At 65.5% G+C, this 456,970-nt stretch carries 405 protein-coding genes, 5 tRNA genes and 1 pseudogene (2 of these 411 running past the window's edge); 200 read left to right on the forward strand and 211 right to left on the reverse strand.

Annotation, left to right across the window (positions count from 1 at the left end; all coding sequences use genetic code 11):
• The 3 genes from NX778_RS04415 to NX778_RS04425 form a co-directional block, all read left to right on the forward strand.
• On the forward strand, window positions 1-82 hold the 3' end of the coding sequence (locus NX778_RS04415; RefSeq protein ID WP_258810456.1) for a branched-chain amino acid ABC transporter substrate-binding protein. 1,070 nt of this gene lie to the left of the window's left edge; the window shows 82 of its 1,152 coding nt (coding positions 1,071-1,152); its start codon lies off the left edge, out of view; it ends in the stop codon at window positions 80-82.
• Between the two features lie 108 nt (window positions 83-190).
• Window positions 191-1,336 carry a branched-chain amino acid ABC transporter substrate-binding protein gene (locus tag NX778_RS04420; protein WP_370661307.1) on the forward strand — a complete coding sequence of 382 codons (1,146 nt, stop codon included), beginning with the start codon at window positions 191-193 and terminating at the stop codon, window positions 1,334-1,336.
• An 88-nt stretch (window positions 1,337-1,424) separates the two neighbouring features.
• Entirely contained in the window at window positions 1,425-2,621 is a 1,197-nt protein-coding gene (locus tag NX778_RS04425; protein WP_370661308.1) for an MFS transporter, read from the forward strand.
• 60 nt (window positions 2,622-2,681) lie between these two features.
• Here the strand turns inward: NX778_RS04425 and merP are convergent, their stop codons facing one another.
• The 7 genes from merP to NX778_RS04460 form a co-directional block, all read right to left on the reverse strand.
• Entirely contained in the window at window positions 2,682-2,966 is a 285-nt protein-coding gene (gene merP / locus NX778_RS04430) for a mercury resistance system periplasmic binding protein MerP (RefSeq protein ID WP_258810457.1), read from the reverse strand.
• Between the two features lie 7 nt (window positions 2,967-2,973).
• On the reverse strand, window positions 2,974-3,342 hold the full coding sequence (locus NX778_RS04435; RefSeq protein ID WP_258810458.1) for a mercuric transporter MerT family protein: 369 nt from the start codon (window positions 3,340-3,342) through the stop codon (window positions 2,974-2,976).
• The gene (locus NX778_RS04440; protein WP_258810459.1) at window positions 3,339-4,466 is read right to left on the reverse strand and encodes a transglutaminase-like domain-containing protein; all 1,128 of its coding nucleotides are present in this window, start codon (window positions 4,464-4,466) and stop codon (window positions 3,339-3,341) included. Before NX778_RS04440 ends, NX778_RS04435 begins: the two co-directional genes overlap by 4 nt.
• Window positions 4,463-5,029 carry a peroxiredoxin family protein gene (locus NX778_RS04445; protein WP_258810460.1) on the reverse strand — a complete coding sequence of 189 codons (567 nt, stop codon included), beginning with the start codon at window positions 5,027-5,029 and terminating at the stop codon, window positions 4,463-4,465. The genes NX778_RS04440 and NX778_RS04445 overlap by 4 nt, the downstream gene beginning before the upstream one ends.
• A gap of 80 nt (window positions 5,030-5,109) precedes the next feature.
• Complete coding sequence (locus NX778_RS04450; protein ID WP_258810461.1) at window positions 5,110-6,084, reverse strand: alpha/beta fold hydrolase; 975 nt, start codon at window positions 6,082-6,084, stop codon at window positions 5,110-5,112.
• Complete coding sequence (locus NX778_RS04455) at window positions 6,081-6,890, reverse strand: SDR family NAD(P)-dependent oxidoreductase (RefSeq protein WP_258810462.1); 810 nt, start codon at window positions 6,888-6,890, stop codon at window positions 6,081-6,083. Before NX778_RS04455 ends, NX778_RS04450 begins: the two co-directional genes overlap by 4 nt.
• Window positions 6,887-8,374, reverse strand: coding sequence for a flavin-containing monooxygenase (locus NX778_RS04460; RefSeq protein WP_258810463.1), 1,488 nt, complete (start codon window positions 8,372-8,374; stop codon window positions 6,887-6,889). Before NX778_RS04460 ends, NX778_RS04455 begins: the two co-directional genes overlap by 4 nt.
• A gap of 149 nt (window positions 8,375-8,523) precedes the next feature.
• Between NX778_RS04460 and NX778_RS04465 the strand changes: the two genes are divergently transcribed.
• Both NX778_RS04465 and NX778_RS04470 read left to right on the forward strand, forming a co-directional pair.
• Entirely contained in the window at window positions 8,524-9,867 is a 1,344-nt protein-coding gene (locus NX778_RS04465; protein WP_258810464.1) for a sensor domain-containing protein, read from the forward strand.
• Between the two features lie 12 nt (window positions 9,868-9,879).
• A complete protein-coding gene (locus tag NX778_RS04470) occupies window positions 9,880-10,509 on the forward strand; it encodes a TetR/AcrR family transcriptional regulator (protein WP_258810465.1) in 630 nt (209 codons plus the stop codon).
• Between the two features lie 168 nt (window positions 10,510-10,677).
• Here the strand turns inward: NX778_RS04470 and lpdA are convergent, their stop codons facing one another.
• From lpdA to NX778_RS04495, 5 genes are all read right to left on the reverse strand, one after another.
• Window positions 10,678-12,081 (reverse strand): dihydrolipoyl dehydrogenase, encoded by a 1,404-nt coding sequence (gene lpdA / locus NX778_RS04475; protein WP_258810466.1) that lies wholly within the window; start codon window positions 12,079-12,081, stop codon window positions 10,678-10,680.
• A 4-nt stretch (window positions 12,082-12,085) separates the two neighbouring features.
• Window positions 12,086-13,444, reverse strand: a complete 1,359-nt coding sequence (locus NX778_RS04480; RefSeq protein ID WP_258810467.1) for a dihydrolipoamide acetyltransferase family protein — start codon at window positions 13,442-13,444, stop codon at window positions 12,086-12,088.
• 1 nt (window position 13,445) lies between these two features.
• On the reverse strand, window positions 13,446-14,450 hold the full coding sequence (locus tag NX778_RS04485; protein ID WP_258811045.1) for an alpha-ketoacid dehydrogenase subunit beta: 1,005 nt from the start codon (window positions 14,448-14,450) through the stop codon (window positions 13,446-13,448).
• 43 nt (window positions 14,451-14,493) lie between these two features.
• A complete protein-coding gene (locus tag NX778_RS04490) occupies window positions 14,494-15,726 on the reverse strand; it encodes a 3-methyl-2-oxobutanoate dehydrogenase (2-methylpropanoyl-transferring) subunit alpha (protein WP_258810468.1) in 1,233 nt (410 codons plus the stop codon).
• Window positions 15,727-16,053: 327 nt separating this feature from the next.
• Window positions 16,054-18,288, reverse strand: coding sequence for an EAL domain-containing response regulator (locus NX778_RS04495; RefSeq protein WP_258810469.1), 2,235 nt, complete (start codon window positions 18,286-18,288; stop codon window positions 16,054-16,056).
• 202 nt (window positions 18,289-18,490) lie between these two features.
• Here NX778_RS04495 and aroC point away from each other — a divergent pair, with 202 nt between their 5' ends.
• Window positions 18,491-19,582 carry a chorismate synthase gene (gene aroC / locus NX778_RS04500; protein WP_258810470.1) on the forward strand — a complete coding sequence of 364 codons (1,092 nt, stop codon included), beginning with the start codon at window positions 18,491-18,493 and terminating at the stop codon, window positions 19,580-19,582.
• A gap of 1 nt (window position 19,583) precedes the next feature.
• Here the strand turns inward: aroC and NX778_RS04505 are convergent, their stop codons facing one another.
• Both NX778_RS04505 and NX778_RS04510 read right to left on the reverse strand, forming a co-directional pair.
• Window positions 19,584-21,053, reverse strand: coding sequence for an HDOD domain-containing protein (locus tag NX778_RS04505; protein WP_258810471.1), 1,470 nt, complete (start codon window positions 21,051-21,053; stop codon window positions 19,584-19,586).
• A complete protein-coding gene (locus NX778_RS04510) occupies window positions 21,050-22,774 on the reverse strand; it encodes a putative bifunctional diguanylate cyclase/phosphodiesterase (RefSeq protein ID WP_258810472.1) in 1,725 nt (574 codons plus the stop codon). Before NX778_RS04510 ends, NX778_RS04505 begins: the two co-directional genes overlap by 4 nt.
• A gap of 177 nt (window positions 22,775-22,951) precedes the next feature.
• Here NX778_RS04510 and NX778_RS04515 point away from each other — a divergent pair, with 177 nt between their 5' ends.
• The 3 genes from NX778_RS04515 to NX778_RS04525 all read left to right on the forward strand — a co-directional run bounded on the left by NX778_RS04515 (window position 22,952) and on the right by NX778_RS04525 (window position 26,034).
• Complete coding sequence (locus tag NX778_RS04515) at window positions 22,952-24,634, forward strand: isovaleryl-CoA dehydrogenase (RefSeq protein ID WP_258810473.1); 1,683 nt, start codon at window positions 22,952-22,954, stop codon at window positions 24,632-24,634.
• 101 nt (window positions 24,635-24,735) lie between these two features.
• Window positions 24,736-25,386, forward strand: coding sequence for a uracil phosphoribosyltransferase (upp, locus tag NX778_RS04520; RefSeq protein WP_258810474.1), 651 nt, complete (start codon window positions 24,736-24,738; stop codon window positions 25,384-25,386).
• Window positions 25,387-25,830: 444 nt separating this feature from the next.
• Window positions 25,831-26,034 carry a cold-shock protein gene (locus NX778_RS04525; protein WP_036166698.1) on the forward strand — a complete coding sequence of 68 codons (204 nt, stop codon included), beginning with the start codon at window positions 25,831-25,833 and terminating at the stop codon, window positions 26,032-26,034.
• A 69-nt stretch (window positions 26,035-26,103) separates the two neighbouring features.
• Here NX778_RS04525 and NX778_RS04530 read toward each other — a convergent pair whose 3' ends face one another.
• Window positions 26,104-27,012, reverse strand: coding sequence for a LysR family transcriptional regulator (locus NX778_RS04530; RefSeq protein ID WP_258810475.1), 909 nt, complete (start codon window positions 27,010-27,012; stop codon window positions 26,104-26,106).
• Between the two features lie 156 nt (window positions 27,013-27,168).
• Here NX778_RS04530 and aceB point away from each other — a divergent pair, with 156 nt between their 5' ends.
• On the forward strand, window positions 27,169-28,758 hold the full coding sequence (gene aceB / locus NX778_RS04535) for a malate synthase A (protein ID WP_258810476.1): 1,590 nt from the start codon (window positions 27,169-27,171) through the stop codon (window positions 28,756-28,758).
• 124 nt (window positions 28,759-28,882) lie between these two features.
• Here aceB and NX778_RS04540 read toward each other — a convergent pair whose 3' ends face one another.
• Both NX778_RS04540 and gloB read right to left on the reverse strand, forming a co-directional pair.
• Window positions 28,883-29,545 carry a 2-hydroxychromene-2-carboxylate isomerase gene (locus NX778_RS04540; protein WP_258810477.1) on the reverse strand — a complete coding sequence of 221 codons (663 nt, stop codon included), beginning with the start codon at window positions 29,543-29,545 and terminating at the stop codon, window positions 28,883-28,885.
• 14 nt (window positions 29,546-29,559) lie between these two features.
• A complete protein-coding gene (gene gloB, locus NX778_RS04545; RefSeq protein WP_258810478.1) occupies window positions 29,560-30,357 on the reverse strand; it encodes a hydroxyacylglutathione hydrolase in 798 nt (265 codons plus the stop codon).
• Window positions 30,358-30,381: 24 nt separating this feature from the next.
• Between gloB and NX778_RS04550 the strand changes: the two genes are divergently transcribed.
• From NX778_RS04550 to NX778_RS04565, 4 genes are all read left to right on the forward strand, one after another.
• Window positions 30,382-31,152: a class I SAM-dependent methyltransferase gene (locus NX778_RS04550; protein ID WP_258810479.1), complete on the forward strand. Its 771-nt coding sequence runs from the start codon at window positions 30,382-30,384 to the stop codon at window positions 31,150-31,152.
• A gap of 7 nt (window positions 31,153-31,159) precedes the next feature.
• A complete protein-coding gene (gene rnhA, locus NX778_RS04555) occupies window positions 31,160-31,600 on the forward strand; it encodes a ribonuclease HI (protein WP_258810480.1) in 441 nt (146 codons plus the stop codon).
• 86 nt (window positions 31,601-31,686) lie between these two features.
• Window positions 31,687-32,406: a DNA polymerase III subunit epsilon gene (dnaQ, locus tag NX778_RS04560; RefSeq protein WP_258810481.1), complete on the forward strand. Its 720-nt coding sequence runs from the start codon at window positions 31,687-31,689 to the stop codon at window positions 32,404-32,406.
• Window positions 32,407-32,494: 88 nt separating this feature from the next.
• Window positions 32,495-32,569: transfer RNA gene (locus tag NX778_RS04565), tRNA-Val, on the forward strand.
• A 92-nt stretch (window positions 32,570-32,661) separates the two neighbouring features.
• Here NX778_RS04565 and NX778_RS04570 read toward each other — a convergent pair.
• A complete protein-coding gene (locus NX778_RS04570) occupies window positions 32,662-32,868 on the reverse strand; it encodes a DUF6494 family protein (RefSeq protein WP_258810482.1) in 207 nt (68 codons plus the stop codon).
• 91 nt (window positions 32,869-32,959) lie between these two features.
• On the opposite strand from NX778_RS04570, the gene NX778_RS04575 reads away from it, so the two are divergent.
• A complete protein-coding gene (locus tag NX778_RS04575; RefSeq protein WP_258810483.1) occupies window positions 32,960-34,645 on the forward strand; it encodes a PQQ-dependent sugar dehydrogenase in 1,686 nt (561 codons plus the stop codon).
• 188 nt (window positions 34,646-34,833) lie between these two features.
• Here NX778_RS04575 and NX778_RS04580 read toward each other — a convergent pair whose 3' ends face one another.
• The gene (locus tag NX778_RS04580; protein WP_258810484.1) at window positions 34,834-37,110 is read right to left on the reverse strand and encodes a DUF6600 domain-containing protein; all 2,277 of its coding nucleotides are present in this window, start codon (window positions 37,108-37,110) and stop codon (window positions 34,834-34,836) included.
• 477 nt (window positions 37,111-37,587) lie between these two features.
• Here NX778_RS04580 and NX778_RS04585 point away from each other — a divergent pair, with 477 nt between their 5' ends.
• The 5 genes from NX778_RS04585 to bcaP all read left to right on the forward strand — a co-directional run bounded on the left by NX778_RS04585 (window position 37,588) and on the right by bcaP (window position 44,175).
• The gene (locus NX778_RS04585; RefSeq protein ID WP_258810485.1) at window positions 37,588-39,321 is read left to right on the forward strand and encodes an ABC transporter permease; all 1,734 of its coding nucleotides are present in this window, start codon (window positions 37,588-37,590) and stop codon (window positions 39,319-39,321) included.
• Window positions 39,322-39,331: 10 nt separating this feature from the next.
• Window positions 39,332-40,636 carry an ABC transporter ATP-binding protein gene (locus NX778_RS04590; RefSeq protein ID WP_258810486.1) on the forward strand — a complete coding sequence of 435 codons (1,305 nt, stop codon included), beginning with the start codon at window positions 39,332-39,334 and terminating at the stop codon, window positions 40,634-40,636.
• A gap of 71 nt (window positions 40,637-40,707) precedes the next feature.
• On the forward strand, window positions 40,708-41,205 hold the full coding sequence (locus NX778_RS04595; protein WP_258810487.1) for a hypothetical protein: 498 nt from the start codon (window positions 40,708-40,710) through the stop codon (window positions 41,203-41,205).
• A gap of 169 nt (window positions 41,206-41,374) precedes the next feature.
• Window positions 41,375-42,457: an AI-2E family transporter gene (locus NX778_RS04600; RefSeq protein ID WP_258810488.1), complete on the forward strand. Its 1,083-nt coding sequence runs from the start codon at window positions 41,375-41,377 to the stop codon at window positions 42,455-42,457.
• A gap of 278 nt (window positions 42,458-42,735) precedes the next feature.
• Window positions 42,736-44,175, forward strand: a complete 1,440-nt coding sequence (gene bcaP / locus NX778_RS04605) for a branched-chain amino acid transporter BcaP (RefSeq protein WP_370661309.1) — start codon at window positions 42,736-42,738, stop codon at window positions 44,173-44,175.
• Window positions 44,176-44,319: 144 nt separating this feature from the next.
• Here the strand turns inward: bcaP and NX778_RS04610 are convergent, their stop codons facing one another.
• Window positions 44,320-45,417: a tartrate dehydrogenase gene (locus NX778_RS04610; RefSeq protein WP_258810489.1), complete on the reverse strand. Its 1,098-nt coding sequence runs from the start codon at window positions 45,415-45,417 to the stop codon at window positions 44,320-44,322.
• 164 nt (window positions 45,418-45,581) lie between these two features.
• On the opposite strand from NX778_RS04610, the gene NX778_RS04615 reads away from it, so the two are divergent.
• From NX778_RS04615 to NX778_RS04630, 4 genes are all read left to right on the forward strand, one after another.
• Window positions 45,582-46,772, forward strand: a complete 1,191-nt coding sequence (locus NX778_RS04615) for a glycoside hydrolase family protein (RefSeq protein WP_258810490.1) — start codon at window positions 45,582-45,584, stop codon at window positions 46,770-46,772.
• Window positions 46,773-46,834: 62 nt separating this feature from the next.
• The gene (locus NX778_RS04620; protein WP_258810491.1) at window positions 46,835-47,437 is read left to right on the forward strand and encodes an HdeD family acid-resistance protein; all 603 of its coding nucleotides are present in this window, start codon (window positions 46,835-46,837) and stop codon (window positions 47,435-47,437) included.
• A gap of 74 nt (window positions 47,438-47,511) precedes the next feature.
• A complete protein-coding gene (locus NX778_RS04625; protein ID WP_258810492.1) occupies window positions 47,512-48,612 on the forward strand; it encodes a 6-phosphofructokinase in 1,101 nt (366 codons plus the stop codon).
• A 68-nt stretch (window positions 48,613-48,680) separates the two neighbouring features.
• The gene (locus NX778_RS04630; RefSeq protein WP_258810493.1) at window positions 48,681-50,603 is read left to right on the forward strand and encodes a cyanophycin synthetase family protein; all 1,923 of its coding nucleotides are present in this window, start codon (window positions 48,681-48,683) and stop codon (window positions 50,601-50,603) included.
• An 85-nt stretch (window positions 50,604-50,688) separates the two neighbouring features.
• On the opposite strand, the gene NX778_RS04635 is transcribed toward NX778_RS04630, so the two are convergent.
• From NX778_RS04635 to ctaD, 4 genes are all read right to left on the reverse strand, one after another.
• Window positions 50,689-51,564 carry a cyanophycinase gene (locus tag NX778_RS04635; protein WP_258810494.1) on the reverse strand — a complete coding sequence of 292 codons (876 nt, stop codon included), beginning with the start codon at window positions 51,562-51,564 and terminating at the stop codon, window positions 50,689-50,691.
• Window positions 51,561-52,382, reverse strand: a complete 822-nt coding sequence (locus NX778_RS04640; RefSeq protein WP_258810495.1) for an isoaspartyl peptidase/L-asparaginase — start codon at window positions 52,380-52,382, stop codon at window positions 51,561-51,563. The genes NX778_RS04635 and NX778_RS04640 overlap by 4 nt, the downstream gene beginning before the upstream one ends.
• Window positions 52,383-52,525: 143 nt before the next feature.
• Window positions 52,526-52,975, reverse strand: coding sequence for a DUF2244 domain-containing protein (locus NX778_RS04645; protein WP_258810496.1), 450 nt, complete (start codon window positions 52,973-52,975; stop codon window positions 52,526-52,528).
• Window positions 52,976-52,985: 10 nt separating this feature from the next.
• Complete coding sequence (ctaD, locus tag NX778_RS04650; RefSeq protein ID WP_258810497.1) at window positions 52,986-54,581, reverse strand: cytochrome c oxidase subunit I; 1,596 nt, start codon at window positions 54,579-54,581, stop codon at window positions 52,986-52,988.
• A gap of 204 nt (window positions 54,582-54,785) precedes the next feature.
• On the opposite strand from ctaD, the gene NX778_RS04655 reads away from it, so the two are divergent.
• The 4 genes from NX778_RS04655 to NX778_RS04670 all read left to right on the forward strand — a co-directional run bounded on the left by NX778_RS04655 (window position 54,786) and on the right by NX778_RS04670 (window position 60,605).
• The gene (locus tag NX778_RS04655; protein ID WP_258810498.1) at window positions 54,786-56,036 is read left to right on the forward strand and encodes an Hsp70 family protein; all 1,251 of its coding nucleotides are present in this window, start codon (window positions 54,786-54,788) and stop codon (window positions 56,034-56,036) included.
• A gap of 5 nt (window positions 56,037-56,041) precedes the next feature.
• Entirely contained in the window at window positions 56,042-56,689 is a 648-nt protein-coding gene (locus NX778_RS04660; protein ID WP_258810499.1) for a 3'-5' exonuclease, read from the forward strand.
• Between the two features lie 190 nt (window positions 56,690-56,879).
• The gene (locus tag NX778_RS04665; RefSeq protein ID WP_258810500.1) at window positions 56,880-58,271 is read left to right on the forward strand and encodes an SEL1-like repeat protein; all 1,392 of its coding nucleotides are present in this window, start codon (window positions 56,880-56,882) and stop codon (window positions 58,269-58,271) included.
• A 189-nt stretch (window positions 58,272-58,460) separates the two neighbouring features.
• Window positions 58,461-60,605: a prolyl oligopeptidase family serine peptidase gene (locus NX778_RS04670; RefSeq protein ID WP_258810501.1), complete on the forward strand. Its 2,145-nt coding sequence runs from the start codon at window positions 58,461-58,463 to the stop codon at window positions 60,603-60,605.
• 137 nt (window positions 60,606-60,742) lie between these two features.
• Here the strand turns inward: NX778_RS04670 and NX778_RS04675 are convergent, their stop codons facing one another.
• Window positions 60,743-61,318, reverse strand: a complete 576-nt coding sequence (locus NX778_RS04675) for a helix-turn-helix domain-containing protein (RefSeq protein WP_258810502.1) — start codon at window positions 61,316-61,318, stop codon at window positions 60,743-60,745.
• Between the two features lie 194 nt (window positions 61,319-61,512).
• Between NX778_RS04675 and NX778_RS04680 the strand changes: the two genes are divergently transcribed.
• The 6 genes from NX778_RS04680 (at window position 61,513) to moaD (ending at window position 68,324) form a co-directional block, all read left to right on the forward strand.
• On the forward strand, window positions 61,513-62,718 hold the full coding sequence (locus tag NX778_RS04680) for a glycine C-acetyltransferase (protein WP_258810503.1): 1,206 nt from the start codon (window positions 61,513-61,515) through the stop codon (window positions 62,716-62,718).
• A gap of 22 nt (window positions 62,719-62,740) precedes the next feature.
• The gene (locus NX778_RS04685) at window positions 62,741-63,706 is read left to right on the forward strand and encodes an NAD-dependent epimerase/dehydratase family protein (RefSeq protein ID WP_258810504.1); all 966 of its coding nucleotides are present in this window, start codon (window positions 62,741-62,743) and stop codon (window positions 63,704-63,706) included.
• A 43-nt stretch (window positions 63,707-63,749) separates the two neighbouring features.
• Window positions 63,750-65,135, forward strand: coding sequence for an L-serine ammonia-lyase (locus NX778_RS04690; protein WP_258810505.1), 1,386 nt, complete (start codon window positions 63,750-63,752; stop codon window positions 65,133-65,135).
• 214 nt (window positions 65,136-65,349) lie between these two features.
• A complete protein-coding gene (gene thrC / locus NX778_RS04695) occupies window positions 65,350-66,825 on the forward strand; it encodes a threonine synthase (RefSeq protein ID WP_258810506.1) in 1,476 nt (491 codons plus the stop codon).
• 29 nt (window positions 66,826-66,854) lie between these two features.
• Window positions 66,855-68,063: a molybdopterin molybdotransferase MoeA gene (locus tag NX778_RS04700; protein ID WP_370661315.1), complete on the forward strand. Its 1,209-nt coding sequence runs from the start codon at window positions 66,855-66,857 to the stop codon at window positions 68,061-68,063.
• A 3-nt stretch (window positions 68,064-68,066) separates the two neighbouring features.
• Complete coding sequence (gene moaD, locus NX778_RS04705) at window positions 68,067-68,324, forward strand: molybdopterin converting factor subunit 1 (RefSeq protein WP_258810508.1); 258 nt, start codon at window positions 68,067-68,069, stop codon at window positions 68,322-68,324.
• Window positions 68,325-68,380: 56 nt separating this feature from the next.
• Here the strand turns inward: moaD and dctP are convergent, their stop codons facing one another.
• The 5 genes from dctP to NX778_RS04730 form a co-directional block, all read right to left on the reverse strand.
• Window positions 68,381-69,397, reverse strand: a complete 1,017-nt coding sequence (gene dctP / locus NX778_RS04710; protein WP_258810509.1) for a TRAP transporter substrate-binding protein DctP — start codon at window positions 69,395-69,397, stop codon at window positions 68,381-68,383.
• A gap of 218 nt (window positions 69,398-69,615) precedes the next feature.
• Entirely contained in the window at window positions 69,616-69,840 is a 225-nt protein-coding gene (locus NX778_RS04715; protein WP_258810510.1) for a hypothetical protein, read from the reverse strand.
• A 7-nt stretch (window positions 69,841-69,847) separates the two neighbouring features.
• Window positions 69,848-70,777 carry an alpha/beta fold hydrolase gene (locus NX778_RS04720; protein ID WP_258810511.1) on the reverse strand — a complete coding sequence of 310 codons (930 nt, stop codon included), beginning with the start codon at window positions 70,775-70,777 and terminating at the stop codon, window positions 69,848-69,850.
• Window positions 70,774-70,974: a helix-turn-helix transcriptional regulator gene (locus tag NX778_RS04725; RefSeq protein ID WP_258810512.1), complete on the reverse strand. Its 201-nt coding sequence runs from the start codon at window positions 70,972-70,974 to the stop codon at window positions 70,774-70,776. Before NX778_RS04725 ends, NX778_RS04720 begins: the two co-directional genes overlap by 4 nt.
• On the reverse strand, window positions 70,971-71,360 hold the full coding sequence (locus NX778_RS04730) for a hypothetical protein (RefSeq protein WP_258810513.1): 390 nt from the start codon (window positions 71,358-71,360) through the stop codon (window positions 70,971-70,973). Before NX778_RS04730 ends, NX778_RS04725 begins: the two co-directional genes overlap by 4 nt.
• A 133-nt stretch (window positions 71,361-71,493) precedes the next feature.
• Between NX778_RS04730 and NX778_RS04735 the strand changes: the two genes are divergently transcribed.
• Window positions 71,494-72,735: a TIGR03862 family flavoprotein gene (locus NX778_RS04735; RefSeq protein WP_258810514.1), complete on the forward strand. Its 1,242-nt coding sequence runs from the start codon at window positions 71,494-71,496 to the stop codon at window positions 72,733-72,735.
• On the opposite strand, the gene NX778_RS04740 is transcribed toward NX778_RS04735, so the two are convergent.
• The 6 genes from NX778_RS04740 to hpnC all read right to left on the reverse strand — a co-directional run bounded on the left by NX778_RS04740 (window position 72,725) and on the right by hpnC (window position 77,608).
• On the reverse strand, window positions 72,725-73,534 hold the full coding sequence (locus NX778_RS04740; RefSeq protein ID WP_258810515.1) for a head GIN domain-containing protein: 810 nt from the start codon (window positions 73,532-73,534) through the stop codon (window positions 72,725-72,727). The two genes, NX778_RS04735 and NX778_RS04740, sit on opposite strands and share 11 nt — an antisense overlap.
• Window positions 73,535-73,538: 4 nt before the next feature.
• Window positions 73,539-74,318: a DUF1700 domain-containing protein gene (locus NX778_RS04745; RefSeq protein WP_258810516.1), complete on the reverse strand. Its 780-nt coding sequence runs from the start codon at window positions 74,316-74,318 to the stop codon at window positions 73,539-73,541.
• An 18-nt stretch (window positions 74,319-74,336) separates the two neighbouring features.
• The gene (locus tag NX778_RS04750) at window positions 74,337-74,486 is read right to left on the reverse strand and encodes a hypothetical protein (protein ID WP_258810517.1); all 150 of its coding nucleotides are present in this window, start codon (window positions 74,484-74,486) and stop codon (window positions 74,337-74,339) included.
• A 31-nt stretch (window positions 74,487-74,517) separates the two neighbouring features.
• Window positions 74,518-75,906, reverse strand: a complete 1,389-nt coding sequence (gene hpnE / locus NX778_RS04755; RefSeq protein ID WP_258810518.1) for a hydroxysqualene dehydroxylase HpnE — start codon at window positions 75,904-75,906, stop codon at window positions 74,518-74,520.
• Complete coding sequence (hpnD, locus tag NX778_RS04760) at window positions 75,893-76,726, reverse strand: presqualene diphosphate synthase HpnD (RefSeq protein WP_258810519.1); 834 nt, start codon at window positions 76,724-76,726, stop codon at window positions 75,893-75,895. The genes hpnE and hpnD overlap by 14 nt, the downstream gene beginning before the upstream one ends.
• A 72-nt stretch (window positions 76,727-76,798) precedes the next feature.
• Complete coding sequence (gene hpnC / locus NX778_RS04765) at window positions 76,799-77,608, reverse strand: squalene synthase HpnC (RefSeq protein WP_258810520.1); 810 nt, start codon at window positions 77,606-77,608, stop codon at window positions 76,799-76,801.
• 240 nt (window positions 77,609-77,848) lie between these two features.
• Between hpnC and NX778_RS04770 the strand changes: the two genes are divergently transcribed.
• The 9 genes from NX778_RS04770 to NX778_RS04810 all read left to right on the forward strand — a co-directional run bounded on the left by NX778_RS04770 (window position 77,849) and on the right by NX778_RS04810 (window position 86,967).
• Window positions 77,849-77,935 (forward strand) — tRNA-Leu (locus NX778_RS04770).
• A 31-nt stretch (window positions 77,936-77,966) separates the two neighbouring features.
• Complete coding sequence (gene tig / locus NX778_RS04775; protein WP_258810521.1) at window positions 77,967-79,307, forward strand: trigger factor; 1,341 nt, start codon at window positions 77,967-77,969, stop codon at window positions 79,305-79,307.
• Window positions 79,308-79,415: 108 nt separating this feature from the next.
• On the forward strand, window positions 79,416-80,033 hold the full coding sequence (gene clpP / locus NX778_RS04780) for an ATP-dependent Clp endopeptidase proteolytic subunit ClpP (protein ID WP_258810522.1): 618 nt from the start codon (window positions 79,416-79,418) through the stop codon (window positions 80,031-80,033).
• Window positions 80,034-80,183: 150 nt separating this feature from the next.
• On the forward strand, window positions 80,184-81,452 hold the full coding sequence (clpX, locus tag NX778_RS04785; RefSeq protein WP_258810523.1) for an ATP-dependent Clp protease ATP-binding subunit ClpX: 1,269 nt from the start codon (window positions 80,184-80,186) through the stop codon (window positions 81,450-81,452).
• Between the two features lie 275 nt (window positions 81,453-81,727).
• The gene (lon, locus tag NX778_RS04790; protein ID WP_258810524.1) at window positions 81,728-84,130 is read left to right on the forward strand and encodes an endopeptidase La; all 2,403 of its coding nucleotides are present in this window, start codon (window positions 81,728-81,730) and stop codon (window positions 84,128-84,130) included.
• 302 nt (window positions 84,131-84,432) lie between these two features.
• Window positions 84,433-84,705 carry an HU family DNA-binding protein gene (locus tag NX778_RS04795; RefSeq protein ID WP_258810525.1) on the forward strand — a complete coding sequence of 91 codons (273 nt, stop codon included), beginning with the start codon at window positions 84,433-84,435 and terminating at the stop codon, window positions 84,703-84,705.
• A gap of 84 nt (window positions 84,706-84,789) precedes the next feature.
• Window positions 84,790-84,866, forward strand: a tRNA-Asp gene (locus NX778_RS04800).
• A gap of 19 nt (window positions 84,867-84,885) precedes the next feature.
• Window positions 84,886-84,962 (forward strand) — tRNA-Asp (locus NX778_RS04805).
• Window positions 84,963-85,044: 82 nt separating this feature from the next.
• A complete protein-coding gene (locus tag NX778_RS04810; protein WP_258810526.1) occupies window positions 85,045-86,967 on the forward strand; it encodes a SurA N-terminal domain-containing protein in 1,923 nt (640 codons plus the stop codon).
• 235 nt (window positions 86,968-87,202) lie between these two features.
• Here NX778_RS04810 and mnmH read toward each other — a convergent pair whose 3' ends face one another.
• Both mnmH and NX778_RS04820 read right to left on the reverse strand, forming a co-directional pair.
• Window positions 87,203-88,258 carry a tRNA 2-selenouridine(34) synthase MnmH gene (mnmH, locus tag NX778_RS04815; RefSeq protein WP_258810527.1) on the reverse strand — a complete coding sequence of 352 codons (1,056 nt, stop codon included), beginning with the start codon at window positions 88,256-88,258 and terminating at the stop codon, window positions 87,203-87,205.
• Window positions 88,255-88,881 carry an arylesterase gene (locus NX778_RS04820; protein WP_258810528.1) on the reverse strand — a complete coding sequence of 209 codons (627 nt, stop codon included), beginning with the start codon at window positions 88,879-88,881 and terminating at the stop codon, window positions 88,255-88,257. Before NX778_RS04820 ends, mnmH begins: the two co-directional genes overlap by 4 nt.
• On the opposite strand from NX778_RS04820, the gene NX778_RS04825 reads away from it, so the two are divergent.
• Complete coding sequence (locus NX778_RS04825; protein ID WP_258810529.1) at window positions 88,880-89,605, forward strand: ABC transporter ATP-binding protein; 726 nt, start codon at window positions 88,880-88,882, stop codon at window positions 89,603-89,605. The two genes, NX778_RS04820 and NX778_RS04825, sit on opposite strands and share 2 nt — an antisense overlap.
• Window positions 89,606-89,608: 3 nt before the next feature.
• Here the strand turns inward: NX778_RS04825 and NX778_RS04830 are convergent, their stop codons facing one another.
• A complete protein-coding gene (locus NX778_RS04830; protein ID WP_258810530.1) occupies window positions 89,609-91,153 on the reverse strand; it encodes an NAD(P)H-hydrate dehydratase in 1,545 nt (514 codons plus the stop codon).
• A 66-nt stretch (window positions 91,154-91,219) separates the two neighbouring features.
• On the opposite strand from NX778_RS04830, the gene NX778_RS04835 reads away from it, so the two are divergent.
• Window positions 91,220-94,828, forward strand: a complete 3,609-nt coding sequence (locus tag NX778_RS04835; protein WP_258810531.1) for a hydantoinase B/oxoprolinase family protein — start codon at window positions 91,220-91,222, stop codon at window positions 94,826-94,828.
• Here the strand turns inward: NX778_RS04835 and NX778_RS04840 are convergent.
• Complete coding sequence (locus tag NX778_RS04840) at window positions 94,825-96,450, reverse strand: tetratricopeptide repeat-containing response regulator (RefSeq protein WP_258810532.1); 1,626 nt, start codon at window positions 96,448-96,450, stop codon at window positions 94,825-94,827. The two genes, NX778_RS04835 and NX778_RS04840, sit on opposite strands and share 4 nt — an antisense overlap.
• Before the next feature lie 190 nt (window positions 96,451-96,640).
• On the opposite strand from NX778_RS04840, the gene purL reads away from it, so the two are divergent.
• The gene (gene purL, locus NX778_RS04845; RefSeq protein ID WP_258810533.1) at window positions 96,641-100,660 is read left to right on the forward strand and encodes a phosphoribosylformylglycinamidine synthase; all 4,020 of its coding nucleotides are present in this window, start codon (window positions 96,641-96,643) and stop codon (window positions 100,658-100,660) included.
• A gap of 162 nt (window positions 100,661-100,822) precedes the next feature.
• Window positions 100,823-101,653, forward strand: coding sequence for a hypothetical protein (locus NX778_RS04850; RefSeq protein ID WP_258810534.1), 831 nt, complete (start codon window positions 100,823-100,825; stop codon window positions 101,651-101,653).
• A 138-nt stretch (window positions 101,654-101,791) separates the two neighbouring features.
• Here NX778_RS04850 and NX778_RS04855 read toward each other — a convergent pair whose 3' ends face one another.
• A complete protein-coding gene (locus NX778_RS04855) occupies window positions 101,792-103,645 on the reverse strand; it encodes a glycosyl hydrolase family 18 protein (protein WP_258810535.1) in 1,854 nt (617 codons plus the stop codon).
• Window positions 103,646-103,965: 320 nt separating this feature from the next.
• On the opposite strand from NX778_RS04855, the gene NX778_RS04860 reads away from it, so the two are divergent.
• Together NX778_RS04860 and NX778_RS04865 are read left to right on the forward strand one after the other, a co-directional pair.
• Window positions 103,966-106,200 carry a TonB-dependent receptor gene (locus tag NX778_RS04860; RefSeq protein ID WP_258810536.1) on the forward strand — a complete coding sequence of 745 codons (2,235 nt, stop codon included), beginning with the start codon at window positions 103,966-103,968 and terminating at the stop codon, window positions 106,198-106,200.
• Between the two features lie 3 nt (window positions 106,201-106,203).
• Entirely contained in the window at window positions 106,204-107,538 is a 1,335-nt protein-coding gene (locus NX778_RS04865) for a metallophosphoesterase family protein (RefSeq protein ID WP_258810537.1), read from the forward strand.
• Between the two features lie 120 nt (window positions 107,539-107,658).
• Here the strand turns inward: NX778_RS04865 and NX778_RS04870 are convergent, their stop codons facing one another.
• The 6 genes from NX778_RS04870 to NX778_RS04895 all read right to left on the reverse strand — a co-directional run bounded on the left by NX778_RS04870 (window position 107,659) and on the right by NX778_RS04895 (window position 112,218).
• The gene (locus tag NX778_RS04870) at window positions 107,659-108,435 is read right to left on the reverse strand and encodes a peptidylprolyl isomerase (protein ID WP_258810538.1); all 777 of its coding nucleotides are present in this window, start codon (window positions 108,433-108,435) and stop codon (window positions 107,659-107,661) included.
• Window positions 108,436-108,515: 80 nt separating this feature from the next.
• Window positions 108,516-109,295, reverse strand: coding sequence for a peptidylprolyl isomerase (locus tag NX778_RS04875; RefSeq protein ID WP_258810539.1), 780 nt, complete (start codon window positions 109,293-109,295; stop codon window positions 108,516-108,518).
• Window positions 109,296-109,398: 103 nt separating this feature from the next.
• On the reverse strand, window positions 109,399-109,674 hold the full coding sequence (locus NX778_RS04880; RefSeq protein ID WP_258810540.1) for a BolA family protein: 276 nt from the start codon (window positions 109,672-109,674) through the stop codon (window positions 109,399-109,401).
• Window positions 109,671-110,300 carry a septation protein A gene (locus NX778_RS04885; RefSeq protein ID WP_258810541.1) on the reverse strand — a complete coding sequence of 210 codons (630 nt, stop codon included), beginning with the start codon at window positions 110,298-110,300 and terminating at the stop codon, window positions 109,671-109,673. Before NX778_RS04885 ends, NX778_RS04880 begins: the two co-directional genes overlap by 4 nt.
• A gap of 14 nt (window positions 110,301-110,314) precedes the next feature.
• The gene (gene msrB / locus NX778_RS04890) at window positions 110,315-110,710 is read right to left on the reverse strand and encodes a peptide-methionine (R)-S-oxide reductase MsrB (RefSeq protein WP_258810542.1); all 396 of its coding nucleotides are present in this window, start codon (window positions 110,708-110,710) and stop codon (window positions 110,315-110,317) included.
• Window positions 110,711-110,724: 14 nt separating this feature from the next.
• Window positions 110,725-112,218 carry a protein adenylyltransferase SelO gene (locus NX778_RS04895; protein WP_441295318.1) on the reverse strand — a complete coding sequence of 498 codons (1,494 nt, stop codon included), beginning with the start codon at window positions 112,216-112,218 and terminating at the stop codon, window positions 110,725-110,727.
• Window positions 112,219-112,395: 177 nt separating this feature from the next.
• On the opposite strand from NX778_RS04895, the gene NX778_RS04900 reads away from it, so the two are divergent.
• Together NX778_RS04900 and NX778_RS04905 are read left to right on the forward strand one after the other, a co-directional pair.
• Window positions 112,396-114,483 carry a 3-hydroxyacyl-CoA dehydrogenase NAD-binding domain-containing protein gene (locus tag NX778_RS04900; RefSeq protein ID WP_258810543.1) on the forward strand — a complete coding sequence of 696 codons (2,088 nt, stop codon included), beginning with the start codon at window positions 112,396-112,398 and terminating at the stop codon, window positions 114,481-114,483.
• Window positions 114,484-114,672: 189 nt separating this feature from the next.
• Window positions 114,673-115,890: an MFS transporter gene (locus NX778_RS04905; RefSeq protein ID WP_258810544.1), complete on the forward strand. Its 1,218-nt coding sequence runs from the start codon at window positions 114,673-114,675 to the stop codon at window positions 115,888-115,890.
• Window positions 115,891-115,934: 44 nt separating this feature from the next.
• Here the strand turns inward: NX778_RS04905 and NX778_RS04910 are convergent, their stop codons facing one another.
• Both NX778_RS04910 and NX778_RS04915 read right to left on the reverse strand, forming a co-directional pair.
• Window positions 115,935-116,126: a hypothetical protein gene (locus NX778_RS04910; RefSeq protein WP_258810545.1), complete on the reverse strand. Its 192-nt coding sequence runs from the start codon at window positions 116,124-116,126 to the stop codon at window positions 115,935-115,937.
• Between the two features lie 114 nt (window positions 116,127-116,240).
• Complete coding sequence (locus NX778_RS04915; RefSeq protein ID WP_258810546.1) at window positions 116,241-117,941, reverse strand: MFS transporter; 1,701 nt, start codon at window positions 117,939-117,941, stop codon at window positions 116,241-116,243.
• A 262-nt stretch (window positions 117,942-118,203) separates the two neighbouring features.
• On the opposite strand from NX778_RS04915, the gene NX778_RS04920 reads away from it, so the two are divergent.
• Both NX778_RS04920 and NX778_RS04925 read left to right on the forward strand, forming a co-directional pair.
• Entirely contained in the window at window positions 118,204-118,506 is a 303-nt protein-coding gene (locus tag NX778_RS04920) for a Dabb family protein (RefSeq protein ID WP_258810547.1), read from the forward strand.
• Window positions 118,507-118,525: 19 nt separating this feature from the next.
• Window positions 118,526-119,305, forward strand: coding sequence for an SDR family oxidoreductase (locus tag NX778_RS04925; RefSeq protein ID WP_258810548.1), 780 nt, complete (start codon window positions 118,526-118,528; stop codon window positions 119,303-119,305).
• A gap of 182 nt (window positions 119,306-119,487) precedes the next feature.
• Here the strand turns inward: NX778_RS04925 and NX778_RS04930 are convergent, their stop codons facing one another.
• Genes NX778_RS04930 through ygfZ form a run of 3 tightly spaced genes read right to left on the reverse strand, consistent with a single transcriptional unit; the run spans window position 119,488 to window position 121,595 of the window.
• Window positions 119,488-120,252, reverse strand: coding sequence for an NRDE family protein (locus NX778_RS04930; protein WP_258810549.1), 765 nt, complete (start codon window positions 120,250-120,252; stop codon window positions 119,488-119,490).
• A complete protein-coding gene (locus NX778_RS04935; RefSeq protein WP_258810550.1) occupies window positions 120,243-120,533 on the reverse strand; it encodes a DUF4936 family protein in 291 nt (96 codons plus the stop codon). Before NX778_RS04935 ends, NX778_RS04930 begins: the two co-directional genes overlap by 10 nt.
• 3 nt (window positions 120,534-120,536) lie before the next feature.
• The gene (gene ygfZ, locus NX778_RS04940; protein WP_258810551.1) at window positions 120,537-121,595 is read right to left on the reverse strand and encodes a CAF17-like 4Fe-4S cluster assembly/insertion protein YgfZ; all 1,059 of its coding nucleotides are present in this window, start codon (window positions 121,593-121,595) and stop codon (window positions 120,537-120,539) included.
• A gap of 100 nt (window positions 121,596-121,695) precedes the next feature.
• On the opposite strand from ygfZ, the gene mltG reads away from it, so the two are divergent.
• The 11 genes from mltG (at window position 121,696) to lpxO (ending at window position 129,690) form a co-directional block, all read left to right on the forward strand.
• Complete coding sequence (gene mltG, locus NX778_RS04945) at window positions 121,696-122,694, forward strand: endolytic transglycosylase MltG (protein ID WP_258810552.1); 999 nt, start codon at window positions 121,696-121,698, stop codon at window positions 122,692-122,694.
• Complete coding sequence (tmk, locus tag NX778_RS04950; RefSeq protein ID WP_258810553.1) at window positions 122,691-123,320, forward strand: dTMP kinase; 630 nt, start codon at window positions 122,691-122,693, stop codon at window positions 123,318-123,320. Before mltG ends, tmk begins: the two co-directional genes overlap by 4 nt.
• Window positions 123,317-124,339 (forward strand): DNA polymerase III subunit delta', encoded by a 1,023-nt coding sequence (locus tag NX778_RS04955; RefSeq protein ID WP_258810554.1) that lies wholly within the window; start codon window positions 123,317-123,319, stop codon window positions 124,337-124,339. Before tmk ends, NX778_RS04955 begins: the two co-directional genes overlap by 4 nt.
• 10 nt (window positions 124,340-124,349) lie before the next feature.
• Window positions 124,350-124,727, forward strand: coding sequence for a PilZ domain-containing protein (locus NX778_RS04960; RefSeq protein WP_258810555.1), 378 nt, complete (start codon window positions 124,350-124,352; stop codon window positions 124,725-124,727).
• 10 nt (window positions 124,728-124,737) lie between these two features.
• Complete coding sequence (locus NX778_RS04965) at window positions 124,738-125,256, forward strand: GNAT family N-acetyltransferase (protein ID WP_258810556.1); 519 nt, start codon at window positions 124,738-124,740, stop codon at window positions 125,254-125,256.
• 116 nt (window positions 125,257-125,372) lie between these two features.
• Window positions 125,373-126,155 (forward strand): TatD family hydrolase, encoded by a 783-nt coding sequence (locus tag NX778_RS04970; protein ID WP_258810557.1) that lies wholly within the window; start codon window positions 125,373-125,375, stop codon window positions 126,153-126,155.
• Between the two features lie 3 nt (window positions 126,156-126,158).
• Window positions 126,159-126,830, forward strand: coding sequence for an ankyrin repeat domain-containing protein (locus tag NX778_RS04975; RefSeq protein WP_258810558.1), 672 nt, complete (start codon window positions 126,159-126,161; stop codon window positions 126,828-126,830).
• Between the two features lie 108 nt (window positions 126,831-126,938).
• Window positions 126,939-127,865 (forward strand): class I SAM-dependent methyltransferase, encoded by a 927-nt coding sequence (locus NX778_RS04980; protein ID WP_258810559.1) that lies wholly within the window; start codon window positions 126,939-126,941, stop codon window positions 127,863-127,865.
• Between the two features lie 239 nt (window positions 127,866-128,104).
• Window positions 128,105-128,305, forward strand: coding sequence for a hypothetical protein (locus tag NX778_RS04985; RefSeq protein WP_258810560.1), 201 nt, complete (start codon window positions 128,105-128,107; stop codon window positions 128,303-128,305).
• Window positions 128,306-128,393: 88 nt separating this feature from the next.
• Window positions 128,394-128,621, forward strand: a complete 228-nt coding sequence (locus NX778_RS04990) for a DUF6139 family protein (RefSeq protein WP_258810561.1) — start codon at window positions 128,394-128,396, stop codon at window positions 128,619-128,621.
• A 169-nt stretch (window positions 128,622-128,790) separates the two neighbouring features.
• Window positions 128,791-129,690 carry a lipid A hydroxylase LpxO gene (gene lpxO, locus NX778_RS04995; protein WP_258810562.1) on the forward strand — a complete coding sequence of 300 codons (900 nt, stop codon included), beginning with the start codon at window positions 128,791-128,793 and terminating at the stop codon, window positions 129,688-129,690.
• 59 nt (window positions 129,691-129,749) lie between these two features.
• On the opposite strand, the gene NX778_RS05000 is transcribed toward lpxO, so the two are convergent.
• Window positions 129,750-130,187 (reverse strand): universal stress protein, encoded by a 438-nt coding sequence (locus NX778_RS05000; RefSeq protein ID WP_258810563.1) that lies wholly within the window; start codon window positions 130,185-130,187, stop codon window positions 129,750-129,752.
• Between the two features lie 128 nt (window positions 130,188-130,315).
• A complete protein-coding gene (locus tag NX778_RS05005; protein ID WP_258810564.1) occupies window positions 130,316-132,286 on the reverse strand; it encodes a peptidase U32 family protein in 1,971 nt (656 codons plus the stop codon).
• A gap of 180 nt (window positions 132,287-132,466) precedes the next feature.
• Between NX778_RS05005 and NX778_RS05010 the strand changes: the two genes are divergently transcribed.
• The 8 genes from NX778_RS05010 (at window position 132,467) to kdpE (ending at window position 142,153) form a co-directional block, all read left to right on the forward strand.
• Window positions 132,467-133,159 carry a hypothetical protein gene (locus tag NX778_RS05010; RefSeq protein WP_258810565.1) on the forward strand — a complete coding sequence of 231 codons (693 nt, stop codon included), beginning with the start codon at window positions 132,467-132,469 and terminating at the stop codon, window positions 133,157-133,159.
• The gene (locus NX778_RS05015) at window positions 133,156-133,890 is read left to right on the forward strand and encodes a TorF family putative porin (RefSeq protein WP_258810566.1); all 735 of its coding nucleotides are present in this window, start codon (window positions 133,156-133,158) and stop codon (window positions 133,888-133,890) included. The genes NX778_RS05010 and NX778_RS05015 overlap by 4 nt, the downstream gene beginning before the upstream one ends.
• Before the next feature lie 208 nt (window positions 133,891-134,098).
• Window positions 134,099-134,188 carry a potassium-transporting ATPase subunit F gene (locus NX778_RS05020; protein ID WP_258810567.1) on the forward strand — a complete coding sequence of 30 codons (90 nt, stop codon included), beginning with the start codon at window positions 134,099-134,101 and terminating at the stop codon, window positions 134,186-134,188.
• 1 nt (window position 134,189) lies between these two features.
• Window positions 134,190-135,995: a potassium-transporting ATPase subunit KdpA gene (gene kdpA / locus NX778_RS05025; RefSeq protein ID WP_258810568.1), complete on the forward strand. Its 1,806-nt coding sequence runs from the start codon at window positions 134,190-134,192 to the stop codon at window positions 135,993-135,995.
• A gap of 52 nt (window positions 135,996-136,047) precedes the next feature.
• On the forward strand, window positions 136,048-138,132 hold the full coding sequence (gene kdpB / locus NX778_RS05030; RefSeq protein WP_307727906.1) for a potassium-transporting ATPase subunit KdpB: 2,085 nt from the start codon (window positions 136,048-136,050) through the stop codon (window positions 138,130-138,132).
• Window positions 138,133-138,147: 15 nt separating this feature from the next.
• The gene (gene kdpC, locus NX778_RS05035; protein ID WP_258810569.1) at window positions 138,148-138,726 is read left to right on the forward strand and encodes a potassium-transporting ATPase subunit KdpC; all 579 of its coding nucleotides are present in this window, start codon (window positions 138,148-138,150) and stop codon (window positions 138,724-138,726) included.
• Window positions 138,727-138,735: 9 nt separating this feature from the next.
• Entirely contained in the window at window positions 138,736-141,465 is a 2,730-nt protein-coding gene (locus tag NX778_RS05040) for a DUF4118 domain-containing protein (RefSeq protein WP_258810570.1), read from the forward strand.
• Complete coding sequence (kdpE, locus tag NX778_RS05045; protein ID WP_258810571.1) at window positions 141,458-142,153, forward strand: two-component system response regulator KdpE; 696 nt, start codon at window positions 141,458-141,460, stop codon at window positions 142,151-142,153. Before NX778_RS05040 ends, kdpE begins: the two co-directional genes overlap by 8 nt.
• 4 nt (window positions 142,154-142,157) lie before the next feature.
• On the opposite strand, the gene NX778_RS05050 is transcribed toward kdpE, so the two are convergent.
• From NX778_RS05050 to NX778_RS05060, 3 genes are all read right to left on the reverse strand, one after another.
• Entirely contained in the window at window positions 142,158-144,485 is a 2,328-nt protein-coding gene (locus NX778_RS05050; RefSeq protein ID WP_258810572.1) for a GH92 family glycosyl hydrolase, read from the reverse strand.
• A gap of 76 nt (window positions 144,486-144,561) precedes the next feature.
• On the reverse strand, window positions 144,562-148,953 hold the full coding sequence (locus tag NX778_RS05055; protein ID WP_258810573.1) for a DEAD/DEAH box helicase: 4,392 nt from the start codon (window positions 148,951-148,953) through the stop codon (window positions 144,562-144,564).
• Between the two features lie 113 nt (window positions 148,954-149,066).
• Window positions 149,067-151,097 (reverse strand): alpha-L-arabinofuranosidase family protein, encoded by a 2,031-nt coding sequence (locus NX778_RS05060; RefSeq protein ID WP_258810574.1) that lies wholly within the window; start codon window positions 151,095-151,097, stop codon window positions 149,067-149,069.
• A 377-nt stretch (window positions 151,098-151,474) separates the two neighbouring features.
• Here NX778_RS05060 and NX778_RS05065 point away from each other — a divergent pair, with 377 nt between their 5' ends.
• From NX778_RS05065 to NX778_RS05075, 3 genes are read left to right on the forward strand one after another with little or no spacing between them, the layout of a single operon-like run.
• Window positions 151,475-154,816 carry a DUF4450 domain-containing protein gene (locus NX778_RS05065; protein ID WP_258810575.1) on the forward strand — a complete coding sequence of 1,114 codons (3,342 nt, stop codon included), beginning with the start codon at window positions 151,475-151,477 and terminating at the stop codon, window positions 154,814-154,816.
• Between the two features lie 27 nt (window positions 154,817-154,843).
• The gene (locus NX778_RS05070; protein ID WP_258810576.1) at window positions 154,844-155,491 is read left to right on the forward strand and encodes a dihydrofolate reductase family protein; all 648 of its coding nucleotides are present in this window, start codon (window positions 154,844-154,846) and stop codon (window positions 155,489-155,491) included.
• Window positions 155,492-155,516: 25 nt separating this feature from the next.
• Window positions 155,517-156,515, forward strand: coding sequence for a LacI family DNA-binding transcriptional regulator (locus NX778_RS05075; RefSeq protein WP_258810577.1), 999 nt, complete (start codon window positions 155,517-155,519; stop codon window positions 156,513-156,515).
• 2 nt (window positions 156,516-156,517) lie between these two features.
• On the opposite strand, the gene NX778_RS05080 is transcribed toward NX778_RS05075, so the two are convergent.
• The 7 genes from NX778_RS05080 to NX778_RS05110 all read right to left on the reverse strand — a co-directional run bounded on the left by NX778_RS05080 (window position 156,518) and on the right by NX778_RS05110 (window position 162,041).
• Window positions 156,518-157,306 carry a transporter substrate-binding domain-containing protein gene (locus NX778_RS05080; protein WP_258810578.1) on the reverse strand — a complete coding sequence of 263 codons (789 nt, stop codon included), beginning with the start codon at window positions 157,304-157,306 and terminating at the stop codon, window positions 156,518-156,520.
• Window positions 157,307-157,317: 11 nt separating this feature from the next.
• Window positions 157,318-158,244, reverse strand: coding sequence for a glycosylasparaginase (locus tag NX778_RS05085; RefSeq protein ID WP_258810579.1), 927 nt, complete (start codon window positions 158,242-158,244; stop codon window positions 157,318-157,320).
• Entirely contained in the window at window positions 158,241-158,975 is a 735-nt protein-coding gene (locus tag NX778_RS05090) for an amino acid ABC transporter ATP-binding protein (RefSeq protein WP_258810580.1), read from the reverse strand. Before NX778_RS05090 ends, NX778_RS05085 begins: the two co-directional genes overlap by 4 nt.
• A gap of 1 nt (window position 158,976) precedes the next feature.
• Complete coding sequence (locus tag NX778_RS05095) at window positions 158,977-159,648, reverse strand: amino acid ABC transporter permease (RefSeq protein ID WP_258810581.1); 672 nt, start codon at window positions 159,646-159,648, stop codon at window positions 158,977-158,979.
• The gene (locus NX778_RS05100; protein WP_258810582.1) at window positions 159,648-160,307 is read right to left on the reverse strand and encodes an amino acid ABC transporter permease; all 660 of its coding nucleotides are present in this window, start codon (window positions 160,305-160,307) and stop codon (window positions 159,648-159,650) included. The genes NX778_RS05095 and NX778_RS05100 overlap by 1 nt, the downstream gene beginning before the upstream one ends.
• Before the next feature lie 92 nt (window positions 160,308-160,399).
• A complete protein-coding gene (locus NX778_RS05105) occupies window positions 160,400-161,131 on the reverse strand; it encodes a copper homeostasis protein CutC (protein ID WP_258810583.1) in 732 nt (243 codons plus the stop codon).
• Window positions 161,124-162,041, reverse strand: coding sequence for an ROK family protein (locus NX778_RS05110; protein WP_258810584.1), 918 nt, complete (start codon window positions 162,039-162,041; stop codon window positions 161,124-161,126). The genes NX778_RS05105 and NX778_RS05110 overlap by 8 nt, the downstream gene beginning before the upstream one ends.
• A 225-nt stretch (window positions 162,042-162,266) precedes the next feature.
• Between NX778_RS05110 and NX778_RS05115 the strand changes: the two genes are divergently transcribed.
• Window positions 162,267-162,833: a Dps family protein gene (locus NX778_RS05115; RefSeq protein ID WP_258810585.1), complete on the forward strand. Its 567-nt coding sequence runs from the start codon at window positions 162,267-162,269 to the stop codon at window positions 162,831-162,833.
• A 57-nt stretch (window positions 162,834-162,890) separates the two neighbouring features.
• On the opposite strand, the gene NX778_RS05120 is transcribed toward NX778_RS05115, so the two are convergent.
• From NX778_RS05120 to NX778_RS05130, 3 genes are all read right to left on the reverse strand, one after another.
• Window positions 162,891-163,157: a ubiquitin carboxyl-terminal hydrolase 14 gene (locus tag NX778_RS05120; protein ID WP_258810586.1), complete on the reverse strand. Its 267-nt coding sequence runs from the start codon at window positions 163,155-163,157 to the stop codon at window positions 162,891-162,893.
• Between the two features lie 61 nt (window positions 163,158-163,218).
• Window positions 163,219-164,514, reverse strand: coding sequence for a hypothetical protein (locus tag NX778_RS05125; protein ID WP_258810587.1), 1,296 nt, complete (start codon window positions 164,512-164,514; stop codon window positions 163,219-163,221).
• A gap of 118 nt (window positions 164,515-164,632) precedes the next feature.
• Entirely contained in the window at window positions 164,633-165,274 is a 642-nt protein-coding gene (locus tag NX778_RS05130; RefSeq protein ID WP_258810588.1) for an NAD(P)-dependent oxidoreductase, read from the reverse strand.
• Between the two features lie 101 nt (window positions 165,275-165,375).
• Here NX778_RS05130 and NX778_RS05135 point away from each other — a divergent pair, with 101 nt between their 5' ends.
• From NX778_RS05135 to NX778_RS05150, 4 genes are all read left to right on the forward strand, one after another.
• Complete coding sequence (locus NX778_RS05135; RefSeq protein ID WP_258810589.1) at window positions 165,376-166,290, forward strand: LysR family transcriptional regulator; 915 nt, start codon at window positions 165,376-165,378, stop codon at window positions 166,288-166,290.
• 172 nt (window positions 166,291-166,462) lie between these two features.
• Complete coding sequence (locus NX778_RS05140) at window positions 166,463-168,070, forward strand: hypothetical protein (RefSeq protein WP_258810590.1); 1,608 nt, start codon at window positions 166,463-166,465, stop codon at window positions 168,068-168,070.
• A gap of 191 nt (window positions 168,071-168,261) precedes the next feature.
• Entirely contained in the window at window positions 168,262-170,451 is a 2,190-nt protein-coding gene (locus tag NX778_RS05145; protein WP_258810591.1) for a hybrid sensor histidine kinase/response regulator, read from the forward strand.
• A gap of 136 nt (window positions 170,452-170,587) precedes the next feature.
• The gene (locus NX778_RS05150) at window positions 170,588-170,866 is read left to right on the forward strand and encodes a hypothetical protein (protein WP_258810592.1); all 279 of its coding nucleotides are present in this window, start codon (window positions 170,588-170,590) and stop codon (window positions 170,864-170,866) included.
• On the opposite strand, the gene NX778_RS05155 is transcribed toward NX778_RS05150, so the two are convergent.
• Window positions 170,824-171,330 carry a DUF2784 domain-containing protein gene (locus tag NX778_RS05155; RefSeq protein ID WP_307727907.1) on the reverse strand — a complete coding sequence of 169 codons (507 nt, stop codon included), beginning with the start codon at window positions 171,328-171,330 and terminating at the stop codon, window positions 170,824-170,826. The two genes, NX778_RS05150 and NX778_RS05155, sit on opposite strands and share 43 nt — an antisense overlap.
• A gap of 80 nt (window positions 171,331-171,410) precedes the next feature.
• Here NX778_RS05155 and NX778_RS05160 point away from each other — a divergent pair, with 80 nt between their 5' ends.
• Window positions 171,411-172,142: a lipid-binding SYLF domain-containing protein gene (locus NX778_RS05160; RefSeq protein WP_258810593.1), complete on the forward strand. Its 732-nt coding sequence runs from the start codon at window positions 171,411-171,413 to the stop codon at window positions 172,140-172,142.
• Window positions 172,143-172,183: 41 nt separating this feature from the next.
• On the opposite strand, the gene NX778_RS05165 is transcribed toward NX778_RS05160, so the two are convergent.
• Window positions 172,184-172,555, reverse strand: coding sequence for a four-helix bundle copper-binding protein (locus NX778_RS05165; protein WP_258810594.1), 372 nt, complete (start codon window positions 172,553-172,555; stop codon window positions 172,184-172,186).
• 647 nt (window positions 172,556-173,202) lie between these two features.
• Here NX778_RS05165 and NX778_RS05170 point away from each other — a divergent pair.
• The gene (locus NX778_RS05170; protein ID WP_258810595.1) at window positions 173,203-173,577 is read left to right on the forward strand and encodes a hypothetical protein; all 375 of its coding nucleotides are present in this window, start codon (window positions 173,203-173,205) and stop codon (window positions 173,575-173,577) included.
• Between the two features lie 161 nt (window positions 173,578-173,738).
• Here NX778_RS05170 and pnuC read toward each other — a convergent pair whose 3' ends face one another.
• The 4 genes from pnuC to NX778_RS05190 form a co-directional block, all read right to left on the reverse strand.
• Window positions 173,739-174,329: a nicotinamide riboside transporter PnuC gene (gene pnuC, locus NX778_RS05175; RefSeq protein WP_258810596.1), complete on the reverse strand. Its 591-nt coding sequence runs from the start codon at window positions 174,327-174,329 to the stop codon at window positions 173,739-173,741.
• A gap of 109 nt (window positions 174,330-174,438) precedes the next feature.
• Window positions 174,439-174,930 carry a pyridoxamine 5'-phosphate oxidase family protein gene (locus tag NX778_RS05180; RefSeq protein WP_258810597.1) on the reverse strand — a complete coding sequence of 164 codons (492 nt, stop codon included), beginning with the start codon at window positions 174,928-174,930 and terminating at the stop codon, window positions 174,439-174,441.
• Window positions 174,931-175,038: 108 nt separating this feature from the next.
• Window positions 175,039-176,688, reverse strand: coding sequence for an FAD-binding oxidoreductase (locus tag NX778_RS05185; protein ID WP_258810598.1), 1,650 nt, complete (start codon window positions 176,686-176,688; stop codon window positions 175,039-175,041).
• Entirely contained in the window at window positions 176,685-177,407 is a 723-nt protein-coding gene (locus NX778_RS05190) for an N-acyl amino acid synthase FeeM domain-containing protein (RefSeq protein ID WP_258810599.1), read from the reverse strand. The genes NX778_RS05185 and NX778_RS05190 overlap by 4 nt, the downstream gene beginning before the upstream one ends.
• A 255-nt stretch (window positions 177,408-177,662) precedes the next feature.
• Here NX778_RS05190 and NX778_RS05195 point away from each other — a divergent pair, with 255 nt between their 5' ends.
• The gene (locus NX778_RS05195; RefSeq protein WP_258810600.1) at window positions 177,663-178,832 is read left to right on the forward strand and encodes a glycosyltransferase; all 1,170 of its coding nucleotides are present in this window, start codon (window positions 177,663-177,665) and stop codon (window positions 178,830-178,832) included.
• 6 nt (window positions 178,833-178,838) lie between these two features.
• Here NX778_RS05195 and NX778_RS05200 read toward each other — a convergent pair whose 3' ends face one another.
• The gene (locus NX778_RS05200) at window positions 178,839-180,377 is read right to left on the reverse strand and encodes an asparagine synthase-related protein (protein ID WP_258810601.1); all 1,539 of its coding nucleotides are present in this window, start codon (window positions 180,375-180,377) and stop codon (window positions 178,839-178,841) included.
• 500 nt (window positions 180,378-180,877) lie between these two features.
• On the opposite strand from NX778_RS05200, the gene NX778_RS05205 reads away from it, so the two are divergent.
• The 6 genes from NX778_RS05205 (at window position 180,878) to NX778_RS05230 (ending at window position 187,291) form a co-directional block, all read left to right on the forward strand.
• Complete coding sequence (locus NX778_RS05205) at window positions 180,878-181,714, forward strand: hydrolase 2, exosortase A system-associated (protein ID WP_258810602.1); 837 nt, start codon at window positions 180,878-180,880, stop codon at window positions 181,712-181,714.
• Window positions 181,711-182,493: a hydrolase 1, exosortase A system-associated gene (locus NX778_RS05210; protein ID WP_258810603.1), complete on the forward strand. Its 783-nt coding sequence runs from the start codon at window positions 181,711-181,713 to the stop codon at window positions 182,491-182,493. Before NX778_RS05205 ends, NX778_RS05210 begins: the two co-directional genes overlap by 4 nt.
• Window positions 182,494-182,598: 105 nt before the next feature.
• Window positions 182,599-184,227 (forward strand): L-aspartate oxidase, encoded by a 1,629-nt coding sequence (gene nadB, locus NX778_RS05215; protein ID WP_258810604.1) that lies wholly within the window; start codon window positions 182,599-182,601, stop codon window positions 184,225-184,227.
• A gap of 137 nt (window positions 184,228-184,364) precedes the next feature.
• Window positions 184,365-185,267, forward strand: a complete 903-nt coding sequence (locus NX778_RS05220) for a DMT family transporter (RefSeq protein WP_258810605.1) — start codon at window positions 184,365-184,367, stop codon at window positions 185,265-185,267.
• An 81-nt stretch (window positions 185,268-185,348) separates the two neighbouring features.
• Window positions 185,349-186,203, forward strand: coding sequence for an NAD-dependent protein deacetylase (locus NX778_RS05225; protein ID WP_258810606.1), 855 nt, complete (start codon window positions 185,349-185,351; stop codon window positions 186,201-186,203).
• 38 nt (window positions 186,204-186,241) lie between these two features.
• Complete coding sequence (locus NX778_RS05230) at window positions 186,242-187,291, forward strand: alpha/beta fold hydrolase (RefSeq protein ID WP_258810607.1); 1,050 nt, start codon at window positions 186,242-186,244, stop codon at window positions 187,289-187,291.
• Between the two features lie 84 nt (window positions 187,292-187,375).
• Here NX778_RS05230 and nadC read toward each other — a convergent pair whose 3' ends face one another.
• From nadC to NX778_RS05245, 3 genes are all read right to left on the reverse strand, one after another.
• Window positions 187,376-188,242, reverse strand: coding sequence for a carboxylating nicotinate-nucleotide diphosphorylase (nadC, locus tag NX778_RS05235; protein ID WP_258810608.1), 867 nt, complete (start codon window positions 188,240-188,242; stop codon window positions 187,376-187,378).
• Window positions 188,239-189,372, reverse strand: a complete 1,134-nt coding sequence (gene nadA, locus NX778_RS05240) for a quinolinate synthase NadA (protein ID WP_258810609.1) — start codon at window positions 189,370-189,372, stop codon at window positions 188,239-188,241. The genes nadC and nadA overlap by 4 nt, the downstream gene beginning before the upstream one ends.
• 153 nt (window positions 189,373-189,525) lie before the next feature.
• Window positions 189,526-191,127: an ABC-F family ATPase gene (locus tag NX778_RS05245; protein WP_258810610.1), complete on the reverse strand. Its 1,602-nt coding sequence runs from the start codon at window positions 191,125-191,127 to the stop codon at window positions 189,526-189,528.
• Window positions 191,128-191,296: 169 nt separating this feature from the next.
• Here NX778_RS05245 and NX778_RS05250 point away from each other — a divergent pair, with 169 nt between their 5' ends.
• Window positions 191,297-191,560 carry a hypothetical protein gene (locus tag NX778_RS05250; RefSeq protein WP_258810611.1) on the forward strand — a complete coding sequence of 88 codons (264 nt, stop codon included), beginning with the start codon at window positions 191,297-191,299 and terminating at the stop codon, window positions 191,558-191,560.
• Here NX778_RS05250 and ldcA read toward each other — a convergent pair.
• From ldcA to queE, 5 genes are all read right to left on the reverse strand, one after another.
• Window positions 191,528-192,469 (reverse strand): muramoyltetrapeptide carboxypeptidase, encoded by a 942-nt coding sequence (gene ldcA, locus NX778_RS05255; protein WP_258810612.1) that lies wholly within the window; start codon window positions 192,467-192,469, stop codon window positions 191,528-191,530. The two genes, NX778_RS05250 and ldcA, sit on opposite strands and share 33 nt — an antisense overlap.
• On the reverse strand, window positions 192,466-193,392 hold the full coding sequence (locus tag NX778_RS05260) for an alpha/beta fold hydrolase (protein WP_258810613.1): 927 nt from the start codon (window positions 193,390-193,392) through the stop codon (window positions 192,466-192,468). Before NX778_RS05260 ends, ldcA begins: the two co-directional genes overlap by 4 nt.
• 155 nt (window positions 193,393-193,547) lie before the next feature.
• The gene (tadA, locus tag NX778_RS05265) at window positions 193,548-194,021 is read right to left on the reverse strand and encodes a tRNA adenosine(34) deaminase TadA (protein WP_258810614.1); all 474 of its coding nucleotides are present in this window, start codon (window positions 194,019-194,021) and stop codon (window positions 193,548-193,550) included.
• Window positions 194,014-194,460: a 6-carboxytetrahydropterin synthase QueD gene (gene queD, locus NX778_RS05270; RefSeq protein ID WP_258810615.1), complete on the reverse strand. Its 447-nt coding sequence runs from the start codon at window positions 194,458-194,460 to the stop codon at window positions 194,014-194,016. Before queD ends, tadA begins: the two co-directional genes overlap by 8 nt.
• A gap of 6 nt (window positions 194,461-194,466) precedes the next feature.
• The gene (gene queE / locus NX778_RS05275; RefSeq protein WP_258810616.1) at window positions 194,467-195,102 is read right to left on the reverse strand and encodes a 7-carboxy-7-deazaguanine synthase; all 636 of its coding nucleotides are present in this window, start codon (window positions 195,100-195,102) and stop codon (window positions 194,467-194,469) included.
• A gap of 187 nt (window positions 195,103-195,289) precedes the next feature.
• Here queE and NX778_RS05280 point away from each other — a divergent pair, with 187 nt between their 5' ends.
• The gene (locus NX778_RS05280) at window positions 195,290-196,213 is read left to right on the forward strand and encodes a sensor histidine kinase (protein WP_258810617.1); all 924 of its coding nucleotides are present in this window, start codon (window positions 195,290-195,292) and stop codon (window positions 196,211-196,213) included.
• Window positions 196,214-196,314: 101 nt separating this feature from the next.
• Window positions 196,315-197,313 (forward strand): sensor domain-containing diguanylate cyclase, encoded by a 999-nt coding sequence (locus tag NX778_RS05285; protein WP_258810618.1) that lies wholly within the window; start codon window positions 196,315-196,317, stop codon window positions 197,311-197,313.
• 70 nt (window positions 197,314-197,383) lie between these two features.
• Here NX778_RS05285 and NX778_RS05290 read toward each other — a convergent pair whose 3' ends face one another.
• Window positions 197,384-198,703: a hypothetical protein gene (locus NX778_RS05290; RefSeq protein ID WP_258810619.1), complete on the reverse strand. Its 1,320-nt coding sequence runs from the start codon at window positions 198,701-198,703 to the stop codon at window positions 197,384-197,386.
• A 156-nt stretch (window positions 198,704-198,859) separates the two neighbouring features.
• Here NX778_RS05290 and NX778_RS05295 point away from each other — a divergent pair, with 156 nt between their 5' ends.
• On the forward strand, window positions 198,860-200,662 hold the full coding sequence (locus NX778_RS05295; protein WP_258810620.1) for a PHA/PHB synthase family protein: 1,803 nt from the start codon (window positions 198,860-198,862) through the stop codon (window positions 200,660-200,662).
• 8 nt (window positions 200,663-200,670) lie between these two features.
• Here NX778_RS05295 and NX778_RS05300 read toward each other — a convergent pair whose 3' ends face one another.
• Window positions 200,671-200,928, reverse strand: coding sequence for a hypothetical protein (locus NX778_RS05300; protein WP_258810621.1), 258 nt, complete (start codon window positions 200,926-200,928; stop codon window positions 200,671-200,673).
• Between the two features lie 11 nt (window positions 200,929-200,939).
• The gene (locus NX778_RS05305; protein WP_258810622.1) at window positions 200,940-201,716 is read right to left on the reverse strand and encodes a DNA/RNA non-specific endonuclease; all 777 of its coding nucleotides are present in this window, start codon (window positions 201,714-201,716) and stop codon (window positions 200,940-200,942) included.
• A gap of 163 nt (window positions 201,717-201,879) precedes the next feature.
• On the opposite strand from NX778_RS05305, the gene NX778_RS05310 reads away from it, so the two are divergent.
• The 5 genes from NX778_RS05310 to NX778_RS05330 all read left to right on the forward strand — a co-directional run bounded on the left by NX778_RS05310 (window position 201,880) and on the right by NX778_RS05330 (window position 205,239).
• Window positions 201,880-202,269: a hypothetical protein gene (locus NX778_RS05310; RefSeq protein WP_258810623.1), complete on the forward strand. Its 390-nt coding sequence runs from the start codon at window positions 201,880-201,882 to the stop codon at window positions 202,267-202,269.
• Between the two features lies 1 nt (window position 202,270).
• Entirely contained in the window at window positions 202,271-202,531 is a 261-nt protein-coding gene (locus NX778_RS05315) for a DUF5985 family protein (RefSeq protein ID WP_258810624.1), read from the forward strand.
• A 2-nt stretch (window positions 202,532-202,533) separates the two neighbouring features.
• A complete protein-coding gene (locus NX778_RS05320) occupies window positions 202,534-202,803 on the forward strand; it encodes a DUF5985 family protein (protein WP_258810625.1) in 270 nt (89 codons plus the stop codon).
• A gap of 63 nt (window positions 202,804-202,866) precedes the next feature.
• Complete coding sequence (locus NX778_RS05325) at window positions 202,867-203,085, forward strand: hypothetical protein (protein ID WP_258810626.1); 219 nt, start codon at window positions 202,867-202,869, stop codon at window positions 203,083-203,085.
• Window positions 203,086-203,274: 189 nt separating this feature from the next.
• The gene (locus tag NX778_RS05330; protein WP_258810627.1) at window positions 203,275-205,239 is read left to right on the forward strand and encodes a hybrid sensor histidine kinase/response regulator; all 1,965 of its coding nucleotides are present in this window, start codon (window positions 203,275-203,277) and stop codon (window positions 205,237-205,239) included.
• 4 nt (window positions 205,240-205,243) lie between these two features.
• Here NX778_RS05330 and NX778_RS05335 read toward each other — a convergent pair whose 3' ends face one another.
• Together NX778_RS05335 and NX778_RS05340 are read right to left on the reverse strand one after the other, a co-directional pair.
• Entirely contained in the window at window positions 205,244-205,669 is a 426-nt protein-coding gene (locus NX778_RS05335) for an NUDIX hydrolase (RefSeq protein WP_258810628.1), read from the reverse strand.
• Complete coding sequence (locus NX778_RS05340) at window positions 205,666-209,304, reverse strand: response regulator (RefSeq protein WP_258810629.1); 3,639 nt, start codon at window positions 209,302-209,304, stop codon at window positions 205,666-205,668. The genes NX778_RS05335 and NX778_RS05340 overlap by 4 nt, the downstream gene beginning before the upstream one ends.
• A gap of 136 nt (window positions 209,305-209,440) precedes the next feature.
• On the opposite strand from NX778_RS05340, the gene NX778_RS05345 reads away from it, so the two are divergent.
• Both NX778_RS05345 and NX778_RS05350 read left to right on the forward strand, forming a co-directional pair.
• Window positions 209,441-209,812: a hypothetical protein gene (locus NX778_RS05345; RefSeq protein WP_258810630.1), complete on the forward strand. Its 372-nt coding sequence runs from the start codon at window positions 209,441-209,443 to the stop codon at window positions 209,810-209,812.
• A gap of 89 nt (window positions 209,813-209,901) precedes the next feature.
• Window positions 209,902-210,204: a KGG domain-containing protein gene (locus NX778_RS05350; RefSeq protein WP_258810631.1), complete on the forward strand. Its 303-nt coding sequence runs from the start codon at window positions 209,902-209,904 to the stop codon at window positions 210,202-210,204.
• A 154-nt stretch (window positions 210,205-210,358) separates the two neighbouring features.
• Here the strand turns inward: NX778_RS05350 and NX778_RS05355 are convergent, their stop codons facing one another.
• The 10 genes from NX778_RS05355 to uxaC form a co-directional block, all read right to left on the reverse strand.
• Window positions 210,359-212,980, reverse strand: coding sequence for an NAD(P)-binding protein (locus NX778_RS05355; RefSeq protein ID WP_258810632.1), 2,622 nt, complete (start codon window positions 212,978-212,980; stop codon window positions 210,359-210,361).
• Between the two features lie 446 nt (window positions 212,981-213,426).
• Entirely contained in the window at window positions 213,427-214,623 is a 1,197-nt protein-coding gene (locus tag NX778_RS05360) for a DUF2863 family protein (protein ID WP_258810633.1), read from the reverse strand.
• A gap of 70 nt (window positions 214,624-214,693) precedes the next feature.
• On the reverse strand, window positions 214,694-216,379 hold the full coding sequence (locus NX778_RS05365) for a polysaccharide deacetylase family protein (protein WP_258810634.1): 1,686 nt from the start codon (window positions 216,377-216,379) through the stop codon (window positions 214,694-214,696).
• Window positions 216,380-216,629: 250 nt separating this feature from the next.
• Window positions 216,630-218,222, reverse strand: coding sequence for a methyl-accepting chemotaxis protein (locus NX778_RS05370; RefSeq protein WP_258810635.1), 1,593 nt, complete (start codon window positions 218,220-218,222; stop codon window positions 216,630-216,632).
• Window positions 218,223-218,259: 37 nt separating this feature from the next.
• A complete protein-coding gene (locus tag NX778_RS24565) occupies window positions 218,260-218,985 on the reverse strand; it encodes a GntR family transcriptional regulator (RefSeq protein WP_307727910.1) in 726 nt (241 codons plus the stop codon).
• Between the two features lie 39 nt (window positions 218,986-219,024).
• Window positions 219,025-219,948, reverse strand: a complete 924-nt coding sequence (kdgK, locus tag NX778_RS05390) for a 2-dehydro-3-deoxygluconokinase (RefSeq protein WP_258810636.1) — start codon at window positions 219,946-219,948, stop codon at window positions 219,025-219,027.
• Window positions 219,949-219,962: 14 nt separating this feature from the next.
• Complete coding sequence (locus NX778_RS05395) at window positions 219,963-221,261, reverse strand: MFS transporter (RefSeq protein WP_258810637.1); 1,299 nt, start codon at window positions 221,259-221,261, stop codon at window positions 219,963-219,965.
• A 99-nt stretch (window positions 221,262-221,360) separates the two neighbouring features.
• Window positions 221,361-222,788: a tagaturonate reductase gene (locus NX778_RS05400; protein ID WP_258810638.1), complete on the reverse strand. Its 1,428-nt coding sequence runs from the start codon at window positions 222,786-222,788 to the stop codon at window positions 221,361-221,363.
• An 18-nt stretch (window positions 222,789-222,806) separates the two neighbouring features.
• Window positions 222,807-224,405: a UxaA family hydrolase gene (locus NX778_RS05405; RefSeq protein WP_258810639.1), complete on the reverse strand. Its 1,599-nt coding sequence runs from the start codon at window positions 224,403-224,405 to the stop codon at window positions 222,807-222,809.
• Between the two features lie 15 nt (window positions 224,406-224,420).
• Entirely contained in the window at window positions 224,421-225,815 is a 1,395-nt protein-coding gene (uxaC, locus tag NX778_RS05410) for a glucuronate isomerase (RefSeq protein ID WP_258810640.1), read from the reverse strand.
• 337 nt (window positions 225,816-226,152) lie between these two features.
• Here uxaC and NX778_RS05415 point away from each other — a divergent pair, with 337 nt between their 5' ends.
• On the forward strand, window positions 226,153-227,445 hold the full coding sequence (locus NX778_RS05415) for an NCS2 family permease (protein WP_258810641.1): 1,293 nt from the start codon (window positions 226,153-226,155) through the stop codon (window positions 227,443-227,445).
• Between the two features lie 150 nt (window positions 227,446-227,595).
• On the forward strand, window positions 227,596-228,438 hold the full coding sequence (locus NX778_RS05420; RefSeq protein WP_307727911.1) for a DUF481 domain-containing protein: 843 nt from the start codon (window positions 227,596-227,598) through the stop codon (window positions 228,436-228,438).
• A gap of 1 nt (window position 228,439) precedes the next feature.
• Here NX778_RS05420 and NX778_RS05425 read toward each other — a convergent pair whose 3' ends face one another.
• The 5 genes from NX778_RS05425 to NX778_RS05445 form a co-directional block, all read right to left on the reverse strand.
• A complete protein-coding gene (locus tag NX778_RS05425) occupies window positions 228,440-228,814 on the reverse strand; it encodes a DoxX family protein (protein ID WP_258810643.1) in 375 nt (124 codons plus the stop codon).
• A 22-nt stretch (window positions 228,815-228,836) separates the two neighbouring features.
• Window positions 228,837-230,144 carry an MFS transporter gene (locus NX778_RS05430; RefSeq protein ID WP_258810644.1) on the reverse strand — a complete coding sequence of 436 codons (1,308 nt, stop codon included), beginning with the start codon at window positions 230,142-230,144 and terminating at the stop codon, window positions 228,837-228,839.
• Window positions 230,141-230,464, reverse strand: a complete 324-nt coding sequence (locus NX778_RS05435) for a thioredoxin family protein (protein ID WP_258810645.1) — start codon at window positions 230,462-230,464, stop codon at window positions 230,141-230,143. The genes NX778_RS05430 and NX778_RS05435 overlap by 4 nt, the downstream gene beginning before the upstream one ends.
• A 264-nt stretch (window positions 230,465-230,728) precedes the next feature.
• Complete coding sequence (locus tag NX778_RS05440; protein WP_307727912.1) at window positions 230,729-233,161, reverse strand: penicillin-binding protein 1A; 2,433 nt, start codon at window positions 233,159-233,161, stop codon at window positions 230,729-230,731.
• A gap of 101 nt (window positions 233,162-233,262) precedes the next feature.
• Complete coding sequence (locus tag NX778_RS05445; protein ID WP_258810646.1) at window positions 233,263-234,600, reverse strand: chloride channel protein; 1,338 nt, start codon at window positions 234,598-234,600, stop codon at window positions 233,263-233,265.
• A gap of 62 nt (window positions 234,601-234,662) precedes the next feature.
• Between NX778_RS05445 and NX778_RS05450 the strand changes: the two genes are divergently transcribed.
• Window positions 234,663-235,160 (forward strand): MarR family winged helix-turn-helix transcriptional regulator, encoded by a 498-nt coding sequence (locus tag NX778_RS05450; protein WP_258810647.1) that lies wholly within the window; start codon window positions 234,663-234,665, stop codon window positions 235,158-235,160.
• Here the strand turns inward: NX778_RS05450 and NX778_RS05455 are convergent.
• From NX778_RS05455 to NX778_RS05465, 3 genes are all read right to left on the reverse strand, one after another.
• Complete coding sequence (locus NX778_RS05455) at window positions 235,102-236,292, reverse strand: YbdK family carboxylate-amine ligase (RefSeq protein ID WP_258810648.1); 1,191 nt, start codon at window positions 236,290-236,292, stop codon at window positions 235,102-235,104. The genes NX778_RS05450 and NX778_RS05455 overlap by 59 nt on opposite strands.
• 1 nt (window position 236,293) lies before the next feature.
• The gene (locus NX778_RS05460; RefSeq protein WP_258810649.1) at window positions 236,294-237,481 is read right to left on the reverse strand and encodes a cation:proton antiporter; all 1,188 of its coding nucleotides are present in this window, start codon (window positions 237,479-237,481) and stop codon (window positions 236,294-236,296) included.
• A 201-nt stretch (window positions 237,482-237,682) separates the two neighbouring features.
• Window positions 237,683-239,080 (reverse strand): metallophosphoesterase, encoded by a 1,398-nt coding sequence (locus tag NX778_RS05465; protein ID WP_258810650.1) that lies wholly within the window; start codon window positions 239,078-239,080, stop codon window positions 237,683-237,685.
• 163 nt (window positions 239,081-239,243) lie between these two features.
• On the opposite strand from NX778_RS05465, the gene NX778_RS05470 reads away from it, so the two are divergent.
• On the forward strand, window positions 239,244-241,628 hold the full coding sequence (locus NX778_RS05470; protein WP_258810651.1) for a TonB-dependent receptor plug domain-containing protein: 2,385 nt from the start codon (window positions 239,244-239,246) through the stop codon (window positions 241,626-241,628).
• 66 nt (window positions 241,629-241,694) lie between these two features.
• Here NX778_RS05470 and sorB read toward each other — a convergent pair whose 3' ends face one another.
• Window positions 241,695-242,051, reverse strand: a complete 357-nt coding sequence (gene sorB, locus NX778_RS05475; protein ID WP_258810652.1) for a SorB family sulfite dehydrogenase c-type cytochrome subunit — start codon at window positions 242,049-242,051, stop codon at window positions 241,695-241,697.
• Between the two features lie 10 nt (window positions 242,052-242,061).
• Entirely contained in the window at window positions 242,062-243,285 is a 1,224-nt protein-coding gene (gene sorA / locus NX778_RS05480; RefSeq protein WP_370661316.1) for a SorA family sulfite dehydrogenase catalytic subunit, read from the reverse strand.
• Window positions 243,286-243,669: 384 nt separating this feature from the next.
• Here sorA and NX778_RS05485 point away from each other — a divergent pair, with 384 nt between their 5' ends.
• Window positions 243,670-244,149 (forward strand): hypothetical protein, encoded by a 480-nt coding sequence (locus tag NX778_RS05485; RefSeq protein WP_258810654.1) that lies wholly within the window; start codon window positions 243,670-243,672, stop codon window positions 244,147-244,149.
• Between the two features lie 22 nt (window positions 244,150-244,171).
• Here the strand turns inward: NX778_RS05485 and NX778_RS05490 are convergent, their stop codons facing one another.
• The 7 genes from NX778_RS05490 to cyoA are packed head-to-tail and all read right to left on the reverse strand — an operon-like array spanning window position 244,172 to window position 250,834.
• Window positions 244,172-244,708, reverse strand: coding sequence for a response regulator transcription factor (locus NX778_RS05490; RefSeq protein WP_258810655.1), 537 nt, complete (start codon window positions 244,706-244,708; stop codon window positions 244,172-244,174).
• Window positions 244,698-246,047, reverse strand: coding sequence for an ATP-binding protein (locus NX778_RS05495; protein WP_258810656.1), 1,350 nt, complete (start codon window positions 246,045-246,047; stop codon window positions 244,698-244,700). Before NX778_RS05495 ends, NX778_RS05490 begins: the two co-directional genes overlap by 11 nt.
• Window positions 246,037-246,822 (reverse strand): SURF1 family protein, encoded by a 786-nt coding sequence (locus NX778_RS05500; protein WP_258810657.1) that lies wholly within the window; start codon window positions 246,820-246,822, stop codon window positions 246,037-246,039. Before NX778_RS05500 ends, NX778_RS05495 begins: the two co-directional genes overlap by 11 nt.
• Window positions 246,819-247,202, reverse strand: coding sequence for a cytochrome o ubiquinol oxidase subunit IV (cyoD, locus tag NX778_RS05505; protein ID WP_258810658.1), 384 nt, complete (start codon window positions 247,200-247,202; stop codon window positions 246,819-246,821). Before cyoD ends, NX778_RS05500 begins: the two co-directional genes overlap by 4 nt.
• Window positions 247,199-247,834 (reverse strand): cytochrome o ubiquinol oxidase subunit III, encoded by a 636-nt coding sequence (gene cyoC / locus NX778_RS05510; protein ID WP_258810659.1) that lies wholly within the window; start codon window positions 247,832-247,834, stop codon window positions 247,199-247,201. The genes cyoD and cyoC overlap by 4 nt, the downstream gene beginning before the upstream one ends.
• Window positions 247,827-249,827 (reverse strand): cytochrome o ubiquinol oxidase subunit I, encoded by a 2,001-nt coding sequence (cyoB, locus tag NX778_RS05515; protein ID WP_258810660.1) that lies wholly within the window; start codon window positions 249,825-249,827, stop codon window positions 247,827-247,829. Before cyoB ends, cyoC begins: the two co-directional genes overlap by 8 nt.
• Before the next feature lie 2 nt (window positions 249,828-249,829).
• Window positions 249,830-250,834, reverse strand: a complete 1,005-nt coding sequence (gene cyoA, locus NX778_RS05520; protein ID WP_258810661.1) for a ubiquinol oxidase subunit II — start codon at window positions 250,832-250,834, stop codon at window positions 249,830-249,832.
• Between the two features lie 155 nt (window positions 250,835-250,989).
• Here cyoA and NX778_RS05525 point away from each other — a divergent pair, with 155 nt between their 5' ends.
• The 3 genes from NX778_RS05525 (at window position 250,990) to NX778_RS05535 (ending at window position 253,806) form a co-directional block, all read left to right on the forward strand.
• Entirely contained in the window at window positions 250,990-252,336 is a 1,347-nt protein-coding gene (locus tag NX778_RS05525) for an MFS transporter (RefSeq protein ID WP_258810662.1), read from the forward strand.
• A gap of 154 nt (window positions 252,337-252,490) precedes the next feature.
• Entirely contained in the window at window positions 252,491-253,150 is a 660-nt protein-coding gene (locus NX778_RS05530; protein ID WP_258810663.1) for a dienelactone hydrolase family protein, read from the forward strand.
• A gap of 71 nt (window positions 253,151-253,221) precedes the next feature.
• Window positions 253,222-253,806: a hemerythrin domain-containing protein gene (locus NX778_RS05535; RefSeq protein WP_258810664.1), complete on the forward strand. Its 585-nt coding sequence runs from the start codon at window positions 253,222-253,224 to the stop codon at window positions 253,804-253,806.
• On the opposite strand, the gene NX778_RS05540 is transcribed toward NX778_RS05535, so the two are convergent.
• From NX778_RS05540 to NX778_RS05560, 5 genes are all read right to left on the reverse strand, one after another.
• Entirely contained in the window at window positions 253,803-254,822 is a 1,020-nt protein-coding gene (locus tag NX778_RS05540) for an alpha/beta hydrolase (RefSeq protein WP_258810665.1), read from the reverse strand. The two genes, NX778_RS05535 and NX778_RS05540, sit on opposite strands and share 4 nt — an antisense overlap.
• A gap of 45 nt (window positions 254,823-254,867) precedes the next feature.
• Complete coding sequence (locus tag NX778_RS05545; protein ID WP_258810666.1) at window positions 254,868-255,596, reverse strand: LrgB family protein; 729 nt, start codon at window positions 255,594-255,596, stop codon at window positions 254,868-254,870.
• A 137-nt stretch (window positions 255,597-255,733) separates the two neighbouring features.
• Window positions 255,734-256,090: a CidA/LrgA family protein gene (locus NX778_RS05550; RefSeq protein WP_258810667.1), complete on the reverse strand. Its 357-nt coding sequence runs from the start codon at window positions 256,088-256,090 to the stop codon at window positions 255,734-255,736.
• A gap of 11 nt (window positions 256,091-256,101) precedes the next feature.
• Window positions 256,102-256,641: a hypothetical protein gene (locus NX778_RS05555; RefSeq protein ID WP_258810668.1), complete on the reverse strand. Its 540-nt coding sequence runs from the start codon at window positions 256,639-256,641 to the stop codon at window positions 256,102-256,104.
• Between the two features lie 10 nt (window positions 256,642-256,651).
• Window positions 256,652-257,557 carry a LysR family transcriptional regulator gene (locus NX778_RS05560; RefSeq protein ID WP_258810669.1) on the reverse strand — a complete coding sequence of 302 codons (906 nt, stop codon included), beginning with the start codon at window positions 257,555-257,557 and terminating at the stop codon, window positions 256,652-256,654.
• Between the two features lie 105 nt (window positions 257,558-257,662).
• Between NX778_RS05560 and hmgA the strand changes: the two genes are divergently transcribed.
• The 4 genes from hmgA (at window position 257,663) to NX778_RS05580 (ending at window position 261,817) form a co-directional block, all read left to right on the forward strand.
• The gene (gene hmgA, locus NX778_RS05565; RefSeq protein ID WP_258810670.1) at window positions 257,663-258,961 is read left to right on the forward strand and encodes a homogentisate 1,2-dioxygenase; all 1,299 of its coding nucleotides are present in this window, start codon (window positions 257,663-257,665) and stop codon (window positions 258,959-258,961) included.
• Window positions 258,962-259,051: 90 nt separating this feature from the next.
• Window positions 259,052-259,750, forward strand: coding sequence for an MBL fold metallo-hydrolase (locus tag NX778_RS05570; RefSeq protein WP_258810671.1), 699 nt, complete (start codon window positions 259,052-259,054; stop codon window positions 259,748-259,750).
• A complete protein-coding gene (locus tag NX778_RS05575) occupies window positions 259,743-260,369 on the forward strand; it encodes a class I SAM-dependent methyltransferase (RefSeq protein ID WP_258810672.1) in 627 nt (208 codons plus the stop codon). The genes NX778_RS05570 and NX778_RS05575 overlap by 8 nt, the downstream gene beginning before the upstream one ends.
• A gap of 77 nt (window positions 260,370-260,446) precedes the next feature.
• A complete protein-coding gene (locus tag NX778_RS05580) occupies window positions 260,447-261,817 on the forward strand; it encodes an amino acid permease (protein WP_258810673.1) in 1,371 nt (456 codons plus the stop codon).
• A gap of 104 nt (window positions 261,818-261,921) precedes the next feature.
• On the opposite strand, the gene NX778_RS05585 is transcribed toward NX778_RS05580, so the two are convergent.
• A complete protein-coding gene (locus NX778_RS05585) occupies window positions 261,922-262,374 on the reverse strand; it encodes a CBS domain-containing protein (protein ID WP_258810674.1) in 453 nt (150 codons plus the stop codon).
• 179 nt (window positions 262,375-262,553) lie between these two features.
• On the opposite strand from NX778_RS05585, the gene NX778_RS05590 reads away from it, so the two are divergent.
• The 3 genes from NX778_RS05590 to NX778_RS05600 are packed head-to-tail and all read left to right on the forward strand — an operon-like array spanning window position 262,554 to window position 264,994.
• Window positions 262,554-263,864, forward strand: a complete 1,311-nt coding sequence (locus NX778_RS05590; protein ID WP_258810675.1) for an O-acetylhomoserine aminocarboxypropyltransferase — start codon at window positions 262,554-262,556, stop codon at window positions 263,862-263,864.
• Between the two features lies 1 nt (window position 263,865).
• The gene (locus NX778_RS05595) at window positions 263,866-264,675 is read left to right on the forward strand and encodes an alpha/beta fold hydrolase (protein ID WP_258810676.1); all 810 of its coding nucleotides are present in this window, start codon (window positions 263,866-263,868) and stop codon (window positions 264,673-264,675) included.
• 13 nt (window positions 264,676-264,688) lie between these two features.
• Complete coding sequence (locus NX778_RS05600; RefSeq protein WP_258810677.1) at window positions 264,689-264,994, forward strand: Mpo1-like protein; 306 nt, start codon at window positions 264,689-264,691, stop codon at window positions 264,992-264,994.
• A 93-nt stretch (window positions 264,995-265,087) separates the two neighbouring features.
• On the opposite strand, the gene NX778_RS05605 is transcribed toward NX778_RS05600, so the two are convergent.
• The gene (locus NX778_RS05605; RefSeq protein ID WP_258810678.1) at window positions 265,088-266,470 is read right to left on the reverse strand and encodes a YihY family inner membrane protein; all 1,383 of its coding nucleotides are present in this window, start codon (window positions 266,468-266,470) and stop codon (window positions 265,088-265,090) included.
• A gap of 63 nt (window positions 266,471-266,533) precedes the next feature.
• Here NX778_RS05605 and wrbA point away from each other — a divergent pair, with 63 nt between their 5' ends.
• The 12 genes from wrbA (at window position 266,534) to NX778_RS05665 (ending at window position 280,437) form a co-directional block, all read left to right on the forward strand.
• Entirely contained in the window at window positions 266,534-267,145 is a 612-nt protein-coding gene (wrbA, locus tag NX778_RS05610; protein WP_258810679.1) for an NAD(P)H:quinone oxidoreductase, read from the forward strand.
• On the forward strand, window positions 267,145-267,543 hold the full coding sequence (locus tag NX778_RS05615) for a DUF2069 domain-containing protein (protein ID WP_258810680.1): 399 nt from the start codon (window positions 267,145-267,147) through the stop codon (window positions 267,541-267,543). Before wrbA ends, NX778_RS05615 begins: the two co-directional genes overlap by 1 nt.
• Entirely contained in the window at window positions 267,536-268,945 is a 1,410-nt protein-coding gene (locus NX778_RS05620) for an FAD-binding oxidoreductase (RefSeq protein ID WP_258810681.1), read from the forward strand. The genes NX778_RS05615 and NX778_RS05620 overlap by 8 nt, the downstream gene beginning before the upstream one ends.
• Before the next feature lie 14 nt (window positions 268,946-268,959).
• Window positions 268,960-269,406: a DUF4124 domain-containing protein gene (locus tag NX778_RS05625; protein ID WP_258810682.1), complete on the forward strand. Its 447-nt coding sequence runs from the start codon at window positions 268,960-268,962 to the stop codon at window positions 269,404-269,406.
• On the forward strand, window positions 269,394-271,940 hold the full coding sequence (locus tag NX778_RS05630; RefSeq protein WP_258810683.1) for an FtsX-like permease family protein: 2,547 nt from the start codon (window positions 269,394-269,396) through the stop codon (window positions 271,938-271,940). The genes NX778_RS05625 and NX778_RS05630 overlap by 13 nt, the downstream gene beginning before the upstream one ends.
• Window positions 271,937-273,007: a lipocalin-like domain-containing protein gene (locus NX778_RS05635; RefSeq protein WP_258810684.1), complete on the forward strand. Its 1,071-nt coding sequence runs from the start codon at window positions 271,937-271,939 to the stop codon at window positions 273,005-273,007. The genes NX778_RS05630 and NX778_RS05635 overlap by 4 nt, the downstream gene beginning before the upstream one ends.
• Window positions 273,008-273,015: 8 nt before the next feature.
• Window positions 273,016-274,848, forward strand: a complete 1,833-nt coding sequence (locus NX778_RS05640; RefSeq protein WP_258810685.1) for an ABC transporter transmembrane domain-containing protein — start codon at window positions 273,016-273,018, stop codon at window positions 274,846-274,848.
• On the forward strand, window positions 274,838-275,923 hold the full coding sequence (locus NX778_RS05645; RefSeq protein WP_258810686.1) for a threonine aldolase family protein: 1,086 nt from the start codon (window positions 274,838-274,840) through the stop codon (window positions 275,921-275,923). The genes NX778_RS05640 and NX778_RS05645 overlap by 11 nt, the downstream gene beginning before the upstream one ends.
• Before the next feature lie 35 nt (window positions 275,924-275,958).
• Complete coding sequence (thyA, locus tag NX778_RS05650; protein ID WP_258810687.1) at window positions 275,959-276,753, forward strand: thymidylate synthase; 795 nt, start codon at window positions 275,959-275,961, stop codon at window positions 276,751-276,753.
• Entirely contained in the window at window positions 276,750-277,238 is a 489-nt protein-coding gene (locus NX778_RS05655; RefSeq protein ID WP_258810688.1) for a dihydrofolate reductase, read from the forward strand. The genes thyA and NX778_RS05655 overlap by 4 nt, the downstream gene beginning before the upstream one ends.
• 5 nt (window positions 277,239-277,243) lie before the next feature.
• On the forward strand, window positions 277,244-277,858 hold the full coding sequence (locus tag NX778_RS05660) for a DUF4337 domain-containing protein (protein WP_258810689.1): 615 nt from the start codon (window positions 277,244-277,246) through the stop codon (window positions 277,856-277,858).
• A 326-nt stretch (window positions 277,859-278,184) separates the two neighbouring features.
• Complete coding sequence (locus tag NX778_RS05665; protein WP_258810690.1) at window positions 278,185-280,437, forward strand: arginine/lysine/ornithine decarboxylase; 2,253 nt, start codon at window positions 278,185-278,187, stop codon at window positions 280,435-280,437.
• Window positions 280,438-280,579: 142 nt separating this feature from the next.
• Here NX778_RS05665 and NX778_RS05670 read toward each other — a convergent pair whose 3' ends face one another.
• The 10 genes from NX778_RS05670 to NX778_RS05715 form a co-directional block, all read right to left on the reverse strand.
• Window positions 280,580-283,513: a hybrid sensor histidine kinase/response regulator gene (locus tag NX778_RS05670; RefSeq protein ID WP_258810691.1), complete on the reverse strand. Its 2,934-nt coding sequence runs from the start codon at window positions 283,511-283,513 to the stop codon at window positions 280,580-280,582.
• 186 nt (window positions 283,514-283,699) lie between these two features.
• Window positions 283,700-284,266, reverse strand: a complete 567-nt coding sequence (gene dcd / locus NX778_RS05675; RefSeq protein WP_258810692.1) for a dCTP deaminase — start codon at window positions 284,264-284,266, stop codon at window positions 283,700-283,702.
• A 33-nt stretch (window positions 284,267-284,299) separates the two neighbouring features.
• A complete protein-coding gene (locus NX778_RS05680) occupies window positions 284,300-285,130 on the reverse strand; it encodes an alpha/beta hydrolase (protein ID WP_258810693.1) in 831 nt (276 codons plus the stop codon).
• Window positions 285,131-285,200: 70 nt separating this feature from the next.
• Window positions 285,201-287,561: a DNA internalization-related competence protein ComEC/Rec2 gene (locus NX778_RS05685; protein ID WP_258810694.1), complete on the reverse strand. Its 2,361-nt coding sequence runs from the start codon at window positions 287,559-287,561 to the stop codon at window positions 285,201-285,203.
• Window positions 287,562-287,564: 3 nt separating this feature from the next.
• On the reverse strand, window positions 287,565-289,223 hold the full coding sequence (locus tag NX778_RS05690) for a T6SS immunity protein Tli4 family protein (protein WP_258810695.1): 1,659 nt from the start codon (window positions 289,221-289,223) through the stop codon (window positions 287,565-287,567).
• Window positions 289,220-290,914: a PGAP1-like alpha/beta domain-containing protein gene (locus NX778_RS05695; RefSeq protein WP_258810696.1), complete on the reverse strand. Its 1,695-nt coding sequence runs from the start codon at window positions 290,912-290,914 to the stop codon at window positions 289,220-289,222. Before NX778_RS05695 ends, NX778_RS05690 begins: the two co-directional genes overlap by 4 nt.
• A complete protein-coding gene (locus NX778_RS05700) occupies window positions 290,911-293,703 on the reverse strand; it encodes a type VI secretion system Vgr family protein (protein WP_258810697.1) in 2,793 nt (930 codons plus the stop codon). The genes NX778_RS05695 and NX778_RS05700 overlap by 4 nt, the downstream gene beginning before the upstream one ends.
• Before the next feature lie 238 nt (window positions 293,704-293,941).
• On the reverse strand, window positions 293,942-294,745 hold the full coding sequence (locus tag NX778_RS05705) for a TatD family hydrolase (RefSeq protein WP_258810698.1): 804 nt from the start codon (window positions 294,743-294,745) through the stop codon (window positions 293,942-293,944).
• 4 nt (window positions 294,746-294,749) lie between these two features.
• The gene (lolD, locus tag NX778_RS05710; protein ID WP_258810699.1) at window positions 294,750-295,451 is read right to left on the reverse strand and encodes a lipoprotein-releasing ABC transporter ATP-binding protein LolD; all 702 of its coding nucleotides are present in this window, start codon (window positions 295,449-295,451) and stop codon (window positions 294,750-294,752) included.
• On the reverse strand, window positions 295,444-296,709 hold the full coding sequence (locus tag NX778_RS05715) for a lipoprotein-releasing ABC transporter permease subunit (protein WP_258810700.1): 1,266 nt from the start codon (window positions 296,707-296,709) through the stop codon (window positions 295,444-295,446). The genes lolD and NX778_RS05715 overlap by 8 nt, the downstream gene beginning before the upstream one ends.
• A 240-nt stretch (window positions 296,710-296,949) precedes the next feature.
• Here NX778_RS05715 and NX778_RS05720 point away from each other — a divergent pair, with 240 nt between their 5' ends.
• The 6 genes from NX778_RS05720 (at window position 296,950) to NX778_RS05745 (ending at window position 304,727) form a co-directional block, all read left to right on the forward strand.
• Window positions 296,950-298,014, forward strand: coding sequence for a hypothetical protein (locus tag NX778_RS05720; RefSeq protein WP_258810701.1), 1,065 nt, complete (start codon window positions 296,950-296,952; stop codon window positions 298,012-298,014).
• A 44-nt stretch (window positions 298,015-298,058) separates the two neighbouring features.
• Complete coding sequence (recJ, locus tag NX778_RS05725) at window positions 298,059-299,708, forward strand: single-stranded-DNA-specific exonuclease RecJ (RefSeq protein WP_258811052.1); 1,650 nt, start codon at window positions 298,059-298,061, stop codon at window positions 299,706-299,708.
• 353 nt (window positions 299,709-300,061) lie between these two features.
• Window positions 300,062-301,336, forward strand: coding sequence for an alpha-xenorhabdolysin family binary toxin subunit A (locus NX778_RS05730; RefSeq protein WP_258810702.1), 1,275 nt, complete (start codon window positions 300,062-300,064; stop codon window positions 301,334-301,336).
• A 44-nt stretch (window positions 301,337-301,380) separates the two neighbouring features.
• Entirely contained in the window at window positions 301,381-302,640 is a 1,260-nt protein-coding gene (locus NX778_RS05735; protein ID WP_258810703.1) for an alpha-xenorhabdolysin family binary toxin subunit A, read from the forward strand.
• Window positions 302,641-302,700: 60 nt separating this feature from the next.
• Window positions 302,701-303,699 carry a hypothetical protein gene (locus tag NX778_RS05740; RefSeq protein ID WP_258810704.1) on the forward strand — a complete coding sequence of 333 codons (999 nt, stop codon included), beginning with the start codon at window positions 302,701-302,703 and terminating at the stop codon, window positions 303,697-303,699.
• Window positions 303,696-304,727 (forward strand): hypothetical protein, encoded by a 1,032-nt coding sequence (locus NX778_RS05745; RefSeq protein ID WP_258810705.1) that lies wholly within the window; start codon window positions 303,696-303,698, stop codon window positions 304,725-304,727. Before NX778_RS05740 ends, NX778_RS05745 begins: the two co-directional genes overlap by 4 nt.
• A gap of 44 nt (window positions 304,728-304,771) precedes the next feature.
• On the opposite strand, the gene NX778_RS05750 is transcribed toward NX778_RS05745, so the two are convergent.
• Window positions 304,772-305,230: a YybH family protein gene (locus NX778_RS05750; protein WP_258810706.1), complete on the reverse strand. Its 459-nt coding sequence runs from the start codon at window positions 305,228-305,230 to the stop codon at window positions 304,772-304,774.
• 120 nt (window positions 305,231-305,350) lie between these two features.
• Between NX778_RS05750 and NX778_RS05755 the strand changes: the two genes are divergently transcribed.
• From NX778_RS05755 to NX778_RS05765, 3 genes are read left to right on the forward strand one after another with little or no spacing between them, the layout of a single operon-like run.
• Window positions 305,351-305,788, forward strand: a complete 438-nt coding sequence (locus NX778_RS05755) for an antitoxin Xre/MbcA/ParS toxin-binding domain-containing protein (protein WP_258810707.1) — start codon at window positions 305,351-305,353, stop codon at window positions 305,786-305,788.
• Window positions 305,788-306,471 (forward strand): RES family NAD+ phosphorylase, encoded by a 684-nt coding sequence (locus NX778_RS05760; protein ID WP_258810708.1) that lies wholly within the window; start codon window positions 305,788-305,790, stop codon window positions 306,469-306,471. The genes NX778_RS05755 and NX778_RS05760 overlap by 1 nt, the downstream gene beginning before the upstream one ends.
• A gap of 12 nt (window positions 306,472-306,483) precedes the next feature.
• Window positions 306,484-306,804 (forward strand): DUF2288 domain-containing protein, encoded by a 321-nt coding sequence (locus NX778_RS05765; RefSeq protein ID WP_258810709.1) that lies wholly within the window; start codon window positions 306,484-306,486, stop codon window positions 306,802-306,804.
• 3 nt (window positions 306,805-306,807) lie between these two features.
• Here the strand turns inward: NX778_RS05765 and NX778_RS05770 are convergent, their stop codons facing one another.
• The 5 genes from NX778_RS05770 to NX778_RS05790 form a co-directional block, all read right to left on the reverse strand.
• Window positions 306,808-307,299 (reverse strand): SgcJ/EcaC family oxidoreductase, encoded by a 492-nt coding sequence (locus NX778_RS05770; protein ID WP_258810710.1) that lies wholly within the window; start codon window positions 307,297-307,299, stop codon window positions 306,808-306,810.
• A 133-nt stretch (window positions 307,300-307,432) separates the two neighbouring features.
• The gene (locus tag NX778_RS05775) at window positions 307,433-307,828 is read right to left on the reverse strand and encodes a hypothetical protein (protein WP_258810711.1); all 396 of its coding nucleotides are present in this window, start codon (window positions 307,826-307,828) and stop codon (window positions 307,433-307,435) included.
• A gap of 82 nt (window positions 307,829-307,910) precedes the next feature.
• On the reverse strand, window positions 307,911-308,630 hold the full coding sequence (locus tag NX778_RS05780; protein ID WP_258810712.1) for a site-2 protease family protein: 720 nt from the start codon (window positions 308,628-308,630) through the stop codon (window positions 307,911-307,913).
• 7 nt (window positions 308,631-308,637) lie between these two features.
• A complete protein-coding gene (locus NX778_RS05785) occupies window positions 308,638-309,531 on the reverse strand; it encodes a DUF2167 domain-containing protein (protein WP_258810713.1) in 894 nt (297 codons plus the stop codon).
• A 176-nt stretch (window positions 309,532-309,707) separates the two neighbouring features.
• Window positions 309,708-311,684 carry a bifunctional 2',3'-cyclic-nucleotide 2'-phosphodiesterase/3'-nucleotidase gene (locus tag NX778_RS05790; protein ID WP_258810715.1) on the reverse strand — a complete coding sequence of 659 codons (1,977 nt, stop codon included), beginning with the start codon at window positions 311,682-311,684 and terminating at the stop codon, window positions 309,708-309,710.
• A gap of 131 nt (window positions 311,685-311,815) precedes the next feature.
• Between NX778_RS05790 and prfB the strand changes: the two genes are divergently transcribed.
• The 3 genes from prfB to lysS all read left to right on the forward strand — a co-directional run bounded on the left by prfB (window position 311,816) and on the right by lysS (window position 315,150).
• Window positions 311,816-312,920, forward strand: a protein-coding gene (gene prfB, locus NX778_RS05795; RefSeq protein ID WP_258810716.1) for a peptide chain release factor 2 whose coding sequence is annotated in 2 segments (ribosomal slippage) — window positions 311,816-311,896 and window positions 311,898-312,920 — 1,104 coding nt in all. Because the reading frame shifts where the segments join, the coding sequence is not laid out codon by codon here.
• 3 nt (window positions 312,921-312,923) lie between these two features.
• Window positions 312,924-313,601: an HAD family hydrolase gene (locus NX778_RS05800; protein WP_258810717.1), complete on the forward strand. Its 678-nt coding sequence runs from the start codon at window positions 312,924-312,926 to the stop codon at window positions 313,599-313,601.
• Between the two features lie 13 nt (window positions 313,602-313,614).
• Window positions 313,615-315,150, forward strand: coding sequence for a lysine--tRNA ligase (gene lysS / locus NX778_RS05805; RefSeq protein WP_258810718.1), 1,536 nt, complete (start codon window positions 313,615-313,617; stop codon window positions 315,148-315,150).
• 63 nt (window positions 315,151-315,213) lie between these two features.
• Here the strand turns inward: lysS and ppnN are convergent, their stop codons facing one another.
• Complete coding sequence (ppnN, locus tag NX778_RS05810; protein ID WP_258810719.1) at window positions 315,214-316,596, reverse strand: nucleotide 5'-monophosphate nucleosidase PpnN; 1,383 nt, start codon at window positions 316,594-316,596, stop codon at window positions 315,214-315,216.
• 304 nt (window positions 316,597-316,900) lie between these two features.
• Between ppnN and NX778_RS05815 the strand changes: the two genes are divergently transcribed.
• A complete protein-coding gene (locus NX778_RS05815) occupies window positions 316,901-318,349 on the forward strand; it encodes a peptide MFS transporter (RefSeq protein WP_441295317.1) in 1,449 nt (482 codons plus the stop codon).
• A gap of 45 nt (window positions 318,350-318,394) precedes the next feature.
• Here the strand turns inward: NX778_RS05815 and NX778_RS05820 are convergent, their stop codons facing one another.
• Window positions 318,395-319,291: a LysR substrate-binding domain-containing protein gene (locus tag NX778_RS05820; protein ID WP_258810721.1), complete on the reverse strand. Its 897-nt coding sequence runs from the start codon at window positions 319,289-319,291 to the stop codon at window positions 318,395-318,397.
• A gap of 105 nt (window positions 319,292-319,396) precedes the next feature.
• Between NX778_RS05820 and NX778_RS05825 the strand changes: the two genes are divergently transcribed.
• Both NX778_RS05825 and NX778_RS05830 read left to right on the forward strand, forming a co-directional pair.
• Complete coding sequence (locus tag NX778_RS05825; protein WP_258810722.1) at window positions 319,397-320,320, forward strand: NAD-dependent epimerase/dehydratase family protein; 924 nt, start codon at window positions 319,397-319,399, stop codon at window positions 320,318-320,320.
• A gap of 63 nt (window positions 320,321-320,383) precedes the next feature.
• The gene (locus tag NX778_RS05830) at window positions 320,384-320,830 is read left to right on the forward strand and encodes an SRPBCC family protein (RefSeq protein WP_258811053.1); all 447 of its coding nucleotides are present in this window, start codon (window positions 320,384-320,386) and stop codon (window positions 320,828-320,830) included.
• Here the strand turns inward: NX778_RS05830 and NX778_RS05835 are convergent.
• Together NX778_RS05835 and NX778_RS05840 are read right to left on the reverse strand one after the other, a co-directional pair.
• Window positions 320,827-321,483 (reverse strand): glutathione S-transferase family protein, encoded by a 657-nt coding sequence (locus NX778_RS05835; protein WP_258810723.1) that lies wholly within the window; start codon window positions 321,481-321,483, stop codon window positions 320,827-320,829. The genes NX778_RS05830 and NX778_RS05835 overlap by 4 nt on opposite strands.
• Window positions 321,484-321,642: 159 nt before the next feature.
• Window positions 321,643-323,898, reverse strand: coding sequence for an OPT family oligopeptide transporter (locus NX778_RS05840; protein ID WP_258810724.1), 2,256 nt, complete (start codon window positions 323,896-323,898; stop codon window positions 321,643-321,645).
• Window positions 323,899-324,057: 159 nt separating this feature from the next.
• Between NX778_RS05840 and NX778_RS05845 the strand changes: the two genes are divergently transcribed.
• From NX778_RS05845 to NX778_RS05905, 13 genes are all read left to right on the forward strand, one after another.
• Complete coding sequence (locus tag NX778_RS05845) at window positions 324,058-326,544, forward strand: penicillin-binding protein 1A (RefSeq protein WP_258810725.1); 2,487 nt, start codon at window positions 324,058-324,060, stop codon at window positions 326,542-326,544.
• Window positions 326,545-326,559: 15 nt separating this feature from the next.
• A complete protein-coding gene (locus NX778_RS05850; protein WP_258810726.1) occupies window positions 326,560-327,498 on the forward strand; it encodes a 5'-nucleotidase in 939 nt (312 codons plus the stop codon).
• Between the two features lie 3 nt (window positions 327,499-327,501).
• A complete protein-coding gene (locus NX778_RS05855) occupies window positions 327,502-328,197 on the forward strand; it encodes a helix-turn-helix transcriptional regulator (protein WP_258810727.1) in 696 nt (231 codons plus the stop codon).
• Window positions 328,198-328,257: 60 nt separating this feature from the next.
• Window positions 328,258-328,875, forward strand: a complete 618-nt coding sequence (locus NX778_RS05860; RefSeq protein WP_258810728.1) for a glutathione S-transferase family protein — start codon at window positions 328,258-328,260, stop codon at window positions 328,873-328,875.
• Window positions 328,876-328,977: 102 nt separating this feature from the next.
• Window positions 328,978-332,424, forward strand: a complete 3,447-nt coding sequence (gene mfd, locus NX778_RS05865; protein ID WP_258810729.1) for a transcription-repair coupling factor — start codon at window positions 328,978-328,980, stop codon at window positions 332,422-332,424.
• Between the two features lie 10 nt (window positions 332,425-332,434).
• Entirely contained in the window at window positions 332,435-333,280 is an 846-nt protein-coding gene (gene serB, locus NX778_RS05870) for a phosphoserine phosphatase SerB (RefSeq protein ID WP_258811054.1), read from the forward strand.
• 58 nt (window positions 333,281-333,338) lie between these two features.
• Complete coding sequence (locus NX778_RS05875; protein ID WP_258810730.1) at window positions 333,339-334,757, forward strand: nucleobase:cation symporter-2 family protein; 1,419 nt, start codon at window positions 333,339-333,341, stop codon at window positions 334,755-334,757.
• Between the two features lie 125 nt (window positions 334,758-334,882).
• Window positions 334,883-335,266 (forward strand): hypothetical protein, encoded by a 384-nt coding sequence (locus NX778_RS05880; RefSeq protein ID WP_258810731.1) that lies wholly within the window; start codon window positions 334,883-334,885, stop codon window positions 335,264-335,266.
• A 274-nt stretch (window positions 335,267-335,540) separates the two neighbouring features.
• Complete coding sequence (locus NX778_RS05885; RefSeq protein ID WP_258810732.1) at window positions 335,541-336,698, forward strand: ABC transporter substrate-binding protein; 1,158 nt, start codon at window positions 335,541-335,543, stop codon at window positions 336,696-336,698.
• A 100-nt stretch (window positions 336,699-336,798) separates the two neighbouring features.
• Window positions 336,799-337,689, forward strand: a complete 891-nt coding sequence (locus NX778_RS05890; RefSeq protein ID WP_258810733.1) for a branched-chain amino acid ABC transporter permease — start codon at window positions 336,799-336,801, stop codon at window positions 337,687-337,689.
• Window positions 337,686-339,632 carry a branched-chain amino acid ABC transporter ATP-binding protein/permease gene (locus tag NX778_RS05895; RefSeq protein WP_258810734.1) on the forward strand — a complete coding sequence of 649 codons (1,947 nt, stop codon included), beginning with the start codon at window positions 337,686-337,688 and terminating at the stop codon, window positions 339,630-339,632. Before NX778_RS05890 ends, NX778_RS05895 begins: the two co-directional genes overlap by 4 nt.
• A gap of 12 nt (window positions 339,633-339,644) precedes the next feature.
• A complete protein-coding gene (locus NX778_RS05900; protein ID WP_258810735.1) occupies window positions 339,645-340,373 on the forward strand; it encodes an ABC transporter ATP-binding protein in 729 nt (242 codons plus the stop codon).
• A 1-nt stretch (window position 340,374) separates the two neighbouring features.
• Window positions 340,375-341,295 carry an EamA family transporter gene (locus NX778_RS05905; protein WP_258810736.1) on the forward strand — a complete coding sequence of 307 codons (921 nt, stop codon included), beginning with the start codon at window positions 340,375-340,377 and terminating at the stop codon, window positions 341,293-341,295.
• On the opposite strand, the gene NX778_RS05910 is transcribed toward NX778_RS05905, so the two are convergent.
• The 3 genes from NX778_RS05910 to NX778_RS05920 all read right to left on the reverse strand — a co-directional run bounded on the left by NX778_RS05910 (window position 341,271) and on the right by NX778_RS05920 (window position 343,261).
• Entirely contained in the window at window positions 341,271-341,624 is a 354-nt protein-coding gene (locus NX778_RS05910) for a hypothetical protein (protein ID WP_258810737.1), read from the reverse strand. The two genes, NX778_RS05905 and NX778_RS05910, sit on opposite strands and share 25 nt — an antisense overlap.
• Before the next feature lie 99 nt (window positions 341,625-341,723).
• Window positions 341,724-342,482, reverse strand: a complete 759-nt coding sequence (locus NX778_RS05915) for a Mut7-C RNAse domain-containing protein (protein ID WP_258810738.1) — start codon at window positions 342,480-342,482, stop codon at window positions 341,724-341,726.
• A complete protein-coding gene (locus tag NX778_RS05920) occupies window positions 342,476-343,261 on the reverse strand; it encodes a DUF72 domain-containing protein (RefSeq protein WP_258810739.1) in 786 nt (261 codons plus the stop codon). Before NX778_RS05920 ends, NX778_RS05915 begins: the two co-directional genes overlap by 7 nt.
• A 135-nt stretch (window positions 343,262-343,396) precedes the next feature.
• Between NX778_RS05920 and trxC the strand changes: the two genes are divergently transcribed.
• Both trxC and NX778_RS05930 read left to right on the forward strand, forming a co-directional pair.
• Window positions 343,397-343,840, forward strand: coding sequence for a thioredoxin TrxC (trxC, locus tag NX778_RS05925; protein WP_258810740.1), 444 nt, complete (start codon window positions 343,397-343,399; stop codon window positions 343,838-343,840).
• A 70-nt stretch (window positions 343,841-343,910) separates the two neighbouring features.
• A complete protein-coding gene (locus NX778_RS05930) occupies window positions 343,911-344,279 on the forward strand; it encodes a DUF4870 family protein (protein WP_258810741.1) in 369 nt (122 codons plus the stop codon).
• A 58-nt stretch (window positions 344,280-344,337) separates the two neighbouring features.
• Here NX778_RS05930 and NX778_RS05935 read toward each other — a convergent pair whose 3' ends face one another.
• The 4 genes from NX778_RS05935 to phaC all read right to left on the reverse strand — a co-directional run bounded on the left by NX778_RS05935 (window position 344,338) and on the right by phaC (window position 349,677).
• A complete protein-coding gene (locus NX778_RS05935; RefSeq protein WP_258810742.1) occupies window positions 344,338-345,501 on the reverse strand; it encodes a cystathionine beta-lyase in 1,164 nt (387 codons plus the stop codon).
• Between the two features lie 18 nt (window positions 345,502-345,519).
• Entirely contained in the window at window positions 345,520-346,974 is a 1,455-nt protein-coding gene (rimO, locus tag NX778_RS05940) for a 30S ribosomal protein S12 methylthiotransferase RimO (protein WP_258810743.1), read from the reverse strand.
• 208 nt (window positions 346,975-347,182) lie between these two features.
• Window positions 347,183-347,743 carry a polyhydroxyalkanoate synthesis repressor PhaR gene (phaR, locus tag NX778_RS05945; RefSeq protein ID WP_258810744.1) on the reverse strand — a complete coding sequence of 187 codons (561 nt, stop codon included), beginning with the start codon at window positions 347,741-347,743 and terminating at the stop codon, window positions 347,183-347,185.
• A 197-nt stretch (window positions 347,744-347,940) separates the two neighbouring features.
• Window positions 347,941-349,677, reverse strand: coding sequence for a class I poly(R)-hydroxyalkanoic acid synthase (phaC, locus tag NX778_RS05950; RefSeq protein ID WP_258810745.1), 1,737 nt, complete (start codon window positions 349,675-349,677; stop codon window positions 347,941-347,943).
• 45 nt (window positions 349,678-349,722) lie between these two features.
• Here phaC and NX778_RS05955 point away from each other — a divergent pair, with 45 nt between their 5' ends.
• A complete protein-coding gene (locus NX778_RS05955; protein ID WP_258810746.1) occupies window positions 349,723-349,935 on the forward strand; it encodes a hypothetical protein in 213 nt (70 codons plus the stop codon).
• Between the two features lie 25 nt (window positions 349,936-349,960).
• Here NX778_RS05955 and pgeF read toward each other — a convergent pair whose 3' ends face one another.
• Together pgeF and NX778_RS05965 are read right to left on the reverse strand one after the other, a co-directional pair.
• Window positions 349,961-350,737 carry a peptidoglycan editing factor PgeF gene (pgeF, locus tag NX778_RS05960; protein ID WP_258810747.1) on the reverse strand — a complete coding sequence of 259 codons (777 nt, stop codon included), beginning with the start codon at window positions 350,735-350,737 and terminating at the stop codon, window positions 349,961-349,963.
• Window positions 350,737-351,768 (reverse strand): RluA family pseudouridine synthase, encoded by a 1,032-nt coding sequence (locus NX778_RS05965; RefSeq protein WP_258810748.1) that lies wholly within the window; start codon window positions 351,766-351,768, stop codon window positions 350,737-350,739. The genes pgeF and NX778_RS05965 overlap by 1 nt, the downstream gene beginning before the upstream one ends.
• A gap of 61 nt (window positions 351,769-351,829) precedes the next feature.
• Between NX778_RS05965 and NX778_RS05970 the strand changes: the two genes are divergently transcribed.
• Window positions 351,830-352,672 (forward strand): outer membrane protein assembly factor BamD, encoded by an 843-nt coding sequence (locus NX778_RS05970; RefSeq protein WP_258810749.1) that lies wholly within the window; start codon window positions 351,830-351,832, stop codon window positions 352,670-352,672.
• A gap of 73 nt (window positions 352,673-352,745) precedes the next feature.
• On the opposite strand, the gene yaaA is transcribed toward NX778_RS05970, so the two are convergent.
• A complete protein-coding gene (gene yaaA, locus NX778_RS05975) occupies window positions 352,746-353,516 on the reverse strand; it encodes a peroxide stress protein YaaA (RefSeq protein ID WP_258810750.1) in 771 nt (256 codons plus the stop codon).
• A gap of 36 nt (window positions 353,517-353,552) precedes the next feature.
• On the opposite strand from yaaA, the gene NX778_RS05980 reads away from it, so the two are divergent.
• Together NX778_RS05980 and NX778_RS05985 are read left to right on the forward strand one after the other, a co-directional pair.
• Window positions 353,553-354,026, forward strand: coding sequence for a putative toxin-antitoxin system toxin component, PIN family (locus tag NX778_RS05980; RefSeq protein ID WP_258810751.1), 474 nt, complete (start codon window positions 353,553-353,555; stop codon window positions 354,024-354,026).
• Between the two features lie 30 nt (window positions 354,027-354,056).
• A complete protein-coding gene (locus tag NX778_RS05985) occupies window positions 354,057-355,214 on the forward strand; it encodes a pyridoxal phosphate-dependent aminotransferase (protein ID WP_258810752.1) in 1,158 nt (385 codons plus the stop codon).
• A 96-nt stretch (window positions 355,215-355,310) separates the two neighbouring features.
• Here NX778_RS05985 and NX778_RS05990 read toward each other — a convergent pair whose 3' ends face one another.
• From NX778_RS05990 to NX778_RS06090, 21 genes are all read right to left on the reverse strand, one after another.
• Window positions 355,311-356,339 carry a tetratricopeptide repeat protein gene (locus tag NX778_RS05990; RefSeq protein WP_258810753.1) on the reverse strand — a complete coding sequence of 343 codons (1,029 nt, stop codon included), beginning with the start codon at window positions 356,337-356,339 and terminating at the stop codon, window positions 355,311-355,313.
• On the reverse strand, window positions 356,336-357,229 hold the full coding sequence (locus NX778_RS05995) for an ExeA family protein (RefSeq protein WP_258810754.1): 894 nt from the start codon (window positions 357,227-357,229) through the stop codon (window positions 356,336-356,338). Before NX778_RS05995 ends, NX778_RS05990 begins: the two co-directional genes overlap by 4 nt.
• Entirely contained in the window at window positions 357,229-359,022 is a 1,794-nt protein-coding gene (gene mshL, locus NX778_RS06000; protein WP_258810755.1) for a pilus (MSHA type) biogenesis protein MshL, read from the reverse strand. The genes NX778_RS05995 and mshL overlap by 1 nt, the downstream gene beginning before the upstream one ends.
• 32 nt (window positions 359,023-359,054) lie before the next feature.
• A complete protein-coding gene (locus NX778_RS06005) occupies window positions 359,055-359,429 on the reverse strand; it encodes a hypothetical protein (RefSeq protein WP_258810756.1) in 375 nt (124 codons plus the stop codon).
• Window positions 359,414-360,292 (reverse strand): type II secretion system protein M, encoded by an 879-nt coding sequence (locus tag NX778_RS06010; protein WP_258810757.1) that lies wholly within the window; start codon window positions 360,290-360,292, stop codon window positions 359,414-359,416. Before NX778_RS06010 ends, NX778_RS06005 begins: the two co-directional genes overlap by 16 nt.
• Entirely contained in the window at window positions 360,292-360,963 is a 672-nt protein-coding gene (locus NX778_RS06015) for a hypothetical protein (protein ID WP_258810758.1), read from the reverse strand. The genes NX778_RS06010 and NX778_RS06015 overlap by 1 nt, the downstream gene beginning before the upstream one ends.
• Window positions 360,960-361,898 (reverse strand): type IV pilus biogenesis protein PilM, encoded by a 939-nt coding sequence (locus NX778_RS06020; RefSeq protein ID WP_258810759.1) that lies wholly within the window; start codon window positions 361,896-361,898, stop codon window positions 360,960-360,962. Before NX778_RS06020 ends, NX778_RS06015 begins: the two co-directional genes overlap by 4 nt.
• A gap of 137 nt (window positions 361,899-362,035) precedes the next feature.
• Window positions 362,036-365,074 carry a DUF6701 domain-containing protein gene (locus NX778_RS06025; RefSeq protein WP_258810760.1) on the reverse strand — a complete coding sequence of 1,013 codons (3,039 nt, stop codon included), beginning with the start codon at window positions 365,072-365,074 and terminating at the stop codon, window positions 362,036-362,038.
• Window positions 365,071-365,526: a pilus assembly PilX N-terminal domain-containing protein gene (locus NX778_RS06030; protein WP_258810761.1), complete on the reverse strand. Its 456-nt coding sequence runs from the start codon at window positions 365,524-365,526 to the stop codon at window positions 365,071-365,073. The genes NX778_RS06025 and NX778_RS06030 overlap by 4 nt, the downstream gene beginning before the upstream one ends.
• Window positions 365,523-366,413, reverse strand: coding sequence for a PulJ/GspJ family protein (locus NX778_RS06035; protein ID WP_258810762.1), 891 nt, complete (start codon window positions 366,411-366,413; stop codon window positions 365,523-365,525). Before NX778_RS06035 ends, NX778_RS06030 begins: the two co-directional genes overlap by 4 nt.
• Window positions 366,414-366,421: 8 nt before the next feature.
• Window positions 366,422-366,985 carry a prepilin-type N-terminal cleavage/methylation domain-containing protein gene (locus NX778_RS06040; protein ID WP_258810763.1) on the reverse strand — a complete coding sequence of 188 codons (564 nt, stop codon included), beginning with the start codon at window positions 366,983-366,985 and terminating at the stop codon, window positions 366,422-366,424.
• Window positions 366,975-367,502 carry a pilus assembly FimT family protein gene (locus tag NX778_RS06045; RefSeq protein WP_370661310.1) on the reverse strand — a complete coding sequence of 176 codons (528 nt, stop codon included), beginning with the start codon at window positions 367,500-367,502 and terminating at the stop codon, window positions 366,975-366,977. The genes NX778_RS06040 and NX778_RS06045 overlap by 11 nt, the downstream gene beginning before the upstream one ends.
• Before the next feature lie 42 nt (window positions 367,503-367,544).
• On the reverse strand, window positions 367,545-367,988 hold the full coding sequence (locus NX778_RS24570) for a prepilin-type N-terminal cleavage/methylation domain-containing protein (RefSeq protein ID WP_307727918.1): 444 nt from the start codon (window positions 367,986-367,988) through the stop codon (window positions 367,545-367,547).
• Window positions 367,989-368,042: 54 nt separating this feature from the next.
• Window positions 368,043-368,567 carry a hypothetical protein gene (locus NX778_RS06055; RefSeq protein WP_258810765.1) on the reverse strand — a complete coding sequence of 175 codons (525 nt, stop codon included), beginning with the start codon at window positions 368,565-368,567 and terminating at the stop codon, window positions 368,043-368,045.
• Window positions 368,564-369,802 (reverse strand): type II secretion system F family protein, encoded by a 1,239-nt coding sequence (locus NX778_RS06060; protein ID WP_258810766.1) that lies wholly within the window; start codon window positions 369,800-369,802, stop codon window positions 368,564-368,566. The genes NX778_RS06055 and NX778_RS06060 overlap by 4 nt, the downstream gene beginning before the upstream one ends.
• Window position 369,803: 1 nt before the next feature.
• The gene (locus tag NX778_RS06065; RefSeq protein WP_258810767.1) at window positions 369,804-371,507 is read right to left on the reverse strand and encodes a GspE/PulE family protein; all 1,704 of its coding nucleotides are present in this window, start codon (window positions 371,505-371,507) and stop codon (window positions 369,804-369,806) included.
• A gap of 185 nt (window positions 371,508-371,692) precedes the next feature.
• Window positions 371,693-372,148 carry a MaoC family dehydratase gene (locus NX778_RS06070; RefSeq protein ID WP_258810768.1) on the reverse strand — a complete coding sequence of 152 codons (456 nt, stop codon included), beginning with the start codon at window positions 372,146-372,148 and terminating at the stop codon, window positions 371,693-371,695.
• The gene (locus NX778_RS06075) at window positions 372,141-372,605 is read right to left on the reverse strand and encodes a MaoC family dehydratase (protein ID WP_258810769.1); all 465 of its coding nucleotides are present in this window, start codon (window positions 372,603-372,605) and stop codon (window positions 372,141-372,143) included. The genes NX778_RS06070 and NX778_RS06075 overlap by 8 nt, the downstream gene beginning before the upstream one ends.
• Window positions 372,602-373,741: an acyl-CoA dehydrogenase family protein gene (locus tag NX778_RS06080; RefSeq protein WP_258810770.1), complete on the reverse strand. Its 1,140-nt coding sequence runs from the start codon at window positions 373,739-373,741 to the stop codon at window positions 372,602-372,604. Before NX778_RS06080 ends, NX778_RS06075 begins: the two co-directional genes overlap by 4 nt.
• An 8-nt stretch (window positions 373,742-373,749) precedes the next feature.
• Complete coding sequence (locus NX778_RS06085; RefSeq protein ID WP_258810771.1) at window positions 373,750-374,940, reverse strand: acyl-CoA dehydrogenase family protein; 1,191 nt, start codon at window positions 374,938-374,940, stop codon at window positions 373,750-373,752.
• 120 nt (window positions 374,941-375,060) lie between these two features.
• Window positions 375,061-375,885 (reverse strand): PEP-CTERM sorting domain-containing protein, encoded by an 825-nt coding sequence (locus NX778_RS06090; RefSeq protein ID WP_258810772.1) that lies wholly within the window; start codon window positions 375,883-375,885, stop codon window positions 375,061-375,063.
• A 316-nt stretch (window positions 375,886-376,201) separates the two neighbouring features.
• Here NX778_RS06090 and NX778_RS06095 point away from each other — a divergent pair, with 316 nt between their 5' ends.
• A complete protein-coding gene (locus NX778_RS06095) occupies window positions 376,202-378,262 on the forward strand; it encodes a M13 family metallopeptidase (protein WP_258810773.1) in 2,061 nt (686 codons plus the stop codon).
• A gap of 96 nt (window positions 378,263-378,358) precedes the next feature.
• Here NX778_RS06095 and NX778_RS06100 read toward each other — a convergent pair whose 3' ends face one another.
• From NX778_RS06100 to NX778_RS06120, 5 genes are all read right to left on the reverse strand, one after another.
• Complete coding sequence (locus NX778_RS06100) at window positions 378,359-380,605, reverse strand: carboxy terminal-processing peptidase (RefSeq protein ID WP_258810774.1); 2,247 nt, start codon at window positions 380,603-380,605, stop codon at window positions 378,359-378,361.
• Between the two features lie 141 nt (window positions 380,606-380,746).
• Window positions 380,747-381,310 (reverse strand): hypothetical protein, encoded by a 564-nt coding sequence (locus NX778_RS06105; protein WP_258810775.1) that lies wholly within the window; start codon window positions 381,308-381,310, stop codon window positions 380,747-380,749.
• A complete protein-coding gene (locus tag NX778_RS06110; RefSeq protein WP_258810776.1) occupies window positions 381,307-381,867 on the reverse strand; it encodes a thymidine kinase in 561 nt (186 codons plus the stop codon). Before NX778_RS06110 ends, NX778_RS06105 begins: the two co-directional genes overlap by 4 nt.
• Window positions 381,868-381,996: 129 nt before the next feature.
• A complete protein-coding gene (locus NX778_RS06115; RefSeq protein WP_258810777.1) occupies window positions 381,997-384,225 on the reverse strand; it encodes a penicillin acylase family protein in 2,229 nt (742 codons plus the stop codon).
• 20 nt (window positions 384,226-384,245) lie between these two features.
• Window positions 384,246-385,022: a hypothetical protein gene (locus NX778_RS06120; protein ID WP_258810778.1), complete on the reverse strand. Its 777-nt coding sequence runs from the start codon at window positions 385,020-385,022 to the stop codon at window positions 384,246-384,248.
• Between the two features lie 145 nt (window positions 385,023-385,167).
• On the opposite strand from NX778_RS06120, the gene NX778_RS06125 reads away from it, so the two are divergent.
• Window positions 385,168-385,959, forward strand: coding sequence for a CPBP family intramembrane glutamic endopeptidase (locus tag NX778_RS06125; protein ID WP_258810779.1), 792 nt, complete (start codon window positions 385,168-385,170; stop codon window positions 385,957-385,959).
• Here NX778_RS06125 and NX778_RS06130 read toward each other — a convergent pair.
• Both NX778_RS06130 and NX778_RS06135 read right to left on the reverse strand, forming a co-directional pair.
• Window positions 385,946-387,193 carry a cytochrome-c peroxidase gene (locus NX778_RS06130; protein ID WP_258810780.1) on the reverse strand — a complete coding sequence of 416 codons (1,248 nt, stop codon included), beginning with the start codon at window positions 387,191-387,193 and terminating at the stop codon, window positions 385,946-385,948. The genes NX778_RS06125 and NX778_RS06130 overlap by 14 nt on opposite strands.
• Window positions 387,190-387,534, reverse strand: coding sequence for a FixH family protein (locus NX778_RS06135; protein ID WP_258810781.1), 345 nt, complete (start codon window positions 387,532-387,534; stop codon window positions 387,190-387,192). Before NX778_RS06135 ends, NX778_RS06130 begins: the two co-directional genes overlap by 4 nt.
• Window positions 387,535-387,705: 171 nt before the next feature.
• On the opposite strand from NX778_RS06135, the gene NX778_RS06140 reads away from it, so the two are divergent.
• Window positions 387,706-387,870 (forward strand): hypothetical protein, encoded by a 165-nt coding sequence (locus NX778_RS06140; RefSeq protein WP_258810783.1) that lies wholly within the window; start codon window positions 387,706-387,708, stop codon window positions 387,868-387,870.
• A gap of 66 nt (window positions 387,871-387,936) precedes the next feature.
• Here the strand turns inward: NX778_RS06140 and NX778_RS06145 are convergent, their stop codons facing one another.
• Complete coding sequence (locus tag NX778_RS06145; RefSeq protein WP_258810784.1) at window positions 387,937-388,698, reverse strand: helix-turn-helix transcriptional regulator; 762 nt, start codon at window positions 388,696-388,698, stop codon at window positions 387,937-387,939.
• Window positions 388,699-388,794: 96 nt separating this feature from the next.
• On the opposite strand from NX778_RS06145, the gene NX778_RS06150 reads away from it, so the two are divergent.
• Window positions 388,795-389,181, forward strand: coding sequence for a VOC family protein (locus NX778_RS06150; RefSeq protein ID WP_258810786.1), 387 nt, complete (start codon window positions 388,795-388,797; stop codon window positions 389,179-389,181).
• Between the two features lie 23 nt (window positions 389,182-389,204).
• Here the strand turns inward: NX778_RS06150 and NX778_RS06155 are convergent.
• Window positions 389,205-389,291 (reverse strand) — tRNA-Leu (locus NX778_RS06155).
• A gap of 143 nt (window positions 389,292-389,434) precedes the next feature.
• Here NX778_RS06155 and NX778_RS06160 point away from each other — a divergent pair.
• From NX778_RS06160 to NX778_RS06175, 4 genes are read left to right on the forward strand one after another with little or no spacing between them, the layout of a single operon-like run.
• Window positions 389,435-390,733 carry a cytochrome c gene (locus tag NX778_RS06160; protein WP_258810787.1) on the forward strand — a complete coding sequence of 433 codons (1,299 nt, stop codon included), beginning with the start codon at window positions 389,435-389,437 and terminating at the stop codon, window positions 390,731-390,733.
• Window positions 390,730-391,218, forward strand: coding sequence for a (2Fe-2S)-binding protein (locus NX778_RS06165; protein WP_258810789.1), 489 nt, complete (start codon window positions 390,730-390,732; stop codon window positions 391,216-391,218). The genes NX778_RS06160 and NX778_RS06165 overlap by 4 nt, the downstream gene beginning before the upstream one ends.
• Window positions 391,215-393,437, forward strand: coding sequence for a xanthine dehydrogenase family protein molybdopterin-binding subunit (locus NX778_RS06170; RefSeq protein ID WP_258810791.1), 2,223 nt, complete (start codon window positions 391,215-391,217; stop codon window positions 393,435-393,437). Before NX778_RS06165 ends, NX778_RS06170 begins: the two co-directional genes overlap by 4 nt.
• Before the next feature lie 41 nt (window positions 393,438-393,478).
• A complete protein-coding gene (locus NX778_RS06175; RefSeq protein ID WP_258810793.1) occupies window positions 393,479-394,150 on the forward strand; it encodes an SOS response-associated peptidase family protein in 672 nt (223 codons plus the stop codon).
• Window positions 394,151-394,224: 74 nt separating this feature from the next.
• Here NX778_RS06175 and NX778_RS06180 read toward each other — a convergent pair whose 3' ends face one another.
• From NX778_RS06180 to NX778_RS06190, 3 genes are all read right to left on the reverse strand, one after another.
• Window positions 394,225-395,562 (reverse strand): choice-of-anchor Q domain-containing protein, encoded by a 1,338-nt coding sequence (locus tag NX778_RS06180; protein WP_258810795.1) that lies wholly within the window; start codon window positions 395,560-395,562, stop codon window positions 394,225-394,227.
• 220 nt (window positions 395,563-395,782) lie between these two features.
• The gene (locus NX778_RS06185) at window positions 395,783-396,346 is read right to left on the reverse strand and encodes a hypothetical protein (protein ID WP_258810796.1); all 564 of its coding nucleotides are present in this window, start codon (window positions 396,344-396,346) and stop codon (window positions 395,783-395,785) included.
• A 76-nt stretch (window positions 396,347-396,422) separates the two neighbouring features.
• The gene (locus tag NX778_RS06190; RefSeq protein WP_258810798.1) at window positions 396,423-397,568 is read right to left on the reverse strand and encodes a right-handed parallel beta-helix repeat-containing protein; all 1,146 of its coding nucleotides are present in this window, start codon (window positions 397,566-397,568) and stop codon (window positions 396,423-396,425) included.
• A gap of 227 nt (window positions 397,569-397,795) precedes the next feature.
• Between NX778_RS06190 and NX778_RS06195 the strand changes: the two genes are divergently transcribed.
• Window positions 397,796-398,167: an Lcl C-terminal domain-containing protein gene (locus tag NX778_RS06195; RefSeq protein ID WP_258810799.1), complete on the forward strand. Its 372-nt coding sequence runs from the start codon at window positions 397,796-397,798 to the stop codon at window positions 398,165-398,167.
• Window positions 398,168-398,271: 104 nt separating this feature from the next.
• Here NX778_RS06195 and NX778_RS06200 read toward each other — a convergent pair whose 3' ends face one another.
• The 3 genes from NX778_RS06200 to NX778_RS06210 all read right to left on the reverse strand — a co-directional run bounded on the left by NX778_RS06200 (window position 398,272) and on the right by NX778_RS06210 (window position 401,727).
• Entirely contained in the window at window positions 398,272-399,018 is a 747-nt protein-coding gene (locus NX778_RS06200; RefSeq protein WP_258810800.1) for a type 1 glutamine amidotransferase domain-containing protein, read from the reverse strand.
• A gap of 90 nt (window positions 399,019-399,108) precedes the next feature.
• Window positions 399,109-400,536 carry a M20/M25/M40 family metallo-hydrolase gene (locus NX778_RS06205; protein WP_258810801.1) on the reverse strand — a complete coding sequence of 476 codons (1,428 nt, stop codon included), beginning with the start codon at window positions 400,534-400,536 and terminating at the stop codon, window positions 399,109-399,111.
• A gap of 72 nt (window positions 400,537-400,608) precedes the next feature.
• Entirely contained in the window at window positions 400,609-401,727 is a 1,119-nt protein-coding gene (locus tag NX778_RS06210) for a metallophosphoesterase (protein ID WP_370661311.1), read from the reverse strand.
• Between the two features lie 219 nt (window positions 401,728-401,946).
• Between NX778_RS06210 and NX778_RS06215 the strand changes: the two genes are divergently transcribed.
• The 4 genes from NX778_RS06215 to NX778_RS06230 all read left to right on the forward strand — a co-directional run bounded on the left by NX778_RS06215 (window position 401,947) and on the right by NX778_RS06230 (window position 405,470).
• Window positions 401,947-402,423, forward strand: coding sequence for a glycine zipper 2TM domain-containing protein (locus NX778_RS06215; protein WP_258810803.1), 477 nt, complete (start codon window positions 401,947-401,949; stop codon window positions 402,421-402,423).
• A 70-nt stretch (window positions 402,424-402,493) separates the two neighbouring features.
• Window positions 402,494-403,384, forward strand: a complete 891-nt coding sequence (locus NX778_RS06220) for a protein kinase domain-containing protein (RefSeq protein ID WP_258810804.1) — start codon at window positions 402,494-402,496, stop codon at window positions 403,382-403,384.
• An 80-nt stretch (window positions 403,385-403,464) separates the two neighbouring features.
• Window positions 403,465-405,006 (forward strand): hypothetical protein, encoded by a 1,542-nt coding sequence (locus NX778_RS06225; protein WP_258810805.1) that lies wholly within the window; start codon window positions 403,465-403,467, stop codon window positions 405,004-405,006.
• Window positions 405,007-405,008: 2 nt separating this feature from the next.
• Entirely contained in the window at window positions 405,009-405,470 is a 462-nt protein-coding gene (locus NX778_RS06230) for an SH3 domain-containing protein (protein ID WP_258810806.1), read from the forward strand.
• A gap of 5 nt (window positions 405,471-405,475) precedes the next feature.
• On the opposite strand, the gene NX778_RS06235 is transcribed toward NX778_RS06230, so the two are convergent.
• A complete protein-coding gene (locus NX778_RS06235; RefSeq protein WP_258810807.1) occupies window positions 405,476-405,937 on the reverse strand; it encodes a GNAT family N-acetyltransferase in 462 nt (153 codons plus the stop codon).
• Between the two features lie 85 nt (window positions 405,938-406,022).
• On the opposite strand from NX778_RS06235, the gene NX778_RS06240 reads away from it, so the two are divergent.
• Window positions 406,023-406,970, forward strand: coding sequence for a PP2C family protein-serine/threonine phosphatase (locus NX778_RS06240; RefSeq protein ID WP_258810808.1), 948 nt, complete (start codon window positions 406,023-406,025; stop codon window positions 406,968-406,970).
• Between the two features lie 24 nt (window positions 406,971-406,994).
• Here the strand turns inward: NX778_RS06240 and NX778_RS06245 are convergent, their stop codons facing one another.
• The gene (locus tag NX778_RS06245) at window positions 406,995-408,062 is read right to left on the reverse strand and encodes an acyltransferase family protein (protein WP_258810809.1); all 1,068 of its coding nucleotides are present in this window, start codon (window positions 408,060-408,062) and stop codon (window positions 406,995-406,997) included.
• Window positions 408,063-408,229: 167 nt separating this feature from the next.
• Between NX778_RS06245 and NX778_RS06250 the strand changes: the two genes are divergently transcribed.
• The gene (locus tag NX778_RS06250; protein ID WP_258810810.1) at window positions 408,230-409,540 is read left to right on the forward strand and encodes an FHA domain-containing protein; all 1,311 of its coding nucleotides are present in this window, start codon (window positions 408,230-408,232) and stop codon (window positions 409,538-409,540) included.
• Window positions 409,541-409,744: 204 nt separating this feature from the next.
• Here NX778_RS06250 and NX778_RS06255 read toward each other — a convergent pair whose 3' ends face one another.
• The 8 genes from NX778_RS06255 to NX778_RS06290 form a co-directional block, all read right to left on the reverse strand.
• On the reverse strand, window positions 409,745-410,143 hold the full coding sequence (locus NX778_RS06255) for an OsmC family protein (RefSeq protein ID WP_258810811.1): 399 nt from the start codon (window positions 410,141-410,143) through the stop codon (window positions 409,745-409,747).
• A 38-nt stretch (window positions 410,144-410,181) separates the two neighbouring features.
• The gene (locus tag NX778_RS06260) at window positions 410,182-410,871 is read right to left on the reverse strand and encodes a GNAT family N-acetyltransferase (RefSeq protein ID WP_258810812.1); all 690 of its coding nucleotides are present in this window, start codon (window positions 410,869-410,871) and stop codon (window positions 410,182-410,184) included.
• A 59-nt stretch (window positions 410,872-410,930) separates the two neighbouring features.
• Entirely contained in the window at window positions 410,931-413,102 is a 2,172-nt protein-coding gene (locus NX778_RS06265; RefSeq protein WP_258810813.1) for an SUMF1/EgtB/PvdO family nonheme iron enzyme, read from the reverse strand.
• A gap of 4 nt (window positions 413,103-413,106) precedes the next feature.
• Window positions 413,107-414,996, reverse strand: coding sequence for a coiled-coil domain-containing protein (locus tag NX778_RS06270; RefSeq protein WP_258810814.1), 1,890 nt, complete (start codon window positions 414,994-414,996; stop codon window positions 413,107-413,109).
• A 76-nt stretch (window positions 414,997-415,072) separates the two neighbouring features.
• A complete protein-coding gene (locus NX778_RS06275) occupies window positions 415,073-416,068 on the reverse strand; it encodes a hypothetical protein (protein WP_258810815.1) in 996 nt (331 codons plus the stop codon).
• Window positions 416,065-417,105 carry a hypothetical protein gene (locus NX778_RS06280; protein ID WP_258810816.1) on the reverse strand — a complete coding sequence of 347 codons (1,041 nt, stop codon included), beginning with the start codon at window positions 417,103-417,105 and terminating at the stop codon, window positions 416,065-416,067. The genes NX778_RS06275 and NX778_RS06280 overlap by 4 nt, the downstream gene beginning before the upstream one ends.
• Window positions 417,106-417,109: 4 nt before the next feature.
• Entirely contained in the window at window positions 417,110-417,679 is a 570-nt protein-coding gene (locus tag NX778_RS06285; RefSeq protein WP_258810817.1) for a hypothetical protein, read from the reverse strand.
• Window positions 417,680-417,689: 10 nt separating this feature from the next.
• Window positions 417,690-418,964, reverse strand: coding sequence for a hypothetical protein (locus NX778_RS06290; protein ID WP_258810818.1), 1,275 nt, complete (start codon window positions 418,962-418,964; stop codon window positions 417,690-417,692).
• 254 nt (window positions 418,965-419,218) lie between these two features.
• Between NX778_RS06290 and NX778_RS06295 the strand changes: the two genes are divergently transcribed.
• From NX778_RS06295 to NX778_RS06320, 6 genes are all read left to right on the forward strand, one after another.
• The gene (locus tag NX778_RS06295) at window positions 419,219-419,449 is read left to right on the forward strand and encodes a hypothetical protein (RefSeq protein ID WP_258810819.1); all 231 of its coding nucleotides are present in this window, start codon (window positions 419,219-419,221) and stop codon (window positions 419,447-419,449) included.
• A gap of 190 nt (window positions 419,450-419,639) precedes the next feature.
• Window positions 419,640-420,179, forward strand: a complete 540-nt coding sequence (locus NX778_RS06300; RefSeq protein WP_258810820.1) for a YXWGXW repeat-containing protein — start codon at window positions 419,640-419,642, stop codon at window positions 420,177-420,179.
• 68 nt (window positions 420,180-420,247) lie between these two features.
• Complete coding sequence (locus tag NX778_RS06305) at window positions 420,248-420,907, forward strand: ribonuclease HI family protein (protein ID WP_258810821.1); 660 nt, start codon at window positions 420,248-420,250, stop codon at window positions 420,905-420,907.
• Window positions 420,904-421,566 carry an HD domain-containing protein gene (locus NX778_RS06310; RefSeq protein ID WP_258810822.1) on the forward strand — a complete coding sequence of 221 codons (663 nt, stop codon included), beginning with the start codon at window positions 420,904-420,906 and terminating at the stop codon, window positions 421,564-421,566. The genes NX778_RS06305 and NX778_RS06310 overlap by 4 nt, the downstream gene beginning before the upstream one ends.
• Window positions 421,567-421,622: 56 nt before the next feature.
• Entirely contained in the window at window positions 421,623-422,858 is a 1,236-nt protein-coding gene (locus NX778_RS06315; RefSeq protein WP_258810823.1) for a TCR/Tet family MFS transporter, read from the forward strand.
• Complete coding sequence (locus NX778_RS06320; RefSeq protein WP_258810824.1) at window positions 422,855-423,709, forward strand: EamA family transporter; 855 nt, start codon at window positions 422,855-422,857, stop codon at window positions 423,707-423,709. The genes NX778_RS06315 and NX778_RS06320 overlap by 4 nt, the downstream gene beginning before the upstream one ends.
• Here NX778_RS06320 and NX778_RS06325 read toward each other — a convergent pair.
• Together NX778_RS06325 and NX778_RS06330 are read right to left on the reverse strand one after the other, a co-directional pair.
• Window positions 423,706-425,892 (reverse strand): TonB-dependent receptor plug domain-containing protein, encoded by a 2,187-nt coding sequence (locus tag NX778_RS06325; RefSeq protein WP_258810825.1) that lies wholly within the window; start codon window positions 425,890-425,892, stop codon window positions 423,706-423,708. The genes NX778_RS06320 and NX778_RS06325 overlap by 4 nt on opposite strands.
• A gap of 118 nt (window positions 425,893-426,010) precedes the next feature.
• A complete protein-coding gene (locus NX778_RS06330) occupies window positions 426,011-428,221 on the reverse strand; it encodes a TonB-dependent receptor plug domain-containing protein (protein WP_258810826.1) in 2,211 nt (736 codons plus the stop codon).
• Window positions 428,222-428,353: 132 nt separating this feature from the next.
• On the opposite strand from NX778_RS06330, the gene asd reads away from it, so the two are divergent.
• A complete protein-coding gene (asd, locus tag NX778_RS06335; RefSeq protein WP_258810827.1) occupies window positions 428,354-429,205 on the forward strand; it encodes an archaetidylserine decarboxylase in 852 nt (283 codons plus the stop codon).
• On the opposite strand, the gene NX778_RS06340 is transcribed toward asd, so the two are convergent.
• Complete coding sequence (locus NX778_RS06340; RefSeq protein ID WP_258810828.1) at window positions 429,202-430,122, reverse strand: LysR family transcriptional regulator; 921 nt, start codon at window positions 430,120-430,122, stop codon at window positions 429,202-429,204. The genes asd and NX778_RS06340 overlap by 4 nt on opposite strands.
• A gap of 111 nt (window positions 430,123-430,233) precedes the next feature.
• On the opposite strand from NX778_RS06340, the gene NX778_RS06345 reads away from it, so the two are divergent.
• From NX778_RS06345 to NX778_RS06355, 3 genes are all read left to right on the forward strand, one after another.
• A complete protein-coding gene (locus NX778_RS06345; RefSeq protein ID WP_258810829.1) occupies window positions 430,234-430,830 on the forward strand; it encodes an FMN-dependent NADH-azoreductase in 597 nt (198 codons plus the stop codon).
• 49 nt (window positions 430,831-430,879) lie between these two features.
• A complete protein-coding gene (locus NX778_RS06350) occupies window positions 430,880-431,752 on the forward strand; it encodes a pirin family protein (RefSeq protein ID WP_258810830.1) in 873 nt (290 codons plus the stop codon).
• Window positions 431,753-431,989: 237 nt separating this feature from the next.
• Complete coding sequence (locus NX778_RS06355) at window positions 431,990-432,502, forward strand: hypothetical protein (protein WP_258810831.1); 513 nt, start codon at window positions 431,990-431,992, stop codon at window positions 432,500-432,502.
• Here NX778_RS06355 and NX778_RS06360 read toward each other — a convergent pair.
• Complete coding sequence (locus tag NX778_RS06360; protein ID WP_258810832.1) at window positions 432,499-433,650, reverse strand: acyltransferase family protein; 1,152 nt, start codon at window positions 433,648-433,650, stop codon at window positions 432,499-432,501. The two genes, NX778_RS06355 and NX778_RS06360, sit on opposite strands and share 4 nt — an antisense overlap.
• A 107-nt stretch (window positions 433,651-433,757) precedes the next feature.
• On the opposite strand from NX778_RS06360, the gene NX778_RS06365 reads away from it, so the two are divergent.
• The 3 genes from NX778_RS06365 to NX778_RS06375 all read left to right on the forward strand — a co-directional run bounded on the left by NX778_RS06365 (window position 433,758) and on the right by NX778_RS06375 (window position 435,457).
• Entirely contained in the window at window positions 433,758-434,729 is a 972-nt protein-coding gene (locus NX778_RS06365; RefSeq protein ID WP_258810833.1) for a M14 family metallopeptidase, read from the forward strand.
• Between the two features lie 143 nt (window positions 434,730-434,872).
• A complete protein-coding gene (locus tag NX778_RS06370; protein WP_258810834.1) occupies window positions 434,873-435,151 on the forward strand; it encodes a type II toxin-antitoxin system RelE/ParE family toxin in 279 nt (92 codons plus the stop codon).
• Window positions 435,152-435,160: 9 nt separating this feature from the next.
• Window positions 435,161-435,457 (forward strand): HigA family addiction module antitoxin, encoded by a 297-nt coding sequence (locus tag NX778_RS06375; protein WP_258810835.1) that lies wholly within the window; start codon window positions 435,161-435,163, stop codon window positions 435,455-435,457.
• Between the two features lie 21 nt (window positions 435,458-435,478).
• On the opposite strand, the gene NX778_RS06380 is transcribed toward NX778_RS06375, so the two are convergent.
• The 5 genes from NX778_RS06380 to NX778_RS06400 all read right to left on the reverse strand — a co-directional run bounded on the left by NX778_RS06380 (window position 435,479) and on the right by NX778_RS06400 (window position 440,201).
• Window positions 435,479-435,763, reverse strand: a complete 285-nt coding sequence (locus NX778_RS06380; protein ID WP_258810836.1) for a lipid-A-disaccharide synthase N-terminal domain-containing protein — start codon at window positions 435,761-435,763, stop codon at window positions 435,479-435,481.
• A gap of 1 nt (window position 435,764) precedes the next feature.
• Complete coding sequence (locus tag NX778_RS06385) at window positions 435,765-436,508, reverse strand: phosphatase PAP2 family protein (protein ID WP_258810837.1); 744 nt, start codon at window positions 436,506-436,508, stop codon at window positions 435,765-435,767.
• Between the two features lie 63 nt (window positions 436,509-436,571).
• Window positions 436,572-438,164 carry an ArnT family glycosyltransferase gene (locus NX778_RS06390; protein ID WP_258810838.1) on the reverse strand — a complete coding sequence of 531 codons (1,593 nt, stop codon included), beginning with the start codon at window positions 438,162-438,164 and terminating at the stop codon, window positions 436,572-436,574.
• The gene (locus NX778_RS06395) at window positions 438,161-439,216 is read right to left on the reverse strand and encodes a glycosyltransferase family 2 protein (RefSeq protein WP_258810839.1); all 1,056 of its coding nucleotides are present in this window, start codon (window positions 439,214-439,216) and stop codon (window positions 438,161-438,163) included. Before NX778_RS06395 ends, NX778_RS06390 begins: the two co-directional genes overlap by 4 nt.
• Entirely contained in the window at window positions 439,200-440,201 is a 1,002-nt protein-coding gene (locus NX778_RS06400) for an NAD-dependent epimerase/dehydratase family protein (protein ID WP_258810840.1), read from the reverse strand. The genes NX778_RS06395 and NX778_RS06400 overlap by 17 nt, the downstream gene beginning before the upstream one ends.
• Window positions 440,202-440,423: 222 nt before the next feature.
• Here NX778_RS06400 and pepN point away from each other — a divergent pair, with 222 nt between their 5' ends.
• Both pepN and NX778_RS06410 read left to right on the forward strand, forming a co-directional pair.
• Window positions 440,424-443,066, forward strand: a complete 2,643-nt coding sequence (gene pepN, locus NX778_RS06405; RefSeq protein WP_258810841.1) for an aminopeptidase N — start codon at window positions 440,424-440,426, stop codon at window positions 443,064-443,066.
• Between the two features lie 77 nt (window positions 443,067-443,143).
• Entirely contained in the window at window positions 443,144-443,797 is a 654-nt protein-coding gene (locus NX778_RS06410) for a hypothetical protein (RefSeq protein WP_258810842.1), read from the forward strand.
• Here the strand turns inward: NX778_RS06410 and NX778_RS06415 are convergent.
• Window positions 443,794-444,111, reverse strand: a complete 318-nt coding sequence (locus tag NX778_RS06415) for a hypothetical protein (protein WP_258810843.1) — start codon at window positions 444,109-444,111, stop codon at window positions 443,794-443,796. The two genes, NX778_RS06410 and NX778_RS06415, sit on opposite strands and share 4 nt — an antisense overlap.
• Before the next feature lie 104 nt (window positions 444,112-444,215).
• On the opposite strand from NX778_RS06415, the gene NX778_RS06420 reads away from it, so the two are divergent.
• Together NX778_RS06420 and NX778_RS06425 are read left to right on the forward strand one after the other, a co-directional pair.
• The gene (locus NX778_RS06420) at window positions 444,216-445,070 is read left to right on the forward strand and encodes an endonuclease/exonuclease/phosphatase family protein (protein ID WP_258810844.1); all 855 of its coding nucleotides are present in this window, start codon (window positions 444,216-444,218) and stop codon (window positions 445,068-445,070) included.
• A 111-nt stretch (window positions 445,071-445,181) separates the two neighbouring features.
• Window positions 445,182-446,348, forward strand: a complete 1,167-nt coding sequence (locus NX778_RS06425; protein WP_258810845.1) for a right-handed parallel beta-helix repeat-containing protein — start codon at window positions 445,182-445,184, stop codon at window positions 446,346-446,348.
• 65 nt (window positions 446,349-446,413) lie between these two features.
• Here the strand turns inward: NX778_RS06425 and arsC are convergent.
• Window positions 446,414-446,758, reverse strand: a pseudogene (arsC, locus tag NX778_RS06430) (arsenate reductase (glutaredoxin)); the annotation flags it as partial.
• Window positions 446,759-446,944: 186 nt separating this feature from the next.
• Between arsC and NX778_RS06435 the strand changes: the two are divergent.
• Entirely contained in the window at window positions 446,945-447,565 is a 621-nt protein-coding gene (locus NX778_RS06435; protein ID WP_258810846.1) for a 1-acyl-sn-glycerol-3-phosphate acyltransferase, read from the forward strand.
• Here NX778_RS06435 and NX778_RS06440 read toward each other — a convergent pair.
• A complete protein-coding gene (locus NX778_RS06440; RefSeq protein ID WP_258810847.1) occupies window positions 447,562-448,107 on the reverse strand; it encodes a GNAT family N-acetyltransferase in 546 nt (181 codons plus the stop codon). The two genes, NX778_RS06435 and NX778_RS06440, sit on opposite strands and share 4 nt — an antisense overlap.
• 218 nt (window positions 448,108-448,325) lie before the next feature.
• Between NX778_RS06440 and NX778_RS06445 the strand changes: the two genes are divergently transcribed.
• From NX778_RS06445 to NX778_RS06455, 3 genes are read left to right on the forward strand one after another with little or no spacing between them, the layout of a single operon-like run.
• The gene (locus NX778_RS06445) at window positions 448,326-449,291 is read left to right on the forward strand and encodes an SDR family oxidoreductase (protein ID WP_258810848.1); all 966 of its coding nucleotides are present in this window, start codon (window positions 448,326-448,328) and stop codon (window positions 449,289-449,291) included.
• 15 nt (window positions 449,292-449,306) lie between these two features.
• The gene (gene ku / locus NX778_RS06450; protein ID WP_258810849.1) at window positions 449,307-450,299 is read left to right on the forward strand and encodes a non-homologous end joining protein Ku; all 993 of its coding nucleotides are present in this window, start codon (window positions 449,307-449,309) and stop codon (window positions 450,297-450,299) included.
• Between the two features lie 6 nt (window positions 450,300-450,305).
• Entirely contained in the window at window positions 450,306-450,539 is a 234-nt protein-coding gene (locus NX778_RS06455; protein ID WP_258810850.1) for a hypothetical protein, read from the forward strand.
• A gap of 135 nt (window positions 450,540-450,674) precedes the next feature.
• Here NX778_RS06455 and ligD read toward each other — a convergent pair whose 3' ends face one another.
• Entirely contained in the window at window positions 450,675-453,191 is a 2,517-nt protein-coding gene (gene ligD, locus NX778_RS06460; RefSeq protein WP_258810851.1) for a DNA ligase D, read from the reverse strand.
• 100 nt (window positions 453,192-453,291) lie between these two features.
• On the opposite strand from ligD, the gene NX778_RS06465 reads away from it, so the two are divergent.
• Together NX778_RS06465 and NX778_RS06470 are read left to right on the forward strand one after the other, a co-directional pair.
• Window positions 453,292-453,732: a hypothetical protein gene (locus NX778_RS06465; RefSeq protein ID WP_370661312.1), complete on the forward strand. Its 441-nt coding sequence runs from the start codon at window positions 453,292-453,294 to the stop codon at window positions 453,730-453,732.
• An 82-nt stretch (window positions 453,733-453,814) separates the two neighbouring features.
• The gene (locus tag NX778_RS06470; RefSeq protein ID WP_258810852.1) at window positions 453,815-454,777 is read left to right on the forward strand and encodes a D-2-hydroxyacid dehydrogenase; all 963 of its coding nucleotides are present in this window, start codon (window positions 453,815-453,817) and stop codon (window positions 454,775-454,777) included.
• Window positions 454,778-455,082: 305 nt separating this feature from the next.
• Here the strand turns inward: NX778_RS06470 and NX778_RS06475 are convergent, their stop codons facing one another.
• Window positions 455,083-456,970, reverse strand: partial view of a sensor histidine kinase gene (locus NX778_RS06475; RefSeq protein WP_258810853.1) — the end only. 2,054 nt of this gene lie beyond the right edge of the window; the window shows 1,888 of its 3,942 coding nt (coding positions 2,055-3,942); its start codon lies off the right edge, out of view; it ends in the stop codon at window positions 455,083-455,085.

The following is a 456,970-nucleotide window of genomic DNA, read 5'->3' on the forward strand; positions in this document are numbered from 1 at the left end:
GCGCGGCGATATCCGCGACGGCACGCTGACGCTGTACACCTTCAGGAACGGGCAGCGCGCCATGCTGGGCGTGATCCGCTAGCCCGGCCTTATAGCAAGCGCTTCTTTCGATATTGCCATTACGTCCTTCGGGACGGCCGCCGCATCCCCTATACTGGCGAGCTGGTATTCATCGCTGTCTGGAGATTTCATGTTCGTACGCCGTTATTTCGCCATACCCGCCATCGCCCTCGCGGCGCCGCTCAGCGCCATGGCCGCCGACCAGCTCACCGTCAAGATCGGCCACGTGGCCGCGGTCAGCGGGCCGCTGTCGTACTTCGGCAAGGACAACGAGAACGGCGCGCGCATGGCGATCGATGAGCTCAACTCGCGCAACATCACCATCGGCGGAAAGAAGGCGAAATTCGTGCTGCTGGCAGAGGACGACGCCGGCGAGCCGCGCCTGGCCACCGTGGTCGCGCAGAAGCTGGTGGACGCCAAGGTCAATGCCGTGATCGGCCACGAGACCTCGGGCACCTCGATCCCGGCATCCAAGATCTACCACGACGCTGGCATCCCCGAGATTTCGGCCGCCACCACCAGCCCGAAATACACCGAGCAGGGCTTCAACACCACCTTCCGCGTGGTGGTCAACGACAAGCAGCTGGGCCGCACCCTTGGCCGCTACGCCGTCAAGGACATGAAGGCCAAGCGCGTCGCGCTGATCGATGACCGTACCGCCTACGGCCAGGGCATCGCGGCGGAATTCGTCAAGGGCCTGCAGGAAGCCGGCGGCGCCATCGTCACCAAGGAATACACCGACGACAAGAAGACCGAATTCGGCGCGATCCTGACCAAGGTGCGCGCAAGCAATCCGGACCTGATCTTCTTCGGCGGGATGAGCGCCGTGGCCGGCCCGATGCTGCACCAGATGAAGGCGCTCGGCATGGGCAAGCTGCGCTTCATCGGCGGCGACGGCATCTGCTCCGATGAAATCGCGACGCTGTCTCAAGGTGCGATGAGCGACGGCCAGGTAGTGTGCGCCGAAGCGGGCGGCATCGAGGATTCGGCCAAGGCCGGGCTGGAGAAGTTCAACGCCAACTACAAGAAGCGTTTCGGCATCGACGTGCAGATCTACGCGCCCTATGTGTACGACTCGATCATGACCATCGTCGAGGCGATGGTGAAGGCCGGTTCGGCCGAGCCGGCCAAATACCTGCCGGTGCTGGCGCAGATCCGCCACAGCGGGCTGACTGGCCTGATCGCCTTCGACCAGCGCGGCGACATCCGCGACGGCACGCTGACCCTGTACACCTTCAAGAACGGCCACCGCACCAGGATCGCCGTCACCAAGTAAGCTTCTGCAGGCGGAGCGGATGGCAGGTATCATGCTGCCTTTTCCGACTTCGCTTGCAGCATGACTCAACAAGAACAAGGAGCGCCACGTGCTCCGCAATGATCCGGCGGCCAGCGTGGCCGCGATGCCGGCCTGGCTGACGGTGCTGATCGCCGCCGCCTGCGGCCTGATCGTCGCCAATCTCTACTATGCACAGCCCCTGCTCGGGCCGATCAGCCGGAGCATCGGCCTGCGGCCCGCGGCCGCGGGGCTGATCGTCACGCTGACCCAGGTCGGCTACGGCGCCGGACTGCTGCTCATCGTCCCGCTGGGCGACCTGCTTGAAAACCGCAAGTTGATCCTGTCGCTGGTCGCGCTGCAGACCGGCGCGCTGCTGCTCGCGGTGCTGGTCGGCCAGCCGTCCGCCTTCATGCTGGCGGCACTGCTGATCGGCTTCACGGCGGTCGCTGTGCAGGTGCTGGTGCCTTACGCTTCGCATATGGCGCCGGAAGCGCTGCGCGGGCGCGTGGTCGGCAATGTCATGAGCGGGCTGATGTTCGGGATCATGCTGGCGCGTCCGGTGGCCAGCATGATCACTTACCGCTGGTCGTGGCAGGTGGTGTACGTGGTGTCGGCGGTGGTGATGGTGCTGCTGGGTGTGGTGCTGCGCTTGCTGCTGCCGGTGCGCCATCCACATTCGCGCAGCGGCTACGTCGCGCTGCTCGCATCGATGGGCGGCATTGTCGCCAAATACAGCGTGCTGCGGCGGCGCGGGCTTTATCAAGCCGGCATGTTCGGCTCGTTCAGCGTGTTCTGGACCGTGACGCCCTTGCTGCTGACCAGCCCTACATATGGACTGACGCAGCGCGGCGTGGGGATGTTCGCGCTGGCTGGGGTGGCTGGCGCGATCGCGGCGCCGATCGCGGGGCGGGTGGCAGACCGGGGACTGGTCCGGCCGGCGTCGACCTTCTGCATGGCGGCGGCCATCGTCGCTTACGGGATGACACTGGTGGCGCCGGCCGGCTCGACGGTCGCGCTTGGGCTGCTGGTGGCGGCGGCGATCCTGCTGGATTTTGGCGTCACAGGCAACCTGGTGCTGGGCCAGCGAGTGATTTTCGGACTGGATCCGCATTCGCGCAGCCGCGTGAACGGCATCTATATGGCGACCTTCTTCGCGGGTGGCGCGATCGGATCGGCACTGTCGGCGTGGACCTTCGAGCGATGGGGATGGGGCGCGACGGCGGCGTTGGGGATGGCGCTGCCGGCGGCGGCGCTGCTGTACTTCGCTACCGAGAAGCGCGACTAAGGTAGAACGTCGTTCCCGCTTTCGGTAACGACGTTCTCTATTCTGAGGAGTGCGGCCGGCTTATCGCGCGGCGGTCTTGATCATGCCGGGATAGCCCGCATCGGCCGTCGCCTTTTTCAGGTCATCGACACTCGCCTTGGCGTCATCAAACACGATCACGGCTTCGCGCCGCTCGTAGCTTACCTTCACCTTCGACACCCCCGGCACCTTGTTCAGCGCTGCCTTGATGGTGATCGGGCAGGTGGCGCAATCCATGGTGGGGATGTTGAGCGAGACGGTCTGCGGCTTGGCCAGCGCCAGCGCGGGGACGGCCAGCAGTGCGGCCAGTAGCAATGTGGGCTTCATGAGCGGCTCAATAGAAAAGCGGTGCAAACAGGGGAAAGCTTAACAGCAGCGCGACGAACACGGCGCAGGCGACGAAGATGCGCCGGGTGAACGGCCGCGTGGCTTCGCAGGCGTCGGCGTCGCAATCGCGCACGGGGCGCAGCACCAGGTAGCCGGCGCACCCGATCGCGGCCACGGCCAGCACTTCGAACACCGGCGTGACCGGCTTGAGCGCCACCAGGTGCGACATCCACGCGCCCGTGACGCCGGCCAGCACCAGCACCAGCGGCAGCACGCAGCAGGTCGACGCGAGCAGCGTCGACACCACCGCCACCGCCATCAGGCGCAGGCCGAATTGTTCGCGGCCCGGACGCAGGGCCGCGCGCTGCTGGTTCATGCCTTGATTTCCCGTGCGCTGATGGTGTACTTGAAGCTGGCCGGATCGAGCGAGTCGTAGGCTTCGCCGTTGGTCTGCGCCTGCGGGTACATCAGGAAGCCGACCTTGGCGCCGTGCGCGCCTTGCAGCTGCACGTCGTGCGCGAAGTTATAGCCCATCCAGTTGCCTTCCCAGCCGCCGAACAGCGCCTTGCGGACCGGCGCCACCAGCGGATTGTCGGCGTCCTTGATCCAGGTGGCGGTCTCCATGCGCATCACCTTGCCGACGTCGGCCGGATCCATCGCGACCCAGCCGTGCTTGCGCAGGTAGACTTCGGCGCGGCAGTGCTGCGCGCCCTGCAGCGACGCGCTGCTGGCGCCCAGCTGGTTGTAGCCAAAGGCCGACGGCGCCAGGCGGATGCCGTAGACGTCGCGCGCCGGCACGCCGGCCGCGCGGCACAGGCCGACAAACAGGCCGTTGATGTCGCCGCACTTGCCGCCGAAGTTACCGGTTTCGAGCATGGTCTTGATATCGCCGGTGCCGCAGCCGCGCACCTTCGGCTCGCGGAAGGTGTTCAGCACGATCCAGTCGTAGATGCGCTGGACCTTCTCGACGTCGGTGCGGGCGCCGGACACGATCTGCAGCGAGGTCTTGCGCACGATGCCGTCGGTCGGCATCAGGTCGGTCGGGCGCAGCCACATTTGCAGGTCCTGCGCGGATTCGGTTTGGGCCGGGGCCTGGCGCCAGTCCTGCGCGCGGCTGCGGGTCTGCACGCGGCTGGCCACTTCCAGCACCGGCGGCTTGCTGCCGTCGAAATCGGCGACGAGGTAGCGCGCGCCAAAGCGCGGATCCGCGCCCAGCTTCGCCGCGGCCGCGTTGCCGGACCAGTTGCTGGAGATCGAGCGCTGCCACGGCGTGTCGATAGACGGCACCGGCACCCACACGGTCGACGGGCCGTTACCGTGCGCCAGTTCGACGCGGGTGACGACTTCGAAGGTGCGCCAGTCGCCCGGCTGCGGATCGAAGTGGCGCTCGGCCTGCTGGGCTTGGGCCAGCAGGGTTTGCGGCAGGGCGCCGAACAGCAGCGCGCCGCCGGCGGATTTCAGCAGCGCTCGGCGGCCTTGGGAGGTGGTCGAATCATTCATTTGTACTTGTTCTCGTTCAGGTTAATGGGCGCCGGCTCGGCCAGCAGTTTGTCGAGTGCCGCTGCAAAGGCGCGGTTGCCGGCTTCCAGCGGACCGATCATGCGCCAGCGCGGCGTGCCGTCGCGGCCAATCAGGATGGTAGTCGGCATCACGCCGGTGGTCCATCGCTTGAACAGCTCGCCGCTTTTGTCGAGCAGCAGGGGAAACCGTGCCGGGTGGGCTTGCGCGAAGTTCTCCACAGTCCAGCTGGCTTCCATGTAATTGACCCCGAGCACGACGATCTGCCCGGCACGATCGCTGGCCATCGCGTCCAAGGCCGGGATTTCCTCGACGCATGGGCTGCACCAGCTTGCCCAGAAATTAAGGACCACGACCTTGCCGCGCAAGCCATCCAGGCGCCACTGCTTGCCGCCGGTATCGGGCGCCGTGAACGCCGGTGCCGCCTGTTTCGCCGGCCAGGGCCGCAGTACGCTTGGTGTGGCCGCAAGAACATTGCCGGCTGCACATGCCAGCAGCAGAGAGAAGACGCCAATCGCGCGTGAAAACCTTGTGCGGACCGACATCTGGACTCCCGGCATGCTCGCGAAAAATGCCAACTATTTTAGCAGATCCGGGTGTTGCCCGCCGCCGGGCCTGATGCTGCTCAGCCCGTGGCCTGGCGGCCTGCGAGGCCGAACTGCTGGCCGGCGGCCTCGCGGATGAAGGCAGCCGTCAACGGCGGCTGGGTGATCGGCAGCATGTGGCCGCCGTCGACGAGGGTGAGGGCGGCGCCGGGCGCCTTGTCCGCCAGGGCCTGGCCGTTGGCGCGCCAGTCGAGGATGCGGTCGTCCTTGCCGAACAGGATACGTACCGGCACGCGCAGCTCGCCGTAGCGCCGCTCCAGCTGCTCCATCGCGGCGGGCAGCGCCTGCAGGTCGGCGGATGAGGCGAGGAACTGGCCCGGTCTCAGGCTGAGGAGGCCGCCGCCACGGGTGGCGAAATCGCGCGGCACCGGTTCGGGGCCGAACACCTGGGCCAGCACGGTGGTGGCGCGCATGATCGCGGCCGGCGTGGCGAGCGTCCACGCCACCAGCTTGCGCATGGTGGGCGATGCGATGGTCAGCCCCTCGAATGCGGCCGGCACCGCGTCCGGCGCATGGGTGAGCGGCGCGACCAGCGCCAGCCCGCCGACGCGTTGCGGATGGTCGAGCGCAAGCTGCAGTGCGAGCGCTCCGCCGAGCGAATGGCCGACCACCAGTGGGCGTTCGAGGCCCAGCGCCGCGACCAGGGAAGACAATGCGGCGGCTTGCGCGGGCAAGCCGGCGCTGGCCGACGGATCGCGCGTCGAGTAACCCGAGCCGGGACGGTCGACCGCGATCACGCGGTAGCTGGCGGCGAGTCGCTCCACCACGTTATAGGTGTAATGGCAAAGCTGCCCGCCCAGGCCATGCACCAGCAACAGTGCCGGTCCGCTGCCCGCTTCGACAATGTGCAGGCGCGCGCCCGGCACGTCGATGAAGCGGCCCTGCGGCGGCAGGTGCGCTTCGATCCGGCGCGCGGTGCGCCAGGTGAACAGGGCGCCCGCGGCGGCGAGCAGCATGACGGCGCCGACGAGGAACAGCAGCAGGTTGACGATCATGCCTTGATGGCCTTTCGAAGGAGGTTCCAGTAACTGACCGGGGCAAGGCGTTCGAGCAGCGACGCAATCTTCGCATCGCTGCCGACCAGTATGCGCGCCTGGCGGCGCTCAATGCCGCGGACGATGATCTCGCCGGCCTCGGACGCCGGCATGGGCAGCAGCTTCTGCATGATCTTGCGGCCGCGCTCCACTTCCTCCTCCGGTGCGGCGGCCGGCACCCGGGCATTCCGCGCGATCGCCGTGTTGACGCCGCCCGGGTGCACCACGGTGACGCCGACCGATGTTCCCGCCAGCTCGTGGCGCAGCGCGTTGGAAAAGCCGCGCACCGCGAACTTGCTGGCGGCGTAGGCGGCCTGGCCCGGCGGTGCGATCAAGCCGTACAGGCTGGACAGGTTGACCACGCAGGCGTCGTCGCTGGCCTTGAGCAGCGGAAGGAAGGCGCGCGTCATGCGCACGACTGCGTGGAAGTTGATCTCCATGAGCCAGTCGAAATCTTCCTCGCTGACCTGCTCGAAGGTGCCGCCGAGCGCCACGCCGGCATTATTGACCAGGAGGTCGACCCGCCCGTGCGCCGCGCGGACGACGGGGGGCAGCGTTCGCACCGCGTAACGGCAGGCCACGTCGAGCTGGTGGTGGGTGGCGCGCACGCCGAAGGTGCGCGCTTCGGCGGCGGCGAGTTCGGCTGTTGCGCCGTTGATGTCGGCCAGCGCCAGGTGGCAGCCGCGCTGCGCCAGCGACAACGCGATGGCGCGGCCGATGCCGCCGCCGGCGCCGGTGACTACCGCGACCCTCTGCGCGAGCTTCACGGGAGCGCGCCTTTCGCACCGAAGCGCAGGACACCGTCGGCAATGCGACCGAAGCGGATCATCAACAGGTCCTGCAGGTAGTTCTGGTAGACCTGCCATGGCTTGTGCGCGCCTTGTTGCGGCAGCAGGCCGACGGCGCGCCGCACGTAGCCAGAGGTGAAGCTGACGAAAGGCTGGGTGGCTTGCGCGCCATCGCGCCGGGGCATGGCAATGTCGGCGTGGCGGCGGTCCATGTGGCGCAGCAGGCGGCAGACCCAGGCCGAAGTCAGGTCGGCCTTCAGGGTCCACGACGCATTGGTGTAGCCGAACGCGATCGCGCAGTTCGGCAGGCCGGACAGCATCATGCCCTTGTACGCCAGCGCTTCGCCGGGCTGGTAGGGCTGGCCGTCGACGCTGAAGGCAGCGCCGCCCAGCACACTCAGACGCAGGCCGGTGGCGGTCACGACGATGTCGGCGTCGAGCTCTTTGCCCGACTTGAGCAGGATGCCGCCGGGCGTGAAGCGCTCGATGGTGTCGGTCTCCACTGACGCCTGGCCCGCGCGGATGGCGTGGAACAGGTCGCCGTCGGGGGCCACGCAGATGCGCTGGTCCCAGGGCTGGTAGCGCGGGTTGAAGTGGCGCTCGACGTCGTAATCGCGGCCCAGGTCGCGCCGCGCCAGCGACAGGATGCGGCGCCGCGTCTCGTCGGGATACCTGCGCGCGAAGCGGTACAGCACCATGCTCTCGGCGATCAGGCGCCACCGTGTGGCGAACCAGGCCAGCCGCCGCGGCAGGATACGCTGCCAGCGCGCGGCGAAGGCATATTCGGAAGGGCGATTGACCACAAAGGTCGGTGAGCGCTGCAGCATGGTCACGTGCGCGGCCGTCTGCGCAAGCGCCGGCACCAGCGTCACGGCGGTGGCGCCGCTGCCGATCACCACCACGCGCTTGCCGGCGTAGTCGAGCCGTTCGGGCCAGGACTGCGGGTGCACGATCACGCCCGTGAAATCGTCCTCGCCGTCGAAGCGCGGGCGCCAGGGCTGCTCGTAGCTGTAGTAGCCGCTGCACATGTACAGGAAGCGTGCACGCACGGTGCGCTTGGCGCCACCCGCGCGCTCCTCGGCCACCACGGTCCAGCAGGCGTCCTTGCTCGACCATTCGGCGGCGGTCACTTTCTGGCCGAAGCGGATGTGGCGCTCGACGCCATGCTCGTGCGCCGTTTCACGCACGTAGTCGCGGATGGCAGGCCCGTCGGCGATGGCCTTGGCCGCAGTCCAGGGCTTGAACGCATAGCCGAGCGTGTACATGTCGGAGTCGGAGCGGATGCCGGGATAGCGAAACAGGTCCCAGGTGCCGCCGATGGCGTCGCGCGCCTCCAGGATCGCGTAGCGCTTTCCGGGGCAGCGCCGCTGAAACTGAACGGCCGCGCCGATGCCGGACAGCCCGGCGCCGACGATCAGCACGTCGAGCAGGGGCTTATCGGATGAAGGCGGGAGGGCGGACATGCTGTTCCGTTGTATTTCTGATTAGTGACACTGTACATTGTCAAATTTTTGGTGGCAAGATGTAAGCAGCTGCGGCAAAAACCATTGCCTATTGCATATTTTTGCTGCTCCAATGATAAGATTGTTGTCCTACGGTAAATGAAGGCTGTATGCCATCTTTGAAAATGCCCCTGCCGGATCTGCTGGACAGCATTACGGATCTTTTACTGGACGCGGTTTTCCTGGTTGATCATGACGGCGTCATCGTCCACGTCAGTGCGGCATGCCACGACATGCTGGGCTACCGGCCGGAGGAGATGATCGGGCGGCGCCAGTTCGAGTTCCTGGCGCCCGAGGACCGGGTGGCGACGGAAGCCGAGGCGGCTCGGGTGCGCGGCGGCCAGCGCCGGGTCGGCTTCCAGAACTGCTACCTGCACAAGGACGGGCGCCGGGTCCAGCTCATGTGGTCGGCGCGCCTGCTGCCGGAGCACGGGCTGCGCGTGGGCGTGGCACGCAACGTCAGCAGCCTGGTGCTGGCCGAGCGGCGCCAGTCCGCCACCTACGAAATCACTTCTGCCGCCCACCGTTGCACCGAACTGGCCGAGCTGTGCGTCGAACTGCACCAGATCCTCGCGCAGGTGGTCCAGGTGGATGCGGTGGCCATCGTCGCCGACGGCGTCGGCGAGCGCGGCGAGGCGGCGATCTTCTTTTCGACCGGCGACGGCGCGATGCAGGCCAGCGTGCGCGAGCGCCTGCGCCACTGGCCGCGCGCGTCTGACCGCGGCGGTGCGCCGGTGCTGGTGCACGTGCCTTGCGACCATCACGTCGAAAGCTGGCAGGCCTTGGCGCTCACCGGGCAACGCGGCACCAATGGCGCACTGTTCCTGCGCGACCGAACCGGCGCCGGCGGCCTGGCCGCCGATGCTGAACTGTTCCGCTTCGTCGCGGCGCAGCTGGCCGTCGCGGTCGAGCGGCAGCAGCTGCACGCCGACCTGCTGCGTGCGGCGCGCTACGACGACCTGACCGGGCTGCCCAACCGCCGCCTGTTCCACGACCGCCTGCGCATCGCGCTGGCACGCGCACGCCGGACCGAGCGCCGGCTGGCGCTGCTGTTTGTGGACATCGACCGCTTCAAGGAAGTGAACGACACCCTGGGCCACGGCGCGGGCGACCGCCTGCTGCAGGAGATCGCGGGACGCCTGGCGCTGTGCGCGCGCAGCTCGGACACCGTGGCGCGCTTCGGCGGAGACGAATTCGTGATGCTGGCCGATGAGCTGGCGCGGCCCGAAGACGCGTCCCTGGTGGCGGACAAGATCCGCGCCGCCGTGACCGTGCCGTTGTCGATCGGCGAGCACTGCGTGCACGTCAGCGCGAGCATCGGCATCGCGCTGTTCCCCGATCACGGCGAGCAGGCGGAGCTGCTGCTGCGCCACGCCGACAACGCGATGTATGCCGACAAGCTGTCGCGCTGTGTTCCCCCGGCCGAGGGAGGTGCCGCTGCGTCCGTACTGTGACACAATAGCGGCATGACCCCGGACATCCAAACCTCGCGCCCCTACCGTGGCGTTTCGCCCGACGAGCGGCGCGCGCAACGGCGCAGCCGGCTGGTCGAAGCGGCCGTCGCGGTCTATGGTGAGCGGGGCTATCACAATGCCACCGTCAAGTCGGTGTGCGAAGCGGCCGGACTCACCGAGCGCTATTTCTACGAGTCGTTCGCCAACAGCGAGGAGCTGCTGATTGCCTGCTTCAACGCGGTCACCTTCAGCATGTTCGGCGAGGTGATGCGGGCGGCCGAGGATGCGGGCCGCAGCCGCAAGGCGAGGGCGCGCGCGATGCTGCTGGAGCACTTCGCGGCCCTGCAGCGCGAGCCGCGCTCGGCGCGCGTGTTCCTGGTCGAGATCCGTGGCGTGAGCCGGGCGGTGGACAAGGCCTTCGACGCGGCGCTGCGCGAGATCGGGCGGCGCGTGGCCAGCATGGTGGCGCCGCCGGAGCTGCAGGACGACGAGCTGCTGCAGGCAGGTGTGGTCGGCGGCGTGATGCACATCGCGCTGCGCTGGATCGACCAGGACTATTCGCCGTCGCTGGAAGAGGTCACGGAGACCGCGCTGACGCTGGGGATGGTGCTGGCGCGGGCGCCGGCGAAGCAGCGACTGTGATGTTAAGAACGTCAGGATAGGCGAGAACTCGAAAAAGAAGAGAACGTCGTCCTCGCGAACGCGGGGACCCCATTTCGTCGAGCAGCGATTTGCTCTCGCGTTTGCACTGCTTACGCAAAGTGGGGTTCCGCCGGCGCGGGAACGACGTTCTCTTTATTTCCCAAGCGTTTAGATGTGCAACGCGTGCCCCAGTGCCCGCAGTGCCGCTTCCTGCACCGCTTCACCGAGGGTCGGGTGCGCATGGATCGTGCCGCCGACGTCTTCCAGCTGCGCGCCAAGCTCGATAGACTGCGAGAACGCCGCTGCCAGCTCCGACACGCCGCGCCCGACCGCCTGCCAGCCAACGATCAGGTGGTTGTCGCTACGCGCCACCACCCGCACGAAACCGTCCGTGCTTTCGATGGTCATGGCCCGGCCATTGGCTGCGAACGGGAAGTTGGCGGTGATGACATCCAGGCCCTGGCGTTCCGCATCCTGCGGCGTCATGCCAACCACAACAACCTCAGGATCGGTATAGCACACCGCCGGAATCGCGGCCGGGGCGAAGTGGCGCCGCTTGCCGGCGATGATCTCCGCCACCATCTCGCCCTGCGCCATCGCGCGGTGCGCCAGCATTGGCTCGCCGGTCAGGTCGCCGATCGCCCACACATTGCGCATCGAGGTGCGGCACTGGTTGTCGATGCGCACGGCGCGGCCGTTCATGTCGAGCAGCAGGCTCTCCAGCCCGAAGCCTTCGGTGCGCGGCTTGCGTCCGACCGCCACCAGCACGCGGTCCGCGACCAGGGTCGTCTCGTAGCCGCCGTCGCCGCGGATGCGCACGCCGTCGCCGGCTTCGGTGGCGCCCAGCACGCTGGTGCGCAGGTGGACGTCGATGCCCAGGCGCTTGAGTGACGCCGCCACCGGCTTCACCAGCTCCTCGTCATAGGCCGGCAGGATGCGGTCCATCGCTTCCACGATGGAGACGTGCACGCCCAGCTTGCGGTAGGCGATGCCCAGCTCCAGCCCGATATAGCCGGCGCCGACCACCACCAGCCGCTTGGGCAGGCTCCCGGGCGACAGCGCTTCGGTGCTCGAGACCACCGGGCCGCCGAAGGGCATGAAGGGCAGCTCGACCGCCTGCGATCCAGTCGCGAGCAGCAGGTGCTCGCAATGGATGCGCATGCTGCCTTCCGCCGCGCCATGTTCGGTGACTTCGACCGTCTTGCCGTCGATGATGCGCGCCCAGCCTTTTACCACCTGCACGCCGTGCTTGCGCAGCAGCGCGCCGACGCCGCCGGTGAGCCGCTTGACGATGCCGTCCTTCCAGTGCACGGTGCGCGCAACGTCGATCTTCACGCCTTCGACCGCGATGCCGAGCGGCGAATCGCCGCTGTAGTGATGCGCCTTCTCGAATTCCTCGGCGGCGTGGATCAGGGCCTTGGACGGGATGCAGCCGATGTTCAGGCAGGTGCCGCCCAGGTTGTCGCCTTCGACCAGCATGGTCTGGATGCCGAGCTGCCCCGCGCGGATCGCGGCCACGTAGCCGCCCGGTCCGCCGCCGATCACGAGCAGAGTCGTCGTTACTGAATTCATATCCTCATTCCACGAACAGGGTTGCCGGGCACTCGAGGTAGCCGCGGATGGTTTGCACGAATTCGGCCGCCGTCATGCCGTCGATGACGCGGTGGTCGAACGAGGACGACAGGTTCATCGTCTTGCGCACCACTACGGCGCCGTTGCGGACCACTGGCTTCTCGACCATGCGGTTGACGCCGACGATCGCTACTTCCGGCCAGTTGATGACCGGCGTGCTGACGATGCCGCCCAGCGCGCCCAGGCTGGTGATGGTGATGGTGGAACCGGACAGCTCTTCGCGCAGTGCCTTGCCGTTGCGCGCGGCGTCGGCCAGGCGCGCCACCTCGGCCGCGCTCGACCACGGATCGCGCGCCTCGGCGTTGCGCACCACGGGCACCATCAGGCCGGTGCCGGTCTGGGTGGCGATGCCGATGTGGACCGGGTTGTAGCGGGTGAAGATGCCGGCGTCGTCGTCGTAGCGCGCGTTCACGTCCGGGTACTTGCGCACCGCCAGCACCACTGCGCGCATCAGCAGAGGCAGCAGGGTGATCTTGCCGCGCTCCTCGCCGTAGCGGGCGTTGAGCTGGCCGCGCAGGGTTTCAAGTTCGGTGACGTCCACTTCCTCGACGTAGGTGAAGTGCGGGATGCGGCGCTTCGCTTCCTGCATCTTCTCGGCGATCTTGCGGCGCAGGCCGATCACCGGGGTCGATTGTTCGCCATGCTGCTCGGCGTAGCGGTTGTCCGCGCCGCCCATGCCGCCGCCGCCGCGCTGGCGGGTCTCGATGTAGGAATCGAGGTCGGCATGCGTGATGCGGCCGGCGGGGCCGCTGCCCATCACATACTGCAGCTCGATGCCGAGGTCCCATGCGCGCTGGCGCACGGCGGGAGCGGCGACCGGCTTCTCGCCCGCCGGGCGCAGCGCCACTACCTGTGCAGTGGAACGAGCGGCCGCGCGTTGCGGTGCGGGCGCCGGAGCAGCGGCCGTCCTGGCCGGCGCGGCTTCCGCTTTGCCGGACGGTTTGCCCGATGCGCCGACAGCCACCGGCTCCCCGGCCTGCTGTTCGGCCACGGCGTCCTGCGCGGACACTGGCGCCGGCGCTGCCGCCGCCTTGTCCTTGTCGGCCGAGTGATTGCCCGCGCCTTCGACTTCCAGGCGGATCAGCTCCGCGCCCACGGCCAGCGACTGGCCGATCGCGCCGCCCAGCGCCATCACCGTGCCGTGCACCGGCGACGGGATCTCGACCGTGGCCTTGTCGGTCATGACGTCGGCCAGCACCTGGTCTTCCTTGACGACGTCGCCCGGCTTGACGTGCCATTCGACGACTTCGACTTCCGCAATGCCTTCGCCCAGATCGGGCATCTTAATGACATGAATGCCCATATCAGCGCTCCATCGCACGTTTGAATGCCGCGCCCACGCGATCGGGGCCCGGGAAGTACGCCCATTCCTGCGCGTGCGGGTAGGGAGTGTCCCAGCCGCAGACGCGTTCGATCGGCGCTTCGAGGTGATAGAAGCAGTGTTCCTGCACCAGCGCGGCCAGTTCGGCGCCAAAACCGCTGGTCCGGGTGGCCTCGTGCACGACCACGCAGCGGCCGGTCTTCTTGACCGATGCGAGCACGGTTTCAAGGTCGAGCGGCCACAGGGTGCGCAGGTCGATGATTTCGGCGTCGATGCCGGTCTCGTTGGCCGCGGCCTCCGATACCCACACCATGGTGCCGTAGGTGAGCACGGTCAGGTCGGCCCCTTGGCGGAACACGGCGGCCTTGTCGAGCGGCGTCTTGTAATAACCTTCCGGGACTTCGCCCATCGGGTGCTTGGACCACGGGACCACCGGGCGGTCGTGGTGGCCGTCGAAGGGACCGTTGTACAGGCGCTTCGGTTCGAGGAAGATCACCGGGTCGTCGTTCTCGATCGCGGCGATCAGCAGGCCCTTGGCGTCGATCGGGTTGGACGGCATCACGGTGCGCAGGCCGCACACGTGGGTGAAAAAGGCTTCCGGGCTCTGGCTGTGGGTCTGGCCGCCATAGATGCCGCCGCCGCAGGGCATGCGAATGGTGAGCGGCGAGGTGAAGTCGCCGGCCGAGCGGTAGCGCAGGCGCGCGGCCTCGGACACGATCTGGTCGGTCGCCGGATAAAAATAGTCGGCGAACTGGATCTCCACCACCGGCCGCAGGCCGTAGGCGGCCATGCCGACCGCGGTGCCGACGATGCCGCCTTCGGAGATCGGCGCGTCGAACACGCGCGTCTTGCCATACTTGGCCTGCAGGCCGTCGGTGCAGCGGAACACGCCGCCGAAGTAGCCCACGTCCTGGCCGTAGATGACCACGTTGTCGTCGCGGCCGAGCATGATGTCCATGGCGCTCCTGAGCGCCTGGATCATCGTCATCGGCACGACTTTGCTTTCTGGTTTATCGTCGTCGCGTGCCACTTCACACTCCCAATTGTTGACGTTGCTGGCGCAGGTGCTCGGGCATGTCTTTGTAGACGTCCTCGAACATCGTCGCCGCGCTCGGCACGCGGCCGTCGATCAGGGTGCCGTGCTTCTCCGCCTCTTTTTGGGCGGCGAGGATTTCGGCTTCCAGTTCGGCCTGTACCTTTTCGTGTTCCGCGTCGCTCCACCAGCCTTTGGCGGTCAGATGCTTGCGCAGGCGGGCGATCGGGTCGCCCAGCGGGAAGTAGGACCAGTCGTCCGCGGGGCGGTAGCGCGACGGGTCGTCGGAAGTGGAGTGGGGACCTGCGCGGTAGGTGACCCATTCGATCAGGGTCGGGCCATGGCCGCCGCGCGCGCGCTGCGCGGCCCAGCAGGACGCGGCGTACACCGCGAGGAAGTCATTGCCGTCCACGCGAAGCGAGGCGATGCCGCTGCCGACGCCGCGGGTGGCGAAGGTGACGCTCTCGCCGCCGGCGATGTGCTGGAAGGTCGAGATCGCCCACTGGTTGTTCACCACGTTCAGGATGACCGGGGCGTTGTACACGTGCGCGAAAGTGAGCGCGGTGTTGAAGTCGGATTCGGCGGTGGCGCCGTCGCCGATCCAGCCAGATGCGATCTTGGTGTCGCCCTTGATCGCCGAGGCCATGGCCCAGCCCACGGCTTGCGGGTACTGGGTCGCGAGGTTGCCCGAGATGCTGAAGAAGCCTTTCTCGCGCACCGAATACATGACCGGCAACTGGCGGCCTTTCATCGGGTCGGCTTCGTTCGACAGCAGCTGGCAGATCATGTCGCGCAGCGGGTATTCGCGCGCCATCAGCAGACTTTGCTGGCGGTAGGTCGGGAAGTTCATGTCCCCGTCCTTGAGCGCGAGCGCATGGGCGGTGCCGATTGCTTCCTCGCCGAGTGAGGTCATGTAGAACGACAGCTTCTTCTGGCGCTGGGCGATGACCATGCGCGCATCGAAGATACGCGTCTTCATCATCGTGCGCAGGCCGAAGCGCAGCGTCTCGCGGTCGAGATCGGGCGCCCACGGTCCGACGGCATTGCCGTCATCGTCGAGCACACGGATCATGGTGGAGGCAAGGTCGCTCGTCTCGGACGGCAATACGTCGATGGGTGGTTGACGTACAGCGCCCGCGGGTGTGACCTGCAGGTATGAAAAATCAGTCTTGCAGCCGGGCCGGCCGGATGGCTCCGGTACATGCAGCGACAGAGGCTTACTCTGGCTCATAAAAACGCTTCTCCCTTGTGAGGTGACTTGCGGCAAGCGGCATGATAAAGGGTTCAGCCGTGCACGCGTGGCGTTTGCTCAGGTTTTTTTATGTTGCTGTGCAGCAGGGGTGGAGATGAAACGTTTAACCTTGATTCAGTTTAGGACAAACTGAAACGGATAAGCGCATTTGGTGCTGTACTCATCGTTAATGTAACCCCGCCGTTCCCGCGCAGGCGGGAACCCATGCTGAGCGCGCAGCTACGCGGCCGGGGCAAATCGTGCGGCCTTGCAAACGGTCTATGGGTCCCCGCCTTCGCAGGGACGACGATGGCGGTGTGTGGCTGCTCAGTGAGGCTGCGCGAGCCAGTCCAGCAGTGCATCGGGAGCCAAGGGGCGCGCGAACAGGAAGCCCTGTGCCTTGCGGCAGCCCAGCGCGCGCAGGATGTGCGCCTGGCGTTCATCTTCCACGCCTTCGGCAATGATCGACAGCCCAAGATTCCGTCCAAGCTGGATCACCATCTCGGCGATGCTGCTGCCACGCGCCGAGCCGGTGATCTCGGACACGAAAGCGCGGTCGATCTTGAGCCGGTCGACCTGCAGCCGCTGCAAATGCGAGAGCGACGAGAACCCGGTCCCGAAGTCGTCGATCGCGATCGACACGCCGGTGCCCTTGACCTGCGCCAGCAGCTCGGCCAGCACGTCCGGTTCCTCCATCGCCATCGATTCGGTAATCTCCAGCTCGATGTTCTCGGCCGGCGCACCCGTCTCCTGCAGCACGCGGCGCAGCATGTCGATGAAATGCGGGTGGCGGAACTGCACTTGGGAGACGTTGACCGACATGGTGAAACCGGTATGGCCCGCAGCGCGCAAGCGCATCAGCTCCCGGCAGGCCTGCAGCAGCACCCATTCGCCGATCTCCGCGATCAGGCCGGAGTATTCGGCGATCGGCACGAAGCGGTCCGGTGCGACGTCCTCGCCGTCCTCGGTGCGCCAGCGCAGCAGCGCCTCGGCGCCGAAGGAATGGCCGGTGTCGAGATCGACCTGCGGCTGGTAGGCCAGGTAAAGCTCTCCGCGCCGGAAGCCGCGGCGCAGCGCGTGCATCATGCGCACCCGCTCGCGGATCGCAATGCCCAGGCCGCGCGTGAAGTAGAAATGCTTGCTGCCGTGCTGGCTCTTGGCGCGTTTGAGCGCGATGTCGGCGTCCTTCAGCGCATCGGTGCCGCTGCCGTCATGGTCCGACAAGCGCACCAGTCCAAGCGTCGCGGCCACCTGGACGTCCTGGCCATCGATCGAGAACGGCGCGTCGAACAGGGCGCTGATGCCGGCCGGGGTCACGGTCTGGGCGGCGCCGAGCACGCAGAACACGTCGCCGCCAATGCGCGCCACCGTCACGCCCGACAGCGAGGCGCGCAGGCGCTCCGCCACCGCGTTGAGCAGGCTGTCGCCGAACTGGTGGCCGAGGGCGTCGTTGGTTTCCGAGAAGTGGTCGATGTCGACCAGCGCCAGGATCGCTTCGGCGCGGAACGGCCCGGCCAGCGTGGCGTCCAGCAGTTCGACCAGGCGTGTGCGGTTGGGCAGGCCGGTGAGCGAATCGTAGAAGGCCGAGCGGTGCAGGTGCGTGACCAGCTCCACATTGTCCAGGCCCACCGCGACCACGCCGCAGAACACGTCGAGCAGGCGCCGCTCGATGTCGCCGATCGGCCGCGCCAGGCGCAGGCAGGCGGCGAAATCGCGTCCGGATTTGCCGGAAAAGTAGAGCACCAGGTGGCCCGGCAGGTAAAGATTGGTGCGCTCGGCCAGCGCGCGTTCGATCGCGGCCGGCACGCCGTGGTCCGGATGCGCGGTCACCGCACCGTCGGCCAGGTGGGCGCAGCTGCCGCTGCCGGCCAGCACGCGCAGCGGCGCGTTGTGCTGGCCCGGCTCGCGCGAGCACAGCACGCCGTCGGCCGGCTGGTTCAGCAAAATCGCGAGCTGGGCCAGCACGCCGTGGCCGAAGTCGCGCGGGCCGTGCAAGGCCATCAGCTCGGCGCTGGCGCGGGCGATGGTTTCGAGGCCGGTCCGGTTGGCCTGCAGCGCGCGGATCTGTTCGAACGAGCGCACGGCCGCCGCCACCGCGGTGTACAGCTTGGTGCGGGTCAGCTCCGACTTGGAGCGGTAATCGTTGATGTCGTAGCCGCGGATCGCGTCCATCTCCGGCGCATAGCCTGGCTGACCGGTGCGCAGGATGATGCGCACGTCGCGCATTCCGAGCGTTTCGCGCACGTGGCGCACCAGGTGCAGGCCGGCGTCGGCCTGTTCCATCACCACGTCGAGCAGGATCACCGCCAGCCCGGTCTCGTGCCGCAGCAGTTCGCGCGCCTCGGCCGCCGAGTAGGCGTGCACGAATTCCAGCGGACGGCCCTGCATCTCCATATTGGACAGGGCGAAGGTCGTGGTGGTGTGGACATCGGCATCGTCGTCGACGATCATGATCCGCCACGGCGGTTCCGGCGCACGGGCGCCGTGGCGTGGGATTTCATCCGCAAAGACGAGTCCGTCGCTGTCGTTTTCTACGGCAGTGCGCGGATTCGTTACGGACATGAAAGCGTTCCCTGGTTTGTTTCTCTGTAGACTCAGATTTCAGTATATCTGGCTTTGTTAGCTGTCATTAAAGCTTTGTGACCTTTCTGTCTAACATATGTTCCAGATGCAACAGCGGCTTGACGATTGGAAAAAAAACGGCTCGCAATCGGGGATTTGCCGCAACTGGTAGAATGCGCTTTCCACTTTTGCATTCTTGATCATGTCCGGCAATACCTTTGGCAAGCTCTTCTCCGTTACCACCTTCGGCGAGTCGCACGGGCCGGCAATCGGCTGCGTCATCGACGGCTGTCCGCCGGGCATGCCCTTGTCCGAAGCCGACATCCAGCCCGAACTGGACCGCCGCAAGCCCGGCACCTCGCGCCACGTCACCCAGCGCCAGGAGGCCGACCGGGTCGAGATCCTGTCCGGCGTGTACGAAGGCGTCACCACCGGCACCCCGATCGCGCTCCTGATCCGCAACGAGGACCAGCGCAGCAAGGACTACGGCAATATCGCCGAGACCTTCCGGCCGGGCCACGCGGATTACACCTATTGGCATAAATATGGCGTGCGCGACCCGCGCGGCGGCGGCCGTTCGTCGGCGCGCCTGACGGCTCCGGTGGTCGGCGCCGGCGCGGTGGCCAAGAAGTGGCTGCGCCAGGCTTACGGCACCGAGTTCTTCGGATGCATGAGCCAACTGGGCGAGATCGAGGTGCCGTTCCAGAGCTGGGAGCACGTGCACAGCAATCCCTTCTTCGCGGCCACTGGCGACCTTGGCCTGATCGCGCAGATGGAAGAGGCGATGGACGCGCTGCGCCGCGCCGGCGATTCGATCGGTGCGCGCATCGACGTGGTCGCGCGCAATGTGCCGGTCGGCCTCGGCCAGCCGATCTACGACAAGCTCGATGCCGATATCGCCTATGCGATGATGGGCATTAACGCGGTCAAGGGCGTTGAGATCGGCGCCGGCTTCGAGTCGGTCCGCCAGAAAGGCTCCGAGCACGGCGACGAGCTGACCCCGCAGGGCTTCATCGGTAACAACGCCGGCGGCGTGCTGGGCGGGATCTCGACCGGCCAGGACATCACGGTCTCGATCGCGATCAAGCCGACATCCTCGATCCGCATCCCGCGCCGTTCGATCGACAAGGCCGGCAATCCGCAGATGGTCGAGACCTTCGGCCGTCACGATCCCTGCGTCGGCATTCGCGCCACGCCGATCGCAGAAGCCATGCTGGCACTGGTGCTGATCGACCATGCGCTGATGCAGCGTGCGCAGTGCGGCGACGTGCGCGTCGACACGCCGCGTATCTGATTCAGGCGCGGCTTGCCGCCAGTTCGGCCTGCCAGCGTGGGTCGAGCGCCTGCGCGAGCTGGCCGCGCAGGTCGTTGATCAGGCCCAGTTCGACGGCGCCCGGCTTGAGCGGCTCGTTCGCGCCGGTCCAGTCGCCATACAGGAAGCCCATCGCTTCGCCGCGCACGCACAGGGGCGCGATCACGAAGCTTTGCGCATCCGCCAGCGTGGCCTTCCACCATGCGGGCAGGCGCGGCGCGAACGGCGGGTCGGCCGGATGATCGATGAAGACCGGCTGGCCGCTGCGAAGCGCGGCGTGGAACACGGTGGGCTCGTAGCCGTCGCCGAAACGCAGGCGCGGCGCCACCTCGTCGACACCGGCGCCCAATCCCATGCGCACCACATACAAGGCCTCCTGCCGCTGGTGCAGGAAGTACAGGCTGCGCGAGCAATCGAGGCCGCGGTGCATCGCTTCCACCGCCAGTTCCAATGCGCGCGAGGGATCGCCTTGCGCCAGCGCTTCGCGTAGTTCGGCTCGGCCCGCCATCATCACCCGGTTCCCGGCCGCACGCCGGCTGGCGCGCGCGGCGGCCTGTTCGCGCTGGCGCAGCGGGCGCGCGAGCGGCGCCACCGACAGCTCCATGCGAGCCTCCGACTGTGCCTCGGCCACCGCGCGCAGGACCTTGTCCGGCGCCAGGCCGAGCATCGGGCCGTAGGCGGTTGCCAGCTCGCGCAGCTGCGCGGCACCGGCGGCATCGTCATTCCACAGCGCGTGCGCGCAGCGAGCCGACATGGTGCCGATCGCGGCCAGCCAGTCCTCTTGCACCAGCTTGCCGGCGCGCGCGGCGGGTGGCACGCTGCGCATCGCGGCCACCAGGTTTTGCGGCAGGCCCCAGTGCTCGGCGACGCTGCGTCCGATGGCTTCCAGCGACAGGCCCAGCTCCGCCAGCGCGGCCGCGTCCTCGTTCGATTCCGACGCCTGCCGTTGCAGCGCCGACCAACGCTCCGGCAGGTACCAGGTGACCATCATCCGGCCCAGCGAATGCAGTAGAGCGCACACCACCGCGGCTTCCGGATCGGGTAGCGCCTGGCCAGTCGCGACCTTGTGCGCGACCATCCCGGCCAATACCGCCTTTTCCATTTCCGCGTGCGCCTCGCCGGAATCGGGCCGGGTCCGACCCAGTTCCTCGACCAGCTTCAGGCCCAGCGCGAGGTGGCCGATGGTATCGGTGCCGAGCACCAGCACCGCCTTCGAGACGGTGTCGATGCGCTGGCCGAAGGCGGCGTACATGCCGCTGTTGGCGAGCCTGAGCACGCGCTGGGTCAGCACCGGGTCGGACAGCACGATGCGCGTCATCGGCACCTCGCCTTCGTGCTCGCCGCGCAGCGAGGCCAGCACCGCGTTGACGGCGCGGGTGAAGCCGGGCATGTCGCCGTCGCGGCGCACGCGCTCCCACAGCAGCGCGAGTGTCGCGTCGGCCTGCGCGCTCACTGGCGCAGCTCCTCGGGCAGCAACGATTCGTAGAGGTCGTCGTTGAGCGCGGCCAGCGCGACGTGGGCCGGCATCGGGCGCCCGGTCAGGTAGCCCTGTACGTAATGGCAGCCGGATTGCGCCAGGCGCGCCAGCTGGGCCTCGGTCTCGACGCCTTCCGCCACCACCGACAGGTCGAGGTGGCGCGCCAGATCGAGCACGGCGCTGCAGATCGCGGCGTCCTTGCGCGAGTCGGGCAGGTCCTTGATGAAGGTGCGGTCGACCTTGAGCACGGAAATCGGGAAGCGCTTCAGGTAGGCCAGCGAGGAATAGCCGGTGCCGAAATCGTCGATCGCGATGCGCGCCGAGCGCTCGGCCATGCGCAGCAGCAGGCCCTCGGCGTGGGCCGGGTCGACCATCAGCGTGCCCTCGGTGATTTCGAGGACCAGGCGGTTGGCGGGCACGCCGGACATCGACAGCGCTTCGTCCAGCACGTCGAGGAACTGGTCGCTGCGGAATTGGCGCGGACTGATGTTGACGGAGATGTACAGCTCGCGGCGCGCGGCCAGTTCGAACTGGCGCACCTGCATGCAGGCGGCCTTCAGCGCCCATGCGCCGAGCAGGTTGATCAGGCCATTCGACTCGGCGATCGGGATGAAGCGCGCCGGCGGCACCATGCCGAGCGTTGGATGGCACCAGCGCATCAGGGTCTCGAAACCCTCGATCTTGCGCGAGCGGGCGCTGACGATTGGCTGGTAGTACAGCAGGAACTCGCCTTCGCGCACCGCCGAGAACATCGCCGCCTCGAGCGAGATGTCGTGTGCCGGCGCGCCCTTGTCGCGCGCGCTGTAGACCATGCAGCGGCCCTTGCCCTTTTCCTTGGCGCGGGTGAGGGCGGCGTCGGCCAGCGCCACCAGCCGCACCTCGTCCTCGGCGTGCAGCGGGTAGGTCGAGATGCCGACCGAAGCGCCGAGGTAGATGGTGTGTTCGCCGACTTCGAACGGCGCCTGCAGCGCGGCCTGCAGGCGCGTCGCGACCAGCTGCAGCTGGTTCTCGCCGGCGGTCCCGGGCAATACCGCGACGAATTCGTCGCCGCCGGCGCGTGCCAGGGTGTCGCTGTCGCGCAGGGTCCGGCGCAGGCGCTCGGCGGCCTGGCGCAGGACCTCGTCGCCGACCGGGTGGCCAAGGCCGTCGTTGACCTTCTTGAAGCCGTCCAGGCCGACGGCGGCGACGGCGAACTTCTGGCCCGAGCGACGCGCGGACGCGATCACCATGCGGATGCGGTCGGCCAACAGCACGCGGTTGGGCAGGCTGGTGAGCGCATCGTGGGTCGCCATGTGGCGTAGCCGCTCCTCGGTCGCGTGCTGGGCGGTCATGTCGCGGCCGATCACCAGCAGGGTGCTGTCGTCGGAGATATTGGGGCAAGCCATGATGCGCAGCTCGAACCAGGTTTCGCGCTGGTGCGAGCGCAGGCGCGCCTCGACCAGCACCGGCTGCGGATTGGCGAGGGCGTCGGCCAGCGCATGGCGCAAGGGAGCGCGGTCGGCGTCGGCCACCAGCGCCGCCAGCGCCGCGCCGCGCAGGCCGTTCGGCAGGCCGGCGAGGCGGATCGCGCCGGCGTTTGCAAAGCGGATCTCGCCGGTGGCGGCGAGCCGGAACACGACGTCGCCGGCCGCTTCCAGCAAGCCTTCCAGCCCCTGGTGCAGTCCCTGCCGCGGCACAAGCGGTGATGTCGAACGCATCGCGCAATCCCTGTAGTAGCCAAGCAAGCTCTCATTGACCAATGTAGCACCGAAAAATTCCGTGCGGCATCAAATGGCCTTGACGTGGCGCAGCAAGCATTCGCGATGGCTGGCCTGTTCTTGCCGCGCTGATAACTTTGCGCTAGCCTGAGGGCGTCAGCCGCTATGGAGACGCCGATGGACGCGTTCGACACCCACGTGGTATTCAACCAGGCCGCGCCATTCGCGGACATCAATCTGTTCACCTGCGATCCGGCCCTGCAGGAAGCGCTGGCGCGCGAGGGCGGCGGCTGGGCTCGCGAACAACTGGCGGCGCTGGGCGCTCAGCTGGGTTCGGCCGAGGTCCTCGACCTGGCGCGGCTCGCCAACACCAATCCGCCCAAGCTGATCAACTTCGACCGCAGCGGCCGCCGCATCGACGAGGTCGAGTTCCATCCGGCATGGCATCGGCTGATGGAGCTGATGATCGGCGCAGGTGCGCATTCGGCGCCGTGGGCCTATCCCCGTGCCGGAGCGCAGGTGGTGCGCGCGGCCCAGTACCTGCTGTTCGGGCAAGTGGAAAACGGCGCCCAGTGCCCGGTGACCATGACCTACGCCTCGGTGCCGGCACTGCGCGGCGAGGCGCGGCTCGCGCGCGAGTGGCTACCGAAGATCCTGTCGTACGATTACGATCCGCGCTCGCTACCGGTAAATCTGAAGCGCGGCGCCCTGGTCGGCATGGGCATGACCGAGAAGCAGGGCGGCACCGACGTGCGCGCCAACACCACGCGCGCCGCGCCGCTCGATCCGCAGGAGGCCCGATCGCGCTTCGGCGAGGAAGGCGAGGGCGCCTGGCGCATCGTCGGTCACAAGTGGTTCTTTTCGGCGCCGCAGGCGGATGCGCACCTGGTGCTGGCGCAAACCGCCGATGACGGCGGCGCCGGCCTGACATGCTTCTTCATGCCGCGCTGGCTGCCGGACGGTAGCCGCAATGCGATCCGCGTTCAGCGGCTGAAGGACAAGCTCGGCAACCGTTCGAATGCCTCGTCCGAGGTCGAATTCACCGGGGCCATTGCCTGGCTGGTCGGCAAGGTGGGGCGCGGCATCCCGACCATCCTCGAAATGGGCAGCCACACGCGGCTGGATTGCGTGGTCGGCAGCGCCGGCATCATGCGCGCCGCGCTGTGCCATGCGCTGCATCACGCACGCGGGCGCTCCGTGTTCGGGCGCAAGCTGGCCGAGCAGCCGCTGATGCAGAACGTGCTGGCCGACATGGCGCTCGAATCGGAAGCCGCGACCGCTTTCGCCCTGAGGCTGGCGCGTTGCTTCGACGAGACGGCTGATCCGCAACAGGCCATGCTGGGACGCCTGCTGACGCCGGCCGGCAAATACTGGATCTGCCGCCGTGGCCCGGGCTTTGGCGCCGAAGCGATGGAAGTGGTTGGCGGCAACGGCTACGTGGAAGAGAGCCCGCTTGCGCGCCTGTACCGCGAGTTCCCGGTCAATTCGATCTGGGAAGGTTCGGGCAATGTGATGTGCCTGGACGTGCTGCGCGCGATCGGCAAGTCATCGGAAGCCATGCACACGGCGCTGACCTTGGAACTGGCCCCGGCGGCCGGGCACGCCGCCGCCTTCGACCTCTACACCGACCGCCTGCTGGACGACCTGGCCGCGAACCAGGTCGACGAATTCGCAGGCCGGATGCTGGCCGAGCGCATCGTGCTTGCGGTGCAGGCTGCTTTGCTGCTGCGCTTTGCGCCGGACTATGTGTCCGCGCCCTTCGTGGCGACGCGGCTGGGGCGCGGCGTCGGCGGCGCCTACGGCCAGCTGCCTGCCGGAACCGATTGTGCGGCTATCCTGGCGAGGGCGCTGGCGGCTTAGTGACCATTTGGCAAAAAATACGCACAAATGGGGCGGCGGCTGGGATAATGCCGGAATACGTGCCGTAGATTAGCCACGACAATACCTATTCGATGCCGACCATGAAACAAGATCCGCGCTTCCCCAACCTGTACATCCTCAACCACCCGCTGATCCAGCACAAGCTGTCCCACATGCGGGAGCACGACACCTCGACCCGCACCTTCCGCGAGCTGCTGCGCGAGATCACGCTGCTGATGGGCTATGAGATCACGCGCGACCTGCCGCTGACCACGCGCAAAGTCAAGACCCCGCTGGAAACCATCGACGCGCCCGTCATCGCCGGCAAGAAGCTGGCCGTGGTGCCGATCCTGCGCGCCGGCGTCGGCATGAGCGATGGCCTGCTGGAACTGGTTCCTTCGGCCCGTGTCGGCCACATCGGCGTGTTCCGCGACCCGGCAACCCACGAGCCGGTGGAATACCTGGTGCGCTTGCCGGACACCACCGACCGTACCTTCATCCTGTGCGACCCGATGGTTGCGACCGGCAATTCGGCCGTGCACGCGGTCGACGTGCTGAAAAAGCGCGGCGTCGCGGACGACCAGATCATCTTCCTGGCCCTGGTTGCCGCGCCGGAAGGCGTCGCCGTGTTCCAGAAGGGCCATCCGAACGTCAAGCTGTACGTCGCTTCGCTCGATTCGCACCTGAACGACCACGCCTACATCGTGCCGGGCCTGGGCGATGCCGGCGACCGCATCTTCGGCACCAAGTAATACTGTCGTTTCAGCACCACGCTGATCTCTTCGCGAAGGCGGCGCGCGCCGCCTTCCGCATCGCCTGAATTCCCGTTTTTGAACTGCCCCGCACGCTGTTTTCATTCGTGCGCGCCATTCTTGCTGTTTCAGCTACATTACTGCGTGCCGTGGGGCAAAAAAACGTGCATCGCGTCGTTTGATCCATCGCAAATTTGAGCAGTATCGATGCCATATATTCTCCCTACTGCCGACGCAAATGCAGTCCCGTAAAAGTTGGTGTATGGAATTTTGTGCTGGACTGGTTGTTTTATTTGCGAAAATCGTGTTTGCAAGGTTTTTCTCGGTATAATGAGGGATCGTTGGATTCGAGGTAGTAGTGCAGTCTGTCTGTCATTTCTTTCTTGCTTCTTCAAACGATCGAAAACGGGCGCAAGCCCAACTTAACTGAAATAGGAAATTGTAATGGCAACTGGCATCGTTAAATGGTTCAATGACTCCAAGGGTTTCGGCTTCATCACCCCGGACGAAGGCGGCGAAGATCTGTTCGCTCACTTCTCGGCGATCCAATCCCAAGGCTTCAAATCTCTGCAAGAGAACCAGCGTGTTTCGTTCGATGTGACCTCCGGTCCTAAGGGCAAACAAGCTTCGAACATTCAGCCGCTGTAAGGCTCGAACTAGCGTAAGCTAAAAAAATCCTCGGAATCACCGAGGATTTTTTTTGTCCCTTGCACTGCGCTAGGACTTCCGCCGCCAGTAGTCAGGCCGGTCGTAGGCGCGGCGCAGGAAGTCGACGAAGGCGCGTATGCGCAGGGGCAAATGCCGGCGCTGGGCGAACACGGCATAGATGTCGTTGCCCGGTGCGGCGTGCTGGTCCAGCACCGTCACCAGTTTTCCGGCCCCGATCTGCGCGGCCACTTCCCACATCGAACGCCAGGCCAGGCCCTTGCCGCCGAGCGCCCAGTCGTGCAGCACGGCGCCGTCGTTGCAGACCATATTGCCGCTTACTTTCAGGGTCACGATCTTGCCCTTTTCCTGGAAGGTCCAGCCGCGCTGGCTGCCTTCGCTGCTGATCGCCAGGCATTGGTGGCGCGCCAGGTCCGCCAGCGTCTGCGGCGTGCCGTGGCGCTTCAGGTAGGCGGGCGAGGCCACCACCACGCGGTGGTTGTCGGCCAGCTTCACGCTCACCAGGTTCGAATCGGCCGGGCTGGCGATGCGGATCGCGACGTCCACGCTTTCACCGATCAGGTCGACGATGCGGTCGGACAGGTTCAGGTCGACTGTCAGCTCGCGGTGCTCGGCCAAAAAAGAGGGGATCAGCGGCGCCACGTGCTGGCGGCCGAAGCCGGCCGGGGCCGAGACCAGCAGGTGGCCGGTCGCGCGCCGGCTGCGTTCGGATACCGCGCTCTCGGCGTCGTCCACTTCGGCCAGGATACGCTGGCAATCCTCCAGGAAGGCCGCACCTTCGTCGGTCAGCGCGAGGCGGCGCGTGGTGCGCTGCACCAGCTTCACGCCCAGCCGGCTTTCCAGCGCGTCCAGGCGGCGCCCGATCATGGCCGGCGCGATGCCCTCGGCCCGGGCGGCGGCCGATAAGCTGCCGCGCGCCACGACTTCGACGAAGGTGGAAATCTGTCGAAACTTGTCCATCTCTGCGGCCTTTTGATTTGATACAAAAAGTAAAGAATGACTTGAATAATTGTATCGTTTTAATACCGTACAGTGAATATACTTGATGGCAAGCCAGGCGCAAGTGTGCGCTGCACCAAGGGATCATCCAACCTTCAACGAGACAGGAGCAAGACAATGACCATCGGCACCCCATCCGGAATGGAAATCAAGGCGGACATCAAGCCGGGCTACGAGCAGGTGCTCACCCCGGAAGCGCTGGACCTGGTCGCCAAGCTGTCGCGCGAATTCGAGCCGCGCCGCCAGCAACTGCTGGCCGCCCGTGTCGAGCGCGCGAAACGCCTGGACGCCGGCGAGCGTCCGGACTTCCTGCCTGAAACCGCACACATCCGCGCCGGCGACTGGAAGATCGCGCCGATCCCGAAAGCGCTGGAATGCCGCCGCGTCGAAATCACCGGCCCGGTCGAACGCAAGATGGTCATCAACGCCTTGAACTCGGGCGCGGACAGCTATATGACCGACTTCGAGGACTCCAACACGCCGAACTGGGACAACCAGATCACCGGCCAGCTGAACATGCGCGACGCCGTGCGCGGCACCATCGCGCTGGAGCAGGGCGGCAAATCGTACAAGCTGAACGACAAGGTGGCCACGCTGGTCGTGCGTCCGCGCGGCTGGCACCTGGACGAGAAGCATGTGCTGGTGGACGGCAAGCGCGTGTCCGGCGGCATCTTCGACTTCGCCCTGTTCATGGTCCACAACGCCAAGGAACAGCTGGCGCGCGGCGCCGGCCCTTACTTCTACCTGCCGAAGATGGAATCGCACCTCGAGGCGCGCCTGTGGAACGACATCTTCGTGTTCACCCAGCGCGAACTCGGCCTGCCGCAAGGCACCATCAAGGCGACCGTGCTGATCGAGACCATCCTCGCCGCCTTCGAGATGGACGAGATCCTGTACGAACTGCGCGAGCACAGCGCCGGCCTGAATGCGGGCCGCTGGGACTACATCTTCTCGTGCATCAAGAAGTTCAAGCTGGACAAGGATTTCTGCCTGGCCGACCGTCCGAAAGTGACGATGACCGCGCCCTTCATGCGCGCCTACGCCCTGCTGCTGCTCAAGACCTGCCACAAGCGCGGCGCGCCGGCGATCGGCGGCATGTCGGCTCTCATCCCGATCAAGAACGATCCGGCCAAGAACGAGGTCGCGATGGGCGGCGTGCGCGCCGACAAATCGCGCGATGCGACCGATGGCTACGATGGCGGCTGGGTCGCGCACCCGGGCCTGGTGGAACTGGCGATGACCGAGTTCAAGAAGGTGCTGGGCGACCGTCCGAACCAGATCGACAAGCAGCGCGAGGACGTGCAGGTGAGTGCGAAGGACCTGCTGGACTTCCGTCCGGAAGCCCCGATCACGGAAGAGGGCCTGCGCTACAACATCAACGTCGGCATCCACTACCTCGGCGCCTGGCTGGCGGGCAATGGCTGCGTGCCGATCCATAACCTGATGGAAGACGCGGCGACTGCGGAGATCAGCCGCTCGCAGGTGTGGCAATGGATCCGCACGCCGAAGGGTGTGCTGGAGGACGGGCGCAAGGTTACCGCCGACATGGTGCGGGCGATGATTCCGGAGGAGCTGGCCAAGGTGAAGGCCGTCGCGGCGAATGGCGACAATCCGAGCTATGTGCGGGCGGCGGAGATTTTCGAGCAGATGTCGACGTCGGAGAACTTCGCGGAGTTCCTGACCTTGCCGTTGTACGAGGAAATCTGATAGCGCCGCAACATTAAGCCGTCGCCCCGGCGAAGGCCGGGGCCCATGCTGAGTGTCCGAAGTAGCAAGCGGTCTATGGGTCCCGGCCTTCGCCGGGACGACGTTTTTGATGTGGCGGAATTGGTCAGCGCTTGCGTTCCGCGAGCGGCGGCTTCGCAAGGAAGCGGGCGAGCTTGCCTTCATCAATGCCCTTGCCTTCGAGCCGCCAGAGCAGCGTCCCAATCCGATCTCCACCCCAGAACAGCTCGCCATCCAGCCTGAAGGTCGGCACCCCGAACACCCCATCCGCAATCGCCCGTTCGGTCGCAGCCGCCAAGCGCTGCTTGACCTCAGCCTGCCTGGAAGCCGCAAGCAGCGCCGCGCCATCGAGATCGCATTCGCCCGCAATCCGCACCAGCGTCGCCTCGTCCGAAATATCCTCGCCACGCTCCCAGCAGGCCGCAAACAAGGCCAGCGCAAACCTGCGCCGCTCGCGTTCGCCAACAAGCACCGTACACATGCGCAGCGCCTGCAGCGGGTTGAAGGGATGCCCCGGCGGTCCTTCGAACGGCAAGCCGGCCAGCGCCGCCTGCCGCATCACATCGCGAAAGGTGTAGGCCCGCTTGGCTGCGATCTCCGCCGGTCCGACATTGCCGTGAGCATTGAGCATGGCGGCAAACAGCACCGGCTCCAGGCGCACCTGCGCCCCGGCAGCCTCGATGCGCTCGATGGCACGCGCCGCGCACAGCCAGACATAAGGACTGATGGGATCAAAGTAAAACGTCACGCTGCGCGCTTCGTGGGCCATGCTGCTCCTCGCAATCAGAACACGTTCTTCCATTCGCGCAGCGCGGCGAAGGCCTGCACCGGTGTTGCGCCCGCTTGCAAACGGCCAGCATGCTGAAGGCTCTCAACAATCTCCCGCTCCTGATAACGCAGGAAAGGATTGGTCGCCTTTTCCAGGCCGATGCTCGACGGCACCGTCGGCAGGCCGGCCGTGCGTTTTGCGGCCTCGATCTCGATACGCAACTGCAGCGCCGCGTTGCCCGGCTCAAGCGCCTCGGCAAAACGCAGGTTGGACAAGGTATATTCGTGCGCGCAGAACACTTGCGTATCTTCCGGCAAGGCAGCCAGCTTGCCGAGCGAGGACGTCATCTGCTCCGGCGTCCCTTCGAACAGCCGGCCGCAGCCGCCGGCGAACAAGGTGTCGCCGCAGAAAGCCCAGTGCATGCCGGTGCTGCGCACGTAGGCGATGTGGCCAAGGGTGTGGCCGGGCACTTCCAGCACGTCCAGTTCCAGATCGAGCCCCGGCACCTGGACGCGTTCGCCTTCGCCCACCGGCTGCGTCACCGCCGGGATGCCGTCGTTGCGCGGGCCGATGACAGGCACCTGGAACCGCTCCAGCAGTTCGCCAACACCGCCGATATGGTCAGCATGGTGATGGGTGAGTAGAATGGCAGTCAGGGTAAGCCTGTGGCTTTGCAGCGCGTCCAGGATGGGCGCGGCATCGCCGGGGTCGACCGCCGCGGCATGGACGCCATCGTGGATAAGCCACAGGTAATTGTCCTTGAACGCAGGTACGGCAAGAACGGCCAGGTCGCCGCGTGGCAGAATCGTCATCGTGCGGATTGGAAAAGGGTAGGCATGTCGGAAAAATCCATTATAGCGCTCGACAAGTGGCTGCATTCGCCGGCCGGCGCTTACGTGCGCGCCTGGGAGCAAAGCTGCCTGGACGAGCTGACGGCGGATATCTTCGGCTACAACGCGGTCCAGATCGGCGTCCCGCAGATCGACGCGCTGGCGGCCAGCCGCATGCCGAACAAGTGGCAGGCGGCAACGCGCACGTCGACCGCCGACGAGCTGGCGATCTGCAGCGGCAATCAAATCGGGATCGCACTCGATTTCGCGGAGTTGCCGTTCGCATCCCAGAGCCTGGACCTGGTGGTGCTGCCACACGTGCTGGAATTCGCCGCCGAACCGCACCAGGTGCTGCGCGAAGTCGAACGCGTGTTGATTCCGGAAGGCCAGGTCATCATCTGCGGCTTCAATCCGGCCAGCCTGTGGGGCGTGCGCCAGGGCGTCGGCAAGATCACCAGCAGCGACTACCTGCCTACCGCCGGCGAGTTCATCTCTTTGCCGAGGCTGAAAGACTGGTTAAAATTGCTGAACCTCGGCGTGAGCCGCAGCCACTTCGGCTGCTACGCGCCGCCGTTCCGCACCACGCACTGGCTCGACCGCTTTTCGCTGATGGAATCCGCCGGCCAGAAATGGTGGCCTTACCTGGGCGCGGTGTACATGGTGCACGCGATCAAGCGGGTCAAGGGCATGCGCCTGATCGGCCCGGTGTGGAACAAGAAGAAGGCCAAGTCCACGCAAACCGTGCCGGCGACCAATCGAAATGAACGAATCAAATAAGGGCGGCATGACGCAAGTAGAAATTTTTACCGACGGCGCCTGCAAGGGCAATCCTGGCACCGGCGGCTGGGGCGCTTTGCTCGTCTCGAATGGCCACGAAAAGGAAATTTTCGGCGGCGAGCCAAACACCACCAACAACCGCATGGAACTGAAGGCCGTGATCGAGGCGCTGACCACGCTCACGCGTCCCTGCCATGTGGTGCTGCACACCGACTCGCAATACGTGCAGAAGGGGATCTCCGAGTGGATCCATGGCTGGAAGGCGCGCGGCTGGAAAACGTCGACCAAGGAACCGGTCAAGAACGAGGACTTGTGGAAGCTGCTCGACGCGGCGCAGCAGCAGCACGAGGTGGAGTGGCGCTGGGTCCGTGGCCACAACGGGCATCCGGGCAATGAGCGCGCCGACGTGCTTGCCAACAAAGGTGCGGCCTCGGTAGTACGTCGATAAGGTGCAACAGGGCGCGGCGGCGCGCTCGAGGTGGACGAGCGGTTTTGCTATACTCGCGCGGTCGTTCAACTCATCCATTACGTCGCATGCGCCAGATCGTCCTCGATACCGAAACCACCGGCCTGAATCCACGCACTGGCGACCGCGTCATCGAAATCGGCTGCGTTGAAATCTTCAACCGCAAGCTGACCGGTAATAACTACCACCGCTACATCAACCCCGAGCGCGATTCGGACGAAGCCGCGCTGGCGGTGCACGGCCTGACCACGGAGTTCTTGAGCGACAAGCCCAAGTTCCACGAGATCGCCGAGGAACTGCGCGACTTCATCAACGGCGCGGAAGTGATCATCCACAATGCGCCGTTCGACCTGGGCTTCCTGAATCACGAATTCCAGCGCCTGAAGCTGCCGGATTTCGTTTCGTATTGCAGCGGCGTGATCGACACGCTGGTGCATGCGAAGGAACTCCACCCGGGCAAGCGCAATTCGCTCGACGCGCTGTGCGACCGCTATGGCATCTCCAATGCGCACCGCAAGCTGCACGGCGCCTTGCTCGACTCGGAGCTGCTGGCCGACGTCTACCTGGCGATGACGCGCGGGCAGAACATGCTGTCGATGGATGTCGAAGTCGAAGCCGCGGTGGTGGGCGAGATGCTCGATTCCGTGCCGCTTGGCGAAATCATCGTGCTCAAGGCGAACGATGAAGAAGAGACCAGGCATGCGAGCGTGCTGCTTGGTTTGGACAAAGCGGCGAAGGGTTCGTGCGTGTGGCGCGCTTACGCGCCGCTGCCTGCGCCGGACGCGTAACTACTTTCTTCAAACGGCATCGCGAAGAAAAAAGATTCGGCGAGGACGTGACAAATCGCAAGAGGCCTGTCATAATACGCCTCGCTTCGGGAGGTTAGCTCAGGGGTAGAGCACTGCATTCACACTGCAGGGGTCGCAAGTTCGAAACTTGCACTTCCCACCAAATTCAAAAAACGCTGCATGCGAAAGCTTGCAGCGTTTTTTTTGCTGCGGTTTTCGAAGGTGGTAGTGAGAATGCCGTAACGGCCCAGGCACTCACTCCAATTCGATCATCCCATCGAACTTCACATGCAGCTGCACGCCCGCGATATCCAGCGTCATCGTGGCCGGCAGCGCCGCATTGCCATTCACCTTGTTTTCTTGAACCGCGCGCCGTACCGCCTGTTCAATCTCGCGCTGCGACTGCACGCCAACCATCTTCAGAAACTTGCGGATGCTATGGTTCAGGGCTTCCTCGTTCATGCTTCCTCCGTTTTGGGTTGTGCCGGGACTCCATCGTGCCCGAACTTGTCCTATGATAGCGACATCAAGCTCAACAACGAGGAGGCGGACCTTGCAACGCAAGACCTTGATCATCCACGCCGCACTGCTGGCAGCCATCGCCACCGGCGCACATGGCGCCCCCAGCGCTGGCCAGACCTACTTCAATAACAACTGCGCGAGCTGCCACACGGTGGATCCCGGCTTGTCGTCGCGCGCCGGCCCCGGCCTGTACGGGCTGCTTGGCCGCAAGCTCGGCTCCGCACCTGGCTTCAACTACAGCGAAGTGTTGGCGAGCGCCGGCGCCGGCGGCAAGGTTTGGACCGCGGAGGATCTCGATGTGTTCCTGGAAGATCCAGGGAGCGCCGTACCCGGCACGGCCATGCCGGTCAACGTGCCTGCCAAGTCCGACCGCGAAGCCGTGATTGCCTACCTTGCGAGCCTGCACGGCGAAGGCAGCGCCAAGGCTGCGCCGGCGGCCGCGCCATCCGGCGCCGCACCTGGCAACTGGGCCGAGAACAAGCCGGGCAAAACCTACCGCATCAGCGTCGACCAGCTGGTCGCGCCATTCGGCACCAGCAGCGCCGGCAACGGCCCGAAGCTGGCGACGCGGCCGGAAGGCGCGATGCCGGACGTGCCGGCCGGCTTCAAGATCGGCATCTTCGGCACCGATCCGGACCGCGGCCGTGGTCCGCTGCGCGCGCCGAACGGCGATATTTTCCTGGCCGATCCGGGCAAGGGGCAGATCCGCGTGTTCCGCCAGGGCGCCGGCGACAAGGCGCAGTCCGACGGCGTCTTTATCGGCGGCCTGACGCGTCCTTATGGCATGGCCTTCTATCCCTCGAACGCGCACCCGAAGTACCTGTACGTTGCCAACGTCAACTCGATCGTGCGTATTCCTTACGCCAGCGGCGACCTGAAAGCGCGCGGCGCAGCGGAAGTGATCGTGCCGAAGCTGGTAGATACGACCGGCGGCCACGTTACCCGGACCTTGGCCTTTTCGCCGGACGACAGGACCCTGTTTGTGTCGATCGGTTCGGCCACCAATTACGCGTCCGATATCGGGAACAAGCCGCCCGAGCCGCTGTCGAAGTGGGAAGCAGAGCACGGTGTCGGCGGCGCATGGGGCGTCGAGACTGACCGCGCGGCCGTGCTTGCGTTCAGTCCGGATGGAAAAGAGCGCCGCCCGTTTGCCACGGGCTTGCGCAACTGCGTCGGCATGCTGGTGTACCCAGCAACGGGTGACCTGATGTGCAGCGTGAACGAGCGCGACGAGCTCGGCGACAATCTGCCGCCGGACTACATCACGCGCGTGAAGAAGGGCGGCTTCTACGGCTGGCCGTGGTACTACCTCGGCGACCATGAAGACCCGCGCCTGAAGGGTATCCGTCCTGACCTGAAGGGCAAGGCAATTGTTCCGGACACCTTGCTGCAGGCGCACTCCGCGCCGCTCGGCATGGTGGTCTATCATGTGCCGGCTGGCGCGAAGCATGCGTTCGGAAAGGAGTACGAGGGCGACATCTTCCTCGCGCTGCACGGCTCGTGGAATCGCGGTACCCGCACAGGCTACAAGGTGGTGCGCGTGTTCATGAAGAATGGCGTGCCGACCGGCGAGTACCAGGACTTCGTGACCGGCTTCGTCAGCAGCGACCGTGACGTATGGGGGCGTCCTGCCGGCGTCGCGGTCGCGGCCGATGGAGCGCTGATCGTGGCCGATGACGGCGGCGGCGTGCTGTGGCGCATTGCGCCGGAACGCTGACATCGCTGGCGGTTTCCCGCGCGTCCGGGTTGGCCGCCGTACTGATGATGGGCTCGGCCGCGTTGACCCTGCTGGACATCGCTGGCTGGCTGTGAGGCGGCTGGCACTTGGTGTTCCTCGTGCTTGTGCTCGCGGCGGCCACGCTCCGGCCATGGCTGAATGCGTTGGGCGTGCCCGTGCCCCGGCGCTTAGTGCTTGTCGTCGTTCTGTTCGTTGTGGCCGTGCTGCGCCTGGCCTTCGCGCGCCTGCTGTGGCTGGTGCTGTTGTGGTGCCGGTCGTGCCTCGGCGGGGTGGGGCCGCGGTTGCGGTTGAGACGGCTCGGCTCGCGGTTCAGGCTGCCGCGGACGTGGCGGCTCCTGGTGGGGCGCCGGCTGGGGACGCGGCGGCTCCTGTCGCGGCGCGGCTTGTGGCCGTGGCGGCTCGGGCCGCTGGACCGGTGCTTGCACATGCGCCGGCTCGGGCCGTAGCGCAGGCGCTTGCACGTGCGGATGCGCGGGTTCAGGGTGTGACGGCGCGGCTTGGGTGTGCAACGGTTGCGGGCGCTGCGGCACCGGCTGTTCATGTGCCGGTTCCTGGCGCGGCGCTTCGCGATGCGGCGCTGCTTGAGGTGCGGCCGCTTCGACGCGTTGCGGCGCTATCTGTGGATGCGGCACCGCTGCGTGCGGCCCCTGCATGGCCTCGCGGCGCCCGGGCGGCGGTTCCTGCGGCCTTGGCGCTGCCTGCGGCACTTGCCCGGGTTCACGCTGATGCTGCTGCGCGACGCTTTCCTGCAAAGTGCGCGGCGGTACTGGCACGCCCGCTTGTGGCGCGACAGCCGGCGCTTGCTGATGTTCAAGAGGATGTTGTGGCGGTCCCCGGCGCGCTCCGGCCTGTTCACCCTGGGGCAAGACCGGCATCGGCGCGGCGCCCGGCCCCACGGGCCGTCCGTGTTGCTGTCCCGGCGGCAGGTGCGGGTTCCTGCCTTCGCCTGGCGGCAGTGGTGCGATCTGGGTTGGCATTGCCTGCGGCCCAGCACCATGCGGCCCCGGCGCGATCGCCGGACCTTGTCCCCGCACTCCCGACTGCCTTCCCGGAGTCGGCACCGGCTGCGGCGCCTGCGTTCCCGGCACCTGCGTGGCGGGCGCTTGTCCGGCGCCGGCGACTGCCGGCCGCATGCGCGTCATTGCCGGCCGCGCCAGCAATGCCTGCGCCGGCCTGTGCCCGCCTGCGCTGCGTCCTGCGACGCTCTCGCGTCCCGCCTGCACTTGCGGCGCCACCGTAAGCGGCGCCTGGGCGAAGCGCGCGCTCGGCACGGCGACGCCGGCGCCGCGCACCGGCTGCGCCCGCGTGAACACATTCACCGGCACCGCGGTCACCGCACCGTTCACGGTCCGGTTGCGATAGTTGGCCGGCGGCGCGTTCCCGGCATTGAAATTGATCGCGCTGAGGTAGCGCGGGCTGGCCTGGTAGGGCGGCCGGTAAGCTTCATGCGGCGCCAGCGGGAACCAGGCCACGTCCGGGCCGCGCCGCCGGTCATGTTCCAGGAACAGGCCGGCTGCGGCGAACACGACCAGCGCCGGCGCGTACACCGGCATCGCGTTGGCCGGTTCCGGCACCCAGCACCAGCCGCGATCGACATAGGCCCAGCGCCCGTAGTGGGTGACCGCGAAACCCCAGGGCGCGTCATCGATCCAGGTCCAGCCCCAAGGCTCGATCCAGGCCCAGTGGCCGTCGCGGTAGGGCGCCCAGCCGCGCGGAACGCTGCGCGGAATCCACACATTGCCGTAATCCGGCACCATGCGCCAGCTGCCGTAGTCGTCCAGGTCTTCGTAGCCGATCATCGCCGGCGACACGTAGCGGACGGCGCGGGCGCGGTCGGTTCGGCGGTCGCGCTCGAAGCACCAGCGGTCGAAATCGTCGCGGTAGCGCGGATCGAGCGCCTGCACATTGCGCAGGTCCGGCCCGATGAAGCGGAAATCCTGGCCGGGATTGATGGTGTAGGCCTGGTTCTGGCCGAAGGCCTGCGCCTGCCCGTCGTCGACGCGCACAGTGGTCGTGTTGCCGGATGGGTCGACGCTGACACGGTAATGGCCCGGCTGGTCGATCGTCAGCGCAAGATTCGGCGTGTCCACCTCCACGATGCCGGCCGCCGGCCCGGGCCGCACGCGCACGTTCAGCGTGCCCTGCGGCAGCTGGACCTGCAGCGCGCGGTCGTCCAGTGTCAGGATCGACAGCAGGGTGCTGCCGTCCATCCGTACGGCGACGCCGCCCAGCTGCAGCTCGTCGCGCGCGCCCGGTTCCGTCCACACGCGGTCGCCCGCGACCAGTGGACGGTTCAGGCTGGCCAACGCCCACTCATCCGTGCCGGCAGGGGCGAAACTGACCGGGCCGCGGGTGTAGGCGACCCGCGCCACGCGTACCGGCGGGTCGGCCAGCGCCTGCGCGCACACGAGCGTAAGGAAGAGCGAAACGAGGATTCGCAGCATATTGTAAAAATGAAAACGCACCAATGAGCCGATTGTGCATCCAACAACAGGCACGGACAGTTCGCGAGCGCACGCAGTTCATTGCAATTTCAACCCGTTTTGCCTTGACGCCGTGAAGCCCGACAACTACACTCGCGGGGTTTTCATTTTTAGGGTTCCCTCATGGGCACTTGTTCGAGCGACAGTTGTTGCCAGCCCCCGGCTGATGCATTCTCGGCAAGATAACGCAGGCTCTACCGTCTCCTGCCGTCATCCTGCCCGGATGATGGTATTCCCTTGTACCGGCGCCGTGCCGGCACATCCGTATCCCACACAACACACGCAAGTTCAGCGGTTTTGCCGCGCAGCCGCGCGTTTCACCGCACCACGAATCACGCCGCCTGCTGGGCGGCAACTGACGGGGATTTGTCGCCAGCGTGCAGCCAGGCCAGGCCTTGCGCGCAGGTAGCGGCGCCGCATGGGCGCAGGGGATGTGTGATGTTCGAGTTTTTCCAAAGTGGGCAGTCGGGCCAGGCGCGCGCCGCACGCGGTCCCAACCGCTGGGACTGGATCCTGCTGCCGCTGGTGCTGGTGGTGCTGGCCGCCACCGCCTACGGCGCGGCGCAGATGGCGCGCCCCTTCATTCTCGGCCAGCCTACGCCGATCGCGCTCGACGTGTGGTCGCTGCCGTACTACTTGCTGCGCACCATTCTGCGCATGTTCATGGCGCTCGGCTGCTCGCTGCTGTTTTCCTTCGTGTTCGCGGCCGTGGCGGCCAAATACCGCGCCGCCGAAAAGATCCTCATTCCGCTGCTCGACATCCTGCAGTCGGTGCCCATCCTCGGTTTCCAGGCGATCGCGATCGCGCCCTTCATCGCGCTGTTCCCCGGCAGCATGCTGGGTGTGGAATGCGCGGCGATCTTCGCGATCTTCACTTCGCAAGCATGGAATATGGCATTCAGCCTGTACCAGTCGATGCGCACCGTGCCGGCCGAGCTGTCGGAAGCATCGCGCGTGTTCTGCCTGTCCGGCTGGCAGCGCTTCTGGCGCCTCGAACTGCCGTACGCGATGCCTTCGCTGCTGTGGAACATGATGATGTCGATGTCCGGCGGCTGGTTCTTCCTCGTCGCCGCGGAAGCGATCTCGGTGGCGGGCCAGGACATCAAGCTGCCCGGCATCGGCGCCTTCATCGCGGTCGCGATCGAGCAGGAAAACGGCCGCGCCGTGGCCTGGGCCATCGTCGCCATGCTGGCCGGCATCGTGCTGTACGACCAATTGTTCTTCCGCCCCTTGCTGGCCTGGGCCGACAAGTTCCGCTTCGAGGAATCGCAGGGCGACACCGCGCAGCGCTCGTGGCTGCTCGACTGGGGCCGCCGCAGCATCGTGATGAGCCGGCTGGCCGAGCGTTTCTGGGCCCGCATGCGCGGCACCCTCGGCTGGTTCGGCGGCGCGCCGGTACGCGCGCCCAAGTCGGTCATGCCGGGCGCCCTGCGCGACGTGATGCCGCGCGTGTGGGATGCGATATTGGTGCTGCTTGCGGGATACGCTTCGCTGCAGCTGATCGTCTACGTGCACGCGGCGGTAGGCTGGGCCGAGGTCGGCCACGTCGTGCTGTTGGGCCTCGCCACGCTGTTGCGGGTGATGCTGCTGATCGCGCTGGCTTCGCTGGTGTGGGTGCCGCTGGCAGTCTGGATCGGGCTGCGGCCGGCGTATTCGCAGCGGGTGCAGGCTGTGGCGCAGTTCCTGGCAGCGTTCCCGGTCAACCTGATGTTCCCGGTGGTGGTCTATGTGCTGGTGACCTGGCGCCTGAACCCGGACATCTGGCTCAGCCCGCTGATGGTGTTCGGCACCCAGTGGTACATCCTGTTCAATGTGGTGGCAGGCGCCTCCACCGTCCCGACCGAGTTGCGCCTGGCCGCCGATAATCTCGGCCTGAAAGGCTGGCTCAAGTGGAAGCGGGTGTACTTGCCGGCGGTGTTCCCGGCCTACGTGACCGGCGCCATCACCGCCAGCGGCGGCTCGTGGAACGCCAGCATCGTGGCCGAATATGTCACGTGGGGCAAGACCACCCTGGCCGCGAACGGCCTGGGCAGCTACATCAAGCAGATGACCGACGCCGGCGACTTCCACCGCATCGCGCTCGGCATCGGCGTGATGTGCATTTTCGTGATGCTGTTGAACCGTTTCTTCTGGCGTAAATTGTACGTACTCGCCGGCGACCGCAGCCTGTAAGGGGAATTGAATGGCCAAAGATATCCTGATCCAGCTCGAAGGCGTGGGCAAATCTTTCACCAGCGCCGATGGCGCGCCGCGCCGCATCCTGGACGGCCTGAACTTTACGCTGCGCAAGGGCGAGATTGTGGCACTGCTGGGCAAGTCCGGTTCCGGCAAGTCGACCCTGCTGCGCATCATGGCCGGCCTGATCCCGGCCGACGGTGGCCGCGCCATGTACCGCGACGAAGCGATCGCCGGCCCGGCGCCGGGCGTGGCGATGGTGTTCCAGTCTTTCGCGCTGTTCCCCTGGCTGACGGTGCAGCAGAACGTCGAGCTGGGCCTGGAGGCGCAGGGCGTGCCGCCCGATGAACGCGAACGCCGCGCCGACGAGGTGCTGGAGCTGATCGGCCTGGCCGGTTTCGGCGGCGCGCTGCCGCGCGAGCTGTCCGGCGGCATGCGCCAGCGCGTGGGCATCGCACGGGCGCTGGTCACCAATCCAGACGTGCTGCTCATGGACGAGGCCTTCTCGGCGCTGGACGTGCTGACCGGCGAGACGCTGCGCAACGACATCCTCGCGCTGTGGGACAGCAACCAGATCCCGACGCGCGGCATCGTCGTGGTCTCGCACAATATCGAGGAAGCCGTGATGATGGCCGACCGCATCATCATCATGTCCAGCGATCCTGGCCGCATCCGCAGTGAAGTGCGCATCAACCTGCCGCGTCCGCGCGATGCCGATTCGCCGCGCGTGCGCGCGCTGGTGGACCAGGTGTACGGCCTGATGACCATGCGTCCGGTGCCGCAGCCGGCCGCCGTCGGCGCCCCGGCGCCGGCGCATCCGGACTACCGCCTGCCGGACACCGACATCGACCGCATCGAGGCGGTGCTCGACCTGGTCGCCCAGGCGCCGTTCGACGGCCGCGCCGACCTGCCGAAGCTGGCCGAGGAGACCGAGCTGCCGGACGAGGAGCTGTTCCCGACCTACGAGGCGATGACGATGCTGGGGCTGGCGCAAGTGGAGGCGGGCGACATCATGCTGACCGCGCTGGGCATGCGCTACGCCGGCGCCGACCAGCAAGAACGGCAGGAAATCTTCGGCCGCCAACTGCTGGCCCACGTGCCGCTGGCCGCGCGCATCCGCGAGCAGCTGGTGCAGGCCGAGGGCGGCGCGGTGTCCGAACAGCCCTTCATCGACCTGCTGGAAGAGCACCTGGAACAGGACGAGGCCAAGCGCACGCTGGAGATCGCGGTGGAGTGGGGCCGTTACGGCGAAGTCTACGAGTACGACTACCACCTCGGGCGCCTCAAGCTGCCGGAGGAAGAGGGCGTTTAAGCCGCCGTTCATTTGCTCCTGCTGGGCTCGGCGTACAATTAGCAATGGTGCGGCATTCTGAAGGGGACGATATGAAACGAGCGCTGTTTGGGATGCTATTGGCCATGGCCGCCGCCACTGCCGCTGCCGACGAACGCCAGTCCTGCGAAGCCGCCAGCGGCGCATGGCGCAGTGGCGTGGTGCTGCAGGGCCCGCGTTTCGCGCACGGGCAGTTCCGCCAGGGCATCGAGCTCTCGCATACCCACCTGAAGCTGCGCGCCGACCAGGATGGCCAGGTCTACGACGTCGCCATCGACAACGTCTTCGCCAGCGGCTATCGCCCGGGACAGCCGGTCGTGCCGGCGCCGATCGACGGCATCCGCGAAGGTGACCACCTGTCGCTGTGCGGCCAGCTGTACGACCGCGGGATCGGCATCCACTTCGTGCACACCAACTGCGGCCAATCGCCGGCGCCGAATCATCCGGATGGCTGGCTGCGCGTGGTCGACCGCTCTGGCCAATCCGGCGACAATCTCGAATCCAGCACCAACTACTGCCCCCTGTTCTCCCACGGCCGCCGCCGCCGTTAGAACCTGTCCAAGCAACGTTAGCTCGATCGAGAACGTCGTTCCCGCGCACGCGGGAACCCCATTTCCTACGCGCTAAGTCAGCTTCCGCCGCACCAGCGCGCGGCGATACCGGCTTTGCGAATATGATTGCGCAACAAGCAAGCATAGGAGCAAACCTTGGGAGAAGCCCTTGTTCGGCATTGACGTCCGCGCCGCGCGCGCCGTGTGGACAGCCGCGCTCGTGCTGCTGGCGCTGTACTGCGCCTACACGGTCCGCACCACGCTGCTGGTGCTGCTGTTCGGCGTCTTCTTCAGCTACCTCGTGTACCCGCTGTTCGTGCTGCTCCAGCGCTGGACCGGCGGCCGGTTGCCGCGCGTGCCTTTGCTGATCATGGTGTACGCCCTGATCGTCGGCGCCTTCGTGCTGGCCGGCGCGCTGTTCGGTACCCGCATCGCGACCGAGGCCCAAAACCTGGCGCAAGAGCTGCCCAAGCTGATGCAGCCGGGCCAGCTCCAGCGCCAGCTCCCGCTTCCTGCGCCGCTGGAGCCCTTGCGCGTGCGATTGGCCGAGTTCCTGCAGAACCTGATCTCGGCCGGCGCCAGCCAGGCGCTGCCGACTGTGCGCGGGCTGGGCACCGGGCTGCTCCACGTCGCCGGCAATCTCATCTATGTGGTCGTCGTGCCGATCTTCAGTTTCCTGATGGTGCGGGACGCGCCCGGCATCGAAGGCGTGCTGGTATCGCTGGGCAAAAAGCAGGACGGTTCCTTCTGGTCCAGCCTGGCACGCGGGCTGAACCATTTGATGTCGCAGTACGTGCGCGCGCTGGCGCTCCTGTCGCTGGCGACCGTCATCGTGTACAGCGTCGTGCTGTCGCTGCTGGGCGCACCGTTTGCCCTGTTGCTGGCGGTGCTGGCAGCGCTGCTGGAAGTCATTCCCGTGTTCGGCCCGCTGATCGCGGCGTTATCCATCTTTTCGGTCGCCATCGTCAGCGGCTACCCGCACGTGTGGTGGCTCGTCGCCTTCATCGTGGCCTACCGGATCTTCCAGGACTACATGCTCAACCCCTACCTGATGAGCGAAGGCGTGAACGTGCCGCCGATCGTCGTGGTGTTCGGACTGCTGGCGGGTGACGAACTGGCGGGCGTGCCGGGGATTTTCCTGTCGGTCCCGTTTTTCGCCGCTGTGCGCATCGTCGCCGTACAGATCCGCATCCACCGCGAACGCCGCCAACTCGAGGCCTGCGAGGCCGGCTCCGGTCCCGATTCCGGCTGACCGGCGCGCGATTTTCATCGTGCAGTGCAGCGTAATGACAATGCATCTTTTGTTGCACGAAAACCCATGCAGTGGTTCAATGCCGCATCTCAATCCTGCGTCGCCATTTGACCAAGGTTTGCGCCAGCTTCGCGCCGCCCTGGCTTCAAAAGGCTTCTGCCGGGGTGGAGAATGCGTTAATGTATGCGCTGCATGGAGGATCCCATGCCCGCAACACGACAATCCGGACGCACGACAACTATAACCACGCGCGGCCGTTATTTTTATTGGAGAGGCTAGTGAGTATTTTTAGAACCAAGAACCTGGACAGCATGGTGGCCGCCAGCCGCACACCCGGTGGTCTCAAGAAAGTGCTGGGACCGTTCGACCTGATCCTGATGGGCATCGGCGCCATCGTCGGCACAGGTATTTTCGTTCTGACCGGTACTGGCGCCGCCACCGCCGGCCCGGCGCTGACCCTGTCCTTCGTCGCCGGCGCAATCGCTTGCGGTTTCGCCGCCATGTGCTACGCCGAGTTCGCATCGACTGTCCCCGTCGCCGGCTCGATCTATACCTACAGCTACGCGACCCTGGGTGAACTGGTGGCCTGGATCATCGGCTGGGACCTGCTGCTTGAATACGGGCTGGCGACGTCCGCCGTGTCGGTCGGCTGGTCGGGCTACTTCCAGTCGCTGATGGGCGGTTTCGGCCTGCACCTGCCTGACGCGCTCAGCGCGGCGCCGGGTGCGCTGCCGGGCGTCGCCACCTACTTCAACCTGCCGGCATTCTGCATCATGATGGCGCTGACCGCGCTGCTGTCGCTGGGCGTGCGCGAATCGGCGCGCGTCAACAACGTGATGGTGGTCATCAAGGTGGGCGTGGTGCTGCTGTTCATCGCCGTCGGCTTCCGCCACGTGCAGCCGGCCAATTGGCATCCCTACATGCCCTTCGGCGTGTCGGGCACCCTGAGCGCAGCCGCGCTGGTGTTCTTCTCCTTTATCGGTTTCGACGCCGTCACCTCGGCAGCGGAAGAGGTCAAGCGTCCCGAGCGCGATCTGCCGATCGGCATCATCGGCTCGCTCACCATCTGCACCATTCTGTACGTGGTGGTGTCGGCCATCATGACCGGCATCGTGCCGTTTGCCCAGCTGAACGTTGACCACCCGGTCTCGCTGGCCCTGCAGTACGCGAAGGAAAACTGGTTCGCGGGTTTCGTCGACCTCGGCGCCATCCTCGGCATGACCACCGTGATCCTGGTGATGGCGTTCGGCCAGACCCGCATCATTTTCGCGATGTCGCGCGACGGCCTGCTGCCGGCGAAGCTGTCGGAAGTGCATCCGAAGTACGGCACCCCGTTCTTCGCCACGTGGATGGTCGGTATCGTGTTCGGCCTGCTGGGCGCGCTGGTCCCGCTGAAGGTGCTGAGCGAGCTGGTCAACATGGGCACCCTGGCCGCGTTCTGCCTGGTGGCGGTTGCCGTGGTGGTGCTGCGCAAGAAGCGCCCGGACCTGCATCGCGCATTCCGCTGCCCGGGTGTGCCGGTGGTGCCGGCGCTGGCCGTGCTGTCCTGCGGCACGCTGATGGCCTTCCTTGGCGCGGTCACCTGGATCGCGTTCGGTGTGTGGCTGGTCATCGGCCTGGTGGTGTACTTCGGCTATGCCCGTCACCGCTCGCTGCTGAACAAGTCGCCTGAGGCAGGCGGTTCGCCGATGGGTGTATCGCAGTCGGCGATGAAATAAGCTGTTTGCCGGTGGGCGCACCCGCCGGCTTCACTGACAAAGGCCCGGTTTTGCCGGGCCTTTGTTTTTGCTACCTCAAATTGATCGTCGTTCCCGCTGCCGCGGGAACGACGTTCGTGGTGTGAGGTGGTGTCGTGTGGGCGTTCAGGCAGCTTCCAGCGCGCGGGCGATCGCGTCGCCAGCTTCAACCGTGTTGGCCTTGCCGCCCAGGTCGCCCGTGCGCGGGCCGTCCTTGAGCACCTGCTCGATCGCGCCCACGATCGCATCATGCGCCTCGCGGTAGCCGGGGCCCGCATCCGGCGCATCCGCCAGGAATGCCAGCATCATCGCGCCGGACCAGATCTGCGCGATCGGGTTGGCGATGCCTCTGCCGGCGATATCCGGCGCCGAACCGTGCACCGGCTCGAACAGGGAAGGGAAATTGCGCTCCGGATTGAGATTGGCCGACGGCGCCAGGCCGATGGTGCCGGTGCAGGCCGGACCGAGGTCGGACAGGATGTCGCCGAACAGGTTCGACGCCACCACCACGTCGAAGCGGTCCGGTTGCAGCACGAAACGGGCGGTCAGGATGTCGATGTGCTGCTTGTCGATGGTGATGCCGGGATAATCCTTGCCGATCGCGTCCGCGCGGCCATCCCACCACGGCATGCTGATCGCGATGCCGTTCGATTTGGTGGCGACGGTCAGGTGCTTGCGTTGGCGCGCGCTGGCCAGTTCGAATGCGTATTTCAGCACCCGGTCCGCGCCGTGCCGCGTGAACACGGATTCCTGGATCACCAGCTCGCGCTCGGTTCCCGGGAACATGATGCCGCCGAGATTGGTGTATTCACCTTCGGTATTTTCGCGCACCACGTAAAAGTCGATGTCGCCGGCCTTGCGCCCAGCAAGCGGGCAGGGCACGCCGTCGAACAGGCGCACCGGACGCAGGTTAATGTATTGATCGAATTCGCGCCGGAACTTGAGCAGCGAGCCCCACAGGGAGATGTGGTCCGGCACCGTGGCCGGCCAGCCGACCGCGCCGAAGTAGATGGCGTCCATGCCCGCGAGCTGGTCCTTCCAGTCGGGCGGCATCATGGCGCCAGTCTTCAGGTAATAGTCGCAGCTGGCCCATTCGAAGGGGGTGAACTGGAGGTCGAGTCCGAACTTGCGCGCGGCGACTTCCAGCACCTTGCGGCCTTCCGGCAAAACTTCCTTGCCGATGCCGTCGCCGGCGATGGCTGCGATGTTGAAACGACGGGACATGCTGATTCCTTTCTCAAGAGATTTCGATCGTAGCAGTTTTCGCCGCGATGTACTTCCGGGCACCCGCTTTTCGGCCTGGGTATGGACGGTATGTGAAGCCGCGCACACTGTCCCGCGCCGCCTGCCGTTAAGCTGGCCCCTCCTTCCGGACGGGGTGAACTGCCGTGTTCAAAAGCTTTTTCCAGGCCGGATTCGAATGTACGACCGGCTATAACCGAGATGGCCAGTGGATCGACCTGGTCGAAGATACGCTGCATCACTTGCACGTCGGCGAGGATTACCGGCGCTTGCGTGCCGCCGGGATCGCGACGGTGCGCGATGCCATCCGTTGGCCGCTGGTGGACCGGAACGGCCGCTACGATTTCTCGTCCGCGTGGCCGGTGGTCGACATGGCCAAGCGCTACCGGATGGAAGTGATCTGGGACCTATTTCACTATGGCTACCCGGACGATGTCGAACTGCTGTCGGGCGCCTTCATCGACCGCTTCGCCGCCTATTGCAAAGCCTGCGCCCAATTCCTGCGCCGTCATCTGCGCGGCCAGTTGTGGTTCACGCCGGTCAATGAACCGTCGTACATGTCCTGGGCGGCGGGCGATGCCGCCCATTTTGCGCCGCACCTGTCCGGGCGTGCCTTCGACCTCAAGGTGGCGCTGATCCAGGCCGCGATCCGCGGCATTGATGCGATCCGCGCCTGGGTGCCGGACGCCCGCTTCGTCCACGCCGACCCGCTGTGCCGGGTTGCGCCGCGCAACGACAGCCTTGACGCCGCCACGGCCGCGCGCCGCTTCAACGAGGAGAGCGTATTCGAAGCGTGGGACATGCTGGCCGGCCGCCTGCTGCCCGAATTGGGCGGCAGCCTGGCCCACCTCGATGTGGTCGGCGTCAATTATTACTGGAACTGCCAGTGGGTCCACGGCGAGGACGGCAGCTGGCTCGATCCGGACGATCCGCGCCGCATGCCGCTGTCCACGCTGGTCGAGCAAGCATGGCGTCGCTATGGCGCCGAAGTGCTGATCTCGGAAACTTCGCACTGGGGCGAGCACCGGGCCGGCTGGATGGAAGAGCTGGCCGGGGAAGCCGAGCAACTGCTCTGCGCCAAGGTGCCCTTGCGCGGCGTCTGCCTGTATCCGGTGATCGGCATGCTCGACTGGCATGCGCCCCGGCGCTGGATGCCGATGGGCCTGTGGGACATTGACCACGACGGCGACATGCGGCGCGTGCTGCACGCGCCCATGTTCAAGGCGCTGCTGCGCGCGCAGCGCCGGGTGCTGCCCCATTTGACGGCGCAGTCAGCGGCTGCCTTCGGCCCGCTGCCGGGCACGGCGGCGGAACTGTCGCGGACCGGCACTGCCTAAGCGACTAGTGGCGCGGCAGGCATGTCGCCTCGCGCGGCCACGCCTCTTCCTGGTGTTTGAACATGAACAATTTCTACTTGCGTTCGTGGTGGGTGCCGGCGCTGCGCGGCATTTTCGGCATCCTGTTCGGCGTGCTCACGCTCTTGTGGCCGGGCCTGACCTTGCTGACCCTGGCGGCGTTGTTTGCAGCCTTCGCCTTGCTGGGCGGCGTCACCTCCGTCATCGGCGCCATCGGTCACCGCAGGATCGACGATGGCTGGTGGCTGCCGCTGTTGCTCGGCTTGGTGAGCATCAGCGCGGCCATTGTCGCGGTGGCCAATCCGGTGCTGACCACGCTGGTGCTGGTGATGGTGATCGCCGCCAATGCACTGGTGGCGGGCGTGCTTGATATCGTTGCCGCGGTGCGCCTGCGCAAGGACGTCAAGGGCGAGTGGCTGCTGGCCGTGTCCGGTATTGCCGAGGTGGTGTTCGGCGCGCTGGTGTTCCTGTATCCGCTGGCGGGTGCCGTCGCGCTGGTGTGGATGGTCAGCGGCTACGCCATTGTCACCGGCGTGCTGTTGCTGGCCCTGGCCGTGCGTGCCCGCGCCCTGGTGGCGCGGCCGCGCGGGGCGCCGGCGGTCGAACGCCGCACCTTGCCCGACCGGCGCATGGCGGCAGCGCACTAGCTTGCCCATGCTATAGTGACCACACCAAATAATCGCGGGGGGCAGGTGTGGCGGACCAGGCGGCAGGGGCGCGTTTGAAGATTGCGATCAGCACGGGCGGCGGCGATGCGCCGGGCCTGAACGCGGTGATCCGTGCTGTCGTGCTCGCCTCCATCCGCCGCGGCTGGGAATGCTGGGGCATCCGCGACGGCTTCAACGGCCTGCTCGACCCCCAGCAATGCACCGGCGAGCCCGTGATGCGGCTCGATGCCACATCCGTCTACGGCATCGGCGCGCTCGGCGGCACCATCCTCGGCAGCACCAACCGCGCCGACCCGCTGCACTATCCTGTGCGCCAGGCGGACGGCAGCGTGGGCGAGATCGACCGCACCGAAGAGCTGGCCCGGCTGCTGCGCGAGAACGGTTTCGACGCGGTGGTCTCCGTCGGCGGCGACGGCTCGATGGCGATCGCCGCCGCCTTGCATGACAAGGGCGTGCGGGTGGTCGGGGTGCCGAAGACCATCGACAACGATCTTGACCATACCTTCGCCACCTTCGGCTTCGACACCGCGGTGGGTTTTGCCACCGAATGCATCGACCGCCTGCATTCGACCGGCTACAGCCAGCACCGCGTGATGGTGGTCGAAGTGATGGGCCGCTACGCCGGCTGGATCGCGCTGCACGCGGGCATGGCCGGCGGCGCGCACGCGATCCTGATTCCGGAAATTCCCTATGAGCTGGCCGCGGTCGCGGCCGCGATCAGGGCGCGTGACGCGGCCGGACACCATCATTCGCTGGTGGTGGTCGCGGAGGGCGCCGAGCCAGTGCGGGGTGAGCGTACGGTGCTTGCCGGCGCCGAGACCGGACGCCTGGAACGACTGGGCGGCGTCGGCGCCCGGGTCGAACACGAGCTGGCCGGGCTGACCGGCAAGGAATGCCGTTCGGTAGTGCTCGGCCACTTGTTACGCGGCGGCAGCCCTTCGGCGTTCGACCGCGTGGTGGCCTCGCGCTTCGGCGCGGCGGCAGTGCGCGCGCTGGCGCTGGGGCAAGGCGGCGTCATGGTGGCACTGGGCGATGGCGCGATCGGCACCGTGCCGCTGTCCGAGGTCGCCGGGCACACCAAGACCGTTCCGCTCGACAGCGACACGCTCGCCACCGCCCGCGAACTGGGGATCTGCCTCGGCGACCAGGCTTAAGCTGTTCGTGCGCCTTCTCGTCGCGCAGATCGCTACCATAGCGAAATTCTCCTGACGAGGATTCCCAAGTGCACATCCTGGAACAACGATTCCTGCGCGGCCCGAACGTGCATGCCGACAGCCCGTGCCTGCTCAGCGTCCTGGCGCTGGACGAGCTGTATGGCATCCAGACGCGCCAGATCATCGGCTTCAACGACGCGCTGCTCGCGCTCCTGCCCTCGCTGCACCGGCAGCTGGTCCCGACCGGCCAGCGCGGCGGCTTCGCGCTGCGCTTGAAGGAGGGCACGCTCGCGGGCCGGGTGGTGGAACAAGTGACGCTGGAGCTGCAGACGCTGGCAGGCGTGCCGGCCAGCTACGGCCGCACGCGGCCTGTCACCGGCCAGCCGGGCCTGGTGCGCATCGTCTGCGAGTATCGGCTCGAAAGCCTGGCCCAGCCGGCCTTCGTGCTTGCGATCGACATCGTCGACGCGCTGGCCCACGGCGAAGCTTTCAATCTCGCGCCACGCCTGGACGAGTTGAAGGCGATCGTCGCGCGGCACGCGATCGGATCGAGCGCGGCGGCGGTGGTTGCGGCAGCTGACGAACGGGGTGTGCCATACCAGCGCATCAGCGAAGATTCGAACCTGTTCCAGCTGGGCTGGGGCGTCAAGCAAAAGCGCCTGCAGGCCCGCACCGCCAGCGACGAGCAAGAGAGCAATGCGCTGCCCGCGCCGGCGGACGTGCTTCCCGGCGGTGGCGGTGCGATGGATGCGGGCGTCGCCATCCTCGACAGCCTGATGGGCGGCTCGGATGGCCGCATCCCCTTGATCGCGGTCACCGGGACCAATGGCAAGACCACTACCTCGCTGCTGATCGCGCATGCGGCCCGCCTCGCGGGGCGTTCGGCGGGCGTCGCCACCACCCACGGGGTCTACATCAATGGGAAGGCGGTGGCGGTGGGCGACTGCACCGGCTATTGGTCGGCGCGCACGGTGCTGGCCTCGCCCGACGTCGATTTCGCGGTGCTGGAGACGGCGCGCGGCGGTATCCTCAAGCGCGGGCTGGCGTTCGACCGCTGCGATGTCGCTGTCGTGTTGAACGTCGCCGAGGACCATCTTGGGCTGGACGGCGTCGATGCCATCGACGACCTGGCGCAGGTGAAGGCGATCGTCGCCGAATCGGCCTCGCGCGCGGCCGTGCTGAATGCGGAAGACGCCCTGTGCGTGGCAATGGTGCGGCGCCTGAAGCCGGCCACCGAGGTCTTGTTCTTTTCGATGAATGCGGATAATCCGGTCCTGATCAAGCATCTGGACGGGGGTGGGCGCGGGGCGTACATGCAGGACAATGCGATCGTCATCGCCGATGGAGCGCGCCAGATCGAACTGCTGCGGGTGGAGAGCATGCCGATCGCGTTCGGCGGCCTGGCCCGCTTCAATATTGCGAATGCGCTGGCCGCGGCGGCGTCCCTGATGGCGGCGGGCTTTTCGCACCTGCAGATCGTGGCGGGGCTGTCGACCTTCGTGTCGGACGGCCGGACCAATCCACTGCGCACCAATGTGTTCGACATCCGCGGCGTTACCGTGATCGTCCACTATGCGCATAACGCCGCGGCCTACGCCGCCACGGCAGACATGGCGCGCGCGATGCTGCCGCGCCACCTGGTGGGCATCGTCACCGCGCCCGGCGACCGGCGCGACGAGGACTTGCTGCAGATCGGGCGGGTGTGCGGCGAGCGCTTCGACGAGCTGGTGGTGTATGAGTCGCAGAGCCGTGGGCGGCCAGTGGGTGATGCGGTCGACCTGATTCTCGAGGGGGCGGAGGAGGTGGTCGGCATCTCGGACACGCTGCACCGCGAGATAGACGTCGACGACGCGATCCGGCTTGGGCTGTCGCTGTGCGCGCCGGGGGATGTGCTGGTGTTTGCGTGCGGGTCGTCGCTGAAGGTGTTTATCGAGGCGATTCGGACGATGGATCCGGAGAGCGCAGACCGGATCGCGTCGCAAACCGCGTAAGCATCGAGCTCGCTTTTTAGCAGGCCTGCGCGCGCACGACGGACTCTTGGGAAACGGGGAAGATGCGGCGGGGCTCCGCCGCGCTTCACGAGTTCGGATTCCGCCTGGTGACATTCTCCAAAAACTCGGCCAACGGTGCCGGCAATCGACTCGCCTCGCCATCCTGCGGCAAGCGGTAGCGTGATCCCGCCGGCAGCAAGTGCAGCCGCACATCGATCAGCTCCGGCGTCTTGTGATCGTCGATCTCGGAGATGTTGGTGCTCATGTGCCGCCCGTCGACGATGGTGACCGCGCCTTCACCCAGCACCTCGATGCCCACGCCGCGCTCCACCACCAGCGCCGTGTCCTCGTCGATGCCGATCCCTTGCAAGTAGGGATTGGCCGCGATGACGGACAGCAGCCGCGCGAGCCGCTGGCGTTCCGAGAAGTGCTGGTCGATGACGACTTTGTGCAGGAATCCCAGTCCCGCACCCAGGCTGACCGCGCCTTTCTCCGGGCGGTCGGCCCGTCCGTGCGCCAGCATGTGGCCGGACATCGCCGACGCGCCGGCACTGGTGCCGCCGATGCAGACGCCGCGCACCTTGAGCGCGGTGTGCATCTCCGCGTCGAGTGCAGTGCCGCCGACGAGCGCCAGCAGGCGTTTCTGGTCGCCGCCGGTCATGAAGATGCCGTCAGCCTCGCTGATGGCGCGGATGTGCTGTTCGTCGTTGGCGTCCTCGCGGCACTGCACGTTCAGGTGCACGCGCTGGCGCGCGCCAAGCTCGCCAAAAACGCGGTCGTAGTCGCTCCACTTCTCATCCGCGATGCCGCTGGCGGCCGTGATCACGACAATCCTGGCGTTGGCCCCGCCCGACAATTCGACAAAGCGCGCGAGGATCGCCTTGTCGTTCTCGAGGTCCTCGCCGCCGCCGATGATGACGAGGTGGCCGTGGCTCGCGGTGGTGTGGGATTCGGTCTTCATTTCCCGATGATACGCGCGCTTGGCATGTCCCGGTTGCTGCAGCTCGCCGCTTCGTGGCGGCTGACGGCGATCAGGCCGATCGGGAAGCGCTTGTCGATCTGGTCGACGCCGCCGGTGGCGGCGACCGCGCCTTCCGGGCCGGCGTAGAACCCGGCGCCAACGATGGGCGTGTCGCCCACACGGCCGAGCAGGCTCGGCGCCGAGCCTCCGGTCGAGCCGGCAAGGGCGAACTGGCCGTCGCCATCGCGCACCACGGCGCCGACGGTGTCGCAGGCGGCGCATTCAGGCAGCTCGAGCGGGCTGTTGTAGTTCCAGAAACGCAGGAAGGCGTGGTTATCGACGCCCGGCATGGCGGGGAGGGCGCCGGCCAGCTGATGCATGATGTTGCGGTGCGCGGCGCGCTGGCGTTCGGCTGGTCCCGGATGGGGCGACAGGCCGATCGCACGCGCCAGCCGGTCGGCGCCTTCCCCGGCCAGCAGGCAGTGCGGGGTTTCGGCCACCGAGCGCGCCAGCAGGATCGGGTTCCTGACATCGCGCACGCAGGCCACCGCGCCGAGGCGGCCGCGGCTGTCCATCACGGATGCGTCCAGTTCGATGGTTTCGCCGTCGAGACCGACGATGGCCCCGGTGCCGGCGTTGTAGCGTCCGTCGTCTTCGAGGGTGACCACGGCCGAGACGGCGGCGTCGAGGGCGTCGGCGCCTTCACGCAGGCGTTCCAGGCCGCGTGCGGCGGCGCGCTCGCAGCCGTCCTTGAGTTCACACGGCGCACCAGCTCCGCCGTGCACGACAATTGCCCATTCCACTTCAGTATTGCTCATGTTTCTACATCTCCTTGCTTCCTGTGCAATATCCCTGCACAAGTCGATGCGCATTATGCAAAAGAGCAAGCACGACCGGCATCGGCTGGCGGGCCGTCTGGATGTAAGAGCAGGCTGACAAGGCGGCAGGGGCCGCGCGTGGCTCAGGACAGGAAGGAGGCGCCGCCCAGCTCGCGCCTCAGTTCGCGCGCCAGTTCCTGGCGGCGCGCGTCGGTGACGAAGGCGCCGATGGCGATGCGGGTGCCGCGCGATTCGATCTCGATCAGCGCGCGCCGGCTGGCGGGCGGCAGCACCCGCACCCAGTGAGGATCCAGGCGTATCCGTTCGGTGCGCCGGCCGCGCACCCGTTCGACCAGCAGGCAACGCTCGGACAGTGCGATGTGCTCGCAGTCGAGCGCGTGGCGCGCATAGTGTAACAGTGCGGCCCCCACTGCCGCCATCTCGACCAGCGCGAACGCGAGCACGATCCAGATGCCCGCGACGACAAAGACCAAGGCGATGCCAAAGCTGCCCATACACAGCAGCAGGTAGGCACTGGCCAGCTGACGCGGCGTCAGCGAACAGTTGCGCTTGAGCAGCCATTCGCGCGTCATGGCATCGCGCTCACTTGATCAGGGGCGGCTTCTCGAAGGTGTGGAAGGGCGCCGGGCTGGGCACCGTCCATTCCAGTCCTTCCGCACCGTCCCATGGCTTGGCCGGGGCCGGCGGCCCGCCGCGGATGTTGGGCAAGACGATGAACAGCAGCCAGTAGACCTGGGTCAGCCCGAACAGCCAGGCCGCGACCGAGACCAGCTCGTTGAAGTCGGTGAACTGGCTGGCATAGTCCGCGTAGCGGCGTGGCATGCCGGCCAGGCCGAGAAAATGCATGGGGAAGAAGGTGAGATTTACCCATAGCAGCGAGTTCCAGAAATGGAAGTGTGCGCGTTTCTCGTTGTACATGTGTCCGGTCCATTTCGGCACCCAGTAGTAATAGCCGGAAAATAAGGCGAACAGCGATCCCGCCACCAGTACATAGTGGAAGTGCGCCACCACGTAATAGGTATCCTGCATCTGGACGTCGATGGGCGCCACCGCGAGGATCAAGCCGGAAAAGCCGCCGATCGTGAACACCCACAGGAAGCCCACCGCGAACAGCATTGGTGCTTCGAAGCTTAGCGCGCCTTTCCACATGGTGGCCACCCAATTGAATACCTTCACGCCGGTGGGGATAGCCACCAGCATGGTCGCGTACATGAAGAACAGCTGCGCCGTGACCGGCATGCCTGTCGTGAACATGTGGTGCGCCCAGACGATGAAGGAGATGATCGCGATCGCGGCCGTCGCGTAGACCATCGAGGCATAGCCGAACAGGGGCTTGCGCGAGAACGCCGGGATCACTTGCGAGATGATGCCGAAGCCGGGCAGGATCATGATGTAGACCTCGGGATGCCCGAAGAACCAGAAGATGTGCTGGAACATGACCGGGTCGCCGCCGCCGGCCGCGTTGAAGAAAGTGGTGTCGAAATGGCGGTCCGTCAGCACCATGGTGACCGCGGTGGCCAGTACCGGCATCACGGCGATCAGCAGATAGGCCGTGATCAGCCAGGTCCAGCAGAACATGGGCATCCGCATCAGGTGCAGGCCCGGCGCCCGCATGTTCAGGATGGTGGTGATGATGTTGATGGCGCCCATGATCGATGACGCGCCCATCATGTGCACGGCGAAGATCGTCATGTCCATCCCCGGGCCCATCTGTACCGACAGCGGCGGATACATGGTCCAGCCGGAACCGGGCGCACCGCCGGCGACGAAGAAGGAGGTCACCAGCAGCAGCGCCGCGGGCGGCAGTAGCCAGAACGAGAAGTTGTTCATGCGCGCGAACGCCATGTCCGCCGCGCCGACTTGCAGCGGGACCATCCAGTTGGCGAAGCCGACGAAGGCCGGCATGATCGCGCCGAAGATCATGATGAGGCCGTGCATGCCGACGAACTGGTTGTAGAGCTCCGGCTGGACGAATTGCAGGCCGGGCCGGAACAGCTCCAGCCGGATCAGCATGGCCAGCGCGCCGCCGATCATCAGCATGGTGACGGAGAAGAACAGGTAGAGCGTGCCGATGTCCTTGTGATTGGTGGCGAACAGCCAGCGGCGCCAGCCATGCGGATGCGCGGCCGCGCCTTCGCCGTGGACGAGATCTGGGCTGCCGGTGCTTGTGCCCGCCATCGCGCGTTCCCTTCGCCGTTTCAACTTTCGCGGACTATAGCGCGGCTCGGGGCAGCACGATTGGCACGGTGCGCCTGGCGTGAGCCAGCTCAAGCGCCACCAACAGCGATGAAACTTCGCCCTTAAGTGACCGTCGCTCCCAAATTAGCTCATCCGTTGCGCCCCGAATCTGGTAACATGACGCCCCTTTTTCGAAAGACATTCATGGCCCAGGCTTGCGGCGTCGATTTCGGCACTTCCAATTCCACCGTCGGCTGGTCGCGTCCCGGCCAGCCGGCGCTGCTGGCACTGGAAGACGGCAAGCCGACCCTGCCGTCGGCGGTGTTCTTCAATGCCGATGACGACAGCGTCCACTACGGCCGCGCCGCCCTGGCCGAGTATCTGGAAGGCTACGAAGGCCGCCTGATGCGCTCGCTCAAGAGCCTGCTCGGCACCAGCCTGATCGAAGGCCAGACCGAGGTCGCCGGCCGCGCCTTGCCTTTTCGGCAATTGCTGTCGCAGTTTATCGGCGAGCTGAAGCGGCGCGCCGAGCGCGAGGCCGGGCGCGGCTTCCGCCAGGCCGTGTTCGGCCGCCCGGTGTTCTTCGTCGACGGCGACCCGGATGCGGACCGGCTGGCGGAAGACACCTTGTCCGGCATCGCGCGCGCCGTCGGCTTCGAGGAGATCGGCTTCCAGTACGAACCGATCGCCGCCGCCTTCGACTATGAATCGCGGATCGAGCGCGAGGAACTGGTGCTGGTGGCCGACATCGGCGGCGGCACCTCGGACTTCTCGCTGGTGCGGCTGGCGCCGGAACGCGCGGCACGGGTCGAGCGCCGCGACGACATCCTGGCCAGCGGCGGCGTGCACATCGGCGGCACGGATTTCGATAAATACCTGAACCTGGCCGCCGCGATGCCGCTGCTCGGCTATGGCAGCATGCTGCTGTCCGGCGCTCAAGTGCCATCGAGCTATTACTTCAACCTGGCGACCTGGCACACCATCAACCAGGCCTACACCCGCAAGAGCATCGCCCAGCTCGACGAACTGGTGCGCGATGCCGCCGAGCCCGCCAAGCTGCAGCGCCTGCGCCGCCTGGTCGAAGAGCGCGCCGGCCACTGGCTGGCGATGCGCATGGAAGAGGGCAAGATCGCCCTGTCCACCAACGCCACGGTGGAGCTCGACCTCGACCGGCTCGACCCGGCCGCGGTCCTGACGGTGACCCGGGCGCAATTCGACGAGGCTGCCGCCGGCCTGGTCGATTCCGTTGCCGCCACCGTCGCCACCTTGCTGGCCGAAGCGGCGGTCCGCCCCGAGCAGGTCGACACGATCTTCTTCACCGGCGGTTCCAGTGGCGTGGCTTCGCTGCGCGCCCGCATCGCCGCGCTGTTGCCGGACGCGCGCAAGGTCGAAGGCGACCTGTTCGGCAGCATCGGCGCCGGCCTCGCGCTCGACGCCGCGCGCCGCTTCGGGTGAGCGGCATGAGCGTTTTCGACCGTCCGATCGTCATGCTCGACTTCGAGACCACCGGCCTGTCGCCGGCGCTGGGCGACCGCATCACCGAAGTGGCCGCGCTGCGCATCGTCGGCGGGCGTATCGAAGAACGCTTTGTGTCGCTGGTCAATTGCGGCGTGCGCATCCCATCCTTCATCACCGCGCTGACCGGCATTTCGCAGGAAATGGTCGACCGCGCGCCGCCGGCGGCCGACGTGGTGCCGCGCTTGCTCGACTTCATCGGCGGCGACACGCTGGCCGCGCACAACGCCAGCTTCGACGAGAAATTCCTGGTGGCCGAGGGAGAACGCCTGGGCCGTGGCTGCGGCCACGCCCATCTGGTCTGTTCGCTCAAGCTGTCGCGCCGCGTGTTTCCGGGCTTGCCGAGCTACAAGCTGGGCCAGCTGTCGGGCCGGCTCGGCATCGCCTTCCGGAGCGCCGCGCACCGGGCCGAGGCCGACGCCGAAGTCGCGGCCGAGGTGCTGATCCACATTGGCCGCCACATCGGGCGCGAATATGGCTTGCCCCGGATCGAGCCGGCGATGCTGGCGGCGGTGAACAAAGTGGCAGCAGCGAAAGTGCCCACCTGGCTGGGCAAGTACGCCGCAGAAAAAAACGCCGCTGCGCCTGCCTGAGCCGCGCCAATTCCTTCCATTATCCGCCGCAAAACGGCGGATTTTTTATGCGCTGTGGGTCGTACGATTGTGCGCAGTCAAACGCCGCGCAGGATCACGCACTTAAAATTTTATCAATAGTCTTCAGGCCGCCAGGCCCGAACGGCCGGATATTTCTCGCGTTTTCAACGGCTTCGAGCCGGAGGAACAGATGAATCGCCAGCACATCTCTCGCGAAGCCCATCACCAGACCTATGTGTGGTTCCGCCAGGCCGCCGAGCAGGGAGATCCTTATGCGCAATTCAACCTCGGACTGATGTACAAACGCGGCGATGGCATCGACCGCGACGACGCGCGCGCCTTCAAGTGGCTGCGCCTCGCCGCGCGGCAGGGCATCGCCTTCGCCCAGAACCATCTCGGCGCCATGTATTACAACGGGCGCGGCACCGGCCAGAACGACAACGCGGCGGCTTACTGGTTCCGGCGCGCCGCTGAACAGGGCGATGCATCGGCCCAGCAGAACCTCGGCCAGATGTACAAGAACGGCCGGGGCCTGGCCGCCAACGCCGAACTGGCCCTGGCCTGGTTCTACCGCGCGGCGGAGCAGGGCGTGGCCAGCGCCCAGGCCCTGCTGGCCGAATGCTACTTGCACGGCTTTGGCGCCGCCATCAACTTTCCGCTGGCGATGGCGTGGTTTCGCAAGGCGGCGGTGCAGGGCAACGCGCGGGCCCAGCTCAATCTCGGCCTGATGTACAAGCGTGGCCAGGGCGTGGAGGGCAACGATGCCCAGGCCCTGTGCTGGTTTCGCCAGGCGGCCGCGCAAGGCGATGCGGTCGCGCAGCGGCAGCTCGGGCTGGCCTATGGCGAGGGCCAGGGCGTCAAGGCCGATCCGCTACGCGCCTTCGCCTGGCTCCAGCGCGCCGGTGAGCAGGGCGACAAGGACGCCCAGTTTTCGCTCGCCCTGATGCTCGCGCATGGCGAAGGCGTGGAGCGAGACGAGGCGCGGGCGCTCACCTGGTACTTGCGCGCGGCCGACCAGGGGCACGTGCTGGCGCAGTACAACCTTGGGAATATGTATGCCAACGGCACCGGCACCGCGCGCGACCCCTTGCGCGCGCTGGACTGGTACCGGCGCGCGGCGGAGCAGGGCGCGGCCAACGCGCAATTCAACCTCGGTGTCATCTTCGCCAACGGCCAGGGCGTGCCCCGTGACGAAGAAGAGGCCGCCTATTGGTACAGGCTCGCCGCCGAACAGGGCGATGCCAGCGCCCAGAACAACCTCGGGGTCATGTACGCCAACGGCCAGGGCGTGCCGCATGACGACGCCATGGCCGTGTTCTGGTACGAGCAGGCAGCCGAGCAGGGCCATGCGCTGGCCCAGTACAACCTCGGCGGCATGTACGGCAGCGGGCGCGGCGTGGCGCGCGACAAGGTGCGCTCCTACATGTGGATGCTGCTTGCCGCCGATGCGGGCGACGAGACCGCCAGCACCAACAAGAGCATCGTCGCGCGCCGCCTGTCGCCGGCCGAAATCGGCTGGGCCCTCGACATGTCGCGCGACTGGCAGATCGCCCACCGCCGCCTCGAACGCCGCCCGGACTAAGCGCTCAAGAGTCAACAATTGTCGGTGTCACCAACAATTGTTTGCGGCACCCGTCACTCTAGCGCAGGCCGGGGCCCATGCTGAGCGCGATCGTCCCGCCGCGCCCTTTGCCGCAGATGTCCCGTCAAGACATTTCGCGCTATCATGCCCAGCGGCAGCACCCATCATTTCCACGAGAAAGAGAACAATATGCACTTGAGACATGCTCCCGTCGTTGCCGGCCTGATCGCGGCCGTTGGCGCCGGCGCCGCCACGGCACAAACCTGCCCGGCCTACGGCGAACCGCTGACCTATCCGGTCGTCAAGAAAGTCGACCAGACCGACAACTACCACGGCACCGCAATCGCCGACCCCTACCGCTGGCTGGAAGACGCCAACAGCGCCGATACCCACTCCTGGGTCGAGGCCGAAAACAAGGTCACCCAAGCCTACCTGGCGACGATCCCGCAACGCGACCCGATCCGCCAGCGCCTGACCCAGCTGTGGAACTTCGAGCGCTACTCGGTGCCGTTCCGCGAGGGCGGCCGCTATTTCTACAGCCGCAACGATGGCCTGCAGAACCAGTCCGTGCTGTACACTATGAAGTCGCTCAACGAGCAGCCGCGCATGCTGCTCGACCCCAACACCCTGGCGGCCGACGGCACCGTGGCTCTGGCCGGTCTCGCGGTCAGCCCTGACGGCAAGCTGCTCGCCTACGGCACCGCCGCCTCCGGCTCCGACTGGAACGAGTGGAAAGTGCGCGACATCGAGAGCGGCCAGGACTTGAGCGACCACATCAAGTGGGTCAAGTTTTCGCAAACTGCCTGGACCCACGACGGCAAAGGATTTTTCTACAGCCGCTACGACGAGCCGAAGGAAGCGACCAAGCTGGCCGACGTCAACTACTTCCAGAAACTGTTCTACCACCGCATCGGCACCCCGCAGTCGGCCGACACCTTGGTCTACGACCGTCCCGACCAGAAGGAATGGGGCTTCGGCGGCAATACCACCGACGACGGCAAATACCTGCTGATCACCGCGACCAAGGGCACGGCGCACAAATACCGCATCTTCTACAAGGACTTGGGCAAGCCGAACGCCAAGGTCGAGGCCTTGATCGACAACTTTGACGCGGCTTACGAGTTCATCGACAATATCGGCCCGGTGTTTTACTTTGTCACCGACCGCAAGGCCCCGCGCCAGCGCATCATCGCGATCGACACTCGCAAACCGGCCGAGGCGAACTGGAAGCAGATCGTGGCGGAAGGCCAGGACACGCTGGTGTCGGCCAAGATGCTCAATCAGCAGCTCGTGGTCGAGTACCTGAAGGATGCGCGCAGTGTCGTCAAGGTCATGGACCTGAACGGCAAGCAGCTGCATGAGATCACGCTGCCGGGCATCGGTTCCGCGGCGGGCTTCGGCGGCAAGCGCGGCGACACCGAGACCTTCTTCTCATTTACCGGCTTCACCACCCCGACCACGATCTATCGTGTCGACATGAAGACTGGCAAGTCGAGCATCTTCCGCCAGCCCAAGGTCGCGTTCAATCCGGACGATTACGAGACCCGCCAGGTGTTCTACACGAGCAGCGACGGCACCCGCGTGCCGATGTTCATCGTCTCGAAGAAGGGTCTGAAGATGGACGGCAATAACCCGACCTATCTCTACGGCTACGGCGGCTTCAACATCTCCCTGACCCCGGCATTCTCGCCCGCTAATCTGGCGTGGATGGAAATGGGCGGCGTGTACGCGGTGCCCAACCTGCGCGGCGGCGGCGAGTACGGCGAGGCATGGCACGAGGCCGGCACCAAGCTGCACAAGCAAAACGTGTTCGACGATTTCATCGGCGCGGCAGAGTGGCTGATCGCAAACAAGGTGACGTCGGCACAGAAGCTCGCGATCGGCGGCGGCAGCAATGGCGGCCTGCTGGTGGGGGCGACCATGACCCAGCGTCCCGAACTGTTCCGCGCGGCGATCCCGCAAGTGGGCGTGATGGACATGCTGCGCTTCCACAAGTTTACGATCGGCTGGGCCTGGACATCGGACTACGGCTCGTCGGACAACGCGGACGAATTCAAGGCGCTGGTCAAGTACTCGCCGCTGCACAACATCAAGCCGGGCACCTGCTATCCGGCCACGATGGTGACGACGGCCGACCATGACGACCGCGTGGTGCCGGCGCACAGCTTCAAGTTCGCCTCGACCTTGCAGGCAGCGCAAGGCGGGAGCGCCCCGGTGATCATCCGTATCGACACCAAGGCCGGCCACGGCGCGGGCAAGCCGACGACCAAGCAGATCGACGAAGTTGCCGACCGCTGGGGCTTCCTGGTGAAAAACCTGGGGATGTCCCTCTAAGTAGCAGCACGTCGTTCCCGCGCAGGCGGGACCCATGCTGGGCGCGCGCGCACGCGGCTCCTGCCCGGCGACGCAGCTTGTCCATGGGTTCCGCCTGCGCGGGAACGACGGTCCCCAGGTGTGTGGTCCCGATCAGATCAGCGGTGCACCACCACCAGCAAGCCCTTCGCCTCGGTCTTCCCCACATTCCGGATCACATGGTCCTGATCCGCCGGATACCTCGCGGTCGCCCCCATCTTGACCTTGCGCTTGCTGGACCCGACCTCCACTTCCAGCGACCCATGCAGCACGGTCAGGTGCTCATTGGTCCCAGGATCATGCGCCTGTGAGGCCAGTTCGCCACCCGGCGCCAGGGTCAGCTCATACCACTCGTACTTTCCCGCCAGTTCCATCGGCCCCAGGATGCGCAACACATAACCCGCATGCTGCCCGGGCAGGGTAGGCGTCTCGTGCGCCTCCAGCACCCGGATGGTGTCGACCTCGCGCGGTTCCGCAGCCAGCAGCTCGCCGATCCCGACCCCCAGCGCATTGGCCAGCCGCCAGGTGATCGCAATGGTCGGGTTCGCCTTCTCCCGCTCGATCTGCGACAGCATCGATTTCGACACGCCGGCGATGCGCGACAGGTCTTCCAGGGTCAGCCCGCGCTCCAGGCGCAGCCGCTGCAAGGTGGCGCCGACCTCGGGTGGCGCATTGGTGTTCAGGGTGGTTTTCATAGACGACGGCAAAAATCCATATCTGCTAACCTGAAGAACTTGCCAAGTTCAACAGCCGGGCGTAAGATCCATTATATTGAATTCGAGTTCGACATAACGGAAAACGAATAAGCCGCCGAACCCGATTGATATTTTGTCAAATTACAGCATCGGACAACCGTCGGTCAAGCCGGCATCGAGACGAGGGAAATGAAATGAGCGATCAAGCGTTTTACACTGGCCTGCAGCAGAACCTGGAAAACCTGCGCGAGCAGGGCCTGTTCAAGCCGGAGCGCGTGCTGGCCTCGCGCCAGGGCGCCGAAGTGGTGGCTCAGGATGGCCGCACCTTGATTAATATGTGCGCCAATAACTACCTCGGCCTGTCCGGCGACATCGAAACCCAGAAGGCCGCCGCCGCCGCGCTGGAAAAATACGGCTACGGCCTGTCCTCGGTGCGCTTCATCTGCGGCACCCAGACGGTGCACAAGGACCTCGAGCGCGCGCTGTCCAGCTTCCTCGGCACCGAAGACACCATCCTGTACGCCGCCGCCTTCGACGCCAATGGCGGGGTGTTCGAACCGCTGTTCGACGAAAACGACGCCATCATCTCGGACGCGCTGAACCACGCCTCGATCATCGACGGCGTCCGCCTGTGCAAGGCCGCACGATACCGCTACGCCAACAACGACATGGCCGACCTGGAAAAACAGCTGCAGGCCGCCCTTGACGCCGGCAAGCGCCACAAGATCATCGTCACCGACGGCGTGTTCTCGATGGACGGCACCATCGCCCAGCTGGATAAGATCGTCGCGCTGGCCGAGAAATACGGCGCGCTGACCATGGTCGACGACTCGCACGCCACCGGCTTCATGGGCAAGACTGGCCGCGGCACACATGAACACTGCGGCGTGATCGGCAAGATCGACATCATCACCGGCACCCTCGGCAAGGCCCTGGGCGGCGCGATGGGCGGCTTCACCTCGGCGCGCAAGGAAGTCATCGAGACCCTGCGCCAGAAGTCGCGTCCCTACCTGTTCTCCAACACCCTGGCCCCGATGATCGCCGGCGCCTCGCTGTCGGTGCTGGAACGGATCAGCAAATCGACCGAACTGCGCGACCGCCTCGAAGAAAACACCGCCTACTTCCGCAAGGAGATCGAGCGCATCGGCTTCACCATCAAGCCCGGCACGCACCCGGTGGTGCCGGTGATGCTGTTCGATGCGCCGCTGGCGCAGAAATTCGCGGCCCGCATGTTTGAACTGGGCGTGCTGCTGTCCGGCTTCTTCTACCCGGTGGTGCCGATGGGGCAGGCGCGCGTGCGCACCCAGGTCTCGGCTGCGCACACCCGCGAGCAGCTCGACCGCGTGCTGGCCGCCTTCGAGCAGGCCGGCCGCGAGCTGGGCATCATCAAGAACAACTAATCCACGCACTACGGAAAACGCAATGGAACGCATCCTCATCATCGGCGCCAACGGCCAGATCGGCAGCGAGCTGGTTGCCGCACTCGCGGACAAGCACGGCGCGGACAACGTGATCGCCTCGGACATCGGCCCTGAAAACCGCTTCGGCGCCAAGCGCTACACCACCGTCGACGTGCTGGACAAGACGCGTGTCGCCCAGCTGATCGCCGACGAAGGCATCACCCAGGTCTACCAGCTGGCCGCGCTGCTGTCGGCCACCGGCGAAAAGGCGCCGCTCAAAGCGTGGACGCTCAACATGGATGGCCTGCTGAACATCCTCGAAATCGCGCGCGAGCGCGGCGAGGCAGGCAAGCCGCTGAAGATCTTCTGGCCGTCCTCGATCGCCGCCTTCGGCCCCAATACGCCGGCCCAGGCCACGCCGCAGTACACGGTGATGGACCCGACCACCATCTACGGCATCAGCAAGCTGGCCGGCGAGCGCCTGTGCGAGTACTATCACGCCAAGTACGGCGTGGACGTGCGCAGCATCCGCTACCCGGGCATCATCAGCTACAAGTCGCCTCCGGGCGGCGGCACCACCGATTACGCGATCGCGATTTTCCACTCGGCGCTGCGCGGTGAAACCTACGAATGCTTCCTCGGCCCCGAGACCACGCTGCCGATGATTTACATGCCGGACGCGATCCGCGCTACCATCGAGCTGATGGAAGCGCCGGCCGAACAGGTGAAGATCCGTTCCTCGTACAATGTGGCCGGCGTGTCGTTCAACCCGCGCGAGCTGGCTGCCGCGATCAAGTATGCGCTGCCGGAATTTACCATCGCGTACAAGCCGGACAGCCGACAGGGCATCGCCGACAGCTGGCCGAAGAGCCTTGACGACGGCCGCGCTACCGCCGACTGGGGCTGGAAAGCCCGTATCGGCGTGGACGAGATGGTCGCCGACATGTTGAAGAATATCGACGTCGGCGCCGTCAGCGAAGCCGCTTGAATAAGCGCCGTCACCACAATAACAAAGACATGGAGACCAGCTCATGGACATGAGCGTATTTGACCTGTTCAAAATCGGGATCGGGCCATCGAGCTCGCACACGGTCGGGCCGATGGTGGCCGCGCGCCGCTTCCTGCTCGAATGCGAGCCGCTGGATGATGCGGTGGCGGTCGAGGCACACCTGTACGGATCGCTGGCGCTGACCGGCGTCGGCCACGCCACCGACAAGGCGGTGATCCTCGGCCTGATGGGCGCAACCCCGCAGGACATCGATCCCGATGCGGTCGAGGGCAAGCTCGATGAGGCGGAGCTGGACGGCAAGCTCGCGCTGCTCGGTGTGAAGGAAGTCCCGTTTTCGGCCAGGACCAACCTGGTCTGGCACAAAACCGCAACGCTGCCCGAGCACCCGAACGGCATGCGTTTCGTGCTGCGCTTTGCCGATGGCCGCGAGATCGACAAGGCTTACTACTCGGTGGGCGGCGGTTTCATTACCGCGGCCGGTGAAACCAAGGCCGCGCAGGCGTCGGTCCTGGTGCCTTACCCCTTCGATACCATGAGCCAGCTGCTGGCACTCGGCAAGGCGAACGGCCTGACCATCCCGCAAATGCTGCGCGCGAATGAGCGCGCGCGCATGAGCGAGGAGGAGCTTGACGCTGGCCTGGACCGCATCTGGCAGGTGATGCGCGACTGTATCGCGCACGGCCTGGTTACCAACGGCCAGCTGCCCGGTGGCCTGAACGTCAAGCGCCGCGCGGCCGTGCTGTGGAAGCAGGAGCAGGAGGCGCATCTGTCCGGCGAGCGCCGCAACGCGCTGCCACACGACGCGCTCAATCACGTGAGCCTGTTCGCGATGGCGGTTAACGAGGAAAACGCCGCGGGCGGACGCGTGGTCACGGCGCCGACCAACGGCGCGGCCGGCATCATCCCGGCGGTGCTGCGCTACTATGCCGAGGACTGCAAGCCAATCAATCCTGCGGCGGGCATCCGCGACTTCCTGCTGACGGCGGCCGCGATCGGCATGCTGTGCAAGCGGAATGCATCGATCTCCGGCGCCGAAATCGGTTGCCAGGGCGAAGTGGGCGTGGCCTGCGCGATGGCGGCGGCGGGTCTGGTGGCTGCGCTGGGCGGCAGCAACGAACGTATCGAAAATGCCGCCGAAATCGGCATTGAACACCACCTCGGCATGACCTGCGACCCGATCGGCGGCCTGGTGCAGATCCCCTGCATCGAGCGTAACGGCATGGGCGCGATCAAGGCCATCACCGCTGCCTCGCTCGCGCTGAAGGGCGATGGCACCCACTTCGTCAGCCTGGACGATGTCATCGAAACGATGCGCCAGACCGGCTACGACATGCAGGCCAAGTACAAGGAAACCTCGCTTGGCGGCCTGGCGATCCACGTGGTGACGGTGAACCACGCGGCCTGCTGATTCATTAACAGGCCGTCGTCCTCGCGAACGCGGGGACCCCATTTTATTTGAGCAGGGCTAGCGCACGCGCTCTCACCCGTGCATACAAAATGGGGTTCCCGTTTCCGCGGGAACGACGATCTGTAATCTCGCGATTGTTAGCAGATCGGTACGGATCCCAAGCTCGGACTATAATAGGAGTCGACCCGAGTTTCCTCATCCCGATCCGCTACCTATGCACTACGTCTCCACTCGCGCCACCCCGGAATCGTCCGCGCGCAATCCGCAAGCCTTCTCCGACATCCTCCTTGGCGGCCTCGCGCCCGACGGCGGCCTGTTCCTGCCGGCCGAGTACCCGCAAGTGACCGGCGCCGAACTCGATGCCTGGCGCAAGCTCCCGTACGCCGAGCTGGCCTATGAAATCCTGCGCAAGTTCGCGACCGACATCCCCGATGCCGACCTGAAGGCGCTGACCGCCAAGACCTACACCGCCGACGTCTACCGCAACGCGCGCGCGGGCGACAGCGCCGCCGACATCACCCCGCTGCGCACGCTGGAAAGCGACGGCGACAAGAAGCTCGTGATGCAGGCACTGTCCAACGGTCCGACGCTGGCGTTCAAGGACATGGCGATGCAACTGCTCGGTAACCTGTTCGAGTACGCGCTCGCCAAGAACGATGAGCAACTCAATATCTTCGGCGCGACCTCCGGCGACACCGGCAGCGCAGCCGAATACGCGATGCGCGGCAAGCGCGGCATCCGCGTGTTCATGCTGTCGCCGCACAAGAAGATGAGCGCCTTCCAGACCGCGCAGATGTTCAGCCTCCAGGATCCGAACATCTTCAACATCGCGGTCGAAGGCGTGTTCGACGACTGCCAGGACATGGTCAAGGCCGTGTCCAATGACCTCTCGTTCAAGGCCCGCCACAAGATCGGCACCGTCAACTCGATCAACTGGGCGCGCGTGGTCGCGCAGGTGGTGTACTACTTCCGCGGCTACCTCGCCGCTACCACGAATAATGCTCAGAAGGTCTCGTTCACCGTCCCGTCGGGGAACTTCGGCAATATCTGCGCCGGCCACATCGCCCGCATGATGGGCCTGCCGATCGACCAGCTGATCGTCGCGACCAACGAGAACGATGTGCTCGACGAATTCTTCCGCACCGGCGTCTACCGCGTGCGCAAGTCGGCCGAGACCTTCCACACCAGCAGCCCGTCGATGGACATTTCGAAGGCATCCAACTTCGAGCGCTTCGTGTACGACCTGGTCGGCCGCGATTCCGAGCGCGTGCGCGCGCTGTTCCGCAAGGTCGACACCGAAGGCGGCTTCGACCTGTCCGGCGGCCCGGGCAGCGACGGCGACGAATTCGCCAAGGTCGCGCAGTACGGTTTCGCGTCGGGCAAATCGACCCACGCCGACCGCCTGGCCACCATCCGCGACGTGTTCACGAAGACCGGCCTGACCCTCGACACCCACACCGCCGACGGCGTCAAAGTCGCGCGCGAACACGTTCGCCCCGGTGTGCCGATGATCGTGCTGGAGACCGCGCTGGCCGCCAAGTTCAACGAAACCATTTTGGAAGCGCTCGGCCGCAACGCCCAGCGTCCCGCGGGCTTCGAGAACATTGAGGCGCTGCCGCAGAAGTTCGTGGTGATGCAGGCGAACGTCGACGAGATGAAGAGCTACATCGCCGCCCACACCGGACTGTGACCATGGCCGACCAACCCGTCCGCAAGCCGATGCTGGCTGTACGCGAGGCGCTCGATTTCCTGCTCGCCGCCGCACGTCCCGTCGACGAAATCCACGTCGTGCCGACGCTGGAAGCGAACGGCCGCGTGCTGGCAACCGACCAGGTATCGACGCTCGACGTTCCCGGCGCCGACAACACGCAGATGGATGGCTACGCGGTGCGCGCGGCGGACTGCGCGGGCGGCAGCGCGCGCCTGACGGTGGCGCAGCGCATTCCGGCCGGCCACGTCGGTAGCCCGCTGCAGCCGGGCACCGCGGCGCGCATCTTCACTGGCGCGTTGATTCCCGAAGGCGCGGACGCGGTGGTGATGCAGGAGCAGTGCGAGGCCGATGGCGACAGCGTTGTCATCCGCCACACGCCGCAGCCGGGCGAATGGATCCGCCGTCGTGGTGAAGACATCGTCAACGGCTCGGTGATCCTGCCTGCAGGGACGCGTCTGCGCGCGCAGGAGCTGGGCCTTGCAGCATCGGTTGGCCTGGCCAACGTTACCGTGCGCCGCCGCGTGCGCGTGGCCGTGTTCTTTACCGGCGACGAACTGGCAATGCCGGGCGAGCCGCTGGCACTGGGCGCGATTTACAACTCCAACCGCTTCACGCTGCGCGGTCTGCTCGAAAACTTCGGTTGCGACATCACCGACTTCGGCATCGTGCCCGATTCGCTGGACGCCACCCGCGCCACGCTGCGCGATGCGGCACAAGGGCACGACCTGATCATCACCTCCGGCGGCGTCTCCGTCGGCGAGGAAGACCACATCAAGCCCGCCGTGGAAGCGGAAGGGCGGCTGAACATGTGGCAGATCGCGGTCAAGCCAGGCAAACCGCTGGCGTTCGGCGAGGTGCGGCGTGAAAACGGATCGGCATTCTTCCTCGGCCTGCCGGGCAACCCGGTGTCGAGCTTCATCACCTTCCTGCTGTTCGTGCGGCCTTTCCTGCTGCGCTTGCAGGGGGTGAGCGGCAGCGTGGAGCCGCGCGCCTATCCGATGCGCGCCGATTTCGATTGGCCGAAGGCTGATCGCCGCAATGAGTTCCTGCGCGCCCGCGTCAACGCCGACGGCGGCCTGGACCTGTTCCCGAACCAGGGCTCGGGCGTGCTCACGTCGACGGTGTGGGGCGACGGCGTCATCGACAATCCGCCGGGCCACCCGATCGCGAAGGGCGAGATGGTGCGATTCATTCCGTTCGCCGAGCTGCAGCACTAGACCATGAAGATCACACTGCGATTCTTTGCCAGCGTGCGTGAGGCGCTTGGCGTGTCCACTGAAAGCGTGACGCTACCGGAAGGTGTGGCGACAGTCGGTGCGGTGCGTGAGCTGTTGATTGCGCGTGGTGGCGTGTGGGCAGAGACGTTATCGCACAAGCGCGCGCTGCGCATGGCGTTCAACCATGTGATGTGCGAGCCGGAGACGGTAGTGCTTGACGGTGGCGAGGTAGCGTTTTTCCCGCCGGTGACTGGCGGTTAAATAAAGTCAAATGGGGTTCCCGCGTCCGCGGGAACCCCATATTTCGAGCGTACCGATTACGTTATCGTCTTCTCCGCCAGCGCAAGCAGGTTAGCGCAGTTGGCATTCCGCTCGCCGTAATCCTTCCACGCCGTATCCCGCGCAATATCCTGCCACTTTTTGAGCGTGGCCGAATTCAGGTCCACCACACGCGCACCCGCACGCTGGTACACGGCAGCGACGGCCGCATCATCAGCCTGCGCCATCTTGCGCGCGAAGCCTTCCAGGTCCGCTCCCACCGCCATGATCGCCGCCTGCTGTTCTTTCGACAGCCGGTCGAACACCGTCTTCGACATCATCAGCGGCTCGAACATGAACCAGTATGCGCCGCCACGGCCGGTGGTGAGTGACTTCGACACCTCCTGCAGGCGGAACGAAATCAGCGAGGTCGACGAGGTGAGCGCTGCATCCATGGTCCCGGTGCGCATGCCCGCGTAGATTTCATCGGAAGGCCCGCTCACGACGTTGGCGCCGGCCGCATTCAGGATCAGGTCCATTTCGGGCGAGCCGCCGCGCACCTTCAGGCCGCGCACGTCCTCCGGATCGACAATCGCCTTGCTGCGCGAAGCCACGCCGCCGGCCTGCCAGATCCAGCTCACGATGACGATGCCGTTGTCGGCCAGGATGCGTGTCAGCTCCTTGCCCACTTCGGCGTTTTTCCAGGCGTAGCCCTGCTCGTAGGAGGTGACGAGGCCGGGCATCAGGCCGATGTTCACTTCAGGGAGCTCGGCGCCGGCGTAGGACAGCGGCACCAAGGCCATATCGAGCGAGCCCTTGCGCAGCGCCGGGAATTGGGCGTTGGCCTGCGACAGCGCCGAGCCGGGATAGATTGAAAATTTGAGGCCGCCGTGGGTACGGCGTTCGACGTCGGCCGCGAACATGCGGCACAAGCGGTCGCGGAAATCTCCTTCGGCGACGCTACCGCCGGGGAACTGGTGCGAGATCTTCAGGTTATTCGGCTGAGCCCATGCGGGCTGCAGCCAGAGCGGGCTGGTCGCGATTGCGCCCAGCATCGTCCTGCGTGTTACCGACATATACTTCCTCCAAGATGGTGAAACGGACTGCCAGGCGAATCGTGCCAAGGTCGTTACTGTCTTGCCGTATGCATCGTTCGCATTTCTAGATCAGAAAACCAGCTCTCAACCTCCATATTTACAGCTCATATGCAAGAGCTGATATCAAATCTACCATGAAGCCATCAGGAAAACATTACGCGCTGCAATAGAAAAAGGCCGCTGTTGCGGCCCCTGTCTTATTTGGGTTCGAATGTTTCGCAAACAGCACATCGCTTGCCGCGTTCGGCCTGGAAATAGCGTGTACCGACGAAGATGGCGGATGAGACGACCGCCCACGCCAGCGCGCTCTGCCAGGCATCGGCAAACATCGTGCCCTTGCCCATGTCGACCAACACCAGCAGGGCAAACATGGAGCCGGCGGCGAGCAGGAACTGGGCGGCCCAACGGGAAAACTTTTTCATCTCTACCTCACAGTGTGGTCAGGAAAGTCTTGATCGTGTCGGCCAGTTGTTCGGGCTGGTCGAACTGGACGAAGTGGCGCGACGGCGAAATGCTCACCACTTCGAGCTTTGGTGTGCCGTCCATCAGCGACTTGTAGTAGTCGGCCTTGTCCGTTTCCGACATCTTGAGCTGCGCGCCGTCGGCTTCGAAGAATGGCGACACCACCAGCACCGGCGCGGTGATCTTCGGCAGCCCGGCGCGCAGGTCCAGCGCGAAGTCGTCGGCGGCGGCGCGCGCGAAGGCGCCCTGGTCGCTTCGTGCGGACAGGCGGCCCAGCGCGTCGGCCATGCCGATGTCGAGGACGCCGACTGTGCGCATGTACGCGACCTGCTGCGCCTCGAACTGGCGTGGATCCGCCGCCGCCAATTGCGCGCGCATCCGTTGTGCGGCCTGCGGGCGCATCGCCGCCGGAATCCCTTCCGTGCCCGGGAACACGGGAAGTCCGTCGAGTGTGACCACTCCGCCGACCAATTGTGGCGCATCCTCGGCCACGGCGATGGCCAGCGTGCCGCCCAGGCTGTGGCCGACCAGGACGGGTTTATCCAGCTTGTGGCTTGCGATCAGCTCGCGCAGCGCGCTGCGCGACGCGTCCATCACATTGCCTTCGGCCGGAGCCCGGCCGTCGAAACCGGGGAGGGTGACCACGTAGACCGCATGTTTGTCGGACAGGCTGCGCACCAGGTCCTGGAAGGCCCAGGCGCCGCTGCCAAGGCCAGGGATCAGGATCAGCGGCCGGCCGCCGCTGCCGAAGCGCTGGACCTGCAGCGCGCCGACATCGAACTTCTCGGCCGCCGCGGCGTTGAATGCGTAAGGATTCGGTGCAGCTTCCGGCTCGGCCGCAAAGGCAGGGGCGCAAACCACCATGACGGCGGCGAACAGCAGCGATACGGGTTTCATTCAGATTCCTCCGGTGTGAAAATGGTTTCGATAGATTGCGAGAACAGTTTGGAGATCGCGAACGCAAGGGGCAGGCTCGGATCGTATTTGCCGGTCTCGATGGCATTGATGGTCTGGCGCGATACGTTCAGCAGGTCGGCCAGGTGGGCCTGGCTCCAGCCGTTTTCCGCGCGCAGTTCGCGGATAATGTTCTTCATCGATTCAGCACCTTGCGCAGCAGCTGGACCACGCCCACCGAACCGCACAACACCATCCATACTGTGAACATCGAGATGCGCGGCAGGCCGGAGGTCTCAAGGAAGCCGTAGGTGAAGGTAAGGCCGGCCGTGATGCCGGCGGCGATCGCGATATTTTCCAGCAGGCGCAGGCGCATGTATTCGTCGATGCGGTTGAAGTGGCGCGCGATGGTCCACAGCATCAGCGCGAAACCGACCATCGGGCTGACCAGCACCAGCGAACGGGCGGCGCCTTCCGGCATCGGGCGGCCGAAGCGGATCGCCGCGAACAGCAGCACCATGTACACGGCGAGCGAGCCGCCCAGTTCAAGGAAGTAAGCGCGGTTGATTCTTTGTTGGTGCGTCATTCCGATCTCCTCTGCGTGTAAAGTTAGCTTGACATCATCGTAGTCCAGCTTTTTTGGCGTGTCAAGCACCCTTTACATCGATTTGTGGCGCGATCGACTACAATGCGCAGCTTCCCCATTGACCGCATTCGCCATGACCCAAGCCGTATCAACATCCGCCGCCCGTGTTGCCGTGATCGGCGCCGGCCCCGCCGGGCTGATGGCTGCCGAGGTGCTGGCGGCGGGCGGAGTCCAGGTCGACGTGTACGACGCGATGCCGTCGGCGGGACGCAAGTTCCTGCTGGCGGGGCGAGGCGGCATGAACATCACGCACTCCGAGCCTTACGAGCCTTTCGTCCAGCGCTATGGCGCGCGGGCGGCCGAGGTCGGGCGCTGGCTCGACGCCTTCACGCCGGCGCAGGTGCGCGAATGGATCCACGGGCTTGGCATCGAAACCTTCGTGGGCAGCTCGGGCCGCGTGTTCCCGACCGAAATGAAGGCCGCGCCGCTGCTGCGCGCCTGGCTCCATCGCCTGCGCGAATCGGGCGTGAGGCTGCACATGCGCCATCGCTGGGTCGGCTGGCGCGACGGCGCGCTGCTGTTCGAGACGCCGGAGGGCGAATTGCCGGCCAAGGCCGACGCCACCGTGCTCGCACTGGGCGGCGCAAGCTGGCCGCGGCTCGGATCGGACGGCGCGTGGACCAGGCTGTTGTTGGGGCGCGGCGTCGGCGTGGCGCCGCTGGTCCCATCGAATTGCGGTTTCGACGCCGATTGGAGCGATTACTTCGCCGAGCGCCATGCCGGCGCGCCCCTGACCACGGTCGCGATCACCTTCGTGAACCGTGCCGGTGAAAAGGAGTGGCGCAAAGGCCAGTTCGTGGTCACGCAAACCGGGATCGAGGGCAGCCTGGTGTATGCGATCTCGGCGCCGGTGCGCGACCAGATCGCTGCGAACGGCAGCGCCACGGTTTGGCTCGACCTCGCGCCGGACTTCGATGCCGATCGGGTCCTTGCGGAGGTGACGCGGCCGCGCGGCTCGCGATCGATGTCGAGCCACCTGCAAAGCCGCCTGGGCATCAAGGGTGTGAAGGGGGGCCTGCTGCGTGAATGCCTGACTGCGGAAGACTATAAAGACCCGGTAAAGCTGGCAGCCGCGATCAAGGCGCTGCCGCTGGTGCTGCGCCGTCCACGTCCGATCGAGGAAGCGATCAGCAGCGCCGGTGGCATTCGCTTCGAAACGCTGGACGAAAGATTGATGCTGCGTGAAGTACCCGGCGTATTCGCCGCGGGCGAGATGGTGGACTGGGAAGCGCCGACCGGCGGCTACCTGCTCACCGCCTGCTTCGCAAGTGGCAGCGCTGCCGCGCGCGGCGCGCTGGAGTGGCTCACTCGTTGAAGGTGACGTCGCCGTTGCCGCTGCGGGACACGCTGCGCTGCGGCGGGTTGCCGTAGACTTCAACGTCGCCATTGCCATTGACCGACACCGTCACCGAAGTGCGCGCGCTGACCGAGCTGTCGCCGGTGCCGAACTGGCGCAGGTCCACTTTGTCCGCCCTCAGGTGGCGCGCGTTGATCTCGCCCGAGCCCGTGGTTTCCGCCGCCAGCTCGGTGCAGCTGCCGGCCAGCGTGATCGTGCCCGACCCCACAACCTGCGCATCCACGCGGTCGCTGTTGCCGACGTCCAGATCGAAATCGCCGCTGCCGTGCAGGCGCGCCGTCACCTGGCGGTAGCGCGCATTGAAGGTGATCGAGCCGGGGCCGGCCAGCTGCAGCTCGACGTGTTCGCCCGAGAAGCCATCGACCTTGGTGTCGCCGCTGCCGGTGACGCTCAGGTTGGACAGCGCCGGTAGCACAACGGTGGCCTGCAGCGGGCGGCGGTGCGACAGCAGCAGGCCGCGCAGGGCGATGCGCAGCTTGTCGCCATCGACCGTCGTGTCGATGTTCGACAGCAGGCGCTGCTCGCCGCGCACCTCCAGCGACGGCACCGGGCCGTAACGCACCGTCAGGTCGATCGGGCCAGCCAATTCCACCGAGGTGACGTTCTTGGTCACCTTGCGAGTGTCGGTCGCCAGCAGGCGGCTGCCAGGATTGATCGAGCCGCTCACGCCGTGGTTACGCAGGACGACGTATGCCACCGTGGTCAGGACCATCGCGAGCAGCAGGAGCGAGAAGCCGATTTTCAACAGGACGCGCATGGATTCAGCTTCCTTTGAGCAGGGACAGGTTCATCTGCAGATAGCGTTTCAGGCCAATCAGGCTGAAACGCGTGACGACCAAGGCGATGAGGGTGAGGATGATGCCGCCCAGGACCAGGCCGGCGCCGACGGCAACCTGGGTGCCGCGCGAGCTGGCGTCCATGTCGGTGATCACGTGGATGCTGCCGTTGCGCGCGTCTTCCTCGATGATGGAAGCGCTGTCGGCGCCGGTGTCGACCGGCGTGTTGTCGATGTCTTCCTGGACCTCGATGCCGCGCGGGCCGATGCGGATGGTCGCGGTGGCGCCGTCCGGATGCTTGCGGTCGACTACCGTGATCTTGTTGCGGTCCAGGGCGATGAGGCGCAGCGGCTCGTTGAACACGAATTCATTGGCGCCGGCGAGCCCGCTGGCGGTGACCACGATGCCCGAGCCGTAGAAGGCGCCGGCGGCCACGTACACCGACACCAGCAGCGCGCCCAGCACGGCGGCCGGCACCAGCATGAAGAGATTGAAGATGGCCAGCCCGGCGGCCGTCAGCAGCATGCGCAGCACATTGACGGGCTGTTTGCGTTCGTTGAAAGTGTTCAGGTGCGCGCTGGCGCGCAGCGTCATCGCAATCTTGGCCGGATCGTCCAGATCCGCCCCGACTTCCTCTTCGCTGCGCCCGGCGGCGATGCCGTCGACGAAGCGCTGCTCGTAGTAAGCGAGGGTCTTGGCCTGGGTTTCCGGCGGCAGTCCCATCATCGCTCGCTTGAGCGCGTCGAGGTATTCCATTTTGCGCATGCGGCTGGGCTCCAGTGTTCAGTTGTGGCCGAGGGCCAGCGCGGCGGCGAATGCGGGCGCGTTATCCGCACGCATGACGCCGAGCAGGTCCGGCTTGACCAGCATGGCCGTGGCTGCGGCGACAAACGCCAGCAGGGCCAGTGTACGCAGTCCAAGTTGATGGTTCATTGCCATTCCGTCCATACCTTTGTTGATGCTCCTACTGTACGGAAGGGAGGTCGTCGTCGCCATCGGTATGCGACAGGCTGCCATTTTCGCGGGGCAGGGTGCGCCTGGACAGGATGGCTGTGGTCGCGCCCAGCGCGCTGCGCACGGCCGATTCCAGCGTGGCCGGGTATTCGCCGGCCGTGTAGTCGCCGGCCAGCGCCAGGCCGGGCAGCCGGGTGGCGTTGTCGGGACGGCGCAGGTTCGGGACGCAGGCGAAGGTGGCGCGCTTCTCCGTAATGACGCGGCTCCAGCGCGGCTGGGCCAGCGCGGGCATGCGCAGCGCATCGGCCAGCTGGGCGGCGATCTGCGCGGCCAGTTCATCCTGGTCCAGCGCGGCGGCCGCGCCCGAAGCGCTGACCACCACCGACAGCATGCCCGCATGGCCCGGGTCGAGCTGGCTGCGGTCGAATACGAACTGGCCCCAGTGGCCACCGGGACCGTCGACCAGCGCGGTTAGCGGCAGCGCCAGGCGCAATTGCGGATCGTATTGCAGGTAGCAGGTGGTGATCGGTTCGTAGCCGAAACCGTTCAGCTGCGCGATCAGGTCCGCCGTTTCAGGCAAGCCGTCAAGCAGGCGTGCGCTTTGCTGCGGCGGCGTGGCGAGAACGACGGCGTCAAAATGCTCGCCGTCGAGCAGCCAGCCGTCGCCATCCTGCGCCAGCGTTTCGACGCGGGCGCCGAGGCGCACTTCGCTGCCTCGGCTTTCGAGATAACGTGCGGCGGCGGCCGGGAACAGGGCGCCGAGGTCGATCCGCGGCAGCAGCATGTCCGACGCTGCGCGATTGGCCCCCAGGCTGTCGCGCAGGACCGCGAGGAAGACATTCGCCGACGCCTGATCCGGCGGCGTGTTCAGCGCTGCGAGGCACAGCGGATGCCACATCAGCTTCGCGAGGCGTTCGGTCTGGTCGAAGCGCTCCAGCAGCTCGGCCACGCTGCAGTCCTCATTGAGTTTCCAGTCCATCCAGCGTGCGCTGGTGGTGAAGCGCGCAAGCGCGAGCTTGTCGGCGCGTTCGAGTCCTTTGGCGCGCAGCAGCGCGATCGCCATATGCCACGGCGCCGGCAGGCGCGGCGCGACGAAGTCCATGCCGCCGGAGTGCGGCGGGTAGCGCATCTGGAGCGGCAGCCGCAGGAAGGCGGCCGCGGGATCGATGCCGACCTGGCGCAGCAGGCGCAGCGTGTCGCGGTAGGCGCCCAGCAGGATGTGCTGGCCGTTGTCGAGCGTAAGGCCATTGACCTCGACGGCGCGCGCGCGCCCGCCCAGCGTGCGGGCGGCTTCGAACAGCGTGACCTTGCAACCGGCGCGCGCCAGTCCGACGGCGCTGGCGCAACCGGCCCAGCCGCCGCCGACCACCGCGACGCGGCGGGCTTCAGCTGCGCACATAGGTCTTCCACGCCAGCCACAGCTTGCGCAGCGGCGTCAGCGAAATGCGCTGGGTCAGGACATGGAAGTGGTCGCGCTCGATCTCGTCGAGCAGGGTGCGGTAGATGGCCGACATCATCAGGCCGGGGCGCTGGGCGCGCCGGTCTTCCTTCGGCAGCAGCGCCATCGCCTCGTCGTAGTAGGCCCGCGCGCGGTCGGCCTGGAACTTCATCAGCGCCTCGAACTTGTCGCTGTGGCGCGCGTTGAGGATGTCGGCCGCGGTCACGCCGAACTGCTGCAGCTCGTTGACCGGCAGGTAGATGCGCCCCTTGCGTGCATCCTCGCCGACGTCGCGGATGATGTTCGTGAGCTGGAAAGCGAGGCCGAGCTTCTCCGCGAACTGCAAAGTCTGCGGGTTCGACACGCCGAAGATGCTGGCCGACAGGATGCCGACCACGCCGGCCACGTGGAAGCAGTAGTGCTTCAGGCCCGCGAAGTCGAGGTAGCGGCTCTGGTTCAGGTCCATCTCCATGCCTTCGACGATGGCCTGGATGTGCGGCTCATGCAGCTGGTAGGTGGCCAGGTGCGGCTTGAGCGCCTGCGTTACCGGATGCGTCGGGGTGCCGTTGTACATCGCCGAGATCTCGGTGCGCCACCACGCCAGCTTGATGCGCGCGACCGATTCGTCGGTGGCGTTGTCGACCGTGTCGTCCAGCTCGCGGCACAGCGCATACAGCGCCGTGATCGCGCGGCGGCGCTCGGGTTCCAGGAACAGGAAGCTGTAGTAGAAGCTGGAGCCGCTCTGGACGGTCTTTTGCTGGCAGTATTCGTCGGGAGACATGTAAGGACAAACAAATTTGCGAATCCGCTATCTTAGCCGATGGCCAAGGCGCTGGGCAGTATTGGATGTGTCTTACATACGGATTGCGCGCCAGATGATCACGATCCAGTCGCGCCAGTGCAGCTGGGGGCGGTGGCGGAAGACATCGTAGCCGTGGCGCTCGATCGCTTCCAGGATGCGCAGGCCGCCCTGGACCACCATGCGCAGTTCGAGGCCGATGCGGCCCGGCAGGCGCTTGGGCAGGGCCGCGCCTTCCAGCATCAGCCCACGGGCACGGTCAAGCTCGAAGCGCATCAGTTCGCGCCAGGGCTGGTCGACTTGAGCGCGGGCGATGGTGTCGGGCGTGACGCCGAAGCGGGCCAGGTCGTCCAGCGGCAGGTAGATGCGGCCCTTGTTCCAGTCGATCGCGACGTCCTGCCAGAAGTTGATCAGCTGGAGCGCGCTGCAGATCGCGTCGGACTCGCGCAGGCTGCGATCGTCGGTGGCGCCGTACAGGGCCAGCATCAGGCGGCCGACCGGATTGGCCGAGCGGCGGCAGTAATCGAGCAGGGAAGGGTAGTCGGGGTAGCGCTGCGTGACCACGTCCTGCTTGAACGCGGACAGCAGGTCGCGCATCGGCTGCAGCGGCAGCTGGTATTGTGCGACGACTGTTGCCAGGCGCGCGAACATCGGGTCCGCCACGGCCTCGTCGCGTTCGATCGCATCGAGCTGCGCTTCGTAGGCCGACAGTGCGGCCAGGCGTTCGGCGGGCGCGGCGTCGCCTTCGTCGGCCAGGTCGTCGGCGCTGCGCGCGAAAGCATAAATCGCCTCAACCGCCGGCACCAGGCGGCGCGGCATCAGGATCGACGCGACAGGGAAATTTTCGTAATGGTCTACTGCCATCTGGGGGCGGGCGGGGCCTGGTAATGTGGTGCGCCATTATAGGTCATGCATATTTTGACAATCGCGATGCTTGCCGCTTCGCCAAGCCGCGCACACCACTGAGCAAAAAACGCTCCAATCGTGTCAGAAAATCCAGTAAAATAACGGGTTGAAGTTGTAGCCCCTAAACAGCGGAGTGCAGGGCGGCCGGTTTCACTGTCGGGCGCCCTTTGTTTTTGTGGCAAGATCCAGCAATCCTGCGCGAGGATGGCGAAATTGGTAGACGCACCAGGTTTAGGTCCTGACGCCAGCAATGGTGTGGGGGTTCGAGTCCCCCTCCTCGCACCACGAACAATTTATTTTTTGGACGATTTTTACAATGGCAACTGAAGTCGAAACCCTGGGTAAGCTCGAGCGTCGCTTGACCATCTCCGTTCCGGTCGCGGACGTGCGTACCGAAGTCGAAAAGCGCCTCAAGCAACAGGCGAAAACGGCGCGCGCCCCCGGCTTCCGTCCTGGCAAAGTGCCGATGAAGATGGTCGCCGCGCAGTACGGCTACCAGATCGAAAGCGACGTGCTGAACGACAAGGTCGGCCGCGCATTCAATGTCGCCGCCAACGAAGCCGAACTGAAAGTCGCCGGCTTCCCGAAAATCGAGCCGAAGCAGGATGCGCCGGAAGGCACGCTGGCATTCGATGCCACCTTCGAAGTCTATCCGGAAGTCGTGATCCCGGACCTGGCCAACGTCGAAGTCGAGACCGTCAAGACCGACGTGTCGGACGCCGAAATCGACAAGACCATCGACATCCTGCGCAAGCAGCGCGTGCACTTCCACACCAAGGGTGAGGCAGGCGAGCACGGCAGCGGCGGCGAGCCGGTGGCTGCCAATGGCGACCGCGTGACCGTGGACTTCGTCGGCCAGATCGATGGCGTCGAATTCGCCGGCGGCAAGGCCGACGACTACGCATTCGTGCTGGGCGAAGGCCGCATGCTGCCGGAATTCGAAGCCGCCACCGTTGGCCTGAAAGTGGGCGAGTCGAAGACCTTCGACCTGCACTTCCCGGAGGACTACCATGGCAAGGACGTGGCCGGCAAGACCGCCCAGTTCACCATCACCCTGAAGAAGCTGGAGTGGGCGCACCTGCCGGAAGTCGACGCCGAGTTCGCCAAATCGCTGGGCATCGACAACGGCGACATCGCCAAGATGCGCGAAGACATCAAGGTCAACCTGGAGCGTGAAGTCAACGCCCGCATCAAGGCCCGCAACAAGGAAGCCGTGATGGATGCGCTGGTCAAGGCCACCGAACTGGACGTGCCGAAGGTCATGATCGAGCAGGATGCGCAGCGCCTGGCCGAGATGACCCGCCAGGACATGGCCCAGCGCGGCATGGACGTCAAGAACCTGCCGTTCCAGAACGAATGGTTCGCGCCGAAGGCCGAGCGCCGCGTGCGCCTGGGCCTGATCCTGGGCCAGCTGGTCAATGACCAGAACCTGCAAGCCACCTCGGAGCAGGTCAAGGCCCAGATCGAAGACTTCGCGCAGAGCTACGAAGATCCGAAGGAAGTCCTGAAGTACTATTACAGCGACCGTCGCCGCCTGGGCGAGGTGGAAGCTCTTGTATTGGAAGAAAACGTCGTTAACTATGTGCTCGGCAAGGCAAAAGTGTCGTCGAAAGACGTCGCTTTCGACGAACTGATGGGTAGCAACCCGGCGGCCTAAGCGCCAAGGTAGACTATCTCTTCAAGACTGCGAAACCGGCGTTCATCGTCGTCCCCGCGCAGCGGGTACGGCGGTAGCGCCGGTTTCGAACATTAAAAGGATCGCAACATGTACCGTAATCCGGCATTGGACACTCAAGCACTCGGCCTCGTGCCGATGGTGGTCGAACAGAGCGGCCGCGGCGAACGCGCATACGACATCTACTCGCGCCTGCTGAAGGAGCGTGTCGTCTTCCTGGTGGGTCCGGTCAACGACCAGATGGCCAACCTGATCGTGGCCCAGCTGCTGTTCCTGGAGAGCGAGAACCCGGACAAGGACATCTCGCTGTACATCAACTCGCCGGGTGGTTCGGTGTCGGCTGGCCTGGCCATCTTCGACACGATGAACTTCATCAAGCCGGACGTGTCGACCCTGTGCACCGGCCTGGCCGCCTCGATGGGCGCCTTCCTGCTGGCCGCCGGCGCCAAGGGCAAGCGCTATTCGTTGCCGAATTCGCGCGTGATGATCCACCAGCCGTCCGGCGGTTCCCAGGGCATGGCCTCGGACATCGAGATCCAGGCCAAGGAAATCCTCTACCTGCGCGAACGCCTGGCCCGCATCATGGCCGAAAACACCGGCCAGAGCGTCGAGCAGATCCACAAGGATACCGACCGCGACCGCTTCATGTCGGGCGAGGAAGCCGTAGCCTATGGTCTGATCGACAAGGTGCTGACCAACCGCGCTTGATGCACCCCACAAGGTGTTGCTGAAATACGCCCGGGCGTGAGCGCGTTCGGGCGTTTCTTTTTCATTTCGGGTAGCATGAGCATGTCGTGCGCACTTGTTGCGCCCCCGTATTAGCGTTATATTCATAGCAATTCAACAGAATCCTGCCCCATGTCTGACAAAAAATCCTCTAGCGGCGAAAAACTTCTGTACTGCTCGTTCTGCGGCAAAAGCCAGCACGAGGTGAAAAAGCTCATCGCAGGTCCATCGGTCTTCATCTGCGACGAGTGCATCGATCTGTGCAACGACATCATCCGCGACGAGACCTCGAGCGTGGAATCCGTGGCCGGCGCCAAGTCCGACCTGCCGACCCCGCACGAGATCAGCGCGCTGCTGGACCAGTACGTCATCGGCCAGCAGACCGCCAAGCGCATCCTGTCGGTGGCCGTGTACAACCATTACAAGCGCCTCAAGCACCTGGGCAAGAAGGACGACGTCGAACTGGCCAAGAGCAACATCCTGCTGGTAGGCCCGACCGGTTCCGGCAAGACCCTGCTGGCGCAGACGCTCGCGCGCATGCTCAACGTGCCGTTCGTGATCGCCGACGCGACCACGCTGACGGAAGCCGGCTATGTCGGCGAGGACGTCGAGAACATCATCCAGAAGCTGCTGCAGAGCTGCAACTACGAGGTTGAAAAGGCCCAGCGCGGCATCGTCTACATCGACGAAATCGACAAGATCTCGCGCAAGTCCGACAACCCGTCGATCACGCGCGACGTGTCCGGCGAAGGCGTGCAGCAGGCCCTGCTCAAGCTGATCGAAGGCACCATGGCATCGGTGCCGCCGCAGGGTGGCCGCAAGCACCCGAACCAGGACTTCGTCCAGATCGACACGACCAACATCATGTTCATTTGTGGCGGCGCCTTCGATGGCCTGGCCAAGATCATCCAGAACCGTTCGGAAAAGTCCGGCATCGGTTTCGCGGCCAGCGTCAAGAGCCAGTCCGAGCGTTCCAATTCCGACCTGCTGATGGAAGTGGAGCCGGAAGACCTGATCAAGTTCGGCCTGATCCCGGAACTGGTCGGCCGCCTGCCGGTGGTCGCCACCCTGTCCGAGCTGACCGAGGAAGCGCTGATCCAGATCCTGATCGAGCCGAAGAACGCGCTGATCAAGCAGTACTCCAAGCTGCTCGAAATGGAAGGCGCGGAGCTGGAAATCCGCCCGGCCGCATTGCACGCCATCGCCCGCAAGGCGTTGGCCCGCAAGACCGGCGCGCGCGGCCTGCGTTCGATTCTTGAGCATGCATTGCTTGACGTGATGTACGAGCTGCCGAACCAGCAAAACGTCGTGAAAGTCGTGATCGATGAGAATACGATCACGAATGGCGCGAAACCTTTGCTGATTTACAGCGAACCGGCGAAAGCTTCCGGAGAAAATTAAAATTTTCCGGGCGGATACGCCACAAAAGGGCTTGAAGCGCTGAACTTTGGCGGTACAATTTTCCTCAATAAAAGACGCGGCTTCAATCGAAAAGCCACTCTCGCGGCGCCATCCGCGAAGGTGGCTTTTTTCATTACGGTAGCGACTTTTATTGGATTGGAACGACGTGGGTTTGACCGGATAAAGTTTTACTTGTAGAAAATTTTTCCCAAGCGGGCCTTGTTTTTAGGCCGCCGACGCCCAACATCGTCAACACGCTTTTTATAAGGTATGCCATGACAACTTCGAAATTAACCGAACAAACGACGCTGCCCCTGTTGCCGTTGCGCGACGTGGTCGTGTTCCCGCATATGGTGATACCGCTGTTCGTTGGCCGGCCCAAGTCGATCAAGGCACTCGAAGCCGCGATGGAGCAGGGCAAGAGCATCATGCTGGCTGCCCAGAAAGCCGCCGCCAAGGACGAACCTTCCGCAGCCGATATCTACGAGATCGGCTGCGTGGCCAATATTCTGCAAATGCTGAAGCTGCCGGACGGCACCGTGAAGGTGCTGGTCGAAGGCGCCCAGCGTGCGCGCATCGACCACATCAGCGATACCGCCAGCCATTTCGTGGCCGAGCTGACCCCGGTCGATTCCGAGACTGGCGACGACTCCGAAGTCGAGGCGATGCGCCGCGCGATCGTCCAGCAGTTCGACCAGTACGTCAAACTGAACAAGAAGATCCCGCCCGAGATCCTGGCCTCGCTGGCCGGCATCGACGACGCCGGCCGCCTGGCCGACACCGTGGCCGCCCACCTGCCGCTCAAGCTCGAGCAGAAGCAGGTGATCCTCGAGATCTTCAACGTCGCCAAGCGCCTTGAGCACCTGCTCGGCCAGCTCGAGGGCGAACTCGACATCCTGCAGGTCGAGAAGCGCATCCGTGGCCGCGTCAAGCGCCAGATGGAGAAGTCGCAGCGCGAGTACTACCTGAACGAACAGGTCAAGGCCATCCAGAAGGAACTGGGCGAAGGCGAAGAAGGCGCCGACATCGAGGAGCTGGAGAAGAAGATCGTCGCCGCCCGCATGCCGAAAGAGGCGCTGGAAAAGGCGCAGGCCGAGATCAAGAAGCTCAAGCTGATGTCGCCGATGTCGGCCGAAGCCACCGTCGTGCGCAACTACATCGACACCCTGGTCGGCCTGCCGTGGAAGAAGAAGTCCAAGGTCAACAACGACCTGGAGAACGCGCAAAAGGTGCTGGATGCCGACCACTACGGACTCGAGAAGATCAAGGAACGCATCCTCGAATACCTCGCGGTGCAGCAGCGCGTGGACAAGCTGAAGGCGCCGATCCTGTGCTTCGTCGGTCCTCCGGGCGTCGGCAAGACTTCGCTCGGCCAGTCGATCGCCAAGGCGACCAACCGCAAGTTCGTGCGGATGGCGCTGGGCGGCGTGCGTGACGAAGCCGAGATCCGCGGCCACCGCCGCACCTACATCGGTTCGATGCCGGGCAAGGTGCTGCAGTCGCTGGCCAAGGTCGGTGTGCGCAACCCGCTGTTCCTGCTCGACGAGATCGACAAGATGGGCGCGGACTTCCGCGGCGACCCGTCGTCGGCCCTGCTCGAAGTGCTGGACCCGGAACAGAACCACACGTTCTCGGACCACTACATCGAAGTCGACTTCGACCTGTCGGACGTGATGTTCGTGGCGACCTCGAACTCCTTCAACATCCCGCCGGCGCTGCTGGACCGGATGGAAGTGATCCGCCTGTCGGGTTACACCGAGGACGAGAAGACCAGCATCGCGCTGCGCTACCTGCTGCCCAAGCAGCTGAAGGCGAACGGCCTGAAGGACGATGAGATCCGCGTCGACGAGTCCGCGATCCGCGACATCATCCGCTACTACACCCGTGAAGCGGGCGTGCGTTCGCTGGAACGCGAAGTGTCGAAGATCTGCCGCAAGGTGGTGAAGATGCTGCTGATGAAGAAGTCGGAGAAGCGCGTCACGGTCGGCGCCAAGAACCTCGACAAGTTCCTGGGCGTGCGCCGTTACGACTTCGGCGTGGCCGAGAAGCAGAACCAGGTGGGCCAGGTGGTCGGCCTGGCGTGGACCGAAGTCGGTGGCGACCTGCTCACCATCGAAGCGGTCAACGTGCCGGGCAAGGGCCAGATCGTGCGCACCGGTACGCTGGGCGAAGTGATGAAGGAGTCGATCGAGGCAGCCCGCACGGTGGTGCGCAGCCGCGCCCAGCGCCTTGGCATCAAGCAGGAGGTGTTCGAGAAGAGCGACATCCACATCCACGTGCCGGAAGGCGCGACGCCGAAGGATGGTCCGTCCGCAGGTATCGCGATGACCACGGCGCTGGTGTCGATCTTCACCGGCATCCCGGTGCGTGCCGACGTCGCGATGACCGGCGAGATCACGCTGCGTGGCGAGGTCCTGCCGATCGGCGGCCTGAAGGAGAAGCTGCTGGCAGCCCAGCGCGGCGGCATCAAGACGGTGCTGATCCCCGAGCAGAACGTGAAGGACCTGGCCGACGTGCCGGACAACGTGAAGAACAAGCTCGAGATCATCCCGGTGCGCTGGATCGAGAAGGTGCTGGAAGTGGCGCTGGAACGCCAGCCGGAGCCGCTGGTCGAAGTGACCCAGGTGCCGGTGACCGCCGGCGCCACGGAAGGTTCGGGCGAGGTCGTCAAGCACTAAGCTTCGCTGCAACAACAGAAGAGGCGCCCAAGCGGCGCCTCTTTTTTTGTTATCCGTAAAACCGTCGTCCCGGCGCAGGCCGGGACCCATAGACCGCTTGCGTCGTCGAACATCGATAGAGCCGCAGGCGACCCGCCCTCAGCATGGGTCCCGGCCTCCGCCGGGACGACGAAGCTTGGTTTCGCGCCGCCTCCTGCTAATCTCAACATCCCCCCACCAATGTTGCTTGACACAATCATTCCCCAACTTGTTTAATACCGCCTTGCACTTTTGCGGTCACGTCGAAACAAAGAGGGAATTTAGTGAACAAAACTGAACTGATCGAAGAAATCGCGAAGTCCGCGGACATCACCAAAGCCTCGGCCACACGCGCCCTCGACGCCATGCTGACCGCCGTCACGGAAACCCTGAAGAAGAACGAAAGCGTGACCCTGGTCGGCTTCGGCACCTTCACCGTCGGCGAGCGCGCCGCGCGCACCGGCCGCGATCCGCGCACCAAGGAAGCCATCAAGATCAAAGCTGCGCGCGTACCGAAATTTAAGGCTGGTAAAGCGCTGAAAGATGCTGTAAACTAATGCTTCTTCGCTGCTGTGACAGCAGCGGGAATGTCTGGCAAGCAGGGCCTTGGGCCGCTACCGGACATGTAGCAAGTAGCTTGTGGAGCGGTAGCTCAGTTGGTTAGAGTATCGGCCTGTCACGCCGAGGGTCGCGGGTTCGAGCCCCGTCCGCTCCGCCACAAACTACGACAGGAATTTGGAGCGGTAGCTCAGTTGGTTAGAGTATCGGCCTGTCACGCCGAGGGTCGCGGGTTCGAGCCCCGTCCGCTCCGCCAAATTCAGAAAACAGGGCGAACGAGAGTTCGCCTTTTTTTTTAGTTACGCTGTTTAACGCTTACATCACGAGTAATCGCCGACATGTTTGAATTTATCCGTACTCACCAGCGCCTGATGCAGATCCTTTTGGCCTTGCTGATCGTGCCGTCGTTCGTTCTGGTGGGCGTCAGCAGCTACGAGAACCGCGGCGGTGCCGATAACAGCGTGGCGATGGTCGACGGCCACGCGGTCACCCAGCAGGATTGGGAGCAGGCGCAGCGCCAGCAGATCGACCAGTACCGCCGCATGGCCGGCCCGCAGTTCGATCCGAAGATGTTCGAGACGCCGGAAGCCAAGCAGGCCATCCTCGACAACCTGGTCGCTGAGCGTTCGGTCAACCGTGAGATCGCCAAGAATAATATGACGGTGACGGATGCCAGCCTGCAGAAGGCGATCCTCGACATCCCGACCTTCCGCAAGCCGGACGGCAGCTTCGACATGGACACCTACAAGGCCGTGCTGCAGTCGCAGGGCATGAGCCCGGCGATGTTCGACCAGCGCATGCGCCATGACATGGCGGTCCAGCAGCTGGCCAGCTCGGTGCAGGCCACCGCGTTCACGCCGCGCAGCGTCACCGCGCACCTGTCGGACATCAGCGCCCAGGAACGTGAAGTCGAAGAGATGGCCTTCCCGCTGTCCGAATTCGCCGCCAAGGTCAACGTGACGCCGGAAATGGTCAAGGCCTACTACGACAAGCATCCGGAGCAGTTCCAGGTGCCGGAGCAGGCGAAGGCCGAATACCTTGTGCTGGATCCGAGCGCGGTCGAGAGCCAGGTGGCGGTGTCGGATGCCGAGATCGCCGACGCCTACAACAAGAACAAGGACAAGTTCTCGACGCCCGAGAAGCGCACCGCCAGCCACATCCTGGTCGCGCTGAAGAAGGACGCATCGGCCGACGAGCAAGCCAAGGCCAAAGCCAAGGCCGACAAGCTGCTGGCCGAGGTGCGCAAGAACCCGGCCGATTTCGCGAAGATCGCCAAGGCCAATTCGGATGACCCGGGTTCGGCGGAGCTGGGCGGCGACCTCGGCGAAGTGCAGAAGGGCCTGTTCGTGAAGCCGGTCGAAGACGCGATCTACGCGCTGAAGGAAGGCCAGGTCAGCGACCTGGTGAAGTCGGAATTCGGCTACCACATCATCAAGGTCACCGCGGTCAAGCCGGCGGCCCAGGAGACGCTGGAAGAAGCCAAGCCGCAGATCGCAGCGGAGCTGAAGAAGCAGAAGATGTCGAAGAAGTACTCGGAGATGGCTGAGCTGTTCACCAATACCGTGTACGAGCAGGCCGACAGCCTGAAGCCGGCCGCCGACAAGCTGGGCCTGAAGATCCAGACCGTGGATGGCCTGAACCGCACGCCGAATCCGAAGCTGGGCACCGCGCCGTACAACAACGCCAAGTTCCTGACTGCGCTGTTCTCGCTTGACTCCATCAAGAACAAACGCAACACCGAAGCGGTGGAAGTCGCGCCGAGCACGCTGGTATCGGGCCATGTGATCGAGTTCAAGCCGGCCACCAAGCGTCCGCTGGCCGAAGTGGAAGCGGACATCCGCCAGCGCGTGACGGCGGACGAGGCGATGCTCCTGGCGAAGCAGGCCGGCGAGGCCAAGCTGGCCGCGGCCAAGGCGTCTGGCGATGCCACCGGTTTCGGCGCACCGAAGACCGTGTCGCGCGCCAAGCAGCCGGAGATCAACCCGACCGCGGCTGTCGCGGTGATGAAGGCCGATGTGAGCAAGCTGCCGGCCTATGTGGGCGTGGAGCTGCCGGGCCAGGGTTATGGCGTGTATCGCATCTCGAAGGTCGGCCAGCCGGCGCAACCCGACGAGGCGCGCCGCAAGCAGGAAGCCGAGCAGGTGAACCAGGCGCTGGCTGCGCAGGAGATGTACGGCTTCATCGAGGTCCTGAAGCAGAAGGCCAAGGCCAAGGTCACCGTCAAGGCGGCGGACCTGGGTGCGAAGGCTGACGGCCAGTAAGCGTAGATCGTCGCAAAAAGAATGCCCGGCTGTGTGCCGGGCTTTTTGTTTTTGGTTTGCCCGTCGTCCCGGGCGGGAACGACGGTTTGGATTTATCGAATAAGCTCACACGTCGTCCCCGCGCAGGCGGGGACCTATAGAACGCGTAGGTAGTGGAGCGATGAGCCGCTAGCCGGGAGGCTCAGCATGGGTTCCGGCCTGCGCCGGGACGACTGTTTTGAGGGTAGTGGTACGGTCAGGCGCCGTGCAAGGTGTGTGCGGCTTTGATGAAATCGTCCTTGCCGATATCGCTCATCTCCAAGACTTGCGCATCCCCGAACCGCAGGAAATTCCGGTCAATCGACCGCAGGTACGCCGGATCGTAGTGGTCCACCAGCAGCTGGTCCACCAGCTCCGCCATCCGCCCGGTATTCGCCAGCTCATGCCACGCCCCGATCTTCTCGCGCCCGTGCAGCTGCACCAGATGATCCAGCTGCGCATTCAGCAGCGCCGGATCCTTCATGAAGTGATCGTAATCCTCGATCAGCAGCCGCACCCGGTTCGCGCGCGACAGCATCAAGGACACGCACGGCGACGAACGCATCATTGCCATCACCGCATCCGGCACGCGCAGGTTGCCGACCTTCTTGCTCTCCGATTCGACGAACACCGGCTTGGACATGTCGAACTTGCGCAACGTGTCCCAGATCAGGCTCTCGAAGCGCTTTTGCGACGGCTGCGGTTCGTCCGGCAGGTTGCCGAGCACCGAGCCTCGGTGCGCCGCCAAGCGCTCGAGGTCGAGCACCTGCGCCCCGATCCCGGCCAGGGTCTCCAGCAAGCGGCTCTTGCCGCTGCCCGTGGTCCCGCAGATGACGCGGAACGGCACCGGCGCCGGATTCTCCAGCGCGGCCGCGACATAGGCGCGGTAAGCCTTGTAGCCGCCATCGAGCTGCACCACCGGCCAGCCCACCTTCGCGAGGATGTGCGCCATCGACCCACTGCGGTTCCCGCCGCGCCAGCAGTACACCAACGGTTTCCAGTCGCGCGGCTTGTCCTGCCACAGCGTCTCGATGTGGTGCGCGATATTGCGGGCCACCAGCGGCGCGCCGATCTTCTTCGCTTCGAACGCATTGACCTGCTTGTAGGTTGTGCCGACCAGGATGCGCTCCTCGTCGTTCAGGACCGGGCAGTTGATCGCGCCCGGCAGGTGATCGAGCGCGAATTCGGATTCGCTGCGGGCATCGATGATGGTGTCGAACTGGTCCAGCTGGGGCAGGATCTCGTCGAAGTTCAGTACGGCGGGGTATTTCATTGCGATTTGAGGAGTGCGGAAAACTTGGGCCAGATATTGGCCAGGATGGTCGGGTGGGCGGCAGCGACCGGATGCATGCGGTCGCCCTGGAACAGGGCCGGCTTGTCGGCCACGCCGTCGAGCATGAACGGCACCAGCTGCGTCTTGGTCTCGTCCGCGACCTTCTTGTACATGCCGTAGAACTGTTCGGTGTACGCGCGGCCGTAGTTGGGCGGCATACGCATCCCCACCAGCAGGACCCTGGCGTGGTCCTTCTTCGCCATGTCGACCATGCTGCGCAGGTTCGCTTCGGCGGCTTGCACCGGCAGGCCGCGCAGGCCGTCGTTGGCGCCGAGCTCGATCACCACGAGCGCAGGATGGTACTGGCCCAGCAGCGCCGGCAGGCGGGTGCGGCCGCCGCTGGTGGTCTCGCCGCTGATGCTGGCGTTGACGACGGTGGCGTCCACCTTCTGGGCCTTGAGCTTCTGTTCCAGCAGCGCGACCCAGCCCGTGCCGCGCGCGAGGCCATATTCCGCGGACAGGCTGTCGCCCACCACCAGCACGGTTTTTGGTGCAGAATAGGCGCTTGCGGCGCCGAGCAGCAGCGCGGCGCCCACCGCCACTTTCTTGAGAACTCCAAGCATGCGTGATAATCCCGAGGCTTTGAAAACTGATGCGTCCGCGCGCGGCGAACGGCGGCCGGCGATCGAAGTGGCCGGCCTGTCGAAGCGGGTGGCGGACGCCAGCGGCGAACTCACCATCCTGCACGACATCGATTTTACCGTGCAACCGGCCGAGACGCTCGCCTTGGTTGGGGCCTCGGGTTCCGGAAAATCGACGCTGCTGGGGCTCCTCGCGGGGCTGGATACGCCCAGCACCGGCAGGGTCATCCTCGACGGCGTCGATATCTTCGCGCTCGACGAGGACGGCCGCGCCGCGTTCCGCAAGGCCCGGCTGGGCTTCGTGTTCCAGTCCTTCCAGCTGCTCGCGCACCTGAACGCGCTGGAAAACGTGATGCTGCCGCTCGAACTGCGCGGCGATTCGAATGCCAAACAGAAGGCGCAGGCCATGCTGGAACGTGTCGGCCTGGCGAGCCGCCTCAAGCACTATCCCAAGTACCTGTCCGGTGGCGAGCAGCAGCGCGTGGCGCTGGCTCGAGCCTTCGTCACCGAGCCGCCGCTGCTGTTCGCGGATGAACCGACCGGCAGCCTCGATGCCGCCACCGGCGAGGCGGTGATCCAGCTGATGTTCGAGCTGAATCGTGAACGCGGCTCAACCCTCGTGCTGGTCACGCACGATCCCTCGATCGCGGCGCGCTGTGGCCGTATCATCACCATCGCCGCCGGCCGGATTGTCGCCCCGGCCTGAGTCTCAGTTCCCGGCCGCCTGTCGCACCAGCCGGTTCAGGATCGAGCGGATCGCCGGCGCCAGCTCGCCTGCCGCCATGCCGATCGGCCCGACCCCGCTGTCCACCAGTTCATCCGCGGCTGTGCCGTGCATCCAGACCGCGCCCAGCGCCGCACCCAGCGGCCCCCAGCCTTGAGCGAGCAGGGCGCCGCACACGCCGCTGAGCACATCGCCGGTGCCGCCGGTGGCCAGGCCTGGATTGCCCGTTGGGTTGATCACCATCGTATGCGATTTGTTCTCGGCGATGATCGTGCCTGAGCCCTTGAGCACCACGGTCGCGTTGAAGCGGCCGGAGATCTCGCGCGCGGCTTCGATACGGTCGGCTTGCACCACCGCGGCGGTCACCCCCAATAGCCGGGCCGCCTCCAGCGGATGCGGCGTAAGGATGGCCGGGGCTTTGCGCTGCGCCAGTTGCGCTTGCAGTGCGGTGTCGCCACTGACCCGGTTCAGGGCATCGGCATCGATGACCAGCGGTGAGTCACTGCCGATGAGCTTTGCCAGCAGCCGCGCCGCCGTCGGCGCTTCGCCCATGCCGGGACCGGCGACCACTGTGCGGCCACTGAAGTCGAAGCTGCCGGCGACACGAAACATCAGTTCCGGGTGCATGCTGTCATGGCAAAGCGCGGGGTCGAGCGCGGCGACGAACACGCGGCCCGCGCCGGACAGGAGCGCGGCGCGTGCGGCCAGCACCGGAGCGCCCGCCATTCCTTGCGCTCCACCGAGTATCGCGATGTCGCCGAAACTGCCCTTGTGCGAGTTCTGCGGCCGGCGCGCCGCCTTCAGTTCGGCGCCAAACAGGGCAGGGCCGTTCAGGCATGCGCTCGGCGCAGGAAATTCATGCGAGGCGATGCCCAGGTCGTCGACCCGGACGCAGCCTGCGTGATCGCGGCCGTCGCAGGTGTGCAGGCCCGGCTTGTTGCCGATGAAGGTGATGGTGTGGGTGGCAGTGACGGCGACGCGATCGGGGCCGCTGCCGATCACCGTGCCGGTATCTGCATCGAGCCCGCTCGGAACATCCAGCGCGAGTACCGGGCAGCCGTAGTCGTGCAGGAGCCGGGCGATCTCGGCATGGCGGCCCTGTAGTGGACGTGCGAGGCCGATGCCGAACATCCCATCGACGACGAGGCCAAGCTGCAGGTGTTCAGGCAATGCGTCGATGAACTGCGCTCCGGACGCCTGCGCGCGCTGCAGCGCCTGGGTGGTCTCCAGCGAAGCCGCCCCACTGCCGGGCAGGTGCAGCACCAGCGTCTCGACCCCGGCCTCGCGCAATCCTGCGGCCGTTTCGAGCGCGTCGCCGCCGTTGTTGCCCGGACCGGCAACCAGCAGGACCGGAAGCTTGCGATGGTCGCCCAGCAGCGCCAGTGCAAAGCGCGTGGCCGCCGCGCCGGCCCGCCGCATCAGCACATCGTCGCCGAGCACCATCGCGGCGGACCGTTCGACCATCCTGATCTTTTCGACGCTGTAGAGCAGATTGTCCATGACTTGCGATCCGTGACCCCGATAGTGCATTTTCGCTAAAATCCGCCGCCTGCGCGACTACAATGTGCGCTTGGATCACAAAGCTCGGAGAAAAGCATGGATTGGCAGTTCTGGATCGATCGTGGGGGTACCTTCACCGACATCGTCGCGCGTCGCCCCGATGGCCGGCTGGCGACCCACAAGCTCCTGTCGGAAAATCCCGAGCAGTACCGAGACGCGGCGGTGGCCGGCATTCGCCATCTGCTGGACCTGGCGGCGGGCGAGCCGGTTCCGGCGCGCCGGGTGGAAGCAGTCAAGATGGGCACCACGGTCGCCACCAACGCCCTGTTGGAGCGCAAGGGCGAGCCGACCGCACTGGCGATCACCCGCGGCTTTCGCGACGCGCTGCGCATCGCCTACCAGAACCGGCCGCGCTTGTTCGACCGCCATATCGTGCTGCCGGAGCTGCTGTACCAGTCCGTGATCGAGATCGACGAGCGGGTCGGCGCCCACGGCGAGGTATTGCAGCCGCTGGACGAGGAAGCCGCGCGCGCTGCGCTGCAGCAGGTCTACGACAGTGGCCTGCGCTCGCTGGCCATCGTTTTCATGCATGGCTACCGCTACCGTGAGCATGAACAGGCCGTGGCGCGCATCGCGCGCCAGATCGGCTTCACCCAGGTCTCGACTTCGCACCAGGCCAGCCCGCTCATGAAACTCGTGGCGCGCGGCGACACCACCGTGGTCGACGCTTACCTGTCCCCGATCCTGCGGCGCTATGTCGACCAGGTCGCGTCCGAGCTGCCGGGCGTGAACCTGCAGTTCATGCAGTCGAGCGGCGCGCTGACCGATGCCCGCACCTTCCATGGCAAGGACAGCATTCTTTCCGGCCCGGCCGGCGGCATCGTGGGCATGGTGCGCGCGAGCCAGCTGGCCGGTTTCGACCGTGTAATCGGCTTCGACATGGGCGGCACCTCGACCGACGTGTCGCACTTCTCGGGAGAATTCGAGCGCGTGTTCGAGACCCGCGTGGCCGGCGTGCGAATGCGGGCGCCGATGATGAGCATTCACACCGTGGCCGCAGGCGGCGGTTCGATCCTGCATTTCGACGGCAGCCGCTACCGCGTGGGGCCGGACAGCGCGGGTGCGAATCCCGGACCGGCCAGTTACCGGCGCGGCGGGCCACTTACTGTCACCGATTGCAATGTCATGCTCGGCAAAATCCAGCCGCGCCATTTTCCCCGTCTGTTCGGGCCGAGCGCGGACCAGCCGCTCGACCACGACACCGTTCGGGAGCAGTTCGTGGCCATGGCGCAGCGAATTGGGGAGGCTACCGGTAGCACGCCGACGCCGGAAGCGGTGGCCGAAGGCTTCATCCAGATCGCGGTCGGGAACATGGCGAATGCGATCAAGCAGATATCGGTGCAGCGCGGGCATGATGTGACCGAATACGCGCTCACCAGCTTCGGCGGCGCCGGTGGCCAGCACGCTTGCCTGGTCGCGGACGCTCTCGGCATGAAGACCGTGTTCGTCCACAGCCTGGCCGGCGTGCTGTCGGCCTACGGCATGGGCCTCGCGGACCAGGGCGCGCTGCGCGAGCATGCGGTCGAGCGGCGTTTGCGCGACGTCGGCGCCGGCGACCTCGAACGGCAGCTCGACAGCCTCGGCGAGGCCGCTCGTTCGGACCTGCTGGCGCAAGGCGTCGCCGCCGGGCGCATCGAGCTGCTGCGCCGTGTCCACCTGCGCTACGAAGGCACGGATTCCGCGCTCGTCGTGTCCTTCGATACCGTCGACAAGATGAAGGAGCAGTTCGAGGCTGCCTATAAACGCCGCTTCTCCTTCCTGATGCCGTCGAAGGAGCTGGTGGTCGAGGCGATTTCGGTTGAGGCGCTGGGCCGCTCGGACGCGCCGCCGGAAGCTGTGCAAGCGGCCATCGAACGCAGCGCCGCACTCGCACACAAGGAACAGGTGCGGATGTTCGGGGCCGGCGAATGGCACGACACGGGGATCTACGAGCGCGCCGACATCGGCCCTGGCGATATCATCAATGGGCCGGCCATCATCGCCGAGAAGAACGCGACCACCGTGGTGGAAGCGGGCTGGCAGGCCGAAGTCACGCGCTACAACCATCTGGTGCTGACGCGGGTGGCGGCGCTGCCACAGCGGCGCGCGATCGGCACTACGGCCGATCCGGTCATGCTGGAGATCTTCAACAACCTGTTCATGTCCATCGCCGAGCAGATGGGCCTGCGCCTGCAGAACACGGCCTATTCGGTCAACATCAAGGAACGGCTCGACTTCAGTTGCGCGATCTTCGACGCCGCCGGCAATTTGGTCGCGAATGCGCCCCATATGCCGGTCCACCTCGGCTCGATGGGAGAGAGCATCAAGACCGTGATGACAGCGAACGCCGGCAAGATGAAGGCCGGCGACGTCTACGTGCTCAACGACCCATACCATGGCGGCACCCACCTTCCGGACGTGACGGTGATCTCGCCGGTGTTCGACGAAACCGGCGCCGAGATTTTGTTCTACGTCGGCTCGCGCGGCCATCATGCGGATATCGGCGGCACCACGCCGGGGTCGATGCCGCCGGACTCCGTGCATATCGAGGAAGAGGGCGTCCTGATCAACAACTTCAAGCTGGTCGATGGCAGCGACGGCGTGCTGCGCGAGGCCGAGGCGCGCGCGCTGCTGTCAGGCGCCCGCTACCCGGCGCGCAATCCGGACCAGAACATGGCTGACTTGCGCGCGCAGGTGGCGGCCAACCAGAAGGGAGTCGAGGAGCTGCGCAAGATGGTCGCGCACTTCGGTCTCGATGTCGTGCGCGCCTATATGGGGCACGTGCAGGACAACGCGGAGGAAGCGGTACGGCGAGTGATCACGGCGCTCAAGGATGGCGGCTTCGTGGTCGATCTTGACAACGGCGCACGCATCCAGGTGGCGATCCGCGTGGACCGCGCACAGCGCAGCGCGCAGATCGATTTCAGCGGCACCTCCGGCCAGCTGCAGAACAACTTCAACGCGCCCTCGGCGGTGTGCATGGCAGCCGTGCTGTACGTGTTCCGCACGCTGGTGGACGACGATATACCGCTCAACGCCGGCTGCCTCAAGCCGCTCAAGGTCATCATTCCGCCCGGTTCAATGCTCAACCCGGACTATCCGGCATCAGTGGTGTCGGGGAACGTGGAGACGTCGACCTGCATCACCAACGCGCTATACGGCGCGCTGGGCGTGATGGCGGCATCGCAGGGCACGATGAACAACTTCACCTTCGGGAACGCCAAGTACCAGTACTACGAGACGATCAGTGGTGGTTCCGGCGCGGGCGAAGGCTTCGACGGCACCGACGTGGTGCAGACCAATATGACCAACTCGCGCTTGACCGATCCCGAGATCCTGGAGTTCCGCTTCCCGGTGCGGCTGGAGAGCTACGAGATCCGCAAGGATTCGGGCGGGGCTGGGCGCTGGCACGGCGGGAACGGCGGGGTGCGCAAGGTGCGCTTCCTGGAGCCGATGACCGCGGCGATCCTGTCGAACAATCGTGTGTATGCGCCGTTCGGCATGGCCGGCGGCGAGCCCGGCGCGCGCGGCGTCAACTACATCATCCGGGCCGATGGCCATGTCGAGCACCTCGGCCACATCGGCAAGGTCGGCATGGAGGTGGGTGATGTGTTCGTCATCGAGACGCCGGGTGGTGGGGGATATGGCAAAACGACGCTTGGTTAGCTCGCAATACCGTACTTGCGCCGCGTGGCGTTGTACTCGTTGAGCAGCGGCTGAAGGCGCGGATGGTCCGGCGCCTGTTCGCGGATCTTTTCCAGCTGCGCGTGGCATAGCTCGCCCATCGGGTGCTCCCAGCCCAGTTCGTTCATCTGGCGCAGGATGCCGCCCGCGACCGCCAAGGTCACCTTCATGCTCTGCGGCGCCATGTGCAGCGCCTCGAGCAGCGTCTGCACCGCGCCGCGCATGTCGCCCATATTGCGCTTCTCGTCGGCCACGCCCAGCAGGATCTGCGCCTGCGTGTCGAGCTGCTCGCCGATGGCGCGCGCGAGATCGTTGCGCCCCGCCTTCGCGAACACGTCCATCGCCTGCTCGGTGCTCACTTCGCTGTTCACGTCGTTCAGCACGGCCATCATCACGTCCGACGCTTCGCCGTCGAGTTTCTGGGCCAGGCAGGAACGCGACAGCGACATCTTCAGGTTCGCGCTCAGCCCGGTGGCCGCGCGCACGCCGTGGGCCGCGACTTTCAGGTCGCTGGCCGCGGCGATGCCGTTGCCCGCCGCCTCGTGCATCAGGGCGTTGGCGTAGGCCTTGCACACGTCCAGCGCCGGGTTGCCGCGGAAGGCCCGCTCGAGGTCGCGCAGCACGTTTGTGGCCTGCTCGCTGTCGCCCTTTTTCGCGAGCGCCCGCACCAGGTTGACGTGGTCTTCGGGCGTGCGAAATTCCGAATAGCGGGCCTTGCCGACCACCTGCTTGAACGACTTCTCGGCGATCCCCGCGTCGCCGGCATCCAGCGCGACCTCGCCCAGCTTGCGCAAGCGGCGCACCACGTGCGGCGAAATCGCCACCGCCTGCTCCAGCACCTCCTTGGCCTTCGCCGGCGCGCCCTGCGCCTCGTGGCAGCGTGCCAGCAGGTCATAGGCGCCCATCAGCTGGGGATTGGCCTTGATGAGTTCTTCCAGCGAGGCGCGGGCCTCGTCGATGCGTCCCAGCGAGAACATGGTGCGCGCCAGCCCGAGGTGCGCCCAGCCCAGCGGCCGGGTGTCGAAGATCGCGCGGTAGACTTTCTCGGCCTCGGCGTATTCCTTGAGGTTGACATGCATCTCGGCGCGCAGGCGCGCGAAATCGGTCGCGAAGCGCGGGTGCGCCGCCTCGGCCTTGACGCAGGAGCGGATCGCTTCGCGCAGGTTGCCCTGGCCGATCAGCTGGAAGGTCGGCAGGAAGGCGGCGCGCCGTTCCAGCGCGCGGTTGACGCGCTGCACCAGGGTGTCGACGGTGAAGGGCTTGAGGATGTAGTCGGTCGGCTGCAGCTCGGCCGCGCCCAGCACCTTGCTGTAAACCGCTTCGGAGGTGAGCATGATGAAAATGGTGAGCAGGCCAATCAGGCGGTGGTGGCGCAGGTCTTCGAGCAACTGCTGGCCGTCCTGGCCCTCGGCGCTGCCGCCCAGGTCGTATTCACACAGGATGATGTCGTAGGAGCGCCGCATCAGCTGCTTGACGGCGGTACCGGCGTTGACGGCGTATTCCACCTTGCTGATGCCGGCCTGGCCCAGCATGTTCTGGATGCTGCCGCGCATGCCTGGATTGGGGTCGATGACCAGCACCGACAAATGACTGTTCTGTTGCATCTCGCTCCCTGGGACCGACCGGTTCGCGCGCCTCTCCCGCGCCGCCAGTTTCTTTCATTCACTACAATACCGTTTCACGGGTGAAAGGGCAACTTCCTGGAGGGATGGCAGAACGGGAAACAGTCGACGCTGTATAATAACGGGCTATCTTCCACACGCAGCACCGCTGCATCAACCGACTGCCCAAGCCATGTTGATCCTGCCGGGTTCCAACGCCCTGTCCGCCTTCCGTAGCCAACGCCTTCTCAGCCAACTGCAAGCCGTCGCCCCGGCCATCACGCAGGTGTCCGCGAGGTTCTACCACTTCATCGACGCCAGCGCGCCGCTGTCCACCGACGACACCGCGCGCCTGGCCGCCATGCTGACCTACGGCGAGCCGGCTTTGGCGCCGGCCGACGGCGCGGCCGAGGAGTTCTTCGTCATCCCGCGCCTCGGCACGATTTCGCCGTGGGCATCGAAGGCGACCGACATCGCCCACAATTGCGGCATGGCCCAGATCCACCGCATCGAGCGCGGCATCGGCTTCACGGTCACGCTCAAGAGCGGCATGCTGGGCATCGGCGGCGCCAAGAAGCTGTCCGCGGACGAAGCGGCCGCCGTCGCCGCCCTGCTGCACGACCGCATGACCGAGACCGTGCTGCGCAGCGCGGAAGAGGCTGCGAACCTGTTCACCGAACTCGAAGGTAAGCCGCTCGAAGCCATCGACGTGCTGGGCAAGGGCAGGGCCGCGCTGGTCGCCGCCAACACGGAACTGGGCCTGGCGATGTCGGACGACGAAATCGACTACCTGGACGATGCCTTCACCAAGGCCAGGCGCAACCCGACCGACGTCGAGCTGATGATGTTCGCCCAGGCGAACAGCGAGCATTGCCGCCACAAGATCTTCAACGCCGACTGGACCATCGACGGCGCCAAGCAGGACAAGTCGCTGTTCCAGATGATCAAGAACACCCACCAGCTGCAGCCCAAGGGCACGGTGGTGGCCTACAGCGACAACTCCTCGATCATGGAAGGCGCGAGCGTCACCCGCTTCTATCCGCGCGGCGCCGGCCAGGAATATGCACCGGCCACCGAGCTGACGCACACCCTGATGAAGGTCGAGACCCACAACCACCCGACCGCGATTTCGCCGTTCCCGGGCGCCTCCACCGGCGCCGGCGGCGAGATCCGCGACGAAGGCGCGACCGGCCGCGGCGCCAAGCCGAAGGCCGGCCTGACCGGCTTCACGGTGTCCAACCTGTTGCTGCCGGAAGCGCAGCGCGCGTGGGAGAACGCGTCGGACGTCACCGCGCGCACCGGCGAGCGCACCGAGTCGGTCTACGGCAAGCCGGAACGCATCGCTTCGCCGCTGCAGATCATGATCGACGGCCCACTCGGCGGCGCCGCCTTCTCCAACGAATTCGGCCGCCCGGTCCTGGGCGGCTACTTCCGTACGTACGAGCAGAACGCAAGCGCGGCCGGCGGCGTGTACGGCTACCACAAGCCGATCATGATCGCGGGCGGCATCGGCAACATCTCGGCCGGGCACACCCACAAGAACGACATCCCGCCGGGCAGCCTGCTGATCCAGCTGGGCGGCCCCGGCATGCGCATCGGCATGGGCGGCAGCGCAGCGTCGTCGATGGCGACCGGCACCAACACCGCCGACCTGGACTTCGACTCGGTCCAGCGCGGCAACCCGGAGATGGAGCGCCGCGCCCAGGAAGTGATCAACGCCTGCTGGGCGCTGGGCGAGAAGAACCCGATCATCTCGATCCACGACGTCGGCGCCGGCGGCCTGTCGAACGCCTTCCCGGAAGTGGTCAACGACGCCAAGCGCGGCGCCACCTTCGACCTGCGCAAGATCCAGCTCGAGGAGAGCGGCATGGCGCCGAAGGAGATCTGGTCGAACGAATCGCAGGAACGCTATGTGCTGGCGATCGCACCAGGCGACCTGCAGGCATTCAGCGAGATCTGCGCGCGCGAACGCTGCCCGTTCGCGGCGATCGGCGTCGCCACCGAGGAGCGCCAGCTGCGCGTGGTCGATCCGCTGCACGACAATGCGCCGGTCGACATGCCGATGGAAGTCCTGCTCGGCAAACCGCCGAAGATGCAGCGCGACGTCGAGCATGTCCAGCGCGAGCTGCCGCCGGTGGACCTGACCGGCATCGAGCTGGAGGAAGCGGCGCGCCGCGTGCTGCTGCTGCCGACCGTGGCCGACAAGAGCTTCCTGATCACCATTGGCGACCGCACCGTGGGCGGCATGAGCGTGCGCGACCAGATGGTCGGCCCGTGGCAAGTGCCGGTGGCCGACTGCGCCGTCACCGCGATGAGCTTCGACGGCTACGTCGGCGAGGCGATGGCGATGGGCGAGCGCACCCCGCTGGCCGTGATCGACGCCGCCGCGTCGGGCCGCATGGCCGTTGCCGAGGCGATCACCAATATCGCTGCCGCGCCGGTGGCCGACATCACCGACATCAAGCTGTCCGCCAACTGGATGGCCGCCTGCGGCCAGCCGGGCCAGGACGCCGCGCTGTACGACACCGTGAAGGCGGTCGGCATGGAGCTGTGCCCGGCGCTGGGTATCTCGATCCCGGTCGGGAAGGACTCGCTGTCGATGCGCACCACCTGGCAGGACGAAGGTGAAAACAAGGCCGTGATCTCGCCGGTCTCGCTGATCGTGTCGGCGTTCGCGCCGGTGCCGGACGTGCGCCGCTCGCTGACGCCGCAGCTGCGCACCGACATGGGCGACACCGCCCTGATCCTCATCGATCTCGGACGCGGCAAGAACCGCCTCGGCGCCTCGGCGCTGGCGCAGGTGACGCAGCAGCTGGGCGACGCGGTGCCGGACGTGGATTCACCGGAAGACCTGAAGGCCTTCTTCGCCGCCATCCAGCGCCTGAACGTCGACGGCAAGCTGCTGGCCTACCACGACCGTTCCGACGGCGGCCTGTTCGCCACGCTGAGCGAGATGGCCTTCGCGGGCCGCGCCGGCGTGTCGGTCAACCTCGACATCCTCGCCATGGAAGGCGAGCACGCCTCCGACCAGGGCGACGCCAAGAACTGGGCGGCGCAGGTGGGCGAGCGCCGCAACGACCTGACGCTGCGCGCGCTGTTCTCGGAAGAGCTGGGCGCCGTGGTGCAGGTGCGCCACGAGGAACGCAGCGCCGTCATGAACGTGCTGCGCGAATCCGGCCTGGGCGCCTGCAGCCACATTATCGGCAAGCTGAATGACCGCGGCATGATCGAGTTCACGCGCGACGCCCGCGTCATCTACAGCCAGCCGCGCAAGGAACTGCACCGCCTGTGGAGCGAGACCAGCTGGCGCATCGCGCGCTTGCGCGACAACCCGGCCTGCGCCGACCAGGAATATGACCGCCTGCTGGACGACGCGGATCCCGGCATCTCGCCGAAGATCAGCTTCGACCTGTCCGAGAACGTGGCGGCGCCTTTCCTCGCCACCGGCCAGCGTCCACGCGTGGCGATCCTGCGCGAGCAGGGCGTCAATTCGCACATCGAGACCGCGTGGGTGATGCACCAGGCGGGCTTCGCGGCGGTGGACGTGCACATGAGCGACCTGATCGCCGGCCGCGCCAGGCTGGACGACTTCCACGGCATCATCGCCGTCGGCGGCTTCTCCTACGGCGACGTGCTGGGCGCGGGCGAGGGCTGGGCCAAGACCATCCTGTTCAATGCCCAGCTGGCCGAGCAGTTCGCGAAGTTCTTCCAGCGTACCGATACCTTCGGCCTGGGCGTCTGCAACGGTTGCCAGATGATGAGCAACCTGAAGTCGATCATCCCGGGCGCGCACGCCTGGCCGAAGTTCACGCGCAACAAGTCGGAGCAGTTCGAGGCGCGCTTCGGCATGGTCGAGGTGCTGGAGTCGCCGTCGATCTTCTTTGCCGGCATGAACGGCACCCAGGCGCCGATCGCGATCGCGCACGGCGAAGGCTACGCGGACTTCTCGCAGACCGGCGACATCGATGCCGTCGTGCAGGCCCTGCGTTACGTCGACAACCGCGGCCAGGCTACGGAAGCCTATCCGTTCAACCCGAACGGCTCGCCGCGCGGCATCACCGCTGTGACGACGCCGGACGGCCGCTTCACGGTGATGATGCCGCACGCCGAGCGCGTGTTCCGTACCGTCCAGCATTCGTGGGCGCCGGACGGTTGGGGCGAGGATGGCCCGTGGACCCGCATGTTCCGCAACGCACGCAAGTGGGTGGGTTGACCGGCGCCGCCGCAAACCAAAGCGCTTCTCCGGAAGCGCTTTTTTTTCGTGGAAATTGAACCAATTCTCTGGATGAGCTGACACAAGCGCGGGCCTTCATGCGCAACGCATGATGGCTGTGAGCGCCAGCGTCCCGCTGTGCGCCTTTTCGGGAGACTTGCCATGAGTTTGCGTTCATCGCTGTTCCGCCTGCCCGTGTTTGCCGCCGCTCTCGCCACCATTGCTGTGCTGCATTCGGCGCCCGCAGCCGCACAGACTGCCCAGCCGGCCGCCGTTACCACGCTCGACACTTGTCAGAATTCAGTCACTGGGAACTGGCAATACTTCGGTGTCTCGGCGGTGTTGCCATCGAACCCGACGGCATCGGTGTCGGTTGATTACTGGGTGCAAAACAAGACCACGCGTGACGGCTTCTCCAACGCCTTCCTGGCTGGCTCGGGCGGGTCAGTCACCGCCTTGCGTTCGGGCGACGTGCAGATCGTTCCGTTCAGCGTCGAGGCGGCGCCCTTGAACGTTGGCACTGTGCGTGGGCAGGCCCGGTTGACGATGGCTGGGCAGACCGCGCTGGTGCCGCCGGCACCTGAATTCAGCGGCACGACCTGCGGCTGCAAGCCGACCGGCTGCGTGCGTACCCAAGGCTACTGGGGCAACAAACCGGGCGTGCAATGGCCGGGCGACTGGTACCGCGCGATGAACTTTTATGGCAGCGGGATGACCTGGCAGCAGATCTACGATACGCCGCCGCGCGGCAATGCCTACATCATCCTGGCCGACCAGTTCATGACGGCTGTGCTCAACCGCAATGCGGGCGCATCAGCACCGCAAGGGGTGCAGGACGTGATGGCGGCTACGCGTGACTGGCTGATCAGCGGAACCAGCCTCGCAACGTGCGCGACACCCGGAACTTGCGGACAGCAGAAGGTGTGGGCGGCGATTCTCGACGTCTACAACAACGGCCAGTATCCGGGAGCGCCGCCGCATTGCCCGGATTAACTGAAGGAATTTACCTTAAACTCGACCGTCGTTCCCGCGGAGGCGGGAACCCCATTTCTGATGTACGCCGCCGATATGCGATTGATGTGGCGTGCTAAGAAAATGGGGTTCGCGCCTTCGCGGGAACGACGCCTCCGATTAGCGGCTGGCGCAGTAACCCACGTCGCTATTGGTCGCGCCGGCGGCAAGGTCCGGGTTCCAGTCCGGCCCCGACAGATGCATGGTCGAGCCATCCATCGTGTACTTGCCGTTCCACAGGCTGCTGACCGTGCCCTGGATGTTCGCCACGTCCACCTTCCAGCCAGCCACCTTGCTCGTCGTCGTGTTGCTTACCGCGATCGATGCGCAATAGCCGCTGGTCCAGTCCGCCGTGATCTTGACCGCTGTGGCCAGCGCGCCTGACGGCGGGGGCGGCGGCGTCTCGACCGGTTTGGCCGGGCGGGTCGCGCAGAATCCCACCGTGGTGGACTGGCCGACGTGCAGGTTCGGGCTGTAGCTCGGGCCGCTGATCGACAGCTGGCCGTTCGCGAGGGTGTAGGTGCCGCCCCACAGCGAGGTAATGGTGTCCGGGAAGGCCTGCTTATAGGTCCACGGGCCTGCGCTCGGGCCGGTGTTGGTGAGCGTCATGTTGGCGCAGTAGCCGCTGCCCCAGTCCGACGAAATGGTCTGCTGCGCCGTGATCACCGGCGGCGGCGGATCGGGCAGGGGATTCGGGTTCGGACCCGGCTCCGTCGCGTTCGGGTCGAGGAAGGCCTTCTTGGTCGCGGTGAGCAAGGGGTTGTTGACGCCATCCGTGGTGCCGTAGTTGACCAACCAGATGATGGTGCCGGCCGCGCCTTCGCCGGCGCGGGTGGACTGCGCCCACGCGCCCTTGGCCGCGATGGTGGCCGGGTCCTCGTACGAGATATAGCCGCTGGTGGTGTCGGTGCGCTGGGCCGGGGTGTAGCCGGCCGCCCCGTAGGTGCGGTAGCTGGTCTGGGTCTCGCTATCCCACATATAGGTGCCAGTGCTGAGGTAACCCAGCTTGTTCAGCAGGGTGTAGCTCCACAGCAGGTCGGTGGCGTTGAAATAGCTCATCGGATACGGATTGGTCGCCATGCCCAGGCGATCGAAGGGCGGCTTGTAGCTCAGGCCGTAGAAGCCGATACCCATGCCGACCTTCGAGCGCGGTACGCCGGCGTTTTCCAGCATCTGGATGGTGCCGGCGATCGAGACCGGGCGCGCCTTGTCGGCCGGTGCGGTCAGCGGCGTGAAGGTGCTGGAGTTCCAGTCGTAGTTGAACCACGTGCCGCAGTAGCTCATGATGTTGTATTGGTCGACCAGCGCGGCCACGCGCTTGATGTGGTCGGTCACCTTGTCGGCGTTCGGATTGAGCGCGCCACCCGGGAAGGTGATGATCACCGGGCTGTTCTGGTAGCGCGGCCGCGCATTCGCTTCGACCCGCAGTTCCGCGAGCAAGGCTTCAAGGCGCTGCTGGTTCTCAGTGTCCGAGCTGCCGATGCCTTCCCAGTCGACGTCGATGCCGTCATAGTCGTGCGCGACCATGTAGTCGACCAGGTTCTTGACGAAGGCCGGGCGCACGGCCGGATCGGTCGAGGCGTGGAAACCGCCGAAGGCGTCGTCGCCGCCAAGCATGATCAGCGCCTTGGTGCCGACCTGGTGCGCGCGCATCACGAGGTATTGCTCGGGCGTCTTCTCCCACGGCACCCCGGGACCATGGTCGATGTCGGTGTGGGCCGTGCCGGCTCCCGGCATGACGTCGCCCGGATTGCCGCCCGAATTGCCGGCGCCGGGGGCGATGCGCGCGAAAACGAAGTGGGTCATGGCCGTCATGTCGACGTGTTGCGGCGCCTGGTACAGGGTGCTGTCCCAGAAGTAGCCGCCGTAGTAGCCGGTGACCCAGGGGCGGCCCGCAGCCTGCGCGGACCAGGGGGCGGCGACGGTGATGGTGAGCAGCGCCGCGGCCGCGAGGGACTTCAGTTTCGGTTTCATTATTGGTAAGCTCCGGTGTGTGTTTCTGCGTAGCAATAGTAATCAAAGCTTAACCATCAAGTCGTCGGAAAATTGTAATTACAATGCAAAAAACGGCTGGGCTAACGCAAGATCGCTGTAGTACGCAGCCATTTGGCGGCAGAAGAGAAAAGCAAGTGTTGGCTGCATAACTTTTTCTCATGCCGCGCCGGCCTGTCGCGCAAACCGCAGACGGCCGCGCTTTGTTACCAGTGGTCACGTCGCGGTCATATTCGAGACCTATAGTTTCCGGAATTCAAAGTTGTATTTCCTGAAACCCTCGAAGAGACGGACCACCCTCCATGACCCCGCAACGCTTTTCCCGCACCAAGCTCGCCCTCCTGATTTCGCTCGCTTTCGCATCCGTTTCCAGCCACGCCGCCACCGACGACAAGCCCGCCGATGAAGCCGCCCCGGTCGCCACGGTCGTGGTCTCCGCCAAGAGCGGCGACTACCTCGGCAACCACACCGCGTCGGCCGTCGCGCCGACCCAGGCCAGCTTGAGCGCAACCGAGCCGCAGTCGATCATCACCCGTGATTTCATCGAGCTGTCGGTGACCCCGACGACGGAATACAGCCGCATCGTCAACGTTGCGCCGAGCGTGTCGGGCGATTCGGCCAATGGACCGGGGCTGTCGGAGACCAAGACCACGCTGCGCGGCTTCTCCGACGACCAGTACAACATCACCTTCGACGGCATCCCTTGGGGCGACACCAACAACCCGGCGCACCACTCGACTTCGTTCTTTCCGGGCTCCACGATCGGCGGCGCCATCGTCGAACGCGGCCCGGGCAATGCGGACAACCTCGGCTACGCCACCTTCGGCGGCTCGATCAACCTGTTCTCCAAGAAGCCGCTGAAGGACGAGAAGTTCAGTGTGTTCGGTTCGGCCGGCACCTGGCGCACCGCGCTGGCCGGCGCCTCCTACGAGAGCGGCCGCCTGGCGGGCTTTGGCAACGGCACCGTGCAGCTCAACTACCAGCACCTGAAGTCGGATGGCTACCTGACCCTGAACGCAATCAAGAGCGATAACTACCTGATGAAGGTGCGCCGGCCGGTGGGCGACGCGACTGTGCTGACCCTGTTCATGTCGGCCAACCGCATCAAGTACGTCCAGCCCGACAACAACAAGGGGCCGACGCTGGCGCAGGTCGCGCTGTACGGCAGGAACTACAGCCTGAACAACGACCCGACGAGCTTCAACTACGCCGGCTACAATCACACCGCCAAGGACACCGACTTCAGCTATCTGCGCGCGGAGACCAACTGGGGCACGGGCTGGACCACCGACAACCAGCTCTATACCTACGCCTACGACAACGAGACGATCTCGTCGACCGACCCGACCGGCGCCACGGCCCCGGGCACCAAGATCGGCCCGGCCGGCAACAAGGACATTCCGGGCATCGACAAGCGCAACAAGTACCGTGTCTACGGCGACATCTTCCGCCTGAACAAGCGGTTAGACGCCGGCACCTTCCGCACTGGCCTGTGGTACGAGTACTCCGACACCGATCGCCACCAGTACGACCTGGACCTGACGCTGGGCGGCATCCGCGACCCGCGCGAGACCAAGCCGGCGCCGGTGCAGAATCCGAGCGTGCTGTTCGACCAGCAGTCGAACATCCGCAACGTGCAGCCGTTCGCGCAGTTCGAATGGTCGGTCACGCCCGACCTGACCGTGACGCCGGGCCTGAAGCTCGTGCGCATCAGGCGTTCGGTCGACGCCGACGTCAACCAGACCACGCGCCTGCCGCAGCACAGCTCGGTCGACTACCGCAGCACGCTGCCGTTCCTGACCGCGAACCAGCAGTTGTCTTCGACCATGGCCGTGTACGCGCAGTATGCGAAGGGCTTCCAGATCCCCGACCTGAAATCGTTCTACATCGCCGATCCGAGCAAGAACAGCTCGGCGCCGCAGAAGTCGGTCAACTACCAGCTTGGCGTGGTAGGCCAGTCCGAGGCGGTGACCTGGGACGTCGACGTGTACAAGATCGACTTCACCAACAAGTACGTGTCCAACGGCCTCGGCGGCACGGACGCTGCCTACATCAACGTCGGCGGCGCGACCTACAAGGGCATCGAGGCGCAGGCAACGTGGATGGTGGGCCACGGCTTTGCGCTGTACGCCAACGGCTCGAAGAACAAGGCGACGACCAACGACACCGGCAAGACCATTTCCGGTTCGCCGAACATGACGGCGGCGATCGGCCTGCTGTACAACGACGGCCCGTGGTCCGGCTCGCTGATCGGCAAACGGACGGGCGAAGTGCGCCAGGCCGACTTCGATGCGAGCAAGCCGGCTGCCTACGACACCTACAAGACGGCCGCGTACACCAACACCGACCTGTCCTTCGCCTACCGCTTCACCAAGCCGGGCATGGGCATCAGCCTGCTCAAGCTGCAGCTGAACGTGTTCAACCTGTTCAACCACCAGGACGTGACCTCGATCTCGCCGGCCAAGAACGCGGCGTTCGACCAGTACACCTTCCAGGCGCCGCGTAGTTTCCAGGTGTCGGTCAAGGCGGATTTCTGATCGATGCGCCGCACTCTTTGCATGGTGGTGCTGGGCCTGGCCGGCTGCGCCGGGTTCAAGCCGGACGCGACGGTCGAGCACGCGTACCTGCTGCGCGGCGAGGGTGAGCTGGTCCTCGCGCGCGCGCTGGTGCGCACGTCGGAATGCCCGGCGCTGCGTGTCGATGGCCGCGAGCTGCCGATGCAGGTGCGGGCGCCGGCCAGCGCGGTGCCGGCCCGGCCGGTGGCGCAGGGCGTGACCAAGCCGGCGCGCTTCGAGCTGACCGTGTGCGAGGCTGCGCTGCCGCCTGGCACGCGCACCGCTCGAGTCGGCGCGCTGGACCTGCCGGTACCGGTGTCGGCGCCGCAGCGGATCGTCGTCATCGGCGACACCGGCTGCCGCATGAAGCAATCGGAAAATGCCTTCCAGCCCTGCAAGGACAACGATGCATGGCCGTTTGCGCGCGTGGCCCGCAGTGCGGCCGCGCAGCAGCCCGACCTCGTGATCCACGTCGGCGACTACCACTATCGCGAAAGCCCGTGTCCCGCCGGCGAGAAGGCCTGCGCGGGCAGCCCCTGGGGCTTCGGCCAGGACACCTGGAGCGCGGATTTCTTCGGTCCCGCGAAACCGCTGCTGCGGGCCGCGCCGTGGGTGTTCGTGCGCGGCAATCATGAATCCTGCTCGCGCGCGGGGCAGGGCTGGTTCCGCTTCCTCGATGCGGCGCCTTTGACGGAGGCGCGCTCGTGCAACGATCCGGCGCAGGATGAGCTGGCCGCGCATACGCAACCGTTCGCGGTGACCCTGGATGCGCAGACGCGGCTGATCGTGTTCGATTCATCGGAGCAGAAGGGCGCCGATGCGGAGTTCCAGCGCGAGTTCGCCGAGGTCGGGAAGCTGGCCAGGGGCGCGGAGCACGCGGTATTCCTGAGCCACCATCCGGTGCTCGCACTGGGCCTGCCGACCAAGGGCAAGCCGATCCGGCCTGAGAGCAAGGAAATGATCGCATCGCTGCGCGCGGCCCGCGATGGCGCGCTGTTCGCACCGCCGGTCGATCTGGCGCTGCACGGCCACGTTCACCTGTTCGAGGCGCTGGGCTTCAGCGAAGGCGGAACGCCGACTTTTGTGCTGGGTAACAGTGGCTCGATGACGGAGGGCTGGCTGCCGGAGCAATTGCCGGCGGCGTCACGCGAGATTGGTGGCGTGCGGATCGATGCCTTCCACACGCGCCAGGGCTTTGGCTTCGCGATGCTGGAGCGCGAGGACGGCGGCTGGCGGCTGACCGAGTTCGATATGGATGGCAAGCCGGTGCTGGTTTGTGCGGTGGCCTCGCCCAGCCTGCGCTGCTCTAATGCGCGCTAACCCATTTCCGTCGCTCCCGCGAAAGGGGGAACGACGGTATCTCTATCTATACTTACGCAGAGAGCACCGAAGAAAAAAGCGCCTCCGGAGAGGCGCTTTCAACTGTGAAACCTGTGCCGATTACTGGATCTTGGCCTTCTTCATCAGGCCATCCTGGAACTGCGCCAGCTGGCGCTGCTGCAGGGCTTCCGCGATCTGGCCTTTGACTTCTTCCAGCGGCGGGATCTTGGCTTGGCGGACATCTTCCAGCTTGATCACGTGCCAGCCGAACTGGGTCTTGACCGGGGTCTCGGTGATGCCGCCTTTCGGCAGTGCGACCAGGGCCTTCGAGAACTCAGGCACGTAGGTGGCCGGGCTTGCCCAGTCCAGGTCGCCGCCATTGTTGGCGCTGCCGTCCTTCGACTGCTTGGCCAGCTCTTCGAACTTGGCGCCGCCTTTCAGCTTGGCGATGATGTCCTTGGCCTGCTGCTCGCTGTCGACCAGGATATGGCGGGCGTGGTATTCCTTGTCGCCGACCTGCGATTTGTAGCGGTCGTATTCGGCCTTGATGGCGGCATCGGTGACCGGGTTCTTCTTCAGGTAGTCAGCGCGCATGGCGTTGATCACGATGCTCTGGCGGGCATTGTCGATCGCGGCCTTGACGTCGGGGCGGGCGCCCAGGCCCAGCTTGTCCGCTTCCTGGATCAGCACTTCGCGGCCGATCAGCTCGCGCTTGACCTGTTCGCGCAGTTGCGGCGAATCGGTGGCTTTGCCTTGGGCGACGACCTGCTTGACCAGCTGGTCGACCTTGGCCGCGGGGATGGGCTTGCCGTTGACGGTCGCAACATTTTGCGCGAACACAGGCGCGGCAACCATCGCGGTCAGGGCTAACAACAGGCGGGCTGGCTTCAACATCATTCTTCTGATCCTCTAAAAACACTCGACGTATCGCCACTGGCGACGAAAACCGGCGGCCTTCGCCGCCGGAATGTTACATCTTACTGCACTTTTGCCTTTTTAACCATTTCTTCCTGGTAGGCGGCCAGTTTACGCTGAGCCAGTTCTTCCTGGATCTGCGGCTTCACTTCATCCAGTGCCGGCAGTTTGGCCGGACGGATGTCGTCGACTTTCACGACATGGTAGCCATTGCCGGTGTGAACCGGGGTCTCGGTGACCTGGCCTTTTTGCAGGCCCTTGACGGCTGCGCCGAACTCCGGCGGGAAGGCCGACGGCACGGCCCAATCCAGGTCGCCGCCGCTGCTTGCGGTGCCGGTGTCCTTCGACTGCTTGGCCAGGTCTTCGAACTTGGCGCCGCCCTTGATCTTGGCGATGATGTCCTTGGCGGCTTGCTCGGTGTCGACCAGGATGTGGCGGACATGGTATTCCTTGTCGCCGGTCTGGGCCTTGAACTTGTCGTACTCGGCTTGCACTTCGGCGTCGCTGACCGGGTGCTTGCTGATGTACTCGCGCGCCAGGGCGCTGATCATGATCGACTGGCGGGCGTTTTCCAGTGCCTGCTTCACGTCCGGCTTCTTGTCGTAGCCTTCCTTGGTGGCTTCCTGCATCAGCACTTCACGGGCGATCACTTCCTTCTTGATCTGCTCGCGCAGCTGCGGGGTGTCTTGTGCCTGGCCCTGCGCCACCACCTGCTTGACGATGGCATCCACGCGCGACGACGGAATCGCCTTGCCGTTCACGACGGCGAGGTTCTGTGCGAAGGCAGGAGCAGCGGCAACGGCGATGAGTGCTAACAGCAGGCGAGCTGGCTTAAAAGTCATTATGGATTCCTGTTGAGGGGAGTTTAGCTTGGACGGATTGAGACGTTTTTTTACTTCGTTTTCAAAATTGTCGGGCACGATTCTTAAGACTCACTGAATGCCGTCAAGACACTTCGGACGGCGCCAGCGCGGTTATCGCCAACGCGTGAATCTCGGTACGCATCATATCGTGCACGGAATCATACACGAGTCGGTGTCGCATGACGAGCTTGAGCCCTTCGAAGCGCGCCGACACGATTTTGACTCTGTAATGACCACCGCCGGAGGCGGCGCCGGGGTGGCCCGCATGCAGCGCCGAATCGTCCCCGAGTTCGAGCACGGTCGGCGCCAGCGCGGCTTCGAGGTGGGTGCGGATGCGGGCCAGGCGATCGTCGCTCACGCGTCCTCCTTCATGTGCTTGGCCAGGAACAGCATCTGCACAAAAATGAAGACGAAGAAGATGGCGGTGAAGCCAAACAGCTTGAAGCTGACCCAGGCGCTGGTATTGGCCCGGAACAGCACAAACGCGACGAACAGGTTGAGCGCGCCCATGGTGGCGAGAAAGCCCATCCAGGCGTAGCCGACGCGCTCCCAAATGGCTTCCGGCAGCTGGATATTGGCTTCCATGACTTTGCGCATCAGGTTATTCCGGAAGCCGAATTGCGCGACGGCCAATGCCAGTGCGAACGCCCAGTACAGGATGGTCGGCTTCCATTTGATGAAGTTCTCGTCGTGGAAGTAAATGGTGGCGCCGCCCATGACGGCGATCACGCCCAGCGACAGCCACAGCATGCCGTCCACCTTGCGCCCGCGCGCCAGCAGGTAGCCGATCTGCAGCATGGTGGCGACGATGCCGACCGCGGTGGCCAGCATGATGGGGGATTGGGCCGCGGTCAGCTGGCCGCCGGACACGAGTGTGCCGAGGTATTGCGTGGCGAAAGCGTGCGCCGCTTCCTGGTGGCCCTCACCGAGCTTGTACACAAGGAAGAACAGAATGACGGGAAACAGGTCGAACAGGAATTTCATAGATCGAACGTGGTTCAGGCGGGTTCGAAACGCAAGGCGGCCGAATTGATGCAATAGCGTAGACCGGTCGGCGGCGGGCCGTCCGGGAATACGTGGCCGAGGTGCGCGTCACATACCGCACAGATAATTTCGGTGCGCAGCATACCATGGCTGCGGTCGACCTTCTCGATGACGTTGTTCGGATCGAGCGCGCGGAAATAGCTCGGCCAGCCGCAGCCGGATTCGAACTTGGCGTCGGACTCGAACAGCGCGGTGCCGCAGCACACACAGTGGTAGATGCCGTGTTCGTGGTGGTCCCAGTATTTGCCGGTGAAGGCGCGCTCGGTGGCGGCGTGGCGCGTCACCTGGTATTCCATCGGTTCGAGCTGGGCGCGCCACTCGGCGTCGGTCTTGCTTACTTTGTCGGTCATGGTATTTCCTTGATTCATGAGGAGCAGCTCACCTCGAGGTGGCTGGCCCAATCGGGCGGCAAGGCCGCGTACGCGTCATTCTCCGGCTGGTCGTCGTAAGGGTGTTCGAGCACGGACAAGAGCTTGCGCACTTCGCTGAAGTCGTCATTCTGCGCCCGCTCGATCGCAACCTGAGCCAGATAGTTCCGCAGAATATACTTGGGATTGGTTCGCATCATGTGTTCGCGACGAACCGTGTCGACGCTGTGCTCGCGGCGCAGGCGTTCGCGGTATCTTACGGCCCAGGCATCGAAGCCTGCGCGGTCGATGAACAGGTCGCGCAGCGGGGCGTCGTGTTCCGGCGCGTCGACCTGCAGCGCGCCCAGGCGGCGGAAGAACAGCGTGAAGTCGGCGTGATTGTCCTGCATGAGCTTGAAAGTTTCGTCCAGCAGCTCGCGGTCGCCTTCTTCATTTGTCGCCAGGCCGAGCTTGGCGTGCAGCAGCTCGTCGATCTTTTTGGTGAAGGCCGGCTGGTAGACGTCCAGCGCCTGCTGGGCATCTTCCACCTTGCCGATCAGGGGCAGCAGGGCGTTGGCCAGCGCGTAGCAGTTCCAGTGTCCGACCGGGGGCTGGTTCGCATACGAGTAGCGGCCGTGGCTGTCGGTGTGGTTGCAGATGTGGTCGGGGTCAAACGCTTCCATGAAACCGAAGGGCCCGTAGTCCAGGGTCAGGCCGAGGATGGACATATTGTCGGTGTTCATCACGCCGTGCATGAAGCCGACGGCCTGCCACTGCGCGATCAACTGCGCGGTGCGCTGGGTGACTTCCCGCAGGAGCTTCGCGTAGCGCTCGGGGCCGGTGCCCAGCTCGGGGTAGAAATTGTCGATCACGTAGTCGGCGAGCACGCGCAGCTCGTCCGGCTTGTTGCGAGAGTGCCAGTGTTCAAAGGAACCGAAACGCACGAAGCTGGGCGACATGCGGGTTACCACGGACGCGGTTTCGATCGTTTCGCGGATCACCGGCTGGTTCGAGCCCGTCAGCACCAGTGCGCGCGTGGTCGGGATGCCGAGCGCGGCCATCGCTTCGGAGCACAGGAATTCGCGGATCGAGGAGCGTAGCACGGCGCGGCCGTCGCCCATGCGCGAGTAGGGCGTCTTGCCGCTGCCCTTAAGCTGCAACTCCATCGGGCCGTTGGCAGTGGCAAGGTCGCCGAGCAAGATCGCGCGGCCGTCGCCCAACTGTCCGGCCCAGACACCAAACTGGTGGCCCGAATACACGGCCGCCAGCGGTTCCGAGCGCGCAGCGACCCGGTTGCCGCTGAAAAGGGCAAGGAAATCGTCGTTCTCCAGCTCCCGGACGTCGAGCCCGACCAGCGCTGCCGCCGGTCCGCTCGCGGCGACAAAATAGGGCGCGGGCAGGGGCGTCGGGATCAGGCGTGTATAGAACGCGGGCGGAAGTTGTGCGAACGAGTTACGCAGCGGAAGATCGTCGGCAGTGATGGCGGTTCCAGTTTGATGTTGGCAATGGATGATGTCAGGATTTTACCGTACGCGGCGGATTCTATTGGGGCGGCGCTGACCTGCAAACGTGCGTTACATCTCGCAACACGCGTTCGACAGTGTCGACGGCGGCATCTTTAAATAAAACGGTCGTACTTTTCAGTTATAGTGCACGCGTTGCCAATTCAACCAACAACGAGGAGAGCCATGAGCGCCGAGTACACCGTCCAGGGCCAGGTTGCCGTCATCACGCTGAATAATCCGCCGGTCAACGGCCTTGGCCTGGAGACGCGTACCGCGGCCGTCCAGGCTATCGGCAGGGCCGAAGCGGACGAAGCCGTGAAGGCCATCGTGCTGACCGGGGCAGGCAAGGCCTTCTCGGGCGGCGCCGACATCCGCGAATTCAATTCTCCCAAGGCGCTGACTGAGCCGACCTTGCACACCCTGATCCGCACGGTCGAGGGCAGCAGCAAGCCGGTCGTCGCCGCGATCCATTCGGTGTGCATGGGCGGTGGCCTGGAATTGGCGCTTGGCTGCAACTATCGCGTCGCGGCAGCGGGCGCGCAGATCGCGCTGCCAGAAGTAAAGCTGGGCCTGATCCCTGGCGCCGGCGGTACGCAGCGCTTGCCACGCCTGGTCGGCATCGAGCGGGCGCTTGAGATGATCGTCACCGGCGTGCCGGTGCCTTCCGAAAAACTGGCTGGCAGTGCCTTGTTCGATGAACTCGTTCCTGACGCAAGCGAGCTGCTTTCGGCCGCGATCAAATTCGCCGAGAACATTGCGGATGTCCGTCCGCTGCCGAAGGTGCGGGACCGCAAGGTCGCCCATCCCGATCTCGACGCCTTCCTGAAGGGCGCACGAGAGCGGGTGAAGGCGGCAGCCGGTGCGTTTCCTGCGCCTGTCGCCTGCGTCGATGCCATTGCGGCCTCGGCGACAATGCCCTTTGAGGATGGCCTGAAATTCGAACGTGATCGTTTCCTGCAGCTGAAGGAAACGACGGAATCGAAGGCTTTGCGCCACTCCTTCTTCGCGGAGCGTGCGGCCAGCAAAATTCCCGATGTGCCTGCCGATACGCCGCTCCGCAACATCGCCAAGGCTGCCGTCATCGGCGCCGGCACCATGGGCGCGGGCATCGCGATGAACTTCGCCAATGCAGGCATTCCGGTGACCATCCTGGAGATGAAGCGGGACGCGCTGGACAAGGGCTTCGCCACCATTCGCAAGAATTACGAGAGCGCGCTCAAGAAAGGCAAGCTGACGTCAGAAAAACTTGAAGAGCGTCTGAACCTCATCAGCGGCACGCTGTCTTACGAAGAGATCGCGGATGCCGACATCGTGATCGAAGCCGTGTTCGAAGAAATGGCGGTGAAGGCCCAGGTGTTCCGCGAGCTGGACAAGGTGATGAAGCCAGGCGCAATCCTGGCCTCCAACACCTCCACGCTGGACATCAACAAGATCGCGGCGGTCACCAGCAGGCCGCAGGACGTCATCGGCCTGCATTTCTTCAGCCCGGCACAGGTGATGAAGCTGCTGGAGATCGTGCGCGGGGCGCAAACCGGCAAGGACGTGCTGGCCACTGCGCTGGCCTTGTCGAAGAAGCTTAAAAAGACGGGCGTGGTTGCGGGTGTATGCGACGGGTTCATCGGCAACCGCATGCTGGAGCAGTATCTGCGCCAGGCAGGCTTCCTTCTGGACGAAGGGGCGACGCCCGAACAGGTGGACAAGGCGATCGAAAAGTTCGGCTTCGCGATGGGGCCGTTCCGCATGAGCGACCTGGCCGGCAACGACGTGGGCTGGTATATCCGCAAGCGGCGCGCGGTGGAGTCGCCGCACCTGGTGTATTCGCGCACGGCCGACATCCTGTGCGAACTAGGGCGCTTCGGACAAAAGTCGGGTGCGGGCTGGTACGACTACAAGCCCGGCGACCGTCATGCGCATCCGTCGCAGCTGGTCAACGACATGATCGCCGACTACTCGCGCCAGCAGGGCATCCGGCGCCGCAAGGTGTCGGACGAGGAAATCATCGAGCGGCTGGTGTATGCGCTGGTGAACGAGGGCGCCCGGATCCTGGAGGAGGGCATTGCGCTACGTGCGTCGGATATCGACATGGTCTACCTGAGCGGCTACGGCTTCCCCCTGCACCGGGGCGGCCCGATGTTCTATGCCGACACCGTCGGCTTGCCCCATGTGCTGGAGGCCATTGAGCGGTATGCGCGCGGGCGCCATGGCGAGGCGTGGGCGCCGGCGCCGCTCATGGTGCGGCTTGCCATCGAGGGGAAGGGATTCGTTAGCTGACGAATGATGTGTCGCGCACACGCATCACGGCGGGTGCGAATTGGCGGCTGCGTGGCGTCAGTGCCCCGCCTGTATTTCCTTGGGAAAACACCTGAACGAGCAGGAGCACTACCCGCAACGGGTAAGAATCGCGTTTACATCTACTGCGGGCCACGCTACAGTTTGTTATCTTTTATTTAGCTGTCCCGCGTGAAAAATCACCTTCTCATCGCCACGGCATGCCTGCTGGGTCTGCTGGCTACGACTGGCGCGTCCCTGCCGTACCCCATCCTGCCTCCCTTGTTCGCCGCGAGTACGCCGAACAACTTAAACCATTTTCTAGGTTTGCCTCCTAACTTATTGTTTAGCATCGCATTGCTGATCAATCCGCTTGGGCTCTTGCTTGGCAACGCGGTGATGGGGCCCTTATCGGATCGTTTCGGGCGGCGCAAGCTGGTCCTCGTCACTGCGGCCGGCGCCGCCTTGGGCCATGTACTGACCGCGGGCGCGCTGGCCATGGAATCGTATCCGCTGTTCCTCGCCGCCCGCTTCGGTACCGGGCTGATGGAAGGTCAGGCGCCGGTGGTGCGGGCGCTGCTGGCGGACAAGCTGGAAGGCGATCTGCGCAATCGCGCCTTGTCGTGGTTCAACGGAGCGCTGCACCTGGGCTGGCTGTTCGGTCCCTTGATGGCCGGGATCACCATCAGCCTGGGCTTGTCGGTGCCGTTCTATATCGCGGCCGGCGCCTTGTTGCTGGGCGCCTGCCTGGCTTTCGTGGCGCTCGATCGGGATAAGGCGCACGGCCATGTTGGCTCGTGGCTGTCGGTGGCGCGCGAACGCCATGCTTTCAACCTGCTGCGCCACGAAGACCTGCGCCTGCTGTTCATCGTGCAGCTCGCCTACACCTGCGGCGTGACCGGCTTCTACGAGTTCTATCCGCTGTGGCTGGTCGAGATCGGTCACTTCGATACGCGTGGCATCTCGCTCGTCAACGTCGGCCTGTGCGGCGTGATGACCTTGTCCGCGGCCGTCGCTGGCGGTCCCAGCCGGCATGATCCGCTGCGCCGTTCAAGTCTTTATGCGGTCGCCGTGGCGCTGGCAATTGCCTGCGTGGCCCTCGGCAACCTGTGGCTCGGCTTGGCCGGTATTGTGTTCTTTGGTCTTCCGCACGCGTTCTACAACGCCACCATCCAGGCCTGGGCGGCCGACCGTTTCGGCAGCCACGGCCTGGGCTCAGTGATGGGCCTGCTTTCGACCACCTTCTGTTTCGCGAATATCGTGATGGCATTGGGCGGCGCCGTGCTAACGCTGTTCGACACCCGCCTGATTCTGCTCACCGGCGCCGGCCTGAGCGCCTGGGCCGCTTGGCGCATGCGCGTGTGGCGCTGGGACGATCCGGCGCCAGTGGTGAAAGCGGCGATCGAATAATCCGGGCCGCTGCAACAGTGGCCCGCATCGCTTGCGCGGCCCGCTCAGCCTGCCAGCTTGCGTAGCGTGTTCGCGACCGGGTCGAGCACGCCGTTGTCGGTCCAGTAGGTGGTGTGCGACCACGGATTCCAGCTCTTGGCGACGAGGTCGAACAGGCCCTGGCCCGCATTGATCTCCACATCCTTCACCAGTTTGCCGTAGGCTTCCGACAGTGGCTGCAGTGGCCATCCCAGCACATCGTCGCGATCGTAGAAGTTCAGCCACTTGTAACTAGTGGCAATGTTGCAACGAGTGGCGAACGCACAAAAAAAGCCCCCGCGAGCGGGGGCTTCGAACAGCTGACGAACTGTTTAGTCTGCAGCGTAGATATCGTTATCCTTGGTTTCCCGTACGAACAACGCGCCGATCACGAAGGTGACGGCGGCGACGATGATCGGATACCACAGGCCATAGTAGATATTGCCGTTGAATGCCATCAGGGCGAACACGGTGGTCGGCAGCAGGCCGCCGAACCAGCCGTTACCGAGGTGGTAAGGCAGCGACATCGACGAATAGCGGATGCGGGTCGGGAACATCTCCACCAGCATGGCCGCGATCGGGCCGTACACCATGGTCACGTACAGCACCAGGATGAACAGCAACACGACCAGCATCGGCTTGTTGATCTGCTCCGGATCGGCCTTGGCCGGATAGCCGGCGGCCTTCAGCGCGCCACCGACGTCCTTGCCCAGGGCGGTCTGGTGGTCGGCCGAAGCCTTGTCGAAGTTCAGGTTATCCGGCGTCATCACAGCATTGAACGACGGGAATACCTTGTCGCCGATCTTGATCGTCGCCACAGTGCCTGCCGGCGCGTCGATACGGTCATAGCTCACCGATGCCTTGGTCAGCATGGAGGTGGCGATATCGCACGAGGACGGGAACTTGGCGGTGCCGGTCACGTCGATCTGCAGGTGGCAGGATGCCGGATCGGCCACGACCACCACCGGCGAGTTCTTGATCGCGTTTTCCAGCTGCGGGTTACCGTAGTGGGTGATGGCCTTGAAGATCGGGATATAGGTCAGCGCGGCGATCAGGCAGCCGATCAGGATGATCCACTTGCGGCCGATGCGGTCCGACAGCGAGCCGAAGATGATGAAGAACGGCGTGGCCAGGGCCAGCGCGATGGCGACCAGGATGTTGGCGGTCGGGCCGTCGATCTTCAGCACCTGGGTCAGGTAGAGCAGGGCGTAGAACTGGCCGGTGTACCACACCACGGCCTGGCCCATCGTCAGGCCGACCAGGGCCAGGATCACGATCTTGGCGTTCTTCCAGTGCAGGAAGGACTCGACCAGCGGCGCCTTCGAGGTCTTGCCTTCGGCCTTCATCTTTGCGAATGCCGGCGACTCGTTCATCTGCAGGCGGATCCACACCGAGATGCCAAGCAGCACCACCGACACCAGGAAGGGAATGCGCCAGCCCCACTCTTTGAAGGCATCTTCGCCGGTAGCGGTGCGCACGCCGAGGATCACCAGCAGCGACAGGAACAGGCCCAGGGTCGCGGTGGTCTGGATCCACGAGGTGAAGAAGCCGCGGCGGCCTTCCGGCGCGTGCTCGGCGACATAGGTCGCGGCGCCGCCGTACTCGCCACCCAGCGCCAGGCCCTGCAGGATGCGCAGGCTGACCAGCAGGATCGGCGCAGCCAGGCCGATCGAGGCGTGGCTGGGCAGGATGCCGACGCAGAAGGTCGACGCACCCATGATCAGGATGGTGATCAGGAAGGTGTACTTGCGGCCGATCAGGTCACCCAGGCGGCCGAACACCAGCGCGCCGAACGGACGCACGATGAAGCCGGCGGCGAACGCCAGCAGGGCCAGGATGAACTTGGTGGTCGGGTCGCCGATGAAGAACTGGGCGGCGATGATCGGGGCGATGGCGCCGTACAGGTAGAAGTCGTACCATTCGAAAATGGTGCCGAGGGAGGACGCAAAAATCACCTTGCGCTCTTCCTTGGTCAGGCCCGCGGCGGTCGGCATCGATTTGCCGCCGGCGGTCATGCCGGGTGTGATAGCCATTGTTTGTCTCCGTATAGTAGTCAATCCGTAGGATTAGCCGATCCTGCGTCAGCTAGGGCGGAGTGTGGGGCGTTAAACTTACGTCATGCTTTCGCCAAACTTACGCGAAGCTTACGAACAATCGCCTGCGTGATCGTAGCGCCGAACGGTTGCCGGTTTTGCCAGGGAAGCATGCTATCCTGCTCAGCCTCGCCGCCGCGCTTAGCCGGGGGGCTGTGATATGTAAATGGCTCAGTTTTGGGCTCTGTGATACGAGAAAGATATGATCAAGCACATCGTCATGTGGAAGTTGAAGGACCATGCAGAAGGCGCCGACCGCGCCGCCAATGCGGCCGAGCTGAAGCGCCGGCTGGACGGCTGCGCCGGCATCGTGCCGGGCATGTTGAAGTTCGAAGTCGCGCTGGCGCAGCCGGGGCTGGAAGCGACCTATGACGCCGTCCTGTATTCCGAATTCGAGAGCAAGGAAGCGCTGGAAGCTTACGCCGCGCACCCCACCCACAAGGCGGTCATTCCCTTCATCGCCTCGGTGCGCGAAGGGCGCCAATGCATGGATTTCGAAGTCTGACCGGTAGCCCGGAGGCCGCATGCGCACGACCCAGGAGCTGTTCTCTCTGAAGGGCAAGACCGCGATCGTCACCGGCGGTTCGCGCGGACTGGGCCTGCAAATGGCGCAGGCGCTTGGCGAGCAGGGCGCGCGGCTCGTGATTTCGGCGCGCAAGCAGGACGAACTCGACGAAGCCGTCGCGCATCTGCAGCAGCGCGGCATCGATGTGTCGGCAATTGCGGTCGACCTTGGGCATCAGGAGCAAGTGCAGCCCTTCGTGGACGAAGCGATGCGGCGGCTGGGGCAGGTCGATATCCTCGTCAACAACGCCGGCACCAGCTGGGGCGCCCCGGCGGAGGACTATCCGCTCGATGCCTGGGACAAGGTGATGGACCTCAATGTGCGCAGCATGTTCCTGCTGACGCAGGCGGTCGGCAAAGCGTCGATGATTCCTCGGCGCTTCGGGCGGGTCATCAACATTTCATCGATTGCGGGCCTGGCGGGCAATCCGCCGGGGACCATGCAGACGCTTGCCTATAACACCTCGAAAGGTGCGGTGGTCAACTTCACGCGCACCTTGGCTGGGGAGTGGGGCAGGTACTGCATCACCGTCAATTCAATCGCGCCGGGATTCTTTCCCTCGAAGATGACGAAGGGCGTGCTGTCGGCCATGGGCGACGAACTGGCCAGGGAAGCGCCGCTAGGCCGGCTTGGCGATGATGAAGACCTGAAAGGCGCGGTGGTGTTGTTCGCATCGGATGCGGGGAAGCACATCACGGGGCAGATCCTCGCGGTGGACGGCGGCGTTTCCGCCGTCTGATCGGCCACGGCGCTCACTTTGCCCACTCAATTCAGCGCCGTCGTTCCCACGGAGGCGCGGACCCATGCCGAGTATGACGGGCCTGCGGCATCGCTGTGCGGCTAAGGAAGTGATCCATGGGTCGCCGCCTCCGCGGGGACGACGATCTTTGGAGTAAGGGAAATATTGATGCAGGCGGTCGCTCAGGCGTCGCACTCGTCGGCGCAAACCGGCTGCACCACGCGCTCACTCAGCGCCGGCGGCGCATCTGCAAACAACCTCACCACCGTCGACGTGCGCGTGCCGTAGCCAGGCGAGTTGATGCACACCGCAGACAGCATCCGCTCCATATCCAGCGGCACGCCGGTCTCCGGCAGGCGCATATCCGGCGCGCGCGTGGTATCGGCCAGCATTTCGAAATAGGCATCTTCCGGCGCACCCGAGCACAGCAGGCTCGCGAACTGCGCCTTGGTGCGCACCACCTTCGGCCAGGGATCGTTGAGCAATCCATTGGAGATGCCGTAGACGCCCGGCTCGAGCGGCTTGCCGTTGCGCGGGTCGTCGCCGGCCCGGTTGGAATACCAATACAAGGCTTCGCGGTCGCCGAGCACCAGGTTGAAGCCATTGAATTCACCGGCGCCTGGTGCGATGCGCTCGAGGTACGCCGGCGCCGACAAGGTCCCGGTCAAAAAGTCCGCAACCAGCACACCACGCGTCGGCGCATCCGCGCGCCTTTCATTGGGTCCGCGAATATTGGTGAGCGCCGCGAACTTCGGTCCGTTCGGTCCGTCTAACGTGACGCCCATCCAGCTGCCGCCGCCTTTCAGGTCGCGGCCTGCGATGACGTTCGGGTGTTCGGGCCACGGACCGGCAGGGGTCGCGGGGCGGTCGTAATATTCATCACGGTTCGCGGCGGCGATGACGGGTACACCCGGGATCACGCGCCAGGCAAAGACAATCAGGCACATGTTGTTAGATCCATGAATACTTCCGCGTGGCGTGGGCCTGCAATCAGGTCCGCCAGCCCGGCCTCGCGCTCGGCATGGGCCAGCGCTTCGGCAAAGCTGTCGCTCACCGCGGGATAGACTTCCATCCAGGTCTGCACGCCATCACGGGCGTCGGGGCGGCGTTTCAGCTGCGGCGCCACCGCGTGCGACACTGCGAGCCCCGCCTGCATGGCGCGCACCAGCGCTTCGAGCCGCGCTGCGTGCGCCACCGGCACCTTGTAATAGACGTACAGGTCGGTCATTGCTCAGACGTCGAGCGCATCGAGCGCATACGGCATCGGCAGGAATTGCAGCCTGGCGCCGGTGGCGGAGCCGAGATGCACTTCCTCGTCCAGCGAGGCCAGCTTCATCTCGACCAGCGCATCGGCCCCGCCCGCGCCATTGACGGCGGCGTTGACGATCATGCCGCATGGCTGCTCGGGATCGGCCGCGGAAAACACTTCCTGCCCGGCGAGGGCGGCAGCGTTGTCGATGGTGGCCAAGGCCGTGCGGCGTTTCAGCTTGCCCAGGTACTGGCTGCGCGCGACGATTTCCTGTCCCGGGTAGCAGCCCTTCTTGAAATTCACACCGCCGATCAGCTCGAGGTTGACCATTTGCGGCACGAATTGTTCGAGCGTCCTGGCAGTGACTTGCGGCACGCCGGCGTGCACCGACGACAGATACCAGGCCTGGTTGCCGCCGAACGCCAGCGATTCGCGCAGCGAGGGCAGGGCGGCCGACGCCTTCGCGGCCGAGGTCAGCCAGAGGAAGCGCGGCGCGCCGAAGGCATCCGCCAGCCGGATCACGGTCCCGGCTTCCGAGCGCGCAACCTGGTAGGGCGCTGCGGGCAGGTCGGGCACATGCTGGCGCAGCGCGGCTTCGCTCTTGGCGCCGCCGATGCCGAGCAAGGCTTCGTTTGCCGGCGCCCCGGTCGCGTCATTCAGTTTTGCCTTGGCCCGCAGTACATACATGGTCAGCCGCTTCTGCAGCTGCGCCTGCAGTTCGCGTGGCAGTTGCAGGTAGATGGCATCCTGATCGCGCCACATCAGGAAGGTGCCGAGCAGGCGCCCCTTCGGCGTGCAATAGCCGGCCAGCCGCGCCTCGCCGGTGCCGAGGTGCTCGACATCGTTGGTCAGCTGGCCGTGCAGGAAGCTGGCGGCGTCATCGCCGGTGACCGCGATCAGCCCGAGGTCGGTGACGGGGGCGACGAAGCCGGCGGCGAGTTCGGAAGTGGTCAGGGCCTTGCCGAAGTCCTCGACCTGCGATGCCTCGTCAATATGGAAGCGGGCGCCATGCGAAGCTAGGTAATCTGTCCAGTTACTCATATACTCGAATTTTTTTGCGTTTAGGCTTTATCATTACGGCCTCATTATAGAGTTGTCGAGAATTTCGCGCCGAGGATGGCGCAATACCCCTATATACGGAATGGCTCTGATTAAGAAACTTGTGGTGACCGTGGTGGTCGCGTCGGTAGCAGTGGTCGGCGGCTTCGCCTGGTGGGCGCGCACGCCGATTACGACCGCCGAGCCGGTGATCGAATTCGCAGTGGCCCCGGGCACCGGCGTGGCTGGTGCGGCGCAGCAGATCGTCAAGGCCGGGGTGCCGGTGAATCCTTTCCTGTTCGCGATGCTGGCACGGATCTCGGGCAAGGCTTCCCGCATCAAGGCCGGCAGCTACGAGCTCAAGCCCAACACCACGCCGCGCGGCCTGCTCACGCAACTGGTGCGCGGCGAGTTCGCGCAGGAAGCGGTGACGATCATCGAAGGCTGGACCTTCCACCAGATGCGCCAGGCAATGGCCTCCGCGCCCAATCTGAAGCACGAGACGGCGCAGATGACGGACAAGGACATCCTCGCGACGATCGCGCCGGACTTCAAGTCGCCGGAAGGCTTGTTCTTCCCCGACACCTACCTGTTCGCCAAGAATTCCAGCGACATGGCCATCTTCAAGCGCGCCCACGAGGCGATGATGGAGCGCCTGAAGGCCGCGTGGGAGAAGCGTGACCCGAACCTGCCGTACGCGAACCCGTACGAGGCCCTGATCATGGCTTCGATCGTGGAAAAGGAGACGGGCCAGAAGTCCGAGCGACCGATGATCGCCGGCGTGTTCGTCAACCGCCTGCGCACCGGCATGCTGCTGCAGACCGATCCGACCGTGATCTACGGCATGGGCGACAAATACGAGGGCAAGATCCGCAAGAAGGACCTGGAAACCGACACGCCGTACAACACGTATATGCGCGCGGGCCTGCCGCCGACGCCGATCGCGCTGCCCGGCGTGCAGTCGCTGCAAGCCGCGCTGGCGCCGGCCAGGACCGAAGCGCTGTACTTCGTCTCGCGTGGCGACGGCACCAGCAAGTTCTCCGAAAACCTGACGGACCACAACAAGGCCGTCAATAAATTCCAGAAGCAGGCGGGCAAATGACGCAAGAGAATTCGGCGCTGCCGGGCAAGTTCATCAGCTTCGAAGGCATCGACGGCGCCGGCAAGTCCACCCACATCGGCTTCGTCACGGAATGGCTGGCATCGCGCGGCAAGACCGTCGTATCTTCACGCGAGCCGGGCGGGACCGCACTGGGCGAGAAACTGCGCGCCCTGCTGCTGCACGAGAAGATGCATGTCGAGACCGAAGCCCTGCTGATGTTCGCCAGCCGCCGCGAGCACCTGGCCCAGGTCATCGAGCCGGCGATCGCGCGCGGCGACTGGGTGCTGTCCGACCGCTTCACCGATGCCAGCTTCGCCTACCAGTCCGCGGCCGGCGGCATGGACCGCGCGAAGATCATGGCGCTGGCGCAGTGGGTCCATCCGCACCGCTGGCCCGACATGACTTTGTTGTTTGATGTCCCGCTGGAAGTCGCACGCGAGCGCCTGGACGCGGAACGCACCCTGGACAAGTTTGAGCAGGAAAAGGCCGACTTCTTCGCGCGCTGCCGCAGCGAATACCTGCGCCTGGCCGCCGAGTTCCCGGATCGCATCGTCGTGATCGACTCGACCCGCAGCATCGATGAAACCCGCGCCACCATCGCCGCCGCGCTGGGGAGGCTGCTGTGATCTACCCGTGGCAGCAAGGCGCCTGGGAGCAACTGCAGCAGATGCGCGGGCGCTTGCCGCACGCGCTGCTGTTCCACGGCGCCGCCGGCACCGGCAAGACCGATTTCATCGAAGAATTTGCCCAGTCCCTGCTGTGCGAGAACGTCAAGGCCGATGGCCATGCCTGCGGCGAATGCGCTTCCTGCGGCTGGTTCTTGCAGGGCAATCACCCGGACTATCGCCGGGTCCGCCCCGAAGCGCTGGAAGACGAGGCGCCGCCGGCCGAAGGCGAGGACGCGGGCGAGGACAAGAAGGCCAAGTCGACCAAGACCGCGTCCAAAGAGATCAAGATCGAGCAGATCCGCGCGCTGGCCGACTTCATGAACATCTCGACGCACCGGCAGGGCCTGCGGGTGGTCGTGCTGTACCCGGCCGAAGCCTTGAACATGCCGTCTTCCAACGCGCTGCTGAAGACGCTGGAAGAGCCGCCGCCTGGCACCGTGTTCCTGCTGGCATCCAACAGCCTGGACCGCCTGCTGCCGACCATTCTTTCGCGCTGCCGCAAATTCGCCCTGCCGATGCCGGGTCATGATGAGGCGCTGGCGTGGCTGCAGGCGCAGGGCGTGCAGGATGCCGACGGCTGGCTGCGCGAGCAGGGCGGCGCGCCCTTGCTGGCGCTGGCCCAGGCCGAAAGCGGCAACCGCGAGGAGCTCGATGGGCTGTTGCAGTTCCTGGCCCGGCCGGGCGCCGATGCCGCGCTGCGGGCCGCCGACAAGCTGTCCAAGGCGCCGCTGGCTTCCCTGGTCGCCTGGGAACAGCGCTGGCTGTACGACGTGCTTTCGTGCAAATTGTCGGGCCGGGTGCGCTACTACCCGCGCTACCAGAAGGAACTGGCCGCGCTGGCAGCGAACGTGCACACGGCCAAGCTCTTGAAGGCAATGAAGGGTGCGAACGAGCGCCGGGCTGTTGCGGAGCACCCCTTGTCGCCAAAATTATTTGTCGAAGACATGTTGCTTGAGTACACTGCGTGCTGTACTTGAAAGGAGTCCAATGAGCGGCACCCCGAACGACACCAGCGCGACGCAGCTTCCGCGGCCGTCGGTCCTGTCGCTTGCGATCAAGGAAAAGGCGGCGCTGTATGCGGCGTACATGCCATTCTTGAAGAACGGCGGCATTTTTGTTCCGACCTCCAAACCCTACAAGATCGGCGACGAGATCTACCTGATCCTGACGCTGATGGACGACCCGACCAAATTCCCGATCGCCGGCAAGGTCGCCTGGATCACGCCGGCCGGCGCGAACAACAACAAGGCGCAAGGCGTCGGCGTGCATTTTCCGGCGGACGAAGCCGGGCAGCGCGTGCGCCTGCGCATCGAAGAAATCCTCGGCGCGGCCCTGCGTTCGTCGCGCGCTACACACACCCTCTAGTTTCCGTTTTATGCCGTCCTACGTTCACCGCATTGCCCGCATCGAAGATCTTGCCGTCATCGTCGACATCTACAACTCCACCATCGCTTCGCGCGAAGTGACGGCGGATACGGAGCCGGTCACGGTGCAGTCGCGCGAGGACTGGTTCGCGGACCATACGCCGGAGCGGCGGCCGCTGTGGGTGATCCACGCGGCGGATGATGCGGCGGCGCAGCCGGAAATCGTGGGTTGGCTGTCGTATTCGAACTTCTACGGGCGGCCGGCGTATTCTGGCACCGCAGAGCTGTCGATCTATGTCGACGAGAAATGGCGCGGCAAGGGCGTGGGGCGGTATTGCCTGGAACAGGCGATCGCGTTCGCGCCGCAGGTGAAGGTGCATACCTTGTTGGGCTTCATTTTCGGGCACAACAAGCCGAGCCTGGAGCTGTTCCGCAAGTTCGGCTTCGAGACCTGGGCGCACTTTCCCCGGGTGGCCAATCTCGATGGCATCGAGCGCGATCTCGACATTCTCGGCAAGCGCGTCGCCTGAGCGACCGCGAGCATTAAAGGTATGGAGAACGTCGTTCCCGCGCAGGCGGGAACCAGGTTCTCTTTTTGCGCGGGTGCCTTTTGGCACGCGTTCGTCGCGCAACGTACAATATCGGGATGTACATCGACTCCCACTGCCACATCAATTTCCCCGAGCTTGCCTCGCGCATGCCCGAAGTGCTCGCCAAAATGGCCGAGAACAAGGTCACGCATGCATTGTGCGTCTCGGTCGACATGCCGGACTTCCCCCAGGTCCTTGCACTCGCGGAGCAATATCCGCACATCTACGCCTCGGTCGGCGTCCACCCTGATTACGAAGACACCCCGGAACCAACGGTCGACCAACTGGTCGAACTCGCCAGGAACCCGCGCATCGTCGCCATCGGCGAAACCGGCCTCGACTACTACCGTCTCGAAGGCGACCTGGAATGGCAGCGCGAGCGTTTCCGCACCCACATCCGGGCCTCGCGCATTGCGAAGAAGCCGCTGATCATCCACACCCGTGCGGCCAGTGCCGATACCATCCGCATCCTGCAGGAAGAGGGCGCGGCGCCTGAAAAAGGCGGAGTGGCTGGGGTGATGCATTGCTTTACCGAGTCGCTGGAGGTGGCACAGGCCGCGATGGCAATGGGCTTCTACATTTCCTTCTCCGGCATCGTCACCTTCAAGAGTGCGAAGGAATTGCAGGAAGTGGCCAAGGCCGTGCCGCTCGAGCGCATGCTGATCGAAACCGATTCGCCTTACCTGGCGCCGGTGCCGTATCGTGGCAAAATGAATGAGCCCGGCTATGTGCCGCATGTGGCCGAGTTCATCGCCACGCTCAAGGGTGTGTCGCTGCGCGCAGTGGCGGACGCAACCACGGATAATTTCTTCAAGCTGTTTAACGTGCCAAGGGACTGAGCCATGAGCGCTGCGCGCCGCACCATTCTCCACAGTATCGTGCTGTCGATTTGTCTTGGGTGTGGTTCGGCCGGTGCGGCCACCGCCAGCCAGCTCGCGGATTTCTTTCGCGCCGTGCAGACGGACGATGCCGGCACCGTGAGCAAAATGGCGGGCACTGTCATCGCGCCCGACCAGATCAACCCCGTGGGCGGCGAGCCGGCCCTGGTGCTGGCTGCGCGCGAAGGTTCGATGCGGGTGTTTCAGGCCTTGCTGGCCACCCCCGGCATCCACGTCGACGCCACCGCCATGAACGGCAATACCGCCCTGATGATGGCGGCCTACAAGCACAATCTGCCCGCGGTCCAGGCGCTGCTGGACAAGGGCGCCGCAGTGAACCGGCCGGGCTGGACCCCGCTGCATTACGCAGCCGCCGCCGGCGACGATGAGATCACGCGCTTGCTCCTTGAACACGGCGCCAGGGTCGATGCGGTGTCGCCACCGGCCAGCGGCGCCTACACGCCGCTGATGATGGCGGCGCGCGAAGGGCACGACCGTACCGCGCTGCTGCTGATCGACCACGGCGCCGACGCAAAACTGAGCAATAGCGAGGGCCTCACCGCAACCCAACTGGCGCAGCGGGCCGGCAAGGACCACGTCGCCGGCGTCATCGCGGGGCGCGCCGCCGCGCACTGATCCAGCGAACTGGAAGGGAAAGCCCTGCCACCTCCGCGCATGGGCAATCCGCCATGCCTTGGATAATGGGTTCCACAACAAACCCGAATGCAAGAGGCGGAGGAACAAATGCTGAACGAGCGAGAAATCGAGAGCTGCTACCTGGGGCAGTTTATTCCGGTTCATTATCATCACAACATGCTGATGGACCCGAACCGTATGCACAACTTCAAGCGTGCGATCGACTATGCGGTATTCCCCGGCGCCAAGGTGCTGGAGCTGGGCGGCGGCACCGGCGTGCTCTCGTTTTTCGCCGCGCAGAAGGCCGACAAGGTCTACTGCGTCGAGTTCAATCCGGACCTCGTGCAGGAAGCGCGCAAGTTCCTGGCGATCAACAAGAACGGCCACAAGGTCGAAGTAATCCACGCCGACGCTTTCGACTACCTGCCGCCGGAGCCGGTCGACGTGGTCATCTGCGAGATGATCCACGTTGGCATGCTGCGTGAAAAGCAGGTGGACGTGTTCGAGCAGTTCAAGCAGCGCTACCTGGAACGCTTTGGCGGCCCGCTGCCGGTGTTCATGCCGGAAGCCGTCCTGATGGCCGTGCAGCCGCTGCAGAAAGAATACGATTTCGAGGGCTTCCACGCGCCCATCATCCAGTTCGAGGAAAACACGGTCATCTATCCGGACACCGTGCAACTGGGCCAGCCGGTGGTGTACAGCCTGCTCGACTTCTCGCAGGCCGTCAATCCGGTAATCGGCTTCGACGGCCAGTTCGTGATAGAGCACGATGGCGAGCTGAACGCGCTGCGTTTCATCACCAAAAATATCCTCGCGGTGGTGCAGGAGCAGGGCAGTACGATCGACTGGCTGAACCACTACATGTCGGTGCCGCTGGCGCTGCCGCTGAAGGTCGCGGTGGGCGATGTGGTCGATATTTCCTTCCGCTACCGCGCCGGCGGGTCGATTCCATCGCTGCAGGCGTCGATCAGTACCACACTGGCGCAGGTGGAGCAGATCACTGTCGACGTCCCGCAGGGAATCGAATTCGCATAAGCGTACGAGCCGTCGTTCCGGCGCAGGCCGGAACCCATGCCGACTCCCCGAAGTCGGCAACGTTCCCACGGAGCCCGGCCTGCGCCGGGACGACGGCCTTTCTCAGCGCCAGCCCGCCATTCATCCCCCAAATCGCCCCGCCGGTCGCCCCGCGATACCATCCGTCGCATCCCGATTGTGACGTACCCGCCACGCCGCTACAGTAGCCCTGCCCATGTATTCTTGTCCAAGGAGCGATGATGGTAGGCTTTCTCATCTGGTTGGTGTTATTGTTTCTTTGCTGGCCGATCGCACTGCTGGCGCTGATCCTGTATCCGCTGGTGTGGCTCGTATGCCTCCCATTCCGGATCGTCGGCATCGGCGTCGAGGCCGTGTTCGAGACCCTGCGCGCGATCCTGCTGCTGCCGGCGCGCGTGCTTGGTGGCGGCCCGCACCGTTAAGGCAGGTCTGCAGTGTGGGCCAATTAACAGACGGCTCGGCCGCGATGGCCTACTTTGATCCTTCCATCTTTGAAGACAAGGACCGACTATGCGACTGGATATTTACCGCAGAGCCGAAAATGGCGGCAAGTTCTCCTACCTGGCTGTCCCGGAAGCGCGCAATATTCCGGAGGAAGCCACCAATACCGACTGGGAAGTCGAGGCCCGCGCCGTCGAGGTTGACGACGATGCCGAGCACATCCCCGACTACCACATCAGCAACCTCTGCGGCCAGATCGGCGAAAAGGGTTACGCGGTCACTTCAATGTATCTCTGATTCACGTCCTTGCCGGTGTTGGCTGTGGCGCGATCCTGACGCCTTGGCCGACCGGCGCCGTCTCTACGGCAAAAACCGCCGCCGGCGTCCTTGGGCCGCCGGTGGTTGTGGTATCCTTGCGCCTCGGTAAACGACGACATCAGCCGCTGCCGGCTGAAACGGAGGTGCAATGAAGTGGGTAATTGTAGGTTTTCTGGTACTGTCGGTCCTGCATATCCATTTCCGAGGCAGGGTCCGCCTGCCATTCGGCCGCCAGCTGTTCGACCACTCGTCGTTCATGGCGCCGATCAATATCTTTATGCACCTGTTTTCGCGGGTGCCCAACACGCCTTACGTCCCCGTCGAGCAGTTCCCTGATCTCGCCCCTTTGCAGCAGAACTGGCAAGTGATCCGCGCCGAGGCCGAAAACCTCGTGGCGATGCAAAAGATCAAGGCCGCGGAAAACAACGACGACGCCGGCTTCAACTCCTTCTTCAAGAATGGCTGGAAGCGCTTCTACCTGAAGTGGTACGACGCCAGCCATCCGTCGGCCGAGCGCCTGTGCCCGGAAACGTACAAGCTGCTGAAGAACATCCCGTCGGTCAAGGCGGCGATGTTTGCCGAACTGCCGCCCGGCGGCAAACTCAACAAGCACCGCGATCCCTTCGCCGGCTCGCTCCGTTATCACCTGGGCCTGGCCACCCCCAACGATGACCGCTGCTTCATCGAAGTCGATGGCGAACCCTACAGCTGGCGCGACGGCCAGGGCGTCATCTTCGACGAAACCTATATCCACTGGGCCATCAACGGCAGCGAAAGCGATCGCATCATCCTGTTCTGCGACGTCGAGCGTCCGATGCGCTGGCGCTGGATGCAGGCGATCAACCGCTGGCTCGGCCGTACGATGATGACGGCGGCGGCCTCGCCGAACGAGACCGGCGACCAGACCGGCCTCGTGAGCAAGCTTTTCCGCGTCTCCTACTACATGGGCCAGTACCGCCGCCGCTACAAGGCGTGGAACAAGACTGCCTACAAGCTCACCAAAGTCGGGCTGATTGTCGGCATCGCCGCGCTGATCTACTGGATCTGATCGTCGGTTGCCGTCGCCCCGGCGCAGGCCGGGGCCCATGCTGAGCTGACCGGAAATGCTCAGCGATAAACCAGCACCGGAATCGCGCTGTGTACCAGCACCTTCTGCGTTTCACTCCCCAGTAACATTCCTTTGACGCCACGCCGTCCATGCGATGCCATGATGATGAGGTCGCATTTTTGGTCCCTGGCTGTCTGCAAGATCGCCTCGTACGGATCATCCGACACCACCTGAGTCACCGAGCAGGGCACGCCTGCGGTACGGGCCGCATTGCTGATGAAGGTCAGATGGATTTCAGCCTGCTGCTCGGTCGACGCGTTGAACTGGTGCTCCGTGTCTTCCAGCATGTCGGTCTTGTAGGTGATGGTGTGGAACTCCGGCCGCACCGTCAGTCCGACGACCTGGGCGCCGACCTCCTTGGCAAAGCTGATGCCGGCCAGCACCGCTCGTTCGGACAGGTCCGAACCGTCGGTCGGTAATAGGATTTGCTTGAACATGTTGGCTCCTCTCCAAAAGGCGCCGTCTTCACGGCGCACTGCTGGCGCCCAGTCTGGCGTTCCAGGTGGCCGGGCGCTTGATCGCGCTCAATCGGGCGCGAGCGACTCGGGCAAGGAGAGGGCGCCGATCAGGCGCGCGGACGCTGACGGTGGAATACCAGCGGGCTGTACGGAATTGCCGACGGCGGCGGCGAATTGAGGATGCCCGGCTTCATCGCACCGACCACATGCATCTCGCACGGCTTGCAATCGAAGCGCAGGGTGTAGCGCTCGTTGCCGCTCACCAGCGTCATCGGCTCGGCACGTACCTGGCCCTGCACACCCTGGACGCCCTTGGCTTGCTTGGGGCACAGGTTGAACGAGAAGCGCAGGCAATGCTTGGTGATCATCAGCGACACTTCGCCCGGCTCCTCGTGCGACTCGTAGGCCGCATCGATTAGCTGCACGCCGTGCTTGTGATAGAACGCGCGCGCCTTTTCATTATAGACATTAGCGAGGTAACTGAGTTGGTTCTCGGGATAGGCCGGAGCCGGTTCCGCCGGCGCCTTGCGCTCCGGACGTTGCCATGCAGCCAGACGTGCCGCCTCATGCGCCGCCACCGCATCGCGGCGCAGCGCGTTGATGGTGGACGACGGCACGAACCAGGGGCGCGGCAAGGCCAGTTCGACTGACTCAGCGGTGAACATCGTGTTGCCGAGTTTGCCGAGGCTGGTGCGCAGCGCGCTGTCAGCCTGCGCGGCCTGCTGGGCCGGCTGGAAAGCGATCGCGGCATCGCTTACGCTGGTGATGCCGTCCTCATCCGTCAGCGACAGGCGCAGGCCGTCGGCGTGTTCGCTCAGGGTCAGGTACAGGGCCACCTTGCGATCGGACGATTTCTTGGTCAGCGCAGCTTCCCATTGGTGGTCGCGGTTGCGGTGGATCTCGACGCCAACCTTCAGGCCGGTGAGGGTGGCGATCGGCTCATTCGGATAGACACGCCACAGTGCGCCTTCCTCGCTCGCGCCGACCTTCTCGACACGGTTGGCGAGGATGCCGACCGTATTGCGCTTGTGCATGTAGTTCAGGCCGTCGCCGTTGGCGAGCGCCTCGCTGGCCACCAGGTCGAAATGGTCGCCCGCGACGCGGCTGACCACGCCCAGCTGCACGCCGACGTATTTGGGTGAATCGAAAGCGCCGATTTCCGACTGGCGGCCGTTGGCAAAGTAGTCGGTATGGCCGCGGTGGAAGTTCTTGTCGACATCGGGCGTGAACAGCACCTCGGTGCGGCCGCTCGAGGCGCGCGTGAACTCCGGGCGGCGCTCCAGCAAGTCGTCCAGCAGCAGGCGATAGTGGGCCGTGATGTTTTTCACGTAACCCATGTCCTTGTAGCGGCCCTCGATCTTGAACGAGCGGATGCCGGCGTCGACCAGCGCTTCCAGGTTCGCGCTCTGGTCATTGTCCTTCATCGACAGCAGGTGCTTCTCGTAAGCGACGACCCGGCCCTGCCCATCGCTCAGCGTGTAGGGCAGGCGGCAAGCTTGCGAGCAGTCGCCGCGGTTCGCGCTGCGGCCAGTATCGGCATGCGAGATGTAGCACTGGCCGGAAAACGCCACGCACAGGGCGCCATGGACGAAATATTCCAGCGGCGTATCGGTCGCCTCATGAACTTCGCGGATCTGCTTGAGGCTGAGCTCACGGGCCAGCACAAGCTGCGAAAAACCCACCTGGCCGAGGAAGCGCGCTTTCTCAGCGGTGCGGATATCACACTGCGTGCTTGCATGCAGCTGAATCGGCGGCAAGTCCATTTCCAGCAGCCCCATGTCCTGCACGATCAGCGCGTCGACCCCGGCGTCGTAGAGCTGCCAGATCTGTTTGCGCGCAGCCTCGATCTCGGCGTCGTGCAAGATGGTGTTCAGTGTGACGAAGATGCGCGCGCGGTAACGGTGGGCGAATTCCACCAGTGCAGCGATGTCCTCGATCGGATTGCTCGCATTGTGGCGCGCGCCGAAGGCCGGACCGCCGATGTAGACCGCGTCGGCCCCATGCAGGATCGCCTCACGGCCGATTTCGGCGGTTTTGGCGGGCGACAGGAGTTCGAGCTGGTGGGCGAGCAATGACATGGCGGATCCTTCGGTTCAAGCGCCGGATTATAGCGAAATCAAGCACTTATTGTCAGCAAGCCCGCGTTGGCGCGCAGTGGGACATTGACAAACTCATTACACGGCGACCGTGAATTTTTAGAAAATCTTTATGTGCCCAGGCCTAGACTCCAATGCATCGTTGCAAAGGGGAGCGGGAAGATGGACACACGTGTCATCACTATCGTCGATGGTAGCGCGGACGGGGCCAGCGCTAGCAGCCTGGTCGCTCAAAATATCGCAGCCGGGCTGGCGTACTCGGGACGTAAAGTTTTGCTCGCGGACGCCACTTCCGGGCAAGCCAGTGCCGACTGGGCGCGCGTCCGTACCCAAGCGCGAATCCGCCCTCGGATCAAAGCACAAGCGGTTCGATGCGATCAACTGCGCGACTGCCTTGAGCGCGAGTGCGAGCGCTACGACCTAGTCGTGATCGATGCCGGCGGCGCGGGGGATCGCTCGACCCTGTGCGCCCTCATCGCGGCCCAGGTGGCGGTCATATTGGTCGAAACTGATTTTGGCGCCGCCGTCCGCGTGCCGCCTCCGGCCGGCCTGCTGTATCAGGCACGCCTGTTCAATCCGGGCTTGGATATCGTCCGCGTGGCGTTGTGCCCGGAGGCCGATCCAGACGGGGCTGCGCTCCAGAAGTTCGGTCGCGACGCGCTACGGCTCGGCGCCGCACGCACGACTTCCACCGCCCTGCACTTGGCGACCCTCCGATCGGGCGCGCAAATCGCAGGCCATTGCCTCCGCGACCAGCAAGGCAGCGCCGGCGCAGCCCAAATTGGCGATTTGCTCCGCGAGATTTGTCCCACGCGGGACAAGCGCCAATTCTTCAACCAGAAAGTGTATTCATGAGAAAAACAATATTTGCCATATCCCTGGCGGTTGGCATGGTCGAACCGCTGCACGCACAGCAGCAGCCGTTCAGCGCCAATGCCGCGCTTGTCTCTGATTACCGGTACCGCGGCATTTCGCAATCTCGGCTGGGTCCCGCGCTGCAAGGCGGTGCGGACTATGCGGACGGCGCCAATGGCATGTACGGGGGCACGTGGCTGTCGACGATCCGCTGGACCCGCGATGCGGGCGGCGGCGGAGATGCCGAGTGGGACCTATATGCAGGACGGCGTGGCCAGCTCTCGGCCGACATCAGCTATGACGCCGGGATGCTCGCCTACGTCTATCCGGGGAACGGCCTGGGCAAGGTCGCCGGACTATCCAATGCCAATACCGTGGAAGCATATGGCCAGCTCGGCTACGGACCGGCCTACGCCAAGTATTCGCTGGCGCTCACGAACTTGTTCGGTTTTGTCGACAGCCATCGCAGCGGCTATCTCGACCTTGGAGCGAATATCGACCTCGGTGGCGATCTCGCACTCAACCTGCACGCCGGACACCAGCAAGTGCATGGCCACGGCGAGGCTGCCTACAGCGACTGGAAGGTAGGTCTGTCGAAGAAATGGGGCTCCGCGACCGGTTCGCTCGCCCTGGTCGCCACCAATGCGAATAGAACGGCCTACGCGGCGCCGACAAATAGCAAATTCCTCGGCGCGACGGCGCTTGTCGCGAGCGTCAGCGTCAGCTTCTGAGTCGGATCGGGCATGGCATTTTTACACCGTGTTTATACCGATTCTTCACCCTTTTATAAAAGTTTTAGTGGCTCGGCGCTAAGCTTTTCCTAACCAAAACCACATCAACGAGGCACGCAATGGATATCGTCTTCATCATCGCAATCGTTCTCTTCGCCGCCGGCATCTGGGCCATGGCCTCGGGCTGCGCCCGGCTGGGAGAGCGCAAATGACCATCTTCTACCTGATCGGTGCGCTCGCCTCGGGCGGACTGCTGGTGTACCTGCTGTACGCGCTGTTCAACGCGGAGGAGCTGTGACATGAATACCCAATCGCTTGTGCTGCTGGCGCTGCTGTTGGCGGTGGTTGTGGCGCTGGCCTGGCCCCTCGGCGCCTTGCTGGCCCGTATTGCGGGCGAGGACTCCATACCGGGCCTGGGTTGGATTCACCGGGCCGAGCATGGCTTGTACCGCGTCGCCGGCGTCCGGCCTGGTGAGGACATGGGCTGGAAAGCTTACGCGCTTGCGCTACTTTCGTTTAACGCGATCGGTACGCTGTTCGTGTATCTGCTCCAGCGCCTGCAGGGGTGGCTACCCCTGAACCCGGAACACATGGCCAACGTCGGCCCGGATTCGTCCTTCAACACGGCAGTCAGCTTCGTCACCAACACCAACTGGCAAGGCTACAGTGGCGAACAGACCATGAGCTACCTGACGCAAATGCTCGCGCTCACCTGCCAGAACTTCTTCTCCGCGGCGACCGGCATCGCGGTGGTATTCGCCTTGATCCGCGGATTTTCGGCGCGCTCGGCCAAATCTATCGGCAACTTCTGGGTCGACCTCACACGCATCACCGCCTATGTGCTGCTCCCGCTGTCCGTCGTCTTCGCAGTGTTCCTGGTGGGGCAGGGCGCGATCCAGAACTTCTCCTCGTACAAGACCGTGCAATTGATCGATCCGGTGACCTTTACCCAGCCGAAAACCGCGCCGGACGGGCAGCCGCTCAAGGACGCGCAAGGCCAGCCTGTCCTTGAGACCCTGCGCGCGACGACCCAGACGATTGCGATGGGGCCGGTCGCATCCCAGGAAGCGATCAAAATGCTGGGCACGAACGGCGGCGGATTCTTCAACGCGAATTCAGCGCATCCTTACGAGAATCCCACGCCGCTGTCGAATTTTGCGCAGATGGTGGCGATCTTCCTGATCCCCGCCGGGCTCTGCTTCGCGTTTGGCCGCTTGGTCGGCGACCGGCGCCAGGGCTGGACCATCCTGTCCGCCATGATCCTTCTATTTGTGGTGATGGCGGTCGCGGTGATGGCAGCCGAATCGCAGCCGCATCCGGCATTGCAGGCGCTCGGCGTCGACCAGCATGCGAGCGCCCTGCAATCGGGAGGCAATATGGAAGGCAAGGAGACCCGTTTCGGCATCAGCGCCTCCAGCCTGTTCGCTGCGGTGACCACGGCGGCCTCGTGCGGTGCCGTCAACGCGATGCACGACTCCTTCATGCCGCTTGGCGGCGCGGCGCCGCTGCTGCTGATCCAGCTCGGTGAAGTGGTGTTCGGCGGCGTTGGGTCCGGCCTTTACGGGATGCTGGTATTTGCCATCATGGCCGTGTTCATCGCCGGACTGATGATCGGGCGCACGCCCGAATACCTGGGCAAGAAGATCCAGTCCTACGAGATGAAGATGACCTCCATCGCGATCCTGGTGACGCCGGTGCTGGTCCTGGCGGGAACGGCGATCGCCGTCATCGCCGGCGCCGGCAAGGCGGGTATCGCGAATCCCGGTGCGCACGGCTTCACCGAGATCCTGTACGCCTTCAGTTCGGCCGCCAACAACAACGGCAGCGCGTTCGCCGGGCTGTCGGCCAACACACCGTTCTACAACTGGATGCTGGCCCTTGCGATGTGGTTCGGCCGGTTCGCCGTGATCGTGCCGGTGCTCGCCGTTGCCGGCTCGCTGGCCGCCAAGCAGCGGCTGCAGGTCACCGCAGGGACGATGCCCACACACGGGCCGATGTTCGTCGCGCTGCTGATCGGCGTGGTGCTGCTGGTGGGCGTGCTGAATTACGTGCCGGCGCTTGCGCTCGGCCCGGCCGTCGAACACCTGCAGCTTTATGCGCATTGACCCAGAATTCGGAGCAACCACCATGTCACAAACTCACACCACCGAAGCTCCAATGGCAGCACTCCCGCTGCTTTCCGCCAGGCGCCTGTCGATGTTCGACACCAAGCTGGTCGGACCGGCGCTGGTCGACGCCTTCAGGAAGCTTGGCGTGCGCGTCCAATTGCGCAGCCCTGTCATGTTCGTCGTGTACGTCGGCAGCATTATTACCAGCTTGCTGTATTTGCAAGCCATCTTCGCGGCCGGGGAGGCGCCACCGGGGTTTATCCTCGCGATTGCGATCTGGCTCTGGTTCACGGTATTGTTCGCGAACTTCGCCGAGGCACTGGCCGAGGGGCGCGGCAAGGCCCAGGCGGCGACCTTGCGCGGCCTGAAGGAAAGCGTGATGGCCAAGAAGCTGGCCACGCCGAGGCACGGCACCAGCTGGCTGCCGTGCACGGCCACCGACCTGCGCAAGGGGAACCACATCCTGGTGGAAGCGGGCGACGTGATTCCGATCGACGGCGAGGTGATCGAAGGCGTGGCTTCGGTCGACGAAAGCGCCATCACGGGCGAATCGGCGCCGGTGATTCGCGAGTCCGGCGGCGATTTCTCGGCCGTCACCGGCGGCACGCGCGTGCTGTCCGACTGGCTGGTGGTGCGGGTGACGGCCGATCCGGGCCAGACCTTCCTCGACCGCATGATCGCGATGGTCGAAGGCGCCAAGCGCAAAAAGACGCCGAACGAGATCGCACTCACCATTTTGCTGGTGGCGCTGACCATCGTGTTCCTGGTGGTGACGGTGACGCTCCTGCCGTTCTCCTTGTTCTCGGTCGAGGCTGCGCATGCCGGCAAGCCCGTGTCCATCACGACGCTGATCGCGCTGCTGGTGTGCCTGATCCCGACAACCATCGGCGGCCTGCTGTCCGCCATCGGGGTGGCCGGCATGAGCCGCATGATGCGCGCGAATGTGATTGCGACATCGGGCCGCGCGGTCGAGGCGGCCGGCGACGTGGACGTGCTCTTGCTGGACAAAACCGGCACCGTCACGCTGGGCAACCGCCAGGCTGGCGCCTTTCTTCCAGCGCGGGGTGTGGCCGAACGCCAGCTGGCCGACGTGGCGCAACTGGCCTCGCTGGCCGACGAGACGCCGGAAGGCCGCAGCATCGTGGTGCTGGCCAAACAGCGCTTCAACATCCGGGCGCGGGAAATGGAGACCCTGCACGCCACCTTCGTGCCTTTTTCGGCCGCGACCCGCATGAGCGGCGTGGAGCTGGGTGAACGCAAAGTCCTCAAGGGCACGGCTGACGCGGTGCGGCGCCACGTGGAAGGGCTGGGCATGGCCTTCCCATCGGAGGTAACACGCACCGTCGAAGACGTGTCGCGCCGCGGCAGCACGCCGCTGGTAGTGGTGGATGACGGCCGCGTGATGGGCGTGGTCGAGCTCAAGGACATCGTCAAGGGCGGCATCAAGGAGCGCTTCGTGGAGCTGAGGCGCATGGGCATCAGGACCGTGATGATCACCGGCGACAACCAGCTGACCGCTGCGGCCATCGCGGCCGAGGCGGGTGTCGACGATTTCCTGGCCGAGGCCACGCCTGAGGACAAGCTGCGCCTGATCCGCCAGTACCAGGGCGAAGGCCGCTTGGTCGCGATGACTGGCGACGGTACCAACGATGCGCCGGCGCTGGCCCAGGCCGACGTGGCGGTGGCGATGAACTCCGGCACCCAGGCCGCGAAGGAGGCGGGCAATATGGTCGACCTCGATTCGAACCCGACCAAGCTTCTGGAGATCGTCGAAATCGGCAAGCAGATGCTGATGACGCGCGGTTCGCTGACCACGTTCTCGATCGCGAACGACGTGGCCAAGTATTTCGCGATCATCCCAGCGGCATTCGTCGGAACCTACCCGCAGCTCAGGGCGCTGGACGTCATGCACCTGGCCAGCCCGGCGTCGGCGATCATGGCGGCCGTGATCTTCAATGCGCTGATCATCGTGTTCCTGATCCCGCTGGCCCTGCGCGGGGTACGCTACCGCGCGATCGGCGCGACGGCCCTGCTGCGCAGGAACCTGCTGGTTTATGGTGTCGGCGGTATCATCTTGCCATTCATCGGAATCAAGTTGATCGACATGCTGCTGGCTGCCTTCCACCTTATCTGAACCCTGGAGTCCGACATGAATGCGATTATTCGTCCCGCACTGGTCCTGTTCGCGGTCCTGAGCGCCATCTGCGGCTTGCTGTATCCACTTGCGGTCACCGGCATCGGGCAGGCGGTTTTTCCGCGCCAGGCCGAGGGCAGCATGCTGGCCATCGCTGGCAAGGACGTAGGCTCGGAACTGATCGGACAGTCGTTCAGCTCTCCGCGCTATTTCTGGGGCCGGCCCTCGGCCACCACCCCGATGCCCAATAACGCGGCCGGCTCGGGCGGCTCGAACCTGGGAGCGACCAACCCGGCACTGGCGGTCGCCGTGCGCGAACGTCTCGCCGCGCTTGGGCCGGCCGGCGCCAATACGCCGGTACCGGTCGATCTGGTCACGGCCTCCGCGAGCGGAATCGATCCCGATATCAGCATCAACGCCGCCGTTTATCAGGCCGCCCGGGTGGCGGCGGCGCGCAACGTGCCTCTGCAACGCGTGCTCGCCGTGGTCGATACGCTGCGCCAGGACCGGATATTGGGGCTCTTTGGCGAGCCGCGGATCAATGTGCTCGCACTGAACCTTGCGCTGGATGGCAAGGCTGCGCAGTCGCGCTAGGACGGGCAGATGGCAACTCCTGGCGACGATCTGCGGCCCGACCCCGATGCCTTGCTGGCGCGGGTCCAGGCCGCCGAGCGCAAGGCCGCGCGCGGCAGGCTGCGCATCTATTTTGGCGCCTCGGCCGGCGTGGGCAAGACATATGCAATGCTGTCGGCGGCGCGCGAGCTGCAGGCCTCGGGCCGCAAGCTGCTGGTCGGCGTGGTCGAAACCCACGGCCGCAAGGAAACCGAGGCGCTGCTGCAAGGGCTCGAAATCCTGCCGCGCAGGAGCATCGAGTATCGCGGCAAGCTGCTGCCGGAATTCGACATCGACCAGGCGCTCGAGCGTGCCCCGGAGCTGATGCTGGTCGACGAGCTGGCTCACTCCAATGTGCCGGGTTCGCGCCACGCGAAGCGCTGGCAGGACGTCGAGGAGCTGCTGGCTGCCGGCATCGACGTTTTCACCACGGTGAATGTTCAGCACCTGGAAAGCCTGAACGACGTGGTGGGCGGCATTACCGGCATCCGAGTCGGGGAGACCGTGCCGGACACCGTCTTCGATGACGCGAACGAGGTGGTGCTGGTCGATCTTCCGGCCGATGAGCTGCTCGTGCGGCTGAAGGAAGGCAAGGTTTACCAGGCGCCGCAGGCCGAGCGTGCAGGCAATAACTTCTTCCGCAAAGGGAACCTGATCGCCTTGCGCGAGCTAGCCCTGCGCCGCACCGCCGAGCGCATCGAAGATGATGTGCGCGCCTACCGCATCGAGAAGTCGATCGAGCCGGTGTGGAATACGGCCGGCGCGTTGCTCGCCTGCGTCGGGCCGGGCGACGATGCCGAACGCGTGGTGCGCAGTGCCGCACGGCTCGCCGGCCAGATGGGCGCTCAGTGGCATGCGGTGTATGTGGAGACACCGGCGCTGCAGCGCCTGGCCAAGCCGGAGCGCGAGGCGATCCTCCAGGCCATCAGGTTGGCGCAGGAGCTGGGAGCGGATACGGCGGTGCTGGCCGGCGCCGACGTGGCAGCCACCGCCATCGACTATGCGCGCAGCCACAATCTGTCGAAGATCGCGTTTGGACGAGACAGCAGCCCATGGCCGTGGCACCAGCCGCGCAGCCGCAGCTTCGCACGGTTGGCACCAGATATCGATCTCATTGAAGTCGCCGCCGGTGGCTCGCCGGCAGGGCGCGCCGCCCGGCTCTCGCTTTCCACCCTGGCCGGCGCGGTGCCGGGCGCAGCGCAGCGCCGATTGGCCCATCTTTGGGCCGCGGTGGCCGCACTCGGCATGGCGCTGCTGGCCACGCCGGCGATCGGCCACCTCGACCTGGCCAACATCGCCATGCTGTTCCTGTTGGTGGTGTTGCTGGTGGCGGTGCGTTTCGGCCGCGGGCCTTCGGTGACGGCGACCTGCGTTGGCGTCGCCTGTTTCGATTTCTTCTTCGTGCCGCCGCGCTTCACCTTCGCGGTGTCCGATTTCCAATACCTGGTGACCTTCGCCGTGATGCTCGCGGTTGGCCTGATCACTGGGCACCTTACGGCCGGCCTGCGCTTCCAGGCGCGGGTCGCGTGGCAGCGCGAGGGCAGGGTACGGGCGCTGTATGAATTCGCACGGGCGCTGTCGGGCGTCCTGCAGACCGAACAAATCCAGGAGACGACGTACGACGCGATCCGGCGCGTGTTCGGTGCGCGCATGGCCCTGCTGCTGCCGGACGACGAGGGGAGGCTTCAACTCCAGCCGGGTGGCGAAGGACGGGCGGCGGTGGAGGTGGGCATCGCGCAGTGGTCCTATGATCACTCGGCGCCTGCCGGCATGGGCACCGACACCCTGGCAGGTAGTGCCGCGTTCTACCTTCCGCTGATCGCGCCGATGCGTACCCGCGGGGTGCTGGCGCTGCAGTCGGACGAGCCGAGCTGGCTGCTGTCGCCGGAGCTACGGCGACAACTGGACACGTTCGCGACGCTGATCGCCATCGCGCTCGAGCGCGTCCATTACATTGAGGTCGCGCAGGGCGCGCTGATCCGGATCGAGTCCGAGCGGCTGCGCAACTCATTGCTGGCGGCGTTGTCGCATGACCTGCGTACTCCATTGACGTCGCTGGTTGGCCTTGCCGAATCGCTCGCAACGTCCTCGCCGCCGTTGAGCGGCCTGCAGCGCCAGACGGCGCAAGCGCTGTGCGACGAGGCCACGCGCATGGGCACGCTGGTGTCCAACCTGCTCGACATGGCGCGTATCCAAAGCGGCGAAGTGCACCTGAACCTGCAATGGCACCCGGTCGAGGAAGTGGTCGGAAGCGCGCTGCGCGCCTGTGGTCCGGCGCTTGGCGCGCACAAGGTCGCGACACGGGTACCGGTCGACCTGCCATTGGTGCGCTTCGACGCTGTGCTGATCGAACGGGTGCTCTGCAATTTGCTGGAGAATGCGGGGAAATACACGCCGCCGCAAAGCACTGTGACCGTCGCTGCGCATCAGTGCGACGGTTGGCTGCACATCGTTGTGGACGACAATGGTCCAGGGCTGCCCGCGGGACAGGAGGAAGCGATTTTCGAGAAATTCACGCGCGGCGAGCGTGAATCGGCCAAGCCGGGCGTAGGCCTGGGCCTCGCCATTTGCCGGGCGATCGTGGAAGCGCACGGTGGCACAATCTTCGCCCGCACACGACCACAGGGCGGCGCCGCCTTTACGTTCACGCTCCCGCTGGGGACACCGCCGGCGTTGCCGTCGCCAGAGGACGAATTGGAAACTGAGGAACAACATGACTGATTCCGCGGGCACCGCCCTGCTGGTGGAGGACGAGCCGCATATCAGGCGCTTCGTGCGTAGCGCGCTCGAACAAGAAGGATGGCATGTGCAAGAGGCCGATGGCTACCGGCGCGGCCTGATCGACGCGGGGACGCGCAAGCCGGATCTGGTGATCCTCGATCTGGGCCTGCCGGACGGGGACGGGGTCGACTTCATTGCGGAGCTGCGCTCGTGGTCCGCCGTGCCGGTGATCGTGCTGTCCGCGCGCACCCATGAAGAGGAAAAGATTCGCGCACTCGATGCCGGCGCCGACGACTACCTGACCAAGCCGTTTGGCGTCGGCGAGCTTCTGGCCCGGGTGCGCGCATCGCGCCGGCGCCAGCGCGCTGTCGATGCCGACCCGACTGGCGATGTCAATTTTGGCGACGTGACGGTGAACCTTCAGGACCGGCGCGTCATCCGTTCCGGCCAGCCGGTGCGGCTGACGCCGATAGAACACCGGCTGCTGGCGGTACTGGTCACCAACGCCGGCAAGGTGATGACTACCCCGCAATTGCTGCGTGCAGTCTGGGGGCCGAATCAATCGGAGAATGCGCATTACCTGCGCATCTACATGGGCCACTTGCGGCACAAGCTCGAAGACGACCCGGCGCAGCCGCGATACCTGATGACGGAAACCGGTGTCGGTTACCGTCTGCAGTTGTCGTGATGCGTCAGGAACCGTAGCCGGACATCGAGAACGGTCGGCTGCCTGGCGCGCGGCCCCAATCCTTGTTCGGCTGCGCCTGCATCTCGAAGCGCAGCTCGCCGCCGGCCTCGATGTCCTCATGGCGCAGGTAGACGCGGTCCAGCGGCTTGCCGTTGAGCGTCACCTTGCCAATGTAGGGGTGCGCGTCGTCCAGGCTATCCGCGACGACCGTGAAGCGCTTGCCGTTCGGGAGATTGACCGTCGCGCGGCTGACGAAGGGGCGCCCGATCACATATTGGTTGCTGGCCGGCGCCACGGGGTAAAAGCCCATCGCCGTGAACACATACCAGGCTGACATCTGGCCCAGGTCGTCGTTGCCCGCCAGGCCGGTCGGGGTCGGGGAGTACTGGCTGTCCATGATCTGCTTGAGGCGCTCCTGCGTGCGCCACGGCTGGCCCGTGTAGCCGTACAGGTAGGCGATGTGGTGGCTCGGCTCATTGCCGTGCGCGTAGTAGCCGATCAGCCCCGAGATGTCCTCGACGTGGGCGAAAGCTTTCGGATCGACCTTGGCCTCGAACAGCGCGTCGAGTTTCGCACTGAGCTTGTCGGCACCGCCCAGTTCCTTCTGCAGGCCGCCAATGTCCTGCGGGACGTACCACGAATACTGCCAGGCGTTCCCCTCAGTGTAATCGCTGCCGTAGCCGACCGCCGCCGGATCGAAGGGCGTGTTGAAGCTGCCATCGGTCTTGCGGGCGCGGACGAAACCGGTGGCCGGATCGAACACATTGCGCCAGTTTGCTGCGCGCTTCTCGAAGGTGGCCGCGAGATCCTTGCGGCCTGCGCTGCGCGCCACCTGCGCGATGGTCCAGTCGTCGAAGGCGTATTCCAGCGTTTTCGATGCCGCCTCGGGTTCCTTGTCGATGGCGACGTAACCGAGCTTCATGTAGTCGCCCAATCCCGCATACGGCGCATAGGTGGCGGACTTGGTCATCGCCTTCAGCGCATCGTCGATCGAATAGCCGCGGATGCCTTTCATGTAGGCGTCGGCGATGATCGGCACCGAGTGATAGCCGATCATGCACCAGGTCTCCAGCCCCTGGTAGGCCCACACCGGCAGGATGCCGAAGGGGCTGGCTTTCTGCGCGGCGATCAGCGAGTTCACGAAGTCGTTGGTGCGCTGGGGCGGCTGCACGAGGGTCATCAGCGGATGCTCGGCGCGGTAGGTGTCCCAGGTCGACCAGGTGGAGTAAAAGCTGTAGTCCTGCGCGAAGTGCACCTGATGGTCGGGGCCGCGATATTCGCCGTTCCAGTCCATCGCCAGGTTCGGCGCCAGCATCGAGTGATACAGCGCCGTATAGAAGCTCTTGCGCATCGGTTCCGGCGCGTCCACGTCGACCGCCGCCAGCGCCTGCTCCCATGCGCCGCGTGCCTGGGCGCGGGCGCCGTCGAAGTCCCAGCCCGGAGCATCGTGATCGAGGTTGCCGACGGCGTTGTCCTCGCTGACGGTGGATACGGCCACTTTCAGCAGAAGCGGCGCACCTAGCTTGCCGAAGTCGAAGACCGCTTCCAGGGCCTTGCCCTGGACTTCAGCCGTATCCGCTGGCGACGTGCCCGGTCCCTTGAAGCCGCGGTAGGTCTTGTTGGATTCGCGGTCGATCAGCTGGCGCTTCGTCATCGGCGCGGAAAAGCGCATCGCGAAGAAGAGCTGGCGGCCCGGCGCCCAGCCGCGCGTTTCGCGGGCGCCGGTGACGGTGCCATCCGGCCGCACCCGGATCGTGGACCACAGCACCTTGCCCTCGTAGTCGTAAATACTGGACCGCAGGTCGAGCAGCACATGCGCAGGCTGCCCGGCCGGGAAGGTGTAGCGATGCCAGCCCACGCGCGCACTGGCGGTCAGCTCGGCGCGCGTGTTGTAGTCGGCCAGCGTAACCGCGTAGTAGCCCGGCTCCGCATGTTCAGTCGCGTGGCTGAATTGCGAGCGGTAGCCGCTGCGTGGCGCATCCGGCGTGCCGGGATCGAGCTTGACCTCGCCGGCGATCGGCATCACCAGCACGTCGCCCAGGTCCGAGTGGCCGCTGCCGGAGAAGTGCGTGTGCGAGAAGCCGAGGATGCTGCTGTCGCCATACTGGTAGCCGGCGGCCCACTTGTAGCTCTTCTTGAAGTTGGTCTGCTCCGTGTCGGGGCTCAGCTGGATCATGCCGAAGGGCGTCGTCGCGCCGGGATAAGTGTGGCCGTCGCCGCCGGTGCCGATCATCGGGTCGACCGACTGGTAGGCGAGCGATGGCCTGGTTTCGGCGGTCGCAGTGGCGGCGAGGACGGTGGCGATGACGGCGGCGAGGAGCTTTCTGCGCATGGACGGCTTCCCTGGTTGGCATTTGCGATGCGATATATTCTTGCAAATCTATCCAACAGGCAAGCAGGATTCGTTCTCAATAGCGAAGGACATCCACCGTGCGTGACTTCGAAGGTGGCGGCCGAAGCGAAGGCATCGCGGGCCGGCTGTGCCCCACCAGCCGCGCGTGCAGCAACTCGCGGTCCGCTGCGCCTTCGTCCTGGTAGCTGATCTTGCCGCTGACGATGGACGCGACCGGGACGCCGTCGCGGAACAGGATGCGGTTGCCGGCGAGGGCAGGCACCTTCGCGCCCGGCAGGAGCGTGCCGCAAAGGTTGAGCGGGTCGACGCCCGAGATGCACACGAGGGTTCCATCGTGCTCGCGGCGGCGCATCTCGCGCAGCACCGGCACCGCTTCGGGCAGCGCGAACTGCTCGCCCGAGAAGCCGGCGACGAAACGGCCGCCGCGGATCTCGCCACGCGCCTCCAGCTTGTGGTACACCGGCAGCAGCTCGCGCCACGACGGCATCCACGCGGCTTCGCGTTCAAGCAGGCGCCAGAACATCACGCCGTAGCGGCGCAGCAGCGTCATCGCGACGTGTTCCAGCGCTTGGGGATCGGTGCGCGGGCGCCGCTCCGTCGGCGTTTCAGGCTGCGCGCGGCGCACCAGCGCCCAGCGTCCGGCTTCTTCCATGCTCGGGCCGGCGCCGCGCCGCTTGCGCTTGTCGGCGGTGGCCCGCTTGTTCGGCGGGAGCAGCATCGCGCGCATGCCGGCAAAGCTGTCGGCATTGACCAGGCCCGTGGCGACCAGCTCGCCGAGCGCGTTCTCCAGCTCCACCGGCAGCAGATGCGCATCATGCTGCAGCTCGTCAAAGAACAGCGCGCCGTCGCGCCGCAGCGCCTCGAGCACGCGGGCCGCGCGGGGCGAAATCTCCGGCTCGCCGGTCGGCGCCGGCAGCGCATGCCATGCCGCTGACTGGCGGCGCGCCAGCAGCACGATCGGCGTCGTGCGTATCGGGCCGGCGGACGCGGAGCGGGGCGCGCCGAGGCGGGTCCAGACGATTTTGCCGGCGCGGCAAAGCTCGTCCAGCCACAGGATCGAATAATCCTGCAGGCGCAGCGCGAGCAGGTCGCTTTCCCAGGCGCCGGCGGCGGCCTCGTAGCCCTCGAGCTGGGCCAGCACCTGCGGCAGCGCGTCCTGTCCCTGCAGCAGCGTATCCGGTGTCAGGTGCTGCCAGTCGAACAGGAAGCGCATGAAGTCGCGCGGCTCGACCGGCTCGATTTCGCGCCGCAGACGTTTGATGGTGTAGCGGTGGATGCGCGCCAGCAGATGGCGTTCGCACCACTCTTCCTCGCTCGCTCCCGGCGTGAACTGGCCGCGCATGACGTAGCCTTCGCTTTCCAGCGCGGCCAGCGCGATCGCGGTATCGGCTTCTGTCAGCGCGAGGCTTACGGCGATCGCCGTCACCGGCTGGGGCCCGAAGCCGGACAGGCGAGCGCGTACCAGTTCGACGAGCGCTGCGTCGCGGGTCCAGTCTTCTTCGCCGTCGCCGCGATGGCTGTCCGGCACCGTCAGCGCGGGCGAGATCGTCGCGTGCGGATAGACGGCCTGCACGCAGTCCAGCCGTTCCAGCGCGACCCAGAGGTCGGCGCCGCCGGCATCGCGCAGGCGCGTCGTACGGCCGGCCGCGGCCAGATCGGCCAGCATGGCGGGCCAGGCTTCCTCTCGTGCCGCCTCGGCCTCCGTGATGCAGCCGAGCGCCACCAGCGCTTCCTGCATCTCGTCCGCATTGCGCGCCCGCGGCCAAGCCTCGTCCGCGACGGCGGCGATCGCGTCCGCGTCCAGTTCGCCCAGGTCGTCCGTGGTGGCCGGATCGGTCCAGCGGCGGCTCATTACAGCGCGTGCCCGCCGTTCCTCCAGCGGCGCGTCGTCGAGGAAGGCGTACGGACGGGCGTTGAGAATTTCGGCCGCCAGCGGCGACGGCGCGGGCAGATCGCGCGCGATCAGCCGCAATTCGCCGGATTCGATCCGGCGCAGCACGGCCAGCCAGCCTTCACTGTCCATTGCCTCGTGCAGGCAGTCGTCGAGGGTCTGGTCGACCAGCGGGTGGCTGGGCAGCTCGCGCTCGCCGACGATGTTCTCGAGGCAGGCCGCCTGGTCGGGGAACACGGACGCCAGCAGGTCATCGCTCTTCATGCGCTGGAGTTGGGGCGCGACGCGGTGGCCGCCTGCGAAGCGGGGCAGGGCGAGGGCAGTGGTGGCGTTCCAGCGCCACCGCACGTTGAACAGCGGCGCATCGAGCAGCGCCTGCACCAGGATATGCTCCGCGCTCGCCGCGCGCAGGTAGCGCCACACCTCGTCCAGCGGGAAGCTGTGGCTGGTCGACAGCGACAGGATGATCGCGTCTTCGGTGGCCGCAGCCTGCAGTTCAAAGTTGAAGCTGCGGCAGAAGCGCTTGCGCAGCGCGAGCCCCCAGGCCCGGTTGATGCGGCTGCCGAACGGCGTGTGCAGCACCAGCTGCATGCCGCCGGATTCATCGAAGAAGCGCTCCATGATGAGCGTTTGCTGGGTCGGCAAGGCGCCGAGGGCGGCCCGCGCGCGGGCGAGGTAGTCGACGATCTGGCGCGCGGCGTCTTCGTGCAGGCCTAGGTGCTCGGCCAGCCATGCGCTGGCGTGGTCCAGCGCGGCCTCGCCTTCACCACCTGCCGCGAGCACGCGCTCGATCTCGTCGCGAAGGCGGGCCACGCCGGCGGACAGCTCGTCGCTGCGGCCCGGCGCCTCGCCCAGCCAGAACGGGATGTTGGGCGCGGCGCCGTGTGCGTCCTCGACCCGCACCTTGCCCGCTTCGACCCGCAGGATGCGGTAGGAGCGGTTCCCGAGCTGGAACACGTCGCCGGCCAGGCTCTCGACCGCGAAGTCTTCGTTGACGGTGCCGACCGAATGGCCCTGCGGCTCCAACATCACCATGTAGTCGGCGTTGTCGGGGATGGTGCCGCCCGAAGTCACCGCCGCCATCTTCCCGCCGCGGCGGCCACGCACCGTGCCCGCCGCGGCATCGCGGTGAAGATAGGCGCCGCGCACGCCATTGCGGGTGGTGTAGCCTTCCGCGAGCATGCGCAGCACGCTGTCGAAACGGGTGCGTTCGAGGTCGGCGTAAGGCTGGGCGCGCCGAACCAGCGCGAACAGTTCATCCTCGGCCCATTCGCGGCAGGCGACTTCCGCGACGATCTGCTGCGCGAGCACGTCCAGCGGCGCGAGCGGGATGTGCAGCATATCCAGCTCGCCGCGCTGGACGCAGTCGAGGAGGGCGGCGCACTCGATCAAATCGTCGCGCGAGGTCGGGAACAGGCGGCCCTTCGGCATCCCGCCGACGTGGTGGCCGGACCGGCCGACGCGCTGGAGCAGGGCAGCGATATTGCGCGGCGATCCGACCTGGCACACGAGGTCGACGTCGCCGATGTCGATGCCCAGTTCCAGCGAAGCGGTCGCGATCAGTACGCGCAGCGCGCCCCGCTTGAGGCGCTGTTCGGCATCGAGGCGGTATTCTTTGGCCAGGCTGCCGTGGTGCGCGGCGACGTGTTCGGCGCCGAGGCGTTCGCCGAGATGGCGTGCCGCGCGTTCGGCCATGCGGCGCGTGTTCACGAAGATGAGCGTGGTGCGGTGCTGGACCACCAGTTCGGCCATGCGGTCGTAGACGCGTTCCCAGACTTCGTTTGCCATGACGGCTTCCAGCGGCACCGGTGGCAGCTCGAGCGCGAGGTCGCGGGCGCGCACGTGGCCGACGTCGACCACGGCGCATTCGGAACCCGATCGGCCGACGAGAAAATCGGCCACCGCCGACAGCGGTTTCTGGGTGGCCGACAGGCCGACTCGCACGGGCTTGTGTTCGCACAGCGAATCCAGCCGCTCGAGGCTGAGCGAAAGATGGCTGCCGCGTTTGCTGCCGGCGACCGCGTGGATCTCGTCGACGATCACTGTCCGAACTGTGGACAGCATGGCCCGGCCGCTGTCCGACCCGAGCAGCACGTACAGCGATTCCGGCGTGGTGACGAGGATGTGCGGCGGCTTGCGGCGCATCTGCTTGCGTTCCGCAGCTGTGGTGTCGCCGGTGCGTACGGCGGCGCGGATGCCGTGCGGCGGAAGATCCATGTCGGCCAACTGGCGGCCGATACCTTCGAGCGGCGCCTCAAGGTTGACGTGGATGTCGTTCGACAGCGCCTTGAGCGGCGACACGTACAGGACTTGCGTCTCGTCGGGCAGGGGCGAGACCGAGGACTGGCGCACCAGCGAGTCGATCGCGGCCAGGAAGGCCGTCAAGGTCTTGCCCGAACCGGTGGGCGCGGCCACCAGGGTCGGCTGGCCGGACTGGATCAGCGGCCAGGCGTGCTGCTGCGCTTCGGTTGCGGCCGGGAAGGTTGAACGGAACCATCCGGACACGGCCGGGTGGAAATTTCGCCAGATACGGTCAAGGGCAAGGCGCTTGTTCATTCCTGGACAGATGGGGGCTGGATGGTGAGCGGCAAGGTCGCCGCTACGCTGGTGCAACAATTGTCCACCATTTTGCACCAGCCAGCCCGCGTTCAGGAACGCACGACTTACTTTTAATAAGGGTTGAGCGCGATTTTCAGGACGGTCACCGAATACGGCGCAAACGTCTGGCTGAAGCTGGGAGCGAAGCCGCTCGCCGGCGATTCGACTGGCACGATGTGCTTCGGATCGGCAATCGAATTGGTCTCGTCAGGCGCGGCGGCAGCGAGGACCACCTTGCCCCCAGTCGGCAGCACTTGCTTCGCACCGTCCAGCTCGATACGCACCTCTTGCGGCGTGGCTACGGTATTCACGACCTTGATGTAGAGCTCACCTTTTTGGGCGTCACGGGTTGCCGAGAAGTACAGGCTGGGAATATCCCGTGGCGGCTTTGGCGCCTCGTTCTTGCGCTCCGCCGGCGTCCAGCTCTGCATCGGCACGCCCTCGGCCGACAGCGGCAGGGAAGCCGTGCCGAGATATTCGCTGAACATCTTTTGCGCGTAATACGAGGGCGAGCCATAGCTGGTCAGGCCGTCGTACCCGATCAGGTCGCTTCGCCACTGCATGCCGCCCTTGTTGACGTTCACGAACAGCGGCGCGTAGCTGGCCATGCTGATGATGTCGGCGTTGCGCTCCATGCCGGTCATGAAAGCGGCATCGCCCAGCGCGCCCAGCATATTGGTGGTCGGCGCGCCTTCGCGCGTGGCCCATTCGCCGATCAGGATCTTCGGCCGCGAGCGGTCGTATTTGTCGTAGCGGTGCGCGGCTTCCATCCCGGCGCGGCCGTCGAAATAGTAGTGTTCGTCGATCAGGTCGGGCACACGGCTGGACAGGTGCTGGCGCTGTCCCAGGCTGTCCAGGCCATTGACGGTCGAGATGAGTTTCAGCTGCGGGTACTTGGCCTTGATCGCGTCGTAGAACTGGGTGAAGCGGCCGTCATAGGTCTTCTGCTTGTCGAATCCGTCCTCGTTGCCGATCTCAATATAATTCAGCTTGAACGGCGCCGGATGCCCATCTTTTGCACGCTGCGCACCCCACTTGGTGTCGACGCCGCCGATCACGTATTCGATCTCGTCCAGCGCCTCGTCGACGTAGGGCTGCAGCGCGGGGCCGGCGGCGATGGTCTCGCCCTTGAGCGCGTAGCCGGCGAACACGGCCAACAGCGGTTCGGCGCCGATATCTTCGGTCCAGGTGAGGAATTCCAGCAGGCCCATGCCATCGGAGGACCGGTAGCGCCAGGTGCCCATGTGGCCCGGACGCTGCTCGATCGGCCCCAGGGTCTGTTTCCACTGGAAGCGCGTGTTGACCGTATCACCTTCGAGGTAGTTCCCGCCCGGGAGGCGCACGAATTTCGGCCGCATGTCGGCCATCATTTTCATCAGGTCGGGACGCAGCCCGTTCGGCCGGTCATTCAGCGTGGGAGGAAACAGCGAGACCTGGTTGAACAGAAGCGTCCCCGGTTTTTCAGTTGACAGCACGAAGCGTGCGTCCGTGGTGGGAGCGAGGTTCGCGGGTGTGGTCAATTGAACGGAGTACTTGGTCCATTGCCCACTAATTCCGGCGATGCTGGCGCTGGCGTAGACCGTGGCGCCGTCGCTGCTTTCGATGCTGGCGCGGACCGGCACCGCGCCTCCGGCCACTGCGCGCGCGTAGAAGCTGGCGCGGTAAGTGGTGCCGGGCTTGACGGGAATCCCCCAGTAGCCATCGTTGGCGACGCCCACGCGGCGGCCGGACGCCGCTCCGGTGGCGTCAAGCTTGAGTGCCGTCGTCAGTGCTGTTCCCGGAATTGGCGAATCCCGATCCAGCATCATCGTGGCCGCGCCGCCGCTGGCTTGCACCAGGGACCAGTGGACCGGCTGGTTTTCGTCGTCCCGGAAGGCCCGGTTCCGGATCAGCTCTGCGTACAGGCCGCCGTCGTAGGAATAGTTGATCTCCTCCGTCATCAAGCCGTAGAAGTGCGGGCTGATCGGTGTTCCCGCGACGGCGGTGTTGATCCTGACGACGGTCTCCGCGTGGGCGCCACAGGCCAGCAGGAACGCCGCGAGCGCAATGCCTTTCAGGACCGGTAAGCGGGAAGCTCGGGCAGCGGGGAGGCTTGGGAACAAGGTCTTTCCTTTCTTGATTGTTTGTCTCGTTGGCGGAACGATGCCGATCCTGTTGATACTGCCGCAACGTGATCCGCTTTTATATCGACGTAGCTTTTGCGGGCAGCCGCCTCGGTTCGCGCGCGCACGGCGCCGGCGGCATCATCGGGGCTGGTGGCCGTTGCTATGAGAAACGTCATGCGGCTCGCTTGGGCGACCCGGCCAGACACCATTGCGCCTGTCCTGCCGTTGCCAATCGCGAGAGCTTCCTTGAGTGTTCCACGTGTAAATGCACATGGGGTGACACGATGAACAAAAATCAAATTTCTGATCAGACTATCGGGGTCGAATAGACGAAGATTGGCGCGCAGTGACACCAAACCTTCGTACCTGATCCAATGACTGATCGCCGCCAATTCCTCGAGATTGCCGCTGCCGGCGTAGCGACGGTGCTGCTGCCGGCGCGGGCCGTGCAGGCAGCGGCGGCCGTATCGGCGTCGGCAGGTGGCAGCCCGGCCGACTATGCGCTGCGCGAGGGCGCCATTGTGACGCGCGCTGGGCGTGGCTTTATCGGTAACCGGCCGCTCTATGGAGGAAACGACGGTTCCTTCGTGCTGGCCGGCGACCTGCCGCTGGTGCGGCTGGGCCAGAACGCCTTCGTCCACGGTGCGTTGATGCTGGCGTTTGCGCGCCCCGGCCAAGCGGCGGCGTGGCTACACGAGCTGCAGGCGGAAGCCAGTTTTCGCGACGGCGTGGCTGGCTGGCTGGTCCGCAGCGAGCGATGGCCCGATCTGGAATTCTACCTGGACCTCGTGCCGACGATGGACGGCGCCGGCCTCGCGCTGCGTTTGCGGGTGAATGGCGCGCGTGCCGGCGATGAGCTGGTATGGGCCTATGGCGGCGTGTACAAGCCGGGCGGCCGCGCCGCCTGGAAGCTGGATGTGGTCGGGCATCCTGAGCTGCTGAAGCAAGGATTCCAGCCCGAGCGCTGCCGCGGGAATCACGCGTCCCTGGAAGCGGATTCGTTCCAGCTTGGGCTGGACCGCACGATCAGCGCCGGCCGCTGGAGTGTGCCAACGACCATGACAGTCGGCGACGCCTCGGCCCTGGCCGACCCGCGTTCGCTGGCAAGCGGCGCCGGCGGCGAATTGCCGCTGGTATGCGGCCGTATCGCGGGCGACCAGTTGCACGAAGCATTCTTCGCGGTGAAGGTGGCGGAGCAGCAAGGGAAGGGCGCCCCACCGGATCCCAAGGCGGCGTTCGAGAACGCGCTCGAACGGCGAGTGCAGGTGGCAGGCCGCTTTACCGTCTCCACGCCCGATCCCTACCTGAACGCGCTTGCACCGGTGGCGGCGCTGGCCGTCGATGGCCTGTGGCGTCCGCCGGTTTTCGTTCACGGCGCCATGCTATGGGATAAGCCGCTGCCCGGCTGGCGCACCTTGTACGGCGCCACCGCGCTTGGCTGGCATGAACGGGTAGGCGCGCAAGCCGCTCACTATCTGGCGCGCCAGGTCACTGTTTCGGACAAGACCAGCGCCAGAACCGATCCGTCGCGGCTGCACAGTGAACAGCATCCGGATTCGCGCCTGTACGGCCGCGGCCGGATCGTGCTCGACCAGGGCATCTACGATATGCAATCGCAGTTCTTCGACCAGCTGATCCATAGCTGGCGCGCGACCGGCGATGCCGCGTTCGAGGCTCGGTTGCGTCCCGCCCTCGAGCTGCATCTCGAATGGCTGCGCGAGTGCTTCGACCCTGACGGCGACGGTCTCTACGAAAGCTATATCAACAGCTGGCCCACCGATTCGGTCTGGTACAACGGCGGCGGCTCGGTCGAGGCGACGGTGTATGCCTGGCGCGGCCATGTCGCGGCGCGGGACATGGCCCGGCGCGCCGGCGACCTTGCTTCGGTGGCGCGGCATGAGGCCGTGCTGGAGCGCATCCGCGCCGGCTTTTTCGGCAAGCTGTGGAACGAGCGCAAGGGGCACCCGGGCGCCTTCGTGGAGCAGGGTGGCCATCAGCGCCGCCACGATGATCCCTGGCTTTACAGTATCTTCCTGGCGGTCGATGCCGATTCCCTGCTTTCGCCAGAGCAGGCCGTCCAGGCTTTGCATTACGCCGCATCAACCCTCGAAAACAAGCGCATGCCGCTGGGCGGCCGGACGGTGGTCACCTCGAACTGGGTGCCCGGCATCTGGTCAGTCCGCGAGAACTGGCCCGGCGATAACTATCACTTGGCATTGGCCAATTTCCAGGCAGGTCTGGCCGAAGACGGATGGGACATCCTGCGCGGCGCCTTCATGCAGGCCGGTTTCAACGGCAATGTGCCGGGCAACCTGGGCGGCCTGCAGGGCGGCACCGATTTTGGCGACTGCGTGCACATGTTCTGCCGCAGCGTGGTCGAAGGACTGTTCGGCTACCGGCCCGATTATCCGAATGGACGCGTGGTCATCGCTCCACAGTTTCCGGCCAGCTGGCCACAAGCGGAGATTCGCACCCCGGATTTCGCGCTGCGCTTTGTGCGCTCCAGCACCCGGCTTTCGCTTGACGTGGAGCTGGCCAGGCCGGCGCCCTTGACGCTGCGGCTGCCGGTGCGCGGCAAACCGAAAGCGGTACGCGCCGACGGACGTCACGTGAGTTTCCGGACTGTCCCGGGATTTGGCCACTCGATGCTCGAAATCGACTTGCCGGCGCGGGCAAAGGTGGCCGTCAGTGTCGACCTGGCGCTGCAGGGGACAACGGTCGCCGCAACTGTCGTGGCGGGAAATGTCGGCGAGCCGATCGCGCTCGACGCGAACGGCGCCTCCATCCTCGCGATCTCCGACCCAGAAGGCGCATTATCGAACGCCCGCGTTGACGGCAGGCGCGTGACGGCCTTGCTCGCCCCGAATCCCGGACCCCATACCGTATTCCTCGCGGTCGAAGAGGCTGACGCACCGCAATGGCGGGTGTTCCACCTTCGAATCGACGATCCGGCGGCCGAGCGTACGCGCCGCGCACAAACCTTGGCACGCATACCGCAAGTAGCGTCGTGGGCGACTGTCGGGCTGGCGAGCGCTGCCAATGGCGACATCCGGACCATCTTCAAGCAGCAATACCTGTCGCCGCGCCCCGCGACGGTTTCCCTGCGCATCGGTAGTGATGGCTATTCCCCGTGGACCTTCACCCACTGGAAGAGTGGCCCGCCCGAAATCAAGCTCGACAGGATCAACGCCCTGCGCAGCGGCCCCGGCCAGATCCGGACGCCGCAGGGCGTGCCGTTCGCTTGGAAGGACGCGCAAAATGTCGCGTTCACCTCACTGTGGGACAACTGGCCCAGCCAGGTCTCGGTCCCGGTCGACCGCAGCGGGGAAGCGGTGTTCCTGCTGATCGCCGGCTCGACCAATGTCATGCAGTGCCACATCGCGAACGCGGTCGTGCGCCTGGAATACGAGGATGGACGGGAAGACAGGCTGGAGCTGGTCCCGCCGGAAAACTACTGGAACCTGTGTCCGATCGTCGTCACCGGCCTGTCCGTCGAGCAGCATTCGCGCAGCGACTATACCGATCCGGCTGACGCATTCGTGGTGAAGAAACCATGGCCGGAGACTGTACAATTGGGCGAGAACTGCCGCGCGATGCTGCTCAATTGCCGCTTGCGGCCCGGAATCAAGCTGCGAAGGGTGATGCTGGAAACCTTGTCGCAGGAAGTGGTCGTGGGGCTGATGGGGGTATCGATCATGAACCCCGGGAGCGCGTGACGCTCCGCACACAAAAAAGGAGACCAGATGTCCGAACTCAAAGTACGAAGCTTCACCATCTCGCTCGATGGCTTCGGAGCGGGACCGAACCAGACCCTGGAAAACCCGATGGGGGAGCGTGGCGGCACGTTGCACCAGTGGTTCCGCGGCACCCGCACTTTCCAGACCATGATCGGCAACGCGGGCAAGGGAACGGACGGTGCGGACGAGGACTTCGCCGCGCGTGGTTTCGAGAATATCGGCGCATGGATCCTGGGCCGCAATATGTTCGGTCCTGTGCGTGGTCCGTGGCCTGACGACAGCTGGAAGGGCTGGTGGGGCGACGAACCGCCGTACCACGTGCCCGTGTACGTGCTGACTCACTATCCGCGCGAGCCGTTGGAAATGAAGGGCGGCACCACCTTCTATTTCGTCACCGACGGCATCCAGTCCGCCTACGACCAGGCGATGAAGGCCGCCAACGGCAAGGATGTGCGACTGGGCGGTGGCGTTGAAACGGTGCGCGAGTACCTGCGCGCCGGCCTGCTCGATGAGATGCACCTGGCGATCTCCCCTGTGTTGCTGGGTTCAGGCGAGAACCTGTTCGAAGGCCTGGACCTGGCAGCCATGGGATTCCGCTGCACCGAGCACGTTCCGACCGCGGCCGCTACCCACGTCGTGCTGCGTAAGGATTGATTCTCGGGCGGGTATAATCGGGGCCATGAACGACGCCCTGAAACCCGCCCCGGAGCCGACCCTGTCCGATGTCGCCGCGCTGGCGGGCGTGTCGCGCGCAATCGCGTCGCGCGCCCTGTCTGCGCAGCCGCGTCCCGTGTCCGCCGACAAGCGCGAGCGGGTGCTGCGTGCCGCCGAGCAGCTGGGCTTCCGTCCCAATCTGCTCGCGCGCGGGCTGGCCAACAAGACGGTCAACCTGGTCGCCATCCTCGTCAATCACATCCACGACCTGTCGGACCTCGACCTGTTCGACCTGCTGCTGGCGGAGATCCAGGCGATCGGCAAGCAGGTCATCTTCATCCGTGTCGGCGCGGGCGACCATGCCGAAGCCTTCCTGCGCGACGGGGTTGCGTATCACGTCGATGCGGCGCTGGTGTTTTCTGATTTTGCCGATGCCGCCACCGTGCGGCGCATGTTCCGCAACAACGCGGTGCTGATGCTGAATGGCCATCACGATCCGGGCGCGCCGTCAGTCACGATGGACGAGGACCAAGGGATTCGAGAGGCTGTGGCCGATGCCGCCGCCAAAGGTGTGCGGACGGCGCTGCTGCTGACAGGACGGACGATGTCGCTGGTGGAGAAGGCCCGTATCGCGTCCTATCGCGCGGCGCTGGCATCGCATGGCATCACGCTGCTGGCCGAACTGGCCGGGGATTATTCATACGCCAGCGGACGCGCGCTGGCGCAGCAGATCGACGTGGAAGCCACCGGCGCCGTGTTCTGTACCTCGGATGCGATGGCGATGGGCGTGCTGGATGCGCACCGCCGGCATTTTCCGGAGCACCGGCCAGCCCGCTTCCGGCTGTACGGCTTCGATAACATCTCGCTGACGCAGTTCGACGCCTATCCGATTTCATCCATCGGCGCGGACAAGCGCGACTACGTGGCGCAGATCGTGCGTATCCTGAACCAGCCCGCGGACCTGGCGCAGAACAGCGACCACGTGCTGGTCGCCACCCGCTTCGTTCCTCGGCTGACCGGCTAAAATTATTGCGGGGTCAACGCCGGCGGTGCAGCTTTACTACCCCACCACTTCTTGTAGTTGGCCGCGTAGGCGCCGGACTTGATGTAGTCCGAGACGAAACCGTTCACGAACTTCAGCAGCGCCGGATCGCCCTTGGCCATCGCGATGCCGATCGGCGTATTGCCGTACATCGTCGGCAGCGTCTCCAGCTGCTCATTCTTGCTGGCCAGGTAGTCGAGCAGCGACGAATCCTCGATGCCGGCGTCGGCGCGCTTCTGCTGCAGCAGCAGGACGCCATCCGGCGCGAAATTATCGGTGTAGACGAACACCGCCTGCGGCGCCGATTTCCTCAGGAAGGCGTCCGCGGTGGTGCCGCGGCCGACCACCACACGCTTGCCGTTCAGGTCCGCCAGCGTCTTGATGTACGCGCTCTTTTGCGCGATCACGCGCAGGCCGGCTACGTTGTAAGGGATCGAAAAATCCACCACGCGCGCGCGCTGCGGCGTGATCGAGACGTTCGCCACCACCAGGTCGAGCTGCTTCGACATCAGCATCGAGATGCGCGCATCGCTGGAGACATCCGAAAAGCGCGCCGGCACGCCAAGCTTCGCAGCGAGCTGTTTGGCGACGTCGACGTCATAGCCGACCGGTTCATTGCTGGCGTTGCGAAAGCCGACCGGCTCGCCGCCCAGCGAGACACCGATGCGCACGTAGCCGCGCGCCTTGATGTCCTCGATGCGTCCGGCCAGCGCCGACGTCGCAACCAACATCAAGGCCGCCGCGGCGGCGTAGCGTTTCAGGCGATGCTGCATGATCTGTCCTTTCAAGATTGGATGGCGGAGGCGACGCGCAATTCCGGCGCGGCCATGCGCTCGTCCCAGTACCAGTAGCGGATCTCTTCGTCGCAGCGGTAGTTGACGACCTGGTGATTGCCTTTGGCGTCCATCGCGTGGATGACGACACCGGCCAGGAATCCGGTCTTCAGCTCCGACAATTCGTCCACCGCCAGCTTGATGGCGTCCTGCAGAGTATAGCCAAGCCGCAGCGCGAGCACGATGCTGCGCGAGGTCCCGCAGCGCATGGTCATTTCGCCGGTGTGGGTGCAGGCCGCGGCGCCGTAGCGGCTGTCCGCGTAGAAGCCGGCGCCCGGAATCGGCGAGTCACCCAGCCGGCCCGGATACTTCCACGCCCAGCCGGATGTCGACGTGACCACGCCGATGTTATCGCCCGCGTCGCGGCCCAGGAAGACCGTGGTGTCGCGCACGCGTTCGGGGTCGGTGATGGTGTTGCTGAGCGGGGCCAGCGCGATATCGGGAAAAGCTGCCAGCTGCTCCGGCGACATCTCCTTCTGCAGCCGTTCCCACCACACGCGCTTGCTGTCCGGGTGCAGCACCTCATCGATTGCGAATCCACGCTCAGTGGCGAAGCGACGCGCGCCGGCGCCAGTCAACATCACGTGTGGCAGGTGCTTCATCACCTCGTGCGCCAGTGCGGAGACGGGCAGGGTGCCCGGCACTGCGCCGACTGCGCCGACGTCGCGCGTCGTGCCGTCCATGACGCCGGCGTCGAACTCCATGTCGCCCAGCATATTGGGCCAGCCGCCGTAGCCGACGCTGCGCACCTTCGCCTCGCGTTCGACCTTGGCGATGCCGCTGACGAGGGACTCGATACTGGCGCCGCCTTGCTTCAGCAGCTCGACGCTGGTCTCAAAGCCGGGCCAGGCCTCGGCGTTCGCAAGCAGCATTCTCATGACTTACTCATTTTTGAAAGGAATTGGGCGATGCGCGGCTGCGCCAGGCCACCGTCCGCGGCGAAGAACTGCGCGGTTGGCAGGTCGGCCAGCAGCCGGCCCTGGTCGAGGAACACGATGCGATCGGAGATCTGGCGGGCGAATTCGATTTCGTGTGTGACGAACAGCATCGTGGTGCCGTTCTCCGCGAGCTTGGCGAGGATGGCCAGCACCTCGGCCGTCATCTCGGGATCGAGCGCGCTGGTCACTTCGTCCAGCAGCAGGTAGCGCGGCTTCATCGCGAGCGCGCGGCAGATGCCGACACGCTGGCGCTGTCCGCCGGAGAGCTGCGCGGGATAGGCGTCCACGCGGCCGGCCAGTCCCACGGAAGCCAGCAGTTCGCGCGCCTCGTCTTCGGCCTGGCGGCGCGGCACCTTCAGCACTTCGATCGGCGCCAGCGCGATGTTCTGCAGCGCCGTCATGTGCGGATACAGATTAAACAGCTGGAACACGGTGCCGCAGCACCGGCGCGCAAGCTGCAGCTGCTTCGGGTTGTCCACGCGGTTGCCGTCGACGGAAATCGTTCCGCCATCGAGCTTTTCGAGGCCGTTGATGCAGCGGATCAGGGTCGACTTGCCGGAGCCGCTGGCCCCGAGGATCGACACTACTTCGCCCGGCGCGATGCGCAGGTCTACACCATCGAGCACCGTGTGCTTGCCGAAGCGTTTGGCCACGCCTTCGATCTGAATCATTCTACAAACCCTTCCATTGACTATGGGCGCGCAAGCGGGTCTCGGCGCGGGCGCAGGCCCGGGCGATCAGCCTGGCCATCAGGTAGTACAGCAGGCCGATCACGGTCCACACGATGAAGGGCTTGAGCGTGCGCAGGTTCAGGATGGCGCCGACCTTGGTCAGGTCGGCCACGCCGATTACCGAGATCAGCGAGGTCACCTGCAGCTGGTTCACCAGCAGCCCGGCCAGCGGTCCGAGGCCGAACGCTGCAGCCTGTGGCGCCACGATGCGGCGCAGCGTTTGCCAGCGGCTCAAGCCGAATACGCGCGCCGCTTCCAGTTGATCGCGGCCCACCGATTCGATGGCGGACACCGCGATCACGTAGATGAAAGCTGCCGTATTGCCGGACAGCGTGATGAGGGCGGCCTGCACCGGCGTGAGGTCGGTCTCGAGCAGCACGGGCAAGCCGAAGAAGACGAGGAACAGCTGCACCAGCACGGGCGAATTCTTCAGCAGCTCGGTCACCGCGGCGGCCAATGGCGCCAGCACCGGCGTGCGGTAGTAGCGCAGCATCGCCCAGGCCAGGCCGATGACCAGGCCGATGGCGGTGGTGGCGGCGAACAGGGCGACGGAGACGCCCAGTCCCTGCAGCAGCAGGATCAGGTCATGCGGCGTGAAATCGGTGTAGCGCATCAGCCGTGATCCCGGTTCAGGCGCCGGTGCAGCGCGCCGGCAGACAGCGACACCAGCCAGGTCAGGACGGCATACAGGACCAGGAGCAGGGCGTACACCTCGAAGGGTTGGAAGGTGTCCGCCGCGATGATCTTGGCGCTGCCGGTCAGCTCATTGAGCGTGATCGCCGACAGGATGGACGAGGTCAGGATCAGGTTGACGAACACCGATCCCAGCGGACGCACGGAACTGCGCAGCGCGATCGGCAGCACGATGCGACGATAGAGCGCGAAGCGCGACAGGCCGCTGACCTGCGCCGCCTCCAGCACGCCCGGTTCCACCGCCAGGATGCCGGAGCGGATCACATCGGAAGTGAAGGCGCCGCCGGCCAGCGACAGCGCCAGCACGCCGGTGCTGAAGGCGTCGAGCTCGACGCCGATTTCCGGCAACCCGTAGAACAGGAAGAACAGCTGGACGATGAAAGGCACGTTGCGGAAGATGTCGACGTAGACCTCGGCCACCCGCCGTGCCAGCGGCGATGCGGCGGTGCGCATCAGGGCTGCGATGATGCCCAACACGAGGCCGCCGGCCAAGGCCAGCGCGCAGGCGAGGGCGGTCAGGCGGGCGCCGGCAGCCAGGTCGCCGAGATAGGGCGCAAGAAGGGTCAGGTCGAACGACAAACAGTGTGCTCCCGCTGGAAAGTGAAACCGGTTTCACTCGAATCTCGGCGAGTGTCCCACAAGCGGCCGGGAATTTCAAGAGGAGGGTTGGGTCAGGCCAGGAGCGCAGACTTCAATGCGGCGACTTTTTCGCTGCTTGTCTGGCGGCGGGCGCCGGAATCGAAGCCGAAAGCCAGAACCTGCGGCGACGCTGAAGGCAGCGCATCCGAGCATGATGCGTGGACGTCGGTCAGTGGCAGTTGCGCGCGCAGCACGCGCACATTGTCCGCGTTGATGCCTGCGCCGGGCATGATGGTGATGCGTCCGGCGGCGGCGGCGAAGCAGCGCTGCAGGCCGTCAATGCCTCGCGGCGCGCTCTTGGCGCCGCCGGAGGTCAGGATGCGCTCGAAACCCATAGCGACGGCCAGTTTCGTCGCTTCGGCCAGATCCGGGCACAGGTCAATGGCCCGGTGCAGTGTCCAGCGCAGCCCGTGATCGGCAGCGCGGCCGACCAGGCGTTCCAGCGTGCGCCAGTCCAGCTGGCCGTCCCGCAGCGAGGCGCCAAGCACCACGCCTTGCAGGCCGGCGGCGCCGACCGCGTCGATCTCGGCCAGCATCAGCTGGGTTTCAGCGTCGTCGAAGCAGAAGTCGCCGCCGCGCGGGCGAATCATTGCCACCACCGGCACCGGGCTGGCCGAAGCCGCGTGCAACAGGCCGGTGGTCGGCGTCAGGCCACCGATTTCCAGCGCGCTGCATAGTTCGATGCGATCGGCGCCGCCGGCAAATGCGGCGGCCAGCCCGTGCACGTTGTCGACGCAGACTTCTAGCGTGATCTTCTTATCCATGCGTGATTCCCAGTTTCTCAAGTCCCAGCCAGGCCGCGCCGATCAGTCCCGGTTCCGTGCCGGCCTGGCCGGGCACGATGATCGGAGCATCGGTCTTGCGCAGGATGGCGGCGCGAACCGCCTCGTCAAGCCGCGCAATCAACGGAGCGCTGTTGGCCAGACCGCCGCCGACCGGCAGGATCGAGGCGCCGATGGTATTGACCAGCATGGCCAGCGGGCCGCTGAGCAGATCGATGAAACACGCGATGGTGCGTTCGGCATCGGCATCGCCGGCCTGCCAGGCTGCGATGATCTCGCGGCTGTCCTTTTGCGTTTCGTTTAACGCGACGTGCAGGCGTTCGAGACCTCGCGCGCCGCCGACCGTGTCCAGGCAGCCGGCTTGGCCGCAGCCGCACTGGAAGCGCGGGATGGCCTGCGGCGGCGTGCCGGCAAACTGCGCGGCGACCGGGCCATGGCCCCATTCGCCGGCGAAGCCGCCCGGGCCGCCGATCAGCCGTCCGCCGATCACGAGGCCACCGCCGACGCCGGTGCCCAGGATCAGGCCGAACACGTTGGTGTGGCCGCGTCCGGCGCCGGCCTGGGCTTCGGCAAGGGCGAAGCTGTCGGCGTCGTTGATGATCCACACGGGCAGGCCGAAAGCGGAGCTCAAGTCGCTGGCCAGCGCGCGGCCATCGATGCACGGGATGTTGGCGCATTTGATGCGGCCGTCCGCTGGGTCGACAACGCCGGCGATCGAGATGGCGACGCCGCGCGACGGGCCGCCGGAATCGATCAGCGCTTGCATTGAATGAGTAAAAGCGGCGAAGTCGTGGGTAGGCGTTGGCACCCGGTGCAGCTCGCCGATCCGGCCTCCAGCCGTCGCCACGGCGCATTTGATGGCGCTGCCGCCGATATCGAAACAGGTAATCATGGCGCGCATCATAAAGGCGAAAGCTGTTTTGATGCCAGACGTCGATTCGCATAATTTGTATTATGTCAAATTAGAAATGAAGGGCCGCTGCCCTTGCGAGGCCGGAAAACGCTTTAATGCATGAGGCGCGCGCCAATTAAGCGATGATCGGTGTAGCGTCCTGAAAACGCTGTCGTTAAAAAAGCTCCGCAGTTCCCTCAAAACCCTGATGAGACGAGGTTGATCATGACTGACAAAAAAGCAGAAAGTATCGTCCAGGACTTCGGTTCGCTGGCACCTGTCCGCATCGGTCTAAGTGCCGAGGTCCGTGCAAAGAGCGTGCGCGCCCTGAATCGTCTGCTGGCCCATACCATGGCCATGCGCGACTCGTACAAGAAAGCCCACTGGCAAACCGCCGGCGCTACCTTCTACGAGCTTCATCTACTCTTTGACAAGCACTACGGCGAGCAAGCGGCGCTGATGGATTCGATCGCGGAACGCATCCAGACCTTGGGCGGCGTGACCATTGCGCTTCCAGGTGATGTGGTCAGCGAATCGTCGATCGCCCGTGCTCCGCGCGGACGCGAATCGGCGCGCGCCCAATTGGATCGCCTCGCCAATGGCCACGAGACTGTCCTGCTGGACGCCCGCCCGCTGGCGCGTGAAGCCAGCGATGCCGGCGATGACGGTACGAACGACCTGATCGTCAGCGAAGTCGTCCGCACCAATGAGCTGCAATGCTGGTTCATCGTCCAGCATTTGTCGCGCCACTCGGAGCTTGGAGACCTTCCGTCAGCCGATCCTTCGGCCTGATATCGCCGCAGGGGCATGCCGCCACAGAGCGGCAGCCCCTCGTTTGATCATTGCGAATTAAAGCTTCTGAAAATAGCGCTGATCGATGTAGCACCAGCCCCACGTTTCACCAGGCTCGATTGAACGGATGATCGGGTGCTTGGTCTCATGAAAATGCTGGCGCGCGTGCTTGTTTTTTGAATCGTCACAGCACCCGACATGGCCGCACGTAAGGCACAAACGCAGATGAACCCAGGTGTCGCCCATACGCAAGCATTCCTCACAACCCGTCGAATTGGGAGTGTGGGTCAAAATCTGGTCCAGATGTGTGCAAGTGGCTGACATTTGCTCCTCCGGTTTTATGGCAAGCGCTTAGGAACCAGTACATTCCCTTGCAACGCAAATGTCAAGACGGTGCCTTGCAGCTGACAGGCCGGCCTCCAGCGAGTTCGTTCAGATAGAGTTCAAGATGGCTGTATCCGGTCCTCTTATCAATGGCCGGACCATCGGAAGCGTCGTGCGGATCCAGGCCATGGCTGCGTTCCCAGTCGTCAGGAATCCCGTCGCCATCCGTGTCCTTGGGCGCAATGCCTTTGATCTGCGCGGGTAATCCACCGACCTCGGTCTCATCCTTGATGAATTTACCGGCCGCGCCGAAACTGAGCAATTCGTCGATCAGGTGCTGGTCGACGGCATCCCGGCACATATTGTGGCCTGCATTCGCGGCGACCAGTTGGACGAGATCCGCTGTTGACTCGACGTGCACCGCGATGTCGGGCTTCAAGGTCGGCTGCGCGATCACATGCGCGCCCGCGCGATCGAATTCGTCGGCAACGACCGGCCGGCCATCGAGTTTGCCATTCCGCTCGCCATCGTAGAAATTTCCCTGCGCGTAGATATGGTCGGTCTTAGCGAACTGGCCGATGAAATTCTGATTGGACTCCGGCCCGGCAATGAAGTAATTGCCGATAAGGTCAGCATAATGATCGCTGGCGCTATGGCCGCCGACGTAGCCGGTCACGCCCCAGTTATACACCACGTTGTTGACGTACTGGATATGGCCTTTGCCTTTGGGGTTGCGGCTCTTGTTGTCGATCCAGAGGTTGTGGCTGAGCGTGAGATAGTCGCTCTCGCACAGGCAGCCGAAGCGCTGCGGCACAATCCCCTGCCCTATGATCGAATTCTGGATCGTGGAATAGGTATTGCCGTTGGTCTGGATGTTGTCCCAGCGTCCCCATTCGATAGACACGTGATCGACCATCACCTTGCTGGCATTGGCCAGGGCGAGCGAACTGCTTCCCTTCGATTCCGCAATACCTCCGCGAAAGCGCATGTATCGGATGATGATGTTGTGCGCGTCCGTCATCGAGACCTTCGCGTCGGCGATGGTAATCCCGCTGCCGGGCGCCGTCTGGCCGGCGATGGTCAGGTCGCTCGCCAGCCGGAGATTCGATTTGAGGTGGATGACGCCCGCGGTGTTGAATACGACGGTGGCGCCATCGTGGCTAACGGCCTGGCGGAACGAACCTGGTCCATCATCATCCAGGTTCGTCACCACGACAGCGGGTTTGCCACGTCCGCCGCTGGCCAGCGCGCCGAAGCCTTCCGCGCCGGGAAAAGCCACGGTTTGTGCGAATGTAGGTCCGTGCGCGGCGCACAGGAGAGCAATAAGCAGGCAGCGCGAGTGTGCATACAACTTCAAGATCGATTTCCTCCAAAGGATAAGATGAGCGCCGGCTCTTCGTCCGGCATCGCCCTATTGATTAGGACGAGCCGGATCGATCCTTCCTCAGGATTTTTCGATCAAACCGCAGCGTGTTTCAATAAGCCGCAGTGAATCGGCTACGCGAATGCTGTTCCTGCTCGGCCTCGTTCAACATGGCGACCGCATAGTCCTCCACCGAGATCCGGCTTTCACCTTTCGCATCCACCAGCATCTGGTCCCGGCCAAGGCGGAATTTTCCGGTGCGTTCGCCAGGCACCAGGTAAGCCGCCGGGCTGAGCATGCTCCAGTTGAGCTCTTGTTCCTGACGCAGCAGGTTCAGCGCCTCGCGCGCACCGAGCGCGCTCTGTTTCCATTCAGCCGGGAATTCCGGCGTGTCGACGGCTTGCACGCCGGGCGCCACTTCCAGGCTGCCCGCGCCGCCCACCACCAGCAAACGTTTTACGTGTGCCTGCTTTGCGGCGGCGATGATGGACTTGATGCCCCGCACGTAGTAGTCATACGTCTGATCGCCTTGGGCATGACCACTGAAGGCGGTGATGACGACGTCCTGGCCCTGGAGCTGTGACGCCAACGCAGCGGTGTCGAGCACATCGGTTTTTTCAGCACGCGCTGTCGAGCCGGCGGGAATGCGTTCCGGGCGCGAAACGAGCGCGGTCACTTCGTGTTTGCGGGCCAGTGCTTCCGCCAGCAGTTTCGAGCCCACATAGCCGGTGGCGCCGATGATTGCGATTTTCATGTCAATTCCTTGGTGAGTGGAGATGCACCATTCTGACCTGTCCGGTTATTGCGATAAATGGTAGAGTCCGCAAATGATTAATTCGAATTTCCAATCAATCGATGGCAATTCCCGGCCACATCAATCTCAATGACCTGCTGGTCTTCAGTGCAGTGGCGGACATGGGCGGCTTTACCGCGGCTGCCGAGCGGCTGAACGTCGCGCCGGCCAAAGTGAGTCTGGAAATTGCGCGGCTGGAGGCACAACTTGGTGTCGCCCTGTTCTCGCGCACCACCCGCAAAGTGGCGCTGACGGAGGCGGGTGAATCCTTGCACCAGCAGTCCAAGCCGCTGCTTGAACAACTCCAGGCCGCCGTCGACGGACTTCATGTGAGCCCGGACCAGTTGACCGGCACCTTGCGCGTGACCGCCCCGGTGGACCACGCGGTCCAGATGCTGGCCCCCGCCCTCGCCCGTTTCGCCGTCTTGCACCCGAAATTGCAGATCGACCTGCGCACCAGCGACCGTATCTCGGACCTGGTGGCGGAGGGCATCGATGTCGCAATCCGCATGGGCTGGCTGCGCGATTCATCCCAACGCGCCGTGAAGCTCGGGGAATTCCAGCAATACCTGGTGGCGTCGCCGGACTATCTGCGGCGCGCCGGCACACCGCAATCTCCGCTGGATCTTGCCAGCCACGACTGGGTCGCGCTGACCTTGCTGCGCACGCCCCTGACCTGGACCTTCAGCTCGAACGAGGGCGAGGAGCGAACGGTGCACCTCAAGGCGCGCATGAAGGCCGACTCGGCGTCCTCGCTACGCGCGCTGGTCCTGCATGGCGCGGGACTCACCGTGCTGGACCAGTTCAGCAGCGCGCCCGAGCTGGCCGCAGGCCGCCTGGTGCGGCTGCTTCCCGACTGGCAAGCGGCCACGGGCGGGCTGTATGCCGTGTTCCCGCCGGGCCGTCATGTGGCGCCGAAAGCACGCGCCTTCGTCCGCTTCTACCAAGAATTTCTGGCTCAGCAGCAGTCTGCCTAGTCTGATCTTCCGCCAATGCCTGCGCACTTTAATTGAACTGTCATGATGGGTTCATGTTCTTTTGCTTACACTAGCTCTGCAAGCTTAACAGCGGAGACCGTTTGACCTCCTCCCGCAGGGATTAGCGAGACGCCGGCTGCCGGTCTTTCTCCCATACTCGATGGAGGAATTCATGCGCTTCGTTTCCCACCGCGTCTTGTTTCTGGCGGCCTGTGCCGCATCCCTGCTACCCTTCACCGCCCACGCCACCAGCGATAACGCCGCGATGGCCGGCGCTGAAGTCTCCGCAGCCATTACCCACGACCATTTGCCCAGCCTGCGTGGGCTGATGCCCAAGCCGGACGACTTTAGCGGCAGCAAGCATGTCAAGGAATGGAAGAAGATTCCCCTGATCGACGCTCCAGGCTTCGTGCAGGATGCGGTGGCGCAGACCGCACCGGTGACGGGCGGCGCATCGACGATCGCCGGCCTGGGATTCGACGGCGTGGGCAACGGCTTCACCGGCCCGCAAGGCACCTATACCGTCGATTCGGCCCCGCCGGACACCAACGGCGCCGTCGGCGCAACCCAGTACGTACAGTGGGTCAACGAAGCCTTCGCCGTGTTCGACAAGACGACCGGCAAGGTGGTGTATGGCCCGGTTGCCGGCAACACGCTGTGGACCGGCTTCGGCGGCCCCTGCGAGACGCACAATGACGGCGACCCGATCGTGAAGTACGACCGCATCGCCAACCGCTGGGTGATGACGCAGTTCGCGTTGCCGTCGGGCGGCCCCTATTATCAATGCGTCGCGGTCTCGCAGACCTCGGACGCGACCGGCGCCTGGAATCGCTACGCCTTCCAATACACCAACTTCCCGGATTATCCGAAAGCCGGCGTCTGGCCCGACGCCTACTACGTCACGTTCAACATGTTCAAAGGAAACTCGTTCGCGGGTGCGCGCCTGTGCGCCTACGACCGCAACAGCATGCTGAACGGCGCCCCGGCAACCCAGCAGTGCTTCCAGCTGTCGACCAGCTACGGCGGCGTGCTCCCGGCCGATCTCGATGGGGCCACGTTGCCGTCGGCGGGCTCTCCCAACTACATGCTGAGCAAAGGCAGCTCCTCGCTGAACTTCTGGAAGATGCACGTTGACTGGGCGAACCCGGCCAATTCCACCTTGAGTGCGGCGGCCTCGGTCCCGGTCGCGGCCTTCAATGCCGCTTGCGGCGGCGGCTCTTGCGTTCCGCAGGCCGGCACGTCCGAGCAACTGGACTCGCTGGCCGACCGCCTGATGTATCGCCTGGCCTACCGCAATTTCGGGACCTACGAGTCGCTGGTGGTCAACCATTCGGTCGCCGTCGGCGCCTCGCGCAAGAATACCTACGCCGCCGTGCGCTGGTATGAGCTGCGCAACCTGTCGGCCAACACGCCGACCGTGTACCAGCAATCCACGTTTGCGCCGGACTCGACGTTCCGCTGGATGGGCAGCATCGCGATGGACAAGATGGGCAATATCGCGCTCGGCTACAGCACCTCGAGCTCGTCGCTGCACCCGGGTATCCGCTTTGCCACGCGCCTGAAGACCGATCAGCTCAATACGCTGTCGAACGAGACCGTGATGCTTCAGGGGACTGGTTCACAGCTGAACAACCTGAACCGTTGGGGCGATTACTCGGCCATGGCGCTCGACCCGGTCGATGACTGCACGTTCTGGTACACCAATGAATACCTGCAAGCGAACGGGACCTTCAACTGGAGCACGCGAATCGCATCGTTCAAGATTGCTGGTTGCCAGTAGTTGACGTCTGCTTGCCGTCCGCGGTGCCCGCCCTCCCGGCACCGCCCCCCTTTCCGGGATTTCGCCGCGGCCCCTGCGGCCTGCCACACGGCTGAGGTAGAATCACCGCCTGCTCTCGCGTCGTGTGGCGCAATTTTTCTGGAACAAGTAGACTTCCCCCACGAGTCTGCGGATGCCAGCCGGGGTTTGTCATGCTTTCGACCGAACAGACGTTAGCGCGCCGACGATGGAGTCTTGCGTCCGCCTACGCGATCACCGTGGTGGTGATTATCGCCAGCGGCGTCATCGCCCTGCTCAACGCCCGCACGCAGGAACAGACCGCCCACGCCGTAATGCGTGCCAACCAAGTGCTGGCGCGCCTGACTGAAATCGAAACCAGCATGGCCGATGCGGAAACCGCCGAGCGCGGCTACCTGCTGACCGGCGACGACTCCTTTCTCGAACCCTACCATGCAGCAACCGGCAGCGGCCCGGTGGCCTACATCCGGCGTCCCTCGATCGACAAGCTGCTGGCGGATACCCATGCCCTGCCGCCCGCCACCCCGGCCGAGGCCGAAATGCTGCAGCGGGTCGAGACCCTTGCCCACGCCAAGCTCGACGATATGGCGGCGACGATCGAGCTGCGCCGCTTCGGCCACCTGGACGAGGCCGTGTCCACGATGCGCGAAGACCGCGGCAAGCGCATCATGGACGCTCTGCGGATCGCCTTGACCAATTTGCGCGCCGAGGAGCGCCGCCAGCTCAATGCAAGCGAGCAAAAGCACCAGAAAGCGGCACGCCAGGCGCTGTGGTCGAACACGCTGGCTTGCTGCCTCGCGCTGATCACGCTCGCAGTGTTGTTCGCGACCTCACGCCGGGCCCAGAACGCCCTGGTGCGCCAGCATGAAGCGTTTGAAATGCTGGCCGATAACATCAGTCAGCACGCCTGGACCCTCTCGCCGGAAGGCAAGTTCCAGTGGTTCAATCGCCGCTGGTACCAGTACACCGGGCTGGACCGCGCAAGCGATCTCGGCGAACAGTGGCGGACCGCAAACAGCCATCCGTCCCATCACGAGCGGGTCGAGGCCGGCCTGCGCCATGCGGTCGAGACCGGTTCGCCGTGGGAAGATATTTTCCCCTTGCGGGCGGCCGACGGCAGTTTCCAGTGGTTCCTCGTCCGCGCCCTGCCGATCCTCGATGCGGAGGGCAAGGTGCGGCACTGGTTCGGCACCGATACCAATATCGACAAGCGCCTGCGACTTGAGCAGGAGCTGAAGGAAGGCAATCGCCGCAAGGACGAATTCATCGCCACGCTGGCGCACGAGTTGCGCAATCCGCTCGCCCCGATCCAGGCCGGCCTCGAACTGATGAAGCTGAATCCGGCGTTTCCGCCGCCGCTGGTGCGCACGCGCGACATCATGAGCCGCCAGCTGGCGCACCTGGTGCGGCTGATCGACGACCTGCTGGACGTGTCGCGCATCAGTTCGGGCAAGCTCGACCTGCAGCTGGCCGCCGTGCCCCTGCGCGACGTCATCGAAAGCGCGCTCGAGACCAGCCGCCCGCACATCGAGGCCTCCGGGCACCGCCTGGACGTGTCGTTGCCGGCCGAGCCGCTGCTGGTCAATGGCGACCTGGTCCGGCTGGCACAGGTGGTCGGCAACCTCCTGAACAATGGGGCGAAGTACACGCCGGACGGTGGCGCCGTGGGTATCTCGGCCCAGCGTGAAGACAAGGAGGCAGTGATTCGGGTCAGCGACAACGGGATCGGCATCGACCGCGAGATGCTGCCGCACATCTTCGACCTGTTCTCGCAGGCGCCGACCGCACGCGACCGCCGCAAGGGCGGCATCGGCGTGGGCTTGTCGATCGCGCGGCAACTGGTCCAGATGCATGGCGGCAGCTTGTCCGCCGAGAGTCCCGGCATTGGATACGGCAGCACCTTCACGATCCGCCTGCCGCTGGTGGACTGGGACGGCGGAGCGGGGCCACAGGAGGACATGGCTACCCCACTGGCGGATGTGAAGCGGGTGCTGATCCTGGACGACAACGAGGACGCCGCCCTGACCCTCGGCACATTGCTGGAGATGGCGGGCCACACGGTGGCGCTTGCGCACACCGGACGCGAGGCGATCGAACTGGCCACCCGCATGAGCCCTGACATCGCCTTCCTGGACATCGGCCTCCCCGACATGAGCGGCTACGACGTCGCGCGCGCCCTCCGCGCCAATCCCGCGCTGGACAATCTCCGGCTGGTCGCCTTGACCGGCTGGGGCGCGCCGCGTGACCGCGAGCAAGGCCGTGAAGCGGGCTTCGAGCATCACCTGACCAAGCCGGTGACGCTCGGGGCGATCGGTGCGATCCTGCCGGATCTTGCGTTGCCGGAACGGCAGGACCGGGTCTGAAGCGCGAAGCGGCGCACCTGTATGCTGGCCGGCAAGGCCGCGCCATCGAATCGGATTTCCTGCCAAGATGAATGGGGCACCGGCACCGCTGCCACGCGCGCAGGGCCAGTCGATTCGATCAGACAGGAGCGCTACGATGAGCATGACCGTCAAGAACACAACACCCGATACGCCGATGGTCACCCTGTTCGGCGAACTGCGCGACGGCAGCTTTGTCGCCAAGATCATGCGCGAAGATGCCGTGCCCTATGGCCACCGCTGGAGCGACGAAATCGACCAGGCGATGGTCTATATCGTGCCCAACGACGAACAACTGCACGCCATCCTTGCGGCGCTGAATGAACGTCGCTTGCCTTTCGGTGAGCTGCAGAATTACGGTTCCTCCGCCGGCGGCACTTCGGAGCTGCCCGTGTGATGGCGCGCCCAGTGGCGCAGGACGGAGACGTAGAGGCAAACGTTCACCAGCAGGACGAATGCTGCCAGCAGGTGCTGCGTGTTACGGGTCAGCCATTCAGGATAAATCGCGGCGAGCAGGTAATGTTCGACGAACCCTTCACTGTATCCAGCCTCGCCGCCGCGGATGCGCAGCCAGTTCTCGAGGTAAGTCAGCGGGCACGCGATGCCGCCCGCCTCGACCCAGAATCCCCACACGGCAGCCGGCAGGTGCACGGCGATCACCCAGCGCCGGCGCAAGGCCAGCACCGCACCGGCGACGACAAACACCATGAAACCAAAGTGAAGCAGCAGCACTCCCGCCGCTGCAATGCGGTATTCCATGTCTGGCTGGCGAAATGGAAAACACCAGTCTATCAGTGTGGCGCTGGCGAATGTGCTGGCGGTGTCCTCGCCAGCGGTGCGCACACGACTGAGCGGGATCAAGGGCGCCGCGTCTCGGCACTCTATTGTCGTAGCCTCGATCGGCGAGACGCGCCAGAGGCTGCACACAGAGGAGAACGAACATGCTGGCCGTAATCAGCACTTTGCGGACTTTGGCGTCCGCGTTTTTTCTTGTCGGGCTCGCCGGCGTTGGGGCTCCGGCCTTGGCGCAATCCGACAGCAAGCCTGCACATGCCGCCGGCGGCAGCAATGCAGCAACAGCGCAAAAGCACGTGAGCGAGGCCGCCGGCGTGGTGCGCCGCATGACCAGTGATCCCGGTCTCAGCCAGGAGCTGGCGCAGGCGAAAGGCGTCTATATCCTCCCGCGGTACGGGCGTGCCGCGCTGGGGCTCGGTGCTTCCGGTGGCGCGGGCGTATTCCTCGCTCACTTGCCCGACGGGTCATGGAGCCAACCGGCATTCTTCAACACGGGCGGAATCAGCATCGGCCTGCAAGCCGGCGCGGAAGGTGGTCCGATCACGCTCATCATGCGCAATGACAAGGCCGTCAGTGCCTTCCGTGAAAAGAACAGTTTCAACTTGAGTGCGGATCTCGGCATCACGGTCGTCAAGTGGAGTCGTGAGGCGGCCGGACAGGCTGGCATGAGCGATGTGATCGCGTGGAGCGGCTCCGAAGGACTGTTCGGCAATGTGGCCACGCTTGCGATCAACGATGTGCACTTCAACCAGAAGGCCACGCAGGCCTACTACGGCAAGGCCGCAACGGCGCAGGACGTCTTGTCGGGCAAGGTCAGCAATCCGCAGTCGGACGCCTTGAGGCAGGCGCTGTCCAGCGCGGGCGCTTACAAGCCCTAGCGTACTGCGCCGGCCGCCACGTTCCAGCCGAAAACTGCCCGTCAGTGGGCGGTTGCTGAGGTGACGCGGGCGCGTTGGCCGCCCGGGCCGCTCATCTTGCGGCATTCGGCGGCGCAACGCCGGCATGCTGCCGCGCAGTCCTGGCAGTGCTGCATTGAATGTTTTGCGCATTCGTCGGCGCACATGTCGCAGACCTCAGCGCAGGCATTGCAAATTGCTTCAGCGGCTTCGCTGCTGCGCGTCATCGCGCCCACCGCCAGTCGGCATAATTGTGCGCAGTCGATATCGAGACCGATGCAACGGGTCATCGCCTTGACGTCATCCTCGCGCAGGCAGGCCGCGACGCAGGTGTCGCAAGCTTCCGCGCAATCGGTGCAGGCTTCGATACAGGACGCGTACGGGTTGTCATTCATGGGATCTCCGCTTTCTGAATTTGTCTTCGATGGGAACACGGGCGAACGCGCAACGGGCGCCACTATGCGTTATGACGCCGGGCGAACGCCGCAGCCGGATTGGTGGCGCTGAGCTTGCTTCGATGGTCCGGCGGGAACCTGGTCCGGGTACGGCATGGAAGGCGGCACCACCGCAGCCACCGGCACTTCCCCGAATGCGGCCTCGGTCTGGCGGGACGGCGGCGGGTTGGTGCTGGCGGCGCGCCCCGTTTCGCAAGAGCAGTCGTCAGCGCATGATTTGCGCGGCTTGGCCGGGACGCAACGCGGGCGCGTCACGCGGACGCGCGGCATGCCGCGACCACTTGATCCTTGAGCCGAATGGGGCCGGGCGTCAGGAGCTGCCAGCACCTGGCCTGCCGGGCAGGCGTTCTCGGAGGCGTGCGCTGGAAGTGCCAGTGCCATCGTGGCGGCCAGCACAGCACAAGGTAATAAGAGATGAGTCATGCCCTGACCGTAGCACAGGAGCAGATGCACAGGCCACACGATTCAGGCGGATTTCGCACCTGCTGGACAAGGGACATCGTCCTACGCGCGCATGCATCGCGCGCCGACTGCCGGGACCGGCCAGCCGGGCGCATAATGGGCCTCGTCAACGCGCGGGAGGGATCATGAAATCAGATCAAGGCGAAGGCAGCACCGGAAATTCCCCACACAGCTCTGCCAGCACGACGAGTAGCGTCGGACACCGCACCAGCGGCGAGGCCGGATCGACGCTGACCCATGAGTCGATGGCCGAGACAGGTGGCAGCGGCGGCAGTGGAATGACAGACGACAACGCTTGTTTGCCGCAAGAAGGCGATACCGAGGCGCAGACCGCCGACCCGCATCGCGCGCCGACACGCGAAAACACGGCGGATTCAGGAGCGAGGGGATTTCAGGATACGCGGAGCGAACAGGCTGGCGGGACGGGGACAGGCTTGGGCACGCCGGAGACTGGAGCCAACCAGAACGAAGAGGACCTCGAGGCTGGAAGGCGCGAGTAAGGTCCACCAACTCCAGCCCTTACTCCTGACTTGTCGTTTCAGGCAATGCCGGAAACGATTTTCACCATGGACAGGGTGCGCCGGCACGAAATCTCATCGGCCGCGGGCCGGCAAGCTCGGCATGGGTCCCCGCCTGCGCGGGGACGACGTGGTTTTGTTAGTTAACAAGGATCGAGCGCTGCTTCGGCTTCAAGGGGTGCGGCGGCCAGGCGGCGCCACGCTATCCACGATACCACTGCGTTGATCCAGAACCCGGCGTAGAGCAAGGCCGTCAGTTGCAGGCCGCGGCTGTAGTACAGCGGCGCGGCGATCGTATTCACCAGCACCCAGAACGCCCAGTTTTCCACGCGGCGCTGCATCATCATGATCTGCCCGATGACACTGAACACGAGGACTGCGGAATCGAACAGTGGCGCGTAGGCGTCGGTGTAGTGATGCAACAAAGCCGCGTAGCCCGCGGTCGCCAGGAGGCCGATCGGTACGGTCCACAGGATGCTGGCCAGGCTGGCATGGGTCACCGGCAGGTTAGCGCCTGCGTCGCCGCCGCGCAGCCACTTCCACCAGCCAAGGATGCTGGTGGCGATGAAGAACACCTGCAGCACCACGTCCGCATACAGCTTGCTGCTGGCGAACACGATCGCAAACAGGCCGCAGCCAACGATCCCGGTCCACCAGGTATGCATGCTGTTCCGTCCCGCGAGGACGATCGCGAGTGCCGTGAAGGCGTTGGCCGCCACTTCCAGTGTCGTCATTCCGCCCTGCCCTGCCTTGCCAGCATCATGTCCCGCTCCCAGCGATCGAAGGGGACACTCTACCTAGCCGGGAACCTTTCCGCAAGCAACGCTGGTGGCGAGGGCTTCGTCAGAGCGAGATCTTCCCGTGCTCGCCAGGATCGGTCTCGGGACGTTCGCCCGTCATCGCCGCTTTCGCGTAATGAAACAGCCTGACCATCTTGCTCTCGTCCGAATCCCAGTACTCGGCCGCGCGCGGCTCGACACGCACCAGGACCGCGTGCTCATCTTCCGGTCCGGCTGGGAACCAGGCTTGCACCATGGTGTTCCACATAGCGTGGATCAGCGCACGGTCCACCACCCTGAACCCCTCGCCGCTGATGGAGACGAACAGATTGTCGTCCGGCTGCGTGAAGCTCAGGTTGACCTGTGGCGTTGCCGCGATGTTCTCCCACAAGCCGGTCAGGGTCGAGGTGTAGAACCAGATGCCGCTATCGTCGGTCTTCTGCACCGTCATCGGTTGGCTGACCAGGTGGCCGTTGGCGTCGATGGTCGTGAACATGGCAAAGCGAATCGGGCGGATGCGGTCGGCCAGTTCGGCCAGATGCGCGGAGTTGGTCATGCTGCTATCTCCTTGGTGGAAGGATTCCATCGTATTCCCGGCGCACCGGGCACACAGTGCGCGAGCGAACACTGGCGCCTTTGCTCCGGCGACGCGCCAAAGCGGGCGCTATGCCGACCGCACCCGCGCAGGCTCATATCGTCCGGGGGCAATCACACCCGCCGGATCGAGCGCCGTCTTGATCGTCGCCACCGTTTTCCAAAAGACGTCGTCGCCCGGATCGAGCTCTCGCATCGAGTGGTTCCCGACCCGGTAGGGGATGTAGCCCGCCTCCATCATTCGCGCGAACACTTCGCGGTAACAGGCCTGCGCGCGCGCCAGCTCGTCCGGGTCCTCCTTATCGTAGGCCACAGTGAGCACGCCGCCCAGGGCGCGTTCGGTGATCATGCTGAAGGTCGCAAACAAGTCGAACCGGTGGCGCCGAAACACCGGTTCCGCCAACCCGTGCACAGCCAGCAGATCCGCGCCGCGCATCGGCAGCACAGGCGAAATCCACATGAGCCCGCAATTGTCGCGCGCCGGATCGGCATTCGTGGGAAAACCGTCCGGCATGCCGCTGCGCCGGCGCCAGTAGGCCCCGGCCAGGAAGCGCCCGTTCGGCTCGCCCCGGTTGATCGCAAGCAGTGCCTCGCCTAGCGCCACCCGGGCACGCAAGCGGCGAGCGGTCGACGCCGGTCCGAGCAGACGGGCGATGTGCGCCGCTACCTTCAGCTTGCCAGCCGTAATGAAGGTCGGGCGCACCCCAATGCGCGCCAACGCGCGCCGCAGCGCCGCCCTGGCGGCCGCTACCTGCCGCGCTGTACCGTACAGCGCCCCGGACGCGGTCCACGGCCGGATCCCGCCCTCATCGCACATTGATCTTCGCAAGTCATCGGGCAAGCATGAGCCGTCCGCGACCAGGTCGCGCGGGAAGTGCCGACCACCCGACAGCACGCGCAAATCGTTGCCGATATGGACGATGCTGCGCAGCGTTCCGTCGAGCCGTAGCGGACGCAGCGCATCGACGAGGGCGGCGACATCCCCATGACGCGACACGCTGCATAGGAAATGGTTCACGCACGCCGCCTGGGGCATCAGCCACAATCCGATGCGTGTCACGATGCCAAAGTTCGACTGGGTGAACAAGCCATCAAGGAATGGTCCCACGCCATACGGAAACACATGCCGGGCGCGCGCATTGGGAAAGTGACCGAATCCTGTTTCGAGCACTTCGCCGCTGGCCAGCACTACCTGCATCCCGGCGACATGCTGCAAGCGGTTTCCGTACGGCGAATGGCCAAAGCCCCGCTCGAGGATATTCCCGACAAAGCTGGTATCCGGTCCGGCGCCAGTACAGTCGCACCAAAGCCCCGTTCCTTGGTCGCGCAGGAAGTCCGACAGCTGCTGCTGCGTGACCCCGGGCTCGATAACCGCGTACGCCAGCTCGCGGTCGACCTCGATGATGCGGTTCATGCGCGACAGGTCGAGCAGGACCTGACCCGATGCAGGCGCGCAGGCGTCGCCGTAGCCCCAGTTGCGCCCGGTGCTCACCGGATAGATCGGGACCCGGTGGCGCGAAGCCAGCCGCGCCAGCGCCGCGACCTCGCCAGTGGTGCCGGGCCGGACCACGGCGAGGGGCGCCACGGGCCGGGACGCGGTGCTCATCGCGTAACGCGCGAGCGTCGCCGCGTCGGTGAGGAGGTTGGCATGGCCGGCCACGTGGGCAATCTGCGCAAGGAGTGACGGCAGCTCGTCGATGGTACTGGCTGCCGCCCTCATGCCGCGCTCCCCTGCGCACACGAGCCCGCGAGCCTGCCGACGATCGCCGCCTCCTCGCGCTGCGCAAAAAAGTACGGGTAGAAGGACTTCGCCGCACTGCCTTGGTCCAGCTGGCCGCCCCATCGTCGGATCTGCTCGCCCATGTATTCCAGTGGCAGCCGTAGCAAGACTGCCGGGGCGCCCACCCGTGCGCAGGCGAGTTCGGCGCCGAGGTCGGCAAAGCCAAGCATCCGTTTGTAGAAGGCCACGTGGCGCGGATTCACCTCGATCACGTAATCCGAGTATCCATGCAGATGATGGGCGTGGATGTACGAAACGTGGATCAGTGCCGCGAAGACCCGCTTCGGCAGCCCAGGGTCGATCGCCAGCCGTGAAGGCTCGCACAGCCGCCTTCCCTGGCGCCGCAGCTGGTCCAGCCGGTCCTTGTAAAGTTCATCCGCCGGCAGGGTGCCATGCAGGTCGAACCAGAGGCTCATCGTTCCGAGCAGCGCGCCGTTCGCTTCGGCAAACAGCGTCATCATGTTCGCCGCGTTGGCCGCGCCGCTGTCTAGTGCGTAGCCGCGCCACGCATACATCTTGTGGATCAGTGCGCCGGCCGCCGCGTGGCATTCAGCCGAGCTGGCGATACGGATATTGATTGCGCACGCGTTGGCATGGGCTACTTCCGCCATGGCTGCGGCGGCTTGAAACGAAACGATCGGGGGCGGCTCAACCAGCATGTCGACTTCCTCCTTTGGGTGGCTTGATGTCAGCTCAGACTGATCCTCTGGCTGCCCAGTTCCGGCAAGAATGGCGTTCCGTTTGCCGTCTGGATATGCGTCAAGCACGCGGAAAATTTGCCGCAAGAAGTGCGTGCTTGCGGCGCGCCTTTGATCGGCGTCAAGCGCGCGACCAAGTCCCACAATGTGCCGATTGCGCGGCCATATAATCGTCGCTCAGCCATCCGCGGCTGAGGGCCAGCACACGGAGAGCACATGCCCGATACCGTCCACCAGCCGCCCCTCGTCGTCCACCTCGTCAACCAGCTGGAACCCGCCAACACCGGCAATGGACTGGTCAGCCTGATCGCGCACATGCCGCCGGAACGCTACCGCCATGCCATCGTCTGCCTGCACGACAGCACGGACACGCAGGCAGCCGGGCGCGAGCGCGGCGTCGACATCATCCGGCTGCACCAATCCGGTAACGGCCTCAGCCACGATCTGCTGCTGTACAAGGCCTTGCGCGCGCTGCAGCCCGACGTGGTTCACACACGCAACCTGAGCGGCCTGCGCGGGCAGATGATCGCGGCGCTGGCCGGAGTCAAGCTGCGCGTGCATGCCGAGCACGGCCGCGAGCGGGCCGAGGGCCTGCGCCCCGGCCACCGCTGGCTGCGCCGCCTGCTGCGGCCCCTCGTTGGCCATTTCGTCGCGGTCAGTCCGGAGCTCGAGCACTGGCTTATTGAACAGGTCGGCGCCGAGCCGGCGCGCGTGTCGCACATCTCCAATGGCGTGGACAGCGTGCAGTTTCATCCGCGCCTCGGCCCGCCGGCCGCCATCGGGCCCGACGGCTTCATGCATGACAGCGCATTTGTCATCGGCAGCATCGGCCAGATGGATGCCGCCCACAGCCACTCGACGCTGGTCGAGGCCTTCCTGCGCCTGATCGCCTCGCCCCACGCGGCGCATCAGAAGCTCAGGCTGATGATCATTGGCGACGGCCCCTGCCGCGCCGAGTGCCAGTCCATGCTCAACCGCGCCGGCGCCGCGCACCGTGCGTGGCTACCGGGGGATCGCAGCGATATCCCGCAGCTGTTGCGGGCCATGGACCTGTTCGTGCTGCCGTCGCTTTCTGCCACCGGATCCGCCACGCTGCTGGAGGCAATGGCGACCGGCCTGCCGGTGGTCGCCACCGACATCGCCGCCCACACGGGACTGGTCCATCCGGGCTTCACCGGCATCCTCGTGCCGTCGCTCTCGCCGGACCTGATGGCGGCCGCGATCGCGGACTATTGCCGCATTCCGGAGATGGGCGCGCGCCACGGCGCGCGTGCGCGCAGCCAGGTCATCGCCCGCCACAGCCTTCCCGCGATGGCGCGCAGCTACCTGGCGGTGTACGACGGGCTCACCCGCCAGCGTGAGGCCGCCGTCCGCAAGCCGGCCTGAGCCGCGCTAACCCCTGATCTCCTCGGCGCTGCGAACATGGGCCGCGATGGCCGGCGCTGCCGACTTGCGCTCGGCGAACCACAGCTCCAGCATCATCAGCAGCCACACCATGCGCCCGTGCCGATGCGGATCCTCCGCCAGCCGGCGCGACATGAGCTGGTCGGCAAAGGACGCGCGGATGATCCCGCGCCGCCGCAATGCCGACAGGTTGTCGAAGGCCAGCGCCTTGAGCCTGGCGTTACCCAGCAACCAGCGTCCGATGGGCGGAGTCAGCCCGCAGCCGTGAGCTCGCGCGACCCGCCGCGGCAGGACGGACTGCAGCGCGGACGCGAACAGCGCGTCCGGGCCCGCCACTTTGCACGCCGGATCGAGCCGGGCGGCGAACGCCACCATCGCATCGTCCAGCCACGGGAATTGCGCGCCCACGCCGGCCATGTCGAGCGCGCGGTCCAGTGCCGGCAGCGCGCGCTCGCCGACCCGGTACAAGAGGTCCAGCGCGAGCATCCGGTTGACCGGATCGCGCGCCTGGGTAAGCCACCAGGCCTGCTCAAGGCTGGCCGGCGGCGCGGTCGGGTCGACCAGCATCAGGAAGTCGCGCGCGAACACTTCATCGGCCGGGTAGCGGCTCAATAGCTGGAGCCGATGCAGCCTGGCCGGCACCGGCATCATCGACTGCCGCACGAATTCGCGCGCCGCCGCCAGCGGGCCGTGCCGCACCCGCCGCGCCAGCTGGAACAGCAGCGGCTCGATCAGCAGCTGGCGCAGGGCGGACGGCAGGCGCTCATAGCGGGCGAAGCGCAGTTGCCGGGTGTAGCAGGCGCGCCTGCCGAACAGTTCGGCGGCGCCGACGCCGGACAGCAGGCGCTGGGCGCCGCTCTCGCGGGCCAGCAGCGCGCAATGGTAAGCCGCCAGCGCCGCCGGGTCGCCACAAGGCTGGTCGCAGGCAGCCGCGAGCCGCACGATGGCATCGGCGGCATCGGCCGGCCCGATGACGCGTTCGTGATGCGCCGTGCCGATCAGGCGCGCCGCCTGGTGGACCTGGTCGAGCCCGGCGCGGCCGCTGTCGCCAAAACCCACCGCATAGGTGCGCACCCGCTCGCTGCCGATGCGTTGCGCGATGGCCGCCAGCGCCGCGCTGGCCGGGCCGCCGCCGAGCATCACCCCGGTGCGCTGCTGTCCAAGGCAGGCTTCGACCGCGTGCTTCGCCGTATCCACCAACTCGTGCTTCAGATCCGGGCGCACGGGCGGTTGCCGTTCCTGGAAGCGCAGCCGCCAGTAACGCCCGCGGTCGAGCCGCCCCGACTGCTGGATGTGAATGTACTCGCCCGGCGCGAGACGCTTGTGCCCGCGATAGATCGAGCCCGGCACCGCATGGAAGTACAGGTAGTTGTACAGGGCCTGCGGATCCACCTCGCGGCCCGCCCCGGGATGCAGCACCAGCGCATCGACCGAGCTGGCGAACACCAGCGTGTGACCGACCAGCTGGTAATACAGCGGCCGGGTCGCGCAGCGATCCACCGCCAGCAGTGTCGCCGCGCCGTTCATCGATCAAGGCGAAGGCGAACCGCCCGGCCAGCCCGGCGCAGGCCTGGGCCCCATGCGCCCGCCACAAGCGCGCCAGCGCATCGACGCGCTCGCCCCAGTGCGCGATCAGCAAGCCGTCCTCGTGATACAGGCTGCCCGCGTCCAGCCCGCCCGCGAGCGCCACCGCGCCCAGGCTGTGGGCGCCGGTGCGCAGTGGCGCCTGGCTGAAGCGGATCAGGGGCGCCGCCATTTGCGCGATCGGCAGGGCCGACGGTTCACGCGAGAACCAGCCGCACAGGCCGCTCATTGCGCCCACCTCGAATTTCTTCGGTTCATCTTCCCTCCAGAAATGCTTGAGGCAAAGAAACATGATTGGGAAAAAGCTTGGAACGATCATTGCGACCGCTCAAAAAACTGCTCCGGGATACGCTTGCGGCCCGTCAAAGCGGGCCCATGGTGCGGGAGTCTAATCAGACAAAAGCATGATCGTTCACCTGAATCGTGCAGGAGACGCAAGCGCCATGAATGCACCGCTGCTGTCCACGCCGCGCGTGGAACCATTTTTCTTCGATGCCGAACCGGGCACCCGCTTTTCGGTCTACCATGCGCCCAACCCGCATGTGCAGCCGCGCGGCGCCATTCTTTATGTGCACCCGTTCGCCGAAGAGCTCAACAAGACCAGGCGCCTGGCCTCGCTGCAGTCGCGCGCCTTCGCGGCGCTCGGCTTCGCGGTGCTGCAGTTCGACCTGTTCGGCTGCGGCGACAGCTGCGGCGACTTTTACTCGGGCCGCTGGGAGCTGTGGAAGTCCGACCTGTCCATCGCCGCAGCCTGGCTGGCCGAACGCGCGGGCGGTGGCCCCTTGCACCTGTGGGGCGTGCGCCTGGGCGGCCTGCTCGCCCTCGACTGCGCACGCGAACTGCGCCCTGCCGGCCTCATCCTGTGGCAGCCATTCACCAGCGGGCGCAACTGCATCAACCAGTTCCTGCGCCTGCGGCTGGAAACGCAGCCGGAGGACGGCGCCCGCAGCACGGCCGCGCTGCGCGCGCGGCTGGCGGTCCACGGCCATATCGAGGTAGGCGGCTATGAAGTGGCCATCCCGCTGGTCAAGGCCATCGACGAGTGCGAGGCCGACCAGCTGCGCCTGCCGCCCTGCACGGTGCACTGGTTTGCCGATCCGGCGCCGGCCCCGGCCCGCGTCACCGCCAACGTCGCGCGGCTGGCCGCGGTCTGGGCGCGCGACGGCGTGCAGGTGCACTTCCATCCGGTGGCCGGTCCGGCTTCGTGGAACGCGCCGGCGGTCACCGAATGTCCGGCCCTGCTGGAGGCGACCAGCGCGGTGTTCCGGAGCGATCCATGAATATCGAGCAGCGCGCGTTGCGCTTCGGCTGCGCCGGCAGCAGCCTGGTCGGCGTGGTCGACGTGCCCGAGCGGCCCCTCGCGCGCGGCGTGCTGCTGTTGGCGGACAGCGAGCAATACCGGGTGGGCGGCCATCGCCAGTTCACCCTGCTCTCGCGCATGCTGGCCCCGCGCGGCGTGCCGGTCATGCGCTTTGACCGCCGTGGCATGGGCGATGCCGACGGCGAGCCGCGCGCCTTCGACGCCATCGAAGACGACGTCCGGGCCGCGATGAAAGAATTTTTCATTCAGCTGCCCGAAATGAAAGAATCTGTCATTCTCGGCCTGGGCGACGCGGCACTGGCGGCAGCCCTGTACGCGCCGCTCGATCCGCGCGTCTGCGCCGTCGTGCTGCTCAATCCCCTGCCCGGCTGCGAAGCCGGCGATGGGCCAGTGCTGCACCATCACTACCTGGCCCAGCTGGGCGAGGTGTCATTCTGGCGCAAGGTCGGCCGCAGCAGCCCCAACGGCCCGCTGCGCCGCAGCCTCCAGGCCGCCGCCGGCGTGGAGCGCACCGCACTGCCGCGCCGCATCGCCGACAGCCTGGCCCACTTCGGCGGACGCTCGATGCTGGTGCTCGGGGGCGAAGACCTCGCGGCGCGCCACTTCGCGCAGGTGCTGCTGCGCCACCACCCAGCCCTGCGCAGCGTCGAAGTGGCCCAGGCCAACCACGAATTCGCCAGCAAAGCCTGGCGCGCATCCGTCGCCCAGGCAACCGCCAGCTGGATCACGTCCTGGTAGGCCGGCGCCGCAACCGATCAGCCAGCTGATCGGCTGGTCCTTCCCTGAGCGCCGTCTGGCCAAATGGTCTATAGTGTTGGCTTCGCCCAACCTCAAGCCCGCATCATGAAATTTGACGTTGCCATCGTCGGCAGTGGCCTGGCCGGCCTGTCGGTGGCCCTGCACCTGGCCGAAACCCGCAAGGTCGCGGTTGTCTCCAAACGCGAACTCCTCGATGGCGCCAGCAACTGGGCGCAAGGCGGCATCGCCGCCGTGCTCGATTCCGGCGACAGTCATGCCGAACACGTGGCCGATACCCTGGTCGCCGGCGCCGGCCTGTGCGACGAGACCGCGACCCGCTACATCGTCGAACACGGCCGCGAAGCGATCGAATGGCTGATCGCGCAAGGCGTGCCCTTCACCCGCGACGCCAGCGCCGAACTGGGCTTCCACCTGACGCGCGAGGGCGGCCACAGCCAGCGCCGCATCATCCACGCCGCCGACGCCACCGGCCACGCGGTGCAGGTGACGCTGGAACAGAAGGTGCGCGCCCACCCCAACATCGCCCTGTTCGAGCACCACTGCGCGATCGACGTCATCACCTCCGACAAGCTGACCGGCAAAGGCGTACAAGGCGGCGCGCCGCACCTGGTCGGCCAGCCGCGCTGCCACGGCCTGTACGTGCAGGATACGCGCACCGGCGAAGTGCTCACCTTCGAAGCGGACCACACCGTGCTGGCCACCGGCGGCGCCGGCAAGGTCTACCTGTACACCACCAATCCCGACACCGCCACCGGCGACGGCATCGCGATGGCGTGGCGCGCCGGCTGCCGCGTGTCGAACATGGAATTCATCCAGTTCCACCCGACCTGCCTGTACCACCCCTATGCCAAGTCCTTCCTGATCAGCGAAGCGGTGCGCGGCGAAGGCGGCCTGCTCAAGCTGCCGCCGGAAGCCGGCAGCGCGGCCGGCACCCGTTTCATGCCGGCCCACGACGAGCGCGGCGAACTGGCCCCGCGCGACGTGGTCGCCCGCGCCATCGACTTCGAGATGAAGAAGCGCGGCCTCGACTACGTCCATCTCGACATCAGCCACCAGCCGCCGGAGTTCATCCAGGAGCACTTCCCGACCATTTACGCGCGCTGCCTGGAACTGGGCATCGACATCACCAGGCAGCCGATCCCGGTGGTGCCCGCCGTGCACTTCACCTGCGGCGGCGTGGTGACCGACCTGGCCGGACGCACCGACATCCAGGGCCTGTACGCGGTCGGCGAGACGGCTTGCACCGGCCTGCACGGCGCCAACCGCCTGGCCAGCAACTCGCTGCTCGAATGCCTGGTGGTCGGCCGCGCCTGCGCGCAGCACATCGCCGCAGCCGCGCCCATGGGCGTGCAGGAGCTGCCGGGCTGGGACGAGAGCCGCGTCACCAATGCCGACGAGGAAGTGGTCATCGCCCACAACTGGGACGAGCTGCGCCGCTTCATGTGGAACTACGTCGGCATCGTGCGCACCACCAAGCGCCTGGAACGCGCGCAGCACCGCATCGGCCTGCTCAAGGACGAGATCGACGAGTATTACCGCAACTTCCGGATCACGCCGGACCTGCTCGAGCTGCGCAACCTGGTCGTGGTCGCGGAGCTGATCGTGAACAGCGCGCTGTCGCGCCGCGAGAGCCGTGGGCTGCATTACTCGCGCGACTATCCGGATACGCTGCCGAAGGCGCTGCCGTCCGTGCTGACGCCGCCGCGTCGTTAGCGCGTCATGAAGAGAGAACGTCGTTCCCGCGCACGCGGGAATCCCATTCCGTCGCACAGTGTTTGCTCATGCGCCGGCGGAGATGCATACGAAATGGGGTTCCCGTTTTCACGGGAACGACGGACTGTTTTCTGCAAATGACCCGCAAACTCAGCCTCTCCACCGCCGCCCTGCTCACCGCCTCGCCCATCCTGTGGGCCGGCAACGCCGTCGTCGGCCGCCTGGTGCGCGCGGCGGTGCCGCCGATGACGCTCAACCTGCTGCGCTGGACCATCGCCCTGCTGATCCTGCTGCCGCTTGGCCGCGCCGCCTTCGTCAAAGGCAGCGGCGTGCTGGCCAACTGGCGCCGCTACGCCCTGCTCGGCCTGCTCGGCGTCGGCCTGTACAACTCGCTGCAATACCTCGCGCTGCAAACCTCCACGCCGATCAACGTCACGCTGGTCGCCTCCGGCATGCCGGTCTGGATGATGCTGGTCGGCCACCTGTTCTTCGGTGTCCCGATCCGCCGCCGCCAGGTCACCGGCGCCGTGCTCTCGATCGCCGGCGTACTGGTGGTGCTGTGCCGCGGCGACTGGCAGCAGCTGGCGGCCTTGCGCCTCGTGGTCGGCGACCTGTACATGATCCTTGCGACCATCGCCTGGTCCTTCTACAGCTGGCTGCTGCTCCAGCAGAAAGACGTCCCGGCTTTGCGCGCCGACTGGGCCGCCTTCCTCACCGCGCAAGTGGGCTACGGCGTGCTGTGGTCGGCCGCGCTGGCCGGCGCCGAATGGGGGACTGTCGGCGTGCACATCGCCTGGAGCTGGCCGGTCGTGGCTGCGCTGACCTATGTGGCGATCGGCCCCGCGATCCTCGCGATGCGCTGCTGGGGCGCGGGCGTGATGCGAGCAGGCCCCAACATCGGCGCCTTCTTCATCAACCTGACGCCGCTGTTCACTGCGCTGCTGAGCTCAGCCTTCCTCGGCGAGCCGCCGCACCTGTACCATGCGCTCGCTTTCTTGCTGATCGTCGGCGGGATCGCGTGGTCGTCCCGCGCGGGCTAGCTAGTTGGTGGCCGCGGGAAAGGTGTTTTGGTCCCGGCAGCAAGGGTGATACGATCCCAGCAGAGGGAGGAAGCAAGCACGATGGCACAGGGTTTCACGATGCGCGAGCAGGCGGCAACGCTCGCGGACTTTTTGGCGCGCCATCCCGGATCGCTGGTGCTGACCGGCGCCGGCCTGTCCACCGCGTCCGGCATCCCGGATTACCGTGACCGCGACGGCGTTCGGCGCGGCAGGCAGCCGATCCAGGGGCCGGAATTCCGGCGTTCGCAAGCCGTCCAGCGCCGCTACTGGGCGCGCAGCATGGTCGGCTATCCGACGCTGTCGCGCGCTACGCCGAATCGCGGCCATCACGCCATCGCCGCGCTGGAATCTGAAGGCCGCATTGGCTCGGTGCTGACGCAGAATGTCGACGGATTGCACCAGCAAGCCGGTAGCCGGGCCGTGCTCGAACTGCACGGCAATATCCATGCGGTCATGTGCATGGAGTGCCGCAGTGCGTTCTCCCGCGCCCAAGTGCAGGAGCAACTGCTCGCAGCCAATCCCGGCATCGCGGCCGAGCAGGCCAAGCCCTTGCCGGATGGCGACGCCCAGCTTGAGCCGGACGATCTGGAATCGTTCACCCTGCCCGTCTGCCTGCACTGCGGCGGCGCCTTGACGCCAGACGTCGTGTTCTTCGGCGACAACGTGCCACCGGCACGCACCGCCGCAGCGCTGGACCAGATGGCGCGCGCCGACGCGCTGCTCGTGATCGGTTCGTCGCTGATGGTCTACTCGGGTTTCCGCTTCTGCCGCCTGGCTACTGCGGCCGGCAAGCCGATCGCCGCCGTCAACCTGGGCCGCACCCGTGCCGACGATTTGTTGTCCCTCAAGATCGAAGCCTCAAGCGAAGAAATCCTGCCGCAAGTGCAGGAACTGCTGAACCACCAGGGAGCCTGAAGAGTCACATTGCGTGTTCAACCGTGAAGGGGACAATTGTGACAAATAACATCCGCAGCATGTTGCCGACCACATCGCGCCGGCACCTTGACTGGCGCACCGGTGCACTACTGGCCGGCCTCGGCCTTGCCGCCTCCTACTTTTACGTGCGCCACAAGACCCAGCAGTCCGAGGCGGAGCACCCGCCGCGCGGCCGCTTCATCGAAGTCGACGGCGTGCGGTTGCATTACATCGAACGCGGGCGCGGACCGGTGCTCGTCCTCTTGCACGGCAACGGCTTGACGGCGGACGACTACGAGAAGTGTGGCCTGCTCGACCGCGCCGCCGAGCGCTACCGCGTCATTTCCTTCGATCGGCCGGGCTTCGGCTACAGCGAGCGTCCGCGCACCACGCTGTGGACGCCGCAGGCGCAGGCGCGGCTGATCCACCATGCGCTGCAGGAGCTGGGCGTCGATTCGGCGCTGCTGGTGGGGCATTCATGGGGCTCGATGGTGGCGCTGTCGATGGCGCTGGACGTGCCGGATTTCGTGCGCGGACTGGTGCTACTGTCGGGCTACTACTACCCGAGCGTGCGGCTGGACGCGCCGCTTGCCGCGGTGCCGGCGATCCCGATCTTTGGCGACCTGATGCGATATACCCTGTCACCGATCCTGATGCGTCTGATGTGGCCGTTGACGGTGCGCCGAATGTTCTCTCCCAAGAAAACGTCGGGACGCTTCAAGGAGTTGCCGCCCTGGTTCCTGTTGCGGCCCGGGCAGCTACGGGCCCAGGCGGCCGAGGCCGCGCTGATGGCGCCGTCGGCGATGAGGCTGTCGCGCCGCTACGGCGAGTTGAACGTGCCGGTCACCTTGATCGCTGGGACGCAGGACAAGATGGTCGATACGAGCGGCAATTCGGAGCGTCTGCAGCGGGAATTGCGCGAAGCGGAACTGGAGCTGGAGCCGGGTGTGGGGCACATGACCAGTTATGCCGACATGGAGCGCGTGCTGCGCGCGGTCGATGCGATGGCGGCGCAGGTTGGGGAGCCGATTCCGGTGCGCAGTGCGCGCGCGGAGGCGCTGGCGCGGGCGAGTGAGAGCGGGGTTTGATTGCTACCGAAGTAGTCAGCCCGTCAACGCTTCATCGTGTCCCCGCCTGCGCGGGGACGACGTGGTTTTATGGTGAGGTGATTTTTAGCCGATGACACGCAGCGAATAGTCCGTCGCCCGCACATCCTTGGTCAGGCTGCCGATCGAAATCCGATCGACCCCGGTCTCCGCAATCGCGCGCACCGTATCCATGTTGATCCCGCCGGACGCCTCGAGCAGCGCCCTCCCCTGCGTGATCGCGACCGCCTCCCGCATCATGGCCAGGTCGAAGTTATCGAGCAGGACCGAGGTCGCGCCCGCCCCCAAGGCCTCGCGCAGCTCATCCAGGCTCTCCACCTCGATCTGCACCGGCACGCCCGCATTGAGCGCATCCGCGGCCGCCAGCGCCTTGCTGATGCCCCTCGCCGCCGCAATGTGGTTCTCCTTGATCAGGATGCCGTCATACAGCGCCATGCGCTGGTTCTCGCCGCCGCCGACGCGCACCGCATACTTCTGCGCCTGGCGCAGGCCCGGCAGCGTCTTGCGCGTATCGAGGATCTTCGCCTTGGTCCCGGCGATCACGTCGACGTATTTGCGCGTCGCCGTCGCCACACCCGACAAGAGCTGCAGGAAGTTGAGCGCCGCACGTTCCGCAGTGAGCAGCGAGCGTGGCGACGCCTCGATCGTGCACGCCACGCTGTCCGCCGCCATCAGCTCGCCCTCGGCATACTTCCAGTCGATCACGCTATTCGCGTCGACCGCCAGCATCACGCCCTCGAACCACGGGGCGCCGCACAGCACCGCCTGCTCGCGCACCAGCACCCGCGCCTGCACGCGCGTGTCGTCCGGGACCAGCTTGCCGGTCACGTCGCCGGTGCCCACGTCTTCCAGCAGCGCGGCCAGCACGTTCTGCTCGAACGCCGCCTGCAGCTTGTCGTTGAATTCGTCGAATGGGTTTTGCAGCGTGCTCATGCCGGGCCGATTCCAGTAAAGAGTTTGCCTTCTTGTTCGAGCGCGCCGGTCGGCAGCGCCTTCGCTTTCTTCGCCGCCGCGAAATCGAGCATGCGGTCGATCGAGCGCTTGGCCTGGCGGCCGATCTCCGGATCGACATGGATTTCGTTGCGGCCGCTCTCGAGCACCTCGGCCAGGTTCTGCAGGCCGTTCATCGCCATCCACGGGCAGTGCGCGCAGCTCTTGCAGGTGGCGCTGTTGCCGGCGGTCGGCGCTTCGATGAAGTGCTTGCCCGGCGCCGCCATCCGCATCTTGTGCAGGATGCCGTTGTCGGTGGCGACGATGAAGGTGGTCGCGGCCATCGTCTGTGCCGCATTGATCAGCTGCGTGGTGGAGCCGACCACGTCGGCCTGGGCCACCACCGATTCCGGCGACTCCGGGTGCACCAGCACCTTGGCGTCCGGATGCGCGGCGCGCAGCAGGTCCAGTTCGATGCCCTTGAATTCGTCGTGCACCAGGCAGGAGCCCTGCCACAGCAGCATGTCGGCGCCGGTCTTCTTCTGGATGTAGGAACCGAGGTGGCGGTCCGGCGCCCACAGGATCTTCTTGCCCTGCTCGTGCAGGTGCTTGACGATGTCCAGGCCGATCGACGAGGTCACCATCCAGTCGGCGCGCGCCTTCACGGCGGCGCTGGTATTGGCGTAGACGACCACGGTGCGGTCCGGATGCTGGTCGCAGAAGGCCGCGAATTCATCGGCCGGGCAGCCCAGGTCGAGCGAACAGGTCGCGTCCAGGTCCGGCATCAGGATGGTTTTTTCGGGGCTGAGGATCTTGGCGGTCTCGCCCATGAAGCGCACGCCGGCGACCACCAGGGTCTTGGCCGGATGGTCGCGGCCGAAGCGCGCCATCTCGAGCGAATCGGAAACGCAGCCGCCGGTTTCCTCGGCCAGGTCCTGCAGGTCGGCGTCGACGTAGTAGTGGGCGACGAGGACCGCCTCACGCTCCTTGAGCAGGCAGCGGATGCGGTCCTTGAGCGCGGCGCGCTCGTCGGCGGTGGGTGCGGAAGGGACGCGCGCCCAAGCCTCGGACGTGCAGGCGGCGCCGGCGACCGGGCGGTCGTATTCGAAGGTCTTGATCGGTTGGATGTTCATACCGAATATGATCTCACATTGAGGAAGTGGCCACTCACGACACTCTCAAAACCGTCGTCCCGGCGCAGGCCGGGACCCATGCTGAGCGTGCCGGCACGCGGTCTATGGGTCCCGGCCTGCGCCGGGACGACGTGCGAAAGCTAACGACAAAAATTAATTGATACCCTGGCTGGTCAGGTACTCTTCGTAGTTACCCCGGAAGTCGATCACCTCGCCATCCTTCACTTCCAGCACGCGGGTGGCCAGCGACGACACGAATTCGCGGTCGTGCGACACGAAGATCAGCGTGCCGGCGTATTTTTCGAGCGCGATGTTGAGCGACTCGATCGATTCCATGTCCATGTGGTTGGTCGGCTCGTCGAGCAGCAGCACATTGTGCCGGCCCAGCATCAGCTTCCCGTACATCATGCGGCCCTTCTCGCCACCGGACAGCACGCGCACCGACTTGCGTACCTCGTCGCCGCCGAACAGCAGGCGGCCCAGGATCGAGCGCACGGCCTGGTCATCGTCGCCTTCCTGGGTCCAGCGGCCCATCCAGTCGGTCAGGTTCAGGTCGTCCGCGAATTCCTCGGTCGGATCCTGCGGCATATAGCCCACATTGGCGTTCTCGGCCCACTTGACGGTGCCGCTGTCGGCCGACAGGCCGGCGATGTCACTGCTGCCGATCGAGCGCAGCAGCGTGGTCTTGCCCGCGCCGTTGGCGCCGATGATCGCGATGCGCTCGCCCGCTTCGACCATGATCGAGAAGTTCTTGAAGATCTGGTGGTCGTAGGCTTTCGACAGGCCCTGGGTCTCCACCGCCAGGCGGTGCAGCTTCTTCTCGCCTTCGAAACGCACGAAGGGATAGGCGCGCGAGGACGGCTTGAATTCCTCGATCTTGATCTTGTCGATCTGCTTGAGGCGCGAAGTCGCCTGGCGCGCCTTCGATTTGTTGGCCGAGAAGCGGCGTACGAAGTCCTGCAGTTCGGCGACCTTCTCCTTGGCCTTGGCGTTATTCGCCAGCTGCTGGTTGCGGGCCTGGGTCGACGCTTCCATGTAGTCGTCGTAGTTGCCCGGATAGACCTTCAGCGTGCCGTAGTCCATGTCCGCGACGTGGGTGCACACCTGGTTCAGGAAGTGGCGGTCGTGCGAAATGATGATCATGGTCGAGTTGCGCTCGTTGAGCACATCTTCCAGCCAGCGGATCGTGTTGATGTCCAGGTTGTTGGTCGGCTCGTCCAGCAGCAGGATGTCCGGATCCGAGAACAGCGCCTGCGCCAGCAGCACGCGCAGCTTCCAGCCCGGCGCCACGGCGCTCATCGGGCCCTGGTGCAGGTCGCCGGTGATGCCCACGCCCAGCAGCAGTTCGCCGGCGCGCGCCTCGGCCGAATAGCCGTCATATTCCGCGACCTTGCCTTCCAGTTCGGCGGCTTTCATGTAGTCGTCGTCGGTGGCTTCGGGGTTGGCGTAGATGGCGTCGCGCTCGCTGATCGCGTTCCACAGCTCGGTGTGGCCCATCATCACCACGTCCAGCACGCGGGTGTCTTCGTAGGCGAACTGGTCCTGGCGCAGCTTGCCCAGGCGCTCGTTCGGGTCGAGCATGACGTTGCCGCCCGACGGATCGAGGTCGCCGCCGAGGATCTTCATGAAGGTCGACTTGCCGCAGCCGTTCGCGCCGATCAGGCCGTAACGGTTGCCTTCGCCGAATTTGACGGAAATGTTCTCGAACAGCGGCTTGGCGCCGAACTGCATCGTAATATTGGCTGTACTCAGCACGGGGGAACCTTTGAAAGCGGGAGTTTTCGAATAACCGGCTATTTTACCATTGGAGAAGCAATCAAAGGACATGCTTGCACGTTGAAAGTTCCGAACACTGGATGGCGGCTTGTCAACGATCTCGAACATGCGCAGTCGTAAAATGAAGGCTGTCGCGGAGGGGGATTCAATGGATCAGCTGGACCGGCAAGAAATGGCAAAGCTGGGCGACATGATCACGGCGGTTGACCGTCGGGTCAACGTGCTGGGGGACGCGGTCGCGGCGGTTGACAGTCGCATGACGACGCTTGAAAAAGACCTTGCAGTGATAAAAGCGAATTACGCGACCAAGGCTGACGTCGCGGACGCGAAGAATACCATCATTATGTGGCTTGTCGGTTCGGTGCTCTTCGCGCAACTTCTAGCGCCGCTGATCAAAGCGCTCAGCGGCTAGGTCAATAGTTGGGTAATCATATATCGCCAACGCAAATCCCACCGCGTCCGAGGTCAACTCCGCCTTCGCACCGAAAGGGATTGTGGCTCGACGCGAGATGTGTCCAAACGGCAAGCCAGTCAGTAGGGGCACCGGCAGCTTGGCGCGCATATAAGCCAGCATTTCATCGAAATCGTAGCCATTGTCCGCAGGGCTGAGTTTGTAGCGCGAGAAATCCCCGAGCACAATCGCTTTCTGGCGCTCCAGCACGCCAGCCTGCATCAGCTGCAGCAGCATGCGCTCGACGCGGTAGGGATGCTCGGCCACATCCTCCAGGAACAGGATGCCGCCATCGATGGTCGGGAACCATTCGGTGCCGAGCAGCGACACCAGCATCGCCAGGTTGCCGCCCCAGATCGTGCCCTCCTCTTCGACCACCGGATTGCCGCTCGCCGCGCCGCGCACCGTATGCGTCGGCCCGGCCAGACAGGACCAGAACTGCTGCTGGGTGTACTCGTTCCACTCCTCGTCCGAGAAGTCGTTGCAGATCATCGGGCCGGCGTAACTGAGCGCGCCCGTCTTGGCAAATAGGCCCATGTGAAGCGCCGTCAGGTCCGAATAACCAACCACGATCTTGCCGCTGTCGGCGATGGCCTTGAAATCGATCTGCGGCATCAGGCGGGTGATGCCGTATTGGCCACGCAGGGCCATCACGACTTGCACGTCCGGATCCGCAATCGCCGCGTGCAATTGCGCGAGGCGGGATTCATCCGTTCCGCCGAAGCGCTGGTGGAGGAGTGCGTGGTCGTAGTAATTGTGGACGGTGACGCCCTGCTCGCGCAGCCTCGCGATGCCGCGCTCGACGGCGGCGTTATCCGGCGCAGCGCCGCCCGTGGCCGCGATGGCCAATCCGATGTTTGGTAGTGTCACTGTTTGACGAAAAGCCGGGGTGATGAGTCCGGCGCCATCTTACCGTGGGCATGTTCGTCAATCAAGGCAAGGATGCGCTCGGCCAGCTGCAGCGGCAGGTCATGCCCCATCCCTTCGATCACTTCCAGCCGCGCCCCGGGCACGATGCCGGCCGTGTCGATGCCGCAGGCCAGCGGCAGCACGACGTCGGCAGCGCCGTGGATGACCAGCGTGGGCACAACGATGGTCGAGATCAGCTCGCTGCGGTCGCCGGACGCAACGATCGCCAGGCACTGGCGCGCGGTGCCGCCGGGGCAGCAATTACGGCGCAGCATACGTGCAACCTTGCGGCGCAGGAGTTTTTCCGGCGTCGGATAGGCCGGGCTGCCGATCATGCGCAGCACCGCCACGGCCTGGTCGACGGCGCTATCGAAATCATCGGGCTTGACCAGCGCGCGCAGCAAGAGCTTGCGCAGTGCGGCGCTCGGTTTCGGCAGGCCGCGCCGTCCGCTGCTGGCCATGATGGAAGTCAGCGACAGCACGCGTTCCGGATGGCGCGCCGCCAGCACCTGCCCGATCATGCCGCCCATCGACACGCCGACCACGTGGGCACGCGCCACGCCCAGTACCGACAGCACGCCGAGCGCATCGTCCGCCATGTCGTCCAGCGTGTACGGCACCGAGACCGGCCAGCCCACGCGTGCCTTGAGCCACGCCAGCTTGAGACTGGGCGTGCCCGATTGCTCAAACTTGGTGGACAGGCCGCAGTCGCGGTTGTCGAAGCGGATGACGTAGAAACCGAGGTCGGCGAGCCCTTCGACGTATTCCTCGGGCCAGGCGGTGTACTGCATGCCGAGGTCATGGATGAGCAGCAGAGGAACGCTCTTGGGGTCGCCCGTGGTGTCGAAGGCGAGGCGAATGCCGTTGGCTGTCAGAGTAGGCATGGCGGCGGGCACGGCGTGGCTGCGGTCGCCATCGGCCGCGCACACCGGACTACGGTTGGGTAATGCAAATATGGTTTCCACGCCCGGGGGCGTCCTCATGAAACCAGCATAGCATTTTCGGCATCGCGGCGGCGCTCGCACGGGCGCCAGGCGGATCAGCCCTCGGCGGGACGGCGCGCGGCGGCGCGGCGCTCTGAGAAAAAGTCCTTGAGCATGGCGCTCGCTTCGTCGGCCAGGACGCCGCCGACCACTTCCGTGTGATGGTTGAGCTGGCCGTGCTGGAACAGGTCGAGCACCGAGCCGCACACGCCGGTCTTCGGGTCCTGCGCGGCGTAGACCACGCGGGCGAGCCGCGCATGCATCATGGCGCCCGAACACATCGCGCAGGGCTCCAGCGTGACGTACAGCTCACATCCCGGCAGGCGGTAGTTGCCCAGTTTTTCCGCGGCCGCGCGCAGGGCGACGATCTCGGCGTGGGCGGTGGGGTCATGGCTGCCGATCGGCTGGTTGAAGCCGGCAGCGATCACTTCGCCATCGCGCACGACGACGGCGCCGACCGGCACCTCGCCGGCGGCCCAGGCCAGGCGTGCCTGGTCGAGGGCGAGCGCCATGAAGGCTTCGTCACGCATCCGTGATCTCGGCCCAGCAGTTGGGGGTTTCGTGCAGCACCAGCTTGTGCAGGCGCAGGCCGGTGCCGAAGCGGTCGGTGTAGGCGTTCTTCAGGATGCCAAAAGCGACCTGGGCCAGGTTCTCGACCGTCGGGATGCGGTCGATGACGACCGTCTTGTGGCCCGGAAGGCTGGCCAGGAATTCACGCACTTTATCGTCTTTTTCGTACACGAGGAAGGCGTGGTCCCACACGTCCACCAGGTGTTCCTTGGCGAGCGCCTTGATGTCCGAAAAATCCATGATCATGCCGTTGTCGGAATTGCCTTCAGCGTTGATGACTTCGCCGATCAGCGTGATCTCGAGCGTGTAGCGGTGCCCGTGCAGGTTGCGGCACTGGCTCTTGTGGTCCGGGATGCGGTGGCCGGCATCGAACTCGAGTTTGCGGGTAATGGTCAGCATGGCAAATCAGGGAATCTGGAGCAGTTTGTGGGTCTGGAGGCTGAGCTTCCACTTGGGGTTGCGGCGGCAGGTCTCGATGGCCAGGCGCGTATTCTGCTGGGCCAGCGGGCCGTCCATCGGCTGCACGAAGAAATTGTCGAAGTCGAGATGTTCGTAGGCGGCCAGGTCCTGGTTCGCCTGCGGGATCACAACCTTGATTTCGTTGCCTTTCTCCACCACCAGCTTCGAGCCCATCTTCGGGCTGACGCAGATCCAGTCGACGCCCGCCGGCACTGGCAGCGTGCCATTGGTTTCGATCGCGATCGTGAAGCCATGCGCGTGCATGGCGTCGATCAATGCGGCGTCCAGCTGCAGCAGCGGCTCGCCGCCGGTGAAGACGACGTACTTGCTGGCGGCATAGGTGTCCGGCCACAGGCTGTCGATCTCGGCGGCCAGCGCTTGCGCGTCGCGGAACTTGCCGCCGCGCTCGCCGTCGGTGCCGACGAAATCCGTGTCGCAGAAGGTGCAAACGGCCGTGGCGCGGTCTTCCTCGCGGCCGCTCCACAAATTGCAGCCCGAGAAACGGCAAAACACGGCCGGACGCCCGGCGTGCGCGCCTTCGCCCTGCAGCGTGTAGAAGATTTCTTTGATGCTGTAAGTCACTCTAAGCCTTTCGTGAACCCTCCATTATAGCGCGGGAAGCGCGGCGGCACGAACCGCCCGCCGGTGAGGTCCGCGCTTTCCCGGGCGCAGCGCTCCGTGCAATGGCTTGATTGTGAACAATATTCCATTTACTTAAGCGCGCTATGTTGGATAGGAGAAAGTTCTGATTCCTGTCGGACGATATGCCATGGCCAATCCGCCCTGTCGAAGCATTTGTCTCGCCGCCCTATTCTGCATCAGCGCAGGCGACGCCGCGGCGGCCGCATGGCAAGTGGAGGCTGCGGCGGGCGTGACCTTGCTGTGGATCGGGACACTGGCGACAGCCTGCTGCGTGCTCCGGCGCCGCTGCCGCGCGGCGGAAAGCCGGCTGCGCGAGACGACGGCGGCCTTGCACGCGGAGCAAAGGGCGCGCGGCCAGGCGGAGCTGGCCCTGTCCGAGCTGCACGATGGGATGGCCTTGCTGGTCCAGCAGCAGGCGGCGGTGCGCGATGATGAACGCGGGCGCATCGCACGCGACCTCCACGACGACCTGGGCCAGACGCTGCTCACGGCGCGGATTGACGTGTCCTTGCTGCAGGTCGCCACCAAGGGGTTGCACACGGCGGCCAACGACAAGCTGGCCCATCTCGGCAGTTCCCTGGACGCCGCGCTGCGCGCACTGCGCACGGCCATCAACAACCTGCGCCCGCTCGCACTTGGCGAAGGCCTGCGCGGCGCCTTGCAACGGCAGGTGCGCGAGTTTGCGCGGCTGTCCGGCATCACCTGCGAATACGCTGCGGAGGACAGCGCCATCGAGGCCGCCCAGCGCGAACCGCTGCTCGATGTGGTGCTGTATCGCATCGTGCAGGAAGCCCTGTCGAATGCGGCGCGCCATTCGCACGCCTCGCTGGTGCGGGTGAGCCTGCGCTGCGTCGACGGCAGTGTCGCGCTCGACATCCAGGACAACGGCATCGGCATGAACGCCGATCCGGCCACGTATGGAAGCGGCCTGTCCGGCCTGCGCCAGCGCATCAGCGCGGCGGGCGGACAATTCATGGTCGAAAGCGGCGCGCGCGAAGGCACCTTGCTGGCCGTCGCCCTACCCCTCGCGCATGAAAGCGTGGCGCGCTGAAGGCGACCCTGCTCTTCCTTGCTGAAAATCAAGCGTTGGGCCATTGGTGGGTAGCAAAATCCGACTTGTCAGCAGTCAAGAGCACCCACACAAGGATGGCCATGACCAGCCCAACAACGATGGTGTCCCGCCTGATCGAGTCCACAGCCTCCCCGCAAGAACGCGGCTTCGCCGGCCAGCTGATGGAAATGCTGGCGATTCCAGTCTTTGTGCTCGACAGCGATGCCCGCGTGGTGATCTGGAACCACGCCTGCGAGCGCCTGACGGGCGCCAGCGCCGGCGAGATCCTTGGCACCGGCGAGCACCGCCGCATGTTCTACGAGGAACCGCGTCCGACGCTGGCCGACCTGGTGATCCAGAACCGTGCCGACGAAGTGCGCCATATCTATCCGCGCCAGGTGCCCGGCCAGCCGGCCGGCGGCAGCCTGTCCGCCGAAAGCTGGTGCGACATGCCGCGCGCGGGGCGCCGCCGCTATCTGGCGGCGGACGCTTGCCCGATCTTCGACGAGCTCGGCCGCATCACGGCGGTGGTGGAAACCTTGCGCGACCTGACCGACGAAAAAATGGCGCAGATTGCGCTCGAACAGCTGGCGACGCGCGACGGGCTGACCGGGCTGGCCAACCGGCGCTGCTTCGACGACACTCTCCGCGCGGAGTGGGCGCGCGCGCTGCGCCAGCAGCAGCCCTTGTCGCTGCTGATGGTCGACGTGGACAACTTCAAGGCTTACAACGATGCTCACGGCCATCTAGGCGGCGACGAATGCCTGAAGCGGATCGCGACCGCGGTGGCGAGCGAGATGCGGGCCAATGACCTGGTCGCACGTTATGGCGGCGAGGAATTTGCGGTGATCCTGCCGAACCAGTCGCTCAAGGGCGCCGCCATCGTCGCTGAACGGATCCGCTGCCGGGTCGAGCAATTGCAGGTGCCGAACCTGCTGGCGCCCATGCAGCACGTGACGGTGTCGATCGGCGCCGCGACGGCGATCGCGTCGAAGGACACGGATGCGAGCCAGCTGGTCGCGATTGCGGACGCGGCCTTATACCGGGCCAAGCATATGGGGCGCAACCGCATCAGCCTGCCTATCAGCGAAGCGGCGTAGCCGCCCCCCCCGGAATCAAAAGAGGACGTCGTTCCCGACTTCGCGGGAAACGACGTTCTCAAAGTAGTAACTACGAGGTCGTCCGATCCCACCCGTGGCGGATCGCGGCCTTGAAACGTTCCCAGCTCGTATCACCCGGCGTGCGCGATTCCCATTCGCTGCGCAGCGCTGTCTCCGACTCGTCCCAGGTCCGCCCGCGATAAGTATCGCTGGTCGCCATCTCCGAGCCGTACATATAAGCCGGCTCGTACTCGTCATAGCTCTCGCCGCTGGATGCATAGTTGCTGTCCCAGTGCGAGCGGTGCGATTCGTGACCCGTCATACGATCCCAGCCATGCCGGATCGCGGCCTTGAAGCGCTCCCAGTTGGAATGCTCCGGATGCCGGCGCTCCCAGGTATCGCGCAGGTCGGACTCGACATCGTTCCAGTTGCGGTCGCGATATTGCGGATTGCGCGCCATCTCGGCGCCATAGCTGTACGCCGGCTGGTAGTCCTCGAAGCTGCCGGTGCCGGCGTAACGGCGCGACCAGTCGTTGCGATAATAATCGTCATCGGCCAGCATGCTCGGTTCCGTCGACGAAGCGGTGCCGCCCATCTCGGTATCGCGCGAGAACACCCGCACGCCGCTGCGCGAGCTGCCGCCGATATCGCGCTGCATGCCTTCACCGATGCGCGAACCTTGCAGCGAGACGGAATACATCGAACCGGTGCTGCCCGGCGCCTGCAGGGCGGAGCCTTCCAGCCACGAGCCCTGCAGCGACTCGCCCTCGCGGCTCATCGGTTCCTGGTAGGTCGTCCCCATCGGCACGTCGTCATTCAGCGACTGCTGCGCGAACAGGCCCTGCTCGCCTTGCGGCCTGAGCAGGTCTTCCGAGTGTTGCGCCGAACCGCTGTAGCCCGACTGGCGCGCCGCCGGCGCCGCTTGCTGCAAGCCGCCAGCGCCGCTTGCGCGCATCGTTTCCGGATGGCTGATCTGGCCGGCGCCGGTCCACTGTGCGTGCTTTTCGTCGATGTCTACCGGACCATGGCGCTCGACCACGTCGGCGGCGCGCTCGACTTCAGGTTCGGACTCGGTGACCACCGTCAGCACGTGGTGGCCGCGGCTGACGGCATCGCTGTAGCGCTGCGCATGTTCGCTGTTGTCGGTGCCAAAGATGTCGGCAAAGAAGTGCTTGATGCTCGCACCCAGGCCTTCGTGGTGGTGCGTGGTTGCGCTGGTCGTTGTCGTGCTTGTGGTATCGGTGCTACCGGTCACGCTATCGGTGATGCCGGTCGGATCGCTGGTGGAAATCTTGACGCAGTCGCGCTTGAAGCCGGCAAGCAGCAAGTCGTCCTGCGCTCGGTCCGCATCGGCGCGGTTATCAAATACGGCGATAAGTGTATGTTGCATGATCGTCTCCAAATCCTGGTTGGCGGGATATCGCGTTGACAAGACGAGGTTACCCGAAAGGCAGCATGTGCCGCGCACCATTGAGGCTGATCAAGCACGTCGCGCATTGCTCCGCGATGCTCTTGATATCGCGCTTCCCGGGCGAAGGAAATACTGATGGAAACACCGCCGCTACTCTCCCCGGTTCCCTGGCCGCCGCCGCAAATCAGCGGTGCGCAGCGCCATCAGGACCTGGTCACAATGCACACCAGCGTGCCCGAGCCGCCGGCCGACGCCGACCGCCTGTTGCACGCGCTCATCGGCCACGGCACGCACGGCATCTCGCCGACGAGCCTGACGCTGGCCATGGTCGACTGGCTGATGCACATGGCCGGCGCGCCTGCCAAATGGCAACGGCTCGCGCAGAAGTCATGGCACAAGGAATTGCGCTGGTGGGACTACGCGATCCGCACCAGCATCGGCATCAAGGTGCCGCCGTGCATCAAGCCTTTGCCGCAGGACCGGCGCTTTCGCAGCGAAGCCTGGCAACACTGGCCCTACAATCTGTTGCAGCAAGCCTTCCTGCTCAACCAGCAATGGTGGTACAACGCCACCACCGGCGTCGACGGCGTCACGGAGCACCACGAGCAGGTCGTGTCATTCGCCGCACGCCAAATGCTCGACGTCATGTCGCCGCTGAATTTCGTCGCCACCAATCCCGAGGTGCTGGCCACCACCATTGCCGAGCACGGCCTCAATTTCCTGCGCGGCGCCGGCCACCTGGTCGAGGATATGCAGCGCCAGATGGCCGGCCAGGCGCCGGCGGGTGCGGAGCACTTCCGGCCCGGGCATGAAGTGGCCATCACGCCGGGCGAAGTCGTGTATCGCAACGGCCTCATCGAGCTGATCCAGTACAGCCCCGCGACGCCCACCGTGTTCGCCGAACCGGTCCTGATCGTTCCCGCGTGGATCATGAAGTACTACATCCTCGACCTGTCGCCGCACAACTCGCTGATACGCTACCTGGTCGACCAGGGCCACACCGTGTTCATGATCTCGTGGCACAACCCGACCGCGGACGACCGCGACCTCAACCTGAACGACTATCTGGAAAATGGCGTGCTGGCCGCCATCGACGTGGTGCGCGCGCTGGTGCCGGGGCAGCGCGTGAATGCGGCCGGCTACTGCCTGGGCGGCACCCTGCTGTCGATGGCCGCGGCGGCCCTGGCCTGCACCGACAGCAAGGTCCTCAACACCATGACGCTGCTGGCCGCGCAAACGGATTTTTCGGAAGCGGGCGAGCTCTCGCTGTTCATCGATGAAAGCCAGGTCACCTGGCTCGAAGACCTGATGTGGGAACAGGGCTATCTCGACAATCGCCAGATGGCTGGCGCCTTCCGCCTGCTGCGCTCCAACGACCTGGTGTGGTCGATCGCGGTCGAGCAATACCTGCTGGGGCGGCGTCCGCCGATGACCGACCTGCTGGCCTGGAATGCGGACACCACCCGCATGCCCTACCGGATGCACAGCGATTACCTGCGCCACCTGTTCCTGCACAACGACCTGTTCACGGGCCGCTACCGGGTGGCCGGCCGGCCCATTGCCCTCACCGACGTCGAGCTGCCCATCTTCGCGGTGGCCACCATGACCGACCACGTCTCGCCGTGGCGTTCGGTGCACCGCATCCATTTGCTGGCAGCATGCGACATCGCCTTCCTGCTCACCAGCGGCGGGCACAACGCGGGCATCATCAGCGAGCCCGGCCATCCAGGGCGCCACTTCTACAGCATGGAGCGGCACCGCGGTGACTGCTACATCGACGCCGACACCTGGCTGGCCGAGGCGCGCCTGCACGACGGCTCATGGTGGCCGACATGGGAAGGCTGGCTGTCGCGACACACGCAGGGCGCGCGCGTGCCGGCGCGCAAGGTCGGGCCCTCGCTGGCGCACGCGCCCGGCACCTATGTGCTGGAACGCTGACGCTGCAATCAGGAGAAGGGATTGTCCACCTTGCCCACCACCGGTGGCGGCAGGCGCTCGGGGAGCGCCGGATCGGCTTCGAGCCGGCGCACCACCTCGCCCAGCACCTCGTACAGCAGGCGTGCGGCCGCGAGGCCCTGGCGATCGGCGGTGATGTCGAGGTCGCCCGCCAGCGTCACGCGGTCGAGCCGGTTTTCGATGGCGAGGCCGCCCACCTCCAGTTCATCGGATTCGTTGGCAAACGGCTTGAAGGAATGCTTGGTCATGCGTGCTCCTGTCACAGGCGGCGGCTGCGGCCCTGCCGGATGTTGGGCAGGCGCAGCGTCCGCGCTTTCTGTTCGTCGGTCAGCGCCGGCAGCAGGTTGATGCCGACCATCCGCTCCAGTTCCGGAATCGACAATACCTGCGGCCTCGCGTCGGCCTGGTTCTCGACGAACCACGCCGCGCCGGCGCGCTCGCGGGGACTGTACACCACCTTGTACAAATGGCTAGGCACGATCACGTTGCCGACCTTGCGCAGCTGGCCGCCGAGGAAGGCGGGACCGGTGATCACGTACAGCGCGCCCTCCTGTGTCGCCATCTTGCGCACCGCCGCTTCGATGTGCGCCCAGACATGGCGATTGTTGTCGCCGTCCTGCGGCACCATGTTGGCGAGCGTGAAGCTTTCGCGCTGGCTGCTGCGGTCGGGCATGTCGCCGTTGGGCGCCATATGGCCGCGGTCGAAGCCGCTACGCGCATAATCGGACAGTTCGGCGCGCTGCGCCGCCGGCAGCATCGGCTCGGCATGGAAACTGTTCTCGCGGCTGAGGCCCTGTGCGGCGGCCACATTGTCCGCCTTCAGCAGCTCAGCCGACCACAGCGGCGTGCGCGTGACGCCGGAATGCATGACGCCGAATTCCCCGTAGCACAACTCGCGGGTGGCCGTGGCCAGTTTCGGGTTGCGGATCTCGGGCAGGCGCCCGTTCACATAATAGGCCGGGCAGCCACCGGCCCAGGCCAGGCCGGACAGCGTGCAGCCAAGCACGGCGCCGGCGAACCACTTCATCAAAGACATTTGCTTCTCACAACAAAACGGCGATTGTAAATCAAGCAAATGTTGCGCTGAAATATTTTTTACGTAACAATGCGTTTCTGTAGAGCCAGCACACGATTGAACGCATGGGCCCCGCTAATCCTCTAGAATTCCGTCCTTTTCTGAATATTCCGTCCCGGAAATAATGGCGACGACCAAGGCCACCATTCCGGAGGACCTGCGGCGCTTCGTGCTCACGAGCGTGCCCTCGGTTCCCTTCCTCGAAGCGCTGCTGCTGTTGCGGGCCGACCCGCGGCACGCATGGCAGCCGGACACGCTCGCGCGCCGCCTCTACATCCGCGAGCGCACCGCCGAGGCCTTGCTCGACGATTTGTGCACCGCCGGCATGGCCGTGCGCGCGGATGGCGATGGCTACTCCTACCATCCGGATTCGAACGAACTGCGCACGCTGATCGATCGCCTGGTCGAGCTGTACGCGGCGCGCCTGGTCGATGTGACCAACCTCATCCATTCCTCGCTGGACCGCAAGGCCCAGCAATTCGCGGACGCCTTCAAGTGGCGAAAGGACAACTGACATGGGCCAGATCATCTATTCTCTGTGCACCCTGACCTCACTGGCATGCGCGTGGCTGCTGTACGCCAGCTACCGCCGCACCGGCCACCGCCTGCTGTTCTGGAGCGGTTCGTGCTTTGCCGTGATGACACTCAACAACTTGCTGCTACTCTTGGACAAGGTCGTGCTGCCCGAAGACGTCAGCCTCCTGCCTGCCCGGCTGGTCACGGCGCTGATCGCGATTGCCCTGTTGCTCTATGGTTTGATCTACGAAAGGGAATAGCCATGAACGATGTGCTCACCGGCGCCATCGCGATGGGTTCGATGGTCGTCGCGCTGTTCTTCCTGCGTTTCTGGCGGAACACCGGCGATCGCTTTTTCCTGTACTTCTCGCTGTCCTTCCTGATCGAGGGACTGCACCGCATCTATTCGACGCTGCACGACAACGGCGGCGAAGATTCACCCACCCACTACGTCATCCGGGTCCTGGCATACGGCCTGATCCTGTGGGCCATCTTCGAGAAGAACTTGCCGCGCGAGAAGAAGTCCGGCTAGCGTGCGCCGCCCGCGGCTGGGGCAACGCGATAATGCCTTCCTACATCACCAAGGAGGCACCCCATGGCTAGCAATGGTTCGCAGCGCGATTCGGCCCAGCCGGTCCGCTCCGACAAGCTGCTTCCGCCCGGCGACGACGACGGCGACGGCCGCTTCGACGTGGCCGAGGAAGTGAACCTCGACCAGCAATCCGACTCCGCCCGCCACATCGGCCAAGCTCCGGACGAGCTCGCTCCCGGCGTGCCAAACCAGCCGCCGCGCCCACCCGGCGCCACCCGCTGACGCTACTCACCGTAATGAAGCCGCGTACATCAAGGAATTGACAGCCGATCGGATGACTTCTACATTGTTCGCTGAACATAGGCACAGGAAGGCCGGGCGCGCCGCGGCGCTTCCCTCGGCCTCGGCGACCATGAACGTCATCCCATCGCAGCCAGTTGCGGCACCCCGCGCCCGTCCGGGAGCGGCGCCATGAACCGCCCCGGACACGGCGACGTCCTGTACGTCTGCGACCGCCCGGTCCCGGATCCGGTCGTCGAAGACGTCATGCGCCAGCTCGGCCGCGGACTGGTCCATGCGGCGTCGGCCAGCCAGGCCCTGGCGCTCGCCCGCGACCGCGAGTTCGCCCTGATCCTGGCCGCCTGGGCCGGCGACTTGGCAGCGCTGGAACAGCTGGTCCGTACCCTGTTCGCTCACGCGCGCACGCCGCGTACGCCGCTGGTCGCCCTCGGCGTGCCGAGCGCGCCCGACACCATTCTCGAGCCGCTATACGAGGCCGGTGCGATCGACGTCGTCTGCGACCCGGTGTCGCCGGTGGTCCTCAAAACCAAGGCCCGCATCTACCTGAACACCTTCGACACCGCCGCCGAGCGCAGCGCGGCCGAGCAAAGGCTGCGCAACAGCGAGGAGCGCTACCGCACCCTGTTCGATTCGCTCGACCAGGGCGTGTGCGTGATCGAAGTGATGTTCGACGACGCCGGCATCCCTTACGATTACCGCTTCCTCGAGGTGAATCCGGCCTTCGTCGCCAACAGCGGCTTGTCCGATGCCGCCGGCAAGACCATCCGCGAGATGGTGCCCACGCTCGAGCAGCATTGGTTCGACATGTACGGCCATGTCGCCATCACCGGTGAGCCGGTGCGCTTCACCCACCAGGCCGAACCGCTCAAGCGCTGGTTCGATGTCTACGCCACGCGCATCGGCCCGCAAGAGGCGCACCGCATCGCGATCCTGTTCACCGACGTCACGGCGCGCCGCCGCGCCGACGAAGAGCTGCGCCGCATCACCGCCGACCTGGCCGAAGCCGACCGCCTCAAGACCGAATTCCTGGCCACCCTCGCGCACGAGCTGCGCAATCCGCTGGCGCCGATCAGGAGCGGCCTGCAGCTGATGCGCCGCAGCGGCGACGCCGCCACCGTGGCGCGGGTGCAGGACATCATGGACCGCCAACTCGAACACCTGGTGCACCTGGTAGACGACCTGCTCGACGTGGCGCGCATCACGCGCGGCCAGGTCGAGTTGAAGCCCGACTGGGTCGACCTCGGACAGATCGTGCTCGGCGCCGTCGAGATCAGCCGGCCGCTGATCGACGCCGCGCGCCACCAGCTCGAGCTGGATCTGCCGCCGGAGCCGGTGCCCCTGTACGCCGATGCCACCCGCATCACCCAGGTGATCAGCAACCTGCTCAACAACGCGGCGCGCTACACGCCGCGCGGCGGCCGCATCGTCCTGTCGGCCGGCCGCGACGGCGAGCAGGCGCGCATCCTCGTGGCAGACAATGGCATCGGCATCGCGCGCGCCGCGCTGCCCGAGATCTTCAAGATCTTCACCCGCGCCGGCGGCGCCGAGCAGGTCCAGGGCGGCCTGGGCATCGGCCTGTCGCTGGTACGAAGTTTCGTCGAGCTGCACGGCGGCTCGGTCAGCGCCGACAGCGCCGGGCCGGGACTGGGCGCCGTGTTCACGGTGCGCCTGCCGCTGCATCCGGCCGCAGCGCCGGCCGCGCCGCAGGATGGGCCCGCGCCGGCCGCCGCCGCGCACACGGGAGCGCTGCGCGTGCTGGTGGTCGACGATAACCGCGACGCCGCCGAGACCCTGGCCGCGCTGCTGGACGTGATGGGGCACGCCGCCCCGATCGCCAACGACGGTCCGCAGGCGCTGCGCATGGTGCACAGCTTCCGTCCGCAGGTGGTGTTGCTCGATATCGGCATGCCGGGCATGTCCGGCTACGACGTGGCGGAGGCGATCCGGCGCGACCCCGCGCTGGCGGGAGTACAGCTGGTCGCGCTCACCGGCTGGGGCGGCGCGCCGGACCGCGAACACAGCGCCCGCGTGGGCTTCGACGAGCACCTGACCAAGCCGGCCACCATCGAAGCGATCGAAACGGTGCTGGCGCGCTGCGCCGCGCGTGCCGCCGAGATGGCGCCGGCCGGCGGCTAGGCCGCTACCACTGCAGCGACAGCAGCAGCTGCGCCATGCGCGGCCAGCACAGGCGCCCCAGGTCCCCGCGTGCGGCGAAGCGGTAGCCATCCGCTTCCGGGGTCGGCTTGCCAGTCACGCGGTGTGCGAAGAAGCTGGTGCAGACCAGTTCTTCCAGCGTCCCCAGTTCGTCGCCGGCCTCGACCCGGAACAGGTGCAGGCGCTTGTCCGGCCGGTAGGCGAATTCGCCGAGGTCCTCGAACCGCTCCGGCGCGAACGCGATCCCGGCTTCCTCGCGCAGCTCGCGCATTGCCGCTTCGAGCGCGGACTCGCCCGGATCCTGCATGCCCTTCGGGATATCCCATTTGGCCGTGTGCGTCACGTGGCACAGCAGCAGTTCGCCGTGCGCATTCTTCACCAGTACGCCGCACGACAGGCCGATCGCGCTCACAGGCGCTCCTCGGCTGCGGCAAAGGCCTGCTCCAGCGCCTCGAAGCTGACCGGCTTGGTCAGGTGCTGGTCGAAGCCGGCCTCCTGCGATTGCGACAGGTCGCTGGCCGCGCCCCAGCCGGTCAGCGCGATCAGCACCACGCGTTCCAGCCCGTCCGTGCGGCGGATCGCGCGCGCCACCTCGTGCCCGCTCATGCCGGGCAGGCCGATGTCGAGGAACACCAGGTCGGGCTCGAATTCCTGCGCCAGACGCAAGCCGGACGGGCCGTCATGCGCCATGCGCGTCGTGTGTCCCAAGAGGCGCAGCAATTCGACGAGGCTCTCGGCGGCATCGGCATTGTCGTCCACCACCAGCACGCGCAGCGGCCGCTGGCCGATTGTGACGCCATCCGCGTCATCCGGCCGCATGGCGGTCTGCCGCACCGTAGCCGACAGCGGCAGGCGCACGGTAAAGGTGCTGCCTTTGCCGGCGCCGTCGCTGGCCGCGTTGACGCGGCCGCCGTGCAGCTCGACCAGCCTGCGCACCAGCGACAGCCCGATCCCGAGGCCGCCCTGGGCCCGGTCCAGGTTGCTGCGCACTTGCGTGAACATCTCGAACACCGAGCCGAGCGATTCGGCCGGAATGCCGACCCCGGTATCGGTCACCGCGACCACTGCCTGGCCATCCTCGCGCCGCGCCTCGACGCTCACGTGGCCGCCGGACGGCGTGTACTTTGCCGCGTTATTGAGCAGGTTGGACAGCACCTGCACCAACCGGGTGGCGTCGGCCTCCATCCCGAGCGGCTCGTCGGGCAGCTGCACCGACAGGCTATGCCCGCTGCTCTCGATCAGGGCTGCGCTGGTCTCGAGCGCGGTAGCGACGATCGCGCGCAGGTCCACCGGCCGCTTCTTCAGTTCGATCTTGCCGCGCGTGATGCGCGCGATGTCGAGCAGGTCGTCGACCAGGTGGATCAGGTGCCCCAGCTGGCGCTCCATCATGTCGGTGACACGGTCGGAGCCGCCGTGGCCACCGAGGCGCAGCAGGTCCAGGCCGGTGCGGATCGGCGCCAGCGGATTGCGCAGTTCATGCGCCAGCGTGGCCAGGAACTCGCTCTTGCGGTGATCGGCCTCCGACAGGTCGGCGGCGATGCGGCGCAGCGCGTCCTCGGAACGCTTGTGCTCCGTGATGTCACGCGTGACTGTCGCCAGACCGAGGTTGTTGCCCTGCGCGTCGCGCACCACGAAGCCCTTGAAGTAGACCGGGAAGGTGGTCTCGCTACGGACCCGCGCGAAGCGCAGCTCGCCCTCCCATTGGGCGGCCTCGCCGGTCAGCGCCGGCAGCACCACGCCCCGCATGAAGTCGCGCGAATCGGGGGCGACGAAATCGATCAGGCGCCAGGCCTCGATGTTCGCATCCGGCGCCAACCCGGCCAGCGCGCGCCCGGCCGGATTCAGCCAGATGCCGCCGGCGTCCGGCGTGAACAGGCCGATAAAATCGGTCGACTGCTCGGCCACCGCCGCCAGACGACGCACGCCCTCCTCGGCGCGGTGGCGCTCGGTCTGGTCGCGGAAGAACAGCGCGATCCCGCCGTCCGGCGTCGGGAAGCTGTCGATCTCGAACCAACTCCCGTACTGGTTGAGCCAGGCCTCGACGTGCGCGCGCTCGCGCCGCGCGGCGGTGCGGCGGTAGGCCAGTTCGCGCACCGTGCCCGAGACGTGCGGGAACACTTCCCAGAAGTTGGCGCCGACGATGTCCTCGCGCTGCATGCGCGTGGCCTGTTCCGCGGCGCGGTTGGCGTAGGTGATGCGCCACTGCTCGTCGATCGCGAGGAAGCCGTCGCTCATGCTTTCCAGGATCGCACGCGAGCGCTCCTCGGCGGCCTGGCGTTCGCGCGCCTCGTGGCGCTGGCCGATCACCAGCGAGCCGGTGTTGGCCAGCAGCTCCATCGCCTGCGCCTCGTGCGGCGGGCGCTCGCTGCTGTCGTAGTAGTACCAGCAGAAGGTGCCCAGCAGCGCGCCCGACGGCGCCAGGATCGGCACCGCGCGCGCGGCGCGCAGGCCATGCGCCAGCGCGATCCCGCGTGCTCCCTCCCACAGCGGATCGGTCTCGATGTCCGGGCAGGATACCGGCTCCGCGCGCCAGGCCGCCGCGCCACTGCAGCCGGCCAGCGGCCCGATCTTCATATTGTCGAGCGCGGTGCGCAGGTCGGACGGCAATGAGGGCGCGGCCGCGTGGCGCAGGTAGCCGTCCGGTTCCGCCAGCTGGACCGAGGCCAGCGCCTGGCCGCCCGCATAATCCTCGGCGGTGCGGGCCAGTACGTCCAGCACGTCGGCCAGCGGCGCGTCGCTTACCGCCAATTCCAGCGCGCCGCGCTGGCCGAGCGCCAGCAGGTTGGCGCGGGTGCGTTCGGTCACCTCGACGCCGTGCATCAGCACCCCGGAGATCGTCCCCGACGGATCGCGCAGCGCCATGTAGACGAAATCGACGAAGTGCTCCTCCATGCCTTCGGGCGAGGCGGCGGAGCGCAGCAGCATGCGCACATTACTGCCCTCATAAGGCTCGCCGCTGCGGTAGACGCCGTCGAGCAGCTCAAGGAAGCCCTGCCCTTCCACCTCCGGCAGCACCTCCCGAACGGGACGCCCGATCACTTCGCGCACGCCGATCAGTGCCAGGAAGCGCTCATTGACCATGTCGAACACGTGCTCCGGGCCGCGCATCACGGCCATGAAGGCAGGCGCGCGGTAGAAGATCTCGATCATGCGGTCGTTAGCGGCACGCAGCTCGCGGTACAGGTGCTCGCGTTCGGCTTCGGCATGACGCCGGCCCGTGATGTCGGTGAAGGTCAGCACGGCCCCGGCGGCGCGTCCGCCGACCACCATCGGGTGCACCGAGAACGCCACCGGCAACTGGCTGCCGTCCCTGCGCCAAAAAACGGTTTCGCTGCGCAGCACCCGGCCCTCGGACGCCGCGCGCAGGATGTCGCATTGGTCGGCGGGATAGGGCCTGCCATCGGCATGGTGACGGTGGATGCGCGCATGTGGCGCGCTGCCCAGCATGTCGCCCGGCCGGTCGTTCAGCATGGCGGCGGCGGCCGCGTTGACGAAGGTGCAGGTGCCCGCCATATCGAGGCCGATGATGCCCTCGCCCGACGATTCAAGCAGCAGCGCAAACCGCTCCATGCTCTCGCCCAGCTGTTGCTCGCTGCGCGCCAGGCGCTCGGAGGCGTCGCGGTGGCGTTCGGCCTCCAGCCTCGCCAGTTCGGCCGTCTTCCGGTACAACTCGACGAACACGGCCGCCTTGGCCCGCAACATTTGCGGATCGAAGGGCTTGGCCAGGCAATCGGCCGCGCCCAGGCCGTACGCCTGCTCCAGCTGCGGCGCCTCGCATTGGCCGGCGGTCATGAAGATGATCGGCACGCTGGCCGTGCGTGGGTGCTGACGGATCAGCTGCGCGGTCTCGAAGCCATCCATCGCCGGCATCCGCACGTCCAGCAGCACCAGCGCGAAATCCTGTGCCAGCAGCGCCCGCAGCGCGGCCGCGCCCGAATCGGCGGTCACCAGTTCCGCGCCGAGTTCGGCCAGCACGGAAGCGAGGGCGGCAAGGTTGGCGGGCTGGTCGTCGACGAGCAGGATACGCGTTGGGAGGTCGGCAATCATGGCCCGTTGGCAGGGTGATAGATGCAGATTTGCCAATGTATGACGGGGCCTTCCGAATGTCAATTGTGCGCACCCCGGGCCCGCTCTCGCCGACACTAAGCCCCTTGCGGAAAAGGTGAAATGCCAAAGGATGAGAATGGATCTATCGCTGCTGCAAGACCCACTTGCAAGCTGGGGCGCGGCGCTGTTGGTGTTCGCGGCTTCGGTCGCCGCGCTGTACGGCGTGCGCTACCTGCTGTTGTGCCGCCTGCGCGCGATCGCCGCCCGCACTGAAACCAAACTCGACGACTTCGTGGTCACCGTGCTGTCCTCCACCCACACGCTGTCGATCTGGGTGGTCGGCATCTATCTCGGCATCCGGAACGTGGCGCGCGGCCCGCGCCGCCACCCGTTTCGCCGCTGCGGCAGGGTTCCACAAAACACTGAAATCGGGCACCAGAGACAGCCGGACGCATCCTACAAGGCAGCCCTGTCCCGTCCTATTCTGCGCGTCCGATGCGCCACTTAAGATGGCCTCGCCTCTCCCCGATCGGCCTGTCAGTGGACACTGATCCGGCAGGGGAAGCTGTATCCCATTATTCCTACAGGAGAACGATCATGGCATCGAATCAAGGTGGCAACAAGCAGAGCGGCAGCAACAGCAACCGCGGTTTTGCGTCGATGGATCCGCAAAAGCAGCGTGAAATCGCCTCGGAAGGCGGACGCGCAGCCCACGCTTCCGGCAATGCCCACGAGTTCAACTCGCAAGAGGCACGCGAGGCCGGCAAACAGTCGCACAAGAACGACAACCAGCAGAGCGGCAGCAGCTCCGGTTCGCAGTCGGGCTCGCGCTCGGGTTCCAGCTCGCAGTCCGGTAACCAGGGCAGCCAGGGCAGCCAGGGCGGCCATAATCGTAAATAAACCCGGGTTGTGACGCGCCTGCGGGCGTGTCATCATCGAGCCGACGCGGACCAAAGGAATACGGTGGTCCGCGTTTTTATTTGCGCTTTCGCCGTTGATAGACAACGCAATACGACGTTCCCGCCGGCGCGGGAACGTCGTTCACATACTTGGCTTACTCTGCGTGGGCCGTCTGTTGGGCTTCCGTTGGCGGCTTGGCCGCCTCGCGTTTCGCCGCCTGCAGCGCCAGCACCGAATCCGCAGCCTTCTTACCAGCCAGCAGCGCGTGGTCGGAGTTGTAGTACTCCCACTCGCTGTAGCGGCCGGCCAGCGTGATGTCGAACTGCTTCAGCCAGTTCTTGCAGGTCTCGACATTCTTGGCGCGGTTGTGGTCGTACAGCACGTAGGCGATCGGCATGTCGACCTGATTGGCGGCCAGGATCTTGTCGCCCGGCTGGATCATGCCCACCTTGCGGCAATCCTCGATCGCGCGGGCGATCAACTCGTCGCCATCGACCGGCAGCGGCTTGTACGGCGAGTAGGAAATCTCGCAGGTGAAGCCGAAGCCGCCCGGCGGATTGCACTGCGGGCTGGCGTTACCTTGCACGAAGATGCGGTGGAAGATCGAATCTTCCGGGTAATAGATCCAGTGCTTGTCGGTGGCGACACGGTCGATGCCGATGTTCACGCAGCGAATCGACACATGGCGCAGGCCCTTGGCCGCCGTGCGCACCTCTTGCGGCGCCTCGTCGCCGATCAGGCGAATCAGCTCGGGCAGCGGCATCGTCGACACCAGGTTGTCGTAACGGAAGCGGCGGCCATCGGCCAGCGCTACGACGTGCTCGCGCGGCAGCACCTGCACCACATCGGCATTGGTTTCCACCTTGCCCTTGATATGCGGCTTGAAGCCATCCATCAGCGCCTGGAAGCCACCCTTCAGCGGATAGCCGAAGCGTGCGTTCGGCCCCATCGGTTTGGCGACCGGCTCCAGCGCGCCGGAAATGATTTCCTCCAGGTTCGGCAGCGGCACCCGTCCGCCCAGCCACGAGGTCTCCATCTCGGTCAGCGGCACGGTCCAGATCTTGCGGTTGTACGGGATCGCGAAATGCTTGGCGATGCCCTTGCCCCAGACCTTGTAGATGAACTGCTCGAAATTGCGCACCTGGCCCTTGACCGACTTGTCGGTGTTGCAGACATCCGAGGTGCCATCGGCGCAGCAATCCTCGATCTGCTGGGCGGCAGCCGCTTCAGCCTGGTCGTCGACGCCATAGCGCGCTTCGATCGCGCCCATCACGCATTCGGTGATGACATTCGGCGGCAGGCCGTACAGTGCCCCCTGGAAAGGGTAGCGCGTGTAGGTGCCCTTGCTGTAGACCCAGGCTTCGCGGTTCTGCCAGTGCACGTTGTCGCCCAGCAGTACCTCGTACATCTTCAGCACGTAGGGGTCGTTGGAGAACATGATGTGGCCGGCGTAGTCGAAGGTGAAGCCCTTGTCTTCGATCGAGCGGCACCAGCCGCCGATGGTCGGGTTACGCTCCAGCAGCACGGTGTCGGCAGGCAAGTGGTAGGCCGCGGACAGGCCGGTCGGGCCGCCGCCGATGATCACGTTGCGGTAATTGGCCTTCTGCGAAGCGTGGACCGGCAGGGAATTGACTTGCGCGCCCGCATCGCCGGTGTGTGCAACCAGGCGATGCGCCTTGTTGCCCGGCGCGGTGCCCTGGATCAGCTCGTGCATGCGGGTCGCGGTGTTGTGCCAGGATGTCTTCGCGACGATATCGCGCATGCGCTGGGTCTGCGCGGCTTTCTCGCTTGCGCTCATCGCCAGCGCACGCTCGCAGGCGGCGATGAACTGCTCCGGTGTTTCGGCGATGGCGACCACGTCGCCGTACGGCACCTTGACGTCGGTGATCGGCGTCGACACGCTCGGCAGTTCGGCGGCCATGTACTCCAGCACCTTGGTCGGGCTGATGTATTTGGTCGATTCGTTCAGCGCGAACGGCAGCAGGCAGACGTCCCAGCCCGCGAGGAACTGCGGCAGCGCTTTGTAATCCTGCTGGCCGATGTAATGGATGTTGGCGGCGCGCGGCAGCACAGCCGGATCGATCTTCACGACCGGGCCGACCAGTACGATATTCCATTCCGGATGGGCCTCGGCCATGGCGCGCACCAGTTCGGTGTCGAAGCGCTCGTCGATCACGCCATAGAAACCCAGCCGCGGATAGTCGAATGGCTCCTGCGCCGGGTGGCTGCTCTTGCGATCGAGCGCCTTGCGGAAGTGGACGGCATCGACGCTGCTTGGGAAGCAATGCGCGTTGGCGTGGCGTTCCTTCTTGGCCTCGTAGAGGCTGGGGCCGCCGGTGAAGACCAGGTCAGCGATGTTCAGCAAGGCCGTTTCGCGCTGCAGCAGTTGTTTCGGGGAATTCTTGAACGCGGCCAGTTCGTCCATGCAATCGTAGACTACCAGCGACGGATGCAGTCCTTGCAGCAAGGGCAAGGCCATCGGAGTGTAGAACCAGACCACGGGCTGCTCGCCTTCCGGGACCAGGTCGGACAGCAGGGTCTGCAGGGTCGGGATCTGGTCGTCGTGGAAGCCGGGGGCGTGGATGGCGGTGTGCGGCTGGCACACGGTGATGTTGGGCGCTACCGATGTTCGTTTCAGGTGGGCCTGTCCCTCGTGATACACCGGTTCCTCGACAAACAGGATTTGGTAGTGTTCCGCCAGGCGTGTCATCAGGTGCTGCGGACGCTGGAACACGAAATCCCAGCGCAAGTGGCAAAACACAATCAGGGTCGGCATGTTCAGTTTTCCTTTCGCCTTCGTGGCAAGCGTGTGATTTTCCGGGATGCTGCGCGGGCTTCGGACGAGGGCTTGAGGCACCTGGCCGAACCACGCCAGACCATGAAATCGTAACATGCTAGATTTCCATGATTTTCATTAACACATCACAAGTTTGCCGCGGGGTAATGGAATGATCGTATCGGGAACATCGCTTTCATAGGAGAGATCGCCTCCACATGGTGGAAATTGTGAGCGTAGTCCTACAGCTTTTCAAGAAAAACCACTACGAAAACTCATCGTCTGCGCAACTGTGCGCACGCGCGAAGGTGAGCGTGCGCACGGTATCGCGGCGCGAACGCGATCTGCTGTGTTTACGTACAGATGGTGAAAGGCTGGGAGGTTCACTACCACCAGAAACACGTCGACCCGGCCTGCGCCGGGAATGACGGTTTTGAATCTAACTTTTAGAGGCGGTCGAAACGTTCGGCGCCTTCAGGCTGGCCGTCGGGCGTGAAGTCGGCGGCGGTTTCGACCTGCTTGAAGCCGAAGGTGAGCAAGGCGTCGCACATATCGTCCAGCTCCTCACCCAGATCGGCCGACAGGTCGACCGGCTTGTCGATCGAGCCGACCAGTTCGTCGCCGCCTGCATACAGATTCGTCCGCAGCAGCGCATTCTCGCCGCCGTCCAGCACGGCGACCACGGCCCGGGTGTCCTCGGCGGTCATGCCGCGTTCTCCCAGCAGCTGGTTGACCTCGGCCAGGGTCAGCAGCATCGCCATCTCCTCGGTCGCGCTTTCGCGCGCACCAAAGAACAGGTCCTGGTACAGGAAATCGACCCGCACCCGCTCCGGATCGGCCGCCAGGCAGCGCCGCACCAGCGGCTCCGCATCCACGGTCCAGGCGCGGTAGCGCATCATGCGCGCGTCGTAGTAGGCGTCGCTGTCGGCTTCGCCCTCCGGCACCGCATAGAAAGGATCGTCCGCCGGCTTGAGCGCGAAGCCCAACAGGAAGCGCAGCTCCATGGCCGCGTCCTCGGCCGAGAACTGCTGGCCACTCCAGCCCGTCATCGTCGATTCGAGCAGCGGCATCGGCATGGGCTTGCGCGACGTCATCGACGCAGCCGCCTCGCGCACCACTTCGTGCAGCTGGCTGTAGCCGATCGAATCGACCTCGTCCATGTCGTACAGATGGCGCACCAGCACCACGTTGGCGGCCTCGCTTTCCAGGCCAAGTTCCTGGAAGCTTTCGACCAGCTTGGTGTACGCCTCCTCGTCCGCGAAGGCCTCGTCCTCCACCAGCCCGCCGGTACTGCGCACAAATAACGGGATCATGAAGGCATCGATCTCGATCTCCGGGCCCTGCTCCTTGCGGATGCGCTGGCTGGCCGCTTCTTCGCCGACCAGCCCGCGCAGGTAGCGGCAGGCATCCGGATCGGTGAACTTGGTGTATTCAATGGCGCCAAGCAGCACCTCGTCGTGCTTGCGGCGCAGCGCGCGGCGCACCGCGGTCAGCAATTCTTCCTCGCGCGCGCTGCCCGTCTCCGCCTCGCCGCGCTCGATCACCGTCAGCGCCAACGTGGACAGTTCGCGCAGCTGGGCATCGGAATTCGGCTGGGGCGTATTGTTGGACTTTCTTGGCAGCGGACGCTTATTTCTCGGCATGATTTACAATGGGATGATCAAACCGACATGGTAGCAAATCTGGCTATCGCTGGCGATGCGGCCTCCCGGGTCAATTGAGCGTGAACTGGTCCAGCGTAAGCACGTCGATCTGCTTCGCGTCAACCTTGGTCTTCAGGTAAGCGCACAGCGCGTCGAGGTTGCTGATCGTATTGCCCTGGACGTCGTGATGGTAGGAGCAGCCGCAGGCCCCCATGCTCACGGCCGTATCCACATATTGCTGGATCTGCGTCACCGTCGGCGCGACGTTGCCGTCGGTCTGCACGCAGTCCGGATGCGCGATCCAACCGCCCGGCTGATCGGCGATCTGGCTCAATCCGCCGCCGGTCGGGCGGCCGAAGGGGAATGATTGGCCACGATACGATGCCCCGCGGATCCACTTGATCCCGGCGCGAATGCAGGCCGAGCGCACGTAGCGGTCCGCGGCCCCTTGGGGGAGCGCGAAGTAGCTCGACCCGGTGTTGATGCCGATTGCGGCCAGGCCGTTGATGCCGGCCATGATGTCGGCGTAGATGGCGCTGTCATCGTTCGCCGATCCCGGGTGGCGGTAGTTGGCTAGCCCGCTCCAGTTGGCGGTGGCCACAACGGTATTCTTGAGGCTTCCGCGGTCGGTCGCAAAGGTGGCTGTGGTGTCGCTCGGCGTATCCTGGCAATAATAGACGGTGCCAACGGTGAATCCCGGCGGGGCGGCGTCGGTGAACACGATCGGCATGTTCGCCAACAGCTGCGGGTGATTTTCGAAGGCAAGGACCGCGCTTCCCGCAGTCGCGCCAATGCACCGTCGCCGGTGTAACGCGTTCAGGTTCCATGCCCGGACATAGGTGTCGGGAAGGTTGTCGACGGAGTTGCTCATGAAATAGCCGTAGGGGCCGAGCAGGCGCAGGCCCGCGTTATCGCGGCTCGATGGATGCGTGTTCGAATGCGAACCAATCGCCCAGCCATCTGCCTGCATCGCCACGACATCATCGGCGGACAGGAAGCTACACTTCAGCTTGCCGTATCCAAACACACCCGAGGTGCCAAGCCAGGAAGGCACGATGAAAAGCGTCCCCTTGAATCCATAACGAGCAAGCAACTGCTGCCCGCTCGCCACCGTTGCGGACGGCGCGTGCCGCACGGATGCAAAGCCGTCGTCAAATGTAATGAAGAACGAGGGCCGATACGCCAGGTCGTCATAGACCGGGCCGAACAGGATGTACTCGCCGGCTTGCCAGGCGCCTTCGGTTAATACGTCTTGCTGCGAAATGCGTATCGAAGCAGGAGCATCGATGCCGAATTGCCAGCCGATGAGCATTTGCTGAGTCGGCGACATGGTCAGGAAGACCCAGCCAGCCGAAGGATCGACCGCGCAATTCCAGCGTAGCTCGTGGGTTCCCTGTGCGTTCACGATGGCGAAGTCGAAGTCCAGCGTGCGCGTTCCAGGATTGCGCGCCCATATTCCGACTGAGAAGCCCGGACTGGTTCCTTTCGGCACCAGACCAGCGACCTCCGCCACCACCGATTGCTGGGCAGTCGCGACAGGCAGGTTCTGGGTCAGTTTCAATGCCGAAGTGGAAGGCGCGCCATCCGCGCTGCTGGTGACGACCACGCTGGCGCCAACAGCATTGCTCAGTTTCGTCCATTCGACAATCTTGGTGCCGTAGACGCGCTGGGCCGGCGCGGGCGTTGGGGCCGGCGTCGGCGCCGGCGTTGGCGAAGGGGTCGGCGCCGGCGTCGGCGCTGCCATCGGTGCAGGCATCGGCGCCGCCGTCAGCAAAGCGCTACTATTGCCGCCCCCACCGCCGCACGCGGGCAGGCAGGCTGTCGCTGCACCCAAGATCAGCACTTCTCTCCGCGTCACCATCGCCGCACCTCTACAAGATCACGCTCGGAACTATTGAGTCGTTAATGTAGAAGTTGGTCTTGCGCGCGTATGTGCGATTCTGCACACTACAGCAAACAGATTATCTATTAATCAAATACGTGATTCCTGAATCACCGCCGCCCACTTATGCCGGCAGCTTCAAGCGCTCGCGCCGGCCCAGGGCACCCTGCGATCGTGGCGCCGGTTCTTCCAGCCGGAACACCGCAACCAGCTCGGCCAGTTGACGCGCCAGTTCCTGCAGGGAAGCCGCGCTGGCGGCGGCCTCTTCCACGAGCGCCGCGTTCTGCTGGGTCGCCTCGTCCATGCCGAGCACGGCCTCGTTGACCTGGTCGATGCCCTGGCTCTGCTCGTTGCTGGCCACGCTGATTTCGGAAATGATGGTGCTCACCTGCCCGATCGAATCGACGGTCTTGCGCATCGCGGCGCCGGCGTCGCCCACCAGGCGCGACCCGTTGCCGACCTCGGCCACCGAGGCGCCGATCAGCGACTTGATTTCATGGGCCGCGGCGGCGGACCGCTGTGCAAGATTGCGCACCTCGCCCGCGACCACCGCAAAGCCCCTGCCCTGCTCGCCCGCACGGGCCGCTTCGACCGCCGCGTTCAAGGCCAGGATATTGGTCTGGAAAGCGATGCCGTCGATCACGCCGATGATGTCGGCGATACGCTTGGACGAAGCCTCGATGGCGCCCATCGAACGCACCGCGTCGTCCATCACCGTGCCGCCGTGGCGCGCCGTGTCGGCCGCCTTCTGCGCCAGGTCGTTGGCGATGCGTGCGTGTTCGGCATTCTGGCGCACGGTGCCGGTTAGCTCTTCCATGGCCGCCGCCGTTTCTTCCAGCGAGCTGGCCTGGGCTTCAGTGCGGGCCGACAAGTCCTGGTTGCCGGCCGCGATCTCGCTGGACGCCGTGGCGATAGTGGCCGCGTGGTTGCGGATGCGGCGCACCGTGTTCGCCAGTTCGTTCTGCATGCGGCCGATCGCTTCCAGCAGGCTGCCTTCGGCGACGGCATCGGCCGATATCGCCATCGACAGGTCCTTGCCGGCGATGCGGCGGGTGACGTCGGCCGCGTGCTCCGGATCGCCGCCCAGCGTGCGGTTGATGCCGGCCACGATGCGCCAGCCGAGCAGCGACAGCACCGCCACCACCACCAGGAAGAACAGGCTCGAGCGGGTCGCCTCGTACCAGAATTGCTGGTCGATGTCGTCATTGAAGAAGCCGGTGCCGATCCACCAGTTCCACGGCGTGAACTCGACCACACCGTTGAGCTTTGCCGCCATCTGGCCGGTCTTCGGATGCTTGGTCTTCATGAACACCAGCGCGACCGGGCCTTTGGCCAGCTGCTCGCGGTAGGCCACCGCGTCCGGCCGGCCGTCCATGGTTTCGCCCTGCGCGATCACGCCGATATTCTTCGGATTCGGGTGGACCAGGTTGAGCCCGTTTGGCAAGCGCACCCAGAAATACACCTTGTTGTCGTTGTTCAGCTGGGTCAGCGCTTCCTTGGCCGCAGCCTGTGCCTGCTCCTCGGTCAGCTTGCCCTGCTGTTGCTCGCCCTGATAGTGGGCGACCAGCTGACGGCCCATCATCAGCATATTGGTGATCTGTTCCTGGCGATCGGCCAGCAGCGACTTGTGCAGCGTGTACAGGCTGATGCCGCCGAGGGTGGCCAGCGCGAGCAGTGCCGCGCCGACGAGCGCAAACAGGCGGGTGGAAACTTTCATTCGGACCTCTAATTATTAAAATTGCCGTACGGAAATTCTACCGCGAACTGCCTTCGTTGAGGTGCGCCGTAAAGAACTCGGGACGCAATTTTCGTGTCGTTTCCAACACTGGCAACACGTGGTCCAAGTGCTCGCGCATCGCCGCCACGGCCATGCGGGGATCGCCGGAAGCGACGGCCTCCACCACGGCGCGGTGTTCGGCCAGTACGCCGCTCATCCGGCCCTCCAGCGGCAGGGTCAGCTGGCGGTAGCGGTCCATCTGGGTCTTGGCCTGCAGGATGATCGGCCAGACGCCCGGATAGCCCGACAATTCGGCCAGCGTGGCGTGAAAATTCTCGTCGCTGCGGTGGAAGGCGCGCAGGTCATTGGCATCGACGGCCAGCGCCTGCTCCTCGAGGATGGCGCGCAGCCGCGCCACGCCTTCGGGCTTCGCGCGCTCGGCCGCCTTCTCGATGATCGCGCACTCCAGCGCATTGCGGACCAACATGGCTTCCTCGAGCCCGTCGAGCGGGATGCGCGCGACGAAGGTGCCGGAGCGCGGCAGCACCTCGACCAGGCCCTCGTCGGCCAGGCGCTGCACGGCTTCGTGCACCGGCGTGCGGCTGACGCCCAGTTCCTCGGCGATCTCGCGCTCGACGATGCGCGCGCCGGGCAGCATGCTCATGTCGACGATGCGCTGGCGCAGGCACAAATACACGCGGCGCGATGCGCTCACGCCGGAGTCGGGGTCGATGTTCAGGATGGCGGCGTTCGAAGTGTTCATGGCCAGGCAGTGTACCGAATGTGCGGGACTGGGAACAAATCAGGACGGCATGGCGTCGCGCGGAATGATCGCGCCGCGGTGCCGGATCACCGTGCCGGCCAGCTTGTGGCCCGCGCGCGCCGCCACTTCCGGCTTGCTTCCGGACAGCCGCGCCGCCAGGTAGGCCGCGCCGAAGGAGTCGCCGGCGGCGGTGGTGTCGACCACCGCCGCGACCGGCGCCGGCGCCACCGATACGGCATGCCCATCGGCCCACACCAGGCAAGGCTCGGCGCCGCACTTGACCACCACCTCGGACACGCCCAGCGCACGGGCGCGCTCAACCGCGGCCATCGCATCGCCGGGGCCGTGGATAGCCTGCTCGTCGTCCAGCGTCAGCAGCGCGATATCGCAGTTGGCCAGCACGCGGCGATAGACTTCGGCCGCGGCGTCGGCGCTCTCCCACAGGCGTGGCCGGTAGTTGTTATCGAAGACCACGGTGCCGCCGCTGGCGCGGCAGCGGGCCAGCGCGGCGATCAGGATCTCGCGGTCGGCCGGCGACAGGATCGCCAGGCTGATGCCGGACAGGTAGGCCATGCGCGCCGCGGCCAGCTTGAGCAGCACCTTGCCGGCGTCCGGCGCTTCCAGCCAATGGCGCGCGGCGGAATCCTTGCGCCAGTAGTGGAAGCGGCGTTCGCCCTTGGCATCGGTCTCGATCAGGTAGATGCCGGGCAGGCGGTCCGGCAGGCGCAGCACGCAGCCGGTGTCGACGCCCTCGCCTTCCCAGCTGGCGCACATCTCGTCGGACATGCCGTCCACCCCGAGCGCGGTCACGTAGGCCACCCTGACCTTGGCCGGGTCGAGCAGGCGCGCCATGTAGACCGCCGAGTTCAGGGTGTCGCCGCCGAAGCGGTAGTCCATGCCGCTGCCGGAGCGCTGCAGCTCGATCATGCATTCGCCGATAGCGTAGACGGTTTGTGCTTCCATATCCAGTTCCTTCTTCATTGGGCCGCCGCCACCCCGGCCTTTACGACCGGGGCCTGGCCGCGCGCACCTTCGCGCACCATGGTCCAGACCACCACACAGGCGATCAGGTCGAACACGGCCAGCGCCACGAACAGCGGACTGTACCCGACCTTGGTCACCAGGAAGCCGAACAGCAGCGTGAACACGGTCGCGCCGAGGTAGCCCGACATGCCGGCCAGCCCCGTGGCGGTGGCCACCTCGTTCTTGCCGAACACGTCGGAGGTGATGGAGTACAGCGCGCCGGACAGGGTCTGGTGCGCGAAGCCGCCGACGCACAGCAGCGCGATCGCGGTGTAGGGGCTGGCGACCAGGCCAATGCAGCCCGGCCCGATCATCGCCAGGCAGCCCACCGCCATCACCCATTTGCGCGAGTTGAACAGCGTGACCTTGAAGTGCTTGTGGAAGAACGGCGACATATAGCCGCCCACCACGCAGCCGATGTCGGCGGCCAGGAAAGGCAGCCAGGCGAACATCGCGATCTCCTTGATGTCCATGTGGCGTTCAGTCGCCATGTACAGCGGGATCCATGCGTTGAAGGTCTGCCAGGCCGGCTCCGACAGGAAGCGCGGGATCGCGATCGACCAGAAGTTCGAGGTGCGCACGATCTCCGACCACGACCCCTTCTTCTGCGGCGCGTCTTCCTGGAACTTGGCTTCCTGGCCGGCCAGGATGTAGTCGCGTTCCTCGTTGGACAGGCGCTTCTGGTCGCGCGGGTGCTTGTAGAAAGCCACCCACAGCAAAGTCCACAAGGTGCCCAGCACACCGACCACCACGAAGGACCACTGCCAGCTCGCGTGCATGATGGTCCACACCACCAGCGGCGGCGCGCACAGGGCGCCAATCGAGGAGCCGATGTTGAACCAGCCGATCGCCACCGAGCGCTCCTTGGCAGGGAACCATTCGGTGGTGGTTTTCACGCCCGCCGGGATCCCGGCCGCCTCGGTCATGCCGAGCAGGCCACGGAAGAAGGCCATGCTCTGCCAGCCGGCCGCCAGCGCGGCCGCGCCGCAGGCCACCGACCAGGCCAGCGCGAACACCGCGAAACCAAGCTTGGTGCCGATGGCGTCGAGGATGTAGCCCGCCACCGGCTGCATCATCGCGTAGCAGACCTGCCACGCGACCACGATGTACGAGTACTCCTGGGTCGTCACGTGCAGGTCGCTCATCATCGTCGGCGCCGCCACCGACAAGGTGTTACGGGCCAGGTAATTGACGATCATGCCGAGGGTGACCATGCCGACCATCCACCAGCGCATCCCTTTGAACTTCCTCATTGCTGTCTCCTGCTTGCTTTGCCGCGTCTTCGTGCGCGTGCCGGGCCAGCGGCTTGCGCCTTGCCGCGCCGCCGTCCCATGAAATGATGTGAGGCCGGCTCAGTTCAGCGCCTGGCGAATCCCCGTGTTGTCGATGCGTTCGACGGCCTGCACCACCGCCGCGGCCAGCCCCTGCACCTGGTTCAGGTCACGGCCCCACAGCGCGCGGTTGGCAAGCCAGCCTTGCACCAGCTGGTCCACGCTCCACTTCTTGTCGTGCACCTTCTGCCAGCCTTGCTCGAACCAGTCGAGATGGGCCTTGTCGTCAGCCAGCTCGATCACGCCGCCGCGGTACAGCACCATGGTCGCGGCCAGTGCCAGCACCAGGCGCCACGGCAGCTTGCCGTGATTGAGCTCGATGTAGTTGAGCAGCTGCGGCATGACGCGCGCCGCGAACTTGCTCCAGCTGTTCAGCGCAATCGAGGCCAGGCGGTGGTGGATGGCCGGATTGCGGAAGCGCCGCAGCACGTCCTCGGCGAAATCCTGCAGCTCGGCGCGGTCCATTACCAGCGCCGGGATGATCTCCTGCTCGATCGCCGCGCGCAGCCAGGCGCCGACCTGCGGATCGTCGACCGCCTGGCCGACTGCTTCGAGTCCCGCCAGCAGCGCCACCGGCACCAGCGAGGTGTGGCCGCCGTTGAGGATGCCGACCTTGCGCTTCTTGTAGGGCGTAATGTCGTCGACCAGCTTGATATTCAGGTTGGCGCCGGCGAGCCTGAGTTCATCGGCCAGCGAGGCCGGGCCCTTGATCACGAACAGGTAGTAGTACTCGGCGGCGACCAGGAAGGCGTCGCGGTAGCCCAGCTCTTCCTGGATCACGTCCGCGTCCGAGGACGGATAGCCGGTGACGATGCGGTCGACCAGCGTCGAGCAGAACATGCACGAGGTCTCGATCCAGGCGTCGAAAGCCGGATCCAGCTGCCACAGGCGCGCGAAGTGCAGCACCGCCTTCTTCAGGGCGCCGCCATTGTCGTCGATCAGTTCGCAGGGCAGCAGGATCAGGCCCTTGTCGTGCGCGCCCTCGAAGGCGGTGAAGCGGTCGAACAGCAAGCGCGTGAGCTTGGCGGGGAAGCTGCTTGGCGGCGCGTCATCGAAAGCGTCGCTGTCGTTGACGGCGATGCCGGCTTCGGTGGTGTTCGACACGATGAAGCGCAGGTCGGGGTTGGCGGCCTGCGCCAGGTAGTCCGCGTACATCGCGTTCAGGTCCAGCTCGCGCTGCACGCACTCTACCCGCCGGTATTCCTTGACCGGCTGGCCGGCTTCGTCGAGGCCGCGCACCAGCACCGTGAACAGGCCGTCCTGGGTATCCAGCAGCGGCGCCGGGCCGCCGCCGCGCGGGCGCACCACCAGCACGCCGGCATCCAGGCCGGTGCGCTCGTTGAGCAGGTCGACCTGCCAGTCGAAGAAGCCGCGCAGGAAGTTGCCCTGGCCGAACTGGAGGATCTTGATGGGCAGCGCGAACGGTGCGCTGCGGCGTAATGCTTGCATATGTGTTCCAGTGTCCTGTCAGAGCGAGATGTCGCGCTTCCAGAAAATGAAGTCGTATTGCTGCAGGCGGTCGGCCTTGCACTTGTATTCGCCGCCGGCGGTGGCGACCACCATGTCGAACAGGCCGTTGGCCACGTCCGGCAGCGGCTTGCCCTCGATGACCGGGCCGCAGTCGTAGTCGATCAGGTCCGACAGCTTGCTGGCGACGCGGGTGTTGGACGAGATCTTCAGCACCGGCACGATCGGGTTGCCGGTCGGGGTGCCGAGGCCCGTCGAGAACAGCACCACATTGGCGCCCGAGGCCACCATCGCGGTCACCGATTCGACGTCGCCGCCCGGAGTGCACAGCAGCGCCAGGCCGGGCTTGGCGGTCTGCTCGCCGTAGTCCAGCACGGAGACGATCGGCGAGGTGCCGCCCTTCTTGGCCGCGCCGGCCGACTTCATCGCGTCGGTGATCAGGCCGTCGCGGATATTGCCCGGGCTCGGGTTATCGGCGAAATGGGTGCCGACCGCCAGCGCCTTGGCTTCGAAGTCGCGCATCATGCCGAGGAAGCGGCGCTTGTCGTCGTCTTCCACGCAGCGGTCGATCAGGTTGGCCTCGACGCCGCACAGTTCCGGGAACTCGGCCAGGATCGAGGAGCCGCCCAGCGCCACGATCATGTCGGACACATAGCCCATGGCGGGGTTGGCCGAGATGCCCGAGAAGCCGTCCGAACCGCCGCACTTCACGCCAATCTTCAGGTGCGACAGCGGCACCGGCTGGCGCACCACCTTGTTCGCTTCCTTCAGGTGCGACAGGGTATCCTGCAGCACGGCCTTCATCATCTTCTCTTCACTGTCCCACTGCTGCTGCTCGTACACCAGCACCGGCTTGTCGAAGCCGGCGTTCTGCTTGGCCAGCTCCTCCTTGAACATCTTGATCTGGGCGTTCTGGCAGCCCAGCGAGAACACCGTGATGCCGGCCACGTTCGGATGGTCGGCATAGGTCGACAGGATCTTGCACAGCGAGCGCGCATCGGCGCGGGTGCCGCCGCAGCCGCCGTTGTGGGTGATGATGCGCACTCCATCCACATTCGGGAACGGACGCACGACCGGTTTCGGCGCTTCCATGTCCTCGCCCAGCAGCGACAGCGTGAACGAGGCGAGATCGTTCGACGTATAGCCAAGCGGGCCTTCGAGCGCATTGCGCAGGTGTTCGACGTTGCGGTTCTCGCAGAACACCAGCGGGAAGATCAGCCAGTAGTTGGCGGTGCCGACGCGGCCGTCGGCGCGCACCACGCCGTTGAAGGTGGCGCCTTCGAGGCGGTTCACGTCCGGCGGCGTCCAGCTGTAAGGCTTGGACTCGCCCAGCTCGACCTCGGCCGCGTAGTGCTCGAGATTGTCGGTGGTGACAGCTTCGCCGCGGCGGATCGCATGGGTCGCGCGGCCGACCGGCACGCCATACATGGTCAGGATGTCGCCCGCCACGAACGCGCGCCGCGCCAGCTTGTGCTTGACCTTGATCGGCGTGCTGATCAGGATTTGCTCATCGCCCCAGCTGACGATCTCGCCCGCGGAAAGATCCGACAGGGCGACCAGCATGCTGTCGTCCGGGTGGATGCAGATAACTTTTTGCATTTTTATGCGTTCGCTTTACAGCTTGAAGTAGTTCTTCGCGTTCTCGTAGCAGATGCCGCGCACGATGGTGGACAGCGCCTCGAAGTCATCCGGGTACTCGCCGCCCTCGACCCATTCGCCGAGCTGGCGGCAGACCAGGCGGCGGAAGTAGTCATGGCGCGGGTAGGACGCGAAACTGCGGGAGTCGGTCACCATGCCGACGAACACGCCCAGCACGCTGTGGTTGCCGAAGGCGAGGATCTGGTTCAGGTTGCCGAGCTTGTGGTCGTTGAACCACCAGGCCGGGCCGAACTGCACCTTGCCCGCCACCGAGCCGTCCTGGAAGTTGCCGATCATGGTCGACAGCACTTCGTTCATGGCCGGGTTCAGGTTGAACAGCATGGTCTTGGGCAGCTGCTTGGCCGCGTCCAGCGCATCCAGCAGCGCGACCAGGCCGGCGCTGGTGGTCATGTCCGAGATCGAGTCGTAGCCGGTGTCCGGGCCCAGGGTGTCGAGCATGCGGCGATTATTGTTGCGCATCGCACCGATGTGGAAGCACATGGTCCAATCGTGCCTGGCGTAGACGGCGCCGATGAATTCGAGCAGGCCACGCAGGTACTGGGCGGCCTCGAGATCATCCAGCAGCTGGCCGCCAAGGCGCTTGGCGAACATCGCCTCGAGCTGTTCGGCGGACGCGGCCTGGGCCGGCAGCGGGATGTCGATCGCGTGGTCGGAGATGCGGCCGCCACGCTCGTGGAAGTAGGCCACGCGCTTCTCCAGGGCCTGCATCATGGTCGCGAACGAAGCGATCTTCACGCCCGAGACTTCGGACAGGCGCTGGACGTAGTCGGGGAAGCCGTCCTTATTGATGCGCATCGCGGCGTCCGGGCGGTAGGCCGGCAGCACGCGGGTCTTCAGGCCCGACTTGGCGATGTCGGCGTGCTGCAGCAGGTCGTCGGCCGGATCGTCGGTAGTGCAGGCGATTTCCACCTTGGCCTGCTCCAGGAAGGCCCAGGTGTCCATCTTCGCCAGCTTGGCATTGGCCTGCTCCCAGATCGCATCGGCGTTCTTCGTATTGATCAGCAGCTCGATGCCGAACAGGCGGCGCAGCTCGAGGTGGCTCCAGTGGTAGATCGGATTGCCGATCGCCAGCGGCAGCACGCGGCAGAATTCGTTGAACTTTTCCTTGTCGCTGGCCGGGCCGGTGATGAAGTGCTCGGACACGCCGGCGGTGCGCATCAGGCGCCATTTATAGTGGTCGCCGCCGAGCCAGAGCTCCGCGATGTTGCGGAAGGTCTTGCGGCCGGCGATTTCGCTTTGCTGCAGGTGCGAGTGGTAGTCGATGACGGGCAGGTCGGCGGCCACTTCGTGGTACAGGCGGCGGGCGACGTCGGTCGAAAGGAGGAAGTCCTTGTCCATGAATGGGGTCATTGCTGCGAAGCTCCTTGCGTGAGAGGCGCGATCGCTCGCGCCAAGACTGATATATCAGAAGAATATGCCGAATATATTGCCCGCGCAAGGGCTTCCCGGGGAATTGGTCAGGCCAAACGACCAAAATGACACAGGTAGTGGTCTGGCCGCATCTTTTTTCGGTCAGTCCAATGATTATTTGATCAACTCGCCTTGCCGCAGCTTGCCAAGCATGAAATTTTTTCGGCGGATTGACTAAACAGCCGAGCTGGCGCGCGGATGAGCTGTCCGCGGAAGGCCGGCGATGATATGCTTCGCACACCCGCGGCCGCGGCCGCCCTCCTCGACCCGCACATTCATGCTCGATACCTTTTTCAGGCTCAAGGAAAGCGGCACCGACGCCCGCACGGAAATCGTGGCCGGCGTCACGACCTTCCTGACGATGGCCTACATCATCTTCGTCAACCCCTCGATCCTGTCCAGCGCGGGCATGGACAAGGACGCCGTGTTCGTCGCCACCTGCATCGTCTCGGCGCTCGGCACCCTGGTCATGGGGCTGTACGCCAACTACCCGATCGCCATGGCCCCGGGCATGGGATTGAACGCCTACTTCGCGTTCGCCGTGGTGGGCGGCATGGGCATCGCCTGGCAGTCGGCGCTGGGCGCGGTGTTCGTCTCCGGCTGCCTGTTCATCCTGGTCACCGTGCTGGGGCTGCGCGGCATGATCGTGGCCGGCATCCCGCGTTCGCTGCGCACTGCGATCACGGTCGGCATCGGCCTGTTCCTCGCGCTGATCGCCTTGAAGAGCGCCGGCATCGTCACCGCCAGCGAGCCCACCCTGGTCAAAGTCGGCGACCTGCACAAACCTGCGCCGCTGCTGGCCATCATCGGCTTCTTCCTGATCGTCGCGCTGGACACGCTGCGCGTGCGCGGCGCGATCCTGATCGGCATCCTGGCCATCACGGTCCTCAGCTTTTTCTTCGGCGGGAACACCTTCCACGGCATCTTCTCGGCCCCGCCCTCGGTTTCGCCGACCCTGTTCAAGCTCGACATCAAGGGCGCGCTCTCGTCCGGCATCCTGAATGTGGTGCTGGTGTTCTTCCTGGTTGAACTGTTCGACGCCACCGGCACCCTGATGGGCGTGGCCAACCGCGCCGGGCTGCTGGTCGAAGGGAAGATGGGCCGCCTGAACAAGGCCCTGCTGGCCGACAGCGCGGCGATCGTGGCCGGCTCGATGCTGGGCACGTCCAGCACCACCGCCTACATCGAGAGCGCCGCCGGCGTGCAGGCGGGCGGCCGCACCGGCCTCACCGCGCTGACCGTGGCGGTGCTGTTCCTGGCCGCGCTGTTCATCGCGCCGCTGGCGGGCGTGGTGCCGGCCTACGCCACCGCGCCGGCGCTGCTGTTCGTGGCCTGCCTGATGCTGCGCGACCTGGTCGACATCGACTGGCACGACACCACCGAAAGCGTGCCGGCCGCGATCACCGCTCTGGCCATGCCCTTCACCTACTCGATCGCGGAAGGCATCGCCTTCGGCTTCATCACCTACTGCGTGCTCAAGCTGCTGACCGGTCGCGCGCGCGACGTGGCGCCGGTGATCTGGGTGATCGCCGCGCTGTTTGCTTTCAAGATCATCTACATCGGCGCCTAAAAATTCGGCCTGATGTCACACGCCGCCGCTTTGACGCTACAATATCCACCTCAGCCGCAGCACGCACCCGATTGCCACGCATGCGGGCGACCCACGAAAGACGAGCCAGGACCGGCGCCACGCGCGCCGCGAATGGCTGCCAAGATGCTTATGAAATCTGATTCGCTTTTCGCGCTGGCGCTCGCCGCCGGCTTTGCCGCTTTTGCCTCCCCTGCCTTCGCCGACGTCGTCAACACGATGCCGGCCACCACCCCGGCCGCACCGCCGCAAACACTCAATGTGCACGCGCCGCTGACCGTGAAGGCGCCCGACAAGATGGCTGAAGGCTCCTGGTTCACGTCCGCCGAACTGGGCGCGATCACCACCTCGGGTAACACCAACGGCACCTCCGTGACCGGCAAGATCGACGCCCGCCACGAGACCTCCAACTGGAGCGACGAATACATCGCCAGCGGCTATTTCAAGGAAGACGAGATCCACAACGCCGACGGCACGCGCACCCGCGAACGTTCGGCGGAGCGCTATGCGCTGTCGGCCAAGGCGGCGTTCAAGCTGCTGGGCGAAGGCCAGCGCGCCTTCGTGCTCGGCTCGCACGTGGACGACAAATTCGGCGCCTACACCAAGTATTCGAGCCTGTCGGTCGGTTACGGCTCCCAGCTGTTCAAATCGGAGTCCAAGACCCTGGACGTCGAGATCGGCCCGGGCTATTTCCACGGCGCGCACGCCGCCGCTCCCAGCGAAAGCGGGATGACGGTACGTGGCGCGGCCCTGTTCCGCTGGGCGCTGTCGTCGTCGGCCTGGTTCGCGCAGAACTTCAGCGTGGAGCACGGCACCTCGAACACCCACACCATCGCCGAGACCGCGCTGTCGACCAAGATCAACGACACCATGCAGATGAAGGCCGGGTTCTCCTTGCGCAGCGACACCAGCGTCCCGGTCGACAAGAAGAACACCGATACCCAGACCTCCCTGACGGTGGTCTACTCGTTCTGATCTAGCTGCGCGCGCGGTCGATCGACGGCGTGCCGGCGCCGTATTTCACGAACATGAGCAGGCCGCCGGCCATCGCCAGGTTCTTCATGAAGTTGATCATCTGGCCCTGGTCGCCGGGATGCAGGTGGAACAGGAAGGCTGCAGCCAGCGTGAAGCCGCACAGGGCCAGCGCCACCCAGCGGGTCCAGAATCCGAGCAGCAGCGCGATGCCGCCGCCCAGCTCGACCGCGATCACCAGCGGCGCCAGGATGCCCGGCACGTGCGCGGCTTCCATGTACTGCTGGACGCCGGCGTAGCCAGAGATCTTGCCGAAGCCGGAAACGAGAAAGATCTGCGCCATCAGGATACGGGCGCCTAATTCAAGAACGCGTTCCATGACATGCCTCCCTTGGGTAATTTCAGGCGTGCTCGCGCGACAGCGTGGCGGCGCCGATCCGTGGCCTCGCGGTCAGCAGCAGCGCAACCAGGCTAAGCAAGGCCGAGCTACTCAGATAATACCCGACATATTGAACGCCGTAATTTTTGGCGAGCCATAGCGCGACATAGGGCGCCAGCGAAGCGCCGATGATGCCGGCCAGGTTAAAGCTGAGCGAGGAGCCGGTGTAGCGCACCTCGGCCGGGAACAGCTCGGACAGCAGCGTACCCAGCGGGCCGTAGGTCAGCCCGGTCAGCGACAATCCGAGCACCATGAACACGGTCATCAGGGCCATGTGGCCCGAGCCGAACAGCGGCTTCATGAACAGGCCGAAGACGATGATCAGTACCGACACCAGGATCATGGCCGCGCGCGCGCCACGGCGGTCGGCGATCACGGCCGACAGCGGAATCGTCAGGCCGAAGAACACCACCGACACCAGTTGCAGCAAGAGCAGCTGCTTGCGCGAGAAATGCAGCGGCCCGGTGCCCCAGACCATGGTGAACACGGTCATCAGGTAGAACAGCACGAAGGTCGCGACCGCGAGGAAGGTGCCCAGCACCAGCGCGCGGCGATGATCGCGCAGCACGGCCAGCGCCGGCACGCGCTCCAGCTCCTTCTTGTCGAGCACCGCCTGGAAGGCCGGGGTTTCGGTCAGCGTCAGGCGCACGTACAGCCCGACCAGCACCAGCAGCGCGCTGGCGAGGAAGGGAACGCGCCAGCCCCAGGCGAAGAACTCGGCGTCGGTCAGCGTCGCCGACAACAGCAGGAACACACCGGACGACAGGAAGAAGCCGATCGGCGCACCCAGTTGCGGGAACATGCCGTACCAGGCGCGGCGCGAGGGTGGCGCGTTCTCGGTCGCCAGCAGCACCGCCCCGCCCCATTCGCCGCCCAGGCCCAGGCCCTGGCCGAAACGGCACAGCGCAAGCAGCAGCGGCGCGGCCATGCCGATGTCGGCGTAGGTCGGCAGCAGGCCGATCACGACGGTCGAGATCCCCATCGTCAGCAGCGCCGCCACCAGGGTCGCCTTGCGGCCGATGCGGTCGCCGAAGTGGCCGAAGATGGCCGAGCCGAACGGCCGCGCGAGGAAGGCGATCGCGAACGTGACCAGCGACTGCATGCTGGCCGCGGTGGGATCGGCGGCCGGGAAGAACAGCTTCGGGAACACCAGCACCGCCGCGTTGGCGTAAGTGTAGAAGTCGAAGAATTCGATGGTGGTGCCGGCCAGGCTGGCGAACAGCACCGTCGCCGGTCGGTTGACCGGACGCGCCGCTACCGCGGCCGTCATGCGCCGCCCGCCTTGGCGAGCGCCTCCAGCACCTCGTCGGCATCGGCCGGACGCACCACGCGCGCGACCTCCTGCCCGTCCTTGAGCACGATCACCGTCGGCCACAGCTTGATCTTGAACGAGCGGCCGAGCGCGCGGCCCGGTCCGTCCTCGACCTTGATGTGGCGGAACGACGGGCTGGCGGCCAGTGCGCTGTCGATCAGCGGCTCGGCGGCGCGGCAGTAGCCGCACCAGTTGGTGCCGAAGTCGAGGGCGACGGGGCCGGGCAGCGCGTCGATCGCACTGCGCTCGGGCTGGCCCGTTTCGTAAGGCTGGGTCATGCGTACACTCCTGATCATGCTGATATGGCAAGCGTACCTCAAAAGAGGTATCGCGCACCACCCCAAGCCGCGCGCCGCAGGCGGCCCGAACGTGAAACGGCGAACGGAAGCATGGAGCTGCGGCGCTCACACTGGAACCGGAATCGCTATTCAGGAGGAAGCCATGGCAGACAACCTGAACGACCGCGGCCAGCAGGACCGATCCCGCATCAATATGAACGAGACGACGACGGCGTTTATGGTGCGCGTACTGTTGTGGGGTTCTTAGAACAGCGGGTTACCCGTCGTCGGCTGCTGCTGTTGCGGTGGGGCTTGCGGCAGCGGCGGCAGTGGGCGGACCGGCTGCGGCTGCGGCACCGGCGCTGGCTGCTCTTCGTCCTCTTCAGGCGGCATGGGTGCTTGCGGCGGTTGCGGAACCGGCGCACCCTCGCGCTGCAGATCACCCGACTCTTCCATGTCCTGCTCCGGCTCCGGCTCCTGCGCCCTCTGCACCGGCGCGGCCTTATGCCCGCCCGGGAACAGCGCGTCCTGATCCAGCTTGCCGCTGTCCAGCACATTCTTGAAGAAGTCGCCCACCAGCAGCACCGCATTGTGCCCGCCCTGCCCCCAGTAGGCGCTGCGCATCGCGACGCGCGTGTCGTTGAAGCCCACCCATGCACCCGCGACGAGGTTCGGGTGCATCAGGATGAACCAGCCATCCGCGTTGTTCTGCGTGGTGCCGGTCTTGCCCGCGACGTCCGCCGTGATGCCGAAGCGGTAGCGCACCGCCGTGCCGGTGCCGCGGTTGACCACTCCGCGCATCATGTCGATCAGCGTCACCGCCGATGCCTGCGACAGTGCGCGTTGCGGCGCATCCTTCCCGAATTCCGCCAGCACCTTGCCGTCGTGGTCGGTGATGCTCTTGATGAAGACCGGCGTCCGGTACTCGCCCTGCGCCGCGATGGTCGAATAGCTGTTGACCATTTCCAGCAGCGTCACCGGGCTGGTGCCCAGCGCGAGCGAAGGCACCTGGGCCAGCTTGCTCTGGCGGACGCCCATCGACTGCGCCAGCTTCACGATCGGGCTCAAGCCCACATCCTGCATCACCTGCGCCGTGATCGTGTTCTTCGAGTACACCAGGCCGTCGCGCAAGGTCAACTCGCGGCCGGTGGTGCCGCTCATGTCGGTCGGGCGCCAGATGCTGCCGTCGGCGGCCTTGATGTCGCGAACCGCGTCCAGGTAGGGATGGTCGGGCGTGATGCCGCGCTCGAGCGCGGCCGCGTACACGATCGGCTTGAAGGTCGATCCCGGCTGGCGCGCGGCCTGCGCCACGTGGTCGTACTGGTCGCGCTGGAAGTCGCGGCTGCCGACCCAGGCCTTGATCTCGCCAGTGTTCGGGTCTTCCGCCACGAAGCCCGCTTCAAGCCGGGTCTTGCTGGCCTTCAGGCGGCTCATGAAATCGTGGTCAGCCTTCAGGCGTTTGAACGCCGCATCGTCGGATTCGCCGCCATCGACCGCACGGCGGTAGGCGCCGGATTCGCGCACGAACTGGTCGAGCAGGTCGGCGTGCGAGCGCCAGAAATAGGCGAACGGGGCGACCTCGTCGCGCATGCCGGTGTACGCGCCCACCGAACTGGCGCCGGGAGGCGATGCTTCGCCCCACTCGACGTCCGCCACCGCCTGCAGCGCGTCGGCCTCGCGCTCGACGGCGCGCATCGCGGCCTGCTGCAGGTCGTAGTCGAGCGTGGTGTGCACCACCAGCGCGTCCTGCTGCAGGTTGTAGTCGTTCTCGTCAGCCCACGAGATCAGCCACTTGCGCACGTAGGCGGTGAAATGGTTCTCCTGGGTGTTCTTGTGCTCGGCCTGGCGCGTGAAGCGCACCCGCAACGGACGCTTCACCAGCTGCCTGTAGCGCGCCTCATTGAAGACGCCCACCTTCAGCATCTGCGCCAGCACCACGTTGCGGCGCTCGATCGAGCGGTCGGGATTGGTCACCGGGTTGTAGTAGTTGGTCCCCTTCAGCATGCCGACCAGGGTCGCCGCTTCCAGCACGTCCAGCTGCGCCGCCGGCTTGTTGAAGTAGGTGCGCGCCGCCATCTCGATGCCGAAGGTGTTGTACAGGAAGGGCACCGTGTTCAGGTACATCTCCAGGATTTCGGTCTTGCTGTAGGTGTTCTCGATCTTGATCGCAGTGATCAGTTCCTTGACCTTGCGCGTCAGGCTGCGCGAGCGTCCGATCTCCTCGGGGAACATATTGCGGGCGAGCTGCTGGGTGATGGTCGAGCCGCCCTGGGTATCGCCGTGCAGGCTGGCCAGCATGGCGCCGCCGACCCGGGTGAAGTCGACGCCGTGGTGGTCGTAGAAGCGCCGGTCTTCGGTCGCGATCAGGGCATTGATCACGTTCGGCGAAATCTGCGACAGCTTGACGCGCTCCTGCAGGCCCTGCTCGAAGCTGGCCAGCACCCGGCCGTCGGCGGCCAGCACCACGGTCGGCTGGGCGATGCGCGCCTGTTTCAGGGTCGAGATACCGGGCGTGAAGGGAATCAGCGACACCACGAAGATGGCGCCGGCGATGATCAGGGCCAGCAGGCTCCAGAGAAAGATCAGCGCCGCCTGCTGCGCCGTGCTGCGGCCCTGCAGCCGCGCATGGGCATGGCCGAAGCCCGCCTGCGCCATCCTGGTAGCCGCGTCCAGCAGCCGTTTGCCATGCCGCCGCAACCGGCTACCCCTTGTTTCTTCCTCGGCCACTTGTATTTACCTGCTTCGCTAGAGAGAACGGCAAGTATAGCCGACCCGCTGCCGCTCCACGGTTGGCGGCCTCACTTAGCGCCCGGCTCTTCCTTGGGCGGAATACGGGCCAGCTGGAATCGCGCCAGCGTCGGATACAGCGGCGGGCTGACGGTGCGGGCGACCACGCGCGCCACCAGGGCGCAGGCCATCAGGCTGAGTACCATCGCATGCCCATCCACCATCTCCATCACGATGATGAAGGCGGTCAGCGGCGCCTGTGTGGCGGCGGCCAGGAAGCCGACCATGCCGAGCGCGATCAGGGCAGGCACCTGTGCATGGCTGGTCAGCAGCGCCACGTCGTTGCCGATTGCCGCGCCAATCGCCAGCGATGGCGCGAAGATCCCGGCCGGCACGCCGGACCAGGACGTGATCCAGGTCGCGCAGAACTTGAACAGCGCATAGGCAAACGGCATGGCGCCCGCGCCCTCCACCATGCGGCGGGTCGAGGCGTAGCCGCTGCCGAAGGTGGCGCCGGCGGTGACGATACCGATCGTGGCGACCAGCAGGCCGCACACCGCGGCGAACACCACCGGACGGCTGTTGCGCAGCCGCGTAAAGATGTCCTTGCCCTGCCCGCTCATGGATGCCACCAGCAGCCGCGAGAAGCCGCCACCGGCCAGCCCCGCCAGCACCGTCACCAGCAGGCCCGGCGCCAGCAGCGCCAGTCCGACCTGCTGCGCGTGGATCACGCCGAAATAGGTACTGTTGCCGTGAGCCGACACCGCGATCAGTCCGGCCAGCACGATGGCGGCGATCAGGAGGCCGCTGCTGCGGCGCTCCGGCGAACGCGCCAGCTCCTCGATCGCGAACATCACGCCGGCCAGCGGAGTATTGAAGGCGGCCGCGATGCCGGCCGCGCCGCCGGCCACCAGCAGGCCGTGCGCATTGACCGCGCCGCCGGGCGGCATGAAGCGGCGCGCCTGCAGCATCACTCCCGCCGCGATCTGGACCGACGGCCCCTCGCGCCCCAGCGACAGGCCGCCCAGCAGCCCGCCGGCGGTCAGCACGATCTTGGCGACGGTCAGCCGCAGCGACACGAACAGGCCGCGCACGCCCGACCTGGCCTCCGGCTCCAGTGAAGCCATCACCTGCGGAATGCCGGAACCGGCCGCGCCGGGAGCGACGCGGCGAGTTAGCCACACCACGCCGGCCGCCACCGCCGGACTGACCAGCAGCGGCAACCACCAGTGCGCCGGGTACAGCTTTCCGAACAAGCCGGCCGCAAACTCACACAAAGAGGTGAAGCCGACCACGGTCAGCCCGGCCAGCACCGCCATCGCAACCACCACGCCGCGGCCCCACCACAGGCGCCAGTCGGCGAACTCCCGGCGCAGCGCCGCCCCGGACAAATGCGGGTAATGGCTCATGCGCTGCGCTCCGTTGTGTTCCGAACCACCGAAATCCTGAAACTTTCCGTTATCATGTGTACATGCCTGATCAAATCCAAACCGATACCGCTGCGGCGCCAGTACCTGCTACGCGGGTGCTGCGCCAGTTCCGTATTGTATTCAATGCGGTCAAATCCCATTTCCGCCAGGTGGAGCGGGAAGCCGGCGTCGGCGGCGCCCAGCTGTGGGCGCTTGCGGTCATCCAGCGCACACCCGGCATCGGCGTCACCGAGCTGGCGCGCGAACTCGACATCCACCAGTCCACCGCCAGCAACCTGACGCGCGCCCTGATCGAGCGCGGCCTGGTCAGCGCGGGCCGCGAGAGCCTGGACCGCCGCACCGTCGCGCTGCGCCTGCTGCCGCCGGGCGAGGACGTGCTCAAGGCCGCCCCCATGCCCTTCACCGGCGTCCTGCCCGATGCCCTGTCCTCGCTCGATCCCGCCACGCTGGCCCGCCTCGAACAGGACCTGGGCGCCCTGATCACCGCGCTCGAAGCCGACGAATCCGCCGCCAGCGTGATGATGTCGCAGCAGATGTAGCAAGCCAGGCTTCATCCTCGCCGCGGAAGCGGCGCAAGGCCTCGTCCACGATGCCCTCGGCGCTGCCTGCGTCGTCGAACGCTTCGCGCAGCAGCTGGGCATCGCCTCCTTCATTCGCCTCACGGTACAGGTGCTCCAGCGCGGCCTGGCTGCCGAGCGCCTCGGCATGCGGCTCCAGCCGGCGCAGCGTGGCAAGGATATCTTCGCGCAGCGACAACTGTTCGTGGCTCTGCGGATGGACGATGGTGCCGTCCAGCCCGAAGCGGCAGGCCTGGAAGCGGTTGTAGTTATAGACCAGGTAGTCGTCCTCGAGCGGCGGCGCTTCTTCGCGCGCCAGCAGGTGGCGGCACAGCGCCTGCAGGTAGCAGGCCAGCGCCGCCGCGCGCTCCACCGTCAGCGGCGTGTCGCACACGCGCAGCTCGATGGTGCCGTATTCGGGCTTCGGCCGCAGGTCCCAGTAGAAGTCCTTCATGCTGCGCACGATGCCGGTATTCTCCATCCGCGCGAAGTAGTCGCGCTCGAACGATTCCCAGGTCAGCAGGAAAGGCGCCCGGCCCGACAGCGGGAAGGCGAACACCGAATTCAGGCGCGCCGACGTGAACTGGGTGTCGGCGCCCTGCAGGAAGGGTGAGGATCCGGACAACGCGATGAAATGCGGGATGTAGCGGTTCAGCGCATGCAGCAGGAACAGCGCCTCGTCGCCCGAGCTGCAGCCGATGTGCACATGCTGCCCGAACACCGTGAACTGCTTGGCGAGGTAGCCGTACAGCGCCGACACCTCGCGAAAGCGCGGCTTGGCGAAGATCTTCCGCTGCGACCACTGCTGGAATGGATGGGTGCCGCCGCCGCACACGCCGACATTGAGGCGGTCGCCGGCCTGCACCAGCTTGTCGCGGATCTCGCGCAGCTCGGCCAGCAGTTCCGTATGCTTGCTGTGCACGCTGCTGTTAATTTCGATCATGCTCTGGGTGATCTCGGGCGTCACGTTGCCGGGGAACGGCTTGCGGCCCAGAAGTTCGAGCATGTCTGGCGATGCCGCCACCAGGTCGAAGTCGGACAGGCTGACCAGCTGGAGCTCCAGCTCCACGCCCATGGTCAGCGATGGCGAGGATGCAAAGGTTGGCAATGGCATGTCATTTCTCCCGAACGGTGCGCGCTTCATGCGCGAGCTGGATGGCGCGCTGGGTCACCAGCGGCCCCGCCACTTCCAGCAGCAAGGCGATGGCGGCCAGCGGCGCCAGGCTGTGGAACAGGTCGACGCCGAGGCGCCGGGTCTGCTCCAGCAGCAGGATCGCGAACACCGCCATCGGCGTCAGCGCCAGTCCGGTGAACATGCCCTTGCGGGCGGTGATGCCGGAGACCCGCGCGAACACGGTGCACATCAGGGTCTTGACCAGCGCCCGCACCAGCACCAGCAGCAGGCCGAGCGCGAAGCCGCTCAGCACCTGCCCCCAGGACAGCGTGGCCGCCACGTAGAAGAACAGCAGCACCGACAGCAGGTCGCCCAGCACGCCGAAGTTGCGCTGCGCCGGCGACAGCACGATGCGGCGATGGCGCGCCACGATGCCGAAAGTGAGCGCGGCCAGCACCGGTTCGAACTTGAGCACGTGCGTGAGCAGCACCAGCAGGAACACGGCGATGGTGAACGCCAGCGTGGCGTCGCGTGCGCCATCCTCGAAGGAGCGCAGCCACACCGGGACCACCACTCCGAACAGGCCGCCTAAACTTGCCGATACCGCCAGCACCACCAGGCTGCTCCACGCCGCATGCAGCACGTCGCCCTCGGTCTGGAACACGCCGATCCCGATCACGACGCGGAAAGTGAACACCGCCAGCACGCAGCTCAACGCCGACAGGTGCAGCGCGCGCTCGGTCACCTGGCCGGAGCTGTGCTGCTCGTTGATCACGCGGACCAGGCCCGCCGGCGAGGCCGCCATCGCCAGCGAGGCGAGCAGCGCTGAAGCCAGCGGCGGACGGCCGCAGAAGGTGGCGACGAAATACACGGCGCCAAAGGTGCACAGGCTCTCGGCCAGCGCAGTGATGAGGATCCACGGGTTGTGGCGCAGCCAGCCGAGGTTGATGCGGTAGCCCAGTTCGAACAGCATCAGGCCAAAGCCGAAGTTCGCCAGCAGCAGGAAGGCGCCCGCCTCGGACGGCGGCAGATAGCTGGCGGCGAGATTCCCGAACAGGAATCCGCCAAGGGCGTAGACCGCGATGCGCGGCATGCCGAGGAAGCGGTACAGGATTTCGCCGGCCAGCCACGAGGCGGCCAGCGCGAACGGCCAGGCGAGTTGGTAAAGCGGGGAGAGGAATTCGATCATGCAGTCTTTGGGAAGCCAGGGGAAGCGCCGGACTGATCACCGAAAAAATGCCCCCGGGGAAGGTTCCCGGGGGACCAAGAGGCGTGTTTATCCCCTCATCGCTGATCGAGATTGCCATCCGAAAGATGACGTTCCGACCGGCCTATACTGCCCGAAATTGTTTCCTTTCGCAACAATTTTTACCCTAACGTAGGACAAGTCCTACTTAACTTGCGCGATCTCGCAGGAAGACTCCTTGCCGTGCACCCGGCAGGTATTGCGCTCGCGGCCGTCGCGGTCGCGCACGGTCACCAGCCAATCCTGCGGGCCGGTGCGCTCCATCGTCATGAAGCCGAAACCGTCGATCCATGAGCTCATGTGCTGGACCACGGCGCCCGGCGCCGGAGTCTCGCTGGGCGGCACGGCGGCTGGCAGCGGCAGGATGTCTTCGTCGGTGCCGGAGAAGCCGGCCACGAACTGGGTCGGGAAACGGCCGCCGAAACTGGTCTGCTCCCACAGGTGCACGTGGCCGGACAGCAGCACGCTGATACCGGACGGGAGGAAGTCGGGTTCCACGTCGCCGAAGGCTTCCAGAAGCCCCTTGTCACCGCCAAACAGCGAAATCGCCTTGGTCTTCTTGTCCTCGGTGGCGCCGAACGCGAACAGCGGATGATGGTCGAGCGCGATGTTGTAGCCGGCCTGGCGCGACAGTGCCTGCACCTTGCGCAGCGTGTCGGCGTAGATCGCACGGCGCGGATCGCCCGCCTTGAAGCCCTTGTAGCTGGTATTGGCGGTGTCGAACACGATGATCTGCGCGCCCGGCCCGATCGGCACCGCGTACGGATCGCTGTAGTCGCCGACCAGGTCGTCATTCGGGTCGTCACACATGCCGTTCGGCTTGATGGCGTGCGGGTCGAGGTAGCGCCACCAGCCCTGCCCGGCGCGATCGCAGCTCTCGTGATTACCACGCGCGACCAGCCACGGCGCGGCGTGCAGCAGCGGCTTCGCCGGCTGGAAGAAGTCGGCGTTCCAGGCATCCCAACCGTAGCCCCAGGGGCTGCCCTTGCAGCCGGGACGGTCCGCGGGACAGGGTTCTTCGCGGTAGTGGAAGTCGCCGACGTGGATCACCAGGTCCGGCCCGAACGCTGCCGCCGCCGCCGCGATGTGCGCGAACGGGAAAGCTTTTTCGTCATTGCAGTCCTGGACCTCGTGGTTCTTGATGCGGCAACCGGTATCGCCGATCACGACGATTTTTTGTGGCTCGGCCTTCGGCAGCGGCAGCGCGCGCCCGGCGATAAGGACCTGGCGCGCGCCGGCGGGAATCGCGGCTTCGCAGCTCATCACGGCAGTGGACGCAGGCTGGTGGAGCCTGGCGCCGGGGCGCGGCGGGATGGCCTGCAGCGGCGAGCGCACATTCATGGCGCGCGCATGGCCATCGACCGACAACGACGGGCACGCGGGCGCGGTGGTGATCGCGCGCGCGATCGCCTTGCCCTGCTCGCCCAGCACCACGAAGGCGGCTTCCGGCTCGGCCTCGTGCTTGATAAACGATGCGCAGCCGGACAGCAGCGACAGCGCGAGCAGAGTCAGGGCGCCTGGGCCAAAAGTCGATGATTTCATAACAAGATGGGATGCGAAAGGGTGAAATTTACCATACGGATTCCAGTGTTGGGAGAATGCATATTTCCTTTGGAGAATAAGCAAACAAGCAAAGTGTATTGGCGGGCAAGTTGCCGCGGCTGCTAGGCTTCGAACCTCTGCAACAAGTTGTGAAAGAAGAAAAATGAACCAGACCCTCCGCCACGCGCCGCGCCTCACGGTGCTCGCACTCAGCCTTGCCGGCGCCTTCAGCGCCCACGCCCAGACCCAGGCACCCGCCGCCGAAGAACAACAGATCCAGCAAGTGGTCGTTACCGGCACCTACACCAAAAACCGCCGCACCCTCGATTCGCAATCGCCTGTCGACGTCATCGGCGCCAAGGAACTGCAATCCACCGGTTCGACCGAGCTGGCCACCGTGCTCGGCCGCCTGCTGCCGTCGGTGAACTTCCCGCGCCCGTCCGGCGCCGATGCCAGCGATGCCGTGCGTCCGGCCCAGCTGCGCGGCCTGTCGCCTGACCAGGTGCTGGTGCTGGTCAACGGCAAGCGCCGCCACACCTCCGCTGTCATCAACGTCAACGGCACGCTCGGCCGCGGCTCGGCGCCGGTCGACCTGAACGCGATCCCGCTGGAAGCGATCGACCACATTGAAGTGCTGCGCGACGGCGCCGCCGCCCAATACGGCTCGGATGCGATCGCGGGCGTCATCAACATCATCCTGAAAAAAGGCGCCAAGGGCGGTGACGTCGAAGCCGGCTGGGGCGAGTACCAGAAGCACGACGGCAAGCAGTGGACTCTGAAAGGCAGCACAGGCTTCGCGCTCGGCGACAACGGCTGGGTGAGGCTGGCCGCCGAAGTGGCGGACAAGGACCCGACCAACCGCGCCGGCGCCGACTTCCGCAATCCGAAGGAGCCGCTGTACGGCCAGGTCACGCAGCGCCTCGGCGATCCGGAAAGCCGCCCGCGCACGCTGTTCGTCAACAGCCAGTACCGCATCAACGACGACCTCGAGTGGTACGGCTTTGCCAACTACGGCCACCGCTATACCTCGGCCGCCGCCACCTGGCGCACTGCTTACAACGGCGGCGCGCTGCGCTCGCCGACCATCTTCCCGAACGGCTTCCTGCCGCTCGAGGACAGCACCTCGACCGACAAGTCGGTGGTCACCGGCCTGCGTGGCGAGCTGGCCGGCTGGCGCTGGGACGCGAGCCTGAACTACGGCAGCAACGAGTTCAAGCTGGACCTCGACAACACCATCAACCAGACCCTGGGCGCCGCCAGCCCGACCCACTTCCATGCGGGCAGCCTGCAAGCGGCCGAGAGCCAGTTCAACCTCGATGTGGCACGCGAGGTGCCGGTGTCGTACTTCAGCGGTCCGCTGACGGTGGCGCTGGGTTACGAGGCGCGTCACGAGACCTACAAGATCGGCGCCGGCGAGGAAGCGTCGTGGACCGGCACCGGCTCGCAGGGCTTCGCCGGCTTCCGTCCCGAGAACGCGGGCAAGAACGGCCGCAACAACCAGTCGCTGTACCTGAACCTCGAGGCTGACGTCACCGAGCAGCTGTCCGCCGGCCTGGGCGTGCGCCACGAGCACTACACCGATTTTGGCGACACCACCTCGGCCAAGGCCTCGGCGCGCTACGCCTTCACCAAGGCGCTGTCGGTGCGCGGCACCGCCTCCACCGGCTTCCGCGCGCCGTCACTGGCGCAGCAGGACTACACCATCACGACCACCAACTTCATGGTCGTCAATGGCGTGAACACGCCGGTCGAAACCGGCACCTTCGCGGTAGGCAGCCGCGCGGCATCGGCGCTGGGCGCGGTGCCGCTCAAGCCCGAGAAGGCGCGCAACCTGTCGATCGGCGTGCAGTACCAGCCGTCGGCATACTTCACGACTTCGGTCGACCTGTACCGCATCGATATCGACGACCGCATCCTGTTCTCGGCCAACCTGCAGCTGCCGGATGCGCTCAAGGCCATTCTCGCGGCGCAAGGCTACACCGTGGGCGCGGCGCGCTACTTCACCAATGCGCTCGACACCCGGACCAAGGGCGTGGATGTGGTCAGCACCTACCGCCTGCCGCTGCAGCAAGGTGCGCGCGTCGACTTCACGGTCGGCTACAACTACAACCAGAACGACGTGCGCCGCGTGGCTGCCAATCCGGCGCTGCTCACGCAGTACAAGCTGCTGCTGGTCGATCGCCAGACCATCAACCGCACCACGGTCGGTTCGCCGAAGGACAAGCTGAGCCTATCGACGGATTACACCCGTGGCCAGTGGAATGGACGTGCGGTGGTCACGCGCTACGGCCGCTTCACGGTGCCGCAGAACGATGCGACGCTGGACCAGCAGTATGATCCGCAATGGGTGCTGGATCTGTCGGCCAGCGTGAAGGTGGACCGCAACTGGCGCCTGAGCGCAGGCGTCGACAACGTCACCAACCGCTATCCGGCACAGATCACGTCGAAAGGTAACCTGAACAACGGCGGCATCCAGCCGTACAGCGGGTTCGCGCCGAATGGCTTCAACGGCCGCTTCTTCTACGCGAAAGCAGGATATAGCTGGTAAGCCTTGTAGCTGAAGTTTAACCAAGAACGTCGTTCCCGCCTCCGCGGGAACGACGAACCGTATAGTTCAGGTTCCGGGCTTCGCCGCAGGCGCTTGCTTCGCACCGGGCTGTTCGTTCCCGTAGGTCTTGACCAGATAGTCCACCATCGCCGGAATCTCCGCGTCATCGAACTGCGCGGCGAACGGCTTCTTCATCTTCTTCACCGTCGCCTCCCAGTATGCCCGATTCATGCTTGGGGGCTGAGTGGACGGATACTGCGCCGAGTGGCAGGTCATGCAGTTCTTCTGCACCAGCTGGTAGCCCGGCAGCGTGCTCGGCTTGAACGTCGCGGTCTCGGGCGGCAGGTTGATCTCGACCGCGTGCGCAATCGCCAGCGCCGAGGCCAGCGCCGCGAACAGGACTGCTCGTTTCGTCATCGTCATGGCAGCCTCCTTACACCGCGACCACGCGCGTGGTCTCGACCACATTGCGCATGTAACCGGGCGGATTCCACAGCGCCGTCATCGGCTGCGACTGGCCGATGCGGTTCACGGCCCTCACCTTCAGCTCGTGCCGCCCCTTCGGCAGCCGCACCGTGGCCGACCACTCGCGGAACGAGAAACGCCCGAGATCCTGCCCCAGCCGTGTCTCCATCCACGTGCGTCCGCCGTCCAGTGACAAGGCCACGTCGGCGATACCGTAACCGCCATCGAACGCAATCCCCTTCACCACGACGGACTGCCCCGCCTTCACCTGCGCGCCATCGGCCAGGCTGGTGATGAAGGAGCGCACGTCGAAGCGTTTGATTGGCGTCGTCTTCGCCATCGCGGTGCCCGGCTGGATGCAGGCGCAGGAATTGTCCGGGATGCGATAGGCGTTCGCCATCCAGAACCCGTCGAACACCTTGTCGAGTACCTGGATGTCATTCACATGCTTGACCCAATAGGTGCCGTAGTAGCCCGGCACCACAAGACGCAGCGGGTAGCCGTTCAGCACCGGCAGGTCGGCATTGTTCATCTGCCAGGCCAGCAGCACCTCGCCATCGAGCGCATGGTCGATATCGAGCGCCTTGATGAAGTCAGGGCCGCCAGGCACCGGCGGCATGTCCATGCCGTTGAAGCTCACCTGCACCGAACCGGCCTTCACGCCCGCACGTTCCAGCACCAGCTTGAGCGGCACGCCGGCCCAGCGCGCATTGCCCATCGCGCCGTTGCCAAGCTGGCCGCCGTTGACGCGCGGCTGGAAGAAGCCGCGGCTGTTGCCCGAGCACTGGTTGACGGCAACCACGTCCGCCCCGCCCATCTGCTTCAGCTCCGCCAGCGACAGCTCCAGCGGCGAGTTGACGTTGCCGCCGACATGCAGCCTGAAGGTGCCGGGATCGATCGAGGTGGGAATGCCGCTCCAGTGGTAGCGCACGAAGAATGCGTCGTTGGGCGTGATGATGTTGTCGTTGAAGATGCCGAACGGCGTTTCGAGCTGCGGCGGCCTGCTGGTCAGCAGGATCATCGGCCGCTTCTGGGGAAACGCCACCAGCTCGCGCTCGCCGTTCTCGAAGCCCAGGTTGACCGTCTTGTTGGCCGCCAGCGCATCGCGCCCGAGCGCGCCCAGCGCCGCCGCTGCGCCAAGTGTGCCTGCCTGCCGCATCACCGCACGGCGCCGCCGGCCGTGCGGGTCCATCGAATCGCTACCCATGTCCGCCTCCCAATCCAAGTCTATTTGTATTCAGGGCTACCGAATTGCGGCTCAGTCTGGGTGCTTCATTGGCTGAGCAATATTACGCTAGCACCAATGTCGGGCTGGCACAAGAGAGTTTCGACCGGCGCGGCCCCGGCCCCCAATCTCCGCCACTCTCACTTTGACTCTCCATCGAGTTCGCGACTTCTTAATTACTCTCCTGCGAACTCATTTACAGCTCAGCAGTCAAAACTAAGACGGAATAAGCGCAATTTAGATTTTTTCCCTCACCCCGTGAGCGCACTCGAGGCGAAATGAGAGGCCCAAAACCCCACGCGAGCGCATCGGAGCACATTTGAGCGTAAACAAGCATTGAGGAGAGAACCCGTGTCCAGTGCTCCCCGAGAGGTCTTCTGGCATGTGTACATCCCGTACGAGGTCTTTGTCGATGTGTGCCACTACATGACAGAAATTGGCTACAAGCGAACGATCGGTGACCTTACTGGAACTGTACTGCGGGAGTGGCCGCTTGAGAGTCGCCGAAAAGGCAAGGCAGGTGGGTCGCAAATGCGTCCAATCACGAGTGGCTACCAATGGAAGCGCTTATTCCTACCAGAAGGAACGATGCTCAGGACCGTATTCAAGCATCGTTCGTACGTGGCCCAATTAAATGGCGACCAGTTGCTCTACGAAGGAGAAGCAATGACGCCGACAGATTTCGCGAACATGCACGGCGGTGCGCGGCGAAATGCTTGGCGAAACCTGTGGCTGCTCTTCCCAGCAGAACATGAGTGGAAGCTGGCCGACGATTGCCGGTCAACACGCCCGTCCAGAACGATAAGGAAGGACGAGGACGTTTGGCGCTAGCCGACTGGGCCGAACGCCGCGTCTACTTGACCCGCTGCTTCTCCAGCTTGCGCGCCAGCGTCCTCCGGTGCATGCCCAGCCGCCGCGCCGCTTCGGAGATATTGAAGTCGGTCTCGGCCAGCACCGCGTGGATGCGTTCCCACTCCAGCGTCTTGATCGAGGTCGAACGGTTGGTCACCTCGACCTCGGCACTGCCCGCGATGTGGCCGAAAGCCGCCTCGATATCGTCGGTGTTGGACGGCTTGGCCAGGTACTGCACCGCGCCGAGCTTGATCGCCTCGACCGCCGTGCCGATGCTGGCAAAGCCGGTCAGCACCACGATCAGCATGGTATCGTCGTGCTGGTGCAGCATCTGCACGCAGGCGAGGCCGGAAGCGTGCCCTTTCAACTTCAGGTCCACCACCGCATAACCCGGCGAATACGATTTGAGCAACTCCGCCGCCTCGTCCTGGCCCGGCGCCACCATCACCTTGTAGCCGCGCCGCTCGAAGGAGCGCGCCAGCGTGCGCGCGAAAGCCTCGTCGTCCTCGATGATCAGGAGCTCGCGGTCATCGGACATTCGCAGCCTCCCCTTCCAATGCGATGGCGGCCAGCGGCAGCGTCAGCTTCACCTCGGCCCCGCCTTCGGGACGGTTGGTGGCCGTGACCGTGCCGCCCAGCGTGCGCGCTACGTTCACCACCAGGAACAGCCCCAGACCTCCGCCGGGCCGCCCCTTGCTCGATTGATAGGGCTTGCCGAAATGGGCCAGCATCGCCGGCGCGAAACCGGGGCCGGTATCGGTGATCGACAGCACCAGCGTGCCGTTCGCCACGCGCGCCTCCATTCCGACCCATTCCGGCGAGGCCTCCAGCGCATTATCGAGCACATTGTCGATCATCTGGCGCAGCGCCGAATCGAACACCACGCGCACGTCGTCGCGGATGTAGTTCTGGTAGGCGAAGCCGCGCACCGGCCGGCTGCCTTTCCATTCCTCCACCAGCTGGTCGAGGAAGGTGCGGATGGTGGTGCGCGCCGCCGATTCGCCGCGCGTCTCGCCGGCCGCCAGCAGCACACCGGACACGATCGACTTGCAGCGCTTGAGCTGGGCCTGCATTTCGGTCAGCTCTTCCAGCATCTCGGGATTCTGCTTGAACTCCGGCATGCGCTTCCAGTCGCCCAGGATCACCGACAGCGTCGCCAGCGGCGTGCCCAGCTCGTGCGCCGCGCCCGATGCCAGGAGGCCCATGCGGACGATGTGTTCCTCTTCGGCCGCACGCTGGCGCAGGTCCGCCAGCTGCGCCGCCTTGGTGCGCAGCGTGTTGCTGATGCGGGAAACGAAGATGACCAGCAGCGCCGCGTCCAGCACGAAGCAGATCAGCAGGCCCTGCACGTACAGGCTGCCGATGCCGCGCGCATGGTCGAACGGCAGTGCCAGCGGCTTCGCGAACACGGCCAGCCCGGCAAGGCAGGCCAGCGTGATGCCGACGATGGTCCAGGTCGACCAAGCCTCCAGCAGCACGGCCGAAATAATCACCTGCAGCAGGTACAGGAAGGCGAAGGGATTGGTGGTGCCGCCTGACAGGTAGAGCTGGAGCGTGAACATGGTCACGTCCACCAGCAGCGCCGCGAACAGTTCGCGGTTGGTGACGGGACGGTGTTCGTGCCAGCGCAAGTGGCTGGCGATATTGAAGGCGATCAGGCAGGCCAGCACCTGCAGCATCTGCACCAGCGGCAGGTTGACGTTGAAGATCAGGATCGCGCCCGCGATAGTGGTCACTTGCCCGACCACGGCGATCCAGCGCAGCTCGATCAGCTGCAGCATATTGGTGTGGCCGGCCGCGTACTCGACATTGGCGGCCAGCGCCGCCGGCCCGCGGCCCGCCTGGTTGTTGTTCAGTGCTTCACTTTCAGCTGGCATCTTCCTGTTCCCGGTTCGCGCCGCCGCGGGCCGCCCACCACCATGCGCCGATGACCATCAGGGCCAGCGCATACCAGGTGAAGGCATAAACCAGGTGATTGTTATGGAAGGTGATCACGGTCAGGCCGCCCACCGGATGGTCCGGGGCGTCCGCCGGATCCTGGTCTTTGGCCGCGTCGACGAAGTATGGTGCAACATTATAAAGCCCCCGCGTCTTGGCGATGGCCGCGACGTCGCGCGAATACCAGCGGTTGTGCGCAGGATCGTTCTCGCGCAGGAAGCCGCCATGCGGTTCCGGCACCCGCAACAAGCCCACCACATCATAACGGGAAGCCGGGGCCGGTGTGCAAACCGCAGCCTCCGCACGGCGTCCGGGATACTTGTCGAGCAAGCCGTCCGCCAGCCCCACGAAGCCACGATTGACCAGCACGATGCTGCCGTCGGCCATGCACATCGGCGTGATGAGCCAATAGCCGCTGCCCAGGTCCGACACGGCCTGCACCGGCGTGGTGAACTGATAGAGGAAGAAACCAGACAACTTCACGCGGCGATATTCATCCGTCGCCGCAGAAAGTTGGCCCCAGCGCGCCGGAGGGGGTGGCGCGGCCGGGGCCGAGTGCACGCGTGACTCTACGCGCTCGATGAGGGCCAGTTTCCACTGCAGGCGTTGCACCTGCCAGGTTCCTAGCCCTGCAAACAACACGATCAGCAGCGCCGCGAGAATGCGCAGGGCCCAGGGCCCGATGCGGCGCGGCCGATCGCTGGAAGCCATCATGGCATGTTCTGCATGGCGTGGCTCGCGTCCATCGCCGGCATCATGTTGGCATTCATGTGATACATCACCCAAAGCGAGCCCGAGAGCACGATGAACAGCAGGATCACGGTCAGGATCAGCGCCATCATGTTCCAGCCGCCTTCGGACTTGCCGTTCAGGTGCAGGAAGTAAATCATGTGGACGATCACCTGCACGGCGGCAAAGCCGAGGATGACGACCTTGGTGGTGGTGGCCGGCAGCACGTGGCCCATCACCAGCCAGAACGGGATCGCGGTCAGGATCACCGACAGGATGAAGCCGATCGTGTAGTCCTTCACGCTGCCGTGGGCAACGATTTCGTCGTGGCCGTGGTGGCCGTGGTCGTGGTGGTGGTCGCTCATGGCAGCACTCCCATCAGGTAAACAAAGGTGAACACGCCGATCCAGACGACGTCCAGGAAGTGCCAGAACAGCGACAGGCACGACAGGCGGCGGAAGTTTTCCGGGGTGATGCCGTGTTTGCCCAGCTGCACCAGCAGGGTCACCAGCCACACGATGCCGAAGGTCACGTGCAGGCCGTGGGTGCCGACCAGCGAGAAGAACGCGGTCAGGAAGCCCGAACGCGACGGGCCATAGCCTTCGTGGATCAGCTGCGCGAACTCGGTCAGCTCCAGGCCCAGGAAGCACAGGCCGAAGATGCCGGTGATCACCAGCCACATCTGGGTGGCCTTCACGTTGCGCTTGGCCGCGGCCAGCATCGCGAAGCCGTAGGTGATCGACGACACCAGCAGGAAGGCCGTGTTCAGCGCCACGGTCGACAGTTCGAACAGCTCGGCGCCGCTCTTGCCGCCGGCGTAGTTGCGGCCCAGCACAGCATAGGTCGCGAACAGGCAGGCGAAGATCAGGCAGTCGCTCATCAGGTAGATCCAGAAGCCCAGCATGGTGCCGTTCTCCGGATGGTGCTCGCGCACGAAGTAGCGCGAGCTGTTGTCGGCGGCCGCTACGCCGCCAGCGTTGACGTTAATCTCAGACATGGCTTTCCAGCAGTGCGGTGCGAGCTTCTTCCGTGCGGACGACTTGGTCGGCAGGGATGTAGTAATCGCGTTTGTAATCGAAGGTGTGGAAGATGGTGGCGCCGAGCATCGCGACGAAGGCAATGCCCAGCAGCAGCCACATATGCCAGATGATGGCGAAACCGACCACGAACGCCAGGGCTGCGATGCCGAAGCCGGCCCAGGTGTTCTTGGGCATGTGGATCGCCACGAATTCCTTCAGCGGACGGGCATAGCCGTTCTTCTTCATGTCGGCCCAGGTGTCGTTGTCATGGACCATCGGGGTGAACGCGAAGTTGTAGTCCGGCGGCGGCGACGAAGTCGACCACTCCAGGGTGCGGCCATCCCACGGGTCGCCGGTGACGTCGCGCAGTTGCTTGCGGTTCAGGACCGACACCAGGATCTGCATCAGCAGGCAGCCAATACCGGCGGCGATCATCAGGGTGCCGACGAAGGAGATCTGGAACAGCCACTGGTCGGCGGTGTTTTCGAAGTGCGAGGTACGGCGGGTGTAGCCCATGAAGCCGAGGATGTACGGCGGGGTGAAGGCGACCCAGAAGCCGACCGTCCACAGCCAGAACGAGGCCAGGCCCCACTTGCGGTCCAGCTTGAAGCCGAACATCTTCGGCCACCAGAAGTTGACGCCCGCGAACAGGCCGAACAGCACGCCACCGATGATCACGTTGTGGAAGTGGGCGATCAGGAACAGCGAGTTGTGCAGCACGAAGTCGGCCGACGGCACCGCCAGCATGACGCCCGTCAGGCCGCCGATGATGAAGGTCAGCATGAAGGCGACGGTCCACATCATCGGCAGTTCATAGCGGATGCGGCCGTGGTACATGGTGAACAGCCAGTTGAAGATCTTGGCGCCGGTCGGGATCGAGATGATCATCGTCGAGATGCCGAAGAAGGAGTTGACCGAGGCGCCCGAGCCCATGGTGAAGAAGTGGTGCAGCCACACCAGGTAGGACAGGATCATGATCACGACGGTCGCATACACCATCGAGGTGTAGCCGAACAGGCGCTTGCCGCAGAAGGTCGACACGACTTCCGAGAAGATGCCGAAGGCCGGCAGCACCAGGATGTAGACCTCGGGGTGGCCCCAGATCCAGATCAGGTTCACGTACATCATCGCGTTGCCGCCCAGCTCGCTGGTGAAGAAGTGCGTGTCCAGCAGGCGGTCCAGGCCCAGCATCGCCAGCACGGCGGTCAGCACCGGGAAGGCCATGATGATCAGGATGTTGGTGCACAGCGCGGTCCAGGTGAACACCGGCATCTTCATCAGGTCCATGCCCGGGGCGCGCATCTTGATGATGGTGACCACCAGGTTGACGCCTGAGAGCAATGTTCCGACACCCGCGATCTGCAGGGACCAGATGTAGTAGTCGACGCCGACGTCAGGCGAGGCCAGGATGCCGGACAGCGGCGGATAGGCCAGCCAGCCGGTGCGGGCGAATTCGCCCACGAACAGCGAGGCCATCACGGTGATCGCGCCGAACGCGGTCATCCAGAACGAGAAGTTGTTCAGGAACGGGAAGGCAACGTCGCGCGCGCCGATCTGCAGCGGCACCACGTAGTTCATGAAACCGGTGATCAGCGGCATCGCCACGAAGAAGATCATGATCACGCCGTGGGCGGTGAACACCTGGTCGTAGTGGTGCGGCGGCAGGAAGCCGTGGTTGGCGCCGAACGAGATCGCCTGCTGGGCGCGCATCATCAGGGCGTCGGCGAAGCCGCGCAGGAACATCACGAGGCCCAGCACCATGTACATGATGCCGATCTTCTTGTGGTCGATCGAGGTGATCCAGTCACGCCACAGCGGGCCCCACAGTTTGAATTTGGTCAGGGCGGCGAGAACGGCCACGCCACCGAGGAGCACCATGATAAAGGTGCCCAGCAGGATCGGCTCGTGATAGGGAATCGCTTCCCAGCTCAGCCGACCGAAAATCAGCTTGGTCAAGTCAAAGTCTTGCATGGTTACTTCTTCGCAGTTTGGGTGGTCGGGGTGCAGATCTCGGCCTGCGCAACCTTGCGCTCGCCTTCCTTCACCTCGTGCGAGCCCATCTCGGAGGCCCGCTTGGCGTCTTCGTACATCTGCTTGTTGGCGCAGATCGAGCCCGGCTCGACGCAGCGGTTCAGCACTGCGTTGTACAGGCCGTCCTCGACGGCCGCGTACTGGTGCACCGGCTCCTTGACGCTGGGCTTGGCCAGCTGCAGGTAGTCGGCGCGGCCGAGGGCGCCGCCGGCGCTCTTGGTTGCCGCCACCCACTTATCGAAATCGGCCTGCTGCACGCCGCGGTAGCTGAAGTGCATGTCCGAGAAACCGGCGCCGCTGTAGTTCGACGACAGGCCTTCGCTGACGATCGGCTTGTTCTGGACCGCGTTCAGTTCCGTCTCCATGCCCGGCATCGCGTAGATCATGCCCGCCAGTTGCGGCACGTAGAACGCGTTCATGACGGTGGTCGCGGTGATCTTGAAGCGCACCGGCACATTGGTCGGCAGCACCAGTTCATTGACCGTCGCGATGCCCTGTTCCGGATAGATGAACAGCCACTTCCAGTCCATCGCCACCACCTGCACCGTCAGCGGCTTGGCCGAAGCGGAAATCGGGGTCTTCTCGTCGATGCGGTCGAGCGGACGGTAAGGATCGAGCTTGTGGGTGCTGATCCAGGTCACCAGGCCAAGGGCGATGATGATCAGGAGCGGTGCGCCCCAGATGACCAGCTCGAGCTTGGTCGAGTGGTCCCAGTCGGGCTCGTACTTGGCTTCAGTATTGCTTTTCCTGTACTTCCATGCGAACAGGACAATCAGGAACATCACGGGAACGATAATCAACAGCATCAGCGCGACCGAGATACTGATCAGGTCTGCCTGCTGTTTGGCAATGTCTCCGGACGGGCTCATCACCACCGTATTGCAACCCGCGAGGGCAGCAAGCAGAGGGGTCAGAACCAGCCCGCGACGGACGGTCAAAGGAATCATGCTTGTATAGGACGTTACATGGGATTGAGAACATGCTACTGTACTGCTAACAGCCAGGGCTGCACATTGGACGTTTTGTCCCACCCTTTGTCACAAGGCATTACTTTCAGGCGCAGCAGGGCTGTACTACAAGTAACAATATGGAGACGAAGATTATGCAAAGCACGACCTCGAACGGCGGTGTTGCAGGTGCCGCTCCCATTACCCACCCTACCAGCGGCGCGCGCAATATCAATGCACGCGACGGCGGGATCCACCCGGGCGAGATCGCCATCGGCGTGGTGATCGGCAGGGCTTCCGAGTATTTCGACTTCTTCGTCTACGCCATCGCTTCAGCGCTCGTGTTTCCGTCGGTGTATTTCCCGTTCGCAGACCGGCTGGAGGGCACGCTGTACGCCTTCACCATCTTTGCACTTGCCTTTATTGCAAGACCCATCGGCACCATCATCTTCATGAAGCTGCAGCAGTTGTACAGCCGGGAGATCAAGCTGACCCTCGCCCTGTTCCTGATGGGCACCGCCACCGCCGGGATTGCCTTCCTGCCCACCTACGCCAGCCTCGGCACCACGTCCATCGTCCTGCTGGCCCTGCTGCGCATCGGCCAGGGCGTGGCGCAAGGCGGGTCCTGGGACGGCCTGCCTTCCTTGCTGGCACTGAACGCGCCGGCAAATAAACGGGGATGGTACGCGATGCTCGGCCAGCTTGGCGCACCGGTGGGATTCCTGATCGCCGCCGGTCTGTTCTCCTACATGCTCAACGCGTTGTCCTCCGACGACTTCCTCGTCTGGGGCTGGCGCTACCCGTTCTACGTGGCGTTCGCGATCAACGTGGTGGCGCTGTTTGCACGCCTGCGCCTGGTCTCGACCCACGAGTACACCCACCTGCTCGACGCCCACGAACTCGATCCGGCCCCGGTCGGCGAACTGGTGCGCGAACAAGGCAGCAATGTCGTGATCGGCGCCCTGGCCGCGCTGGCCAGCTATGCCCTGTTCCACCTGGTCACGGTGTTCCCGCTGTCCTGGATCCAGCTGTACGACACCCGTCCGGCGTCCGACTTCCTGCACCTGCAGATGTGGGGTGCGGGCGTGGCGGCGGTCGGCATCCTGGTCTCGGGCCTCATCGCCGACAAGGTCGGGCGCCGCACCACGCTGGGTTCGCTGGCGGCGCTGATCGCGGTGTTCTCGGCCTTCGTGCCCACGCTCATCGACGGCGGCGAGACCGGGCAGAACATCTTCATCCTGGTGGGCTTTGGCCTGCTCGGCCTGTCCTACGGCCAGGCTGCCGGTGCGGTGACCGCCAACTTCCAGGCCAAGTACCGCTACACCGGCGCGGCCCTGACCTCGGACCTGGCCTGGCTGGTCGGCGCGGCGTTCGCCCCGGTGGTGGCGCTGGGCCTGTCGGCCAACTTCGGCCTCGGCTACGTCAGCCTCTACCTGCTGTCCGGCGCCGTCGGCTCGCTGGCGGCCCTGAGCCTGAACCGGGCGCTGGAGATCCGCGACTAGCGCAGCACGCAACTCGACACTCACACAGAACGTCGTTCCCGCGCAGGCGGGAACGACGTTCTCCTTTTAACGGTATCAAACAGGACGCGAACGGCGTTTTTCTTGGCGCGGTCTAAGATGGAGTTCCGGCGGATCTAATCAGAGGAGCCGCACCATGTCCTACACCGAACTCGTCAACATCCCCTCGGGCGCCATGTCCATGGAAGGCATGCTCGGCCTCCCCGACCAGCCGCGCGGCACCGTCCTGTTCGCCCACGGCAGCGGCAGCAGCCGCCTCAGTCCGCGCAACAACTACGTGGCCAGCGTCCTGCGCACGGCCGGCATCGGCACCCTGCTGCTCGACCTGCTCACCCCAGACGAAGACCAGCAAGCCGAAAACCGCTTCGACATCGCCCTGCTCACCCGCCGCCTGGCCGACGCCGCCGCCTGGCTGGCCCAGCATCCTGCAGCGCACGGCCTGCCCCTCGGCCTGTTCGGCGCCAGCACCGGCGCCGCGGCGGCCTTGCAGCTGGCGGCCCAGGCCGATGTCGCCGCCGTCGTCTCCCGCGGCGGCCGCCCCGACCTCGCCGGCCACGCGGCCCTGCCGCACGTGCGCGCGCCCACCCTGCTGATCGTCGGCGGCGCCGACACCGTCGTCATTGGCCTGAACCGCAAAGCCCTAGCCGAATTGCAGTGTGAGAAAGAACTGTCGATCATCCCCGGCGCCACCCACCTGTTCGAAGAACCGGGCGCGCTGGACGAGGTGGCGCGCCAGGCCCGCGACTGGTTCAGCCGGCACCTGGCAAGCCCGCGCAGCGCGCCGACATCCGCATAGGCCATCGTCCTACTGACCGGGCCGGATCGCTGCGCTAGCATGAAGCCTCGCGCCAGAACAGGAGACGAGCGATGTTTTCCCTGAGCAAATTAAGCCCAAGCATCACCGACATGATCCGCTTCGACCATTCCCACATGATGGTCACCTTCCACCAGTACACGCGCGACAAGCCGCCCAGCGTCAAGAAAGCGCTCGCGGAAACGATCTGCACGGCAGTCGATATCCACGCCAAGCTGGAGGAAGAGTTGTTCTATCCCGTGATGCGCCAGCTCACCAGCGACGAGCGCGTGATGGCCAAGAGCGAGCCCGAGCACGACGAGATGCGCGCCGTCATCGCCTTGCTGCGCCGCACCGATCCGCACAGCCCGGACCACGACCGTTTGGTGCTCGACCTGATGCGACTGGTCATCCACCACGTCGCCGATGAAGAAACCGTCCTGCTGCCGCAAGCCGAGCAAATGCTCGACAAGGACACCCTGTCCGACCTCGGCGCCAAGATGACCAAGCGCCGCCTCGAACTGCTGACCCCGGAAGCGGGCAAGATCGCCAAGGACACGGTGGTCGGTATCGCGGGAAGCACTGCCGCCGTCGCGCTAGGCGTGGCCGGCGCCATCTTCGCGGTGAATAAATTCCGCAAGTCGTCGGCGCATTCCTAAGGCCGGCGCAAAGTGCGCGCGATGAAGTCGACGGTGCGCTGCCAAGCCACCTGGGACGCGTCGCGTGTGCGCTCCTCGCTGGGGCCGATGAAACCCTGGCCGACGTCGGGCAACAGCACAAGTTCGGCGCTCCCGCCGGCATCCTGGATCACCGCATTCAGGCGCGAGGCCTGCGCGACCGGAATGAAGGTGTCCGTCATCCCGTGCACGATCAGCATCGGCGGCGCGGACTTGTCGACATAGGTGACCGGACTCGCCAGGCGGCGCTGCGGATCGCACGCGGAACCGGTGCAGCCGAGGTAGGCGTTGGCCGCCGCCATCTCCGGCATCCGGAGCAGGTCCGACGCGCCGGACCACGTCACCGCCGACTGCACGCAAGCCGATTCGTCCGCCGGCGATGGCGCCGCGGCTGTACCGCCGATCGCATTATTAAGCGGCGCGCCAGTGGTCTGGCGATCGAATCCGGCCGCGCCGCAACTCACCGCCGCCAGCGCCGCCAGCTGTCCGCCGGCTTCGGCGCCCCACACCGCCACGTGGGCGCGGTCGATGCCGTAGGTGCCGGCCTTGCTGCGTAGCCAGCGGATCGCATCCTTCACATCCATGATCTGCGCCGGGAAGCTGGCGTCCTCGGCGCGCCGATAATCGACCGAGGCCACCACGAATCCGCGCGCGGCCAGCGAGGCCAGCGCCAGCGGCCAGTTGGCGAAAGCGCCGTTGGCGCGGCGCGAACCGCTGTTCCAGTCGCCGCCGTGGATGAACACCACCAGCGGCCGCGGCGTGACGCTGGCGCCCGGCGGCAGGTAGAGGTCAAGGGCAAGCGGCTTCGGCGCGCCGGCGCGCGCATAGACCAGGTCCGGCAGCACCTTCACTCCCCAAGGAAAGACGGGCTGCGGCTTGGGAAACGGCCCCTCGGTCACGGCGTGTCCCGCGATTTCGGGCCGCATGGATTGCGCCCGTCCGGCTCCGGCAAACAGCAACAGGACGAGCACAGCCAATCCGGCCAGACGAGTTTGCATAGGGCCTCCGTTGAGTTTCATACCAATGATAGCGTCCCGTCGCCCCTAGAGCCAGCGCAGCACCAGTGGAACCAGCCAGGGCGCGAGCAGCGCCGTCATTGCGCCGTTCATGCCCATGCCGAGCCCAGCGTAGGCGCCCGCTTCCGCATTCACCTGGAACGCGCGCGCCGTGCCGATGCCGTGCGAAGCGACGCCCAGCGCGAAGCCGCGCGCCTCCATCGAGCGGATGCCGATCGCATTGAACAGAAAGCGTCCCGTAATCGCGCCGAAGATGCCGGTCAGGATCACGACCACCGCCGTCAACGCCGGCAGGCCACCCAAGCGTTCGGCGACCGCCATGGCGATGGGTGTCGTGGCTGATTTCGGCCCCAAGGTGCGCGCCAGTTGCGGTGTCGCGCCAAGCAGCCGGGCGATCGCCACCGACGACACGATGGCCGTCACGCAACCTGTCAGCAAAGCGCAGGAAATCGGCAGCAGCGCGCGCCGCATCCGCGGAAACTGGCGCGCCAGCGGCACCGCCAGCGCCACCGTCGCCGGCCCGAGCAGGAAGTGGACGAATTGCGCGCCGGCGAAATAGCGCTGGTAGGACATGCCGGACACCGTCAGCACAATCGCGATCAGCGCCACCGCGATCGCCACCGGATTGGCCAGCGGCGAAAATTTGCAGCGTTCAAAGATCGCGTGGGCGACGACGTAGGCGCACAAGGTCAGCGTCAGGCCAAGTAAAGGCGAAGCCGACAGATACACCCAGAAGGAGCCAATCCCGTTAAACATCGCGCCGCCAAGCATGTGCGTAGAAATACAGACCGTCGGTCGCGCGCAGGCGGGAACCCGTAGACCGCATGTCAGGATGCTCAGCATGGATTCCCGCCTGCGCGGGAATGACGGTATCTCTTCTGGAATTTGCCAGGCTATGCATCGTCCGGCTCCTTCGGATTGCCCGCCAGCGCCTGCATCACCAGCGCCGTCACTGCCAATGTCAGCAGCGTACTGCACACCAGCGCAACCGCAATCGCCAGCCACTGTCCACGCCCACTCGCCGCTGCAACGATAATGCCCACGCCGGCGGGAACGAACAGCAGCGAAAGATGCCGCAACAACTGAGTCGCCGTCTGCTCCAGCAGTTCGTGCAGTCGAGGCCAGGCCAGCAGCGAAGCGAACAACAGCAGCATCCCGATCACAGGCCCCGGTATCGGCCACCCACTAAGAAAAGCGATGCCCTCTCCAACACACTGGAAAACCAGCAGAATCGCAAGCGCGAGCAGCATATGGCCTCCGTTCAGTTAGGTTGACCCAGCTCTCGCTGACGCCGTTTTTCCAGCGCCCCCTCCACGTAGAGCAGCCATTTGTCTTCGCGATCAAACGACATGCCAATTGTGTCGATCTTTTCGGCACTGCGACGCGTCTGGAGCGCGTCGTCAAACAACAGGTAGCTGGCGCCCGCGACGAACCAGGGATAGAGTTTGCAGTCCACGTAATTCGTCAAGCGCCCGCCACCAAACGCCCAGAACGCCGGATCGTTGTGGCGGTCAAAGCTGGTGTCGCGGATAACACCTTTAGCGTCACTTTCCAGAAGTGCAAATGACGCATGCTCCTCCCCGGCGAGGCGCTTCTGCACCAAAAACTCGTACTTGATCTGGCCGTCGGCGGTCGGGGTCGCGCTCACCACCTTAACAACTGCAATATTCTTGGCGTCCGCGATTTGTTCATCAACACCGATCAAATGCCCCGGTGGCGCGGCCCAGCACGCCAAAGCAGGCTGTTCGGCAAGCGCAAGCAGCAGAACCAACCCCGAAAAAGCGCGACACAAACTCATCATCTGTTTTCTCCTATTCACCGAACGTGTCCACCACTAGCGCCCGCAGCCACAATCCGCCCGGATCCTCGTTGTAGCGCCGGTGCCAAAACAGATTGGTTTGCAGCGACGGCAGGGCCAGGGGCGGCTCGATCAACTTCAGCCCGAACGGCTTGGCCGCCCTCTCGGCCAGCTTCCTCGGCACCGTCACCACCAAATCGTTCTCGCTCACAATGTAGGGCACGGCGGTGAAATGCGGCACCCGGTAGCGCGTGTCCTTGCCGACGCCAGCCTGCTCGAGCAGTTGGTTGATCCGGTCGTAAGGACCGACCCTGGCGTCCAGGAGCAGATGCTCGGCCTGCCTGAAACGTTCCAGCGTCACCTTGCCGCGCGCCAGCGGATGCGTGGTGCGGAACATGCTCACGTAGGGCTGGCGGAACAGCAGGCGCTGGTACAACGCTTCCGACATGCCTTCGAACGGCCCGATAGCCAGGTCGACGCGCCCGCTCTCCAGCTCCTCCTTGAGCCCTACCGGCCTGACCCGCACCGAGCTCAGTTGCACGTGCGGGGCCAGAATGCGGGCGCGGGCCACGAGCGCCGGCATGAAGTGCACCTCGCCCACATCGGTCATCGCCAGCACGAAGCGGCGATCGCTGGTCGCGGGATCGAACTGGCTGCGCTGGTTGAGCGCCAGCGTCACCTGCGCCATCGCCACCCCGAGCGGCCCGGCCACCTGCTCGGCGAACGGTGTCGGCTGCATCCCGTGCGCCGTGCGCACGAACAGTTCGTCATCGAAGGTGCGGCGCAGGCGCGCCAGGGCATTGCTGACCGCCGACTGCGTCAGCCCGAGGCGCTTGGCGGCGGCCATGATCTGGCGCTCGCGGTAAACCTCCTGGAACACGGCCAGCAGATTGAGGTCGATGGAATGCGGTTCGATCATGGCGCTTGTTTTATTTATCTAATCAATAGTCTACATTTTTGTATTCGCCTCGTAAATTATTCTCGATTGCCTTAGAGTGGTGGCATCAACAATGAGGGAGGCTCCATGTCCCACGACGGTTACCATTCCGGCTTCGGCAATGAATTCGCGAGCGAGGCGCTGCCGGGCGCCCTGCCGCTGCATCGCAACTCGCCACAGCGCGTGCCCTACGGCCTGTACGCCGAACAGCTCTCCGGCACCGCCTTTACCGCGCCGCGCAGCCACAACCGCCGCAGCTGGATGTACCGCATCCGCCCCGGCGCCATGCACGGCGCCTTCACCCGCCTCGACAACGGTCGCATCGCCAGCCACTTCAACCAGGCCCCGGTGCCGCCCGGCCAGATGCGCTGGGACCCGCTGCCCATGCCCGCCGCGCCGACCGACTTCATCGACGGCCTGGTCACCATGGCGGGCAATGGCTCGCCGGAAGCCATGAGCGGCTGCGCCATCCACCTATACGCCGCCAACAAGGGCATGGCCGGCCGCTTCTTCTATTCGGCCGACGGCGAACTGCTGGTCGTGCCCCAGCTTGGCCGTCTGGCGATCGCCACCGAGCTCGGCCTGCTGGAAGTCCAGCCGCACGAGATCGCTGTCCTCCCGCGCGGCATGCGTTTCTCCGTGGCCCTGCCCGACGGCGAGGCACGCGGCTACATCTGCGAGAATTTCGGCGCCCTGCTGCGCCTGCCGGACCTCGGCCCGATCGGCAGCAATGGCCTGGCCAACCCGCGCGATTTCCTGACGCCGGTGGCGCGCTACGAAGACCGCGACGGCGATTTCGAGCTGGTCGCCAAGTTCTGCGGCAATCTGTGGCGCGCGCCGATCGGCCATTCTCCGCTGGACGTGGTGGCCTGGCACGGCAACTACGTGCCCTATAAATACGACCTGCGCCATTTCAACACCATCGGCTCGATCAGCTACGACCATCCGGACCCATCCATCTTCCTGGTGCTGCAGGCGCCGTCCGACACGCCGGGCGTCGACACCCTCGACTTCGTCATCTTCCCGCCGCGCTGGCTGGTCGGCGAGGACACCTTCCGCCCGCCCTGGTTCCACCGCAATATCGCCAGCGAATTCATGGGCCTGATCCACGGCGCCTATGACGCCAAGGCCGAAGGCTTCGTCCCCGGCGGCGCCAGCCTGCACAACTGCATGAGCGGCCACGGCCCGGACGCCGCCACCTTCGACAAGGCGAGCAACGCCGACACCAGCCAGCCGAGCAAGGTCGCCGACACCATGGCCTTCATGTTCGAAACCCGCCACGTGATCCAGCCGACCGAGTACGCGCTGAACAGCCCGCAACTGCAGCGCAACTACGCTGATTGCTGGTCCGGCCTGCGCAAGAATTTTCGGCTTGAACCTCAGTAAGCAGCCCCGGCCACTCGCCAGCGTCATTACAAAGGAATAAACTCCAATAAGCGCTGCGCAACAGATGCGACCACCAAGACAGGACCCAGCATGAACCCCAACCCCATCCAGCTGTTCGACACCGAATCCTCCACGTTCACCTATATCCTGAACGTGCCCGGCACCAAGGACGCGGTGATCGTCGACCCGGTCGACCACAACCTCGACCGTGACCTCGCCCACATCGCGCGCCTCGGGCTGCATTTACAGATTGTGCTGGAAACCCATGCCCACGCCGACCACGTCACCTCGGCCGGCAAGCTGCGCGAGCTGACCGGCGCCAAGGCGGCCGTCCCGAGCGGTTGCGGCATCCCGCCCGCGGAAATGCAGCTGAACGACGGCGACGTCATCAGCTTTGGCGACGGCGAAACCATCCAGGTGATCCACACTCCGGGCCATACGGCGGGCAGCATGAGCTACCTGTGGCGCGGCAACCTGTTCAGCGGCGATACCCTTCTGATCGACGGCTGCGGCCGCACCGACTTCCAGAGCGGCAGCGCCGAAGCCCTGTACGACAGCGTCACCGGCAAGCTGTTTACGCTGCCCGGCGCCACCCGCATCTGGCCCGGCCACGATTACAAAGGCCAGTCGGTGTCGACCATCGGCTGGGAACGCGAGCACAATGCGCGCCTGGCCAACCGTAGCCGCGAAGATTTCATCGTGTTGATGAACAACCTGAACCTGCCGCGTCCGCGCCTGATCGACGTCGCGGTGCCCGCCAACCGCAACCTGGGCCTGCCACATGGCTGAGCGTACCTTTCCCGAACCTTCCGCCACCTGGGACGCGCGCTTCAGCGATCCCGGCTACGTCTTCGGCACCGAACCTAACGCCTGGCTCGCGGAGCACCGCGGGCTGTTCAAACCCGGCACCCGCGCCCTGGCAGTGGCCGACGGCGAAGGCCGCAACAGCGTCTGGCTCGCGCAGCTGGGCGTGCAGGTGGATGCCTTCGACATCTCCCCGGTGGGCGTCGACAAGGCCCGGCAATTGGCCGCGAACGCCGGCGTGGACGTCAACTACCAGGTTGCCGACTGCGACAGCTACGCATGGACCACGCAAGCCTATGACTACGTGGTCGCGATCTTCATCCAGTTCGCCGATCCCGCCATGCGCGCGCGCCTGTTCGCCCGCATGCGCGAAGCCGTCAAGCCGGGCGCTTACATCCTCCTGCAGGGCTACACGCCCAAGCAGCTGGAATACAACACCGGTGGCCCCGGCCTGCCCGACCACCTCTACACCGCCGACCTGCTGCGCACCGAATTCGACGGTTTCGAGCTGGTCGAACTGCGCGATTACGAAGCCCGGCTGACCGAAGGCACGCGCCACGTCGGTCCGTCGGCCCTGATCGGCATGGTCGCGCGCCGTAATTAAACCTGATCAATAAAACCGTCGCCCGGCAAACTCAATTGCATTAGAATCCACCGCTTCATCATGCACTTGGGGAAACTATGTCCGACGCGGCGCACCAACTCAAACGCGGGCTCAAGAGCCGTCACATCCAGCTGATCGCGCTGGGCGGGGCGATCGGCACCGGGCTGTTCCTCGGCGTGGCGCAGACCATCCAGATGACCGGCCCCGCCGTCCTGCTGGGCTACGCGGTTGGCGGCCTGATCGCCTTCCTGATCATGCGCCAGCTCGGCGAGATGGTGGTCGACGAGCCGGTCGCCGGCTCCTTCAGCTTCTTCGCCAACAAGTATTGCGGCCACCTCGCCGGCTTCCTGTCGGGCTGGAATTACTGGGTGCTCTACGTGCTCGTCAGCATGGCCGAGCTGTCTGCGGTCGGCATCTACGTCCAGTACTGGTGGCCGGGCGTGCCGACCTGGGCATCGGCGCTGGCATTCTTCCTCGCGATCAACGCCATCAGCCTGTTCAACGTCAAGGCTTTCGGGGAAATGGAATTCTGGTTCGCCCTGGTCAAGGTGGTGGCGGTGGTCGGCATGATCCTGTTCGGGCTTTGGCTGCTGGCCTCCGGCGGCGCCGGCCCGGAAGCGGGCGTGGCCAACCTGTGGCGCGACGGCGGCTTCATGCCGACCGGCATCAAAGGCTTGGTGATGGCGATCCCGATGCTGATGTTCTCCTTCGGCGGGCTCGAGCTGATCGGGATCACCGCCGCCGAAGCCGACAACCCGGCGCACAGCATCCCGAAAGCCACCAACCAGGCCATCTACCGCATCCTGATCTTCTACATCGGCGCGCTCGCCGTGCTGCTGTCGCTCTACCCGTGGCAGAAAGTTGCGGCCGGCGGCAGCCCCTTCGTGCTGATCTTCCACGCGCTCAATGCGAACGCGGTGGCCAACGTGCTCAACCTGGTGGTGCTGACGGCCGCCGTATCGGTCTACAACAGCGGCGTCTACGCCAACAGCCGCATGCTCTATGGCCTGGCCGAGCAGGGCAATGCGCCGCGCGCGCTGCTGCGCCTGAGCGGCCGTGGCGTACCGGTGCGGGCGCTGGGCGTGTCCGCCCTCGCCACCGGCCTGTGCGTGTGCCTGAACTATTTCATGCCGCGCGAAGCCTTTGGCATGCTGATGGGGCTGGTGGTGTCGGCGCTGGTGATCAACTGGGGCATGATCAGCTGGATCCACCTGCGCTTCCGCGCCGCCAAGCGCGCAGCGGGCCACGCCACTGGCTTCCCGAGCCCGCTTGCACCGCTGACCAACTACCTGTGCCTGGGCTTCCTGGCGGCGATGCTGGTCATCATGTTCCTGACCCCGGACCTGCGCCTGTCGGTCTACCTGATTCCGGCCTGGCTCGCGGTGCTCGGCATCGGCTTCTGGCTGCGCCAGCGCAATGCGGCGAGCGTGAAAGCCGCCGAAGCATAAAAAACTGTCGTCCCGGCGCAGGCCGGGACCCATGGAACGCCTCCAACTTCGGGGAGCTAGCATGGGTCCCGGCCTGCGCCGGGACGACGTTTTTACCTCAGGTGTTAATCGTCCGCCGTCTGCTCAGCCGGCCAATCGCGGATGTAGGCCTTGAGCATACGGTTTTCGAAGCTTTGCGCTTCAAGCACCGCCTTCGCGACGTCGTAGAAGGAAATCACACCCAGCAGCGTGCGCGCATCCATCACAGGCAGGTAGCGCGCATGCTTCTCCAGCATGATGCGCCGCACCTCGTTGACCTCGGTGGTCGGCGTGACCGTGATCGGCGAATCGTCCATGTAGCGGCGCACCGTGCCGTCACCCACCGAACCGCCATTGGCATGCAGCACCCCGATGACCTCGCGGAAGGTCAGCATGCCGACCAGATCGCCATATTCCATCACGACCAGGGAGCCGATGTCGCGCTCCGCCATGGTCGACACGGCCGTCGCCAGCGGCGTATCGGGATTGACGGTGTACAGGATGTTGCCCTTAACCTGAAGGATTTCGGAAACTTTCATGATGGGCGCCCTCGTCGGTGGTCTAGCTGGGATTGATAAATTTGCATAACTCTTAAGTCTGAATTTAGCGTATGCACCATAAAAAATCCAGTTTTGCGCCTAATCAGTGCGCGCGACTGTGGCGCGCCGATGAATAAATGCTACGATGCCGCCCATTTCCGCACTTAAACGAGTCGATCATGAGCGGTCCACACTACCCCGGCTTCGATACCCTCGCGCTGCACGCCGGCGGCGCGCCCGATCCGGCCACCGGCGCGCGCGCCACGCCGATCTATTTCACCACCTCGTTCACCCTGCCCGATTCGGATACCGCCGCCGCCCTGTTCAACATGGAACGCTCCGGCCACGTCTACTCGCGCATCTCGAACCCCACCAACGCGGTGCTGGAAGAACGGATCGCGGCACTGGAAGGCGGCGTGGCCGGCCTCGCCACCGCCAGCGGCCAGGCCGCGATGCACATCGGCCTGACGACCATCGCCGGCGCCGGCTCGCACATCGTCGCCTCGCGCGCCCTGTATGGCGGCTCGCACAACCTGCTGGCGTACACGCTCAAGCGCTTCGGCATCGAAACCAGCTTCGTCGATCCGCGCGACCTCGACGCCTGGCGCGCCGCGATCCGGCCGAACACCAAGCTGCTGTTCGGCGAAACGCTCGGCAATCCGGGCCTGGACGTGCTCGACATCCCGCGCATCGCGGCGCTGGCGCACGAACACGACCTGCCGCTGATGGTCGATTCGACCTTCACCACGCCCTGGCTGCTGCAGCCGCTCGAACACGGCGCGGACATCGTGTTCCACTCGGCCACCAAGTTCCTGTGCGGGCACGGCACCGCGATGGGCGGCCTGCTGGTCGACGGCGGCACCTTCGACTGGCAGCGCGCCTACGAGCGCAGCGGCCGCTTCGCCGAACTGTGCGAACCGTACGAAGGCTTCCACGGCATGGTGTTCACCGAAGAATCGACCGTCGGCGCCTTCGCCCTGCGCGCCCGCCGCGAGGGCCTGCGCGATTTCGGCGCCATCATGAGCCCGCACAACGCCTTCGCGATCCTGCAGGGCGTCGAGACGCTCGGACTGCGCATGGAGCGCCACATCGCCAACACGCGCAAGCTGGTTGCCTGGCTCGCGAGCCAGCCGGCGGTGGAGTCGGTGTCCTATCCCGAACTCGAATCGCACCCCGACCACGCCTTGGCCGCAAAGCTGCTGCCGAAAGGCGCAGGCTCCGTCTTCACCTTCAACCTCAAGGGCGACCGCGCGGCCGGCCGCCGCTTCGTCGATAGCCTCAAGGTGTTCTCGCACCTGGCCAACGTCGGCGACGCCAAATCGTTGGTGATCCATCCGGCATCGACCACCCACCTGCGCGTGCCGGTGGACCAGTTGGCCGCCAGCGGCATCGGCGAAGGCACGATGCGCCTGTCGATCGGCCTGGAAGACCCGGGCGACCTGATCGAAGACCTCGCACGCGCGCTCAAGGCAGCGCAGAAAGGAGCCTGAGATGCTGTTTCGGGTTCAGGACAAGGAAGCTTACGCCTACACCGGCGGCAAACCTTTCGACGCGGCGCTGCCCACCATCGTCTTCATCCACGGCGCGCAGAACGACCACTCGGTATGGGGCCTGCAAAGCCGCTACTTCGCGCACCACGGCTTCGGCGTGCTCGCGGTCGACCTGCCGGGCCACGGCAGGAGCAGCGGCCCGGCGCTGGAATCGGTCGAGGCGATGGCCGCCTGGGTGCTGGCGCTGCTCGACGCCGCCGGCGTGGAACGCGCCGTGCTGGTGGGGCACAGCATGGGATCGCTGATCGCGCTCGAGGCCAGCCACCGCGCCCCGGTGCGGGTGCGCGGCCTGGCGCTGCTCGGCACCACCTTCCCGATGAAGGTCTCGGACTCCCTGCTCGAAACCGCGCGCGTGGACGAACAAGCCGCGATCGACATGGTGAACATCTGGTCGCACTCGACCATCGCGCACAAGCCCTCGTCACCGGCGCCGGGCTTCTGGGTAATGGGTGGCCTGCGCCGGCTGATGCAGCGGATGTCGCAGCAGAACCCGGAGCAGCTGTTCTACACCGATTTCGCGGCCTGCAACGCCTACGCCAACGGCCAGGCGGCCGCCGAAGCGGTGGGCTGCCCGACCCTGTTCGTACTGGGGTCGAAGGACATGATGACCCCCGCGCGATCGGCCAAACTGCTGACGAGCGCGGTCAGGCATGGCAGAATCGTCAGCGTGGAGGCCGGGCACGCGATGATGTCCGAGCAGCCGGACGCCGTACTCGATGCGCTGTACGGCTTCGCGAAGGAGATCGAATAGCGAGGAGGCGAAGATGAACGCGCGTTATGGCACGTTTGCGGAGTTCTACCCCTACTACCTGACGCAGCACGCCGACCGCCGCTGCCGCCGCGCGCACTTCATCGGCACCTCGTCGGCCATCGCCGGGATCGCGCAGTACATCGACAGTTTGAATCCGTGGTGGCTGCTGGTGGCGGTGGCAACGGGCTACGGCGGGGCGTGGATCGGGCACTTCATGTTCGAGAAAAACCGGCCGGCCACCTTCGACCAGCCGCTCTACTCCTTTCGCGCGGATTGGGTGATGTACTGGCAGATGCTGACCGGGAAGTTGACCTGGTAGCGTCCAGCGCGACCTCTTGCGAGCGACCGATCAAGAGTTACCGTCGTTGCCGCGAAGGCGGGAACGACGATAGAATCTGAGCGAGCGATTCGCTTATTCCTTCTTGCGCCGATCGCCAAAATGCTCGGCCAGCGTCTGACCCAGCCCCTTCTCGACCGCTTCCTCCACCTGCCGCGCCAGCTCCGCCGTATCCAGCGCCACCGGCGACTCCGGCGCGGGCTCCTGCGCCGTTGCCCCGGCCAGCGCCTCGACACCCGCGGCCCCGAACACGAACAGCCGGTACACGTCCGACACCCTGAGCAAGCTCGGATCCAGTAGCATCACCCAGTTATCCGCATGCTGGCGCACGCCCTTGCCCCAGCGCGCCCGCGCCGACACGTCCGTGTGCACCCGCCCGACCCACCCGGCCGCCACCATCTTCTCCAGCAGCGCCGTCATCTCGTCGTAGCCGATGCGTGTATGGGCCCGGATTGCGGGGCTCGACACCAGCGCCGTTCCGCTGATCTGCGAATGCCGGTACAGCACCTTCAGGATCGCCATCGCGTCGACGAATTCGCCGCCCGGCACCGGCTCGTACCACCAGCGCTCATACTTCACCACAGGCAGCGCCGCGGTCAGCACCGCGCCCACCAGCGTGATCATCCACGACAGGTACATCCACAGCAGGAACAGCGGCAGCGCCGCCAGCGCGCCGTAGATGATCGCGTAGGTCGGGAACTGGTGGATGAACAGGCCGAACATGCGCTTGGCCACCTCGAACGCGATCGCCGCCACCAGCCCGCCCCAGGCCGCGTCGCGCCAGTCCACCGAACGGTTGGGCACGACCATGTACAGCAGCGTGTAACCCGCCGTCGTGATCGCGATCGACACCACCGTGAAGAACACCGCCGCCAGCAGCGGAATGGTCTTCATCAGGCCACCGGTCGCAATGAACAGCTGCGAGGTGATGGTCAGCGAGGAGCCCACCAGCAGCGGCCCGAGCGTCACCAGCGCCCAGTAGATGATCACGCGCTGCACCAGCGGCCGCGGACGCCGCACCCGCCAGATCTGGTTGAAGGCGCGCTCGATGGTCGCGATCATCGCGGTCGAGGTCACCAGCAGCGCCACCGCGCCCACCGCCGACAGCCGCGTGGCCTTGCTGGCGAACTGGGTCAGGTTCGAGGTGATGGTGTTCGCGATCGCCTTCGGCATCACGGTCTGCACGAACCAGGTGTCGAGCGCGAGCCGGAACTGCCCGAAGATCGGGAAGGTCGTGAAGATCGCCAGCACGATGGTCAGCAGCGGCACCAGCGCGAGCGTGGTGGTGAAGGTCAGGCTGCCCGCCACCTGCTGCAGCTTTTCCTCGCGCAGGCGGCGAATCGCGAAGCGCACCAGGTCGCGCGTTTCGCTCCAGGTGAGCCCGCGCACCATGTCCACGCTGACGTTGATCATCTCGCTGGTCGAGCGCGAAATCGATGAGACTGTTTTAGAGAGCATCCGTCGCCAAAATCTGCCGCTTTGCGGCCATGTCATTCTGTAAAGCGCCCTATAATACCAACGATGAACCCAACCAATCTGACTATTCTCGTCTTGTACTACTCCCGCCACGGCGCCACCCGTAAATTGGCCGAACTGATCGCCCAAGGCATCGAGAGCGTGCCGCGGGCGAATGCGCGCCTGCGCACCGTGCCGGCGGTGTCCACCGTGGCCGAGGCCACCGAGCCGGACATCCCCAGGGCGGGCGCGCCCTACGTCGAGTTACAGGACCTGTCAGATTGCGCTGGCCTCGCGCTCGGTTCGCCCACACGCTTCGGCAATATGGCATCCGCGCTAAAATATTTCCTCGACGGGACCGCCACCGACTGGCTCGCCGGCACCCTGTCGGGCAAGCCGGCGGCCGTGTTTACCTCCACCGGCAGCATGCACGGTGGGCAGGAAACGACACTGTTGTCGATGATGATCCCGCTGCTGCACCACGGGATGATGGTGCTGGGCCTGCCCTACACCCATCCCGAGTTGATGAACACCAGCGCCGGCGGCAGCCCGTATGGCGCGACTCACTGGGCTGGTATTGACGGTGACAAGCCGGTCACGGAAGATGAGAGGACATTGGCCATTGCGCTTGGGCGTCGCCTGGCAATGGCCGCGGTGAAATTGCGCGGAACACAGTGATGGAAACCCAAAAGTTCTTTCACGCCGGCGCCATCGGCAGCCTCGTGGTGCTGATCGGCTGGCTCGTCGCATGGGAAGTGCTGGTCGCTCCCCTCCACCCGGGCGGCTCCCTGCTTGCCCTCAAGGTACTGCCCTTGTTCATTCCCCTGCGCGGCGTGCTCAAGCGCGAGCTGTACACCCTGCAGTGGTCGTCGATGGTGATCCTGCTGTACTTTACCGAAGGCGTGGTGCGGGCCTGGGCCGACCAGTCCACCCCGTCGCGCATCATGGCCGGCGGCGAAGTGCTGCTGTCGGTGCTGTATTACGCTTGCGCCCTGCTGTTCCTGCGGCCCTACAAACAGAAGGCCAAACGCCTCGCCAAGGAGCTGCTGGACAAAGTCAAGGTCTCGCATGACTGACGTTTTCCTCGATTCCTGCCGCAACATCATTGGCGGCCGCCACGTCCTGACCGCCGCCGCCGACAAGGCGCCCTACCTGACCGACTGGCGTGGCCGCTTTACCGGCAAGGCGCGCGCCGTGCTGCGGCCGGCCAACACGGCCGAGGTCGCGCGACTGGTGCAAGCCTGCGCCGAACACAGGGTTCCGCTGGTGCCGCAAGGTGGCAAGACCGGACTGGTGCTGGGCAGCGTGCCCGACGACAGCGGGCTGGAAGTGATCCTCTCGCTGGGCAGGCTCAACCGCATCTCCGATATCGACACCGGCAACCGCACCATGCTCGTGCAGGCCGGCTGCGTGTTGCAGCAGATCCAGCAGGCCGCGGCCGCCGAAGGCATGCTGTTTCCCCTGTCGCTCGCCGCCGAAGGCAGTTGCACCATCGGCGGCAATCTGTCGACCAACGCCGGCGGGACCGCGGTCCTTCGCTACGGCAATGCCCGCGAACTGTGCCTGGGCCTCGAGGTCGTGACTGCGCAAGGCGAAATCTGGAATGGCCTGCGCGGCCTGCGCAAGGACAACACCGGCTACGACTTGCGCGACCTGTTCATTGGCGCCGAAGGCACGCTGGGCGTGATCACCGCTGCCGTGCTCAAGCTGTACCCGATGCCGCGGGCCTCGATCACCGCGCTGCTGGCGCTGGACAATCCATGGCAGGCGCTGAGCTTGCTCAGCCTCATGCAGGACCACGTCGGCGCCAGCCTGACGGCTTTCGAGCTGATGTCGGACTTTTGCCTGCGCCTGGTCGCGCACCATTTTCCGCAACTGCCGAAACCGTTCGCGACGGCGCACCCGCAGTACGTGCTGCTGGAGGTGTCCAGCGCCGAGTCCGAACAGCATGCCGTCGCCCTGCTGGAAATGGCGATCGCCGACGCCATCGAGCGCGGTCATGCGGACGACGCCGTGGTGGCGACCTCGATGGCACAATCGGCCGGCTTGTGGCAGATCCGCGAACATATTTCCCTCGCGCAGTCCGCCGCAGGAAAGAACATCAAGCACGACATTTCCCTGCCGATCTCGAACATCCCCGAATTCATCGAGAAGACGGACGATGATTTGCTGGAGGCTTTTCCCGGCTGCCAAGTGGTGTGCTTCGGCCATGTGGGCGACGGCAACCTGCACTACAACGTGGCGCCCGCCGACGGCGCATCGCACGACGCCTTCCTGGCCCACCAGCCGGCCATCAACCGCATCGTGCACGACAACGCCCATGCTTTCGGTGGATCCATTTCCGCGGAACACGGCATCGGCGCCCTCAAGCGTGGCGAACTGAGCCGATACAAATCGCCCGTCGAGCTGAACATGATGCGTGCCATCAAAACCGCCCTCGACCCGCTCGGCATTATGAACCCTGGCAAAATTCTTTGACCCAGGAGGCGAGCATGGTGCGAACCATTCTGCTGGCGGCCGCTTGCGCGCAGGCCCAGCCGGCGCTGGCGCAAGCGATTTTCAAATGTACCGAACACGGCAAGACCGAGTACCGCGACCGGCCCTGCGCCGACGGGGTGCAGTTGCAGGCGCCGCCAGCGCCCGCAGTCGCACCGGCGCCGCCCCGCGGCGACCGCGAGATGCTGCTTGAGATGGAAAAGCTGAGACTCACACAAGAGCTGCGCGCCGAACGCCAACGCACGACGGCCGCGCGCGAAGCCCGTGCCCAGGCCCGCGAGCAGCGCGCCGAGGACGCCCAGCGCAAGCGCTGCGCCAAGCTGCGTCTGAAACAGAAATGGTCGTCCGAGGACCGCGCCCGCCTCACCGGCGCAGCGGCCAGCGGCGCCGAGCGCAAGGCACGGCGCGATGCCGAGACCCTGGCGGTGGAATGTCCGGCCTGAGGCTGCTTTCCCGCTGGCTGCTGCTGGGCGAATGGCGCGCCCACCCGGTGCGCGCGCTGCTGGCGATCGCGGCCATCGCCGTCGGCGTGGCAATGGGCTACGCCATTCACCTGATCAATGCGGCCGCGTTCAACGAATTCTCGGCGGCGGTCAAGAGCCTGGCCGGGCAAGCGGATTTGCAGGTGGCCGGGCGCGAGGCGCTGTTTGACGAAGCCATCTACCCGACGCTCGCGACGCACATCGGCGTGGCGGTCGCATCGCCCGTGCTCGAAGTCGACGCCGCGGTGCCGGGCGCACGCGGCGCGCTGAAGATCGTCGGCCTCGACGCCCTGCGCGCCGGCTTCGTCGAACCTGGTCTCGTCGGCAAGTCGTCATCGGAGCACCACGCCGACGTGCTGGCGGACGACGCCATCTTCCTGTCGCCGGCGGCCCAGTCCTGGCTGGGCGTGCGCGACGGCGGCACGCTGACCGTCCGCAGCGGCACCGGCGACTTGCGCCTGCGCGTGGCCGGCTCCGTGCAGGCACGCGCCGGGCAGCGCCTTGGGGTCATGGACATCGGCGCGGCCCAGTGGCGCTTCCATCGTCTGGGCAAGCTGTCGCGCATCGACCTCAAGCTGAGCGATGGCGTCAACCGCGCCGCCTTCGAACGGGCGCTTTCGTCCGCGCTGGAGAGGTCTTATCCCGGCCGTTTTCGCGTCGGCCAGCCCAACGACGAACAGCAGCAAAGCCGCACCAGCAATATGAGTCGCGCCTATCGCGTCAACCTGACCGTGCTGGCGCTGGTTGCGCTGTTCACCGGCGCCTTCCTCGTGTTCTCGACCCAGGCGCTGTCGGTGCTGCGGCGGCGCAGCCAGTTCGCGCTGCTGCGCGTGCTGGGCCTGGAACGCCGCGCCCTGCTGCGCCAGATCCTGGTCGAAGGCGCGGGCCTCGGCATCCTCGGCTCGCTGCTCGGCATCGGCGCCGGCTACGCGCTGGCCGCGTTGGCGCTGCATTACTTCGGCGGCGATCTCGGCGCAGGCTACTTCCCCGGCGTGCACCCGGAAGTCGCGTTCGCGCCCGGGGCCGCACTGGCCTTCTTCACGCTGGGGCTCGCCGTGGCGCTGCTCGGCTGCCTCGCGCCGGCACTCGAGGCGGCGCGCGCCCGGCCCGCCGTCGCCCTCAAGTCCGGCAACGACGAGGCGCCGCTGGCCCGGCTGTCGCGGGTCTGGCCGGCACTGATCTGCCTTGCGCTCGGCGCCGCGTTCGCGTTCGCGCCGCCGGTGATGGGCCTTCCGCTGTTCGGCTACTTCGCCATCGCGCTGCTGCTCATCGGCGGCATCGGGCTGATGCCGCGCCTCGCCGCGACCGTCTTCCGCGTGCTGGACCGGGCGCTCCAAAAGCGCCACGCGAAGCCGCCCGTGCTGACGCTCGCGCTGGCGCGGCTGGCCAACGCGCCGGGACAGGCCTCGATCGCGCTGGGCGGCGTGCTCGCCAGCTTCAGCCTGATGGTCGCGATGGGGATCATGGTCTCCAGCTTCCGCGTGTCGGTCGACGACTGGATGCTGCACATCCTGCCGGCGGACCTGTACGTGCGGACCGCCCGTGTCGGCAACACGGGCGCGCTGTCGGCGTCAGACCAGCAGGCGCTGGCCAGTGTGCCGGGCGCCGCGCGCATCCAATTCCTGCGTACACGTCCGCTGTCGCTGCGGGCCGACCGCGCCGACGTCACCCTGATCGCGCGCGACATCGACCGGCGGGAACCGGGCAAGCTGCTGGCCCTGATCGGCCCCGAGTTGCCGGTGCCGGCGGGTGAACGGCCGGTCTGGATCTCCGAGGCGATGCAGGACCTGTACCGCGTGCAGCCCGGTTCGCACCTGACGCTGCCGCTGGGCGGCGCGCCGCGCCAGTTCTATGTCGCCGGCGTCTGGCGCGATTACGCGAGCCAGGCCGGATCGCTGGTGATCACGCTGGCCGATTACCGCGCGCTCACGGGCGATACCGAGGTCTCCGATGCGGCCTTGTGGGCCGCGCCCGGCGCCAGCGCCGACCAGCTGGCGCAGGCGATCCGCAAGCTGCCGTTCGGTCCCGGACTCACGCTCGCGCAGCCCGGCGAGATCCGCGCCGTCAGCCTGCAGATTTTCGACCGCAGCTTCGCCGTCACCTATCTGCTGGAAGCGATCGCCATTGCCATCGGCCTGTCCGGCGTCGCCGCCACCTTTTCGGCGCAGACGCTGGCGCGCGCCAGGGAATTCGGCATGCTGCGCCACGTCGGCGTCACGCGCGGGCAGGTGCTGCGTATCCTCGCCTTCGAAGGCGGTTTCCTCACCTCGCTCGGCGTAGCCTGCGGCTTCGCGCTGGGACTCGTGATCAGCCTGATCCTCGTTTTCGTCGTCAACCCGCAGTCCTTCCACTGGACCATGCAGCTGCACCTGCCGTGGCCCTTGCTCGCGACCGTGGCCACCGTGCTGGTGATCGCGTCCGTGCTCACCGCGCTCGCGTCGGGACGCTACGCGCTGTCCGGCGGCCCGGTGCGCGCCGTCAGGGAGGACTGGTGAAGCGCCTGCTGCTGATTTTCCTCACGCTGTTCGCGCTGGCGGCGCACGCCGCACCACCGGCGTTTTCGCCCGTGCTGCCCGGCCGCGCCCTCGCTTTCCCCGCCGACTTCGGCGCGCACCCGGCCTTCCGTACCGAGTGGTGGTACGTCACCGGCTGGCTGCGCACGGCCGAGGGCAAGCCGCTCGGCTTCCAGGTCACTTTCTTCCGCAGCCGCCTCGAAAACGACGACGCCAATCCTAGCGCCTTCGCCGCCAAACAAGTGGTGATCGGCCACGCCGCGCTGTCCGATCCCGCCGTCGGCCATCTGCTGCACGACGAGCGCAATGCGCGCGAAGGCTTCGGGCTGGCCTGGGCGCGCGAAGGCGACACCGACATCAAGCTCGACGACTGGCGCATGCTGCGCGCGGCCGACGGCAGCTACCAGGTGACGGTGCGCGCCCGCGAGCTGTCCTTCGAGCTGCGCCTCGAGCCCACCCAGCCGCCCCTGCTGGAAGGCGAGGCCGGCTTCTCGCAAAAAGGACCGTCGCCGCGCAACGCCAGCTATTACTACAGCCAGCCGCAGCTCAAGGTGAGCGGGACCGCGGCCCACACCGGCGCCAAGGCGGCTTCGGTCACCGGCAGCGCATGGCTGGACCACGAATGGTCGAGCGAAGCGCTGCAGCCGGATGCGTCGGGATGGGACTGGCTGGGCGCGAATCTCGACGATGGATCGGCGCTGATGGCCTTCCAAATCCGCTCCAGGCAAGGTGGTACACTGTGGGCGCACGCGACAGTGCGCGACTCGGCCGGCAAGATGCGTCAATACGCGCCGGATCAAGTCAGGTTTTCGCCGCGCTCGCACTGGCAGTCGCCGCGTACCGGCGGCGTCTATCCGGTGTCCACCGACCTCGCGCTGGGCGAGTCTCGCTGGCAGGTCCGTCCGCTGCAGCCCGACCAGGAACTGGACTCGCGCCGCTCGACCGGCGCGGTGTACTGGGAAGGCGCCGTCAGCATCGCACGCGACGGCAAACCCGCCGGCCACGGCTACCTTGAACTGACAGGCTACGTCGCACCGCTCAAACTCTGAACCGAACAATGACTGACCGTTCCAATACCAATAACGACACCCCGGCCAGCCGCAAAGGCAGCCTTGCCGCCTTCCGCGGCCTGTTCCCCTTCCTTCGCCCCTACCGCAAGCAGTTCGCCATGGCCGGCATCGCGCTGGTGGTCGCCGCCGCGGCCACGCTCGCGATTCCCTATGCCTTCAAGCAGATGATCGACCTGGGCTTCGGCGCGTCGGCCGGCCCGCGCAGCATCCGGCATGTGGACGCCACCTTCCTCGCCCTCTTCGCCGTCGCCACCATCCTGGCGCTGGCGACGGCGGCCCGCTACTACACGGTGTCATGGCTGGGCGAACGCGTCACCGCCGACCTGCGCGAAGCCGTGTACCGCCACGTGGTCCAGCAAAGCCCTGAATTCTTCGAGACCACCCAGACCGGCGAGGTGCTGTCGCGCCTGACCACCGACACCACCCTGATCCAGAGCGTGGTCGGCAGCAGCATCTCGGTCGCGCTGCGCAACGCCCTGCTGTTCGTCGGCGGCCTGGCCATGCTGTTCGTGACCAGCGTGAAGCTCTCGTCCATCATCCTCGGCCTGCTGGTGCTGGTGGTGGTGCCGATCGTGCTGTTTGGCCGCCGCGTGCGCAAGCTGTCGCGCGCCTCGCAGGACAGCATCGCCGACGCTTCCGCCATGGCCGGCGAAATGCTCAACGCGATGCCGACCGTGCAGGCCTTTACCCACGAGCGCATCGAGGCCGACCGCTTCGGCAAGAGCGTCGAGGGCGCGTTCGCCACCGCCATGCGCCGCATCCGCGCCCGCGCCTTCCTCACCATGCTGGCCATCGTCCTGGTGTTCGGCACCATCGTATTCGTGCTGTGGCTGGGCGCGCACGCGGTGCTGTCCGGCGCCATGACGGGCGGCGACCTTGGCCAGTTCATCCTGTACGCCTCCATCGTGGCCGGCGCGATCGGCGCGTTGTCCGAAGTGCTCGGTGAAGCGCAGCGCGCCGCCGGCGCCACCGAGCGCCTGCTCGAACTGCTGGGCGCCCGCTCGGAGATCCAGAACCCGGCGCATCCGAAACAGCTGCCGCAGCGTACCGCGGCCGGCGCCGCTGTCGCCCTCGCCGACGTCAACTTCTCCTACCCGTCGCGCCCGGACACCGCCGCGCTGGCCCACCTCGACCTGTCGATCCGCCCGGGCGAGACGGTGGCCGTGGTCGGTCCGTCCGGCGCCGGCAAGAGCACCTTGTTCCAGCTGCTGCTGCGCTTCTACGATCCGCAGTCCGGCGCCATCACGCTCGACGGCGTCGATGTGCGCGACCTCGACCTGCACACGCTGCGCGGCGCGATCGGCATCGTCCCGCAGGACACCATCATCTTCTCGGCCGACGCGATGGAGAACATCCGCTACGGCCGCGCAGGCGCCACCGACGAGGAAGTGATCGCCGCCGCCAAGATGGCCGCCGCCCACGAATTCATCGAGCGCCTGCCGCAGGGCTACCGCTCCTTCCTCGGCGAGCGCGGCGTGCGCCTGTCCGGCGGCCAGCGGCAGCGCATCGCGATCGCCCGCGCGCTGCTCAAGAATCCGCCGCTGCTGCTGCTCGACGAAGCCACCAGCGCGCTCGATGCCGAATCCGAACGGCTGGTGCAAGCCGCGCTGGAAGCGGCAATGGTTGGCCGCACCACGCTGATCATTGCGCACCGCCTGGCGACCGTGCAGCGCGCCGACCGCATCATCGTGATGGAAGACGGCCGCATCGTCGAAACCGGCACCCACGCATCGCTCGTCGCGCTGGGCGGCGTCTACGCCAACCTGGCCGCGCTGCAGTTCCACCACGTGCAAGTTACAGGAGCTTCAATTGACCGATAACGAACTGCTGGCGCGCTGCCACACCGTCTTCCCCGGCCACCGTGCACGCCGTCCCGCCGAGATGTTCGCGGCAATGGCCGGATGGTGCGAGGAGCACGGCATCGAGCACGATGTCTATGGCAGCGGGGAGCTGATCGAGCGCTTCCAGGACAAGATCGCCAAGCTCCTCGGCTTCGAAGCGGCCGTGTTCTGCGTCAGCGGCACCATGACCCAGGTGACGGCGCTGCGCCTGGCCTGCCAGGACCGCGGCCGTCCGCTGGTCGCGCTGCACCCGACCTCGCACATCTTCGTGCACGAGCGCTCCAACTACCAGCTGCTCGGCCATTTCAGCGCGCTGGCGGTGGGCGACCGCAACCTTCCTTGGACCGCCGACGACCTGCGCAGCGTGCCGGACCGCCTTGGCGCGGTCGGCCTCGAAATCCCGATGCGCGAGATTGGCGGCCAGCTGTCCACGTGGAACGAGCTGGAAGCGATCAAGGCCCACTGCCACGAACGCGGCGCCCACCTGCACATGGACGGCGCGCGCCTGTGGGAAGCGCAGGCCGGCTACGGCAAGAGCGCGGCGGAGATCGCGGCCGGCTTCGATTCGGTCTATGTGTCGCTCTACAAAGGCGTCGGCGGCCTTGGCGGCGCCATGCTGGCGGGTAGCCGCGAGTTCGTCGCGCGCGCGTCCGAATGGATGAAACGCCAGGGCGGCAATGTGATCCACCGCTCGCCCTATGTGGTCGCGGCGGCGATGCAGTTCGACGAGCGGCTCGCTGCCATGCCGGCTTACTTTGAGCGCACGCGCTTTTTCTACGACGCGCTGGCCGCGCATCCCGGGATCCGCGTGAACCCGGCGGCGCCGCAGGCAAATATGCTGCACCTTCACCTGCTGGTCAGCCGCGAGCGCGCGCTGGCGATCCGCAACAGGCTGGCGGAGGAGCACGGCATCTGGCTGTTCAACCGCGCCGCCACCGGCGTGCTGCCGGATACCAGCTACGTCGAGATCTACGTAGGCGACAACATGCTCGCCATGTCGTACCAGCAGATCCGCAATGCGCTGGCGCTGCTCTCGCAAGCCCTGGCCCAATAGGCGATAATACATACAGAAATCACTCACACAAACCGATGCGCCAATACCTCGACTTCATGCGCCATGTGAAAGACCATGGCACCGTCAAGACCGACCGCACCGGCACCGGAACCCGTTCGGTGTTCGGCTACCAGATGCGTTTCAATCTGCAGGACGGCTTCCCGTTGGTGACCACCAAGAAGGTGCACCTGAAGTCCGTGATCCATGAGCTGCTGTGGTTCCTGCAGGGCTCCACCAACATCGCCTACCTGAAGGAACACGGCGTCTCGATCTGGGACGAGTGGGCCGATGCCAACGGCGAGCTGGGACCGATCTACGGCTACCAGTGGCGCAGCTGGCCCGCGCCGGGCGGCGAACATATCGACCAGGTCACGCAGGTGCTGGAGCAGATCATGCACAACCCGGACTCGCGCCGCATGATCGTCTCGGCCTGGAATGTGTCCGACGTGCCGAAGATGAAGCTGCCGCCCTGCCACGCCTTCTTCCAGTTCTACGTCGCCGACGGCAAGCTGTCGTGTCAGCTCTACCAGCGTAGCGCCGACATCTTCCTCGGCGTGCCCTTCAACATCGCGTCCTACGCGCTACTGACCCACATGGTGGCGCAGCAAGCGGGACTGGGCGTCGGCGACTTCGTCTGGACCGGCGGCGACTGCCACCTGTACAGCAACCACATGGAACAGGTTGAGCTGCAGCTCTCGCGCGACGAGAAGCCGCTGCCCAAGCTGCTCATCAAGCGCAAGCCGGACTCGCTGTTCGACTACAAATTCGAAGACTTCGAGGTCGTCGGCTACGAGCCGCACCCCGGGATCAAGGCGCCGGTGGCCGTATGAGCAGGCAAATCACGCTGGTCGTGGCGATGGACGCGCAGCGCGGCATCGGCATCGACAACAAGCTGCCGTGGCACCTTCCCGAAGACCTCGCGCACTTCAAGCGCGTCACGCTCGGCCATCCGATCATCATGGGCCGCAAGACCTTCGATTCGATCGGCCGCCCGCTGCCCAAGCGCCGCAATATCGTCGTCACCCGCAATGCCGGCTGGCGCCACGAAGGCGTCGACGTCGCGCTGTCGCTGCGGGACGCGCTCGCGCTGGTGGGCGACGAACAGGCCAGCATCATCGGCGGCGCCCAGATTTTCGGCGAATCGCTAGACTTGGCGGACCGCCTGGTCATCACGGAGATCGACCACGTCTTCCGCTGCGATACCTTTTTCCCGCCGATCGATCCGGCGCAATGGGTCGAAACCGCGCGCGAGCGTCATCATTCTGACGCAAACAGCTGCGATTATTCATTTGTCACTTACCAGAAGCGAAAGTAAGCACGATGTCCTCGGAAGGTTTTCACGTACACGGCCCGCACGACCACGCGGTTGAACACGCGGCCCACGGCAGCGACGATTTCTCCAGCCGGATCGCGGTAATGACGGCCGTGCTGGCGACGGTCGGCGCGCTGTTCGGCTACCTGGGCGGCGCCACGCAGAACGACGCGGCGCTCTACAAGAACAACGCCGCGATCGACAAGACCACGGCGGCCAACGCCTGGAACTATTACCAGGCTAAGTCCAACAAGCAGAACCTGGCCGAACTCGCGACCAGCCTGCCGGGCGTGGACCAGGCCAAGTACCGCTCCGAAGTGGCGCGCTACCAGTCCGAAAAAGCCGACATCAAGAAGGACGCCGAGAAGTGGGAGGCATCGTCGGAGGCCTGGAACAAGAAGTCCGAGGAAGCCATGCACCGGCACCACCAGTGGGCGCTCGCGACCACCACCGAGCAGATCGCGATCTCGCTGGCCGCGATCACCCTGCTCACCCGCCGCCGCTGGCTGCTGCGCGCGACCTGGGTGGTGGCCATCGTCGGCATCGCGCTGGGTGCCTTCGCCGGCTTCCACATCGACCCGCTGGGCGCCATCTTCGCCGGTGAAGCAGTCGCGCACCATTGACGCATCGACTTTCTTCCACCACCTCATGCACGACGTCCCCGCGCAGGCGGGGACCCATACCGAGCGTCCGAGGCCGCACAAGCAACTTGCCCACATACTCAGCATGGGTTCCCGCCTTCGCGGGAACGACGGTTCTGGGAGAGATGGTGTTCATCAAGAGACAACGGTGCGCCACCCGCGCGCCCTGTCTGGTTAACTTTACAAAAAAGTTCCACCCAACCGCCGATTTTCTGCGAAAATCCGCATCTCATTTTTTCGGTGCCGTGCGCGGTGGCCTTCCCTGAACGGGGCGGCCGCTCCCACGGCGCTTCGCTTTGGAGCTGTCCATGAAATTTCGTTTCCCAATCGTCATCATCGACGAGGATTTCCGTTCCGAAAACACCTCCGGCCTGGGCATTCGCGCCCTCGCCGCGGCGATGGAGAAGGAAGGCATGGAAGTGCTCGGCCTGACCAGCTACGGCGACCTGTCGCAGTTCGCCCAGCAGCAGTCGCGCGCCTCGGCCTTCGTGCTGTCGATCGACGACGAGGAGTTCGGTGAAGGCACGGTCGAGGAGACCAATTTCGCGCTGACCGCGCTGCGCGCCTTCGTGCAGGAGATCCGCTACAAGAACTCGGACATCCCGATCTACATCTACGGCGAGACCCGCACCAGCCGCCACATCCCGAACGACATCCTGAAGGAGCTGCACGGCTTCATCCACATGTTCGAGGACACGCCGGAATTCCAGGCCCGCCACATCATCCGCGAAGCGAAGTCCTACCTGGACGGCCTGGCGCCGCCATTCTTCCGCGCGCTGGTCAACTACGCCAACGACGGCTCCTACTCCTGGCACTGCCCCGGCCACTCGGGCGGCGTGGCCTTCCTGAAGTCGCCGATCGGCCAGATGTTCCACCAGTTCTTCGGCGAGAACATGCTGCGCGCCGACGTCTGCAACGCGGTCGAGGAACTCGGCCAGCTGCTTGACCACACCGGCCCGGTGGCGCGCTCCGAACGCAACGCCGCGCGCATCTACAACGCGGACCACTGCTACTTCGTCACCAACGGCACCTCGACCTCGAACAAGATGGTCTGGCACACCACGGTGGCGCCGGGCGACATCGTGGTCGTCGACCGCAACTGCCACAAGTCGATCCTCCACTCGATCATCATGTGCGGCGCGATCCCCGTGTTCCTGATGCCGACCCGGAATAACCTCGGCATCATCGGCCCGATCCCGCTCGAGGAATTCACGCCCGAGTCGATCGCCCGCAAGATCGAGGCCAATCCGTTCGCGCGCAACGCTGCGAACAAGAAGCCGCGCATCCTCACCATCACCCAGTCGACCTACGACGGCGTGGTGTACAACGTCGAGACCCTGCGCGAAATGCTGGACGGCGAAATCGACACCCTGCACTTCGACGAAGCCTGGCTGCCGCACGCGACCTTCCACGACTTCTACAAGAACATGCACGCGATCGGCAAGGACCGTCCGCGCCCGAAGCAGTCGATGATCTACTCGACCCAGTCGACCCACAAGCTGCTGGCCGGCCTGTCGCAGGCATCGCAGGTGCTGGTGCGCGAATCGGAGACCGTGAAGCTGGACCAGGACGCCTTCAACGAGGCCTACCTGATGCATACCTCGACCTCGCCGCAGTACTCGATCATCGCCTCGTGCGACGTCGCCGCCGCGATGATGGAAGCGCCGGGCGGCACCGCGCTGGTGGAAGAGTCGATTTTCGAAGCGCTCGACTTCCGACGCGCGATGAAGAAGGTCGACGAGGAATACGGCCAGGACTGGTGGTTCAAGGTCTGGGGTCCGGACACCCTGAGCGAGGAAGGCATCGGCACCCAGGAAGACTGGATGATCCGCGCCGAGGACGACTGGCACGGCTTCGGCAAGCTGGCGCCGGGCTTCAACATGCTCGACCCGATCAAGGCGACCGTGGTCACGCCGGGCCTTTCACTGGACGGCAACTTCGGCGCCAGCGGCATACCGGCTTCGATCGTGACCAAGTACCTGGCCGAGCACGGCGTGATCGTCGAGAAGTGCGGCCTGTACTCCTTCTTCATCATGTTCACGATCGGTATCACCAAGGGCCGCTGGAACACCCTGGTGACGGCGCTGCAGCAGTTCAAGGACGACTACGACAAGAACGTGCCGATGTGGCGCGTGATGCCGGAGTTCGCGGCAGCTTTCCCGCGCTACGAGAGCTGGGGCCTGCGCGACCTGTGCCAGCAGATCCACGACTTCTACAAGCAGTACGACGTGGCTCGCCTGACCACCGAGATGTATTTGTCGGACATGGTGCCGGCGATGAAGCCGTCCGATGCGTTCGCGAAGATGGCGCACCGCGAGATCGAGCGCGTGGCGATCGACGAGCTGGAAGGCCGCATCACGGCGATCCTGCTCACGCCCTACCCGCCGGGCATCCCGCTGCTGATTCCGGGCGAATGCTTCAACAAGACCATCGTCGACTACCTGCGCTTCGCGCGCGATTTCAATGAGCGGTTCCCGGGCTTCGAGACCGATGTGCATGGTCTCGTGAAGCGCGTGGTGGATGGCAAGCTGGGGTACTTCGTCGACTGCGTCAAGCAATAAGCCCGAAGAAGGTCGTTGAGAGATACCGTCGCCCTCGCGAACGCGGGGGCCCCATTTTGCTCGCGCAGCGGTAATGCATGCAAAATGGGATTCCCGCGTTCGCGGGAATGACGGCAGCTTTACAGGATGCGATGGCGGCTACTCACACCCAGACATCATGCGCATTCGCCGCCTCCAGCACCTCCAGCAGCTTCTCCGCATCCACCGGCTTGACGAAGTAGTGGTCAAACCCTGACTCCAGCGCGCTGTTGCGGTCGCACTGCTGGCCGTAGCCCGTCACCGCCACCAGCATCGCATCGCAATTCGCATCGCTGCGCCGCAGCCTGCGCGCCAGCTCGCGCCCTTCCATCCGCGGCAGCCCGATATCGAGCAGGAAGGCGTCGAAGCGCTCGCACTCCGCGTGCTGCAGCGCCGCGAGCGCATCGTGTTCGACCACCACGTCATGCCCGCTCCCTTCCAGCAGCAGCTTGAGCATGCTGGCCGCGTCCACGTTGTCGTCCACCACCATCAGCCGCAAGGTGCGCGACAGCGGCAGGACATCCGGCCGACTCTGGCCACACTTGGTCGGCTCGGCCGCGATGTCCAGCCGCGGCAGGCGCACCGTGAAGTCGCAGCCCATGCCAGGCCCGTCGCTGTGCGCATCGACCGCGCCGCCATGCAGCTCGACCAGGCTCTTGACCAGCGCCAGTCCCAGGCCCAGCCCGCCCTGCGAACGGTCCGGCGTGCGCTCGGCCTGTGCGAACAGGTCGAACACGTGCGGCAGCACGTCGGTCGCGATACCGATACCGTTGTCGCTCACGCGCAGCAGCACCTGGCTGCCCACCACGTCCAGCTCCAAGCCGATGGCGCCGCCGGCCGGCGTGTACTTGGCCGCGTTGGCGAGCAGGTTGGCCAGCACCTGCACCAGGCGCTTGTGGTCGCCCTCGACCGACACCGCGCGGTCGAATTCCGTCACCCGCAGCAGATGCCCGCGCGCCTCGATCAGCGGCCCCACCTGCTCGGCGGCGTCGGCCACCACGCGCCGGATGTCGAGCACCTTGCGCTCCAGGACCACCAGCCCGCGCGTCACCCGCGACACGTCGAGCAGGTCGTTCACCAGTCCCGTCATGTGCCCGACCTGGCGCGCGATCACCTGGCTGGTGCGGCGGATGCTGTCGTAATCCAGGCTGCCCACCCGCAGCAGCTCGGCCGCGGCGCTGATCGGGGCCAGCGGGTTGCGCAGCTCGTGCGCCAGCATCGCCAGGAATTCGTCCTTGCGCAGGTCGGCCTGGCGCAGCGCCTGCTCGGCGCGCACCCGCTCGACCGCGTTCCACATGCGGCCTGAAATGTCCTCCACCAGGTTGACTTCCTCGGCGGTCCAGCGGCGCGGCGCGTCGTGGTGCACGAACAGGCATGGCAGGGTCGAGCCGCGCAAATTGAGCGGCACCGCCAGCGCGGCGCGGATGCCGAGCGAGCGGAATGCCGCCGCGGTCTCGCCGGCGCAAGTGCGCGGGTCGTTGTCCACGTCCTCGTTGACCCAGGTCTGGCCCGACGCCAGCGCCGCGAAGTAGTTGATGCCGATGCCGTAGGCGGGATAGCTGGCCTCCAGCGGCGGCAGGCCCGATTCGCTGTAGTTGGCCTGGATGGTGAGCAGGTTGCGGCGCGGGTCGAAGTCGCCGCACAGCACGCGCGCCACGCCAAGGAAGCGGCACAGCATCTGGCAGACTTCCTGGTACACCTTGTCCGGGTCGCCGATGCGGCGCAGGTGGTCGGTCACCTCCAGCTGGAAGGCCTGGCGGCGCTCGGCCTCGGCCAGTTCGCGAACACGCTCGGCCAGTGCGCGGTTGACGCGCTCCAGCTCGGACTCTGCGCGGATCCGCTCGGTGATGTCGACCATCGCGCCGCGCACCGAACGCGCCTGCCCGTTTTCGTCGCACAGCACGCGCCCGCGGCTGTGCAGCCACAGCGTGTCGCCATTGTCCGGCCGGACGAAGCGGTGGATCACGCTGTAGCGCGAACGGGCGCCGAGCGCCTCGCTGATCGCGGCGCGCACCAGCGGCACGTCCTCGGCCGGCACACAGCCCATCGCCGCCTCGATCTCGTTCCAATGGCCACCCAGCACCTGCGGGGCGTTCGCCGACAGGACGATGCTGCCGGTGTCGAGCTCCCAGTCCCACACGGCCATGCGCGCCGTGTCCAGGCCATCGCGCAGCCGGTCTTCCTCGGCTTGCTGGGCCTGTTGCGCCAGCAGCGCTTCGGTCACCTCGTGGCCCTGCATGAACACCGCGCTGACCGAACCGTTCTTTTCGAAGATCGGCTGGTACACGAAGTCCATGTAGACGTCGCCGCTGGCGCCGCCGCGGCCGCGCGCCAGCGACATCCTCACGCTGCGGCCCACGAACGGCTTGCCGGTCTCGTAGACTTCCGCGAGCAGCTCCTCGAAGCCCTGGCCGGCCAGGTCCGGCAGCGCCTCGAACATCGGCTTGCCCAGCAGCGGACGATGGCCCACCACCGCCGAATAGGCGTCGTTGACCATCTCGACCACGTAGTCGCGCCCGCGCAGGACGGCGGCGCAGCCGGGCGCCTGCTGGAACAGCTCGCGCAGGTGGCTGGTTTCGTCGGTCAGCACGCGAATCACCGCCTCGTCCATCAGCGAGCGGTTGAAGCGCACGAACTCCTCATCCGCGCGGCGCCGGCCGCCTTCCGGGACTTCGGTCACCTCGACCATGTTCTGCGCCACGCTGGTGACGGCCCCGCGCTCGTCGAACACGGGCGTGTGCATCACGCTCCAGTAGCGCGGCTCGCGCTCGGCGGCGTCGGCGGCCAGGTAGCACACCATCGGCAAGGCGTGCACACGGCGCGTGCGGATGACCTGCTCGATCGAGGCTTGCAGCGCGGCCGCGTCGGCGGAATCGGGATGTTCGGGATCAGGCGGGAAGGCGGCAAGCACGTGCCGGCCCACGACGTCGCACGCTTCGGCGCCGCTCGCGCGCCGCCAGGCGTCGTTGACGTCGATAACCGTCAGCGTGGTGTCCATAAGCAAGAACGGATATGGACACGACCTGAACAGTGCCTCGAAATCAGGACTAGTAGACATCTGGCCACCTCCATGAAAGACGCTGACACCGTAGTGCAGCATGCGACCGATATCGTTTTATGATTGAGTTTTATCAATTTAGCACGTGCAACATGCACCGCGCATCCTGTTACAAAAAAAAAGAGGGCCATGTGGCCCCCTTTTACAACACGATTCAAAATTAACCGTTCTTGCTCGAAATTTGAATCATGTTTTCGGCAGCGTGACACCGTGCTGGCCCTGGTATTTGCCGCCACGGTCCTTGTACGAGGTCTCGCAGATCTCGTCGCTTTCGAAGAACAAGACCTGGGCGCAGCCCTCGCCGGCGTAGATCTTGGCGGGCAGCGGGGTGGTGTTCGAAAATTCCAGGGTGACGTAGCCCTCCCACTCCGGCTCGAAGGGGGTGACGTTGACGATGATGCCGCAGCGCGCATAGGTCGATTTGCCCAGGCAGACCGTCAGCACATTGCGCGGGATGCGGAAATATTCGATGGTGCGGGCCAGCGCGAACGAGTTCGGCGGGATGATGCAGACGTCGCTCTTCACGTCCACGAAGGAGTTGGAGTCGAAGTTCTTGGGATCGACGATGGTGCTGTTAATGTTCGTGAACACCTTGAATTCGTCGGCGCAGCGGATGTCGTAGCCATACGACGAGGTGCCGTAGGAGATGATCTTGCGGCCATCGGCCTCGCGCACCTGGCCGGGCGCGAACGGCTCGATCATGCCGGTTTCTTGCGCCATGCGGCGGATCCATTTATCGCTTTTGATGGTCATCGGACGTTCCGTTTTGATATAAATCGTGCGATTTTACGCCAAAACGGCCCTCCCGGAGCGACTGTCTTGGCGCCCGCCGAGAAGGTTTTCGATCATCTGCCCGGTCAGCCGCGCGGTCAGCGCGGGCTGCTCCATCGGATACAGGTGGCCGCCCTCCACCAGCACCAGGTTCGGGCCGACCAATTGGCGCGTGGCGCCCAGCCCGGCCTGGCGCATCTCCTCCGAGCGCGTGCCGGCGATGCAGCCGACTGGCACCGGGAACGGCGCCGCGAGCACCTTGCCCATGTCATGCGGGAGCGTGCTGTAGATGTCGGTCTCCACTTCGCGCGTGAAGCGCAGCTGGACGCCGTCGGGATGTGGGGCCAGGCCGCTGTCGAGATAATCGTGCAGCACGCCGGGCGCCCAGGCGGCGAAGATCGGCTTGGAGGCGAAGTGTTCGTAGGCGCTCTGGCGGTCCGGCCAGACGTTGCGGCGCTTCCAGGACAGGCGCGCCGGCGACAGCTTCTCGCCCCAGCCCAGGCGCTTCGCCAGCGACCACAGGGCCGCGCGCCAGCCGGCCACCACGGGCGAATCCAGCATCACGACGCAGCGCGCGAGATCCGGCCGTTCATACGCGGCCATCAGGCTGAGGGCGCCGCCGAGCGAATGGCCGACCAGGATCGCGGGCTCGCCGTGGCTTTCCAGCCGCGCGATCAGCTCGGCGACCAGGCTGTGCCAGCCGTCGTCCACCGGGAAGGCCGGATCGTGCCCGTGCATGTCGATGCTGCGCACGTCGTAATCGCGCCCGAGCAGGTCGAGCAGCTGGCTGTAGGTCCCGGCCGGGAAGCTGTTGCCGTGGCTGAAGTGGAGCAGCGGTTTGGTCATCGCAGGCTGGATGGAGGATCGAAGCGCCGATTCTACCGGCACCTGCGCCTACATGTTTAGAGTGAAGCCACTACCTGCCGTACCAGTAGCGCGCATGGGTCCGACGGAACTCGTCCGCCACGATGGCGCCCCTGAATTCGAGGGTCACGGCACCGGAGTCGTCGGTCCGCAGGCGACGCACGCCACGCTCGCCGTAGCGTTCGAAGACCTGGGCTTTCGGATGGTGGTAGCGGTTGCGGTAGCCAACCTGGAATACACCGAACTGTGGCGCGACCGCGCGCAGGAAGTCCGGCGTAGAGGAAGTTCCGCTGCCGTGGTGCGGTGCAAGCAGCACGTCGGCGCGCAGCTTGTCCGGCATCGTCGCCACCAGCCGCGCCTCCTGCGCCGCTTCGATGTCGCCCGCCAGCAGCATGCTGTGGCTGCCGCCGCTGACGCGCAAGGTGCAGCTGCGCGCGTTGGCCTTCAGCGCGCGGTTGCCGTAGCTGTCGATCGATGGCTGCAGCATGTCGAACTCGATGCCGTCCCAGCGCCAATGCTGGCCGGCGGCGCAGCGGACGTGGCGCCGGGCCGCCTGCACGATATGACTGCTGTCCCATAGCGACGAGGCCACCCAGCCGACCGGCAGCGCTTCGAGCAGGGCCAGCGCGCCGCCCGAGTGGTCGGTGTCGCTGTGGCTGATGACCATGCCGTCCAGCTTCGCGATGCCGCGCGCCTTCAGGTAGGGCACGATCACACGGTTGCCGCCGTTCGAATCGAGCGAGTACTGTGGACCGGTGTCGTACAGCAGCCGGTGGCCGCGGGTCTCGACCAGCAAGGCCATACCTTGCCCGACGTCGAAGGCGGTCACCCGGAACTGGCCCTCGCCGGGATGCGAAGGCTGCTGCAGGAACAGCGGCAGCCACGCCGCCGCCCCGGCCCAGCGATGCGGCCAGCCGCGCGGCGCCAGCATCCACAGTGTGCCCGCGAGCGCGAGCAAGAATAGCCATGGCTCCGGCTCGGGCGCGGCCCAGACTGCAAAGCGCTGATTGCCGATCAGGTCGAGGAAACCCGCCAGCAGCTCGACAAACCAGTGCGCGACAAGCAGCACTGGTGCGGAAAGGGGCGCCGGCATCACCGCGCCGAGCAGCGCGAGCGGCGTCACCACAAAGCTCACCAGCGGGATCGCCACCGCGTTCGCGAGCGGACTGACCAGCGACACCTGCGCGAACAGCAGCATGGTCGCCGGCACCAGGCCGAGCGTGACAGCATATTGCGTCCGCCAGCCCTCCTGCCAGGCGCCGCGCCAGCCTCGCCTGACGACGCCAACGCGCCCCGCGTGCGCGTACATGATCACCGCGACCGCACCGAACGACAGCCAGAAGCCCGGCCACAGCATCGCCCACGGATCCAGCAGCACGACCAGGCCAAGCGCCGCGCACAGCACATGCGTGACGCTGGTGATCCGTCCGAACCACAGCCCGGCCGCGACCACGCCGATCATGTACAGCGTGCGCTGCGCCGGCACGCCGAAGCCGGCCAACAGGACGTAGAGCAGCGCGATGCCGCTACCCGCGAGCGCCGCCGCCTTCTGCGTCGGCAGCAGCAGCGGCAACTGGGCGCCGGTGAAGAACGATCGCCGCCACAAGGCCGAGACGCCCAATGCGAACATCCCCGCCACCATCGTGATGTGCAGGCCGGAGATCGAGATCAGGTGGCCGATGCCGGTGCGGTTGAACACGGCCCAGTCGGACTGGTCGATGCCGCGCTGGTCGCCGATCACCAGCGCGACGATCACCCCGGCGTACTTTTCCCCGGGCAGGGCTTGCAGGATGCGTTCCCGCAGCCAGGCCCGCGAGCGTTCGACCAGGTTGCCGGGACTTGGCACGAAGGCGTCCAGGCGCCGGTTCGTTTTGCCTGCCGCGCGCACGTAGCCGGTCGCGCGTATGCCCTGTTCCAGCAGCCACGCCTCGTAATCGAAACCGCCCGGATTGGCGTTGCCGTGCGGGCGCTGCAGCCGTACCGTCAGCTGCCAGCGCTCGCCCGGCTGCACGTCGGCCGCGCGCGCGTCCTCGCCGTGCTGGCCGCTGTACCAGCCCAGCGCGACGTGCCGCGGCACATGGAAGCCGCCTGCCACCACCTTCTCTACCTTGAAGTTGAAGCGGATGCCCTGTTCGAAGCGGTACGGCAGATTGTCGATGGTACCGACGATGGTGACGTCGCGGCCTTCATCGCCTTTCGCGAGCCCGTCTGACAGTGCAGCGCCTGCAAGGGCCGCGGCCCACGCGAACCCCAGCAAAACGCCGGCGGTGGCCGTGCGCGCCGGGCCGCGCAACAAGCCAAGCACCAGCAGCGCGGCCACCAGACAAGCCCACAGCTGCCACGCCGACGGCAGCGAGGCGCAAGTTTGCAGAAATGAAGCGCCGCCGACAAAGCCAAGGATTGCGAGGCGCATCGGTCAAACGGCAGGATCTTCCTCGGCCACGCGTTCGGCGTGAGGAGCCTCTGCACGCCGCACCAGCTTCCAGCTGCAGCGCCGCTGGATCACCGGCGGGCCGCCACCGTTTTTCGCGAACCATGCCGGCGGCATGCTGAAGGTTGCATCGGGGAGCACACCGCCCTGGCCGAACCAGCGCGTGCCATCGAGCGCCTCGGCGTCCTCGCAACGCCACCAGCCGCTCACGGGACAGAGCTCGCCGGTCCTGGCGCAGCTTCCAAGCGGCGCCGAAGCAGCCGAAGCGTCCCCCGCCGCCAGCCCGGCAAGCGCCAACGGCGCGGACGATGCCCCGCGCCCGCGTGCCCGCCTGTCCACCAGCTTCCAGCCGGTCGGACTCACCGACTCGTAGCTTGGTTGCAGTCCGCGCATCTTGTCCCACAGCGATGGGCGCGGCATGAGCAGCGCCTGGGGCATGCGCTGCCCTTTGCGCAGGAACTGGCGTTTCCCGCCCAGCACCGACACGCCATCGCCGCCCTCATTGCACTGCCACCACCCGCTGGACGGGCAGGAATCGCCCGCACTCGCCAGGGTGCCAAGAATCGGTGCCGCCGGTTCATCGGCAGGAGCTTTCGCCGCCATCGACGGGCGAACGCGGATGCTGGCGACGATGTTCTCCCACAGCTCGTTGACGGCGCCCTCGGCGAGGCTCGACTGGACCGCCCTGCCTCCCGGCAGCGGAACACCCGTCTGCAGCTGCAGCGCCAATAGTGGCGCCAGCACATCCTTGACTCCGGCGCGCATCTCCCAATCGTAGGTGAACGTGGTGACGAAGTTCGGCTCGGTGATCTTGACCCCGATCTCCTCGCCGCCAAGCCCGTTCACGGTGCGCACGCCTTCGCGCAGGGTCCGCACGGCGGGCCTCAGGATCAGCGGATAGTCCGCCATCGCCTGCGCGCTGCGCTCGATAATGCCGGGCGCCGCGGCTGCCCCGACCACGCTCGAAAATGAGATGTTCACATCCGGATGGTCGGGCAGGCCCGCCAGCAAAGCGACCGACTCCCCCTGTTCCGCGGACAGGGGATCGCGGATGAAGCCACGGCCGATGCAGAATCCGCGCTCGGATGGAATCTCATCCGCCTTGCGCGCAGATAGCTTCGCGAACAGCTTCAGCGCATTGTCGATCTTCGCGGGATCATAATCGATGGCCGTCAGGATGAAGGTCATGTCACCCGAGCGCAGATAGGCATCGACCGCGACGCCTTCGTAAGGCACCAGCTTGCCATTCTCCGCCAGGCTGTCGCGCCAGCGCCCGGATACGAGCACCTTCCCGGTTTTGCCACCGTCCCGATATTCCCGGACTTTCTCCAGGCTTGGCTTTCCCAGCCCATTGGCCTGGGAGCGCAGCTCGGCCTCGCGCGCAGCGACACGCGCGTTGAATTCGTCATCGGTCTCCGGATGACTGACGATGTCGAAGCCGTCCACGAAGGCCGGCGCCATGCTGATCCGCGCCTGCCCGGGGAGGTCGATCAGGAAGCGGCCGAGGCAGACTGTCTTCATCGTTCGTGTCATCATCGCCACCTTCGTCCAATCCAGGATCCCCTCGACCGCGCGCACGCTCGACAGCATGAGGAAGGCCAGGACGAGCAGCGCGACCAGCTTCTTGTTGTTATCCCGCTTCATGTGAAGCTCTGCGCAAGCTTTGCGATCAGATATTGGGTTAGCAACAATACGTCGCGGTCCTGGTAGCTTTCCTGATGACTAAAGCCACTGGTGCGAAACAGCTGTCCTACATGGCCGCCCGGCCCGGCGCCCGACTGTGCCGGAACCGTGTCGTCGCCCGCCGCGTCCTGCAGCCAGGGCCGGAATTGCAGCCGGTAGCGTCCGTCGACGTCGACATCGCGGCTGCCGTCCTGCTGGCACTTCACGAGCCTGGCCTGCCGGACGTTGTTCGCCGTCAGCGCGACAGCGCCGCCTGCCTCCTGCGCTACCCAGCGAATCTTCCCGAACGCACGACGGGCAAGGTCCGCCTCGTAGAAAGCGTATGTCATCGGGTGATAGTAGGGTTTGACGGAACTCCCTTCGCCCTCCTGCCGGCCGCCGGCCTGTTGCTCCGCGAGCACATTCGAGTGGAAATGTTCCGCCGTATCGACCGCCTTCTTCGCCTGCCTGGCGGCCCCTCCCTGCCGCCAGATATAGCGCCGGCGCGGGTCGACCAGTGCCGGATCGATCATCCTGTACCAGCTGTCCATGTCCCGATAGAAATCGTAGGGATTCCCTTGTGGAAGCGACAACAGCTCACGCGACTCCAGTTCCTTATTGACGGAGCGAACGGTGCGGACCACCAGCCAGCCTGGTGGGTAGAACTGGTTCGGCAGCAGTTCCATCACACCGGGCGCGACTGCCATGACCGGAGTCGTCGTCTCTGCCGTATTGCCCGCGATGCGCGCGAAGCCGTCTTCGTTGACATGGCTGGACATGCCGCGCTCGAACCGGCTTCCTTCCGTCCCGCAGGCGATCCGGCGATACGCGACCGGCGCGCCGAATGCGGGCATTACGCCATGGATGACGCCGGCCACCTGCCCGGGCATCTGCTTGGCGCAGGCACGACCCACCAGTCCTCCCATCGAATGGGTCACGAGGATCACGTGCTTGCACTCGCGCTGGACGGACTGCCAGTGCTTGATGATCTCCTGCACCCGTTTGCGGATTCGGTCGGCCGACTGCGCGCAGGACTGCAGCCAGTTGTAGCCGACCGCGTAGACCGGATAGTAGTAGCCGGCGAATTTTTCCAGCTCCGCCTCGCTCAGCGGCGCCATGCTGCGCACGCCCCAGCGCGCGGCATCGCACGCCATCACCACACGCCAATGCTCCTTGATCCTGCGCTGCGAACCGGCGTGCTCGAAGGTGGTCTCCAGGTTCTCCTGCAAGCTTGCGAGGAAACTGCCGTATGAGTCGGCATGCACCTCGCCCCAACCCTGTTCGCGCATCTGCTGCGCGGTCAGGGTGGAGCCGGGGAGCGAGCCGGAAGCATCGACTTCCAGCTTCTCGCCGTCGAGGATATCCTGCCGCTGCGCGGGCGTGCGGCGTGACCAGGTCCAGACTTCGGTCACGCCTTCCAGCTTGCCGTTGGGCGGACGCCATGCGGTTTCACCGGACTTGACGCCATCTTCCGGCGGCAGCACCGCGCCCTGGCGCATGCGCAGGTTGGTGCCCATCATCCCGGGGATGAAGATGATCGGCACCACCTTGTCCGGCGGGACCTCCACCAGCGCGCGCACCTTGAACGATTTCGGGGTCGCGACCGTATGCGCAACCAGGCTGCCGTCCTTCTCCACCGTCGGCGGCGGGAGCTTGCGCGTCGGCTCGCTCATTGCGCGTGATCCCCGGGGAGCAGGCGAAACTCGACCGCGCCGATGGCGTAGGACTGCAGGACGCTGGTCCGGCCCTCGTCGTCGGTCACGCCTTCGATGGTGGTGCCGTCTTCGTGCTGCGCGACGTAGCGCCGGCCGCGCGCAGGCTTGCCGGTCTGCTTGTCGATCACCACCACGCGTTCGTCGGTTTCGAGTTGGGTGTGCGGCAGGTCCAGCCCGGCCGGGGTGCCGTCGCCGCCGTCCACGTGCTCGATTCCCGCCGCCCTGACCACGTGCTTGCCGGAGCTTTGCTGGGTGATCGCACCGTCTTCCCAATCGGTCTGCGCGCCCTTCGACACCACCTTCACCGACGGCGCATCGAGCTCGATGCCTTCGGCCGCGATCAGGCTGATGCGCCCGGACGACTTGATCTCGACGTGGCCCTGGTGGGTCTGCACCACCACGTTGCCACGCGCCGCGACCAGCTTCATGCCCAGCTCGAAGGCGAACAGCGACAGCGAACGCGCCGCGCGCACGAACAGGTTGCGGCCGGCCACCAGCTCCGCATCGCCGGCACTGATCACGTCGACCTTGGTCCGTGCGCCCAGCGCCAGGTTGTCGTCACTGCCAAACACGATGCCGCCGGGCGCGGCGCCGGCAAGGACCGGCGGCGCATCCGGCCGCAGGCTGCCTGCCGCGGTATTGCTGCCCTCGTGCCAGCGCTGCAGCTTGTCGACCAGCGCCGCCAGCCTTGGCTGGGCCGCTTCGTCTTCCGAATTCTCGATCGCGAGCCGCGACAATTCATCCAGCACGCCCTGCATCACCTGCGCCAGCCCGACCAGCTTGTCCCGCTCCAGCTGCGGTCCTTCCGCCTTGCTGCTCGGGTGCGCCGACAGCAGCACGCCGCGCCCGCCGCGGATCGCGACCGCATCGTCGCTGCGCAGCTCCGCGCCTTCGCCGCGCGGGTCGCCGTGGCCATTGGCTTTCGGATGCGTGAGCCAGCCCAGGTTCAGCTCCGATGCGGCGTGGTCGCTGGCCAGCTGCGCGCTGATCTGGCCGCGCGTGTCGTCGAAGCGCAGCTGGTTGCCGCGCTGTCCGCCCAGCTCGCGGCTACGCGCGCCGGACAGGTAGCGGTTGCCCGGCAGGTCGCCCGCGCGGCTGAGCGCCGGCGGCAGCGCGCGCTGGTTATACAGCTGCGCGACCACGATCGGCTTGTCCGGATCGCCGCCGAGGAAAGCGACCAGCACCTCGGTGCCGACGCGCGGCAGCCCGAGCATGCCGCACTGCCGCTGGCCCGGCCCGTCCCCGGCCCAATTCGAGGCGACCCGCACCCAGGCAGAATCGGACGGCGAATCGGACGCGCCGGCGCCCTGCGCATGCTTGTGGTCCTCGATCCGCATGCCGGGAAAGCGGATCTTGACGCGGCCCAGCGCATCGCAATGGACTTCCTCGCCCGGCGGCCCGACCACCAGCGCGCTCTGCATCTGCGCCGGCGCCACATCGGCGCGCGGATCGAAGGCGGGCACGATAGGCACCCCGCGACGCACGGCCGTGAAAGCGACGTGCACGCGCATCTCGCCCGGGCCCGGTTCCGGCAGCGCGTTCCAGCGATTGTGCGACAGCAGCCGATCGACCCGCCCGGACAGGTCAGCCGGCAGGTTGTTGCGCGCGACGAAGTGCAGCTCGGTGATGACGAACTCGCGCTCCGGCGCCGGATGGGTGTCGATTTCGGGATGCCCTGTCAGCTCAAAATACTCGCCCGCGCAGAAATCGCGCACCGTGCCTTCACCGTGGAAGCACTTGGTCTCGAACGCGTGCCGGTCCATGCGCACCTGCCCGAGCCGCGCCTGGTCTTCGATGTCATTGGCGGCGTGCGGCATCTCGATGAGATAGTCGTCGAGGGTGGCCGCCAGTTGGCTGCCGGCGCTGCCCTGGTCCGCCGAACCGGCCACGCTGGCCGTCATGAACTGGCCACCCAGCGGATTCCTGTAGTCCCAGCTGTGACGGGCCACGCTGCCCGGCTGCAGGCTGCGCGCGGCGGTCCACGAGCTCACGGTGTCGCGTTCAAAGGTGGCGCCATCGCGTTGGTAGCGCACGCTGCCGGCTGCGTTGCGCGGCAGGTTTTTCGCTTCGTTGAACAAGACCAGCGTGTGCGCCGGGATCGCATCGTGCGCCGGATCCACCGCCGTATCGCGGCCGCGACCCGTGCGCACGACCCACGCCACGCCGCGCCGCTTGAGCAGGCGCCGCACGAAGGCCGCATCCGACTCGTTGTGCTGCATGACCTGCTCGCGCGCCGGGAACTGGCGCGGGTCGAGCAAGGCATCGAGCTCGTGTTCAAAGGCCCCGGCCAGCACCGAATTCGAATGACGCCATTCGTCGAACAGCAGCTGCACGATCTCCAGCTCGCTGCGATGCCTGAACACGCGGCTGTTGGTGCGCTTCTCCATCACCGCCAGCGCGTCGCGAATGCGCAGCTGGTAGGTCGCCAGGCCGCCGTCGAAATCGCCGGCGCGCGCTTCCGTGACCAGTCCGCAGATGCTGCGCAGCTGGCCGCGGTCGGTCATCACCTGGATCTCGGCCGGCAGCGCGATCAGTTCCTTGAGCGGCAGCGTCGGGCTGCTCGCCACGCACGCGATGTGGTAATCGATGCCGCCGCAGACCGCCTCCACGCCCACCACCCGCTGCGGCAGCAGCACGTCGTCCGACAGCTGGTCCGAATGCGCAAGGCGCAGCCGCAACTGGCGATGCGCCGTGCTCAGCGACTGCTCGTGCTGCAGGACGCGCAGGAACTCGGTGGTGCTCTCCACAGCTCGCTCCAGGATGGTCTTCTGTTAAGAGGAGAATCCATGGTGACATGGAAGAAAAGCGATTCAATTGTTCTGAATCATGGTTGCAAGGGCGAACTAATAGTGGGCGAACTGGTCCACGGCCAGCAAACGGAGAGAAGGCGAATGTGGGGGCACGCGCGGGTGCGCGGCGCGGTACTTCGGCGATTAGAGGAAGGGTTCTCGGCGTGGCGGGAACCACGTCGAAAGTTGCCGAGGATTACGTTGACAGCAAGCGCGACAGGCGCGGAATCGCGGCCAGGGCGTTGCGATACGAAGCGGCGCGGATCTCGGGCGCAGCGATGCCGCGCAATTCGGCCAGCGCGGCGCCGATTGCCGGCAGCTGGTCCGGGCTGTTGCGGCCGGGATGAATCCACGCCGGCGCGATATCCGGCGCATCCGTCTCCAGCACGATCGCAGCGAGCGGCAGGTCGCCGGCCAGGCGCCGGATCTGCAGCGCGCGCGTGAAAGTCATGGCGCCGCCGAAGCCGAGGTGGAAACCAAGGTCGATGAAGTTCTGCGCCTGCTGGAAGCTGCCGTTGAAAGCATGCGCGATGCCGGACGGCGGCCGCATCTGGCGCACATGCTTGAGCACCTGGTCTTGCGAACGGCGCACGTGCATCAGCACCGGCAGGTCGAAGTCGCGCGCGATGCGCAGCTGCTCGCGAAAGAAACGCTCCTGCTTGTCGCGCATCTCGGGCGTGCACAGCATGGGAATGAAGAAGTCGAGGCCGATCTCGCCGATGCCCACAAAACGAGGATCGCCGAGCGCCGCCTCGACCGCGGCGCGCAGCACGGCCAGGTCTTCATCCTGCGCGTTCGGCACGAAGATGGGATGGATACCGAGCGCATAGCAGGCATTCGGCGCGGCGGCCGACAGCTCGGCCACGGTGCCGAAGTCGGAACGGTCCACCGCCGGGATCACGATCATGGCCACCCCCGCCTCGCCCGCCCGCTGCGCGATGTCCAGCGCCTGTGCGCCGAACTCCGCCGCGTCGAGGTGGCAGTGGGTGTCGATCCACATCCGGCTAGGCCTCCACTGCCTGCAAGCCGTGTTCGGTCAGGCGCAGCATGCGGTCGCAGCGGCGCGCCAGCTCGGCGTCGTGGGTGACGATCACGAAGGCGGTGCCGAGGGTGCGCGACAGCTCCAGCATCAGGTCGAAGATCGACTCGGCCGTGCTGTGATCGAGGTTACCGGTCGGCTCGTCGGCCAGCACGCAGGCCGGCTGCGTGACCAGCGCGCGTGCAAGCGCCACGCGCTGGCGCTCGCCGCCGGACAGCTCGCCCGGCCGGTGGGTGACGCGCTTGGCCAGGCCGACACGCTCGAGAATCGCGAGCGCCTTCTGGTTGGCCACCTCGCGCTTTTCGCGCCGGATCAGGAGCGGCATCGCCACGTTGTCGAGCGCCGTGAACTCCGGCAGCAGGTGGTGGAACTGGTAGACGAAGCCGAGCGAGGAGTTGCGCAGCTCGCCGCGCCGCGATTCGGACAGCGAGGCGAAGTCTTCGCCCATCAGGGTGACCGAGCCGCTGCTCGGCGTATCGAGGCCGCCCAGCAGGTGCAGCAAGGTCGACTTGCCCGAACCGGATGCGCCCACGATCGCCACACGCTCGCCGCGCGCCACTGCAAAGTCGATGCGGTCGAAGACCTGTACCTGGTAGGAGCCCTCGCGGAAGCTCTTTGACAGGCTGCGGCATTCCAGCACCGGCGCCATGATCACATCATTATTCATAGCGCAGCGCCTCCGCAGGTTTCACGCGCGAGGCGGACCAGCTTGGATACAGGGTCGCCACAAAAGCCAGCAGCACCGAGACGATGCCGATCTTGAAGACGTCCGGCCAGCGCAGGTCGGACGGCATTTCACTGATCAGGTAGACATCCTTCGGCAGGAACTGCACGTGCAGCAGGTGTTCGATAAAAGGCACGATGACGTCGATGTTCAGCGCGACCAGCACGCCGAGGAACACCCCGGCCATGGTGCCCATCACGCCGACCAGCGCGCCCTGCACCATGAAGATCTTCATGATCGAACGCGGCGACGAGCCGAGGGTGCGCAGGATCGCGATATCGGCCTGCTTGTCGGTCACCGTCATCACCAGCGTCGACACCAGGTTGAAGGCCGCGACCGCGATGATCAGGGTCAGGATAATGAACATCATCTTCTTTTCGGTCTGCACGGCGGCGAACCAGTTCGCGTTGAGCTTGGACCAGTCGCGCATGATCAGGTCGCCGGACATCGCCTTCTTGAGCTGATCGGCCACCTGCGGCGCGTCGTGCATATCGTTGATGCGCAGGCGCAGGCCGGACGGCGCGTCCAGCCGCTCCATCTTCTGCGCGTCGTCGAGGCTGATGAAAGCCAGGCCAGAATCGAATTCGTAGTAGCCGGCTTCGAAGATGCCGCCCACCGTGAACGAGCGGGTGCGCGGCAGCATGCCGGCGGGCGTCGTTTGCGCCTGGGCCAGCAGCATGGTGATCTTGTCGCCGATGCCGACGCCCAGCGAGCGCGCCAGCGCCGAGCCCAGCACGATGTTGAACGAGCCGGGCGTGAGCGTATTCAGGCTGCCCTGCTTGATCTGGCGTGCGACGTCCGACACCTTGCCCTCTTCGGATGGGAGGATCCCGCGGATGACGGCGGGGCGCATCACGTCGTCGCGCAGCAGCATGCCCTGGGTCTCGACGAAGGGAGCGGCGCCGCGCACGGCCGGGTTGTGGAAGGCTTCCTGCGCGGCCTGGCGCCAGTTGGGCATGGTGCCGTTGGCGTCAAAGACTTCGATGTGCGCGACCACCGACAGCATGCGGTCGGTGACGTCCTTCTGGAAGCCGTTCATCACGGACAGCACGATGATCAGTGCCGCGACGCCGAGAGCAATGCCGGAGACCGAGATCAGCGAAATGAAGGAAATGAAGGTATTGCGGCCGCTGCGCTTGCCGGCGCGCGTGTAGCGCAAGCCAACTTGCCATTCATACGGCAGGTTTTGGATGAGACTCATGGATTCAGGTTGAAAGCGTCTGACCCCGCAGTGTGCCACACAACGCTCAACCATGGCAGGGGTTAGCACAATTGAATCATCGGTCTGCGGTAGTTCTGTTTGTACCACTAGCCTTAAAACCGTCGTCCCGGCGAAGGCCGGGATCCATAGAACGCTCGCTACTTCGGAAAGTCAGCATGGGTCCCGGCCTGCGCCGGGACGACGGTTGGGGATAGCGACCGTTTGCCCTACAATACCAGGATGTCCCAGCTCACCGTCGTCCTGCCCTTCGCCCTTCCCGCACCCGAATTCGCGAAGGAGCTGGCGCGCTCGCTCAACACGCCCGCCCTGGCCGCCCTGCTGTCGCGCACCTCGTCCCATACGGTTCACCCCTACGACTTTGCCGTGCGCGCGCTGCCGCACGAAGTCTGGCTGGCCCGCGAACTGGGCCTGGAACAAGCCGGCCAACCCGCATTCGCCGCCGCCGCGATGCGCGGCTTCGGCCTCGATCCGCGCGAAGGCACCTGGTTCATTGTCAGCCCGGCCCACATCGAAATCGCGCGCAGCCACCTGATGATGCCGGACCTGCGGCACCTGCAGCTGAGCGAAGCCGAGAGCCGCGCCCTGTTCGACGCGGCAGTGCCGTACGCCGAGGAATCCGGCCACCACCTGGCCTACGGCGACGCCCACACCTGGTTCCTGCGCGCCGACAGCTGGGCCGGGATGGACACGGCGACGCCGGACACCGCGGTCGGCATGAACCTGACCGATTACATGCCCGCCGGCCCGCACGCGCTGGCCTACCGCAAGCTGCAGAACGAAATCCAGATGCTGTGGTACACCGACGCCGTCAATGCGGCCCGCGAATCGCGCCGCCAGCCCCCGGTCAACGCCTTCTGGCTCTGGTCCGGCGCCACCACCGTGCTAAATACCGTCGTCCCCGCGCAGGCGGGAACCCATGCCGAGTCCCCGAAGTCCGGCAGTGGGCCATTCATCGCCACCTTCGAAACCACCAGCTGGCTGAAGGCATTGGGCACGCGCAACCTGGCCTCGCCATCCGAAGTGCTGAATATTACCGGCAACTCCCTGCTCATCTGCGGCAACGCCGCCGCTCCCGCGATCGCCGCCGACTGGTCCGGCTGGCTGCACGAGATGCAGCGCTTCGAAGCCGACCTGTTCGTCCCGCTGCTGGCTGCACTTTCGCAGGGCCGCATCAAACAGCTCAAGCTGGTACTGAGCAATCGCACCGCCCACACCGAAACCACCACGACCGCCCTCGCGCAGCGCAAATTCTGGCGCCGCCCGACACTGGAACGCCTGCTTTGAAGACCCGCATCGCCACCCGCCCCTGCCCGCCGCACACAGCCGCCATGCTGATCCAGGGCGGCGTACATCCTGTGCTGGCCCGCATCTTCGCCGCCCGCGGCCTGTCCGACCCGCGCGAGCTGTCGAGCGAACTGCAGGCGCTCGCGCCGCCTTCCGGCCTGAAGCACATCGATGCGGCCGCTGTCTTCCTGGCCGACGCCATCGCGGCCGGGAAGAAGATGACCATCGTCGCCGACTACGATTGCGACGGCGCCACCGCCTGCGCCACGGCGCTGCGCGGCCTGTCGATGATGGGCGCGCGGGTCGACTACATCGTGCCCAACCGTTTCGAGTACGGCTACGGCCTCACGCCCGAGATCGTGGCGCTCACCGCGCGCGAAAAGCAGCCCGACATCATCATCACCGTCGACAACGGCATCGCCAGCATCGACGGCGTGGAGGAAGCTAAACGCCGCAACATCGAAGTCGTGGTCACCGACCACCACCTGCCCGGCGACAGCCTGCCGGACGCGCGCGTGATCGTGAACCCTAACCAGCCCGCCTGCGGCTTCCCCAGCAAGCACCTGGCCGGCGTCGGCGTGGTGTTCTACGTGCTGCTCGCGCTGCGTGCGGAGCTGCGCCGGCGCGGCGTGTTCGACCAGCAGAACCAGCCCAAGCTCGACTGCCTGCTCGACCTGGTGGCGCTCGGCACCGTGGCCGACGTCGTGCGGCTCGACGCCAACAACCGCATCCTGGTCGCGCAGGGCATCAAGCGCATGCGCGCCGGCCGCATGCAGCCGGGCGTGGCCGCGCTGTTCCGCGTGGCCGGGCGCGAAGCCCGCAGCGCTTCGCCTTTCGACCTCGGCTTCGCGGTCGGCCCGCGCCTGAACGCGGCCGGACGCCTGGACGACATGTCGCTCGGGATCGAGTGCCTGGCCACCGACGACGAAGGCCGCGCCTGGGCCATCGCGCAGCAGCTCAACGACATCAACATCCGCCGCCGCGAGATCGAAGCCGAGATGCAGGACACGGCGCTGCTGCGCCTGGACGAGTTCCAGCCGCAGGACAGCAGCACCATCTGCGTGTTCGACGAAGGCTGGCACCAGGGCGTGATCGGCATCGTCGCCTCGCGCCTGAAGGAGAAGTTCTACCGCCCGACGATCACCTTCGCGCCGGCCGGCGACGACCTGATCAAGGGTTCCGGCCGTTCGATCCCGGGCTTTCACCTGCGCGACGCGCTCGACCTGGTATCCAAGCGCGTGCCCGGCCTGATCGACAAGTTCGGCGGCCACGCGATGGCGGCGGGCCTGACGATCCGCGCGCACGCGCTCGACAGCTTCCGCGAGGCCTTCGAGGCCGTGGCGCGGGCCTGGCTCAGCGAAGCGCAGCTCGAGCGCGTGATCGAGACCGATGGGCCGCTGGAGGAAGCCTACTACACCACCCACTTCATCGAGCTGATGGACGCGCAGGTGTGGGGACAGGGCTTTGCCCCGCCGGTGTTCTGCGACGAATTCAAGGTACTGAGCCAGCGCATCCTGAAGGAGCGCCACCTCAAGCTTCTGTTGGAGCGCAACGGCAAGCGCTACGACGCGATCTGGTTCGGCCAGACCGCCTCCATGGGCGAGCGCGCCCGGGTCGCCTTCCGCCTCGACGCCAACGAGTACAACGGCGTGACCAAGGTCCAGCTGCTGGTCGAGCACGCGGAGCCTGCGTAATCCCAACCCAAAAAACCGTCATCCCGGCGCAGGCCGGGATCCATGCGGACTTACCGAAGTGGCGAGCGGTCTATGGATCCCGGCCTTCGCCGGGACGACGGTTTTCAGGGTGGATGCCGAACGCGAACCGCCCATTCGTTAAAAAAATTACAACCTATTCTTGGTGCTAGGTTTCGCCCCCTCCCGCCCCGCGTACACTGATTCGCAGGGTTGACGAAAATTTAACTTCTCCGCCCCAAACGCCCTGATCCGACGCCCTGTCCGGCCGCGCCGCGGGCACTGCTTTGCCTAATTTTCGGCAGCTTCGCTTCCTCGACAGATCACTGGTTTCAACCATTTTTGAGGGGACCACAATGAGCTTACTCGTTCCATCGCCACTGCTCCTGCAGGCCGGCGACAGCAAAGACGCACAGCGCTTCCTGCTCGCATCGCGTGAATGGCTCGACCTGCAGACCCGCGTGCAGGCCGTGCTGGCCCTGCCGAGCGATATCGGCGAATACCAGGAGCGCTACGGCGACGCCTCGTCCGGCACGCAGATGAAGGATTGCTTCGACGCGATGCACCGCCTGCAGCAGACCGCCAACTGCTACGGCAGCCCCACCGGACTGCGCGCCAAGATCATCAAGGATCCGGGCTTCCTCGCCAACGCCACGCGCCCGTCCAACGACGCGTTCTCGGCCACCGTGTGGACCCTGCAGCGCACGCACCTGGACGCATTCACCATCGCCTCCACCTTCAAGAGCATCCCCGACCTCGCCCAAGGCGCGCGGCCGTCCGACACCGTGGCCGGCATCAAGTCGCTGTTCATGGACCAGGGCCAGATCATCTCGTCGATGGACCGTACCATCGGCCAGCTCAACACCTTGATCACCGAATTCCAGGGCCTCGAGCAGAAGCTGGCCGACGCCCAGGACCAGATGAAGACCTACACCGACCGCTCGTCCAAGACGCGGGTCGAACTGGACAAGGAGATCGGCGAGATCCGCGCCACCATCGCCGACCTCGAAAAGGAACGCGATGCCGCCTATGGCAAGTGGCTGGGCCTGACCATCGCCGCCTGCGCAGTCCCGGCGGTCATCGCCATCGCCGGCATCGCCATCATGGTGATCCTGGCCGTGCCCACCGGGGGCGGCAGCTTTGCGGTGGGCAGCGCGATCACCGGCGCCGGCGCCGCGCTGGCCGGCGCCGCGCTCGGCACCGCCGCCGGCATCGCGCGCACCAAGTACGAGGACCTGTGCACGCGGGTGCAGGAGGAAGACGAATTCCTCGGCAAGCGCATCTGCTACCGCAGCGACCTCGGTGCGCTCGACGAGCTGATGAAGTTCACGCTGCCCTCGTCGACCAGCGTGATCAGCCAGCTGGGCGAAGTGCGCGACGCCTGGAACGGCTCGATCCGCGAACTGTCCTCGCGCGTGAACGACCTGTCGGTGGCCAACCTGACGGACAGCCCGTGGCTCAACCAGGGTCTGATGAACGACGCCGCCGCCAGCTGGGGGCGCCTCGACGAAGCGCTCAAGGCCTTCGTGCGCGGCTCCTTCGTCGACGCCACCCTGATCGATTTCGGCGATCCGCTGCCGCGCGACGACGCCAAGTGGATCCAGAACTTCAGCGCCCGCAAGGCCGCGTGAGCGGCTTCGCACATCCAACGTTCCGTCCAAACCAGGAGAACAACATGTCTGTAACCGCAGCCAACGACGCATCGACCATCGCTCCCGCCCCCGGCATGCTGACGCCGTCCGATCCGCAATCCGGGCAGAAATCGCAGTTCGCGCTGTTTTCCGACAGCTGGATCGAGCTGCAGGGCTATGTCGGCGCCGCCGTCGACCTTCCGATCTCGAAAGGCGACTTCGAACAGAAATACGGCGCCGTCAGCGGCTCCAAGACCATCCTCGGCTGCATCGATGCGATGAAGGGCGTGCAGGCCGCCTCCACGGAATTCGGCGACCCGCGCTCGCTGCGCGCGGCGCTGATCAAGAACCCGGGCCTGCTCGCCACCAAGGACGCGCCGTCCGAGATTTACACCCACACGGTGTGGGTCGGCCAGCGCGTGCACGAGACCTCGGCCACCATCGTCAGCGGCTACCAGAGCGTGCTCGAAGGTCTCACCGGCCTGCCGCCGTCGGAACAGGTGACCAACCTGAAGGCCTACCTGTTCGACCAGACCATGGGCCCGATCCCGCTGTCGGAGAAGATGTCGAAGGAAGTGTCGCTGCTGATCCAGAAGATCGGCCGCTTCGAGCAGAAGATGAACGAGTATAACGAGAAGCTCAGCGCGTTCACCGGCAGCTCGTCGCAGATGATCACCGACATCAACACCACCATCGGCAGCCTGACGCAGAAAATCGCCGACCTCGAAAAATCGCGCGACGAAGCCTACAAGGCCTGGCGCGACTTCACCATCGCCGCCGTCACCACCTCGGTCGGCTGCATGCTGATCGGCGGCCTGCTGGCGCCGTTCACCGGCGGCGTCTCGCTGCTGGTCGGCGGCGCGGCCGCGATCGCGACCGGCGTCGGCCTCGGCGTCAAGGCGGCCCAATGCCGCGCCGAGTACAACGCCTACTGCGACCTGATCCAGGAACAGGGCGAAGAGCTCCAGAAGAAGCAGCGCCTGCGCTCCGACCTCGGCGACTTCAACACCCAGATGCAGCGGGTCGGCCCGGCCATGTCCAAGTTCCTGAAGAACCTGCAGACCGTGCAGGGCGTGTGGGTGCAGATGAACTCGGACATGATCGCCATCAGCCAGAGCATCAACGAGGGCAACGTCGGCAACCTGCCCTTCCTGGTCAAGGCCAAGTCCAAGCTGGCCGTCGACTCGTGGCAGGCGATCGACAACAGCGCCAAGCAGTTCACCGTCGAATCGCTGGTCGACTACACCAGCCTGGCCTTCGGCGATGCGATGCCGGCCAACCAGCCGCTGGCCAAGGCAGCCTGACGGCGCACGCTCCGCCGCCCGCGCGGCGGCGGAGCAGTACTTTAATTCGAAAGGATCACTATGGCCCGGATTATCGGAACTTCGCTGGCGGTCCCGCGCGCGGCGCTGACGGCGGACGGGCGGGCGCTGGCGTTCGAACCGCTCGGCTTCCCGCGCCTTGCCGCCTACCTCGACAAGATCGACCGCCTGCCCGCGGACGCGCGCACGCTCACGCCGGCGCTGGGCGCCGTCTGCGTCGCGATCGCCGACGCGGTGCATGAATTCGGCACGCCCGCGCAGCTAGCCGGCGCGGTCGGCATTGCCAGCGCCGCGGCGCGTCCGCAGCGCCCCTACCTGGCCTTCGCCTGGACCATCGGCCAGCTGCAGGCCGCGGCCAAGGACTGCCTGCGTGCGCTGCAGACCTGCGTCGCCGCGGCCGCCGCGCCTGCCGACCGCCGCGCCGCGCTGCACGAAATGGGGCCGCTGGCGGCACAGTCGCGCGACCATGCCGCGGCCCTGCTGCCCGAGATCCAGCAATTCCGTGCCGCGATCGTGCGCGAGAACCAGCAGTTCAACAGCGCGATGGCGGAGGTTGGCGCGACCTTGCAGAAGCAATGGGAAGCGGTCGGCGCCCAGCGCGCGCGGCTCGAGAACCTGCAAGGGCAGCTGCGCGAGACCGGCATCCTGCATCCGCACAAGCGCCAGGAACTGGCGGCGCAGATCCAGAACGCCGAGCGCGAGCTGGCGTCCATCACCGCCGCCGCCGAGCACCTGCGCGTGCAGGCGGCCGCGCTGAACGACGTCATGCAGGACGGCGCCTGGCTCGACACCAGCCTGTGCGCGATGGCCGACTTCCTGCAGAGCGTGCGCGCCGCGTGGGCCACCTTCGGCGGCGCGATGACCCAGCTGGCGGCGGACGCCACCAACGAGCAGCTCGGCGATGCCGACTGGCTCGGCGCCCAGATCGGCGCGGACGATGCGATGCCGCGTTGGCGCACCCTGGCCGAAGCGGCCGATCATTTCTGCGTCGAGGCACAAGTGCGGCAGGCGCAAACAATCCAGCCAAAGGTGAAAGCATGAGAACCCTAGCCATCCATCGCCTGCTGCGCGCCCTGCCGCTGCTGGCCGCCCTTCCCTTGCTGGCCGCGCTGCTGCAGCCGGCGCGCGTCCAGGCCCAGGCGCCGACCACGCAGGCACTGGGCGAAGCGGTCGACCAGCTCGCGCAGTTCCAGAGCGAGGCCGCGCGCATGCAGGCGCTCGCGCGCCAGTCCATCGGGCCCTACTACCTGCGGCTGAGTTTCAGTTACTGCGAGATCGACTTCGGCATCTTCGGCTGCGCCAAGCACGGCACCGGCCGATGCGAACGGCAGGTGGTACTGGGCGGCATGCAGCAGCTCGACATGGCGCTGGAGCACGCGCGCAACGACGGCGTGCGACTCGAGCAGAGCTTTGCCCCGACGCGTGACTGGATCGCGGGCCTGCCCGGCTTCAGCGCCAACTTCGGCAGCACGGCCGACATCGTGCTCGCGGTCCAGCAGCAAACCCGCCAGGGCCAGGTCCCGACCCAGCAACAGCGCGACCAGGTCAATGCGGCGCTGGCCAAACTGCAGGACGACCTGGCGCGCAGCGCGTCACAGCTGGAGGCAGGCGTGAGCACACTGGCGGCCGCGCTGCAGCGCCAGAGCGAGTTCCGGGAACAGATCAGGCAGGCGATCGATATCTCGACGCGCTCGGCGCAAGATGACCTGAACCGCGCGGAGCGCGACATGAGCACCACGCGGTGCCGGGACGGACTGCCCGAACAGCTCAGCGTCATCCGCGTCGATTTCGGCGCCAAGGCCAACCAGCTGCAAGCCTCGTTCGCCAATCTCGGCGCGGCCAGCGGGGGCGCCGAACGCAGCCTGGGCGTGCTGCTCGGCGCGGTCGTCAATTCGCGTACCGAGATGCAGAACGTGATCAACCTGGTGCAGGCGGCGCGCAACGACCAGATCGGCAGCTTCCTGGAACAGCTGCACCTGGCGTCGGCCAAGAAGCAGTGGGAAGACCTGGCGGCGGCGCAGGGCCGCGCCATGGTCGCGATGGGTAGCGTGGCGACGGCAGGAAACTGATCAGGCGTCCCGGTTCGGCGCCGCATGGCTGCGCCGGCCGGGGTTTACTTCTTGCAGTTGCAGACTTGCGAACCGCGGTCGAACACGATCTTCCAGGTATTCGGCGCTTCCAGCCGCCAGATCGAATTGAAACGCCCCACCACCTTGCCGCTGGGGTCGTAGACCGGGCCGCCGCTATAGGCCAAGGTGCCCGATTCGACCACCTCGACCTCTTGCGGTTCCCACGAAAACGGCGCCTCGGGCTTGATGTAGAAAGTCTTCCACGCCTGCGTGACCGCATCCTTGCCACGCAGGACCTGGCCGTCGCCGCCAAAGAACACGGCATCCTGCGACAGGAAGCTGGCGAAGGCGGCATGGTCGCGCGCCTTCATCGTCGCCGCGAATGCGCGCTCGGTGTCCGCCACCTGCTTCTTGAGCTCGGCATTCGACAGGCGCTGCGCGCTGGCGGCTGCCGCCAGGGTGAGGAGCGCAACGCACAGCAAGCCAATCCATCTCAAACGCATCGGGAAACCCTTCCATTTGGACAAGATTTGCAATTCTGTCATGGTCGTAATCTCCTGACAACCATCGCTTGCGCCAACTCCGGAATTGGAGTATAACAAATCCATAACCGGAGCAATACCATGAGCCTCGCCTACGCCTACCCCAAAAGCCGCTTCGAACCCGCCGTGCTGGTCGACCTCAATTCCAAGGCCGAGCGCGAGCGCCTGTCCAAATCCGCCCTCAAGGGCTTCTTCCGCCTCGCGGCGGCCTGGGAGCTGCGCGACGAAGACGCGCGCGAACTGCTCGGCGGCCTGTCCTCGTCCTCGTTCTACGAATGGAAGAAGAACAACGATCGCGTGCTGGAAGTCGACCGCATCACCCGCATTTCCTACCTGCTCGGCATCTACAAGGCGCTGCACGTGCTGTACGGCGCCAAGCTGGCCGACGAGTGGGTGCAGCTGCCCAACACCAACCCCATCTTCGGCGGCCGCACCCCGCTCGCCTTCATGCTGGGCGGCGGCATGCTGGCCATGCAAACCGTGCGCAAATTGCTCGACGCGCGGCGCGGAGGGCTGTAGTGGGTCACGTCCGCAAGCTCACCAGCCTGCGCCAGTTCGATACTTGCCGCCTGATTCCCTCGCGTTTCGCCGACATCGAGGACTCGGTGCTGGCGCCGCTCGCCGATGACGACGCCACTTTGCGCGACCTGTTCGACCTGGACAACGCCACCAACGAGCGCCTGCGCGGCGAGTTCGGCGGCCTGCCCGGCATCGGCCCGGACGAACTGGTGTTCGGCGTGCCCTTCTTCCGCATCGTCAATGCGTCGTTCTGCTACCCGCGCCCGGAAGGCAGCCGCTTCAACGATGGCGACCGCGGCGCCTGGTACTGCGCCTTCGACATCGAGACCGCGCTGGCCGAAGTGTGCTTCCACAAGGCCGTCGAGTACCAGGAGATCAACCGCTTCGACGACAGCGTCAGCTACCAGTGCATGCTGGCCGACTTTACGGCCACCTTCCATGACCTGCGCGGCAACAACACCTGTCCCAAGTGCCTGGATCCGTCCAGCTATGTGGACTCGCAGGCGCTCGCCGCCGAACTGCTCGACTCCGGCTCGATGGGCATCATCTACCCCAGCGTGCGGCACGAGGGCGGCGAATGCCTCGCTTGTTTCCGGCCCGCGCTGGTTGGCAATGTTCGCAAGGGCCAGGCCTATCGGTTAACATGGGCGGGTTCGCCGATCCCGGCGATAGAACCGATCTGAACAAGCCGCACCATGAAGACCAAGCCAGAGAACGACCAGGAACTGTACGACAAAGTCAACCGTGAAACCGCCCGCATCCAGTGGAGCGAGCTGGAACGCCACTTCGCGTCCGGCGCCGTCATCTACGTGAGCGAAGACCTCGACCTCGTCGATGTCGCGGTGCGCATGTCGCACGACGACAAGGAAAACGTGCAGCGCTGGCTCGCGGAGGGCAAGGTCCACAAGGTCAAGGACGAGCAGGCGCAGGTGTGGGCCGTCGCCGACTCCACCCTCTGGGCCGCGGTGGTGCATCCCTTCGTGCTGGTGCAGCCGGAGAAAAAGCGCCTGCACTGAGTACTAGGGCTTGCCGGGCATGGCCGACGAGTGATGGCTGGTGATCAGCCAGCGCTTGCCATCCCACTTGTAGCTGAAACTGTAGCGCGCCGGCACGATCTGGCCGGTGCGGTCGAAAGTGAAGGTGTACAGGCCGGCGTCCACCGCCGCATTGCAGCCGATGTAGATGCGACGAAAGTCGATGCGGCCGAAGGGCTGGTCTTCCAGGAAGTGCTCGAAGTATTCCACCCTGCCCGCCCGCGTCACGCGCGGCCGGTCTGACACGGTCGGCAGCAGGATCGATCCCTCCGCATAGTTGTCCGCCACCTTTTCCGGGTCGCCCGTCTGCAGCGATTCGTTCCAGCGGTCGAACAGCGCGGCGATATCGCGCTCCGACGTGCGGTGGCACCGTTCCGCGCGCGGCGGCTGCGCGTCACCGTCGTCGCGATCGGGCGGCACGGCGCAACCGGCAAATGCCAGGGCGGCCAGCGCTGCAACTGCGGCATGTCCTTTCATGGCGGATCTCCTTTTCGTCGATGTGCGAAAGCCAGAATAGATCAGCCGTGGCGACGAAAGTGTGAGCCGGCGCAGGCGTGCGCGCAGCCGAAGCGAGATCCTTGGATGGACGCGGCATTGCCGCCACAAGCGGCTACACCGAAGAGAAGGAGACTGCCACGAACAGGAAAACCGGGAGTGCCAGCACTACCGCGACGACGAGGCGCAGCAGTCCGGTACCCGTGATGGGAACCGCGGTCCGCCTGACAGCCCGGTACGACAGCAGCGAGCCTCCACCGGCAACGATGAGCGCGAATGCATACGAGCTGAACATCACGACGATCATCAGGAAAGTATCCGACGCGCCCACCGAGGCGCCATGGTGGCGGGCCTCGGACAGCGCCTTGATTACCCAGGCCAGTCCGAGCAGAAATGGGCACAGCCCCAAGAACATCATGGCGACCGCAATTCGCATCTGCAATTGAGGCGACATCTTTTCTCCGGATTGGGGGGGGCCGGCATCCAGCGGCCGGGCCTGCGACGAATTCATTGCACGCCAGCCTATCAACTACAGTAATAACAGTAGCATAACCGGACTGGCAACATTGGTCATCTATTACTTCGTCGAGCGATCAACCGCGCCCCGTTCCGAGCTCCTGGTGAAGGTCATGCAGCATCAGGCTAAGGAAGACGATCAGCCCGACATAAAATGTCCCGTAAGTCAGTTTATCCTCCAACGGCACGGCGTAGTAATCCTTGTTTTCAGGCGCATCCGGATCGTAGCGCCAGGCCGCGATCAGCTGCGGGATCGCGACGACGCCGATCAGGATGAGAATGGGACTGGGCCGCCATAAAAACGCAGCGGCGAGAATCGGCGCGCCCAGCAGCCACACGCGCGGCGACAGGATCGCCGTAATGCGGCCGCCGTCCAACGGCGAGACCGGAATCAGGTTGAAAAGATTGAGGAAGAAACCGGCATAAGCCAGTGCCAGCAGCAAGCCGCTATCAAATTGGCGCGCCAGGAAATAGCAGCCCAGCGCCGCCACCGTGCCCGCAACAGGACCCGCGATACCGACATAGGCCTCGGTTTTCACGTCCGTCGGCATTTCCTTCATATTGATCCAGGCGCCGACAAATGGGATGAAGGTCGGCGCCCCGACCGGAAGGCCGCTGCGGCGCGCGGCAATGAAATGCCCCATCTCATGGCAGAACAAGAGCGCGACAAAACCAGCGGCATACCACCAGCCATAAACGAAGGCGTAGGCCACGACCGACAGCAGCATGGTGCCGCCGGTCGTCAGCACCTTGCCCAGCTTTCCGGCGCTGAACAGAAGGAGCAGGAGCGATTTCATCGCCGATTCATGCTTCGTTCTTGCGCTTGAAGAAGCTGCGTATGCCGGCGATCAGGGCAAGCGCGGCCACCGCAATCAACTTGAAGAACTTCAGCGCAAATGCCGCGATGATGGCGAACAGCCCGAGCTTTTTCACCGCCAGGCCCGTCACCAGTGCGGCGATTCCATATTCGGCGACGCGATCGGTACCGGAATGGAAGTCGGCGTATGTTTTCCCGGGATTGAAACTGGTCTGCGCAAGCAAGGTTTCCAGGTGAGGCTTGGTCTCGGCCAGTTCAGGAAGGGAGGCGACCAGGTTCATTGACAGATAACCTTCACGGCCCAGCACATACGTGTTGAAATTGACGCCGTGTTCCGCGTCGGCCGGTGCGCCTTTGTCTTTCGATTCGATCGCCCACGCCAGGCGGTGCGTTTTCGCATCGTAGGCCGGCCTTTGCGTCCAACCCATCACCTCCATTTCAGGGAATCCGCGCGCGGCGCGCTCCTTATTACCCTCTTTGGTTCCTTCGCGAATGCTGTCCAGCAGTTCGTCCACCTTCCAATCCCGTGCCTCGTCGTCTTTGATATAGCCGGAATCGATAAAGCGCGGGATGACCATGCCTTTGTTATCGGGAGGGATAATGATCCCGAGCCGGGTCGGGTCGTCGCCGTTACCCATCGCCTTCATGATCCGGCCGGCCTCCGGCTGGGGAATGAAACTGTAATTTTCGGGCAGCTTGAGCGTGGCCTGGTTAGCGAGCGGTATGTCGACAGGACCGTTCTTCACCACGGCTTGTGCCGCCGCGACCGCGGCCTTCATTTCGGTCTCCGCATCGATCTTCGGCGATTGCGCCACCGCATCCATCAAAGCTAACGACAAGACAGCGGCACATGCGCCGCGCGCAAAGCGATTCAGTTTCATCTCATCCCCATTCTGGTGTCGCGCCTGGCGCACTGTGTCGCCGGCGGATCGATTTATCGTGTGACCCGAGCCGCCATTGTATGCATGCGAGCCGTCGAGAAACTCTCAGATTGTTACCTTTGGGGAAATATTTTCGGCCGCTATGCGCGACGCATGGAAGGCGTGGTCACAGTCTGTCAGTCGGACAGGGATACCCGATACATGCCCGGTTCGCCTGCCGGTTCAGCATGCGACTGTCGCGCCAGATCGTCGAGATGGGGCGCCGCGTGCAGCAGCACCGGCCCGGCGGTGTGCACCGGCTTGAAACGCCAGCTGCGCGCGCTGCCGTTGGCTTCACGGCTCAGGTGCTGCAGTTTGCGCACGTAGTCGATCAGCACATCGCGGTTGCTGTCAGGCGCGGCCACGACGAGCTTGCCCGAGCCGAGCATCGCGAAGCCGCCACCGCCGCTGGCCCGGTAGTTATTGGTCGCGACGATGAACTCCTGGCGATCCTCGACCGGCGCGCCCTGGTAACGCAGGTTCGAGATGCGGTGCCCCGGCGGCTGCGTGACGTCGATGTCGTAGCTGGCGTCCTTCGTGGTCAGCATGTCGAAGTTATAACTGGCGAACTGCTTGTTGACCAGTTCCTGTGCTTCGATCTGCGTGGGGTCGATGGTATTGAAGCGCCCGGCGGCGCGCTCCAGCCACGCCTTCAGTTCGGCGCCGTTGACCCTCACCGCCGACAGCGTGTTCGGATACAGGTACAGGTCCGCCGCATTGTTCATCGCCAGTTTGCCGGCCGGGACATCGGTGTAGTCGCCCGGCCCCGCAGCGCCGGCCTTGAACGGCGCCGCCATCGACAGCACCGGCAGGCTCGCATACTGCGGCAGGTTGGCCGCGATATAGCGCCTGGTGTAGTCAGCCTGGGCGTCGTTGACGAGCTGGATCGCGGAGACGTCGCCGAGGTCAGCGAAGTAGCTCGACATCCGGAAACCGGTGTCGCCGATCGGCGTTTTCACGTAGGCGATCGTGCCTTGATGTTCATTCGCCGCCAGCGCGGCGACCGCTCGATCGGGCGCGACGAAGGATTTGTCTGGCCGCTGGATCGCACGCACTTCGACGGTCGCCCGGTCCTTGTCCGCCACCCAGCGCTTGCCGTCGTGGCGCAGGCGCAGGCTGATCACGCCGAGGTCCTTGCCCCACAGGCCGGCCATCACGGTCGGCACGCCGAAAACGCGGCCGCCGGCCCTGTCGACGCCCGGCAGCATGAACTGCGGCGCATTGCTAGAAGCGTCCGGGAACACGGCGTGCGCATGGCCGAGCAGGATCGCGTCGATGCCCGGCACCTGGGCCAGGTAGTAGCCCGCGTTTTCCATCTTCGGCGTGTAGGCGGCGCCGTCGATGCCGCCGTGCGAGATCGCGATCACCACGTCCGCCCCCTTCGCGCGCATCTCCGGGACGTACTTTTCGGCCGCTTCGCGCACGCCTTCGGTGTAGACCTTCCCGTCCAGCCAGCGCTTGTCCCACTCCATGATGCCGGGCGTCGTCAGGCCGATGATCCCGACCTTGACGGTTGCGTTGAACGGCTTGCCGTTCGCGTCGGTCGCGGCGATGCGCTTGTCGATGATGCGGTATGGCGCGAACAGCGGCTTATGGGTCTTCAGGCTGTAGACGTTCGCCAGCACGATCGGAAACGCCGGGCCGGCGCAGCGCATCGTCTTGTCGACGCCGGACACGTCGAAGCGGCTGCCGGTCACCTGGGCCAGGAAGCGCAGGCCATAGTTGAAATCGTGGTTGCCGACACCGCCGCCTTCATATCCGAGCCTGTTCATCACCTTGTAAATGGCCAGGCGCTGGCCGCAGCGCACCGGATGGGCGATGGCCTGGTAGTCCGCCAGCGCGGTGCCTTGCAGGGTGTCGCCATTGTCGAGCAGGAGCGTGTTGGCGAATTCGCGCCGCGCCGCCGCGATCAGGGTCGCCGTGCGCTCAAGCCCGAGCGACGGGTCGGCGGCGAGCTTGTAGTAGTCGTAGCCGACCACGTTGGAGTGGAGGTCCGTGGTCTCCAGCACCGCCAGCGTCGCGGTCGCGCCGGCGGGAACGCCCGCGCAGGCTGCCGTGGCCACTGCCAGCGGCAAGGCCGCGATGCAAACTTGGTAAGGCAGGCTGGTCGACATAAGTGATCGGATTGGAAAGACCGGCCGATGATACGGCACAGCTGCCCGCCCCATCAAGCGGGGCGCTAAGCTGCACGCACTGGGGTATAATCGAGGGTTTCGAATTCAACCTATCAAAGAGCGCCAAGAACATGGAAGCCGAACGCATCAACGCCATCTCCGCCCTGCTGTCCGACCTGACCGGTCGGGAAGCCGAACTTCGGAGGTATCTTTGACTTCGATAAGAAGTCGGATGACCTCGAACAGGTAAACCAGGAGCTGGAAGACCCCACCGTCTGGAATGACCAGAAACGTGCCCAGGACCTGGGCAAGAAGAAGAAAGAACTTGAAGGCGTGGTCCTGACGCTGCAGAAGGCGGACGCCGACCTGAAGGACGCGGCCGACCTGTTCGAGATGGCGCGCGAGGAAGGCGACGACGAAACGCTCGAAGCCGTGGCCGGCGACGCCGAAGCGATCCAGAAGGTCATCGAGGCGATGGAATTCCGCCGGATGTTCAGCAACCCGATGGACCACGCCAACTGCTTCATCGACATCCAGGCCGGCGCCGGCGGCACCGAAGCCCAGGACTGGGCGTCCATGCTGCTGCGCCAGTACCTGCGCTATTGCGAACGCAAGGGCTTCAAGGCCGAACTGCTGGAAGTGTCCGAGGGCGAGGTCGCGGGCATCAAGACCGCCACCATCAAGGTCGAAGGCGAATACGCCTACGGCCACCTGCGCACCGAAACCGGCGTGCATCGCCTGGTGCGCAAGTCGCCGTTCGACTCCGCCAACGGCCGCCACACCTCGTTCTCGTCGCTGTTCGTCTACCCGGAAGTGGACGAGTCCTTCGACATCGAGATCAACCCGGCGGACGTGCGCATCGACACCTACCGCGCATCCGGCGCCGGCGGCCAGCACATCAACAAGACCGACTCCGCGGTGCGCCTGACGCACGCTCCGTCGGGCATCGTGGTGCAGTGCCAGAACGACCGTTCGCAGCACCGCAACAAGGCCGAAGCATTCGACATGCTGCGCGCGAAGCTGTTCGAGCTGGAGCTGCGCAAGCGCATGGCCGAGCAGCAGAAGCTGGAAGACTCCAAGACCGACGTCGGCTGGGGCCACCAGATCCGCTCCTACGTGCTGGACCAGTCCCGCATCAAGGACCTGCGCACCAACGTTGAAACCGGCAACACCAAGAACGTGCTGGACGGCGACCTGGACGACTTCATCTCCGCATCGCTCAAGCAGGGTATCTGATCGATGAGCGAGGCAAAACGCGCATTCGTGTTCGACATGGACGGCACCATCGTCGACAACATGGGCTTCCACATGAAGTCGTGGATCGAGTTCTTCCATCGCCGCGGCAAGGACATCGACCGCGATGAATTCTTCCGTGCGACCGCCGGCCGCCAGGGCAAGGAGATCATGCGCGCCTACCTCGGCGCGCATCTGTCCGACGACGAGGTGGCGGCGCTGAACGCCGAAAAGGAAGCGCTGTACCGCGAGATCTACGGGCCGCACCTGAAGGAACTCGCGGGCCTGTCGCGCTTCCTCGATGAAGCCAAAGCGCAGGGTGTGCTGCTCGCCGTGGCCACTTCCGGCCCACCGGAAAACATCGATTTCGTGCTCGACGGCCTGAAGCTGCGCCGCCATTTCAAGGCGGTGGTCGGCGCGGCCGACGTCAAGCGCGGCAAGCCGCATCCGGACGTGTTCCTGAAGGCGGCCGAAAAGCTCGGCGTGGCGCCGGCCGACTGCATCGTGTTCGAAGATGCGCCGCTGGGCGTGGAAGCGGCACAAAATGCCGGCATGCCGTCCGTGGTGCTGACAACCACTTTGCCGGCCGACGCGTTTAGCCAGTACGACAAGGTGATCGCCGTCGCGCCCGACTTTAACGAACTGTCCGTCGACGAGCTGCTCGCCCCGGCAACCCAACAATAAACCAGATCCCACCATGACTACGGAAAACCAAGACCAGGCGCCGCTGGCGTCGACCGACGAAAACAAGATCATGGCCGAGCGCCGCGCCAAGCTGACGGCCCTGCGCCAGAAGGGTGTCGCGTTCCCGAACGACTTCCGCCCGACCCACAACGCCGCCGACCTGGCCGGCCAGTACGGCTCGCACTCGCGCGAAGACCTCGAGGCCAAGCTGGTGCACGTGGCGCTGGCGGGCCGCATGATGCTCAAGCGCGAGGCCGGCAAGAAGGCCGCGTTCGCGACCCTGCAGGATTCATCCGGCCAGTACGCCAACGGCCGCATCCAGGTCTATGTCACGCTGGACGACACTGGCGAGGAAGCCATGGAGGCGTTCCGCCACTACGACCTGGGCGACATCCTGGGCGTCGAAGGCACGCTGTTCAAGACCAAGGTCGGCGAGCTGACCATCAAGGTCTCCAAGCTCAAGCTGATCACCAAGTCTCTGCGTCCGCTGCCGGACAAGTTCCACGGCCTGGCCGACCAGGAAACCAAGTACCGCCAGCGCTACGTCGACCTGATCACCAGCGAAGAGACCCGCCGCACCTTCAAGGCGCGCACCGCCGCGATGTCGTCGATCCGCCGCTTCATGGACGAACACGGCTTCATGGAAGTCGAGACCCCGATGCTGCACCCGATCCCGGGCGGCGCCGCGGCCAAGCCTTTCATCACCCACCACAATGCACTGGACATGCAGATGTTCCTGCGCATCGCGCCTGAGCTCTATCTCAAGCGCCTGGTGGTCGGCGGCTTCGAGCGCGTGTTCGAGGTCAACCGCAACTTCCGCAACGAAGGCGTCTCGACCCGCCACAATCCCGAATTCACCATGATGGAGTTCTACGCCGCGTACGTGGACTACAAGTGGATGATGGACTTCACCGAAGGCGTGATCCGCCAGGCCGCGATCGACGCGCACGGCACCGCGACCCTGAGCTACGGCGGGCGTGAGCTGGACCTGTCCAAGCCCTTCCACCGCCTGACCATCGTCGAGGCCATCAACAAGTATGCGCCGGGCTACACCGACGCGCAGCTGAATGACGCGGCCTTCATCAAGGAAGAGCTGAAGAAGTTCGGCGTAAAGCCTTTCGCCACCGCCGGTCTGGGCGCGCTGCAACTGGCGCTGTTCGAAGAGACCGCGGAAGCGCAGCTGTGGGAGCCGACCTTCATCATCGACTACCCGGTTGAAGTGTCGCCGCTGGCGCGCGAATCGGATCTGCGTCCGGGCATCACCGAGCGTTTCGAGCTGTTCATGGTCGGCCGCGAGATCGCCAACGGCTTCTCGGAGCTGAACGATCCGGAAGACCAGGCCGCGCGCTTCCTGGCCCAGGTGGAGGCCAAGGATGCCGGCGACGAGGAGGCGATGTACTACGACGCCGACTACATCCGCGCGCTGGAATACGGCATGCCGCCGGCCGGCGGCTGCGGCATCGGCATCGACCGCCTGATGATGCTGATTACAGATGCGCCGAATATTCGTGACGTGATTCTGTTCCCGCACCTGCGGCGCGAAGACTGATCGGCCACTGACGGCTAGTCAAGCAGAATGGGGTTCCCGCGTGCGCGGGAACCCCATTTTTCTTTACACAGCCGCAGCGTTCACGATCCGATAGCACGGCACATACGCCTTGCCCGGCAGTTTCATGCGGTTCTGCGCCACGAAGGACTGCAGCAGCGAATCCATGGGCTCCATGATCTCCGGCTCGCCATCGATCTCGAACTGCCCGTACTTCTCGATCGCCCTGATCCCCTCCTCCTTCACGTTCCCCGCCACGACGCCCGAAAACGCGCGCCGCAGGTTCGCTGCCAGCATGTGGACCTCCTGGTTCTTGTGCAGGTGAAGGTTGCGCATGTTCTCGTGCGTCGGCCGGAACGGGCGCTGGAATTCCTGGTCGATCTTGAGCAGCCAGTTGAAATAGTAGGCATCGCTGCGCGACTTGCGGAATTCGCGCACCTGCTTGATCCCCAGCGACATCTCGCGCGCCACCGCCTCCGGATCGTCGACGATGATCTTGTACTTCTGCTGCGCCTCCTTGCCCAGCGTGGCGCCGATGAAGCTGTCGATCTGGTCGAAATAGGCGCGCGACTCCGCCGGCCCGGTGAACACCAGCGGGAACGGCATCTCCGCATTCTCCGGATGGAGCAGGATACCGAGGATGTACAGGATCTCTTCCGCCGTGCCGGCGCCGCCCGGGAACACGCAGATGCCGTGCCCGAGGCGCACGAAGGCCTCCAGCCGCTTTTCGATGTCCGGCATGATCACCAGGTCGTTGACGATCGGGTTCGGCGATTCGGCCGCGATGATGCCCGGCTCCGAAATGCCCAGGTAACGACCGCCGCCCAGGCGCTGCTTGGCATGGCCGATCGTGGCGCCTTTCATCGGCCCCTTCATCGCGCCCGGGCCGCAGCCGGTGCAGATATCCAGCTCGCGCAGGCCAAGCTGGTAGCCCACTTCCTTCGAATAGTTGTACTCGACCCGGTTGATCGAGTGGCCACCCCAGCACACCACCAGGTTGGGATTGCGCTGCGGCTGCAGCACGTTGGCGTTGCGCAGGATATGGAACACCGCGTCGGTGATGCCCTCCGGCCGGCTCAGGTTGAACTTGGGATTGTCGACGACCTCGAAATTGACATAAACGATATCGCGCAATACCGCGAACAGGTGCTCGTGGATCCCCTTGATCATTTTGCCGTCGACGAAGGCGATGGCGGGCGCGCCGCGGATATCGAGCTTGATGCCGCGCTCGCGCTGGATGATGTGGATGTCGAAGCTGCCGTAGCGTTCCAGCAGTTCCTTGCCATCGTCGATCGAACTGCCGCAATTCAGCACGGCCAGCGCGCAGCTGCGAAACACGCCGTACAGGCCACCCTGGCTGGTATCGAGCAGTTTGGAGACCTCGGCCTTGGACAGGATCTCAAGCCGGCCTTCCGGAGAAATCAGGGTATCGACCACTTCGTAATTCATCTTCTTCTAGTCCTTCTCTGTTACGCGACGCTTCCAGTCTACGCCAATATACGACAACTCGGACAGGCCCGGATTCGGCCTGGCGCAAAGCTCGCGCGCACGCGATTAACACATACTTAAATAATTCGCTTGTGCCGGACGATTTACTCTACAATGCGACGCTATTGGATATCGGCTTACCCGCTGGTCCAAAAAAAAACGATAACGGTATAACCACTACTATTTCGGGAGGAACCGCATGAGCGGTGCAGCTACAGCTTCTTCAAACGCCCAGGATCGCGCTATTCCGGAGTTCAAACAGATCATGGGTCACCCAGCTCCGCTGTGGATGCTGTTCATGACCGAATTCTGGGAGCGCTTCGCCTTCTACGGCATCCGCTGGGCCCTGGTGCTTTACGTCGTCGCCCAGTTCTTCAACGGCGACCCGTCGGGCCAGTCCTCGGCCAACCTTATCTACGGTTCCTACCTCGCCCTGGTCTACGCCGGCGCCGTGTTCGGCGGCTATGTCGCCGACCGCGTGATCGGCTACCAGCGCTCGATCCTGGTGGGCGCGTCCTTCATGGCCCTGGGCCTGTTCGCGATCACGATCCCCGATCCGGAAGTGTTCAAGCTGGGCCTGGCCACCATCATCGTCGGCAACGGCATGTTCAAGCCGAACATCTCGGCCATGGTCGGCAAGCTGTATAGCGTGAGCGACACCCGCCGCGACTCCGGCTTCACCATCTTCTACATGGGTATCAACACCGGCGCCTTCATCGCACCGATCCTGACCCAGGTGCTGGCGCAGCATGTGTTCAACACCGGCGACACCCCGGCCTACAAGATCGTGTTCTTCGCCTCCGGCATCGGCATGCTGCTGTCGCTGGTGTGGTTCTACATCGGCCGCCGCCAGCTCAAGGGCATCGGCGCCGCCACCGGCGAACTGGAAAACCGCATGCGCGTGGTCTACGTGGCGATCGGCTCGCTGGTCGTGATCCCGGTCGTGTACTTCCTGCTCAAGCTGGGCGCGGAGAAGCTGCAGGCCGTGCTGTCGGTCCTGTTCATCATCCTGGCGATCATGCTGATCGTCGAAGGCGTCCGCGAAGGCAAGGTCGCGCGCGACAAGACCATCGCGATGATGATCATCTTCTTCTTCAACGTGATGTTCTGGTGCTTCTTCGAGCAGGCGGGCAGCTCGTTCACCTTCCTGGCCAATAACATCGTCAACCGCGACTTCGGCGGCTGGGTGTTCCCGACCGCCTGGTTCCAGAGCGTGAACTCGATCGCGATCATCACGCTGGCGCCGATCGTCGCCTACGTGTGGGTGCTGCTGGGCCGCCGCAATGCCAACCCGTCGATCCCGCGCAAGTTCGGCCTCGGCCTCGCGTTCAACGGCCTGGCCTTCGGCCTGCTGGTGTACGCGCTGTCCTACCTGGTCAGCGCCGACAACAAGATCCCGTTCTGGACCCTGTTCGCCGTCTACTTCATCCAGTCCGTCGGTGAGCTGTGCCTGTCGCCGATCGGCCTGTCGATGGTGACCAAGCTCGCTCCGGTGCGCCTGGTCGGCCTGGGCATGGGCGGCTGGTTCCTGTCGACCGGTATCGGCAACAACCTGTCGGGCATCTTTGCCAGCATGGTCTCGGGCGAGCACGGCATGTCGACCGCATCGGCGCTGCAGGGCTACACCTTCGGCTTCTATTCGCTGCTGGGCGCGGGCATCCTGCTGTTCCTGATCGCTCCGCTCATCCAGAAGCTGATGCACGGCGTGAAGTAAGCGCTTCCGGCATCAAGGCAAAGGCGGCCCGCGTGGTCGCCTTTTTCATTGCTCCATCGCGGCGCGCATCTCGGCCATCTCGGCGAACATCCAGTCGCGGAAACGCTTCACCTTGCCCAGCCCTTCCTTGTGGGGATTGGCGAGGAAGCGGTAGCCGTTGTGGAAGGCGGCGCTGCGGCAGGCAATCTGGCGCAGCCCGCCCGAGGCCAGGTCGCCGCACGCGATCCCGAACGGCACCAGCGCCACACCCTGCCCCGCCACCGCCGCCTGCACCAGCACGCCCCAGTGGCTGTAGCCGCGCGAGAAATCGTAGGCGCCCTTGAATGCGCGGTTCTCGTTGAGCAGCTGCAGCCACGCCTCGTTGGACTTCTCGCACAGCAGGCGATGCTGGCCAAGGTCGGCCAGGGTCAGCGCGTGCTGGCCGGGCGCCAGCAGCTCAGGGCTGTACACCGGCACCAGGCGCTCGCGCAGCAAGGTCGCTGGATCGCCATCGCGCACCGGACCGTAGCGGATTGCGACGTCGGTGCTGTCGGCCTCCAGGTCGACCGGCACGTCGTTCGAATCGATGCGGATGTCCAGCTCCGGATACAACTTGGTGAAGCGGTGCATGCGCGGCACCAGCCACTTGATCGCGAACGAATGCGTGGTCGAGATGCGCAGCACCGCCTCCTCGTCGCCGCCCTGCAGCGCGCCGATCTTGTCGCGCAGGTCTGAAAGCATGCGCGCCACCGCCACCGCCAGCTCCTGCCCTTTTTCGGTCAAGGTGATGTGGCGCGCGTGGCGCACGAACAGCGCGAAACCGACCGATTCCTCCAGGTGCTTGATCTGCAGGCTGACCGCGGCCGGCGTCTTGTGCAGCTCCTGGCCGGCCAGCTTGAAACTGCCCCAGCGCGCCGCGCAGTCGAAATCGATCAGCCCCGAAAGGCTCCTCAGCGGCTTCATCGCCACCCCATGCATAAGTTTTTCTTATTCATTGACCCAAGTTTTTCTCGTTTGATCAATACAACGCCTGAGCAGAAAATATACTCGATTCGTCACGGGAAAGACATGAACAAGAATATCTTGGTGATCGGCGGTACACGCTTTTTCGGCAAGCTGCTGGTGCAGCGGCTCGTCATGGCAGGCAACAAGGTGACGATCGCCACCCGCGGCTACGCGCCGGACCCGTTCGGCGATCGCATCGAACGCATCCGCGTCGACCGCCGCAACGAGGCCGCGATGCGCACCGCCTTCCGCGGCGCCCGCTACGATGTCGTGTTCGACCAGATGTGCTACTCGCCACTGGACGCGGCGATCGCGGCGCGCACCTTCGCCGGCAAGACCGGCCGTTACGTCGTCACCTCGACCATCGACGTCTACCGCGGCCTGCTCGGCAAGCAGGATGCCCCGTTCAAGGAAGACGACCTGAATGTGCAGGCCCAGCCCATCGACACCGCCTATCCCTGGCACGATCCGGCGCGCGCCATCGAAAGCTACGTGCCCGGCAAGCTGCAGGCCGAGGCCTACCTCTACCGCGACGGCACGCTGCCGCTGGTGACCGTACGCCTCGGCCACGTGATCGGCGGCCAGGGCGATTTCACCGGCCGGCTGGCGCATTATGTGGACCTGGTGCGCGCCTGCGCGCCGCTGCGTTATGCCCACGCTGACGCCACGACTTCCCTGACGTCGCCGCAGGAGGCCGCGCGCTTCCTGGCCTGGGTGGGCAGCCAGCGTTTCGAAGGACCGGTCAATGGCGCCTGCGCCGGCGCGTTGTCGGCCCACGCGCTATATCACAAGACGGCACAACTGCTGGACGCGCAGCCGCGCGCCATCAGGCAGCATCCCGGACAAGCGGGCGAGCTTTCGCCCTTCGATTACCCCGCTCCGCTGGCGCTCGACACCTCGCGCGCCACGGCGCTGGGCTACCGTTTCGGCCACAGTGACGAGTGGCTGGACGACGCGATCCGCCAGTACGACCTGGCCTTCGTCTGAGTGCGCCTGCCGGGAACGCGCACGTGTTAATGTGTGCCTTCCCCCTGCCGCCCGAAGGATCCGATCATGTCCAATACCGTTGAGCTGCACCGCGTCTTCAAGTCCACGCCCGACCGCGTCTACCGCGCCTTCGTCACGCCTGGCGCCTTCGCCAAATGGCTGCCGCCGCACGGCTTCTTCGGCACCGTGCACGACATGGATGTCCGTGTCGGCGGGCGCTATCGCATGTCCTTCACCAACCTGACGACCGATCACACACATTCGTTCAGCGGCGAATACCTGGAACTGGAGCCTGACGTCAGCCTGAGCTACACCGCCGAATTCGACGATCCCAATCTGCCTGGCCGGATGCAGACCTCGGTGACGCTGCGCGAAGTGTCGTGCGGCGTCGAGGTCAAGATCAAACAGGAAAATATCCCGTCCGTGATCCCGCTCGACGCCTGTTACCTGGGCTGGCAGGAATCGCTGGAGCTGCTCGGGAAGCTGGTCGAGCCGGAAATCGGCGACTAGCCGGCGTTTCTGGCGGCATCGCCGCGCGCGAAATGCGCCATCTGGTCGGCGTAGGCCTTCTTGAACGCGGGACGCGAGGTGGCCAGCGCGAGGTAGGTGGAGCAGGCGGGATACTCCACCAGTCCGCCGAAACGATCCACCAGGCGCAGCACGTCGGCCATCAGGATATCGGCCACCGAGAACGAACCAGCCAGCCATTCGCCGCCGGCCAGCACCGTTTCCATGTGCTTGAGACGGGAGGCCTTGAGGAAGGACTCGAACTGCGGAAATGCGGTGTCCCCGGTCTTGCCCCAGAAATGAAACAGGCCCCACGGCAGGCTCGCCATCTCGACCGAATTCAGGGCGGCGAACAGCCATTCGATGGCCTGGCTGCGCAATTTCGGTTCGCGCGGCAGCAGCCGTTCGCTCAGTTCACCGATATGCAGGATGATCGCGCCGGTCTCGAAGATCGAGATGTCGCCGTCCCGCAGCCACGGGACCTGGCCGAAGGGCTGGTGCGCGAAGTGCTCGGCCGAGCGCTCGCCAAAGGGTACGCTCTCGACGGTGTACGGCAGTTGTGCTTCCTCCAGCGCCCAGCGCACGCGCAGGTCACGGACAAAACCCCGCGGAAGCTCGGGTACCCAGTCAAACGTTGTGAGAACCAACTCCGACATGCGCTACCTCCATTAGAAAGATAACGTCGTTCCCGCGCAGGCGGGAACCCCATTTTGCGCGATCCGAGCCAAAGCCGGCGCTCGCAACTGTTCAACGAAATGGGGCGGCCCTGCGTACGCGAGGACGACGTTCGATATTCTGCGGACGGCCCGGTCGGTTCAAGACTGCGGCTTCTCCCGCCCGACCCAGTACAGCAGGAAGATCAGCCCCGCGTACGGAATGATCGACAGCGCATCCGCGCTCGCGCCGGCGAAGAAGGGGTTGGCCGCCTCGGCCCACTTGTTCATCACATTATCAAAGTCGGTCATCACACCGGCCGTGATGGCGATGATGATGCCCGCCAGCGCGCCGCCCGCGATGTAGCCGGAAGCGAGCAAGGTGCCCGGGCTGCGGTCGCCCGCGGCCTGGCATTCGTGGTCGCTCAGCCCTTTGAACTGCGGCAGCTTGTTGTTGCGGCGGTCGACCGCCCAGCGGATGATGCCGCCGATCGCGATCGGCAGCGTCGACACCAGCGGCAGGTACACGCCGACCGTGAACGCCAGCGACGACACGCCCGCCATCTCCAGCACGATCGTGATCATCACGCCGAACAGCACCAGCGTCCACGGCAGCTGGCGGTCGAGGATGCCCTTGATGATGTAGGACATGAGCACAGCCTTGGGCGCATCGAACTTCTTCACTTCCGAGCCGTCCGGACGGGTGTGGTACTGGCCGTTGATGCCCGGGTCGACCAGGTAGGCCAGCTTGCCGTCATTCGCCACCAGGTACTTGCCGGCCGGGCCGCCCACGGTATCGGTCTTCTGCCAGACCTTGTAGGTGTTGTGGTCGGACGCCGCCTGCGGGCCTTGCAGCTGCGCGGTCGCGGTCAGCCGGGATGCGTCGACAGTGATCCCCGGCGCCACTTTCGCGGCCGGCACGTACACGGTGCCGGCGTCGTTCAGCTTCAGCAGGATCGGGCCGAGGATCAACGCCGAGGCCAACGCACCGGCCAGGATCGCGTACTGCTGCAGCTTCGGCGTCGAACCGACCAGGAAGCCGGTCTTGAGGTCTTGCGAGGTCGTGCCGGCGTTGCTGGCCGCGATGCAGACGATGGCGCCGACCGACAGCGCGGTGACGTAATAGCGGCCGCCGGTCCAGCCCATGATCAGGAAGATCAGGCATGTGAACAGCAGCGTCGCCACCGCCATGCCAGAGATCGGGTTGGACGAGGAGCCGACTTCGCCGGTCAGCTGCGAGGACACGGTCGAGAACAGGAAGCCGAATGCCAGGATCAGCAGGCCGCCCAGGATATTCATGTGCAGCGGCGTGGCCAGCGTGATGGCGGCGACGATCGCCAGGCAGCCGATCGCCACCCACTTGAAGGGGATGTCCTGCTCGGTGCGCAGCGACTGGTTGCCGCTGCTGGCCTTGCCCACGCCCTGCAGGCCCTTCTTCAGGCCGTGCCAGATGGTCGGCATCGAGCGCACGAGGCTGATCAGGCCACCGGCCGCCACCGCGCCGGCGCCGATGTACAGCACGTAGGCGCTGCGGATATCGTCGGGCGACATGTCGCGGATCAGCATGGTGCCTGGCGCGACCGGCACGTTGAGGGAATCGCCGAAGAATTTGATCATCGGGATCAGCATCATGTACGACAGCACGCCGCCACCCGCCATGATCATCGCGATGCGCGGGCCGATGATGTAGCCCACGCCCAGCAGCTCGGGCGAGATCTCCGCGCCCATCGAACCGGCCTTGAGCGGCGCGTCGAAAATGAAGTTGACGGTGTCCTTCCACAGCTTGAGCGAAATGCTCAGCACTTTATACAGCAGGCCTAGGCCGAAACCGCCGAAGATGACGTAGGCGCGGCGGCGCGCTTCCCGCGCGTCGTCCGAATTCTCGTCCAGCGCCTCGCCCGCGGCCAGCCGCGAGCCGGGCGTGGCGCCGGCCTTGAGCACTTCCGCGCAGGCCGTCCCTTCCGGGAATTTGAGTTCGCGGTGCTGGTCCACGATCATCGTGTGCCGCATCGGGATCATCATCAGGATGCCGAGCAGGCCGCCCAGCACGCCGACCAGCATCACACGGGTGATTTCGAGGTCGAAGCCAAGGATCATAATCGCCGGCATGGTGGCGCCCAGGCCGAAGGCCAGCGATTCGCCGGCCGAACCGGCGGTCTGGGTAATGCTGTTTTCAAGGATCGACAGCTCGCGCGCGCCGAATTTGCGGGCGATGCCGAACAGCGTGATCGCGATGACCGCCACCGGAATCGACGCGCTCACGGTCAGGCCGACCTTCAGCACCAGGTACAGGGAAGACGCGCCGAACACCATGCCGAGCAGCGTACCGGTGATCAGCGCGCGCCATGTCATCTCCGGCAGGTTCGCCGACGCCGGGATGTACGGCTTCACGTCAGCCGGGCTGGGGTCGTAAGGCATACGAATTCCTTGTAAAGTATTGAAAGGCGAACCGTCTGGTGCCGCCGGGTGGTGCTCGGACGGCGAGACTATGGCACAGTCGGTAGCGGATTGAAAGCGCATTATAATTGCCGGCCAATGGCCCGGATTCGCTCCCGGCCAAACCTAGAGGGTTCAGTTTTGAGAAAATCGACCGAGCTGCCACGGCAGCGTTCCGGCCGCGAGCGCGGCTTCATTCTCCTGGCGCTTGCCGCGCTGCTGCTCATCATCGCCGGCGTCGGCGCCTGGTTCACGTTCACGGTGATGCGCAACGTGCCTTCGATCGAGGCCGTGACCGACTACCGTCCCAAGATCCCGCTGCGCATTTACACCGCAGACCACGTGCTGATCGGCGAATTCGGCGAGGAGCACCGCGACTTCGTCCCGATCGCCAAGATCCCGGACATGATGAAAAAATCGGTTCTGGCAATCGAGGACACGCGCTTCTACGAGCACAGCGGCGTGGACTGGTGGCGCGCGCTTGGCGCGGCCAGGTCCAATGTGGTGCACGGCTTCGGCTCCAGCGGCGGCTCCACCATCACCATGCAGGTGGCGCGTAACTTCTTCCTGTCGCGCGACAAGGTCCCGTCGCGCAAGCTGACCGAAGTCCTGCTGGCCTACAAGATCGAGAACGCCCTGACCAAGGACCAGATCCTGGAGCTGTACATGAACCAGATCTACCTCGGCCAGCGCTCCTTCGGCTTCTCAAGCGCGGCGCGCACCTATTTCGGCAAGACGCTCGACCAGCTGAGCATCGCCGAAACCGCGATGCTGGCCGGCCTGCCGCAGAACCCTTCACGCCACAACCCTGCAGTGAATCCGAAGCGCGCACGCCAGCGTCAGCACGCGGTGCTGGGCCGGATGCGTGAACTGAACTTCATCACCCAGGAACAGTACGAGCACGCGATGCACGAGCCGCTGCGCGTCAACACCCGCGGCCAGGAATACGATGTGCACGCCGAATACGTGGCCGAGCTGGCGCGCCAGCAGGTCTACAACGAGTTCAAGGAAGAGGCTTACACCCGCGGCATCACCGTCACCACCACGATCCTGAAAGCCGACCAGCAGGCCGCCTACGAATCGCTGCGCCGCAACGTGCTGGCCTACGACCAGCGCCACGGCTACCGTGGCCCGGAAGCGCGCATCGAACTGCCTGAAAACGCCGAGGAGCGCGAGGACGCCATCGTCGAAGCGATCCAGAAGCGGCTGCAGAGCGATGGCCTGATACCGGTGGTGGTGCTGTCCGCCGCGCCGAAGAAGGTGCAGGTCGAGAACGTGGACGGCGACGTCATCGACATCACCGGCGACGGGCTCAAGCTGGTCACCAATGCGCTGAAAGAGAGCGCGAAGGACACCATCAAGCTGACCCCGGGCGCGGTGATCCGGATCTACCGCGAGGGCGCCAAGGGCAACTGGACAATCACCCAGGTGCCGCAGGTGTCGGCGGCCTTCGTCGCCATGGACGCCGACACCGGCGCCTACCGCGCCATGGTGGGCGGCTTCGATTTCGGCCTGCAGAAGTTCAACCACGTGACCCAGGCCTGGCGCCAGCCTGGCTCCGGCATCAAGCCCTTCATCTACTCGGCCGCGCTGGACAAGGGCTATTCGCCGGCGACCAGGATCCTCGACGCGCCGCTCGAAATGCCGGGCGAAGACGCCGGCAAGACCTGGGCGCCGCAGAACGACGACGGCAAATGGGATGGCCCGATCACGATGCGCACCGCGCTCGCCCAGTCCAAGAACGTGGCCTCGGTGCGCCTGCTGCGTGCCGAAACCGTGCCGTATGCGCATGAATACCTCGGCAAGTTCGGCTTCGACCTCGACCGCCAGCCGAAGAACTACACGCTCGCGCTGGGAACCGGCGCCGTCACTCCGCAGCAGATGGTGGGCGCCTACGCGGTATTCGCCAACGGCGGCTACAAGGTCCAGCCCTACCTGATCTCGAAGATCCAGGACGGCACCGGCAAGGTGATCGCCGAGACCAAGACGCCGGAAGTGCGCGTCGAGGAGAACCGCGTGCTCGACCCGCGCAATGTGTACGTGATGGACACCATGCTGCGCGACGTGGCCCGCTACGGCACCGGCGCCGAAGCCACCAAACGCCTCGGCCGCACCGACATCGCCGGCAAGACCGGCACCACCAGCGATGCGATGGACGGCTGGTTCTCCGGCTACGGCGGCGGCGTGGTGGCGGTGGCCTGGATGGGTTACGACGAACCGCGCTCGCTGGGCGGCAAGGAATTCGGCGCGACGGTGGCGCTGCCGTTGTGGATCGACTATATGCATGTGGCGCTGGCCAAGGCGCCGCCGCAAGAACTGGCGGTGCCGGACGGCGTGGTGCGCGAGAACGACGACTGGGTTTACAGCGAGTTCGCCGATACGCCCGAACTGAAGTACATCGACATCGACCCGAATGCGCCGGAGCAGGCGGCCGATCCGACGGCGCCGGCCACAACGCCGCAGCAGGACGGCACGACGCTGCCACCGCCGGGCGATCATCCGGTGGCCGCGCCGCCGGGAGCGCCGGTGCGCCCTCTCCCGCCGGCGACGCCGGCGGCGCCGGTGCGGCCGATCACGCTGCCGCCGCCACCGGGCGAGCATCCGCTGGCCGCGCCGACGGTCCGTTGAACGCGAGGAGACCGAGTGGCTTTCCAGATTGAGCAAAAACTGGTCATCGGCGTAGCGTCCAGCGCGCTGTTCGATCTCTCCGAATCGCACCAGGTCTACCTCGACAGCGGCCCCGAGGAGTACCGCAAATACCAGGAAGCCCACATCGACCAGATCCTGGGACGCGGCGTGGCCTTCCCGTTCATCCGCCGCTTCCTGAACATCAATCGCCACTTCCCGCGCCAGGCGCCGGTCGAAGTGGTGCTCTTTTCGCGCAATTCGCCCGAGACCGGGCTGCGCGTGATGCGCTCGATCGCCCACTACGGCCTGGACATCACCCGCGCCAGCTTCATGAGCGGGCAGTCGCCCTACGCCTACCTGCCGGCCTTCAACGTGTCGCTGTTTTTATCGGCGAACGAAGAAGACGTGCGCAACGCCATCGCGGCCGATTATCCGGCGGGGCTGGTGCTGCCCTCGCAGATCGCCGACGACGAAACCGACGAAGAGCTGCGCGTGGCCTTCGACTTCGACGGCGTGATCGCGGACGACGAATCGGAGGCCGTGTTCAAGCGCGACGGCATCGACCGGTTCCACGCCCACGAGATGCTGCACGCGGCGCGCCCGCACCAGCCAGGGCCGCTGGCCGACCTGTTCCGCAAGCTGGCGCTGATGCAGCGTCTGCAGGAACGGGCGCAGAAACGCGACCCGTCCTACAAAAAGATCGTGCGCATCGCGATCATCACGGCCCGCAGCGCGCCGGCGCACGAACGCGTCGTCACCACGCTCAAGAGCTGGGGCGTGTCGGCCGACGAGACTTTCTTCCTCGGCGGGATGAACAAGGCACGCGTGCTGTCGGTGTTCAGGCCGCACATCTTCTTCGACGACCAGCTCAGCCACCTGACCTCGACGCCCGGCGGCAGCATCCCGATGGTGCACGTGCCCTTCGGCGTCGCCAACCGCGCTCCCAGCGCCTGAGCCATGAGCCGCACCGGCCGCCTGTTCCAGCTGATGGATGCCCTGCGCGGCAACCGCCGCCCCGTGACGGCGGCCGCGCTGGCGGAAAAGCTGGCCGTGTCCGAGCGCACCATCTACCGCGACATCCAGGCCCTGTCGCAACTTGGTGCGCCCGTCGAAGGCTCGGCCGGCGTCGGCTATCTGCTGCGCGCCGGCTTCTTCCTGCCGCCGCTGATGTTCGACGCCGACGAGCTGGAAGCGCTGGTGCTGGGCGCGCGCTGGGTCAAGCACCAGGGCGACGACGCGCTGGCCGATGCCGCCAAGCGCGCCCTGGCCAAGATCGCCACCGCCACTCCCAGCGACCTGCGTGACCACATGGCCGAGACCAGCTTGTGGGTGCCGGTCGGCCCGGCCGGCAAGAAGACCACCGACCAATTCGTGCGACCGGCGCGCGAAGCGATCCGCCGCCAGTGCAAGCTGCGCATCGACTACCGCAACGAGAACGGCGTGCAGTCCGAGCGCACGGTGTGGCCGTTCGCGCTGGCCTACTTCCAGGACCGCCGCATCCTGGCTGCCTGGTGCGAGCTGCGCGCGGCCAACCGCCACTTCCGCGTCGACCGGATCGCCGGCGTGCATGCCACCGACGAACGCTATCCACGCCGGCGCCACGACCTGCTGCGCGAATGGCGCGCCGAACTCGGGGCGAAAGAAGACTCCTGACAGAATCTGTCATAGCGATTGCTTAAGATTGCCATATCAATCACCTGAACGGAGACGGCAATGCACCTGTACTACCACCCCTATTCGTCCAACGCGCGCCGCGCCGCCATGGTCGCGGACCATCTTGGCATCCCGCTCGACATGGTCGAAATCAACCTGGCCAGCCCCGATGACCGCCGCCGCCTGGCCGAGGTCAACCCCAACAGCAAGATCCCGGTGCTGCTGGACGACGGCTTTACGCTGACGGAGTCCTGCGCCATCATGCAGTACCTGGCCGACAGCAAGCCAGGCCAGACCCTCTACCCGCACGACCCGCTGGCGCGCGCGGACGTCAACCGCTGGCTGTTCTGGTCCGTCCAGCACTTCTCGCCGGCGATCGGCGTGATCGTGTGGCAGAACGTGTGGAAGAAGATGGTCGAGGGCACCGACACCGACCCGGTCGAGCTGGCGCGCGGTACCCGCGAGCTGAAACGCTTCGCCGCCGTCCTCGACGCCCACTTGGCCCACCGCGAATGGCTGTGCGGCGATGCACTGACGCTGGCCGATTTCGCCGTCGCCGCGCCGCTCATGTACATCGAACGCGCCCGCGTCCCGGTGGCGCAATATGCCAACGTGCTGGCCTGGTTCACCCGCGTCCAGCAGTTGCCGGCATGGCGCAACACGGAGCCGGTCTGGTAAATACCATTTGACAGGCAGCGCGACAAGCAAGGCGTCCGGCGGGACGCATCCCCATCGTCTATAATTGACAACCCGTTCCGCCGTTAAGTTGGTTCGCGCTGCATGTCCTTCGATCTTAAAAAGCATCTCCCCAAACCGGGCCAACGCTTCGCCCTGCCGGCCTTGCACGGCTCGTCCGACGCCTATGCGCTCGCGGTCGCCGCCCAGGAGCTGAAGGCGAACAAGCAGATGCTGACCGTGATCGTGGCCAATGCCAGCGACGGCCAGCGCCTGCTCGACGAGATTCCCTGGTTCGCCGAGGGCAAGCTGAAATGCCACCTGCTGCCGGACTGGGAGACCCTGCCCTACGACGCCTTCTCGCCGCACCAGGACCTGGTGTCCGAGCGCCTGGCCACGCTGCACGAGATCCGCAACGGCCAGTGCGACGTGCTGATGGTGCCCGCCTCCACCGCGCTGGTGCGCCTCGCGCCGCCATCCTTCCTGGCAGCCTACACATTCTTCTTCCGCCAGGGCGAACGCCTGGATGAAGCGAAGCTCAAGGCGCAGCTCACGCTGGCCGGCTACACCCATGTGACGCAGGTGATGTCGCCCGGCGAATATTCGGTGCGCGGCGGCCTGATCGACCTGTTCCCGATGGGTTCCACGCTGCCCTACCGGATCGACCTGTTCGGCGACGAGATCGAGACCATCCGCACCTTCGACGCCGACACCCAGCGTTCGCTGTACCCGGTCAAGGAAGTGCGCCTGCTGCCGGGCCGCGAATTCCCGATGGACGAAGCCGCGCGCACTGCCTTCCGCGGCCGCTGGCGCGAACGTTTCGAAGGCGACCCGACCCGGTCGCCGATCTACCGCGACATCGGCAACGGCATTGCCCCGAGCGGTATCGAGTACTACCTGCCGCTGTTCTTCGACCAGACCGCGACGCTGTTCGACTACCTGCCGCCGGAATCGCCGCTGGCACTGGTCGGCGACATCGACGGCGCCATCCAGCGCTTCTGGCTCGACACCGAATCGCGCTACCGCTTCCTGAAGGCCGACCGCGAGCGCCCGATCCTGCCGCCGGAAGAGATTTTCCTGCGCGACGAGCAGTTCTTCATCTGCGCCAAGCCGCACGGCCGCTGGGCCATTGCGCGCGATGCCAACGGCCAGGCCTCCGAGCTGTCCTCGCCGCTGCCGGACATCGCCGTCAACCGCCGCCTGGACGACCCGCTGGCCAATCTGCGCTCCTACCTGATGCAGGCGCCGGCGCGGGTGATGATCTGCGCCGAATCGAACGGCCGCCGCGAGACCCTGCAGCAGTACTTCACCGAATACAAGCTCGATCTCGCATCCGTCGACAGCTTCGAGGACCTGCGCACCACCAGCGCGAAGGTCGTGCTGGGCGTGGCGCCGCTGCAGGTCGGCTTCATGCTGGACGAAGCCTCAAGCGGCAAGCTGGTGTTCATTACCGAGACCGAGCTGTACGCCGGCGGCGCACGCCGGGCCGGCCGCAAGAAGCAGGAGGCGGTCAGCCAGGTCGAATCGATGGTGCGCGACCTGTCGGAGCTGAAGATCGGCGACCCGGTGGTCCACATCAACCACGGCATCGGCCGCTACATGGGCCTGGTCAGCATGGACCTGGGCGAAGGCGCGACCGAATTCCTGCACCTCGAGTACGCCAAGGAAGCCAAGCTGTACGTGCCGGTCTCTCAGCTGCACGTCATCTCGCGCTATTCGGGCGCCTCGCCGGACGACGCGCCGCTGCACGCACTGGGCTCCGGCCAGTGGGACAAGGCCAAGCGCAAGGCCGCCGAACAGGTGCGCGACACCGCCGCCGAACTGCTCAACCTGTACGCCCGCCGCGCCGCGCGCCAGGGCCACACCTTCGAGTACTCCGCGGTAGACTACGAGAATTTCGCCCAGAGCTTCGGCTTCGAAGAGACGCCCGACCAGGCCGAGGCCATCAACAACGTCATCCGCGACATGACCTCGGGCCGTCCGATGGACCGGCTGGTCTGCGGCGACGTCGGCTTCGGCAAGACCGAGGTGGCCCTGCGCGCCGCCTTCATCGCCGTCATGGGCGGCAAACAGGTCGCCATCCTCGCGCCGACCACGCTGCTGGCCGAGCAGCACGCGCAGACTTTCGCCGACCGCTTCGCCGACTGGCCGGTGCGCATCGCCGAGCTGTCGCGCTTCCGGACCGGCAAAGAGGTCAACAACGCGATCAAGGGCATGGCCGACGGCACACTCGACATCGTGATCGGCACCCACAAGCTGCTCTCGCCGGACGTCAAATTCGACCGGCTGGGCCTCGTCATCATCGACGAGGAGCACCGCTTCGGCGTGCGACAGAAGGAAGCGCTCAAGGCCCTGCGCGCCGAAGTGGACGTGCTGACCCTGACCGCGACGCCGATCCCGCGCACGCTGGGCATGGCCCTGGAAGGCCTGCGCGACTTCTCCGTCATCGCCACCGCGCCGCAGAAGCGCCTGGCGATCAAGACCTTCGTGCGCACCGAGGACGGCTCGGTGATCCGCGAAGCCTGCCTGCGCGAGCTCAAGCGAGGCGGCCAGGTCTACTTCCTGCACAACGAGGTCGAGACGATCGAGAACCGGCGCGCCGCGCTGGAGGAGCTGCTGCCGGAGGCGCGTATCGCGGTGGCGCACGGCCAGATGCACGAGCGCGACCTCGAAAAGGTCATGCGCGACTTCGTGGCCCAGCGTTTCAACGTCCTGCTGTGCACCACCATCATCGAGACCGGCATCGACGTGCCGACCGCGAACACCATCATCATGCACCGCGCCGACAAGTTCGGCCTGGCCCAGTTGCACCAGTTGCGCGGCCGCGTCGGCCGTTCGCACCACCAGGCCTATGCCTACCTGCTGGTCAACGACGTCAACGGTCTGACCAAGCAGGCGCAACGCCGCCTGGACGCGATCCAGCAGATGGAAGAACTGGGCAGCGGCTTCTACCTGGCGATGCACGACCTCGAAATCCGCGGCGCCGGCGAGGTGCTGGGCGAAAACCAGTCGGGCGAGATGCTGGAAGTCGGCTTCCAGCTGTATTCGGAGATGCTGAACGAAGCGGTGCGCGCGCTCAAGGCCGGCCGCGAGCCGGACATGTCCGCCCCACTCTCGTCCACCACCGAGATCAACCTGCACGTGCCGGCCCTGCTGCCGGCGGACTTCTGCGGCGACGTGCACGAACGCCTGTCGATCTACAAGCGCCTGGCCAATTGCGAGAGCGCGGACAAGATCGACGACATGCAGGAAGAGCTGATCGACCGCTTCGGCAAGCTGCCGGACCCGGTCAAGGCCCTGATCGAAACGCACCGCCTGCGCATCCTTGCCAAGTCGGTCGGCATCGTCAAAATCGACGCCCATGGCGAAGCAGCCAACCTGCAGTTCATGGAGAAGCCACCGATCGACCCGATCAGGATCATCACCCTGATCCAGAAGAACCGCCATATCAAGCTGGCCGGCCAGGACAAGCTGCGCATCACATCCAATATGCCGGACCTGCCGGCGCGCGTGAACCAGGTCAAGCAAACCATCAAACAACTACTGGCATAAGAACATGAGCATGAATCTGGTCCTGCAGGGACCGCAGGCGGACCTGGATACCCTCAAACAAATCGCCGCCCTGGCCCACCCGGCGCGCATCGTCGAACTGGGCGCGCACGCGATCCGCTGCGAAGACGTCGAGACCGCCGACGACATTAACAAGGCCGTGGACGCCGCCGCGTATGCCGCCCAGGCCGACGCCACCTTCATCGAGGCCGGCCGCAGCCTGGCCGACTTCTCGCTGCTGGCGATGGACATGGACTCCACGCTGATCACCATCGAATGCATCGACGAGATCGCGGACATGCAGGGCCTGAAGCCCGAAGTGGCGGCGATCACCGAGGCGGCGATGCGCGGCGAGCTCGATTTCGCGGCCAGCCTGACGCGCCGCGTCGCCCTGCTCAAGGGGCTGGACGTGAACGCCCTGCAGCGCGTGTACGACGAGCGCCTGCGCATCTCGACCGGCGGCGAGGCGCTGCTGGAGACGATCCAGGGCGCTGGCCTGAAGACCCTGCTGGTCTCGGGCGGCTTCACCTTCTTCACCGAACGCCTGCAGCCGCGCCTGGGCCTCGACTACACCCACGCCAACGTGCTCGAAGTCGACCAGGGTGGCCGCCTGTCCGGACGCGTCCTCGGCGGCATCGTCGACGCGGAAGAAAAGATGCGCACCGTGCAGCGCGTCTGCGAGGAGCTGGGCGTCGGCACCCACCGCGCCATCGTCATGGGCGACGGCGCCAACGACCTGAAGATGATGGGCGTCGCAGGCCTGTCGGTCGCCTTCCGCGCCAAGCCGGTGGTGCGTGCGCAGGCCGATATCGCCCTCAATTTCTGCGGACTCGACGCGCTGGCAACCATCCTCGCCTGACACGCCTGCGCCGTCAGCTCATCCGCTGTAAAATCGCGGCTTTGCGCAAGGGATGAACATGACGGCGACAATTCCACAGGCTGCGGGCGACTCGCGCAGCCAGGACCTGGTGCTCGGGCTGGAAGAGCGGCCGCGCCCGTGGATCGCGGTGCTCGCGGCCTTGCAGCACCTGCTGGCGATCATCGTCCCCATCGTCACCCCGGGTCTCCTGATCTGCCAGGCGATCGGCGTATCGCCGCGCGATACCAACCTGATCCTCTCGATGTCGCTGGTCATTTCCGGCATCGCCACCTATGTCCAGTGCCGGCGCTTCGGGCCATTCGGCGCCGGCCTGCTGATCGTGCAGGGCACCAGCTTCAATTTCGTCGGCCCGCTGATCGCCGGCGGTGCGGCCCTGGTCAAGCAGGGCACGCCGGTCGAAGCCGTCATGGCGACCATTTTCGGCGTCGTCATCGCCGGCTCCTTCGTCGAGATGGCGACTTCACGCATCCTGCCCTTCATCCGCCGCATGATCACGCCGCTGGTGACGGGCATCGTGGTGCTGATGATCGGCCTCACGCTGATCAAGGTCGGCCTGATCAGCATGGGCGGCGGTTTCTCGGCGATGGGCAACGGCACCTTCGCCAACGGCGACAATCTCCTGCTCTCCGGTCTCGTATTGGGCATCATCGTGGCGCTGAACCGCATTCCGGTGGTGTGGGTGCGCAGCGGCGCCATCGTCATCGCGCTGGCGGTCGGCTACGCGGTGGCGGGCACCATGGGGCGGCTCGATTTCACCGGCATGCAGCAGGCGCCGTGGATCGAGGTGCCGCAGCCGCTGCACTTCGGCCTGTCGTTCAGTTGGTCGCTGTTTATCCCGATGGTGATCATCTACCTGGTCACCTCGCTCGAAGCGATCGGCGACGTCACCGCCACCAGCCGCATTTCGAAGCAGCCGGTGGAAGGCCCGCTGTGGATGCAGCGGATCAAGGGCGGCGTGCTGGTCAACGGCGCCAACTCCCTGCTGGCCGGCTTCTTCAACACCTTCCCCAGCTCGGTCTTCGCCCAGAACAACGGCGTGATCCAGCTGACCGGCATCGCCAGCCGCCACGTCGGCAAGTGGATCGCGCTGTTCCTGGTCCTGCTCGGCCTGTTCCCGAAGGTCGCCGGCGCGATCCAGGCGGTGCCGGAGCCGGTGCTGGGCGGCGCGGTCATGGTCATGTTCGGCGCGGTGGCCGCGGCCGGCATCAACATCCTCGCGAGCGTCACGCTGGACCGCCGCGCCCTGCTGATCATCGCGGTGTCCCTCGCGCTGGGACTGGGCGTGTCGCAGGTGCCGGAGTTCCTGGCGCATATCCCGAACGCCTTGCGCCACGTGCTCGAATCCGGCGTGGCGACCGGCGGCATTTGCGCCGTGCTCATGAACTGGTTCCTGCCCGGCCATCCCCTGCCCGTTCCCTTGAGCGAGGACGCGAGAAAGCTCGAAGAACCGTACTAAACTGTGGTGTGATCTGTTCAGGCTGTGTTGACAAAGTTTCTGCAACGCTTGCACCTGTAACAAGCTGTAATTCCCCGCCACAAGTGCTCGAACGATCCTAATATGAGGATCTGGAGGAGAAATATATGAAACACCTAGTCATCGTTCTCGCGCTGGCCGCGCTTGGCGGCTGCGCCACCTACTATCCGGCGCCTGCCTACTACGGCAGCCGCGCACCCGCCGCGCCTGGACAATGGCAAACCGTGTCGGTCACCCCGGTTCCCAACGGCACCGCCGCGGCAGCAGGCAGCACCTACACCGAGGGCACCACGACCATCGTGCAGCAGCCGGTCTACACCCCGTACTACGTCGAACCGGCGCCGGTCTACGTCGCTCCCGATCCCTATTACTGGTGGCCGCCGGTCTCGATCGGCCTGGGCTTCAGCTGGAGCAATTGCTGCCACCGAGGATGGGGCGGCCGTGGTTGGGGCGGCCGGGGTTTCCATGGCGGCGGCGTTCGCCATCGTTGATTCCTGGTCTCTCCCCCCAACGCAACAGCCGGCATTTTCGCCGGCTGTTTTGTTTTGAACGCCGCATAAATACGTTGGTGCAAATGTAGCATGAGTACTCTTACAAACTTACGCGCCGCTTACACAATCAACATGTGCGCCACATGCTGCGTCGCGCAAGATTAATCAATTGCTGTTGTCTATTTGCCACTCTACAATGGACCGACCGATGGAAGGCCGGTATTCCGGACGCCAGCGTGGCGGGGCTACAAAAAACACACTACGGAGACAGCAAATGGATTTCAAATTGAAGGCATTGGTTGCAGGTGTAGCATTGGGTTTTTCGATGTCGGGCATGGCGGCGGAGCCGATCAAGATCGGCGTGTCCGGACCGTACACGGGCGGCTCGGCCCCGATGGGTGTGTCGATGCGCGACGGCGTGCGCCTTGCGGCCGCTGAAATCAATGCCAAGGGCGGTGTCCTCGGCCGCAAGATCGAACTGATCGAACGCGACGACGAAGCCAAGAACGAGCGCGGCGTGCAGGTGGCGCAGGAACTGATCAACAAGGAGCACGTGGTCGCCACCGTCGGCTATATCAATACCGGCGTGGCGCTGGGCTCGCAGCGCTTCTACCAGCAAGGCAAGATCCCGGTCCTGAACAACGTGGCCACCGGATCCATCGTGACCCACCAGTTCGACAAGGAACCGCAGAACTTCATCTTCCGTAACTCGGCCAACGACTCCATCCAGTCGGAGATGATCGCGCGCGAAGCCGTCGACCACCGCAAATTCAAGAAGGTCGCGATCCTCGCCGACTCCACCAACTACGGCCAGCTCGGCCGCCAGGACCTGGAGAAAGCGCTCGAGAAGCGCGGCATCAAGCCAGTGGCCGAAGAGAAGTACAACATCGGCGACGTCGACATGACCGCCCAGCTGCTCAAGGCCAAGCAGGCCGGCGCCGAGATCGTGCTCACCTACGGCATCGGCCCCGAGCTGGCGCAGATCGCCAACGGCATGGAGAAGATAGGCTGGCACGTGCCCATCGTCGGCAGCTGGACCCTGGCGATGGCGAACTTCATCGACAACGCCGGCAAGAACGGTGAAGGCACGCGCATGCCGCAGACCTTCATCCAGGACCCGGACACGCCGCGCCGCAAGGCCTTCATCGAGGCCTACGTCAAGGACTACAAGCCGCAGGGCGGCCGCATGCCGTCGGCGGTGTCGGCCGCGCAGGGCTATGACTCGATCTACCTGTTGGCCGCCGCGATCAAGCAGGCCGGCAGCACCGACGGCACCAAGATCGCGCAGGCCCTCGAAAACCTGAACGAGAAGGTCGAAGGCGTCGTTACCACCTACAACAAGCCTTACAGCCATACCGACCACGAAGCCATCAACTTCGACAACACGAAGATGGGCGAAGTGCGCGGCGGCCGCGTCGTGCTGGCCAAGTGACGCTTCAATAGCAATGCCGTGCAGTGGCCAGCCTTGAGCGATCCAGGCTGGCCATTTTTCTGTTGACCGGGAAGGCCTGCCTTCCCTCGGGTGGAAAACGATGGATATCCTTCTGCAGCTGGTCTTTTCTGGGATCGCGCTCGGCATGATCTATGCCGTCATCGCGTTCGGTTACCAACTCACATTCGCCACTTCCGGCACCCTCAACTTCGGCCAGGGCGAAGCGCTGATGCTGGGCGCGCTAGTCGGCCTGTCGCTGGTCGGCACCATCCACGGCGGCCCTTACATGAGCTACTGGATGATGATCCCACTGGTGGTGATATTCGGTGCGCTGCAGGGTGTGCTGGTCGAATGGATCGGCGTGCGGCCCGCGATCCGCATCAAGTCGGAATTCGGCTGGATCATGTCGACCATCGCGCTGGCCATCATCTTCAAGAACATCGCCGAGAACGTGTGGAGCAAGGACACGCTGCCCTTCCCTTCGCCGCTGTCGCAGGAACCGATACACATCCTCGGCGCCAACGTGCAGCCGATGCAGCTGGCGGTGGTGTTCGGCGCGCTGGCCATCATGGCCGCGGTCGAGATCTTCAACCGCAAATCCATCTACGGCAAGGCGGTGGTCGCGACCTCCAACGACCGCGACGCGGCCGGCCTCATGGGCATCAATACCCGCATGGTGATCACCTTCTCGTATGCGCTGTCATCCGCCACGGCGGCGCTGGCCGGCGTGCTGATTGCGCCGCTCACCCTCACCAGCGCCAATATGGGCGCCTCGCTCGGCCTGAAAGCCTTTGCGGTCGCCATCATCGGCGGCCTGACCTCGGGCATGGGCGCGATCGTCGGCGGCATCATCCTCGGCATCGCCGAAACGGCGGCGGGCTTCTACATCTCGACCGGCTACAAGGACGTGCCGGGCCTGGTGCTCCTGCTGCTGGTGCTGGCCGTGAAGCCCTCCGGCCTGTTCGGCAAAGCCGCGATCAAGAAGGTGTGAGCATGAAGAAGATCATCCTCTCGCTGATCGGAATCGCACTGCTTGCGGTGTACCCGCAGCTCATCACCAATCCCTATTACGTTCACCTCGTCGAAACCATCCTGATCTACGCGATCCTGCTGTTCGGCCTGGACATCGTGGTCGGCTACACCGGCCAGGTCTCGCTCGGCCACGCCGGCCTGTTCGGGGTCGGCTCCTACATCACCGGCGTGCTGATCATGAAGTATAGCGTGGCCTGGTATCTCGCGATTCCCGCGTCCATCGCCGGCACCGCGCTGTTCGGCGTGATCCTGGCCCTGCCCGCGCTGCGCGTCACCGGGCCTTACCTGGCGATGGTGACGCTGGCCTTCGGCACCATCGTCCAGATCCTCATCAACGAGATGACCGACCTGACCAACGGGCCGATGGGCATCACGCTGTCCAAGCCCGACATGTTCGGCAAGCAGATGACAGACACCAGCTTCTTCTACATGGTCGCCATCTTCATGGTGCTGTCGCTGCTGGTGGTGGACCGCCTGCTGCGTTCGCACCTGGGGCGCGCCTTCGAGGCCCTGCGCGACAGCCCGATCGCGTCGGACTGCATGGGCGTGTCGGTGTACCGCTACAAGGTCTACGCCTTCGTGATCAGCGCCGGCTTCGCAGGTCTCGCGGGCAGCCTGTATTCGTACTCGGAACAGTACATCTCGCCCAACACCTACAGCTTCGAACTGACCATCCTGTTCCTGCTGGCGGTGATCATGGGCGGCCGCAAGACACGCTCCGGCGCAATGATCGGCGCCATCGTCGTGGTCATGCTTCCCAGCCTGCTGCAGGACGTGGCGCTGTTCCGCCAGATCGCCATCGCGGCCGCCGTCATCGGCGTGCTCGGTTCGGCCATCGGCCTGGCCCGCAAGCGCAGCACGCTCGCCAGCGTGGCCGTGCCGCTGGCGGTCACCTTCGGCATGGTGTTCGTCTCCTTCAAGATCGACAATATGGTCGACTGGCGGCTCACCATCTTCGGCCTGATGACGCTGTTCGTCGTCTACTACCTGCAGGACGGGATCGTCGGCTACCTGCGCGGCCTGGTCGGGCGCGGCGTGCGCCACACGAAGGCGGTCGCGGGCAGCAAGCACGCCGATGCCTTCGAGGGCGTGCGCCAGGAAGCCGCCGGCGGCACCCTGCTTCATGCGAACAAGGTGCTGATGCAGTTTGGCGGCCTGAAGGCGCTGAACCAGGTCGACCTGGTCGTCGAACGCGGCACCGTGCACGGCCTGATCGGGCCGAACGGCTCGGGCAAGAGCACGATGATGAACGTCCTGACCGGCATCTACAAGCCGACAGCCGGCAAGGTGGAATTCGCAGGCGCGGTGATCAGCGGCCGCTCGCCGGCGCAGATCGCGCTGGGCGGGATCGCGCGCACCTTCCAGAACGTGCAGCTGTTCGGCGAGATGACCGCCACAGAGAACGTGCTGGTCGGCTTGCATCACACTTTCCGCTCCACCGTCGGCGACGCGATGCTGCAGACCCCGCGCGTGGTCCGCGAGGAGCGTGCCGCGCGCGAACGGGCCGCGGCCATCCTCGACTTCGTCGGGCTATCCAGCCTCGCCAACGAAGAGGCGCGCAACCTCCCCTACGGCAAGCAGCGCCTGCTGGAAATCGGCCGCGCGCTGGCGCTCGACCCGCGCCTGCTGCTGCTGGACGAACCGGCGGCGGGCCTGACCGCGCCGGACATCCGCGAGCTGATGGCGATCATCCGCAAGATCCGCGACCACGGCATCACCATCATCCTGATCGAGCACCACATGGACGTGGTGATGACGATCTCGGACACCGTGACCGTGCTCGACTTCGGCCAGAAGATCGCCGAGGGCGCACCGGCCCAGGTGCAGGCCGACCGCAAGGTGATCGAAGCCTACCTCGGCGGCGGCGCCGAGACCGACCCGCCCGCCGCTGCTGCGTTGTAAGGAGACAGACGGATGCTATCGATTGAAAACCTGCAGGCGGCCTACGGCAAAGTGGAAGTGCTGCATGGGATCTCGCTCGAGGTCCCCAAGGGCAAGCTGGTGACGCTGATCGGCTCCAACGGCGCCGGCAAGACCACGACGATGCGCGCGATCTCCGGCATGATCAGGCCGAAGGCCGGCCGCGTCACGCTGGCTGGCCGCGACATCACCGGCATGGACTCGCACCGTATCGCGCGCGCCGGCCTGGCCCATTCGCCGGAAGGGCGGCGCGTGTTCGCGACCATGAGCGTGACCGACAACCTGCTGCTGGGCGCCTTCCCGCGCTTCACCGGCGCCCGTCCGAAAGGCGATGTGCAACAGGACCTCGGCCGCGCCATGGACCTGTTCCCGCGCCTGAAAGAACGCCGCAACCAGCTGGCCGGGACCCTGTCCGGCGGCGAGCAGCAGATGCTGGCGATGGCGCGCGCGATCATGCTCAACCCGGAAGTGGTGCTACTCGACGAGCCATCGATGGGACTGGCGCCGATCCTGGTCGACGAGGTGTTCCGCATCATCACGCGGCTGAAGGAACAGGGCGTGACCATGCTGCTGGTCGAGCAGTTCGCCGCGGCCGCGCTGGCGGTGGCGGACTATGGTTACGTGCTGGAGAACGGCAGCATCTCGGTGCACGGCCCGGCGCAAGCGCTCAAGACCGATCCGAAGGTGGTCGCGGCCTATCTCGGCGGCGCGCAGGCGCACTGAAATGCAGCGGGAGTTCGCGCCGCGCGACTTTGCGGCGGCCATTGGCGCGGTCGTCATCTGGGGGACCAACTTCATCTCGATGAAGGTCGGCCTGCGCGAGCTCACGCCCTTCCAGCTGGGCGCGGGACGCTACCTGTTCGCGGCGCTGCCGCTGGTGCTGCTGGTACGGCGGCCGCCGATGGCGCTCAAATGGCTGCTGCTCTACGGCCTGTTCCAGGGCGTCGGCCAGTTCGGCTTCCTGTTCGTCTCGCTCCATGTGGGGATGTCGGCTTCGCTGGCGTCGGTGCTGATGCAGACGCAGGTGTTTTTCACCGCGCTGTTCAGCGCCGTGCTGCTGCGCGAACCGATTGGCGTGCCGCTGCGGCGCGGCCTGACGCTGGCGGCGCTGGGCCTTGCCTGCTTCGGCGCCGCCTACCTTGGACGCGGCGGCGCCAACGGCACCACGCCGCTGGGCTTCGTCCTCGTGCTCGGCTCAGGATGCATGTGGGCGGCATCGAATATCGTCGTGCGCAACGCACAGCGGGCCACTCCCCACTTCGAAGTGCTCCCCTTCCTCGTCTGGAGCAGCCTGGTGCCGATCGTGCCGTTCCTGCTGTTGTCGCTTGTATTCGATCCGGCAGGCACCGATTGGCATGTCGCGCGGCTGTCGTGGAACACCTGGATCTCGGTGGTGTATCTTGCTTGGGTCGCGCACATCCTGGCCTACGCGCTGTGGACCGGCCTCCTCAAGCGCCATCCCGCCAATCGCGTGGCGCCGTTCAGCCTCGCCGTGCCGGTGGTCGGCATCACCGCCGGCATGCTGGTGTTCTCGGATACGATCGGCCTGTGGCAATGGGCCGGTACCGCCTTGCTGGTATGCGCGCTGGCGACCGTGATGCTGGCCGCCCGCAGCCCGCGTCAGCCCTCGCCCAGCAGGTCGTAGGAGTTCAGCAGCGCGAAGGTGATCTCGGGATTGTTGACGAGGCAGCGCCGGATTGCCGCCGGCACGTTCTGCCGCAGCTTCTTGCACAGGCCCGGCTTATCCTCGAACACGATGATGATGCCGCGTTCGGTGCGCACTTCATTCGGTCCCGGCTGGATGCGCAGTTCGGCGCCGATGTGGGAGCGGACCAGCTCCTGCACGTGCTTCAGGTCTTCGAATGTCGCGATACGCTCGATGCGCCCGAGCAGGCGCTGCTCTTCCTGCCGCGTGATGCGCAGCGGGCGGTAGTCGCCGTTGGGATCGGCCAGCAGTTCTTCGCGCCCGCACACACATGCGCCGGGCGGGCATTCGACTCGAATCGGGAAAGGTAGCTGCGCCAATGGTGCCCTCACGCGTTGACCATGAAGTGATTGTACATAAGCTTGCGCCTAGCTGACAGGGCCCGCGCCGGCATCGGTCACGCGCGCCAGCAGGCCCGACATGCGCTTCCAGTGCGAGCCCTTCCAAAACACGCCGCCGCAGCGGCCGCAGGCATTGAATTCCTCGTGCTGCTCCCGCACGGCGGGCGGCAAGCGGTCCGCCACGCTGGCCTTGTCCACCGGATGCAGCGGCGTATTGCAGTGCAGGCAAAGGCTGAACGGATGCACACTGCCGGCCAGGTCCAGGCGGTCGAACACCTCGCCCAGCTGGGCTTCCGGCTTGAGCGTGTGGATGTAGCAGCCATGGGTGATGGTGCGGCGCTTGAGCAGTTCGCGGTCGCGCGTCAGGACCACGCGGTCTTCGGCGGCAGCGAGCGCCTCGATCTCGTCGTCGTGGATGACATTGCTATAAACGGTATCGAAGCCGGCCATGCGCAGGAAGCGCGCCAGGCCGCCGAGGTGGGCGTCGGCCACGAAGCGCAGGCGGCGCAGCGGCCGCTCGCGCACGCGCAGCAGCGGTGTGATGTCGAAGGCCTCGAACTTGGGATAGACGGCGATGCGGTCGCCCTCCTCGACCAGGCGCCCGAAGCCGCTCGACTCGCCGTTGACCAGCACCAGCTCGACCTCGGTGTGCGGCACGCCCAACGCCTCGATCATGTGCTTGGTGGTGGCCGCGCGGGCGCACGCGGCCGTGAAGGAACGGGCACGCCGTTCGCGCGGCAGGAAATCGTTGAGCTCTTCGTAAAAGCGGAAGGTCGCCATCACCATGCCCGAAGTATGGCATCGCCGGGCGAAGCCTGCCCGTCGCGCGCGTGCAGCACGCCGAGCGCATTCGGAACCGCCGCGCCGGACGCCGTATTATCGAAGATGCACCAGACGCTGCGGCCGGCCGCGCTGTGGGTCGCGATATCGGCCGCGAGGCTTGCGAGGTAGTCGTCCGCGTAGGACGAGTAATACACGCGCGGACTGCCGTGCATGCGGGCGTAGATGGTCGTCGTGGTGGGCTCGTGCGCGCCCGGCTGGCCCGCCGCCGGATCGGCGATTACCCGCGTAATGCCGGCCTCGCGCAGCAGGTCGGTCGCGCCGTCTCCGAACCAGCTGGGGTGGCGCGCCTCGCAGGCCAGCATGCAGCTGAAGCGCTCCTGAAGCAGCGCGAAGAAGGCCTCGGCCACGCGCGTGTCGAAGGCGAGCTTGGGCGGCAGCTGGACCAGCACGCAACCCAGCTTGTGGCCGAGTCCCGCGACGCCGGCGGCGAAACTGTCAAGCAGCGCGTCGACGTTGCATAGCTTGGCGTCATGAGTGATCGTGCGCGGCAGCTTGACCGAAAAACGGAAGTCGTCCGGCACGCTGGCCGCCCAGCGTTCGTAGGTCTGCGCCTTGTGCGGGCGGTAGAAGGAAGAATTGATTTCCACCGCCGGGAACACGGCGGCGTAGCGTTGAAGATGCGAGCCCTCGGCGGGGAACTCGCCGGCGGCCTCTCTCGGGATATTCCAGCCGGCGCAGCCGATCAGGCGCGCACCGCGGCGGGAAGGTACGGCTTGGGTCATCGCTGCTGTCGGTATGTGTCGCTAAGGAATAGAAAGTTTATCTTTAAGGAAATAAAGCGGGCGCGCGATTCGTTCAGGGCGACCTCTGGACTGGCGCCGTCATACAATGTGCGCAAATCATGCTGAGGAGGAATCATGAGCGGGCCCCTGCACATCGTCTGTCCCCATTGCGACGCCGTGAACCGGGTGGCGGCCGAACGTCTCGGCGACCAGCCGGTCTGCGGCAACTGCTCCAAGGCACTGTTCACGGGGGCGCCGACGGACGTCAGCAGCGAGCGCTTCAACAAGCACATCAGCAGGAACGATATTCCGGTTCTGGTGGATTTCTGGGCCGCGTGGTGCGGGCCGTGCAAGATGATGGCGCCGTCCTACGCCCAGGCGGCGCAGCGGCTGGAGCCGAGGGTGCGCTTGCTGAAGGTCGATACCGAGGCCTCGCAGGACCTGGCGGCGCGCTTCGGGATCCGGAGTATTCCGACGCTGGCCCTGTTTGGCGGCGGGCGCGAGCTGGCGCGGCAGCCTGGGGCGATGGATGTGGGCAATATCGTCGCCTGGACGCAGCAGGCGATGGCCCGCGCCTGAGGCTTATCGGAAAGCCAACAGCACTGCTACAATGCGCGCGTGGCCGGGGTGGCCCGGCAAGGGAGCAACCATGACGCAGCAACTCGTTCTGGACCAGGGTCTGGAAGACGCAAAACAGACGGCGCGCCTGCTGTACCTGGCGCATGGCCTGACATTTTTCTTCTCGCTCGGCATGCTGTCGTTCTTGCCGCTGATCTTCAACTACGTGAAGCGGCCATACACGGAGGGGACGATGGTGTACAGCCATCACACGTGGATGATCAGGTCGTTCTGGATTTATATCGTGTGGCTGGCGGTGGCGGTGACGCTGATTTTTATAACCTTTGGGCTGGGTATTCCCTTGGCCTGGCTGATCGGGATTGCGGCGTGGTTGTGGAAGGCGTATCGCTTGATTCGGGGGTTTGTGGACTTAAACAATAATCGTCCGATGCCGGTTTGATCCCATATGTAGCCCGTCCCCGCGGGCTTCGCGGGGACGACGGATTACACGGTGGGGGTTAAAGCTTACCCAGCGCCTGCTCGATATCGGCGATCAGGTCGTCGGTATCTTCAAGTCCGATATTGAACCGCACCAGGATGCCCTGGTCCTTCCAGTCGCGCCGCATGGATTGGATCCGGTACGGCATGACGAGGCTGTTCGCCCCGCCCCAGCTATAACCTAACCCGAACAGCTCCAGCGAATCGACGAAGCGGTCGGTCTGCGCTTCGGTGTACTTCGGATCGAACACCACCGAAAATAAGCCGCCCGCGCCGGTGAAGTCGCGCTTCCAGAATTCGTGCCCCGGGCAGTCCTCGAAGGCCGGATGCAGCACCCGCGTGATCTCCGACCGCGCCTTCAGCCACGCCGCCACCTTGCGCGCGCTCGCGTCGTGGGTCTCGAAACGCAGCTTCATGGTCGGCAGGCCGCGCATCACCAGGTAGGCATCGTCGCCGGACACGCCCATCCCCAGGCGCATATGCGCCATCGCGATGCGGTCGTTGAGCGCCTGGTCGCGCGTGATCACCGCGCCCATCAGCACGTCCGAACCGCCGGACTGGTACTTGGTCAGCGCCTGCATCACGATGTCCACGCCGTGATCGAAGCCGCGCAGCGCCAGGCCAGCCGACCAGGTATTGTCCAGCGCGACCAGCGCGCCGCCGTCATGCGCCGCCTTGCAGATCGCCGGCAGGTCCGGCACTTCCATCGACACCGAGCCGGGCGACTCGGTCCACACCAGCTTCGTATTCGGCTGCATCAGCTCCGCGATGCCGGCGCCGATCATCGGATCGTAGTGGCGCGCGGTGATGCCATAGTCCTGCGACAGCCAGCGCCCCAGTTCGCGGTTGGGGTTGTAGACGTTATCGGGCAGGAGCACGTCGTCGCCGCTCTTGAGCAGCCCGAGGTCGATCATCGAGATCGCGGCCAGCCCCGACGGCGCCAGCAGGCAGTATTCACCGCCCTCGATTTCGGCCAGCCGCGCTTCCAGCGTGAACGTGGTCGGCGTGCCGTGCAGCCCGTAATTGTAGGAGTTCTTGTTCTTCCAGTCGCCGCTGCGCATCGCCGCCACGTCCTTGAACAGGACCGTGGAGGCGTGGTGGATCGCGCTCGGGAAGGCGTCGAATCCCTGTGGCGCCTTGTAATCGGTGTGGATCAGCTGGGTCTGCAGGGATTTCTTCGCCATTGTTCGCTCCCGGAGGTTTTATGCCACCGTGGCCCACAGGTCGTGGGCGTCGGCCTTGGTGACGATCACGTCGATGAATTCTCCCACCACCGGCTTCTGCTTGCCCGGCGCGAGCGCGCGCTTGATGTGCACGACGCCGTCGATCTCCGGCGCGTCCGCGGCCGAGCGGCCCAGCGCTTCACGCGCGCCGACTTCATCCACCAGCACGCGCAGCGTCTTGCCGACCTTGGCCTCTAGGCGCTTGGCCGAGATCTCTTCCTGCAGCAGCATCACGCGGGCGCGGCGCTCTTCGCGGACCTCTTCCGGCACCGGGTTGGCCAGCTCGTTCGCGGACGCGCCTTCCACCGGCGAGTAGGCGAAGCAGCCGAGACGGTCGATCTGCGCTTCCTTCAGGAAGTCCAGCAGGTACTCGAACTCGTCTTCGGTCTCGCCGGGGAAGCCGGCGATGAAGGTCGAGCGGATCGTCAGGTCCGGATTCATCTTGCGCCATGCCAGGATGCGGTCGAGGTTCTTCTCGCCGCTGGCCGGGCGTTTCATGCGCTTGAGGACTTCCGGGTGCGCGTGCTGCAGCGGGATGTCGAGGTAAGGCAGCACATGGCCGTCGCCCATCAGCGGGATCACCTGGTCGACGTGGGGATACGGGTAGACATAGTGCAGGCGCACCCAGGCGCCGTATTGCTTCGCCAGCTGGCCAAGCGCTTCGACCAGCTGCGTCATGTGGGTCTTGACCGGGCGGCCGTTCCAGAAGCCGGTACGGAACTTGACGTCGACGCCGTAGGCGCTGGTGTCCTGCGAGATCACCAGCAGTTCCTTGACGCCGGCCTTGAACAGGTTCTCGGCTTCGACCATCAGGTCGCCAATCGGGCGCGACACGAGGTCGCCGCGCATCGACGGGATGATGCAGAAGCTGCAGCGGTGGTTGCAGCCTTCTGAAATCTTCAGGTAGGCGTAGTGCTTCGGGGTGAGCTTGATGCCGTGGTCGGGCACCAGGTCGAGGAAGGGGTCGTGCGGCTTCGGCAGGTGCGTATGCACGCTGTCCATCACTTCGGCCACCGCGTGCGGGCCGGTCACGGCCAGCACCTTCGGGTGCACCTTGGTGATGATGTCCTGGCCCGACGCATCCTTCTTCGCGCCAAGGCAGCCGGTGACGATCACCTTGCCGTTTTCAGCCAGCGCCTCGCCGATCGCGTCCAGCGACTCCTGCACCGCGGCGTCGATGAAGCCGCAGGTGTTGACGATCACGAGGTCGGCGCCGTCGTAGGACTTGGCGGTCTCGTAGCCTTCGGCGCGCAGCTGGGTGAGGATCTGCTCGGAGTCGACCAGCGCCTTCGGGCAGCCAAGCGACACGAAGCCGACTTTCGGCGCGGCGCCGGTGGCGGACGCGGAGGCCGGAGGGATCACGATGCCGGCATCGGCCGGGGCGCTGGCGGCGGTGCTGGTGGCGGGAGCGGGGTTGCGGCGGAGTTCAGGCATGGCGGAATGCGGCGAAAAATCAGGGCAATCCGCGATTGTACAGGAAGCGGGGGTTCAGGTCGAAGCTGCCTTTAGTCGGCACCGGCTCTTTCCACCACCGCAAAAAAGTCATCCCGGCGAAGGCCGGGATCCATAGACAGCCCGCTAATTCGCAAGCTCAGCATGGATCCCGGCTTGCGCCGGGATGACGGTTTTAAATGTATTGGTACTACTTTTTCTCGTTGTTATTCGTCCCCGGCCCAAACGGAAAAACACCAAACATCGCCTTGCTCTGGTTATTCATCTGCTCCTGCATTTGCAAGAACAGGTTTTTGCTCTGGTCGATGTAATTGTTCATCATCCCCTGCATCATGGGCCCCTGCACATTCATGAACTGGGTCCACATCTCCGGGCTGAAGGCTTTGCCATCGCCAAACGCACCAGCCGCGCTGGTGAATTTGTTCTGGATGTCGGTGAAGGCTTGTACGTTCTTTTCCAGGTACGAGCCCATCATGCCCTGCATCGCATGGCCGTAATAACGGATGATTTGCGCCAGCACCGAACTGGAAAACATCGGCGCGCCGTTCGCTTCCTCTTCCAGAATAATCTGGAGCAGGATGCTGCGGGTCAGGTCTTCATTCGTCTTGGCGTCGACCACGGTGAATTCCTCGGCATCCAGCACGAGCTGCTTCACGTCGGTCAGGGTGATGTAGGAGCTGGTCTGGGTGTCGTACAGGCGACGGTTCGGGTATTTCTTGATCAGGCGTTCCGCACTCTTCTTACTGCTCATCTCAGTTCCATATGCAGCGCCGTAGCGCGATGAATGATTGCAAAAATGCCGACACCGGCCGCGCTGACTTGACAACGTTTGTTGCCACGAGGGACGGCCAAAACTGAAAAATACCACGTTGCGACCGCAGGTGCAGCAAATAATTTCAGGCAACTCAGTTACAAGTTTGTCATTTATGCACCATTATGGTGCAACACCTATTCTGCGCGAATCTTCACATAGCGGCCCGGCGCAGCCTCGATGGCTTGATAGGTTTCGTTGCCCGCCGACACAGGCGCTGGCACTTCCTCGCCGCCGTGCTGGGCCAGGAAGGCGTCCCACTCCGGCCACCAGCTGCCTTTGTGCTCGCTCGCGCCCGCCATCCAGTCCGCTGCGGTCTTCGGGCGGGTCTTGCCGTTCTTGTCGTTGGTCCAGTAGCTGCGCTTGTTCTTGGACGCCGGATTGATGACGCCGGCGATGTGTCCGGACGCGCCCAGCACGAAGCGGTTGGCCTTGGCGTTCTTCGGATTCAGCAGGCTCATCGATGCGAACGCGGCTTCCCACGGGACGATATGGTCTTCCTTCGAGCCATAGATGAACACCGGCGCGGCGATCTTGCCGAGGTCAACTTGCGTGCCGGCGACTGTCAGCCGGTTCGGCTCGCGCAGCTTGTTTTCCAGATAGGTATTACGCAGATACCAGCAGAACATCGGCCCCGGCAGATTGGTGCTGTCGGCGTTCCAGTAAAGCAAGTCGAAGGCCGGCGGTTCCTTGCCCTTCAGGTAATTCTGCTGCACATAATTCCAGACCAGGTCGTTCGGCCGCAGCGACGCGAAGGTGGTCGCCAGGTCGCGTCCCGGCATCAGCCCGCCGTTGCTGAACTGCTGTTCCCGGATCGCCACCTGGGCGTCATCGACGAACACTTCCAGCACGCCGGTATCGCTGAAATCGAGCAGCGTCGTCAGCAAGCTCAGGCTGGCCGCAGGCTGTTCACCGCGTGCCGCCAGCACCGCCAGCGCGGTCGACACAATGGTGCCGCCGACGCAGAAGCCGAACATATTGAGCTTGTCCTGCCCGCTGATGGCCCGCGTGACCTCGATCGCCTTGATCGCGCCCTTCTCCACGTAGTCGTCCCAGGTCACATGGCTCAGTGCATTGTCGGGATTGCGCCACGAGACCATGAATACGGTGTTGCCTTGCTCCACGACGTATTTGACCAGCGAATTTTCCGGCTGCAAATCGAGGATGTAGAACTTGTTGATGCACGGAGGAACCATCAGCAGCGGCACCGCGCGCACCTTCTCGGTTTTCGGCGTGTACTGGATCAGCTGGAACAAGTCATTTTCGAAGACCACTTGCCCCGGCGTGGTGGCGACATTGCGGCCGACATCGAATGCCGATTCGTCCGATTGCGAAATGCGTCCTTTTTGCAGGTCGTTCAGCATATTCGCCAGACCTTTGGTCAGGCTTTCGCCATTGGTCTCGACCATTTGTTTTTGCGCTTCCGGATTGGTCGCCAAAAAATTCGCGGGCGACATCGCATCGACCATTTGCTGGACCGCGAATCGGATTTTCTGCTTGTCGCGCGGCTGGGCTTCGACAGCCTCGGCCAGCGCCGTCATGAATTCCGAATTGAGCAGATACGATGCGGCCGAAAATGCCGATACCGGGCTCGCCGCCCACTCCGGCGCGGAAAAGCGGCGGTCCTTCAGCTCCGGCGTTTTCGCCTGCATGAAATCCTGCCACAGCCGCGTCGCCTTCTGCAGGTAATCGGCGCGGATCTCCTCCAGCTTCGACGGCGCAATACCGGCGCCAAAATCCTTGAGCAGCGGCGCCAGCGGATTGGCCGCCTGCCCGTTCAATTCTGGCACTTTCATCCACTGCTGCCAGGCACCGGGATCGGCAAACTGCGACATCCACGTGGAGGCAAAAGCCTGGGGATCGGGCATTTTCATATCAGCATCCATTGTTTAGAATCGGGTTATTAGCCAAGGAAAACCATGTGGATCATTGCCATCGGATGGATTTACGTCGTCGCCCTGATGGCGGCGACCGAGTCGACCGTCATTGCAGGGATTATGACTTTTTTCGGCTATTGCGTGTTACCGATGTCCCTGCTTTTTTACCTCACCGGAGGAAAAAAGCGGCGCGCGCGACGTCAGGCGCAGGCTGCCGCGCACAAGGACAAGGATGACGCCGCCCCGGAAGACTAGACAGTATTGATGACGTGGGCGTGAATTACTTGATCCAGATCAAGCTAGCCTGACGCCCGGTCACGTGGTCGCGCCGATACGAATAGAAGTGTTCGACCTCGGTGGCGGTGCAGCGCTCGCCGCCATGCACGCGGGTCACGCCGTCGCGCGCCAGCAGGCAGCGTGCGAGCGCGTACATATCGGCCAGGTATTTGCCGGGACTGCCGGCGATGGGCGCAAAGCGCGGCGCCACCTCGTCCAGCGGCAGGTGTGCGAGGAAGCTGTCGAACACGTCCTGTCCGACCTCGAACTTCGCGGGACCGATCGCGGGGCCCATCCATGCGGTGATCTCCCTTGCCCCGCGCGCGCGCATCTCAGCGATCGTCGCGCCAAGCACGCCGCCGGAAAGACTGCGCCAGCCCGCATGCGCCGCGCCGACCACCTTGCCGTCGAGGTCCGCGAACAGCACCGGCAGGCAGTCCGCAGTGAGGATCGCGCACACCACGCCCGACGCATCGGACACGCTGGCATCGCCCACGCGCACCGGCTGGTCCGGCCCGACCGTGGCCGCGTCGACCACGTCGATGCCATGCACCTGCGAGATCCACGCGGGACGGCCCGGCAGCAGCGTGCGCAGCGCGTCGCGATTGGCCTGCGCGGCTTGCGGATCGTCGCCGCAATGCAGGCCGAGGTTGAAGCCGCCGCCACCAGTGCCATCGTCGTACGCCCCGGTGCTGGCGCCGCCGCGGCGCGTGGTCGCCAGCGCACCTACCGACGACGGCAAGTCCGGCCACGCCGGATGAATGATCGAGGATGCGTCCATCAAACCGCTTCGGGCTGCTCGATGCCGGCGCTCTCCAGCAGCTCGGCGAAATCGGCCGCCAGCGGGATCACCCACTCGCAGTGCTCGCCGGTGGACGGATGCGTGAGGCCGAGACGGCGCGCATGCAGCGCCTGGCGGTGAAAGGCCGGCGCCAGGTGCGTCTTGCCGTACACCGCATCGCCGACCAGGCCGAAGCCGATCGACTGCATGTGCACGCGGATCTGGTGCGTGCGGCCAGTCTCGAGGCGGCACTGGACCAGGCTCACCGGGCGGCGATCCAGCGCGCCGCTGGCGAGGCGTTCGTAATGGGTGATCGCCGGCTTGGCATTCAGGCTGGTGGAAACGGCCATCTTCACGCGCTCGCGCGGATGGCGGCCCATCGGCGAATCGATGGTGGCCGACAGGTGCGGCGTGCCCCACACCAGCGCCAGGTATTCGCGCTTGACGGTGCGCGCCTGCAGCTGGCGCACCAGGTCGGTCTGCGCGGCGAGCGTCTTCCCGACCACCATCAGGCCGCTGGTGTCCTTGTCGAGGCGGTGCACGATGCCGGCGCGCGGCACGTTGGCCAGCTGCGGCCAGCGGTGCAGCAGGCCGTTGAGCATGGTGCCGGACCAGTTGCCCGCGCCCGGGTGCACCACCAGCCCGGCGGGCTTGTTGATGACCAGGATGTCGTCGTCCTCGTGCACGATGTCCAGCTCGATCGGCTCCGGCGTGTAGGCCGTATCCTCGGGCGCGGCCTGCGGCTCGATGGTCACCGTTTCGTCGCCGTACGCGGTATCCTTGCCGCGCGCCGGCTTGCCATCCACCTTGACGTGGCCGCCCTCGAACCACAGCTGGATGCGGCTGCGCGAGAATTGCGGCACCATGGAGGCGACGACCTTGTCCAGGCGCTGCCCGCACACGGCCGGCGAAAGCTCAAGCGTGATCGGCGACAGGTCGGTGCCTGCCGGGGCAAAATCGGTAACGATCTCATCGTCGAAATCGGGGTCGATGGGTAAATCCGCCGAATTCGGCGCTACATTTGATATCACGTGAGTCTCACTCGGCTATAATCAGCCGTTCCTTGTATCGGTAATTCTTATGCAAAACGTTATGCGAAAAAAACTGTCGGTGTTGGTTGCGACGTGCGCCCTGCTGAGCCTGTCGGCTTGCAGCATATTCGGAGATAAGGCCGACGAGACCAAAAACTGGTCCGCATCGAAATTATACGATGAGGCGCGGGGTGAAATGGATGGCGGACATTATGACGCCGCCATCAAGCTGTTCGAGAAGCTGGAAACCAACTACCCGTTCGGCACCTACGCCACCCAGGCGCAGATGGAGATTGCATACGCCCACTACAAGGCGCAGGACCAGGCCGAGGCGCTGGCTTCGGTGGAACGCTTCATCAAGCTGCACCCGAACCATCCGCAAGTCGATTATATGTATTACCTGCGCGGCCTGATCAATTTCAACGACCAGCTGGGCTTCCTGACCTTTATCTATTCGCAGGACCCGACCGAGCGCGACCCGAAGGCGACGCGCGAGGCGTTCGCGGCATTCAAGGCACTGGTCGACAAGTTCCCGAACAGTAAGTACGCACCGGACTCGCTGGCGCGCATGAAGTACCTGGTCAATGCGATGGCTTCGTATGAAGTGCACGTGGCGAGCTACTACTACCGCCGTGGCGCCTACCTGGCCGCGCTCAATCGTGCGCAGGATGCAGTCGCCAACTACAGCGACGCACCGGCGCGCGAGGAAGCGCTGTACATCATGATCCAATCCTACGACAAACTGGGCATGCCCGAACTGCGCGACGATACCCAGCGCGTGTTCGTCAAGAACTATCCGAACAGCGCGTTCACCAATCCGAATGCGGCGGGTGGCAAGCCGTGGTGGAAGTTCTGGTCGAAGGCGGAGCCGATGCCGTCGCCGAAAGATGCTGTGATGAAGTAAAAGCAGCAGGTCTGCTTGCAAAATGGGGATCCCGCCCGCGCGGGAACCCCATTTTGCTTGAGTGGCCCGAAACTTAAGCTTCGACCTTCCGCCGAAACACCCACTCCCGCTCAGTCGACACAGACGGCTCAAACGCATACCCATCCACGTCAAACTTCTTGAGCGCCTTCGGATCCCGAATCCCCTTCACCGCCGCGTAACGCGCCATCATCCCCCGCGCGCGCTTGGCGAAGAAGGAGATGATCTTGTACTTCCCATTCTTCCAGTCCTCGAATACGGGCGTAATCACCGGCACGTCGAGCAGCTTCGGCTTGACCACCCTGAAGTACTCTTCCGACGCCAAATTGACCAGCGCCTTGTCCCCGTTCTCGGCAATCAGCTCGTTCAGCTTGCGCGTCACCAGCTCGCCCCAGAAGGTGTACAGGTCCTTGCCGCGCGGGTTCGCCAGGCGCGTGCCCATCTCCAGCCGGTAGGGATGCATCTGGTCCAGCGGCCGCAGCACGCCATACAGCCCGGACAGGATGCGCACATGCGACTGCACCCAGTCGAGCTGCTTCTTGGTGAATTTGCGCGCCTCCAGCCCCGTGTAGACGTCGCCATCGAAGGACATCACCGCCTGGCGCTCCTGCGAATGGTCGGCGCTCCAGCTCGCGTAGCGCGCTACGTTGAGGACCGACAGCGCGTCGGAAATGTCCATCAGCTCGCCGACCCGCGCGGGTGAGTACTCGCGCAGCACCTCGATCAGCTGGGCGGAATGGTCGATGAAATCGGGCGTGGTGTGCAGCTTGGTGGTCGGCGGAGTGTCGAGATCCAGCGATTTGGCAGGCGAAAGAACGATCAACATAGCAAGTGAAGCAGTCCAACAAGTAAAATTGCCGACATGATACCCGCTCCAGCCCAACGCATCGTCATCGACACCAATGTTTGCCTCGACCTGTTCGTATTTCATGATCCGCGCTGGTCGCTCCTGCTCGCGGGACTCGAAGACGGAACCCTCGAAGCCGTCGCACGCGCCGACTGCCGCGACGAGTACCTGGCCGTGCTGCGCTACCCGCACCTGCCGCTGGACGACGACTCGCGCCCCAAGGCCGCCGCGCGTTTCGACGCACTGATCAAGGTAGTCGCGCCGGATTCGAGGGCAGTCCGCCTGCCCGTGTGCACGGACCGCGACGACCAGAAGTTCCTGGAGATCGCGCGCGACGCCGGCGCCGAGGTGCTGGTCACCAAGGACAAGGCCCTGCTCAAGCTGGCGCGGCGCGCGGCGCGCGAAGGCCTGTTTCGTATCCTGACTCCGGAAGCATGGGTGCAGGCGCTGGAGGTCCAGGCCGCGGCAGGCTCGCCACCCTCTTGCTAGAATGGTCGACTCGACACTGAGACACGCATCATGACTACCCCAGCACTGCAAACCCGCCTGCCCGCTGTCGGCACGACCGTCTTCACGCTGATGTCGGCGCTGGCCAACGAACACGGCGCCGTCAACCTCGGCCAGGGTTTTCCCGATTTCGGCTGCGATCCGCGCCTGCTCGACCACGTCAACGACGCCATGCGCGCCGGGCACAATCAATATCCGCCGATGACCGGCGCCGCACCGCTGCGCAATGCGATCGCGGACAAGATCGCCGCGCTGTACGGGCACCGTTACGATGTGGCGTCCGAGATTACGGTTACGGCCGGCGCCACGCAGGCGCTGACCACCGCCGTGCTGTGCTGCGTGCATCCGGGCGACGAAGTGATCGTCATCGAACCGGCGTATGACAGCTACCTGCCGGCCATCGAGCTGGCGGGCGGCGTCGCGGTCACTGTGGCGATGCGCTTCGGCGAGGATGGCTACCACGTGCCTTGGGACGCGGTGGCGGCCGCGGTCACGCCGCGCACGCGCCTGATCATCGTGAACACGCCGCACAATCCGACCGGCTCGATCCTGCAGGCGGCTGACCTGGAAGCGCTGGCAGCCATCGTCGACGGCACGGAGATCCTGATCCTGTCCGACGAAGTGTACGAACACATGGTCTACGACGGCCAGCGCCACGAATCGGTGAGCCGGCATCCGGTGCTGGCGGAGCGCGCGTTTGTCGTGTCCAGCTTCGGCAAGACCTACCACGTGACCGGATGGAAGATCGGCTACGTCGCCGCACCTGCGGCCATGACGAGTGAATTCCGCAAGGTCCACCAGTACAATGTGTTCAGCGTGAACACGCCGATGCAGCACGCGATTGCGGCCTATATGGACGATCCGCAGCCGTACCGCGGGCTGCCGGCGTTCTACCAGCGCAAGCGCGACCTGTTCCGCGAAGGGCTGGCGGGCACGCGCTTCACGCTGCTGCCGGCGGACGGGACCTACTTCCAGTGCGTGCGCTATGACGCCATTTCGTCGATGAAGGAGACCGACTTTGCAAAGTGGCTGACGGCGGAGGTGAAGGTGGCGGCGATTCCGGTCAGCGCTTTCTACCGCGATGCGAATGAATCCGGTGTGGTGAGGTTCTGCTTTGCGAAGCAGGATGAGACGCTGCTGACGGCGCTTGAACGGCTGCAAAGAATATAACTTCCGTCGTTCCCGCGCAGGCGGGAACCCATAGACCGCGTGCCCATAGGCTCAACATGGGTTCCCGCCTGCGCGGGAACGACGCTGCTATTTGGATTAGTGCACCAGCTGCTGGATTTTGCTGTCAACGAAGGCCAGTAAATCGGCCGACAGGTTGCCACTGTTCTTCGCCTTGCGGAAGGCATCGAGCGCCTCGGTGTCGCGCTTTTCGGCTTGCAGCGAAATCCCCAGCCCCATCAGCCAAACTCCGTTCTGCGCGCCGCGCAGCGCCGCCTGATACTGCTCCACCGCTTCGCGATGCCGCTGCTGGCGTTGCAGCGCACCGGCCAGGAATGCGTGGTATTCGCTGTTGGCGCCCACATAGGGCAAGGTGCGCGTCAAAGTTTCGATGCCGCTGCCGCCATGCTCGATCTGCAAGCGCGCCAGCAGCATCGCCATCGACGGCTGGCGCGGGTCCAGCGTCAGGCCGGTCTGCAGCAGGCCGATCGCCTCTTCGCTGCGCTTGTTGTCGATCAGGACGCGCACCAGTGTCTGGCGCGCGGCGTCGTGGCGCGGGTTGGCTTGCAGCGCCTGTTCGAGTGCGCCGATACCGTCGGCCAGATAGCCTTCCTGGATATTTGCCAGGCCGCGCCGGTAGGCCGATTCCGCCTTCTGCGCCGACGTCACTTCCTTGCCCTGCTCGGGCGCAGTGTCCGCCGGCGCCGTCTTCGGCTCGGCCTTGGTATTCGCTTTCACGGCATCGCGCTTGTGTTCCGCAGTGACCTTTTGGCGCTCATGCTTCTTTTCTGGCGCCGGCGCCGGCGCGGGAGTAGCCACGACTGCAGGCTCCGCAAGCGCTATCGGAGCCGCCGGTGGAGGCGGCGCGGCCTTCGGCGGAGCCGGGATGATGACCACCTTGGCGGGGACCGGCGCGACCGCAACCGGCTGGTGCGCCTTCTGCCAGTAGCGCCACCCGAACGCGGCGCCTGCCGCGAGCACCGCCACGCCGAGCGCCGCGCCGGCCACCACAAATGGCGACAGACCGCGCTCACCGAAGGACTCGGGCTTGGTGTACATGTGCGAAGCCTCGACCGAGCCATTCTGGCGCGCGTCGAGGTCCTGCAGCATTTTATTAATGACACTCATCGCACCAGCGCCAGTGTGACGCCGGCGGCCGATGCCGCAAGCACGCAGGCGCCGACCAGCCACGGCCAGGCCGGACGGCGGCGCATCGCCACGGTGTCGCGCGCGGCGGCAGTCACGTGTTCCTTGCCGACCTGCTGCTTGCCTTCGCCGTAGCACAGCATCAGCGACTTGTGGGCCATGATGTTGACGAGGCGCGGAAAACCGCCGCTCGCCGCGAACAGCCTGCTCACTGCGCCTTTCGAAAACAGCCGCGCGCCGCCGAACCCCGCCACGCGCAAGCGGTGCGCCATATAGTAATCGAGCTCGTCCTTGCTGAGCGGCCCGAGATGATAGTGGAAGGTGATGCGCTGCGCCAGCTGGCGGATTGAATCGATCGCCAGGTTATGGTCCAGTTCCGGCTGGCCGAACAGGACGATCTGCAGCAGCTTGCGCTTCTCGGTTTCGAGGTTGGTCAGGAGGCGCAGGGCTTCCAGGCTCTCCACCGGAATCGCCTGCGCCTCGTCCAGGCACAGCACCACGCGCTTGCCCTGTGAAGCCAGGTCCACCAAACGCTGGGTGATCGACTTGAGCATGTGGTGCTGGTCGACGTCCTTCTCCAGCACCAGCTCCAGCTCATCGGCCAGCGCGAGCATCAGCGTGCGCGGCTCGAGATAGGGGTTGGGAATGTAGGCGCTGACGAATTCGTCGCCCAGCATGTCCATGAACTTGCGGCACAGGAGCGTCTTGCCGGTGCCGACTTCGCCCGTGATCTTGATGAAGCCTTCGCCATTGCGCACCGCGACCAGCAGCGTGTTCAGGGCCTCCTGCGAACGCGGGCTGCTGAAGAAGTAGCTGGTATCGGGCGTGATGCCGAACGGGAGTTCGCGCAGGCCGAAATGGTCGGTGTACATCAGTTGCGCCCCTGGCCGTTGGGTGCCAGCTGCTCGATGCGGCGGCTGGTGTCGAGCAGGTTCTGGTTCCATTCGGCGCCGCCCTCGACGATGGTCGGCTTGATCAACACCACCAGCTCACGCTTCTGGTTGACCTTGTTCTTCGACTTGAACAGATTGCCCACCACCGGAATCGAACCGGCCACCGGCACCTGCGACTGGTCATCCGTGGAGGACTGGCGCATCAGGCCACCGATCGCGATCACCTGCCCGTTCTGGCCGCGCACCATGCTGTCGATTTCGGAGGTCGACGACGACGGCAGCGGCAGCGTGAGGCTGCCCGCGGTGCCGAGGTTGATCGCCTTGCTCACGGTCGTCACCTGGCTGACCGATGGATGCACGTGCAGCAGGATGTTCCCGCTAGCGTCGATCTGAGGCGTCACGTCCAGCACCACGCCGGAGAAGAAAGGCTCCAGCTGCACGCTCGGGCTGGTGGTATTGCCGCTGTTGGTCAGGTTGGTGGTGGTGCTCACCCCGGTCACGTAGAACTCGTCGGTGCCGATCTTGAGCACGGCCTTCTCGTTGTTCATCGCGGCCACCCGCGGACTGGAGAGCACGTGCACGCTGCCCTGCGATTCGAGGAAGGAGATCAGCGCGGCGAAGTTACTGGTCTGGAAAGCGAAACCGAGCAGCGAGCCGGCGGTGTTGGCCGCGTTCGACAGCGAAAAACCGGTGGTGGCGGTCAGGCCGTCGGCGCTGATCGGCACCGGCTGGCCACCATCGAAGGGCAAGGGCTGCAGGCCCGCGCCGGGGCTGACAAAGCCGGTCGACACGCGGTTCGAATGCTTGCTGTTGAAGGACGCGAAGGAGGCCCAGTTCACGCCGCTCTGGAACTGGTCGTTGAGCTGCACTTCGAGGATCTTCGCTTCCAGGATCACCTGGCGGTCGACCGACAACTGGGTCGCCTTCAGATAGGTGTCGACATTGCGCAGTTCCTCCGGCATGGCGCGGATCACCACCACGCCCGACTGCGGGCTGACCACCACGCTGCGGCCGCCTTCCTTCGAACCGACGATGGCCTCCAGCGATTCCTTCAGCTCCTTCCAGAAGTCGCTGGTGGAATTCGTCATGACGTCGGCACTGTTGCCGAACATCTGGCCGTTCGTCCCGTTCGGATTATTCGGGTTGCCCTGGTTGCCCTGGTTGCCCTGGTTGCCGCCGTTCTGGCCGTTGTTGAACTGGTTGCCGCCCTGGTTGCCGTACTGGCCGTTCTGGTTGTTCCCGTTCGAGATGGTGGTCGAAGTCACGCGCAAATTCGACTGGCCGCGGCGGCTGCCCAGCAGGTAATTCACCTGGAACATCCGGGTCTGCATCGAGGGCGGACGGATCGAGATGCGGTTGCCTTCGATCTTGTAGTCATAGCCGTACATCTCGCGCATGGCGTCGAGCGCCTCGACGATGGTCACGTCCTTGAGATTGGCGCTGATGTTGCCGGTGACGTCGGGGTGCACCAGCATGTTGTAGTGGGTGCCCGCGACCAGCGCATGGAAGAAGCGCTGCGCCGGCACATTGTTGAAAGCGACGTTGAAGCGCTCTTCCATCGGCGCGCGCGCTTTCGGCAGTTCCTTGGCGAGAGTCGAGGCGGCGGGCAGCAGCGCATCGCTGACCGCCGCGTCCACCGGTGCGGGAGCGACCGGTTGCGCGGCCGCCTGCGCGACTTCGGCCTTGATGGTGTCGTAGGTGGTGTTCTTTGGCGCACTCTGGCAGCCGGCGAGCACCAGCAGCACCGCGGCCAGCATCCCTCTTGTGGTCATTTGTCTTGGCATGCCTGCTCTCGTTATTCTCGTTATTTTATCCGGGTGACCGGCTTGACCGTCCCGGCTGCGTCTTCGATCGACGACAAGCGCAGCACTTGCCGATCCTTGCCGCGCACCAGTTCAACTTCCTGCGGCGTAATGCGGGCCACACGCGCGCCTTTGAAGGACTCGCCCAATCGCACGGTCTCGCCATCGATCACCGCGACGTGGCGGCCGCCGGGCCGGCGCGAGATCAGCACCGACTGCAGCTGCGGTCCGCTGCTCGCCTCGTCGCCATCGCCGTTTGCCTGCACAGCGGCCGGGCGCGTCGGGTCCTGCAAGGCTTGCGCGTGGGCGCATGCCTGCGCGAGGAACAGGACGGTGGCAAGCGCCATGCAGCGCGGGATGGTCAGAGTTTCAGCCATTTCGGATCGAGGCTCAGGGTGTACATCGTCAGGGTCAGGCGCGAGGTCGGGTAGTCCTCGACTTCGAGTTTCGCGCCGCCCCAGAACAGCTGCGTCGGCATGCCTTCGAGTGCGGTCATGTAATCGATCATGTCGAGGTAGTTGCCGCGCACCGTGATCTCGACGCCATGGCGGTACAACAGGCTGCCCGGCTTGGGGACGATCGCCGGCGCAGCGGCGGCCACGGGTGCAGGTGCAGGTGCGGCAGCCGGTGCGGGTACGGGCGCCGCTGCCGGGGGCGGAACGCCATTCGCCGCCACCGCCGCTGCCGCCTTCAGGCTTTTATGCTGCGCATCGAGGGCTGCGTTGATGGAGGCCAGCTTGGCCTGGGTCTCGTCCTTCGGCGCCGTCTTCGGGTCGGGCTGCTTGCTTGCCGCCTGCGCCTCGGTCGGAGGCGGTTCGTTCAGCGAGGTCACCGCCAGGGTCCGCATCGACACCAGCTTCAGCCGGCCATTCGCGCGCAGGATGGTGTCGATCAAGGGGCCCATGCGCTCCGGCGCGACCAGGCCCTTCTGCATCGCGCGCAGGTTCTCGCTCAGTTGCGCCGACTCGGCGTTGACGGCCTTGAGACGGTCGCGCACGGCGGCGTCGGGATCGTTCTGGTATTGCTTGATCTTCTGCGCGATCTCGGTGTCCATGCCGGCCAGGTTGTTCTGCTGCTGGCTGATCTTCGCGCGCAATTCGGCCTGCCGGTTCAGCAGCGGGCCCAGGCCGCCGATCCAGGCAGCGAACACGATGAACGCGGCCAGCGCCGCGAACACCAGCATCCGCTCACGCATCGACAAGGCGTCGATGCGGGCGCCGAGCGCACGCAAACGCTTCATCACGATTGCGCTCCTTCCGACTTGGACTGCAGGCTGAATTCGACGAAACCGGCGGCGGCTGGCTTGGAATTCTTCGCCGCTTCCTTGGCGTCCGCGGGTGCGGCCGATGCCGACTGCATCTGGCCCGGCTCGGTGATCTGCAGGCTGCCAAATGCCTTGCCCTGCATGATCTTCTCTTGTGTCAGACGGCTGAGGAAACCGGGCAGCAGCGACGGGTCCGTGGCCTTGCCGCGCACGCCGATGTCGCAGCCGGCGCCGGTGATGGCGAGGCCGGTCAACCACAGGCCGTCCACGTGCTGGCGCGCCAGCGCCTTGAAGTATTCGGAATAACCTGTGGCGTTACCCAGGTCGCCACGGTCGATGACGTCGGATATGCGCTTGAGGGACGCCAGCTGCGCTTCGGCGTCGGCGGCCTCGGCCTCCAGCTCCGGGCTCTTGCCACGCGGGCCGAATTCGACTGCCACCATGGCCAGCTGCGCCTTCTTCTTGGCGACGCGTGCCGCGCCGGCGTCCGCCTGTTTCTGCAGATCGGCGACCGAGCGTTGGGCGTACACCGTCATGCCGAGCACGCCGACCACGAGCAGCACCAGCGCCTGCGACAGCGCGAATGCGCCGAAGAGCTTCTTCTTCTGTTCGAAATCGGGATTGTAGAGATTGATCTGCTGGCTCACTGCGCCCTCTCCTCGGTGCGCAGGGCGGCGCCGAGCGGCAGCAGGAACTTCTGCTGGATCGAGTTCTTCTGCAATTCCGGCGTCTGGCTGAAGTCGAACAGGGTGGCGAGGTCGAGCACGTCGACCGGCATGTACAAGTTACTGGACAAGTAATTGGCCAAGTCCGGGGCTTCGCTCGGCCCCACGACGAGACGCGAAACGCTGACGAAGGAAAACTGGCGTTCGAAATTGTCGAGCGAGCGCTGCAGTTCGAGCGTGATGCGGTCGAAGGCCTGGTGGCGGCGTTCGTCGTCCGCGTCGGCCAGGCTGGCGAGCGAGATGTCGATGCGGCGCGACAGGTAGAGTTCGGCGCCATAGGTCACGGTGAGCAGGCCGCCATCGTCGCCCAGCGTCAGCATCGCCAGGCCCCTGCCCTCGGGCTCCAGCATGGCGGCAATATTTCGCTGCGCCATTTCGGGGATGTCGATTACCGACAGGCCAACCTTGGCTTCGCCGAACAGCTTCTGGCGTGCCGCGACCACGGCGTTGCGGGCCGCCACCACGAACATGGTGCGCTGCGGGCGCACCGCGGCGTTCGGGTCGGCGGAAATGTCGAGCACGTCGATGGTGGCGTCGTTGACCGGGAAGTCGAGCAAGTCCTTCAGGCGCCAACGCACGGCCGTCTTCATTTCGTCGGCGGGCACGTTGGGCGCGTCGACCGCGAGCAGCTGGTACTCGCCGGCGCCCAGCAGGGTCGTGATGCGGAAGGCGTTGGCCCGCAGTTCCTTGCCGGCGCGGTCGAGCGCCTGCGCATCCGGGAAACCCGCGAAGAACTGGGCGCGCTGGACCACAGGACGTGCACCGCCGCGCGCGATGCTGGCAGCCGCAATGCCGTCCCGCACGATCGCGAGACTCAGCCAGCTGTCCTGTTTATTTGCCCTATTGAAAAAGCCCATCCGAATTCTTTGCCGCCCGTTCAGCAATCCGCTCTAGATGGTTGATTATATTCAAGTCTTAGAACAAACCATCGGGAAATTTTGGTTTCCGCAGCAAAATAGTCATCTTTAATTTCCGCAGGGAAAAAAAGCCGTTGTTAGTACACCTCACGGATGTAGATCAAGGGACTACGGTAGACGCCGAAGGTTGCCTGGCCGATGGTGACCGGCAGCCAGGCGGGCGCGCCGGTTACAGTGACTTGGGCGCTGCCAAAATTGCCCGAGCCGGGGGCCGCCAACCACAGCGTGCCGTGCCCGCCGCTCAAGAGGCCGCCACCGGACAAGAACAGTACGTTCTTGCAGACGCCACCGCTGGCCAGCATTTTTTGACAATTGCTGTAGGTCGCGCTGGCGCCGATCGAGCTGGCGCCGTCGTTGACGTTGTTGTCCCATGAGCTGCCGGTCCAGTATTGCGCGTAGATGTTGAGCGGCAGCTTCAGCAGTTCCGAGCCGTTGCCGTTGCTGACCATCAGGCGGCCCTGCACGAGGCGTACACCACCTTCCACTGAGACCTGGCTTGTGCCACGGTTCGAGCTGACGACATCACCGCCGGTAGCACCCAGCCGCGCGAACGGCGCTTCCGCGCGCAGGTAAGCGGAAAGTGGCGCATCCCAGCTTATTGTCTGCGGGTGCGGCGTTCCTGTTTGATATGGATTCGGCAGAGTTGCGGATATCGTCGACGACAGCGCGGTCGAACTCAAACTCGACGGAGAGAGCACGACGGCTGACAGCACGCTACTGTCCCGCCCGGGACCGGAGGCGACCGTCAGCGAAATCGCTGGGAAGGAGCTGATTTTCGCGATATTCGCAGAAAGGTCGGTGCCCTTCATGCTGCGCAACTTCACTGCCCCCGTGAATGGCCCCCGTGAATACGCCGCCTTGTTGATCACCGCTTTTTCGCCAGTCGGGAGATCAGTCGTTGGGCACAGCATGCGGGCCATGCAGGGGAGATTGCTGTCGGTCGTCGTTTCAAAATAGCCGGGATAGAAGTTGCCCACCACCTGGGTCGTCGTCGTCACCGCGTTGCCGAAGTAGGTTCCCGCGCCGTAGGTGTTGTCGTTGCCGGCGATAGTCGCCGTCAGCGTGACCGTGCCGAGATCATCGTAGGTAACTGACATCGGCCACACACCGTTCGTAATGGACCCGAGCGCCGTCGTGACCGTTCCCACAGCGATATTGGACGGCTGGCCAACGGCGACGCCGACCGGACCGTAGGTGCCGGATTCATGGCCGAAATTCTTGGCGTAGGTGCCATCTGCCATCTGCACCTGGATGTTCGCGGTGAATGTCTCCCCAGCTCGTGCGAAGAAACTGCCGCTAGCGCCGGTGTTCACTCCGCCACTCGAATTGACAACAGATGTGAATACGACCTTTTGCGGCACCGACGTGAACTGCACGGAGGCCGTGTTCGTCCCGTCGGTCAGGTTCAGGCGCACGATGCCGACGTCGTTGTAGATGAACGCCGGCACCGAGCCGTCCAGCATCTTGCCGGATGCTTCGCCGGCCGGGAAAAGGATCGAGGCCGCAGCCGACCATCCGCCCACGCTGCACAGCGGCAGCGTCTTGCCCGCGAAGCTCGCGCTCACGCCCTGGTCGCTGCCCGGGTTGACACAGCTAAGCGAAAACTGCATCGACGCAGCGACGTCCTTGTTCTTATTGTTGCTGGGCACAGTCGCAACGCCATTGGAGACGTAGGTGATATACAGCCCGAGCGTGGTTGACGCTGCCGTGTACGGTCCGGTGTACACCGTACACTGGGATGACGCCGTGCCGACCTGGTAGCCCGGCACGCAGCGCGCGGTGGTGAACACCCAGCCATTTGCCTTGGTGCTGTTGTCGGCGGACGTATCGCTGGCGCTATTGTTGGTTTGCACGTTGTCAAAGACGACGCCTGCCACGGAAGCGGTGTTGGTGAAGCTTGTGTACAAGCCGGACGTATCGACCTTGGCGCTGATCGATATCGCCGGCAAGACCGCGCCCTTTGCCACGGGACCGGCCGTGCTGCATGTGGCAGTCGCGCTGCCGGGCGTGAACGAGCAGGACCAGCCTGTGCCGCTGACCGTGCTGTAGGTCATGCCGGCCGGCAGCGTGTTCGACACCGTCACGGGGCCAGTCTCCGAATTCGGGCCGTTGTTGGTAACGACCAGCGAATAGCCGACGATGGCTCCCGCTGTCGGCGTGCCGGTACGCGTCATCGTCAACGCCAGGTCGACGGTGGGCACGTTCGGCACGGCCACGATTTCCGCGTTCAGCCACACCAGGTCCTGGCCCGACGAATAGGTGGTCGTCGCCGTCGTGTCGCCAGCCTTGATGATCGGCGAGCCGATGGTGTAGGCGTCGAAGTCGATGCCGTAGGAAGCGGTGTCGCCGTTGATATTGCTCTGCGAATTGAACTGGTTGCCGGGAGGGTTCATCGCATCCGTCAGCGCGGTGCCGTTGAACGTGAGGTTCTCGCCTTGCGCGGTCAGCGACTGGTCACCCTCCCAGGTGATGTGGCCGATGCGGCCGGTGACGCTGGCAGTCAGCGGACTCGGCACCTGGAAGTTGCTGAGGTTCAGGGTCAGCGAGCTGTAGCGTGTAGACTGGAAGCCTTCATACAGGTTCATCACGCGAAATGGCTGCGTCGGGTCGGAATAGACCACCAGTAGCGAGAAGCCGCCGAGCACGCCTTGCGCCGAGCAGTAAACGCCGCCGTTATCAATCGTCAGGCCGCCAAAGGAATAAGTGCCGTTGCCTTTCGCCTTGACCACTGAAGTCACGTCAGCCACGCCGGCAAAATAACTGGTGATGGTGCCGGAGTTATTGTAGGTCCCCGTATATTTCCGTAATGCGTTGACATTCCTGCCTTCGAAAGACACGGTGTAATCCGGGCTGGATCCCGACCCCGCCCAATACAGGTAGGCCGCGAGCACCGTTGCGCCGCTCGGGATGGTCGCAAGCGGCTTGGTCAGGGTCTGGTTCTTCTTGACCACCGAGCAGAAGTCGGTGGCGCTGTTGCGCATCGTCGCTTCCGTGCCGGTGAAGTTGACGTTGCCGGCCCAACTGGTCTGCAGGGCGATCGGTGTGTCGGCGCGAGCGGCAGGCAGGACCATCGCCACAGCAAATGCCGCGATCGTTGCAAGCAGGCGCCGCATCATAATTCCACCTCGATCTGGCGCGCGACGTAATCACGGGCAGTGGTACCGCTGTTGGGGCAGGTATTGGTGCTGGCGTCCGGGATATTGCATGCCGAGGCGCTGATCACATAGCGCTGCAGCGGGTCGTCCGAGCCGCCCCCGATTGGGGTGCAGGTCACCGTGACCGTGAAGCTGGACAGCGTCGTGTTCGTCGTTTGCGGCATCGCGAAGGTACTGGCTGCACAGTTTTTCTTTTGCAGCTGCTGGAACACGCCCCACTCCACGCCGGCACGCGCGGCCTGGTAGGCGCGCGCGCCCAGTTCGTCCAGGCTGGAACTCGCTTGCTGAGTGGTGAACGAGGTCAGCATCGCCACGCCGAGGGCCGACAGCACGACCAGCAAGAAGATCGCTGTGACCAGGCCCATGCCGGCATTGCGAATGGCGCGTTGAACGATCCGGAGGTTCGACTTCATGGCGTGTTGTCCACGTGGACCTGGTGGACCAGGGTGACGGCCGGATCGCTGGTGTTACGAGCCAGCAGTCCCAAGGACATGATCACAAGGCCGCTGCGGTGCGTGCTGTTCAGGTCCGAATAGTTGAACAGCCCATTGCAATGATCGAGGCGATCCGCGACGACCGCGCTGCTGCCGTTGCCGACAGAATCGCTCATCGTTGACCTGATGTCGTAATCGGCAAGGCGCGTCAATGTCAGCACGCCGTTGACGGAACCGCAGGTGTAGGTCACCGGGCCCTTCACCACCTGGAAGCGCTGGTTTGGCGAGGGCATTGGAGTCGATTGCGCGGCGAAGGGGTTGGACGCCAGTGCGATTGACTGGACTGTGCCGGAAGCCAAAGTGACCCCGGAGACAAGAGCGATGTTCTTGCCCACGCCTGCGACATTGAACTGGTACGCGTCCGTGATCGGAAAGCCGGGGCCGAGATTGTAGACGACGATATAGTTGCCAGCTTGCACCCGGCTCGACAGGCTTGGCATCGCGCCCACGACAGAAAACTGGGTGCTGGCAGCATTGACGAAGTCGAGCGCAAAAGTCGAAGAGCCGTCAGCCACGCCGTCTTCGGCAGCGAGATAGCGGCCGCCGGCACGAGTCAGCAGGAATTCGATGGAGTGGCCATCATTGGAGACGCGAATACTGTTGGGTAAAGCCCGGCGCAGGTCGCGCGCGATGCGGCGCAGCGCGAGGTCGGCGGTGTCGGTCAACTCGGCGCGGCCGACAGCGTCCACGTAGCCACGTACCGGAGCGCGAATGAATACTGCCACCGCGGCGGACAAGATGCCGATGATGACGATGACGACGATCGCCTCGACCAGTGTGAAGCCGCGCTGTGCGGTTTTTCGCATCTTGCTATTCATTGGACCTGAGGCGCATAGCGCGTGCGATAGCCGTCCAGCGTCACCGACTGGCCGGCGTCGTAGGTGACGGTGACGACGAGATGCAGCACCTGCGGATCGGCTGTCGTGCCGCTGGCAATGCCGTTCAGGTTTGCCGGCTCGACGAGAAGGCTGGCCGAATAGCCGCTCAATCCAAGCGCGTTGCCGGCCGCGTCAACGAGCACTCCGCCGCTGTCGAAGGGATGGCCGCTCGAGACCGCATAGTCGTTCACATTGTCATAGGGCCGCGAGTCGCTTGCTTCAGGCCCCCAGGTTTCGGGCGTGCTGCAAGCCGAGACACTGCCGGCCGTATCGGAGTTGGCCGAATTCGGCTCGCAGTAGGTGAACTGGGCCAGTTCCACTTCTTCGAGCAGGCCCTCGGCGATCATCAATGCCTGCTTGCGGCGCAGCGGATCGGCCGAATGCCGCGTCGTAAAGGTCAGGACGGAAAGCACACCCGCCACCGCGACACTGACGATCACGATGAACAACACCAGTTCGATCAGGGTGACGCCGCGCTGGCGCCGCTGGCTAGTGCACATAACCAGTTTCCGGCTCCACGGTGATCAGATTCGATGCGCTGCCCTCTGTGATTGTGAGGGTGGCCACCGCGCCCATCACGGCACCGCCGGCGGATGGGCGGCCGAGCGCATCGAACGTGATGGATGCAACGGTGGCGCTGTAGTTGACTGCGGTCGGGCGGCTAATGCAGTACCAGGTCGAGGAAGTGCAATAGCTGCCGGTACCCACCGAAAACGGCGCGGCCACTTGTTGTCCCGCTGGGCAAGGCGAGATATTGGCGAAACAGAGGTTGATGCCGGCGGCATCGAGAAACGCGGTGACAGGCCGGTTTTGCGCGATCGCCTCTTTCTGGGCGAAACGCAGGGCCGCCGCAGCCCGGCTGGAAAAGGCGGCGGCATCGAATGTGCCCTTGTCAAAAAAACGCGCGGCGCCCAGGGCGCCGAGGATACCGATCAGGATCAGGACGACGATCAATTCGACCATCGTGAATCCTCGGCATGAGGGGACTGGCCGGAAAGGAGCGGACACGACCGTCATACGAACAACAATCGCAATCGTGCACCGCTCACACCCGCCAACTTAGCAACCAGATGTGGTCGGCGCGTCGGCAGTACCGGTAGCAGCGTTGTAGACCACCGAGCAGCTGGCCGGCGTCGGGGCACCAGTCACCTTGAACGTGGCCGTATGTGCGGTCGTGTCAGTGCTGGTGTCGAAACCAGTGACGCCTGCGGCAGCGGCGATAGTCGATTCGTCAGGGAAACCGCCAGCCAGGGTAACGGTTACGCCGTCCATCGTGATGTTGCCAGTAGTCACACCTTTCACCAGACCTTGCGCGTGCGCAAGCGATGCGGCGGAGTTGATTGCGCCGCGAGCGCCGCTCAGCGATGCAATGCGAGCATCCTTGCTCACGTCAACAAATTTAGGCAGGGCCGTAGCGGCTAGGATGCCCAAGATTGCAATAACAACGATCAGCTCGATCAGCGTGAAGCCGCCCTGCGCAGCGCCCTTAATGTTTTTGGTCATCTAATTCTCCGAACTCTTTGTTTAATTGGCTTTTGCGGACATTCCCGCGGTACTTCAGTTAGTGGCCGCGCCATCGCCTATTTGTTCGATGACTAAACCGTTGGGGACCTCTGCGGGTCCGATCTTTACTCCCGGCAACCGGGCTTGAGCGAATTCTACCTTGAACTTTAGAAAGTTTGATGCCTCGGAAGCAAAACTTCTATGACTCTTGAGTAAATAAACAAGGGATCTGTCGCGCCGATCAAACAGCCAATTTCCTGGAGGCATTTCTTTTAATTCCGGAGAGTAATATTCTCCCAAATAGTTCTCTGGTTTTCGCGAAAGCCAGTCGAAGGGATTCTCCTCGGCGACCCTGTTGATCGCCGCTGCGCCCTGCCCCCGGGCTTCCACAAGACGCAGTCCAAGCGCCCCGCGCAGGATGTTCACAGTGAGTTTCACGGACTGCAGCTCGGCCTCGTCGTTGTACTGCCGCGTACGCACCAGCATGACGGTAATGAGCACGGCTGCCACCATCAGTGCGATCGTCGACTGGAGCAGGACAAAACCCCTCACCCTGACGCTGGTCACGGGCGCGGTCATTTCGAATGATGCAAGGCAGCCTGCCCCAGGTCCCACATCGGCAGGAAAATGCCAAGTGCGAGGATTAGCACGACCACGGCGAGGAAGCTGATCAGGATCGGCTCGATCTGGCTCGACAGCGTCTTGAGTTGATAGTCGACCTCACGCTCATACATCTGCGCGATCTCGTCCATTAGCTCGTCGAGGGAACCGGACTCCTCGCCCACCGCGACCATTTGCAGCACCAGCGGAGTGAAGATACCGGTGCCGCTCGCCGTACGCAGGATGCTCTCGCCGCGCTCGACACCATCGCGCATCTGCTCGACCTTGAAACTGAGGTAGGCGTTGTCGACCGTCTGCGAAACCACTGTCAGTCCCTGTACGATTGGAACGCCGCTCCTAATCGCCAGCGAGAAGCTGCGCGCAAAGCGCGCCATCGTTCCCTTATGAAGAATCTTCCCGGCGATCGGAAGGCGCAGCTTGCGGCGATCCCACGAGAGCCGCCCAGCAGGTGTTCCGATCCAGCCGCGGAAAATCATCGCAGCCGCAATCGCTGCACCGAGCAGCGCAGGCCAGTAGGTGATCGAGAACCGCGAGGTAGCGATCAGCACGCGGGTCATGAGCGGCAGCTCTGCATTCAGGGATGCAAAAACGTGCTCGAACTGCGGGATCACCAGCACGTTCACCACCACGATCGCGACGAGCATCGCGGTCACCACAAACGACGGATATCGCAGCGCCGACTTCACCCGCTGGCGCATGTCGCGGTCGAATTCGAGGTGGTCGAACAGGCGCAGGAACACCTCTTCAAGGCGGCCGGTCATCTCGCCCACGCGCACCATCGACAGGTAGAAGTTGGAGAAGCACTCGGGATGGCGCTTCATCGCCGCGGACAGCTCGCGGCCGGCGTCGAGCGACTCGCGCAGGTCCTTGATCACCTTGGCGAAGGACTTGTTGATGGCCGATTCCTGCAGGCCCGCCAGGCCACGCATGAGCGGCACGCCGGACTTGAGCAGCGTGTACATCTGGCGGCTGAACAGCTGCACGTCCATCGAGGTCACGGGCTTTTGCGTCAGGCGCTCCCACAGCCGGTGCACGTTGATGCCGGCGCCCTTCCCGCTCGCCGGCGTGATCTCGACCGGCGTGACGCCGCTGCCGAACAGCTGGTCGGCACAGGCGCCCGCGTCGGCCGCTTCCAGCACGCCGGTCATCAGTTCGCCGCTTCCGTTGCGGCCCTTGTAGGCGAAGAACGGCACCTTATTCCTCTATCTGGTTCGACACGCGCATCGCTTCGGCGACGGTGGTGCGGCCGGCGACGACCAGTTGCACGGCGTGCCGGCGCAGCGTCTCCCCTTCCATCTCGGCTTGCGCGACTTTCAGGAAGTGCGAGGGGTCCGGGTGGTTGGAGGCGTCGATCACGCTGCGCGTCATTTCGAGCAGTTCGTAGACGCCGGTACGCCCGCGGTAGCCGGTGCCGTTGCAGTGCGAGCAGCCGCGCCCGTGGAAGTAGCGCGTGGTCTCGACGTGCACGCCGAGCTCCGGGCGCAGCCAGGCCTGTTCGACCGGCGACGGCTGGTACTCCGTGCTGCAGCTCTCGCAGATTACGCGCACCAGGCGCTGCGCCAGCACGGCCTGAAGCGAGCCGCCCACCATGTAGCGCGGCACGCCCATGTCCATCAGCCGCAGAGGGGTGCTGGCGGCGTCGTTGGTGTGCAGGGTCGATAGCACCAGGTGGCCGGTCATTGCGGCGCGCAGGCCGATCTGGGCGGTCTCCTGGTCGCGCATCTCGCCGACCAGCACGATGTCCGGGTCCTGGCGCAGTGCGGAGCGCAGCACGCGCGCGAACGAGAGGTCGATCTTGTCGTTGACCTGCACCTGGTTGATACCGGGGAGCCGGTATTCGACCGGATCCTCAACCGTGATCAGCTTCTTCTCGAGCGAGTTCAGTTCCGCCAGCGCGCTGTACAGCGTGGTCGTTTTACCTGAGCCGGTGGGGCCGGTGACCAGCACCAGGCCATTTGGCCGCTGCACGATGGCGCGGAAGCGTTCTACCAGCGCATGCGGCATGCCGATCGCGTCCAGCCGCAAATTGATATTCGCCTGGTTCAGCAGGCGCATCACCACCGATTCGCCGTACTGCGTCGGCATGGTCGAGATACGCACGTCCAGTCGCTGGTTGCGCACCTTGACCGCGAAGCGGCCGTCCTGCGGCAGGCGTTTCTCGGAGATGTCGAGGTCGGCCATCAGTTTCAGGCGCAGCGCCAGCGGCGTCGCGACCTTGAGGTCGGCCTCGGTCTGCAGGTGCAACACGCCGTCGATGCGGAAGCGGATCTGCAGGCGCGCTTCCTGCGGCTCGATGTGGATGTCGGAGGCGCGCACCTGGGCCGCGTCGTCGAACACCGATTGCAGCAGCTTGACGATCGGCGCTTCTTCCAGCCCCGGGTTGGCGGCCAGCGCGCCGAAGTCGACGAAGTCGTCTCCCAGGTTCTGTTCCACCTCGCGCGCGAGGCCGGTGATCTCGCCGGTGCGGCGGTAGATGCGGTCGATCGCCTGCAGCACCTCGGTTTCGTTGACCACGGCCAGTTCGACGCCGCGCTTGAGCAGGCGCGCGATCTCGTCGTAGGCAAACAGGTCAGTCGGGTCGGAGACGCCGACCAGCGCGGTTTCTCGGCGGTCTTCGAGCACCAGCGCGCGGAAGCGGCGGGCCGCGGTTTCCGGCAGCAGGCGCACGACTTCGGGGCTGATGTTGTAGAACTTGAGGTGGACAAACGGGATGTTGAGCTGGCGGGCGAGCGCGCTTCCGATCTGTTCCTCGGTCACGTAGCCGTTCTCGACGAACACGCGGCCGAGCTTGCGGCCAGTGCGTTTCTGGTCGGCCAGCGCGGCAGTCAGTTGTTCTTCGGTCAGCAGGTTTTGCTGGACCAGTATCTCGCCAAGCCGGACTTTTTCGGGCCTTGCCATGCGTCTTCTTCCCAATGTTCAGTAGCGAGGCATTGTAGTCCAGAACGGGGCTGTGTTTTCAGGTAGCAACAGGAGTTGCTGGGGCGTGTTGTGCCGTGTCCACGGAGGAATTGCCGCACGGAAAGAAGAACGACGCCGGCTTGCTAGCTCAGCATGGGTCCCGGCCTCGCGCCGGGACGATGGGCCTAATTGTAGAGGCGTAAGACGAACTCGGCGGCGCAGACGGGCTTGGCGCCGCCTTCGCGCTCGACCGTGACCTGCCAGACGATTTGCGCGCCGCCTTCGATCGGCTCGAAGGACTGCAACGCGAAGCTGGCGCGCACCCGGCTGTCGACCGGCACCGGCGCGGGGAAGCGCAGGCGGTTCACGCCGTAATTGATGGTCAGGCGCAGGCCGCCGATGCGCAGCGCCGATTCCAGCATCGCCGGCAGCAGCGACAGCGTGAGGAAGCCATGCGCGATCGGCACGCCGAACGGCGACTCGCGCCGGCAGCGCTCCGGATCGACATGGATCCACTGATGGTCATCGGTGGCATCGGCAAAAGTGTCGATGCGCTGCTGCGGCAGGTCGAACCAGCGCGATTGCGCGACGTCGGTTCCGACCAACGCACCCAGGTCCTGCAAACTGGCGATTTCACGCATTGTTACCTCCCGGACGGCGCCCGAACATGCCCATCCCCTCGACCGTGCAGACGACTTCTCCGCGCTGGTTGGTCGCGGTCCATTTGGACCACACCACCCCACGGTCCGGCCTGGAGTTGGACGCTTTCACTTTGGTGGTCAGATAGCGCACCGCGAGGGTGTCGCCTCCGCGTACCGGCTGCAGCCAGCGCACGCCGTCGAGTCCCGGCGATCCCATGCTGGAAGCGCTGCACATCAGGCCGTCGACCACCATCCGCATCATCATGCTGCAGGTATGCCAGCCGCTGGCGATCACGCCGCCGTAAATGGAAGCAGCGGCGGCTTCGCGGTCGATGTGGAATGGCTGTGGGTCGAACTGGCGCGCGAATGCGATGATCTCTTCATCCGTCACGAGGCGCTGGCCAAGGTCGATTTCCTGGCCTTCGTAAAAGTCCTCGAAATACCACTGCTGGCTCATGCGGCGGTTCCTTCGGCAAAGCCGGGTTGCGCGATGAAGCGCGCCAGGTGGTGGTCGGAGTCGCCGAGGGTCAGTTCGATCATCGATAGCCGCTTGAAGTAGTGCGAGGCGGGCAGCTCGTCGGTCACGCCCATCCCGCCGTGCAGCTGGACCGCCTGCTGGCCGATGAAGCGCGCAGCCTGGCCGACACGGTACTTGGCGGCGGAGATCACGCGTCGGCGGTCGGCCGCATCGCCCGCGTCGTACTTGACCGCAGCCAGCAGCGCCATCGAGCGCGCCTGTTCGAGGTGGATGAACATGTCGGCCATGCGATGCTGCAGGGCCTGGAATTTGCCGATCGGGACGCCGAACTGCTGGCGTGTTTTGAGGTAGTCGAGCGTGGCGTCGAACAGCGCCTCCATGGCGCCTAGCGCTTCCGCGCACAGCAGGGCCGCGCCGTAGTCGAACACTTCGTCGAGCAGCGGCCAGCCCTCGTCCGCTTCACCCAGCAGCCTGGCCGCCCTCACCTGCTCGAAGCGGATGTCGGCCGCGCGCAAGCCATCGAGCGTGCGGTAGCCGGTGATCTGGACGCCTTCCGCATCCGACGGCACCACGAACAGCGAGATGCCGCAACGCTCGCGCTGTGCGGCGGAGGTGCGGGCGGAGACGATCAGGGCGCCTGCCTCGGCGCCGTGGATCACCACCTTCTTTTCGCCATCGAGCACATAGCCTTCGCCGTCGCGCCGCGCGGTGGTGGCGATGTCGGCCATGTCGTGGCGCGACTGGCGCTCGCCAAGTGCGCAGGCGAGTTTCAGCCCGCCTGCCGCGACTTGTTCGAGCAGGTCGCCATGCCCGCCGGCCAGCGTCAGGAAGCGTGTCCCGAGCACGGTTGCGAAGTAGGGTTCCACCACCAAGCCGCGGCCCAACTCGCGCATGACGACCAAGAGGTCGATCGCGCCACCGTCAAAGCCGCCATGCTCTTCCGGCACCGGCAAGGCCGTCATGCCGAGTTCCACCAGCGTATTCCAGGCAGCCTCCGACGTCCCCGCCGGCGAATGCACGATTGCGCGGCGCGCCTCGACGCCGTAATCGCGCATGATCCAGCGCTTGAGCGCGTCGGCGAACTGGAGCTGCTCTTCCTTGAAATCGAAGTCCATGGTTCTCCTCACAGGCCCAGGATCATCTGGGAGATGATGTTGCGCTGGATTTCATTCGAGCCGCCGTAAATCGAGGTCTTGCGATAGTTGAAGTAGTACGGCGCGAGCGGCGCGGCATCGTCGTCGCCGGACACGCTGTGTTCGTGCTCGCCTTCGAGATAGGCCGGATCGAAAGGCAGCGCCATCGGGCCAGCCGCTTCCACCATCAGCTCGGTCAGCATCTGCTGGATGTCGGTGCCACGCACCTTGAGCACGGACGCCTCCGGTCCGGGCGCACGGTCGCCCTTGGCCAGCACGCGCAGCACAGTCATCTCCAGCGCCATCAGTTCGATCTCCAGCGCGGCCACCTTGGCGGCGAACAGCGGATCCTCGATCAGCGGGCGGCCGTTCTTCTGCTCGCGGCCCGCCAGGCGTTTGAGGAAGGCCAGTTCGCGCTTGGAGCGGCCAACGGCGGCAATGCCGGTGCGCTCATGGCCGAGCAGGTACTTGGCGTAGGTCCAGCCCTTGTTCTCCTCCCCGACCAGGTTGGCGACCGGGACGCGCACATTATCGAAGAAGACTTCGTTCACTTCGTGGTCTTCGTCGAGCATGATGATCGGGCGCACCGTCACGCCGGGCACGTGCATATCGATGAGCAGGAAGGAGATGCCCTCCTGCTTGCGCACGCCGGGATCGGTGCGGACCAGGCAGAAGATCATGTCGGCGTGCTGGGCCAGCGTGGTCCAGGTCTTCTGGCCGTTGACGATGTAGTGGTCGCCGTCGCGCACGGCGCTGGTCTTGAGCGAGGCGAGGTCGGAGCCGGCGCCGGGCTCGGAATAACCCTGGCACCACCAGTCCTCGCACGACAGGATGCGCGGCAGGTAGTAGTCCTTTTGGACCTGGCTGCCGAAGGCCATGATGACGGGCGCCACCATATTGACGCCGAAGGGCAACACCGGTGGGCAGCCGGCGGTGGCGCATTCCTCTTCGAAGATGTGGCGCTGCACGGGTGTCCATCCCGGGCCGCCGTATTCGACGGGCCAGCCGGGTGCGACCCAGCCTTGCTGGTTCAGGATCTTGTGCCAGCGGACGTAGTCGTCCTTCGACAGCCGCAGGTGGCTTTGCACCTTGTGCCGCAGGTCGGCGGGCAGTTGCCGGTCGAGGAAGTCCCGGACCGTGTCGCGAAAGGCACGGTCCTCCTCGGTGTAGTCCAGGTCCATGGTGTCTCCTTGTTATCCCCGGCTATAAAAGCACGATCGTTCACAAGGATTGTACCTGAACCACAAGCGAATGCCGTGGAATGAATGGGCGCGGTCTGCGCCCATCTCCACACCCGCCTGTCAGCTGCGACGGCGACGCGCCAGGCCGCCGGCACCGAGCAGGCCGGCCATCATCAGCGCGATGCTGGATGGCTCGGGGACCGCGTTCGTGTTCGCGTCCGGGACAACGTCAAGCCCCAGCGGCGTATTGTCGGCCGGTCCCGGCACGAGCGCGCCACCACCGCTGCCGCCGCTGCCGCCGGCGGTGCTGCCGGTGGTGCCGGTGCCCGCGATGGAGCCGGTCGAGCCGCCAGTGGAGCCGCCGGTGCCGCCCGTCGAACCACCGCCGGTGCCGCCGCCGCCGCCGCCTCCGCCGCCGGTGCTACCCGTGCTGCCGGTCGAACCGCCGCCGCCGGTGTCGCCACCGCCGCTACCGCCGACTTGCGCGCCGCCTCCGCTGAGGCCACTGCCGGTTCCGCCCTTGCCCTGGCTCACGGTCACGCCGTTGGCCGAGCCGACCACGGACACGCCATCACCCAGCATTGCGGCGAGGATCCCGTGGCCGGAGCCCAGCAAGTACATGCCTTCGATGCCCTGCTTGTAGAACAGCTGGGTCTGGCCGTCCGCGGTCTGGGCCACGCTGGCGCTGGCTTTGCCGTACAGGACGTCGGCGAGGGTCGTGCCATTGGCCCCGCTGGACTTGGCCGCATCCGCGTACGAAATGCCGCCGATCAGGCTGAGGTTGCCGGACAGGACGCCGGAACTCAGCACGTCGGCGCCATTCGCACCAGTCCACCCGGACAGGATGCTTGAGGTCCCGGTGGACGATGCGACAGGCACGACGTCGGCGTGCGCTGCACAAGCGCTGGCCGCCAATGCCGCAACAATTAAATGACGTATCAACATAGGTTGCTCCTTATGTGTGCAAGATTATTCTTTTTACAACGGCACAATTATCCTAACACAGCTATAAAAAACAACGTTTTCGATTGGATGAGTTCGATAGAACGATTTCCGAAAAACAAGATAACCAACGAAAAATTGATTCGCGGAAATTGCAGTTTTCTTCGATCACGTTTTCCCGGGAGGGCCGGAAAGCGCCAAAAACGATGAGGAATCACGCCGCGCCACGCCGGCGTCTGCATGTTCACATTGCCAATTAATTAAGGTAGTGTATTCACGCCCGCATCCCCACAGTCTTTTGGAAGAGGACGATTCTTGCATGCTCAAGCCGTATAAGCTGGCCCGCACGGCCACAATCCTGCTGTCCGCATTCGCGCTCGCTGCTTTCGCACAGGAAAAGGCGCCGACACACAAGGGCGCGACCGGCAAGCACGCCGCCGCCAAGCGCCCCAGCGCGGCACCCGCGCCCTTGCCTGGAAACGCGAGCGCCATCTCCCTGCTGGCCGTGAACAAGTCCGTCAACGCCTGCGACGACTTCTACATGCGGGCCTGCGGCGGCTACGTCGCCGCCGCCAAATTGAGCGATGCACAGCCCGCGGTCGAGATGGCGAACGAACAGTTCGAAGCCAACCTCGAACTCAGCTTCCGCAAATTGTTTGCCCAGGACGTGTCGAAGGATCCGGAGCTCATGCGCCTGAAGACCTTCTACAACTCTTGCCTGTCCGGCAACGCGACCGACGGCGCGCTCGTCAGGCAATGGCTGGCGCGGATCGACGCCGCCGAATCGCCGGCCCAGCTCCAGACATTGCACCTGCAGCTGAGCCAGATCGGGGTCGACCCGTTCTTCACCTACAGCGCCCAGCCCGACCGCAAGCGGTGGGATCGATATCGGGGCGAGATTCACAACAGCTATATCTGGACCGACGAGCAGGTCGCCTTCCGGACCTTCGTCAACGCTGGAATGTCCGAGCCGGACGCGAGGCATGACGCAGCCATCGCCGCCGCGATCGGCCAGGTGCTGCGCAAGGAGCGTGGCGACCGCTACGACGTCGCCAAATCGGAAAATCCCCGTACCCTCGCAGAGCTCGCGCAGCTCGCGCCCGCGGTCGACTGGGCAGGCTATTTCGCCGTGGTCGGCGCGGCGGCGGACCAGCCCGTGAACGTGACCGCGCCTGCCTACCTGCGCGCTGTCGACGAGCAGTTCCGTGCGCGCTCACCGGCCGAGCTTCGCGCTTATTTCCGCTGGGCGTACCTGTATTCGCTGCGCGGCGAGCTGCCCGCGCCGTACAACGGGGCGTTCGGCGATATCAGCCCGGCCTTGCGCGTTCAGCTCGGCAATCCGGCTGGCCAATGCCGCGATGCCACCGTGCGTGCGATGGGGGTCGAATTCTCGCGCCAGTACGCCACGCGGATACTCGGATGGAGAGCGCGCGACGCCGCACGGAAGATCGCGACCGACATCCAGGCAAGGATCATCGCGTCCGTCGAGGATGCCCAATGGTTGTCGCCGGGAGGGAGGAAGGCGACCGCCGACAAGCTCGCCAAGACCGACCTCAAGATCGGCTTTCCCGATACGTGGCCGGAAGTCGGCAATTATCCTCTTGCGGAAAACGCCTTCCTCGCCAACGTACTGTCCGCGCGCGCTTTCGAACAGCACAGGACGTGGTCGCGGGTCGGCACCGAACACTCGCGCACCAACTGGGACATGATCGTCAGCCCATGGGTCGGCGAGGGCATGGCGGCGGCCCGGCTGGTCGTTCCCAACGGCTATCCGGACGCGCTGTCGAACTCCCTGATCATGACAGCGGCGTTCCTGGGCGCGCCCCGCTTCATCGCCAACGCGCCCGATGAGCTGAACTACGCCACCTTCGGCGCCGTGTTTGGCCACGAGTTCGTACACGTCGCGGAAACCCACGAATACGGGCCCGATGGACGCAACCAGGAGCTGTGGAGCGACGCCGACATCAAGGCCGAAGAGCGGCAAGGCCAATGCGTGGTCGACCAGGCGAATGCCTACCAAGCCCTGCCGGGGATGAAGATGAAGGGTGACCACCAGTACGGCGAAAACGTGGCCGATTATGGCGGGGTACGTCTCGCCTTCGAAGCACTGCAGGCCAAACTGGGAGCCGACCGATTGTACCGGGTGGACGCAAGCGGGACCTCGCCCGCGCAGCGCTTCTTCTATCGCTATGCGCAGAACCGCTGCGTGGCGCAGACGGACGACTTCCTGCGCAGATCGATTGAGACGGATGGGCACGCGCCGGCCGCGTTCCGCATCAACGCGCCATTATCGAACCTGCGCTCCTTCCAGCGCGCCTTCCATTGCAAGCCAGGCGCGGCGATGGTGCGCCCGGCAGCCGAGCAATGCCGAGTCTGGTAGAAACAGGCTGTGGCGCTGCCGCTAGCGGTGGCGTAACGAGCCGGAACGAAAAAAAGGCCCCGGGCGGGGCCTTAATACAAGGAGCGATGAAATCGATCAGTTGCCAAGCTTGGTCGGCGGCAAGTAAGGCATGGCGCGGTTCGCCAGGCGGGTGTCGGTCTTGAGCATCACCGATTCATCCGCGAGGATGTGCGCCGCTTCCTGCAGCAGGATGTCCTTGGCGTCCTTGGCCTTCTTCTCGGCAGCCAGTTGCGCTTGCAGGCTGCGTTCGTCGGCCTGCAGGCCGTCGTCCGCCAGCGGCGCATTGCGGCCCGCCAGCACCGACTTGGCCGGTTTGGTCGGGGCCGGCACGCTGCCGCGTTTCTCGGCCGCGGCCGGGCCGGCGGCCGGCTCGTCGTCCTTGCTGGCCAGACGGGCTTCCCGCAGGCGCGCCTTGGCTTCCTGGGTATCGCGTTCCTTGCGGCGCACCGCTTCGTTCAGCGAGATCAGGTTGTCCTTGCGCAGCTTCTTGGCTTCGGCAATGTCTTCCTCGAGGTACTGGAAGTCCGTGTCCTTGGCGACGCGCACATCATGCCGCTTCTGCAGCGGACCGATCAGGTCTTTCAGCTCGCCCGCCGGGGCGTAGTTGGCCGGCTTGATCTGCACCCAGGGCAGCGCGTTGTCGTACGAGGACTCGCCGAAATTCTCGACATCGCCCGTCACCGGGAACTTGATGTCGGGTGTGACGCCGCGCAGCTGGGTGGTGCCGCCATTGATGCGGAAGAACTGGGCGATGGTCATCTTCAGCTCGCCGTACTTCACTTTTTCGCTCGGCGCGAACTTGTCGAGGTTGATCAGGGTCTGCACGGTACCCTTGCCGAAGCTCGGTTCGCCGATGATGACGCCGCGGCCATAATCCTGGATCGCGGCAGCGAAAATCTCGGAAGCCGAGGCCGAACCGCGGTTGATCAGCACGCCCATCGGGCCGTCCCAGGCCAGGCCGGGGCTGGTGTCGCTCTCGACATCCACGCGTCCTTCAGCCGAACGCTGCTGCACGACGGGGCCCTTGCCGATGAACAGGCCGGTCAGCTCGACCGCCTCCGGCAGCGAGCCGCCGCCGTTGTTGCGCAGGTCGATCAGGACATTGTCGACCTTCTCTTTCTTGAGCTCGACCAGCAGCCTGGCCACGTCGCGGGTGGCGCTCTTGTAGTCCTTGTCGCCGCGGCGGCGCGCCTCGAAGTCCATATAGAAGCTGGGCAGCGAGATCACGCCGATGCGCTTCTCGACCCCGCCTTCCTTGACCTTGATGATCGACTTCTTGGCCGACTGCTCTTCCATGCTGATTTTCTTGCGCACCAGCGACACCGTGGTGTGCTTGCCGTCCGGGCCGGCGCTGGCCGGAATCACGTCCAGCCGCACCAGGGAATCCTTCTCGCCGCGCACCAGCTGGACGACGTCGTCGATGCGCCAGCCGAGCACGTCGGTGAAGGCGCCCTTGTCGCCCTGCGCGACGCCGACGATGCGGTCGCCGACCTTCAGCTTGCCCGACAGCGCCGCCGGGCCGCCCGGCACGATTTCGCGAATCACCGTGTAGTCGTCGCGTGCCTGCAGCACCGCGCCGATGCCTTCCAGCGACAGGCGCATTTGAATGTCGAAGTTCTCGGCCGAGCGCGGCCCCAGGTAGTTGGTGTGCGGCTCGATCGCGGTGGCGTAGGCGTTCATGAACATCTGGAACACGTCTTCGCTGTTGAGCTTCTTTATACGGTTCTGGTAGTTCTCGTAACGCTTGTCCAGCGTTTCGCGGATGCTCTTGTCGTCCTTGCCAGCCAGCTTCAGGCGCAGCCAGTCATTCTTGACGCGCTTGCGCCACAAGTCGCGCGCTTCGTCATCGCTTTTCGGCCATGCGGCCTTTTCGCGGTCGAGCTGCATCGACTCGTCGGTGGTGAAATCGAACTTGCCCTTGTTGACCAGCTCGCGCGCATACGCCATGCGTTCGGCGAAGCGCTGCTCGTACAGATTGAACATCTGGAACGGGATGGTCAGGTTCTCGTTGTTGATCGCGTCGTCCAGCTTGCTGCGGTTCGGCGCCATCTGGTCGAGATCGGCTTGGGTGAAATACAGCTTTTCGCTGTCCAGCCACTTGAGGTAGTTGTCGTAGATCTTGGCCGACATGACGTCGTCCAGGGGAATGGCTTTGTAGTGGTAGCGCGACATCACGCGCGAAGCCCACAGCGCGGCCTGGGCCTGGGCGTCGGCTGGCTTGAGCTGCTGGACGACGGGCGCGGCCTTGTCCGGCTGGGCCGTCACCACATGGGCCGACATGGCAAACGCTGCCAACACTGCCGCCAACACTTGCTTCTTCATTCGATTGATCTCCAGACTTGAAACGGTGAGTGGCGCCGGTCAGGCCGGCTGCTCGCGGACCCATTCTACAGGATAGCTGGGCCGCGCAGAGCGGGCTTGCGCCATTTCGGGCCAAGCTTAAGTCTGGCGTAAGTCGGCCTTTCAGTTTTTTACAAACTGAAACAGGAAGTGGCGATAGTGGAATGCCAAGCCCCCCGCGATCACGAGCAGCCAGGGCCAGGAGCGCGCGGCCAGTTTCCAGTCGGTGTCCGATGGCCAGAACGACAAAAACTGCGGCGCCAGCAAGAAGGCGAGCGCCAGGTCGAGCGGGCGGAAATGCCATCCCGGCGCGGTGCGCCAGGCCGCCACCGCGAACGGCACCAGCAGCACCAGGAAGGGCGCGAGCGCACTGGGCGCCGCGTTGTGCCAGCGCAAGTTGTCGAAAGTCACCGAACCCAGTTCCCAGGTGCGGCCGCTGCGGCGCGGAATGACGGTGAAGCCGCTCGGCTCGGCGCCGGTCAGCAGGCCAGCGCCGAAATGGGCCAGCTCGTGGCAGAAGGTGCCGGCCACGGTGAAGATGAAGAAGAAATGATGGGCGCTGGACGCAATCCAGATGAGCACGGCCAGCGCCGCCGACGGCAGCAGGTACAGGAAGATATCGCCATGCGCACACAGCCACGCCGGCGCGAGCGCGCCGCAAGCGTGGGTGAGCGCGGCTGGGGTCAAGCGCCGGCGCCCGAGTAGAAACAGCGGCCGCAGGCTTGCAAGTAACTCTCGTTGCCGCCGATGCTGACCTGCTCGCCTTCCTTGATGCGGCGGCCCTCGGCGTCGACCCGGATATTCATGGTCGCCTTTTTGCCGCAGGAGCAGATGTTCTTGATTTCCTCGATGTCGTCGGCCAAGGCGAGCAGGTAGGCCGAACCGGGGAAAGGCTCGCCGCGGAAATCGCTGCGCAGGCCGTAGCAGATCACCGGAATGCCGCGCACCTGGGCCACCTGGTGCAGCTGCTGGACCTGGGCGGTGCTGAGGAATTGTGCCTCGTCGACCAGCAGGCAGGCGACCTGCGGGACGCTGTCGAGGAAATTGGTATGTGGAGTGAAAGTGTCGACCTGGCGTTGCGGGCCAAGGCGCGAGGTGATCACGCCGACACCGTAGCGGTCGTCGATCACGGCCGTGTACAGTTTGACCTGCTGGCCCTGCTCTTCGTAGTTATGCGCGACCTGCAGCAAGGAGGTCGACTTGCCGGCGTTCATCGCCGAGTATCTGAAATAGAGTTTTGCCACTGCCCTGCTCCGCACCCCTCGTTGGATTGCGCGCGATTATAACGTGGGGAAATGTTGGGGCGCTAGCGCGGGACACGCATTAAGCAAACCGTCGTTCCCGCTTTCGCGAGGACGACGGTGCAGGTGTGTTCATGCTCCCGGATGGTACTTGCGTTCGAGGTTTTTCTCGATGTCTTCTTTATAGAACAGCACATCCTTGAACTGCCCACGGCTGTACATCTCGGCCTGGTCATTGAAATGCGGCGACTTCGGATCGCCGCTCTCGCCGCCGGCCAGGATGCTCTTGGCGCGAATGCGCGGCCCGAATTCAACCGCCGCGACGAAGCTATTGCCACGGTCGCCGTAGATGCGCTTGGTGTCCTGCTTGGCGCTCATGCCGAACGAGGCCAGCGAACCCCAGGTGGCCGAGGTGAACGGCACCGGGATGCTCGGCTTGCTGTCGTCGTAGCGCAGGTCGATGTCACCGGACAGGCGCTGGAAGCGGTTGATCTCGCCCCACGGCGTCTGCCAGCTGCCGAAATCGGCCTTCAGCTTCTCCGATGCACGCGCCAGCGCGTCCAGGCGCTCGTCGGAATTCAGGCGGGTCTGCACATAATCGACCACCGGCATGTGCTCGGCGCGCGCGGCCTTGGACGCCTGCTTGACCATGTCCTGGCCCCAGTACACCGCCAGCGAGGTCGGCACCGAATCCACCGCCCAGCGCAGGTTCCAGCCGCGCAGCGCCTGCACCTGGTCAGCCAGCGCGGCCTTGCGCGGATCGCTCGCCGGCAGCGCATCGTAGTCCTGGAGCAGGGCCGGCACCAGCGGCTCGAACGCGGTCAGGTAGCTGTCGTAGGCCGTCGTGACCAGGCTGTCCAGCGTCAGGCTCTTCACGTCCTTCAGCAGCCGCGCCGCATGTACCCCACGCGCGTTCTCCGGCAGCGACCACAGATAGGCCGGATAGTCCTGCTCGCGCGGGCTGGAGTCGCCGGCGGCGCTGAACGGCCAGTTATTGGTGTTCATGACGTAGCCACTGGCTGGATTGAACAGGTGGATCGTATCCTTCACCGGCAGCAGGCCTTGCCACTCGGTGGCCGATGTGCTGCCATCCACCGGGCGGCTCCAGTCGAATTTCGCGTCGCGCTTCGGAATGAAGTTCCCGTGGAAGTAGGCGATATTGCCGTCGCCATCCGCGTACACCGTATTGTTGGACGAGTTGGTCCGCAGCTGCATGACCTGCAGGAAGCCCTTGTAATCGCGCGTCTTGGTGCGCGAGAAGGACTGCTCCAGCGCTTTCATCGGCTCGAACATCATGCGCGTGGTGACCCACTTGCCGCCCTCCTCGCGCACCACCGGGCCGTGGTGCGTGAAGTAGGCCGTGACGGTCTTGCTGGCCATGCCGCCGCTGGCGGTCTTGTACGGCAGCGTGACCGCCACCGCCTTCATCGGCCGCAGCTTGCCGTCGTACTGGTAGAAGTATTTACCATCCTTCTCGGCCACGGTCTCGAGGTATTCGTCGATCACGTCGCCGCCGCCGGAGGTATGCATCCAGCCGTTGTGCTGGTTGAAGCCCTGGTAGACGAAGAACTGGCCCCAGGTGACGGCGCCATAGGCATCCAGGCCCTCGTCGCTGACCACGTGGATCTCGGGCCGGAAGTAGAACGAGGTGTGCGGATTGATCCACAGGAGCGCATGGCCGCCGGCAGCCAAGCGTGGCGCGATCGCGAAGCCATTCGAGCCGGTCGGTTCGGGATCGAAGCCCTTGTCGTTGCTGGCCAGCGCGACCTGCGGCGCCTTGCCATAGAACTGCTCCAGCTTCTTCAGGTCGATCGACTCGATGTCGCCGCCGATGCTGCCTTCGCTGAAGGCCAGCGCCATCCACGGCTCGAAATGCGTCAGCAGCTTCGGCTTCACTTCCGGATGGCTGTACAGGTAGAAGTTCAGGCCATCCGCGAAGCCCACCATCAGCTTCTTCAGCCATTCGGGGCTTTGCGCGTAGCGCGCCTTCAGGTCGGCCGGCGAGACGTACATCTTCATGCGCAAATCGCTCCAGATGGCCTTTTCGCCTTCCACTTCCGCCATGCGGCCAAGCGCGTTGATGTAATTGACCTCGACCCGGTTGAAATCGTCCTCGGCCTGCGCATACAGCATGCCGAACGCCGCGTCCGCGTCGCTCTTGCCGAAGATGTGCGGGATGCCCCACTTGTCGCGCATGATCGTGACGCGCTGCGCGGCCTGCTTCCAGCGCGCGACGTCGGCGGCGCTGTAAGGGGCTTTCGCGACGGCGGCGACGGTGTCGGGCGCCGCCAGCGACAGCGGCGCCCAGGACAGCGCGGCGCAGCCGAGCAGGGTCGAGGCGATCAGGCGGGTGGTGGTCATCAGTGGTCTCCTTGTTGTCGTTATGCGTCCTGTCCGCCGAGCGCGGCCAGTCGTTGTTTGAGCACTTCGTTTTCGGTCAGCAGACTCGCGACGCGGTCCTTCAGCGCCGCGATCTCGGCGCGCATGCGAGCCGTTTCGTCGACCGGTTCGCCGTCGGCGGTCTCCTTGCGCGGACGGGCTGCGGCCTTCTGCTCGCGCACCTGGCGCGCGGCCTGCTGCAATTCCTTGCGGCCGCCCGCCACGGCGGCGATCTGCGCTTCCGGCGGCAGCTGCGCGACATTGGCGGCGGCGTTGATCGAGATGGTACCGGCGCGGACCGCCTCCACCAGCTGCGGCGCGGCGGCCTTCTGGATGCGCTCGATCTGGCTGATGGTGTTGGGCGAGACGCGCGCGGCGCGGGCCACTTCCTCGCGCGTATTCCACGGCGGCGACTCGTCCTCGGGCGCCTCCTCGGCCTCGGGATTGGCGGCCTTGCGCGAGGCCACGATCTGCTTCTTGCGGATCGCGAGCAGGCCGCGCTGGAAGTCCGACACGCTGCGCCGCGCCAGGTGGTTATCGATCATCCACAGCTTGACGTCGTCGATCGACTCGAAGTTGGTGTTCTGGACAGTGCGGAAAGGGATGTCGTGCTTGCGGCAGATGGCGTAGCGGTTATGGCCATCGATGAGGATATCGTTCCACAGCACCAGCGCATCGCGGCAACCCTCGGCCAACAGGCTGCGCTCGAGCGCGGCGTATTCGATCTCGGTCAGAGGATCGACAAAGGAACGCAGTTCGTCGTGAATGGTGATGTTCAATTCTTGTCCCTGCAAATTCGATCGCGCCCTGCGTTCGGCGCGCCGCCCAGCATCGTACACCATCCCACGGCCGAGCCAAAGCACAAGGTTGACGTTTTGACCATGCTGGCCTACCCTGCCATCTTTTGTCTTTACACCAATGACCATGGCCCCGGACCAATCGCTGCCGCGCACGGCCTCGCCCGCGCGCCTTGCCCTCGTTTTCCTGATCCTCTTCCTGGCTTACCAGCTGCCCGAGGGCCTGGGGCAACGGGGCCTGCACAGCACTCCGGTCGCGGCGACGCTGCTGCTGATGTTCCTGCCGGTCGCCTGGCTGTGCGGACGCATGCTCGGCTACCGAGGGCTGGACGCCTGGTACCTGCGCGCGCCCCGCTGGCGAGTCCTGCTGGGCGGCTTCTTCGTGCTGGCTGTCGCGGCGAAATTGGGCGCGCTGGTGATTGGCACGAAGCTCGGGGTGTACAAATACTCTGGACTGAGCGCTGAAGCGCCTGGCATCGCACTCACAGCCCTGTGGATGCTGCCCTATACCTTTTTCCCCTCGATCGCCGAAGACATCGTCACGCGCGGCTTTGTGATGCGGGCATTTCCTGCGCTGTCGAGGCGCTGGCTCTTCATCCCGTTTTCGGCGCTTGTGTTCGTCCTCAATCACATTTATCGCCTGTCCAACGGGCCGGCCGAGTGGACGATGCTGTTCTGCTTCGGCCTCGCCTACGCCGCCGCGCTGTACTACAGCCGCAGCCTGTGGGCGGCGGTCGGCCTGCACTGGGGTTGGAACTACCTGGGCCAGCTCAGCGACAACGTCGCTTCGATCGACGCACTGACGGCGAACAGCTGGGTACTGTCGGCGCTGGTGCATCTATTGCTGCTGGCTGGCGTAACAGTTTTCTACAACCGCCTGGCATCGAGTGCGCGCAGCCGCAGCTTCACTGCTGGCTGATCTGGTTCAGGGTCCCGAGAAACGCGACCACGTCGGCGACTTCGCTTTCCGATAGCCGCACCGGTTTGAGTTCGCTGTGTCCAGCCGCTGACCGCGGCGCACGGCGATAGTGGCGCATGACCTCGTCCAGCGATGCGAGCTGGCCGGCATGCATGTAAGGCGCGCGCCTTGCGACATCGCGCAGGCTCGGCGTCTTGAACGCTGCCGTCGCCGCCGCCTCGTCATCGGCCAGGAAATTCAGCTCCGTACACTGGTCCGGCTTGGCATCGCTGAACTGGCCCAGGCAGTTGAATTCGTCGGCCCGCAGCTTGGCGATACCCGCACGCCGGCCAAGGTCAGGCTGTCCCGCTACGCGCGGCGCAATGCCGGTGTTGTGGAAGGCCTGGTCGGTGAACAGCGGCCCGGTATGGCAGGTCACACAGCTACCTTTGCCGATGAAGATGCGCAGGCCATTCTTCTCCCTGGCGCTCAGTTGCGAGGACGCGCCTGGGTCGCCATCAGCCAGCGCACCGAGATACCGGTCCAGCCGCGACTCGCCGTGCTGCAGCGACTTCTCGTAGGCCGCCAGCGCTTTGCCCATATTGGCGAAGACGCGCGACACATCGCGCTGTTCACTGGCGCTCAATGCGTTCCAAGCCACCTGCTGCTCAGGCGTCCCCACCGGACTGGCATTCCACGGCAAGCGGCTGAGATCCGGCATCTGGCCGAACACCGCCTCGTAATCCTTCCTGTAATGGGCATCGACGAGGTGCGCATAGGCGAGCCGGTTGCCGCCGTGTTCCGCGGCGTCTTCGAACGGCCCAAGCGCTTGCGACCAGAGGCTGTCCTTGCGGCCGTCCCACATCAGGAAGGGGCTGCGCGACGCGCCCGCGATCGGCATGGTCCGGCGCTTGCCGGTGCCAATGCCCTGCCCGAGGGGGCGGCCATCCTGGAACTGCTTGTCCGGCTGATGGCAGCTCGCGCACGACACGGCTCCGTTCCCGCTGAAGCGCGTGTCTGAGAAAATGCGCTGGCCGAGGCGCGAAGCCGCCGGCGAGGACTCGTAAGCATTGGACGGATCAAGCGAGGCGAGATTCACAGCGCCGAGCCGCATCGACGCGAGAATGCTCAGTTCCGCACGCGACCAGCCGTCTCCGCGGCTATCGCCAATCGAGGCTGCCAGCGCGCTCCCGGCTATGAACGCTGCGGCCAGCAACCAGGCGGCCCGGCGGCTTCGCTTTGCGGGCGCCTTCATCGCCGCGCCAGCAGCTGGCTGATGTTGACCATGGTGTTGAAGGTCACATCGTCCGCACCTTCCGCCCCATCGACCTTCAGCTTGATCTGCCACCATCCGGGCATGCTGAACTTCATGCCTTCGACCAGATAGCGTCCGTCGCCGAGTTCACGCGTCACTTTAGGCTGCGTCGGCAAGCCATGGCCGTGCTGCGGCATGCCACCATCGACGCTGATGTGGGCGCCATTGACCGGCTGGCCATTCGGAGCGCGCAGCTGGACTTCCCAGGCATGCATCCGGTTGATCGGCGCCGGCTGGGCCAGCGAGTGGACGGCGACTTGATACTTGTGTTGGCTGGACATGTGTTCCAGCGACTGGTCCAGATCCGACGGAACTGACATGCACGCGGTCAGCAAGGCGGGACCAAAGAACGAAAAGACGTAGAGAGCGAGTTTGCACATGGCGATAACTTGTCTGATGTTGTGAGTGACGCAGGGCGGCTCCACATGGGCCGCCCCGCGTGCGAGTGCCTGGTGGATCAGTATTTAGCGCAGCCGCACGGCGTCGCCGCGCACTTGCATTCGGGGGCGCAAGCGCAGGACTTTTGCTGGCAGCCGCAGGTGCACGCGGCACCCGGGCAGGTGGCGCATTGGCATTTGGATTCGGTGGTGGTGTTCATGGCGTTTCTCCTGAAGTGATTGAAAGAGACGCCAGTGTAAGAATGCGGGCCGCGCCGCGATTGAACGAAACGGCTAACCTTCGCGCTACGCGTTTTGCACGCTGATCGCGGACACTCCATACATACGCTTGAAGGTACGCGCGAAATGCGCCGCATCCGCGAAGCCGCCGTCGAGCGCGGACTCCGTGATGCTCTTGCCCGCCCTGATCGAGGCGATGGCCGTTTCTATCCGCAGTTCGAGCACGTAAGGGCGGAAGCGGATTCCGGTCTCGGCCAGGAACAGGTGGCGGAATCGCTCAGCGGAGAGGTGGACGTGCTCGGCGATTTCTGCCAGCGTGACAGGCTCGCCGAGGCGGCAGCGCAACTCATCGATGGCGCGCTGCACGCGGGGATCGACGGGCCGCACCGGCGCCGTCTCGACACCGGTCAATTTTGCGATGCAGGCGCGCGCGTGGGCTGCCAGGTCCTCGTCGCTGCCCTGCCCAAGAAAGGTCGCGGCGAGCGCTTCGATCTCGGCGCCGAACGTATTCCGGTCAAGTTCGTTGACGCCTGTGGGGAAGCGAGTGCGCAGGATTCGGCCCTCACGCGATTCCGGCTCCGCGAAGATCAAGGCGACGAGTTGGCCGCGCGCTTCGAAGGCGTGCGGCTCATGCGCTGCGATGATCGTGGCGCCGTACGAGATCCAGTCCTGATCGGGAATCTTGAACCGGATGTGGCCATCTGACAGCGCAAGCGTCAGCTGGATCATGTGATGCGCATGGAAGTCAGTCTTCTCTTCCGTGTGACCGACCCAGGTGCTGCCGCCGTTCCAGACCACGCGGCGGCCGGTGCCGAACAACTTGCTCATCCTTCGCCTCCTCGCCGCCTCGTTAAAATATCGACAATTTTCGCACAGGTCTGGTGTAGACTCCACAGACCTGAACAGTCCAGATAAGGGGGCGAAATGAAACGAGTGACCGGTATCGGCGGCATCTTCTTCAAGGCCAAGGACGCGGAAGCAATGCGCGCCTGGTACAAGAACCACCTGGGCATCGACGTCCAGCCTTGGGGCGGCGCGGCCTTCGACTGGACCGATGAGGCTGGCAAGCCGGTCGCCGGCACTACGGCGTGGAATATTTCGCCCATGGAAGGTGACGAATACGCGCCCAGCAAGGCGCCGTTCATGGTCAATTACCGCGTCGCGGATCTGGATGCGCTGCTCGATGCATTGCGCGCCGAAGGCTGTAACGTGCTGGGCAAGGCCGAGGAATCGGAATACGGGAAATTTGGGTGGGTGCTTGATCCCGAAGGAAACAAGGTCGAACTGTGGGAGCCGCCGCCAGGGCAATGATGCCGTGCAATCGTGCTGTGAGGTGGTGCCCGGAGCCGGGATCGAACCGGCACGCCATTTCTGGCACGGGATTTTAAGTCCCGGGTGTCTACCAGTTTCACCATCCGGGCAGCGCGCGAGATTCTAGCACAATCGACCACGGTTTCGCATCGGCTCAGCAGCAGCTCGTCCAATGCGCGCCAGCTAACAGACCGTCGCCGGAATCGCGCGCAGGATTTGTTCACTCTCATTGGCGGGCAAGCGGATGGCTGGAGTGCGACAGGCTCGAAATCGACTTGGATGGGCATGCATCGCCGGCATCGCGGCGCTGCTGGCCGCCTCGGCTTCCGCTACCTTGCGCCCGGCCGTAGCCGACGCGGGCGCGCCCGCTTTCACACACGAACAAGTGGTACGCGGCGCCCGCCTCGCTGCCATCGGCACCTGCGCCAGCTGCCACACAGCCGATCCAGCGCGTCCATTCGCTGGCGGCGTGCCGCTTCGCACACCGTTCGGTACGATCTACAGCACCAACATCACACCCGACAAGGAAACCGGCATCGGCGGCTGGCCACTGGACGCCTTCACACGAGCGATGCGCGATGGCGTGTCGCGCGACGGACATCATCTGTACCCTGCCTTCCCCTACAACTATTACACGCACCTGAGCGATGCCGACATCGCCGACCTCTACGCTTTCATCATGACGCGCGACCCGGTCAGGCAGGCCGCGCACGCCAACGAGATGCGCTTCCCCTTCGGCATCCGGGCGCTGGTCGCAGGGTGGAACATGCTCTACCTCGACAAGTCCCCGGTAATGGCGCAAGCGGACAAGGACGCGCAATGGAACCGCGGCGCCTATCTCGTCCAGTCGCTGGGCCATTGCGGCGCCTGCCACACGCCGCAAAATTCGCTGGGCGCGCCCGATCAGCGCAGATACCTTGGCGGCGGCGAGGCCGAAGGCTGGTTCGCGCCGGCACTGAATGCGGATTCGCCATCTCCGCTGCCGTGGACCGTGGAACAGCTCACGGCCTATCTCCGCACCGGAATCGCAGCCGATCACGCCATAGCCGGCGGGCCGATGCAAGAGGTATCAACGAGCTTCGCCACTGCCGACGAAAGCGACGTGCGGGCGATTGCCACTTACCTGCACTCGACACTCGTCCCGCGCTCGCAGAACGTGCAGGACCATGCAGTCGCCGCAAGCCAGACGCCGCTGCCCGCCCACACTGCCGGAACGACGGCAGACGACAGACAGCTGCAACTTGGCGCGCAGGTCTACGCCGATGCATGCGCGCGCTGTCACGACGAGAGGCGCCAGGCCTCATCCGGCGGCGCACTGCAGATGCCGATGGCGGTCGCTGTGTACGATCCTGATCCGCGCAGCTTCCTGCACATCGTCCGTGACGGGATTACCCCGCCCTCGACCGAGCCTTCGCGCTGGATGCCCGGCTTCGCGGGCATGCTGACCGACGAGCAGCAAGTCGCATTAGCGGCTTACCTGCGTCGCTATGCGGCGGGCCTGCCACCGTGGCCTGGCCTACCTGGCGCAGTCGAGAAAGCGAAGCGGCCATGAGCACCTACTCCCTGAACATCAACGGCCACGCGCAATCGGTGGACACCGACGGGGACACGCCGCTCCTGTACGTGCTGCGCGAGGACTTGCAGCTTAGCGGCGCAAAGTTCGGCTGCGGGCTTGGCCAGTGCGGGGCGTGCACCGTCATGGTCGGCAAGGATGCCGTGCTGTCGTGCCTGATGCCGGTATCGCTGGTCGGATCGCGGCCAGTGCGCACGGTCGAGGGCCTGGGCAGTGCGAGCACGCCGGGTGTACTGCAGCGCGCCTTCATCGATGAACAGGCGGCGCAGTGCGGCTACTGCATCGCAGGCATGATCATGCGCGCACAGGCGCTGCTGGAAACAAATCCCCATCCAACCGATGAGGAGATTCGCCGACACATGGCGATCAACCTGTGCCGCTGCGGGACGCATATGCGCATCTTGCGCGCGGTACGGCGCGCAGCCGATCTGCTGCATCCGCCTGCCAAGGACGGGCAGCGATGAACGGACCTCTCAATCGCTCGCGCAGGCGCTTTGTACAGACGGCCGGTGCGCTGGTCGTCAGCTTCTCGCTCGATCCGGCACTGCTACTGGCGCAGCCGCAGAAAGCCGGGAAGCCAGCTCTGCCGGGCAGCCTGAAGAACGAGCCTATGCTCGATGCCTGGATCCGCATCGACGCGGACGGAAGCATCACGGTCTTTACCGGCAAGGCGGAACTGGGTCAGGGCATCAAGACCGCGCTGCTGCAGGTTGCCGCGGAGGAGCTGGTGGTGGCGCCGGCGCGCCTCACACTGGTCACGGCCGACACGGCGCGTACACCCGATGAAAAATACACGGCAGGCAGCCACTCGATGCAGGACAGCGGCACCGCAATTCGCAACGCGGCCGCGCAGGTGCGCGAGATCCTCGTCGGCCTTGCCTCGCAGCGCCTGAACGCACAGCCGGCGACTTTGCAGCTGGCCGATGGTGTCATCTCGGGAGGTGGCAGACGGATCGGATATGGAGAGCTGGTGAGCGGACAGACGCTGCACGTCGCGGCTACTGGCAAGGCGCCATTGCGTCCGCCCGAAACGCATACTGTGATCGGCAAGCCGCTACAACGGGTCGACATTCCGGCCAAAGTGAGCGGCGGGCAGGCATATGTGCAGGACCTGCGCCTGCCGAACATGGTCCACGCACGCGTGGTGCGGCCGCCCGGCCCCGGCGCCCAGCTCGTGAGCGTGGACGTTTCAAAGGCTGCGCGGATGCCGGGCGTGATCAAGGTAGTGCGCGACGGACGCTATCTCGCCGTCATCGCACAGCGCGAATACCAGGCGGTGAAGGCGGCAGCGGCGCTCGCGGCGGCAGTGGCGTGGCAGGAGACGGGCGCCCTCCCGCCGCAGGCCGACATCGTCAAGTTCGTGCGCACCTCGCCCTCTGAGGACTCGGTGATACTTCAGCAGGGCGCTTCGGGCGTGGCGGGCACGCGGATCGAGGCGAGCTACTCCAAGCCCTTCCAGCTACACGCATCGATCGGCCCTTCGTGCGCGGTGGCGCAGAACGTCGACGGCAAGTACACGGTGTGGACGCACAGCCAGGGCGTATTCCCGCTGCGCGACGCGCTGGCCGAGCTGCTGGCGGTGACGCCGGATGTAGTCCACTGCATCCACATCGAAGGATCCGGCTGCTACGGCCACAATGGCGCGGACGACGTTGCGGCTGATGCCGCCCTGCTGGCGCACGCCCTGCCCGGCCGCCCGATCCGGGTGCAGTGGATGCGCGAGGACGAACACGGATGGGAGCCGCTTGGGCCCCCGATGCTCGCGCATGCGGCGGCGACGGTTAGCAACGGACGCATCGTCGACTGGGCCTACGAGGTATGGAGCCCACCGCACAACGCGCGGCCCGGCAAGGCAGGCAACCTGCTGCCGGCTACACTGCTGGCGCAGCCGATTGCGCCGCCGCCCGCCAGGCCGATCCCGCAGCCCGAAGGTGGCGGGGACCGCAATGCCGTTCCGCTATACACCTTGCCGAGCGCACGGGTGACCAGCCATTTCATCGCCAAGCCGCCGCTGCGCACTTCGGCGCTGCGCTCGCTGGGCGCGTACTGCAATGTATTCGCGATCGAAAGCTTCATGGACGAGCTGGCGCGGGCGGCTGGTCTCGATCCGCTGGCCTTCCGGAGCGCGCACCTGCAGGATCCGCGTGCGCTGGAAGTGCTGCGCGTCGCGACCGACAGCTTCGGCTGGCGCGACTACCCGCGCATGCGCGGCCGCGGACGAGGCCTGGCCTTTGCGCGCTACAAGAACCTCGGCGCGTATGCCGCGATCGCACTGGAGGTCGAAGTTGCGCGCGACACGGGATTCGTTCGGATCACACGTGCGGTTGCGGCGGTGGACGCCGGAGAGATCGTGAACCCGGACGGTATCCGCACCCAGATCGAAGGCGGCATCCTACAATCGTGCAGTTGGACGCTGTGCGAGGAAGTCAGCTTCAACGCCAACACCGTCACCAGCCGGGACTGGGGCAGCTACCCGATCCTGCGTTTCCCGCAGATGCCGGACGAGGTGAAGGTGCACCTTGTCGACCGGCCCGGACAGCCGTTTCTCGGCACCGGCGAAGCGGCCCAGGGTCCGGCCGCAGCGGCCATCGCGAATGCGTTTGCGGACGCGACCGGGGTGCGGCTGCGCGACCTGCCGCTGTCACGTTCACGCGTGCGCACAGCGCTCGCCACGCGTACCTGAACCAGCCGTCGCCGGGCCGGAACTTGCGGTACCATGGCCGCATGTGTGGACGATTCGACCAAAGCCAGACGGCCCGGTTCTACGCCAGCGTGTTCGGCTGGGCGGATGCCGTCTACGACAGCGAGGCCACTCCGGCATACAACGTATCGCCGGGAACCTACCGGCCGCTCATGCACATCCAGGACGGGCAGGCGCGGGTGGACGACGTGTTCTGGAGCTACCGCGCCAGGTGGGCGGACGGCAAAGTCCCGATCTGCATCAACGCGCGGCTGGACAAGCTGGACAACCGCTACTGGCGCGGCCTGTTGAAGAGCGGTCGCGCGATCGTCGCTGCGGATGGCTGGTATGAATGGACCGGCGAAAAGGGCCGCAAGCAGCCGTGGCACATCCATCGCAAGGACGGGACGCCGCTCTACATGCTGGCGCTCGCCAATTTCGGGCCGTTCACCGAGAACCGTGCGGAGGCTGGCTTCGTGCTGGTCACGGACGATGCGGCGGCCGGCATGCTCGACATCCACGACCGCAAGCCGGTGGTGCTCAATGCGGAAGATGCCCAACTGTGGCTTGACCCCGGCCTCACGCCGGAACAGGCGATGGAACTCGCGCGCCGCACCGCACTGCCATCCGAGGCATTCGAATGGCACAAGGTCAGCAGCGTGATGAACAAGGCCGGCACCGAGGGGCCGCAGATCGCAATGCCGCTACCCGATTAATCGCAGGTACAAAAAGTGAACGTCGTTCCCGCCTTCGAGGGAACGACGTTTCATCTAACCGAAGCGGTGAACAATCAGTGCTGGTAAGCGCCGATATCGTAGCCAGTGGTCGCGTTGCGCGGCTTGCCATCGATGTCGGTGGGCAGCGCCCCGGTTGCGGTGCCGCGGCCAATCGCGGGCGAGCCGGCAGCCAGATGATAGTCCGGGCTGGCCGCAGTGCGCGAGTACGCAACGAACAGCGGATTCGATGACACGGTATTCTTCGCGGTCAGGCCGTTGCGCAGCGAGATATTCGCGCTGCTGTTCTGGTACACCAAGTTGTTGCTGTAGCTGTTGTGGGTACCGGTGGTGCCTTGCTCCGAGATGCCATAGCCGTTGTCGTAGAAGATGTTGTTGTTCACAACCGTGTAGTCGTCGCCGGCGCTGGTGTGATAGAAGTCCCCGCCGCCCACGATCAGGCCGTAGTGGGAGCCAGTCACGGTGTTGTTGGTGATGGTCACGTGGTTGGCGTCGTGCCACAGGTGAATCGCAGCTTCGCCGACGCGGTACACCAGGTTGTTCTTCACGGTGCCCGAAGTCGACACGTAGATGCCCTGGATGTACTTGCAGCTTGCAGGACCGATGTCATTGACGGTATTACCCACCACGTCGTTCCAGACGCCGTTGTAATAGCTGTCCACTCCGATCGCCGAACCGCCCGCGCTGTTGCAGGTGGCGCTCTTGGCGATGTGGTGCACGTGATTATTCTGAATCATCGTGTACGAGCCGCCGGTATAGATACCGTGCGTCACGCTCGGCTTGGCGCTGCCGTCGATGTCGAAACCGATGATGCTCACGTAGTTGCCGCGGTTGTCCCACACGTTGGCGGTGCTGCCCGGCACGATCTTCGCGCCCCACTTGGTGCTCGACATCCAGTAGATACGGGCAGACGAAGTGCCGCTGGCGGTGGTCTTGATGCCGCCGGTGTAAGTGCCGGGTGCGACCCAAACGGTCGTGCCCGGCCTCGTGGCGACCTGGGCGGCGCGCGCCAGGGTCTTGAACGGCGCGGTCTTGGTGCCGGCCGCGCTGTCACTGCCGGCCGGCGACACGTAGTAGTTGTAGGTAGTGGCTGGAATGCTCGTGTTCGATCCCGGCGGATGAAGGGCGACGTACTCGGCGCTGGCTTCGATGTTCGCCGTGATGTTCTCGATCGACATGCCGTTCGCCAGCGCGGTCGACCAATATGCCAGACCGCCCGCATCCGGCTGGCGGCCCAGCAGCGATTGGTACAGTTGGGTGATTTGGACTTCAGGAGAGGTCGTGGTTGCGGCCGTGGCTGCACCGGCTCCGGGTGTCGCGAGCAAACATGCGAGGCTGGCGCACAGCGCAGCGTTGACACGGACTTTCGAAGCGAGGGTGGCTAGTTTTTTCATCCTAAGTATTCCTTGGCTCAACAGTAAATGAGTAAGCTTTGAGCGCTGGAAACTTCCCAAGTTCAATCTTTTTCAAAATAAATTTCCTTTGCGTATCAAAGACATCAACTACTTTTCTGCTCGGAAAAGGATGGTCAGGATGAGAAATCGAACAGATCCGCCGGGGCGAACAAAAAGCCCGCACACATTGCTGGGTGCGGGCGGGACTGAAGGCCATTGTTCAATGAAACGAACAGGCGCCGTACTTGCAAATTGCCGGGCTGGCCGCCTGGGCCGGTTGGGCCGGCGTCGTGTTGTCGCCAGCTGCGGCGACGGTGCCGGCGTCGTTGCTGCCGGCAGTCTGGCTGGCCCCATAACCCGTCAAGGCGAACGCGTCGGCCTTGGCGCCCGTTGCCGGAGCGGTACTGCCGGGCCCAGACACTGAAGCGGTCGCCGCCTGGCCGCTTGAAACGGCGGCCTGATTGCCCGCCCCTGCCGCCACAAGCGGCGCCTGGCCGGCCGAAGCGGCCGTGGAAGACGGCAATTGATCGACAGAAGCAGACTGAGGCGCAGGCGGTGCTGGCAGCGAGGCCGGTGCCGGCTCAGGCGCCGGATCGGGCGCTGCAGCCTCGGTCGCCGCCTGAACCGCCGGCACCGCGCTTGCCACCGCCACCGCCGCCATCTGCGGCCCGTTGTGCAGGCCGCCCTGGTTTCCGGCTCCGCAGCCGGCCAGCAGGATGCCGGTCGCGCCGCACAGCAGCGCACGGATGCGCCATCGGGACGTGCGAGGTGTCGTGTTCTTCATCAGCGCTTCCTCAATTCATCAGGACGATTCAAGCCCGCGCGCATCACTGCGCGCGGACCGGACGTGCAGGCTTCGATCAGTGCTGGTAAGCGCCGATGTCGTAGCCGGTGGTCGAATTGCGCGGCTTGCCGACGATGTCAGTCGGAGCCGCGCCGACCGAGGTGCCGCGGCCGATCGCCGGCGAGCTCGACGTCAGCTGGTAGTTCGGCGTGGTCGCGGTGCGCGAGTACGCCACGAACAGCGGGTTCGAGGACACGGTGTTCTTTGCCGTCAGACCATTTTTCAGCGAGATGTTGTACTTGCTGTTCTGGTACACCAGGTTGTTGCTGTAGCTGTTGTGCGTGCCGGTCGTGCCCTGCTCCGAAATGCCGTAGGTGTTATCGAACACGATGTTGCTGTTGACCACCGTGTAGTCGGCGCCTGCGCTCGTGTGATAAAAGTCGCCGCCGCCGACGATGATGCCGAACACCGAGCTGGTTACCGTGTTGTTGGTGATGGTCACGTGGTTGGCGTCGTGCCACAGGTGGATCGCGGCTTGCGCCACGCGGTACACCAGGTTGTTCTTCACGGAACCCGAGGTCGACACGTAGATGCCTTGGATATAGGTGCAGCCGGCCGGGCCGATATCGTTGACGGTGTTGCTGACCACGTCATTCCAGATGCCGCCGTAGTAGCTGTCCACGCCGATCGCCGAGCCGCCGCCGCTGGTGCAGGTGGCGGTCTTGGCGATGTGGTGCACGTGGTTATCCTGGATCATGCTGTACGAACCGCCGGTGTAGATACCGTGGGTCACGGCCGGCTTGGTGCTGCCGTCGATGTCGAAACCGATGATGCTCACGTAGTTGCCGCGGTTGTCCCAGACGTTGGCGGTGCTGCCCGGAACGATCTTCGCGCCCCACTTGGAGGTCGAGACCCAGTAGATGCGGGCGGACGAGGTGCCGCTGGCGGTGGTCGTGAAGCCACCGGTGTAGGTGCCTGGCGCGACCCACACGGTGGTGCCGGGACGGGTTGCCACCTGGGCGGCGCGCGCCAGGGTCTTGAAGGGCGCGGCCTTGCTGCCGGATGCGCTGTCGCTGCCGGTCGGGGACACGTAATAGTTGTAGGTCGTGGCCGGCGTCGTGGTGGCCGAGGCCGAACCGGCTGCGGCGAGCAGGACGGCGGCGCTGGCGGCGAGCACGGTGTTGAAACGGGCAGTGTTGGCGATAGTTCCGAGTTTTTGCATTGGGAAGGTTCCTTACCTCAACAAGTGAATGAGTACCTTTGAGGTGCGGAAACTGCCCAAGTTCAACGTTTTTGAAAAAGAATTTTTTAGGCGTAATAAATTCGCACCGGCATGTTCCTCATAGAAATCGAACGCTTGCATGAGATATATCGCGTTTTTCGCCGCAACTAAGCGGGCCAATCCGAAGTCTTAGCTAGCTGCCACGATGACGCGAGAGGACCAATCCGATGACGGAATATCCAGAAGTAAAAGACAGACTGCAGGAAGGCGAACTTTATGCCGGGCTCATCCTTGGCCGGCAGGGCGAACCCGACCACCACCTGATCCTGTTGCCAGGCCGCGCAGCCGACGTCAGTTGGCCCGCGGCGCAAGACTGGGCTGCGGCGCGCGGCGGCATCTTGCCGACGCGGCGCGAGCTTGCCCTGCTGTTCGCTAACCTGCGCGAGGAGTTCGACCGGGCCTGGTATTGGTCGAGTGAACAGCACGAGACGCGCGCACAGCTGGTCTGGGGGCAGAACTTTGCCAGCGGTATCCAGACGGTGTACGGGCGGCCGTTTCGCGGCAATGCGCGGGCGGTGAGGCGGGTGCCGATTGGGTGAGGCTCGCGCGAAGGAGCAACAACGACGCTTAAAATCTAAACAGGCCGTCGTTCCCCGCGGAGGCGGGAACGACGGTAACGATTTTCGAGGCCAAACGATTACTCTTACCGCGGCGCCGCTTGCCCGCCCTCCCCGCGCAGCCCGCGCCGGACCGCATACGCGCCCGCGCTGAGCAGCGCCATGCCCAGCATGGTGCTGACGGACAGGTTCGGCATCGCCCGCATCCCGCTTGCCGTGAACGCGGCCGGCTGGTCGCGCTGCGGATCCGAGCGGCGGCGGCGCAGCGCGCCATTGCTGGCTGGCCCTCCGGCATACAACTGGATCATCTCGCGCACGAAAGGCACGATATCCTGCGGCCCCCGGCTGGACAGCAGGTTACCGTCCCGCACCACTTCCTGGTCGAGCCAGGTGGCGCCGGCGTTCACGAGATCGTCGCGCACGCCCGGCCACGAGGTCAGCGTCCGTCCGTTCGCCAGTCCGCTGGACACCAGCAGCCACGGCCCATGGCACAGCGTCGCGATCGGCTTGCCGGCGTGGTCGAATTCCCGCACCAGGTCGCGCGCCGCGGAGGACTGGCGCAGCAGGTCGGGATTGATGAAGCCGCCCGGAATGAACAGGCCGTCGTAGTCGCGCGCCCGCACCTCGGCGGCCAGCCTGTCGACCACGATGGCATCGTCCGCCGGTTCGTTCAGGTTGACGCCGCGAATATGGCCAGGCTGCAGCGAGATGATCTCGGCCTCCGCGCCAGCTTCGCGCAGTGCGGCCAGTGGCGCCGCCAGTTCGACCTGTTCGAAACCGTCCGTCGCCAGCACGGCGATCTGTTGTCCAGCAAGTTTTTTGCGTCCGTCCATCATGTCCTCCGTTGAGCAGTGATGTGCTTACAGAGTCGACGAACGCGACGATGGTTCCCGCACCATTCCGGTACGGGAACCACGGCCAGCTTAGCGCGTCGTGGCGGGCGCGCGGCCGACCGGCTGGTCGGTGTTGGCGAGGAACCAGGCGGTGGCTGCCATCACGGCCGCGTGGCGGCGCAAGTTGTCCGGATTGACCTTGTCGAAGGTGTCCGCCGTCGTGTGGTGGTAGTTGAAGTAATCGGACGAATCGATCACCGGCTCGAAGCTCGGCACGCCGTCGCGCTCCAGCAGCGACAGGTCGCCGGTGCCCAGCGCATCCTCACGCATGAACACGCCTGCGCCGATCGGCGACAGGGCAGCCTGCAGCGGCGCAAAGTACTTCACCGACGCCGGGCCGATGCTGGCCTTGACGCCGAACGGACGGCCCGAGCCGCCGTCGTCTTCATACGCGGCGATGTGCTTCTCGGCGTTGGCTTTCTCCGACTCGGCATAGGCACGGCCGCCGCGGCCACCGTTTTCCTCGTTCATCCAGGCGATCATGCGGATGGTGCGCTTCGGCTGCAGGCCCAGCTTCTTGATCGTGTTGATCACTTCCATCGCGCTGGTCACGCCGCTGCCGTCGTCGTTGGCGCCGGTCGCCAGGTCCCAGGAATCCAGGTGGCCCGACACGATGACCACTTCGTCCGGCTTGGCGCTGCCGGGAATGTCGGCGATCACATTGAAGCTGTCGGCGTCCGGCAGCGTCTGCGGGGTCAGCGTCAGGTGCATGGTCACCGGGCCGCGCTTGGACAGGCGGCTGATCAGCAAGGAATCTTCGATCGTGACCGCCGCCGCCGGGATGCGGCCGCCATCGGTCAACAGGGTCGCGCCCGTGTGCGGGATACGGTAGGCCGCACCGCCGACGGCGCGCACCAGCGCCGCCGCCGCGCCCATTTCGGCCGCCATGCGCGGGCCCGCGCCGCGGTAAGCCACCGCCTGGCCGTAGGCATTGCCGGCCAGTCCGCGGTCGGCCATCAGCTGGTCGAAGGGCACGTCGAACAGCACGATCTTGCCCTTCACGTCGGCCGGCTTGTAAGCCTTCAGCTCGTCAAAATTGTGGACCACGATCACCTGCGCCGTGAGGCCGGCCGCCGGCGTCGCGCCCGAACCGCCCAGCGCGGTCAGCACGATGCGCTGGGTCACGCCCTGCGGCTGGCCGGTGTAGCCAACCAGGGTCGCCTTCTCCTCGCCGCGTACCCAGTGAGGAACCTTGACCGGCTGCAGCGTCACCTTCGCGCCCAGCTTGCGCATCGCCTCGGCCACTTGCTGCACCGCGGCGGCCGCTCCCGCCGAGCCGGACAGGCGTGGGCCCACCAGGTCGGTCAGGTCTTCCAGGCGCTCATATGCATAGTTGCTCTGCATCGCGGCGTCTCGGATTTTTGCCAGGGCGGCGGAATCGACATCGGGTCCGGCGGCGCTTGCGGCGCCGGCGAACAGTGCAGTTGCAAGGACGGTCAGGGGTATGCGACGGTTCATTGCGGTCCTCAGAAAAGTTGCAAAGCGCACACAATAGCGCATCTCTTGCAATTTTGCTGTATGGACATTGAATCAGGCCGGGACGAGTCGCAACAAGGTGATTTCGGACGGTGCGCCGAAACGTTTCGGCGGCCCCCAGTAGCCGGTGCCGCGGCTGATGTAGACCCACATATCGCGCACGCGGTTAAGCCCGGCAACGAAGGGCTGCTGCAGCGGCACGAACAGGTTCCACGGGAAAAACTGGCCGCCGTGGGTGTGGCCGGACAGCTGCAGGTGGTAGCCGGCCTGGGCCGCCGCCTCGGCCGAGCGCGGCTGGTGCGCGAGCAGGATGCGCACCTGCACCTCGTCGCCGGCCCCAGCCGCGGCCGCGTGTGGATCGCTGCGGTGCGCCGGGTTGAAATTGTGGGCCGTGTAGTCGGCGACGCCCGCGATCATCAGGGCGGCGCCGCTGCGCTTGCGCACCACGTGCTCGTTCATCAACACGGTCAGGCCCAGCCGTCGCAGCTCCACGATCCACTCTTCCGCGCCGGAATAGTATTCGTGGTTGCCGGTCACGAAGAACACGCCGTCGCGCGCCGCCAGCCGGCGCAAGGGCTCGGTGTGCGGCGCGAGGCGGCGCACGCTGCCGTCCACCAGGTCGCCGGTGATCGCGATGCTGTCGGCCTTGAGCGCATTGACCCGGTTGACGATGGCATTCAGATACGCCCGCTTGATGGTCGGCCCGACGTGGATGTCGGAAATCTGCGCGATCTTGTAGCCTTCCAGCGACGGCGGCAGGTTCGCGATCGGGACATCGACCTTGACCACGCGCGCCACCCGGCGGGCGTTGACGAAGCCGACCAGCGTGACCGCCAGCGCCGCCAGCGGAACCGCGACCGCGCTGTCGTGAACAAGCAAGGGCGTCATTGCATTGAACAGTTTCATTCCCAACAACAGCAGGTCGCGCAAAAAGGTCAGCACCAGCAGGGATGAGAAATAGCCCATCGCGATCAGCGCCGCCCAGGTCAGGGGCTCGGCCCAGCGCCGGCGCCAGCGCATGCCCGGGGCACCCAGTCCCAGCGGGACAAGCAGCGCGGAGACGATCAACAGCAGGACGCCGACCGCGACGCCAAGCACGCCAAGTCCCATCGCCGGCAATAGCCGAATACCGATGTAGAAGTGCAAGACGAGGACCAGTGCCAGGAAAGGCATGAAAGAACGGCGCATGGCTTGTTACGAAATGAAAGCGACCGAACCTAGATGGGACTGGTCTGCAAGAGTGCAAGGGCCAGCATCGCCATGTTACGCCTCACTCGTGATTTGTAAGATTCTGTATGAACAGATTACGCGTTCCAAAACCGGCGCTATAGTTCATCCATGCCCCGGTGTAACGCGATCATCCCGATCCCCCGTGAGGCGATAGGAAAAGCCATGTTGAACAAAAAATGCTTTGGTGCGGTGCTCCTGGCCGCGGCCGCGGTGTCGTCCACCTCGGCAATGGCTCAGGATCGCGGTGCAAACACGGTTGTCGGCGCACTCGCCGGCGCGGCCTTGGGCCATGCAGTCGGCGGGCGCGATGGCGCCTGGGTCGGCGGCGTGCTCGGCGCGGCAGTGGGCAATTCGGTCCCGACGCGCGACGATTACTATCGCCGCGGCGGCTCGGTGACCTACTATGAACAGCAACCGGCCTACTACGATCAGCAGCCGGCCTACGTCGAATCGCGCCCCGTGTACACCCAGCCTGCACCCGTGTACTACGACGCCCCGGCCCCGGTGGTGTATGAATCGGCCCCGGTGTACGTGAGCGGTCCGCGCTACTACGAAGCGCCGGTGGTGGTGGTTGGCGGCGGCCGCGGTTACTACCACGGCTACCACGGCTACCATGGCGACCACTGGCGCCGCTGGTAATCAGTCTGTATTCGCAAAAGCCGCGTCTCGTACGCGGTTTTTTTTCGTCCGCCCCCGGCTAGCCGTCAGCATGTACACCGCCGGGACCATCATCACTTTGCGGGCAGGCGCCTATCGCCTGGCCGAGCCGATCGCCACCTCATCCTACGGGCAGGTGTGGCGCGCGATTGGGCCGCCCACGATTGGCGTGGCGGCGCTCAAGCTGGTCAACCGCGCGCAGATGGCGCGGGCCGGCGACAGCCTCCGCGTTCGCTGGGCCGATTGTGCCAGCGTCGAGCGCGCGGTCCTTGCATCGCTCCAGCCCTGGGACCAGCGCCACATCGTGCGCCTGCTCGATCACGGCGAGCACGAAAGGCTGCCGGTGCTGGCGCTCGAACTGCTGGGCGCCGACCTGCGCGCGGCAGGATCGGTGCCGATTGCGCGCATCGTCGACTGGATCGGACAGGTCAACCAGGCGCTCGCCAAAGTCCACCAGTGCGGCTGGCGCTACCTCGACCTCAAGCCCGGCAATGTGCTGCTCGACGCCGATGGCACGGTGAAGCTGTGCGACTTCGGCACGGTGCGCGCGCTGGCCGACACCACCGCGCACGAATTTACCGGCACGCCCGGCTGGCAGGCTCCCGAGCAGGCGGTCGCCAACGACCGTGGCCTGCATGACACGGACGCGCGCACCGATTATTTCGCGCTTGGCCTGCTGTTCTACCACCTCGTCAGCGGCGGCGCGCGGCTGCGGTACTGCCAGGCGCAAACAGCGGACGGGCCGATATTGAGCGTCTCCGAAGCAGCCTTGTTCGCGGACCGCTTCGAGCGGCAAGGCGGTGGCGGGACGGCCGCGCTGGCCCTGTTGCGGACCCTGCTCGCGCCGCAGCGCGCGCAGCGCCCACGGCATGCGCTCGACATCAGCCGCGCCCTCGCGCAGATCCGCGACGCCATGCAGCGGACCCTGAGGAGCGCCGCGTGAACCGCCCACAGCAGCCGTTTTTCATCCGCCCCCTGCTAGCGTTTGGTGTCGCGAGCGATCAAAACCGATAGGAGCTGCCCATGCCGATCTATGTCCACCACTCAGCCCTTGGCAAGGTTGACGATGTGTTCAACGCCGAATCGATCTGGCAGGCTCCGGGGCTGCAGCTGTTCTCGCGCCGCCCCCTGCTGCGCGACCTGCTTGAGCGGGCGCCACGCGAGCTGCGCGGCCGTGCGCCTCGCCGCTGCTTTTCCCACATTACGCTGATGCTGCCGCAGGACGAGATCGACGAGGACCGCCACCTCACCCGCGGCGCACGCCTGCGCGAGCTCGCGCAATCGCTGCAGGCGCTGCACCAGAAGGACTTCGGCGACCAGCTCGGCAGCGAAGACGTGCGCTACCACGTGGTCGGCGCCGAGGCGCTCGAGCCGGGCGAGGTCGAGGTCAAGTTCGGCCACGCGGTCTACCTGCCCGGTCCGTCCGAACAGGTGATGTACACCGTCAGCGCCTCGCGCGACAACGCAGTCTGGAAACAGGTCTGCGCGATCTACCCGAAGCAGCGCCTGGTCCTGCTCGGCCTCGACACGCGAGACGCCACGCACACGGTGCCCGACTGGCCATTCGGACCGGACTGCGCGCTGCTGCTGGTGAACGACGGGCCCGACACGCCGATCGAGGTGCAGGCGCGCCCGAAGGAGGCATTCGAATGCAGCTACGATGCGGCGGCCGGTTGCTACGTGCTGCGGCCACGCGGCAGCAGCAGCGGCGCGCGCGTACTGTTCAAGGTGGAGCGCAGCGGCGCACCGAAACAGGCCGCGCGGCCAATCGAAGTGCCGCGCACCCAGCCCGCGAAGGCGCCCGCCGTCTGGAAACGGCGCACCCCGGAGGCCGAGGATGCGCAGGCCACCGCACTGCCGGCCCGCGCCAGCGTAGTGCCCCCGGCGCCCGAAGGCGACGCCACTTACGCTCCGGTCGCCGCGCGCCAGCGCGTGCGCCTGGCCGCTTTGGCCCTGCCGCGCTTGTCGCGCTACCGTGACACCGGCGCCACGGCGCTGGAGATCGGCCTCGATCGTAGCCTTGCACCCGCAGCCGCCGCGGAGCAGTCGCTGATCCGCTTCGCCGTTACCGACCGTGACGAAGTTCACGCCATCACAGCCGCGGGCCGCCAGCGGGTCACGCTGCCGGCGCGCATCACGCCAACAGACGCGGGCGCGCTACAGTTACTGGAAGCTCCGCCCGAGATGGCCGACCGCTACTGTGGGCTGTTGCGCCTGCCGAACGCCCCCGAACAGGCAATCGCCGGCGGCGCACGCTTCGTCTTCGGACGCAATGCGCCGATGTTGTCCGCGCTGCGTGTCCTCGACAAGCAGGACTGCCTGCGCCGCGCACCGGGACTGGAAGCTGCCAGCGCCGACCGCCTGGGCCTGTCGCGCAACGCCTTCAGTTTCGAGGCGGTGGACGATGGCTACCGCATCGGCCGCCTGTCCCCGACCCAGGCCCTGTACCACCTCGACGAGGAAATGCGCTTCGTCGCCCAAGTGGGAGACGCGGACGAGGCCTACCACCTGCCGCCGGGGCACCACCTGGTCGCAGGGCACTACGTGCTGCGCTTCGAGGCCTGATCATGAACCACGGCGCAAGCCTGTTCGCCGCCTACGCCGCCGGCCTGGCCTCGACCCTGGTGCTGGCGGCCTTCCTGACGCCGCGCGCCTGGTGGCGGCGCGCCAACCTGCAGGCGGCGACGGTGCTGGCCGCCGGCACCCTGGCCATCGGGGGCACGCTGGCATGGCTGTTCGTGCCCACGGCGCCGGCGCAAGCCAGGCCGATCGCCGCCATCGCCGACCCGCCGCCGCGCGGCGCTCCCGAAGCGGGCATGCGCTACCGCGTGCATGATCACCTGAACTTGCGCGGCGCGCGCGGGATCGGCGCAGTACGGCTTGGTGTTGTGCCGGCCGGCGCCACGGTCATCGCAACCGGCGCGCGCGAAGGCGACTGGTGGGAAGTCAGCGCCAGCCTCGATGGACAGGCGGTACGCGGCTGGGCCAGCAGCCTGTGGCTGCGCCGCACCGACGAGGCGCGTCCCTGATGCGCTCAGGCGCGCGGCAGGTCGAGCCGCATCGGCGTGAAGTAGATGCTGTTCTTGAACTGCATCGGCGCAGTCGGCACGAATCCCAGCGCGGTATAGAGCGGCAGCGCAAAATTGGACGCGTTCACCGTGAAGAAGCCCGGATTGCCGGCCTCCAGCGCCTTGTCGCGGCCGTGCTCCCAGAGCCGCCGCGCGATGCCCTGCCGGTGCCAGCGCTTGTCGACGAACAGGTGGTACAGGTGGGTCACCTCGCGCACCGCGACGAAGCCGGCGAGCACGTCGCCGACGATCGCCACGTGGTACACATAGCCGGCCGCGACGTGGCGGCGAAAGCCCGCTTCATCGTTTTCGGCCGTGAACTGCGGGGCGCCATCCGGGGATTCATGCACGATGAATTCGCGCGCCGCGGCCTGGAACAGGGCGGCGGCGGCCGGGATATCGCGGTCTTCGAGCGGGCGGATCAACATCGGGGCATCGCATTTGTGGCCAGGGCCTTCAACGGTAACACAATCGGCTCCCCACTCCAGCGCTGATATGGATACACTCACGGATATGAATTCCGCCCTCCACTTCGGCCACCGGTTCGACGTCGCCGCGCGCAGCGTCGTCGGCGCCGGTTCCATGCAGCGCGAAGAGAACCAGGACAACTACCTGCTGATCGACCACGACGGCAATGCGCAGTACCTGGCCGGGCAGCAGCGCCACAAGCGCCGCGTCGCCGGCTGGCCGCGCGGCCATGCACGGCTGGCGGTGCTGGACGGGATGGGCGGCCACGGCCACGGACGCGAAGCCGCCGAAACCGTGGTGGCAGGCCTGCTCGCCGTACCCGCATGCGCGAGCGTCACCGAACTGTCGCAGCACCTGGACGCGCTGCACGCGCGGCTGCAGCACCACTTCTCCGGCATCGAACACTCGCCGCTACGGCCCGGCACCACGCTCACGATGCTCGAACTCCCGGCCAGCGGCCCGGCCTTGCTATACCACGTGGGCGATTCGCGCCTGTACGAGATCAGCGCCGGCCAGGCCACTCCGCTCACCGTGGACCACGTGCCCGCGACCGCCTTCGCAATGGCCGACCTGATCGACGAGCGCGCGTGGTGGCAGCAGGTCCACGGCGAACACCGGCCCCAGATCAGCCAGGCCTTCGTCCTCGGGAATACCTTCGACGATCCGCTGCTGCTGTCCGACCCGCTGCGCGAGCTGCGCGCCGCCGACCTGCCGCCCTGGCTCGCCGAACTGCACGACCGCCGGCCGGTGGCGCTGCATCCCGGATCGGTCTACGTGCTGGCCACCGATGGCTTCTGGTCCTGCCCCGACGCGCAGCGCTGGGTCGCGCGCTGGCCGGAGCTGTTTGCAGGGCGGTCCAGCGCGCGGGCGATGTTGGACGCCTTGTTTGGCGAGATCGAAGCGCATCCGCCGGCCGGCCTGCACAGCGATAACCTGACCGCCATCGTGCTGCGTCCACTGGCGCTTGACGAAACCGCCCTGCCCTCGGCTTAGCATTCCGTGTAGCAGCAAGCGAATCTAGAATCCGCTGGCTTGCTCACTGTCGGGCGTGTTGCGCGAATTAGTGCGCCTCGACCTGGAAGCGTAGCGCTCGGCGAGCCGCATGCCTAGAGCGATTCCGCGTTTCTCGATACCGTGGTAGGACATGTAGGCCAGCCCGATCAGCAGAACAAGCATTGCGCCCCATTGCACGAGTTTCGGCCCGGGCACTAACCCATCGATAGCGCCCATTGCGAGAACGTGCGTAAGGTAGATACCGTAGGAGTATTTCGCAACCAAACTTGCGCCCCGCACGATATGCCTGTTTTGGAGTTCGTCGCTTGCTGGAATTATGATTCCAATGGCGAGACAAAAAACCCAGAACAGCGGCATTTCTGAAAAGCCAATCTTAACCAGCATCGGAATTAGCACAGTGCCAGCGATGGCAATGAAAGCAAACAGGCAAGCGCTGGACAATTCGAATCGAATGCGACCAGCAAGCAGGTACGCCAAGAAGCCTGGCAGGAAGCACGGTACGTAGAGCGCCAACTTGTGTGCCAGCGACTGCGTGGGCAACAACAGTGCCAAAACAGTAGCAGATAGCCACAGCGCGATTGCCCACAAGACGGGCTGCTGTGTTCGGGCAAGGTGATAGAGCGCGGGCAAAACCAGATACATCTGCAACTCGTATGGCAGGGACCACAACGGACGAGGCAGCGAAGCGTAACCCGTGATGTTCTGGACCAGAAATAAATTGCTGAGCAGTTTCCCGGTGTCGATTGGAATCGACCCGAGCTGCAGAAGGGCAAAAAACAAAACGGTGACGATGGCCAGCGGGTATATCCTGAATATACGCCTGATGTAGAAGGGAATGGCGGCCGGTCCATGCCGCTGCAGCGACATCATTAACACAAGAGTGGTGTGCACGAAAAATATCGCCACCCCGATTCGCCCCATTGTGCGGTAGCTGTAAAAAGCCGGTTCCGCGCCATCCGTAAGCTGTAATATCAGGTGGCTGACCACCACCAGGATAACCGCGACGGCCCTGATTCCATCGAGCGTAGATAGGTAACGCATTTCATTTGGTGGCAGGCTATGGATCAACAAATAGTAGACCTAAATGCCGAGCGCTTGTAACGTGCGATCGCTGTTGATTTACCCAGTTGTTTCCAGCAGGACACGCCGTGTACAAGCCGCTCGATGTTCAACGCATCCGCGCGACACGGATGAGCCGCATTGGATAAGCTGGCGCTAAAGCCATCTACTGCGCCGCCATGCATCCCTGCCGCGATCCCGAGCATCCTCACTGCACCGTCTGGGTGATGCCGGGCGCGCTCGAGTGTGCGCACGGGCATCCGCAACCGCGCACAACTGAGCCAGTCCGGCCGCACCTACACGTCAGTGGCTTCGATCCGCGCGCCGCCGGCGGCCGCCACGCGATCAAGCTCGAACCACGCGGCATGCCGGCCGATTGCCCGGGCGGCCTGATGCTGACACTGCGTTCGCCGCTGCCGCTGCACTGCGCGGCACGCCACCAGCTGGCGCGCGGGGCGCACGGCCAGTGGTGCCCCGCCTTCATCGAATTCTCCTCGCGCGGCCTGGAACACGGCCAGCACCGCATCGAGGTCGAGCTGGAAGGCGGCGGCCGCAGCTGGATCTGTTCGGTCGTGGTGCTGGTGCCGCGCGCGGACGCCAGCCTGTCCGAGATCCACCATGCCTTCCTCGCCAACCACAAGAATGTGCGCGTGTTCGCGGACGAGGGTTCGATCGCACGCGTCAATGCGGCGGCGGCGACGGGCAGCGTCGATATCGACGTCAGCGCCCGCAACGCAGGCATCGCGCGCCTGGAGCTGGATGCCACGCGGGCCGGCAGCATCAGCCTGCCGACCATCGCATGGGATGAGGACCTCGTTGAAATCGATAGCGCAGTCGTCCTGCCGGCCCACCCCTACCCCGCCGACGCGGCCTGCCTGCTGCGCGGCGCGCGCCACGAGCGGCTGTTCGCCGGCGACCAGCTGGTCATCGGCCGCTACGATCCGGCGGCGCCGCAGGCCCAGGTCCTGCTCGCCCATCCGGACAGCGGCGGACTCACGCGCCGCATCTCGGCGCGCCATGCGCTGATCCGCCGCGACCGGGACGGCTACATGATCGAGGACGTATCGCGCTACGGCATCCTGGTGGATGGCGAATGGCCCGGCAAGGCCCGCCCGGTCGCGCTGCGCGAGGGGATGCACATCGAGTTCACCGCCAGCGTGCCCGGCATCGCCGCGCTGGAGGTGTGCGCGCTGCAGCCGCATGCCCTGGTGCTGGAGCGTGCCGGCGCGCCGTCTGAACGCTTCTGGCTGCTCGCCCCGGACCTTGCGCCAGGCGGGGATTTTGCCCTGCCGCTATTGTTCCATCGCGGCGGTGGCTTCTGGCTGCGCGAAGCGGGGAGCGGCACCGACCACGCGCTGGAGCCGGGCTCGCACCAGTCCGGTTTGCCTATGGGAATTTGCTTTGAAGGCGGGCCGTACCCCGAAACGTGGAACGTACGCGCGCGCATTCCCGACCGGCGTCGCGCCGGGCCCTTGCTGCCAGCCGCCTAGCCGATCAGGAGAACGGCGGCCGCAGCACGAGGAAGATCAGCGATGCGCCGATCAGCAACACGGCCTCGATCGAAAAGACGACCATCGGAATCCGCAGGTGCTCGGGAATTTTCATGAAACCACCTCACATGGGTGAACGTTGTTTCACTTCCCAGCATAGCGCAATCCGGCGGACAGGCAAGCGCGCTACGCGCCGCCGCCCGGTCAAGCCAGCTTGGTGCTGACCTCGACCGTCGCGGTAGTCATCAGCTTGTGCACCGGGCACTTGCCGGCCACGTTCAGCAGCTCGGTGCGCTGGGCGTCGCTCAGCGGTCCGGACATGTGCAGCGTGGTGTCGAGCTTGTAGATGCCCTCGCGCTCCTTGCTGTCGTCGCGGTCGACGCTGACTTCGAGACCCTCCAGCGGAATGCCCTTGCGGTGCGCGTACCACACCAGGGTCAGCGCCTTGCAGGTGCCGAGCGCCGCGTCGAACAGGTCATGCGCGGACGGGCCGGCATCGTCGCCGCCTTCCTGGATCGTGCCGTCGGCAATCAGCTCGTGGCCGCGCACCTGGACGATCTGGCGCATTGGATAGGCGGTGTCGCGGCGGACGGTAATGGTCATGTCAGGCTCCCTGTCGTGTGTTGGATGTAGTGGCTACTTTACACTGCCTGCGCCAGCGTGATCACGCGGACCGGCGTTTCGCGCCAGTCGGCAAAACCCATGCGCAGGTAGAGCCCGTGGGCGGCGTCGTTTGCGCTCATGACGTGCAGGAACGGCGTTTCGCCCCGTTGCAGCTGGCGCAGAATCAGCTTTTCCATCAGCCGCCGGGCCAGGCCGCGGCCCTGGAAATCCGGATGAACGCACACGCCGCTGATTTCACGCAGGCCGGGCGCGGCCATCCGTTCTCCCGCCATCGCGACCAGGCTGCCCTTGTCGTCGAAATAGCCGAAGTAGTCGCCAAGCTCGATGGTGCGCGGGCCGAACGGACCGGGCTTGGTCAACTTCGCCAGCTCCACCGCCTGCGCGGCGTGTTCACGCCGCAGCGGCACGGCATCCGGTGCGGCGTCTGCCGTGGGCGCGCCGCCGTTCCAGACCATGCGGTACATGGTCGATTCGGCTTCGATGCGCCAGCCCGCCGGCGCAGGCCCGGTCCAGCCATCGCAGTAGAAATGCTCGCCCAGATCGCAGAACGGGCGCAGCGCATCGAAGTCCGGCGCGCGGGGATCGGGAAAACCAACGATGGGCGAAAAGCCCGGCGCGTAGCGCCTTGCGCTGTCGGTGCCGGTGGCGAAACAGGCGTGCGGACCGCTGAGCGCCTGCCAGAAGATATTGTCGAGGAGGTGGTCCATGGTGCTGCGAGAGCTGCAAAGCACGTGCAAAGCACGCACTCTAGCACGGCCGCGCGGCGCTACTCCACCTCGCGCACGACGCGAAAGCCGACCTTGTCGTTGGACAGGCGAGCCGCGAAGCCATTGCGCACCGCGGAGCGCAGGTAGCGCGGATGGTACAGCCAAGAACCGCCGCGCAGCACGCGCCGCTCCTGGTCGCCGCCGGCCTGCCAGGCGCCGCCATCGATGGGCGCACCCTCGTAACTGTCGTGCATGACGTCCTGTACCCATTCCCACACATTGCCGTGCATGTCGCACAGGCCCCAGGCATTGGGCGGATAACTGCCCGCCGCCGTGGTGCCGCGGCGCGGCACGCCGCGCTCCTTGCCGGCCCAGGCGAAGCGGGTGTCGTAGTTGGCCTGGTCGGGCCGGATATCGTCGCCGACGTTGAACGGCGTGCCGCTGCCCGCGCGGCAGGCGTATTCCCATTCGGCCTCGCTCGGCATGCGGTAGCGCTTGCCGGTGCGGGTCGAGAGCCAGCGCACATAGAGCTGCGCGTCGTGCCAGTTGACGCCGACCACAGGATGCTCGTCGGTCTGGATGAAGCCGGGCGCCGACCAGTTGACGTCGCCGCTCGGCTTCCAGCGCGTGGCCAGCACGAACGCGCGCCAGTCGGCCACGCTGACCGGATGCCTGCCGATCGCGAAATCGCGGCCGATGGCGACCAGGTGGCGCGGCACTTCCCGCTCAAGCCAGGCCTTGCGCGCGCCGGCGTCGAGGGCGGCCTGCTGCTCGTCGGAGCCGGAGCCCATCTGGAAGCGTCCGGCGGGCAGGACCACCAGTTCCGGGCCCTGTGCGCTATCGTCGAGGAAGCGGTCGCGCAAGCGTCCGCGGCTCGCGTACGGCGCCGCCGAAGGAGCGAGGCTGGCGGCGGCGGGTGCGGTGGTGGCGATGGTCGCATAGGCCAGGCGTGAGCCCAGCACCTGCTCGGCGGCGGGCGCCTGGCGGGCCTCGGGCGACATGCTGCGCAGGCCGGCGAGCACGCGGTCCGGGCGACGCGCGCCTGCCCGCTCGCCGGCCTGCGCCGCGTCCTGCTCCAGCCGGCGGCGCAGCTGTTCGCGCAGCTGCTGGCGGCGCGCTTCGCGCTCGGCCTCGGCGCTGGCGCGCGCGCGGCGTTCCTGTTCGCGGCGCAGATCCGGCGCAGCGGCTGGCGCGGAGGGACGACTCGTTGCGGCCGGCGCAGGCGTCTCCGCAATCACCGCCGGCCCGGGCGCGGGGAGCGCGGCGGCCCGCACGCGCCGCAGCAGCTCGGAAACGCTCGGCGGCCGCAGCGAAGGCTCCGGCGCGAAACCCGCGTGCAAAGCTGCGCGCACCGGCTGCGGCAAGGCCTCCGCGCGTTCGGATGCGCGCGCATGGCGGCCGGCGTCGAACGGCAGGGTTCCGGTCACCATCTTGTACAGCATGACGGCGGCGGCGTGCACGTCGAGCGCGCGGTCCGGCGCCAGCTGCGGATCGCCCGCTTCGGGCGCCATGTAGGCCGCGCTGCCCGAATTGCCGGGCGCCGCGCTGCCGTTGGAGCTGCCGGCAATGCCGAAGTCGAGCAGCTTGACCGTGCCGTCGGCCTGCACGAACACATTGGCCGGCTTGAGGTCGCGGTGCACCAGGCCGCACTTGGTCCAGGCGTAGTCGAGCGCCTGCGCCACCGGGTCCAGCAAGGCGCAGGCGCGCTCCAGCGCCAGGCCGCCGGTGCGCTTGATGACGGCGTCCAGATCCTCGCCATCGAGGTATTCCATGATCAGGAAGACGCTGCCGGTCGCGGCATCCTGCGACCAGTCGAACACACGCACGATGTGCTCGTGGGCGAGGCGGCGCGCGCAGATGGCTTCTTCCAGCAGCAGGCGCGCCTCATGCGCCGCCCCCGCGCGCTGCGGCGGATGGATCTTGAGCGCGACCTGGGCGCCATGACCCAGCTGGACCTCGGTCGCCAGGTCGACCGCCTGCCAGACTTCGGTCCTGCCGCCGTAGGAAATCAGGCGCTGCAGGCGGTAGCGGCGGTTCGGCGGGCCGACCTCCTGCCCGGCCATCAGGCCCAGTTCCGTGCTCTCGCCGCTGGAAGCCGCGGCATGCGCGCGGGCGTCGTGATAGGCGGTGTCGAGAACGGCTTCCTTGCGCCGGTCGAACTCGTCGCGGGTCAGGAGACCATCTTCATGCAAGGTCCGCAGTTCGCGGATTTTGTCGATCGCTGTTCGCATGCTTTCAGTGGGTGAGTGCGGCGCCGCAGGCCGCACAGAAAACGTCGCCGGCGCGCGCCGCGTGGCCATGCGTGCAGCGGCGCGGCGCTTCGAGCACGGTCACGGTGGACGCCATGCCGGACAGCGCCGCCAGCTGCTCGGCGCGCATGGTGGCGTGCACCCGGGTCTTCAATAGGTCCGCCAGCGCGGCCGCGTTGGCCGTTGGCGCGAGCGCCAGCTTGGCCGTGTCATCCAGTTCGCCGAAGGACTGCGCACGGGTGATCTCCATCCTCGCTCGATCCAGCGCCTGCGCGTGACGGCGGTCCTCGGCGTCCAGCTCGACGTCGCGGATGGCGCGCTCGTGACGCGCGTCGGCATCGATGGTGCGCTGCAGCTTGTCGTGGCGCGCCAGCGCGTCGGCCAGTTCGCTGCCGCGGCGCAGGGCCGACAGCTCCTGCCGCACCTGCTCGGCATCGAGCGCATCGGCGCGCAGCAGTTCGCGGCGGCGGCGCTGGGCCTGTTCCTCTTCCCACTCCAGCGCGCGTTCGAGCTCGCGCTTGCGGGCGGCATTGGCCAGCACCAGCGCCTGGCGGCGCGCGGTGTGCTGCTCGTCGTCCAGCTCGCGCGCACGGCGCTCGGCCAGCGCTTCGGCCGCGCGCAGGCGCGCCACCTCGTCATGGCGGCGCGAGGCATCCTCAATGGCGAGCGCCTGCTCGATCTTGTTCCTGATCTGCTGCTGCAGCAGCACGTGCGAAAAGCGCTGCTGCGCCAGCTGGCGTGCCTGCAGCGCTTCCTGCTGCTGCGCCTCGAGCTCGGCGCGCATGCGGCTGCGCGCCAACGCGCGCAGGTGCGCCCACTCGTCGACCTCGCCGCCGCGGCGCGCGCCTTGGCGGGCCAGGTGGTGCTCCAGTTCGGCTACGACGTCTTCCGCACCGCGGTCGATGGCCTGCTTGCGCGATTCGGATTCGGCCACCCGCGCATACAGCTCGATCTCGCGCGAGCGCACCTGCTGCATGCTGTCGGCCTGGTCCAGCGACAGTTCGGCGCGGCGTTGGCGCTGGCGTCCCTGCTGCTCTTCGCGCCGGATCTTTTGCCACTCCTCGGCGTCGTACATCTCGTCGAGGTGGCGCGCGTGCTCGACCTGCACGTGGCGCTCGTCGGCGGCGAGCCACAGGCTGGCGACGCGCTCTCGGTTGGCGTCGTATTTATCGTGGCGCAGCGCGAGCGTATCGACCCGCACCGCGGCCAGGCCGTACTGCGCCAGCAGCAGCTTGAGCGCGCCCTGCAGGCGCTCGTCCAGTTCCGCGCGCAGCTCGCCGTTGGCCGCCATCTCGCGCACCGAACGGGCGCCGAGGAATTCCAGCGCGAGCTGGCGCACCGGCGCGCCGAGCAGCTCGCGCAGCTGCGGCGCGCCGATCACGCCCGGCATGGTCATGAAATGGCGGGCAAAAGCGGGCACGTGTTCGACCTGCAGGCGGACGGTGAAGCGCGCGGACAGCTTCAGGTATTCGGCGCTTTCCAGATCGTCGAACTCGAATTCGACCGGCAGCGCGGCGGTGCGGGTGACCAATATCTCGGCGTGCTGGTCGCGCAGCAGGTGGTTCAGGCGCGTGAAGAAGCCCTCGATCTCATATTCGCCCTGCGGCACTTCGGTGGCTTTCTCGCCCTGCAGGATGTAGGCGCGCGAGGTGGCCGGCACCCGGAGCGTCTTGACGAAGATGCCGGACAGCTCGCGCACGCCGAAGAACACGGCCAGTTCGTCCGGCCCCGCGATCCAGCGGTTGTCGCGCAACAGCGGCGGATTGCGGGGTGCGCCCAGGGTCAGGCCGCAGCCCGCGCAGTAGCCCGAGGTGGCCGCGTTCTTGCGCTCGCAGCGCGGGCACTCGGCCGCGCCGAAACCGAACATCTCGAACATCGCTGTCTCCTGGTGAAGCGCCCCCTCCCCGCTGGCGCTAAAGTTGTCAAAATTATAGCAGAGATTGTCAAGGGGTTCAAATAAACCCGACACGTTCCACGCAGGCGAAGCTGGCGCCGCGCGCCTTGAGGGCAGCCGGGAATCCGGCTGGCAGCTGCCCCTCGCAGGCGCGCGGCAGCAGCACCCGGTCGCCGGGGGCTGCTGCCGCCAGCAGCAGCGCACATTTGGCGGCCACGCCTTCGACCGCCTCGACCCGGCCCGCATGCCAGGCGCTGGAACAGCCGCTGGCGAGGATGCGCCCGCGTGGCAGGAACTCGCGGCCGCGCGCCATCCGGTCGGCCATCACCAGCGCCAGTTCGAAGGAGTTGCCCTGGAACCGCGGCTGGCCGAAGCGCACCGTGGTGCGCCAGGCGCGCCCGGTCCGGCCATCGAAGTGGCGCGCGTCGAACAGCACTCGGCGCACCTCGTGCTGGCCGGCCAGGTCCAGTTCCGGCGCCGTGATCGAGGACTCGTCGTCGCTGCCGCCATCGGTCGGATAGACGCTGACTTCGACCCAGTCCAGGCTGTCGTGGATGCCGCCGCTATGCAGGGGAAACCAGCTGCGGGCGCTGGACACCGCCTGCGCCGCGTCGGGCTGGCCGGTGAGCGCGCCGAGATGGCGCAAGCCGTCCGGACCGCCGAGCAGCACCCGGGCGTGGGCGCCGCGCAGGGTGTGGCCGCCGATGCGCCCGAGCTGCCATTCGTCGGACCAGCCATTGACGAGCAGCGCCTGTGGCGGTATCACGCCGCGCCCCATGCGGTCCGCCAGCACCGCTGCCAGCTCCCAGCCGCGCTCCGCGGGTGCGGGCGCACGATCCATGCTGAGCACTACCTGGTCGCGGCTGTCGTAGCGCGGTTCGGTATGGCGCGCCAGCCGCACCACCTGCTGCATGCGTTCGGCCCGCGCCGGCTGCCCCGGCACCGCACACTTGACGTCGGTCCGGCCCTCACGCGGACGGCGCGACGCGGTCACCAGCAGGGTCGAACCGTCGGCCAGCAGGCAGCGACATTCGGCAGCATGCGGCGCGCTCATTGTTCGTCCTCCGGATGGATGCTGCGCCGCGCGGCACAGTGGAATTCGAGGTTGGCGGCGATGCGGTCCAGCTCATCGAGCAGCGCCGGCGCCTCGCGGGCTTCGGCGCGTTCGAAGCGCGCCAGCAGCGCCCACGCCTCGTCGAGGCTCTCGGCGGCCAGCACGCAGTGGTGCGCGCGGCGCGCCTGCACAGTGGCCAGCAGCGCCTGTCCCGGCGCTTGCAGCCCGAGCGCCGGCATGGTCGCCACCGACAGGCCAAGCAGGTCGAGGCGCTGCAGCAGCGCCTGCAGCGTGCGGAACTGGACGCCGCTGGCGGGCAGCGCGGCCAGGCGCACCGCCCGCATCAGGCAGGGCAGCTCCAGGAACAGGCGGCGCAAGGCGCGCGCATCAACGGCCCGGGCGTCCACCTGGTGGACCGCCACCGATGCCGCCACCGGCATGGGCGGCACGGCGCATTCAAGACGGTCAAGCAGCATGCGGCCGTAGTCGCACATGCCGCCGAGGTCCACCGGGACGCAATCCTCCACCACGATCCCGAAGCGCGTGTACAGCAGCTGGTCGAATCCCGCGCGGAAGGCGTTCCACTCATCCACCGTGGTACACGGCGGCAGTTCCATATTCCCTTGGGCGAGCTCGCGCTGCAGCGCCTGTTCCATGCCGCGCACCAGCTCCACCAGCATCAGGCTGCCGCCGCATTCGCTCGCCAGGAAGAGGTCGAAGCGCTGCTGCTCCAGCCGCGGATCGGGGCGGTCGACCACGAAGTGCACCGCCAGCCCGATCTCCGGCGCGGCGGCAAAGGGTACCATCTGCCCCGTGTATGGCCCTGGATGAAAGCACCACGCGGTTTCGCCGGCGGCCAAGCTGGCCCGATGCCCGGCGGCCATGCGCCGTGTGCGACCGTCGGCATCCACGACCAGCCCGCAGCAGTGGCCCGGCACGGCCAGCCCCGCCGGCAGCGCGCGTGCGACGATCTCCGTCCCCAGCTCGGTGGCCAGGAATCCGCTGTGGCGCGGACCGCGCTGGAACAGGCCGTGCATGCAATCACCCGCCGCCGACCGGCCGCACCGTGAAGCGCGCGCCGTGCTGCTGGAAGTAGCGTGCCGGGTCGCCCGGCGCCTGCCACGGTCCTTCGCACTCGCCGTCGCCATCGAGACGGCCCTGCAGCAGCACCTTGCCCTCGGCGTCCAGCACGCACAGCGCCGGACGTTCGCGCAGCAGGCGCGCGGTGAAGGGTGCGCATGCCTTCAGCTGCAGGGTGAGCTGCCAGCCACCGTCGTCATCGCTGAAATGCAGGATCCAGTAGCCGTCGTCGGTCGTCAGGCGCGCCAGCGTTCCCGAATCGGCCGCGCGCAGCATGCCGGTACTGCCGTCCCAAGCATCGTCGTTGGCACTCTTGCGTGGCGCGCGCCTGTCGATGGCGAGCTGGCGCAGGCGGCGCACGGTGAGTGGCGACGCCTCCAGCGCCATGCGCTCGTTCGCGGTCAGCGGGCGGCTGCCGTCCAGCGCCGCGCGCAAGATGTCATCCGCCAGCATCAGGCGGTCGCCTTCCTTGCGGCGGCCGGCCAGCAGTTGTTCGCGCAGGCGGCGGTCCAGGTGGTTTGTACGTTTCAACTTTCCTCCGTCATCGGCGCGCTGTTGCCAGCCGCTCGATCGCCGCGTCGCGCCGCTTGCGCAGCGTCGGCAGCGAGATCCGGTCGAGCAGCGCGAGCTGCTGCATCACCGGCAGCTCGCCGGTCGCCGGGTCGAGCCATTCGGCGGGATAGCAGTCGTCGGCCGGGCCGATCAGCTTGAGGTAGACCGCAAGCCGCACCGGCATCGAGTCGCGCGCCAGCGCACGCTCGGCCCACGCGCCCGCTCCCGCGGCGGACAGCGCCACTTCGGCAAAGCGGGGGGGAAGGGAAAGCGCGCCGCGCTCGGGCACCGGTTCGTCGTCGCGTTCGGCCGCACTGCCCTCCTCCGGCTCGCGGGCGTCTTGCGCCAGCTCGTCCTGCCGAGCCTCCAGGATCTGGTCGGGGCCGGGGCTCGCGGCCTCCTGCGAGTCGGCCAGCACCCGGGCATAGTCGTCCAGCCAGCCGGTCGCCTCGAAGGAGTCGAGCCGCCAGTCACCGTCGCGGTTTGCCGACATGCGCTCGTACTCGGCGATCTCGGCCAGCATGGCGTCGATTTTCGCAGGACTGGTCTTCAAGCTGGCGAAGCGCTTGGAGCGGGTGTGAAGGGGACCGGAGCTGTCCGTAAAGCGCTCCAGCGACTCGCTCCACGCGATGACCCATTCGGCCTTGCAGGCGCCGCCTCCCCGCAGCAGGCGCGCCTCGATCGGTTCCGCGCCGATCTCGCGCCCGAGGATGGCGCCGACCTGCTCGCGGTGCTGGTCCCAGCCGTCGAACAGGCGGGCGATCTCGCCGCGCGCGGTGTCGAGCATGCGGAAAGCGTACATGCGGTTCGGGCTGCAGGGCCGGCCGCAGGCGGCCTGGTAGTTGTCGGAGTCGACCTTGTCGCGCAGGCCGGCGTACATGTCGTTGACCTTCTTGCGCAGCAGGCCGTCGGCGCCGGCGCCGAGCCAGAAGGGACCGAGCCGGCGATATTCGCCGACCACCGCCGCACACATCCCGGCCCAGTCGGCGGGACGGGCCTGCAGTTCATACAGCAGCGTCAGCGCCAGCTCGAACACGGTCTCGCCGTAGCTGTTGCCAGGCGCTTGCGCACGCGATGCGCGGGCGCTGGCGCGCAGCGCATCGGCGCACAGGTCCACGTAGTCACCCAGCGTGTCATATTGCGCCTCCTGCTGCACCAGGCGGCCGACATCGCATTGCGCCAGCGCGTGCAGGGAGCACTGCCCCAGCAGCTTGCGCACCTGTTCCCAACCAGGTTCCTGATAGCGGGTGCCCGGCAAACGCATACCTTCCTCGTCCCCTTGAATCGTGGTCCGCCCGGCGGCGAACCCGAAAAAATATTGCCAGAAAACGAAGAAACGGGGCGCGCTGTTCAGTGCGCTACGGATACACCGCGCCCACGCGAGACGCGGGCCATTGAAACACCGGCTTTTTCGCAGTTCATCCCGTGTTTTCTACCTCCCGTCGCATACCGATGGCGACCCAGGGAGCCCTTGGATACAGTGCTCACATCGAAACCACATTTGCAAGGAGAACTGAAATGAACATCGCCAAACACATGGAAGCCGTCTTCATCGCCGCACTGGTCTTTGCCGGCTCCGCAGCCTTCATCGCCAACGCCAATGCGAATGTACCCGCGAAGCCGGCAGCGCCGGTCGCCACCATCCAGGCCGCCATGCCGGTTGTGACCGTGACCGCCAAGCGCCTGACGCCGGAACAGAAGCGCGCCTCGCTGATCGCCGAACGCGCCGCCGCACGGAGCAATGCATGATGCCCACTGCCCGCTGGCGTTGCGTCATCCCTTGACGCCCAACGCCAGCGGCCGCGCTTCCCCGAGCGCACGCCGCATGTATCGCGGATCCTACCAAGCGTTTCATTTGTAAGGACTTGCGTCAATCGCCCCCGCGCCTGGCCGCGATTGCTATAGTGGGCTCGTCCATCCCGGATACGGAGACCACACCATGAAACGCATCCTCACTCTCGCTACTTTCGTCACTCTCGCCGCCGCAGCCTTCGCCCCGCTGCCGTCGATGGCGCAGAGCCAATACAGTGTCGTCATCAGTTCGGCGCCGCCGGCCCCGCTGTACGAAGCCGTGCCCGCGCCGCGCCGTGGCTATGTGTGGGCGCCGGGCCACTGGGAATGGCGTGGACAGCGCCACGCATGGGCGCCCGGCTACTGGATCGCCGAACGCCCGGGGTATGCCTATAGCGCCCCGGTGTGGTATCGCCACGATCGCGGCTGGTACATGGAGCCGGGGCGCTGGACGCCGACCGGCTGGGACCGTGGCCGTGACTGGGACCGTGGCCGTGACTGGGACCGTGGCCGCGACTGGGATCGTGGCCGTGACTGGGATCGGGGCCGCGACTGGGACCGCCGCCGTGACTGGGACCGCGACGAGCACCGCCGTTGGGAGGAACGCGAGCATTACCTCCGCGACCGCGATGGCGACGGTGTCCCCAACTGGCGCGACCGCGCACCGGACAACTGGCGCCGCTACTGACGCCAACGAAAAGCGCCTGCGGGCGCTTTTTGCCATGTCCGGTCCGCCGATCGGGTATGCTGCGCACGATGAATGAACTCTACGAGCTGGCCTACCGGCGCGAACGCAGCGCCAGCCGCCGATTGGCGCGGCAAACCGGCATGACGCACGAGCAGGCGCTGCGCACGACACTGGAACAGCAGGTTGGCGACGCCGGCCTCGCCCAGCTGGTCGCCGAACGGCGCGCTCTGGCGCAGGCCGAGGCACGGCGCATCGCCGATCGCCGCGCGGCGCGCGCCACCAACGAACAACAGCGCAAGGCGCGCCACCTTGCGGGTCCGGGCACCTGGAATGCATGGTTCGACGGTTCGGCCCGTCCCAACCCGGGCCGCTGCGCCATCGGCGCTGTGCTCAACGGGCCGGACGGACAGGTCGTCGAGATCTCCGAGCAGGCAGGCTACGGCAACAGCGGCGAGGCCGAATACCGCGCCCTCATTGCGCTGCTGCGGGCCGCCGTCGCGTACTTGCCGCAGCAGCTGACCATCCACGGTGACAGCCAGGTCGTGATCGACGATGTCAACGGTCCCGAGGACGCCGCCGCGCAAGCGCTTCTGGCGTACCGGCGCGAAGCGCACGCCCTGCTTGCGCAACTGCCGGAGGTGACCCTGCGCTGGGTGCCGCGCCACCGCAACCAGCAGGCCGACGCGCTGTCGCAGCGCGCCGGTCTCGGGTCCGAGGCGAAAGCATGAGCAAGCACGACCCGGCCTGGTGGCAACCGAAGCTGGCCGCGCTGGCGGCCGGCGCAGCGGGCAATGACGGCGCCCACGACGCCAGCCACCTCGAGCGCGTGTGGCGCACCGCGCAAGCGCTGTTGAAAGATCATCCCGAAGCCAACGCACTGGTGGTGATGGCCGCCTGCTACCTGCACGACCTCGTCAACCTGCCGAAGAACGATCCCGAACGCGACCAGGCATCGCGCCGCTCCGCGCGTCTGGCGCGACACCAGCTCGGCTGGATGGATTTTCCGCCTGAGCTGCTGGATGGCGTGGCGCATGCGATCGAGGCGCACAGCTATTCGGCCGCGATCCCGGCCGACAGCATCGAAGCGAAGATCGTGCAGGATGCCGACCGCATCGACGCCCTCGGCGCCATCGGCCTGGCGCGCGTGTTCTACATCGGCGGACAGCTTGGCCGTCCGCTCGCCCACGCCGACGATCCGCTTGCACTCGATCGCCCGCTGGACGACCGCAGCTACACACTCGACCACTTCGCGGTCAAGCTGGCGGCCCTGCCGGGCATGATGCAGACCGCCGCCGGACGCCGCCTGGCCGAGCGCCGCGTCGCGCTGCTGATGGAGTTCCGCGAGCGCTTCGCCGAAGAGTGGCTGGGCCGGTCGCCCGATGTATGAAAGGTGCTTGATCGGATGTTAAGATAGGCGTTTGAGCATCAGTCACTTCGAATTTCATGACATCGACGGCCGCCAACCTGAAGCCCTCCTCCGGCAACCTCAACTTCGTCCTGGTCTGCGTTTTCATCGACATGCTCGGCATCGGGCTGATCGTCCCGGTGCTGCCGGTGCTGGTCGGCCAGTTCGTCAGCGGCCGCGAACAGCAAGCGCTATGGTACGGCGTGATGGCGATGGTGTTCGGGCTGATGCAGTTCATCTTCATGCCCATGCTCGGCGCCATCAGCGACCGCATCGGCCGCCGTCCGGTGCTGATGTATTCGATGACGGGCATGTGCATCAATTTCCTGGCCACGGCCTGGGCGCCGAACCTGGCCTGCCTGTTCATCGGGCGCGTCATCGGCGGCATGTCCTCTGCCAGCATGTCGGTGGCCTCGGCCTATGCGTCCGACATTTCGGCCCACGAGCACCGCGCCAAAAGCTTCGGCAAGATCGGCGCCGCCTTCGGCCTCGGCTTCCTGTGCGGCCCGATGCTGGGTGGCCTGCTGGGCGACAGCAACATCCACATGCCGTTCTACGTCGCCGCCGCGCTGTCCGCCGCCAATCTCGTCTACGGCTATTTCTTCGTGCCGGAATCGCTGCCGCCGGGTGCACGCGCGCCGTTCCGCCTCGCCCGCGTGAATCCCTTCGGGGCGCTGCTGCGGCTGGCCGGGCGCCGCGACATCCGCGGACTGGTCATCGTATTCACGCTGGTCGCCTTCGCGCAGATGATGCTGCAGTCGACCTGGGTGCTGTACACCACCTTCCGCTTCGACTGGACCCCGCGCGACAACGGCATCGCCATGTTCTGCGTCGGCCTGGCTTCGGTCGTGGTGCAGGCCGGCCTGCTGGCGGTCCTGATGCGGCGCTTCGGAGAAACCCGCCTGTCGATGCTAGGGCTGGCCTCGGGCGCGCTGGCCTATTTCCTGTACGGGCTGGCCACGCACGGGTGGATGATGTATGCGGTCATCCTGTGCAACCTGCTGGCCTTCGCGGCCGGCCCGGCCCTGCAAGGGATTATTTCGAAGACCACACCCGGCAGCGAACAGGGCGAGCTGATGGGATCACTGCAATCGGTCAGCAGCCTTGGCGTGATCGTGATGCCGCTGGTCGGCACCGCTATTCTCGGCGCAGTCAGCCACCTGCCGTCCGACGACTGGCGCGTGGGCAGCTCCTTCTACCTATGCGCATTGATGCAGGTGCTCGCCATCGTGGTCGCGCGCCGCTACTTCGCCCACCATCACAAGCCCGCATGAGCGGCCACATGCCGGGCGCGGTGCTGGCGGCCGTGCTGTTCGCCGCGCTGATGCACGCCAGCTGGAACGCCCTGGTCAAGTCGCGCAGCGACACCGCCCTCGCGACGGTGCTGGTGGTGGCCGGCGGCGGCCTGCTCGGCGCCATGGCCCTGCCCTTCCTGCCCGCGCCGGCGCGCGAGAGCTGGCCTTTCATCGCCGCCTCCAGCGTCGCGCAGCTGGCCTACTACACACTGCTGGTCGAGACCTACAGCAGCGGCGACATGAGCCTGTCCTACCCGCTGATGCGGGGCAGCGCGCCATTGCTGGTCGCGCTGGTGAACGGGCCGCTGACCGGCGAGCATCTCAGCGGCGCGCAGTGGCTCGCGGTGGGCCTGATCTGCGGCGGCATCTTCGCGATGTATGAGAGTGCGCGCAGCGGCTCGGCGCGCGGCCGCCGGACCACGGCCTTCGCGCTGGCGACGGCCTGCATCATCGCCACCTACACGATGATCGACGGCGCCGGCGTGCGTCACTCCGGCGCGCCCGCCGCCTACACGATCTGGATTTTCCTGTTCAGCGGGATGGGTGCGCTGGCCTGGGCCGCCATGCGGCGCGGCCCGGACCTGCTGCCGTTCGCGCGCGCCAACCTGCCGCTGGTCGTGATCGGCGGGGTGACCACACTGGGCTCCTACGGCATCGCGCTATGGGCGATGACGCTGGCGCCGGTGGCCGCGGTGGCGGCCCTGCGCGAGACCTCGATCCTGTTCGCGACCGCGATCGCCGCGCTGGTGCTGGGTGAACGGGTCAGCCCCGCGCGACTGTCAGCTGTGGCGCTGGTCGCCTGCGGGGCCGTGGCGATGCGCCTGGCCTAGAACTTCATTTCCATCGTCGCGCGGACGACCATCCTGCCCGGCGTGATGGAGGTGCGGGTCACCGAACCGTTCTGGTCGAAGTAACTGCCCGAATTGATGAAGTCCTGGCGCAGCACATTCGCCAGCGCGACGCGCAGCTGGTTCTTCGGATCAAACTTCCACAGTGCGTACATATCGACGTCGCGGCGCACGCTCTGGTAGGCCAGCTGGTTGGCCGAAATGCGCACCTGGCCGCCGTTCTTGAAGGCGTAGCTGGCGCCGGTGGTCAGTTGGCCAACTTTGTAATCGAGGCCGAAGGTCGCCGACACCGGCGTCTGCTGGTCGAGCCGGTTGTTCGGTGCAGCGACCGAATCCACAGTCGACCAGTTGCGGCTCACGCTCGCGCGCAGGTCGAGCGCGGGCGCCTCTGCCCACAGCGACTTAAGCGGAAACTTGGTTTCCAGCTCCAGCCCGTAGGTGCGCGCGTTGCCGAAGTTGGACGGCAGGCCCACCCAACGGCCATCGCGGAAGATCGTCAGCTGGCGCGTGAAGTCGGTGATCTGGCGCGTCGACGCGCTGATCGAGGCCATGCCGCCGCCGTCCCAGAAGTGTTCGTAGGCCGCGTCGATGCCACGCGCCAGTTCCGGCTTCAGGTCGGGATTGCCCATGAAATCAGGCTCGGTCGAGCTGTTGTTCAGCGACAGGAAGCGGTGCGGAATCAGGCTTTGCACATCGGGCGCCTTGTAAGTGCGGGTCAGCGCCAGGCGCACCTGGTCGGCCTTGGTGCCCGGCAGCTTGTACATGGTCTGCATCAGCGGGCTCCAGACCGAGGAGCGCGTGTGCGCGGTATCGAAGGTATTGCCCTCGATGCGGGTGAAGATCCCTTCCCAGCGCATGCCAAGGTACACCGACCAGCGCGGCGTGACGTTCCATTCGTCCTGGGCGAAGCCGGCGAAGCGCAGCACACGGCCCTTGTAGTGTTCATCCGAGAGGTAGGCCGGTTGGCCGGCGATCGATGCGTCGCGCTGCAGGCGGGCGTCGGTGCGGTTGTTGTAGCCGAAGTCCCAGCCCAAGGCGAGCGCATGATTCTCGACCAGTGGATTGGTGTACTTGCCGGTCGAGGTGAATCCGCGGTCGGTGCCTTTGGAATCGATCTTGCTGTCCAGCGTTTGCGTGGCGCCGTTGTAGGCCAGCCGCCGCGTGACGTTGCCCAGGCCGCCCAGCACGCCGCCGATCTTCAGGTCCAGTTTCGAACCGGATTCCAGCTTGTGGGTCCAGTTCAGGTCCGTGCGGAAGAACTGGTTATCGTTGGTCATCGGCAGCCACTGGTGCGGATACTGTGCGGGCGCGCCGTACACGGTGGTGATGTCGCTGGTGCCGTTCAGGCGGAAGCGGTTCACGTTGATGAAGGTCTGCCAGGTCACCGTGTCGCCGCCCTCCAGGTTCCAGTTGAGGCGCGGGCTGATGTTGAGCGCGTCGAAACGCGTCGCCGAATAGGACGTGGTTTCGCGCAGCAGGACGCTGCGGCCGGCCGCGTCGTAGCCCTGCTCCAGCGCCGGCGAGGGCCGCGCCGACTCCTGGTGGATGGCATTGGCGGCCAGCGACCACGAGAGCTTGCCGGCGCGGTCGGACAGCTGCAGGTTGGCGGTCGGGTTGCTGTAGTCGGGGCCGCGGCCGTAGCCCAGCTTCAGTTCGCGCTGCGCGGTCTTGATCGCCTTCTTCAGCACGATGTTGATGGTGCCCGCGATTGACTGGGTCGAGAACTCGGCGGTGGCTGCGCGCAGCACCTCGATCCGCTCGATCACATCAGGCGCGAGCGAATCGATCGAGAAGCCCGCCGGCGCGCGTTCGCCATTGATCAGGATCTGGGTGTAGCCGCTGCCCAGGCCACGCATGCGGATCTCGCCGCCGCGCCCACCGCCGCCGCTCACCGTCACGCCGGGCACACGCTTGAGCACATCGAGCACGTTGTTGTCCCCGTACTTGACGATCTCCTCGTGGTTGACGACGATTTTGGTCGCGGTGTCGTCGCGACGCGGGTCATAGGCTTCGGCGGACCCGCGCACTTCAACCTTCTGCATCGGCGCTTCCGTGCTGGTGGCTTTGGCTGCGCCGGTTTGCGCTTCCTGCGCATGCGCGGAAGCCGCGAGCGCAACGGCGGCGGCGATGATCGTCAGGCGAAAGGGCTTGCTGTGGTCTTGCATGGTCTGGTCTTGTCGTTTTTAGAAAGGCGCTATTCTCGTCCATACGGTAGCCAACGGATCACCGCCGCGGAACTATTTTTGATATGCATGCAACACTGCGGCATGCATATCCCCTCTGTCACAGCTTCACTTCGAGCGTCAGGCGCGCGACCATATAGCCGGGATACACCGTGTTGCGGGTGACCAGGCCGGCCGGCGTGGCATAGCTGGTGGCGTTCAGGCCGTCCTGTCCCAGGACATTGTTCAGCGCCAGTCGCAGCTGATACTTCGGATCGAGCCTCCAGGTCGCGTACAGGTCCAGGTCGCGGCGCACGTTCTGGTAGTTGGACTGGTTGGCCGACAGCCGCACCGGGCCGCCGGCGCGGAACGCGAAGCTGCCGCCGACGGTGAAGGCGCCCGTCCTGTAATCGGCGCCGAGCGTGCCTGACAGCGGCGTTTGCTGGTCGAGCCGGTTGTCCGGACCAGGTACCGACTGCACGCGCGACCAGTTGCGGCTCACGCTCGCGCGCAGGTCGAGCGCCGGCGCATCCGCGACCAGCGCTTTCAAGGGCAGCTTGGCCTCGGTCTCCAGGCTGTTGGTCACGGCCTTGCCTTCGTTGGACGGCATCTGGACCCAGCGGCCATCCTGGAACACGATCACGTTGCGCGTGAAATCCTGGATGCTGCGGCGCGACAGGGCCAGCGACAGCATGCCGCCTTCGCCGAAGTAGTGCTCATACGCGGCGTCAAAGCCGAGCGCGAGCTCCGGCTTCAGATGCGGATTGCCGATCGAATCCGGCTCGGTTGGACTGTTGTTGACCGAGACGAAGCGACGCGGCGGAAGGCTCAGCAAATCCGGCGCCTTATAGGTGCGGGTGACGGCGAAGCGCACTTGGTCGGCCTTGGTGCCGGGCAGCTTGTACAGGGTCTGCATCAGGGGGCTCAGGACCGAGGAATTGGTGCGCGCGGTGGCGAAGTCGTTGCCGGAGGTCTGGATACGGATGCCCTCCCAGCGCATGCCGAAGTACAGCGACCAGCGCGGCGTGATCGTCCACTTGTCCTGCGCATACGCGGCCACGCGCGAGGAGCGGGCCTGGAAGCGCTGGTCGAGCATGTAGGCGGCGCTGCCGCCGACCGGCAGGTCGTTCTGCTCGCGGCTCTCGAAATGGCGGCCGTAGCCAACGTCCCATCCGAGGGCCAGTGAATGCCCCTCCAGCAGCGGGTTGGTGTATTTGCCGGTCGAGCTCAGGTTGTAGTCGTGGCCGCGGTTCTCGGTCGTGCTGTCGAGGACCTGCACCGCATCGCGCAGCGCGCTGCGGTCCTGCACATTGCTGGCGGCGATGGCGAAGCCGCCAAGCTTCATGTCGAGCTTCGAGCCAGATTCGAACTTGTGCACCCAGTTCAGCTCCGAACGCAGCATGCCGAACTGGCTGGCCGAATGCAGTTCCTGCGATGGAAACGGCGGCGGCGCACCGAGCTCGGTGGTGGTGACTCCGTAGGTATCGCCGTGGAAGCGGTTCGCATTCAGGAAGCTCTGCCAGGTCAGCGTATCGCCACCCTCCAGGTTCCAGTTCACGCGCGGCGAGGCATTGAGGATCGCCGCATGGCTGGTGCCGAAACTGTCGGTGAAGCTGCGCAGGACCGGCACGCCAAGCAGGTCGTAATCCACTTCGTGGGCCGGGGCGAGGCGCTCCGCATGCTGGTAAATCAGGTTCACCGGCAGCGACCACGACATCTTGTCGGCCCGGTCGGCCAGCTGCAGGTTCAGGATCGGATTCGAGAAGCCAGGCCCCTTGCCGATGCCGATCTTGACGTCGCGCTGGCCGGCCTTGGCGGTTTTCTTCAGGACGATGTTGATGGTGCCTGCCACGGACTGGGTCGAGAATTCGGCGGTGGCCGCGCGCAGCACCTCGATGCGCTCGATGACGTCGGGCGACAGCGAATCGATGGTGAAGCCGGCCGGGGCCCGCTCGCCGTTGATCAGGATCTGGGTATAGCCGCTGCCAAGTCCGCGCATGCGCACCTCGCCGCCGCGGCCATTGGCGCCGGTGACGGTCACGCCGGGTACGCGCTTGAGCACATCGAGCACGCTGGTGTCGCCGTACTTGGCGATCTCCTCGCGCGTGACGACGATTTTCGATGCGGTGTCGTCGCGGCGCGGGTCATAGGCCTCGACGCTGCCGCGCACCTCCACTTTCTGCATCGGCGGTGCGGTATCGGCGCTGGACGTATTCGGGGTCTGGGACTGCTGCGCGTGCGCGAGGCCGGCCGCCGCGAGCGCCGTGACGAGCACGGTCAGCCGCAGCCGCCCTGGATATGCACGCGCCGCGTTCAACGTTGGGTTGATCACGGCTCATCCTTCAGGTAGCGGTTATAGGAATATGCATAACAGGGCTGGCACCACCGAAAAACGGCATTCCGCATCGGCACAGCAGCCCGTTATAATCCGTATTCTTGTTTAGTCGCCAAAAGGTTCCCGACCGTGTCCGATCGAATCAAAGTTCTGCCGCAATATGTATTGCCGAAGCAGGCGCTGACCGCGCTCGCCGGCCGCGTCGCGGGTGCCCAGGGCGGCGCGATGACGACTCGCCTGATCCGCTGGTTCGTCGGGAAGTACGGCGTGAACATGGCCGAAGCGGCCAATCCGGACATCGCCAGCTACGCCAGCTTCAACGAGTTCTTCACGCGCCCCCTGAAGGAAGGCGCGCGGCCGCTGGCCAATGCGGACTTCGTATGCCCGGTGGACGGCGCGATCAGCCAGTTCGGCGCCATCGACGAACACGAGATCCTGCAGGCCAAGGGCCACAAGTTCACCACCGCCCAGCTGGTCGGCGGCGACGCGGCGCTGGCCGCGCAGTTCGCGCACGGCAGCTTCGCCAACCTGTACCTGTCGCCGAAGGACTACCACCGCATCCACATGCCCTGCGACGGCCGGCTGACGCGCATGATCTACGTGCCGGGCGAACTGTTTTCGGTGAACCCGACCACGGCGCGCGGCGTGCCGGGGCTGTTCGCGCGCAACGAGCGCGTGGTCTGCGTGTTCGATTCGAGTGAGTTCGGACTGTTCGTGATGGTGCTCGTGGGCGCGACGATCGTCGGCAGCATGGCCACCGTGTGGCACGGCGTGGTCAACCCGCCGCGCCTGCCGAAGGTGTCGGAGTGGACCTACGAGGGCCGGCAGGTCGTGCTGAAAAAAGGCGAGGAGATGGGCCGCTTCCTGCTCGGCTCCACCGTCGTCATGCTATTCGAGAAGGACACCATCGCCTTCAATCCGGCTTGGGCGCCGGAGCGCAGCGTGCGGCTGGGCGAGATGATGGGTGATCGCCCGCGCTAAGGTTTCTCGAGCGCCGCGCGGTGCTGGGCGCAACAGGTTTCCTCCATCATGTCGAGGAAGACGCGGGTCTTGGCGGGCATCAGGCGGCGGCCGGGGAACACGGCCCAGCCGGTATAAGTCGGCAGCTCCCATTCCGGCAGCACGCGCACCAGTTCTCCCCTTTCCATATAAGGCTCGGCAAAGCGCCAGCTGCTGGCCGCGATGCCGGCGCCGCTGCACGCGATGCGCACCAGCAGGTCTGGTGAATTGGCGGCCAGGCGCGCCGGCAGCGTGCGCTCCCAGCGCTGCTTGCCGCGCGTGAGCACCCATGAGACCGGCCCTCCGCTGCGCGCCAGCATGCTGAGGAGGTCGTGTTCGACCAGGTCGTCCGGCTGTTCCGGCAGGCCGCGCTGGGCGATGTAGGACGGCGCGGCATACAGCCCGAAGCGATCGAAAGCGATGCGGCGCGCGTTGAGCGAGGCGTCATCAGGCAGGTCGCCCATGCGGATCGCGATGTCGAAGCCTTCGGCCAGCAGGTCGACCCGGCGCGGCGACAGGTCCAGCTCCAGGCTGACCTGCGGGTAGCGCTCGACAAAGCGCGCAATCACCGACACCAGGCCCAGATTGGCGAAATCGTGCGGCAGCGAGATGCGCAGCTTGCCGCTGGGCTCGGCCTGGCGATGCTGCGCCAACGCGCCGGCCGCCTCCACCTCTTCCGCCACCTTGCGCGCGTGCTCCAGCAGGCTGGCGCCGAATTCTGTCACCACCAACTTGCGCGTGGTCCGCTGGAGCAGGCGTTCGCCCAGCTGCGCTTCCAGCTGCGAGATGCGGCGCGAAACCGTCGATTTGGGCTGCCCGATGCGGTCCGCCGCCTTGCTGAAGCTGCCTGCGTCGACGATCCGGGCAAAAAGAACAAGATCATTCGGTTCGATATGCATATTGTTCCACTGGCTGAATAATATTATCCATTTTAACGTCTTCTGGATTGAATTTGGAATTGCTAAAGTACGTTCATCACCAATTCTCACCAGCCCGAAGGGAACTTTAGAATGAACATCCTGCAGCTCAACTCCAGCCTGCGCGGCGCACAGTCCGAATCGATCCGCGTGGCGAACGCCATCACCGCCAAACTGCTCGCCGCCAACCCGGGCGCAACCGTCAAGGTGCGCGACCTGGTCGCCTACAAGCATCCGATCCTGGACGAAGCCACCCTGGGCGCCCTGTTCACCCCGGCCGACCAGCGTACTCCGGAACAGGCGGCACGTGTAGCCAAGGACGACTTGCTGATCGCCGAAGCGCAAGCCGCCGACGTGATCGTGATGGGCGCGCCGATGTACAACTTCGCGATGCCCGTGCAGCTGAAGGGCTGGTTCGACGCGGTGGCCCGTGCCGGCGTGACTTTCCGCTACACCGAAGCCGGTCCGGAAGGCCTGTTGAAGAACAAAAAGGTGTTTGTGGCCGCGGCCCGCGGTGGCGTCTACCCCGAAGGTGGCGACCCGCAGGTCCCGCAGATCGTCACCCTGCTCAACTTCCTAGGCATGAAGGATCACACCTTCGTGTATTCTCCGGGCCAGGCAATGGGTCCGGATGCGGCAGCCAAAGGCCAGGCCGACGCCGACCAGGCGATCGAAGCAGTCTTTGCATAATCAGTTTTGACCAGAGCGGCGCTGCGGCGCCGACAACGAGGAGAACAGCATGACCAAGCAAGTGCAAGCCGTATCCGTCCGCAAATCGCGCGGCGTGGAGCGCCTGGTGGGCGGCCAGTTCATGATGGATGGCGCCGGTGTGAAGATCAACCGCGTGCTGACCGGCCCGTTGCAGCGCCGCCTGGATCCCTACCTGATGCTTGACGCCTTCGGCAGCGACAAGGCGGGCGACTACATCGCCGGCTTCCCGGAGCACCCGCACCGTGGCTTCGAGACCATCACCTACATGCTGAACGGCCGCATGCGGCACCGCGACAGCGGCGGCAACGAAGGCCTGATCACCAACGGCGGCGTGCAGTGGATGACTGCCGGCCGCGGCGTGGTCCACTCCGAGATGCCGGAGCAGAATGAAGGCCTGATGGAGGGCTTCCAGCTGTGGCTGAACCTGCCCGCCAAGGACAAGATGTCGGATCCGTGGTATCGCGACATCCCGAGCGAGGAACTGCCCAGCTTCGCGCTGGAGAATGGCGCGTCGGTGCAGGTGATCGCGGGCGAGACCCATGGCGTGACGGGTGCGGTGGTGCGTGAAGGTACGCAGCCGCTGTACCTGGACATCGAACTGCCGGCGGGCGAGAGCTTCGACCTGCCGCTGCCGGCCGGGCACAACGCCTTCGTCTACGTGTATCGCGGCGAGGTGGTGGTCGAGGGCAAAGGCGTGCCGCAAGCGCGCATGGCGATCCTCGATAACGCGCCCGATGCGGATGGTGTGCGCATCAAGGCCACCGAGGGTAGCAAGTTCCTGGTGATCGCGGGGCGTCCGCTGGGCGAGCCGATCGCGCAGTACGGGCCGTTCGTGATGAACACGCAGGAAGAGCTGTACCAGGCAGTCGAGGACTTCCGGGCTGGGAAGTTCGCGGCCTGAACGTAGCAAGGAAGCCGACTCGAAAAGGGAACGTCGTCCTCGCGAAAGCGGGGACCCCATTTTGCAAGCGCAGCCACGGTGCGAACCATTGTGGCGGCGGTTAGAGGAATGGGGTTCCCGCCTGCGCGGGAACGACGTTCTCTTTATCTCATCTGCACCGTTAGAATTCCGCGCGTCTCAATACCCCCCCACTGTTTGCGCTACACTCTGCGGCATGCGAATCCCACCACTTTCATCATGCCGCTGATCGACACCCTCGCCGACCTGTACGCCCGCGCCAGCCGCGCGCTCGGCCTGGAGACGGTCGATTCCTTCACGCCCGGTCACGCCTACGCGCGCACGCGCTGGGACCGCGCCTATTTCGACATCGCGTCCGACCTCAAGCCCGACGCGATCGAGCGCACGATCTGCGAAGCGATCGCCAACACGCCTGCGGTGTTCGCGCACATCGACAATCCAACCCCGCGCATGCAGCGCGTGCTGCTGTCGATCGCCGACGAGCGCCGGCGCCGCGCCTGCGGCGGCCAGGGCGACCTGCTCAAGCTGCTGGTCGAGGCCTACCGCAGCCGTCATACGCTTGAGGCCCTGCCGGGCATGCGCCAGGCTATCGAGGACTCGGACGGGCTGGAGATCGGCGAACGGGTGCGCCAGCTGTCGGTCTTCCTGCGCAGCGTCCCCCCGGACTTCGATGTAATCGACGCCGACCTGCCCGGCCGCACGCTGCGGCTGGTGCAAGGCGGACGTCGTTAAGCTTCTGCCTGCTGCGGCGCGGCCATGCTCTTGCGCGCCGAGTTCGAGGGCACGTAGCGTTCACGCAGCGCCATGAAAGGCGTTTCCACCAAACGGTAGAGCAGCCATCCGGCAGCGACGGATGCCAGCAGCATCAGCGCGATCGCGGCGGGCGACTCGACGTCGTATCCGGACGCGCGCAACTGGTCGCCGATCATGATGCACAGCTGCTTGTGGGTCAGGTAGATCGCGTACGACCACAGGGCGAGGCTGCCGGCGCCGGGCACGCGGGTTTCGCGCAACAGCGATCCCTCGGCGGCGGCGGCAAAGATCAGCATCGCGATCCCGAGGGCGAGCAGCGGGTAGCCGAAGACCGTCACCGCGAAGCCGAAATGATCGTGAAGGAACAGGGCACAGGCCAGCAGCGTGACGGCAAGGCCGGCGGCCAGGAAGACGTTGCCATGCCGCGCAAAACGCTGCCACAACGCCGGCTGCTGGTTCTTCAACAGTGCCAGCGCCACGCCGGCCAGCAGCTCGTCGAAACGGCAGAAGCTGGAGTAGTAGATGTACTTGTAATAGCTGCTCATCCAGTTGGCCTGGCCCTGCACATGATCGAACCAGGCATCGGCACGGAACAGCATCCCTGCCCCGAACCCGAGCGCGATCGCGGCCCACGCCGCGCGGCGCGAGTTGCCGAGGGCAGCGCCGGCCAGCGCGAGCGCGGGCAAGAGCATGTAGAACTGTTCCTCGATCGACAGCGACCAGGCGTGCGAGAACGCGGTTCCCGGCTCAAGCGCGATGTTCTGCGTGAAGGTGAGGTACTTCCACAGCGGCAGCAAGGGCGCGTCGCCACGGAAGGCCGGCCACAGGAAGTACAGGGCCAGCACCACATAGAAATTGGGTAGCGTGCGCAGGAAGCGGCGCGCATAGAAGTGACGCAGCGAAAAGCCCTCGCTGCTGCCCATCGCGGCGAAAATCTGGTTGCCGATCAGGTAGCCGGACAGCGCGAAAAACAGGTCGACGCCGGCCCAGCCCAGCTCGCCGACCCAGCCGAAGGTCGGGCGGCCGCTGACGAACAGCACGTAGTGATGCAGGACGACGAGGCTGACGGCGAGCGCACGCAAGGTGTCGAGGCCGTGCACACGGCGGCTGCGGAGCGAGGTCGTCATTTCGCGTGGTATCGGTGAAAGTTGCGAATCATGCCACGCCGCCCCTGCCGCCGCCAGCATTTCCCGATAAAATGTCGGCACCGACATTTCTTTTGGATCAGTTCGTAATGACTTCCGCCAGCAATTTCCAGTTCAAATCCGTCAACTACACCGGGCTCGGCCAAGGGCCGCGCGTGATCATCATGGGCGCCACCCACGGCAACGAGGTGTGCGGCACCAAGGCCATCCGGCGCGTGATGGAGGAAATCGACAGCGGCAAGCTGCACATTGCGAACGGCAGCGTGACCTTCGTCCCGATCGTCAATCCGCTGGCCTACGCCAAGAACACGCGTTCCGGCGACCGCAACCTGAACCGCAACCTGTTCCCGAAGGAGCATCCGCAGGATTTCGAGGACCAGATCGCGAACTGGCTGTGCCCGCTGCTGGCCCAGCATGACGTGCTGCTCGACCTGCACTCCTTCAACGCCAAGACCGGCGAGCCCTTCGTGATGGTGGGACCGGTCAACAACGATGGTCCGCTGGAACCGTTCAAGCATGCCGAGAAAGAACGCGCGCTGGCGCGCCGCCTGGGCGTGCGCCGCTTCGTCAGCGGCTGGATGGCGGCCTATGGCGGTGGCGTGCAGCGCCGCAGCCGTGGCAATGCCGCCGAACTCGAAACCGTGCTGCGCTACGGCGTCGGCACCACCGAATACATGCGCACCACGGGCGGCTACGCGCTCACGCTCGAATGCGGCCAGCACGAGGATCCGGCCGCGCCGGAAGTGGCCTATCGGGCGATCGTGAACACCCTCACCTTCCTCAAGCTGATCGACGCGCCCGAGCCGGCCCCGGTGCCGTTCGAGGAGATGGAGGCGCTGCAAATGGTCGTGGTGCACGACAAGCTCGATGCCAAGGACGCGTTCACGCGCGCCTGGGCGAGTTTCGATCCGGTCGCGGAAGGCGAACAGATCGGCGTGCGCGCGGACGGCACGCCGGTGGTGGCGGAGTTTGCGGGGCGGATCCTGTTCCCGGACACGAACGCCGGCGCGAATCAGGAGTGGTACTACATGACGCGGCCGAATCCGGATTTTGGGCGCTGATCGGCGGCGTGTCGCGAGCGACATCAATAGGTTGTTGAGTTTGCTTGGAACTCTTTTGCCGACCTTGGTCTAACGGGTCGTCCGGCGGCCACAACGAAGTGCACAAGTGACGCTGACATGGTGTATCGCCACGGGATACAATCATGATCAAGAGCTTTGCGCACAAGGGTCTCGAACTGTTCTACCGTAAGGGAAGCAAGGCCGGGATACGGCCAGATCATGCTGCCAAGCTTCGTCGCCAGCTCACCGCGCTTGATGGCGCTTCAGATATCGCTGTCCTCGACGTTCCCGGATGGCATTTGCATCGTCTGATTGGCTCCAAGGGTGGCTACTGGTCACTCAGGGTCAGCGCGAATTGGCGGCTCATTTTCGTGTTTGACGGTAGGGATGCAAACTTGGTCGATTACATTGATTATCACTAGAGGATTGAAATGGGACGAATGTACGACCCCGCTCATCCAGGTGAGATCTTGAAGGAAGATGTCTTGCCCGGTCTAGGCCTGACCGTCACGGAGGCCGCTGCTCAACTGGGAGTTTCCCGTGTGGCACTCTCGCGCGTCATTAATGGTCGCGCCGCGATCAGTCCTGAACTGGCAATCAGGCTTGCTCAATGGTTGGGCGGAAATGCCGAGTCATGGCTGCAAATGCAGCTACGGCATGACCTATGGAACGCCGAGCGAAACAGTAGTGCGAACGTCACGCCCGTAAAACGGAGCAAAGCGGCGTAATCACTCCTGCTTCCTGCCCGCTTAGTTCGGCGTTCGACGCGCCTCGGCCCGTTCCAGCCGTATCAAGTGCAGATTGCGGACATAAATCCCCACGCCGAGTAACTGCCCGGCGATAAAAACAGGGTCGCGTTGGTGCAGCGCATAGACCAGCAGGACCAATGCGCCGACGATGCTGAAGTACCAGAACGAGACCGGAATCACGCTGCGCCGTTCGCGCTCGCTAAGCAGCCACTGCACCACGAAGCGCGCCATGAACAGCGCCTGGCCGCCGAAGCCGATCACGAGCCACCACAGGTCGCCGTCCAACTCACTCCTCCCTCGCGCGCCGGCGCATCGGTAATTGAAAGGGTGTCTGCAGCAACTCCCAGCCTCCCCACAGCAGGCAAACGATGCCGACACCCCGCTGAAGCGGCATGACTTCCGGGAAGCCAATATGCTGGCTGAACAAGAGCGCCGCCGCGATAACCAGCAGGACCAGTCCGGAAGCCAGTCCCCACAGGCTGCACGTGGTCCATCCGAAACGGCTGGACAGTATGAGCCCGCACCACGCGGCAAGCCAGCCGCCCAGCATGCCTCCCAGCAGGTCGAGCGGCCAGTGGACGCCGACCATCACCCGAGACAGGCTGACCAGTACGGCGAGCAGCAGCAGCATCAACCGCAAGACGACGTAGCCGCGCAAGCCCATGACCCAGATTCCGGCGAGCGCAAACGCGGCGGCCGCATGCCCGGACGGGAACGCTCCGGTGCGATGCGGCGGCCCACTGTGGAAGAAGGCATCGGATTCCAGCAGGGCCAGGGGGCGCGGAATCGGTAGCGCGTGCTTGATGAGCTGCACGTAGGCGGTCGCGATCACCGCTGCGATCAGGGCCGCCCAGAAGCGATCGGGAGTACGTTTGATACACGGCAGGACCAGCGCGAGCGCCACGGCGCCATCACCGAGCATGGTCAGGTTGGCCCACACGCGGTCGCCGAACACATGGCCCCCGAGGTTCAGCGCGAGGAACAGTTCCTGGTTGCTGTCGCTGAAGGTAATCGCCGCGAACAGCAGCATGGCAAGCAGTGGTGGCGCCCACGCCCAAGCGGATCGAGGAGAGGTGCCCATGGAGAATCGCCCTCATCCACCGATGCGGGCTAGCACCACGCCGCCCTTGCGGTACAACACGCCATGCTGGCCCATGCCCTCCAGCTCGTCGCTGCGTGTGAGGATCAGCTCGCCGTTACGCAGCTCGCCGGCCCGTTCAGTGACTGCGCCACGGTACACGCTGAAACTGGGCACGTTGAAATGCCAGGTCCGCACCGACAGACCCGCTGAGCGGACCAGCAAGGCCGCTTCCTTCACCGGCCCTTGCTGCAGGGCCGCGAGCGCCGGCAGCGCAAGGCCGCCGACGGCGGACGAGCAAATCAGCCCGCTTGCTGCAAGCCGGGGCCAGACGGGCGTACGCGGCATCAAGGCCAGGGCGGCCACGGCGATCAACATGGCCCATGCGGCGCGTTGCCAGGCCTGGCTGAACACGTCCGGACGGCTCAGCATGTCCCGCAAGTAAAGGTTGCCGGTCTGCGGGCCGATCTCGCGCAATAGCATTGGCAACAACGCGATAAATCCGAGCAAAAAGAATGGCGGCGCGAATGCGAGCAAGCGGGAACCGATCGCGTGTCGATGACGCGCCATCAGCACGAACAGCGGTGTGATGCCGTAGATGAGATAGTGCGGCAACTTGGTCTGTGCGAGCGAGAAAAAAGCCAGCACGAACAGGAACCAGCACCAGAGAAATGCATCAAGCGGCGTTGCGCGCAGCTCGGACAGACGCCGCAGCACGCGCAGGAGCAGTCCGGTGTACGGCAGCAGGAGCAGCAAGGCGACCGGCAGGTAGTAGAACAGCCAGCCATCATGCCCCTGCAGCGGCTGCGCGAAACGCTCCACGTTGTGGTGCAGGATGAAACCGTCGATGAAGGCTTGCCCCTGCCGCTGATACTCCAGCCAGTACCACGGTCCGGCCACCACTAGCATGATCAGCCAGCCTGCCGGGTCCCGCACGGCCTTCGCCCAGGCGCGCACCTGCCCGCACAGCGCGAAGACGATGAGGCTCGCCGCGCCGGGGATCAGCAGCGCCACCGGCCCCTTGGTTAATGCGCCAAGCGCCATCCACAGCCACACGCGACGCCGGTATCGAACACGATGCGACACCAGATAGCGATAGAGGTCGAACATCGCCAGCGCGAGGAAAAGGTTGAGCAATGCATCCGCCGTCGCCCCCCGGCCAATGAGCGTCACGCCCAAGCTTGTCGCGGCAATGAACCCCGCGGCATGTCCAGTCGCGTTGTCTGCGACCCGTCTCGTGAAGGCCACCAGCGCCACAACCCACGCCGCACCGGCCAACGCCGACGGCAGCCGCAAGGCGAATTCATCGAGCCCGAACGCCCCGACCGACGCGGCCTGCAGCCAATAGATCAGGATCGGCTTGTCGAAACGCGGGGCGCCGTTGAGCCATGTGGTGACCAGGTCGCCCCTCTCCAGCATTTCGCGCGTCGCTTCGCTGAAGGCGCCTTCGTCGACGTCGAACAGGGGAAAATCCCCTAGCCTGAAGAAGAGACCGAGGTAGACGGCGACAGCGACCAGCAACGCCGGCATGCCGGACGCCAGCGCACTGCGCGCAGAAAGCCACAGGCCACGCACACTCTCGATCTGGGCTTGCGCGATGCCTTTCACAGCCCGCCCTCCCCGGCATCGAAGCCGTTGCCGAGCACCTGCCCCACAAGATATGTTCGTCGTCCGCTTGATTCGTAATAGGTCCGCGCCAGCATCTCGGTGACGATGCCAGTGCAGATGAACTGCACGCCAATCACCGCGACCAGCACGCCCAGCATGAGCAGCGGCCGGTTGGCGATCGGCTCGCTGAACATCAGCTTGCGCCACGCAAGCCAGGCTAGGACAAGCGCCCCGGCGAAGCCGCACACCAGCCCGATGCGCCCGAAGAAGTGTCCCGGCATGGCCCGATAGCGCGCGAAGAAGTACATCGACAGCAGATCGAGCAGGACCTTGAAGGTGCGAGCCAGGCCGTACTTGGATTTGCCATGCACGCGTGGGAGATGGCTGACCGGCTCTTCCCTGATGCGCGCGGGCGCAGTGACCGTGGCCAGCCAGGTCGGGATGAAACGGTGCATTTCGCCATACAGCCGCACTTGCCGCACGACGTCTGCGCGAAATACCTTGAGCGAGCAGCCGTAATCATGCAGCCGGACGCCGGTGACGGCGCCGATCAGCCGGTTGGCGCACCACGACGGCAGTTTGCGGAACCAGAGATTGTCTTGCCGCGCCTGCCGCCAGCCCACCAGCAGATCAAGGTCTTCGTCCATCAGGCGCCGCACCATCCGCACGATGTCTTGCGGATCGTTCTGCTGGTCGCCGTCCATGGTGACGATGATGCTTCCCTCGGCCACGTCGATGCCGGCCTGCATGGCCGCGGTCTGGCCGAAGTTCCGCCGCAGTATCACGGCGCGGACCCGGTCCGGGCAGCCGGCGACGGCATCGCGAATGAGATCGCCCGTGCCGTCGCCGCTGCCGTCGTCCACCAGGATGAGCTGCCAGGGCCAGGGCGATTCCAGCATGGCGGCCTGCACGCGCGTCACCAGCTGCTGGACGTTGCCGGCTTCGTCGAACATTGGCACCACCAGCGACAGGCGCTCCGCATGCGGACACGCGGGCGATTGGCGCGGCGCCGGCACCGTCTGCAAGGGCTGCAGGTCACGCATGATAGTCATGGAACCAGCGCACGAAGTGGCCGATGCCAGTGGCGAGCGGCGTGGATGGCGCCCACTGGATAGCCTGCTGCAAATCGCGCGTATCCGCGCAGGTGGCGAGCATGTCGGCTTCCGGCATGGGCCGCATCACCCGCTCCGCCTTGCGCCCAAGCGCGCGTTCCAGTTCGGCGATGAAGTCGCCCAAGGCGACCGGCTCCTGGTTGCCGACGTTATAGATGCGGTACGGGGCATGGCTGGTCGCCGGGTCGGGCTGGGCCGGGTCGAAGGCCGGGTTGGACATGGCCGGCCGCTCGGCCACGCGCGCAATCGATTCGACCACGTCGTCGATGTAGGTGAAGTCGCGCAGCATGCGCCCGCTGTTAAAGACCTGGATCGGCCGTCCTTGCGTGATGGCGTGCGCGAACAGCATGGGCGCCATGTCCGGCCGCCCCCACGGACCGTAGACGGTGAAGAAGCGCAGCCCCGTGGTGGGCAAGCCGTACAGGTGACTGTAGCTGTGCGCCAGCAGTTCGTCGCTGCGTTTGGTGGCTGCGTACAGGCTCACCGGATGGTTGGCGCCATGATGCTCGGAGAACGGCATGCTCCGGTTGGCGCCGTAAGTGCTGGAGCTGCTCGCATACAGCAGGTGGCCCACGCCATGCCGCCGGCAGCATTCGATGACGTTGGCGAAAGCGACCACGTTATTGCGCACGCATTCGTGTGGATGCTCCATCGAGTAGCGCACCCCGGTTTGCGCGGCGAGGTGGATCACGCACTCGAAGCGGTGCTCCGCGAACAGCGTTTCCACATCGTCGGCCTCGGCCAGATCGAGCTGGAAGAAGCACAAGCCCGGCGCATGCCGCAACTGCGCCAGCCGGCGCGCCTTGATCGCCGGATCGGCACAAGGCCCCAGATGATCCACGCCGACCACCACCATGCCTTGCGCGAGCAGGCGCCGCGCCATGTGCATGCCGATAAAGCCAGCCACTCCGGTGAGCAGAATCATCGCGATGTCCACGCATGAAAAACGGAGCTGCCATCTTCGCTGGCTGAGTTAAGCGAACAACGATGCAAATCAAACGAACGCGGGAATGCTTTGGCCTTGAACAGGTCATCCGAACCGGAGAATGCGCGTACACATGCATACATTTCTTGTTCTGGCGACTCCGGTGTATTCTTGCCGCCAAATCTCAACCCGCCGGACTGGCATCATGAAAGGACCGCCAACTTGAACCGTCTCGCTCCCCGCGCCATCGCGCTTGCCCTCGCTTCCGTCTTCGCCTTCAGCGCCCACGCGGCCACCATGCCGCCGCGCGCGCAGACGCCTTACCTGTCGCAAGGCGATGCCGCGGCGCGCGCGGCGCGCGTGTCGAATGTCGATTACCTGCTCGACTTCACGCTGACCGGCAAGGAAAGCTTCGCCAACACCACCACGCTAACCTTCGACCTGGCCGATACCAGCGCGCCGCTGACCATCGACCTCGACAAGGCCACGATCAAGCGCCTGACCGTCAATGGCAAGGAAGTGAAGCCGGACTACAACCAGTGGTTCATCACGATCGCGCCGCAGGACCTGGCCAAGGGCCGCAACACGGTCACCGTGGCTTTCGAGCGCCTGCACAGCACCAATGGCGAAGGGCTGCACCGCATGGTCGACCCGGTGGACGGCCGCGTGTACACCTACTCGCACTTCGAGCCGGCCGCGGCGCACCAGATGTTCGCCTCCTTTGACCAGCCGGACCTGAAGGCCACCTACACGCTCACGGCCACCGTGCCGGCCGACTGGCAGGTGGTGTCCGCCACGCGCGAAACGAAGATCGACGACGTTGCCGGTGGCAAGCGCTGGACCTTCCCACGCACCAAGAAACTGAGCCCGTACAACTTCTCGATGCACGCCGGCCCGTACAAGGTCTGGGAAGACACTTCCGGCAAGTACCCGATGCGCCTGTTCGCGCGCCAGTCGGTGGCTTCGCAGATCAAGCCGGCCGAATGGTTCCGCTACACCAAGGCCGGCCTGAACTTCTTCGACCAGTACTTCGGCATTCCCTACCAGTTCGCCAAATACGACCAGATCCTGGTGCCGGACTTCCTGTACGGCGCGATGGAAAACTCGGCCGCCATCACCTTCGCCGAGCGCGGCTTCATGTACAAGGCCGACATGACCGCGGCCCAGCGCCAGTCGCTGGCGGGCGTGATCATGCACGAGATGGCGCACCAGTGGTTTGGCGACATGGTGACCATGAAGTGGTGGAACGGCCTGTGGCTGAACGAAAGCTTTGCCGAATTCATGGGCGTGCTGGGCACCGCCGAAGCGACCGAGTTCAAGGATGCATGGCAGGCGTTTTATTCCGAACGTGAAGCCGGCGCCTACGCACAGGATCAGAAATCGACCACGCACCCGATCGAGGTGACGGTGGCGACCACGCAGAATGCCTTCGACAATATCGACGCCATCACCTACTCCAAGGGCGCGGCCACGCTGATGCAGTTGCGCCACCTGCTGGGTGAGGACGTGTTCCGCAAGGGCGTGCACGAGTACCTGACCAAGTACGCGTACAGGAACGCGACGCTGGACGACTTTATCGGCACGCTGGGCAAGACCGCGCACCGCGACCTGTCGCAATGGACCCGCCAGTGGCTGTACCAGCCGGGCGTGAACACGATTACCGCCAACTACAGCTGCAAGGGCGGCAAGGTCGACTCCTTTGCAATAGACCAGAACGCCACCAAACAGTTCCCGACCCTGCGCGAACAGCGCGTGCAGGTCGCCAGCTTCCGCCTGAACAATGGCCAGCTTGAACTGATCAAGAACGTGCCGGTCACCTACGCCGGCACCCGGACCAAGGTCACGGCGCTGGCCGGCAGCGCTTGCCCGGACCTGGTCTACGCTAACTATCAGAACTGGGGCTTCGCCAAGGTCCAGCTCGACCAGCGCTCGTTCGAGACCGCGCGCGAGCACCTGGCCAGCGTGTCCGATCCGCTGCTGCGCACCATGCTGTGGCACAGCCTGTGGGATGCGGTGCGCGACGCCAAGCTGCCGCTCAAGGACTTCATCCCGGTGGTGCTGAAGAATGCGCCGCACGAGAAGGACTACACGCTGCTGGGCGACGTGCTGGGCAAGGCTGCCGGCTCCAAGGCCTACCTCGACGTGATGGGCATCGACAACGCGTGGGCGCGCCAGACCCGCAAGGCGCTGGAGGACATGGCCTGGAACGGCACGCTCGCCAGCAAGGGTGACGACAACTTCCAGCGCCGCTGGTTCGGCACCTACGTCGGCATGGCGAGCACGCCGGAAGGCCTGGCGCGGCTGGCCGAGATTCTCGATGGCAAGACCAAGGTCGACGGGCTGGCCATCAACCAGGACCTGCGATGGAATATCATTTCGCACCTGAGCCGCTATAACTACCCGGGCAGCGATGCACTCATCAAGGCTGAGCAGGAGCGCGACAAGTCCGATACCGGCCAGGCCGCCGCACTGGCCGCAACCGTGGTCCGCCCGGATGCCGCGAACAAGGCCGAGTGGCTGGCGACCGTGGGCGATCCGAAGACCAAGCTGCCGTTCTCGAAAGTGCGCATCGCGATGTTCAGCATGTTCCCGGCCGAGCAGCGCGGATTGGCCGAACAAAGCGCCGACCAGCGCCTGGCGCAATTGCCTGAGCTGGACAAGACCGCCGGCGAAGTCTATATGCGAGCCTACAGCGGCAGCATGATTCCGTCGTCATGCACCCCGGCCAGCGTCAAGCGCCTGTCGGATGCCGCCGCGAAAATGACCGCGCTGTCGGCGGGCACCCGCCGCGGGCTGGTCGATACGCTGGAGGAAGACCAGCGCTGCGTCGCCATGAAGAACGCGATGACGGAGCCGAAGAACTGATCCTCGCCGCGTCGAACGAGGCGGGACTGCCGCGGCGCTGGTGGCCGCTGGCGGTCTCGCTGCTGGTGCACACGCTGTTGATCGCGCTGTGGATCAGGCATGCCGACCAGCCGCCGGTGGCGGTAGAAACGCCAGAGCCGCTGTCCGTGCTGCTGTTGCCGGCGCCAGCTGTGCGCGTGCCAAAGCTGCCTGCAACGGCGCCGGACAAACGCAAGGACGCGCGTTCGCCCCGCCCGTCGGCCCTTGCGCCGCCAAAGAGTCCGGCACCTCCCGCGACGCCTGTCGCGCCAGTGGCGGTTCAGGCGGAAGCGCCCGCGCCCCCGGCCGCCGCGCAGATCCTCGAAGATTCTCGCCACGATATCGGCAACATCGGCCGCGAACTGCGCGGCCAGGACGGCGTTTCGCCGCTGCGCGCCCGGCCCGCGCCACCAGTACTCACGCCTAGCGGCAAATGGAGCCGTTTTGCCCAGCAACTGGAGGACGCGCACATCGAGCGCTCGCCCAACATCGTCACGGAGGAATACACAGCGCCCGACGGCCGCGTTCTTTATCGCACGCGTCAAGGAAACAAAGTGATATGCCGCCAATCCGGCAGCCCCGGACCGCCCGCCACCTGGCGCAGCGAAGAAGCGGTGCGCGCCGGCGCCGGCAGCAAATCGACGCTGGGTGTAGGCAACAGCGCCGGCAACGTACTCTGTCCCGAAAGCGACCGCGACTGGAATAAACTCTAACGCGGCGCCACGCAAGTTTCGGCCAGCCGGCGCCACGCCCCCTCGGCCTGGCAACCGGAACCGGGCTGCTCGCGCAACACCCGGGCCAGGTCCGGCAGCGGCGCGGGATTGACTTGCACGTTCGGCTTGATCGGGACGCACAGCGCGTCCTGCCAGGCCGCCGAATACGTTTTCGGAATCGGCACCGGCCCGCGCAGCCGCACCGCGGCCTGTTCGCACGCGCCGCGGGACTGGTAGCGGCCATGCGGCGCCGCCTGCTGCAGCGTGACGTCCAGGTTCTGCTGCAAATACACCATCAAGATCATCGTGAACATCGCGACTCCATGAAAACCGGCGGGCATGGCGCACACCTGCGCTGGATCAGTTGTGCCGGGTGCGCGGCACGCTAGCCTGAGCGGACTTTTTTGAGAGGGCGTCCATGTTCAAGCTGATTACCTGGAACATCCAGAGCGCACGCAGTCCGGCCGGCGGCGCCGACCTTGACCGCATTATCGCTTGCCTCGATCGTTTTTCCGATTTCGACGTATTGTGCGTGCAGGAGGTCGCCAGCGGATTCGCCGCGCGCGATGGCAGCGAAAGCGGCGACCAGTTTGCCGGCCTGGCGCGCCGGCTGCCCGGCTATGCGGCGGTCGAAGGCGTGTTCACCGACACGCTGCATGCGGACGGCGGACGAAGGCGACTGGGTTGCATGATCTTTTCACGCCATCCCGTCCTGCAGGTGTTCCGCCATTCCCTGCCCTGGCCGCCGGACCCGGAGATGATGAGCATGCCGCGCGGCGTCCTGGAAGCAACCGTGCAAGCGCCTTCCGGCCTGCTGCGCGTGATGACGACCCACCTCGAGCATTTGTCCGAGCGCCAGCGCATGGCGCAAGTCGAGCACGTACGCGAGCTGCACCGCGAAGCCTGGGCCCACGCGGCCTGCCCGCGGCCCGGCCCGCCCGGCGCCGGCGCCTTCGCCGCCTTGCCGCGCGCAGCGCCAGCCATCCTCGCGGGGGACTTCAATATGCTGCCGCATTCGCTGGAGTACCTGCGCATGCTCGCCTCCTTCGCCGACGGCACCCTGGCCTGGCGCGATGCATGGCAGATCGCCCATCCCGGCCGCCGGCACGCGCCCACGGTCGGCCTGCACAGCGACGCGCCCGCGTCCGGTCTCCCTTTTACCTTCGACTACATCTTCATCAGCGCCGACCTGGCCGCGCGGGTGCGCCAGCTGCGCGTCGATGGCAGCGAGGAGGGGTCGGATCATCAGGCCATGCTGCTGGAGCTGGACTAATCGGGAAACGGCGAGTTTGCGCTAGCGCAAAGCGATGTTTGCGGCAGATGGCAGTACGTGAAGTTGTCGTACTGTAAAAATATTCGGGTCCCCCTTGCCTCGGGAGTGCCCATGCCACGCAACGTTTACACCCTCACCCGGTTCGCGCTCACCGCGCTGCCTTGCTGCCTGGTGGTGGCGCTGGCCGCTTGCCGCATGCGCGCAGGCGGCTCGGAACAGCTCGTGATTCCGGAAGTCGTCCGCGCCAACCTGTACGTCTCGCCGAGCGGCAACGACAGCAACCCAGGCACCGCGGACGAGCCGTTCCGGACCATCATGCGCGCCGCCCAGGTGGTCACGCCCGGCACCACCGTTCACGTCGCGCCGGGCGTGTACACCGGCGGTTTCAAGACCACCGCCAACGGCAGCATGGAGGCGCGCATCATCTACGAATCGACTGAACGATGGGGAGCGAAGATCGTGCCGCCCCTGAATTCGGGCTCATCGACAGCGTGGCAAAACCGCGGCAACTACGTCGACATCGTCGGCTTCGAAGTCGATGGCAGCCAGTACCAGGGTGGCGCAAAATGGCTGGGCGGCATCTACAACGGCGGCTCCTACGTCGCCATCCGCAACAACCAGGTCCACCACATCGCCAACGACGTGCCGTGCGAGAGCAGCGGCGGGGCCGGGATCGGGGTCGATGGTTACTATCGCGGCGTCAAGTCCGAAGTCACGGGCAACAGCGTGCACGATATCGGGCCGGACAACTGCCGCTTCATCCACGGCATCTACATCAGCACCTCGGCGACGGTGCGCAGCAATATCGTGTTCCGCATTTCCGGCGCGGGTATCCACCTCTGGCATGACGCCAACAATGTGCTCATCGCCGGGAACACGGTGACGGGTTCGGAGACCGGCATCGTCGTCGGCGGCGGTGACTACTACCATACGCAGGGACCGAACGACCGCACCCAGGTGCTCAACAACATCGTCTATGACAACCGCAGCGGCATCGTCGAGCAAGGCAATACCGGGAAGCACAACAGTTTCCGGAATAATCTGGTGTACCAGAACAATGGGGCGGATTGGAGGCTGTCCGAAGGCATGAGCCATTCGGGAACGATCGCGGCGGCGCCGGGATTCGTGGCCTACGATCGGAAGGGGACGTCGGACTTTCGGCCCGGGGCGAAGTCACCGGCGGTTGGGAAAGGCGTGCGCGCAGCCGATGGGGCGGATCAGGATTTTGAAGGCAAAGTGCGCGGGCAAAGCATCGATATAGGGGCGGTGCAGCATTAACTGCATCAAAGACCGTCGTTCCCGGCACTGCCGGGAACGACGTTCTCTCTGATTAAAAGTGATCAGAGAATCTCGTTCACCAACTCCGCCGGCCGGCACAGGCGCACACCCTTCGGCGTCACCACGAACGGCCGGTTGATCAGGATCGGATGCGCCAGCATGGCGTCCAGCAGCGCATCATCCGACAGCGCCGGATTATCCAGCCCCAGCTCCGCATAGACAGCCTCCTTCGAGCGGATCGCCTCGCGCACGGTCAGCCCGGCTTTGGCGATCATCCCGCGCAGTTCCTCGCGCGACGGCGGCGTGGCCAGGTAATCGACGACGCGCGGCTCGATGCCGTGCTCGCGCAGCAGCTCGAGGGTGTTGCGCGAAGTGCCGCACCGGCCATTGTGGTAAATCGTGGTATCCATTCGTGCACGCTCCAGGTGATGTGTCAGGTTGGCAGCATGATACCCGCGCCGGCCCGGCCGTTCCAGCCCGGCGCTTGTCGCTGCTTTGCGCTCGCTATAGAATTCAGCGCTGATTTCCGCGGCGAAATGTCGTTTCATCGCCGACAATAAAATACGAGACACGGCCTAGCGCCACCTGGAGAAACAATGAGTGACTACCTGCTGCGTCCCGCGTCGCTGCCTACCTGGGGCCAGCGCACGGCGCTGCGGATGATGCGCCTGTTCGGCTGGAACGTGCGCTACAAGCCCCTGCCCGGCCCGCATGGCATCGCCGTGGTCTATCCACACACGTCCAACTGGGACTTCGTCGTCGGCCTGTTCGCGAAATGGACCATCGGCCTGCAATTCCGCTGGCTGGCGAAGAACTCGCTGTTCCTCGGCCCGATGGGCGCCGTGATGCGCTACTGGGGCGGCATCCCGATCGACCGCAGCGCGCCGCAAGGCGCGACGCAAAAGCTGGCGGAGAGCATGCTGGCATCGAAGTGGTGCTGGATCGCCATCACGCCGGAAGGCACGCGCAGCTACCGTCCGCACTGGAAGAGCGGCTTCTACCGCCTGGCGCTGGCCGCCAAGGTGCCGGTGCTGCTGTGCTACATCGACTACCGCGCGAAGGAACTTGGCGTGGTCGACTACCTGACCCTGACGGGCGACGAGGACGCCGACATGGCCGCCATCGCCAGGATTTACGAAGGCCACGAGGCCCGCTTCCCCGCCAAGGCGGCGCCGATCAAGCTGGCGCCCAAGACGGAGAAGCCGGAACAGGTCTAGGCCGCGACCGCGAGCGGCTGCGGCACGAACAACTGCTTGAACCAGATCGCCGTGGCGCGCCAATGGCCTGTCGTGTCGCAGCAATAGTCCGGCAGTTCGCCCAGCCGGGTGTAGCCGCAGGCGCGGTAGAAACCTTCGGCTCCCGAGCCGGCCTCGGTATCGAGATACACCAGGCCGCGCTTGAGCGCCATGGCCTGCGCCTCGGCTTCCGCCAACAAGGCGCTGGCGATGCCGGACCGCCTGGCATCGCTGTGGACCAGCAACTTCTGCAATTCCGCGCGATTCTTTCCATTGGCCTTGCGGCACAGTTCCAGTTGCACCGTGCCCGCCAGCGTGCCGCTGCGCAGCGCGACCAGCGCGATCCGGCTGCCGTCGGCGACGGCGGCGCGCACTTCCAGCCAATAACCCAGCGCCTCGGACATCCCGAGCGGTGGCAGGAAACCCACCGACGCACCGTGCTGCACGGCGTCCCTCAACAAATCGGCCAGTTCGGGCAGGAACCGGTCGACGCCCTTGGAGTCAAGCTTGCGGATCTCGTTCATGGCTACGCTCCCTTGTGGTGACACTTACTCACCAGCACGATGCATGCCAGCTGCCAGCCGGTGCATACGGCCCGCTAACACACCATTTTGGTGCAATTTCTTAACAAAAAGTTGCCCTGCGGCAGTGCGACTGCTCTGTGTGGGAGCGCACTGTCGCCAGCGGCCGCGCGGCCAATACTTCGCTGTTCGGGGAACGCGCAACGATAGGAGACCAACGGATGGCAAACCAGGACGATACGGCGAAGCAAATGCAGGCAATCCAGAGCCGGCAAGACCAGCGCGATGGCAGCATGCAAAAAGAGGAAAGCAAGGACGCGGTCCAGACCGGCATCCAGGAACCCGCCCCGCCGATGCCGCAGCAACACCTCGTCAAACCGGGCATCGAAGCCCGGATGGAGCTCAAGCCGAAGTTCATGGCCGAGCACTACAAAGGCAGCGGCAAGCTGCAGGGCCAGGTCGCGATCGTCACCGGCGGCGACTCCGGCATCGGGCGCGCCGTCGCCGTGCTGTATGCGCGCGAGGGCGCCGATGTCGCCATCCTTTACCTCAACGAACATGAGGACGCCGCCGAAACCAGGCGCTGCGTCGAAGCCGAGGGCCAGCGCTGCATCACCGTCCCCGGCGACGTGCGCGACATGGAATTCTGCAAGCAAGCGGTCGATCAGATCGTCGCCGAATGGGGCCGCATGGACGTGCTGGTCAACAACGCTGCCTTCCAGGAGCACGCCGCCGACATCACCGACATCACCGAGGACCGCCTCGACCTGACGATGCGCACCAATATCTATGGCTACTTCCACATGGTCAAAGCCTGCCTGCCGCACATGAAGCGTGGCGGCGCCATCGTCAACACCGGCTCCGTCACCGGCCTCAAGGGTTCCAGGCAGCTGCTGGATTATTCCGCGACCAAGGGCGCCATCCACGCCTTCACCATGTCGCTCGCCGCCAACCTGATCGACAAGGGCATCCGCGTCAACGCGGTGGCGCCGGGGCCGGTGTGGACGCCGCTCAACCCGGCCGACCAGTCGCCGGAAAAAGTGAAGGAATTCGGCGCCAGCACCACCTACAAGCGTCCGGCCCAGCCGGAAGAATTGTCGCCGGCTTATGTGTTCCTCGCATCGCCCGCCTGTTCGAGCTACATTACAGGTGTGATCCTCCCGGTCACCGGCACCGTTGGCGAGTAGAGAAAGGAGCCGGCCATGGCACGCAGCATGTGGAAAGGGGCCATCAGCTTTGGGCTGGTGCATATCCCGGTCGAAATGTATCCGGCCGTCAGCTCGCAAGGGCTCGACCTGACCATGCTCGACCGCCGCGACTTCTCCCCGGTCGGCTTCAAGCGCTACAACAAGAATAACCAGAAGGAAGTGCCCTGGGACGAGATCGTCAAGGGCTACGAATACACGCCGGGCGAGTATGTGGTGCTGTCCGAGGAGGACCTGCGCCGCGCCAACCCCGAAGCGACGCAGACCATCGACATCGCGGCCTTCGTCGATGCCGAGCAAGTTCCCCTGCTCTTCTACGACCAGCCCTATTACCTGGCGCCCGGCAAGGGCGGCGACAAGGTCTATGCCTTGCTGCGTGAAGCGCTCAAGGCCACCGGCAAGATCGGCATCGCGCGCGTGGTCATCCGCGTCAAGCAGCACCTGGCGGCACTGGTGTGCGTGGGCGATACGATCGTGCTGAACACGCTGCGCTATGCCGACGAAATCCGCGATGCGGGCGAGCTGAAGATACCGGCGCCGGACGCCAAGAACGCGACCATTTCCGACAAGGAATTGCAGATGGCCAAGGCCTTGGTCGACGGCCTGAGCGAGGATTGGGATCCGGAAGAATTCCACGATACCTACCGCGAGGACGTGCTCGCGCTGGTCGAGCAAAAGATCGCCGCCAACGAAACGCACAGCATCACCACGGCGGCGCCGGAGCGCGAGCGCACGGCGACCTCGAATGTCATCGACCTGGTGTCGCTGCTGCAGGCCAGCCTGGGCAAGAAACCTGGAGCAAAAGGCGCCGCTGCCAAGGAAGAGGAAGGGGCGCCGGCCCCGAAAGCACGCAAGGCGCCGGCCAAGCGCAGCGCTGCCGCCAACGAGGAGAAGCCGCCGGCCCGGCGTGCCGCGGCCGCCAAGGCATCGAGCGCATCGAAGGCCAGCGCGCCCGCCAAGGCCCCCGCGCGCCGCAAAAAAGCAGCGTGAGGCTGAATGGATGAACTGATCGACCTGCTGCAATGGCCGGCCATGGCCGTCACCTTGCTTTCATCCTACCTGATCGGCTCCAAGCGGGCCGGGAAACGCGTTGTCGGATTTTGTTCCTTCATCCTCAGCAATATTTTGTGGATCGTCTGGGGCTGGCATGACGAGGCGTGGGCGCTGATTACGCTACAGGTGGCGCTGATGTGTACCAATATTCGAGGGATTATCAAGAACGAACATTAGCCCCCAACCGTCGTCCCGGCGCCGGGACCCATACTGAATACGTGGGCCTGCGGCCTGTAATTTTCGACGACGCAGAGGGTCTGTGGGTCGCGTCCTTCGACGGGACGACGTGCTGACGAACGTGGGGATAGGATGCTATTTGGCGGGCACGCCCAGGACCTTCATCGCCGCGCTCAAGGTTTTTGCGGCCTTCGCGTACCCTGCCCACGGCTCATTGCCCTTGTCCAGCCGCGTATGCGCGTTACCGACGTTCCACTGATCGCCCGCCTTCACCTGCATCAGCTCGTCCCACTCCAGCGGCACCGAGATCCCCAAGCCCGGCCGCGTGCGCGCTGACCACGCACAGGCCGTCGTCGCTCCGCGCCCGTTGCGCAGATAGTCGATAAAGATCTTGCCCACCCGGTTCTTCGCCCCGCTCTTGAAGGCGAAGCGGTCCGGCAAGGTCGACGCCAGGTGGTGCACGATGGCCTGCGAGAACGCCTTCACCTCGTCCCAGCCAAGCTTGCCCTTCACCGGCACCATCACGTGCAGACCCTTGCCGCCGCTCGTCTTGAGAAAGTTCGGCAAGCCCAGTTCGTCGAGAAAGGCATGCATCAGCTGCGCCGCTTCCTGCATCGTCTTCCACTGCACGCCCTCGCCCGGGTCGAGGTCGAACACCATGCGGTCCGGCGTCTCGTAGGACTTGCGCACCGCGTTCTGCGTATGGAACTCGATCACGTTCCACTGCGCCGCCGACAGGATCCCCTCGACCGACACAATCCCGAGCATCGGCGGATCGCCCGGATCCAGCTCCTCCGGCATGTGCACCACGCCCGGCAGCTTGCGCACGTCCGTATGCTTCTGGAAGAACAGTTCTCCGCCCACACCCGCGGGCGCACGCACCAGCGCGAGGGGGCGGCCCTTCAGGTGTTCGAGCATCAGCTCGCCCACCAGGGCGTAATAGCGCACCATGTCGAGCTTGGTCAGGCCCGTCGACGGATCGATCACCCGCTCCCCGTGCGTCACTTTCATCGTGGCCGGGAGCCTGGCGACCGGTGCAGCGCCTTGCGGCCGGGCAGGTTCGACGTCTTCCACGTGCTTTGCCTCCTCGCGGGTGATTCTTTTGGGCGGCTTGTCGCTGCGCAGCCCCTGGAACACGGGGTGCCGCACCGAGCCGGTATTGGTCCATTCCGAAAAGCTCACCTCGGCGATCAGCTTCGGCTTGACCCAATGATGCTTGCGCCCAGGCACGGCCTTGGGCGGAAAGGGACTTTCGTCGGTCTCGATCGCCTGCAGTTTCTTCAGCAGGTCCAGCAAGGTCGCGCTGTCGAAGCCGCTGCCGACGTTGCCGGCGTATTGCAGCACGCCATCCTTGTCGTGGTAGCCGAGCAGCAATGAACCGATCCCGAGACGCGAGCCCTGCGGGTCGGTGTAGCCGCCGATCACGAATTCCTGGCGCTGCTGGCACTTGAGCTTGATCCAGTCCGGCGAACGCCGCGTCACGTAGCGCGAATCGCGCCGCTTGCCGATCACGCCCTCCAGGCCGAACTTGCAGGCCGCATCGAGCAGCTGGACCGGGTCATCGCCAAACTCGGCGGAAAACTTCACGCTCGCCGATTCCCTGCCGGCCAGCTCGGCCTCCACCAGCGCGCGCCGCTCCTCCAGCCGCACGTTGCGCAAGTCATAGCCCTTGAGATAGGGCGCGTCGAAAATGAAATACTGGATGGGCGCGGTATTCGAGCCGTCGAAGGCCAGCTGCAGCATGCCGAAATTCGGCCTTCCCTGCTCGTCGTTGACGACGATTTCCCCGTCGAACCAGCCATCCGCCAGTTTCATGCGGACCAGTTCCTTCTGCAAAGGCAGCAACTTGCTGGTCCAGTCATTGCCGTTGCGGGTGATCAGGCGCACCGACTTGCCCTCGACCCGGGCCAGCATGCGGTAGCCGTCGAACTTGACCTCGAACACCCAGTCCGCGGGCGAGGACGGCGGCCTGTCGACCAGCGTGGCCAGCTCCGGCGCCAGCTCGTCCGGCAAGTCCGCCTTGAGCGCGCCTTCCGGCATGGCGCCGCGCTTCGCCTTGGCCGGCGCCGCCTTCTTCGCTTGTTTGGCGGCGTCAGCCGGCAGGGGCAGCGCCTTGACGCTGTCCGGCATCTCGTCCACCACCGAGAATTCCTCGACCGGCCGCGCGAAGTCGTCCTTTTCCTTGATCAGCAGCCACGGTTCCTGGCGCTCGCCGCTGCGATTCTTGATGCGGACCAGCGCCCACTTGCCATGCATCTTGTGGCCGTGCATCTCGAACTTCAGGCTGCCCTTCTCGAAGCCCTTGCGCGGATCCTCCAGCGGATCCCAGGTGCCCTTGTCCCAGATGATGACCTTGCCCGCGCCATACTGCTTCTCGGGAATCGTGCCCTCGAATTCATTGTAGGAAATCGGGTGATCCTCGACATGCACGGCCATGCGCTTGTCGCGCGTGTCGTAACTGGGACCCTTGGGCACGGCCCAGCTCTTCATCGAACCGTCCAGCTCCAGGCGGAAATCGTAATGCAGCCGCGTGGCCCAGTGCTTCTGGATCACGAAGGACAGGCCGTTCTCGCACGGCTTGCCGCCCTCGGCGGGTTCGGAGGTAATCGAGAAATTGCGTTTCGCCTTGTAGAGTTTCAGCGCGTCCGCCATCACACCACCCTTCGCTTTGACGTCCGGACCAGTGTAGGCGGCCGCCGGGCGCCGGACTGTACGCCAGCTAACGTGTCTTGTTTTGGGCAAATGATTGTAAGTGGATGTAAAAACACGTCAACGAATCGCCGGGCCACATCGTTGTTGGTCACAGAAGCACCGGGGCGCGAAAGCCCTACCTGATCAACTTCCGAAGGGATTTACCATGAGCAAAATCGTTGCCACCCTGATTGCCGGCCTGTTCGCAACCTCCGCCTTCGCCGCCGCCCAGAACACCGCGGCCCCGGCCCAGCCCACCGCACCGGCCATGAGCAAGGCCGACAAGAAGGTGGAAAAGGCTGAAGCCAAGGAAATGAAGGCCGACGCCAAGGCCGATGCCAAGGTAGAGAAGAAAGCCGCAGAAGCCAATGCCGACATGGCCAGCGCCAAAGCCGACGCTACCAAGAAAAAGGCCAAGGCTCACAAAAAAGCCATGAAAGCCAAAGCAGAAGCCAAGGAAGAGAAAATGGAAAACGCGGCCGACGCCCAGGCCAAGCACTAATCCCTCAAGCTCCACCATCCGAAAGACAGGGTTCGCCCTGTCTTTCTTCGTTTACGGTGCATGCCCTACAATGGGGAAACTCATGAAAGGCCCGACCATGCACCGTATCGTCTTCCTTGACCGCGACAGCCTCCAGGCCAATGTGCGCCCTCCCCGATTCGAGCACCACTGGACCGAGTACACCGGCACCGAGCGGGCGCAGGTGGCCGAGCGCCTGGCCGGCGCCACCATCGCGATCAGCAACAAGGTGCCGCTGCGCGCCGACGACCTCGAACGCCTGCCGGACCTGAAGATGATCGCCATCGCCGCCACCGGGACCGACAATGTCGACCTGGACGCCTGCCGCGCGCGCGGCATCGCGGTGGCCAACATCCGCAATTATTCGGTGGTGGCGGTGCCCGAGCATGTGTTCGCGCTGGTGCTGTCCTTGCGCCGCAACCTGTTCGCCTACCGCTTCGACGTCGAGGCGGGGCGTTGGGAACAGTCGACCCGCTTCTGCCTGCTGGACCATCCGATCGCCGACCTGGCCGGCAGCCGTCTCGGCATCGTCGGCTACGGCGCGCTGGGGCACAAGGTAGCCCACCTGGCGCGCGCGTTCGGCATGCGGGTGGCGGTGGCGACCCGCACCCCGCCGCAGGATCCCGATATCGAGCTGATGCCGCTGGACGAATTGCTCGCCACCTCGGATGTGGTGAGCCTGCACCTGCCGCTGAACGAGCAGACCCGCAACCTGATCGGCGCGCGCGAGCTGGCCTCCATGAAGAAGAGCGCGCTGCTGATTAACACCGCGCGTGGCGGCCTGGTCGACGAGCAGGCCCTGGCCGATGCGCTCCGGCGCGGCGTGATCGGCGGCGCCGGTTTCGATGTGCTGAGCAAGGAGCCGCCGGTGCCGGACAACCCGCTGCTGCAGCTGCGCCTGCCGAACTTCCTCCTCACCCCGCACGTGGCCTGGGCCAGCGCCGGGGCGATGCAGACCCTGGCCGATATGCTGGTCGATAACATCGAGGCCTGGGTGGATGGGAAGCCGAAGAACCTGATGTTCTAGTTGGCCTACTTATACAAGGAACGTCATCCCTGCGAACGTGGGGATCCCTCCACATGGGGTCAGGTCGTCCAATAAATCGAGATTGCAGAGCAGTAACTCTTCCAGATGGGGTCAGGTCGTCCAATGAACCAAGATTGCAGAGCAGGAACTCTTGCGGTGGCAAGACCTGTAGCGGGGTGGTAATTTTGATTCATTGGACGACCTGACCCCGGTAGGAAAAAGCTTTAGCGGGGTGGCAATTCTGATTCATTGGACGACCTGCCCCCGGTAGGAACCGCCTTCGCGCGAACGACGTTCTCGTTAAATCACGTGCGTTCGGTTGCGCTCGCCGCCACAACCCTCACCTCAAGCGGCAGATCGAGCACAAAAGTGACGCCCTCGCCCGGCCTGCTGTCGACACCGATGGTCCCGCCCAGCAGCGTCGTCACAATGTTATAAACGATATTCAGCCCGAGCCCGGTTCCGCCGCTCCCCATCTTTGTCGTGAAGAAGGGCTCGAACACGCGCCGCACATGTTCCGGCGCGATCCCGCGCCCGTTGTCCGAAAACTCGATGCGCACACGCCCCGGCTCCGGCGTACTGGCCGACAGCAGCATGCGCCCGCCCGGCTCGTCGAAAGCATGCAGCAGCGAGTTGTTGACGAAGTTGATCAGCACCTGTCCCAGCGGCCCGGGGAAGCTGTCCATCGCGATCCCGTCCGGCACCTCCAGCACCAGGCAGTGTCCCGCCAGGCTGACCTGTTTCATCATGGTCGCGAAGATCTCCTGGCAGGCTTGCGCCAGGTCGAAGCGGCGCCGCTGCGCGCTGGCCTGGTCGACCGCGACCTGGCGGAAGCTGTTGACCAGGTCCGCCGCGCCATGCAGGCTGCGCATGATGAGCTCCGATGCTTCCTGCGATGCGCTGATCCAGCCTTCCAGGTCCGAGCGGCGCAATTCGGCCGCATCGAAGCGCGCCGCCAACGCCTCGGTCTTGTCGTGCAGCGTGCTGGCCATCAGCAGGCTGTTGCCGATCGGGGTATTCAATTCGTGCGCAACGCCGGCCACCAGCGAGCCAAGCGATGCGAGCTTCTCGCGCGAGGCCAGCTGCGCCTGCGTGTCGCTGAGCTGGCGATAGGCGTCGGCGTTATCGAGCGCCACGCCGACATAGGCCGACAGCGTGCGCAGCATGTCCTGGTGCACGCGCTCGTAGGCCTGGCGCTCGAAGCTCTGCACGGTCACCAGTCCCAGCACCCGTGAGCCGACCACGATCGGCACCATGATCACGGAATGCGGCGCATCCTCCGCCATGCCGGCGCCGGGCAGCACCATCGGCGCCAGCCCGCCCGGCCGGTGCGGCGGCAAGTAGTGGATGCACTCGCTCTCGGCGTCGCCGAGCAGGATCTCGCGCCCGTGCCGCACGCACCATGCGGCCAGCTGCGGCTCGGCCAGGCTGCGCTCCAACGGTGGGCAGCGGCGGCCATGCGCCATCGTGAACGGATAGGCCAGCACGCCGCGTTCGGGATACTGGATGCCGACGCCGAACACGTCGGCTGGCATCAGCGCGCGCACGTGTTCGTACAGCGTGGTCATGATCGCTTCGCTGTCCAGGTTCGCGGTCAGCATACGGCCGATTTCGGACAGGCGCGCGATATTGCGCTGGGCCTGTTCCACCACTTCCTTCTGGCGCTCGACCTCCTGCTTGCGCCGCTCCGCCGCGTCCTTCTGCAGCAGCAGTTCGGCGGTGCGGGCGCCGACCTGGCGCTCGAGCCGGTCGGTCTGCTGCACCAGCGCGCGCACCCGCGCGCGGTAGCCGAGCCAGGCGCTCGCCAGCACCAGGGCGGCCGCGCCCAGCCTGAACCACCAGGTCTTCCACCACGGCGGCAGGATCGTGATCGACAGCGCGGCCGGGTTCGAGCTCCACACGCCGTCCTTGTTGCTGGCGCGGACACGGAACACGTAGTGGCCCGGATCGAGGTTGGTGTAGCTCGCGAAGCGCTTGCCGGCGTCGGTGTCGACCCAGTCCTGGTCGAAGCCTTCCAATTTGTAGGCGTAGCGGTTCTGCAGCGGATCGGCGAAATGCAGGGCCGCGAACTCCAGTGAGAACGCCGAATCGCGATATGACAGCTTGACGTCGCGCGCCTGGTAGGTCGGCACGCCGAGCGTGAGCGGCTGGTTGAAGACGCGGAAGTCGGTGATCACCACCGGCGGCGCGTAC

This window comes from Massilia terrae, from assembly GCF_024753145.1.
Lineage (GTDB): Bacteria > Pseudomonadota > Gammaproteobacteria > Burkholderiales > Burkholderiaceae_D > Telluria > Telluria terrae.

What these genes read in the sequence shown, in the direction of transcription:
- NX778_RS04420 (WP_370661307.1), top strand. Translation starts at nt 191, where the DNA reads ATGTTCGTACGCCGTTATTTCGCCATACCCGCCATCGCCCTCGCGGCG.
- merP (WP_258810457.1), bottom strand. Translation starts at nt 2,966, where the DNA reads ATGAAGCCCACATTGCTACTGGCCGCACTGCTGGCCGTCCCCGCGCTG.
- NX778_RS04435 (WP_258810458.1), bottom strand. Translation starts at nt 3,342, where the DNA reads ATGAACCAGCAGCGCGCGGCCCTGCGTCCGGGCCGCGAACAATTCGGC.
- NX778_RS04440 (WP_258810459.1), bottom strand. Translation starts at nt 4,466, where the DNA reads ATGAATGATTCGACCACCTCCCAAGGCCGCCGAGCGCTGCTGAAATCC.
- NX778_RS04445 (WP_258810460.1), bottom strand. Translation starts at nt 5,029, where the DNA reads ATGTCGGTCCGCACAAGGTTTTCACGCGCGATTGGCGTCTTCTCTCTG.
- NX778_RS04450 (WP_258810461.1), bottom strand. Translation starts at nt 6,084, where the DNA reads ATGATCGTCAACCTGCTGCTGTTCCTCGTCGGCGCCGTCATGCTGCTC.
- NX778_RS04460 (WP_258810463.1), bottom strand. Translation starts at nt 8,374, where the DNA reads ATGTCCGCCCTCCCGCCTTCATCCGATAAGCCCCTGCTCGACGTGCTG.
- NX778_RS04465 (WP_258810464.1), top strand. Translation starts at nt 8,524, where the DNA reads ATGCCATCTTTGAAAATGCCCCTGCCGGATCTGCTGGACAGCATTACG.
- NX778_RS04470 (WP_258810465.1), top strand. Translation starts at nt 9,880, where the DNA reads ATGACCCCGGACATCCAAACCTCGCGCCCCTACCGTGGCGTTTCGCCC.
- lpdA (WP_258810466.1), bottom strand. Translation starts at nt 12,081, where the DNA reads ATGAATTCAGTAACGACGACTCTGCTCGTGATCGGCGGCGGACCGGGC.
- NX778_RS04480 (WP_258810467.1), bottom strand. Translation starts at nt 13,444, where the DNA reads ATGGGCATTCATGTCATTAAGATGCCCGATCTGGGCGAAGGCATTGCG.
- NX778_RS04485 (WP_258811045.1), bottom strand. Translation starts at nt 14,450, where the DNA reads ATGACGATGATCCAGGCGCTCAGGAGCGCCATGGACATCATGCTCGGC.
- NX778_RS04490 (WP_258810468.1), bottom strand. Translation starts at nt 15,726, where the DNA reads ATGAGCCAGAGTAAGCCTCTGTCGCTGCATGTACCGGAGCCATCCGGC.
- NX778_RS04495 (WP_258810469.1), bottom strand. Translation starts at nt 18,288, where the DNA reads ATGTCCGTAACGAATCCGCGCACTGCCGTAGAAAACGACAGCGACGGA.
- aroC (WP_258810470.1), top strand. Translation starts at nt 18,491, where the DNA reads ATGTCCGGCAATACCTTTGGCAAGCTCTTCTCCGTTACCACCTTCGGC.
- NX778_RS04510 (WP_258810472.1), bottom strand. Translation starts at nt 22,774, where the DNA reads ATGCGTTCGACATCACCGCTTGTGCCGCGGCAGGGACTGCACCAGGGG.
- NX778_RS04515 (WP_258810473.1), top strand. Translation starts at nt 22,952, where the DNA reads ATGGACGCGTTCGACACCCACGTGGTATTCAACCAGGCCGCGCCATTC.
- upp (WP_258810474.1), top strand. Translation starts at nt 24,736, where the DNA reads ATGAAACAAGATCCGCGCTTCCCCAACCTGTACATCCTCAACCACCCG.
- NX778_RS04525 (WP_036166698.1), top strand. Translation starts at nt 25,831, where the DNA reads ATGGCAACTGGCATCGTTAAATGGTTCAATGACTCCAAGGGTTTCGGC.
- NX778_RS04530 (WP_258810475.1), bottom strand. Translation starts at nt 27,012, where the DNA reads ATGGACAAGTTTCGACAGATTTCCACCTTCGTCGAAGTCGTGGCGCGC.
- aceB (WP_258810476.1), top strand. Translation starts at nt 27,169, where the DNA reads ATGACCATCGGCACCCCATCCGGAATGGAAATCAAGGCGGACATCAAG.
- NX778_RS04540 (WP_258810477.1), bottom strand. Translation starts at nt 29,545, where the DNA reads ATGGCCCACGAAGCGCGCAGCGTGACGTTTTACTTTGATCCCATCAGT.
- gloB (WP_258810478.1), bottom strand. Translation starts at nt 30,357, where the DNA reads ATGACGATTCTGCCACGCGGCGACCTGGCCGTTCTTGCCGTACCTGCG.
- NX778_RS04550 (WP_258810479.1), top strand. Translation starts at nt 30,382, where the DNA reads ATGTCGGAAAAATCCATTATAGCGCTCGACAAGTGGCTGCATTCGCCG.
- rnhA (WP_258810480.1), top strand. Translation starts at nt 31,160, where the DNA reads ATGACGCAAGTAGAAATTTTTACCGACGGCGCCTGCAAGGGCAATCCT.
- dnaQ (WP_258810481.1), top strand. Translation starts at nt 31,687, where the DNA reads ATGCGCCAGATCGTCCTCGATACCGAAACCACCGGCCTGAATCCACGC.
- NX778_RS04570 (WP_258810482.1), bottom strand. Translation starts at nt 32,868, where the DNA reads ATGAACGAGGAAGCCCTGAACCATAGCATCCGCAAGTTTCTGAAGATG.
- NX778_RS04580 (WP_258810484.1), bottom strand. Translation starts at nt 37,110, where the DNA reads ATGCTGCGAATCCTCGTTTCGCTCTTCCTTACGCTCGTGTGCGCGCAG.
- NX778_RS04585 (WP_258810485.1), top strand. Translation starts at nt 37,588, where the DNA reads ATGTTCGAGTTTTTCCAAAGTGGGCAGTCGGGCCAGGCGCGCGCCGCA.
- NX778_RS04590 (WP_258810486.1), top strand. Translation starts at nt 39,332, where the DNA reads ATGGCCAAAGATATCCTGATCCAGCTCGAAGGCGTGGGCAAATCTTTC.
- NX778_RS04595 (WP_258810487.1), top strand. Translation starts at nt 40,708, where the DNA reads ATGAAACGAGCGCTGTTTGGGATGCTATTGGCCATGGCCGCCGCCACT.
- NX778_RS04610 (WP_258810489.1), bottom strand. Translation starts at nt 45,417, where the DNA reads ATGTCCCGTCGTTTCAACATCGCAGCCATCGCCGGCGACGGCATCGGC.
- NX778_RS04620 (WP_258810491.1), top strand. Translation starts at nt 46,835, where the DNA reads ATGAACAATTTCTACTTGCGTTCGTGGTGGGTGCCGGCGCTGCGCGGC.
- NX778_RS04635 (WP_258810494.1), bottom strand. Translation starts at nt 51,564, where the DNA reads ATGAAGACCGAATCCCACACCACCGCGAGCCACGGCCACCTCGTCATC.
- NX778_RS04640 (WP_258810495.1), bottom strand. Translation starts at nt 52,382, where the DNA reads ATGAGCAATACTGAAGTGGAATGGGCAATTGTCGTGCACGGCGGAGCT.
- NX778_RS04645 (WP_258810496.1), bottom strand. Translation starts at nt 52,975, where the DNA reads ATGACGCGCGAATGGCTGCTCAAGCGCAACTGTTCGCTGACGCCGCGT.
- ctaD (WP_258810497.1), bottom strand. Translation starts at nt 54,581, where the DNA reads ATGGCGGGCACAAGCACCGGCAGCCCAGATCTCGTCCACGGCGAAGGC.
- NX778_RS04655 (WP_258810498.1), top strand. Translation starts at nt 54,786, where the DNA reads ATGGCCCAGGCTTGCGGCGTCGATTTCGGCACTTCCAATTCCACCGTC.
- NX778_RS04660 (WP_258810499.1), top strand. Translation starts at nt 56,042, where the DNA reads ATGAGCGTTTTCGACCGTCCGATCGTCATGCTCGACTTCGAGACCACC.
- NX778_RS04665 (WP_258810500.1), top strand. Translation starts at nt 56,880, where the DNA reads ATGAATCGCCAGCACATCTCTCGCGAAGCCCATCACCAGACCTATGTG.
- NX778_RS04670 (WP_258810501.1), top strand. Translation starts at nt 58,461, where the DNA reads ATGCACTTGAGACATGCTCCCGTCGTTGCCGGCCTGATCGCGGCCGTT.
- NX778_RS04675 (WP_258810502.1), bottom strand. Translation starts at nt 61,318, where the DNA reads ATGAAAACCACCCTGAACACCAATGCGCCACCCGAGGTCGGCGCCACC.
- NX778_RS04680 (WP_258810503.1), top strand. Translation starts at nt 61,513, where the DNA reads ATGAGCGATCAAGCGTTTTACACTGGCCTGCAGCAGAACCTGGAAAAC.
- NX778_RS04685 (WP_258810504.1), top strand. Translation starts at nt 62,741, where the DNA reads ATGGAACGCATCCTCATCATCGGCGCCAACGGCCAGATCGGCAGCGAG.
- NX778_RS04690 (WP_258810505.1), top strand. Translation starts at nt 63,750, where the DNA reads ATGGACATGAGCGTATTTGACCTGTTCAAAATCGGGATCGGGCCATCG.
- thrC (WP_258810506.1), top strand. Translation starts at nt 65,350, where the DNA reads ATGCACTACGTCTCCACTCGCGCCACCCCGGAATCGTCCGCGCGCAAT.
- NX778_RS04700 (WP_370661315.1), top strand. Translation starts at nt 66,855, where the DNA reads ATGCTGGCTGTACGCGAGGCGCTCGATTTCCTGCTCGCCGCCGCACGT.
- moaD (WP_258810508.1), top strand. Translation starts at nt 68,067, where the DNA reads ATGAAGATCACACTGCGATTCTTTGCCAGCGTGCGTGAGGCGCTTGGC.
- dctP (WP_258810509.1), bottom strand. Translation starts at nt 69,397, where the DNA reads ATGTCGGTAACACGCAGGACGATGCTGGGCGCAATCGCGACCAGCCCG.
- NX778_RS04715 (WP_258810510.1), bottom strand. Translation starts at nt 69,840, where the DNA reads ATGAAAAAGTTTTCCCGTTGGGCCGCCCAGTTCCTGCTCGCCGCCGGC.
- NX778_RS04720 (WP_258810511.1), bottom strand. Translation starts at nt 70,777, where the DNA reads ATGAAACCCGTATCGCTGCTGTTCGCCGCCGTCATGGTGGTTTGCGCC.
- NX778_RS04725 (WP_258810512.1), bottom strand. Translation starts at nt 70,974, where the DNA reads ATGAAGAACATTATCCGCGAACTGCGCGCGGAAAACGGCTGGAGCCAG.
- NX778_RS04730 (WP_258810513.1), bottom strand. Translation starts at nt 71,360, where the DNA reads ATGACGCACCAACAAAGAATCAACCGCGCTTACTTCCTTGAACTGGGC.
- NX778_RS04735 (WP_258810514.1), top strand. Translation starts at nt 71,494, where the DNA reads ATGACCCAAGCCGTATCAACATCCGCCGCCCGTGTTGCCGTGATCGGC.
- NX778_RS04740 (WP_258810515.1), bottom strand. Translation starts at nt 73,534, where the DNA reads ATGCGCGTCCTGTTGAAAATCGGCTTCTCGCTCCTGCTGCTCGCGATG.
- NX778_RS04745 (WP_258810516.1), bottom strand. Translation starts at nt 74,318, where the DNA reads ATGCGCAAAATGGAATACCTCGACGCGCTCAAGCGAGCGATGATGGGA.
- NX778_RS04750 (WP_258810517.1), bottom strand. Translation starts at nt 74,486, where the DNA reads ATGAACCATCAACTTGGACTGCGTACACTGGCCCTGCTGGCGTTTGTC.
- hpnE (WP_258810518.1), bottom strand. Translation starts at nt 75,906, where the DNA reads ATGTGCGCAGCTGAAGCCCGCCGCGTCGCGGTGGTCGGCGGCGGCTGG.
- hpnD (WP_258810519.1), bottom strand. Translation starts at nt 76,726, where the DNA reads ATGTCTCCCGACGAATACTGCCAGCAAAAGACCGTCCAGAGCGGCTCC.
- hpnC (WP_258810520.1), bottom strand. Translation starts at nt 77,608, where the DNA reads ATGGCAGTAGACCATTACGAAAATTTCCCTGTCGCGTCGATCCTGATG.
- tig (WP_258810521.1), top strand. Translation starts at nt 77,967, where the DNA reads ATGGCAACTGAAGTCGAAACCCTGGGTAAGCTCGAGCGTCGCTTGACC.
- clpP (WP_258810522.1), top strand. Translation starts at nt 79,416, where the DNA reads ATGTACCGTAATCCGGCATTGGACACTCAAGCACTCGGCCTCGTGCCG.
- clpX (WP_258810523.1), top strand. Translation starts at nt 80,184, where the DNA reads ATGTCTGACAAAAAATCCTCTAGCGGCGAAAAACTTCTGTACTGCTCG.
- lon (WP_258810524.1), top strand. Translation starts at nt 81,728, where the DNA reads ATGACAACTTCGAAATTAACCGAACAAACGACGCTGCCCCTGTTGCCG.
- NX778_RS04810 (WP_258810526.1), top strand. Translation starts at nt 85,045, where the DNA reads ATGTTTGAATTTATCCGTACTCACCAGCGCCTGATGCAGATCCTTTTG.
- mnmH (WP_258810527.1), bottom strand. Translation starts at nt 88,258, where the DNA reads ATGAAATACCCCGCCGTACTGAACTTCGACGAGATCCTGCCCCAGCTG.
- NX778_RS04825 (WP_258810529.1), top strand. Translation starts at nt 88,880, where the DNA reads ATGCGTGATAATCCCGAGGCTTTGAAAACTGATGCGTCCGCGCGCGGC.
- NX778_RS04820 (WP_258810528.1), bottom strand. Translation starts at nt 88,881, where the DNA reads ATGCTTGGAGTTCTCAAGAAAGTGGCGGTGGGCGCCGCGCTGCTGCTC.
- NX778_RS04830 (WP_258810530.1), bottom strand. Translation starts at nt 91,153, where the DNA reads ATGCACTATCGGGGTCACGGATCGCAAGTCATGGACAATCTGCTCTAC.
- NX778_RS04835 (WP_258810531.1), top strand. Translation starts at nt 91,220, where the DNA reads ATGGATTGGCAGTTCTGGATCGATCGTGGGGGTACCTTCACCGACATC.
- NX778_RS04840 (WP_258810532.1), bottom strand. Translation starts at nt 96,450, where the DNA reads ATGCAACAGAACAGTCATTTGTCGGTGCTGGTCATCGACCCCAATCCA.
- purL (WP_258810533.1), top strand. Translation starts at nt 96,641, where the DNA reads ATGTTGATCCTGCCGGGTTCCAACGCCCTGTCCGCCTTCCGTAGCCAA.
- NX778_RS04850 (WP_258810534.1), top strand. Translation starts at nt 100,823, where the DNA reads ATGAGTTTGCGTTCATCGCTGTTCCGCCTGCCCGTGTTTGCCGCCGCT.
- NX778_RS04855 (WP_258810535.1), bottom strand. Translation starts at nt 103,645, where the DNA reads ATGAAACCGAAACTGAAGTCCCTCGCGGCCGCGGCGCTGCTCACCATC.
- NX778_RS04860 (WP_258810536.1), top strand. Translation starts at nt 103,966, where the DNA reads ATGACCCCGCAACGCTTTTCCCGCACCAAGCTCGCCCTCCTGATTTCG.
- NX778_RS04865 (WP_258810537.1), top strand. Translation starts at nt 106,204, where the DNA reads ATGCGCCGCACTCTTTGCATGGTGGTGCTGGGCCTGGCCGGCTGCGCC.
- NX778_RS04870 (WP_258810538.1), bottom strand. Translation starts at nt 108,435, where the DNA reads ATGATGTTGAAGCCAGCCCGCCTGTTGTTAGCCCTGACCGCGATGGTT.
- NX778_RS04875 (WP_258810539.1), bottom strand. Translation starts at nt 109,295, where the DNA reads ATGACTTTTAAGCCAGCTCGCCTGCTGTTAGCACTCATCGCCGTTGCC.
- NX778_RS04885 (WP_258810541.1), bottom strand. Translation starts at nt 110,300, where the DNA reads ATGAAATTCCTGTTCGACCTGTTTCCCGTCATTCTGTTCTTCCTTGTG.
- msrB (WP_258810542.1), bottom strand. Translation starts at nt 110,710, where the DNA reads ATGACCGACAAAGTAAGCAAGACCGACGCCGAGTGGCGCGCCCAGCTC.
- NX778_RS04900 (WP_258810543.1), top strand. Translation starts at nt 112,396, where the DNA reads ATGAGCGCCGAGTACACCGTCCAGGGCCAGGTTGCCGTCATCACGCTG.
- NX778_RS04915 (WP_258810546.1), bottom strand. Translation starts at nt 117,941, where the DNA reads ATGGCTATCACACCCGGCATGACCGCCGGCGGCAAATCGATGCCGACC.
- NX778_RS04920 (WP_258810547.1), top strand. Translation starts at nt 118,204, where the DNA reads ATGATCAAGCACATCGTCATGTGGAAGTTGAAGGACCATGCAGAAGGC.
- NX778_RS04925 (WP_258810548.1), top strand. Translation starts at nt 118,526, where the DNA reads ATGCGCACGACCCAGGAGCTGTTCTCTCTGAAGGGCAAGACCGCGATC.
- NX778_RS04930 (WP_258810549.1), bottom strand. Translation starts at nt 120,252, where the DNA reads ATGTGCCTGATTGTCTTTGCCTGGCGCGTGATCCCGGGTGTACCCGTC.
- NX778_RS04935 (WP_258810550.1), bottom strand. Translation starts at nt 120,533, where the DNA reads ATGACCGACCTGTACGTCTATTACAAGGTGCCGGTGGCGCACGCAGCG.
- ygfZ (WP_258810551.1), bottom strand. Translation starts at nt 121,595, where the DNA reads ATGAGTAACTGGACAGATTACCTAGCTTCGCATGGCGCCCGCTTCCAT.
- mltG (WP_258810552.1), top strand. Translation starts at nt 121,696, where the DNA reads ATGGCTCTGATTAAGAAACTTGTGGTGACCGTGGTGGTCGCGTCGGTA.
- tmk (WP_258810553.1), top strand. Translation starts at nt 122,691, where the DNA reads ATGACGCAAGAGAATTCGGCGCTGCCGGGCAAGTTCATCAGCTTCGAA.
- NX778_RS04960 (WP_258810555.1), top strand. Translation starts at nt 124,350, where the DNA reads ATGAGCGGCACCCCGAACGACACCAGCGCGACGCAGCTTCCGCGGCCG.
- NX778_RS04965 (WP_258810556.1), top strand. Translation starts at nt 124,738, where the DNA reads ATGCCGTCCTACGTTCACCGCATTGCCCGCATCGAAGATCTTGCCGTC.
- NX778_RS04970 (WP_258810557.1), top strand. Translation starts at nt 125,373, where the DNA reads ATGTACATCGACTCCCACTGCCACATCAATTTCCCCGAGCTTGCCTCG.
- NX778_RS04975 (WP_258810558.1), top strand. Translation starts at nt 126,159, where the DNA reads ATGAGCGCTGCGCGCCGCACCATTCTCCACAGTATCGTGCTGTCGATT.
- NX778_RS04980 (WP_258810559.1), top strand. Translation starts at nt 126,939, where the DNA reads ATGCTGAACGAGCGAGAAATCGAGAGCTGCTACCTGGGGCAGTTTATT.
- NX778_RS04985 (WP_258810560.1), top strand. Translation starts at nt 128,105, where the DNA reads ATGGTAGGCTTTCTCATCTGGTTGGTGTTATTGTTTCTTTGCTGGCCG.
- NX778_RS04990 (WP_258810561.1), top strand. Translation starts at nt 128,394, where the DNA reads ATGCGACTGGATATTTACCGCAGAGCCGAAAATGGCGGCAAGTTCTCC.
- lpxO (WP_258810562.1), top strand. Translation starts at nt 128,791, where the DNA reads ATGAAGTGGGTAATTGTAGGTTTTCTGGTACTGTCGGTCCTGCATATC.
- NX778_RS05000 (WP_258810563.1), bottom strand. Translation starts at nt 130,187, where the DNA reads ATGTTCAAGCAAATCCTATTACCGACCGACGGTTCGGACCTGTCCGAA.
- NX778_RS05005 (WP_258810564.1), bottom strand. Translation starts at nt 132,286, where the DNA reads ATGTCATTGCTCGCCCACCAGCTCGAACTCCTGTCGCCCGCCAAAACC.
- NX778_RS05010 (WP_258810565.1), top strand. Translation starts at nt 132,467, where the DNA reads ATGGACACACGTGTCATCACTATCGTCGATGGTAGCGCGGACGGGGCC.
- NX778_RS05015 (WP_258810566.1), top strand. Translation starts at nt 133,156, where the DNA reads ATGAGAAAAACAATATTTGCCATATCCCTGGCGGTTGGCATGGTCGAA.
- NX778_RS05020 (WP_258810567.1), top strand. Translation starts at nt 134,099, where the DNA reads ATGACCATCTTCTACCTGATCGGTGCGCTCGCCTCGGGCGGACTGCTG.
- kdpA (WP_258810568.1), top strand. Translation starts at nt 134,190, where the DNA reads ATGAATACCCAATCGCTTGTGCTGCTGGCGCTGCTGTTGGCGGTGGTT.
- kdpB (WP_307727906.1), top strand. Translation starts at nt 136,048, where the DNA reads ATGGCAGCACTCCCGCTGCTTTCCGCCAGGCGCCTGTCGATGTTCGAC.
- kdpC (WP_258810569.1), top strand. Translation starts at nt 138,148, where the DNA reads ATGAATGCGATTATTCGTCCCGCACTGGTCCTGTTCGCGGTCCTGAGC.
- NX778_RS05040 (WP_258810570.1), top strand. Translation starts at nt 138,736, where the DNA reads ATGGCAACTCCTGGCGACGATCTGCGGCCCGACCCCGATGCCTTGCTG.
- kdpE (WP_258810571.1), top strand. Translation starts at nt 141,458, where the DNA reads ATGACTGATTCCGCGGGCACCGCCCTGCTGGTGGAGGACGAGCCGCAT.
- NX778_RS05050 (WP_258810572.1), bottom strand. Translation starts at nt 144,485, where the DNA reads ATGCGCAGAAAGCTCCTCGCCGCCGTCATCGCCACCGTCCTCGCCGCC.
- NX778_RS05055 (WP_258810573.1), bottom strand. Translation starts at nt 148,953, where the DNA reads ATGAACAAGCGCCTTGCCCTTGACCGTATCTGGCGAAATTTCCACCCG.
- NX778_RS05065 (WP_258810575.1), top strand. Translation starts at nt 151,475, where the DNA reads ATGACTGATCGCCGCCAATTCCTCGAGATTGCCGCTGCCGGCGTAGCG.
- NX778_RS05070 (WP_258810576.1), top strand. Translation starts at nt 154,844, where the DNA reads ATGTCCGAACTCAAAGTACGAAGCTTCACCATCTCGCTCGATGGCTTC.
- NX778_RS05075 (WP_258810577.1), top strand. Translation starts at nt 155,517, where the DNA reads ATGAACGACGCCCTGAAACCCGCCCCGGAGCCGACCCTGTCCGATGTC.
- NX778_RS05080 (WP_258810578.1), bottom strand. Translation starts at nt 157,306, where the DNA reads ATGCAGCATCGCCTGAAACGCTACGCCGCCGCGGCGGCCTTGATGTTG.
- NX778_RS05085 (WP_258810579.1), bottom strand. Translation starts at nt 158,244, where the DNA reads ATGAGAATGCTGCTTGCGAACGCCGAGGCCTGGCCCGGCTTTGAGACC.
- NX778_RS05090 (WP_258810580.1), bottom strand. Translation starts at nt 158,975, where the DNA reads ATGATTCAGATCGAAGGCGTGGCCAAACGCTTCGGCAAGCACACGGTG.
- NX778_RS05095 (WP_258810581.1), bottom strand. Translation starts at nt 159,648, where the DNA reads ATGCGCTACACCGATTTCACGCCGCATGACCTGATCCTGCTGCTGCAG.
- NX778_RS05105 (WP_258810583.1), bottom strand. Translation starts at nt 161,131, where the DNA reads ATGGATAAGAAGATCACGCTAGAAGTCTGCGTCGACAACGTGCACGGG.
- NX778_RS05110 (WP_258810584.1), bottom strand. Translation starts at nt 162,041, where the DNA reads ATGATTACCTGTTTCGATATCGGCGGCAGCGCCATCAAATGCGCCGTG.
- NX778_RS05115 (WP_258810585.1), top strand. Translation starts at nt 162,267, where the DNA reads ATGACTGACAAAAAAGCAGAAAGTATCGTCCAGGACTTCGGTTCGCTG.
- NX778_RS05120 (WP_258810586.1), bottom strand. Translation starts at nt 163,157, where the DNA reads ATGTCAGCCACTTGCACACATCTGGACCAGATTTTGACCCACACTCCC.
- NX778_RS05130 (WP_258810588.1), bottom strand. Translation starts at nt 165,274, where the DNA reads ATGAAAATCGCAATCATCGGCGCCACCGGCTATGTGGGCTCGAAACTG.
- NX778_RS05135 (WP_258810589.1), top strand. Translation starts at nt 165,376, where the DNA reads ATGGCAATTCCCGGCCACATCAATCTCAATGACCTGCTGGTCTTCAGT.
- NX778_RS05140 (WP_258810590.1), top strand. Translation starts at nt 166,463, where the DNA reads ATGCGCTTCGTTTCCCACCGCGTCTTGTTTCTGGCGGCCTGTGCCGCA.
- NX778_RS05145 (WP_258810591.1), top strand. Translation starts at nt 168,262, where the DNA reads ATGCTTTCGACCGAACAGACGTTAGCGCGCCGACGATGGAGTCTTGCG.
- NX778_RS05150 (WP_258810592.1), top strand. Translation starts at nt 170,588, where the DNA reads ATGAGCATGACCGTCAAGAACACAACACCCGATACGCCGATGGTCACC.
- NX778_RS05160 (WP_258810593.1), top strand. Translation starts at nt 171,411, where the DNA reads ATGCTGGCCGTAATCAGCACTTTGCGGACTTTGGCGTCCGCGTTTTTT.
- NX778_RS05165 (WP_258810594.1), bottom strand. Translation starts at nt 172,555, where the DNA reads ATGAATGACAACCCGTACGCGTCCTGTATCGAAGCCTGCACCGATTGC.
- NX778_RS05170 (WP_258810595.1), top strand. Translation starts at nt 173,203, where the DNA reads ATGAAATCAGATCAAGGCGAAGGCAGCACCGGAAATTCCCCACACAGC.
- pnuC (WP_258810596.1), bottom strand. Translation starts at nt 174,329, where the DNA reads ATGACGACACTGGAAGTGGCGGCCAACGCCTTCACGGCACTCGCGATC.
- NX778_RS05180 (WP_258810597.1), bottom strand. Translation starts at nt 174,930, where the DNA reads ATGACCAACTCCGCGCATCTGGCCGAACTGGCCGACCGCATCCGCCCG.
- NX778_RS05185 (WP_258810598.1), bottom strand. Translation starts at nt 176,688, where the DNA reads ATGAGGGCGGCAGCCAGTACCATCGACGAGCTGCCGTCACTCCTTGCG.
- NX778_RS05190 (WP_258810599.1), bottom strand. Translation starts at nt 177,407, where the DNA reads ATGCTGGTTGAGCCGCCCCCGATCGTTTCGTTTCAAGCCGCCGCAGCC.
- NX778_RS05195 (WP_258810600.1), top strand. Translation starts at nt 177,663, where the DNA reads ATGCCCGATACCGTCCACCAGCCGCCCCTCGTCGTCCACCTCGTCAAC.
- NX778_RS05200 (WP_258810601.1), bottom strand. Translation starts at nt 180,377, where the DNA reads ATGAACGGCGCGGCGACACTGCTGGCGGTGGATCGCTGCGCGACCCGG.
- NX778_RS05205 (WP_258810602.1), top strand. Translation starts at nt 180,878, where the DNA reads ATGAATGCACCGCTGCTGTCCACGCCGCGCGTGGAACCATTTTTCTTC.
- NX778_RS05210 (WP_258810603.1), top strand. Translation starts at nt 181,711, where the DNA reads ATGAATATCGAGCAGCGCGCGTTGCGCTTCGGCTGCGCCGGCAGCAGC.
- nadB (WP_258810604.1), top strand. Translation starts at nt 182,599, where the DNA reads ATGAAATTTGACGTTGCCATCGTCGGCAGTGGCCTGGCCGGCCTGTCG.
- NX778_RS05220 (WP_258810605.1), top strand. Translation starts at nt 184,365, where the DNA reads ATGACCCGCAAACTCAGCCTCTCCACCGCCGCCCTGCTCACCGCCTCG.
- NX778_RS05225 (WP_258810606.1), top strand. Translation starts at nt 185,349, where the DNA reads ATGGCACAGGGTTTCACGATGCGCGAGCAGGCGGCAACGCTCGCGGAC.
- nadC (WP_258810608.1), bottom strand. Translation starts at nt 188,242, where the DNA reads ATGAGCACGCTGCAAAACCCATTCGACGAATTCAACGACAAGCTGCAG.
- nadA (WP_258810609.1), bottom strand. Translation starts at nt 189,372, where the DNA reads ATGAACATCCAACCGATCAAGACCTTCGAATACGACCGCCCGGTCGCC.
- NX778_RS05250 (WP_258810611.1), top strand. Translation starts at nt 191,297, where the DNA reads ATGGATCAGCTGGACCGGCAAGAAATGGCAAAGCTGGGCGACATGATC.
- NX778_RS05260 (WP_258810613.1), bottom strand. Translation starts at nt 193,392, where the DNA reads ATGCCTACTCTGACAGCCAACGGCATTCGCCTCGCCTTCGACACCACG.
- tadA (WP_258810614.1), bottom strand. Translation starts at nt 194,021, where the DNA reads ATGCGTGACGAAGCCTTCATGGCGCTCGCCCTCGACCAGGCACGCCTG.
- queD (WP_258810615.1), bottom strand. Translation starts at nt 194,460, where the DNA reads ATGCTGACCATTACCCGCAAACTCGAGTTCGATGCCGGCCACCGCATC.
- NX778_RS05280 (WP_258810617.1), top strand. Translation starts at nt 195,290, where the DNA reads ATGGCCAATCCGCCCTGTCGAAGCATTTGTCTCGCCGCCCTATTCTGC.
- NX778_RS05285 (WP_258810618.1), top strand. Translation starts at nt 196,315, where the DNA reads ATGACCAGCCCAACAACGATGGTGTCCCGCCTGATCGAGTCCACAGCC.
- NX778_RS05290 (WP_258810619.1), bottom strand. Translation starts at nt 198,703, where the DNA reads ATGCAACATACACTTATCGCCGTATTTGATAACCGCGCCGATGCGGAC.
- NX778_RS05295 (WP_258810620.1), top strand. Translation starts at nt 198,860, where the DNA reads ATGGAAACACCGCCGCTACTCTCCCCGGTTCCCTGGCCGCCGCCGCAA.
- NX778_RS05300 (WP_258810621.1), bottom strand. Translation starts at nt 200,928, where the DNA reads ATGACCAAGCATTCCTTCAAGCCGTTTGCCAACGAATCCGATGAACTG.
- NX778_RS05305 (WP_258810622.1), bottom strand. Translation starts at nt 201,716, where the DNA reads ATGTCTTTGATGAAGTGGTTCGCCGGCGCCGTGCTTGGCTGCACGCTG.
- NX778_RS05310 (WP_258810623.1), top strand. Translation starts at nt 201,880, where the DNA reads ATGGCGACGACCAAGGCCACCATTCCGGAGGACCTGCGGCGCTTCGTG.
- NX778_RS05315 (WP_258810624.1), top strand. Translation starts at nt 202,271, where the DNA reads ATGGGCCAGATCATCTATTCTCTGTGCACCCTGACCTCACTGGCATGC.
- NX778_RS05320 (WP_258810625.1), top strand. Translation starts at nt 202,534, where the DNA reads ATGAACGATGTGCTCACCGGCGCCATCGCGATGGGTTCGATGGTCGTC.
- NX778_RS05325 (WP_258810626.1), top strand. Translation starts at nt 202,867, where the DNA reads ATGGCTAGCAATGGTTCGCAGCGCGATTCGGCCCAGCCGGTCCGCTCC.
- NX778_RS05330 (WP_258810627.1), top strand. Translation starts at nt 203,275, where the DNA reads ATGAACCGCCCCGGACACGGCGACGTCCTGTACGTCTGCGACCGCCCG.
- NX778_RS05340 (WP_258810629.1), bottom strand. Translation starts at nt 209,304, where the DNA reads ATGATTGCCGACCTCCCAACGCGTATCCTGCTCGTCGACGACCAGCCC.
- NX778_RS05345 (WP_258810630.1), top strand. Translation starts at nt 209,441, where the DNA reads ATGGATCTATCGCTGCTGCAAGACCCACTTGCAAGCTGGGGCGCGGCG.
- NX778_RS05350 (WP_258810631.1), top strand. Translation starts at nt 209,902, where the DNA reads ATGGCATCGAATCAAGGTGGCAACAAGCAGAGCGGCAGCAACAGCAAC.
- NX778_RS05355 (WP_258810632.1), bottom strand. Translation starts at nt 212,980, where the DNA reads ATGCCGACCCTGATTGTGTTTTGCCACTTGCGCTGGGATTTCGTGTTC.
- NX778_RS05360 (WP_258810633.1), bottom strand. Translation starts at nt 214,623, where the DNA reads ATGCCGAGAAATAAGCGTCCGCTGCCAAGAAAGTCCAACAATACGCCC.
- NX778_RS05365 (WP_258810634.1), bottom strand. Translation starts at nt 216,379, where the DNA reads ATGCCTGCACCGATGGCAGCGCCGACGCCGGCGCCGACCCCTTCGCCA.
- NX778_RS05370 (WP_258810635.1), bottom strand. Translation starts at nt 218,222, where the DNA reads ATGAAAGTTTCCACCCGCCTGTTTGCGCTCGTCGGCGCGGCACTGCTC.
- NX778_RS24565 (WP_307727910.1), bottom strand. Translation starts at nt 218,985, where the DNA reads ATGAACACTTCGAACGCCGCCATCCTGAACATCGACCCCGACTCCGGC.
- kdgK (WP_258810636.1), bottom strand. Translation starts at nt 219,948, where the DNA reads ATGGAAGCACAAACCGTCTACGCTATCGGCGAATGCATGATCGAGCTG.
- NX778_RS05395 (WP_258810637.1), bottom strand. Translation starts at nt 221,261, where the DNA reads ATGAGGAAGTTCAAAGGGATGCGCTGGTGGATGGTCGGCATGGTCACC.
- NX778_RS05400 (WP_258810638.1), bottom strand. Translation starts at nt 222,788, where the DNA reads ATGCAAGCATTACGCCGCAGCGCACCGTTCGCGCTGCCCATCAAGATC.
- NX778_RS05405 (WP_258810639.1), bottom strand. Translation starts at nt 224,405, where the DNA reads ATGCAAAAAGTTATCTGCATCCACCCGGACGACAGCATGCTGGTCGCC.
- uxaC (WP_258810640.1), bottom strand. Translation starts at nt 225,815, where the DNA reads ATGACCCCATTCATGGACAAGGACTTCCTCCTTTCGACCGACGTCGCC.
- NX778_RS05415 (WP_258810641.1), top strand. Translation starts at nt 226,153, where the DNA reads ATGCTCGATACCTTTTTCAGGCTCAAGGAAAGCGGCACCGACGCCCGC.
- NX778_RS05420 (WP_307727911.1), top strand. Translation starts at nt 227,596, where the DNA reads ATGAAATCTGATTCGCTTTTCGCGCTGGCGCTCGCCGCCGGCTTTGCC.
- NX778_RS05425 (WP_258810643.1), bottom strand. Translation starts at nt 228,814, where the DNA reads ATGGAACGCGTTCTTGAATTAGGCGCCCGTATCCTGATGGCGCAGATC.
- NX778_RS05430 (WP_258810644.1), bottom strand. Translation starts at nt 230,144, where the DNA reads ATGACGGCCGCGGTAGCGGCGCGTCCGGTCAACCGACCGGCGACGGTG.
- NX778_RS05435 (WP_258810645.1), bottom strand. Translation starts at nt 230,464, where the DNA reads ATGACCCAGCCTTACGAAACGGGCCAGCCCGAGCGCAGTGCGATCGAC.
- NX778_RS05445 (WP_258810646.1), bottom strand. Translation starts at nt 234,600, where the DNA reads ATGAGCCATTACCCGCATTTGTCCGGGGCGGCGCTGCGCCGGGAGTTC.
- NX778_RS05450 (WP_258810647.1), top strand. Translation starts at nt 234,663, where the DNA reads ATGCCTGATCAAATCCAAACCGATACCGCTGCGGCGCCAGTACCTGCT.
- NX778_RS05455 (WP_258810648.1), bottom strand. Translation starts at nt 236,292, where the DNA reads ATGCCATTGCCAACCTTTGCATCCTCGCCATCGCTGACCATGGGCGTG.
- NX778_RS05460 (WP_258810649.1), bottom strand. Translation starts at nt 237,481, where the DNA reads ATGATCGAATTCCTCTCCCCGCTTTACCAACTCGCCTGGCCGTTCGCG.
- NX778_RS05465 (WP_258810650.1), bottom strand. Translation starts at nt 239,080, where the DNA reads ATGAAATCATCGACTTTTGGCCCAGGCGCCCTGACTCTGCTCGCGCTG.
- NX778_RS05470 (WP_258810651.1), top strand. Translation starts at nt 239,244, where the DNA reads ATGAACCAGACCCTCCGCCACGCGCCGCGCCTCACGGTGCTCGCACTC.
- sorB (WP_258810652.1), bottom strand. Translation starts at nt 242,051, where the DNA reads ATGACGATGACGAAACGAGCAGTCCTGTTCGCGGCGCTGGCCTCGGCG.
- sorA (WP_370661316.1), bottom strand. Translation starts at nt 243,285, where the DNA reads ATGGACCCGCACGGCCGGCGGCGCCGTGCGGTGATGCGGCAGGCAGGC.
- NX778_RS05490 (WP_258810655.1), bottom strand. Translation starts at nt 244,708, where the DNA reads ATGTCCGATGACCGCGAGCTCCTGATCATCGAGGACGACGAGGCTTTC.
- NX778_RS05495 (WP_258810656.1), bottom strand. Translation starts at nt 246,047, where the DNA reads ATGCCAGCTGAAAGTGAAGCACTGAACAACAACCAGGCGGGCCGCGGG.
- NX778_RS05500 (WP_258810657.1), bottom strand. Translation starts at nt 246,822, where the DNA reads ATGATGGCTTCCAGCGATCGGCCGCGCCGCATCGGGCCCTGGGCCCTG.
- cyoD (WP_258810658.1), bottom strand. Translation starts at nt 247,202, where the DNA reads ATGAGCGACCACCACCACGACCACGGCCACCACGGCCACGACGAAATC.
- cyoC (WP_258810659.1), bottom strand. Translation starts at nt 247,834, where the DNA reads ATGTCTGAGATTAACGTCAACGCTGGCGGCGTAGCGGCCGCCGACAAC.
- cyoB (WP_258810660.1), bottom strand. Translation starts at nt 249,827, where the DNA reads ATGCAAGACTTTGACTTGACCAAGCTGATTTTCGGTCGGCTGAGCTGG.
- cyoA (WP_258810661.1), bottom strand. Translation starts at nt 250,834, where the DNA reads ATGATTCCTTTGACCGTCCGTCGCGGGCTGGTTCTGACCCCTCTGCTT.
- NX778_RS05525 (WP_258810662.1), top strand. Translation starts at nt 250,990, where the DNA reads ATGCAAAGCACGACCTCGAACGGCGGTGTTGCAGGTGCCGCTCCCATT.
- NX778_RS05530 (WP_258810663.1), top strand. Translation starts at nt 252,491, where the DNA reads ATGTCCTACACCGAACTCGTCAACATCCCCTCGGGCGCCATGTCCATG.
- NX778_RS05535 (WP_258810664.1), top strand. Translation starts at nt 253,222, where the DNA reads ATGTTTTCCCTGAGCAAATTAAGCCCAAGCATCACCGACATGATCCGC.
- NX778_RS05540 (WP_258810665.1), bottom strand. Translation starts at nt 254,822, where the DNA reads ATGCAAACTCGTCTGGCCGGATTGGCTGTGCTCGTCCTGTTGCTGTTT.
- NX778_RS05545 (WP_258810666.1), bottom strand. Translation starts at nt 255,596, where the DNA reads ATGTTTAACGGGATTGGCTCCTTCTGGGTGTATCTGTCGGCTTCGCCT.
- NX778_RS05550 (WP_258810667.1), bottom strand. Translation starts at nt 256,090, where the DNA reads ATGCTGCTCGCGCTTGCGATTCTGCTGGTTTTCCAGTGTGTTGGAGAG.
- NX778_RS05555 (WP_258810668.1), bottom strand. Translation starts at nt 256,641, where the DNA reads ATGATGAGTTTGTGTCGCGCTTTTTCGGGGTTGGTTCTGCTGCTTGCG.
- NX778_RS05560 (WP_258810669.1), bottom strand. Translation starts at nt 257,557, where the DNA reads ATGATCGAACCGCATTCCATCGACCTCAATCTGCTGGCCGTGTTCCAG.
- hmgA (WP_258810670.1), top strand. Translation starts at nt 257,663, where the DNA reads ATGTCCCACGACGGTTACCATTCCGGCTTCGGCAATGAATTCGCGAGC.
- NX778_RS05570 (WP_258810671.1), top strand. Translation starts at nt 259,052, where the DNA reads ATGAACCCCAACCCCATCCAGCTGTTCGACACCGAATCCTCCACGTTC.
- NX778_RS05575 (WP_258810672.1), top strand. Translation starts at nt 259,743, where the DNA reads ATGGCTGAGCGTACCTTTCCCGAACCTTCCGCCACCTGGGACGCGCGC.
- NX778_RS05580 (WP_258810673.1), top strand. Translation starts at nt 260,447, where the DNA reads ATGTCCGACGCGGCGCACCAACTCAAACGCGGGCTCAAGAGCCGTCAC.
- NX778_RS05585 (WP_258810674.1), bottom strand. Translation starts at nt 262,374, where the DNA reads ATGAAAGTTTCCGAAATCCTTCAGGTTAAGGGCAACATCCTGTACACC.
- NX778_RS05590 (WP_258810675.1), top strand. Translation starts at nt 262,554, where the DNA reads ATGAGCGGTCCACACTACCCCGGCTTCGATACCCTCGCGCTGCACGCC.
- NX778_RS05595 (WP_258810676.1), top strand. Translation starts at nt 263,866, where the DNA reads ATGCTGTTTCGGGTTCAGGACAAGGAAGCTTACGCCTACACCGGCGGC.
- NX778_RS05600 (WP_258810677.1), top strand. Translation starts at nt 264,689, where the DNA reads ATGAACGCGCGTTATGGCACGTTTGCGGAGTTCTACCCCTACTACCTG.
- NX778_RS05605 (WP_258810678.1), bottom strand. Translation starts at nt 266,470, where the DNA reads ATGCTCTCTAAAACAGTCTCATCGATTTCGCGCTCGACCAGCGAGATG.
- wrbA (WP_258810679.1), top strand. Translation starts at nt 266,534, where the DNA reads ATGAACCCAACCAATCTGACTATTCTCGTCTTGTACTACTCCCGCCAC.
- NX778_RS05615 (WP_258810680.1), top strand. Translation starts at nt 267,145, where the DNA reads ATGGAAACCCAAAAGTTCTTTCACGCCGGCGCCATCGGCAGCCTCGTG.
- NX778_RS05620 (WP_258810681.1), top strand. Translation starts at nt 267,536, where the DNA reads ATGACTGACGTTTTCCTCGATTCCTGCCGCAACATCATTGGCGGCCGC.
- NX778_RS05625 (WP_258810682.1), top strand. Translation starts at nt 268,960, where the DNA reads ATGGTGCGAACCATTCTGCTGGCGGCCGCTTGCGCGCAGGCCCAGCCG.
- NX778_RS05630 (WP_258810683.1), top strand. Translation starts at nt 269,394, where the DNA reads ATGTCCGGCCTGAGGCTGCTTTCCCGCTGGCTGCTGCTGGGCGAATGG.
- NX778_RS05640 (WP_258810685.1), top strand. Translation starts at nt 273,016, where the DNA reads ATGACTGACCGTTCCAATACCAATAACGACACCCCGGCCAGCCGCAAA.
- thyA (WP_258810687.1), top strand. Translation starts at nt 275,959, where the DNA reads ATGCGCCAATACCTCGACTTCATGCGCCATGTGAAAGACCATGGCACC.
- NX778_RS05655 (WP_258810688.1), top strand. Translation starts at nt 276,750, where the DNA reads ATGAGCAGGCAAATCACGCTGGTCGTGGCGATGGACGCGCAGCGCGGC.
- NX778_RS05660 (WP_258810689.1), top strand. Translation starts at nt 277,244, where the DNA reads ATGTCCTCGGAAGGTTTTCACGTACACGGCCCGCACGACCACGCGGTT.
- NX778_RS05665 (WP_258810690.1), top strand. Translation starts at nt 278,185, where the DNA reads ATGAAATTTCGTTTCCCAATCGTCATCATCGACGAGGATTTCCGTTCC.
- NX778_RS05670 (WP_258810691.1), bottom strand. Translation starts at nt 283,513, where the DNA reads ATGTCTACTAGTCCTGATTTCGAGGCACTGTTCAGGTCGTGTCCATAT.
- dcd (WP_258810692.1), bottom strand. Translation starts at nt 284,266, where the DNA reads ATGACCATCAAAAGCGATAAATGGATCCGCCGCATGGCGCAAGAAACC.
- NX778_RS05680 (WP_258810693.1), bottom strand. Translation starts at nt 285,130, where the DNA reads ATGACCAAACCGCTGCTCCACTTCAGCCACGGCAACAGCTTCCCGGCC.
- NX778_RS05685 (WP_258810694.1), bottom strand. Translation starts at nt 287,561, where the DNA reads ATGCGCCTCGCAATCCTTGGCTTTGTCGGCGGCGCTTCATTTCTGCAA.
- NX778_RS05690 (WP_258810695.1), bottom strand. Translation starts at nt 289,223, where the DNA reads ATGAAGCGGGATAACAACAAGAAGCTGGTCGCGCTGCTCGTCCTGGCC.
- NX778_RS05695 (WP_258810696.1), bottom strand. Translation starts at nt 290,914, where the DNA reads ATGAGCGAGCCGACGCGCAAGCTCCCGCCGCCGACGGTGGAGAAGGAC.
- NX778_RS05705 (WP_258810698.1), bottom strand. Translation starts at nt 294,745, where the DNA reads ATGTGGATCGACACCCACTGCCACCTCGACGCGGCGGAGTTCGGCGCA.
- lolD (WP_258810699.1), bottom strand. Translation starts at nt 295,451, where the DNA reads ATGAATAATGATGTGATCATGGCGCCGGTGCTGGAATGCCGCAGCCTG.
- NX778_RS05715 (WP_258810700.1), bottom strand. Translation starts at nt 296,709, where the DNA reads ATGAGTCTCATCCAAAACCTGCCGTATGAATGGCAAGTTGGCTTGCGC.
- NX778_RS05720 (WP_258810701.1), top strand. Translation starts at nt 296,950, where the DNA reads ATGTCCCAGCTCACCGTCGTCCTGCCCTTCGCCCTTCCCGCACCCGAA.
- recJ (WP_258811052.1), top strand. Translation starts at nt 298,059, where the DNA reads ATGCTGATCCAGGGCGGCGTACATCCTGTGCTGGCCCGCATCTTCGCC.
- NX778_RS05730 (WP_258810702.1), top strand. Translation starts at nt 300,062, where the DNA reads ATGAGCTTACTCGTTCCATCGCCACTGCTCCTGCAGGCCGGCGACAGC.
- NX778_RS05735 (WP_258810703.1), top strand. Translation starts at nt 301,381, where the DNA reads ATGTCTGTAACCGCAGCCAACGACGCATCGACCATCGCTCCCGCCCCC.
- NX778_RS05740 (WP_258810704.1), top strand. Translation starts at nt 302,701, where the DNA reads ATGGCCCGGATTATCGGAACTTCGCTGGCGGTCCCGCGCGCGGCGCTG.
- NX778_RS05745 (WP_258810705.1), top strand. Translation starts at nt 303,696, where the DNA reads ATGAGAACCCTAGCCATCCATCGCCTGCTGCGCGCCCTGCCGCTGCTG.
- NX778_RS05750 (WP_258810706.1), bottom strand. Translation starts at nt 305,230, where the DNA reads ATGCGTTTGAGATGGATTGGCTTGCTGTGCGTTGCGCTCCTCACCCTG.
- NX778_RS05755 (WP_258810707.1), top strand. Translation starts at nt 305,351, where the DNA reads ATGAGCCTCGCCTACGCCTACCCCAAAAGCCGCTTCGAACCCGCCGTG.
- NX778_RS05765 (WP_258810709.1), top strand. Translation starts at nt 306,484, where the DNA reads ATGAAGACCAAGCCAGAGAACGACCAGGAACTGTACGACAAAGTCAAC.
- NX778_RS05770 (WP_258810710.1), bottom strand. Translation starts at nt 307,299, where the DNA reads ATGAAAGGACATGCCGCAGTTGCAGCGCTGGCCGCCCTGGCATTTGCC.
- NX778_RS05775 (WP_258810711.1), bottom strand. Translation starts at nt 307,828, where the DNA reads ATGAATTCGTCGCAGGCCCGGCCGCTGGATGCCGGCCCCCCCCAATCC.
- NX778_RS05780 (WP_258810712.1), bottom strand. Translation starts at nt 308,630, where the DNA reads ATGAAATCGCTCCTGCTCCTTCTGTTCAGCGCCGGAAAGCTGGGCAAG.
- NX778_RS05785 (WP_258810713.1), bottom strand. Translation starts at nt 309,531, where the DNA reads ATGAAACTGAATCGCTTTGCGCGCGGCGCATGTGCCGCTGTCTTGTCG.
- NX778_RS05790 (WP_258810715.1), bottom strand. Translation starts at nt 311,684, where the DNA reads ATGTCGACCAGCCTGCCTTACCAAGTTTGCATCGCGGCCTTGCCGCTG.
- NX778_RS05800 (WP_258810717.1), top strand. Translation starts at nt 312,924, where the DNA reads ATGAGCGAGGCAAAACGCGCATTCGTGTTCGACATGGACGGCACCATC.
- lysS (WP_258810718.1), top strand. Translation starts at nt 313,615, where the DNA reads ATGACTACGGAAAACCAAGACCAGGCGCCGCTGGCGTCGACCGACGAA.
- ppnN (WP_258810719.1), bottom strand. Translation starts at nt 316,596, where the DNA reads ATGAATTACGAAGTGGTCGATACCCTGATTTCTCCGGAAGGCCGGCTT.
- NX778_RS05815 (WP_441295317.1), top strand. Translation starts at nt 316,901, where the DNA reads ATGGGTCACCCAGCTCCGCTGTGGATGCTGTTCATGACCGAATTCTGG.
- NX778_RS05820 (WP_258810721.1), bottom strand. Translation starts at nt 319,291, where the DNA reads ATGAAGCCGCTGAGGAGCCTTTCGGGGCTGATCGATTTCGACTGCGCG.
- NX778_RS05825 (WP_258810722.1), top strand. Translation starts at nt 319,397, where the DNA reads ATGAACAAGAATATCTTGGTGATCGGCGGTACACGCTTTTTCGGCAAG.
- NX778_RS05835 (WP_258810723.1), bottom strand. Translation starts at nt 321,483, where the DNA reads ATGTCGGAGTTGGTTCTCACAACGTTTGACTGGGTACCCGAGCTTCCG.
- NX778_RS05840 (WP_258810724.1), bottom strand. Translation starts at nt 323,898, where the DNA reads ATGCCTTACGACCCCAGCCCGGCTGACGTGAAGCCGTACATCCCGGCG.
- NX778_RS05855 (WP_258810727.1), top strand. Translation starts at nt 327,502, where the DNA reads ATGAGCCGCACCGGCCGCCTGTTCCAGCTGATGGATGCCCTGCGCGGC.
- NX778_RS05860 (WP_258810728.1), top strand. Translation starts at nt 328,258, where the DNA reads ATGCACCTGTACTACCACCCCTATTCGTCCAACGCGCGCCGCGCCGCC.
- mfd (WP_258810729.1), top strand. Translation starts at nt 328,978, where the DNA reads ATGTCCTTCGATCTTAAAAAGCATCTCCCCAAACCGGGCCAACGCTTC.
- serB (WP_258811054.1), top strand. Translation starts at nt 332,435, where the DNA reads ATGAATCTGGTCCTGCAGGGACCGCAGGCGGACCTGGATACCCTCAAA.
- NX778_RS05875 (WP_258810730.1), top strand. Translation starts at nt 333,339, where the DNA reads ATGACGGCGACAATTCCACAGGCTGCGGGCGACTCGCGCAGCCAGGAC.
- NX778_RS05880 (WP_258810731.1), top strand. Translation starts at nt 334,883, where the DNA reads ATGAAACACCTAGTCATCGTTCTCGCGCTGGCCGCGCTTGGCGGCTGC.
- NX778_RS05885 (WP_258810732.1), top strand. Translation starts at nt 335,541, where the DNA reads ATGGATTTCAAATTGAAGGCATTGGTTGCAGGTGTAGCATTGGGTTTT.
- NX778_RS05890 (WP_258810733.1), top strand. Translation starts at nt 336,799, where the DNA reads ATGGATATCCTTCTGCAGCTGGTCTTTTCTGGGATCGCGCTCGGCATG.
- NX778_RS05900 (WP_258810735.1), top strand. Translation starts at nt 339,645, where the DNA reads ATGCTATCGATTGAAAACCTGCAGGCGGCCTACGGCAAAGTGGAAGTG.
- NX778_RS05905 (WP_258810736.1), top strand. Translation starts at nt 340,375, where the DNA reads ATGCAGCGGGAGTTCGCGCCGCGCGACTTTGCGGCGGCCATTGGCGCG.
- NX778_RS05915 (WP_258810738.1), bottom strand. Translation starts at nt 342,482, where the DNA reads ATGGTGATGGCGACCTTCCGCTTTTACGAAGAGCTCAACGATTTCCTG.
- NX778_RS05920 (WP_258810739.1), bottom strand. Translation starts at nt 343,261, where the DNA reads ATGACCCAAGCCGTACCTTCCCGCCGCGGTGCGCGCCTGATCGGCTGC.
- trxC (WP_258810740.1), top strand. Translation starts at nt 343,397, where the DNA reads ATGAGCGGGCCCCTGCACATCGTCTGTCCCCATTGCGACGCCGTGAAC.
- NX778_RS05930 (WP_258810741.1), top strand. Translation starts at nt 343,911, where the DNA reads ATGACGCAGCAACTCGTTCTGGACCAGGGTCTGGAAGACGCAAAACAG.
- NX778_RS05935 (WP_258810742.1), bottom strand. Translation starts at nt 345,501, where the DNA reads ATGGCGAAGAAATCCCTGCAGACCCAGCTGATCCACACCGATTACAAG.
- rimO (WP_258810743.1), bottom strand. Translation starts at nt 346,974, where the DNA reads ATGCCTGAACTCCGCCGCAACCCCGCTCCCGCCACCAGCACCGCCGCC.
- phaR (WP_258810744.1), bottom strand. Translation starts at nt 347,743, where the DNA reads ATGAGCAGTAAGAAGAGTGCGGAACGCCTGATCAAGAAATACCCGAAC.
- phaC (WP_258810745.1), bottom strand. Translation starts at nt 349,677, where the DNA reads ATGAAAATGCCCGATCCCCAGGCTTTTGCCTCCACGTGGATGTCGCAG.
- NX778_RS05955 (WP_258810746.1), top strand. Translation starts at nt 349,723, where the DNA reads ATGTGGATCATTGCCATCGGATGGATTTACGTCGTCGCCCTGATGGCG.
- pgeF (WP_258810747.1), bottom strand. Translation starts at nt 350,737, where the DNA reads ATGGACGCATCCTCGATCATTCATCCGGCGTGGCCGGACTTGCCGTCG.
- NX778_RS05970 (WP_258810749.1), top strand. Translation starts at nt 351,830, where the DNA reads ATGCGAAAAAAACTGTCGGTGTTGGTTGCGACGTGCGCCCTGCTGAGC.
- yaaA (WP_258810750.1), bottom strand. Translation starts at nt 353,516, where the DNA reads ATGTTGATCGTTCTTTCGCCTGCCAAATCGCTGGATCTCGACACTCCG.
- NX778_RS05980 (WP_258810751.1), top strand. Translation starts at nt 353,553, where the DNA reads ATGATACCCGCTCCAGCCCAACGCATCGTCATCGACACCAATGTTTGC.
- NX778_RS05985 (WP_258810752.1), top strand. Translation starts at nt 354,057, where the DNA reads ATGACTACCCCAGCACTGCAAACCCGCCTGCCCGCTGTCGGCACGACC.
- NX778_RS05990 (WP_258810753.1), bottom strand. Translation starts at nt 356,339, where the DNA reads ATGAGTGTCATTAATAAAATGCTGCAGGACCTCGACGCGCGCCAGAAT.
- NX778_RS05995 (WP_258810754.1), bottom strand. Translation starts at nt 357,229, where the DNA reads ATGTACACCGACCATTTCGGCCTGCGCGAACTCCCGTTCGGCATCACG.
- mshL (WP_258810755.1), bottom strand. Translation starts at nt 359,022, where the DNA reads ATGACCACAAGAGGGATGCTGGCCGCGGTGCTGCTGGTGCTCGCCGGC.
- NX778_RS06005 (WP_258810756.1), bottom strand. Translation starts at nt 359,429, where the DNA reads ATGGCTGAAACTCTGACCATCCCGCGCTGCATGGCGCTTGCCACCGTC.
- NX778_RS06010 (WP_258810757.1), bottom strand. Translation starts at nt 360,292, where the DNA reads ATGAAGCGTTTGCGTGCGCTCGGCGCCCGCATCGACGCCTTGTCGATG.
- NX778_RS06020 (WP_258810759.1), bottom strand. Translation starts at nt 361,898, where the DNA reads ATGGGCTTTTTCAATAGGGCAAATAAACAGGACAGCTGGCTGAGTCTC.
- NX778_RS06025 (WP_258810760.1), bottom strand. Translation starts at nt 365,074, where the DNA reads ATGATGCGGCGCCTGCTTGCAACGATCGCGGCATTTGCTGTGGCGATG.
- NX778_RS06030 (WP_258810761.1), bottom strand. Translation starts at nt 365,526, where the DNA reads ATGAAGTCGAACCTCCGGATCGTTCAACGCGCCATTCGCAATGCCGGC.
- NX778_RS06035 (WP_258810762.1), bottom strand. Translation starts at nt 366,413, where the DNA reads ATGCGAAAAACCGCACAGCGCGGCTTCACACTGGTCGAGGCGATCGTC.
- NX778_RS06040 (WP_258810763.1), bottom strand. Translation starts at nt 366,985, where the DNA reads ATGTGCACTAGCCAGCGGCGCCAGCGCGGCGTCACCCTGATCGAACTG.
- NX778_RS06045 (WP_370661310.1), bottom strand. Translation starts at nt 367,502, where the DNA reads ATGACGGTCGTGTCCGCTCCTTTCCGGCCAGTCCCCTCATGCCGAGGA.
- NX778_RS24570 (WP_307727918.1), bottom strand. Translation starts at nt 367,988, where the DNA reads ATGACCAAAAACATTAAGGGCGCTGCGCAGGGCGGCTTCACGCTGATC.
- NX778_RS06055 (WP_258810765.1), bottom strand. Translation starts at nt 368,567, where the DNA reads ATGACCGCGCCCGTGACCAGCGTCAGGGTGAGGGGTTTTGTCCTGCTC.
- NX778_RS06065 (WP_258810767.1), bottom strand. Translation starts at nt 371,507, where the DNA reads ATGGCAAGGCCCGAAAAAGTCCGGCTTGGCGAGATACTGGTCCAGCAA.
- NX778_RS06070 (WP_258810768.1), bottom strand. Translation starts at nt 372,148, where the DNA reads ATGCGTGAAATCGCCAGTTTGCAGGACCTGGGTGCGTTGGTCGGAACC.
- NX778_RS06075 (WP_258810769.1), bottom strand. Translation starts at nt 372,605, where the DNA reads ATGAGCCAGCAGTGGTATTTCGAGGACTTTTACGAAGGCCAGGAAATC.
- NX778_RS06080 (WP_258810770.1), bottom strand. Translation starts at nt 373,741, where the DNA reads ATGGACTTCGATTTCAAGGAAGAGCAGCTCCAGTTCGCCGACGCGCTC.
- NX778_RS06085 (WP_258810771.1), bottom strand. Translation starts at nt 374,940, where the DNA reads ATGGACCTGGACTACACCGAGGAGGACCGTGCCTTTCGCGACACGGTC.
- NX778_RS06090 (WP_258810772.1), bottom strand. Translation starts at nt 375,885, where the DNA reads ATGTTGATACGTCATTTAATTGTTGCGGCATTGGCGGCCAGCGCTTGT.
- NX778_RS06095 (WP_258810773.1), top strand. Translation starts at nt 376,202, where the DNA reads ATGCTCAAGCCGTATAAGCTGGCCCGCACGGCCACAATCCTGCTGTCC.
- NX778_RS06100 (WP_258810774.1), bottom strand. Translation starts at nt 380,605, where the DNA reads ATGAAGAAGCAAGTGTTGGCGGCAGTGTTGGCAGCGTTTGCCATGTCG.
- NX778_RS06115 (WP_258810777.1), bottom strand. Translation starts at nt 384,225, where the DNA reads ATGACCACCACCCGCCTGATCGCCTCGACCCTGCTCGGCTGCGCCGCG.
- NX778_RS06125 (WP_258810779.1), top strand. Translation starts at nt 385,168, where the DNA reads ATGGCCCCGGACCAATCGCTGCCGCGCACGGCCTCGCCCGCGCGCCTT.
- NX778_RS06130 (WP_258810780.1), bottom strand. Translation starts at nt 387,193, where the DNA reads ATGAAGGCGCCCGCAAAGCGAAGCCGCCGGGCCGCCTGGTTGCTGGCC.
- NX778_RS06135 (WP_258810781.1), bottom strand. Translation starts at nt 387,534, where the DNA reads ATGTCCAGCCAACACAAGTATCAAGTCGCCGTCCACTCGCTGGCCCAG.
- NX778_RS06145 (WP_258810784.1), bottom strand. Translation starts at nt 388,698, where the DNA reads ATGAGCAAGTTGTTCGGCACCGGCCGCCGCGTGGTCTGGAACGGCGGC.
- NX778_RS06150 (WP_258810786.1), top strand. Translation starts at nt 388,795, where the DNA reads ATGAAACGAGTGACCGGTATCGGCGGCATCTTCTTCAAGGCCAAGGAC.
- NX778_RS06165 (WP_258810789.1), top strand. Translation starts at nt 390,730, where the DNA reads ATGAGCACCTACTCCCTGAACATCAACGGCCACGCGCAATCGGTGGAC.
- NX778_RS06170 (WP_258810791.1), top strand. Translation starts at nt 391,215, where the DNA reads ATGAACGGACCTCTCAATCGCTCGCGCAGGCGCTTTGTACAGACGGCC.
- NX778_RS06175 (WP_258810793.1), top strand. Translation starts at nt 393,479, where the DNA reads ATGTGTGGACGATTCGACCAAAGCCAGACGGCCCGGTTCTACGCCAGC.
- NX778_RS06180 (WP_258810795.1), bottom strand. Translation starts at nt 395,562, where the DNA reads ATGAAAAAACTAGCCACCCTCGCTTCGAAAGTCCGTGTCAACGCTGCG.
- NX778_RS06185 (WP_258810796.1), bottom strand. Translation starts at nt 396,346, where the DNA reads ATGAAGAACACGACACCTCGCACGTCCCGATGGCGCATCCGTGCGCTG.
- NX778_RS06190 (WP_258810798.1), bottom strand. Translation starts at nt 397,568, where the DNA reads ATGCAAAAACTCGGAACTATCGCCAACACTGCCCGTTTCAACACCGTG.
- NX778_RS06195 (WP_258810799.1), top strand. Translation starts at nt 397,796, where the DNA reads ATGACGGAATATCCAGAAGTAAAAGACAGACTGCAGGAAGGCGAACTT.
- NX778_RS06200 (WP_258810800.1), bottom strand. Translation starts at nt 399,018, where the DNA reads ATGGACGGACGCAAAAAACTTGCTGGACAACAGATCGCCGTGCTGGCG.
- NX778_RS06205 (WP_258810801.1), bottom strand. Translation starts at nt 400,536, where the DNA reads ATGAACCGTCGCATACCCCTGACCGTCCTTGCAACTGCACTGTTCGCC.
- NX778_RS06210 (WP_370661311.1), bottom strand. Translation starts at nt 401,727, where the DNA reads ATGCCTTTCCTGGCACTGGTCCTCGTCTTGCACTTCTACATCGGTATT.
- NX778_RS06215 (WP_258810803.1), top strand. Translation starts at nt 401,947, where the DNA reads ATGTTGAACAAAAAATGCTTTGGTGCGGTGCTCCTGGCCGCGGCCGCG.
- NX778_RS06220 (WP_258810804.1), top strand. Translation starts at nt 402,494, where the DNA reads ATGTACACCGCCGGGACCATCATCACTTTGCGGGCAGGCGCCTATCGC.
- NX778_RS06225 (WP_258810805.1), top strand. Translation starts at nt 403,465, where the DNA reads ATGCCGATCTATGTCCACCACTCAGCCCTTGGCAAGGTTGACGATGTG.
- NX778_RS06230 (WP_258810806.1), top strand. Translation starts at nt 405,009, where the DNA reads ATGAACCACGGCGCAAGCCTGTTCGCCGCCTACGCCGCCGGCCTGGCC.
- NX778_RS06235 (WP_258810807.1), bottom strand. Translation starts at nt 405,937, where the DNA reads ATGTTGATCCGCCCGCTCGAAGACCGCGATATCCCGGCCGCCGCCGCC.
- NX778_RS06240 (WP_258810808.1), top strand. Translation starts at nt 406,023, where the DNA reads ATGAATTCCGCCCTCCACTTCGGCCACCGGTTCGACGTCGCCGCGCGC.
- NX778_RS06250 (WP_258810810.1), top strand. Translation starts at nt 408,230, where the DNA reads ATGCATCCCTGCCGCGATCCCGAGCATCCTCACTGCACCGTCTGGGTG.
- NX778_RS06255 (WP_258810811.1), bottom strand. Translation starts at nt 410,143, where the DNA reads ATGACCATTACCGTCCGCCGCGACACCGCCTATCCAATGCGCCAGATC.
- NX778_RS06260 (WP_258810812.1), bottom strand. Translation starts at nt 410,871, where the DNA reads ATGGACCACCTCCTCGACAATATCTTCTGGCAGGCGCTCAGCGGTCCG.
- NX778_RS06265 (WP_258810813.1), bottom strand. Translation starts at nt 413,102, where the DNA reads ATGCGAACAGCGATCGACAAAATCCGCGAACTGCGGACCTTGCATGAA.
- NX778_RS06270 (WP_258810814.1), bottom strand. Translation starts at nt 414,996, where the DNA reads ATGTTCGAGATGTTCGGTTTCGGCGCGGCCGAGTGCCCGCGCTGCGAG.
- NX778_RS06275 (WP_258810815.1), bottom strand. Translation starts at nt 416,068, where the DNA reads ATGAGCGCGCCGCATGCTGCCGAATGTCGCTGCCTGCTGGCCGACGGT.
- NX778_RS06280 (WP_258810816.1), bottom strand. Translation starts at nt 417,105, where the DNA reads ATGCACGGCCTGTTCCAGCGCGGTCCGCGCCACAGCGGATTCCTGGCC.
- NX778_RS06290 (WP_258810818.1), bottom strand. Translation starts at nt 418,964, where the DNA reads ATGCGTTTGCCGGGCACCCGCTATCAGGAACCTGGTTGGGAACAGGTG.
- NX778_RS06295 (WP_258810819.1), top strand. Translation starts at nt 419,219, where the DNA reads ATGAACATCGCCAAACACATGGAAGCCGTCTTCATCGCCGCACTGGTC.
- NX778_RS06300 (WP_258810820.1), top strand. Translation starts at nt 419,640, where the DNA reads ATGAAACGCATCCTCACTCTCGCTACTTTCGTCACTCTCGCCGCCGCA.
- NX778_RS06305 (WP_258810821.1), top strand. Translation starts at nt 420,248, where the DNA reads ATGAATGAACTCTACGAGCTGGCCTACCGGCGCGAACGCAGCGCCAGC.
- NX778_RS06310 (WP_258810822.1), top strand. Translation starts at nt 420,904, where the DNA reads ATGAGCAAGCACGACCCGGCCTGGTGGCAACCGAAGCTGGCCGCGCTG.
- NX778_RS06315 (WP_258810823.1), top strand. Translation starts at nt 421,623, where the DNA reads ATGACATCGACGGCCGCCAACCTGAAGCCCTCCTCCGGCAACCTCAAC.
- NX778_RS06320 (WP_258810824.1), top strand. Translation starts at nt 422,855, where the DNA reads ATGAGCGGCCACATGCCGGGCGCGGTGCTGGCGGCCGTGCTGTTCGCC.
- NX778_RS06325 (WP_258810825.1), bottom strand. Translation starts at nt 425,892, where the DNA reads ATGCAAGACCACAGCAAGCCCTTTCGCCTGACGATCATCGCCGCCGCC.
- NX778_RS06340 (WP_258810828.1), bottom strand. Translation starts at nt 430,122, where the DNA reads ATGCATATCGAACCGAATGATCTTGTTCTTTTTGCCCGGATCGTCGAC.
- NX778_RS06345 (WP_258810829.1), top strand. Translation starts at nt 430,234, where the DNA reads ATGAACATCCTGCAGCTCAACTCCAGCCTGCGCGGCGCACAGTCCGAA.
- NX778_RS06350 (WP_258810830.1), top strand. Translation starts at nt 430,880, where the DNA reads ATGACCAAGCAAGTGCAAGCCGTATCCGTCCGCAAATCGCGCGGCGTG.
- NX778_RS06355 (WP_258810831.1), top strand. Translation starts at nt 431,990, where the DNA reads ATGCCGCTGATCGACACCCTCGCCGACCTGTACGCCCGCGCCAGCCGC.
- NX778_RS06360 (WP_258810832.1), bottom strand. Translation starts at nt 433,650, where the DNA reads ATGACGACCTCGCTCCGCAGCCGCCGTGTGCACGGCCTCGACACCTTG.
- NX778_RS06365 (WP_258810833.1), top strand. Translation starts at nt 433,758, where the DNA reads ATGACTTCCGCCAGCAATTTCCAGTTCAAATCCGTCAACTACACCGGG.
- NX778_RS06370 (WP_258810834.1), top strand. Translation starts at nt 434,873, where the DNA reads ATGATCAAGAGCTTTGCGCACAAGGGTCTCGAACTGTTCTACCGTAAG.
- NX778_RS06375 (WP_258810835.1), top strand. Translation starts at nt 435,161, where the DNA reads ATGGGACGAATGTACGACCCCGCTCATCCAGGTGAGATCTTGAAGGAA.
- NX778_RS06385 (WP_258810837.1), bottom strand. Translation starts at nt 436,508, where the DNA reads ATGCTGCTGTTCGCGGCGATTACCTTCAGCGACAGCAACCAGGAACTG.
- NX778_RS06395 (WP_258810839.1), bottom strand. Translation starts at nt 439,216, where the DNA reads ATGACTATCATGCGTGACCTGCAGCCCTTGCAGACGGTGCCGGCGCCG.
- NX778_RS06400 (WP_258810840.1), bottom strand. Translation starts at nt 440,201, where the DNA reads ATGATTCTGCTCACCGGAGTGGCTGGCTTTATCGGCATGCACATGGCG.
- NX778_RS06415 (WP_258810843.1), bottom strand. Translation starts at nt 444,111, where the DNA reads ATGTTCACGATGATCTTGATGGTGTATTTGCAGCAGAACCTGGACGTC.
- NX778_RS06420 (WP_258810844.1), top strand. Translation starts at nt 444,216, where the DNA reads ATGTTCAAGCTGATTACCTGGAACATCCAGAGCGCACGCAGTCCGGCC.
- NX778_RS06425 (WP_258810845.1), top strand. Translation starts at nt 445,182, where the DNA reads ATGCCACGCAACGTTTACACCCTCACCCGGTTCGCGCTCACCGCGCTG.
- NX778_RS06435 (WP_258810846.1), top strand. Translation starts at nt 446,945, where the DNA reads ATGAGTGACTACCTGCTGCGTCCCGCGTCGCTGCCTACCTGGGGCCAG.
- NX778_RS06440 (WP_258810847.1), bottom strand. Translation starts at nt 448,107, where the DNA reads ATGAACGAGATCCGCAAGCTTGACTCCAAGGGCGTCGACCGGTTCCTG.
- NX778_RS06445 (WP_258810848.1), top strand. Translation starts at nt 448,326, where the DNA reads ATGGCAAACCAGGACGATACGGCGAAGCAAATGCAGGCAATCCAGAGC.
- ku (WP_258810849.1), top strand. Translation starts at nt 449,307, where the DNA reads ATGGCACGCAGCATGTGGAAAGGGGCCATCAGCTTTGGGCTGGTGCAT.
- NX778_RS06455 (WP_258810850.1), top strand. Translation starts at nt 450,306, where the DNA reads ATGGATGAACTGATCGACCTGCTGCAATGGCCGGCCATGGCCGTCACC.
- ligD (WP_258810851.1), bottom strand. Translation starts at nt 453,191, where the DNA reads ATGGCGGACGCGCTGAAACTCTACAAGGCGAAACGCAATTTCTCGATT.
- NX778_RS06470 (WP_258810852.1), top strand. Translation starts at nt 453,815, where the DNA reads ATGAAAGGCCCGACCATGCACCGTATCGTCTTCCTTGACCGCGACAGC.